Source organism: Thaumasiovibrio subtropicus (assembly GCF_019703835.1).
Classification (GTDB): domain Bacteria; phylum Pseudomonadota; class Gammaproteobacteria; order Enterobacterales; family Vibrionaceae; genus Thaumasiovibrio; species Thaumasiovibrio subtropicus.
This window is the reverse complement of the sequence record NZ_AP023054.1, coordinates 1,960,209-2,421,581: the sequence shown is the minus strand read 5'-3', so window position 1 is coordinate 2,421,581 and position 461,373 is coordinate 1,960,209. Positions and strand designations below refer to the sequence as shown.

Sequence of the window (461,373 nt, the reverse complement as noted above, 5' to 3'; positions counted from 1 at the left end):
CACAATCGGACGTTCTGGGTATTACCGCGCCAGAGTTAGGTGCGAAGCTGGCGGTCGCTTGGAAGTTTGCCCCGCAATTGGTAGACAGCATTGAGCATTATCTTGAGCCAGAAAAGGCTGAGAAAGATCCTAAGATGGCGACTGCACTGCATTTTGCTTATGAAGTGAATCAGAAATGGGATGATTTCGAAGACGAGGACAAAACGAGCTTTGTCGATAGTAATGATGATGTGCGTCGTTTAGCGTTGAGCAATGATATTGTTGGTGTCCTTGATGAAGCGCGTGGACAAGGTCGCAGTATGGCAGAGCAAATTGTCTAATCTAAACACCTGTACCTGTGATTCATTAATAAAAACGGCGCATAGAGCGCCGTTTTTCGTGAGTCGAGTGTAATTAAACACCTGCGAGACCGGGGAACAAAGCCCTGAGACCGTTGGCGATGAACTCAACACCCAGTGCTGCGAGGATCAAGCCCATAATACGGGTGATAACGTTAATGCCCGTCTGTCCCAAAAAGCGTACGATCAGTGGTGCGCTGCGGTAAAGCAACCAACACCCAACAGCAAATAGGACAATGGTTGCGATAAGGCCTAGTGTGCTGATGGGACCTGGGTGACGCGCACCGTAAACGATTGTCGAACTTATCGCACCAGGCCCGGCCATCAAGGGCATGGCTAACGGTACGACGCCCACTTGTTCACGGCTGATTGACTCCGTTTCTTCTTGCTTATTTTGTTTATCTTCACCAAGTTTACCGCTCATCATAGAAAAAGCGATACTGAGCAGCAATATACCGCCAGCAACACGAAATGAATCGAGTGAGATGCTAAAGATGTCTAAAAGCATCTGACCAGCAATAAGTGAAACAGCTAGAATGATAGCCACAGCGATGCTCGCTGTGTAAGCGGTTTTGTTTCGGTCAGCGGGCGACATATGCCCAGTCAATGAAACAAAGATTGGCATAATGCCTATCGGATTAACCGCAGCAATTAAACCAACGAAAAATTGCACGAATATCGCGATTTCTAAAGCTTGCATGATATCTACTCGGTGAATGAAACGGAACGAGGCACATTCTAGTCGAACATTAACATCGCGCCACTCAATTTTTTATCGCTAATTCCTTAGGAAAACTAATGTATTCAATCCCAGTTTGGATTCATTAATTGAAGGTAAATTATTCGTTAATCGAATTGCCTATCCCATAGCGACAGTGTCGATAATGACTCATTGATAAAAGTAATATTTGAACTGGCTCTAAAAGTTAATTGTATTACAAATGAAGGTTAAAAATCTGTATGATGAATTTTTGACGAATCTTTTTGTAAAAATATCTTGTAATTTTTCTACAAAAATAGAATACCATTTCAGATGGATAGATTCATAAGTAACTGTTTTAATAAGCTAAATTTGTTTTGATTAACAAAAGAGCAACGATTGCGCAAAATATCGACGTTCAGGTGTCTGGGTGTAATTTTTCTATCAAAAAAATACCGAAAGTGATCTGTATCAACATTTTTGTTAACGCTCTCGCTATAATCGATCCCGAAAACAATTTACTAAGATGATGTGCTACAAAGCTCGTTAACATACAATGTACTTCGCTAAGGCGAATGTGAGCAGCCGTCTTACTAAAACGTTTTTAATTTAAGTTAGGAGTTAACTATGCCTGTTACTAATGTGGCTGAATTGGATGCAATGATTGCACGCGTAAAGAAAGCGCAACGCGAATTTGCAACTTACTCGCAAGAGCAAGTTGACAAGATCTTCCGCGCCGCTTCTCTGGCTGCAAACAACGCCCGTATTCCTCTAGCACAGCAAGCTGTGGAAGAGTCAGGAATGGGTATTGTTGAAGATAAGGTAATCAAAAACCACTTCGCATCAGAATTTATCTACAACAAGTACAAGGACGAGAAAACCTGTGGTGTGCTTGAAGAGAACGACGAGTTCGGCACTATCACTATCGCAGAGCCAGTTGGTATCATCTGTGGTATCGTCCCAACAACCAACCCTACTTCTACCGCGATCTTCAAATCTCTTATCTCTCTGAAGACTCGTAACGGTATCATCTTCTCGCCACACCCACGTGCGAAAAACTCAACAAACGATGCTGCTAAACTCGTTCTAGATGCTGCTATTGAAGCAGGTGCACCAAAAGATATCATCGGTTGGATCGACGAGCCTTCAGTAGAGCTTTCAAACGCGCTAATGAAGCATGAAGACATTAACCTAATCTTGGCGACGGGTGGTCCTGGTATGGTTAAAGCGGCATACTCTTCTGGTAAGCCAGCTATCGGTGTAGGTGCAGGTAACGTACCTGTTGTTATCGATGAAACGGCTGATATCAAGCGTGCTGTTGCCTCTATCCTGATGTCTAAGACATTCGATAACGGTGTTGTTTGTGCTTCTGAGCAGGCTGCAATCGTTGTTGATTCTGTGTATGAGGAAGTAAAAGAGCGTTTTGCTTCTCACAAAGCCTATGTACTAAGCAAAGCAGAAGCTGACAAAGTACGTAAAGTACTCCTTATCGACGGTAACCTAAACGCGAAGATCGTAGGTCAGCCTGCAGCAGCTATCGCTGAAATGGCAGGCGTATCTGTACCAACTGACACCAAAGTACTTGTTGGTGAAGGTTTGGACAAAGTCTCTTACGACGATGCATTCGCACATGAGAAGCTGTCTCCAACATTGGGTCTATTCCGTGCTGACGATTTCGAAGATGCCGTTGCTCAAGCAGTAACCATGGTTGAAATCGGTGGTATCGGTCACACCTCTGGTCTATACACAGACCAAGATAGCAACGAAGATCGTATTCGCTACTTCGGTGACAAGCTAAAAACTGCTCGTATTCTTGTTAACATTCCTACGACTCACGGTGGTATCGGTGACCTATACAACTTTAACGTTGCACCGTCTCTAACCTTGGGTTGTGGTTCATGGGGTGGTAACTCTATCTCTGAGAACGTAGGTCCTAAGCACCTAATCAACAAGAAAACTGTAGCGAAGCGAGCTGAAAACATGCTGTGGCACAAACTTCCAAAATCTGTTTACTTCCGTCGTGGTAGCTTGCCAGTAGCACTGGGCGACCTAGAAGGTAAGAAACGTGCGTTCGTTGTCACTGACCGTTTCCTATTTAACAACGGTTACTCTGATGAAGTTGTTGCTTTGCTTAAAGCGCAAGGCATGGAAGTACAAACATTCTTCGAAGTAGAGGCGGATCCAACACTTTCTGTTGTTGAGAAAGGTGCTGCAGCAATGCAGAGCTTCCAGCCTGACGTAATCCTTGCTCTTGGTGGTGGTTCACCAATGGATGCTGCGAAAATCATGTGGGTAATGTACGAGCACCCGAATACACACTTCGAAGAGCTAGCAATGCGCTTCATGGATATTCGTAAGCGTATCTACAAGTTCCCTAAAATGGGCCAGAAAGCTGAGTTGGTATGTATCACTACCACTTCAGGTACAGGTTCAGAAGTGACGCCGTTTGCGGTTGTTACTGATGACAAGACGGGTGCTAAATACCCACTTGCTGACTACGAGCTAACGCCGCAAATGGCGATCGTTGATGCAAACTTAGTAATGAACATGCCTAAGTCTCTAACTGCGTTCGGTGGTTACGATGCCGTTACTCACGCACTAGAAGCTTACGTGTCAGTGCTTGCTAACGAATACTCTGATGGTCAAGCTTTACAAGCACTTCGCATGCTGAAAGATTACCTACCATCAAGCTATGCGAACGGTGCGAAAGACCCAATCGCTCGTGAGAAAGTCCACAACGCGGCAACGATTGCTGGTATTGCGTTTGCGAATGCCTTCCTAGGTGTTTGTCACTCAATGGCGCACAAGATCGGTGCTGAGTTCCACCTACCACACGGTATGGCGAACGCAATGCTTATCTCTAACGTTGTTCGTTACAACGCGAACGACAACCCGACTAAGCAAACAGCTTTCTCTCAGTATGACCGTCCTCAAGCGCGTCGTCGTTACGCAGAAGTTGCTGACCACCTAGGCCTAACTAAGCCGGGTGACCGCACTTCAGCTAAGATTGAAGCACTACTAGCATGGTTGGAAGAACTGAAGATTAACTTGGAAATCCCAACGTCTATCCAAGCAGCAGGTGTGCCAGAAGCTGACTTCCTAGCGAAAGTTGATGAGCTATCGGTAGAAGCGTTTGATGACCAGTGTACTGGTGCGAACCCTCGTTACCCACTAATCAGCGAGCTAAAAGAAGTTCTTCTATCTTCTTACTATGGTAAGCCATATGTTGAAGGTGAAACCGTTGAAGGTACTTCTGTGATTAAGAAGAAAGCTGACCAAAAGCCAGCAGCGAAAACCAAGAAAGCTGCAGCAAAAGCTTAATTCTGACTGATTGTTAGCGCATTATTTGGCCCGCCACTTTGGCGGGCCTTTTTCGTTTCAGTTAACGAGCCGTAGCGATATGAGCCATATGCGATGTATGACATTTACTTACAGTTCAATCAAAAGGCGGCTGATATATTCTTTCGCTAACATCCTACAAACGTTCCCTTGTTATCGCTTTACGCTTAGCGCTTTTCTCAATAGGGTATGATTATTCTAGGCCTTATATCATCTAATCTGGTGAGATAATGAAAATACGAGAAATGACCCAGACGGACTTTCAGCAATTTTGGCCCGTATTCCAAGAGATTATCGTAGCGCAAGAAACCTATGCCTTTGACCCAGAAATGAAGGAGAGTACAGCGCAGCATTTATGGCGAGTTTCGCCTTTGCGCAGTTTCGTTGCCGAAGAAGATGGGACAATTTTAGGTAGCTATTATCTGCGGGCCAATGCCGCGGGCCCCGGCGATCATGTTTGCAACTGCGGGTTTATGGTAAGTCCATCTGCTCGCGGTAAAGGTGTCGCTAGGCGGCTTTGTACACATGCACAGCAGGTTGCTAAAGCGGAGGGTTTTGTTGCAATGCAGTTTAACAGTGTTGTATCGACTAACCAGATGGCGGTGAACTTATGGTTAAGTATGGGGTTTAGCGTGATTGGTCGTGTGCCTCAGGCCTATCGCCATGCGACACTTGGTCTAGTTGATAGCTTAATTATGCACAAGTTTTTGTAATCGAAGGAAAACGCTACTAACAAAGGATTTAAAAATGGAATTTCAGACAGTGCTTCTTTTTATTCTCGCGTCGCTTTCAATCAATCTCATTCCGGGCCCAGATGTTGTCTACATCGTTTCAAATACAATGCGCGGTGACTTCAAAGCGGGTATCAAAGCCTCGCTTGGCTTGGGAGCTGGATATCTTGTTCATACGGTCGCGGCAGTGTTTGGGCTGTCAGCACTCATTGTCAGTTCAGCATTTGCGTTTAGCGTTATCAAATATCTCGGTGCGGCGTATCTGCTGTATTTAGGCATTACGGCATTGCGTAACGCGATTCAAGGCCGCAGTCAGTTTTCTATAACGACTCACGACGATCAAAAAGCGCAGCGTGTTTTTCGTCAAGGTGTGATAGTCAGCGTATTGAATCCAAAAGTTGCTCTGTTTTTTCTCTCCTTCTTGCCCCAGTTCATCGATGTGACATCGGGCGCTGCGACGCAAGAGCTTATGATGCTAGGTCTTCTTTTCAGTCTGCTTGCCACTGGTTGCAATCTCACTTATGCACTGTTAGGTAATTTGATATTTAGTAGTGCGAAAGCCAAACAATTATCTGGCTGGATTGAAGGTGCCTCAGGGGTGCTATTGATTGGATTAGCGGGAAAAATAGCTTTCAGCCGTAATTGAGGATAGAAAATCAATGGAACTGTATGGACGAGCAACATCGTTTAATGTGCAAAAAGTGCAGTGGATGTTGGCTGAGCTGGGATTGAATTTTTCGCATATTGAAAAAGGAGGGCGCTTTGGCGGCTTAGATGAGCCTGAGTTTGCGGCTTTGAACCCCATGAAGAAAGTGCCAGTCCTTGTTGATGGTGAAAAGGTCATTTGGGAATCACACAGCATTATTCGTTACCTGATTGCGGAGTATGGTGACCAAGAGTGGTACCCGTCGTCGGCTTATTCGCGTTCGCTTTATGAACGATGGATGGATTGGTCGCAGGTGATTTTCCAGCCCCATTTTATGGCCGTGTTTTGGGGCTATTACCGCATGCCACCCTCAAATAGAGATTGGCCAGCTATCGACGCCGCACTTGCCCGATGCAATGAATGTTTAACGCAATTAGAGCAACAGCTAGCAAGGCAGCCATTTTTAGCGGGTGAAATGATGACGGCTGCAGATATCACTGTTGGCGCAATACTTTATCGATTGACAGAGCAAGGGTTGTCGGTGCCCTTACCGCCTAATGTGCGCAAGTGGTACAACGGCATACAGCAACGCGATGGTTATCAAAGGTACATCATGAGTGATTTTAGTGAGCTCAAACATCGTGAAGACTATTAGGCTTAAGTAATGGCGATATTGGTATCGTAGATGGGATGAGGTGGTCATGAAGAAAGTGGTGATAGTCACTGGTGGAGGGCGTGGTATCGGTGCGGCAACGGCAAAACGGCTTGCTCAACAGGGCTATGCTGTGTGTGTCAATTATCGGTATCGCCATGCGGATGCTGAAGGTGTCGCAGCGGCGATTCGAGAGGAAGGCGGAGAAGCGTTCGCGTTTTCTGCGGATGTGGCAAATGAACATGATGTTATCCAGCTGTTTGATGCCACTGAATCACGGTTTGGTAAAGTGACGCACTTGGTAAATAATGCGGGCATTTTATTTGAACAAACGAGTCTGAAGCAGATTTCGTTACAACGTTTTCAGCAAGTCATGACCAATAATGTCACTAGCTGCTTTTTATGCTGCCGTGAAGCGGCTAACCGCATGAGTAGAGGCGGGGCGATTGTCAACGTTTCTTCTGCCGCGTCACGATTAGGGGCGCCGAATGAATATGTGGATTATGCCGCATCAAAGGGAGCGATGGATAGTTTAACGATTGGCTTAGCGCAAGAGCTTGCCCCTGAGGGTATTCGGGTAAATAGCGTGAGGCCTGGGCTTATTTACACTGAGATGCATGCGGATGGCGGAGAGCCAAATCGGGTTGACCGCTTGGCCTCGCATTTACCCCTTCGTCGAGGAGGCACGCCGCAAGAAGTCGCAAATAGCATTGCTTGGTTACTCTCGGAAGAGGCGAGTTATGTGACGGGCTCTTTCATTGATATCGCTGGCGGACGCTAATAGTGAGCGCTCCTACCCCTGCTATGCCTCACGCTATCGCAGAGCATTTACTTGCTTACCCCGCAAGTGTGCTGCTTCGTATGCATCAACTTCGCGCATTGATTTATGAGGTCGCCACGTCAAAGCATCAGCAAGTCAACGAGTCGTTAAAATGGGGTGAGCCTAGCTTTCATGTTAATGGAGGAAGTCCGGTCCGACTTGGCTGGAAGGCCAGTACTCCCGAGGTGTGCTATGTGTATTTTCATTGTCAAACCAAGCTCATCGCTACCTTTCGCGAACGATTTGAAGAGGCGCTGGTTTTTTCTGGCAATCGCGCAATTGTTCTCTCATTAGATGCCCCTTTCCCTGAACTGACGATCAGACGCTGCCTTGAAGTCGCTTTTGAGTACAAAAAAAGAAAGGCACTGCCTTTGCTCGGCCTATAACGCGAGTTCGGCTTCGATTAACCGCCCAGTGAAGGTGTCATTACGAACGATGTACTCTGCATTTCGGACCATTTCATATTGGACATGTGAATAGAGTTCGTTGTGACTAATGTCGATACAATCTTGAGGCTGTCGGCTCGGCACTATGCCTCCCACTCGAATGTGGTAAGGAGACAGCTCTTTTGACCAACTTTGTGTGATGCTAGAGATAAGTGCCCTCGTGCCACTGACCGGTTGCTGATTGGAAGTTTGAAAATTATCCGCTACGTTAATGATCACGCCAGATTGATGGTGCTCTGCCATTTGAGATGCCGCCACATGACCAAACTGAAAAAGTCCACTCACTACATCGGTCATGTTTTCGCAATACGTTGCAACGCCACCATGATCAAAAAGGCTTGGTAAGGGAGAACTTCGCCAGCAATTGATGAGGACCTTTATCGGGCCAAAGTCGTTGCGAATGGTCTCGAAACAGTTGGTAACTTGGCCTTGCTCCCGGCTGCTAATGGGAAAAGCTATGCAACTACCATTGAGGCTTTCACATGCGCGATGGGTTAAGTTCAACATAGGCTGATCACAGTCTATAAGAACGGTCGTGGCCCCTAAGCTAGCAAAATGTAAAGCGATTGCCCGTCCCATCGGACTACCTGCTTCGGTAACAACGACAAGTGTCTGTTCGATTTTCATTGCTTGCTCTGCCTGCGAGTAATTGTGTTGACGTGATACTCCATTGTGGACAGAAGGTAGGAAATCGTGTGAATAGAATGTTAAGAAGGTGAGCTTTATCATGCTCTATCTTGCGAATTATAAGTTGGGTCACAAAAAGGTGGTGAACAACGGAAAGAGGCGAAAGGTGTATATACGAGAGCTGGCTCAAGATGCTTGTTCAGCGTGAATTTCTTGGTTTGCTATCGATGCCTAGGTGTGCCATCGACGAGTTGTTTTGAAGTGCTAGCCGACGCAATCAAAAAGTATAGGGAGTGCAAGTCATTAGACTTGCACATTGAGTTCCCGAGCGCGCTTAGATAGCGTCAATGCATCTAGGAGTTTCTTCGGTGTTGCATTGGGCTCCACTGGGGAAGACTCAGCGAGTCGCCTTCGAAGGTGACCATCGAAGTTATGATAGACCTGCTCAGGGTAACCGTACGTATCTCGTGGTGGGTGAGTGAGTGCTGACGGGGCCGCGTAATGCTGGAGTAAGGCTGCGCTTATTCCTCCCTCGTGAAACGCATTGGCTTCGTGTTCACCTCGCTCGTAGCTGAGGTCATCGCCAACTAAAGATTGCTGTTCAGCGAGCTCAAATTTCGCACGCAACGCGGCTTCGGAGTTGTCTGGCAAGTCGAGTTTATCCAGCGGCTCGTGTTCACGCACGTCCGGGGATAACATGGCCAGCAGCAGCGAAAAATCAGCGCGATGGCCCCGCGTTACCGATTGGTTTAAACGCGGCCCAAGCTGCACCTCATTAATGAGCTGTGCTTTGTCGAGGTTATGCACTTTCATTATAAAATGGTCAGTTTCAGAACACCTAAACAACAAAAATTATGAAATAAGACGCTATCTCTTTCATCGCTTCTGAGATCTCGCCTTCGCGACTTACTTGAGTATATTTATCGCCTTGGATCCGTGAGACTTTAGGCTTTTTTGTGAAGAAGGGGTTTAAGTGGTGAATAAATCAGCACCGGGAGGCGGCTACAGCATGAAGGGAGGCGTTGAGGCTACCTGAAGTGATGACAAACTGTCTCAGGCAGCCAAACTGATGCGCTACTCAAGGGTTTTGACCGCGCGTTGGATGCGGTCGAGCGCTTCCGTGAGCGTCTCTTCTGAACAAGCAAAATTGAGGCGGACAAAGCGACGATCGCCAAATTGTAATCCCGGTGACAAGCCGACCCCGTGTTGCTCAAAGAAGTCGTGGGGATTGTTGACAGGCAGTTCGCTGGCATCTATCCAAGCGAGATAGGTTGCCTGTAAGCGTGTCATCCTTAAACCGGGTAAGTTGTTGATGGCATTATAAACGCGCTCATGTTGCTGACGTAAGAAATCGAGTTGGGATTGTAGCCAAGGCTCTCCATCCGAGTAGGCGGCGATAGCTGCGCTGAAGCCGAGGACATTGACGTGAGGGATTAGCCCCGCCATGGCTCGCGTGAAGCGTTGACGTAACTTCGGATTGGGAATGATTGCCATCGAACAGCCCAGACCCGCAATGTTAAATGTTTTCGATGGCGCCATTAGTGTAATAGAACGCTGCGCGGCGTCTTCATTAAGACTGGCGTAGGGAATATGGCTTACTGTTTCATCAAGGATTAGGTCGCAATGGATTTCATCACTGCAAACAATCCAATTCTCTGTTTTGGCTCGCGCATCAAATTTCAGTAGTTCTTGATGGCTAAATACAGTTCCCCCGGGGTTTAACGGGTTGCAGATCATGGCCAATTTCGCCCCTGAGTTAAGTGTTGGCATGTCAGGGAGCCATCGCGTGTGGTGCAGATGCACTTGTTGAAACACGGGTTCTCGTTTTGCCATTTTAATAGCAGAACGAAAGGGAGGATAAATGGGTGATGGACAGAGCACCTTATCGCCTGAGTCGGTCAGCGCTTGTACCGCGAGATTGAGACCACAGACTAACCCGGGCAGATAGACAATGGCTTCGGGGTCAATATGCCATTGATATTTTTCAGCAAACCGTTGAACAAGTAGTTGTGTCAGTTGCTCTGGCTCACGCCCATATCCGTAGACACCGTGTTCGACGCGATCGTGAAGTGCCTTGATAATGCACGGCGGGGATTGGAAGTCACTGTCTGCGACCCAGAGAGGTAACACGGAATCATTTTCTTGCTGAGGGCTTAGATAAGTTTTACCGCTGTATTTTGCCCACTTTTCGCTGTCAGAACCTTGGCGATCGGGGAATATCATCGTCATAGACGGCCTTCCTTGGAATAAAAAAATGCCTCAAAAACGTTGAGGCATTAGATGTTATCACTCGTGCGTACCGAACTGTTTCGCGGACCAAGCAACGCGTTCTGCCGGTTTGGGGTACTCAAGTTGTTCACCCATTCGCTCAATGAGCTGGAGTCTAGGTAATAAGCCGGTATTGTTGGCAATCTGAATGGCGAGACCCGGGCGGGCGTTGAGTTCCAACACCATAGGGCCGCGTCGTTTGTCCAGTACCATGTCTGTGCCCATGTAGCCAAGCCCGGTCATTTCCCACGCGCTCGAAGCCAAATGTAGTAAGCGCTCCCAATGCGGCACTTGCAGGGTGCGAAGATCTTTCCCGGTATCAGGATGATGGGTCACAGGTTTGTTAAACTGCACCGCGTTAATGGCCTTACCCGTCGCGATATCGATACCAACACCCACGGCACCTTGGTGAAGATTCGCTTTCCCATCCGAAGCGGCGGTAGAAAGACGCATCATTGCCATTACCGGGTAGCCTTTGAAGACGATGATGCGAACATCAGGTACCCCTTCGTAGCTAAATCCATCAAAGACATCATCGAACTCGATGAGGTTTTCTACCATGGCAACATCATTTTTGCCGCCAAGAGAGAAGAGCCCTGCCAGCGTATTGGTGATGTGGCGCTCAACGTCCTGCTTACCAATCGTTGCGCCCGACGGCTTAGTGTAAACACCGTCTTTGTGAGATGTAATGACTAAAATGCCCTTACCACCCGAACCTTGCGCAGGCTTTATCACAAACCCGGGCCATTCTTCGACCATTTTGTGAATGCGTTTAACTTCTGCTTGGTTATCAACAATGCCAATTAACTCAGGCACGGTTGCGCCGTGCTTTTGAGCGATGACTTTCGTCTTCAGCTTGTCATCGACCAAGGGGTACTTGGTACGGTCGTTATAACGACTGATGTAGCTGATATTGCGTTGATTCATCCCCATGATGCCTTTGGTTCGAAGGCGAAATGGCGAAGTGAACTGAGACAACAGACTCATCAGTCCTCCGCCAGTGGTTTGAATCGACGCAGCTCGCTGAGGCGATAGCCAGTGTAGTTACCTAGCACGAGAATCAACGCAAGAATAAGGAACTGAAGGCCAATAAAGTTGAAGGTGAGATGACGAATAATGTCACTCGTCATTGCGGCATATACCATGACGGCGGTCAGCAACGAGCCACCACCTTGAACAAGGACTTCTTTTGCGCCTTCCTCTTCCCAAAGGATGGACATCCGCTCAATCGTCCACGACAAGATAATCATCGGGAAGAAGGTAATCGTTAACCCTTCAACTAAGCCGATTTTGTAAGCGGTGACCGTAAATGCGGAAATGATCAAAATAACCGTGATAATGACCGCGGATATTCGCGCAACTAGCAATAAATTGAGTTTTGATAGGTAGCTACGGATGACAAGACCAACGCCGACAATGAGCACAAAGCCTACGATACCTGTTAGCAATTGAGTCTGTACAAATGACATTGCAATCAACACGGGCATAAAGGTGCCCGACGTTTTCAGACCGACCAAAATACGCAGGAAGACGACAACCAAGGCGCCAATCGGTACAAGCATGATGCCTTTAAACATCGCCTGTTCTTCAATTGGTAAGCTATGAATAGAAAAGTTAAGCAGGTTATCAGCGATGACTTTCTGCTCAGTGGCTGCTCTCGGCGTAATGTCTTGTGAAATATAAGAGAAGCTAACGGTACTGTTCTGGCCACCAATTACGTCAAGTAGCGACATATTTGATTGATTCCAAATGAGTAGGTTTTCAGGCTTACCACTGTGGCCCGTTGTCGCGTCAAAGAGCAGCCATTGCTCCCCATCCCAGATCTGGATCATCGGTGTCACTGATTGGCGACGACGTCCATCTTCGAGCATTAGACTGCTAACAATCTTCGCTGGGATAGCTTCCATCGCTAAAAGCGTGGTAATCAAATCTTCGCGATCAAAGTAGTTTAGCAATAGCCCCGCATTCTGGTTATTCACGTCGCTGAACTGCATGATGACTTGTCGGGTGAATGTGACGTCATCGGCAGACTGTTGTCTGGCCGTTTCGATAAGTGCTTCCGCCGCTTTTTGCTGTGAGCCGTCGAACATTAGGCGAGGCGATACCGATTCTGGCGCTTCATTGGCGAACTGAGCCTGCGTATCGACGAGCATTTGTGTTTTGTAATAGAGGATTTGGCGGCCTTCCGCTTCACGAATCGACCATTCGACTCGGCGGCTATTGTCATTGTCGATCATGGCGACGCCATAACCGGGAGAAGACGTTGTCTCATTGATCAAAGTAAAGCCTGGCTGCGTCTCTGGCGCAGCAAGTGACACCTTAACGGCCTCACCAATGGCTTCAAATTCTACTCGCGCTTCCAATTCCCAGACTTGCGCGGAACGGTTAGGAAGCAAAGGCACACCATACGTGACGTGGCGATGCCAAGTGAGGGAGAGACCTCCGATAATCAACAGCGTGATGAGGAGGTAAAAGGGAGTTCTTGAAACCATAGTTTCCTCAATGGATTTTATAAATTCGGTCGCAGCGAAACGTTACTTTTCAGTTTTTGTCGGCTTTCCTTGCACATAAGTGCGGCCGACATCGACAACGGCGATATCTTGGAAGAATTCACGGCCTAGTAGTACCGGGAACTCCATTTGCGTGCGGTCAGCGAGCGTGAACTGAGTACGCTCGCGCAGGTCGCCAATTCTCACCCAAGCTTCAATGACCGGACGACGGTCAGCGTCTTCGCTATTGGATTGACGGATTTTTACCCAGCGAATGACACGGGCTTCAACGAGTTCCTCTTTGCCTGCTTGGTCATCTGCTGTGTGGGCAAGGTTAAAACGTACCCAAGTTTTGCCCTCTCGTTCAAACTGCTGAATGTTCGTGGCATTCAGCGATGAGGTGGTTGCGCCGGTATCGACACGGGCACGGAAATAGCTATCTACCATGTCTAGCCAAACCCACTCTTGTGCGCCAAGCAGTGTTTTTTGGCCAGCATCGCTATCGACAGTGGGAGAGGAGGGGGCTTGGGGTTCGGGCTTACGCAAGCTCTGGCCATCAGCAGAATGGGCAACTTTAGAGATGAGTAGGTTTGTTCTATCAAGTGAGTAACCGAGAGTGGCGATTTGCTGCTCAAGTTGACTAAGCAGCTCTGACTGAGACTCAATGCGTTGATTAAGGTCGTCGATTTGCGTATTCAGTTTGGTTTCGATTTGCTCGAGCGAGTTGATGGTTTCTTGTCGTGCCAGATCATGATCTTTTTGGGTCATGACACACCCAGAGAGGAAGGCGAGGGTCAAAATTGGCAAACTACGGCGAATCATCAAAATCTCCTGAATGATTACTACTTGATTTATATAGCGCTAGTGTAGCTTAGCGAGGGGGAGGCGAAAAGCAATCCCCCGCTGAAATTACGATTAATGTGGATTAGTTGCTACTAAAATCGCACGTTTTGGAGCTGGATAACCTTCAATCGTCTTCGTTGGGTCATTTGGATCGAGGTAGTCCGGTAATGAATTGTGTGTCATCCATGTTGTCGTACGCTGTTCGTCAGTGGTAGTAACACATTCATCAACAATGCGAACGTCAACAAACCCGGTCTGCTCCAACCACACCTTCAGCGCACGAGCGGAAGGGAAAAAGAAGACATTCCGCATCTGTGCGTAGCGATCTGTTGGTACCAAGACCGCCGTTTCATCTCCTTCTATGACCAAGGTTTCGAGTATCAGTTCGCCACCTTTGACGAGTTGATTCTTTAGTTGCACTAAATGGTCAAGTGGGGAACGGCGGTGATAAAGCACCCCCATACTGAACACGGTGTCAAACGCACCAAGTTCAGGCAGCTGTTCAATGCCCAAAGGGAGAAGGTGGGCACGTTGGTCATTCCCCATCAGTTTTCTGACCGCTTCAAACTGAACGAGGAAAAGGTGTGATGGGTCGATTCCGACGGTGAGTTCAGCGCCTTCACCCAACATGCGCCACATGTGGTAGCCATTACCACAGCCCACGTCCAAGACGTAACGTCCTTTTAAAGGGGAGATGTGAGGTAGCACCCGGTCCCATTTCCAATCTGAGCGCCACTCAGTATCGATGTGGATGTCGTGGAGATGATAAGGGCCTTTTCGCCACGGGTGGAAAGTGCGAAGCAGATTCTCCAACTTCGCTTTTTCTCCATCATAAAGCGGCGTGTCGTTACTGATAGTGACAGAAGACTGTAAATCAATATTATCCGGTTGCGCAGTGGGGAGCTTTTTGAGTACCCGCAACCATTTCGGCATATCACCATGCTCTGCGTTTTGCCAATCCGTGAGCTGTTGGGGCAGGGTGTTGAGCCAACCATTAAGACGGTTTTTGGCAATCAGTTGATAAAAGTCCGAAAAGTCGAATTTCATGTCACTACCTTATAGGTGAACCATTGTTGTTACTGGGTTACTTGATGGCAAACATCGAGCCAAAATTGAAGCATTGGAACCAGACTTCAACACTACTAAAGCCGATTTCGCCTAAACGCTCTTTGTGCAGAGCGATAGAGTCAGGGCGCATGACATTTTCAATGGCACTGCGTTTTTGGCTGATCTCTAGTTCGCTATAGCCATTGGCACGTTTGAAGTCGTGATGAAGATCGATCAGCAACTCGTTGGCATTACTATCTTCAAACACGTATTTTTCAGACAGAATTAAAATGCCACCCGGGCGCAGTCCCGCGTAGATTTTTCGCAGTAGGGCATCACGGTCAGCAGGTGCAAGGAATTGCAAAGTAAAGTTCAGTACAACCACCGAAGCGTTGTCGATTTTCACATCACGAATATCCGCTTCAATAACCTCGGCTTCGGTATCGCTGCGATAAGCAGAAACATGCAGTCGGCAACGTTCAACCATTGCGGCAGAGTTGTCGACCGCAATGATCTTACACCCTTCCGCTTTAATTCCTCTGCGCATTGAGAGTGTGGCAGCGCCGAGCGAACAGCCCAAGTCATAGATATGGGAATGAGGTTTCGCAAATCGTTCTGCGAGCATGCCGATTGCGGAGATGATGTTACTGTAACCCGGCACAGAGCGTTGGATCATGTCGGGAAATACTTCCGCTACTCGCTCGTCGAACGTGAAGTCGCCGAGTTTATCAATGGGGGCGGAAAAGATGGTATCTCGTGGTGCCATTTTGAATCTTACCTAAGCTGAACAGCGGGCCTATGGGTGCCAAATTTACAAAGCGCGCTATTGTAGGGGATATTAGCAGCGATGTCTTGCCTTGTACCTGCCTATCCCCGCAGTTTATGTCGCATCGACAAGCAGAATTGACACTCGTTTGACATAACTGATTTATTTCCACTCAATCGGTTGCGAGTGGTGAGAGACATTGACCTTGTTCCAACAGAAAAGAGGATTATTCTTTAGTAACCATGCTATCTAAAAAGTTTCTAGGGTGTATGCCGTAGTGTTCTTCAAAAAGCGCGTGGGTGCTTCCATCTTCTTGCATTCTTTGCAAAGCTCGAAAAAAACGTGTCGCGATTGAATCTGATGTCGAGCGATGAGTTTGGTTCTTGAAAGACAGAGGCAGAGAGGAGCGATAATCTGGGTTAGCTTCTGAGTTGTACAGGGGAGACTGGCGGGAAAAACCGAGCAGCAAGGGTTGATAGCCGCCACAGCAGTGGTAATGAAAGCGCACTCGTTCTCTGTCTGGGTGGGACTTTAAATAATAGCTAAGTTCAGCAATTTCCGCCTCAAAGAAGTCTGCTTTATTAGTGACGATCATTTCTATTGCGGTATGAAAATTGAGCTCAGGTGGGGTTTTGAAGTTGATGTTTTGAGGCAGTCCATCTGGCACTGGCCCACCGAGTGACAGTAACAGTGTTTTTCCTTCGAGCTGGCGGTAGTCAGTCACTTCTCGCACCTCGGCCAAAGTGAGTCCAACGTTGAGCGACGGCAAACCATTGATGGCAAAATGGATATGTTCAGCGCGCTTTTCGGTAAAGGTAAAACCTGGGTAGAAATCTATCTCTCCACTATTAAGCATTCGCATTAGGCGCTGCTTGGGCAGACGAATAATGGTGAGCTTGCAGCCAATTCTTTGCGCAGCTTCTTCATAGAGTGCTTTATAGATCCCACTGTTGTCTGGGGCGGCGGCTATCTTGGGAATGCGAGAGGTCGTACGGTAGCCCATTTTTAACTCGCAGCTCAGTGCTGGTATTGAAGTAAGACTGATGAGACATGCAAGCAGAAGCAATCGAACCATGACAGTGTCCAACGTTTTGAATGAAAGGTCGTTTTAAGTATAAGCAATAATAGAATGTTTATTGCGGATGTGTCTGTCATTGTTGAATTCGGCAGAATAGGTGTTCTCGCAGACATAAAGTCGTTAAACTATGCGCCCTGCTAATCAATGACTTCTTTCTAGCGAGATCACTATGTCTTTTTCTTCATTGGGTTTAAATCCGACGATCGCCGCCGCTGTCGCTGCGTTAGGGTATGAAAAGCCAACCAACATTCAAACCCAAGCGATACCTTTGATTCTCGAAGGGCGAGACTTGATTGCCGCCGCGCAAACAGGTACAGGTAAAACGGCTTCATTTGTATTGCCTTTGCTAGAAAAGCTCACTGAAGGCAAAACCCAAAAGAAAAAACGCGCCCGTGCGTTGATATTAGTGCCGACTCGCGAACTCGCGATTCAGGTCAATAATAGTATTAAGCAATACAGTCACGGTTTGCCAATCCGTTCGATGGCGATGTTTGGCGGGGTTGATCTTGCGCCTCAAAAACAAGCGTTGATTGAAGGGGTGGATATTGTGGTCGCGACACCGGGGCGATTACTGGACCTTTATGGACAGAGAGCTATCTATTTCGAAGAGATGGAAGCGGTTGTGCTCGATGAAGCGGACCGAATGCTCGATCTCGGCTTTATCGAAGATATTAATAAAGTGATAGCTCGCTTACCTGACAATATTCAAACCTTGTTGTTTTCGGCGACACTGTCTAATCCCGTGCGTGAGCTTGCGCGGACGGCAGTCTCTGATCCCGCTGAAATCACGATCACCAAACATAGCGCGTCGAAAAGGGAGATTTCACAATGGTTGATTACCGTCGATAAAGATCAGAAATCAGCCTTACTGAGTCAGCTTCTTAATGAAAATCGTTGGGAGCAAGTACTGATCTTCATTGAGACCAAACACGGTGCGGCGAAGCTGGTCACCCAATTAGAAAAACGTGGCATAGCTGCTGATGCTATTCATGGCGGGCGGAGTCAAGCTGCTCGCGAAGCCGTGTTTGAGAAATTCAAATCTGGTCAGTTGCAATACTTGGTCGCCACAGGCGTTGCCGCACGTGGTTTAGACATTGAGGGGTTACCCTGTGTCATCAATTATGACCTGCCTTATCCAGAGGATGAATATGTGCATCGTATCGGTCGTACTGGGCGCGCAGGGGCGAAAGGTGAAGCGGTATCCTTAGTATCCAAAGATAATTTTAAAAATCTTTGCATGATAGAAAGCCGTATGGGGCATTTGATTGAGCGCAGAGAAATAGCGGGTTTTGTACCTAAAAAGCCAGTGCCTGTATCGATACTCAATTATGTGCCCAAGGCGAAACGGCAACAAACGGAGAACGGGGGGCGGTCTGAACGCGCGCCACAACGCAGAACAGACAAGCGAAATAGTCGTAAATCGTAAACTAACGATCAAACACAACGACGTTCGCGCCACTCTTAGTGCGAGGATAGAGGCCAGCAGGGTTACAACAGTGACAATTGTTGGTCTTTGGGGTTTTCCAGTAAAGGCGGCAAATCAGGGAGTGTAGACACCTGTTGTTGTAATCGCTGATACAAGGCTTGCGCGAGCTCCGGACCAAAGTGGTTGTCGGGAGTATGGATCATCAAGTAGGGCGACTTTCCTTCATTAAGCCATTGGGAGATTTTGGTTGTCCAGCTTTCAAAGAAAGGTAAGTTGGCGCGCCAATCCTCAATGGTGTTATCTCGATCAATACCGATAAACCGAATCATCGGGGTCTCAGCGGTGGCGATGGCATGAACGGGGACGCGAGGCTTTTTTTGCTGCGCATCTATCAAGGCCGCATCGTCGCGAACGTGAGAGAATACTGGGCGAGAATCCATAATGATGCGGTTGGCTTGATGTTCAATCAGCATGGCATTGAGGCGGCGTTCGTCGTCGCCTTTTTGGAAAAATGCAGGATGGCGGACTTCCACACCCATCGGCAGGCCTGCTGGCATCTGGCGTAAAAATTTCTCTAAATCCTGTACCTGCGCAGGACCAAAATTAGCAGGTAGCTGAATCTTCCATATTCCTGTTTTTTCGATCGTCGGTGACATTGCCTCAAAGAAATCACGTACTGATTGCTGTGAGTGTCGCAGTTGCTGCTGATGCGTAATCATTTGGGGGAGTTTGAAGGTAAAGCGAAACGTGTCATTCACCGCCGATGCCCATTGATTTGCAACAGTTCGAGACGGTGTGGCGTAAAACGTTGTGCTGCCCTCTACGGTGTTGAATACGCGTGCGTAGTGAGCCAATCGTTCACTGGTTGGCGCCCCTTTGCCATAGAGGCATTGTTGCCAAGCACTGCTTGACCATTGCGCGAGACCGAGATAAAGCACGCCGTCTTCCTTGCGTTGAGAACCCGAGCAGATTGTGCCTTTCTCGGATGAGGGGTGCAATAGCTCACGTGTTTGTGCGCTAGAAAAGCACGTTGTCAGCCCAAAATCATCACAATTGCTGCTTTAATGCGCAAACTCAGTAAAGTTTCCGATATCTGCCTTTACCAAGAGCAAGGGTTTTCCTTTATAATGGCAAGTCATTTATAGATTCGTGCGGATAGTGATGTCAGCGACGATGAAATGGACACCCTGAGGCGGTTAAGCGCTCTCAGACAGGACTTTAGCAACTATTATCTATCGGGATTTTGATATGCGCACCCAATATTGTGGTCACCTGAACGCGTCCCATGCGGGACAAACTGTAGAGCTCTGCGGCTGGGTTAACAAACGCCGTGATTTAGGCGGTCTGATCTTCATCGATATGCGAGATCGCGAAGGCATCGTTCAGGTTGTTGTCGATCCGGATATGAAAGATATTTTCGAAACGGCTAACCAATTGCGTGGTGAATTCTGTATTCGTATCACGGGTGAAGTGCGTCAGCGTCCTGAAAGCCAAGTCAATAAAGATATGGCGACAGGTGAAGTTGAAGTCATTGCAAAAGGTTTAGAGATCATCAACCGTGCTGACGTTCTGCCGCTTGATTTCAACCAGAATAACTCTGAAGAGCAACGCTTAAAGTATCGCTACTTAGATCTGCGTCGTCCAGAAATGAGCAACAACATTAAAATGCGTGCTAAAGCCTCTGCCTTTGTACGCCGTTTTATGGACGAGCACGGCTTTTTGGATATCGAAACGCCTGTTCTGACCAAAGCAACACCGGAAGGCGCGCGTGATTATCTAGTACCGAGCCGCGTGCACAAAGGTAGTTTCTATGCGTTACCACAATCACCTCAGCTGTTTAAGCAGTTGCTGATGATGTCCGGCTTTGACCGTTACTATCAAATTGTTAAGTGCTTCCGTGATGAAGACTTACGAGCGGACCGTCAGCCAGAGTTTACTCAGATTGATATTGAAACGTCTTTCATGAGCGCAGAAGAAGTGCGTGCCAAGACTGAGCAACTCGTTCGTGAAATGTGGCAGTCCTTGCTGGACGTAGAGCTTGGCGACTTCCCAATCATGCCTTTCGAAGAAGCGATGCGTCGTTTTGGTTCGGACAAGCCTGATCTTCGTAACCCGCTTGAGATGGTTGATGTCGCAGACATTCTTAAAGATGTTGAGTTTAAAGTTTTCTCAGGCCCAGCAAATGACCCGAAAGGGCGTGTTGCCGTGATTCGTGTACCAGGCGGTGCGCAAATGTCACGTAAGCAAATTGATGAATACACCAAATATGTGGGCATCTACGGCGCGAAAGGTCTTGCTTGGATGAAAGTGAATGACCGCGCTGCTGGTTTTGAGGGCGTGCAGTCTCCGATTGCTAAGTTCTTGAACGAAGAAGTGGTTGAAGCGCTACTGACCCGAACCAACGCGGAATCTGGCGACATTATTCTATTCGGTGCCGACAGCGCGAAAGTGGTGACTGAAGCGATGGGCGCGTTGCGTTTGAAGCTTGGTCTTGATTTCGAACTCACTGATTTGAATGCGTGGGCACCGCTATGGGTTGTAGACTTCCCGATGTTTGAGGAAGATGATGAAGGTAACTTGCATGCAATGCACCATCCATTTACCTCACCACTGGGTGTATCACCTGAAGCCTTGAAGGCGAACCCAGCAGAAGCAAACTCTGACGCCTACGACATGGTAATTAACGGCTATGAAGTGGGTGGTGGCTCTGTGCGTATCCATAGTTCTGAAATGCAATCTGCTGTGTTTGACATTCTGGGTATTGAAGCGGACGAGCAGCAGCAGAAGTTTGGTTTCTTACTTGATGCACTCAAGTACGGCACGCCACCGCATGCGGGCCTAGCCTTTGGTTTAGATCGTCTTGTCATGTTGCTTTGTGGTACCGAGAACATTCGTGATGTTATTGCCTTCCCGAAAACAACGGCCGCAGCCTGCCTGTTGACGGATGCGCCAAGTGTTGCCAACCCAGCGGCGTTGGAAGAGCTTGCTATCGCGGTGACCGCTGCAAAAGAGAGCGGCGACGCAGAGTAACAAAGAAAGCGGGCATCAAGCCCGCTTTTTACTTTTTAAAGGTGCGTTTAGGCAACACGCTTAAGCGTGTTTATTCTCGTAAACCTATGACAGCACCGCTTCAACTATCATTCCTTAGAGGTAAGGCTGTTTAAGCCGTCTGTGATACCTCGTCAGACAATAACGGAGTTTATTATGGCTGGTCATAGTAAGTGGGCCAATATTCGTCACCGTAAGGCAGCGCAAGATGCCAAACGCGGTAAAATCTTTACCAAGTTAATTCGTGAGATAGTCGTGTCAGCGAAAGAGGGCGGCGGTGAGCCAGAAAACAACCCTCGGCTACGTGCGGCTATTGATAAGGCCTTGTCGAACAATATGACACGTGACACGGTGAATCGCGCAGTATCGCGTGGCGCGGGTGGTGAAGGGGATGATAACGTAGAAACCGTTGTCTATGAGGGGTATGGGCCTGGTGGTACGGCTGTGATGGTTGAATGTATGACGGACAATCGCAACCGGACTGTGTCTGGTGTACGTCACGCCTTTTCTAAAGCGGGCGGTAACTTAGGCACTGATGGCAGTGTGAATTATCTCTTCGATAAAAAAGGCGTCATCTCTTTTGCACCGGGCCTTGATGAAGAGGCGGTGATGGATGCGGCCCTAGAAGGGGGCGCGGATGACGTAGAGACACACGACGATGGTGCTATCGATGTGTTCACCACGCCAGCCGACTTCGGCAGTGTGAAAGATGCCTTAGACGGCGCTGGGTTTGAAGCGCAAAATGCAGAAGTTTCATTGATTCCGTCAACGAAAGCAGAGCTTGACGCTGAAACTGCCCCTAAACTACTGCGCCTCATTGACGCCCTCGAAGATCTCGATGATGTGCAAGAGGTTTATCATAATGGTGATATTTCTGATGAAGTAGCGGCTTCACTTTAATGTCTATTATTTTAGGGATAGATCCTGGCTCAAGAGTGACGGGGTATGGTGTCATTCGACAACGTGGTCGCCACCTTGAGTATATGGGGAGCGGCTGTATTCGCACCTCCTCGACTGAATTACCAGAGCGATTGCGGCAGATTTATGCGGGTGTCGCAGAAGTGATTACTCAGTTTTCTCCCGATAATTTTGCTATCGAACAAGTCTTTATGGCAAGAAATGCCGATTCTGCGCTGAAGTTAGGGCAAGCACGTGGCAGCGCCATTGTTGCGGCCGTTAATGCGGGTCTGCCAGTGAGCGAGTATGCGGCGCGCCTCATTAAGCAAGCGGTAGTGGGTAATGGCGGTGCGGATAAGACACAAGTTCAGCATATGGTGACCTCTGTCCTTAAGTTAACAGCCACACCACAGGCCGATGCCGCAGATGCTTTGGCCGTTGCGATCTGTCATGCCCATACCAACAAAACGTTGATCGCCATGTCAGGTCAAGCGCGCAGTGCGAGGCGCGGCCGCTATCGTTAACTTAGGTGTGTAAGTTTACTCTAGGCGCAGTAGTGATTGGCGCGTGTAAAGCCTGCGGATTATTCGCAGGCTTTTTTAGTTACGGCGTATCACGAATAGGTCGAGACGAGATGACTTTCCTAATGGGAGGCTTACGGCGCTTGATCTCTGCATTAAATGTGTTTGAAAAGGAAAGTGTTGGATATTATTCCTTCCTTCCTTCCTTCCTTCCTTCCTTCCTTCCTTCCTTTGCCTTGGCGCGCTAGGCCGCTTCTGAATCCTATGGTGGTTTGTGTACATCTGTCTTTTGAGTGCAAACGTGGCCACGCTTCTATTGCTGGCTATCTGAAAGCAACGTTTCAATATGACAGAGAATGCTGTGACGCATTTCCAACATCAGCGACCAGTTACTGAAAAGAAATCGATTGCACTGTCATTACCTGCAAAAGAGAAAACGTTAATTACAATTTTTTTGGACTTGAGTGCATAGAAATAAATCAAAACAGAGATGGCAACCAATATTCGGATAAGCATATTTATTCACAGGAATTTAAGTATTAGAGTAAGTATTTAGACCTTACATTCAATTTAACGTTCGTCGGACTTTTTATTTTTGTTGTTTGTTGAACAGTCTCGCCGCTGAATGAGAGTCACGCTATTGAGCGGCCAATAAAATCAGATGGGTTGAATAGTACACAGGTTGAATTGTGCGTGAAACAATTGATCTACATAAACTTAACGTGTTGATATGTTGAGAATTGTTAGTTTTTGTCATCTAATGCCTTGTCTGGTGTGGTTTTTGCCAAAAAATGAAATGACATGTCGCTATCAATAAGATTAACATTTTTAGGAGTGTTTATTTTTGAGACGCATTTGACTCAAAAGTGCCAATTTGATGGCTGAGTGTCAGTTTTTTGTCAAAAGGGGGTGACAGTCTATTATTAATCGTATAACTTACCACTTTCTTTGAGTGGTAAGGAATACGCATATGATGATTCAGATTCGACGTCGTTGGTATCATAAACTAGTGGGTATACGCGCGATTTGGGTGAATCAGGAAACAGGTGAAAAAAAATACCTACGTGATGGTTCTGCTATTTAAATAATCGCAAAATAAAGTAAGACAGTTAAATAAATAGAATTAAAAACAACGTTTCTGTTTTGCTATTACATTTCATTAGGGCATGTGTTTTTGAAAACCGCTTTTTGTCTCCTTAAAGCGGCTTTTTGTTCTCATCACTGGATTTTGCATTTGGTCTCGTTATGAGTTCAGCCACATGCCCGCTCTTCAATGATAGGTTTAACGTATCGAAATAATCTCCTTGGGGTGCATCAATACGTTTGCTTGCCGTGTCTTATTGTTTAGCTTCGCCCCCCATCCTGCCAAATAGAAGTCAAATCCCGCTTTCTCGGCGGCTATCATGTCCATTTCGGTGTCGCCAAAGTAAACACATTGGGTTGCAGTTGCGTTTGATCCCTTTAAGTAAGCGAGCATAGGCTCCGGGCTTGGTTTATGCTCTCGGCTATCTTCGGCACAAATTACCACATCGAATAAGTGCTTTATCTTTTGCCATAGCGGTTCTTTTTCTAAGCCATCGCGGCGTCTTGACGTGATGACGCCTAGCCGAATCCCTTTCTGCTGCAACTGGTTCAAAATTTGCACCATGCCTTCAAAGAAATAGATGTGGCTTGAAAACATGTCGACGTGATCGATCCAATGTTGGACTAAGTCTTCTCGCGCTGGGTAACCGAGTCGATTGAGTGTCTCTTCGGCTGAAAAAGGCGCAATAAAGGCAAGATCTGCTTCGCTATAATCTCTATTAGCAAAGTGTTTCATCACGTATTGTAGTGATTTGATCATTGCCTTTTCCGTGGCGATAACTGTGTTATCAATATCAAAGATGTAGTGCTTGTCCATAAATTGCCGTCTTGCTCAGGTTATAAAAGTAGCGACAACGCTATCGACTTTTTAACGAATATTCAATCTGTTGCGTTAATAAGACCAACCGATTTTACTCTGAAAGCTGTTTAAGCCAACGGCTTAAGGCGAGCATTTCGTGTTGACGAGCTCGGCTTCTTTTATAAGTGAAGTAGAAAATGTCACCCGTTTCGAGTTCATGGAGCGGAATTTTAACCAGGTATTGCTCGCGGTCTTGTTCATTCATCTGATAATCGTTAACCAACGCGATACCTTGATCATAGCGAGCTGCTTCAATCGACAGTAGCATATGACTGAAGTGAACTATCTTTGCGTTGCTCGGTAGGGTTATCCCGCCTTGCTGGCACCACGCTTCCCAGTCTTTGCCTCGCACTTTGAAGGCTGACACCGCCGAGAGTAATGGGAATTGCCATAAGGCATCCGGCAGTGGCGCGTTTTCTATTTGCTTCCATAGTTTTCGGCCACACACGGGATAGAACTTCTCAACATAGAGCTTTTCATTGACGTACCCTCGACTGGGAGGGGAGACGGTAATAAAGCAGTCACCAACGCTGTCGTTAATGTCAGGGTCATCACCAACCATGTTCAGAGAAAGGTCGATGTCGGGGTGCAAGTGGCGGAAGTTTTCGAGGTGCGGCACTAGCCATTTCACGGCGAGAGAACTATAGATCGCGAGACGAATCGCCCCTTTCTCTCCGTCTCTGACCCTTTGTGTTGCTGTCGCGATGGTCTGCATCGCGCCACTGATTTCATCATAATATCGCTCGCCGACCGTCGTCATTGACAGTTTTCGTCCTTGGCGAACAAAGAGCGCTTCGCCGAGGTAGTTTTCTAGCAGTTTTACCTGATGGCTGACGGCACTTTGCGTGATATGTAGCTGCTCAGCGGCGGTTGAAAAACTGTTCAACCTTGCAACGACTTCAAAGGCTTGCACTGCTTTTAGAGGGGGAGTCTTCATTATCTAAAAAACTAATACTCGTCGAATAAATATCATTATTTTTCATGCTATGAGATCCCGTATGCTTATTCAACACAAACCTTATCCTCTGATCAGCCCGACGGTGTTTAGCTGAGCTTAAAGGGGAAGGATGATTTAAAAAATGCAGTAGGAGAAATCATGAAGTTGTCGGTTGGTGGCGCAATGGGATTGCTGGTTTTTGGAAACATCGTTGCTGTTTTCTCGGACGCCTTGATAAAGAGTGTTGCGCAAGATGTCCCTGTCTTTCAGTTTGTGCTATTCCGACAGATCACTGCGGTACTGATGCTATTGCCATTTTGTTTAAAAGAGACCCGGGAAACGCTTATGCAGGGTCTTAAGTGGCATGTTGTTCGGGCGCATGTCTGGCTGCTAGGGGCCATTTTCATGTTTTTCGCCATTCAACACCTCTCTTTAGCCACCGCGAATGCGATTTTCTATGCAGCACCTCTCATGATGCTGCCGCTTGCATTCATGATGTACCGTGAGCAGCTCAGTCGACACTCGATTTTAGCCGGTGTCATGGGCTTCGTTGGTGTACTTGTTATCATTCGACCCACAGACATTAGTTGGGGAGCATTAGCGGCACTGGTCGTGGCGTTTGCGCTTGCGATGAATAATTTGCTGATCCGAAAACTGCCCACGACACAAAGTGTTGCGGTCACTCTGTTCTTGACCAATATCGCTGGCATCCCTCTATCTACAGGACTCGCGGTTTGGCAAGGTGGCACTTGGCACTGGTCCTCGATGATGACGGCAGCGGGTTCAAGCTTCTGTATCCTTATTTACGCGGCAACATGCGTTGTTGCTTATCGCGCTGCAGACAGTAACAAGATTGCCAGTGCGGAATACAGTGGTTTGTTAGGCGCAGTGGCAGTCGGTATATGGTGGTTTGGTGAAATGCCGGATTGGGCGATGGCGATAGGCGCAACCATGATTATCATGCCACTGTGGTGGTTAAGTCATGTTGAGAAAAAACGTCGTCGCCAAGAAGCCACAGAGACAAAAGCGACTGGCAAAGCGACAGGCCTTGATAACAGTGATGTGCCTGAAATGGCCTAATGATATGGGGGCGAAGGGCTCTTAGCCTTGCTGCAAGAGCCCATCACATCGTCAGACTTGTGAGGTGACGCGCTGAGAAAGGTAACCTTAGCCGCAGAATTGAGCGGGTAAAGGTGAATAGGGCTGGATATCCATCCAGCTCTTTACTATTCTATGGCAAATTTACTAAGAGAGTTAAAGCAGTCGTGATTGGACGTTTACGCGGAAATTTGGTGGAAAAGATGCCACCAGAAGTCGTTATTGAAGTCGGTGGTATTGGTTACGAAGTACAGATGCCAATGAGTTGCTTCTATGAACTCCCAGAAGTGGGGCAGGAAGCGATTATCTATACTCACTTTGTTGTGCGAGAAGATGCGCAGCTACTTTATGGCTTTAATACTAAAAGTGAGCGTGCACTCTTTCGCGAAGTTATCAAGGCGAATGGCGTTGGTCCTAAACTTGGTTTAGCAATACTGTCGGCTATGACGGCTAGCCAGTTTGTCTATTGTGTCGAGCATGATGACCTGACCACATTAGTAAAAATCCCCGGTGTCGGCAAAAAGACGGCTGAACGCTTAATTGTTGAGATGAAAGATCGTCTCAAAGGCTGGGGTGAAGGTGATTTGTTTACCGCACCAGATGCAGCCGCAGCGTCTAATCATCTGCCGGTGGCTAAGCAAGCGAATGCCGAGGATGAAGCCGTCAGTGCTTTGGTCGCATTAGGATATAAAGCGCCGCAAGCCGCCAAAGTGGTATCACAAGTTGCGCAGCCAGAAATGAGTAGTGAAGCGATGATTCGCGAAGCGCTGCGCAGTATGGTGTAAGGGCTTGCGATGATTGAAGCTGATCGAATTATTAGTCAGGAAGTGCAGAGTCGTGATGATGAAGTCATCGACCGCGCCATACGACCGAAGAAACTCGAAGATTACCGCGGCCAGGATCACGTCCGTGATCAAATGGAGATTTTTATTCGCGCAGCCCAGAAACGTGAAGAGGCGTTGGATCACCTGTTGATCTTTGGACCTCCGGGCTTAGGGAAAACGACTTTGGCGAACATTGTCGCCAATGAAATGGATGTGAGCATTCGCACCACATCTGGCCCGGTTTTGGAAAAAGCAGGTGATCTCGCGGCATTGCTGACGAACCTAGAGCCTCACGATGTACTCTTTATCGATGAAATACACCGTCTAAGTCCTGTGGTTGAAGAGGTACTCTATCCAGCTATGGAAGATTACCAACTTGATATCATGATCGGTGAAGGGCCAGCAGCCCGTTCAATCAAAATCGATTTACCGCCATTTACACTCGTTGGCGCAACGACCCGCGCAGGCTCGTTGACATCGCCACTGCGTGACCGTTTTGGTATTACGCAGCGTCTTGAGTATTACAAGCTCGAAGATTTGCAATTTATTGTGCAACGCAGTGCCAACTGCTTGGGTCTTTCAATGGAAGAGGCCGGTGCTATGGAGGTGGCGCGGCGTGCGCGTGGCACACCGCGTATTGCCAACCGCTTGTTACGGCGGGTACGTGATTATGCCGAGGTCAAAGGTAACGGTCATATTGATGCAGAAGTCGCGGCGGCCGCTTTAGATATGTTGGATGTCGATAGCAGTGGTTTTGACTACATGGATCGCAAATTATTGATGGCAATTATCGATAAGTTTATGGGGGGGCCGGTTGGTCTTGATAACCTAGCGGCAGCGATAGGTGAAGAGAAAGAGACTATCGAAGATGTGTTAGAGCCTTATCTCATTCAACAAGGTTATCTACAACGTACTCCACGTGGTAGAGTGGTAACGCAGCGTGCTTATTTGCATTTTGGTCTCGATTTTCCGAAATGATAACACGCATGAATAAATGCTAAATACTTGTTAACAGGCAATGGATTCATTGCCTGATGTCTACAAATCCCTTCAAAATTGCCACTTTTAGTTGCAAGTTCACAATAAGTTCAAAACGCGAAATTAATGCCACTATTGACGTGAAAATGAGCGTCAATTGATCTGGATCATGTGGAATTTATCTTTTGCGATTTTGCAAGTCCTAAATTGATATTTATCAATGTAAAAAGTGCGACATGGCTCTTTGAAGCCTTCCTTAAAAACAGTAATATTAGCGTTGTCTATATTAGCTATAGCTTAACAAATTGCTAACAACTTTGTACATAGTCGCAACACATATTGGGAGCGCCGTAATTGGCAATACCAGGAAGGTAGATTTAGGTAAATTTGATGTCTACAAGATTGGCTAAGCCAACCATCGGTACGCTGTTGTACTGTTCGCCATTCAGCCTGGCGAAAAAAGGAGTTTCATCATGTTCGATATAGTTGAACTATCGAGATTGCAGTTTGCGTTAACTGCAATGTATCACTTTTTATTTGTACCACTGACGCTGGGTATGGCTTTCTTGCTAGCCATCATGGAGTCGGTTTACGTCATGACGGGCAAGCAAGTCTATAAAGACATGACGAAGTTCTGGGGTAAGTTGTTTGGTATTAACTTTGCTCTTGGTGTGGCGACAGGCCTTACCATGGAGTTTCAGTTTGGTACTAACTGGTCTTACTATTCACACTACGTAGGTGACATCTTTGGTGCACCGCTAGCCATCGAAGCATTGGTCGCATTCTTCCTTGAATCCACTTTTGTCGGCTTGTTCTTCTTCGGTTGGGATCGCTTGTCAAAGCGCCAGCACCTTGTGGTGACTTGGCTGGTGGCATTAGGGTCGAACTTCTCTGCACTTTGGATTCTGGTCGCCAATGGCTGGATGCAAAACCCTGTTGGTGCGGAGTTCAACTTCGAAACCATGCGTATGGAGATGGTGAGTTTCTCTGAAGTGGTCCTTAACCCAGTGGCACAGGTGAAATTCGTTCACACCGTGGCATCAGGTTATACATGTGGTGCTGTATTTGTGCTGGCAATCAGTTCTTACTACTTACTTAAAGGCCGTGACATTCCGTTCGCGCGTCGCTCGTTCGCAATCGCTTCTTCGTTTGGTATCGCCGCGATTTTGTCGACCATCGTCCTAGGTGATGAGTCTGGCTATGAACTAGGTGACGTTCAAAAAGTGAAGCTTGCAGCCATTGAGGCGGAGTGGCACACAGAGCCTGCACCTGCGGCATTTACAGTGGTTGGTCTACCAAATCAAGATCGCATGGAAACCGACTTTGCCATCAAGATCCCTTATGTCATGGGTATTATTGCGACACGTTCCTTCGACAAAGAAGTGACGGGCTTGCGTGAGCTAAAAGCAGAGCACGAAGATCGCATTCGTAACGGTATGATCGCTTACGAACTGCTAGAAAAACTGCGTTCAGGTGAGAAAACACCCGAAGTGAAAGCAGCCTTTGATGAAGTGAAAGGTGATCTCGGTTACGGCTTCCTGCTTAAGCCATACACAGACAATGTTGTGGATGCAACAGATGAGCAGATTGCCCAAGCGGCAGATGACTCTATTCCAACGGTTTGGCCATTGTTCTGGAGCTTCCGAATCATGGTTGGTTGCGGCATGATCATGCTGTTTGTTATTGGTGCGGCCTTCATTCAAACCTGTCGCCACAAAATTACTGAGAAGAAGTGGGTACTGAAAGCGTGTCTATACAGCCTACCTCTTCCTTGGATTGCAATCGAAGCGGGCTGGTTTGTTGCGGAATATGGCCGTCAGCCTTGGGCAGTCGGTGAAGTACTGCCTGTTTCGATGGCGGTTTCTCAACTGTCTGTCGGTGAAGTGTGGACGTCCATGCTCGCGATCTGTGGTCTATACACTGTGTTCTTGATTGCTGAAGTTTACTTGATGCTGAAGTTTGCGCGTCTAGGTCCAAGCAGCCTGAAAACTGGCCGTTATCATTTCGAACAAGCGAACAACGCCGAAAATGCGATTGCTCGTCAAGTAGAAGCTTAAGCAAGGAGAGTTAAGCCATGTTTGATTACGAAATTCTACGATTAATTTGGTGGGTACTCATCGGAGTGCTGTGTATCGGTTTCGCGGTAGCAGACGGGTTTGATATGGGTGTTGGTGCCCTTATGCCTGTGATGGGTAAAACAGACACCGAACGCCGTGTAATGATTAACTCAATTGCCCCTCACTGGGACGGTAACCAAGTTTGGTTAATTACCGCGGGTGGTGCGATGTTCGCAGCTTGGCCGTTAGTCTACGCGACAGCCTTCTCTGGCTTTTACTTCGCGATGATCATTACGTTAGCAGCGCTTTTCTTCCGTCCGATCGGTTTTGATTACCGCTCGAAGCTAGAAGATCCTCGTTGGAGAAACTTCTGGGACTGGGGCATCTTTGTCGGCAGTTTTGTACCACCAGTTATCTTCGGCGTTGCATTTGGTAACCTGTTACAAGGTGTGCCTTTTGTGCTGAGTGATTTGTTGATTCCGACTTACACGGGTTCGTTCTTTGGCCTCCTTAACCCATTTGCATTGCTATGTGGTGTTGTCAGTATTCTGATGATAGCGACGCAAGGTGCGACCTATTTGCAAATGAAGACGACGGATGAACTACGTGACCGTGCACACGCGATTGCGCCAATCACCGCGATTGCGACTGCAGTGCTCTTTATTATCGGTGGTGTATGGGCTCAATATATTGAAGGCTTTGCGATCGTTGGTGAAATTGATACTAACGGTGTGTCGAATCCACTCAATAAAGAAGTTGTACGTGAAGCTGGTGCTCTGTTTGCTAACTTCACCGCCTACCCAGTGCTTTGGGCTGCGCCGTTGTTAGGGGCAGTGATGCCATTGCTCACGGCGGCCTTTTCTAAGATGCGTCGCCCAGGGTTTGCGTTTTTGACTTCTAGCCTGTCAATGGCGGGTATTATTTTGACCGCAGGCTTTGCACTGTTCCCATTCATCATGCCATCAAGCGAAATGCCAAGTCATAGTTTGACGGTTTGGGACGCGACAAGTAGTGAGCTTACGTTGAATATCATGACGGGTATTGCCTTCGTGATGGTGCCAATCATCTTGAGCTACACCATTTGGACTTACTACAAAATGTTCGGTCGTCTCGATAATAAATTTATCGAAGAGAACAAGACGTCACTTTACTAAGGAGTATAACGATGTGGTATTTTGCTTGGATTCTTGGCGTACTGTTGGCCTGCTCATTCGGCATCATCAACGCCCTGTGGTTAGAAACAACAGAAGATATGGATAAAGATGACGCTTGATCAACGTCTAACTCGATGGCATCAGCCTCTCAATCACGGCGCGTTGCGCGCCGTGGTATTGCTGATGGGGTTGGCTTTGGTCGGTGTAGTGATGTGGGAGCCAACCGTTTTCGCAGAGGCGATAGGTGGCTTTAACATTGTAAAAGGGCCGTTGCTGATATGGTCGATGTGCAGTGCCATGGTTTATGGGGTTGGATTTAATCCCTATCGTTGGTACTGGCAGTTACTCTTTACGCCCTACATCTGCATGGTGTTGTTAGTTGGTTTCTGGGGACTCTATCTTTTTTGATCAATGTACACCTGAATTTCAAATAAGCCTGCTATGTTAACAGCAGGCTTTTTTTGTATCCGAAATCAAGTGGTTGCTAAAACCACAGAAATTTACATGCTCTCTGGGCAGTCAATAAGCAAGTATTTGGCTTTTTATTGCGATGACAGGCAAAAAAAGCGCTAACTTGATGCAACAGGATTGAAGTTCATATCGCGTTGGGTATAGTTTTGGACGGGCGCGTCAATGAAGCAAACACATTGCTTATCATCACTGAGTCTGATTACTTGGATAGTGGTTGAGCAGTCAGTCGTGTTGTTGTGCGTTTTTCCTGTTCAATGAGGAACTAATTAATTACAAAAGTGTCATTGTAGTTCGAATTTCTTGGCATGTATTGAGGTCTTGGGTTCGATGGACGCTTTGGTAGGTAGCCAGTTTTGTCTGCAGAGGTGTGCAACTTGGCCGAGTTCGCATTAGCTTTGTCAGGCTTTAGTCAATTAAGAAATTGCCCCGTTGTGCTTTAGGTGAGTTAGGGTAGCCTTGCAGCCAAGTGAACAGAGGCATGATTACGTTTAAGTACGTTTTAACGGAGATCTATTGTGGCCGCGGATTTATCTATTCTTGACCTGTTTTTACAATCTGGCCCTTTGGTTCAGGTGATTTTGGTTGGCTTGTTGTTAATGTCGATCATGAGCTGGACTATTATCATACGCCGCACTCAAGTGCTTTCCGAAGCGAAGCGTCGAGCAGCTCGCTTTGAGGATCGTTTTTGGTCAGGTGTTGACCTTTCACAGCTCTATCATGAAGTCCAAGCGAGAAAAGACGATCTTACGGGGACAGAGAAGATCTTTTACAACGGATTTAAAGAGTTTGCTCGTCTACATCGTAACAACGAAAAGCAGCCAGCTGCGGTGATGGAAGGGGCGACCCGTGCCATGCGCGTTTCACTGTCGAAAGAGATAGATGAGCTTGAGTCTAACTTACCCTTTTTGGCAACAGTGGGTTCTGTCTCACCCTATATCGGTCTCTTTGGTACTGTCTGGGGCATCATGAATGCCTTTATCGCCCTTGGTGCCGTGAAGCAAGCAACACTTGCGATGGTCGCGCCAGGTATCGCTGAATCTCTGATCGCGACGGCAATGGGCCTTATCGCTGCGATTCCTGCGGTGACCTTCTTCAACCGCTTGACCAATAAAGTAGAAAAGCTAGAACATAACTACGTGACATTCATGGACGAGTTCTCGAGCATTCTGCACCGTCAGGTATTCGCTGCTAAAGAGGGTTAACTCGATGGCATATCAACGTAAGCGGCGTAAAGTCAATTCTGAGATAAACGTTGTTCCTTACATCGACGTCTCTTTTGCTTTGCTGGTTATATTTATGGTGACAGCACCGTTTGTGACCCAAGGGGTCGATGTCGATTTACCCGCGACCGCTGACGCCAAAACCGCTGCAGAGTTAGCTCAGGATGAGAACAACAGCACATTTATCATTGTTGAAGTCGACAGCGACGGCAATCATCGTTTAAGTGTGGATAATGGAGATCTTATCCAGTTGGAGCTAAACGATATTTTGGTCAGGGTGAAAGCAGAGCTCAGCATCAACCCTAATGCAACGGTCTTGGTTGGCGGTGCGTCTCAAGCGCCGTATTTTTACATTATAGAGACGTTGGATATTTTGAATCAGGCTGGGGTCGGTAAGGTTGGGCTTATGACTCAGGCGCGAGACGGGTAGTAGAGGCAGATTAATCACCAATGAGTAAGAAACAAGGAAATGGTGTAGCGTTTGCTGTCTCTCTCACTGCGCATGCAGTGATCGTCGGCCTGTTGGCTTGGGGAGCAACAGTGGCTTCGAATAAGCCGATTGTTCCTGTAGGCAACTCAATTGAAGCGGTTGTGATTGATCCCGCATTGGTTTCGCAGCAAGTAAAGCAATTGCGAGAGCAACAAGCCGCGGCTGAAAAGGCAGAACAAGACCGTTTAAGACGACTTGAGCAACAAGCAGAAGCGGTTGAGCAGGAACGCAAAGCGGAAGAAGAGCGATTGCGTCAACTTCAAGCGGATAAGCTTAAAGCAGAGCAAGAAGCTCGTGAAGCCGAGCAGGAAAGATTAAAGATAGAAGAGCAACAGCGAATCGCTGCGGATGAGCGTCGTCAAGCCGAAGAAGAAGCGCGTATTGCAGCAGAAAAAGCGGCTGAGGCGAAAGCGGAAGCGGAGCGACAAGAAGCGGCGCGTTTGAAAGCTGAAGAACAGCGTAAGATTGAAGAACTTGCCAAGCGCCAAGCTGAAGAAGCGGCTAAACAGGCTGAGCAAGAACGTAAAGCGCAAGAAGAACAAAAGCGTCAAGCTGAGGCGGCTGCAGCCAAAGCGGAAGCCGAAGCGGCAAAAGCGGCAGAAGAGGCGGCCAAAGCAGAAGCGGAACGTAAAGCAGAGGAAGAGCGCAGACGTAAAGCCGAAGCGGCACGTAAAGAGTCAGAACGCAAAGCAAGAGAAGCAGAGCAACGTCGGCGGGAGCAGGAGGCCGCCCTCGATGATCTCTTTCAAGGCTTAGAAGCGGAAACCTCTCAGCGTTCAGATGCGCGAGGTCGTCATGTGCAGGATGAGATCTCTCGTTACGGCAATATGTTTAAACAGATGATCGAGCGAGAGCTATTAACTGATAGTAGCTTTTCAGGCAAGGAGTGCCGACTTGGATTAAGACTCTCGTCTAACGGCCTGGTTTTCTCAATTGAAGAGCGAGGCGGTGATCGTGCTGTATGTCGCGCTGCGACGACTGCCGTCAATAAAGTATCAACTTTCCCAATGCCAGAAGATGAGGCGATTGCGCGAGAGTTAAGAGACATAAATTTAGTGATTCAACCCGATTAAGGTAGGAAGAATGTTTAGAAAAGGACTTGTTGCATTTGCGACTTTGCTACTGATGTTTAGTCAGTTAGCAAGAGCAGAACTGCAATTGGTAATTACCGGGGGCATAGATTCAGCGCGCCCAATCGCGATTGTACCTTTCAAGTGGGAAGGCGCAGGGCAACTTCCTCAAGATGTTTCGGCCGTGGTGGCTTCAGATCTGCGCCGTAGCGGAAAGTTTAATCCTGTTGAAGTCAGTAAAATGCCGCAAACGCCGTATTCACCTGATGAAGTTGACTATGGGGCATGGGCTTCTTTGGGGGTTGATGCATTGTTAACGGGTACAGTCACCAAACAGGATGGTAACTACGTCATTAACTATCAGCTCGTTGATATGGTTCGAGGCCAGTTAACTGGCGGTGATGGTCACGCGTTAGTCGATGGCCAGCTTGTTGAATCTCATGACCACATTTTGGTGAATGCGCGTGCCACGGTGAAAGAGTCGCAGTTACGCGCTCAAGCGCACCGTATTGCTGATGTTGTTTATGAAGCCTTGACGGGAGAACGCGGCGCATTCTTGACGCGAATCGCCTATGTTGTGGTTGATGATAGCAATAAGCACCCTTACCAACTGCGCGTCGCGGATTATGATGGCTATAATGAACGATTGGTTCTTAAGTCTTCAGAGCCGTTGATGTCACCTGCGTGGTCGCCTGATGGCAGTAAGTTGGCTTATGTGAGTTTTGAAAACCGTCAAGCGCAAATCTTCATTATGAACATCTACACGGGTGAGATTGAAAAAATAACGTCATTTCCTCGTCATAATGGTGCGCCACAGTTCTCGCCTGATGGCAAAAAACTGGCACTAGTGCTGTCAAAAACGGGCAGTTTACACGTCTACACCTTGGATTTAGAGACCAAAGCGCTTACACAAGTAACGCGAGGTAGATCGAATAATACCGAGGCAGTTTGGCATCCTGATGGCAACTCTTTGATGTTTACCTCAGATCGGGGTGGTAAACCACAGATTTATCAAGTAAATTTAACTACTGGTGAAACTCAGCGTGTCACCTGGCAAGGATCGCAGAACATGGGTGCGCAAATCACCCCTGATGGTCGTTTCCTCGTGATGGTGAATCGTTCTGCGACAGGCTATAACATCGCAAAACAAGACCTGTCTAATGGTGCGGTTCAGGTCTTAACAGAAACGCTGTTGGACGAATCACCAAGTATTGCGCCAAATGGCGGTATGGTTATCTACAGTTCAATGTATGGTCGAAAGAACGTATTGTCGTTGGTTTCGATTGATGGACGTTTTAAGGCTCGGTTACCAGCAACAAACGGCAGAGTTAGAGCGCCAGCTTGGTCACCATTCTTATAGTTTTTGCGATAACGCAAATGTTTAAAAAAAAGGGAAACTAAAATGCAACTGAACAAAGTTCTGAAGGGGCTGGCGATTGCACTACCTGTTTTGGCAATGACAGCGTGTAGTTCTACAGATAGCGCGACCAATAGTGGTCAGTCTGACAATCAATCAACTTCACCGGTTGTGTCACAGCCAATTGAAAACGTAAAAGATGGCATGTCTGAAGAGCAACTAGCGCAACAAGCGCTACTTAAGCTACAGACTGTACACTTCGGTTTCGACCAGTATGACATCCAGTCTGACTACGCGCTAATGCTAGAAGCTCACGCAGCTTACCTACGCACTAACCGTAGCGTAAAAGTACTTATCGAAGGTCATGCGGATGAGCGTGGTACACCTGAGTACAACATCGCACTAGGCGAGCGTCGTGCGAATGCAGTAGCTAACTACCTACAAGCTCTGGGCGTAAGCTCTTCACAACTTTCTATCGTTAGCTACGGTGAAGAGAAACCAGTCGCGTACGGTCAATCTGAAGCGTCTTACGCGAAGAACCGTCGTGCAGTATTGGTTTACTAATAGGTAGATTGATATGAAAAGTAACGTAACACGCTTTGCCGTGTTGATGTTGCTGAGTGGGGCTGCTTCGGCAGCCCCTGCGCCTGTTACGGATCTCACATCGGGTGAAACCGATTTGGCGCGACTTGAACAGCTGATTAACGCCCGTAATCATGTTCAAATCCAAATGCAACAGCAATTAACTCAACTTGCCTCTGAAATTGATGAATTGCGTGGCATGGTTGAACAAAACAGCTATGAGCTGAACCAAGTTACTAATCGACAGCGCGATTTATATCGTGAGGTGGATTCCCTGCGAAATACACAACCAGTTGTTACCGCTCCCGTTGAGCCGGAGCCGGAAGATACTGACGTCGCTTATTCTTCGGATGTGAACGAAAACGACGCTTATGATGCTGCCGTTGCTTTGATCATGCAGGAAAAAGATTATGCGGGTGGCATTAAAGCGCTCGACGCCTTTTTAGCGACGTATCCCAATTCCGCTTATGAAGCAAATGCACACTATTGGTTAGGTCAATTGCACTTTGTACAAGGTAACAGTGCTGATGCGAAGACGCATTTCTTGGCCGTTGAAACCTTCAAAGACTCCAATAAGCGTGCTGACGCACTATTTAAACTGGGCATTCTTGCTCAACGAGCAAAGAATACTGCCGAAGCGAAGAAATTCTATCAATCTGTGATAGACAGTTATCCCGGTAGTACAAGTGCCACTCAGGCACAGAAAAACCTGAATGAGCTTTGATAGATAAACGCCTTCCTACTTTGGAAGGTGTTTTTTTATGCGTCAACCTCACTATCATCACGGTGTCTCGTGGTGAGTTCTTGTCCTCTAAGTAATGACCTTACTCTCAGAACCTGTATTCTCGGTGCTCACAGGTATATAATGCCCGGATTAGTCAGGATACTGATAGAGCAATGCAATGAGCGTACAATTCGACCCAAGCCAAACCATTTACCCTTTTCCACCAAAGCCGCAGAAGCTAAGTGATATCGAGAAGGTAGACTACAAAGCCAAAATTCAGGCCCTTCTTGAAGCGCGTGATGCTGTGTTAATTGCCCACTACTACACGGATCCAGAAATTCAAGCTCTGGCAGAAGAGACGGGTGGTTTTGTCGGTGATTCACTAGAGATGGCAAAGTTTGGTAATCAGCACCCAGCAAAGACATTGATTATTTGCGGTGTGCGTTTTATGGGTGAGTCAGCGAAAATTCTAACGCCTGAGAAAACCGTGTTGATGCCAACACTGGAAGCAGAGTGTTCGCTTGACCTTGGCTGTCCAGCCGATAAGTTTACTGAGTTCTGTGATGCTCACCCTGATCACACTGTTGTGGTTTATGCCAACACCTCTGCAGCGGTTAAAGCACGCGCAGACTGGGTGGTTACGTCGAGTATTGCGTTGGAAATTGTCGAACACCTTGATGCGGAAGATAAGCCAATTATTTGGGGGCCAGACCGTCATTTAGGCTCATACATCGCCAATAAAACGGGGGCGGATATGCTGCTCTGGCAAGGCGAATGTATTGTTCATGATGAGTTTTCAGCACAAAAGTTGAATAATATGAAGGCGGTATACCCAGATGCTGCAATTCTAGTTCACCCAGAGTCACCGGCGAGTGTTGTCGAACTGGCGGATGCAGTTGGCTCAACAAGTCAATTGATTAAAGCGGCGAAGACACTGCCGCATAAGCAGCTGATAGTGGCAACTGACAAGGGTATCTTCTTTAAGATGCAACAGATGGTACCTGAGAAAGAGTTGATCGAAGCGCCAACGGCAGGCGCAGGGGCAACCTGTCGAAGCTGTGCTCACTGCCCTTGGATGGCGATGAATGGTTTAGTTGCGATCGAAGCGGCACTGCGTGAAGGCGGAGAAGAGCATGAAATTTTCGTTGATGCAGCGCTTCGAGAGAAATCCCTCATCCCACTGAATCGAATGCTCGATTTCGCAGCGCAATTACAGTTGCAAGTTAAAGGCAACGCTTAGTTCGCGATTTGACCTGATCATTGGTTAAACAAAAAGGGAGTCAGTTTTCACTGACTCCCTTTTTACTTATCACGGTAAATAAAGGCGTTACGCTTGCTCAGCGAGGAGTTGTTGGCCTTTCAACGTGAGGCCACACAGCATCTGCGGCATCGCATTATAGATCTCTTCAAATTGCTCTAAGCCCTGAATACCTTGAGAGGCTAACTCAGCAATCGCGGTCTCTGGGTCAAACAATAAGCTCAGTGACAGTAGCACACCACCTAGCAGGGCATTGTCTTCACTACTTTCTGGCATCAAGGTTTCCCAATCATCGCGTGCAAGCTGCCAGCCTTGCAATAAGCCTTCACACAGCGCTTGGCATTCGGATGTGACGATGTTCTCTTCATCGAGCTGACAGGCAGCGGGCCATTGCCACTCGTGACTAAACAGCTTGTCTCTGATTTCATTGAAGCTATCTACAACAGCATTAGCAAAGGCTTCGAAATCTTGTGCTGATTCAAACGGCGCTTGCTCTTCGCCACCCCAGAAAAAGGCTATCCATTCAGCAGGGTCAATGATATTGGGCGCTGCTGCCATTGCGGTCACAAAGCCTAAGCCTTGGAACGGAGTAAGAAGACCTTCATTTTGAGGCTGTTGTTGATAGAAATCGATGAGGGCTGACATTGCGAATTCTCAGTATCTTAAAAAGGGTAAGTCTATCAGGTTTGTCGTCGAATTGTTGTAACTGGGCACGTTAGTGAGCAGTTCTTCGCCAGTCGATACGTTTCTTTTTCGAGCGGTGCTTTGATCACAAAAATGACGATTGATTTACGAAGGAACAGTTCGGAAATTCCGAGATGAACGCAGTGTGACTTGTTGCCAAGATGTTGAGAATGTTTCAGTTGCGCTCGTTGCCATGAGGAATGTGACGTATCAGCTGACAACGCGCGGTTGTTCATCTCTTGATATTTTTATAGCAAGGTCCCGTTTCTTGTTATTCAGCCACGGTTAAGTTTGATGTTCGTCTTGTTATGAAGGCTTATTGACCGATCTTTCACGGGGATTGATTGTCAACCTCGGATGTAAACAGCCTGATCAATGTCTTGTGTGAATTTTACATTTCCTGTTTGGTTGCAATTCGATGCATTAAAAAAATCAATCATTGGTAAAGAAAAGGGTCCAAAACCGACCGATTGCCGCTGTTATTGCCTGAGAGTACCTTCTCTATCGTATTGCGACGAATGATTAGCTTGTTGAATGCTTCAAGCTGACTGGTTCGCTTTTCCTAGTCCGAAGAGAGTCACCTCAGGTTTATAATAATCTATGAAAAACACTCGATTAACGGTCGTCGCCGGTCTTATCGCTAGCACGTTTTCGACTGTGGTTTATGCAGAAACGACAGATCTGGAAAACTTGTATCAATTAGCGTTACAAAACGACCCACTCTTATCCCAAGCAAAAGTCGGGGCATCCATGGCAGAAGAAGCCGTGAATGTCACTCGCGCGTCATTGCTACCACAGCTTAACAGTTACTTTGCTTACCAGTACCTCCAAGACCATCGCGGTGTAGAAGCGGGTTTTGGCGGAACGGGCAATGCGGTTGCACTCGGCGTGAAAGGTTCACAGTTACTTTATAGCCCCGCAGTGAAATTGGCGGTAGATATCGCTAACCAAGATGTTACCCATGCCGATTTGTTAATTGAAAAAGCCAGCGATGCGTTAGTGCTACGTTCTGCGAAAGCCTATTTCGACGTATTACGCGCGAGCGAAACGGTGAAGGTTGCAGAAGCAAACCTTGCTGCAATCGACGAGTTTCGTGTTCAGACAGAAACGCGGGTTCGTCTGGGTATGACAGCCGCCCTAGACCTTCAAGAAGCGCAAGCGCGCTTCGATCTTGCCTCGGCAGGGATCATTAATGCGAAAGCACTTCTCGCACAACGTTTGGACGCCCTTACCACCCTAACCGGTCAAACCTTTACCAACGTTGAACCATTAGATATTTCGCGATTCTCTCCAGCCTTGCCTTCGCCTATTTATGGCGATACATGGCAGCACGCTGCGCTCAATAACAACCATGATTTACGGATGACCGCGCAAGCCATTGAAAAAGCGCGTCTGCAGATCAAGCAAGCATCGGCAGGTCGTATGCCAAGCGTGGTGTTTACAGCGGGCATTAATCAAGAATTGCTGATGGATATCAAGAACATCGGTGGAAATAGTGCCTTGGGTGCCAAGTTGGACAATCTTACTGAAGTCGAAGTGGGCGTCGCTGCTCAACTGCCACTGTATTCTGGTGGCCGCACGACGGCGTTAGTGCGTCTAGCCCAGCATGGCCTTGAAATGACACAACTCGTTAATGATCAATCGATGCGACAAGTCGCCGAGCAGGTCAACACCACTGAGCGGTTTGTTGAAGCATCACTGCTGTCGTTGAAAGCCCATGAACAGAGTTTAGCGTCATCCGAAGCCGCATTGACTGCAGTCGAAAAAGGCTACGAGGTCGGCGCACGTACTATGGCAGAAGTGCTCGCAGCGACAGGTCTCGTCTATGCCGCGCAAAACAATGTTAATAATGCGCGATTCGATTTCATCGAACGTGCTCTCACACTCAAGTTCCTCGCGGGCGAGCTGTCTGACAACGACATCACCGCGCTCAATGCTGGATTGTTACGCACCAGCTCTAGCACATCGAAATAGGTATCAAACATGAACAAAACACGTCTTTCCCTCGCTGTGGCTGGCTCGCTAATGAGTGGTGCAGTATTCGCACAAGGGCCTGCTGTGGAAGCAATGCTGGCAGAGGTGGTCAGCTACCAACCGACGCAAGTGGTTGTGGCGAAGATGGAAGCACAAGAACATGCCAATCTGACCGCTCGCGTCTCAGGCTACTTGTTGAGCCAAAATTTTGAAGATGGCGCAATGGTCGAAGCAGGCGATGTCCTGTTTGAAATTGATCCAACGCCTTATCTTCAAGCGTTCAATATTGCAACGGCACAAAAACAGCAAGCTGATGCGGCGTTAACGCAAGCGCAAACCGTGTTTAAACGCGTCAAAGAGCTGCAAGGTGCAGGTGGCGCAGCACAGTCGAACCTTGACGAAGCAACTGCCGCTCTAAAGGTTACTCAGGCTGGCGTTGCAGCAGCCAATGCAGCGTTGGATAAAGCGACAGATGACCTCGAATATACCAAAGTACGCGCACCCTACGCGGGTCGTTTAGGTAAAGCGCGTTTTTCTGTGGGCGATATGGTTGCGCCAGCGGCAGGCCCAATGATTGACCTGGTGCAACTCCACCCAATGAATGCCACTTTCAACTTGGCCTACGAGCAGTTCCTTGAAAAACGCATGCATGATGCAGGCGCAATGCGTTATGGCTTGCAGGGCACAGATCTGCAAGGTGAGCTGACGTTCATTGATAACAAAATCAACCCAACCAGCGGAACGATTTCGCTGAGTGCAACCTTTACCAATGAAGATGCGGCTTTTGTACCGAATCAAGTGGTGCGTGTAGAAATGACCCCTTCTCAAGGCGTAGAAGGTGTTTGGATCCCGCAAGCGGCGACAGGGCAAGACCTCAATGTGCAGTTCGCCTACGTCATTGTTGATGGTAAGGCTGAACGTCGTGATATCGAAGTGCTAGAGCGCGTTGGTAAAGACGTCTTTGTGACCTCTGGTATTGCACAAGGCGAGCAAGTGATTACAAACGGTTTAATTCGTGTGCGCGCTGGCGTACCCGTCACCGTAGCGCAATAAGAGAGGCAAAATGTTAAGTCGTTTTTTTATTAATCGACCGAAATTTGCATTTGTCATTTCGATCGTACTGACTTTGGTAGGCATGATATCGATTAAGACCATGCCAGTGTCTGAATACCCTGATATTACGCCACCGATGATCAATGTTATCGCCATCTATCCGGGGGCGAGTGCAGAAACCATCTCAGAAATTGTCGCCAAACCCATCGAAGCGGAAGTCAACGGTGTTGAAAACATGATGTACATGTCTGGCCGTGCGGCCAATGACGGTACCTACATGTTGCAAATTACCTTTGAGATTGGCACTGACTTAGACCAAGCGCAGGTGAACGTACAAAATCGTGTGACCCGTGCGCAGATGAGCTTGCCACAAATCGTCAATCAGTTTGGTGTGCGTGTCAACAAGGCAGCGCCAGACTTTCTAATGGCGATAGCAACCACATCACCCAATGGTACCTATGACGCGGCATACCTGAACAACTGGACGGATATCAACATCATTGAAGGGATGACCCGCATTGATGGCGTATCGGATTCCGTGCTATTGGGTGCGACTTACGCCGTGCGCGTATGGTTGGATATCGACCAGATGACGGCCCTGAATGTGACGACCCATGAAGTGCGTCTGGCGCTGATGGACCAAAATAGCCAAGTGCCTGTCGGTCGCATTGGAGCAGGCCCGCATTTAGAAGACACCCAGTTTCAGATTCCACTATTGAGCCAAGGCCGATTGACCGACCTTGAAGACTTTCAATCGATCATGGTCAAAACGGCGCCAGATGGATCAAACATCTATATCCGTGATATTGCTGAAGTCGAATTGGGTGACGCGCATTACGACGCGGCGACCTTCTACAACGGCGACAATGCGGCGCTCATGTATGTCACGCTTGCGCCTGGGGCAAATGCATTGGAAACCGGTGAACAGGTTAAGGCATTCTTAGCCGGTTTGGACTTACCTCACGATGTTGAAATCAAATTCCCGTTTGATATGACCATTTTCGTTGAAGATTCCATTACCGATATTGCGCAAACTCTGATCATAGCGGTTGTTCTGGTTATCTTGGTGACTTACTTGTTCCTCGGTGATTGGCGTGCAACCTTGGTTCCTGTGGCTGCCATTCCTGTATCATTGATCGGTACGTTTTTCTTCATGGATACGATTGGCTTCACGATCAATACCATTACGTTATTTGGTCTGATTCTGGCTATTGGTATCGTGGTCGATAATGCGATTTTGGTGATTGAAAACGTAGAGCGCATTTTAAACGAAAACCCACAACTCACCCCGCCAAAAGCAACGTTCGCAGCGATGCAGGAAGTCACTGGGCCTATCGTTGCGTCTACGCTTGTGATGCTGGCGGTGTTCTTGCCTGTGTCGATGCTGCCGGGTATTACGGGACAGATGTTTGCTCAGTTTGGTCTGACAATCTGTATCGCACTTGTACTATCCGCGATCAATGCATTGACGCTTTCACCTGCACTTTGTTCTTTAGTGATGCGTCGTGTTGAGAAACACCCTGGTTGGTTCCTTGCCTTCAATGCTGTTTTCGAAAAAATCACCGCGGTATACGGCAAAGCGGTTGCGCTCGTTGTTCGTAAGACTTTTGCTTTAGTGGTTATTTTTGCCGGCACAGTCGCCATTATGGTGATGTTAAATGCGCAAACCCCGACCGCTTTTGTTGAGCGTGAAGATAAAGGTAACATGCTTGCAATGGCATCTTTGCCAGACGGCGCGTCTCGCGCTCGTACCAATGCCTACATCGCGCAACTGCAAAACATTATGTTGGCTGATCCCGCGGTTGAGGAAGTTGGTGGAGCGGAAGGTTTCTCGGCGTTGTCATTGTCTATGCAGCCGAACCAAGCGACTTTCTTTGTTGCGTTAAAACCTTGGGAAGAGCGTAAGCAGCTTGAGGGTGATCACACTGTTGAAGCGGTTTCAATGCGCTTGAACATCGCAATGGCAGCTGTGAAAGACGGGATGGCGATGATGATTGCCCCGCCAGCGATTCCGGGTGTTGGCCAAGGTGATAGCCTTGAGTTCATGCTAAAAGATACCCGTGGTCGCTCAGCGCAAGCCTTATCTGCGAAAGCGATGGAGTTCATGATGGCGGTGAACCAGCTTGAAGAAGTGGGCAGTGCCTTCACGACGTTCCGCGCAAACGTACCTCACTACTTCATCGATATTGATCGCGAGAAAGCGCGTCAATATGGGGTACCAGTCAGTACGATCAACGAAACACTGATGACCTACCTTGCTGGCTCGCGTGTTAACGATTTAGGGATGTTTGGTCGTACTTATTACGCCTTTATCCAAGCAAAAACTGAGCAACGCAAAGATATCGAAGACATCAGTCGTATTCATGTTCGAACCGCGGCGGGCGAGATGATTCCTCTGTCCACATTGGCGACCTTCAAGCCGCAGCTTGAAGCAGACATTACCAATACTTACAACATGGCGTCGGCGACCAAGTTCTTTGTCAACATTGCACCGGGCTACTCTTCTGGGCAAGCCATTGCCGCGGTTGAAGCCCTTGCTGAGGAGATCTTGAATGATGGCTTTGATTACGAATGGACGTCAATGGCATTGCAAGAGAAGCTCGCGGGCAACGCGATTGTTTACGCTTTCATTTTTGCGCTGACTTTTATCTATCTGTTCTTAGTCGCACAGTATGAATCATGGGTGTTACCTGCAGCGATTATCATCGCTGCGCCGACAGCGGCGGTTGGCACCATGATTGCGTTAACAATGAATGGCATGGCGCTGACCTTGTACGGTCAAATTGGTTTGGTGCTCTTGATTGCGCTTGCGGCGAAGAATGCCATTCTCATCGTCGAGTTTGCCAAGATTAAGCGCGAAGAAGAGTCATTGTCGATAGAAGAGGCGGCAATCCTCGGTGGCACTATGCGTTTCCGTGCCGTCAATATGACATCTTGGTCATTCGTGCTCGGTATCTTACCCATGATTTTTGCCAACGGTGCCGGCGCTAACGCGCAGAATAACATGGGTGTAGCGTTAACGGGTGGCATTCTCTGTGTCATGACCTTAGGGGCGATCATTACGCCGGGTTTCTATGCACTATTCCAAAAAGGGCGCGAGAAAGTGAAAGGTGGTAACACCAAGCCTGTTGCTGTGCTCGACTAATCACCATAAAGCGCCAAGCCTTGGCTTGGCGCTCTCCTCATCAAAGTTTTGTAGGTAATTATGAAAAATAACATGATATTGGCGGCTGGCGTTTTGTCAGCGGCTGTAATGAGTGCCTCTGTTTTTGCAGAAGAGATTGACCCGGCTGACCTCACCAAGGTTTATACTCAAACGGCGTTAATGATTGGAGGCAACTCAGACATTAAACCGGTGACCATGATTTCAGGTGCGTATAGCAATGGTCATCAGTTTGCTTTTTTGGGTGAAGCCACATTTGGTGACGTGGGGGATAATCAAGATAACGACTTTGGTTTCAAGTACAAAGATGCGCGTGCACAGTACTTCCACACCTTAGATAGTGGCTTTTCTGTGCTACCGAAAGCGGGCTTCTCGTTTGATTACATCAATCAGCGCGATCACGCTTTGAAAGTCGATACCAATCTCTTTGCCATCGGCACGCTGGCTGCGGTCAATCCTAAGTATACGCCCGGCTTCATGGCATTCCCGATGGTCGCGTATGTCAACGGTGAAATGGACATTAAACCGCTCAATCACAAAGAGTCTGTTGATGGCTTCAGCGTGGCCTTTGCGGCGACGAAACCGCTCGGCGACAGTGGGGCATTTTTGTTGTTATGGCCGGAGTATCAAAATATCTCAGGTGACCACATCAAAACCGAAACGGTGAACTTTAAAGTTGCTGTAAATGCGCCAATGACGCAGAACAGAAAACTGTGGGTGAATACCCGTTTTGATCTATCTAAAGCCAAAACGACGATATTGGGTAATAAAGAGAATGGGGAATTAGACTCTGAAGCTTATTTGGGTCTCCGTTATTTCTTTTAATCAATCACTGTACTCTCACTAAAATCAAAAAGTAACTCATATGACATTTAATAAATACCTCACTGCTGTGATGCTTGCAGCGGTTAGCTCTGTGCCTGTCTTTGCAGAAAGTAATACGCAAGTCACCGGCCGCGTACAATACAATGTTTCTGATATTCAGCTACGTAGTGGTGGGCTCCCAGGTGACACATTTGGTTGGCTAGATGCACGTATTGGTGTGCAAACTTATCAGCCGATGGAAAATGGCTTTAGCGTGTTTGGTATTGCTGAATACGACATTACTTCCGATGACGGTTTACCCGGCTTAGACAGCAAGTCGAATGAGCTCGGTCCACGCTATGTGTTTGGTGGCATCGATTTCAATGAGTACGGTAAAGTGTCCATCGGTCGTGTCGGTTCAGGGCTTTTGGCGCTCTACAACTTGACTGATTTCTTCGCCATTAATGGTGGCGGTGAGGTCATGGCGTCTCGCGCTAGCGTGCTTGATAAAAGTGCTGCTGCAATCAGTCGCCAAGATAACACCATTGAGTATGCCAACACGCTTCAAGGGATTGATTTTACCTTTGCTTATATTATGAACTCCGGTGTGTTTAGCCAAACAGGCGTCGACAAAGGTTTTAACTTTAGTGTTAGTAAGTCATTTGGTAGTGAGGAAACAGGACGATTCAAACCTGTGTTCGCTTATCAAAAAACCGAGGCGATTGAAGCACATCCGACAGGGCAAGGTATTCAACACTTTCACAGCACAGGTCGCGTAGAAGATTATACGTTCTGGGGTATTGGAGCTGAGTACTACCTTGGCGATTATGGCGCGTCGCTGGTGTACTCGGAAGATACGTTGTCTAAAACAGGCAATGTTGATTCGGGTAAAAATCGGGGTATCGAGTCAATGGTTCGCTACAGCGGCTTTGAAAACCTTGATTTGCGTTTAGGGTATTTCTGGATGGAGAACAGTGCCTATGGTCAAGACCTGATTAATGATATTGTTTTTGATGCACACTACTTCTTTACCCCAAAAGCACGTTTAATTGCGTCGTATAGTATCCGCAATGCAAATGAGTTTATTGCTAAAGAGGGAGCCTATTCTCAGGCAAGCAATAACAAACAAGACGATTTTTTCTATTTAGCTTTCCGTTTGAATTTTTAATTCAATACCATTATCTATATTCATCCCTTGAGGTAGCCTGTATATAGGTGTTTGCCCGTCGCCTTGCTTTTGGTGGTAAAAGTGAGGTTACGGGCTTTTTTAATGGTTAAAAAATTTAACCGTCAATATTCGACCAATAGCTGAGCGATTTTAGATAGGTATACTCAATGAGATAATTAAACTTGTCTAAAGTAGTGAAATAATATGTCTATTTTTAATAAGAAAACAACACGCCGAACGTTCATAAAAGGCACGGCGATCGGTGCGGCTGGCATAGCTGCATCGACATCTTTACCTGCTGCGATTGCCTCTGCTGTTAAACCTGCCGATGAGTTCCTCGACTACGATTTGGTTGGTATGGCGGAGCTGATCAAAAAGAAAGCGGTGTCTCCGCGTGAAATGACCCAAGTAGTGCTTAATCGTATTGAAAAAATGAATGGCACCATCAACTTCATGTCGGTACAGCGTGCAGAAAAAGCGCTTGAAGAAGCGGAAAAGGTCGATATCAACGCATCCCCTTTAGCGGGTGTGCCTTTTTTATATAAAGATATGCTGGATATTGCCAATGTGCCGCGTACTGATGGTTCGAAGATCATGCTCAATAATGTGCCAGAGCAAGACTCGCCTTACGCCGCCTCATTGCGCAAAGCGGGCATAGTAAACTTAGGAATGACGAATGTGCCTGAGTTTACAACCACTGGTTTGACCGATAACGACATTATTGGCCCAACTTACAACCCGTGGGACTTAGCTTACTCTTGCATTGGTTCATCGGGTGGTGCGGGTGGAGCAGTCGCAGCTGGTGTCCTACCGACAGTGCATGGAACAGATGGTGGGGGCTCATGCCGTCTACCTGCATCCGCTTGTCATCTGCTAGGGATGAAGCCAAGTCGTTATCGTATCCAATCGCCAGAAGCGAGCGGCGTGCATGATACCTTTAAAACGAACCAAACCTTGGGTCGCACTGTCCGTGATAGCGCTCTGTTGTTTGATATGACGCAAGACCGCAGCGGTAAGCATTTAACCCCAGAAACCCTGATTACAGGGCCATCTTCACGCCGCTTGAAGATTGCTTATATTCGCGACGGAATGGCAGGCTATGAAGTAGAGCCGTCTGTACAGCAAGTCCAAGATGAAGCCGCCGTACTGTTACGAGAACTCGGCCACGAAGTGGTAGAGATCAAACACCCACTGAATGCAGAAGACTTTTGGCTGAACTTCAACAACGCTTTCTTAGTGAAATTTGGTCCGCTATTGACGGGTATTGAGCAGATGACAGGGATGCCAGTGCGCGAATCCAAGCTCCTAACAAACTTCACCATTTCGATGGGCGAATACGGTCAAAAAATAACGCCAGAAGAAGCGGCGGCTGGCCTGAAGTACTTTGATTTTATTAAAGCGGAATTTGATAAAATTCATGCCGAGTTTGATGTGGTGATGTCAGCAACGTTACCGATTGAAACACCAAAAGTGGGTGATGTCTCTCCAAAGGATGAATTCACCCCTGAAAAGATGGATACCCTGCAGCGCACCATGTCTTTAACGCCTATCGCGAACACCACAGGTGCACCCGCCATGAGTGTACCTCTGGGTTTTTCGAAGAAAACAGGTATGCCGGTAGGTACCATGTTCCAAGCACAATTCGGCGAAGACCGAATGCTCTATGAGCTGGCGTTTGAACTTGAACTCGCCAAGCCTTGGAAAGACGTTTGGGCACCGCACTCACTCAAGTTTTCATAACCAGTAACGCGGTTGATTAGGCAACAGAAAGCCAGGTCGAAACCTGGCTTTTCTGTTGAGTAAGGCTGTGATTGGTGATCGTCCGCTAATGTAATGGCTAGGCGGCAAAGCGAATAGGGTTAGTTTATGGTTGAGGGTTGATACCATCGAGCGCCCAAAAGTCCTATTTCAAACAAGACAAGCATGGGGATGGCCAGTAGGGTTTGTGAAATCAAATCTGGGGGTGTCATGATCATTGCGACAATAAATGCACTGATTAGCACATAACCACGAGCGGCTTTCAACTTCTCAATGGAGGTGATGCGTGACCAACAGAGCAGAATCACCACGATAGGAATCTGAAAAGCGAAGCCAAATGCCCAAAGTAGGGTAAGGACGAAACTGAGGTATTGACGAATATCTGTCGCAACGACAACGCCTTCAGGCGCGACAGAAGTGAGAAATTGAATCGCCAGCGGTAACACAACCCCGTAAGCAAAGGCTGAGCCTAAGTAGAATAGGGTCATCGCTGCGACGCTCAAGGGCCACAAGGGTAATGAAAGATTTTGGCCAACACGGGAATGGCGTAAGCTGACATGGAGTTGATACAGAAAAAAGGGCATCGCCAGATAGGCGGCAACAAAAAACGTGAGCTTAATGGGAGCGAGCAACGGTGCTGTGACATCCGTCGCTATCATAGAGGTATTTTGAGGTAGTTGGTCGAGTAAGGGCATTGCCACCAGGTAATAAATGTCATTGCGAAACACCACGAGGGTGCTGAAGAGGGCGATGAGAACAATGGCAGATTGTAGAAGTCGGGCTCGTAGTGTGCTAACGGTATCGCGGAAACGGTGAGGGGTCATGATGCGCTCTTCTCTTCAAGGGGAGGCTTGCTTGTTCGGGTGAGATCTTGTGATTGGGTCGCACTGTCTGACAAGCTATCGGCCAAGCTAAACTGTTTTACAATCTGGTTCGCCTGTTGGATTTGCTGTTGCACTTGCTCCGACAAGTCATCAAATTGCGTTTGCTTCGTGTCGTGTAGCGCTTTCTCAACGCTATCCAACTGCAACTCTTTTTCGAGCTGCACTTTTACTTTTTTTTGCGTTGTGGCAATCATGCGACGCCAATGCGACAAAGTGCGAATCACCGTTGGCAGTCGCTCTGGACCGAGTATGACAAGGGCCAATAGCGCGATAACCACGATTTCACCAAATCCCATATCAAACATGTCACTGCTCCTTGTCTGATCTCTCTTTATCACTGTGAGTGCTGATGAGCGCAGGGTCTTCATCATGATGACTCGCTTTTTTAAAATCGGCGAGGGCTTTACCAAGGTCTTCGCCAACAAAGCGTAACTTCTTGGTGCCAAAGACAAGGGCGACGATGACGGCAATAATAAGTAGCTGCCAAATACTGATTCCGGCCATAGGGTTTCTCTTTGTAAGTGGTGTGAGCGCCCTCGCTTAGAAGAAGTAAGGCGCAGAGAGTAAGGAAAGGTGAAGCATCGTCGTCTAAGAGGCGACGGTAATAAACATTTTGTCGAGATAGGCTTCGAAGGCTTCTAGTTGCTGCGGATTCTCTTCGCGTGTTTCACCAATGACTTCGAAAGAGCGCCTTACCACACTGTCGACGATTTGTTTCCCTTTTTCGGTGACAGTTAGGATTTTTCGAATTCGACGCGTTGTATCATCAACTTCGATCGTAATCATCTCGTCACTTTCTAATCGCTTGATCACGGGGTTAATTCGCGCCGGGGTGATATAGAGCGCTTTAGAGAGGTCATATTGTGTTGTGCCTTCTTCACCACAATAAGCGATGTGCTGCATGATAAAAAAGTCGAGTAATGACACTTTGCCAGGATAGAACTCGGAGATGAGCTCTTTGAACTCCTGCATGATACGGTACTGTTTGTAGCTATTACTGACTTTCATCCGCGACCTCGATCAAATGATTGATATTGCTGGGAAAGTAACCGAAGTTACTGATTGCGTGCAAAACAATGTAAGCCATTTCAAGGCGTTACCTTGTATCTTCACGACAGGCAATCAGTATAAAAGAGATGCTAAAAGAGGTGAATCATTTAAAAATCCAATGATTCCCTCCCACAATTACTCACTGCCTCGATTAAACAGGTAAGGGAATAAGGCGAGTTTTTCCTTCTGGCTCAAGCTGCACACGCGTTCGATGTTGTTATCGGGAATGGCTTCAGGTTCTGGGTAGTGTTTTAACACACGCGCCATACTCTCTTCTCTGATGAGGTGCAAAATGGGGTAAGGGGCGCGATTGGTTAAGTTTTGATCGTCTTCGGGCTCGATACCGGCGAAGCAATAGTTGGGATGGAAGGTGGCGACTTGATAGATGCCTTCCCATTGTTGCTGTTTGATCAAAGCATCGACCCAATCTAAAAAGAAGTTGTAGTCCATAAAGTCATCGAGCATATCGGGAATGACAACTAATGTTGTTTCTAAGCGAGTGGCGTCCGTTTGGTCGAGTTCTAACAGCGCAGTTAAGACATCCTCTAGCAGAGCCTCTTCGCTGGTGGCATGAGAGATGGTTGTCTTAATTTGCTGATTGCGTTGCGGTTTGGCGGCAAATGGACACAGGTTAAGTCCAATGACCACTTGCTCTAGCCATTGATTGACGGCCTGATTAATCGCATCGTCATGACGGGTAGATAAAGACATGTTGCTCACTCGTAATCCTAGTGTTGATCTGTTGTGGTCTATTGGTGCGAAGAATAGCATGTGGCAGTGAGAGATGACATGATCAAAGCGCTGTGAGCTAATCCAGAATACTCGACCTCTGAGAAGCGCGATTTTTACGTTAATGTGTTTGCAAGGGGAAGCCTTTCCTTAACACCTTTGCTTTGAACTCGACGCGCGAGTCCGATTCTGAATCCTGCCTCTTGGGGAGGCTTGAGAATACTGACGCTTAGAACGCAAAAAAGCCACGAAATTGTCGTGGCTTTTCTTGTGACTACTGAACTAGCACTATTTACTGTCGTTGATATTCATTAGAGCTTCTTGAATGTCAATGACCTGCTGATTCACTTTGTGCTCTTCAGCTTGGATACCTAGTTCTTTATGCGCTTGTTCCACACTCATACCAAGGTGGCAACGCAAGATGTCGATAGCGACTTGGTAGTTTTCGTTGTCTGCCATGTTGATACTCCCTGTTTAAAAATCCCTTCTGACGAAAAAAATAGCGCAGTCGGCATATCGCCACAATACGACTAAAGTCTAAAGTATGCAACAAATGTGATATTAGTATAACAAAACACACAAAGTGATCATTTTGCATCTGGACTTGATATTTTTCGAATTGCCCATACCTACTAGGTAATAAGACTAATAATATCTTATATCAACCGTTGTCGAGTAAACATGGAATTGGTAACAATGTGACATAGCTTGTTCACACAATGTTAAGTGTCTATCTGGTAACGTGCTGAAAATGAGATCTGCGCTGGGATAATGACCCAGTCAACAATATCAAAATCTGGAGAGTAATTTATGAAGCGAATAGCGTTGTTTTTATTGACGAACTTGGCGGTGATGATCGTCTTGAGCATCGTCTTAAACATCGTGTTTGCCGCTACGGGAATGGATCCTCGTGGTATTGGTGGCATTTTAATGATCGCCGCACTGTTTGGCTTTGGTGGCTCCTTCATCTCACTACTGATGTCAAAATCGATGGCACTTCGCAGTGTCGGTGGTCAGGTGATCGAGCAGCCGCGTAACGAAACTGAACATTGGTTAGTATCAACGGTTGAGCGTCAAGCCAATCAAGCGGGTATTGGTATGCCAACCGTGGCGATTTATAACTCAGCAGACATTAATGCCTTTGCAACGGGTGCAAAGCGTGATGACTCATTGGTTGCTGTCTCTACGGGATTATTGCAAAGCATGACTCGAGATGAAGCAGAGGCCGTATTGGCGCATGAGGTGAGCCACATTGCGAATGGTGATATGGTAACCATGACCTTGATGCAAGGTGTGGTGAACACCTTCGTTATCTTTATCGCGCGTATGATTGCGGGTGTTGTGAGTGGCGTGAATAACAGTGACGAAGAGGGTGGTGGTAGTTACCTGACTTATTTCATTGTCTCTTCCATCATGGAAGTACTGTTTGGCTTCCTCGCCAGCACCATTACGCTATGGTACAGCCGCCATCGCGAATTTAAGGCCGATGCAGGTTCAGCACACCTAGTGGGTAAAGAGAAGATGATTGCTGCACTAGAGCGCTTGAAGCATAGTCATGAGCCTCAGCTAGAAGGCTCGATGATGGCATTTGGTATTAACGGTAAGAAATCACTTTCTGAGCTGTTTATGTCACACCCACCACTCGACAAGCGTATCGATGCGCTGCGTCGTGGTGAGCACCTGTAAGCGGTAACTTAGCTGGACACAAAAACCCCGCCGCGGCGGGGTTTTTTGTTGGGAAAATCGCCGTATTGTTGGTGGAGTAATCAAACGAGTACTTCGTAGTACTAAAAGTATTCAAACGCACATTTCTACTCTTGCCAAGGCAACATGAAGTCGCTAATATTCGCCGCACCTACGGAGAGATGGCTGAGTGGTTGAAAGCACCGGTCTTGAAAACCGGCATACGTTAATAGCGTATCTAGGGTTCAAATCCCTATCTCTCCGCCACATTCGAGAAAGCCGCTGTTTTTACAGCGGCTTTTTTGTCTGAATTTTGCAAAGATAGAGATAGGGTGCAGAGCCCTAGACAGGGTTCAGCCGAGCGCAGCGAGACAACGTTGCCCGACGGAGTCGATAAGGCAACGGCCCAAAGGGTAGCGAACGCAGTGAGCGTATAAATCCCTATCTCTCCGCCAAATACAGAAAACGCCCGCTGAGAAATCAGCGGGCGTTTTTGCTTTCTGCGTTTTCTGTCCGGGATTTTAAATCCCTCTATGCCGAGTCTGGCTCCAAGCTCAAGGTCATCCCTTTCTTGATCATCATGCGAAGGCTTACCCAAACCAAACCTTGAATTGGAGCTAGCTACAATACACTTCGTGCTTGGCATCTTTGTTTAGCTTTTGCGCGAGTAAGCTTGAGAGCGCAAAAACCGCGCTACCAGCGATAAGCGTGAGATAGAAGCTGCTCGTAATGCCAAAGTCATTCACTATCCATCCGGCAATGGCTGCCCCTAATCCCGCTCCGACACCTAAGCCAGTATTCATCCAGGTGAGTCCCTCGGTCAGCTGTGATTCTGGCACCTGTCTCTCGACTAACCCCATCGCGATAATCATTGTTGGCGCAAAGAATAGGCCTGAGAAGAAAACGGCGACAGACAAGGCCCATACGCTGCTAATGAAAAGAAGAGGAAGCGTGGTGAGGGCGGTGAAAAATGCCGCGAGCATGAATTGTTGCTGCAATGGCGACTTAATGCGTAATGTGCCAAAGGCCAAGCCAGACAAACACGATCCGATGGCATAGATAGATAAGACCAAACTGGCGGATGCCGGGTTACCTTCTTGTTCTGCAAATGCCACGCTGATGATGTCGACCGCGCCAACGATGGTGCCTAGCGAGATCAAACTCAACACCAAAATACGAACGGGTACAGAACGCAAGGCGGATTGTTGCGTACCACGAGCAGCAAGGGTTACAGCAGGCTCGGTACTTTTCTGCATCACAAAAAAGCTCACACCAATAATGAGGAACACTACCGAAATGAGGGGGCCTGCCTGTGGAAAGAGCGCAACGCTCAGGCCAACAGAAATTGGCGGCCCCACGATGAAGCAAATCTCGTCAATCACCGACTCAAATGAGTAAGCGGTATGGAGTTTGGGGCTGTGGCGATAAATGGCCGTCCACCTTGCTCTCACGAGTGCTGCCATGTTTGGCATGCAACCGCCTAAGAGCGCGAAAACAAATAGAGTCCAGTCTGGTAGCCCATAGTGGGTACAAAGAAGGAGAAGCAGGATCGATGTCGCACTGATCAGTGTGGCCCAGGGTAGCACCTGACTTTGGCCATGTTTATCAACCACTCTTGATACCTGCGGGGCGAGTAATGCGGTGCTCAGTATGAACGTTGCCGCGACACTACCGGCTAGCCAATAGGGCCTACCTAATTGTGACAACATAGTGATGATGCCGATGGATGTCATTGAAATGGGCAATCGGGCAATGAAACCGGTAAAGGAGAACAAGGCGGATCCGGGATGTTCAAAAAGTGCTCTGTATACGTTGGGCATAAGACGTCCTTTTACTGCGTGTATTTAACATACGTCGCGTATGTTTTGTTTTGACATACATTACGTATGTAAGTTATAAATGCAACAGGTTTTTAGTTTTCAGTAATTTATTGAGTGGATGAATATGGTGGGTCGCCGCGCTAAAAAAATAGAAGAGACGAGAGCGAAGCTGATAAAAACGGCTCGTTTTCAGTTTGGGAGTGTCGGTTACAGTGAGACGGTGATGGATGATCTCACCTCACAAGCCGGGTTAACTCGAGGCGCGCTTTATCACCATTTCGGTGATAAAAAGGGGCTATTTAAGGCGGTACTTGAAGAGATTGACAAAGAAATTGATGCTGAGCTGCTTGCCATCGAAGCCGATGCCGCTGATCTCTGGACGGCATTCGTTGAACGATGCCATCTGTATTTAGAGAAAACGACCGCGCCTGAGGTTCAGCGCATCATGTTACGTGATGCGGCGTCCGTTCTCGATGCTGACCTGTTGCACTCCATGCGACTGGAGTGTGTTGAATCTATTGCTTCGCTATTGGAAAGGCTGCAACGTGAACAGGTGATTTTTGCCGTCAATCCTGTGCTGCAAGCGCGGTTCATCAACGGCGGTTTGATGGAGTTGGCGGTATGGATAGCAAAAAGTGATGATCGTGATGCTGCGCTTATGGCCGCGAGAAAGGAGGTTGATCTTACTCTAACGGGCCTTCGTTGTGATAGGGGTAGGCGGGAAGTGAGTTCAATTAAAATAGGCGTCATCCAGAGGAGGACGCCTTAAAACATTACTTATGCATCAAGCTCGTGGGCAAAGAGATATGGCAATGCGTAATTAACCATTGGTTGGCGTGATCTTTGCTCGGAAAAATACCCCCTGGTACGCCAAATACACGTGGGACGCTTTTGTTTTTCATCGAGCGAAAGGTTTCTTGTGGCACAATTATTACCATAGCTTCGCACCAAGCTTTAATTGCTTCTCTGGCTCCTTTGTCTAGCCAATCAAGGGTGAGTTGACCAATTTCTTTTGAATGCTTGGTTGAAGCATCGTCATGAAACACTCGGACAAAAATGAATTTTTGCTTAGCTTCAAAAAGCTTATCCCATTCATTAAGCAGGTGCTGGTGGGCCTCGATAGATTGTGCCCCTCTAAGGTTAATCAGAGCTAGCGGCCAATGCGTCGTATCGACTTTCAACATAGACGTTCCTTAATAGCCAATCTCGACGCCGAGATGAAATGAACGTGGTTGCAATTTCACTGCGGTATCGAGCGCGCTATTGGGTAAGTTGTTATCGAAGCCAGGGTAGCGAGCGACAGGTTTGTTATTGTCAAACAGGTTGTTGACGGTCGCGAACACTACCACATTGTCCCACTGGTAATTAACCTTCGCATCAAACACAGTGTAACGGTCTGTCTTACCACCGGGGCGATTATTGATATCGGTATAGTAGTTGTCTGAGAAGCGTGAGTTTATCCCAACAAGCCAATTGTCTTTTTGCCAAGTGACGCCGAGAGAAGCGGTAACAGTCGGTGCCGTAAGTAGTTCGTTGCCTTCAATACCTGAATTCGGGTAATCAACAATTTCTGTGTCGAGTAAGGATAAGTTACCCCAAAGCGAGAAGTGATAAGGCAACGTAGCAGCGATGCCAAGTTCTAAGCCCTTTGTTTCTACTTTATCAGCATTTTTAATCACAAAGGCTTCGTCTCTTGAGTCCTCGGGCGTTAAGTCGAAAGGCAATTGCATATCTTTGTATTGTGAAAAGAACAGATTTTGTGTCGTGCGGATTTTACCTCCCATGAACGATTGGCGGCCGTAAATCTCATAGGTCCAGACGGTTTCTTCATCGTATTGGTAGTTGACGATAGGCATGGCAAATGTCACTCCGCCACCACCAGAGTTATACCCTTTTGAAATCTGAATCCCTAGGTTGTTTGTGCTTGAGGCTTGCCAGTTTAAACCTAGCTTTGGTAGCAGAACATCGTAGGTTTCATCTGAGGAAATTGAGGCGATTTGACCGGTTGGATCGCCACCTTTACGTTGACGTGATTCGTGTTCATGACGAAGGCCCAGTGAAAGTTGCACTTCAGGGGTGAGGGGAATAGCACCTTCGGCATAGATGGCGACAGTTTCGGTCTTGTCATCGAAATGCTGTCCACCCATAAACTCAATAAATTCCTCTTGATCCGCATGGTAATAGTAGATACCGACCACCGCTGCGGCATCTCCTTGTTGATAGCTGAGTTTCGGCTCAAATACATACTCTCTGGTATCAATAGAGGCATTGGAGGTGTTAGGCACTGCGTAGCGAGTGAAAGAAAAGTCTGTGGTTGAACCATTCACATCCACTTGCCAGTTGTCACCGAGCCTGTATTTGTAATCCACGATTGCGCTAGTTGTCTTTGGTCGATGGCGAGGCTGCTGAGGATAATTGGATCGCTGCTCTTCAAAAGGGCGGACAATGATTTCACCATTGGGGCCAAAATAGTCGCTGTGGGTCACGTTGAGAAGTAGGCTTTCATCACTACTTGGCTCAAACAAGAGTTTGCCTGAAAATCTTTTTCCCTCTATTTCTGCCGGGTTATCGACACCCGGGTAGGGGTCAAAATTGACTTGAGAGTGTTTTTGGAAAAGGTTGCCGGTCAAACGAAAGGCAAGGCTATCAGATATCATCGGCACATTGACCATACCCGCGTATTGTCGGTATTGGTCGCTGCCTGCGGCCAGTCTGAACTTTCCTTCATGGTAGAATTGAGGTTTGTGTGTGTTAACGATAATGGTGCCTGCGATCGCGTTTCGGCCTACGAGCGAGCTTTGAGGCCCTCGCAATACTTCAATTTGTTCAACGTCGAAAAGGGCCATGTCAGAGAAAACCACTTCGTTGTAACTGGCGGGTCGACCATCGATTTGCCAACTGAGCCTTTGTCGGCTTCCGGCAAAAAAGGCATTTGCGTTTTCAGCGGCACCGGTGCCATCGACGCCCCTCACTGAGGGGGCTTTACCTGTTCCTGTCACGGTGGTGATGTTTCCGACAGAATCGAGTACATTTCTCAGCGTGTTAAAGCCTGCCGTACTCTCGATGGTGTCTGCGTCGAAGATTTCGACACTATTGCCCGATTGCGCAATTGTTCTATTCATCAACTCAGCGGTCACCACGATGGTTTCATGTTGGTTGGTTGAGGTGTCTGCTTGTTCATTCGCTGAAATGGGTGGGACAAAAAGTAATGGCAACAAATAAATCGTCACTCTGTGTTTAGCGATGTCCTGCATTTTTGTTTAATCCATTAAGTGGTTATTGATAACGGTTATCATTCAAATTAATCTATTGATAATTTTGAAACCACTCCAATTCGGACAAAAAGCTCCGATTGAGGGTGAATTTCTCACTTTCTTTTGATTGGCTGAGTGAATGACAAAAAAATCATGGCAGACAGAGCAACAGAGTTTTGAAGATCGCTTGTCTCGTTCTCAATGTGCGAATGCAACCGCTATCGCCGACCCCAACGGTAGGTGTTTTATAGCGCAAGCCGATTTCGCTGCAGCGGCATCTGTGTTCGAGCCTGCACCTTTTTTGATGATTAACTTATGTATCGCGCATAGAGGCAACTTTCGACGACGAGGGGATGGTCCCAGCTTAGAAGGGGTGATGAAGCCCGGAACAGTTGCACTATCGTTACCTAACACGGCAGCCGAAGGGTTTTGGCCTAAGACCCAGCAACTCGGTATTGCTATAAATCCAGAGACGTTACCAGAGCAGTACGCCGCTATGCTACATGAAGAAAAGTGGGTGCCAGCAGCATCCACTTTGCACAACGATACATTGCTGAGCTCAGTGATGATGGCGATGTGGCGTGATGCTGAGGTCAATGGGTTATCGAGTGCCTTCTTTGAGCATGGCGTCTATTTACTGCTGAACCATCTGGCTGCTTATCAGTCGATAGCACACCAAAAGCCTGTGACGTATGCGTTGAGTGGTCCCCGCTTAACAAGTGTTCTCGCATTGATAGACAGTCGGTTAACGGACAATGTTAGCGTTTCTGAACTTGCGCAAGAAGCCGGTTTAGATGTGAGAAGCTTCAGTCGATCTTTCTATGCTGCAATGGGACAGGCACCGTATGCCTATTTTACCTATCGTCGGATGGAGCTTGCGAAGCAGTTGCTCGCTAAAGGCCAGTTGACGATTACTGAGATCGCGCAAACGGTCGGCTATGCTAATCCAAGTAAGTTCTCAGCCGCTTTTAAACGCGTTTACGCCATTACTCCACGTCAATGGCGGAAAATGCGTTAGCAAGCACCTCAGGCTAATAACGAAATTTTCACCGTGCTATCCCTGTCTGATGGATAACCATCTAAAAATTAAAAGGAGAGCTCATGAAACTGGTTACGCGTATCTTCGGGGCAGCAATGCTGTTCATTGGGTTGATGCAGCCTGCGATGGCGTTGGATGAGGTATACAGTGATTTCTTCGGCAATGCGATCGAAGGCTATGATCCGGTCGCTTACTTTAGCGAAGGAAAAGCACTGAAAGGGGATAAGGCGTGGGAGCTTGAATGGAAGGGGGCTGATTGGCGCTTTTCATCGCAAGCGAATTTAGCCGCGTTTAAGGAAAACCCCGAAAAATATGCCCCGCAATACGGTGGGTATTGTGCTTGGGCTGTCAGTCAGGGATATACCGCAAAAATCGATCCCGAAGCGTGGCACATTCACGATGGAAAGCTCTATCTCAACTACAACGCGTCAGTGCAGTCCACTTGGCAACAGGATATCCCAGGCAACATTGTTAAGGCCGATCAAAACTGGCCACAGTTACTCGCGAAGTAATCGCTGAGTAATCGCGACTTTAACGTCTTTGGCAGGTTGTGCAGCCGCGGCAGGCTTGTCGTGTGTGCTTGTTTAGCTGTCCACGCTGTACCTTACAATACGCATTTTTAAGAGCCCGGCGCGCTGAAAACCAGTCGTCGGGCTTCTGTAGGATTACGTACCCATTAAACCGCTTCACTAACTCTTGTCGATGGCGGTCGATGAACTGACTATCAAAGCCAATATCGAAGTAATCTAAGGCTTGTTCAATCGATGTAAAGCGAGCAATCACACTGAGAATGTCGGTTTGAGTCATTTTTAACGGCCAGAGAGAGTCAGTGATCGCAAACTAACATTTTCGAACATCCATCACTTTGATCTGTCTTACCCTCTTTATTAGTTTCATAACCTAAGTGAAATTGATCGGCATTTTCGCGCATTTGATAGGACGAGATATGTATCGAGGTAGTTGTCTGTGTGGGGAAGTAAGGTTAGTGATATCAGGCGAAATAGAAAGGGCGATGCATTGCCATTGTTCAATGTGCCAGAAAGCGCACGGGTCGGCGTTTGCGTCTTATGGCTTGGTACGCCGTGAAGCGTTTCAACTGACAGGGCATGATAGTGTGGCCAGTTACCTCTCGTCACCGGGCGTGACGCGAACTTTCTGCCGACGCTGCGGCGCTAACTTAATGTGGGCAGATGAGAGTGAGTTTAATCGCGACTGGGTCTCTTTTTCCTTGGCACTATTGGATGATGAGTGCCAACCACAGCAGCACACTGAACATTTCACAGAGTCTGCGCCGCATTGGTCACCCTGCCAAAAGCGCCGATGAGATTAAAACAAACGTTTCATAACAATAAAAGGAATAGGATAGGTTAAATGGGCTTTTTCGATAGTGTGAAATCTCTGACGAATGCCATCACCGGAGGCGCGGCGACAGTGACATTGCAGTGCGACCGTATCTCTTTCAACGAACCCTTTAAAGTCGTGGTGACGGCCGTGACAGAGTCGACCTCTGTTAAACTGGATCGCGTTTACCTTTACCTACAGGGGTACGAAGAGGTCGAAGTGCCGGATGTCGATATAGAGTACGAAGATGATGGCGACGTGCGGCGTCGTACTGAAACAGTCCGAGCAAGCAATGAAACGGTGGATCTGGATATTACCGTGGCTGAAGCGCAGGAGCTAGAACCCCATCAAACCTATGAGTGGGAAGTGGAAATCGAACTGCCATCCGATGCTCCCAAAATTTATCGCGGCCATTACTGCCAACATACTTATCGCGTGCTGGCAGGTTTAGATTGTTTTGGTAATGACCCTGATTCGGGCTGGGTCGAACTCTATGATTAATAGAAAGGCGCGCATTTGAGCGCCTTTTTACTCTACTCAAACCACCTCAAGATGCTTATTCAGCGAGAATTTCAAGGCGTGCCAGCCAGACACTTTATTGAACATTGAAGGGGCATATGTTCAATCTTCTGGCTTAAATCGAAATTTCTCTACAACGTAAAAGTGCATGCGTTTGTCTTGATAGAGCAGAGGCAAAAGCACGAAAAGTAAGGGGAGTAACACCACTTTTTTAAGCCCGATAACGGCGACAATCACAAACAGGGTGAACATTTCGACCGCACCCCATAACCAGTTCTGTGCGGAACTGATGACATCACTGCCCAATGCCGTTTGGTATTCGGCCATATGATGTAAGTTTTGGAAGAGATGAATGGAAGCGTTCCCCGAGGTAAAGCTGTTAACCTTGAAGGTGAAGGTATACCAAACATCTGCATCTTGAATGCGCAGGTAGGTTAAGTCGCCACTGGCTTTAAAGCGGCGTAACTTTTTCCCATTTCGACTGAGGGTAACATTGCCCATGAGATCGAGTTCAACATCTATGATGATGTCGTTGAGTTTAAATCGCCCGCGTTGCTTTTTAAGGATGAACTGCGGTTGCCAACTAAAGTCGTAATCATGTTTATCAAGGCTGTCAAAAGGGAGTGCATCTTCTGAATGAGTGATATCAACATAGACACGGCTATCGTATTTGTTGTTGGTCAGGTGAGTTTGGATTGAATCGCGAAGCGATTGTAAGAACTCTTCGGAACGAGGTAGTAAGTTGAGCTCGGTATAGCGAAGAAAAATGATCGGCGCTTTTTCACTGATATCGTACTCCAGCGAGAGCGGCGTCATCACATCACACTCTGCGAGATTGTTTATCGATGATTCGTAGTCTTTTTGCCATTCTTCGACGCAATTAACAATGGCATTCAGCTTTTCGGCCTCGTATTCAAGTAAAGGAATTGCGAGGGTAAGATAGCCCCTCTGAAAGGCGTCATTGGTCCGCTCGTCATTTAAATTCTTACGGAATTTTGTACGCAGATGAGGGGCATCGGTATCTAGTTGGGGGCTGAATAATTCGAAAACTTCGACGACGCCCAAACCTCTATCTAGCGCATATTTGAGTGCGGCTTTAAACCCAGCGAGATCCCAGCCTTCTGACGCTTCTTTAAACGCTTCACTACTTAAAATATCGAGTAAAGGTTTCACGTGCTCAGGCGGGACATATTCACCAGTACAGTAGTTGGGGCCGCCACGCAAAACGCCTACATCGAAGCGTCTAAAGAGATAATCGAAACTGACAAAGTGATCGCCAATGTTAAGATGCTTTGCCCAATCATCGTAACCCAGTTTGAGCAAAGCGCTACCGCGTTGATAGTAATGAGGATGAAGATAGGCGAGTAAATTGGCACTTGCATGTCCTAGATTGGAGTCGAAGCACTCTTCAGCCACATGGTTAATGATGATGGGATACACTTCGAGCTCTAGGTAATGGGTATTTGCACCGTAACGCTCTTTTAGTTCATTGAGTCGGGACGCCATAAGACGAGGATCTTCATAGACATCAAGTACATAATGTTCGAGGTCGTCCCGTGACATCGGTACATAGCTAGTATCTAAACCCATGATTCAATTCCGTTTGCTGATATATCATGGGATTCTATCACTCCGGTCTCTTTTGTTCACGTTTAGATAACATCAAACCAGATGTCAATGATGTGAATGAGCGAGTCGCGAAGTTGTTGAACAAGCCCCCTATTAGGCAATGAGTAAGCACTCTCAACTTAAATTGCGATGAGTTAAATGGGAGATGTTTCAAAAATACCCTTTTTAATTGAGTGAAGCACTTTAGCCCTAAGCGGGTGAAGATATAATGCCAGTAAAGTTTATAACGAGGGTTAGTTATGTCTGAACCAAAAGAGCCGCTTGCGTTCTCTCAGGTGTTTTTTAAGCCAACAGCGACCGCCAATTACATTCGAGATTTGGACGAATTTGTCATGAAAGTCGAATCTCCTGATGCAAATAAGGCTGCGAGCAATTCTGGGCGATTACCTTGCGCAATGGCAGCTATTCTTTTCTTATTTTCGCTCTTTAATAATCATTTATCATCATCAGACGAAATCGTTTTTGTCATCGCGATTATACTCGCGATTCCCATCCCGTTCTTAATGGGCTGGTTTGTGAAAAAGTACCTGCGTTTTAAAGCTTATTTGGTGGAAAATTGCTTTTCACTCAAAGACAGAAAAGAAAAATTATTTATTGGCTTGGCGAGAGCGGCATGGGTATTTTCTGTTGCGTCGGTTTCAGTCATGTGTTTACAGCAACTGGTATTAATGAATGCCGACATAAACTGTAGTCTCTATGGCTGCTCATACAGTAAGATAGTAGAGAACTTCATTTTGATAATCTCGATAGTGTCTTTCGTGCTTTCGCTCTACTATGTCGTGTTTAATGCTCGCGTGGTGGCAGGTGTTGTAGAGAAGTCTGCATGGGCAGCGTTTGGATTAATGTTGTTGCTAGATTTTCTGTTTATGATGGTTGTCTATCACTTCATCATAACCATGATGTCGGTTTTTGGTATGCGATAGTGGTCTTAGAGAGGAGAAAAAGCCGCGATTAAGCGGCTTTTTTTTCAAGTGTGATGTTAGGTTGCTGGTTTAGATAAACGAGAAAGCCTACACCAACCAATGCGTGCCAGTTATAGAGAAGTAAGTTCTTGGCAAAGTTAGTCATGACTTCGCTGTTAAACTCACCATAATGGAAATGGCTAGCTAGGAACTGTACTACACCCAATACGAAAAAGGTGAGCGTGATCCAAATAGCAAACTTGGTTAGCCATATGGCGTTGCCCTTGTATTTGTAAGCAGCAAAGAAACTCATGATGTAGAGGCAAACGACCAATAAGTCGGAAAATAAATAGGCCACCCAGCCATGCAATTCAAGCAAAATTTCAAGGAAAGAATATTCGAATTGGTGCATCGCAATCGCACCTTGTACAATTAAGTACGCTGTTTTTATCACAACGATAGCACTAAAAGCCATCAAAAAAGAACGCATCTTGGAACTGTTTTCCATGTCTGTTACTCAAGTAAAAAATTTATATACTCAAGCCTCCTCAAGATGCAGCGCTTTAGGGCGCTAGGCGCTTCATCGTTGTTACTGTTTTTCGATTTAGCCCACTAGCCTTTCAAGGCAGTGCCTTGCTGCCAAACCAAGACGTTTTCGCTGAACACGCATCTTGAGGTGGTTTGAGTATCGCTATTTTATTCACCGTCTTGGCGCATTTAAAACGAGTGGTGAAAATCTGTGAGTGATATCTAGAAATGACTTTTGCCTGGGGTTCTTAATTAAGTCAACGGGGTTGGTTGTCGTTAGCTGGTGCTGAAAATTAAGTTTAAGGTAAAGGTGTGAAGGAATGGTTTCCTCTTTTGAGCACCTTTAACACAGAAATCGGCGTGCTAGTCGCTTCCCTTCGGGCGAGTTTTCTAGGCTCGCCAGCGTCATTGCTGTTTTTTGATTTAGCTCACTAGACCTTCAAAACAGTGCTTGGCTGTCTAGTCTAGGAATTCTCGCTGAACAAGCCTCTTGAAGTGGTTTGAGTCTATCTGGCGCGTACGGAATCAGCCGCTGTTTTTGTCGGGTTCACTGTAAAACGTCTTCATCATATTGGGGTTGCGTGCGAAGGCATCAGCGATGTAATCGATAAATACGCGCTGTTTGGCAGGCATGTACTTACTTTGCGCAAACTGCATAACTATCTGGCCACGGTAGTTGCCTGCAAGCTGCCAGTCTGGCAGCACTTGGACGAAATCTGGGTCGTTCAGAATAGGGCGTGCCGCAAATTCAGGCAATACGCCAATGCCGAGTCCTTCACGGATGGCTTCTAAGCGCATCTCTGTATGATTAACTATATACCTACCGTCGATCGTGACCTTCACTTTCTTGCCTGCCAGGCAAAACTCCCATTCATTGTCTGTCACATTTTCCCCAAGAAAAATACAGTCATAGTTGTCGAGATCACTTGGGTGAGTTGGCAGTTCTTTATCTTCGAAATAATGTTTGCTGCCATAGAGCACTAATCGAACGCTGCCTAATTTTTTTGACACGAGGCCTTCGGTTGGTTTGTCTGTAAGGCGAAAAACAACGTCGATTTCATCACTAATGGGATCAATAAAATGGTCTGTCACTTTAATGTGCAGTTTGATTTGAGGGTAACGTTTCAAAAAAGTGGGAATAAGCGGGGAAAGTACTTGTTTACCAAAGGCTTTTGGTACAGAAACTCGCAAGTATCCTCTCGGTTCCAGTGAGATAGAGCTCGAGATGTCACAGGCTTTTTTGGCTGCATCAATCATGCTAAGTGAATAGGTATAAGCGACTTTTCCTGCTTCACTCAGGGTTAAATTACGGGTCGTCCTTTCTAGCAATTTGACGCCAAGTGCTTCTTCAAGGCGCGCCATTTGGCGACTGACCGCTGAGGGAGTGACACCCATTTTTTTAGCGGCGGCAGTGAAACTGCCAGAGTCAACGACGGTCGTGAATATAGCCAAATCCGAAAGTAGGGGTAGCAGTTTATTTGTGTCCACAGCGCAAAAGTCCTGTTCCTAATGACGTAATTATAACTTGTTAAGAACAAGTTAACATGAATATGTCATTAGTTGCTAGCCAACTCGGTTAGTAGATAAGTGAGGAAGTAACGATGAAATTGATTCGAAGTGCACAGGACCTAAAAACGGTTTCTCAACATACCAACCATGTATTAACCCTTTTTTCTGGTGGCTTAGATAGCAGTTATCTTCTTGCCATGTTGAGTGAATTGCCGGTGAAGGTGACTGCGCTCGCGGTGGATTTAGGCGATGAGATTGATCACCCGAGATTGAAGCAAATTTGCGAACATTTCGATGCAGAGCTTTTGGTTGTGGATGCCAAGCATACCTTCATCCAAGACGCGGTCGTGCCAGCAATTCAGGCGCAGGCAAAATACTTAGGCCTTTATCCGATTAGCTCGTCATTATCGCGTCCGGTGATTGTAAAACATGCGGTTGAAGTGGCGGAGCGGTTGGAGTGCGGGGCAATTATTCATACTGCAAACCTGTCACAAAATAGTTTGCGTCGCCTCAATGGCTCTATTGAGCAAAGTGGCTACCAAGGTTTCTATGGCTCGCCTTATCAATTTACCGTGCTATCTCGAGAGCAGAAGAAGCGAGCATTAGCGACTTTGGGGCTAGGCGACTTTAAAGAACGTTGTGTGAGCGGCGATAGTAACCTTTGGTGCCGAGAGTATGAGTCGGGCATTCTTGATAACCCAGAGTGCTTTTTCATGCCAGAGGGACTCTATCAATGGTGTCGGTACGACGAATCAAAACAACTTCACCAAGATAATCATTTGCTGACTGTCTGCTTTCGTAATGGCGTGCCTATTTCAGTCAATAACATCTCAATGCCGATTGAGCAGATGGTGGGCTTTTTAAACCGAGTCGTGGGGGCCTATCAAATCGGGCAATACAGTGGACTTGAGCACTTGGCTGGGGGACAGAAAGTCCTTGAAGTGCGTGAAGCGCCTGCCGCAAAAGTCTTGATGGAAGCTTACCGGCATCTAGAGACGGCAATTCATCCAGCGTCTTTATTACAACAGAAGATGATTTTGGAACAGCAGTGGGTGATGGAAGCGGTTGAAGGGCGTTGGGGCAGTACGATACATACCGCCGCCCGAGATTTTATTAATGCGACGACAGAAAATGTGTCTGGCATTGTGACATTTCAACTGCATCAAGGTGGATGGGCGCTAAATGCCGTCTTTGCCGAAAATGCACTTTATCTCAAAGATCGCGATGCGTGGGAAGCCGCAGAAGCGACACAGCAATCTCGTGCTGATATTCAGGTACAAGTCAATCCAAGCAAAATTTGGGCTTAAAGGAGAAAGCAGATGTTAACTTGTATTGAACAGCAGCAGGTTTCACCACTTGATATCAACACCCATATTGACCCATTTCGAGGGCTGGATTATGCCTTCTATCCTGGTGAGCAAGTGATCTCTGCATTGGGTATTGATGCAGAACAGCTCGCACAGTTTAGTCGTCATTGGGATCAACTTTGTATTGATAAGTATATGGCTGATGGGGGCACCTATCGTTTGCGCCGTTATGGCCAGTGCGACTATTACGCCGAAGATAAAGCGCCAAATTGGCTGCGTCATCGCCCTTATGTACAGTCGAATGATGTCAACCCGTTAAATGGCGGTATTGTCCGCCACTTTGAGCCGCTGGAAGAGAGCTTCAAGCAAGATCCGGTATTACTGGGGCTTGTCGAGTTGTTGGCCGAAATGTTTGATGCTCGCTGGGGTGAAAAAGTGAACTGGCGGGTCCGTTTTCATCCATACCGAATTTTGGCGACAGCAGGCGGGCAAGGAGAGCCGACACCAGAAGGGCTCCATCGTGACGGGGTGACGTACATCACTTCCGTGATGGTGAAGCGACACAATGTGGTCGGGGGCAAAACAACCATTACGGATGCCAACCGACAGTTCCTTGATGAGTTTGTGCTCAGTCAGCCACTGGATGTGATGGCGGCAGACGATGAAACCACCATGCATCAAGTCACGGGAGTGAATGTCGACAATGATCTCGTCGCGACGGCGTATCGCGATGTGTTAGTTGTTGCGTTTACTCATCCAGATCAACTCTAACTATGAGGCGAGCAATGTCGAAAGAAGAATACATGGAAGTACCCAGTTCGGTACTGAAACGGCGATGGCCAGTGGCAGAACTCATGCTACTTGCTGTCGCCATTTTTTGGGGAACTAGCTATGGCCTGACCAAGGAGATGCTGGTTTTTATTTCGGTACTTGGTTTTCTCTTTGTGCGTTTCACATTGACCTTCTTGGCATTGTTGCCAATGTTCATTCGTGATTATCGGCGAGGTCTCGCAAACGATTGGCAAGCCGCTATTCCTACGGGCATTATTTTGCTCGCCATTTTTATTTGCGAAACCTATGGTGTATTTCATACATCCGCGGCCAATGCCGCGTTCTTAATTAGCCTGTGCATCATCATCACCCCGTTTGCCGAGTGGTTGGTCTTTAAGCAGCGGCCAAGTGAACGGTTGTGGGTAATGGCAGGGTTGAGCGTTGTTGGGGTGGCATTGCTGACAGTACCAGCGCTTGAAGAGATTCAGTTCAATCGTGGGGATGCGTTTATTCTGTGCGCGGCTTTGTTACGTGCCGCTATGGTCGTGATGACAAAACGTGTTTTGAAAGGAAAGCAGTTATCCGCCTTGGCGATTACCTCGATTCAATCTGGCGTGGTGATGGTGGGTATTTGCCTCTTACTGCTTGCGACCGGATTTGAGTGGTCTCAGTTGCTGGTCTCCAACAGCAGCTTTTGGATGATTTCACTGTATTTAGTGGCGTTTTGCACCATTTTTGCGTTTTATGCACAAAATTATGGGGTTAAGCACAGCACACCGTCGAAAGTGAGTTTACTGATGGGTTCAGAACCTGTCTTTGGCGCGCTGTTTGCGGTTGCTTGGCTAGGCGAAGCGTTAACGTTATGGCAATGGGCTGGTGGGGCGTTAATTGTCGCAGCAACTTGCTATGTGGCTTTCGAGAGGACTGAGTGATTTGAGTGGGGTTAGTTCCTTTGTCCCACGGGATTACTCAACACCGTGTAGATTAGCAAATTCGATCGCGTTAGAACGATTGGTTGGTTTTGCGAAATAGTAACCTTGGAGATAGTTGATACCTATCTCTTTGGCTTGTTTTAACATCTCTTCAGTTTCAATCCCTTCACCAACAACCGCAATTTTGCGGCGCTTACAAAGATCGACCAGTGAGGATAGATAGGCGGCGACTTCCCATTCGGTCATGGCTTTTGCGATAATTTTACGGTCAATTTTAAGTTGGTTGAATGGGATGCTGAAAAAGCTTTCTAATGAGGAGTAGCCCGTGCCAAAGTCATCAAGGGAGACAGAGAAACCGTTGTGTCTTAGGGCATGGATCTGTTCAATTGCGAAGGTTTCGGACTCTAAGATTAACGATTCTGTGATTTCGATAATCAAGCAGCTAGCGGGCAGGTTAAAGTGCGCTAAGGTTTGCTGTACACGTTTAACAAATTTGGCTTGAAGTAGCTGCAGTACCGAGACATTGACCGATACCTTAATGTCGAGGTCATGATGATCTTTACAAAGTCGAATAAACTCACATGCCTTGGCGATAACAAAATAGCCAAGCTCAACGATGGTTTTATTGGACTCGGCAACAGAGATAAATTCATCAGGGTAGATTTCGCCATAGTTTTCACTTCGCCAGCGTACCAGTGCTTCGAAGCTCTCGACTTTGTGATTGGCCGAACTAACAATGGGCTGAAAGAGAATATAAAACTCGCGCCTATCCAGTGCAGATTTGATCCCGGTTTCGATGAAGAGGCGACGCTGCACGTCACGGTAGTTTTCAAAATCAGAGAAGCAATAGCTCATGTCCGTTTTAATGGCATAGAGCATGGCAAACTTGGCTTGAAAAACGACATTTTCAGCAGAAGCTTCAGGGTTTGGCAGCATACACACACCGGAGATCAGGTTGTGAGCATAGCTGTGGTTATATTGTTTGAGAGTCAGATTAAATTGGCGCTTTAGCACCTCAAGTCGATCGGAAATAGCTTGTTTGGGTAACAAGGTATCGAGTAAAACGGCAAACTCACCGTTATCAATCCTAAAGACATCCCCCACATCGGAAAAGACTTTGATAAGTGCTTCTGCTGCGGCACGAATGACATCGTTACCGGAGTCGTAGCCAAAGGTATCGGTGTAGATCTTAAGGAAGTTGATATTTGTGTAAATCACGGCGCCCGCTGTGACGGCGAGATCGACATTATTTAGGCTTTCTAGGAGCTTACGGCGATTATACGTTTTCGTCAGAGGGTCACGATAGGCGAGTGTATAAATATGGTCTCGTTGTGTCTTTTCACGGGTAATGTCGCTATGGGCACCGATCATGTAAAGCACATTGCCATCATCATCTTGTTTGATAATGCCGGTTGATTCGATCCAAACATACTCACCATGGCGATTGCGCACCCGATATTGGCTTTTGAAACGCTCAACATGATCACCAATTTGATGATTGACGTTATTACTAAAATAGTTGCGATCTTCTGGGTGAATTAATGCTTGCCATTCTTCAAGGGTCGACTGTGGCATCGGTAAATTGAAAATGCGATAGAAGGAAGGCGTATAGTAGGTGCACAGACCTTCAGGGCTCATTTCCCATAGGCCTTCATTGGAAGCGGAAAATAGTTCGATCATCCTCTCTTGGGATCGAGTATTCAGTGCTTCGATACTATAGTCGTCGTTCTGTGCCATTTCACCCAGTACTGCATAAGTCATTTAGTAACATCATAGCGGCTTCATTCACTCTCTGATAGTGCAATCATGTCTTATTCTTGTTCCATATTAATCATAGAGATAACACTTGATTGCTTTCTGTTCAGAAGTTGCTCTTATTCTATTCAGGTTGCGTCGCAATAACTTGAGCGAGATTATGTTTTTGCATGAAGCTTCACTGATTTATTCACGTTATGGTTTTTAAAAGTTGAATTATGACAGGGAAATTTGTGATATGGAGTCCAAAGTTTACGAAAAATGTTAACTTGTCCGCATTCTCTCAACGGGCTTCTCGCTACCTTAAGAAATTATGAGCCAAGTTGGTTATAAGTACCTTCAAATTCACTGAAAATGGTCACAATTCAGTTACATTGCCGTCACTCCTAGTCAGTTTGACTAGTTTTATAAAAGCATGATCATGTGAATTTCGGGGCATATGTAACAGACACGTTCTACATTTAACCTCTATAAGCTAATTCAATTTAGCGATTGAGTTTGCCAGCTCGATGAGGAGAACATTCGCCGCAATGTCGAGATAGCGACGCAGTAAAAAGACGTCGCAACGGCAAGGCGGCAGTTTTGGCAAGTCTGTCAGTAACTAGCAGTAAACCAATAATAAATAGAGCAGAGGCTCACATCGAGATCAGGCGTTTCGTTGAAGGTACCTTACACTCTTTCAGCCACATTTAGCGTATTGATCGTCAACACACATAGCTGGGGGAAGAAACCGTGCGTGCATGGTGGATTATTTTTTTGATTGCACTGACTCTGTCGGGATGCGGTGCTGAGGAACATAGCGAGGATTCGGTAGGGCATAGTGACGTTATTATGCAGCCTATCGCGGATCGTATCGCGCGTGGTGAAGGTGGGAACCTACACTGCTTTATGGTGTGGCAGCGCGGAGTGACGCGTTTAGAAGTCTATGGTGACGCGCCGGGTATGGCGGGGATGCTAAAAACAGATCAATTATCAGGCTCACCAGAACGTCGTTTTAACATGCATGCTATCTCTCGTTCAGTGATTGCCATGCTGGTTTTTATTGCCATTGATGAAGGGGAGTTCAAGTCATTGGACTCGCCGCTTCACCAGTATTTATCGACTACGCCATCCAAGCCGCGAGATTGGCGAAAAATAACGTTGAGGCATGCTCTTGATATGCGTACGGGGCTGCCCCTTGATGAATCAGCAACAACCAAAGTGCGGTTCGATCATGCTTGGAACCAGTTAAATCGCGCTGAAAGTACGCTTGAATTTATCTTCTCCCAGACTTTTGTCGATAAACCGGGTGAGACATTGCGTGTCTCTGGTACATCGACGGTATTGTTGGCAAAAGCCTTAGAGTCAGTTTATGGCAAACCCGTAGAGAAGTTAGCTGAAGAGAAGCTCTTTACGCCGCTGGGAATAACGAGTGCTCAATGGCTAAGGTATCAAGGTAGCCGAGAAATCGGGGTCGACTTTGGCTTGCAACTGATCAGTGCGGATATGGTGAAGTTGGGGCAATTGGTGTTGCAAAGAGGTGAGTGGGAAGGTAAGCCGATTTTCGCGGAGGCATGGGGAGACGCATTACTAAAAATAGGCACAGGTAATGAACAGTTTGGTTTGCAGTTCTGGCGTCTGTCCGCATTCTCGCAAGCAATTGTTGCGAAGGGCGAAGGGGAACAATATATTGTGATTTCACCTCAAAAAGAGGCAGTGATTGTCAGTACAGCAGGCAACTATCTTCAAGAAGGAGAGCCGATACTCGGCTTACTGAACGATGTCCTGCCTATGTTACCTTAGTAGGGGTTTTCCGCCCCTATGGTGATGACTGAAAAGATGCGCTAACCGCATCGTATTAGACAGTGAGTATGGACACCACGTGAATAAAGTATTACGAGCCGCTGAGCTCATAGAATCTCGCCTGCCTGAGATCCTCTCGTTAGATGAAATCGCAGCCCACTGCTATGCCTCAAAATGGCACCTGCAACGCAGCTTTAAGAAAGTGACAGGCCTGTCCATTGGCCAGTATCAACGGTACCGCGCCCTGAGTTTAGCGGGATTAGAGGTAGCGGAAGATAAGTACCGTATTCTTGATATCGCATTAAAATATGGATTTGAATCACAAGAAGCCTTTGCGCGTGCGTTTCGACGTTTTGCGAATGTAGCGCCAAGGAATCTGCGTGGCAATCACACGTGGGCGCGAATTATTACGTTGCCAAAGATCGATGAGCAACTGTTGGCTCGCTTCGATATTTACCGTGCAATGCAACCCACTAAGCGGGCTTTTCCGGCACAACGTTGGGCGGTGTATGTTGAGCAGTTCGAAAACTCGCGTTCAAAAGACACCGATATTGAAGGGCAGATTGATCAAATGTGGCAACGCTTCGATCAACGTCCTGAAACGGCCAATCTGACCTGTCGGCAATTGAGTGTTCTGGAGTTTTGGCAACTGGATTACTATACCAGTGGGCTTTTCCCCATGGGGATTGCTTACCAAGTTGAAGACGGCGAGCCAGTTCCTGATGACATGGTGATTGTCGATGTTCCCGCTCGAGAAGCATGGGAATTCGAGCTACCTGATAGGCACCACATTCAGAGTTTCTTTATCTATTTCTATGTGCTTTGGATAAAAGAGCAAGAAGGGCGAGTCGGTGTTCCACCGATCATTTGGAATGGCGGTGACTCGGGCGCGGTGACGGCTTACATCCCCTGGCTTGATGAAGCTGATGTCGCTTGTCCGCCAGGTATGCAGGGTGAACCCCAGTTACAGAATCAAGTTCACGAGACTCGCCTTGTGAGAGAAGTTGATATTTCAGAGTGCCAAAAGTTGGGTTCTCATATCATTACCGCGGTACTCTCTACATTACTTGATGCGCCAGTCAATGCGATGATTGAGCGAGTCTATTTCTCGGATACAGACGCTGAGAACGCAGGGGTGTTCGGTATCTACATTGATCATCTCGATAACGACAAAATGCCTGTCAATCAAGAGGATACGTCACTCATCTTTGAAAAGGGCCGTTGTCTTGTTTCTCATTGGCAGGGTAGTCTCCAAGAGATCGCCAAAGGGTTAGAAACCTATCTACATCACTATATTTGGGAATCCAAATACTACTATATACCCGGTGTTTCGATTGTTGAAAACCTGACACGTGATGAGAGTGGCAGACTCAGTTTTACCTTATTCACGCCAGTGAAATATCGTAGAGGCTAAGTGCAATCTGTTGTGAGACAAAATAAAAACGCCGAGGATGGGATCTTCGGCGTTTTTTTGGATTAGCTTGCCTAGAAGTGTATTAGAGAGACGGTCTGTGTGTTGTCTTCTAAGTGGTTGAAACCAATGTCATCCATGCTTGGTGGGCCATTGAGGCGGGGGTTATTGGAATAGCCAAATGGTTCCATGGGCATACCGACAGACGAAAACGTCAGTTGATTATTCTTATCCCGGTCTTGCAGCACAAATAGCGCATACTTCGCCGATTTAAACTTACCCAGCTCGACACCTTGACTCACCGCTTCAGGAGAAAAACTGCCTCCAAATGCAGAGGGTGGCCCCATGAGACTGTCATGTTCTGCATAGAGCAGCACCATCAAGTCTGTCTCCATATCTTTGAGGTTTTCTACTTTTACCTTCAGCGAGAATGATGTGTCACCAAATGACACGGGTGCGGGTTTTAATGCTGACTCAATCGCTTTTGCTGACAATGAAACAGCAAGCAGGCCTACGGCAACCGTACCCCAGTGAAAAATCGGTGTTACGCCGCGACTGGCTTTTCGTTGACTCAGCATTGCGGGGATAAACAGCGTTGCTGTGAGCGCTAAAATGACAAAGGCATAGCTGTTTTGCATACGGATCGATGTCAACGCTGGTGCGGCAAGGAAGATAAGAATACTTTGCCACGCAAAGACTTGCAGCGAGTGCTTGCCCAGCAGCGAGAGAGGCACAGTGTGGGTATAGCTAGGAAAGCGGTGGATCAACCAGCCAATGACGTAAGCCAGTAACCCGAGATTGAGTACGCGTAACCAACCCAACTCTGGTTTATCGGCCAGTGCGTACATGATGCCTTGGTGTAAACCAAACTGCGCAAATGCGCCGTGATGGGCGGCCGTAAACAATAATGTTGCGATGAAGACGACAACAGTCACTGGGGTGTGTTTAAACCAATGTATTGGTTGAGTACGCTGTCGAAATCCAATTGCCGCCCCCACAATAAAGAGCAGTTGCCACGCGAAGGGGTCAAAATAGCCGACACTGACACTAAGATCTTCTGAGAAGATGGCATAAAGTGGCTTTAGCATATCTTGGTGCAGGTAACTTGCTAATACCCAGAGACCAAAACTCAATACTAACACTAACCAAGAAAGTCCTTTTCTAAATAGTGCGATCGCGAGTGGTAGCGCCAACATGAACAAAATGTAAATGGGCAAGATATCGAAATAGAAAGGACGATTTAACAGTACGGTACTGAGTAGTGAAGCTTGAACTGGTGCGGCAATAAAATTCGGTAAGTTGGCTGCTAAAACATCATGGGCGTTTCCAAAGAAGTGCGGAGCAATAATAAACCACGCACACACCAATATGAGGCAGCCAATATGGTAAAAATAAATGGTTGCAGCTCGGTGCCACGCTTTTCGAGTGACGTCGGCCTGTGACATCTCGGGTTTACTATATATTAAACCCGCGAGTAAACCCGAAATAAAAATAAACCCTTCTGCCGCCCCGACTTGACCTAAGGGTTGCAGCGTGACCCATTGCAACCTTGACCACCCACCGCTAATCCAAATGAGATGGTTTATGGTCATAAAGATTAGCAGTACACCTCTTAGGCTATCTAAGCCTTCAATCCTTTTCATAATTTTTCCCGTTGATAAAAGTGAATATATGGATTCCAATACCGCTTTGTTTTGGAGAACCATCAAATGCCATGTTTGTTCAAAATGGTAAACAGTAAAAGTCACGACATGCTTTCACCATAGCGCGCTGTTGCTTTTTTCATCTGACTTTAAGTGCGCAATCAATCAAACTGTGGCTTGAGTATATTGATGGCGCCAATGTGTAAAATATTTGTTGCGGCGCGACTTGTGTCGAAGAAAGTCGTCGTGTTATTTGTAAAGTGATCTGAAGTGTTGTTGGCATGTGTTAGGTGCTGTGTTTTCAGCCTGTTTTCCGCGCGGTTTTTTTATGGTTTCTTCTATGGGTGTGGGGAATGAAATAGAGAAATAAGATATACTTATCAGTCTGATAAGTACTACTAATTTGAATGAAACACTGTTCATTATTAATATTCACTCCATCGAAACGCACAGGGAAATTGACGTGTCACGATATTGATGAATACCGTGATGAAGTGAGGTCTTTCTTGTGCGTATTTATTTTTGTTTATATTGAACAGTGTTTAATTGAGGTCGTATGAAAAAGTCAATTTTGTCTCTAGCGGTACTGGGTCTTCTTTCTACTAGTGTAATGGCGAACAGCATTGATGTTGACGTTGATAACAGCGTACCAGGCGTCGCAGAGCGTCCACAGCCACAAGTACCAGGCAACCTTCCGGATGTAAATGTACCAGAACGCCCTCAGCCAGAACTTCCACCAGCACATTTGCCTGTGACTGATGTTGAGCGTCCTCAACCGGATGACGCAACGCCAAGTCGCCCGCAGCCAGATGATGTAACGCCAGAGCGTCCTCAGCCAGATAACACGCCAGATCGTCCTGAGCCGGTAGATCCAAGTTTTGGTATCCCAGCAATTGGCGCGGGAGATAACCAAGTTCGCATTGATTCTCTAGAAGCTTCTTTCCAAGAAATGGCTCGTGAAATGCGTGACCACGCAGAGCAGCTTGATGGCGTAAGAGCTGGTATGCATGCGGTAACGAATGCACGTCCATTTGTCGCTGAAGGTGAGTTCGGTGTTGGTGTTGGCGTTGGTTTTTCTGGTAGCAAAGAAGCACTGGCACTTGGCGGCGCATATGGTATTAACGAAAATCTGAGCGTTTCGGGTACGTTCCACTATGAAACTAGTGGTAAATACTCTTCTTCAGATGTTGCTGGTGGCGTTGGTCTTCAATACACCTTCAAGTAAGTAACGCTAGAGTCTTAGTCTGAGCCCCTTGCATAGCGAGGGGCTTTGTCGTTAGAGACTCAAGCATCTTGAGGGGACTTGAGTCTCTAGCGCTAGTAGTGTTCGTCATATTGACTGAGATAATGTTTCAGGCTTTTCGTGTCTGAGGTCTCAAAGCACTGAGGTAGAACGGCAAGATCATCAATGCGATCAACGCGAAAATTACGATAAGCTTGGCGCAGTTCGCACCAAGCGACTAAGGTCCATACTTTCCCCCAAAACACCTGTCCCAGCGGCTGAATAACACGCTGCGATGGTGTGCCATCTTCGGTGTGATAGTGAATGCGAATACATTGCTTGTTGTCAGTCGCGCTGCGTAACTGCTGGCTATGGGCGGCACTGACTGTATCGGTGTAGAAGTCAGGGACAATCAGCGGAAAGTCCTCAATCTGTCTTTTTAATCGATCAGGTAAAACCGACATAATCTTATGGGAAGCGGACTGACTCGCTTGGGCGATCTCTTTGTCGGACCAGGCTCTTACCATACGCATGCCGAGCTCTAGGGCAATCATCTCTTTCTCTGTAAACATGAGCGGTGGCAAGTGCGCACCCTTACCGAGTAGGTAGCCAACACCTGCTTCTCCTTCAATCGGCACCCCAGAGTTGATTAAAGATTGTATATCCCGATAGATGGTTCGTTCACTGACACCCATGCACTCAGCCAGTTGTTTTGCGGTGACGGCGTATCGTTTGGCGCGTAAGTGAGTCAATAGCTCAAGAAGTCGTTCCGCTTTATTCATTCGGGTATCAACATCCTTTTCGAGTGGGGAGTGTAAGGTGACCCATAATGGCGGCAAGCACCATTAGGGTCAACGGTTAGACTGAGTATTACGCTTTGCACGTTTCGGATTCAAACGAGTTCAGCACTTGGTGGTGAGTCATAACGACAGATTCTGGGTCAATGCAACGCATCAGATTTTTCGTGTGGTCACTTTTCATAAAAGCTTCGCCCGCTTGTTGGGCATTTTCCATGGTTGCCCAGTAGACAATATCTGTCCAAGTGTTGCTATTGCGATCAACACTGACTGAGCGATAAAGAAAGCCGTCTTGTTCTAACACAAAGGTCTGACACTCCTCATTGGCAGCACTTAGCTCTTGTTCAGTAATGTCTTGGTTCAGTTTGTAAGTGACTAATTCAATTGTCATATCCATTGTCTTTCTCCTGTTATTTTATAAGGCTCATCCCGCTCTGGTTGGGATGGATTAATCATAGAAAAATGCTATGACAGGGAATGTCAGTAGGGTGCCTTCTTAGTCAGTTCGACTAATGTCTAATCTAAATTGTCGACAATATGTTTGAGTTTTGTTCTATATAAGCCTAAATTTTATCCATAAATATTATATTGTCGACAATTTGAGGTTTATTGATGTCGGAAATGCAACAGGTGTTCAGTACAGCACTGCAAGGGAGTCAGCGGCGTGACCTCTGTGGTCAAGTCGTCGAAGCGATTGTCTGCGGCGTTTACGCCCCCGGAGAGAAGTTGTCAGAGTCTGAGATGGCAAAACGTTTTGGTGTTAGCCGAGGGCCATTGCGTGAAGTACTCATGCAGCTGACCGCGATGGGATTAATCGAACGGGTCCCAAATGTTGGTGCTCGCGTTGTCACGCTCTCTTCCACAAAGCTTTGTGATATCTACAGGGTCAGGGAAGCGTTAGAAGGGATGGCTGCGCGCTTGGCCGCGGAACTCATCAGTGATGAGGAGATCGCATCGCTTCGCGGCTTGTTGGAAACGCACGAAATGCATATTGAGCAGGTCGAAGGTGCTTCTTACTTTCATCAGCAAGGTGATTTTGATTTTCACTACTGCGTCATTAAAGCGAGCCGAAACGATAAGTTAATCAGCTTACTGTGCGATGAGTTGTACCAACTGCTTCGCATGTACCGTTTTCAATCACCACGTTCTCATTCTCGCCCTGAGCATGCGTTGCAAGAACACAAACAGATATTGCAAGCGATGGAAGAGCGAGATGGAGAACTGGCGGAGATGTTAATGCGCCGCCATATACAGCGCAGTCGGACCTTAATTGAACAGCAACTGGAAATAGGTAACGCAGATGCCCCCTCGCGTTTTCAACATCCATAAGGAGATGATTCAAGATGTCTAAGTCAGCAGGAAAACGTTTCAGACAGGCAGTGAGCGTTAATCACCCACTGAAAATTGTCGGTGCCATTAACCCTTATTGCGCCATGATGGCGGAGCAGGTTGGCCATCAGGCTCTTTACTTATCAGGCGCGGGTGTGGCGAACGCTTCTTTTGGTTTGCCTGATTTAGGTATGACGTCATTGAATGATGTGCTGGAAGATGCACGGAGGATCACTCAAGCCACAGAGCTGCCCTTATTGGTGGATATTGATACGGGGTTTGGCGGAGCGCTCAATATATCGCGCACCATTCGACAAATGGAACAAGCGGGCGTTGCGGCCGTGCATATAGAAGATCAAGTAGCGCAAAAACGGTGTGGCCATCGGCCAAACAAAGCCATTGTGACGCAAGCTGAAATGGTAGACCGAATAAAAGCAGCGGTAGATAGCCGAATGAGTGATGATTTTGTCATCATGGCGCGCACGGATGCATTGGCTGTGGAAGGGATGGACGCCGCCATAGCGCGTGCCGTGGCTTGTGTCGAAGCGGGTGCAGATATGATTTTCCCCGAAGCCATGCATGATCTCGAACAGTACAGAGCCTTTGTGGATGCGGTGCAGCGTCCAGTGCTGGCAAATATCACTGAATTTGGTCAAACGCCACTTTTTGGGGCTGATGAACTGGCAAAAAACGGTGTTGCTATGGTGCTCTATCCTCTAAGTGCCTTTCGTGCCATGAACAAAGCGGCCTTGAACGTTTATCAAAGCTTGCATGATCTTGGCCATCAGCGCGAGGTGCTCGACCAGATGCAGACGCGAGAGGAGCTTTACCATTTTCTTGCCTATCACCAATACGAACAAAAATTAGATGCGCTCTTTGGTAGCGACTCTAGCAATTAACTCACTCACAACGACAACATTGACTCACTAAGGAGCGAGCTATGCCAGCGGTATCAGCGAATTCCACCCCTCATGTTCATGGTAAAGGCGCAGGACTACGCGGTCAGTCTGCGGGTGAAACTGCACTTTGCACTGTTGGAAAAACGGGGTCAGGCCTTACTTATCGAGGTTACGATATTACCGATTTAGCGCAGTATGCAGAGTTTGAAGAAGTCGCTTTTCTATTGCTGAAAGGCCATTTACCTAACCTCACTGAGCTAAGAGATTATCAGCGCCAACTTTGTCAACTGCGCGGCTTACCTGATGCCTTAAAACAGGTACTGGAGCTGATTCCAGCCGACGCGCACCCCATGGATGTGATGAGAACGGGTTGCTCCTTTTTGGGTAATTTACAGCAAGAGGCATCTTTTGATGAGCAGCTATGGATGACCGATACGTTGCTGGCGAAGTTCCCTGCCATTATCTGTTATTGGTATCGATTCAGTCACCATGGTGTACGGATTGAAACTCGCAGTGATGAGCCCTCGACGGGCGGCTACTTCCTTGAGATGTTGACTGGTAAACCCACGAGTGAATTGCATAAGCAGGTAATGCATTGCTCTTTGATCCTCTATGCCGAGCATGAGTTTAATGCCTCTACCTTTACCGCGCGTGTGTGCGCGTCAACCTTATCGGATTTGCATTCCTGTATTACCGCCGCCATCGGTAGTTTGCGAGGGCCACTACATGGCGGCGCTAATGAAGCGGCCATGGCGCTAATTGAGCACTGGCGTTCAGCGGAAGAAGCCGAACAAGGCATTATGGCTAAGCTGACCAATAAAGAGAAAGTGATGGGCTTTGGTCATGCCGTTTACAGCGAGTCAGATCCGCGTAATGGACTGATTAAAGGTTGGTCAAAGCGGTTGTCCGACGAAGCGGATGATGGCTATCTCTATACCGTGTCTGAGCGGGTAGAGCAGGTGATGCGGCGTGAGAAAGGCCTATTTCCCAATGCAGATTTCTATCATGCCTCTGCTTATCACTACCTCGGGATCCCGACCAAACTCTTCACGCCAATTTTTGTCATCAGTCGTTTAACGGGGTGGGCTGCACACATTTTCGAACAACGTGAAAATAACCGCATTATCCGACCGAGTGCGGATTATGTCGGACCTGACCATCAAACTTGGGTGCCGATTGAACAACGTGAGAGCAAGGCATGATTGCTGCCATCCAACAAAACAAGCCTGAACAGAAAGGAGTAAATCATGAGTGCAAATGTAGACATTAATCAACGTCCAGATCCCGATAGCCTGCTCGTCAAGATAGCTGACTATGTGTTTGAAAACGAGAGACTATCTGCCGATGCCTACCAGACTGCGCGTTATTGCTTAATGGATACGTTGGGGTGTGGTTTGCTTGCGTTGCGTTTTCCCGAGTGCACTAAACACCTCGGCCCCATTATACCGGGGACGACGGTTGTCAATGGCGCGCGGGTGCCCGGGACATCACATGAGCTAGATCCGGTCATGGCGGCGTTCAATATCGGTTGCATCATTCGTTGGCTTGACTTCAATGACACGTGGCTTGCGGCAGAGTGGGGGCATCCCTCGGATAACTTGGGGGGGATTCTCGCAACTGCTGACTATTTAAGTCGCGTCGCCGTATCGCAAGGCAAAGCGCCGTTAACCATGCGAGACGTATTAACCGCCATGATCAAAGCGCACGAGATCCAGGGCGTCTTGGCCCTCGAAAACAGCTATAACCGAGTCGGTCTTGATCATGTCTTATTAGTGCGTGTGGCATCGACGGCGGTGGTCACCAAAATGTTGGGTGGCAGTCGTGATCAGATCATTGATGCGGTTTCGCAAGCATGGGTTGATGGGTGTGCGTTAAGAACCTATCGTCATGCGCCCAATGCGGGTTCTCGAAAGTCATGGGCGGCGGGTGATGCCACATCGCGCGCTGTGCGTTTAGCGATGATAACGATGAAAGGTGAAATGGGCTTGCCGTCTGTTTTAAGTGCGCCGCAGTGGGGCTTTTACGATGTCTTGTTTAACGGCGAAGCATTTAAGGTCAACCAAGCGTTTTCTAGCTATGTGATGGAAAATGTTCTGTTCAAAATTTCCTATCCGGCAGAGTTTCATGCACAAACCGCCGTAGAGTGCGCCGTGCAGTTACATGATCAGGTGGTTACTCGGTTAGAGGATATTGAACGCATTGAAGTGACGACACACGAATCAGCGATTCGAATTATCTCAAAAGTCGGGGACTTGGCGAACCCAGCAGATAGAGATCACTGTTTGCAGTACATGATTGCGATTCCGCTGCTCTATGGAGATTTGGTGGCTGAGCATTATGAAGACAGCTTCCATCAGCAAGATCCACGCATAGATCAACTTCGAGACAAAATGGTGATCGCAGAGGATCTCAGTTATACCCGCGACTATCTGGATGCGGATAAACGCTCCATTGCCAATGCGATACAAGTCTTCTTTACCGATGGCTCTTCAACAGAAAAGGTGGCGGTGGAATACCCTATTGGGCATCGCCGCCGTCGAGATGAAGGTATCCCCGTTCTAGAAGCGAAGTTCTTACGCAATTTGCAAACACGTTTTCCTCAAGGCCGTAGCGAACAGATCATGGCATTGTGCAGCGACCAAGCGCAGCTCGAATCGATGCCAGTGAATGAATTTATGTCGCTGCTCACCATTAACTGATCCACGAATGCTGAATGTGAACTTGTCGCTTTGCGTGCTAAAGCGCGCAAAGCGATAAGTCTGCTTTAGTGAAGGGAGGCAACATGACTGCATCCAATAGTGGTACCCCCCGAGGACCGGGAAGCCACACCACCTATGATCAGACCTATCTACAAGCATCAAATTCACCGGAACTGTTCTGGAAACAGCAAGCACACGCGCTGGATTGGTATCAGTTTCCCCAGACTATTTTAAGTCGCGATGAAAATGGTGTTGAACGTTGGTTTGCCGATGGAAAACTAAATACGGCTTATCTCGCGTTGGACTATCACGTTAAGCATGGTCGAGCTGATCAAGTCGCTTTGATCTATGACTCTCCGGTCACCGAGACGAAACAGCGTTATACCTATCAATCCCTCCTTGACGCCGTATCCCTGACCGCGGGCATGCTTGCTGAACTGGGCGTCACAAAAGGTGACCGTGTCATTATTTACATGCCGATGATGCCACAGGCAGTGTTTGCGATGCTAGCGTGTGCGCGATTGGGCGCAGTACACTCGGTTGTGTTTGGTGGTTTTGCGCCGCGTGAACTGCCGCAGCGAATTGAAGATGCAGAGCCAAAAGTGTTGTTAACTGCCTCTTGCGGCATCGAGGTAGATAGAGTTTTACCGTACAAGCCGATTGTCGATAAGGCGATTATGGACAGCCGCTGCAAACCGGAGGCAGTGGTAGTTTGGCAACGCGATGCGTGTCTTGCTGACTTAGCCCATGAAAGAGACAAAGATTGGTTAACGTTATTATCGTCGGCTAAACCAAACCCTTGCGTGGTGGTAAAGGCGACGGACCCGCTTTACATTCTTTATACCTCCGGAACGACAGGTAAGCCAAAAGGTGTCGTGCGTGACAATGGCGGTCACGCCGTAGCAATGAAATACAGCATGGAAGCCATCTACAACCTGCAACCCGGAGAGGTTTTTTGGGCGGCCTCTGATGTCGGCTGGGTCGTCGGTCACTCTTACATCGTCTATGCGCCGCTGATTCATGGCTGTACAACGATATTGTACGAAGGAAAACCTGTGCGGACCCCAGATCCGGCGGCATTTTGGCGAGTTTGCGATGAGCACAAGGTCAATGTCCTCTTTTCAGCCCCGACGGCATTTCGTGCGATCAAGAAAGAAGACCCAGAAGGAAAGGGGGTCACCCAATATGCGATGCCTGCTCTCAGGCATATCTTTATGGCGGGAGAGCGCTTAGATCCCCCGACCTTAGCTTGGGTCGAAAGCCATACCCAACGACCTGTTATCGATCATTGGTGGCAGACAGAAACAGGATGGGCGATTGCGGGCAATCCGCTCGGTATTACCACATTTCCAACAAAAGCGGGCTCCGCAACTAAGCCAATACCAGGTTTTCAAGTGGCAGTGTTGGATGAAGCAGGACAAAGACGCTGCGCTGGCGAGCAAGGGTACATTGCCATTAAACGCCCCATGCCGCCCGGTTGCTTACCGACGGTTTGGCGAAATCATGACAGGCTCGAAAGTGGCTACTTTAGTCAGTTTCCGGGGTATTACGTTTCCGGTGATGGCGGCTATTTGGATGAAGATGGCTATCTCTTTGTGATGGGGCGTATTGATGATGTGATTAATGTGGCAGGCCATCGTTTATCCACTGGCGAGATGGAAGAAGTGGTTGGCGGACATGATGCCGTTGCAGAATGCGCGGTCATTGGTGTTCACGATGAGCTGAAAGGGCAGATTCCGCTCGGTTTAGTGGTACTCAAAGATGGCTATGCTTCTCATGATGGTGATATTGAAACGCAACTGACGCAGAAAGTACGGCACGAGATCGGCCCAGTAGCTTGCTTCAAGCAAGCGTTAGTGGTTGACCGTTTACCGAAAACACGATCAGGGAAGATATTGCGCCGTGTGTTACGGCAAATTGCTGATGGTGAGCATTATACTGTGCCATCAACGATTGATGATCCGGCCAGTATCGATGAGATAGCGAAGAAGATGGATGCATTAGCCAAGTAAAGTCTGAGGTAAGAAGCGAGTGATGGAAATAGCGCTTTTCGTGAAAGGAAATGCTGGTCACGAAAAGCGCAGGGGGATGATTTAAGCTACTTTCATTTTTTTCATATCACCTTGATTCACAAAGGTGTGATGCAGCGCACGAATGGTCTTCTGATAATCATCATCTTCCACCACAAATTGCACATTAATATTGCGCATGGAGGCATTGGCAGCAATCGGGTTAATGTCAGCATTTAAGAGTGCCACCATCCCCTTACTTAATGCTTGATTCGTATTGATTGAAGAGCCTATAGCGGAAATTAAGGCGACCATCCGGCCTTTAATTCGAGCATCAGGATAGCGTTTTTCCGTTTTATACAAGACGTTGTTCAAGCTGCTAGTACTTCCCGTGAGGTAGTAGGTAATCGAGTTTGCGTTCATCTCTTTGCCGACCAACTGAACTTTGTTATCTGTGATGATCTCCATCACATCAAAGCTGACGTTGTCCACTGACCCGACCATAGCTTGATCAAAGATGTGCAATGCGAAGACCTTGTTCCGACCGGCAATGATCTGAATATTGTCTTTTTCTGACTGAAAGTCTTGAGAAATCAGGGTGCCTGGGTGGGTGGGCTCAAAAGTGTTCATGATCTTCAGTGGAATACCCTGATTTCGTAGTCCAGCGGCGGCCTTAGGATGGATGGCTTCCATCCCAAGATTCGCCAGCTGATCAGCAACATCAAAGTTCGTTTTCCCCATTGGAAACACATGGTCGGCACCCACAATGCGTGGATCCGCACTACTGAGGTGATACTCTTTATGGATGATAGCCTGCGACGCGTCAGTGATGCAGGCCAAGCGGCTAAAGGTAATTTCACTGTAGCCGCGGTCAAAGGTCTTCATCAGCCCTTCTTTGCAATGGGCATAGCCAGTGACGATAGGTAACGTGGTGTTTAAATCAACATGAGTTAAGGCATCGGCCAACACTTCATCTAGCCCGTCTGATTGAATATCGTTCCAGCCAGAAAGATCAATGAGCTGTGCATTGACACCGAAAGACTTCAATTTGAGTACCGTGTTGTATGCGCTGTGTGCTTCACCGATCGAAGAGAGGAACTCTCGAATTTGCGGTAAATAAAGGCGTAATGAAAACTGTCCATGGCGACAGGTATTCATGATGTTATCGATACATTCTTCTGCACTTTTTAACCGTTGTCGAATGAACTTATCCGCTCGACCACGGGTTAGTGGATCAGCAAACAGATTATTGTTGATGAGAATCATACGTTCACGAAGATCGCTGATTGCCATCCGCCATTGGTCGCTACGCTGAGCGACCAATTGATAAATACCTGGCTTTCCAGTGCGTTTACACTCTAATAGTGCGTCGGTGATACCGCCATAGGCTGAAACCACAAAGATGCGTTGATAATGAAACTGCGGTCTGAGTAAGATGTTTTCCAGTACGGCATCAAACGCTGACATTGAAGTACCGCCAATTTTCTCTACGGTATGCGTCATTAAGAAATTCCTTTTCTCCGATGGTTAGTCAACGAGTGGGTACACGCCATTCTCGTCATGGACTTCAGCACCAGTGATCGGAGGGTTAAAGACACAAGCCATTTCCATTGGCGCGTCTTTGTAGGCGCGCAAGTAGTGCTCGTCATGTTTATCAAGAATGTAGAGTGTGCCGGGTTTGATGGGATAGGTTTCACCACCCACGACTTCAATTTCCCCTTCACCTGACATGCAGTAAACCGATTCAAGGTGATTTTGATAGTGGATATGGGTTTCTGTGTCCGCATAGATAGTGGTGATATGGAAAGAAAAGCCCATGTTGTCATCACGCAGCAACATACGAACGCTTTCCCAGTTTTCAGATACCACACGTCGTTCGCTGTTTTGACAATCCTTTAGTGTTCTTACAATCATGACTTTTCCTTAAGATGCTTTTTTGGTCAGGGTTAGAGCGAGCTGGTTTACGGCGTTTTGGAAAATACTTAGCCCTTGAGTGAGCTCGTCTTCCGTGATGGTGAGTGGGCAGAAAAATTTCACCACTTCATCGTTAGGACCTGCTGTCTCGATGATCATGCCGTTTTTAAAGCAGAGTTTACTGATGTCACTGGCAAATTGGCTCTCTCGACAACTGATGCCTTGCATTAAGCCTCGGCCTTTGATCTCTGAAAACAGCTGCGGGTATTGTGCCAAGGTTTGCTCTAAAGATTGTGTAATCTGTGTGGCGCGTTCAGCGATATGCTGTTCAAGTTGGTTATTACGCCAATAAAGTTCAATGGTCGCTGTCGCGGTGACAAAGGCGTGATTATTGCCACGGAAAGTACCGTTATGCTCACCAGGTGCCCAAATGTCTAACTCGGGACTCAACAGCACCAACGCCATGGGTAGACCAAAGCCAGAAATGGATTTGGATAAGGTTACTATATCCGGTTTGATGCCTGAGGGCTCAAAGCTAAAGAAGGTGCCAGTGCGCCCGCACCCTGCCTGAATATCATCAATAATCAACAAAATATCGTGCCTGTTACATATGCTAGACAAGCGTTGTAACCAAGCTGAAGACGCCACATTGAGGCCACCTTCTCCCTGCACAGTTTCGAGTAGCACTGCTGCAGGCTTATCGAGGCCGCTTGAGTTATCGCTAAGCATGGTTTCAAACAAGCTCAGGCCATCGATGTTGGCATAACCTTCAAAAGGGATTCGTGAAATACCCTGCAGCGGCGCGCCTGCACCGCCACGGTGGTGTTGATTACCTGTCGCGGCTAATGCACCCATAGAGCAACCATGAAAGCCATTGGTGAAAGCAACAATTTGTTGGCGCCCAGTAACCTTGCGCGCAAGTTTTAACGCAGCTTCTACCGCGTTTGTGCCAGTTGGGCCCGTAAACTGCACTTTGTAATCGAGGTTTCTTGGCTTAAGAATATGATTACGAAATGCGGTCAGAAAATCGGCTTTGGCGCTGCTGTGCATATCGAGGCCATGTGCAATACCATCATCGCTGATGTACTTGATTAAGGCGTCTTTAAGCAACGGGTTATTGTGGCCGTAGTTAAGTGAACCGGCACCTGCAAGAAAATCAAGGTATTGCTGATCATCTTTGGTCGTCAGCCAGCAACCATTAGCGCGTTTGAAAGTCACGGGAAAACTTCTTGCGTACGATTGCACCTGAGATTCTTGCTGTTTAAAAATAGACATAGTAGTTCTTTTTCACCTCCAAGTGATATTAAGCGTTTAGATTCAGTGGGATACGATATAGGTATTCGGTGTCGTGTTTGCCTTTGAAGTGCTTTTCTTGGTCGAGGAAAGTGGAAACCTCACCGTTTTGGCCGTGTTGACGATCAAGTTTGCGAAAAAGTGCCCAAGAGCCCTGATTGTCCTTTGTGATGGTCGTTTCGATCACGTTGACCGTTTCCATCCCATCACGCATTAAAATCTCATTGAGCATTTGAAAGGCGAGACCTTTGCCACGGTAATCAGGTGAAACAGCGACTTGCCAAATAAACAACTCATTGGGTTTATCGGGTTTGATATACGCAGAAATAAACCCAGCCATTTCGCCATCGCATTGAGCGACAACACAGGTGTTGTTGAAGTGGGATGATTGGAGAAAGTTGCAGTAAGCGGAGTTTGTATCGAGAGGCGGGCAGCGTTTGATGAGCTCATAGACGTTATCGCCGTCCATGAGCGACGGTTTTCGAAACTCCCAAAGTTCTTCTTCAACACGTTTACAATTTGACGTGCTTGATGCAGGAGTGGACATCACTCGATTAAGCATTTGATTAGACCTCTAACTAAAGTTCGTTAAGAATCCTAACTTAGATCTCCAGTTTTTCAAGGCTTAATTTAACATTTAGGTAAAAATATCAATTTAAGTTATTGTTATTTATGGGTTGTGTCTCTTAAATTAATAGTGTTGTAATATTTAGAATAGTAAGTTTTGTGAAAACAATCAGGAAATAATGTGATATGGATTCAAAGGCTTTTGGGTCTTTTATTTTAGACTTTTATCCTGTGTTTTGGCTGGAAACGCGTGATAGGGTGTCAGGTGTTTTGATAGGAAAATAGTAGGACGACTGAACGGATATAAGCGTCCATCTGGCGAGCAAAAATGCCCGCCAGCGAACTTGAGGAAGGCTAATCTGTTAAGACACCGTTTTGGTAGTCTTGAATGGCTTGCTCGATCTCCTCCATTGTGTTCATGACGAAAGGGCCATAGTGTACGACGGGCTCATCAATGGGGATACCGGTTAGCAGTAAGGCGCCTGCGGGACCGAGACTCTTCATTTCTAGCCCTTCACCTGCTGATAGCAGCGCAAGCTGCCCTTCTTTAATACTGGTGCTATTGATAGAAATCTCGCCTTGGTAAACAAAGATAAGCGCTTGATGCTCAGGGTTGATGCATGCGTTCACCTTGGTCGATGCTTTCGCACGCCAATCGGCAATAGTGGTCGGGACCCCCGTTTGTTGTAGCGGGCCGCTTAGGGTGTCACCTTCGATAGTTAAATCGCCACTGATCACTCGAAGGGTACTGATGTCGCTAAGCTGCTTCTCGACAATCACATCTGGCTGGAAGTCGTGATACTGCGCAGGCTTTTTCTTTTCATCTGCTGGTAGATTTATCCAGATTTGAAAACCGTGCAGCTCCCCTTGATCCATGATTGGCATTTCAGAATGAATCACGCCTTTACCCGCCGACATCCATTGTGCACCACCACTGCGGAGTTCGCCGACATTCCCCATATGGTCTTTATGTTGAAAGTGGCCTTTTAGCATGTAGGTGAGGGTTTCGATGCCACGATGAGGGTGGGGTGGAAAACCACCAATATAGTCGTCAGGGTTTTCAGACTTTAACTCATCTATCATCAAATAGGGCGAGAACTTCGCATTGTTAAAGCCATGGACGCGTCGAATCTTGACGCCATCCCCATCGGAAGAGGGATGAGCTGTTTGAATGTGTTCTACTTTGCGTGTCACCATGACCAATCTCCTTCGGGGTGAATAGGGTAAATCAGCAAGCTGTGAGCGTTCCACAACTTGCTGGTATAGATTCAGTGTATGAAGAGATGAGTCAGAACAACACCGTACAGGCACGAACAGCTTGTTAGAAAAAACTGATGTAGATTAGTTGGTGTCGCTATGTAGAATGCGGACCAATAATCCTCCGGGTTCCCGCATGGGGTCTTCGGCAATGCTGGCGACGATTCCGGCGATTGGGGCGCAATAAGTTTCAATGAGATTGCCAAAACTATCGAATTGTTCAAATAAGATCTGACCGGCACTGATATTGTCACCGATTTCAACCCTGCCGAGGGCGAAGCCGCCTTTAACCGCTCTAACATCCGTAACAGCATTACCGGATTGCGCTGGTATAAGAGGGGATGATGTTGTCTGATGCATTAACCCCAAGTGTGCTGCAACGCGACTGATACCTTCTACCGCACGGGTAACCAAATGGGGTTGATGCCGTTTTCCTGCCCCGATTTCCAGCGTTAGCGTGGGGATGCCAGCGCGATTCATTTCCGTTTCAAACACACCGATTTGCCCTAAATCATCGAGCAACATGTCTGCTTGAATCAATGTAGCGATTGACGCGCACTCTGGAATGGATTTGTCTGCGTAGATAAACAATGGATAGGCCATTCCTTTGGTTTGGGTATGCAAGTCGAGACAGTAATCCGCCTTGATCCCTTGAATAAGCTTCCAGAGTGCAGCGCAATAGCGTTCTGGCAGTGTACCCTCAGCATTACCAGGAAAGCCGCGATTCAAATTATAGGGGGCCAGATCGCCATCGGCAGTGTGAAAATGGCGGCTATGACGAAGCATGCCATTGGGATTGAGCAAAGGAAGAATAACGACACATCCCGAGGTTACTTTGCCTTGCCATTCGCGCGCAATACGCTGTGCCGTCACTACGCTGTTGAGCTCATCGCCATGGATACCCGCAGTAATCAACAAAGTAGGGCCGGGTATCCGACTCTTGAAGATAGTGGCCGGGACTTTGGTCCAGTTGCCAATGCCATTTTGTACTAGGGGGATCCAACATTGATGGTGTCCCATGGGGAGCGTTGCGAGATCAATGTTGTTGCAATCTTTGATGGGTGGCGTGGCGTCAGGCAAAAAAGCGCTCCTAAATACGAGTGATAATAATGTAAGACCCTTGATAATGGGTGATGCAGGTGCTTAGCGTCAAGTCACCGCAGGATGTTTGTTCGGCGAGCGATGCTAGACGGCTGGGTATAGTGTAAGAGAGAGCAGCCTTGGCAACGCGTGGTCGCCAAGAGAGTAAGGGGTCAGACTGGCCACATTCTCCGTGGCCGTCTGTTATGACTTAATTGATTTTTGATAGCAACGCAGGGTTAGTGACAAGGTTTCTAACGCCGTGTGCATGGTTTTCTTCAAAAATGTTGCCTTCGCACCAAGTGCCGACACTGTCGATATCGACTTTTGCCACTTTCGGGCGGACACTCCATGTGACTTGAAGAGGTGAGCCTTTCTGATTGTAATTTGGCCCCGTGGTTGACCCAGCATAGGTGATAGGGTCGCCCATGTTGTTGAGTAGCCGAGTGGCTTGATAGAAGCCACTGTGTTTGTCGACGTGTGCTAACTCGTTGAACTGTAGTGCTTCGCTATCGTTCACTAAAACCATGACTTGTGCTTCCACACGGAGTTGCGGGTTGTTGATGGCGGGGCTCAGACAAGCGCCTAATGTCGGTCCGGGTTCTATCTGCGCGCTAGAAAACACATAGTGCACCTCTATCGTATCGCCGGGGTGAAGACCGCCATGTTTATCAGGGCAAGCAGCTCGTTCAATGGGGGCGATTTCTGCGTCGGATAGCTGCTTCGCGTAGCGATAGCCAGTGAAGTAGCCTTGCCCGTCACCATTACCTGCGTACTCAGTGAACTCGCCGCCTGCATGCTCAGCATTTTTATGAAAGTGGATATTACACAGATTCATCTTTTGATATTCCGGTGAGAGGGCAAATTTCACCGTATTGCTGCCATCGATACTATCTATATCCCTTGGTGATTGAGGCCCAAAGCCTTGCCCTTGTGTGTTGATCTCAAGTTGTTGTCGCTGCTCACCAATGACGTGATCAGAGACGGCTTGTTGAGTTTGCGAGAGATGGCTATCAGTGGATGCATGGCTAGGTAGCGCGGTGACGCAGAATAAACTGGTGACTAATATTTTGCATGGAAGATGGGATATTTGGGATGGTTTTTGGCTTTTCATCGTACTCGTCCTTGTTGGCTAGATGACTGACATGTTTCCTTTTTGTTTCAATTTAATTTCAACCATAAGATAGGGCGAGCACAATAACTTAGACAGGGCAGAAAGAGGTGAAAATTTGTGATAACGATATCGATATGCATTAACGTGCAACACACCTCGCTTTTAAGCGTGTGAAGTCGGTATTTTCTGATGTCTGATTGAATTTGATTGGTTGAGGAAAAGTAGACAGATGAATCTAGCTTGTTAAATTTGTGATCCTTGGTGTGGTTAAAAATTGACCTAAAGCAAAGCTTGCCTCGGTAAGGGGGAGAGGTGTGACGTAAAGGCATAAGCTTGTGGTAGAGCGATCCCAACTGCGATCGCGAGGAGGGGTTGCTATGAGAAACCAAATAAATGTTCGGACCTTATTAGAGGTGTTTGATACGTTACGTCGCCACGGGCGTTATACCGAACGTGGCATAGAGTTAGACAATGTCGTCGGGTTAGATAATGGCGATGGCTACTCGTTGAGTTTGAGTGATGGTGAAGTGACCGTCGATTTGAACTTCCACAATTCCTACCATTTTCACTTGAGTGACGCGCCTTTCAATATCAACCATACCGCGACCGATAGAACGCAAGTAAGTAAAGCAAAGATCGATGATTTTGTCGGTAAGTTAGAGCGGTTACACGATAAGTATCATTAAAAAAAGCCCCGCGAATGCGGGGCTCAGATTGATGACGAACCCCGCTTTTTAAGCGGGGTTCTTTTTTGGAAGCGACCGTAGGTCGCGATCGCGATATTTTTTGCTATGTCGTGCGCAGAAGTTTCCGTTCATTACATAGGCATACAGAAGCAAGTATTTGCCTCATTTCTGCCATGTTTAAGCCTATTTTTCGGAGATAGTTCATCACCAGCGCTATCTTCTTGATGTTTTGGGCTGCCGCTGCCAACCAACATTGCATTTGCACATTGGCTAGACCGCGGAAGCGAGCATAACGATGACCGTGATGTTGCTTAGCGTCTGCAAAGCTACGTTCTACTGTTTCACTTCGACGTCTATAAGTCTTCTTGCCGTAGGAAGAGAGCCGCATTTGGTTTGCCCTCTCTACTGCGTCACTATAGATATGCCGTGTAATCACTTTCTTCATATTTCTGCTTTGAGTACAGTCATCCCTCATTGGACAGAACGCACATTCTTTGGGGGCTGAGTGGTATTCTCGATACGCATCGCGTGAGGTCGTTTTATAAAGCAACTCCTGACCATTCGGACATTGGTAGCTGTCTCTTTGCGCATCGTAAGTAAAGTGTTTCTTTTTGAACGTATTTTTCGTTCTAGATGGACGTCGATAACCGAACACGCCAAGAATAGCTCGACGTTCAAGTGACTCCGCCACTGGAGCAGTAAAGTAGCCCGCATCCAGTCCAACAGCTATCGGGTTCAATTGGAATGTGGCAAGCGTGTAATCTAAGCGTTGAACGTAAGGCTGTGAGTCATTGATGTTACCCGCGGTGGTGTAGGTATCGAGAATAATTCCGTGTTGACCATCAACGGTTCGATGGTCGAGATAAAAGAAGCCTTGAGGCTTATTATCACGAGTCATGAAGCCACTCTCTGGGTCAGTGGTGCTGGTTTTAGTATTCTTTGTTTTTGGCTCTGACTCCCGAGCCTTAAGTGGCTTCTTACCTGCTTTTTCTCGGTCTAAAGCGACGTCTTCATCCAGCATATCAAGATAGGTACTGGCACGAACCGCCGTGACTTTATTGGTGTGTTTATTCTTGTTGGCGTTCGCTTTGAGATGAGTACTGTCCGTAAAGAGCTCTTGACCCGCGACCAAGCCTTTCGACATGGCTTGCTCTACGATATTGATAAAAATACGTTCGAATACATCCGTGCCATTAAAGCGACGAATGCGGTTCTGGCTGAGAGTAGAAGCGTGAATGACTTTCTCTGTTAATGACATCCGCAAGAACCAACGGTAAGCGACATTCACTTCAATCTCTTTGACGAGCTGACGCTCACTTTTATGCCAAAGATGTAGCCAAGTAAGATGATTTTGAAGAGGCGGACAGGGTCAACAGGTGGGCGTCCATTATCTTTACAGTAAAGATGAGCGACTTCATCTCGAATGAATTCGAAGTCGATAGCATTATCGATTTTACGCACTAAATGGTTTTTAGGAACTAACTGTTCCATCGTCACCATTTCCAGTTCGTATTGTTGCGGAGTAGGCTCTTGAAGCATAACGGAGTGTCCATATTTCGATACCCCTATTAGATCAAAGGTCTAGCTCGAAAGCTAGACCTTTGTCAGCAGTCTGAGCCCCGCGAATGCGGGGCTTAGTTGTGATCATAATGCCGTTTGAGTTACGGGTTGATCTTGATAAGCTCAACATCAAAGATCAGCATAGAACCTGCAGGAATAGCGCCGACGCCGCGATTGCCATAGGCAAGGTTAGCAGGGATAAAGAGGCGTACCTTTTCTCCTTCTACCATGTATTGCAATCCTTCAGTCCAGCCTTTGATGACTTGACCTAAGCTGAAGTCAATTGGCTCGCCGCGATCGACGGAGCTATCAAAGACGGTGCCATCAATCAGCTTGCCGTGATAGTGAACGCGGACTTTATCTTTCGCACTCGGGTGAACCGTTCCGGTCCCTTCTTCCAGCACCAGATACTGCAAGCCAGAGTCTGTGGTTACTACCCCTTCTTGCTCTGCATTTTGAGCAAGATATTCTTGACCTATTTTGATGTTTTCTTCGGCCCCACGTCCAGAAAGTGAGCGTTGAATGATGATAAAGACCACGAGAATAATCGCGGCAATAACAAATGCTTTCACTGAAGTTATCCTTATATCTTTAGATGTGCGGCAGTTTACCGCAATTTACGTTAAGAGTAAGTGCTTAGCATGCAAAGGGCGACATCGATCTGGGTCATTTGAATCGACGTTGATAGCGAGGAAGCATGCTCTCATTACCAATAAGCCCGCCTTGGTGGATATACAACAGCGGGACATGCTTCATCTCTGGGAACCGCTGAAAGTAATGCGTTAAGCAGTGCCACATCAGTGGATCATAAAGCAGTTCGAACTCAACGCCAGTAGTCTGTTTTAAGTCCTGCCAGCATTGATAATCGTCTTGGTAAAGTTTGCCGAAATGATGCTTGCGTGGCGCGGCGAGTATTGTGGGGTGGCAAGTGTCTGAAAGCGATAGCCATTGGGACTTGAGGTAGTCTTCGCCACCCACGCAAGCACAGGTAAGCACCTTGATATTTGCATTTTGCAAGTGTTTTTGCAGATAGAGGGAAGTGGTGCCAGTGCCTGATGGCAGCGCGACATGAAGTTGTTGCAGCTTCTGCGCTTTTTTCCAAGCGAGGATTTCTTCTGCTAGACCTTTTATTCCAATTTCAGCCAGCGGCGATCGTCCCCCTTCAGGTAAACAAAGATTTTCATCGTTCGCTTGTTTAAAGCGTGCAATAAACTCACTGGGTTTCAGGCCTTCTCCTTGTGATTGTTCAGCGACGACCCGAACATCAGCGCCGAGCTTTAGCGCGTGTGCGTAGTTCCCTATGGGGTTCTCTCTTAGCCAAGCGGGTATCCGATCGACGTAAAATTGGCAGCGCCATCCTTTGAGCTGTGCCAGTGCAGCGATAGAAAGCAGCGAGTTAGCTTGTGGAGAGCCATAGCCAACCAGTGTGGTAACACGAGGGAAGTCATTTTCTAACACCGACATCAATTTTCGTGCTTTGTTTCCAGAGAAATGCGCATGGAGCAGGTCATCGCGTTTCAGGTAAAAGTGGATATCACCATATTGATGTTGTGTCACGGGTGTGTTGTTGAGTGCTAATGCCATGTAATAGTTATGGTTTCTAAAGCGTGGAATGGAAGATTGACGTATCATACGCCACAGCCGCATCTTGACTCAAATGACATGTCTGGCGGGCTACTTTGTCTATCACGTTTCTAGCCATGCTGTGTGTCATTGATTGTGTTGTAAGGTGTGTAGAGGTTATGGGCAGTGAAAACGAAGAGAGGGCAGTGTGTCGGGGCGATTACTCAATGAGTCGGTAAGGTTTTTTATTATCAATGGATTAACGGCATTTTCTTTTACTTTTGCTATGCCGATTATTCCTCTTTTTTTAATCGATGTGCTGGGTATTGAACCTGTCTACATCGGTGTATTTACCGTCGCCACTGCCTTATCTGGCATCCTTGTCTCTCGTAAGGTTGGCAACCTCTCTGACAGTGGCAGCAACGACAGAGTGATTTACGCTGTCACGGTGGGTGCAACCGTATTGGCTGGTTTAGCTTTTGCGGCACTAGACAGTTTTTGGCAAGCCATGCTGGCAGGGGTGATTTTGATGGCGGTTGCCCGCGCTTCTATGCCGCAATGTTTGGCGATGATCCGCAAATATGCGAATTGCAAAGGTAAAGATAGCACTAAGTTTAATGCTCAGATGCGTAGCGCCATTTCATTAGTTTGGGTCGTGGGGCCGCCCGTCGCATTTGCCGTTGCTGCTCAGTGGGGTTTCGATGCCTGCTTTTTGATCTCTGCGGTTATTGCATGTGTTGTGCTTATTTTGGCTTACTTCTGGTTACCTGATACCACCTCGGTCGCGCAAGAGGCGGCGTCCAAGGCTGCCAGCGCCAAGATGCCACTTTCCATTTGGTTGTTAGGTGGCGTGACCTTCTTTGCGTGTATGGCGAATAGCCTCTATGTCACGGCAATGCCAATTTATGTGACCAAAGAGTTAGGGTTAGACATTAGTCTGCCAGGCGTGCTACTGGGTTTAGCTGCGGGACTTGAGATTCCTTTGATGCTTTTTGCCGGGTGGTCTGCAAGCCGTTTTGGCAGTTTGCGATTGATTTTAATAGCTTTTGTCAATGCAGCCTTGTTTTATCTGCTCGTGCAGTGGGCGACAACCCCTCTGCAGCTAATGGGTATTCAAGTGTTCAATGGTGTGTTCTTTGGTATTTTCATCGGACTTGCCGTGAGTTTGTTTCAAGATGCGTTACCGACCCGCAGTGGTGCTGCCTCGGCGTTCTATTCCAATGCGATGACCGTCGGCAGTATGGTTGGTGGCAGTGTTGCCGGCGTTGTCGCACAGTGGTGGTCGTTTAAATCTGCCTTGCTCGTGTCGCTGTTCTTGATTTTTCTCGCTATGGCAGGGCTGGTGCTGTACGCGAAACAGCGATCTTGTGCGATCGAAATGGCTGCATAGCACGGAAGTAGTTTGAGCTGTGGCGGTTTTTCGCCCATAAAAAAACAGGCCTCGATAGGCCTGTTCTTGTTCTAATTTGAGCACTTTAGCAGGATAGTACTTTTAGCCGTGAGCAAAAATCACGCTGCCGCCTTTGATCGTATCAATGACTTCACGGGCAACGGTATTGGGAACGGCTGGGCAACCCCAACTACGCCCTAATTGGCCATTAGACGCTAAGAAATCCTCTTCAGCATAGTCTGCCCCATGCACCACAATGTAGCGCTGACGAGCATTATCGTTTAACCCGGGGGTTAGCCCGTCTAATCGTAATGAGTAGCCGTTACTGCCATCGTAAGTGGTATCTGTCAAAAACACGCCAAGTGACGTCTTTTTGGAGTTGACTGTGTTGGAGAAATCGGTTGCGTACTCTGTGCCGCTGTTTTTCCCATGTGCAACCAGTGTATTGTAAACAACTTCCATATTTTGCATATCGATAACAAAGAAACGCTTTTCAGAAGAAGGCTTTGTGTAGTCAATAATGGTCAAATAAGGGTTTTCAACGTTTTCGACCTCATTGTAGGCGCGTAGCGCTTTCATGAAGACGGCGTAATCCAGTTTTCCGTGCAAATCCAATGTGTTGTAGGTTGCACTGATGGAGACTGTTGACTGGTCATCGATATAACTTGCTTGGCTCGTTGTTACGCAACCAATTGTCGTTAAAGAGAGAGTCAGCAGTAATCCCAAATGTGTTATTAGGTGTTTCATGGTTTTCGCGTACTTAGTGTTAATCGTAGCCCGGATGGCGCAAAATACGTACTTTATCATAATGTCTGCCTATATCTAGCGTGCTAAATATGCTCAAAAAGGCTAGCAAACAGCGTGCCAATAAAAATGGCAAATAATTGACTGTGTTTTCAGTAGTCTACCCCTTCAACAGCATGAAGGTGATTTTGTAACCATATATGTATCAAAACTAAGTGTTTGATTAAAAAGCAAAGGTACGTTTTTTTGGCACTAGCGGCAAAAAAATGCCACTTTTTTGAATCGAATCAAAAAAACAGGTCCTCTGTTGTAGAGGACCTGTTTGATTATTGCGTGTTATGTCACTAAGAGTTTAGGTACCCTTAGAAAGTACACACACTTGACCAGCTTCCGTCACTGCCTGGTGTTGATGCTGTCCACCAGTTTGCTTGGAATACGGTGTTGTTGTGGATGACTTTGTCACCTTGGTTTGCGTGACTTGGGTTACCCTGCCAGTCCGTTTGCGGGAAGTTAGGGTAAGTCACTAGGCCAGCTGTATCACAAGTACCGCCATTGCCACCACCGTTGCCGCCGCCGTTACCTGCGCTTGGGTCGCCGATGGGGAGTTCTGGGTACTCGAATGCAAAGGCGTAGTCCACACCGTTGACATTCACTGTGTAGCTTGAAGGACCTGAGATTGGTAGGTAGTAAACCATATCCAACTCATAAGAACCGCCCGCTGGTAGTGCTTTCCACGTAGGTAGTGAGAAGGCTACACGGTGAAGTTCACCTTTAAGGCCACCGATATTGTTACCTGAGTGCGCAGACGCGATAACCGCTAGACCGCCACCTGATTGGTCTTTCGCGTTGTCAGGTGCTGAGGTTGGAATATCGAATTGGAACTGAGTGCCGCCTGGTAGGTCAACGCCAGTGTTGTTAGTGAACGTGATCTTAGGATTGATTGGGTAGTTTTGGTCACCCACTTTGAATCCATCGATGCTAACACTGATGTCGAGCGCTTCAGTTGGCATAGTGATGTTTGCTTGGTTGACGTTATAAGGCGCCGCATTAACAAACTTGTCGTAGAAGGCAGTCGTCATGGTATTACCCATGTGGTACTCACCTGTGCCCGTCATACACGCTTGTTCGGTTGCGTCAACAAAACCACGCTTACCTGTAGCATCGACGATGTAACAGTTGTAGTCACCCGCAAGCTCCCAGAACATCACACCACCGATACCTTTATCAACGATGTAGTCAGCTTTCACGTTAACAGAGTCTTTATCTTCCGTAGATAGGAAAACATTCTTCTCTGCGTTCCATAGCCATGGCGCGACAGCAACAGCATCGTAGAAGCGTTGGTAATCACCGACAAGAGCATGAACAGGGTTGTTAGCTGGGTCTAAGCCATAAGCATCCAGGTATGAACCTAGCACACCGTGCTCAAGGTTCTTCGCATGCCACATTGGGTTAGAACCTGCACCCATTTCGCGACCTTGCTCATCAAGGTCGTGCCATAGGTTGTCGATACCCATTGCACCGTTACCACAGTTGTTCTTCTCGCCTTCGCCAGTCCCCGCTTGACACTCGGCTTGGTTAGGCAATGCGGCTTTACCCCAAAGGCCGTTGGTACCACCAGTCACTCCTTGCCAGCCACGGGTGTAGTAAGGTACACCGATGTTGATACGACCAGCAGGCATTGAACCGCGGAAATAGTTGTAGGCCCAGTCTGTGTTCAAGTAGCCGATGCCACCGTACGCCGCAGTGCCATAGACGTTCCAAGCGGCAAGCTCTGAATCTTCACCTGTGTCATACAGTGCAGCATTTGGTCCGACATGGTCATTCCAAGCGCCGTGTAAGTCGTACGTCATGATGTTGACGTAGTCGAGGTACTTGGTGATATCCATGGTTTCCATACCACGTAGTAGGTAACCTGATGATGGCGAGGCGATGGTCAGCATGTAGTGTACGCCATCTTCCGCACTGGCTTTGTCGAGTTCGACACGAAGCTCTTTCATGAGGATCTTGTAAGAGTTCATCAAGTAAGCACGACGCGCGTCTGAGAAGACGAAGTCCATAGGGTTACCCGCGCCTGACATAGAGGTTGGGTATTCGTAGTCAATATCAACACCATCAAACTGGTATTTACGGATGAAGGCGACAGACTCTTTCGCAAACTTCTGGATACCCGCCATGTTTGGCGTACCATCTGCGTTGGTCGTCATGGTGTAGAAGCCACCATCATTGACACGGTTACCGTCTGCACCGAAGTGACCACCGGTTTCTGCCCAACCACCGATAGAAATCAGCGTTTTAACACCATGCTTCTTCTTCGCTGTTGCGAGTGCACCGAAGTGACCTTTGAAGCCAAGTGTCGGATCGATCTCAACATCTGCCCACTCAAGGCCAGTTGCAGGGTTTGTTGGATCCGTCACATCACCAATGTTGATGGTACCGTCAGCTTTCACACCCGCAAACGCGTAGTTGATGTGAGTGAGCTGCTCCCATGGGATGTCATTGACGAGGTAGCTAGTTTGATCGCTACCATCGTTACGCCAGCTCGTGAAGTAACCAATGATACGGCGAGGTAGGTTATTGGCGAGGATCTCACGACCATCAGCGTCGTACTGAGTACAGTAAGGTACGTCAACGTTTGGTGTTTGGTACAAACCGGTTGGACGACAGTTGGTGCCAGCAGACTCAGCAACAACACGAAGCGCGGCTTGTGCCGTGCCCGTTGCGCCTTCGTTGTCAGTCGCAACAACAGAAAGGGTGTAGTTACCTGCGGTATCAGCTAGCCAATCGAAACCAAATGGTGCTTGGGTTTGCGTTTGTACTAATACGCCATCAAGGAAGAACTCAACTTGCGCGACAGTGCCGTCACTGTCTTCTGCAGTAGCTGCAATGCTGACTGTTGAGCCAACCACAACTTGTGATGCGCTGAGAGAAATGGTTGCGTTTGGTGCGACGTTGCCGACAGGGCCTTCAACAACGATAGCTGCCGCGCTAACAACGGAAGCGGCGTCTTTGTCATCATAAGCGATGGCAGAAACAGTTTGTGTGCCTTGCTCTGCCACCCAGCTCGCGCTGTAAGGCGCTTGAGTGCTTGATGCAACAACTTGGCCATTGACGAGGAAGTCGACACGAGCAACGGTGCCATCTTCATCCGCGGCGTTCGCTGTCATGTTAACAGTGTCGCCAACTTGGAAAGTTTGATTTGCGGTTGGAGAGGTCAGCGAAACGGTTGGTACTAGGTTATCTGGCGGTAAAACAACAGTGTCACACTGATCTACTGTACCCCAAACACCCCAATCGCCAGTTGTGGCAGGGTCTTCACCTTGTGTCCACCACTTTGCCTTGTAGGCAACGTCATTTTGCTGAACTTGCTCACCACCGTTGTAAACTGCTCCAGCATCCCATGCTGGAATGTTAGTACAATCAATCGCGGCGTAGCTGTTAAAAGCCAATAAACAAGCGCCAGTCAATGCACTCATTTTGAATGCCTTGAAGGCAAAACTTGGTTTATTTACCTGATCCGGGTTCATACCTTATCATCCTTAAAATTCATCTGACATAAACTGAAATCGCAACAGGCGCCTTGCTGCGTTTCGCGAATTAACTCTAGGGCAGAACCAAATAATTACCTTTGTTTTGTCTTAATTTTCGATCTCAGATGCATAGAAAATGTGAAAACTATAAGTTTGTTGCATAACTTTTTGCCTCAACAACTAATTTTTCACTCAATACTGACTGTTACTTTTATCACTTACTCAAAGGGTTAGGAGTTTAAAATTGACTCAAAAAAAGTCTGAAGGACTGAATGTTGAATTTGATCAGCATTTCTTGGCGCAAGAACTGGCGGACTCGCTATTTGCGAAATTTCAGAATGAGATCGAATGGCAGCATTTAAGTATAAAAATGTTTGGAAAATCAGTGCTTCAACCTAGATTACAAGCATGGATGGGAGATAAAAAATATACCTATTCAGGATTGGAGATGACGCCAGAGCCTTGGCATCCGGCATTGATGGATATAAAAACGCGCATAGAAGAGACATACAATATACCTATAAATAGTGTGCTTATTAACCTGTATCGCGATGGAATGGATTACATGGGATATCACCGAGACAATGAAAAGGCGCTCGGACATCAGCCAGTGATCGCTTCCGTGAGCTTGGGTGCAGAGAGAAAGTTTGTGTTTAGACGTCGTGATAAGACAGAAAAGGTCGAGTTTTTTTTGCCGCATGGCAGCTTATTAATCATGCAAGGTGATACCCAGACAGAGTGGGAACATGCGCTACCTAAAATGCGCAAGATTGATAAGCCTCGGATTAATTTAACTTTTCGTTATATCGTCGATTTATAGAAGAAAATCTGGTGGGGAGAAGCAGGGCAAGTTTTGCATTGTGTTGGTGAGGGAAGTGGAAAGTGATGGTTGAAATCCCACTCGGCAGCAGTACACTTGAGGCAATTAACCGTTAGCGATTCAATGAGAAGTCAATGTCATTACATCAATATAATAATTTAGTGATCACCCAACCTAACTGCCCTTACTGTGTTAAAGCGAAAGCCATTTTGGATGCGCGTGGCACAGAGTACACCACGCTTGTACTGGGACAAGATTTAGAGAAAGAGGCAATGATCACTTTCATCGAAGAAGTGGCGCGTGTCACCGTTAATACGGTGCCGCAAATTATTCTTGATGGTCAATACATTGGTGGCCACGACGATTTGGTCGCGAAGCTTGATCGTGAAGAGATTGAAGACGATAGCTTTAGCGACTTTGAACTCTAATTTGCCTATTGCGATGTCAAAAGACGAATAACGGGACGCATTTGCGTCCCGTTTTTTATGAACGTAACAAGCGCCACCTCAGCGTAGGCTTGATCTATTTGGACTCCTCATCGTCGATGGGGATAACGCGTTCGCTTGGGGTCGCCAGTTCACTGCCACAGTGCTTGCAGTAAAGTGCATCAGCTTCATGGCCATTGCGCGAGCAATTGGGGCATTTGACGAGATTGCGGTGGGCGGACATCTCATTATTGAGTTCCGCGGTGATGATACCTGTTGGCACCGCCAATATTGAGTAACCCAGTAGCATGGTAAGGGATGCAACAGCCTTGCCTAGAGCAGTTTGCGGCACAATATCGCCATAACCGACAGTCGTAATGGTGACAATTGCCCAGTATATGCTTTGTGGGATACTAGTGAAGCCGTTATGTGGCCCCTCAATCGCATAGATCAGGGCGCCGAAAATAGTGACAAGAATCGCAACTGTCGAAAAGAAGATGAAAATCTTCCGGCGTGACATCAAGAGTGAACGCATCAATATATTCGAATCTTGTAGATATCGAACAAGTTTAAGAATGCGGAAAATGCGCATGACGCGAAGTAGCCTGATCGCTGCCATAAAAGACGCTGGCGGGAAGAGGAGGGCGATATAGGTCGGCAAGATCGCCAGGAGATCAATCACACCGTAAAAGCTTTTTGCATAGGCTTTCGGATGAGGGGAGCAGTAGAGGCGAACAATGTATTCTGCGGTAAATAGCAGTGCAAAAAGCAGCTCTATATAGCGCAGTTTCGCTGAAAGGGCGCTGTTGTAAGGAAGCGTAGAATCAAAGAACATTAACCCCAAAGACACAATGATTGCAATAATCAACACGAGATCAAAGCGACGCCCAGCTTTCGTGTGGGTGCCAAATATGATGACATAGAGTTTGTGCTTGAGTGCTTGGTTTTGCAGTAATTGATTGAATTTGTCGCGGATATGCATTGTGAACAATAGTACCTCATCGTGAATCTGGGATAGGTTTTACACCCAACTGCCTATTTGACGCAAGTTTGACAGTTGGGTTTCTAGAAGATCAACACCAGATTCGCCCCGAGTTGATCGTAACCTAATCCAATTAACGACAAGGAATGGACCTTATGGCACGCCATGACCTTTTGACGCTACCCAGATTCGATACCACTGTTCATGGGTTAAGGTGAGTGACAGCGCGTTAACGGCATCCTTTACGCGTTCGATGTTGCTTGTGCCGAGAATCGGTAATGGATTCACTGGCATTTTTAGAATCCAAGCAAAGATGACTTGATCGATACCGACGCCACCCAGTTCCTCACCAATCGTCGCTAGGGTGTCATACAGTCGCTGTGTTTGCGCTGTCTCTTTGGCGAAAATTGCACCACCAGCGAGACATGACCAGATCATCGGCTTAACGCGGTGCATCTGTAATTGGTCAAAAGTCCCATCTTCTAGCACGCCCATATTCACAGGGTTGAACTCGACTTGGTTGGTGATCAACGCATCATCTAATCGCGACTGTAGCAGTTCGAATTGACTTGGCGTGAAGTTGGACACACCAAAATGGCGCACCTTGCCAGATTGCTTGAGCGACTCAAACTCGCGAGCGACTTCATCGGCATTCATGAGAAAATCAGGACGATGAATCAGCAGTACATCAAGGTGGTCAGTGTGAAAATGCTTCAGAGAGTTTTCAACTGACTCACGAAGATGTGCTGCGGAAGTATCGTAGTGCGCGGTACGGACTTGACCAATTGGTGAAGAAGGGATGCGAATATCTGCTTTGGTCACAATCTCTAGTTGATCACGCAATGAAGGCGATAGCGCAAGCGCTTTTCCAAAGGCTGCTTCGCATTGGTGATCACCATAAATGTCGGCGTGATCGACAGTGGTGATCCCTAACTCTAGGTGCTGCTCAATGAAAGTTAGCAAGGCTTGCGGTGACATATTCCAAGCCATTTGACGCCAATAGCCTTGAATCAGTGGTGAAAACTGTAAGCCATCGTCTGCCATGTCAATCTTTTTCATTTTTCTCTCCGTGTATCGCTAAGTCGCTGACGAGGCGACTGATACACAGCAACTTACTTGTGTCTGAGAAATAATGCAAAGAATTGTGAATGCGATAGACAGAATAAATCGAGGGGTGAGTGTGTCGGTATATCTACGTTTCCTGTCGCATCTGTCGAAAAATCTCGGGTTTGAAGGACGAGCTTAGCAAAGCGTAAATCTTGCTTGTAGGAATCCGCATTGTTGAGTGCTTCAATGATAAGAATTTGTTAAATATGTACTGGCTTGATAGTGCGGCTTGAAGGTGGGAACACTATCTTTATCTCAGAGCCCTGTGCTTTTTCAGTTCGCGAGGCTGAAGCTGCTAGGTAGTTTGAGTATAAGGTATTCAGCGCCATTGGTTTGTTCTGTTTCTTCTTTATTTATAATCGCTTGAAGAAACACATCGCAGTATGTTGTAGCGGAGTTGGACATGTACATTCGAAATATTGCTGTGCCCGATTGGTCTTCGATCATGGCCTTACAGCATCAGGCTTATTATCACTTAGATCCTGAAAGTGAAGCGGTACTGAGATCTAAAGTCTCGGTGGGTCAAAACGTCAGTTTTGTCGCTGAAAAGAAAGATAGCGTCGTGGCTTATCTGATCGCCTTCTCATACCCGATTAATCAATATCCGAGTCTTGTAAAACCTGAAGCGGAGCCGTTCCGTTGCTCAAACCTGTTGCTTCATGATCTGGTTGTTGAACGAGATAACCGTCTTGAAGGCATTGCGACACGTTTATTGTCTGTCCTCAGAGATGTCGCAAAAGAGCAAGGCTATCGCACGCTCTCGCTGGTGGCGTCTGACATCAGCAAGGCGTTTTGGCAAAAACAAGGGTTTGAATCCGTTCCGACAGCCGTCGCGCCTATCCACTATGGTTCAGGCTCGGTATATATGTGTCTTCATATAGAGGATTACTAAGCTCTTGATGCGAGTGAGTGTCGCGCTTGAGAGGTATTGGTGGCATGCCATGAGGCTTTGTTTCTCAACCTCACTATTGATGCTTGAACTTCTGTGTCATTTCTTTGAAGCACCTCCATCGTATCTGCAATTAGCGCATTAACCCCTCAAGCCTAATGAGGGGTTCCCCGAGGCTTTGTAATTTAACGCGAAACCGATAAATCCAGTGTCGTTTATTTTCCTTCATAATCAATACCTAAATAGGTGAGTAGAAGAGGGAAAGGCGTGTGAGGGAAGTCAATTTAAATCGCTCTATCCGCTTATTTAATGGGGATACAAGAAGGTGAAGCACTGTTGGCTACTGCTGCTTATCTTTCTCTCATGCTTTTTTGTGGCAGAGCCTAGTATAGCTAAAAGTGCTGTCAGGCTTAGTATTTCTGGCGACTCTCTAGCCTTTGATGGTAAGCCACTTAGCTTCAAAGAGCCTTTATATAAATGGATTGAGGTATTAGGCGATGACTATGTTTACATCGGTGAGGATGAGGGTTATCAAAAAGCTTACGATTTAAGTGGAAGTGAGCGATTTATCTATCCGGATTTAGGGATAGATATTGCTATCCAAGTGAACATTAAAGATGTGCGTTCAGACTGGGTAGATGGACAGGTAGGCACGCTTAAAGATCCCTACAATCGTTTTATTACCACGGTCAGAATTAGCATGAACCCAAAAGCCAAGGCGAATCCGAGTAAAATTTATAGGGAGGGGACTGAAGGCCATCCTTTCTATACCATGTATGTGGATTATGCGATCGATTTTTACGGTGCGGTGGTGGATGGTGATGTGTCTATTAAATCTGTGCTTAGTCAGAGCGATATCGTTAAAAGAAATCGGAAATTCAGTTTTACTCTGGGCGTCTATTCAGGCTACGAGAATTTAGGAAGCTTAATGTTCAATGACTTCTACGGGGAGAAGCCGGAAATACCCATGAGACTGGCAATATGGCCGACACTAAAACTCCGGTTAGAAAATGAACGTCGATACTTTGGCAAGGTGGTATCAAGGTGAAGCATTGTTGGTTACTGCTGCTTATCTTTCTCTCATGTTTTTCTGCGGCAGAGCCTAGTACAGCTAAAAGCGCTGTCAGGCTTAGCATTACTGGCGACTCTCTAACCTTTGATGGTAAACCACTTAGCTTTAAAGAGCCATTGAGTAAATGGATAGAGGTATTAGGCGATGACTTTATTCAAGGCCCAGAGAGGCCCTTCAATGCATTTTCTATTGATAGGTTTATATTTCCAGATTTAGGGATAGATATTGCGGTGCAAGTGAACATTAAAGATGTGCGTTCAGACTGGATAGATGGACAGGTAGGCACGCTTAAAGACCCTTACAATCGCTATATTACCACGGTCAGAATTAGCATGAACCCGGAAGCCAAGGCGAATCCAAGTAAAATATACGAGGAGGGGACTGAAGACCATCCTTTCTATACCATGTATGCGGACTATGCGATCGATTTTTACGGCGCGGTGGTAGATGGTGATGTGTCTATTAAATCTGTGCTTAGTCAGAGCGATATCGTTAAAAGAGATCGGCAGTTCAGTTTTAGTCTGGGCGTTTATTCAGGCTACGAGAATTTAGGAAACTTAATGTTCAATGATTTCTTCGGGAAGCAACCGGAAGTACCCATGACATTGGAAATATGGCCGACACTAAAACTCCGGTTAGAAAATGAACGCCGTTATTTTGGCAAGGTGGTGTCAAGGTGAAGCAATGTTGGTTACTGCTGGTTATCTTTATCTCATGTTTTTCTGCGGCAGAGCCTAGTACAGCTAAAAGCGCTGTCAGGCTTAGTATTTCTGGCGACTCTCTAACCTTTGATGGTAAGCCACTTAGCTTCAAAGAGCCTTTATATAAATGGATTGAGGTATTAGGCGATGACTATGTTTACATTGGAGAGGATGAGGGTTATCAAAAAGCTTACGGTTCAAGTGGAAGTGACCGATTTATCTATCCGGATTTAGGAATAGATATTGCGGTGCAAATGAACAGAATAGATGTGCGTTCAGACTGGGTAGATGGACAGGTAGGCACGCTTAAAGACCCCTACAATCGTTTTATTACCACGGTCAGAATTAGCATGAACCCGGAAGCCAAGGCGAATCCGAGTAAAATTTATAGGGAGGGAACTGAAGGCCATCCTTTCTATACCATGTATGCGGATTATGCGATCGATTTTTACGGCGCGGTGGTAGATGGTGATGTGTCTTTTAAATCTGTGCTTAGTCAGAGCGATATCGTTAAAAGAGATCGGCAGTTCAGTTTTAGTCTGGGCGTCTATTCAGGCTACGATAATTTAGGAAACTTAATGTTCAATGATTTCTTCGGGAAGCAACCGGAAGTACCCATGACATTGGAAATATGGCCGACACTAAAACTCCGGTTAGAAAATGAACGTCGATACTTTGGTAAGGTAGTAACAAGGTAGTACTCTCCCCTCGCTATGGTGTTTCCAATCTAACATGTTAGCTCTTTTCTCTTATCCTACCGATTTCATAGCTACACTTAGTCTGATAGGTGTTGGTTGTAAATTCATCAAGATCCACCAACCCAGTTTGGTGTTTGGTTGTTTATACTCCTATTGAGTTGCGTGATATCAAGAATGCGGATGCATAACCTTGATTTATGGTTGCCTGGTAGTCATATTCCCTTTACTTCCTAGTCTTTAGGATGATTGGGATATAGAAGTAGTTGGTAAAGGTATAGGTTTGGGCTTAGATAAAAATAAATCGGTGTTCTCACGATTAACTCAGGATAGGGAGCGAGAGATACGCGGCACAGAGGCGATGCCAATATTGTCTTGTGGTGCTGAATTTGTGTTGCATATTACCAACGCACTTGGCAGTCGATTCCGATGTGAAACCATGTACTTAGGGACAGATTTGGAAAGCTATATCTTGTTGGCCTTTCCGCAGGAGCTAAGTGCGACCGAGAAAAAGTTGTTCTTTAATGAAGGTTTCAGGGTAAGCGTTAAAACGGAATCGCAGAAAGGGGAAGGGGCGCTAATTCAGTTTTCGACCCAAATCATGGATGTAATCCATGAACCGATGGAAATCATCTCCCTTTACATGCCGCAAAAAGCCAGTATCCGTCAATTGCGTACGGAACCTAGATATGAGGTTGATCTGAAGGCTGCTGTTAACTGCAACAATCGCCCGCTTTTGATTAATATCCATGATTTATCACAGCATGGGTGCTGCTTTCGTTTAGGCATTTTGGAAGGCCAGTTTGAACTGAATCAAACGGTCGAAATTGAGGTGCCTCACAAGGAGCTTGATATGGTGTATACCTTGACGGGCTTTGTCCGCAGCATCAGCCGCAGAACATCCAATTTTTATATCGGTGTCGAGTTTGATGAACAAGGGGTTCAAGATGCTAAAAAGCTGCTGGCGAAACTGATTTACAACGGCTCTAAGTTGATCTTTAAACAGGTTTCGTTGACTAAATAATCTCGCCTTGTTGTTTTCATTGCATGAGAGCAAGTAGACACAACCCGATAGCGCAGTGGCTCTCCACTGGTCTGTCGGGTTTTTTTGTTGCTTCTATCATTTGGGACAGTCTTAAACATACTTTTTGCAACAAGTCTGACTGGGGTTGCTATCTTTTAAAGGTATATTTCGGAAGGGGGTGTGCCTTGAAAAGAGTGATCTTATGTGCGGTTTTAATGAGTGGCTTTAGTGTATCGGCGCAACAAGTAACTGTATCTGTCGTGGATGTTTCTGGAAAAGCGATCGTGGGCGCTGTTGTCGAAATGGTTGCGCCTCAGCTGAATGCATATTCTCCCATACCTAAAACCTATGTTGTTAGCCAGTATGACAAAGCGTTTACCCCTTACATACTCGCTGTGCCGCAAGGTGCTGATGTGGTGTTTAAGAATGAAGACAGTATTTCCCATCACTTATATTCCCTTTCCGATGTTGCCGCGTTCTCGTTTCGCCTAAAAGCGGGTGAACGTAAAGAAGATATCGAATTTGAGCAGGCTGGTGCGGTTTCGATGGGCTGCAACATTCATGATTGGATGAGTGGTTACATACGGGTGGTGACATCGCCAGTGTTTGCTCAGACAGATAAAAACGGAGAAGTTACCTTAGCTGTGCCAGATGGTGTTGATCAGGCTGATATCACGGCTTGGCACCCTCAACTGCAAGAAAGCTTGACTGTCTCGTGGGCAACAGAGCCTGCCGTCCGTTTGCAAGCGACCATGGAGATGTTGCCTATTCCCACTCAAGAGTCGTCTAGTGATATCTATTTTGAACGGGCAATGAGAGCAGGGGGGTATTAGGTGGCGTTTAAGAGTCTTCGAAGCCAAATATTACTTGCGTTTATTGGCTTGATAACGGTTTGTCAGTGCGTGGCGTTTGTCACGCTATACACCATGAATGCGGATGCGCAACAGGAGCGCACCCAGTATCACCTTCAAACGGCAAAATCAGTGTTCGAGGCGGAATTTGAACAGCGTGGGCGTTATTTAGAAGCTTTCGTGGAGACGGCCGCGCAAGATTTCGGTTTAAAGCAAGTCATTGCTGAAGATAGACGCAGTTTTCTCGTTGCATTAAATAATCATCGCCAACGTATTGATGCAGATATCGCGATAGCCGTGAACAAAAGCGGTAGAGTGTTTGGGCAGTTGATTGTTGAGCCTGCCAGTCAACGCGTCAGAGTGGGTGAAGAGACTGACTTGCTATTTCGATATCCCGATCTGCTTAACCAGCAAAATGCCAATCTTTACTATGGTTTTGATGAGCGCGTGTTTCAACTGCATTTAGTGCCGGTCCGCGCTGGCGCGGATGTGATTGCTTGGTTGGGCTTTGGCTTTGCCGTTGATAGTGAACTGGCGAGGCACTTAAGTGCAATGACAGGAATGACAACCAACTTTTTGATGCGCGAGGCGGGCGAGTGGACAAGGTTTGCCGACAGTGACACGAATACGATTGGGCCTCAAACTCAGTATGCTGATATGTGGCAAGCGGTAATGACAGATACCGCGACGAACTATGTTGCTCAAACTATCCCCATTGGCGAAATGAATGGCACTCAGCTGGTCGCTTTACTGTTTGACAATCGCTCTGATTTTCTCGGCACGTTGCAAGAGCGTTGGGTTGGCGTGATGCTGTTGTTTGCATCCACCGTTCTGGTCTCGTTTGTCGCAGCGTTTGTATTAGCGAAAAGGATTGTTCAGCCATTGCGGGCGTTGGTTCAGCAAGCAAAAAGTATTGCCAGTGGAGAACAAAATGACATTATCGAAGTTGAGCGCAAAGATGAGCTTGGCCAACTCGCGACTGAGTTTAGTATTATGCAGCAGGCAGTGGCGGAACGAGAAGAAGAGATCCGTTACCGCGCTTGTCATACCGATGTGACCAAGTTACCTAATCGCCAACAGTTGGATGTTGACCTACCTATTGCGATGTCGCAGAACAGTTCGCTCGTGTTAATGCGTTTTCGCCTCACTGACTATGATGAGATTAATTACAGTCTGGGTAGTGATATCGGTGAAGAGTTACAGCTTTCGGTCGCAAAGCGCATAGAGGCGGGCTTTCCTAATGTGGTGTTGTATCAATTGGCGGCGTATGAGTTTGCGATTCTGATTCCTGCTGAAGATGACATTGCTTTGCTCACGCAGCAGTTGGAGATGACATTTCAGAACTTGTGTAGTCTCCATCTCACGACGTTATCAACACATATGGTCGGTGGATTCAGTATTTATCCTCAACACGGTCAAATGTCTGATGTTCTTATTCATAATGCGGGTATTGCGCTTCAACAAGCGCTGAAGAAAAAACTGCCCTCTCTCGAGTTTCAAACTGAAATGGCGGCAGATGCATTGAGTCGTGTGCAACTCACGCATGATCTCACTCAAGCGATTGAATCGTCTGAGCTAGTGCTGTTTTATCAACCCAAGCTCGATTTGCGCTCAAAACAGGTGTCTCGCTGTGAAGCCTTGGTGAGGTGGCAGCATCCAACGCGAGGAATGGTGCCGCCAGATGCGTTCATTGGCATTGCTGAGTCAACGGGGCAAATAAACGCACTAACCGACTGGGTGCTAGAGGCCGCGATAAACCAACTGGTGGAGTGGCGTCAGCAAGGTATTGATATGGTCATTGCTGTCAATATTTCAGCGGAGAATCTCAAGCAAGACGGCTTTCACCTGAAGGTTGCTGATAGGGTGAAGAAGGCGAACCTGCCGACAAGTGCGATATCTCTCGAGATTACGGAAAGTGCGTTGATGGACGACCCAGAGGGAGCGATTGCGATGTTAGAGGCCTTGCAAGGTCAGGGTTTCAGTCTTTCTATCGATGACTATGGCACAGGATATTCCTCATTGTCGCAGCTGAAAAACATGCCAGTTGATGAGTTGAAAGTGGATAAGGCATTCGTCTCTGAAGTGATCGAGAATCGTGCTGATCAAACGATTTGCTCTTCGACTATCGAGCTTGCCCACCAGTTTGGCCTTTCTGTTGTTGCAGAAGGTGTAGAAACGGCAGAAGCACTCACCTGGCTGGAAGACCTTGATTGTGAATATGTGCAAGGGTACTACATTAGCCGTCCGGTTCCTGCGGCGGAGTTTATCTCTTGGCTAAGAAGCAGTGGCTATTCCCCCATTTTACCGCAGCAAGAACGTGGCTAAGTTCGGGCATTAAGCGGGTAAGTACAAATTTGCTTACAGATTAAATGTATATACATTGCTGTATGGTGTTGTAAAATTACACTCGAGTCACGTTACACGACCGATCCTGTTTAAATACTTATTTAGCGTTTTATTAATGACTTGGCCACTCAATGATTGGTGCGTTTTTAGCCGAGGCGGCGACAGGTATTGATAGGTTTCATATTGGCCTCATTTTTTTCTATCTTTGAGCTAAAAAACGCTATCTTTGCTGATAAAGCTGTGATATTTTCGCGCTGTTTTTTGTCGGGCAATCAAAATCCGGCGTAGCAGATAGCATTTACGGCACTAAAAATGGCGTCGTAACCGTAGGTATTTGCGGCATGGGGCTGCAAATAGAAGGGCATTGATTTCACTCACTGAGGGCAAACCAGAGAGTGACGAGTTGAGGAACCCAACATGAATAGTATAATTGCGTCAATTAACACCAGTTTGCTCATTCTCCCTTACAGTATCATTACTGAGCCTTGATCGATCCGGTCACCTAATCCTGTCAGCAAAATTTAAGTAGCTGAAAAAGCGTCCATCAGTTTCCCTGAAGCTGGTGCCTTTATGTTGTATTTTTTTGGATACTGCCATGACTAATGTACTTCCATTTGGTTCAGAAGACCAATTGTCGACCACCAATGTGCCTGTGGTGAATGAACTGTATGATTTAACGCCTGATGAACTGCTCCTAAGTCAGGAGCACTATGAGTCTGAAGTGCGCTCATATCCTCGTCGTCTACCTCTTGCGATTAAAAAAGCGCAAGGCGTGCTTGTAGAAGATACTCGCGGCCAACTTTTCCTCGATTGCCTGGCTGGCGCGGGTACGTTAGCGCTGGGTTACAACCACCCAGAAATCAACGCAGAGATTGTAGAACAACTGAACAGTGGTCTTCCTTATCAAACGCTGGACATGACCACACCTGCGAAAGACAAATTTATCAAGGAAGTGATGAACTTCCTGCCTACTGAATTTGCTCAAAACGCGCGAGTTCAGTTCTGTGGTCCTTCTGGTGCTGATGCCGTTGAAGCGGCGATTAAACTTGCCAAGCAAACCACAGGTCGTAACACCATGGTTGCTTTCCATGGTGCCTATCATGGTATGACCAACGGTACTATGGCGATGATGGGCAATTTGGGAACCAAGGCGCGCCGTCAGGGATTAATGTCTGACGTACACTTTTTCCCATTCCCATACAGCCTGCGTTGCCCATTCGGTATCGGTGGTGATAAAGGTGCTGAGCAAATAATTAAGTACATCGAGCGTGTATTGAATGATGATGAAAGCGGCATTCAGAAGCCAGCAGCCATCATTTTAGAGCCTGTACAAGGTGAGGGCGGTGTGATTCCTGCCCCAGCTTTTTGGCTACGTGAACTGCGTCGTATTACTAAAGAGCATGGCATCTTGCTTATTTTCGATGAAATTCAATGTGGTATTGGTAAAACTGGCGCCAACTTTGCGTTTGAAGAATCGGGCATCACGCCAGATATCCTTTGCCTGTCTAAAGCCGTGGGTGGCGGTTTACCCATGTCACTATTGGTGTTCCACAAAGATATAGACAGTTGGAAGCCGGGCGAGCACACGGGAACCTTCCGTGGCAACCAATTGGCGATGGCAACGGGCGCAAAAGCAATGGAGATTATCCGCCGCGATGGTCTTGTCGAGCATGCTGCGAACGCAGGGGCATACCTAAAAGAGCAACTGGAGATTGTTGCTGCTGAAACAGGGTGTATTGCGGAAGTGCGTGGCCGTGGTTTGATGCTGGGTATGGAAATCGTCAAGGGCAACGCCGTACTAAATAAGTTAGGTGAGCCTGAAGCCGATCCAGAGCGTACGTTGGCAATCCAACGTGAGTGTTTGAAGCGCGGCTTGATTGTCGAGAAAGGCGGGCGTCAAGGCAGTGTTATTCGCTTCCTTCCCCCTTTGATCATTAGCTTTGAGCAGATTGATTTTGCTGTCAACGCGATGCGTGAAGCAATATTGGCAACCGCAGAGTAAGGCAGTAAGTAAAGATGACGCAACATTCTCCGTGGAAGCATCACTTCGTTCATGCAGGACAAGGCGGTGCTGACCAATTAGAAGCGGCTTTAGTACAAAGCTCACAGGTGATTAAGTCAGTTTTCGAAAAGGTAGACAAACCTTATTCGGGTATGGATCCGTTGACGCTGAAAGCCAAAATTGACGCGATTAACCTCGAGGGCGGCGATGCCCTCGAAACGGTGATTGCTGAAACCGGGGCGTTGATCAGTGAAAACTCGATCATTGTTCAGCACCCACACTGTATCGCGCATTTGCACACGCAGCCTCTGTTGCCTTCGCTGGCCGCTGAAGTTTTCATTTCCGTGTTGAATCAGTCGATGGACTCATGGGATCAAGCGAGTGCGGCGACCTATGTGGAACAACGTGTTGTTGACTGGTTGTGCGATCTATACAACTTTGGTGAGCAGAGTGACGGCGTGTTTACCGCGGGTGGCACCCAGTCGAACCAGATGGGTTTGATCATCGCTCGCGATTGGATTGCCGATAAGCTATCTGGTCACAACATACAGCAAGATGGCCTCCCAGATTACGGCAGCAAGCTGCGTATTATCTGCTCGCAAAAATCCCACTTTACGGTGCAGAAGACGGCAGCGTTAATGGGCTTAGGGATGAAGGCCGTTGTGACGGTTGAAAGCCGTGAGAACGGCACAATGATCACTGAAAAGCTCCAAGAAACGGTTGATCGCCTGAAATCGCAAGGATTGATCCCGTTTGTGATTGTTGGCACGGCGGGGACCACAGACCACGGTGCGCTCGACGATCTCAATGTGATTGCCGATATTGCCGAGGCGAATGACATTTGGTTTCATGTCGATGCGGCCTACGGCGGCGCATTGATCATGAGTAGCGAGAAATCGCGCCTTGCAGGCATTGAGCGCGCTGATTCGCTAACAGTGGACTTCCACAAGCTTTATTGGCAGCCAATCAGCTGTGGTGGCTTCTTACTGAAAGACAAAGCCAACTTTAAATATCTGCTTCACCATGCCGACTATTTAAATCGTGAAGAAGATACCTTGCCAAACTTGGTCGATAAAACCATGGCAACGACCAAACGCTTCGACGCATTGAAGTTATTGATGACCATGCAAAACATTGGCCCAGCTGAATTGGGTAAAATGTACGATCACTTGCTGCAGCAAACCCGAGATGTGGCAGAGATGGTCAAAGCGGATGCGAACTACGAGCTACTTTCTGACGTTAACTTGTCTACGGTATTGTTCCGATTCAACAACGGCAAGTTGAATGACGTTGACGCGATGAATAAAAAGCTACGCCTGCAAGCTTTGGTGCAAGGTGTGGCAGTACTGGGTGAAACGACGGTCAAAGGTCAAACTGCACTCAAATTTACTTTGTTAAACCCATGTCTGACTCTCGAACACTTCCGAGAGCTGCTGGATAATTTAACTCAGCTAGCGGATTCGCTGGCGTAACCAAGGAATAAGTTTACATGTCTATCTTACAAATCGGTGCTGGTGGTGTTGGTTGGGTAATCGCACATAAAGCAGCACAAAACAACGATGTTCTGGGTGATATCACCATCGCTTCTCGTACTGTGAAGAAGTGTGACGCGATCATTGAGTCAATCAAAGGTCGTGAAAACATGAAAGATCCGGCGAAGAAGCTGGAATCTCGTGCTGTTGATGCAGATGACATCGATGCATTGGTTGCGTTGATCGAAGACGTAAAACCCGATCTTGTTGTTAACGCTGGCCCTCCGTGGGTTAACGTGGCGATTATGGAAGCGTGTTACCGCACCAAAACTTCTTACCTTGATACGTCAGTGGCGACGGACCTTTGTAGCCCAGGTCAACAGGTGCCTGAGGCTTACGATCCACAGTGGGCATTCCGTGACAAGTTCGAAGAAGCGGGCATTACGGGTATTCTTGGTGCAGGTTTTGATCCGGGCGTCGTGTCTGTATTTGCAGCCTACGCGGTAAAACATCTCTTTGATGAGATCGACACTATCGATGTGATGGATGTCAATGCGGGCGATCACGGTAAGAAGTTTGCGACCAACTTTGATCCAGAAACCAACATGCTAGAAATCCAAGGCGACTCTTTCTACTGGGAAAATGAAGAGTGGAAACAAGTGCCTTGTCACACGCGTATGATGGAGTTTGATTTCCCACTCGTTGGTTCGCACAAAGTCTATTCAATGGCACACGATGAAGTACGCTCTATGCGTGAGTTTATTCCAGCCAAACGTATCGAGTTTTGGATGGGATTCGGTGATCGTTACTTGACCTACTTCAACTGTATGCGTGATATTGGCCTGCTGAGCCCAGATGCTGTGACACTACAAGATGGTACTGTTGTGGAGCCATTGAAAGTACTAAAAGCGATCTTACCAGATCCAACGTCGTTAGCGCCGGGATACACAGGTAAAACCTGTATTGGTACTTGGGTACAAGGCACTAAAGACGGTAAGCCGCGCAGCGTTTTCCTATACAACAATGCTGATCACGAAGTGGCGTATAAAGATGTTGAGCATCAAGCGATTGCTTACACCACGGGTGTACCAGCGATCACTGCTGCGTTAATGTACTTCAAAGGTGAGTGGGCAGGTAAAGGTGTCTTCAACATGGAGCAACTGAACCCAGACCCGTTCCTAGAAAAGATGCCAGAGATTGGCCTAGATTGGCATGTTCAGGAGCTTGAAGTGAAAGCACCTGAAATTCAGATTTTGAATAAAGACTAAGTTTCGGTTAAGCCATTAGGATTAAGAGCCAGCCATTGAGCTGGCTCTGTTTTATTGTATCTCAACCCAAGCGGTTGAAAGGCAGCATAGAGTAGCAGACATGCAAGTGAATGAATTAAAAACGCCTTACTTCATGATTGATGAAGCAAAGTTGATTGAAAACTTGGAGAAAGCAAAAACGCTAAAAGCGCTTTCTGGCGTCAAGTTGGTATTAGCACTCAAGTGTTTTTCAACGTGGGGAGTGTTTGACATCATCAAGCCCTACCTCGATGGCACCACGAGCTCTGGTCCATTTGAAGTGAGGCTTGGATACGAAACCTTTGGTGGTGAGACACACGCTTACAGTGTGGGTTACAGCGAAGAGGATGTGAAAGAGGTCGCGGATATTTGCGACAAGATGATTTTCAACTCTCAGTCGCAGCTTAAGGCTCACCGTCATCTTGTTGAAGGGAAAGCGCAGCTCGGTCTTCGTCTGAATCCTGGTGTGAGTTGTGCGGGACAAGATTTGGCGGACCCGGCAAGAAAATTCTCACGTCTGGGTGTTCAAGCGGATCATATTGATCCAACTGTCTTTGATACGCTTAACGGTGCCATGTTCCACATGAACTGTGAGAATAAAGATGTCGATGCTCTGATCGCATTACTTGATCGTATTTCTGCCCAGTTTGGCGAGCATTTAAATAAACTTGAGTGGGTGAGCTTAGGCGGCGGTATTTTCTTTACCTGGCCAGGCTATGAGCTTGAGCGGCTAGCGCACGCCTTAAAAGCCTTTGGTGATCGCCACGGTGTTCAGCTCTATTTAGAACCGGGTGAAGCTATCATCACTAAAACCACTGATCTCGTTGTGTCTGTGGTGGATGTGGTTGAGAACGGCATGAAAACAGCGATTGTTGACTCAGCAACAGAAGCGCATCGATTAGATACGCTAATTTACGATGAGCCAGCATCCATTCGTGAAGCAAACGATGACGGCGAGCACGAGTATGTGATTGGTAGCTGTTCTTGCTTAGCAGGAGATCAATTCTGCGTTGCAAAATTTGATGCGCCACTCGAGATAGGTCAGCGCCTCCATGTGATGGACAGTGCTGGTTATACCATGGTGAAATTAAACTGGTTTAATGGATTGCGTATGCCATCTGTCTACTGCCAGCGTACCAGCGGCCAGATTGAGAAATTAAATGAGTTTGACTATCAAGATTTCAAACGCTCTCTGTCGCAATGGTCAGTCTCCTAGGTACTATGCTTAAGAGGAAATATAGGAGCTCGGCATTGCCGAGCTTTTTTTTATTTTAGTGATAAAGAACAACGAATTTCACTGTCTAACTGTTGAATAAGTGATAAAAAAGGCGATAAACTTCACAAAACATTGTGCACACTAACGATTTGCATAGTGGCTTGAAATTCGCAAAAGGAATAGTGGAGTAGCCTTTTTGACGGTATTCAAATCGATTATCGATAAACATCCCAACCCATGTGTTGTGCACATAAATTTCGTGCCAGTGTATGCGAATGATGCATTTGCTGAATTTAGTGGTTTTTCGAGTGCAACAGACGTATTAACGTTGCCGAGTCTAAAAACGTTGTTTGTTAAAGAGCATTGGGCGGAGGCTGAAGCACGCTATTTAGCCGTCATCAATGATGAAGTGGATAGTGCGCCTATGGTGATAGAGCACACCGATATAAACGGGGTGCCCAAGCTCGCTGAAATTACGGATTCGGTTGTCGATTGGCATGGTCATAAAGCCATGTGTACCTTTATTTCGGTTGTCACAGATACCGTTCGTCGCGAAGAAAAGTTAAAAGATCTCGCTTTGCGCGATGAGCTGACCGGAATTATGAATCGGCGTTATCTCATGGAGCGTATGAACTGCCACCATCGCCCTTATCGGCAAGATCACCACTATTTAGCATTGATCGATCTCGATCACTTTAAGCAAGTCAACGATACTTACGGTCATTTGACTGGCGATGCGCTGTTGAGGGCCGTTGCCAGCACCTTGAGTACCCTGTTTGATTCCTATCACAAAGTGTCTCGCATTGGCGGTGAAGAGTTCGCGATGATTCTTAGTGCCGATTCTCACCCTGAACTTTTGATGAAAGTGAAAGCCATCCAGAAAGCGGTTCGGCAAACCTGTGTTGAAGAGCATAAGGATGCAGTACCGGAAAAACGTTTAGTCAGTTGCACTGCCTCAATTGGTGTGAGTGGTTATCGCCAAGATGACGATTTTAGCCGGTGGTTCTCGCGCGCCGATGTCGCATTATATAAGGCGAAAAATCAAGGACGTAACATGATTATCTTCGATACTGCGGTTGTGTCTGGAGAAGTGTCTGTTTTTGGCTAGATTTTTTTATCTCTAGTATGAGAATTGTTGCGGTTTGATGGAAGTTAGATGAAGTTTGGTTGACTATTTATTGACCAGATCCTAAGTTTTATGGCATGACTCACCCACGAAGAGGATGCCACTATGAAAAAGATGAATTCATCATATCGTCTGCAGTTGATCAAAGAGGTCGCACAACGCCGACAGCGTATTACGAGTCCGGATGAAATGTCTCTTCATATTGCTCAGATCCTCGAACAACGAGAGAGTCGGCCACCTCCATCGATGACCCCTTTTGCTAACTCTCATTTTGATGAGCACGCGGGGGGATGGGTCAGTGATTTATGGGATGCGATGAAGTAATCGTAAAGTATTTTGCTTGATAAAAAAGGAACGCCGTGGCGTTCCTTTTTTCTTTCCTACTTGAATATTTCGTGATTGATCGTTTAGTTGGCAACGGGTTGCGTGGTGTTCTCTTCTACGTATTGATAGGCAACTGTGATGGTTTCGCCCTCTGCTGGGATAGCCGAACCTGTAAATACGATGGATCCCGATAACGGATAGTACTGCCAACCATCGCTGGTATTACGAGTAACTGGGTTTCCTTCTACATTCACAGAGATAGATGATGCCAGAACTTTATGGCTCTCAGCGAGGGTGAGCTTATAGCCTGCACTCGTTGCGCCTGCATTGTTAGCAATCGTATCCATAAAGGTGTCGTATTCAGTCATCGCAGTGATGTTCAGGGTTTGGCCGAAAGTACTGACGGCTAAATCATCATATTGGCTGCGATCGGCATCATCAGGATCAACGATGGCGTATACACGATAGCCTCTTTCTACAAAGAGGTTGTTATTAACATCGAAGGAGTTGCCAGCGTATTGGCTTCTTTCATCGCTCATGATGACGACTGATAGCGAAGCGCCAGCGCGCGGGTAGCCTGCGGCAGTAACACTACCATCGGCACTGTCGCCGAGGGTGGCTGAACGAAGAGCTGACTCAGACATTTGAATACCACGCTCCCAAGTATTTCCATTAATACCAGGTTTAAAGTCCAAAGCAATCTGTGTTGGGTCGTTCGTGAAGCCATTGCCGCGCAGTGTTGTTGAATCTGTTGTAATGGTACCGACTTGGAAATCGATGCCTGCGTTTGCGATGCGGTTTTCGAAGCTCGCTGTTAGCTGGCTAATTTCGTCTTGCTCGTCTGACATACTGCCAGAGTTATCAATGACGAAGAGGAAGTCCGCTTTTGACGCTTGTTGGTTCAAGGCAGTAAAGCTATCGTTTTGAGTTTCTAAGGTAGCAGAAACCGATGATTTCACATTTTCTGACGTTGTCGCAGTGATTAAATCGGAGTAAAGCGCATACTTGCCTTTTGCAACCAAGGTTGAAGTCATCACAACTGTATCGGTTGTACTATCGTACGAAAGAGCGATATCGAGCTGGAATTCATTGACTGCAGTTTCCGTCGCAGCAGGGATTAAGGCGTCAGCAGTACCAGAGGCCTTATTGGCTGCCATTTGGGTAAGTATCTCATTGAGTACTTCTGTTGCCGTTTTCTCTGCCCCTGAAACGAGCTGGATGTTATAGCTAGCGGACACATCACCATTGGCAAGCACGGTTTGAGAGAACTGAGACACGGTCCCATTGGTTAGTGTGTTCGACACGTTGCTCATCGTCGTATTAAGAATGCTTTCTGCGGTCGAACCATGGCTCAGAGATGGACGTTCGGCGACAAAGCCTACCATTTCAACGTTTTCAGGTGTCGTGATATTACGTGTCAGGCTACTTGCTGTAGCGATTGGGTCTGCATAGATGATTGTACCCTTAATATCACCAGTCACAGGGGTAGTTGTGTAGCCTTCAGGTAAGAAGACTTGTTGCGTATCTAGAATGACGGCTTGTGTTTGAGAAGCTTGCTGGCCGACAGTCACAACCGCATTTTGTGATTGAATCACGACCGAACCATCCGCGTTCGTGCGCTCAACAGATATCGTGTATGTTTCTTGTCCCGTTGCTTGGCCGACAGTCACCGAAATTTTGTTTGGATTTGCAGCATCCATTGGTGCGATAACGTTGCCGTTTACATCTGTCCAGACGACAGTATCTTGTGCGGTGACATTGGTGAGCGTTGCTTCAATCTCAACGGTTGAACCTGGAGCAACAATGCTGTTAGAGATAGTGATAGCGTTGACGATAGGTGCATCGGTTACTAATGATCCGTTGCTGCACATGTAGCTGGTTTTGCTGACTTCTGACTTATCCAAAATGTTATTGCGGTTTGTATCTAATCCAACCAAGATTTTTTGACCGCCGTTTTGACAGGTGTTGTCGTTTTGCGCAACGGAGACAATCGCGACAAGGGCGTTGTAACCGTCTTTTCCGTCAGTACCACCTTGTCCGTCAGTCCCGTTTTGACCATCGGTTCCGTCTTGTCCGTCAGTCCCATTCTGACCATCATTACCGTTTTGGCCGTCTTGACCATCAGTGCCATCAAGCCCGTTACAGACGACTTCTGTAGTGAGAATTTCTTCTGCATCGAGTATCTGGTTATTGTTTACATCGAGGCCTGCATTCACTTTAACACCACCGTTTGCGCATTGCGCATCACCCGCTACAAGAGAAGTGACATCAACAAGAGGAGTAGAGGGGGTGACCTTTGGAGCGGTATTGTCATTTGAAGAGCCGTCTGATGAATTACATCCAACAACAAGTAAGATAGAAGTTGCGATTGCAGTCAGTTTGAAACAATTACTTTTATCCATGGTAGCCGAGCCTTTATATATTTAACTTTTGGGTTCGGCGGAAGTATATTTGTGAGGAATGGTCAGATTCAATATGTGAATGTTAATTAAACTATTAATTGTTTTATAAATATATCTTCTCTCACTTAAGGATGTAAATGATAAGGAAGTTATTTACACAAAAAACCAGTGAATGGTGAAATTATAAGAAAGGCGATATACCCATAGAGGATTTAGTGTTTCTGCTATTTCTTGTTTAGCTTTTGTTTTGAAAGGTTTTTGTCTTTTAGGTTGTCTTGACGGGGTCATTCTAAGTTAGCATTAATCGAGAATGACATAACTGTGGCAATGAAAACGATTACTTTTCGTTATTTAATGGTAATGTTATTAACAATGACTTAGTCCATCACATTTTTTGGTGTTTATTGCGTATTTTAACTATTTTTATTGGCGGGCGATATTTAGTTGCTTTTAATTTATCGCATCAATATAGTCGCAAGTTGAAAAAAGAATGAAAGTTAGACTCCTTGTTAATATTTTACACACTATTCTCTAGTTGCTCGAGGTGGCTTGAACATATATTTATTGCGGTTAAGTTTGGTTCAGTTGTTGGCGAGAAGTTGAAAGTTTACGGAGTAAAATGTTTTGATAACATTGGCTTATTGCTTGTTTTGTATGCTTTTAGTGCCTTGTTCGCTGTTCTTGAAGTGACTGTCTAAAAAAGTTCTTTACAGCCTCATCGGGAGTCGGTATATTACGCCGCACTTACGGAGAGATGGCTGAGTGGTTGAAAGCACCGGTCTTGAAAACCGGCATACGTTAATAGCGTATCTAGGGTTCAAATCCCTATCTCTCCGCCAAATATAGAGAACGCCCGCTGAGAAATCAGCGGGCGTTTTTGCTTGTGCGCCGAGCATGGCGTTGATCTAGGAGGTGAAAGTCCTCTACGGGCTCAGTCGAGCGAGAACCGTTAGCCTATGCAAGGGTGTTCACCGTGAGGTGAAATCTGAAGGAAGCAAATGGCAAAACTTGGTTGTGACGGACAGAAACCTGATAGTAGGCCAGTACAACTTGGGTAACCTAGCAATAGATAGAATAGCCCAATGCCTCGACGGGAAGTGTGTATAGGTAAATCAGGCACGACCAAGGGAAAGAGCAACGTCTTACCTCGGGAGATCTTATTGCTTGTCTCAGTCGAGACTAATACAGCAGTGATGTTGTGTGATGAGCAATGAGAAGTCAGCAGAAGGCATAGTACTTTGAGGAAGTACAACTCAAGGGAAGGCCTGAACTGAATATATCAAGAAGCAGTCACTATTTACTCATATATGGTCTTCCCTCTATTGGCAAGATACCAATGTCGATAAAAGGGACAGGTTGCTTTCATATATCCGGCCTATGCGTGAAGCTCGTGTGGCTTCTGGCCTTGATGACACTTCGCGCATATAGCCCTTATCAAATTAACGGTTTTGGTAAACCTTTGAGTATATCAGGGTCCCTATATGCTGGTCTTACCTGTTTTTCATCTAAACTGCTATCTACGCAATATCTGGTGTGTGACGCTTTAGTTAAATCTTTCTGTTAAACCGCCGCTGGCGCTTTATAGCTTTCTCCTCGACAGATAATGACCCACGCGATACGGATTATCTTATTCGCCAGCGCCACCACAGCCTTGTTAAAACCTCGCCTTTCAACCAGCCGCAATATCCATTGACTAAGCCTGTCTGTTTTGCCATCGGCTCGACTCACAACCGCTCTTGCACCATGAACCACGAATGACCTTAACTGCTGATTCCCTCGCTTTGTAATGCCAAGCAATACCTCTCGACCTCCCGTGCTAAATTGCTTGGGCACTAAACCTAAGGCTGCTGACGCATCACGCCCTCGTTTAAATTGCTCACCACTTCCCATCCAGGCTCTTAAGGAAAAACTCACCACGGGACCAATACCTGGCACTTTTATCAAACGCTGACAAACGTCTTTTTGCTTCACTTTTTCGGCCAACCTTTCGTCGTACCACTGTAGCTCTTCGTCAAGCCTTTCGAGTTGTGTGTATTGCCTGAATAAAAGCGCTCGAAATTCGTCGGTTAAGCCGTTCTCAACATCTTCTAGAATAAAAGGCAGCGATTTACGCAATACCTGACTTCCTCTCGCCAGCACTACCCCATACTCCGCCAGCAACCCTCTCACATGATTGATTAAGCGCTTTCTGTCACTACTCACGTGTTGACGCATGAGCAAAAAAGTTTGGTCGTCTTGCTGCGCTAGGGATTTGACCGCAACGGGGCGAATCGCACCGTGCTGACACGCTTCTGCGATGGCCTTTGCATCGTTATAGTCATTCTTTTGGCCTCGTAAATAGCCTTTCACATGCTGAGCGGGAAGTAATACAACAGAGTGCCCTAGCTGGCCTATTTTTCGTCCCCAGTAATGCGCTGTACCGCATGCTTCCATCGCAATGACACAAGTCTCTAGCTTCGAGAGATAGCCAATGAGCTGTTGTCGATTTAATTTCTTTCTCTCAACTTGCTTACCCTGTTTGTCCAACATGATGAAGTAAAAAGTATTCTTTGCTAAATCGATACCAATGGTTTTACACTTATTCATGGTCTTCCCTCGTTTTTAGATAGGCGATTTATCAACGCTATCTTGGCACATTGCGATGCCGATTAGTGCGAGGGAAGACCATTACATCAATCATGTGGAGTCATAGCAAGATGAATAACATCTCTACGTTCCAAAGGGCAATACCGCAAGTAAAGCTCACGGTCACGAAGAATGACAAGCATGATCGGCGTAGAAAAGAGGACGAGTCTTGGTGGTAAGACCCCAGAACTCTATACACTCTCAAGCTCCTGAAAATACTGTCTTTCATCGTCATTTGGTGATAGTCCACCATTAGTACCATGATTTCGTCTGGGATTGTAAAAACACTCGATATAATCAAATATCTCTGAGCGCGCTTCAGCGCGGGTTTTGTAGATTCTTTTCTTTACTCGATCTTTCTTAAGCAGAGAGAAAAAACTTTCAGCAACAGCATTGTCATGGCAGTTTCCTTTTCGACTCATGCTGATTTCCATATTGTGCGCTTTCAGGAAGCTCTTCCAATCACCCGACGTATATTGAACCCCTTGATCAGAGTGGATCAGAACCTTGCTTTTGGGTCTTCTACGCCAAATAGCCATCAACAATGCATCGATGACTAGGTCAGATTTGGGACTACTTTTCATTGTCCAACCAACCACTTTCCTAGAAAATAAGTCGATGACAACCGTCAAGTATAGCCATCCTTCGTGCGTCCGGATGTAGGTGAAATCAGTTACCCAAGCTCGGTCTGGCTTATCAACGTTAAATCCCCTGTCTAGGACGTTTGGAGCGGCGACATGAGGCTTACCTCGACCAAAGCCTAAGTGGCGCTTATAGCCTCGCACCGCTTTTATATTGGCTTGCTTCATCAAGCGATAAACCCTGTTCTTTCCACAAGATTCACCATCACTTCGAAGATCGATAGTGATATTGCGATAGCCATAAACACATCCACTCTCAAGCCAAAACTGCTTAATTTTACCGAGTAAACGCTGATCCTCTTTCGCGCGACAACTCAGTGGCTTGCGCTGCCACGCATAGAATCCACTGCGTTGGATTTCAAGGATTTGGCACATCACTTTCAAAGGGTATCGCTGAAGTCGCTCGCTTATAAACGTGTACTTTTCTTTGACTCCCCGGCAAAGTACACGGCGGCTTCCTTTAATATGTCCCTTTCCATGGTCACCCGCTTAAGCTCGGCTTTTAGCTTCCTGAGCTCAGCGTTTTGATCATCTTCTTGCTGTCGTTGCTCTGCAGGCTTTTCATATCTTTTAACCCAGTCGCAAAGCGATTTGTAGCTCACTCCCAACCGCTCAGCGGTAGAGTTAAGTGTATGACCGTGCTTAGTGACTTGTTCAACGGCTTGGATTTTGAATTCTTCTGTGTAGCGTTTTCCGCTCATAACAACACCTCATAGTTTGCTGAATTATATAACTATTAAGTGTCTAGGGAAGTGGGGTCTTACCATGGTGACCCCAACTCCGCTGATGGAACAAATCAGCGCCTCAGCGAATCTGAACCATGCTCTTCGACGCGTGAAGAAGAACAAGGGGTGCGCAGGTGTCGACAGGCTCGATATCACAGCGACCATCTCAAAACTTCGACAAGCTTCAAATGGGCAAGCGCTCCGGCAGAGTCTTCTGGACGGAAGCTACCAACCTCAACCAGTCCTTGGTGTAGAAATCCCTAAACCTAATGGTGGTGTAAGGCAACTAGGCATCCCCACGGTGCTTGATAGGGTTGTTCAACAGGCAATGACATCGGTGCTGACTGATATCTATGAGCCTAAGTTCTCCGCCAGTAGTTATGGGTTCAGGCCGAACCGCAGTGCGCATGATGCGTTAGCAGCGGCAAGTCGCTATATCAGGGATGGTCGAGGTTATGTTGTAGATATCGACTTAGCGAAATACTTCGACACAGTGAACCACGATAGGCTGATGTACAGACTATCGCAGGACATTGATGATAAGCGAGTGTTAAAGCTAATCAGGGCATATCTACAGGCAGGCTTAATGCGAAATGGGATAGTTGAACAGAGACAACGAGGAACGCCACAGGGCGGGCCATTATCTCCGTTACTTTCTAATATCGTATTAGATGAACTGGATAAAGAGTTAGAGCGAAGGGGGCATAAGTTCTGTCGATATGCAGACGACTGCCAAATCTACGTTCGTAGTGAGGAAGCCGCCCATCGAGTCAAAGCGTCGATAACGGAGTTCTTGGAGCAGAAGCTAAAGCTCACGGTAAATCGTGAGAAAAGTGCCGCGACAAGAGTGACAGAGCGAGCTTACCTAGGCCATAGCTTCAAGAGAGATGAAGCAATCCTGATATCGAAATCGGCACAAGCTCAAATGAAGAAGCGAGTGCGGAGAATAACGAAGCGAAATCGAGGTCGAGAGTTATCGGTAATAATCACCGAGTTAACCCAATACCTACGAGGTTGGCAGCACTACTTCAAGCTCGCCATACGTAAGAGCGCGATGCAGCGTTTAGACGAATGGATACGACGTCGATTAAGATGCTACCGACTGAAGCAGCGCAAACGCAGATACAGTATAGCGACATGGTTACAGCGACAAGGTGTAACAGAGCGCAATGCGTGGAAGCTAGCGATGTCAGATAAAGGTTGGTGGCATCTGGCGTTAACGCCCCAGTTGAATCACGCCATGCCAGTTAAATGGTTCAATGAGATGGAATTATACTCGTTACGAGACGGGTATGAGTCACTGAAAATATATTCGGAACCGCCGTATGCGACCCACGCTTGTACGGTGGTGTGAGAGGACGGAGGCCGTGAGGCCTCCTCCTACTCGATTGGATTCTGGTAAACAAAGGTTTAGTTGAGTCCTTCTAAGAGAGATATTCTTCCATCAACTTTCAAGATAGTTGAACATTGAGATCCACTTCCGAAATACTCTTCTTTGTAGCACCCTTTTACGTGTCCATCCTCGACAATTACCTCACAAGAGGCCGATACGGGAAACTGTCCTCCAGGGCATTGTAAGTAACCAGTTTCTGTAACTATATAATTTGCTCTGCGGATGACACCGTTTATGGCGATATCGTCATGATCTGAATCAACGTCTATACGCTCTACTGTCGGTGCCCCATTGTAAAGCTCTCGCCAAATTGGCCCTACGTCAGGTAGGTCCGGTACATCATAATCAGTTAGCACATCACATCTGTAAGTTTGCTCGGTGTAAGGGTCTGTCATCATACATGAAGCATCAATAGGAGATTTACAATCGCCCCAGAGATTCGAATCTGAACATATTTGACTCTGGGTTAAGTATGTGTCGTAAGTCAACCTGCATATCGTGTCGTCTGTAGTGGTGGGTTCACACTTCGAGTTGAACTCAGAGGAAATAAATTCATCCCACTCTAAAATCTCTTTATCTTTATTATAAATATCGATAAACATACTAGAGTTATGGTCGGCTAGCTGAGAATATTTTCTTGTATCATATTTAAAAGCTGTAAATCGATCATTGTCGCTTCTTAAGAAAGAGTCAAACACACCTTTTATATTATCAATAGACAGCTCGCTTACATATAATTCGCTACCTAGAGCTTGCGCTACTAAGGTAAATCGTTGACTTCCCCACTTTTGCTTGAGTTGCCTTATCTCGGTATCGTCGCCATTAATGCTAAGTAAATTGTTAAATGCTGACGACATTTCTGTACGGAGATTTTGTTCTTCTGTATAGGTTAATCCATATGAGTCATACTTTATTGCTAGATTTAGTGCTTTTCCTCCAATGACTTGATTAATAAACCCGTCACCACACTCATCTCTGAAGTTGTGCTTAATTGTCTCATCTTCATTATTGAGAAGAGATACGTACTTTGGATTTAGCTCTGCAGTATTTTGGTCAATAATGTAATTTTTTGCTAGTCGTGTGTAGTTAAATAGAAGATATTTATTTACTTCTTCTTCGTGGATATTGTACATCAAGCTCTTGATTCTCTTAGCACTCAGCTTTGGAATTCCAATAGCTACATCACTGTTGTCTTGAAAAAAACGTTCAGCACTTTTTTTGTCTTCGACGTATGTGAATGACTTTTCTGTTACAGGTAAACCGGTATTTATCGACGAGACCCTAAAAGATGTAGAATCAAAACAAGATGGCTTCAGCTCTCCGGATAGCAGGTTAACAGACATGCCTACATCATTGCCCAAATAGTCGAAACTGTAAGAGTCATTAGCGAGTACTTGAGGAGAGAGCCCCATGGTTATTGTTAACATTAGAGGTAGTAATTTCATTTTTCTTCTCCACCTTAGTAATAAGCTTCGACTGTGTGAATTTGACCATCAGCAGTAACGGTAATCGGATTACATTGACTACTTTGTGGCCCAGTAACTCTGGAAAAGCAGCCTTGGACGTAGCTGGATCCGGTAGTGTTAGAAGGAGTTACTTGCACAGTGCAGGACGCTTCAATTGTTGCTGAACCACCTTGGCAGGATGCTGTTCCACTTTCTTCAATGAGTAAATCTTGGTAAAGCTCGTTACCATTTATTCTAATATTAAAAGGTACATTCTCAATGTTAATTCGATTGGTTGTCGCTGGACCTGAATATATTGTGTGCCATTCAGGCTCATGAACGGGCGCTTCAGGAACATCAAAGTGCTTTAGGTGATCGCAGTTCTGTCCAGACTCTAGGAGGCATTCGTTTTGATTTGGTGCATAGCAACTTACCCAGTCATTCATATCATTGCTTGAACAAAACTCAACATGTTTTTTTATCGCTATTTCAGTAGTATTACAAATAGCTTCTAGATCACTGTCTATACTGTTGCTCGAAAGGCAACGGGGAGAGTATATATCTTCATAAAAGTATTGCCAGCTGTATACTTTTTCAACCTTATCACTAACATCTAGATAAAACTTGCTTTTACTCTGTTCCCAGCTACCAACGGGAGGATATGTACTGACGTCATAGCTAACAACGGTTAAATCATCCGTGGAAGGGTCTTCAAAGTATTCAATTAACTCAACGAGTTCATCAATACTAGAAACAATGATGTCATCTTGCTCTTTACCTGATATTACTTCTTTGATGACCAACCTCATGCCAGAAGTTTCTTCTTTTATCTCTTCTATGATAGCCCTGTCTTTTGAACCTGTGAACCTTTTAAGTGCACCTTGCAATCCCCTTGTTTTTTCTTGTCTTTCTGACAAAGTCATGCTTTCAGATTCTAAACTGATTGTGACAAATAAGGACTTTCCTCCGACGACCCGATGTATATACCCATCATAACAGTTTTCCCTAAACTCTCTCTTTGATTCGTCTGTTTGGGGAAGGAGTACTTGCTCATGCCTATCTAAAATTTTTGGTACTGGATCACCTTTTAACCTCTTAATGTAACCAGTGTTACTTATGCTAAGTATGAGGTTAGTTCTTTCATTTTTATTAGTAACTTCACTTACTAAGGTGCTCATTTTGTTATATGTGGGTGAAAATTTAACTGTAGAAACGGAAGCGTTAAAGTTTGAGTGTCTATTCTTGAACTCAGTAGAAGAAAAGCTCTCATGAATAATGTCAATAAAAACTTCACTTTCTAACCCGGACTGATCGACGATAATGAGCTCTCCACTTGGCGCGTAATCCAGGCAGCTAGAGTAGATTTTTCCAGAAAGAAAGCTAACGGATTTCCCTATTGAGTTTTCTAATGATAGTGGTGAGTCAGCATTGATATCTGAAATGATTTGATCAAATCCGGCGTTTACTGAAAAAGATAATATTAAGCAGCTTAACAAGAATTTTTTATTCATGTTTCCTCCAAGTTGTTTGAGGTGATTATAATATTTGTCTTTCTATTTGATATGTGTTTTTACGAATATTGTGATCTATATTTTCTTGATTATCTATATGTTTATGCATGATTTTAGTATTGTTTCTGTATGACTTTAGTATTGTTTTTATTGATAATGTTATTATCATGATTTTTAATTTTTTAAGAGTTTCATTCCCGAGTGATAGTCGGCCATGCTCCTAAAGTTGTTAAGGGGTGTGAGTGTCTGTTTATAAATTTCTCTGCATGTTTTTTCTGTGTCGGTATGCTAACAACTTGTGTGGTGGTGTTAGCACGATAAGCAACGGCGTAGAATGAGTAATTGAGATATCTATCCTTGCTTTTCTCTTTCTTTAGTTAAGAACAATGCTGCTTTGCTATGCGAAATCTGTCATCAGTGAGTAGCACTCTTCTGCTTGAAACTGTTTTGCCTCAATGCGTATGCTAACACTTCTTCACAGACTAAACTGATAATAAAGTTAATATAACATATTGCTTTTCAATGGAATTCACTGAAAGTCTAAGTGAGTAAGATGAAAGAACAAACAGTAACTATTGCAGAAACAGAACGACTCGTCGTGAGGCATTTTGACTTGAACGATGCGAGTTACATCCTCACGCAGTTAAATGATCCCGCATTTATTCAATACATCGTTGACAAGAAGGTGCGGGACTTGGAAGCGGCGCGAGACTATTTGCGAAATGGGCCGCTCCAAGCGTATACGAAAGTGGGTTATGGTTTGAATGCCGTGGTATTAAAGTCATCCAATACAGTGATAGGTATGTGTGGGCTCGTTTTGCGATCTGAGCTGCCGCATCCAGACTTGGGCTATGCTTTTTTACCTGAATTTCGTCGGCAAGGCTTTGCGCGTGAGGCAGCATTGGCTGTGATTGAACATTCCAAACAAGCGTATCATCTAGAAACTATTCTTGCGGTTACACTCCCAGACAATATCGCCTCCAACGCACTGCTGAAGCGCTTAGGTTTTGCATTTGAAGGCACACAAGTCTTGTATGGCGCTGATAACAATCTCTATAGCATTAGAGCGCAATGAAGGAATTTGCCCTGCGGCGTGGCGCTTTTCACAATTGTGATGTTATATTGTAACGATAGTGTGATTTTCACGTTTCGTTAACACAAGCTTTAAATGGTAACAATCCAATGATGACTGAAGGATTATCCCAATCAACTCAGCAAAATGCTGCAGAGCAACCTCAGATTCAACAGGAGCAAAAGAAACATCGCCGTGCCGTGCAAGGAGATGAGCCTGCGGTGTTGTGTGATATTTATGAAGATGATGCGAATATTGCGATTTGGCATCGCGATCTTTCCGATTCATTGCAGCGTCAGGTGAGTGACTTTATTGCTGCCTATCCAACGTTTCAAACCTCAATGACCGTTTCACCACAAAGTGCGCATGCGAGTGTTCAAGAGGCACTAAAATCGGCAGCCTATAGTGAACTGAGTGCAAGTATTGCCGAGTTGGTCGATATGTTCTGTTGTCTCTTTGAGCTTAAAAGAGTGGGCTTGCGATTGACAGTGTTGAGTCAGGCGATGTGCCCGCGCTTTCACGTTGATAAAGTGCCTTGTCGATTAGTGACGACGTTTCAAGGTATAGCAACAGAATGGCTACCTCACAGTCATGTCGATCGCTCGCAACTCGGAGCCATCGGTAAGATAGATAGCGAGTCTGGTCTCTATGCCAATGCGAAAGATATTCAACAGTTGACCGCAGGCGATGTTGCGTTGCTGAAAGGTGAACTTTGGGAAGGCAATGAGAGCGCTGGACTTGTTCATCGATCGCCAGCAGTGAATGATGGTGATATGCGCTTATTGTTGACGCTCGATTTTATTAACTAATAACTGAGACACACTAAACGAACAGATGGCTAGCTGAGAGAGCTCACTTAGCGCTGTGCGTCTTGGGCTGGTTAGAGCATATTCATTCAAATGTTATTCTACTTGTTGTTAAATGGGGGAGTGCTTCCCCCAAACTCAAGTTTGCTGCTAGTTGAGTTACAGCGATAACCAATAACGTAATGTGAGCATTGCTCGCTGAGAAAACTCCATTTCATCGATTGTCGCTCTTGTTTCAATGGCAAGCTGAGGCTCATCGGTAATGATGCCATCTACGCCAAGCAGAAAAAGGCGCTCCATACTCGCTGTGGTATTGATAGTCCAAACCAACACTTCCTGCTCGCGTTGCTGAATCTCGATTATTCGCCAGGCATTTAACCATTGATCACTGACCATCAACATATCAACTTCACGTTCAAGTGCAGATTCGCCCATACTGGCCGCATAGATTAGTGCATACCTGAGCTGCGAGGGGCGACGGTCTTCCAGTTCCGTCATAACACGCGCGAGTAAGGCGACATCCAAGCTCGAGACGACCATGGGGTGTTGATAGTGAGTGAGCAACTTTGCAATCTCGATAGCGAGATCCATGCTTTGGTTGTAGCGTTTTAACTCGATATTGAACTCAATCTCGCTTGCGTATTTGTCGAGGAGATCAATCAATAGTGGCGGGGGTGTTTGACCGACTGCTTGATAGGCGCTGACGATATCCTCATAGCGTGACATTTCAACCACCATGGGGTCGCCAATCATTCGGCCAAGATCGCGATCGTGGAAGACGACAATGTGTCCATCGAGAGTGATCTGTACATCAATTTCTGTGCTTCTTACCCCAAGCTCAATCGCGTGTTGCACTCCTGCTTCACTGTTTTCCGGATGCGCAAACCCGCCAGCGCGATGCGCCGTGATATAGCCAGAGGTATCCGTTTGTAGATGGGCGATAAAATGTCGTATATCTTGATATCCAGTAAATGCGGCGAATGAGATGAGCAATACCATCGCGCTACTCACGAGAGTGCGACGCTGCGTGGTTTGTTGAAGGCCGATGGTGCGTGCTTGTTCACTGACGAGCTTGAGGCGCTTGGTTTGTAGGCGCAGTAAATAGTACTGGCAACTCGCGTATATAAAACGGTCAACAAAGCTCAACAGAAGAACAACGCCAATCAGCAAAAAGCTCGACGCAATAAGCCAAGGGTAGGGATCGGGGTCAGATGTTGCCCAGAGCAACAGAGGATCGAGTAACAGCAGCAAGCTGGTCGCGAAGGTGGCTGCAATCACTACACGGACAAATAGCCAGAAAACGTGGCCAAGCAAAATTAGCCGATAGATCCCCTGACTGAGCTGTCGTGCTTGCTTGAACAGTTGCCATTGCGAGCAATTTTGGAAAAGGCTCAGGGGCAAAGCCAGCCACCAGCTTGCCCAGTAGCGCAAGACAAGCAACACCAGAGGCAAGGTAATGAGGAGCAGTGTGCCGAGCGCGAACCACAGCGAGCTCATTTGATGGTTCAGATAGTAGTTAATATCCCAATCACTGAGCATGAGTCCATAGATCCAACGCCCACACCACAATAATGAGGCAAGCAGCAGGCTAATACCGATTGATTGTGCCAGCACGACTTTTGACACGCGCCAACTGCGTTGCACAATGAGCCCGAACGTATCGAGGATGGAGCGCTTACCGATATCGTGTTGCGCCAATAGAATACTGATAGCGGCATGTTCTACGAAAAAAGCAAAACTGATTTGAGTAACAAACCAAAGCATCAACAAAAAGCCAGCTGGCGCGAGGAAGAAACTGAGTAGCTCTTGATTCGCTAGTGCGGTCACGCCATGAAACTGCATGAGTTTTGAGGTTATCCAAATATCGAGTGGGACAAACAGAATGAAGAGCGTCGCACGCACAAAGAGAAAGCTTGTTAGCATCTGTAAGCCACTGCTTTTTAAACGATGCCACATGAAATACAGAAGATGTCGAGCGCGGTGGAAAATTGCGTTACTCAAAGGATTATTTCGCCTACATTTAGATGCCGTGAGCGGAGTATCATACCATTGGCGAGCCCGACGGCGATATGTGAGATGTGAAACGACACTCGATGAGTGTACTGAGTGCTGAGTAAGGGGCGCCGCCGTTCATCAGGCCAAACTTGTTCAGGTGTATACTGGATGTTTAATGAGTGCAAAGGATCCTCAAGTCATGAATCGACGTGATTTTCTCAAGATGTGCCAGTTGCTAGGAGTAACTGCATGCTTACCTCCTTTTCTTAATGCAACTGGTCATCAGGTGAATGATGGGCGACGATTTGATGGCACAGTGTTAATTATTGGCGCGGGTGCAGCAGGCCTTACTGCGGGTTACCTGCTTCGTCAGCAAGGTATTGATTTTCGTATTCTCGAAGCTTCGTCGGCGATCGGTGGGCGAATGAAGCGCAGTGCGGATTTTGCCGACTTTCCCATACCACTTGGTGCGGAATGGTTGCATGTCTCTCTGTCGATTTTCGAAGAGCTAGTGAATGACAGCCGGGTAGCGATAGGTATCGAGACCACACCCTATGAAACCACAGATCTGGCGGGTTTCTATGATGGTGAAACACTCACCTATCATCAAGTGGGCGACTTTGATGATAGAAAGTTCATTGGCACAACATGGTTTGATTTTTTTCAGCGCTACATTTATCCCTCTGTCGCTGAACACATCATTTTCAACCGTGAGGTCACACACGTCGATTATACTGGCAAGCAAGTCGTGGTCACTTCGAAAGACAACCTAATGAAGGCGGACCGAGTGATCCTCACTGCGCCGGTAAAGCTCTTACAAAGCAATGCCATCACATTTCTTCCTGCTTTGCCAATACGCAAACGCGAGGCGATTGCCAAGGTAAATGTGTGGGATGGCTGTAAGCTTTTTATCGCGTTCTCAGCGCGTTTCTATCCTACCTTCATTGAGTTGGCGACCGACCACAAAATAGAAGGCGAAAAGCTCTATTACGATGCCGCTTATGGCCAAGATAGCGACCAGCATATACTCGGCCTTTTCAGCGTTGGAGCTTGGGCCAGTCATTACAATCAGCTTGATGAGTCCGCCCTTATTGAGGAAGTCCTAGCCGAGCTCGATGGTCTTTTTGATGGGCAAGCATCAAAGTACTATCTGAGACACCTTTACCAAAACTGGAATACAGAGCCTTTTGCGAAAGGGGGGTATGTGGCCGATGATGAAAGTTGGCTGCTTGTACGTCGTTTGGGTGAAAGTGTCGGTCATCGTCTTTATTTTGCTGGTGATGCGTACACAGATGGCACAGATTGGAGTAGTGTTCATGCGGCGGCGCGTTCTGCACGCGCTGTCGTTGAAGAGATATTGGACTCACTCGAAAGATGATCTTGCTCTCGCAGAGTCAAAACGGGGAACGAGCTCCCCGTTTGACCGTCAGCTTGCTAAGGGCCTACAGGCATTTACTGTCCGCGACTTGCCAGACGCCTTCGATTTTACCCTTGTCATCAAATGTCCAATGATGGCAAAAACGAGCGGCTTCAGTCTCACTACTCTCTTCACGTTGAAAGAGATAGTTGCCGGTGACAACGACATTGTCGTCATCGCCGACTACGTGCTCAATCTTCGCGGTAAAGGTGTGATAAAGGGCCAAGATACTCGGATAAAACTCACCAAAGATGGCCTGCTTTCCGACCATCACTTTGCCATTAGGCGTGCCCGGCGCAACATCCCAAACAGGCTCTTCGACAAGTAGCGCGTCAATTTGCGCCGTATCTCGCTGTTTTAATGCTTGATACAACGCCAATGTGCGATTGATATTACTTTCTCTTTGACTCATGGTACTGCTCCTCTATTGTTGTAGCCCTAATAGACCCAGACCACCAATCGGCAGCAGTAGCGTCCATTGCGGGAGAAAGAAGGGGTTCCGCTTTGGGGAGAAGCCTATTGCGATCAGTAAAAACAGCAGGCCAAATAGCAGAAATAAGACGGAGATAAAGAGCACCAACAGTGCGCTTCCTTGTCCCAATGCGGCGCTAAGCAGGGCAATGGCACTGCCGAATAAGACGACCGTTACCATATGCCAACACGCATAGAGTGTTCCTTTGCGCATTGCCGGGGTATCCGACGCCATAAAGGGTTTGATGGGCTCGTAGTGACCGGCAATGAGGTGTAAAAATGCCGTGAACCCGCAGACTAACGCGGCGATTAGCCAGTAATGGTTACTGATCTCCATTGAACTCCTCCGCGGTGAGCTTATAGTGCACTTGAACTTGCGCTTGTTGAAAGAGACGTAAATAGCCGTACATGACGCGCTCCATGAAGGCGATGTTGCCTTTTGGCTTGAAGGGCAGTTTTTGAGATTTATGCTCAGTAAATGCCATCTCGATGCCCTTTTCTAAATAGGCAGGGTCGGTTGAAAAATCGAAGCCAGCGCGGGAGAGTAGGGCGCTCTTCCATTGCATAAATCCAGCAAAAGCTTGTTGTGAGTTTTCTTGGAGTGTGAATTCGTAAAGTTCGCTAAACCACTTGATCACACCTTCGGTATCTTGCTCGCGATAACTGAGTAACATGTTCAAAAAGGGCTCACTCTCTCTCTGAGAATTTGGTTGGACGCAACCAAAATCGAGTACGGCGAGACGGCCATCATCTAGTACTAGGAAGTTGCCTACATTGGGGTCGGCATGAAAGTCTTCACCAAAAACGAGCGCATGTGTGAAGAGGTCGTTCAGGGTTTGGCAAACCTGATTACGGCGTGTTTGATCAGGTTGGTTCGCAAGCCAGCTGTCGAGATGCTCACCTTCTAAATACTCGGTTGTCAGCACTTTATCGCTACAGAAGGCGTCAATGGGTTTGGCAACGACAATATTGTTGAACGCGTGCCGGGCAAATTGAAGGCCTTTCTCTCGCTCCTGCCGGTAGTCGACCTCCTCGAGCAAGCGTGTTTCAATCTCAGGCAACATGTCTGATAGGTCAAAATAACTCGGCATCACTTTAGCAAGCTGACGCAATGTCGCCATGTCGGAGCGAATGGTTTCTGCGATACCGGGATACTGAATTTTGACGGCAAGCTTTTTACCTGATCTATCGGTGGCGAAATGCACCTGACCTAAGCTGGCAGCAGCAAAGGGCGTGCTTTCAAAACTAGCAAAAATGTTCTCAGGCCAATCACCGAGTTCGGTTTTGATGACTTTACGGACTAAAGCGCGATTAATGCCAGGTGCCTGATAACACGCTTTACCCAGTTCTTTTCGAATGGTCTCTGGAATATAGGATTGTTCCATGCAGAGCATTTGCGCCACTTTCAGCCCAGTCCCACGCAATGTTGAGAGTGTTTTAAAAAGCAGCTTTGCGACATCTTCTTCATAGGCGTCTTGGTTTGGAGATGCAGAGATGGCCGACTTCGCTTTGTGAGAAAGCGTTTTTCCGCCGACTTTGAGTAGCGTCCCTGCGACCACGGCGCTGCGACGTACTTTACTGGTAGGTATCTTTGTCATGTCAGCCTCCTACTATCGGCGCTTAAGCGGTCGAATGGTGTTAAGCGCTTTGGTGACATAGTCAAAGCCAGAGAACATATGGTTTCTGAAAAGGAAGCCCATCATATCGCCAGCTTTGTTCAAGATACCGCTCTCTAAGACTGACATCGCCAGTGCAAGGCTGAGATCGATAAGCTGGGTTGTCTGGGTAAACTCTTCCGAGTCATCTCTTAGCCAATAGGCGACAACGCCAATGTAGTAGTCCCAAAACAGGGAAGGAATAAAACTACTGCCGCTTTGTGGCTGGAGTTGCCCAGCGTCGTATGCAGCTTCTAGATAGGAGGCAAATGTCTCAGTGAGTTGTTGCTTGAGTGGTGATATCGCGCCGTATTTTGCGGCAGGAGAGAGAAACGCTAGCTCGAAGGCCTCAGCCACAAACTCTCGGTGGTTGAGTAGATATCCTAGATGGATCTCAAGTAATAGTTGCACTTTTTCGTGGACTTCAAACTCGTCGATACCTTGGGTCTCGTCAACGTCTGCAATGGACTGAGTAATGATCTGTTCAAAGTAACCGTAGAGTATTTTCTCTTTGCTGGGGAAGTAGTTGTAAATAGTGGCATCACCAACACCAGCCTGCTTGGCAATTTTACGCATTGAGACATTTTTGAACCCTTCATCGGCCATCAGCTCAACAGCTGCGTCAATGATCTTCTTTTTTATCTCTGCTTTCTTCTGTTGTAGCTTCATCACTGTCACCAAAAAATGAAAACACTATGGATAAAATATGATCAAATATTGATTTTGTCTATAGTGTTTTCATGTTTATGGCTTTGAGTGATGTTTTTGATGGGCTTATCTGGCGGTGTTTGTATGTGAGGCAGTGGCTTTAGTAGAGGTTTTTAGGGGGGGAGAGGCAAGGCAGGGCGCAAACCTTAATGGTGAGTGCCCTGTGTTAATTTGAAAATTGATGAGGGTGTCAGAGAGTTATCACAGAGACGTAACGACAGTGCGAGCGATGAGCTCATCAAGCGTATTGTCGTCTTTCATTCCGACGCCGAGTTGACTCACCGCCATCGCAGACAGTGCGGTCGCAAACTGCAGTGTCTTTTCCATTTCCCAGTCTTGTAGGTGACCAAAAGTCAGTCCGGCAACAAGTGTATCGCCCGCACCGACAGTGCTCGCGATCGGCACAGCAGGCGGTGTTGCGTGCAATGTTTGTTGTGCTGACTGCCACAACACCCCTTTTTCACCCATAGAGACGACCACATGACTTAACCCTGTTTGCGAGAGTTCAACGGCGGCACGCTTTGCTTGCGCAAGGGTATCGATTGGTGCATTAAGGTACTCACCCAGCTCGCTCTCGTTGGGTTTTATTAAAAATGGTAAAGCACGTATTCCTGCGGCGAAGGCATCGCCACTACTGTCAAAAATGACCTGCTTTCCTTGGTTTGAAAGGTGAGTGAGCCAGCGTTGGAGCGTCTCGGGTGGGAGTTGTTCGGGTAAGCTGCCAGCGAAGACAAAAACAGTATGCTGTTCAGCCAGCATAAACAGGCGCTTTTCGAAAATGACGAGGTCATCTGGATGAATAGCGCTACCAGGAAAGTTGATATCACTGATGCGGCCAGAGTCCTCCGCGACTTTGACGTTAATGCGGCAACTGCCTTCAATATCAACAAACGCATCGGTAATGCCATACTGGGCAAAAAGCGCTGAGAACTGTGCGTGGCTCTCTTTACCGACAAGGCCAGTTGCGATGACGCTTGCGCCCAAATCGGCAAGTACCATAGCTACGTTGACGCCTTTGCCCGCGGGTCTCAGGTGTGCCGCGTTGACCTTGTTGACTTCGCCGACCTGCAATGCCGCCAGTTGGCCGGTAAGGTCGAGAGCAGGATTCAACGTGACGGTGACGATACTGGCTTGTCCTTGATGCGGTGCGATACGCGAGTGAGTCACTGAGGTTACTCCTTAAGATAGCGTGAGTCTGCTCCGTAGAGTAAATCAGCGACACGGTGAAATCGAGTACCTTGTTGATTGTTTGGGGCTTCCACTTGAGTCGGTTGGGGCTCGCGGTATAAGATTGGTGCATTCCACCTTGAGGTCTATCGATAGAGCTTGATAAGCGTTTTCTACGTATGATGGTTTGACAAGGTCTGTGACATCGTCATTCTCAATGACTTGCGTTAAAACTCTGCGAGAGCGATAAGATAACTTATAGGTGACACCCAGTAATGAATGAAAATGAGGTAGTACAGTTGGCTGATTTTTCCCCAAGCGAGCTGATGGCAATTAAAGGACATGCCCGCAGTTTACCCTTCGATCCACGTCGTGATCGTTTTGAGTTGCCCCATAGTGCAGAGACCAATGTACGCCCTGATTTAAATGCAAATCGTATTCGTATCAATGGTGATAACGTGGCGATTGCAACGCAATACCCTTTGATGACACAACTAGTGCCTTTTTTCCAAATGCTGGTGGATAATCGTACGCCAGTGCTGGTTGTGCTTGCGAGTAACGCCGATATCAATGGCCATGTGATGCCCGGTTACTTTGCCCATTCTTATAACTATGGGCCATTGGCGACGGAAGTGACGCCAACCGGGGTCGAACAGCTCGGAGATGGCATTGAAGCAAACCTCTACCGCATTGAAGTGATGGGATACGAAGCTGGGATTGAGATTCCGGTTGTCCATGTTCACAACTGGCCAGATCATCAAACCGTGAGTGCATTAGTGACACGTAATCTCGTGGCATTGGTTGAGCGTACTATGGCGGAAAAACGTGCGTTTTATGTGGAGCGTGGCAGCCGAGCGGCGCAAGATCCTGAAAAGTTGCTGCCTGTGATTCACTGTCGTGCAGGTGTTGGCAGAACGGGACAAGCCATTGCGGCAATGGCAATGGAGCGCTATCAAACGATGACGTTGGCTGAGATCATTCGCGATATGCGTGCATCGCGTAACGACATTATGGTGCAGACTATTGAGCAGATGGAAACCTTGGCAGAAATGGCGGCGGATTAAGTACACTATCTGTACAGACTTTCAAGCATGTTGAGTTCCATGCGTATGTAACAAAGCCCAGCATGTGCTGGGCTTTGTTTTATACTCTGACATCTTGAGGCCACTTGAGTATATTGGTGTTACTAGAAAGTTGGGCAATCAAATTCTCGACGGGGTCAGGGAATGATTGGGCTCACTCATAGACTATTTAACTTCTCGGACAGCAATCGCCGAATCAACCACAATCTGATAGATTTGCTCAGCCAGTTTAGTAATGGTGCCTGGAGTAGGGTGGGTGTGTGAAAACGTACGAATGCCGTAAATGCTCATGACAACAAAGTTGCTCAGCGCTTCGATATCTCGATCTGCACTAATTTCGCCACGTTCTTGAGCAAGATTCAGTTTGCAGGCGATGCCTTTGTGCCATTGCTGCATTAAACCGCTGATGTATGCTTCGACTTCTGCGTCTTGCTTGGTTAGCTCACTCATTGCTTTCTGAAGTAGACAGTCTCTCACTTCCGCGCGTTCACACTCATAGACGACGCTATCTAAGAAATGCTTGAAGCCAAGTAGCAAAGCATCCCCTTCTCGAAAGTGATGCTGAAAGTTGTTGGCACTGTCTTCGCCATACTGACTTAATGCCGCCATGAGAAGACCGCGTTTGTTTTCAAATGCACAGTATATCGAGCCCGGGTGTAACCCTGTGGCTTTCTTCAAGTCTTGCATACTTGTTTTGGCATAACCTTTCTCAATGAAAATGTTCATTGCGGCTCTTAGCACTTCCGTGCGGTCAAACTCGGCACTACGCATTGGTTACTCTTCTCTCATGTTCTCAGAAGAGCATTCTAGTTTAAATTGAACAATCATTCAAAAAAGTACTTGAATGATCGTTCAAGAACGTCTAATTTGAATGGGCGTTCAAAATTAAAGGGAACAGAACCATGACAAGCAGCCTATTCGAATCATTCAAGCTCAATGAAACTTTGACATTGCAAAATAGAATTTTAATGGCACCGTTAACGCGTTGTATGTCGGATGACGATCTCGTCCCAACGCAAGCTATGGCGGATTACTATGCACGTCGTGCCGATGCAGGCTTGATCATTTCAGAAGCGGTGATAATTCGACCTGACGGTCAGGGCTACCCAAATACACCGGGGCTGTTTTCTGTTGCCCAAATTGAAGGTTGGAGAAAGGTCACTGACGCAGTGCATGCGAAAGGCGGTAAGATTTTTGCTCAGCTTTGGCACACTGGTCGCGTGGCGCACCCGCACTTTTTTAATGGTGAGTATGTGCTCGCCCCATCCGCACTTGGTGTTGAAGGTACCGTCCCTCGCATGCGTGAACTTGAATACCAAACACCTAAGCCTGCAACCTTAGAGGAGATTAGCCAGTTAGTGGCAGATTACGCGCAAGCGGCCTCAAATGCGATCGATGCAGGCTTTGATGGGGTCGAGATTCATGGTGCAAACGGCTATCTGATCGATCAGTTCTTGCACTTTAGTTCCAATGAACGCGGTGACCTCTATGGTGGCAATCCTGAAAATATGTCGCGATTTGCGTTAGAAGTAACAGACGCGGTAATCGCAAGAATTGGCGCCGATCGCACCGCATTGCGAGTGTCACCCGTCGGTTATTTTAACTTAACCCCAGACCATCGTGATGAAGCGGTTTTCGATTATCTGCTGGATCAATTGAACGCTCGTTCATTGGCTTATCTTCATGTCGGTATCTTTGATGATAGTGCGGAGTATGACGGGCTTGAAGGGCGACCAACGGCATACCTGCGTCGTCATTATGCGCATACCTTAGTCGGTAATGGCAGTTACTCGGCTGAGTCTGGTAGCGAAGCAATCGCAGAAGAGAAATTTGACCTATTGGCGATTGGTCGTCCATTTATCGCCAATCCAGATTACGTGGAGAAAGTCCGTACCGCGCAGCCTTTAACAGAATACGATGAGAGCATGCTCACTGAACTGGTGTGATGCGAAGTTAACGGTTTTCATGTAGACCTAGCTGGCTGTTGTTACCTTAGCGTAACTTGCCTTTCCAGCGCAGAGGGATCTGCGCTGTTTTTTTAGGTTCACTCTTCCGTTTGGATGGCAGCAAGTGTCGTTTGATGGACACTGGTAATGTGACGAATCATCGCGGCTTCAGCGGCGGCCTCATCTTTTTGACTCAGTGCGTTATAGATATCGATATGTTCAAGGTAACTTTGTTCGATTGAGCCGGGCTGATTCATGACTTGTCGGCGAAACTTTAAACCGTAGGCGTAAAGGTCATCGGAGTAATTGATGAGAATCGGGTTATCCGCAATGGCGGCGATGTGTTGATGAAACTGATGGTCTGAAAGCTGGAAACGTACTGGGTCATTAAACATGCCAGCTTGTTGCTTCAAAAGATTACCGAGTTCCTCGAGTTGAGCTTCCGTTACTTTAGCCGCGGCTTTGCGGGCAATGGCTGACTCAATCACTTTACGACTTTCAAAAACGGTGTCTAAAGAGTGCGTATTGATCTCTAATGAGCTCGATTCTGGCAGCCAGTTTTCTTTTGCTAACAGCGCTTCATCTCGATTCACACGTGTTTTGGCACCGTGTGAAACGTGAATTAAGCCATAGGCTTGGATGATGCCTAGCGCCCCGCGCACCGTCTCTCTGCTGACTCCAAACATGCTACTGAGCTCGCGTTCACTCGGTAGAACATCACCATCTCGCAACAGTCCCGTGATGATCATTTCGATGATCTTTTCCGCCAAAATTTCTTTCTTGGTTTTATTTTTAAGGGTTTTCTCGAAGGCAAATGCCGCACGGGTCATGGGGATAGATCCTTTATCGCCAATTAGGAGGGGTAGTGGCTTAATTATGGGGAGGGAAAGAGGCCCATGCAATGAAAAAGTGGGAAATGGCGCATCGTAAGGTGGGAAGGTGCATCGTTTACCGATGCGGATATCAAGAGGAGATTGATGTCTTGATATCAATACGCCTTACGAAAGACCTGCAGGGTGCCTCGCCAGTTCCAAGGGGCTGGTGAGGACACGCCATTTCCCAAAGGTGGTTGAGGTTTCAACTAGCTATAGACAAAATCGACCAGCCCTAAGGTAATGAAGGGGACATAGGTAACGAGCAGTAGTAGTGCGATGAGCACGCCGATAAACGGCAGGTTGGCGCGCGTTGTCGACCAGATATCGACTTTAGCAATCGAGCAGGCCGTCGCAAGCACACTGGCAACGGGTGGGGTCTGCTGGCCTATGGCGAGATTCAAGGTAACGATCAACCCAAAATGAATCGGGTCGATGCCAAACTGCAACACGAGTGGCAAGACCATTGGCACCACGAGAATAATGGCTGCGGCACCGTGCAAAAACATCCCTAGTACAAAGAACAAGATGTTAAGCAGCATCAACACCACCACTTTACTGTCGGTAAAGTTAAGAATCGCTTGCGCCATTTGCTGAGGTAGACGGACTTCGGTTAAGAAGAGACCGAGTAGCGCTGATGTTGCAACGAGTAGCATCACCGCCGCCGTTTGAACGCTGGCTCTGACCATGCATTTGTAAAGATGGGTGAGGGTTAATTCTCGATAAACACAAAACCCAATCACCAACGCCGCGATGACTGCCAATCCCGCCCCTTCAGTTGCCGTGACAACGCCGCCGAAGATACCCCCAAGAATGATGACGGGTAGCAATAGCGCCCAAAAGGCTTCTTTAAACTTTTGCTTTAGGTGCGCAAAGCTGAAGGCTTCCTCGCGAGGTAAGTTGTAGCGAATAGCAAAGTAGTACGACAGAGCCATCATCATCGCCCCCCCTAAAATGCCCGGGACGACGCCCGCCAGAAAGAGTTTGACGATCGAGGTATCCGCAATGGCACCATAGAGAATCATAGAGATAGAAGGAGGAATGATGATGGCGAGAGAAGCGGATGACGACGTTATTGCCGCGACAAAGGTGGCCTTGTAGCCTTTCTTTTTCATCGCGGGCATTAACACGCTGCCTGTCGCAGCGACATCCGCCACCGCTGAGCCCGATATTTCGGCAAAAAACATCGAAACGCCAATGTTCACCATGGCAAGCCCACCGCGCACAAAGCCAATCATGGCGGAGACAAGGTCAATTAAACGGCGAGAGATGCTAGAGGTGTTCATCAATTCACCCGCGAGGACAAACAGGGGGATCGCCAATAATGGAAATTTGGTCGCGCCTTCAAACAGCGTCAATGGCACATTCAGCATGGCGTCGCTACCAGAGGTGAGCAACATGCCGCCGATTGCGACGACACCAATAGAGACGGCGATCGGGACATTGATCATGACCAGTGCAAGCAGGCCTCCGAAGAGCAATAAGTACATCATAGTTTGGCCTCCATCTGTTTGTTGATATTGGTTTGGCGCGCAGGCATGAGGTCATCTTTATCTATACCGCACTCTTCGGCATATTCTTCAAGTTCAGCGCGGTCGTGATCTCGGCCGTCACGCATATCTTCGAGCGCTTGTGGAATCGAGAGCAGCTCAGCACAGATAAACAGGAAAGCGCCGATAGGAATAACGGATTGGACAAAGGGAACGGATACCCAAGGTAAGCTGATCAAGGTTTCGCCCTCAAAGAAGGCCAGTACAGTCCATCCGTAATAGGCGACAAGGGTAAAAAAGCCAATGACGATCGCTTCTGAAAGCCAAAATAGCGTGGTTTGAAGAGAGCCCTTTGCGCTGTAGAGTAAGCCACTAAAGCCGAGGTGACTTCGCTTAATGGCCGCGGTGGCCGCTCCATAGTAGGTGACCCAGACGAGAAGCAGTGATGCGACTTCGTCATACCAGATCAGCGACATACCGAGTTTCCGCATGATCACACCGAACACGATGACAAAGGTCATCGAGAACACCAGTGAGACCGAGAGCACTTCTAGTCCTTTTTCGAACCAGCTCGCGAGTTTCTTCACCATGGGACTCCTCCTTGAAGGGGCGGTGGTCCGCCCCGTTTTATCGTTTTTGTTTTAGATGTAGGTTACAGAGATAATGTGTTCGTTTACTTGGCGAGGTCGAGGACGGTGTCTAGCATCGCCTTACCGCCTTCTACTTCCTGTGAGAACTGGTCGTAAATGGGTTGGCTCGCATCCACAAACGCCTGATAACTTGCGATGTTGACCTGCATACCGCCTTGCTCAAGTTTGGTTAATAGCTCTTTCTCTTGTTGGTCAGAGAGCGCATACATCCAAGGCTTAATACTGTTTGCAGATTCTCGAATGATGCTTTGAACTTCTTCCGGTAACTTGCCCCACGTGCGTTTACCCGCAACCAGATAGGAAGGGCTATAAACGTGATTGGTTAGCGAGAGGTACTTCTGAACTTCGTTAAACTTCGCGGCGTAGATGTTGGTCAGTGGGTTCTCTTGACCATCAATGACACCCGTTTGCAGCGCAACAAAAACCTCTGAGAACGACATCGGTGTTGGATTTCCTCCCCATGTACGGAACATCCCTACGCGCCAAGTACTGTTGGGGGTGCGTAGCTTGATGCCTTCGAGATCTTTAGGTGTGGTGATTGGGCGGGTATTGTTAGAGATATGCCGGAAGCCGTTTTCCCACATGCTCAACACGGTGTAGCCTTTGGTTTCTGCTGTGGGTGCGATAGATGGCCAAAATACCTCGGATTCAATCTTAGCCAGATGGTCACGGTCTTTGACCAAGAATGGCATGTCAAAAAGCGCAAATTGTGGCGTCACTTTTGCCATGATCGAGGAAGGCTGGCTTAAGTGCACAGTGCCGAGTTTGAGTTTCTGCATGAGCTCTTTATCTTTGCCGAGCTGACCATCTCCAAATAAGCTAATTGAGTAATCAAGGCCTGCGTCTTTTAGCGCAATGTTTGCGGTCGTGGTAAACTTCTCCGCCGTTTTATACTGCAGTGAACCTTGTGCTGCCCCTATCGCAAATATCAGTTCATCTGCGACTGAGTAAGGCGCGGCGAGCACCAAAGATGCACATGCCGTTTTAACGATCATTTTCCGAATTGTCTTGATGTTCATGCCTGTTTTTCTCCATACATTGGTGATGTCATCATCGACGAACGTAATCACGTGGATTACCCTCGGGCGCTGGTCTTCAGCGCATTAACCTCATCGCAGTAACGGTCGTCTCGTACACACTATCGAGGTGATTTAGCATGGCTGCCTCAGCCAAACTGGCATCGCCTTGATTCAGTGCTTGATAGATCGCCACATGCTCGTGGTAACTCTTTTCGATTGCCCCCGGTTGCTCTAACACGCTGCGGCGGAAATTCAGGCCGTAGGCGTAAAGCTCGTCGGCGTATTCGGCCAAAATGGCATTATCCGAATACTCGGCAATCAGTTTGTGGAAGCGCTTATCCGAAAGTTGAAAGTGTGCAGCGTTGTTGAACATGGTTTTTTGTTGATCAATTAACTCTGCTAGTTGGTGAAGGCCCGTTGGGTCAATGTGACATGCGACCCCGCGGGCTATCGCCGATTCAACGACTTTGCGACTTTCGAATACCGCATCAATATCAAAATTGTTAATGGTTAAATTGGTTAACGCTGGAACCAATTCCGCACAGCGTTGTAAACCCTCTTCACTCCTGTTGATGCGACTCTTTGCGCCGTGAGAAACGGCGATCAATCCATAGGCAGCGACCATACCGATCGCCCCCCTTACGGTTTCACGGCTTACCCCAAACATGGTGCACAGCTCTCGCTCACTCGGTAGCGTGTCGCCATCTCGGAGCAACCCAGAGAAGATCATTTCTAACAACTTACTGGCCAAAATTTCTTTTTTGGTGCGGTTTTTCAGTTGCTTCTCAAAGGCAAAGAGGTGTTTAGCCATCACGACTCCTTAGGTTTATCGACCTAGACTTATTCGTGCTTATGGCTGGCCATAAGACATGAGTACACCATCCTCTAAACGGTAAATCGGCTTTGATGGGCCATCACGTAGCGCCTCAGGTAGAAAGTCGTTAGGGACATCTTGATAACAGACAGGCCGTAAAAAGCGCTCTATCGCGGTTGCACCGACTGACGTTGTTCGGGCATCGGATGTCGCAGGGAAGGGGCCGCCATGCACCATGGCATAACAGACTTCAACCCCGGTCGGGAAGCCATTAAAAAGCACTCGCCCTACTTTGAGTTCAAGCTCGTCCAAAATGGCTTGGACGTCGGCGGGGGCGTCGTGCTCGCCACAGTGAAGAGTGGCGGTCAGCTGGCCATCTAATGCATGGATAACGGCAATAAACTGCGTCATATCGCGACATTTGACGACTAACGATGCAGCGCCGAAGACCTCTTCGCGTAAGGCTTGATCGGCGAGGAATGCATCGGCGGTTGTACTAAACAGGTAAGGCGTACATTGGTTTGGTTTCTCATTGCGCTCGCCTTCAGCCACCATCGCGACCTGTGGCGATTGAATCCATTTGCCAACCCCAGCCTCATAGGCTGAATGAATACCCGGTGTGAGCATGGTTTGGCTGGTGGTTTGATTGAGTTTTTCCGCTGTTTGCTCAGTAAAGCGCTCGAGTTCGGGGGAATCAAAACCGATCACCAATCCGGGGTTAGTGCAAAATTGCCCAGCGCCCATTTGAAGTGATGTACAAAAGCCGTCCACTAGTTGCGTTCCCCGTGATGCCAGCGCGTCGGGCATTAAGCAAACGGGGTTGATGCTGCTCATTTCTGCGTAGACTGGAATCGGTTCAGGGCGCTGTTGAGCCAACTGCATCAGAGCTGTACCGCCGGCACGAGAGCCGGTAAAACCGACCGCTTTGATTAGCGGGTGAGCGACCAATCCTTGGCCGATATCGCGATGACTATCAAACAGTAAGGAGAACACACCATCAGGCATCTCTGTTTCACTGGCCGCCGATAGAATCGCATGGGCAATCAGTTCTGATGTGCCGGGATGCGCGGAATGCGCTTTGACAATCACTGGGCAACCTGCGGCAAGCGCAGAAGCGGTATCGCCACCCGCTACCGAGAAAGCCAACGGGAAGTTACTCGCGCCGAAAATGGCGACCGGACCTAAAGGAATGTGCCCCAAACGCAGATCTGCGCGGGGTAAAGGTGTGCGCTCAGGCATCGCGCTATCCAGACGCGGTACTGTGGTTAAGCCACGTTGTAAGCTGTCTGCAAACATCGCCAGTTGCCCTACAGTTCGCCCCCGTTCGCCTTCTAAACGTGCTTGAGGTAATCCGGTTTCCGCCATGGCGCGCAAAATAAGCGTATCCCCCAGCGCCATGATCGCCTTGCCAATGGCATTCAAGAACTGTGCGCGTTGACTGGCGGAGGTTTTGCGGTAATGACGGAAAGCGTGGTACGCCAGTTCACATGCTTGTTCCATTTGTTCGATGTCCGCACCGAAGAACGCCGTATCAAGGGCTTGGTTGGTGCTAGGGTCGATAGCCGAAAAGGCTTCTCTCGTCCCTTTTACCCAGTGCTGTCCGATTGCGTTATAGCCTGTTAAAGTCATCTTCCTTTCCTTACAAAATGGTCACAGTGGGGGCGTCTGCCTGCGCTTGGCGTAATGTGTTTCTTAACGGGCGACCGAAAGCAGGAATAGAGATCTCAAATTTATCCCCTGGCTGTGTCTGTATGCCGTCGGCAAAACTTAAGGTTGCGGTACCCATGAAGTGCACATGCACATCACCCGGACGTTGGAACTGATCATACTTAAAATGGTGATGCTCAAGGTTGTGGAACGCATGGGCCATATTGGCTTCCCCTGTTAAAAAAGCCTTTTGCCACAGAGGTTTGCCATCACGGTGGATTTGACTCTGTCCCTCTAGACTCGCGGGCAGATCGCCGACTAACAACTCAGGGCCATAGCTGCATTGACGCAACTTGGAATGCGCGAGCCAGAGATAGTTAACGTGTTCGGTGACGTGGTCTGAAAACTCGTTGCCAATGGCAAAACCAAGACGATACGGCTGGCCATTGTTGCCGATAATGTATAACGCGGTGAGTTCAGGTTCTTCCCCTCCATCCTGAGCAAAATCGGGCATAGTAATGTCTTGCTCTGGGGCGACAACACATCGTCCATCACCTTTGTAAAACCATTCAGGTTGTGCGCCGACCGTCCCCTTGTTGGGTTTTCCACCTTTAACGCCAAGCTGAAACATTTTCATTGAGTCTGTAAGGGTTTCATCTTCCGCTAACTTGGCGTGCATCTCCGCGCGGGCATCCGCACTACCAAGGTGGGTAAGCCCAGTTCCTGTGACTAAGCAACGCGCACTATCCGGATGAGTGAGCGGTGGCAAAAGTAACTGATTGTCGATAAGCATCTGATAGTCGAGGCGCAAGTTACTCAGAACATGACTGACTGTCTCAATGAGCGTTTGCTGGTTAGCGATAGCCAATTGCGCTAAGCCATAAACGCCATCTTCAACATTAAGGAGCCGCACGGTATGGGCGTCTTCAACGAGGGCGGCTCTGATCGCACCTTGATGATGACACTGTATGAGTCGTAGTTGAGTTGCTGACATGGTGGCCTCACTCGATGATATTGAATTGGTCTAGATAGCGCTGATTTATCGATAGGCCGAGTCCGGGCGTATCCTCATCGAGGTCGATAAAGCCGTTTTCTGGTGCAGGGTCGCCTTCAAAAATGTAATAAAATAGCTCATTGCCAATCTCGACATCATGCACTGGAAAGTACTCGGACATCGGCGATGCAAGTGTGGACATCGTGAGGTGATAATTGTGCATTTGCCCCGCGTGAGGAATAACAGGTACGCCAAATGACTCCGCTAAGGCATTGATTTTGTGGGCTGCGGTGATACCGCCGACGCGATTGGTGTCGTATTGAATCACCGAGACCGCCCGTTTTTCTAACAGCTGTCTAAAACCGTACAGGGTGAACTCATGCTCGCCACCAGAGATAGGGATTGAAGTCAGCTGGTTGAGCTCGGCATAGCCATCAATATCATCCGCAATGACGGGCTCTTCGAGCCATCGAGGCTGGTAAGGTTCGAGTTTGGGGAGAATGCGTTTGGTGTACTCAAGGTTCCAGCCCATATAGCACTCCAACATCAAATCAATATCTTCGCCGATCACTTCGCGAACCGCTGCCACACTATTGAGATTTTCCCTTACCCCTTGCGGGCCGTCTTTAGGGCCGTAACCAAAGCGCATTTTCATCGCGGTGAAGCCTTGGTCGAGATACGTCTGTGCCTCGCGCTGCATTTCATCGAGATCGGTGCGGTAGAGCTTGGAGGCGTAACAGGGGATTTTCTCTTTCGTTCGGCCACCAAGGAGCTTGAAAACAGGCTTATTGGTGGCTTTGCCCATGATGTCCCAAAGCGCAATATCGACGGCGGAGATGGCGGCCATACCAACCCCTTTACGCCCCCAAGCGAGTGTAGAGCGGTACATACGTTGCCAAAGGTATTCGTAATCGAACGGGTCTTGACCAAGAACAAGTGGGGTCAGGTATTGATCGATGATCTCCTTGGCGATTCGCGGTGCGAGCGCAACATTACCAATGCCAACAATGCCTTCGTCGGTGTAGACCTCAACAACGGTCCAACCATGAAAGCGAAATGTGCCCATGGAGTCGCCCCGGTCCCAAAGTAAATCCATTGCATTGGAACAAAAGTGATTTTGGGGAGGTACTGTATGACCTTTCCATTCAAATACACGTGCTTTAACGTCTGTAATCTTCATCCGTAAATCTCCTGAAAGGGTTAGGCCGATTTTTTGTGAGACTGTTTGCGATAGCTCATGCCCATACGACAAGCGATATTGAAAGCTTGAACGGTGGCACTGACATTGGCTTGGTTTTTCCCTGCGATGTCATAGGCGGTGCCATGGGCTGGCGTGGTGATAGGGACGGGTAATCCGCCTTGCACAGTGACGCCTTTTTCGAACCCCATGAGCTTGATAGCGATCTGTCCTTGGTCGTGATACATGGTGACAACGGCATCTAGTTCACCGTCTCGTGCCTTGAGGAAAATCGTGTCTGCTGGGAAAGGTCCTTGAACCGGATAGCCATTTTGATTGAGCTTTGCGACAGCAGGCGTAATGATGTCAATCTCCTCGCGACCGCAAACGCCGCCGTCGCCGCCGTGAGGATTGAATGCCGCCACCGCCACGCGTGGCGAGTCGAATCCGTTGGCCTGTAGCGCTTTGTAAATCAGTTGGCTGGCCGCTTGAATACGTGACTCGCTCAGATATTGCGCGACCTCTTTTAACGGCACATGTGACGAGATGCGGGACGTCCATAAATCACCTAATGTATTGAATTCACAGAAATAGTCTTTAACCCCAAGCCGATTGGCAAAGTAGTGCAACTCGTCTTCGAATGGCATGCCTGATTGAATCATGGCGTGTTTATTCAGCGGGGCGAAACAGATCGCATCAATGTGGTGTTGGGTTACCGCGTCTAGGCAGTGATCAAGCACTTCTAACACGGATTTTCCACCTGCCGCGTTAGCAACGCCGAGGTCGACATCAAAAGGAGAGACGGTATTCATGGGGACAAAAAGAATCTGCTCCTGATGCTCGTACTGACGCGCATCTTGTAAGGCATTGATTTCGACTGTTTCAATGTTTACTTGGGCAACGTCTTGTCCTTGCTTCCACAGCCATTCATCGCCGATGACCACAATGTTGGCTTGCTGTGTGATACCCGCTTGGCTGAGTAACTTCGCAATCAGTTCGGCACCAATACCCGCTGGGTCACCTAATGTCAGTGCAATAGTCGGCTTTACTTTTGTCATTTTGTTTCCTTTGAGCTAGGCAAATATTGGTTGATACTTGGTCTACTGGTACGGAAACAATACCACTAGACCAGAAGGTGTAAAACATTTTGTTAACATTCAGAGGGGTGTAAATGGGTCATATTTTGCTGATAAATGCATCAATTACTCTTTGGTTCAATGACTTATACATTGGGTGTGCTGTTTAAATAATGTTCAAAAGTGTGATGGTGAACAAATATTGACCGAGTGACGATGGCTGAATCTCCGCTTAATCAAATGAAATTGATGGACCTACCTCGTTGACTCTAGAGCGATACCAGACTTTAGACTGCGTGTCGTTGGTGAGGGGGGTGAAATCTAAACATGAAACAGACGAATGGTTTGACAAATATATTTTTCCAAATGGTGTTATTCCTTCTCTATCGCAGATTTCAAATGCGTCAGAGAGCATTTTTAGCGTTGAGGACTTGCACCACTTCGGTCCTTGCCACGACCGAACCTTGTGCGCTTGGTACGACAACTTTAAACGTCATTACCCAGCAATAAAAGATAAGTACAACGAATCGTTTTATCGAATGTGGCGCTATTACTTGTTGGTGAGTGCAGGGGCTTTTCGAGCAAGAAGATTGAGTGTTTTTCAACTGGTGATGACAAAGACCGGCGCACAACTGCCAGCGAACTTACGCGTGGCATAAAGATTCAATAGGCCTGCCAAGGTTGGTCTAGTGTGGCACTCATTTTCCTAGCCGTGAGTGCCGCATGACTCTCGATATGGACCCAATAACGTATCGAGAGAAACCTTGGGCTTAAGCTTTCTTATTCCACTGGGGAAGCCTAGGGACAGGGACGTCCAATTTTTACTGATGTGCTCAAATTAACGTCAGATGCTTGTTCAGCGAGTCGATTCATCAGCAATGGGTAGCGGGCTTGAATTGAGTAACCTAATTCTCTTACCGTCATCGGGTATTGAGCGTGTCGAATTTTACGGCTCTTCACGCTCGTTTTGGAGCAAGGATGCTTCGCTTTTTTTAATCTTCAGAAACGAAAGAACGACATCGGATCAGTATTGGGTCCGCGGTAAAGCCCTCAATAAAGGTCTCTATCTGAGGCCAATAGCCAAAGCCAGCGTCCGCGTTTAGGTGGCCGCCATTTTCTATAACGATTAACTCGCATCCCCATTCTTTAGCAAACAGCTGGCTACGCTCGAAATCTGTGTAGTCATCATTGTCGCCACACAGCATGACTGTCGAAAATGGAATTTTGCAATGCGGTAATGGGCGTTGTGCTCGTAAGGGGGGCAGCGCATTATCGGCATCCACATCGGCGGGTGCAACGAGTAGTAATCCACGTATGCGGCCGTTATGCGACAAGGCATTGGAGAATGGGTCGGTGGCCCACTGCGCAATCGCCACGGATCCGCAGCTATGGCCAACAAGGAGGATGTCTCCTTCGGTTTGCGCCACGGCTTCTGTTATTGCTTGTACCCAAGCTTGTCTGTCCGGGACGAGCCAATCTTTTTGCTGCACACGTTTCACATTGCTAAAACGTTGCTCAAGATAACTTTGCCAGTGATCAGGCCCAGAATTGAGATAGCCGGGCAGTAAGAGCACAGTTGTTTTCATCATCTATCTTCCTTGAATATACGCTGTTATCAAAGTAGATGAAGAATGCTTAGTTACCTAGTGCTCAATATACTCTAGCCATACCAAGATGCAGGACTCAGAAGTGGACTAGCGCATCGAAGTCAAGGTAACGATGCCAAGGCAAAGGTATGGCTTTCCCCTTTTAAATAGCTTCAAAGCAGTGCTTTGCTGACAAACCTACAAATTCTCGCTGAACAGGCATCTTGAGGTGGTTTAAGAATTTGTCCGAAAGATAATGCGTGTTTGACGTTTTGGTTTATGCATTGATGCATTAAATCACTGACTAACTAGTTACTATCGTTCTTTCCCTGAGTTTGCTTCGCTACGTTCTCGAATGGGTAACACTAAGCTGGTTGTTGCCATGTCGACGATGGGAAGGGGTTGATAATGCGCGCCTAAGCTCCATTTGGCGTAGCGTTGGTTGAACTTGCGGTAACGCAGGGTGGCGGTGATAGTGACCGGGCCGATGGTTGTTGATGGGATCGTAAGTTCAAACGTTGCAGTGTCACTTTTTCCGGATGGGATAACATTCTTTTCAGTATGTCCGGTCATGTTGAACAAGTCATGTTGCCAAACTAACTCGCCATGGCGATTGATGGGCTTGGAGTGATAAAAGTAACTTTCAGGGTCGACAACCCCTTGTTCATCCAGTTGACCAGAAGTGAGAAGCGGGTGGCCCACCATGTCGGTCGCTGTAATGGCTATCCAAGCTTGATTAATGTCCGCTGTTCCGCCGGGAAATTGATGCCCCACACCTATGTTAGAGACAATCACGTCAATGGAGATCGTCTCATTTAAGTAGGCATAGTGAGGTAAATCATGTTGGGCTCGTACGTCATGAGAAAGGGTTTGCTGGGACGTCACCGCGTCTTGGCGGTGCGGTGGTTCAATGTGAATACGCATTTTATCTTGCTGGAGAAAGGCGATGGTCTCGGCGAGCTGTTCCTCATCTTCATACAGTAAAGGCAACATGGTGTTAGCGCCGAGGAATCGGTGAGATCGCACTAAGCCTTGATCATTGGCACTTGGGTCTTGCGCCTTAACGAGTGGCATATGGCAATCTTGGCAGCGGGTCTGCTGAGCATTAAAAGGCGCATTGTGCGTGCCAGAATAGGGACTGGCGAGCCATCCTGAGTATTCATCCTGCATTTTTACCCAGCCCCACTGATTCATCTCTTCATCCATAAATTGTGCATGGCACGTGGCGCACAGAGCAGGCTCGCCCAATGGTGATCGTGCGAAGTTTGCCTTGTGTTGTTGGGGCTGGGTGCGAATCAGTAGGTGGTTAAGTGAGGTAATGCTTGCATCAAAAAAGTAGGGGATATGCGGGGTTACGTGGTAGCTACCATTCCCTTTGACATCATTAACGCGCTCGATGTTGTGGCATGCCAAGCAAGTGACGCCTTCGTTGTTGGCTGGCGTGTTGGCAATGCCGCCATGATTGCCACCAGGTGTAAGTGAGCCTGTTAGGAGAGCAATCGGCGCATGGCATCCTTCGCAATATCGCGTTGCCTCAATGCCTTTTCGTGAATGCAGTAACGTGATGTTGGTAACGTAACTCGGGTCTTGTGCCGCCAAGCGATGGGCAGAACTTCGCCACTGCATTGCGATGTCTTGATGGCACGTCGCACAGTTCTCTGAATCACCGATGGCGTTGTGGGGCAACAATTGTTGACCCGGTGTTGTGGTTGCGGCTGGAAAAAAGGGGTTCTCGCTGTACTGATAACTGTAGTCGTTGGGCAAAGGCTGCATCGGTAGTGGCTCCGGGGAAAATCGCAATGTTGCGAAAAGGGGAACGAGTAGCAGTAAGAGAAACACCACGGTATCGCGCTTTGGTAGGTGAACCTGAGACTTAGGTTGTTGCTGCCAAGCGATTACGTGAACAGAGCAGACAGAGAAAAAGGTGAGTGCAGCGATTTGGTGTGAAGTAACAATCCATTGTGTTGCCCTTGTTTGGCCTTGCAGTGCGAGATACACGCCACTGGCCATTAGCGCGATCAGTGCCAGCGTCGCGACGTTGCCAGTCAGCATAAGAGTACGGTGACGAAACCCCGTGTTCTTGGCGATATGCTGCCAAAGGTAGACACCGCAGAGCGGAAGGAAGAGTGCTGCGCTTGCAAGGTGAAGCAGCATGAAGAGCTGCGCAATGGCCAAATAAAACGGTGAGGGCGCATAGGTGGTGATGAACCAAATGCCTGCGCCGCTGAACAGCAGTATCAGCAACGAAAAGTAACAAATGCGGCGAATAAGGGAGTGGGGCAACATGTTCAAAAACACTCAGTTCCTTGTGTCCTAATGAAAGGTTAGCAGGTCTGGGAAGGCTTGAAGTATCGCTGGGTAAAGTTGGTGATGGTGCGATGTGTTGGGGTGTTCAGTGTCTTCATTTTGTGACTGTCTACGAAGCCACTGATAAGCATGTTGATGATAGCGTTCATGCCGTGTGGTCAAGATAGCGTTAAGGGTTGCCAATTGAATCTCTTGATCGGGATGAGACAAGCCTCGGGTCAGGAGTGCATGATGGGCTTGTTGTGGGTGTTGTAATAAGGCACTGAGTAGCGGGGCAATATCTATTTTTTGTATCGTGTTGTTGGCACTACCTTGTTCATTGATGGGGGACTTTAGGGTCGTCAGCAGATGATTGAGCAGCCAACGTTGCGCAGCAGGATGAGGATTTGCGGCAATTTGAGCGAGTGCTCGAGCTTGGTGATGAGGATGGTGATTTAACCATGCCTGCCATGTCGGTCGGGGTTGCGTAAATCTAAACAAACAGAGGATTTCCTCTTTGACGCCACTGGGTAGCCCCTGCGCGGTTTGAGGTGCGCGGTTGAATCGGCTAATGGCGAGTGTATCTAGCTGAGGCTGCAAACTAGCTGGCCAATAGGGTAACTGTTGGCAGCGGGGGAAAAGTGCTTGAGCGGCTAACTCGGTAGACGGAATCGCTCGAACGAGTTGAGTCGGGTAATAGTGGCGATTAAATCGGGCAAAAACGTGCGATTGAAGCGGGTGGTTTTGGGTTATCCACTGCAGGGCGCGTGTTGGATCAATCGGTTGAGCGTGATGGGTATGGAGTAAATGCCGCTGCTTGGGCAAGGGAAGTAAGTCAAAAAGTTGCCAATAAAGCCTATCGTTTATCGCGCGATGAGGTTGCAAATGATTCAGCGTATTGGACAGTGAGACGTTACTAACAGCCTGCCGTTCTGCATTGTTTTGCCATTGCTCAACTTGCTGCCATTGTTCAATAAGACGTTGTTCCATCGCAGGGCTGCTAGGTTCAGAGAGTAGTGTTAGTTGCGAAGCTAAGACGAGCGCATCCCGTTGTTGATAATCCGACAACACATTAAGATGGTTGTGAATGGCAGGGCTAAACACGCTGATGGTGAATTGGGTTTGCGGGTAGTGTTGAAAAGCTTTCAACAATGCCAAGGTCTGCTTGGCAGACAGCTGGTCAAGCCAATCTGTCATCGTGTTAGGCGCGTCTGCTAACTGATATAGGCTGGTTATTGTCGCGAGTGCGCGTTTTGCCTCATTGAAAGTCGGTGTGGATAGTTCACTATATTGTCTGAGTAGTCGATGAAGATCGTTAATGGCTTCGCGCTGTTTGAGCAAGCCAAGCCCTTGAATGGCCGCAAGGATGAGGCTGTCTCGATTTGGGTGATTTACCACTTCGTTCGAATCAGTAAACCGTCTGAGGGCATGAAGTGCACGATAGCGCTCGCTATGTCCTAGGCTAGTCAACTGACAAGGTTGAGGATCTTGATCAAGCATCGCGATCATATCTGGCAGCAGTAACCATTTACGGTGCGGCAGAGCTTCTTCTTGTTGAAAGAAATACGCCATTACTCGGTTGGCATGGCAACGCAACTCGAGATCGTCGGCTTGCAGCGCGTCACGTAAAAGCGGCAGCGTTTCTTCTAACTCCCAACGTTGAAGAATAGTGAGCGCCATATGTTGGATCTCTGTCGAGCTGTTGGCGAAAAGTGCGGGCAGCAAACTGGCCGCTTGGATATGGCGAGGTGATAGCGCTAATCCTTGTGCGAAACCTCGGCTAAAAGGGGTATCGCGCGCTAAACGTTTAAGTAGCGCTTCTTGATAACGTGCGATCGGCGATATCGTGTGGTTATCCAATGGGAGAGTAGAGTTGTGCTGAGCGGTGGGTGCTAGCCATTGCCGTGCACTTTGATAGCCGGCCAAATAGTGATGTGGTTTAAAGGGCAACGTTTCACCGTCCAACGTGTGCTGTGCAGAGTGAGAAAGTGTTTGCGGTTCATCTTCCCCTTGTCGCCATGTCACGTAACCTTGTTGAGGAAGAGAAGTAAGTGTTTGCTTACTGCCATCCGGCCAGTGAACGGTGACTTGTGCGATGGGTTCCGGTGATGGGATCAAAAAACGGCGGTCGCCGTAAGAGAGCAACTGAATACGACTATTGCTGTGAAGGCTTAAAATATCGCCAGACTGTAAATGTACCTCTAAGCCGATGTCCAGCCCGGCAGCCCCTGAAAGAGGAAGTAAATCGATGCCAATCCAATAGGTGGCTTGTTCGGTGTGGTTAATGAGCAGTTGGCCCGAACTATTGTTGTTAGTGAGAAAGAGATCGCTATCACCATCATTGTCGAAGTCTGCAACAACACCACTTCTGCCTGAAGCGTCAAAGGTGGGTTCCGTGATAGCGTCACTCAGTGGCAATGTCTGAAACTGACCATGGATCGCGAGTTGCAGTTGATCAGGTTGGCGTATGGGCGAATAGCGATCGTCAGGCTCAGGGATGATCCCCCCTGTGCGAACCATGATATCTGGATGACCATCATGATTAAAATCCGCAACAAGATGGCCCCAGCGCTGCAAATGCAACAGTGTCTGCTTTGCAAGATGTCTACTCCATTGCTGATTTTGGTAGCGCGTATCATGTTTGGTGGATGCCATGAATGACGGCGGTAACCCAAGAGGATGTGAGAGTATCAAGTTGTGAGGACGCGCGTTTGAAAGCGCGGTATCTTGCAGCGTTGAAGGCCACCCTCTGGAATGCCGTTGAGGAAACAGGCTGGCAGAAAAAGCGCCTTGCGGATGGCTTGGGAGTAATTGTGTTGTGTTATCTGTAAAGACCAATGGGCGAACGTCTTGCAAAAGTAAGGGGCTTGCGCTGCCCGCCGCGTTAGCAATATAGAGATCCCGCCTTCCGTTGCCGTCGGCATCCCAGCTTAGCGCCATGACCCCTCTGCCTGCTTTATCTTCAACGAACGACAGCCTTTCCGATGGTTGAAATGTGAGCGCTCCTTGATTTAGTAGCAAAAGATTAGGCTCAGCATCATAGAAAGCAGGATTGTATTCGTTGGGGGCCGCTTTTAATCCAGTGCGGGCTTCAAAAGCCCTAGCACCGCGCTGGTAACGAATAAAGCCGAGCGCGTAAATGTCGGTCAAGCCATCGTGATTGAGATCGGTGAGCAAGACATGACTAAACCATCTTGGGGCGTATTGCGGCAATACCACGGCAGTGGGTTTTTTGCTCTCATCGAAGTGATAGAGATAGAGAGAATCGATGGTTGAAACGATGAGTTCTTCACGACCGTTGTTATCGAGATCGCCAACAGCACACCCCATGCTATTGCCATGTTTAAAGACATGCGTAAGTTGAAAAGCGGTGCCTTGCTGATTGCGATAGAGCCGATCGCCTTGCTCACTTTGCCACCAAGCCACCTTGCCAAATGGACGCGTATCGCCGCTGCCGCCAATGACAAATAAATCTTGCCAACCATCCTGATCGAAATCGAAGACACAAGCGCCTCCTGCAAATGTTTCAGTCAGATCATGAAGCCCACCTGAGGATTGCTTGTGACGATGATGAAGTCCAAATGCCAAGGTGCGATCAGCAAAGGTGGGTGGCAGTGGGTGCTGAATTTTAATTGAGGCCGGAGTTGGGTGGGAGTAAGTTTTTGCGGGCGAAAATGGCGATGACAATGATAAGTTGGGCGTTGACGTTGAGTGCCAGTACAGTAAGGCAGCTAGCACCATGCTACTCAAAGTGATGATGAGGATTATGCGTTTGATATGTTGGCTGCGTCGCACCACGTTAATAACTCCGATGCTCCCTTGAAGTAGATTGAACAGAGTTTGTTGGTAATTAAAGCGTTACTCGGGCTACTTGATGTTGCTTGAGTATAGACTGAAAGCGGGTATTGCGATGAGGATCAGCGCGTTTGTATTCGCCGCGAGGTTAGGGGGTGCTATCGTGATTGCCTAACTTTCTGTTGATTTAGTGACCGAGGTCGTTATAATCCGGCCTGCCCGTACAGGGCGCACCCTACAAATGCTCACTTCAGCCATCCTGCCTTAACCCGAGCATGTCGTATTGGTGCTACTCAATTTATGCACAAGACAAACAACCCTCTTTCCTGTTTTCTTTCAGAATCCCGATCACTGCTGCGCCTTTCATTGCCAATTATTATTACTCAGTTGGCAACACAAGGTATGGCCTTTGTTGACACAACCATGGCGGGTCAAGCAAGTGCTGCCGATCTTGCGGCGATAGCGGTAGGCGCGAGTCTATGGGTACCTGCTAGCTTGTTACTGCGCGGTATTTTAATGAGCCTAACACCGGTAACAGCCCACCACAGAGGGGCTGGCCACCTGCGGGGTATAACCCGTGATTTAGGGCAAACCATTTGGATTGCGTTGATGTGCGCCTTTGTCCTTGTTCTCTATTTGAATCAGGGTGAGCGCATCCTGACCTTCATGAGTGTCGCGCCATCAGTGGTACCGATTGCACATGGTTATTTAGTTGCTCTCGCTTTTGGTGTGCCCGGCATTGCGTTGTTTTACACATTAAATAGCTTTAGTGAAGGAATGGGTAATACACGTGCCCCTATGGTCATTGCTTTGATAGGATTAGTGATTAATATTCCTGTCAACTACGTCCTTATTTACGGTAAGTTGGGCTTTCCTGCGATGGGCGCAGTAGGGTGTGGATGGGCAACGAGTCTGGTTTATTGGCTGATGTCGGTGATGATGTGGTTATACATTCGCGGCCACCACCACTACAAAACGTTGCTTGATTTCACCTTGATGCGGCCTCAATGGCAACGTATGTCAGCGCTATTTAAATTGGGCCTACCGATTGGTATTAATATTTTTGTTTGCGGTAGTATATTTGCCGTCATCGCGCTACTGATTGGTAAGCTTGGTGCTAACCACATCGCGTCTGCGCAGGTTGCGCTCAACTTTTCAAGTATGACTTATATGATCCCAATGTCGCTGTCCTTTGGTATTACTATCCGAGTGGGGCATGCGTTGGGGGAAGGACATGCAGCCGTTGCACGCTTGCGCGCCTATGCGGGAATTGTCTTAGCGACCCTGATGTCATTGGTTTCGGTGAGCGCGTTGCTGCTGTTCCCTCAGCAGATCATTGCTATGTATACCGCCGACCCTGAGATTGTCGCAGGCGCTTCAGCACTGCTGGTCTATACCGCCATTTATCAATTGAGTGACGCGGTGCAAACAGCGGCGAACGGTGCCTTGCGCGGTTACAAAGATACCCGTTTACCTATGTGGTTTGCGTGCTTTAGCTATTGGGGCGTGGCATTGCCTATCGGCTATACCTTAGCGATGACGGATTGGTTTATACCAGCCATGGGTAACCGAGGTTTTTGGTTTGGTATCGTGATAGGGCTGACACTAGCCGCTCTCTTTATGGTGGCACGCTTGGTGAAAGTGATTCGTGGCCAACAGAGTGACACAGAACCCATGCTGGTGGCAATGTCATAGTTATCGCTTGCAAGTGTTTGATTATAAAGCCCACACGTGTGGGCTTTTTACTCTATGCAAGCGATTTGGGATGAGTTGAACATAGGAGGTGTAAGTCTATGTATATTGGTGAGATAGCCGCACTCAGCGCTGCTGCAGTTTGGACAACGGCAACGTGGATGTATGGTCGATTCACCCATAACTTCAATGCTTTGCAGCTGAATATTGTCAAGGGCATCGTCGCCTCTGTCATGATGATGATGGTGATGCCGTTCTTGCCTGAGGTTTCACTCGACATTTCGCCAAACCATCTCGCGATTCTCGCGGTGTCAGGCGTTATCGGTATTGCCGTTGGAGATAGTGCGTATTTTGCGTCACTGAAGAGAATTGGTGCGTCGCATACCCTATTGTTGGAATCGCTAGCCCCGCCACTATCAGGTGTACTGGCGTTAATGGTGTTAGGCTCAACCCTTGACATACAGAGCTGGCTGGGTGTGGTTGTGACCACAGTGGCAGTCACTTTGGTGGTATTTCAACCTATGCCCGGTCAAGCGTTGTCACTGAGTGGTATTGGGTTTGGGTTACTGGCGAGTATTTGCCAAGCGAGTGGGGTTGTGATCTCTCACTATGCATTGGTTGCTGGCGATCTTCCTCCCTTGTTAGGTGCACTTATTCGGCTCTCTGTAGGGGTATTGGCGGTAATTGTGGTCGTAATGGTGCAAGAGAAAGCGCCTTGGCGAGTGATGCTGACCGGTTGGTTTGATCTTGGACGTAAGCGGCAGTTTTTGCTTCTGATAGCGATTTTTCTTGGTACTTTCTTGGGGCTTTGGTTACAGCAAGTCGCGCTGAAGTATGCCAATCCGGCTATTGCGCAAACTTTAATTGCGACGAGTCCAGTGGTGATGCTGTTGATTCAAAAAATGCAAGGCGAACCGATATCGAGGCGGGCAGTGCTGGGTACGCTCTTCGCCGTTGGCGGGATTTCATTGTTTTTCCTCTAGTTTTGAAACAAAAATGCCAGCATCTAAGCTGGCATCGTGAAGTACGGAGCAAGCTTAGAGTTCTGATTCGACAGGCAACCACCCCATCATGACATTGAGTGTGCGTTTAAACCAACCAGTACCCGGTTCCGTGTTGAAGACCTCTTCGCCTACTTGCCATTGCAGTTTATTGTCCTCATTTAAGCTTACTTCAAACGTGTGCAACGGTAGTATCTTCAAAAGCTCATCGGCAAGTTCCACGCTGAGTGTGTTGGAGTAGATGGCGACGCCAACTTCTGTATTTTCATAGTAAGAGCGTGGGTCAAAGTTGAAACTGCCGATGAATGTCGCCGTATCATCAAAAATAAAGAATTTCGCGTGCAGACTTGAGCGTGACGCGAACCAGTCGGGTATCGTTGAACGTTTGGTTTTTTCAATATCGCGACCATCGACCTCATAGAGCTTCACCCCCATTTCAAGTAAATCGCGACGGTACTTCGCATAGCCAGAGTGAACGATGGCGACATCATTGGAAGCGAGTGAATTAGTGATGATGATGACTTCAACATCACGTTGCCGTAACACACGAAAGAACTCGACCCCATCGTCTCCGGGTACAAAGTAAGGCGAAACCATAATGAAGCGTTCGGATAGGCCATCAACCAGCGGTAACATTTGTGGCGCCAGCATAAGGGCATATTCATCGCGGCTGGCGGCAATTTTTTCAGCGTTGTCGGCTTTCAATACCGCAATCGCCCAGTCAAATTGTACGTCACTGAGGCCATTTTCGTTGACTAGCGTACTGTTTGCGATGGCTTGCGCGTAGTCAGAATCTGCATGCAAATGTAAGCCGCGCTCGAGAGAGTCACGCAAGCTTTTCAGCATAGCTTCGTCCATCTCTAAATCAATTTTTTCCGACGCGTCTCGCGCTTTGCGGCTATTCCAAAACTCATCAAACATGCCTGAAACGTCGTCAGTAACCGGGTTGGTTAGCAATACATCGAGATCATCAAAAAGAATGTCAGGGTTTGCGCCAAAGTATTCGTTACCTATGTTCCTGCCACCAATAATCGAGAACTGATTGTCGGCAATGAGCGCTTTGTTGTGCATACGGCGGGTTTTTTCGCCAAACCCGGTCAATAGTTGCCCTGGCATTGTGCGGCTTCGCGAGAACGCATTAAAAAGGCGAATTTCGATATTCGGGTGTGCGTTTAGTGCAAAAATGCCTTTGTCATTACCATAGCTACCGAGGTCATCAAGCAGCAATCGCACGCGAACACCGCGGTCCGCCGCAAGCAGCATTTCATAAGCAAGAATCTGTCCCGCTAAATCATCTTTATAGATGTAATACTGCACATCCAATGTGTGTTCGGCTTTACGCATTAAACCAGCGCGAGCAACCAATGCATCAATCGGGTCGGCGAGGAGGAAGAAGCCACTCTTGGCATTCGCAATGTGGTCTGTGCGCAAGCTGGCTGTGACCTGTTTAAGGTAACTCGGTGTTGATTTAGGGATGTGCTCTGTCTTTGTTGGATGTTCCGAAGGGGTTGAATTGGAGCACCCTAAGAGAAAAAGCACAGTGATAAAAGTCAGTAAACGCATAATGTTGAATAGAAAATCCATTTGCGAACATCATGCGTGAACTGATGAGAGATAGCAATTGTCAATGGTAAATGGTGTGATACTTCCGTTACAAGGCGTGAGGCATATTACAAACCATGTCGTCGAATGTGCTTAACATGGCGGTTTATAAGGTGTCGAATCACATATCGATAGGCGAGTCGCTTCAGTCCTATTAGGTTGGTTCCATAGTGACGGTAAAAATCATCGGGTTGGTCAAACGTACCAAAGTCATCAACAATCCCTTCACGTTGTATATAGGTATTGTCGCCGAGCCACTGATTTTGTGGGGCGACGAGGCAGGGCGTCGCAATCGCAAAGCCACTAAAGGCGTTGTCACAGGTTCTGCGTGATCTTGGAAGCGTATTGCGAAGGGGTTTAACAAAGCGTCGTTGAATCTGTGTGAGGTATTGTGTATCGACGATATAGCCCTCAAGGTTAACCCAGCGTTGTTCAAACCAGACGTCGACCCAAGTGTGGAGAATTTTCTGAGGGGCTAGCCAAAAGAGGTATTGCGGAATTGCCCCCTTCTGCAAGTTGTTATCGATAGTGAAACCATGAATGCGCGCGGGGATCTTGAGTGCGCGTAACAGTGCAACCAGCAATGTGCCTTTCGTATTGCATTGACCATAACCATCACGCAGTACCTCGCTTGCGGGGATGGCATCATCACGGTTGTATCCAAAGAGTAACTCGTCCCTAACGTAGTTGTAGACGGCTTCAATTTGGTGGTACGTATCCTGAGTTAACCAGCCTCGCTGTTTGATGAGAGCTTGAATAGAAGGGTGATTGAAATCGACCAATTCGGTTTCGCCTAAATATTGACGTTGTTTTGTTGTTTTGCTGTTTGATTCTGTCATCGTTCGCACCGTTTTTATTGATGGGGGTGCTCAGACTTTACTTGGCTAACGAAAAGTGAAATTGAATAAACTGGCTAAAGGAGTGCCAGCGCTTGGCGAATAGTAATACCAAATGTGGATTTGAAAGTGCGGCTGAGATGCGCACTGTCAGCAAAACCAGCAAGATGGGCTGCTTGGGTGGCGTTGAGGCTCTTAGGGTTGCCTTCAGGCTGTGGCCGCATTGCGAGAATAGCACAGAGTAAACGACGCCAAAGCAAGTACGCCCGCCAAGCAACGCCCGTTTCTTGTTTAAACAGGTGAAGAAAACGGCTCTCTGATATAGCCAGTTGAGACGCGACTTCATTGGCGCGCCATTGTGCTGGCTTCAAGCATTGCTGTAAAAACTGCTTTTTACTTTTGGGGTTTGGCTGAGAGAAGCAGGCATTGAGTTGAGTCAGCAGATCGGCAATGCGCTGGTCGATATTGGCGCTGTGGCTTTCTCTTAACTGGGGCGTAAACCAAGGCATGATGAAGTCTGGTATATCGTCTTGATCTGAGGGTAAATGATCGGGGTGGGCAAGTTGAGATAAGGTAACAGCAGCTGAACTCGCCCCGTTTAAAAGAGATTCACAGTGCTGACCGAGTGTAGAAAGTGGTTCGATAAGGACTACCCAACCTACCGCCATGTCCAATCGATGTTCAATGCCAGGCGCGAGCAGTTGAATACCTGTAAGGGGCTGGCGTTCTCCTTCAATGAAGAGTGTGCTCGCGCTTGTAGGAACCGTCAATTGGTAGGTGAGATGGCTATGGTGAGCGGTTTCCAAGACTGCGCAGCGCATCGCCAGCATACCAATATCGATGAAGAGATCGGACTTCGGTTGCTGCTTCATGGTGGGTCGTCTCCTTACTTGGATGTTGTCGCGCAATACAAAAAAGGTGCCTAGCGGCACCTTCGAATTCAAGTTGAGAGACGGAATTGAGTGCGATTACTCGAACTCACCTGCTGTCACTGTCCACGTGATGTGTTCACCCGCACGGATTGGCACGACGACATCTTCACCAAACTTGTAGGTGGCTGGCACAGGCCACTCTGCTTTTTCGAGAGTAATAGTGTCTGAGTTACGTGGCAAGCCATAAAAATCAGGGCCATTGTGACTTGCAAAGCCTTCAAGCTTGTCAATTGCGCCCGCTTCCTCAAAGACTTCTGCATACAGTTCGATCGCTGCGTGTGCGGTATAAGATCCTGCGCAACCACATGCAGCTTCTTTTTTGCCTTTGGCGTGCGGCGCTGAATCTGTACCGAGGAAGAACTTCTTAGAACCGCTGGTAGCTGCTTTAACTAAGGCTTCTTGGTGCGTATTACGCTTTAAGATCGGCAAGCAGTAAAAGTGTGGGCGAATGCCTCCCGCTAGCATATGGTTGCGGTTAAACATTAAGTGGTGCGCAGTAATAGTCGCAGCGACATTCTCGCCACAGCTCGCAACAAACTCGGCTGCGTCTTTAGTGGTGATGTGCTCCATGACGATTTTTAAATCTGGGAAATCGTTGACGATCTTGCTCATCACATTGTCGAGAAACGCTTTCTCGCGATCAAAAATATCCACTTCGCTGTGCGTTACTTCGCCGTGAATCAACAGAAGAATGCCTTCTTCTTGCATTACCTTAAGCACAGGATAAACGTTCTCTACGTTGGTAACACCAGAGTCAGAGTTAGTGGTCGCGCCTGCAGGGTAGAGTTTGCACGCAACAATGTTACCCGTTGCCTTTGCCTTGCGGATCTCTTCAGGATCTGTGTTATCGGTTAGATAAAGGCTCATCAAAGGTTCGAAGCGGCCTTTAGGTTCTGCTGCACGAATGCGATCGTAATATGCCAGTGCCTTTTCCGTGTCGATAACTGGTGGAACCAGATTCGGCATGATTAGCGCGCGGCCCATGTAGCGGCTTGTATCACGCACAGTATCTGCCAATACGTCACCATCTCGCAGATGTAAGTGCCAGTCATCTGGACGAGTAATGGTTAATGTCGTCATTTTTGGTTCCTCCAGTAAAAAAAAATCAACCGATAGTAAGGATGCTTAGCCTTATTGTAAAGCAGTTTAGCGTGTCAAAGTATGATTAGCGCAATCGATTGTAAAAGAGGCAAAAGGAGGAGTGTTATGGGTCCTCCTAATGGCTTGGTTTTCTGGCGTATTTATATGAGAACGATTACATCTTTCCAACTGCCTTCCAGTTTTGGTTGTTGCTATAGAACTAAAGAGTAACGGGTTGCATAGTGATGGCAGTTATTACCAGAGAGAAGAATGTTGTATGGCGCGGTATGTGTTGTTTTTACTGCTTGGTGTATTGGTTGGTTGTGGGGAGCCTGAATCGCTGCAAGACGTTGCCGGTTTGTATTATCACAATGGTTCTCTCTATACGGGGGACATGGTAAAGAAGGATGAAGATGGTCAGGTAAGGGAAACCGCCTCGTTTGTTGAGGGTAAAAAAACCGGTTGGCACCGCAAGTGGCACCCTAACGGTCAACTTGCGTATGAACAAGAATTTGACGATGGATCCGCATCACATATTGCGCTTTTTTGGGATGAAGATGGGGCACCAACGACTGGAGTAAGTTGGGAAAAATCCTTCAGTGGTGAAACGACATTTATACAGCTTAGCATTGACGAAAAAATGCCAGTTCGTTTGCACAGTACACGAGAAAGTCGAATGATTTCCTTACTAGATGGGCATGATCATCTGTCGCGATCAGAAAAGGATATTTTGATGTGGGGCTATGTGGGTTATGACTATCGGTACTATATCTCCGTTGACGCAGACTCGACGGCCACCTTATATCAAGCTGATGATATGGCTAAAGTATGGCAAAAGCAGATTTCTATTCATGCTGAAGCCCAATACGTTATTGCTGATACTGATCAGCTCGCTCTGGTGACACAAGACCAGCGCATCGTGATATTCCGTAAGCAAGATGGTGAAAAGATCGCCAGCTTACCTCTTGCCGCTGAGGGGGAGTTACCTGTGCTCAAAGGGCTGTTTGGACAAATATTGTTAGCGGAGTTTGAGAATGCGCTACATGCGATTGATGTGACCTCTGGTAAGGTGCTGTGGTCTCAAGCAGCTCTTTTGGGGTTCAAGGTGTTACACCATGACTCACTTTATATCGCCTATTCATCTGACCTTGCAACAGGCTTAACCGCCATTGATCCGAAGACGGGGAATGTTATTTGGTTTATCGACCCTGAACCTGTAAAAGGCGGGTATGAGATTTTGCGTTATCTGGATACATTGATACTTGCGAATCGAAAACAACTCTTTGGGTTTGATTTTGAGACAGGCCAAGCACTCTGGCAGCACAAGGGGATGCATCAGTATGGCATTGTCGACGTCTTCGAAGGCGTGGTACCCCATCATAGGCATGTTGCCATCTTAGAAGCAAAGCAACACGCGTATTTCTATTCTGAAATCGATCATCGTACTGGGGAGATTACCTACAGCAAAAAAATACGCCAGTATTGTCCACGCTTTAGCCGCTATGAATCAACATTACTTTGCTTGGATTCCGAGGTTGATCGAGATGGGAATAAGATGATGACCCTGACAGGGTTCCAACTAAAGCGAGGAATACTAGACTGGCAAGTTAGCTTACCGGTGCAGTATGGGGAGATAGATTTTTACCCCATGAATGACACGGCTATCCTGATTGATAGCACTGGTCCAAACGACTGGTATGAGAAAAATCATCTCTATGCCATCCCTATCCCAGTGTGGGAGGATTTTCATAAGAGAGAAGATGGCGAAGACAGGGCCGTTTCAGAAGCGGACTATCGGTAACAGCGAGAGGTTTGGTCGAGAGGCCGTTAATTAGCCTCCCTAATCAGAATCGAAATGGAATAAAAGGCTTAGGCTGTTGCCACCGCTGGGGTTTGGGTTGCGCGTTTTACGCGCTTTAGCCCCACAACGGCAATGACCGTCATCAGCAACATAGCGAGACCTAAGGTGTTTTGATCTTGGGCCGGGAACATGGCGACGGCCAGTGTCGCAAGGCCAGCGCCAAGGTTTTGCATGCCACCCATAATCGCACCTGCTGTACCCGCTTGTTGCGGAAAAGGTGCAAGCGCAGCGGTGGTGGCGATGGGGAAGGTTAATCCCGCACCCGCAAAATAGAAGGTTCCACCGATGACCAAGCTGGCCGCATTGACGCCAATAGTGAGGCCGGTGGCGAGAATTACTAGCGCACCGATGACAAGCGCAATAATACCGACAACCATGCCTTTATCAGCGCCAACATTGCGGGTTAGCGCGCCAGAAAGCCAAGATCCAGCGAGATAGCCCGGTAGTGGTAAGATAAACAAAATGCTAACCACTTGGGGTGAAAGCTGAAGTACCCCTCCGAGTAAGACGCCCAAGGCTGCCTCATAGATAGCGATACCCGCAAAAGCGGCGACTAGGCAGAGTATATAGCCTTGGAAGCGGCGGCTACTGAGTACCGTTTTGTATCGGGTAATCACTGGCTGCGCGATACGCTTTTCAGCGGGGAGGGTTTCAGGGAACTGTGACATCAATACTAAGGTGACGCAGATACCGAAGCCCAACAGGAACTGATAGATGGTGAGCCATCCCCAGTGAGTGGCAAGCCAACCGCCGAGCACAGGTGCGATGAGCGGTGAAAAAATCACCCCCATGCTCACTAAGCTATTCGCTTTTTGTAGATCATCCCCTTCATAGCAATCACGTGTAACTGTTCGGCACATCGCACCACAGCAGCCGGTTCCTGCACCCTGAATAAAGCTAGCTACCAAAAAGAGCGTGAAATCATTCACTGATATAGCAAGTACGCTGCCGCATAGGAAAATGGCCATGCCTAACATGAGTACGGGTTTTCGGCCAAAACGGTCGGAAAGCGGCCCGTAAATGAACTGGGTAAGACCATAAGAGGTGAGGTAGGCGGCCATTACGGCTTGCAGTTGGCCAACGGGTACGCCGAAGACGGAGGCCATTTCACCGATAGCAGGAACATACATGGTTTGGGTCATTTGCCCAACCCCTGCCATTAGGATTACCAAAAATAATAGTTTTGCCATGCCAGTAGATGCGTGCATTACAGAGTTGCTCACTAGTGTTTTATCTTGTTAATAGATGGTTAAATGAACAATCTAGGATGTGAAATAGATTTTTATTCTAATTTTGGTGTTTTAATCATCATTAATGACAGATTAATTGCGCATTCCTAGAATCTCACCATATTGTGGAGGCAAGTTTAGAGTGCATTCGACATGTAGGCAATATGATGAGGGTAGGTGTGAGCACGATAAAAATCGCCGTTTCGGATTAGTTTTTTTAGGGGTTATCCTGGATTGGCAATGAGAAAGGGCGACAGTGGTTGCCACCCTATAGACTCAAGTTACCTCAAAATGCACGATGCAGAAGCGGCTTAGCGTTTTGAGTTCAAGGCACTGCTGTGAAGGATTTGGTTCTCAAGTACCTTCACAGCAGTGCGTTGCTGACGAGCCTTGCGTTTCTTGCTGAACAAGTAATTTGAGGTTACGTGAGTATAGGTATAGCTAGAAACGGTAGCTGTATTGCGCACCGATGAGCCAGACGTCTCCTGAAGCGGTGGCTTGGTAAGTATCTACAATATTGCCGATTTGAGTCGTCTCTTCAATCGATGCATCTTTAAAATGCAGGTAGCTTAAACCGAGGTCGATCGTACTGTGCTTTGAAAGATGATATGCGGCGCCTGTACTGAACCAGTAGCGATCAGAGTCAGGAATGGTGATAGTGCGATAATCTTCTTTTACGGCACCTTTGTCGAAAGCGAGACCTGATCTAAGTTGCCATTCACTATTTAAGCGATAGGTAATACCAACAGAGGCGCGCCATGTGTCATCCCAGTTTTCATCTTTGATGAGTACATCATGACCTTCAATATTGGCTCTCAATTCTTCAAATCGAGACCAGCCAGTCCAGTTTAAACTCGCATGCAGGATCAAGTTGTCTCTTAACTGATGCTCTGAAGCGATTTCAGCCATAGCGGGAAGTGCGAGAGGCAGGCTGCCATTGCCGCTTGGCATACCAATGTCACTTGTGGCAGTGCCACTTAGATCGAGGGTGGCATGGTGTTTATAGGTCAGTGCCAAGCGATGTTTTTCATTCACTTGCCACATTGCACCTAGGTTCCAAGTCGTGGTGGTGTCATCGCCTTGGAGATCGAGGATGGTTTTGCTGGTCAAGTTGTTGTACGGCGCGGGTAATACTGGCGGGGTGGTACTTTTAATTCTACCTTCGCCTTTGATTGCGCTGAGGCCAAGGCCAAGGCTCCATGCTTCATTGATCTTGTATGCGATGGCAAGATTGAGATCCATGGTCTCTATTTCAGCTACTTTACCAAAGTGGCTCGCGAGAAAGTCGTCCGAAAACTCGACACCAGTGTGGAAGTTCGAGCTTGCAGAAAAGCCGACTGCCCAATCTGCATTGAGCGGTTTAACCACAGAGACGTTCGGCAATAGGCCGCTACTCGCCACATCGGTATCGCCTGTTTTACCCAGCATGTTTGTGCCGTGGATATCGACGTTTGGGTCAATGTAAACCGCACCAGCCGATATGGCGACCGTATCATAGTATGTCATTGCAGCAGGGTTTCGAAAAATAACACTACTATTTTCTACCGAGGCCGCTTCGCCCGCATAGGCGCGACCAAGTCCGCTGACAGAGTGCTCGTTGAGCTGGAATCCCGCCGCTTGACTAAGCGAAGGAGTAAGAGAGGCTAAGCCGATAGCCGCAACTAAAGGGCGCAGACGTTGACCGGTCACATTAAGTCCTTGATTTTCATGTTATCTACACAATTGGCTGCGAATCCTAACCCTGATTAGAGTAATCACTCAACGCTTGTTGTAAGAAAATGTGTAAAAAAGTAGTTTGTGCTTATCGTGCTTTATAACCAATTGAATAGTTGAAGGGGCGTAGTTATTTATACTGTCAATGAGCGTACACGTGTACTCAAATTTTGTCTCTGTGATTGTTCTAGTGAAAGGCGTGACGATGAAAATGCTGAAACTGACATTGCAAAGTGGGTAGAAGGTATCAAAATCTGTGAATTGATCTGCACGAAAGAAACTTTGCCATGGTTACTCACTCAAACTAATGCATATGAGTGGGAATAGGAGTGGCACAGTGCAAAAAGGACAATATCAAAATGGATTAGCGGGATTGGCTATCGCGTTTGGCTTGGTGATCATGGGAGCGATTCTTGCGAAGGCGGCCGTCGGTGTGAAAGAGCTAGAGCGCACCGTGACCGTGAAAGGCTTATCTGAACAAGAGTTTGTCGCTGATGTGGTTATTTGGCCACTTCAATATTCAGTCGCAAGTAATGACCTTACTGACCTGTATCTTCAGCTAGAAGAGAGCAACACAAAGATCATGCAGTTTTTAATCGAGCGGGGGTTGTCTAGTGACGCAGTGACACTGTCTGCGCCTAATATCGTCGATAAGTCAGCGCAGCAATATGGTGGCTATGAACCTGCGCTGTATCGGTATTCAGGCAATCAAACGGTGACGGTGTATAGCCATGAAATCGACCTCGTTCGCACCATGCAAGCTTCTTTATCTGAGCTTGGCCGCCAAGGTATTGTGTTCACTGCGAGAGATTATGGTGTCACAACCGAGTATCTATTTACGCGTTTGAATGATGTTAAGCCCGATATGGTCGAGGAAGCGACACGTAATGCACGCCAAGTTGCGGAGAAGTTTGCCGAAGATTCGGATTCTAAACTGGGGAAAATTAAACGGGCGTCACAAGGCCAGTTTTCAATATCGGCGCGTGATCGAAACAACCCGCATATTAAACGGGTCAGGGTCGTCTCTACCATCGAATACTATCTTTCTGACTAGGGTTTCTAGGCTTCTCAGAGCCGTGATTGTGCTTGATTAGCGGATTAGACCTGGAGAGATTGCAAGCGTTTAAAGCCACAGTGAAATCTGTGGCTTTTTGTTAGAGCGCAATTTAGGACACGTTTGTTGCGCGCCCTTGTCGCAAAATGATCTCATGTTGCACCGTCAGCGAGAGGAAAAAGATGCTGAGGAAAGTGGGATTCCAATATGCCTTGTTAGTGACACTGGCTTTAACTGTGTTTAGCGTGTCAGCTAAACCCATCACCTTTTATCACCAAGGAGATAGGCTTTCTGGTCACTACCTTGCTCCCAGAGAGCCGCAACAGCTTAAAGCGGTGTTGATTTTTGTTCATGGTGACGGTGCAACAACGCATGATGCGGAAGGATATTATGCGCTTCTTTGGCAACCATTGCGTAATGCGGGCTACGCAATCTTAAGTTGGGATAAACCTGGCGTAGGAAAATCAACGGGGGATTGGCTCAATCAGTCAATGCAAGATAGAAGCAGCGAAGTGTTAGCGGCCATAGATTGGGTAAAAACCACCGTGAAGGTGCCCAATGAGCAGATTGGCTTAGTGGGATTTAGTCAGGCAGGTTGGGTTGTACCAGCCATCGCGAAGGCAGATCATGTCGGGTTTGCAGTTGGTATCGGTTTCGCCACCAACTGGTTAGCGCAAGGGCGTTATTACACAGAAACGGCATTGCGACTCGAAGGGAAAAGCGAAACGGCGATCCTAGCCGAGCTTAAACGGAACGAAGAGTTTGTCACCTACTTAAAAACATCACCTTCATACCCAGAATATGTCGAGATGAGTGGTTCAACGATGACGCGACAGCGCTATGGCTTTGTGCTGCGTAATTTTCAAGTTGATGCCAGCGATGCTTTGAGTGGTGTTTCGGTGCCGACACTACTTTTGTGGGGAGATAGCGATCTCAATGTCGATGCGCAGAACGAGCATAAGCGATGGTATTCAAGTGCCAATACGCACCTGACGACGGTGCTCATTGAAAATGCTACCCACGGTTTACTCGATGCAGAGGCGTTTACGGGGCAAACTTTTACTTTAGGCGATTGGATGCGCTTAGTTTGGTTGGATTCGGATGCGCTTGCAGACGGTTTCTTACCCACACTACTGCAATGGTTAGACGATCACGTTGAACAACGACAGGAAAACATGTGAGCACCATGACAGATTATCGACTACAAAAAGGCTGGAATGACGGTTATCGTCAGGTGGTCGCCGTGTTATATGAAGGGGCATTTGGGCCTAAATTTCAAACAGCGATCCCTGATAAACAGCAACGGCTTGCGATATTGAGTGAAGGGTTTCTGCCTGAGTACTCGTTTGTGATTCTTGATGGACAAAAAGTCATTGGCTTGGCTGGCATTCAAACCCGAGAGGGGGCGTTAACAGGCGGGATAAGTGTTAGACAACTGATTAAACGATTGGGTTTTTGGCGAGGATGTTGGGCGTGTTTTGTCTTTGCATTGTTTGAACGAGAGCCAACCGCCAAGGAGATGGTGTTGGATGGCTTGGTCATTGATTCAGCATATCGAGGTGAAGGATTAGGGACGCGACTGCTCGATGCCTGCAAAGCGTTGGCCATTGAGCAAAACTATCAGTCATTGCGATTGGACGTTATTGACAGTAACTCGCGTGCTCGCGCTTTATATGAGCGGGAAGGCTTTGTTGAAACGGCACGGGATTACCACCCTTGGTTGAAGCGTTTGGTCGGCTTTTCTTATTCCACAACCATGGTGTGTAAATTGGATGCTTTAAGTCGGTCACGGACAGAAGCTTGAGCCACTGCGAGAGAGTGCGCGCAGGGCATTTCCCATCGCGATAGAATCATTGCTATTGCACTTGAAAATTTACTATCGCGGCTGAATGTTAGGTTTCAGCTTTGATGTTCGCTGAAGCTTTTGGGGATCGATAGATCCCCTTTTTTGATCGTGTTGGTTAAAGCAGATGCCCGCCACGAGGCATAGGTTTTACAACGCCTGTGGTGAGTCTATGTTGCTCACAAAAACGCCGCCAAGCCGAGGGATAAAAAGGATTGATGATGACGTGTCGATCTTCCGATGCCGCAGAAAGATTTACCGTGACCTCTCGGGCAAAAAGTAAGTGATAGGGCGCGAGGAGCTGTTCTTCATCGGCAGGCGTGATGGCATCAGCAAGGCGTTTTAAGTAGTAGTGTCCCATGTTGGCGTAGATCTTATCCCCGACAATCGGATGGCCGATATGTGCAAGGTGCGCGCGTATCTGATGTTTGCGACCTGTAACGAGTTCACACTCAACCACTGAAAAGTGCTCACCGCGTTCGATGACGGTGAAACGGGTCTGACTCAGTTTGCCTTTTTCTCCGGGCTCACAGACGTGCATTTGACATCGAATAGGGCTAGTTGGACGGGTAGCGAGATGACACATGACTTCTTTTTGCGTCCAAGCGGGTGATCCGTAAACAACCGCATGATAACGCTTAGCGGTCATCAGTGTGTTAAGTTCGGGTTGCCACTTTGCAGCGGCTTGTTTGTGTTTGCCGAGCAAGACAATGCCAGATGTTTCAAGATCTAAACGGTGAAGCAAGTGAGCATCAGGCCAATCACTTTCTCTTTTGATAAGCGCGATTAAGGTGTTATAGATATTACGTGTCGTTCGGCTTACTGGCAGCGTTGCGGGTTTGTGCACGGCGATGACATCTTTTTTGTGCCAGAGTAACCGCCACTCGGTATCGACAGGCGCTTCTGTGTAGTGGGTAAAAGAGATAGATAAATGCTGTTTAGCGGTTAGCACATTGCTGGGCTGAGCGGGGAGGCCATCAATTTTAATGCGAGACTGGGCAAACAGAGACGCCCAGGGTTGATTTGCATAGGGAAACTGCATTTGCAGATAATCAATAAGCTGGGTGCCATTGTGTTTGTCTGGAATGTCATCGTAATAATTAATCTGCATAAGTTGCTCAGTGCGTACATTAGGGATAGCGGTTAGAGGCCTTTATACCCAAGCATCTTGAGATTACTTGAGTATATTAAGATAAGGCTTGAGGAGTGTCTCCGCTGCTGCGGACTTATCTTTATACTCCCAATAACATTCTGCCTGTTTTTCCTCGTCCCAGTCGAGGTCATTTAAAATTGCTAACATATTTTCTGGCTCAGAGCCGACAATTAAGCAAATAGCCCGGTAAAAGCGCTGCAGATCGAAGGAGTGTGCGGCATAAAAGGCTTCCTCTTCGATATGTGTCGATGACGTTTGGAGATCTTCTGCATCGAAGGCGTCAGCAGCAGCGAGGGCCATAAAGATGCCTTCTTGCTCATTTTTTTGGTGGATAAGGAAAAGGGTCGCTAGGGTGTCCACCGCATCTTCTTCCATACCTAACACAGGTAATGCGAGGTTCTCGACCAGTGCATGGCCCAGTTCATGATAAAACGTGTGTGCCATGACACCTTCGATTGCCTCTGGCAGTCTGTTTTCATAGTAGCCACCGTTAATGAACGCTTGTTCGATATCATCGGCAAACCAGTATGGAAACCAAACTTGGTTGAGTTCAGGATCATAGAGGGGGCCATCTTCGGCACCAAGGATAATATCAAGCTCAAATGGGAAGGTATAACGCTGATTGACATAGTCGATGTGAGTTTGCAGTGTCGAAATCAGAGAGGCTTTCTTGGGATGAGGTTGTTCATCGACGTGAAGATGAATCTCTGCTGATAGCAGGCGGGAGAAAACGAGCGTACTGATGAGTAGAAGCAGTCTTAACATAGCGATCCTAAATTCTCCGTTTAGAGGCTACTCTTTGCGCCTCCAAATACATTGAGTATATACCTAAGCGTCCTGAGGTTACTTGAGTATATACCCTAAGCACAAACACAGGCACTGTCCTTTCGTCTTAGTTTGGTGGTGCGATTTGTCAGCGATGGCGCGAGACTGAGAAAATTTTGCGTACAAGGCCGAACACTTGCCTATTGAGGATTGCACCTTTGAGGGCGCTCGCGGAGACTCTTGCGCTTAATCATGTTTAAACAGGATGGTGCGAGTGAAAACAAGTGATACACAACAGGCTGGGCTGGCAAAGCTGGGTATTTTTTGGCTGCTCTTTCTTTCTCCACTCTTTAGTTTTACCTATCTGTTTGCACTGCACCACACCGCGTTGAACCCCGCAGTTCCCAGTATTGTTTTCGAGTGGGAGTCACACATCCCCTTTTGGTCGTGGAGTATCGTGCCATATTGGTCGATTAACCTGCTTTATCTTGGTGCTTTTTTTGTTCCCCGTTCACGTCATGAAATACATCGGCTTGGTGTACGCTTGCTGACAACGCAGCTGATCTGTATCGCGATTTTTTTGATTTATCCTTTGCAATTTTCTTGGCAACGCCCAGAAACAAGCGGTTTGTTTGGCGCATTGTTTTCCCTGTTAAATACGTTCGATCAGCCCTTTAATCAAGCGCCATCTTTGCATATCGCGCTGTTAGTTGTGCTGTGGGTAACGTATTTGCGTGGTGCTCCTCTCGTTTGGCGTTGGATCATCCATACATGGTTTATCTTGATCGGAATCTCAGTGTTAACAACATGGCAGCATCATTTCATCGATGTACCGACAGGGGCGTTAGTGGGGCTGGTAGTTGTGTGGATGTGGCCGCTCAACAATGATCGTCAGCATCGGCCTCACCCTGTCTCAGCAACATTGTGGCCATTTGCGTTGGCTTACGGTTTGTCGAGTCTCATGTTGCTTGTGATTGCGATAAAGCATGGTGGCGTTGTGCTTTGGCTCATTTGGCCCGCTGTCTCTTTTGGCATTGTTGCGCTTTGCTACATGAAATTGGGTGGCGCCGGGTTGCAGAAAGGCATTAACGGACAATTCTCTGCGGTTGGGAAGTGGTTACTCGCCCCCTATTTGGTCGGCGCGCGTTTGAATGCAAATTTTTGGCAATGGCGATGGAAGGCAACGCGAGTGCATCCAGATCTGGTTCTTTCTGGGTTACCGAGTAGCTATCGCGATGCTGAAGACCTTGCCATTGTTGATATGACCGCTGAACTCAGTGGCCCTAAAAAAGCAGCAGCATATCTAAATATGCCACTGCTTGATATGGAGGTGCCTTCTCCAGAACAGTGCTTCCTTGTGATTACCGCAATGCAAGCAATGCCCAAGCCCATCCATGTCTGCTGCGCCCTCGGGTGCACGCGAAGTGCCACTATCGCCGTCGCGTGGCTGTTATACACACGGCAATGCCCGTCAGTTGAAGTAGCCATTGGGCTGTTGGCAAGGCGACGTCCACAAGTGGTATTGAAAGCCGCCCATCGTCAAACCTTGGCGGTGTTTCATGCAAATTACTGTTAACGGGTTTGCGCTGTCAGTATTTTGTCTACTGTGGTGATATCGCTGAAGTAAGCGACTTCCGCGAGTGCGGTTTCGTGCACGGTACTGGCATCAATTGTCTTATCACCGTAGGGTAGCGCGGTAGTCGCACAAGCATCTTGGGCGATCATGATGCTATAACCTCTCTCCATGCCTGCTCTCGCGGTCGCACTGACACACATATGGGCCATCATGCCGCAGAGCAAAAGTTCCTTGATATCGAGTGATTGAAGAGTTTCATGCAGTGTCGTTTCCCAATACGCATTGGGATAGTGCTTGGTGATAACGATTTCGTTTTCTTGTGGCAAGACACTGGAGTGGATGCGCTGACCTTCCGTGCCGGGTTGCATGAAGGGCATGTCTGGATTGGTCGCTTCGTGTTGAATATGAATGATTGGCCAGTGTTTTTTTCGCCATGTTGAAAGTAGCGCCTTTGCTTGTTGTGCAGCAAAATCTGGCTGGTGCAATACCATATTGCCACCTTCAAAGTAGTCGTTTTGAACATCAATGATAATCAGTGCTGTGTGGGACATACTTGTCTCTCCGAATGTGGATGTTGAAAAGAGATTTGATCATATTTCGAGATAAGGCTTTCCTGAATGTCAAATTTGGACTTAAATAAGTCGTTATTGGACAGGAGGGAAAAGATGACGTCAGACTTGGATAGGGTGCCAGTCAATATTGTCTGCTATGACGGTGCAATGCGTTCAGCCATTTACGGTATGGTTGATCTGTTCTCACTCGCGGCACGCTTTGGTGCTGGCTGTCATTTTGATGTACGGCTTATCGAAAGCAACGAAGATGTCTTGGTGGAAGAAAGGGCGCTTTGGTTACTACCGCCCTGTTTCTCAGATCCTCTCCCCGATTTTTCAGCGGTGATGCCAACCGCTCATTTCGACGGGATCCTTCAAAAGGGGGGCGTGGTGGCTGCATGTTGTGCAAGTACTTTTATTCTCGCTCATGCTGGGTTGTTATCTGGTCGCCGTGTGACGACTCACTGGGCAATTTGCCATAGATTGCGTTCCGAGTTCCCGCTTATTGAATCGGTAGTTAGTGAGGAAATGCTCATTGATGAAGGGGCAGTCGTCACGGCAGCTGGGTTATTTGCCTATCAAGATTTGGTGCTTCACTTCATCGCTCGCTACGCTGGTTATACGTGCGCAAAATCGGTAGCAGACTTTTCGTTGCTTGACTTTGGCAGTCGAGCACAAGCCTTCTATCAAAGATTTATTCCTGATAAAAGCCATGGAGATAAGGTAGTGCTGGAAGCGCAACAGGTGTGTGAGTCTGGGGTAGGCAAGCGGTTAAGTATTGCCACAATCGCCGCGAAATGTTGTGTGACTGAGAAAACCTTATCTCGCCGATTTCAGCATGTACTGAAAATGGCACCGAAGCGATATTATGATGAGTTAGTGACCGAAAAAGCACGACAGCTGCTTGATGCTCGACAGCTTAGTGTTCAGGAGGTGGCTTATCAACTCGGCTTTGATGATGTGAGTAATTTTACCCGCCTGTTTAAGCGCATCAGTGGTTTATCGCCGGCAGAATATGCCAGCCGTTGCTAAAAGTGTGACTGTTTAACTTTGCTTACTTTCCGTTCGGCTCAATAATGGGCTGAGGTTTCGTCTATCTCTACTAGGCGAGCCGCTCTGTAAGCACACTTTTTTATTTTGCGTGCGTCAAAGTACGATGCCACATTGGTGACTGTGGCGTGAATGTTGACTTGGTTTTACGCGGTCATTTTCATCTTTAACTCAAGGTTTAAAAACATGCAGTTAGCTAATCAGGCGTTATGGAAACAGCAAGCATTTATCGACGGAAAGTGGGTAAACAGTGAGACAGAGCAATCACAGACCGTGGTGAACCCTTCGACAGAAATGGTAATAGGGACGATTCCTTTGCTCACGCGAGAACAAGTCCTTGCCAGTGTGACGTCAGCAGAGCGTGCTTACGCTACCTTTCAGCATACGTTAGCCGAAGAACGTGCGGAGTTACTGCGTCGTTGGCATGCCCTGATTATGCAGCATCAAACTGATCTTGCCGCCTTATTAACGCTTGAACAAGGAAAGCCGTTGCAAGAAGCGATGGCAGAGGTTGCTTATGCGGCAAGCTTTGTGGAGTGGTACGCCGAAGAGGCGCGACGTGTCCATGGCGAGATTATCCCAACCCACAAAGCAGGCAGTGAAGTGTTAGTGACCAAAGTGCCTGTGGGTGTTGTTGCGGCAATTACCCCTTGGAACTTTCCCGCCGCGATGGTCACTCGTAAGTGTGCACCTGCGATTGCGGCGGGCTGTAGTGTTGTTCTAAAACCGGCACCCGATACCCCTTTTACCGCATTGGCATTAGCTCACTTGGCGCAAGAAGCGGGTTTACCGGCGGGGGTATTGAATGTGGTGACGGGTGACGCTGTGATTATGGGTGAGATCCTGACGCAGCACAGGTCGATACGTAAGCTCTCATTCACAGGCTCGACGGCGGTTGGTAAATTGTTGATGCAGCAAAGTGCCTTTAATGTCAAAAAATTAAGTCTGGAGTTGGGTGGCAATGCGCCGTTTATAGTCTTCGATGATGCTGATATCGAGGCTGCGGTAGAAGGCGCTATGCTGTCTAAATTTCGCAATGCGGGGCAAACCTGTATCTGTGCAAATCGCATTTATGTCCATGACGCTATCTATGATCAGTTCGCGGCGAAACTTGTCGAGCGAGTGACGGCATTAAAGGTTGCCGATGGTTTTGAACAAGGCGCCGACATTGGGCCATTAATCAACCAAGCGGCGATTGATAAAGTGAAAGCGCATGTCGAAGATGCACTTGCCAATGGCGCAAAGCTACGTTGTGGGGGAAGGTCTCATGGCCATTTTGTGATGCCTTGTGTACTGACTGAGGCAACGGAGGATATGCGCCTTGCCCAGGAGGAAACATTTGGTCCGGTTGCGGCGCTGTTTCGGTTTAATAATGAGGCAGAGGTGATTGCGCGCGCGAACAAATATGAGTCAGGATTGGCAGCGTATTTCTATTCCCAATCATTGAAGCGTGTATGGCGGGTTTCCCGCGCACTTGAAGCTGGCATCATTGGCGTTAATGAAGGGTTAGTTTCAACCGCTGTAGCCCCGTTTGGAGGCGTGAAAGAGTCTGGTATTGGCCGAGAAGGGGCAAAACAAGGTATCGAAGCGTATTTGGAGACCAAATATGTCTTGATGGGTGGGTTGTAGCAGAAGCCTCAAAGTGCGGCCCGGTAAAACAGAAAGAAACATGCGCGTGTTCAAGGGCTTTTATATTGTGGTAAAGGAGCCGTTAGGCACAACTCGTCTGGCTTTTCCTGTTTAAGTCGATCAAGACAGCTTGAAGTTTTTGAATGTTAAGAGGTTTTAATAAGACTTCAGTGGCGCCATTGTCAATAAACTCTGATTTCGCATCTGGTGAAGAGTCCGCGGTGCAAGCAATGATATAGGCATCGGGTGAAATCGTGGATTTGATGATCTTAGTGGCTTCAATACCTGTCATTTCAGGCATGTGGTTATCCATTAGAATAGCGTAGTACGCTTGATTTCTCGCTAGTTTGACAGCTTCCTTACCATTTTTGGCGAAGTCGAAATCATCGAAACCGATAGTTTGCAGTAGTTTGGTGAGCACAGTGACGTTAACGCCGTTATCTTCCGCGATCAGTAGTTTTCTGTTCTCTTCGAGAGTCTCGGTTGTACTAGACTGGCTTGTTGCGTGTTGGTTTGTCGGTTCTACTGTTTTACTTACGAGGCTTGACGGCGAGTTTGTGTCTGCGATAAGTGGCAAATGGATGACGATTCGTGACAAACCATCGGTAGGATGCTCAATATCTAAGGTGCCATTTAATGCTGAAATCAATGCGTTGCCAACAGCATAGTCACCCGCAATACCTGTCAAATCACAAGTGCTGCTATGGTCGGAGGCCTTTTTAACGCCTTCAAAAATTTGATAGTTCTTGCCTTTATCCGTGCACTCTATTTCTAGTCTTATCCCTTGTAATGCCCTTTTTCTAAAAGGCTTAGCTTGAATTGAGAGGGTGCCTTGGTCTGTTTCGGTTAACGCGGCGAGTGCGAAGAAATAAATAATGTTTTCGCTGAGTTTTGGGTCACCTTGGTAGTGACGATGTTGTTCGAGCTGCAAGTATTCAGAGAAGTGGATTTTTTTGTACTGGGCAAGCTGCTTAATATCTTGACATAAGGCGGTAATAAGACCGTTTGCGTCAAATGTCTCATGGTTGGTCTGAATGTTTTCAGGACGCAACTGAGAGATCTGGGTGAGTGTGTTTGTAATGGCTTTCGTCGCTTTTGCTGCTTGAGTGATGCTGCGATTGAGCTGCATTAATGTGTCATCGTGACTTTGCTGTTCAGTCTTGCTTGTTAGATGGAGAATATGTTCGACTGGTTTGGTGATCTCTTGTGTTAGTTGCAACAAAAAATCGGAGGTCGCTTTTGCATTCTGGTTCGCTTGCTCTGCTTGAACTTGCAGTGCACGCTGGAGTGACTTTCGCTCAGTAATATCGCGTTCAACAGCTACAAACTTCTCTAGTTTTCCCTCTTTGAAAATGGGGTTTATCGAAAGGTCTATCCAGTAGGGTGTGCCATTTTTATGGTAGTTAAGGATCTCAAGTGAGACGGGCTTTTGTGCACGTATCGCATCGGAGAGTTGTTGAATACTGTGAAGGTCGGTTTCTTTGCCTTGTAGTAACGCGCCCGGTTTCTTATCCACGCTCTCAGCGAGTTCATAGCCTGAAAGCTTGGTGAAACCGTGATTAACCCATGTGATGAGTCCCGTATGGTCCGTGATGACGACGGCATCGTTGGCATACTCCGCCACTTGTCCAAGTGTTGAGCGGAAGGTGGATAATTGCAAGTCTGTTTCAAGTGCGAGTATTCGGCGAGTACGCTCTATGATAAACATTGAAATGATTGCCGTAGACCAAATAGCCAATATCGCTAAGGTACGATTGGCGACCACTTTCCATATCTCGCCGCCTTGGGGGGAGAGAAAATAGCCCGTTAAGGTGAGTAGGGTACAGATGGTGGCCCAAATGAGCGGGGTGGATTGCTGCTTAGAGTTGAGCGCAATCAGAATCACCATGATGTAAGGTACACCAGCAGCCACACCGAGCGGAATGTTGAGGTCAATGAAAAGAATCATTGCTGCGATAGCCGCAAGGAAAGAATGTAACCCAATCATTTTGAGATGTTGTGGTTGATTCATCGCTCTCTATCCTGTTTCTCTTTGCTTGTTGAGTTTTTCAATGACTCGTGCGGCTTGGTGGCCATTAATTAGCATGCGATTGACCAGTTTTTGCAGCTCTTCCACCTCAGGGAGCTGCCCATTACGGGCCTTTTCTTCCACCGCCTCTGCTAAGTTCACCATTTGGACCATATTGAACTCCAACGCAGTGCCTTTGATAGCATGGAGGACTTTATGAAGTTCTTGCGTATCGGAAGCGGCAAAGGCATGAAAGAGCAGCTCAGTTTTGTCGTTGATTTCAGACTCTAGAGTAATCAGCAGTTCCACTTTTTCATCTTCACTTAAGGCCATCTCACACAGTAAGCTGCTCTTGGATATTTCTTCTTCTGTCATCGGCAATTTGTCAATGGGGTAACGGACAAGAGGAATGACATTCACAGCTTCTGATGGTACCGGTGAAGAATGCGAGAAGATGTTAGTGTGGAACTGTTCGAGCACTTTTTCTAGGCTGGCTTTCTGCAAAGGTTTAGTCAGGACAAAGTTTGCGCCAGCGTCGATGAACTCATCATGTGCTTCTTTGAAAACGTCTGCGGTATAGCCAAAAATGACGGTATTGAGTTTCAACTCATTTCGAATGCGTTTTATCGTCTCTACGCCACCAAGGTTTGGCATATGATTGTCGATGATGACTAAGTTGAAATGGGTCGACTTGAGTATTTCAAGCGCCTCAAGACCATCTTTCGCGATCATGGCATGATGACCGCAAGAGTTGAGAAAACGTTGGGCAACGACAGCATTGACCGGATTATCTTCGACTAGCAATATCTCCATCTCAATACCAGAGTCCGCTGCTTCACGGCTTGATTGCGATGCGTTGTCTGAATCTGTTTCGGTGGTATTGGCTTTATGGTCAGGTGCGATTGGATTGGTAGAGGAGGCCAGTACTTCAACCTCTTCGCACTCAGGCACTTCTATTGGGGGGGTATGTTCAGATTGTGTGTGCGGCAGAGGTAGAGTCAGGGTAAACTTGGAACCAATGCCTAGCTGGCTGAACACTGAAATTTCGCCCTTCATGAGATCGGTCATTCGTTTGACGATAGAAAGCCCAAGTCCAGTTCCGCCATAATTTCGTGTCGTAGAGAGCTCAGCTTGCTCGAAAGGCGTAAAGATTTCATCGAGCTTTTCGCGAGCGATACCGATTCCTGTGTCGGTGACTGTCATTATAACGGTTTGCTCATTCGCACTGTGCAGCGCGATAGTCACTTCGACCTTACCTTCGCTGGTAAACTTTATCGCATTCCCCGTCAAGTTAAACAGAATTTGTCGTATGCGCCCCACATCGCCCATGAACTCGGCGTTAACAGGGGTTTGGTCCTCGACGATAAGATCGATCTCTTTGTTCATTGCTAATGGAAGTAAGGACTGTTGCAGGGGCAAAGTAATCTCTTTCATCTCAAAAAGGCGTCGTTCTAAGACCATCTTGCCCTGCTCGACTTTGGAGAAATCTAAGATGTCGTTAAGCAGGGTAACCAGGTGTTGACCTGAGTTGATAATCATTTTGGCGTTGTCACGGGTCGCTTGTTCCTTCGTACTTTCTAGCACGATTTCAGCAATTCCAAGTACACCATTCATTGGCGTTCGCAACTCATGGCTCATGGTTGCGAGAAAGATGGATTTAGCTTGGTTTGCTCGTTCGGTTTTATCTATGGCCTCTTGATAAGCGGCATTGTTCCGGTTGAGCTCTTTAACACGCAAAATGTACGTCACAAGGACTAACGTTGAAGTGATAAAAATGAGGGCGCCAAGCATTTGGATAATGATGTTGCGAGTATTAGTGATGAGTAAGGTTAACGCGTCATCAGTGCGTTCAATGAAGTCGATGTTTTCACGTAGCAGTAGGGTGGTAAAGAGGTGTTGTTTTTGTGTTTCGACTTCGCGAAATGTGTCGAGGGTAACGCGGAGCTCTTGGTTGTTTAGGTGTTGCTCAAGTAACGCAAGGTTATTTGTGATGACGCTCCTCAATACGAGGTCTTGATTGGGGCTGTCACTACTCAGCTGCTGAGATAGGGAAGTCAGGAGTGATTCTCTGAGTATTAACACACCAATGACGTGATCGAGTGCATCGGTAACGCGTGTGAGTGATTCAGAGAAGTCAACGAGAACGGTATAGGTTTCCAGTTGATATAGACCAAGATGGTCACGTTGCGTGTATTGGTCCACCATGCCCTGTGATTCACGTTCTATGTTCACCAACACTTGGGTGAGATAATAGGGATCACTTTGTGTGCCAAGCGCATGTTGGGTCATTGTATCCCGAATGGCAATGATGTTGTGACTCAATTCGGCGGCGACCATACGGTAGTCGCTCAGTCGCTTGTATTCGAAATAGAGAACAGCAATGCCACCAAGGAGTGTGCACAACAACAGGGCTGAGGCAATAAATAAGACTTTGACTCTACTCATTTTCAAATTCCTGCAAAATCGCGGGGTGTTGTCCAGAAAGTGATTCCAAAAACGCTTTTAGATCGGCGACATGTGTGTCGTCGAAGGTTTTACCAAGCTGGCTTTCTGCCATGATCTTGATGGCATCTTCTAGGGTTTGAGTCTGTCCATCATGGAAGTAAGGTGCTGTGTCGCTGACGTTTCTCAAGCTGGCAACACGAAAGAGGTACATGTCTTCCGCCTTAGACGTAGAGAGGTGTCTACCTGTATCACTCGAGCGATCAGCCCCTTTTGTTGCTTCGCCAAAGACGCCAAATCGCATCACCATACCGCCGCCAATATTGATACCCCGGTGGCACCGAATGCACCCTTCCTGTTGAAATAGCTCCCAACCTCGACGTTGCTGCTCAGTGAGCGCGGTATTGTCTCCCAGCAAAAACTGATCAAAAGGCGAGTTTGGCGTAGTTAGCGCAGACATAAACTCGACCAAAGCTAATTTGATGTTCTCAGTGTTTATTGACAAATTTGCTTGATTGAAGAGCGTTTCGTAGTGTTGAGACGACGCGACATAGTCACTGACGTGTTGCCAATTGGAGTCCATTTCTACGACGTTGTGTATAGGACCATCAAGCTGAGCTTCAAGGCTGTTAACGCGGCCATCCCAAAAAAAGCGGTAATTGTAAGCAGTATTGAACACAGTTAACGAGTTTCTGATGCCGCGGCCTCCGACACCAACAGAGACTGGAATCGTTTCAGCGCCATTGGATTTTAAGCTGTGGCAAGACTCACAGCTTACCTGGTGATTAGAGGAAAGGTTGGGATCACGAAAAAGATGCCAACCTACTCGCGCAACGGGTTTGTTGACGTTAATAGACGTTGGTATTGGGGTGATAGGCTGTTGACTTGTGTTTGGTGCTTCACGTCGATCTGTCTTCGGCTGAGAAGTCGAGGGGAGACTTTCTGTTGCAGACGCGGCATCGGCACGATGTTGCTGTCGTGTTTCAACGATCGCGTCAAATACCAGTACGCCGATAGACACTAATGCGATTGATACACCTGTGATGACCCAGGTTCGATTACCCATTGTATTTGCCCAGCCAGAAGGTTTCTCTTTATATACATGATATAAACCTAGTTTCTTATTCTTTGGGCGTAAAGCATATCGCTATTTGAAATACTTTAAAGGCATTGTTGTTGTCGTGTGTGTCCGCTTTTTGTGAAACAGATGCAGTAAACACGTGGTGAGATAAGTAGGGGCTGGAGAGCGATGCATCACAACACGCGCTGAGCTCGATACGCTGGTTGGCTTGTTAAACTGGCATCATGAGGCCCGTTTAAAAAAAGCCCCAACGTGAGTTGGGGCGGAAGAAATTTATCAGTGAGTCGACCTGTTGTTAGACGCCCCTTTATAAGACGTCCTATTGTCAGACGACAAAGCGACTAACGATATCGTTTTGCTTATGCGCTAACTCATCGAGGTTTTCGCTCGCAGCGGCAACTTGCTCCATGGCTTGGTAGTTGGTTTCTGCGATATGGCTAATACTCTCTAATGCTTGCGCAATTTCTGAACTGGTGTTGCTTTGCTCGTTTGACGCTTGGGAAATTTGGCTGCTCATTTCACTGATTTCGAGAATCAATGAAAGGACTTCCTCCATTGAGCTGTTGGCATCGGAAGCTTGGCTGCTGCTTGTCGCCATTTCAGAAACACAGCTTTCCATTAAGTTAACGGCTTGCGCCGAGCCATTTTGTAGCGTCTGAATTAAGCCCTCAATCTCTTCCGTGGAGTCGGTTGTTTTTGAGGCAAGCACACGGACTTCATCAGCAACGACGGCAAAACCACGCCCTTGCTCACCCGCGCGTGCGGCCTCGATTGCGGCATTTAACGCAAGTAGGTTTGTCTGATCTGCAATGTTGCGGATAACATCCAAGATTGCGCCAATGTTATGGCTCATCTTCTGTAGCTCGCCAACCGCATGCACCGATTCATCGATACGGGTTGACAGTTGCTGTGTGGTGGAAATGGAGCGGCTCATGATAGCGCGTCCTTCGCCGGCGGCTTTTTCTACCGACTTCACTTTTTCCATTGTGTGTTCTGCGCTGTTAGAGACATCCTTCACAGAGTGGTCCATTTCTGTCATCGCGGCGGCAACGCTGGCGGTACGTTCGCCTTGATCTTTCAGTTGCTGCTTCGCTTTGGCTGTCACGGCTTGGTTGTCTTCGGCAACGTGCGTAAGTCCGTCAGATGTTTTGCCAAGATCTCGTAAGATTTCTTGCAGGGTTGTGGCTAAGGTATTGATATGGCCGCTGAGTTGTTCAAACTCCCGGAAACTCGCTTTGGTGAAGCGTTGTGTCATATCTCCCTGGGTTAACTTCTCGAGTGTGCGCAACATGGCGTGCAGTGGCGCACGAATACGCGTTGAAATATACCAGCCGACGGTGGCACAAATGGTCACGGCAAGTAAACCTAGCAGCAAGGCACGCTGTTGGCTTTGGCTATAGGTTGTATCAGCAACTTGGATAGCATCGGCCATCACTTGGTCTGCTTGCGTGACAAAGGTGTTTAAGATAGCCATCGCGGCGTCAATTTCTTGCGCTAGGGTAAGGATATTGTCGTAAAGCTCTTGCTCTGCGATCAGATAATTGTAGTGCTGTTCCAAGATACCTTGTGGTTGGCCGATATCCAGTGTGTATTGATCGACTGACGCTTGAAAGGTCTCACCGATTTCACTGTCCTGACGCACTATGCCATTGAAGGCGTAATTTAATTGAGTGACGCTTTTCTTATTGTCGCGCAGCGCTGTACCAACAATAGAAGGATCGTTACTCGCCAATGCATCGGATGTCGTTTCTTCGGTTTGCTCGAGTTTGACAAAGTAGCTTTTCGATATCATTTGGACAGCAATATTGTCGCTATCATTGATATAGCTCTGCATCTTATTACTCAACTCGCCATAAAGGACTTGGAAACGACGGATAGCGGTTGAGCGTTCGCGTTCGGCGACGAGTTTCGTTTGGTAATTCGCCATTGCGGTGTGGGCGTGCTCGAAGTAGCGTTTTTCGAGGGCTTGCAAGGCGGCGAGCTGCTCGGCGAGAGCGGGGATCTCCCCGGCGCTTAGGTTCAGAGCGTCACTGGCTTCTTTGAATGCTTGGTGGGCTTCTGTGAATTGCTTATCGTAATCGCTCATGCGCGCTGGGTCGCGGGTTGTCAGGAAATCTTTGAAGATCTTGTCTGCGGTGAGAAGACGTACACTTGTCTGATTTGCCTGAGAAAATAGCGGCAAGGCTTCTGTGGTTACTGTCCCTAGTTGATTGTGTATTTGGTTTGACCCTCGTTGCATTACTAGTATGGTGACCGCAAAAAGCGCGACCAATAATGCAAACCCAACGTTCATCCGAACGATAATCGAGGCTTGTCGACGTTTTCTCATATTTCTCTCCCTTAAATATCAAACGCTTTGCAGCAAAAGTGACCAAAAAAGATAATTTACGCCAGAGTATGTCCTGCTGGTATATTATTATGTGTCACAAATTATCTGGTCTAGTTCAACACTAGCACTGTCAGTTAGGCGTGGTAAGCACCATTTTCCCGTTTGTGACGTGGTTAGCCTTTTGGTCATTTAATCCATCTTATTACGTGATGGGAATTAACTTATTTATCATTAATGGTTATTTCGTCCTGGTTACTAATTGGTCTTGTGCCTTCAAGTCACGTTATCGGCGAATGCCTGAAAAACTGTAGCTTGCAGATGATTTTTTATGCAGTTTAGTGGCAATTAACGTCCCGAAAATTGCGTTGCTCAACGACGGTATACTGATAACGTTTCAGTTACATGTAAAAATGAGAAATGGAAGCGGTGCCACATGTGCTTGTGTTTTGATTTTCAGGGATTTTTGGTCGAGTAGCATCACGTGGGAATGCAAGTGATGGTGTGTAAGTTTTTGTAGTACGCGTTTGATACAAGATCTTTGGAAACGCTATTGCTCTGATATTGTCTGTAACGCATAATCGATTGAAACAGACAGACTCATTGGAGCGAGAAATGGCTGAAGAAACCATCTTTAGTAAAATTATTAGAAAAGAAATCCCCGCAGACGTCGTTTATCAGGACGATCTTGTGACGGCTTTTCGTGACATTAACCCAAGGGCACCAAGCCATATTCTCATTGTGCCGAATGTGCTCATCCCTACGATTAATGACGTAACAGAAGCAGATGAAGCCGCGTTAGGTCGAATGGTAACAGTGGCGAAAAAGCTCGCGGCTGAAGAAGGTATTGCTGACGACGGATACCGTCTCATCATGAACTGCAACACCCACGGTGGACAAGAGGTCTATCATATTCACATGCATTTGGTGGGCGGTAAACCACTCGGCCCAATGTTGTTAGGCTAGCCTTGTCTTTACGACCCAAAGAGTGCCAATTACAGCGATCGTGGTATTGATATTAAAGTAGTGCTTGTTTCTGGCGTATTCATCGCTGAGTACTATTTTCCTTCGTTCGCTCTTCATCAGGCGACTTTGGGTCGATGATTTCGACATTCTCTCATTGACGAGTGGGACCTAAATGAAAAAGGTTGTATTAGGGATATTTACAGTATTGCTCTCAGGGTGTGCTGGCCTGAGTGTACAAAACATGTTCGGTCACTATTCAGAGAGCAATGCTGCCGCTTATCATTATGTGAAATCCGGAGATTATTCGCAGGCCCAGGCGGCACTAAGTGACGCTGGGGGGGCGTTTCTTTATGGTGCTGAATCTGGTCGGGTTGCGTTTTTGCAACAAGACTACGCGGCTAGCATGGCTGCATTGAAGGCTGCTGATGCGTATTGGACGGAAGAACAACGTCAAGCTCAGATTCGAATTTCAGAAGGCATTGAGCAAGCGACATCACTTTTTTTGAATGATAATGTGATTAGCTATGAGCCTTCGCCATATGAAGTTGGCTTTTTACATCTTTATCTTGGATTGAACTACCTACAGGCTAAGGATCTTGACGGTGCATTGGTTGAAATGCGTCGCGCGAACCGGGTGCAAGAGTCGGTGATTGACTTTCGCAAACAGCAGGCAGAAATTGCCCAGCGTGAGGCGAAGCAGCAACAGATGTCTGACAATGTCAGTGAAGTGCTGAAGCGTTATCCGGATAAGAGTAATGCGCTAGGTGCGAGACAGAATGCGTATTTGTTCTTTTTGTCTGCACTGTTGTATGAAGCGGATGGCGATTTAAATAGTGCATTTGTTGATATTCAGCGAGCGCTGAATGTTGTGCCCGATAACAAGGCGGTGGTTGATACCGCAATGCGGATTGCGAAACGGGCAGGGCGACGTACTGAGCTTAAAGCGTTACAACGTCAGTATGGCCAGTACAAAGTGCCGAGTAGAGATACCGGGACGTTGATCATTATAGACGAGCAGCAAGTCGTTAGTGCCAAGCAGATGTGGCGCTTGCCCTTAGTGCTATGGGACAATAACTACCAGCAAGCTATCTATAATTTGTCATTACCGTACTATTCTAAACAAAGATTTACACCTTATCGTCCTATCAAGGTAGATAATAGTGATTTGGACGCTGATTTGGTTACCGACACAAATTTGATGGCGAGCCAAGCGTTGAGTGACGATATGTTCGCTATTGTGACGCGGCAAGCATTACGTATTGTTGCCAAAGACCAGTTGCGACAAAGTGCTGTGAATAGCTCAGAAGATGAGTACAAAGAGTTGAGCAATGCGGTATTTAACATTTTTAATATGTTAACGGATCAAGCCGATACGCGTAGCTGGCAAACTTTGCCTGCGAGCGTTTATCTTTCGACTGCGCAGTATGAACTAAATGAAGTGACGCTATCTAGTCGTGGTAATCAGTGGACCGTGCCAATTCAACCGGGACGAATAACGCTGTTTTGGGTATCTCGACAAGGTAATCAAGCGACTGGATGGCATGTATTACTAGGAGCAAACCGATGAAATGGATCATGGCGGCATTGATGGCCGTAGCATTAGTGGGCTGTAGTCAAACTTCGACTGGCCTGAGTATTAGTAGCGAAAACCAGAGCGTCGTGATTGATGACTTTGATTTGGGCAAACGTATTGAAGTAGAGCGGGCAGCACAAGGTGATGTGAATGGCCTCATTCAAGCTCGTGTACCGATTAAAAGCGTTACTGACAAAACCTTGAAACTTCAATACCGATTCTATTGGTATGATGGGCAAGGCCTAGAATTATCTGGCAGTGACTCGCCTTGGTTACAAGCGATCTTGTATGGTAAAGATCGTGTGACGCTGCAAGGTATGGCAAATGATGCGAGAGCAACACAGTATCGTGTGTTGATTCGCGAAGCTGAATAATTGATTTTCAAATGGATAAAACTATGAAAAGAAACGCGATCGTCGCGGTAGGGCTTGCCGCGCTGCTACTCGGTGGCTGTGCGCAACGTGTGAGTTATGGTGATGCACAAGCAGTAGAAACCACCACGATTGATTTCGGCTCAACCGATCTGCAAAAAATTGCTGTTGAGATGACGAATAGTATGCTCTCTTCTGGCTCGGTGGCCGCGATTACACGTGATAGCCGACCTATCGTTTTTGTAGAGAGTATTAAGAATAAAACCGCTGAGCACATTGATACGGAGTCCATTACGGATTCAATCAGCACCAACCTGCTTAACTCTGGCAAGTTCCGTTTTGTGGATATGGATCGTGTAGAGGCGGTACGTGATCAGCTCGATTTCCAAAACAATGACGAGTTAGTGAACCCGAATACGGCGATTCAGTTTGGTCGCATGGTAGGGGCGCAGTACATGCTCTACGGTAATCTGTCGAGTATTGTTAAAGCTTCCGGTAAAAACACGGATGTTTACTACAAGATGACAATGCGCTTGATGGACCTAGAGACGGGCTTGATTGAATGGGCTGATGAAACTGAGATCCGTAAGCAAGAGTCACGTTCATTACTTGGACTTTAATTGCCTTGTCTATACTCAAGCCACCTCAATATGCAGGATTCAGAAGCAGACTAGCGATTCGAGTTCAAGGCAAAGGGGTGCAGGAATGGTTTCCCCTTTCGAGCGCCTTTAACGCAGAAATCGGGGCGCTAGTTGCTTCCCAAAGGGCGAGTTTTCTAGGCTAGCCACCTTTGTTACTGCTTTTTGATTTAGTCCACTAGACCTTCAAAGCAGTGCCTCGGTGGCAAACCTAGAAATTCTCGCTGAACAAGCATCTTGAGGTGGCTTGAGTATAAGAGCTGATACTGGCTCGTGCCAAGTCGATGCTTGACGCAGTTGGTCTAGCAAGATTGGTTAATCGCAAAGCTGTAGCTATTAAGATAGCTACAGCTTTTCTTTTATGTTTGTTCAGTGACCCGGTCGAAGGCACGGTAGTGGTGATCGAGTAAGCTCAATCAGAAAACGTTAGTTCTATTGCGTATATTTAGTGAGATGGCATGGAAAAGTTAAAACAGGTGTCTGCAGAATGGATGACACCCAATGCCTTAAAAGGGAAAGTGATTACTCACGCATCGCCCTTGTCTGGCGGGCTCTCGAATCCTTGTTGGTTGTTGGAAGTGAATGGGCAATATGCAGTATGGCGACCCGACACAAGGCTACTACCAAAGTTGGGTCTCTGCCGTCTAGATGAAGCTCAGGTACTGGATAGCTTGAGTGCAAAGCCATGGGCACCTAAGGTGCTGCTAGGCTGTAAAGAGGGGGTACTGCTTCATTATGTTTCAGGCGGGCAATATCAGGGCAGTTTATCGAGTGCGATGGCTTTGCTGAGTGAGATTCACAGACAACCTGCACCAAAGCATGCTTTGTATCCACCTTCTCGAGCTGAACATTATTGGCGTTGTATAGAGCAACCTAGTGTCGAACTTAAGTTGCTACGGAGACACTTTCAGTCGTTGGCGGTACCGGAGCCAATGGCGCATGTGCTGTGTCATTTTGATTTTGGTCTTCACAACCTCATCAATGGCAAGCAGGGGCTGGTCGTTATTGATTGGGAATTTTCTGCGGCTGGGTGCCCGGCACTGGATATCGCCATGACAGCGATCATGTCCGATCAAACCTTGAGTGCTGTAATTGAGAGCTATGTACAGCATACTTCTTGGTCTAAAGCGGAGCTAACAGAGAAAGTGATGGCATGGCTGCCTTGGTGTCAATATCTCGCCGTACTTTGGTATCGCCTAGCGGGTGAGCATTGGCAGTCTGATGAGTTACTAAATGCTGGCAGAGCACTAGAGTGTGCATTAATTCACGACTTTGAGATAGGAAAGTAGGCGCGACCATCATCCTGTCATCAATATTGGATATATGAGTATACTCAAATCTTGAGGTGGCTTGAGGTTATATTGCCGGTTTGGAGGGAACGATGCCTAAGACGATTCACCGCTGTTTCGATCAACTGTTCATGTCAATCTCATTGCGTTTCATCAGCTTGGTTTTCATGGTGCTGATGGTGAGTGGCTGCACCCTGAAAATGACTTACAACGTCCTCGATTGGTTAATACCTTATTATGCGTATGACTACATCGACCTCGATTCGCAGCAAGAAAAGCGGTTTGAGCAAGGTGTTGTGTTGGTGTTGGCCCAGCACCGTAAAGTGGGCTTAGATGAGATTATTAACGAGGTCACGCTGCTAAAAGAGGAGGCTGTGTCGCCGTTAGGCTACGGGCAAATCTCCAAGTTTCATCGTCGATTTACTGCACTCGGCCAACGTCAAGCTGCGATGTTTACACCAATTGTCGTGGACACGCTGCAGAGCATGTCGACCGAGCAAATTGCAGCAATGAATGATGCGATTAAAGAGAAGTTGGACGATGTTGTCGAAGAACGTGCTGACCTGGATGACAACCAAAAGTTGGTGAAGCGGGTGAAACGCTTGAATAAGATAGCCAAGCGCTGGGTGGGTAATTTAGATAGCGCTCAAAAAGCCATGTTGGAAGAGATGGCGGGTTATCAGTTAGAGCTCGAGCCGATCTTGATAGAGAATCAAGATGCACTGTTTTCCGAGTGGTTAACGCTTACGTCAAGTCGAGCAGATGAAGGATTTGAGCAAATCGTAGCATCCTACCTCAATCGCTTTATGGCTTTAGAATACGAACCAAAACAGTCTGAGATTAATCGCTACTTGGCAAGACGATTTGAGTTGTTGTGGCGCTTGAACCAGAGCTTGACGGATAAACAGCGCTCTCATTTTCAGCAAGAATTGACCGAGATAATTGATACATTGACAGATCTTCGTGGTGAGAATGAAAGTTAACCATCTGTTACGTCGCGTGTCTCAATTAAATGATTTGTGAACAAATTTGCGCTGTTATGTGCAGGGAATCATGCTAGATTGATGGCAAGAAAGACCTTAAACAGGGAAGGGCTATGATTATTTATCTGCATGGGTTTGACTCTACAAGCCCCGGAAATCATGAGAAAGTACTGCAGTTGCAGTTTATCGATGAGGATGTAAGGTTCGTCAACTACAGCACCTTGCACCCCAAGCACGATATGCAGCACTTGTTAAAAGAAGTACAAAAATTAATCAATGAGAGCAATGATAAATCCCCAATCATTTGTGGTGTCGGTTTAGGGGGCTATTGGTCGGAGCGCATTGGTTTTTTATGCGGGATTAAGCAAGCGATTTTTAACCCTAACCTTCGTCCTGAAGTCAACATGGAAGGGCGAATTGACCGTCCGGAGGAGTATGCAGATATTGCGACAAAATGCGTGACTGAATTTCGTGAAAAAAACCGTGGCAATTGCTTGGTGTTTTTGTCGACGAAAGATGAAATCCATGACAACCAGTTGACGGCTGACGCACTGTCAGATTACTACGAAATTGTGTGGGATGAAGAGCAGACGCATAAGTTTAAGAAGATATCTCAGCACCTCCAACGAGTAAAAGCATTCAAAAAAAGTTGAGTGTTTGTTTCTTCCGCTCGTCAGGGGAGATGGCGGCTAAATTGCGCGTCAACCCCTGACGCAATCGATTCAATCGGTTGTATACCAAGTTGTCATTTCCTCTATACCTTTCTTAAAATCTAGAGAAAAATTGCATATTTTTTGATAAATTACTTTTCAGTTCAACATTTCTGATACATAATCCCCTCATAACGGTGCAGTTTTTGATGTGCATCAAAGAACGCGTGCAATAAGAAGAGACTACGAACTAGAAACACGCCGCGTTTGTTTAGATTATTGGTGTAATCTGCTGTTAAGAGCCTGTGATTGGCGTTTCTACCGATAACTAACATAATTTAGAACGTTTTACCCTCACCCAAAAGAATTCTGTCGCTCGATGCCACAGCGTCGAGCATTACAAAAAATTTTTAAAATTAAGAAGCTTTGAGAGGGAATTATGACCAAAATCGTGATCGTCGGTGGTGGTGCTGGTGGACTAGAGCTAGCAACTAAGTTTGGCCGTAAGTTCGGTAAAAAAGGTAAAGCAGAGGTGACACTGGTAGACCGCAAAGCGAGTCACTTGTGGAAGCCACTATTACACGAAGTCGCAACAGGCGCGCTGGATGCTGGTGTTGATGCACTGAGTTATCGTGCGCATGCCAAAAACCACGGTTTTGAGTTTCAACTCGGCAGTTTGCAAGACATCGACCGCGAGTCAAAGTCGATCACCTTATCACCAATGCAGGATGATAATGGTGAGCAAATCATGCCAGAGCGTATCCTGAGCTACGACATCCTCGTCATGGCAATTGGCTCAACCTCCAACGACTTTAATACTGAAGGTGTTAAAGACCATTGTATCTTCCTTGATAGCCCGGAGCAGGCGCACCGTTTCCGTAATGAAATGAACAATCAGTTCTTGAAGCTACATACCAGTATGGAGCAGAAGACGGTTGATATCGCGATTGTTGGCGCAGGTGCGACGGGAGTAGAACTGTCAGCAGAACTTCACAATGCGGTGAAAGAGTTGAAGAACTATGGGTTTAAAGACCTCGATAGTGCAAAGTTGAATGTTAACCTCGTTGAAGCCGGTGAGCGTATTCTGCCTGCATTACCGCCACGAATCTCCTCTGCAGCGCATCATGAGTTGACCAAGCTTGGTGTGAAAGTACGCACAGGTACTATGGTCGTGAAAGCGGATAAAGAAGGCTTAACAACCAAAGAGGGTGAGTTGATCCCGGCACAAATCATGGTGTGGGCCGCAGGTATCAAAGCGCCAGACTTTATAAAAGATATCGCCGGTCTCGAGACGAACCGCATCAACCAGTTGGTGGTGAAATCGACACTGCAAACCACCCGTGATGACGATATTTATGTGATTGGTGATTTGGCCTCTTGTACACAAGAGGATGGCAGTTTTGTCCCGCCTCGTGCACAAGCGGCACACCAGATGGCGTCGCATGCCTACAAGAACATTGTTGCTCAGCTTAATGGGCAAACCCTCAAACCTTATGTGTACAGCGACCATGGTTCTTTAGTCTCACTAAGTAACTTCTCAACAGTCGGTAGCTTGATGGGCAACCTGACCAAAGGGTCAATGATGGTAGAAGGCCGTATCGCTCGTGTGGTCTACATTTCGCTCTACCGTATGCACCAAATTGCCTTGCATGGCTTCTTTAAAACCAGTTTGATGATGTTGGTTGGACGAATCAATCGTGCATTGCGTCCAAATCTAAAGCTTCACTAACTTAGTTTGATCTACTCAAGATACACGATTCAATCGTGAAAGGTCTGCTTCGGCAGACCTTTTTTGTCTGGCTTATCAGCTAATCTTGTTGTTGTAATCTGATGTAGCGATTGGAACGATGCTTAGGCGGTTTGGCAGGTACCTCTTTTCTACGCTCATGGATCAGGTGACGAATTGCGAGTAAGGGGTGATGGAGTAGCATTCTTGGTCCAGAAAAGCGCATGATGGCTTTCATCATGGCTTTTTCCTTCTGCTTATAGCAGTGGATCGGACAGCGATTACACGTTGGTTTGCTTTCCCCATAGGGGCAGCGGTCTAGTCGGACATTGGCATAGTGCTTTAGCGACTCACACTCGGTACAGGTTGTTGATGTGCGATGATGGGCTCGGCAATAGATATCGATCATGGCCGTCACGGTTTTGAATTCTTTGCCTAACCCATTGTGAAGTGGGATGAAGTCGTCGGTCACGGTGTGTTTTCCTTGCTGCATTATACTGACCTTTTCCCCTATCATAGGCCAGCACCTTCGTGAACGTGCTTGATCAATAGCAAGTAAGACTGTTTTTTCTAAAGGGCTGTTTGCTAGCTCAGTCCCGCTTGTCGGTACTCGTCAAGTAAGTCTACATACCACTGTTTAGCAAACTTGAGTGAGTCTAAGCCGTACTTAAGCGTCGCCATTTCAAAAAAGTACACCTTTTGATAGTCAGGCTCTACCTCAATGGTTTTTACATAGTCATAGAGGGTTGAGAGGGTCTCAATCCACTGGTCCGCCTCATTAATATAACGTTGAATAAAAGGCGCGACGTCGCCTTCGATCTGGCCAAAAAAGTAGAGACGAAGTAAGCCTTCGTCTTTCACTTTCATGTTAGCAACAGGCTCTGTTATCCACGCTTGAAACGCATCGCTGCCCGCTTGTGTCCTAGAGTAAATTTTCTTCACTCGTTCGCCTTGCAGGCGTTCTTCTACGTTTATTAGACCACCGTTTTCGAGCTTTTTTAGGGCTGGGTGAAGGCTACCAGTGCTTGCACTGAAAAACAGTGACGTGCTCTCCTCCATGATTTTTTTAAGGTCATAAAGGCTTTGCCCTTGAAAAGCCAGTAGGCCAAGAATGACTTTATCAAGCATTAGTTTGTCTGGCTGATTTTCATCAGTGCTCCTTGAGGGGGCCACGCATGTTGTTGGCGAAGTTGTTGGTTAAAGAAAGCGACAATCCCTTGATTAATTTGATTGCCGAGTTCGTTGCCGTCACCGTTACCCGTAAGCCCCATGTATTTAACATAAGGGTTATAGGTTAAATCGCTAAAGTTGTTGTGACCAGCCCCTTCGAACGTCACAGAGCATTTAGTCACACTTGCTTCCTCCCACAAGGCGTCATTGAGCCAAGGGAATGCCGCGTAAGTGATCTCAGTTTGATCGCCATAGAAAAAGCAGAGCGGCTTATCGATCGTCTGCTGCGGAGAAAAGTTAATCTGTGGGCCATCCAAGTTCAGCCCTGCCTTAATTTGTGATTGAGAAAGTGCAAGGTTTACGGCGACGGCGCCACCAAATGAATGCCCTAAGGTACCAATATTCTCGAGGTCCAAATGGCCGCGCAATGGGCCGGGGATGCCACCTGTCTCAATGGCCGCTAAGCTATCGAGCAATAGCAAGTTGTTGGCAATCCAATGCGGATAACGCGTTAGCCCAGGGGCCATTAGCGGTGATGATTTGTAATCTGTCATGCTTTGATGCCACTTCTGGCGGTCAGTTTGCGCTGCCATAGTTCTCGATACGCTGTGAAGCTGATTAATCAAGTCTGCGTTTATCGCGGGTAGCTTCGCAGCTTCACTGTGCGGGAAAAACTCGCCCGCGGCATTGCGAATAATCAAGCTGTCACCCGGATGACCAATGGCCATGACAATGAAACCCTCACTGGCGAGTTGCTCAAACATGGACATATAGAGGCGTGGGTACGTGGCGTAGCCGTGATTAAAGATGATCACGGGATGTTTACCATTCATCACTTCCGCATCGAGATGAGAGTATGAGTGGAGCATTTCACCCATAAGTGCTTCCGGGAGGTTTTGTTGCTCGGCAAGCGCTTTACCAACCCAGCTTGGTCGGTAAGCAAACACTTTTTCGGGATCATACTGGCTGACTGGATACCAAGTGCTGACCTGTATCCAACGTTCTTCGTTCTGTAGTTCAAATTGTGTCACCCCAACCGTTGCCTTCCCACTCGGTGCTGGTGGCGTCGGCTCAGGAAGTAGGAATAGTATGCTGACAATTGCAAACATCACAGCGGCTATCGAGATCTTAAGTTTCATATGTTTACCTATGTATCGTTTAGATATATCTATTAGATACATTAATGCGAAAAAGATCAAGGGGAAGATCGTTTTTTGTACAGCGTGACGAGCCTAAAACTTGGCTGCTAGATAGAGAGATGAGGGAGATCACAATTGAAGAGAGTAACAACAACCAAGGCGATAGAATCTTTATCGATAGCTCAGGTTCGCCTAGCAATAATGCTCTGCTTTGGTATGCGCTATCACTTCATCCTGAGCGTCTTGCGCAGATGAATGAACAGTGATTAAAAGCGATTGAAGAACAAAAGGCGCAATCGTGGTTTGAAAAGGGAAAGTGATTACTCGAAGGGGAGTCGCAGAGTTTATAAGCTCGGTGAGGAAGGGGTTTACGGCGTCAGCGAGTATACCCAAGCATCAACAGGGCGGCGTTTGAAGTAGAGGCGGTTCTTTGCTAAGCACTCTTGTTCTGCATGGACGGAATGAGCAACTTTAATACTGGCGCAGTTTTCTGGATGAATAATTAACTCTAATCGGGTTAATCCGAGCTGTTCAAAGGCAAAGGCTTTAATCGCTTCGACCGCTTCCGTGGCAAAACCTTGCCCATTATGGTCTTGATGAATCCAGTAGCCGAGGTTGGCTTGATTGAAAAAGGTGTTGATACAATCAATGGTGACGGCACCCACCAAGCTATCATCGTGACGTAGAAAGAGGCCCAGTTCATAGCTGTTGCCGATGATCCAGTGTTGTTGGCTGAGTTTAACCCACTGCAAAGCGGTATCGGTATCAAATGGGGACTGGCACCACTCTAGCCATGGAGACAAGGTCTCAAGTGAGGCGTTAACGGCATCTTTGAACGGGTAGAGGTCACAGTCCTTCAATGGACGAATATGTAAACGTGAGCTGTTCAAATGCCATTTCATAAACTCATACCTTTGCTGGAAAAATTACCTGTGAAGGGTCATTGCTTTCAGATTAGCAAATTCAGTGCCACATACCTAAAAAAACAACAAAGCCCTCAGTAAGAGGGCTTTGAAAGTAGATGATCACCGTTTATTAACCGACGCGGCGTACTTGAATAATCATTCCCATTAATGGATGGTCAAGATAATGGGTTTCACCACTGCGCATCCGACGGCGTTGGTCCATACGATAAGTCTTCAAGTAGTCTTGGATTTCCACTTGACGCTCAACACGCTGCAGGTGGTTCAATCCGCTCGCGGCGTCGTCTAGAGAGACGAGAGACGGGTCGAGGTCTATGCCTTCTGCGTTGTTAGGCGTTGCAATAGGACTGTCAGTACCGATTTGACTGCCTACGACGATCTCTTTTCGACTCGGGATACGTAAATCTAACTGTGTCTCTATAAACAGATAGTGCTGCACATAAACCTGAATCTTGCCTTCTAACTGTGGTAGAGAGGGGTCGTTAAAATCTGCTGTATCGATGGTGATGAAAGATCCACCAGACTCACCCAAGTTAGGATTCGCCGCACGCGATAGCCCGTTATCATAGTATTGAGTACTGAAGTCTTGCCCTTGTTGCACGTGCAAAACAGGTGCTGTGCGTTTTCCACGGTCTCCTTGGCGCCACACCATATGGGCAAGTGGGGTAAAGCCAGCATGGCTTTCCAGCGCTTCATATTGGCGTCGGAGATATTTAGACCCACTCCCTAACTGACCCGCACCGTGGGAGGACATCGCGGTACGATCGTTAATATCAATCGCATTTTGGTACTGAATGACAGGCAGTTCTTCAGGCCACATTTCGCTAGTGGCTTCGGGTTGAATATTCCGCTTAAAGAGAATGACTTCGATGTCGAACTGACGGGCCATCGCTGACGTACTTGCTAGCATGCCGATGACCAGTATCATTTTTTTGAACATAGATTGACGCACACAGTCCCCTATTGTTGTTTGTTAGCAGCAAACTCTTTCAAGTGTTCATCAATACACTTCAATCGTTTATCTGCTTCCTTTAAATCCGTTACAATTTTCACCCGATTAGGGCCATCCATTCGATAGCGCTGTGGTGCTTTCTGTAACAAGCCTACCAGATAAAGCGGATTGACGGTTGAATTTTCGCTGAACTCAATCGCGGCTCCGCGCTCGCTTGCTTCTATTTTGCTGATCCCCATTGTCTCAGCCTGAAGCTTCAGTTTGTTAATATCGAGCAAATTTTTCGTCGCGCTTGGCAGCAAGCCAAAGCGGTCGATCAGCTCAACACGTAACTCTGTTAATTCACTCTCATCTTTTGCACTCGCAATGCGTTTGTAGAGCGATAAACGTGTGTTGACATCCGGAATGTAATCATCCGGTAATAGTGCAGGAATTCGCATTTCAACTTCACTCTGCTGCTTAAGCAGATCATCGAGTGAGGGTTCTTTGCCTTCCCGCAAGGCTTCGACAGCTTGCTCCAACATCTCCATGTAAAGCGTGAAGCCTACCGATTGTATCTGACCACTCTGTTCATCGCCAAGTAGTTCACCCGCGCCTCGAATCTCCAAGTCATGGGTCGCAAGGGTAAAGCCCGCCCCTAAGTCTTCAAGCGAAGCGATAGCCTCTAGACGCTTTTGAGCATCTTTGGTCATGCGTTTCGGGTGAGGAGTCAGCAGATAAGCATAGGCTTGGTGATGTGAACGACCAACACGGCCACGTAATTGGTGTAGCTGGGCTAACCCAAGGTGATCAGCGCGATCCATGATAATGGTGTTTGCCGTCGGTACATCGATGCCGGTCTCAATGATAGTGGTACACACCAAGACATTGAACCGTTGATGATAAAAATCCGACATTATGCGTTCCAGTTCACGTTCTCGCATTTGGCCATGGGCTGTGGTGATACGTGCTTCTGGTACCAGCTCAGCGAGATCTTCCGCTGTTTTATCTATGGTTTCTACGTTATTGTGCAGGAAGTATACCTGCCCACCACGGGCAATTTCGCGCAATATGGCTTCGCGAATGAGGGCGGGTTCGCTCTGGCGTACGAAGGTTTTAATCGCCATACGCCGTGCTGGTGGTGTTGCGATGATGGAGAGGTCTCGCATCCCACTCATCGCCATGTTTAATGTTCGTGGTATGGGGGTTGCCGTTAGCGTGAGGATATCGACATCTGCACGCATCGCTTTTACTTTCTCTTTTTGACGCACACCGAAACGGTGCTCTTCATCGACGATAAGCAGGCCAAGATCTTTAAACTTAAGTTCGCCATTAAGTAGTTTATGCGTGCCAATCAGAATGTCGACTTTGCCTTCCTTTGTGTCTTCAAGAATCGCTTTCTGCTCTTTAGCCGTTTTAAATCGGGAAAGTACTTCGACCCGAATTGGCATGTTGGCAAAACGGTCGCGGAAGTTTTCGAAGTGCTGTTGGGCTAAGAGGGTTGTTGGTACTAATACGGCAACTTGCTTGCTGTTTTCGACAGCGACGAAAGCGGCGCGCATCGCGACCTCGGTTTTACCGAAGCCAACGTCACCACAGACGAGGCGATCCATGGCCTTTTTCTGGCACATGTCTGATAGCACCGCGTTGATCGCCATGGCTTGGTCGTGGGTTTCCTCAAACGGGAAACCGGTCATGAACTCGGCATAGGCTTCGCGGTTGAGCATGAACTTATGGCCGGGTTTCAGTTCACGTTTTGCATACACATCAAGTAACTCGGCAGCGACATCGCGGACCTTTTCAGCGGCCTTTTTGCGGGCTTTTTGCCAAGTCTCTCCGCCCAGTTTGTGTAATGGCGCACCATCCTCAGCGCCACCAGAATAGCGGCTTATCATGTGCAGTGAAGAGACTGGGACGTAGAGTTTACTGCCACCTTGGTATTCAAGGGTCACAAACTCGCTTGTCATGCCGCCAGCTTCTAGCGTTTGGAGACCAATATAGCGGCCGATACCATGATCAAGGTGGACAACAGGCTGACCAGGCTGTAACTCCGCTAGGTTACGGATAATGGTGTCGCTATTGACGACTTTTTTGTCTTCTCGGCGTCGACGTTGTACCACCCGCTGACCGAGTATGTTGCCTTCGCAGATTAAAGCGATGTCGGTTTCGTTATCAATGAAACCTTGTTCACTGTGACTGATAATCAGCGTGTGCTTATGTGGCGAGGCAATCGCGTCATCAAGGGTCTCGCACACCATAGGACGTAGCTTTATGCGAGTCAGGAGATCGAGTAGGGCTTCTCGACGGCCTTGCGACTCGACAGAAAAAATGACTTTGCCAGTATGTTGCTCAACAAACTGACGCAACGCTGCCATGGGCTCCTTGAGCTTTTGATTAACCGTTAACTCAGGTAGGGCGGTCAGAGAGAGATTAGCTTGTCCCGCCTTGTTCTCGTCAATAAGTTCACTGACAAACTGCACTTGCGGCAGGGTTTTAAAGCCAGCAAACATCTCATCGACTTTTAGCCAAAGCTCGTTAGGTTCTAGCAGTGGACGTAGCGGGTCGACACGACGCTGATCATAGCGATAGTCGGCATCGGCCAAAAAGGTCTCAGCCGCTTTCGCGACGTCATCGAGAGTGAGCAGTAACGTGTTGTCTGGCAGGTAGTCGAACAAGGTTTCTGTCTGATCAAAGAACAGGGGTTGCCAGTATTCAATACCCGGTGGCCAGGTTTTATTGCTGACTTGCTGATAAATTGATTCGGCTTCTCTGCGAGCTTCAAAACGTTCACGCCAGCGAATACGAAACTGCTCGATGGCGAGGTCATCGGTTGGAAATTCATGTGCAGGCAGCAGCGCAATGCTGTCAATTTCACCTGTCGAGCGTTGATTTTCTGGGTCAAAGTGGCGAATGGTATCAACCTCATCATCGAAGAAATCAATGCGGTAAGGCTGATTGCTACCCATAGGGAAGAGGTCTAATAGCGAACCCCGATTAGCGTATTCCCCGTGTTCCATGACTTGGTCAACATGGCGATAGCCTGACTTTTCGAGTTGCAAGCGCAGTTTTTCAAGCGACAGACGATCGCCGTTTTTCACCAATAATGCATGTTGATGAATAAATTCGCTGGGAGTGAGGCGCTGCAGCAGCGTATTTACCGGGACTAAAGTAATGCTGTCTTTAAGCGTTGGCAGACGATAAAGGTGCGCGAGACGATCGGAAATGATGTCTTGGTGCGGCGAAAAGCTGTCGTAAGGCAAGGTTTCCCAATCTGGAAACACATGCACAAGGCCGGGCAAGAATGTTTCGAGTTCTGTCTGTAAGCGGTTGGCGGTTTGCGTGTCTTTAACAACAAAAAGGCAGTGGCCTTGATGCTGCTTGTACGCCGAGGTTATCGCAATAGCGAGAGCAGCGTGAGATGCCTGACCAAGTGTACGTTTGTCGGCAGCTTTAACAGGAATTGGGAAAGAAAACATAATTACTTCTGACTGTCTGGATTGTTGCGTGCCTGTGCGCGGCGTTTAAGGATTTTTTGCTGTAAATGTAGCGCTGATCGAATCAGGATATCTCGGTCAGACTCTTGTATGCGAACGTAGTTCACTTTATACCTTATCTGTCCTTTCTCTGTCTGCTCAACTTGAGAAACCTGCCCGTAGCAATAAATCGCCGCAGCAGGTGACTCAAGGAAGATCTTAACCTTGATTAGCTGACCATGTTGCCACTGGTTAGCGCTGTCGAACAGCACAGTAAGGTGACCCGCACCAAAGGTTTCGGTGTTGTAGCGCGTTTCTTCCGGGTTTTGTTGTAGCAACACGTAACTCAGCAGCATGTTGATCTTTTCGTTTTGTACACTCAAGTACTTTAACAACGATTGCGAGTCGTCTTTTCCGAACGTTTGCAGCTCGCGCTCTGCCGCATCTTCAAGTTCAATACATTCACTCGCAACACGGAACAGTGGCGGAATCTCGTCAAGAAACGCCTCTTCTTCTGGTAGAGCGGCGTCATTGTTCAACGGTGCCAAGTTGACACTGATAGGGCTATGAACCGAGAAATATTCGTCTTGTTCCATGTCGAATTCCGATTTGTATGATGACTTGATTATCACGTAGCTTAACCTCTTCGGCAAGCTTCCGCTTGTTTTTCACTGTGTAATGACGAACTTACCTGTTAATCACGAGGTCAGACAGGTATTCTTGCAACATCTAAAATAATAGTGGTGAAAACGTGTTTAGATCAGTTCCACTTTTTATTGGTTGGCGCTATTTACGGGGACGTTCCGGAGATAAGTTCAGCCGTTTTGTGTCTTACATGTCGATGGCGGGCATTACCATCGGTGTGATGGCGTTGATTACCGTGTTATCGGTCATGAATGGCTTTGAGCAGCAGTTAAAAGGACGCTTGTTGGGCGTACTACCACACGCGCTGGTGTCGGCCGAAGCTCCTGTTAGTGGTGACGCGCCTGCGCACTATCTTGAACATCCTTCCGTTTACCGCATTACCCCTTTGAGTCGGAGTGAAGCCGTTGTACAAAGTGCGGAATCGCTCTCTGCGATTAACCTGATGGGAATCGATCCCGAAGGCTATGAACCGCTCGCCATGCATCTTATCAATGGCAAAATCTCTGATTTGGAAGCAGGAGAATACCAAATCATATTGGGTCGTGGCCTCGCGAACGACTTAGGGGTGCGCTTGGGCGACAAAGTGCGCGTCATGGTGACCTCGGTCAGCCAGTTTACCCCGCTTGGTCGTGTGCCGAGTCAGCGCAATTTTACCGTCACTGGCTTGTACTCTTCGTTAACCGATGTTGATAGCCAAGTAGCACTTGTGCACATTCGTGATGCAGGCCGCTTACTGCGATATCAAGATGGCACATTCACGGGATGGCGTTTGTATATCGATGATCCGTTTAATGTCCCGGCGCTAGAGAAGGATTTCGCGGAGGATGATCTGTTGTGGTCCGATTGGCGGCAACAGCGCGGTGAGCTTTTTCAAGCGGTAAAAATGGAGAAGAACATGATGAGCCTGATGTTGGGACTGATTATCGCGGTCGCGGCATTTAATATTATCTCTTCGCTAATCATGGTGGTGATGGAGAAGCAATCTGAGGTCGCTATATTGAAGACCCAAGGGATGGGACAGAAACAGATTCAGGCAATCTTTATGTTTCAAGGCGCGATCAGTGGCTTCATTGGCAGTGTGCTAGGTGTTGCTTTGGGTATCGTCCTGGCACTGAACTTAAATACATTGCTGACAACTATTGGCGCAACGACCTTATTGGTTGGTGGGCATCTCCCAGTGCTAATCCAGCCTGCACAAATTCTCACTGTGTTTATTTTTTCAATTCTATTGAGTTTCGGTGCCACGCTACTGCCAGCTTATCGTGCCGCTCAGTTAAAACCTGCCGAGACCCTACGTTATGAGTGATCCATTACTAACTTGTTCGAATCTGTTTAAGACGTTTGCCGATGGTGATGCTGAAACACCCGTCCTAAGAGATGTTAATTTCACCCTTCGCCGTGGTGAGCTCGCCGCGATAGTTGGCGCGTCGGGATCGGGTAAAAGTACGCTTTTACATATTCTTGGCGCGCTTGATACACCGAGTGAAGGTGACGTGATCTTTCAGGGGCAGTCACTGATGGCGATGAGCAGTAACCAACAGGCGAAGGTGCGCAATACGCATATCGGTTTTATCTATCAGTTTCATCACTTGTTAGCTGACTTTACCGCTGTTGAAAATGCCGCGATGCCGCTGCTGATTGCGGGGAAATCTCCGAAGCAAGCGAAAGATGAGGCTGCTATTTTGCTAGAAAAGGTCGGACTTGGACATCGCTTATCACATCGACCATCCGCTTTGTCTGGTGGTGAGCGTCAACGCGTCGCCATCGCGCGAGCATTGGTGAACAAACCCGCATTGGTATTGGCCGATGAGCCGACAGGTAACTTAGATCATAAAACGGCAGTTGAAACCTATGACCTCATGCGAGAGCTGAACAGTGCTTCGGGTACCGCATTTCTTGTAGTGACCCATGACCAGTCACTCGCACAGAAGATGTCTCGTCAGTTGACAATGCAAGATGGTGTGTTGCAAGAAGGCAATGCGTTGGAGGCAGCCCATGGCTAGTCCTTTGTCACTGTTTATCGGTGGCCGTTTTACCCGTGCTAAAAAACGCAACCGAATGGTGTCGTTTATTTCTGTCTCATCAATGATCGGGATTGCTGTGGGTGTAGCCGTGATCATTTTGGGCCTGTCGACAATGAACGGTTTTGAGCGTGAGCTAGAAAATCGCATTCTTGGCGTCATTCCTCACGGCGAGCTAGAGGGTGTCAATGAGCCTTTTATGCAGTGGCCACAGTTAGCGCAGAAAATTGAGGAGCACCCCAAGGTTGTGAGTACTGCGCCCTATGTCACGATGACAGGCCTACTGGAAAAAGGCGCAGCGCTTAAAGCGGTGCAAGTGCGTGGTATTGATAAAGAACGAGAGCAAACCATCAGTAATATTGCGCAGTATATTGATGACGAAGCGTGGGCAGCCTTTGAGCCGGGCAAGCAGCAAGTCATTCTCGGGCAAGGGATTGCGGCTCACTTGAATGTTGAGGTAGGCGAGTGGTTAACAGTGATGTTGCCGGATCCTGCTCCGTCGCGCCAGTTAAAATCGCCGCAACGACTTCGTATGCAAGTGATTGGGCTATTGTCGTTGGGAGGCCAGATTGACCATAGTTTAGCGATAGTGCCACTTGAAGACGCACAAGAGTACGCCAACATGATAAGTGGTGTGACTGGCATCTCGATCAAAGTGGATGATGTGTTTAATGCCCCTCACATTGTCCGTGAAGCAGGTTTTACTTTGCCCGTGCGTGCTTACATCAAGCACTGGAAACACGAGTTTGGGTATCTCTATCGAGATATCCAATTAGTGCGATTAATCATGTACATAGTGATGGTGCTGGTAATAGGTGTTGCCTGTTTTAATATCGTGTCGACCTTAATGATGGCGGTGAAAGATCGCGCTGGTGATATCGCGATTTTACGCACTATGGGTGCGGGTGATCGATTAATCAGTGGCATCTTTGTTTGGCAAGGGTTGCTGTCGGGATTGATTGGCTGTGGCATCGGCGCTGTGGTCGGTGTGGTTGCGTCTCTCAACCTGCCGCGTCTCATGCTTTGGTTAGAATCCCTGAGTGGTAGTGCATTTTTGTCAGGGGATATTTATTTCGTTGATTTCTTACCGACACAGTTACTCTGGAGTGATGTGGCCACTGTGACGTTAACGGCGTTGGGGTTGAGTTTGATTGCAACCTGGTATCCAGCGCGTCGTGCAGCGGCACTGGATCCTGCCTTAGTCCTTAGTAGTAAATAGTATGAAGGTAATGAAAAAGCCGCTGTGGTTGACCTCAGCGGCTTTTTTATGGTCTAGGTGTCGCGTTCTCGAATCAGGCTGCAGCGATTTTGGCTGACACTTTATCCATCATTTTCTTCATATCCGCGTCAATCTCATGCGGTAATACCCGAGAGATGATGTTCTGTAAAACGCGGATTTCATTGTCATCAATCTTACCGTCACGTTCTGCAATACGAAGAATATCGCCTAGCTCGCGCGCATCTAGCTTTCCGTCATCAGAAAAACAGCGAATAGAACGAAAAGACATTTCTAGGTAGTCCGTAGACTCGCTCATGGTCAATCCTTTAATGTTGTGTCTGTAGAATGAGAACGTTAGCGCAAGTGCGAGGCATTGGGTACGCGACATCATCGTGGTGCTAAAAACTTGCGAGATATCACAGTCTTTTAGGTAACAGATGTTTATGTTGTTGCGCATTGAGATGACTAAGCTCGGTAATCTGCGCTGAGTGGACGCGAGTCGTGCTTAATTATGGTAAGTAAAGGCGTGATTTATCAGTAGTAAGGAAGCAAAGTGTTAAGTAAAGGAATGGTTGGTTGTGGCCTGTTGTTGGCCAGTATCGTGAGTTCATTTGTTTGGGCTGTTGAAGATAAGATCGAAGATAGCGTGGTCTTTATCAGTGAACAGGATTTAGCGATGCAAGCTGCCATTTCTCAGGCGCAAGCGACACTGGATAACTTTTTCGCTGCAGAGGCCAATCCGCCTCAAGGCGCGGATGATTTCCGCTTAAAAGTACTTATGCGCGATGCGAAAGACAATGCTGAACATTTGTGGTTTATGCCTTTCAAAGAGGTGGAAGGGGGCTTTACTGGTGTACTCGCCAACGATCCGCATTGGTTAACGTATTTGGAGTACGGCCAAGTTTACGCGTTCACACGAGAGCAGATCACGGATTGGGGGTATCGCTTAGATGGCGAGCAGCAAGGCAGTTTTACGATCTGCGTGTTGTTTGAAACCATGGACGAGCAAGTCGTGAATCAATACAAAGACGATCATGGTTTTGTCTGTGAAGAGTAGTGTTTGTTACGCCTAGCAAGCAATCAGCGCACGTGCTTTTTCTCTAAACACCTCCCACTCCGGTTGTTGCATAGATAGCAAATTGGTTGGTTGAAAGGCGAGGTAGCAAATGTCCTCGGCTTCGGATAGGAGCGCCTGTACTTGTACGGTAGCTTTTGGGTCTAGATAGTTCCCTTCAATGCATCGGGTCGCTGCGATGCGAAAACGTGCCAATATCTCTTCAGGTACATCAGCAGGCGCTAAAGCATCGACTTGAGACTGGGCATCTAACGCCAAGAGTGACAAGGCGTCATTCAGATCATTAAGTGCGCTTTCCTTTGCGTTTGAGTGACTCATTTCCAAGCGGTTTCCATACATAAAAGTCCTCATAATAGCGCTATTAAAATGAAAAAAAAGCCCACTAAATGTGGGCCAATGTATTCACTGCTTTTTTATGGTGGTGTTGTTTCGATGGGTTAAGTCAGGGCAACAATTTCATCCGGGTTGAGCTGAAGCGTGACAGGTTCACCATCTTTAATGTGTTTTGTGCCTCGAAGGTGCGGGTCGTCGACCATGAGTAAATGACCGCCCACATCCACACCATACCGCACCAAGTGGCCAAGAAATTCTCGATGCCTAACGTGGCCCTGTAAGGCGATGCCTTGACTAGAGGTGGCGTGGTGGCAGATTTCCAAGCTTTGTGGGCGGAAAATCAGCGAAACATCGCCGCGTCGCGCTGTACTGTAAGGAAAATGTATCCCGGATTCTGACGTGAAAACCGCGCCCTGATTTGAATCATTCACCCTGCCATTTAAGACATTCGCTGTACCTAGGAAGTCTGCGACAAACTTGTTGGCCGGGTTATCGTAAAGTTCGATGGGCTCTCCAACTTGTTGAATGACGCCTTGATCCAAAACGGCAATGCGGTCGGAGATGGTGTTCGCCTCTTCTTGGTCATGGGTGACGAAAATGGTGGTCAATCCCAATTGACGTTGTAGGGAAAGCAAATCGCGGCGCATCTGTTCGCGTAAGTTGGCATCGAGGTTCGAGAGCGGCTCATCGAGCAAAAGGACGCGAGGCTCGACAACGACCGTTCTGGCGATGGCAACACGTTGCTGTTGTCCGCCAGAAAGCTGCGAAGGCCGCCGGTCAGCCAGATGGTGTAAGCCGACCAACGCTAAGGCGTCATCGACACGTCTATTTATCTCTGCTTTCACTACCTTGCGTTCCTCGAGGCCATAAGCGACGTTTTGGCGCACTGTCATATGTGGCCATAACGCGTAGCTTTGAAACACCATACCCACATTGCGAGTCCAAGGCGGTTGAGAGATCACATTCTCGTCCCCCAATAATATCTCGCCATTCGGAACGGGCCCAAATCCAGCAATAGCGCGCAGTAGTGTCGATTTACCTGAACCCGAAGGGCCAAGAAAAGCAAAAAACTCACCCGGTTGAATATCGAGATTCACGCCTTTGAGCACCTCCGTTTCGCCAAAGGAAAGGCTCAGGTTGTTTATCTTAATGCCGACTTTTTGGTTGTTTTCTAAACTCATGGGAAATTCCTTCTTCTAGTGACTTTTCTGGCCGTGGGCACGACGCGTACGTTCAACAATGGTGTGACTGAGATAAGTCGCTAAACCGACGATAAGCACCGCGATGACACCGAGTGCTGCGCCTGGGCCTCGACCAGCTGCACTTTGCATGAAGATGTACAAGCCATACGCGAGGGGGGCATCAGACTCTTGGGACACCAACATGATGGTGGCTGAAAGCTCGACCGCCGCGGTAGCAAATGCCGTGACGAACCCGGCTAAAATACCTGCCGCCATCAATGGGACGACGATCCGTCGGATGGTGGTGCTGCGTTTTGCCCCGAGATTCGAGGATGCTTCTTCAAGCGAGGGGCTGACCTGTTGCAGTGCTGCAACGCAGGAGCGCAAGGCATACGGTAAACGGCGTACAGAGAGTGCGATGACAATAATGCCCCACCAAGTTGCCATGGACGTACCGATGATGGGCAAATCAATATCATAGAAGGTGCGCAGGTAGCCAATGCCCAAGACCACCCCGGGTACCGCAAGGGCCGCCATCGCGCCGAAGTCTAGCCACTTGCGCCCGACAATCTTGGTTCGCCAAACAAGGTAGGCGATAGCGGTACCGAGAATGACATCAACAAGCCCGGCTAAGCCTGCGTAAAGTAGCGTGTTGTAGATAAAGTCTGAGGCTTGCGTTATCGCAGTTGTGTAGTGATCGAATGTGTAGGCATCAGGGAGAGGGCTAAAGCTCCAGATAGTACCTAATGAAAGTAGCAACAATGCGAAGTGTGGCGCGAGCACGAGCATAAGAATAAAGGCGATGACTGCGTAGCAACCCACTTTTTCCATGGGTCGCAGCTCGCGTTTCGATAACCCACCGCCACCTTTCTGGGTGGTTGAATAATCTTTACCGCGTAAAGCGAGAAAAGAGACCCACAGTGCGAATGCCGAGAAGGCCACCAGAATCACTGAGATGACATAGCCCATTGGGTCAGTGATGCCGACCGATGAAATCCGCAAATACGCCTGAGGCGCAAGCATGTCGTTGACGTTGAGTAGCAGCGGTGTGCCCAAGTCATCGAACACTTTGACGAAAACGAGCGATGCGCCTGCCACATAGCCGGGCATGGCCAGTGGGAAAACGATACGCCTGAACAGTCTCATCCCTGACGAACCTAGTGACTGTGCCGACTCTTCCATCGATCTATCTATATTTTGCAGCGCTGCAGAGAGGTTAATCAGAATAAAGGGGAAGTAATGAACACTTTGGACAAAGATGACACCATTTAACCCTTCCATAATCGGGATGGTAACGCCAAGGTACTCATCGAGCAGTAAGTTCATGGTGCCATTTTCACCAAACAACAATTGCATGGCCACAGCGCCAATGAATGGCGGCATAATTAAAGGCACAATCCCAAGGGTTTGGATGAGAACTGTGCCCTTAAACTGAAATCGGCTGGTGAAATAGGCCAGTGGCATCGCAATGATGGAAGCGACAATCACCGACATAAAAGCGACATAGAAAGAGTTAAAGAAGGACTCTTGAAACAGACTGGAGCTAAAGAAGTCCTGAAAGTTAACCAGAGAAAAACTGCCTTCTTGATTTTGAAAGGCAACAAAGATCACTTTCAAAACTGGAATAAATAAAAACAGTAAGATAAACGCTGCGATAATCGCCGCGGAGAGGTATAGCCCCCAATCTTCACGTATTTTTTTTACTAGTCCGTGATGGGGTTCGGATGCCTTCTTTGGTTCAGGCAGAGTGACACTACTCATAAGAAACTCCGTGTTCTTAAGATAAAGGTCCCCCCAACGTGAGCCCAGATTGGGTCACGCCCTAAGGGTGGGGGGAGAAAAGTGGCCAATGCCGAATGCGACATTGGCTCGGCCGCTTTACAGCAGATCGAGAGCTTGCTCTGCCAGTTGCTCGGCCTTCTCGTAGTTCTCGACGACAAGGTTGTCCCACGCCTGTTCGACTTCGGCTTGGCGAGCGCTGACTTCGTCGGTCGCTTTCTTGCGCTTTTTGGTAAAGATCGCCGCGAAAGCAGGGTCACTGGCTTGCTCTGCGCTGATCGGCACGGTAAAGACCAGGGCTTTCGCTTGTTCAACCAGCGCCATCGCATCGGCATTTCCTTTTGCTTTCGACTCTGCGTGGTGAATGGCTTGCATCGCATCTCTCAACTCATCGAGGCGGTAAGTAATCATCACATCAAACAAGCTGTTGACAACGTTGTAGCGAGACTTGGATAGCGCTAAGTCAAAGTCGACAGTACCTAACTGCTCGCCGGTAAAGGGGTTGGGGAAGCCTTCAGGTGTTTGTGCATACACCGCGGGGTTTACAGGTAAACGTTGAATCTTTTCATCGAGTAAGAGGTGTTGCCCCTCTTCAGAAAGTAAGAAGTCGATAAAGGCCTGTGCTGCTTCAGGGTTAGGGGCGTTGTTGATTTTGCCCACATTGGCTGGAACCAGTGCGGTTACCGTTGGATAGTGAAAATCAACCGGGAAGCCGCTGGCTTTTGATGAGAGACCAAAGAAGTCGATAACAATGCCGATGCCGAAAGAACCACTGTTAACCCCATCCGGGACGCCAAAACTGCGTTCTGTTACCGTTTTAAAGTTACCGGAAATGGCTTTCAGCGTCTGCCAACCTTCTTCCCAGCCTTTACCTTGCAAAATGGCTTCAACCGTCAGGTGAGTTGTACCGGAGCGCGATGGTGCTGACATACCCACATGGCGGTAATAGATCGGGTTGGCGAGATCTTCCCACTCTTTGGGAACGGGCAGTTTCTTAGCGCGAATGTATCTCTCATTCCACATCATGCCATACCCAGATAAGGCAAAGCCTTTGTAATAACCATCGGGGTCATTAATCGGAAAAGCGCCCACTGTTTCAGGAATGCCTTCTACTGAAGAGTCATATTGCGCGAGTAGGCCATTTTCTTTAAGCACTTCAAACGCATCTGGTGCGGAAGCCCAAAAAATATCAGAGCCATTTCGAGACGCCGTCTCTTGGAGATACTTTATCCCTGAGGTGGTCTTTTTCTTTAGTATCTCAACGGTGATGCCGGGGTATTTCTGCTCAAATGCTGTTTTATAGACGTCAGTGACATCGTTAGAAAACGAGGTCACGATAACAAGGTTTTTGTCAGACATGGCATACGCAGAGGCACTTCCCATGAGTAACATGATGGCGCCAGTGAGTTTGAGTGGTGTGATTATCGCTGTCATTTTGCACTCCATTGATCTTTTGTAGGGTGACGAGTCAATCGTATCGATTAACCTAACAGGAGCACTTCAATTGTTATGCCAATGTTAAAATTGATTTTTGTTTCTAAAATTCAAGTGGTTATACTTGTAGTCATGATGATGTATGTGTCATTTGGCGGACTTACTGCTAAATGAATAGGTCATTGATGACCGACGGAACAGGGGGAGAACTTATTATCTGTGTGAACAGACTCTGAAACTTCGATACGACACGTTGGGCGATGGCGAGTTTAGCGGCACTATCACTGTGCTGCTTAGCATGATAGGGAGATAGCACTTTGACAGAGATCCACCTTTTTCGGCATGGACAAACCGAATGGAACTTGACGGGACGTATGCAGGGCTTCAAGGACTCACCTTTGACCGCGCTGGGACAACAGCAGGCATTGGAGGCGAGGGGAAAGGTTGATGGTGTTGTATTCGATGCTGCTTACAGCTCGACAACGAGTCGCGCCTATGACACCGCAAAGCTCTTGCTTGATAGCGCTATCTTGGATGTGACTCAGTTAGATGACCTTCGAGAAATCAACATGGGCGTCTGGGAGGGTATGCAGCGTGAAGAGGTTGAAAAACACTATGCGGCGGACTATCACTCTTTTTGGCAACAGCCGAGTCAGTTTAGCGCAGAGGGGGCAGAGACCTTTTTATCACTGCAAACACGGGGCGTTAAGGTATTGAAACAGATCGCCAAGCATCATGACAAAGAAACTGTTTTAGTGGTTTCCCATGCTGGTTTCATTAAAACGGTGCTAACAGCGTTATTGGGGCATCCCTTAGATGACTTATGGAACGAACCGTTTGCGGGGAATCTGTCGCACAGTATCTTGAAAGCAGACAGTAAAGGAGAGCTTAAGGTGGTGCAGTTTTGTGATGAGAAACAGAATGTGATTGCCGCGATTTGATTGAATCATTAATGCACTTGAAACTGCAGCTCACGTTAACAGTCGTTTTCTTGTGCATTGCCGAGTGGAAGTGCATTGGGATTATAATCCTCCTTCTTCAAACCGAACTTCTTCATCCGTAGGTAAAGATTTTTTCTTGGGATATCGAGATGATCGGCCGTTGCGCCAATATGTCCCTCAAACTGATTCAGGGTATGGTGTAAAACCGAGTATTCGAACTGGGTGAGCTGGTGGGCAAGGCTGTGACACTCCGTTTTTTCGGTCGGGTAGATGAGATCGGAAATACCGAGCACAATACGGTCAGCTTCGTTCATCAGTTCACGGACATTGCCGGGCCAGTGGTGCTTCATCAGCTGTTCGAAATGGAGCGGAGAAAGCGCAGGTGCTTTGCGATCGAGCTTAAGTTCAGCAGCGTGGAGAAAATGGCCAAGTAGTAGCGGAATGTCGGTTTTTCGATCCCGTAAGGGAGGAATGTCTAAACTGGCGACATTGAGGCGATAGTAGAGGTCTTGACGAAACTGACCTTGCTGTGACCATTCGAGCAGATTTTCTTTTGATGCAGCGAGGACTTTGAGATCGACAGACACACTTTGATTACTGCCTACACGTTCTAGTTCTCCCTCTTGAAGGACTCTTAGAAGGCGGATTTGTGCCGAGAGCGGCATGCTTTCAATTTCATCCAAGAACAAAGTGCCGCCCGACGCGTATTCGATCTTGCCGATTCGCTTTTTATTCGCACCGGTAAAGCTGCCTGCTTCATGCCCAAACAGTTCCGATTCGATAAGGTTTTCGGGCATTGCGCCGCAGTTAATGGCGACAAACGGTTTGTCCTTGCGAGTCGATTGATTGTGCAGCGTCCGAGCGATTTTTTCTTTCCCTGTCCCTGTTTCACCATTGATGACGATATTGATATCGGCGTTTGCCAGTGTCACAAGACGTTGCTTGAGTTTGAGCATTGGCTCAGAGTCCCCGATCAACAGTTCATCGAGGGTAATTTGTCGCGTTGCCGCTTGCTTGAGCTTACGATTTTCAAGGGTGAGGCGGCGGTGTTGCGTAGCCTTGGCGGTAATACCCAGCAGATGCTCAGGGTGTAGCGGTTTTTCAATAAACTCAAACGCGCCTTGCTTGATACACTTCAAGGCTGTTTCTATGTCAGCATGGCCTGAAATGAGAATAACAGGCAGCTCGGTATCGAGTTGCTGCAAATGTTGAAGAAACGTCATTCCATCCATGTTCGGCATACGAATATCGGAAATAACGATGCTATTGCAGTTGTACTGAATACATGGCAGCGCTTTATCGGCGGATTCAAACGCTGTCACGGGATGGCCTTGTAAGCTGAGAATTTCGACGAGGCTATCACGCAGCTCTTTGTCATCTTCGACCAACACTACATGGATTTGAGACATAAGGTGACCTCCGTGCCGACTTGGGGGGACGATGTTATCTGTATGGTGCCACCAAAATCTTGGATGATGTTATGGGTGATGGACATACCCAGTCCCAGGCCATTCCCGACGTCTTTGGTAGTGAAAAAAGGTTCAAAAATTTGGGTGAGTTGCGCTTCATTCATACCGCAACCGTTGTCAATAATATGAATCTGAACGGTATCGCCACGGCGAGTGGCTCGGATCTGCAAGTGGGGCTCGTAACGCGCTGGTTGCTCGGTGTTACCTTGTTTCGCTTGTATTGCATCTAGACTATTGCTGATGAGATTGACTAAGACTTGTTCGAGGCGGACAGGGTTGGCGACGACACTGAGCGTAGGTTCAACCTCAATCTGATACCAAGGTTTGGGGAGCTTATCGGTGAACAGATCAATGGCATCGATGATCACGTTGCGTAGGGGGGTTCTTGTAATCTCATCATCGCTTTTACGTGCAAACGATTTGAGGTGCTGACATAGCCGTGTTGCACGTTCGGTGATTCTATCTATGGTGTTGAGTTTCTCTTTTGTTTTTTCGCTGTTGTGCTGATCAAGATACTGGTTAGCGAGATAGGTGTTAGAGCGAATCGCTGCGAGCGGTTGACTGAACTCATGCACGATCCCAGTCGTTAGTTGACCAAGTACTGCGAGTTTCCCTGCTTGCACTAACTCTTCTTGCGTCTCTTTAAGCTCCATTTCTGCTTGCTGGCGCTGCAAGATCTCATCGAGCAATTGGTTGTTCTTCTCCTCCAGATCTTGGGTTCGTTGGCGAAGTTGTTTCGCGGTTTCATTAAAAACATTGGTCGCACGAGCCAGCGAGGCCACTTCATCTTGCCCTTTAATCGTGATGGGTTGTTGAAGCTCTCCTTGTGCCAAATGGCGCATACTGCGCAGTACTTTTTCGAGTCGGTTAAGCAGTTGGGTTCGTAGAAAAACAGCCACAAATATGACTAAAACAATGATCACGCCTAACGTGAAATTGAGTTGGAAGCGGCTCTCACTTAACTGCTTGCTCAGTGCGATGGCTGTGGAGGTCGCTTGTCTTTCCGCATTGTCGACAGCTTGAGTGACGATCAGCCCCATACGCTGCACCATGGCTTGATTTTCTGCGAGAAGAGATTGATTTCCTTCGTCGAGTGCGAGCACTTTCAGGCTTTTATTAATGGTGCTGGACTGTCCTGTAATGAACTCGTTTAACTGCAGTGCGATTTGCCGGATGGTGACTGTGCTTGGCAAGGGAGCCAGGGCATCAATTTGCTCAGCAATGGCGACGACGGTTTCATCTATCATGCTTTGCGCCGCGAGAATGTCGGTACGGTTATCAAATAGTGAGACTCGCTGGAGTAAGTCGAGTACCAGATTCACGTCGGCTTCGAGCTTGAGCAGTTGCGTTTGGGTATTACTTTCGGTGTTCAGCCGCGCAAACTCTTCTGCGGTAAGTTGTTGGCGGCGTTTGAGCTTCTCCATCAATAACCCAAGGTTAAACTGACTCTCTTGGCTTAGTGGAATGACTTCATCGACAAAGTCAATCTGCATCCAGTAGAGTTGTTGGCGAGTTTGCCGTTGCTGTTGTTGAACGATCAACTTCTGCTGGGTGTTAGTGTAAATTTGGTCAATGTTGTCGCTGAGCGCGTTAGCAAGAGTATGGATTTCGTTTTGCCGATGTACACTGACCTGTTTTGGGTCGATTGACGTTAGCCGAGGGAGCGCTTTTTGCAGATCTTGATGGGCCTTGTTTAACCCTGAGGTGTTAGTCGCGAGTGCTAAGTTTGTCGCGGCGGTGGTGATTTGCCCGCCTTGTTCGGCAAACTTTGCCGCAGACACTAAGATGGGCAGTTGCTCTTCTACCCAGCTCTCAGAAGCCCGAGTGAGGTTTTGCAAAGTAAGGGCATTCGTAATGACTAAGCCAATAGCAAGACTGCCTAATAAGACGAATAGGGCGAAAATACGGGTGGCGATACTGTGGCGTTTTTTCATTGCGTCACCTCGCTCTCTATTGTAGCGAGTACTGCCATCGCTTCGGTCAGTTGCGTGTGCATTTCAGTCTGCCAGTTTTGAGTAATACGCTGATAGAACGCATCATACTTTTGTGATGCGCTCAGTTGCCGATTTAGTGTTGGGTCTGAGGCAACAGATTCGTCAACCGGGATTTGCATCAAGCGATCAACGATACGGTGGAGTTCAATGCGCTGTGGCTTGGTCAGCGCTTGATTATTCAGTGCGTGCCACCGCGCCCAGAAGGTGTGAAGTCCTTCCAGTCGATGCGTAATCCACTGGTCGAACAAGGCATTGACCGTATTGTATCGTGATGCGGAGAGAACCGCATCAAACTCAGGTTGGTATGCGCTGAGCTGCTTGGCATCCGTCAAGGATATGCGGCTGACTTGGGGCAGTGATAGGATTGCTTGTCCTTGGTCGGACAATAAAAAGTCGACAAACTGTTGGCGTTTAGGGTGTGTATCCTTATGCGCGGTTAACCCAACTTGAGCGGGGATTAATGGGGTGTGACGCATTGGCTGAAAGGCAACGTTGGCACCTTGTGCTAGGGCGCTACGATAGAAAAAATCGACCACAGGCGCGACGGTAAAACGTTGTCGCAATATGCCTTCTCTTACGCCGAAGCTGCGCGCGGTAATCGTCGACAGGTTGCCGCCAAGTTGGAGTAACAACTTCCACCCTTCTTCCCATCCATACTGTTGCAAAATAAGCTCAATGATGAGGTGATTCGTCCCTGAACGAGAAGGGGCGCTCATCGCAACTTGGTGTCGAAACTGTGGCTGTAAGAGCGTTTCCCAACTATCTGGCCGAGGGAGATTTAAGGCTGCGAGTCTGCTCTGGTCCCAGAAAAATCCAAATTGAGACCACGCAAAGGTGTAAGCGTCAGAGACTTGACCATGGAGTTGGAGCTGAGCCATTGCATCGGCGCTGCTCAACCAGACCAGATCCGCTTTCGGGCTCCGGTCTTGTTTGAGGTGGGCTATCAGCGCCGGGGTTTTTTTATTGATGACTCGGACGGCGACATGGGGGTGCGATTGCTCAAACTGAGTTTGTATCGGTGAGTAAAAGCTTTCGGGGAATGAGGTGAGGATAACAAGGTGCTGTGAGGATATGCCTTGACTACTCTGCGCATAGACACTGCACATGAATATGAATCCACTGAATATCGACAACCACTTTGCCATATCACTCTGCCTTCCTGCCACGTTGGATTCATTATGTGGAAATTGGCGACTTTTAACAAAGTTGAAACATGAAAAGTGTGAGGCGGTCGAGCGATGTTAGGAATGTGTCAGAGTTGGCAAAATGATCAAGAAAAAGCAGTGTGTTAAGTCACTTTAGGATAAGTGACTCACAGCTTTTTTGTTTGTCATCGAACTGCCTTGGATCTGACGGTGGCGTCTCACGGATGATTTGCCACCGATTGAGTGGGGGAGTATCGCCTAAAACACGAGACTTTAACTAGTCAGGCTTAGCGTCATTTTCTGCCGGTTTGCGGCTGCCAGGTAACACTTTTTTGAGTTTATCGGCAGGTATTTTTAACGATAGGCGGCGAATTCGACGTTTGTTCCAACTGCGCACAACGGAATATCGCCACAGCCATTGAATACTAAAATAGCCAAACAGCGCAAAGAGAAGCCCACAAACGAGGCAGCCTAATAGGAATGGCGGGCCAAGAATGGACATTTGCTCGGCAAGATAACTCCATGATAACTCGAAGTAGAACTCGTGCCTTGGGGTATTAAGTAGCCATGCGCCGACTTTGTATGCCAAGTAGAACATGATTGGCATCGTGATGGGATTAGAGATCCACACCAAGGTTACTGAAAGTGGTAGGTTGACGCCAAAGGCGATAGCGAGGCCTGCCGCCATGATCATTTGGCTGGGTAAAGGAACGAAGGTCATGAAGAGACCGACAGCGAAGGCACCGGAAGCAGAACGACGATTGAGACACCATAAGTTAGGGTTGTGCAACAACGAGCCGAAAACACTTAACGCTTTTTGGCGTTTGATGTGCTCATGGCTCGGAATAAATCGTTTAATTAACTTTTTTGGCATAGTGTCTCTGAAATAGCCTGATGAGATTACTTGCATTGGCCCTTGTGATACCCATTTTGGTATCGCCTTGGTGGCCCCGGCTTTTATCACTATCTGAGTTGCTGGCAATAGTTGGCAGTGTAGTGGTATTTATTCTGGTGTCACGTAAAAACTATTACTTTTTTGTACCGCTTGTCAGTTTTTGTATCGGAGTGTGTATCCTGCATATTCATGCGGCACATTACCGTTTTACCGCCGCTCAGCTTGTCACAACATCCTCGGATCAGCCGCAGGATATTACCATAGTCGGTCGTGTCGTTACCCTGAGTTCTTCCTCTTTTTCCCAAAATTCAATTTTGGTTTCGGTTAGGGAAATAAACGAGACAAAATTGCCTATTTTATCCCGCCCTTTGCTGCGACTGTATTATCCTAAGCCGCCAGAAAGATGGATGAAAAGTGGACAGACGGGAGAATGGACGATTCGCCATCGATTACCTTTTGGACGGGTTAACGTGGCGGGTTTTGATAGCGAGAAGTATGCGGTTGCGAATGGCGTTCATGGCACGGGGCGCGTTATTGGCAGTGTTATCAAAGAAACGAGTGTTACACTCCGCCAAAGGCTTTTTGACCGAGTGGTGCGCTTGACTGACGGGTTGGCGAGCCAACGCTTTTTGTTGGCACTAAGCTTTGGCTATCGTGCAGGTTTAACGCAAGATGACTGGCAACACCTTGCGAGCAGTGGTTTATCTCACCTGATGGCTATCTCTGGCTTACATATCGGAATGCTCTTTGTTATCGGGTGGCGGATAGGAGGAGTGATTCTTCGTTTTGTCCCTGATACCCGTTATCACCCTGTATATCCTCTTATTATCGGTCTTGTCGCGGCGACGTTTTACGCCTGGCTGTCTGGATGGAGCTTGTCCGCGCAACGTGCGCTATTGATGTGTGTAGTCGCTAGCGTATGGCTTATCAATGTGAAACGGTATCGGCCCATCGACCTCTGGCTGTTTACTCTTGCCATAGTATTGGTTATTCAACCTTTTTCTACTCTGGGATATGCCCTTTGGCTTTCATTCGGTGCCGTTATTGCCCTCATTGCGTTGCATACGTGGTGCAGAACGTTGGGTAAGTGGCAGCAGATTATAGTGATGCAGTTAGGGCTTAGTTTGATGTTATCCCCATTACAGCAAACTTTGTTTGGGGGCATTTCGTTACTGAGCCCCATACTCAACCTATTCGCAATCCCTTACTTTGCGTTCAGTGTGGTACCCACTCTGATGATGACGCTCCTTATAACCCTGATTTCATCGACAGTTTCTGACAACGCTTTGGTGCGCTGGATAGCTGAAGGACTTTGGTGGTGTGCAGATATGGCGCTATGGCCGATTAATGCGATGCTGCCATTGTTTGAGGGACAACTAGTTTCACTATCCCCGTCATGGAGATGGGCCGCGGTTGTGGCGGTGATTGCAGCCATTTTGTGTTGGTTATTGCCGCGTCGTTATTGGCGTATGCATTTTGTGGTCGCAGGGGTACTTATTTTGACGCTGCAGAGTAGGGGCCTTTCTTATCGTGACTGGCAATTGAGCATGCTGGATGTTGGACATGGGTTAGCCATCGTGATCACCCAAGGCGAAGAGGCCGTGTTGTACGATACGGGTAAAAGCTGGCAAGGCGGGAGCATGGCGAACAGCGTTGTTACACCCGTTTTGGAGCAATGGCAGATAACCGAGTTGGTGGGTTTGCTAATCAGTCATGGTGATAATGACCATGACGGCGGTGCTAACGATATAACGGCATACTGGCAACCCAGTTGGCAAAGAAGTAGCGACTATCGTGAAGGATATCAACCTTGTAGCCGGGGGCAGTCTTGGTCTTGGGGAAGACTGAGATTCGAGGTGCTTTGGCCGCCAAGGCAGGTGAAACGTGCACGTAATCCGCACTCTTGCGTTGTGCAGATCAGTGATGGTCGACATCGTGTTGTATTGACAGGGGATATTGATGCCATCTCAGAACTGCTCTTAGCACAGGATGCCCCAATAAACACTCATTGGGTGACCGTGGTTTCGGTCCCGCACCATGGTAGTAAAACCTCCTCGACTCAGCGATTTATCGACCTACTGTCTCCTGATATCGCATTGGCTTCTGTTTCGCGGACAAACCCTTGGGGCTTGCCATCCGAAGCTGTAAAGCAACGGTATGTGCAAAGTGGGGCTCAATGGCTGACAACCGTTGAACATGGGCAGATCACGATCACATTTAGCGAACTTGGTTATCAATGGAGTGGCGAAAGAAGCAGCAGGCAAAACTATTGGTATCGTAAGTTATTTGTTGAGTTGGAAGGAAGTAAGTAGAATGTTCACAATGCATTATTAATAATTAGTTCATATGACCAACAAAACTGACGAAACTACCTGGCAGACGTTTAAACGTTTGTGGCCCTACATTAGCGTTTATAAAGCCGGTCTTGTCGTAGCAGTGATTGCACTCATACTCAATGCTGCCGCTGATACATTAATGATTTCAATGATTAAGCCACTGCTTGATGAGAGTTTCGGTTTTGATGACCTCAATTCTAGCTTTCTTGCCATGATGCCGTTCTATCTGATCGGGTTAATGGTACTGCGGGGGCTGTCTGGATTCGTTTCTACTTACTGCTTGAATTGGGTTTCCGGCCATGTCGTGATGAAAATTCGCCGCCAGTTGTTTAACCACTTTATGAAAATGCCAGTTAGCTACTTCGATAAGGAAGCTTCCGGTTCATTGTTGTCGCGAATTACCTACGATTCAGAGCAAGTGGCAGCCTCGACCAGTGGCGCATTGGTGACCATAGTGCGAGAAGGGGCATCAATTGTTGGTTTGATGGCACTAATGTTCTATCACAGCTGGCAACTCTCAGCCATTTTATTGGTTGTTGCCCCTGTTGTGGCAATGACGATTGGCATCGTTTCCAAACGTTTCCGTAAAGTGTCAAAAAACATGCAAGAAGCCATGGGCTCTGTGACCAGCAGTGCAGAGCAAATGCTAAAAGGACACAAGGTTGTTTTAAGTTACGGTGGTCAGCAAGTAGAGAAAAACCGCTTTGAAGTGGTGAGCAATCGCATGCGCCAACAAACGATGAAGTTGGTGACGGCGCAGGCAGCAGCAAACCCGATTGTTCAGATCATTGCGTCTTCGGCATTGGTGGTGGTTTTGATTCTTGCCAATACAGAAGCGATTCACTCGCAACTGTCGGCAGGCACGTTTGCATTAGTGTTTGGCGCTATGTTTGGCCTGATGCGTCCGTTGAAATCCTTAACTAACGTTACTTCGCAGTTCCAGCGCGGTATGGCGGCATGTGAAACGTTGTTTGGTCTGATGGATCTTGAAACTGAAAAAGACAACGGCAGTTTTGAGGTAGCGCGTGCTAAGGGCGAAATCAAAGTGAATGACGTGACCTTTACTTATCCAAGTAAAGAGTCGCCAGCATTGCGTAATGTCAGTTTTGACTTGCCTGCGGGGCAGACGATCGCGTTAGTCGGACGGAGCGGGTCAGGTAAAAGTACTATCGCCAATCTAATGACGCGCTTTTATGATATCGACAGTGGTGAAATTACACTGGATGATCACAAGCTAACCGATTACAAGTTGGTTAACCTTCGCGATCAGGTCGCTATTGTGTCGCAAAATGTGCATCTATTTAACGATACTATCGCAAACAATATTGCTTACGCGGCGGAAGAGAAGTACAGCCGTGAAGAGATAGAACGCGCAGCTAAATTGGCTTACGCCACCGACTTCATCAATGATATGGAGAACGGGTTTGATACTGTCATTGGCGAAAATGGCGTCAGTTTGTCGGGTGGTCAGCGACAACGCCTTGCCATTGCACGAGCACTATTGCGAAATGCGCCAGTACTTATTCTTGATGAAGCAACATCGGCACTAGATACCGAGTCGGAGCGCGCTATTCAGGCTGCGCTAGATGAGCTACAAAAAGATCGCACCGCGATCGTGATTGCGCATCGCTTGTCGACCATTGAAGGGGCAGACCAGATACTCGTTGTTGATGAAGGTGAGATCATTGAACGTGGTACTCACCAAGAGCTACTGGCGCTAAAAGGAGCCTATTCACAGTTACATCAAATACAGTTCGGTGACAGTGCATGATAGAGACGCTGTGGTTTCAACCTCGTTGGTATCACCGCTTATTGTGGCCCTTGTTGTGGCCACTAAGTCGCGTTTATCGCTCGATTTCGCGGAAACGCAAATTAGAGTTTGAAACAGCGAAGCGCGTCAGTTATCGCCCAAGTGTCCCTGTGATTGTTGTAGGCAATATAACGGCCGGAGGAAATGGGAAAACACCGGTCGTGGTATGGCTTGTTGAGTGGTTAAAGCAGCAAGGGTATCGTCCGGGTGTCGTTTCTCGAGGCTATGGCGCGAAAGCGCCGCATTACCCTTATGTCGTAAAAAAGGACTCGCCAGCCGAACATGCTGGTGATGAGCCACTGTTAATCCGGCAACGAACACGTGTTCCCGTGGTTATCGCGCCGCGACGAGCAAGAGCCGTGGCAGAGTTGGAAAAACAAGGCGTCAACATTGTCGTCACAGACGATGGCCTGCAGCACTACGCGTTGCAACGTGACATCGAAGTGATCGTGATTGATGGTCAGCGTCGGTTCGGGAATGAAGAGTTCATACCGTTAGGGCCGCTTCGTGAAGGGCTTGAGCGGTTAAAAACAGCGGATCTGCTGATCACCAATGGCGGTGAGCCGCAAGAGAATGAATGCGCGATGAGGCTGAAGCCAAGCCGATTTGTCAATGTCAAAACAGGCAAAAAAGTCGAAGCGAGCCACTTTGAACATGCTGTCGCCATTGCGGGTATCGGCCATCCGCCTCGCTTCTTCGATACGTTGACTGACTTAGGTATCGCATTGGAAAAAACGGTGGGCTTTGCGGATCATCAAGCCTATGATGCAGAGACACTGAACAATTTAACGCCATCACAGCAGCCTTTGCTAATGACAGAGAAAGATGCAGTGAAATGTCGCCACTTTTCTCAACCTCATTGGTGGTATTTACCTGTCGACGCTGAGATGGATAGCCGCGTAGCAGAAACGCTACGTGTGGCATTAGATAAAGTAAAGGAAAAATATGGATCACCGACTGCTTGAAATCGTGGCTTGCCCATTGTGTAAAGGTAAGCTGAATTTTGATAAGGATAATAACGAGTTGATTTGTAAGTTTGATCGATTGGCTTACCCAATTCGCGACGGTATTCCGGTGTTGTTGGAAACGGAAGCTCGGCTCATTCCTGTTGATGAGGTGAAACCAACATGAGTTTCACCGTCATCATTCCGGCGCGATATCAATCAAGTCGACTTCCTGCGAAACCACTCGCTGATATTGCTGGAAAGCCCATGATTCAGTGGGTGTATGAACAAGCGAGTAAAAGCGGCGCGCGTCAGGTGATTGTCGCGACCGATGACCAGCGCATTGCCGATGCTGTGGAGGGTTTTGGTGGTGTGGTCTGTATGACTCGTGAAGATCATAATTCAGGTACAGAGCGCCTTGCTGAAGTGGTTGAAAAATTTGCCTTGGCTGACGATGAGATTGTCGTCAACGTGCAAGGCGATGAGCCACTTATTCCTCCTGTCGTGATTGACCAAGTTGCAGAGAATTTAGCGTGTAACAATGTCGCTCTAATGGCGACATTGGCGGTGAACATTGACCATGAAGATGAAGTCTTTAATCCGAATGCGGTGAAAGTGGTCACTGATGCTCAAGGCTTCGCGCTCTATTTTTCTCGTGCTTCCATTCCGTGGGATCGCGACCATTTTGCGACTGAGCCAAAAGCGATCGTCCAACCTTTAATGCGTCATATTGGTATCTATGCCTACCGAGCCGGGTTTATTAATCGTTACATTAGCTGGGAACCCACGCCCTTGGAGCAAATAGAAGCGTTAGAGCAACTTCGTGTGCTCTATTACGGCGAAAAAATTCATGTGGAAGTGGCGAAAGAAGTACCACCTGCTGGGGTTGACACACAAGCTGATCTCGATGCGGTGCGCGCTTACCTGAATCGTTAAGTGTATGCTTTAGTAATAAATAACAAAAAGCCTCGCAGTAGCGAGGCTTTGTTATTTCAGGTGCACTTCTTAGAATTTGAAGCGAGTTGTCACCATGATTTGATCGTCGTAAGTGTAGTTGAATCGACCTTCTACACCGATAGAGAACAGCTCAGTGGCGTGGAAGCGGCCCGTTACCATACCGAAAGTTTTGTCTTCGCTACCCACTGTGGAGTGACCCACTTTACCTGCGACTTCAAGCTGCGGCCCCAACCATTGGCGTACACCAAGGTTGATTTCCATCCCCCAGTCACCCGAAGATTTGTTGTTGCGGTCATTAAACATGCGCATTTTCAGCTCACCGAACATGTCCGCCCAGTTGTTCACTGGTGCGTGGAAACCGACACCTGCGCCTAGGTCAAGGTCACGCTCAAACTCGGTATCAAGATGCGCGATCAGGTGCGCATTGGGGTGAATCGACTTACTGATAGCACCACCGTAAGTGACTGGACTGATACCGATGCGTGCTTCCATATAGTCGTAGCTGAAATTACTCATCATAGTTTGGCTTTCAGCCATAGCGACGGAAGAGCTAGCTGCCAGTACGACGCCCATCGCGAGAAGTGTTTTACGCATATTTGAATCCAAATTCCCTAAAATTAACGACTTATTCTATTGATATCCAGAATCGACTGCAAGGCAGAGATTGTCATACCTTTGTCAGTCGAAGAACATTGTGACAAAGACACTGACAGGCGGTAGGGAAAGTAAGCAGCCTGTCAAATTCTTGTCTTTCGCATAGCAATGTTGGGTTAACGCTTAAAATAAAGCAAAATCCTTGCCATTTGCATAAGCGGTGTGAATGGGTTGCTTACTCACCAAAACTGGTGCGATTATCACTCATCGCCTTTAGGATACGTTCAGCATCAAGTACTTGAATCCATGGCATTAACTCTTTTTCATTTTCAATGATATAGGTCGTGAGTTGCTCAGTGATCACGCTTTGTAGCTGCTCTTTTTTCCATGGCTTAGCAATAAAGTAATCGAGACTAGCGTGGTTAACGGCTTCAACGGTTTCTTCCAGTCCTGCTTGCCCTGTCAGCAACAGTTTTCGGGCTGGACGGGTTGAGTCATGGTCAGTCAGAGAGATCAAAAACTCTACGCCAGTGACGTCTGGCATGATGTGGTCACACAAGGCGAGCGCCAATGGTGTCCCTTCTTGCTGGTACTCTTGCAACACTTCACGCGCCTCTTCGACACTTTCACAGGCCTCAATGGCAAAGTGGCTTTCAAATTCACCTAGGTCGTTGAGCACGCTATCCAATACTTCGCGCTCGTCATCAATACATAAAATCAGGTACTTATTCATGGGTGTTCTCCTCGTGGTGAATAGGGAGCGAAACTGATGCTGTGGTGCCTTCGTTGATCACTGAAGACATTGAGATGAGTCCGCCGTGTTCGCGGACAATTTGTTGACACACAGACAGTCCAATCCCGAGACCAAAATTGCCTTCGCGTTTGGTGGTAAAGTTCAGTTCAAAGATTTTATTCAGTAGTTCGGGCTCTATACCCGACCCGCTGTCATGGATTTCAATAACTGCATAGGGCTGTCCTTGTTTTATCTCCTGTCGTGTCACGACTTTGATCTCCCCTTTGGGTGGCATGGCATCCAGTGCGTTGGCAATCAGGTTTGTCCATACTTGTTGCAAGGCGATAGGGCGACAGCGTAACAAGGGTAGGTCAGCGTATTCTTTCGTCACGACATGATGCTTGAGGCGATTTTCGAAGATGATTAGCGTGTCCTCAATGCCTTCATGGATATCGCCGACTTGGGTTCTTTCTTCGTCTTGCCTCGCATAACTCTTGAGGCTTTTTACCATATCCGCAATGCGCTTGGCACAGACACTGATCGAGCGCAAAAAACTCCCCACTTGATAGTAGTGTTCCCACTCATTGACGATATCGTTGATGTGATTTTTCTGAGGCTCAATCCAGTCGCTTCGCCTCGGTTCTTCATCTAAACCCAGTTTGACGAGCTTTTTAGCCAAATTTCTATCGCCCACTAAAGGCTCGACTTCGCGGGCACGTTTACGGGTTTCTTGGGTAGATATCGGCCGTGATGTCATGGCGATAGTGAGGATTTCATTACCACGTTGTTGATTGGTTCTATCCAAGCTTGAGTCAGTGACGTAGGGAATAGTCTCTTGCAAGGTCTCGCTGCCACGCAAGATTGCGGCGACAGGGTTGTTCAGCTCATGAGCAACACCAGCAACAAGTTGTCCCAGCATAGCCATCTTCTCTTTCTCCACCAACTGTTCGCTGGCCACTTCTAACTCTTTGATGGTTTGCTGAAGGCGCATTTCTGTGCGAATCGAATTTTTGATGCGTCGGTTGAAGTGACGAAGCAGTAAGTTGGTAAACAAAGGCAGTAAGTCTGAACGTGAATTGATGACTTTATTGAAAAGTTCGCGATCGAGCTTAATAACCTGAGTTTGGCATAAAGTTACGCCAGTAGAGAAGGAAGGATCGCCGCTGACAAAGGACATACCACCAATGAGGCTACCACTTTGATGTCGGATAACTTCATGTTGTTCGCCCTGTTTATCATCCTTGTACAAAGCGACTTCACCTTTGGCAATAAACCAGAGGTGATGGTTGGGTTCGCCTTCGCGAGTGAGGATATGCCCTTCGCTATATGTCCGGCAAGCCTGCGTCTCGTCATTTTCATTAAAGAAATCATACAGCGCTTCGATCACCTGTTCAGCGAGCAGAGCATCGTTGAGGTTGTGTGGGTCAGTGACAAAGCCTGAGCGATATTGACTCATTTGGCGATCAATGTGGGCCTTGTGGATTTTTCGACGGTCGAGAACCTCACTAAAGCTGAGCCAGTCGCATTGCGGTTGCAATAGTACATAGCGAGTCAGCTCTTTGACGAGGGATTGGCGAAGCTCCATCTCTTGCCATGGATTAGAGAGGACATAACTCAATTTTCCCGCGTTGATGGCTTGGACGAGACCATTCACATTGATGTTATCGCTTATCAATATTGTGCCTGCCTGCTGGCAGCGATTGACCTGCTCGAGATAGACCAGAAAATCGATAAGGTTTTCACCACTATCATCGCAAATCAATAGGGCGATTTTCTGTCTGTTCTTGTGAAGTGTGTGAATCTTGTCTTTGCCACTGTCGTTGGCTGCGGTGAACTGAATGTCAAAATAGCCATCTAAAAAACCGAGTTCCGCTTGGAGCCTTGCTCGTAACACGGGGTCTCGGGTTAAACATAAAATAACAAATGGGTTCACACAGTGTCCTTACTATAAGGCGCCAAGAAGGTCGCTTTCCATTACATGAGGCATGGTTTTAAGTGTACGGGAAATAGCAAAACGTGAAATTGACCCTGATTACAACTTTGGTGCAAAACTTACCCTGTGGTTCGTTTAACAACGGCTAACTTTGTGAACTTACTCAAAAAAGTCGTTGGGAAGAATGGGATTGTCATCTCTTTAAGAGAGAATAATAAAACTATCAACGCGGCTTTTTATCGACAAAATGACAAACAACGACAGAGTATATACTTAGGTCACCTAAAGATGCCTGTTCAGCAAGAGTTTCCAGGCTCGTCCCCAAGGCTCTGTTTCGAAGTGTTAGCCAGCTATTTTAATAACAGTCATGGTGTTGGTGAACTTAGTAGGTTCGCTTTATGGGAAGCGATTGATGCCCCGACTTCTGCGTTAAATGTGCATGAAAGGGGAAGGCGATGCCTTCACACCTTTGGCTTGAGTTCGACACGTTAGATTACTTCTGAATCCTGTGGTTGTTTGAGTATATCGAGAGGTTGATTAGGTATACACTGTGTCAGTTTTTATATAAGGGAATAATTATGATTAAGCGTTATCTTGCAGCTGGTGGTGCGGTTGCATTAGTAGCAATTTGGCCTTTGGCAGTTGGGCATATTGGACAGTCAGTCTTTGAAGACTCCGTAAAAGTAAATGATACCTATGCTGAGTTGTTTGATGTAATGGTCTTCCCTCGCACTAATCGGCATCGCAATGTGCCAAGATAGCGTTGATAAATCGCCTATCTAAAAACGAGGGAAGACCATGAATAAGTGTAAAACCATTGGTATCGATTTAGCAAAGAATACTTTTACTTCATCATGTTGGACAAACAGGGTAAGCAAGTTGAGAGAAAGAAATTAAATCGACAACAGCTCATTGGCTATCTCTCGAAGCTAGAGACTTGTGTCATTGCGATGGAAGCATGCGGTACAGCGCATTACTGGGGACGAAAAATAGGCCAGCTAGGGCACTCTGTTGTATTACTTCCCGCTCAGCATGTGAAAGGCTATTTACGAGGCCAAAAGAATGACTATAACGATGCAAAGGCCATCGCAGAAGCGTGTCAGCACGGTGCGATTCGCCCCGTTGCGGTCAAATCCCTAGCGCAGCAAGACGACCAAACTTTTTTGCTCATGCGTCAACACGTGAGTAGTGACAGAAAGCGCTTAATCAATCATGTGAGAGGGTTGCTGGCGGAGTATGGGGTAGTGCTGGCGAGAGGAAGTCAGGTATTGCGTAAATCGCTGCCTTTTATTCTAGAAGATGTTGAGAACGGCTTAACCGACGAATTTCGAGCGCTTTTATTCAGGCAATACACACAACTCGAAAGGCTTGACGAAGAGCTACAGTGGTACGACGAAAGGTTGGCCGAAAAAGTGAAGCAAAAAGACGTTTGTCAGCGTTTGATAAAAGTGCCAGGTATTGGTCCCGTGGTGAGTTTTTCCTTAAGAGCCTGGATGGGAAGTGGTGAGCAATTTAAACGAGGGCGTGATGCGTCAGCAGCCTTAGGTTTAGTGCCCAAGCAATTTAGCACGGGAGGTCGAGAGGTATTGCTTGGCATTACAAAGCGAGGGAATCAGCAGTTAAGGTCATTCGTGGTTCATGGTGCAAGAGCGGTTGTGAGTCGAGCCGATGGCAAAACAGACAGGCTTAGTCAATGGATATTGCGGCTGGTTGAAAGGCGAGGTTTTAACAAGGCTGTGGTGGCGCTGGCGAATAAGATAATCCGTATCGCGTGGGTCATTATCTGTCGAGGAGAAAGCTATAAAGCGCCAGCGGCGGTTTAACAGAAAGATTTAACTAAAGCGTCACACACCAGATATTGCGTAGATAGCAGTTTAGATGAAAACAGGTAAGACCAGCATATAGGGACCCTGATATACTCAAAGGTTTACCAAAACCGTTAATTTGATAAGGGCTATATGCGCGAAGTGTCATCAAGGCCAGAAGCCACACGAGCTTCACGCATAGGCCGGATATATGAAAGCAACCTGTCCCTTTTATCGACATTGGTATCTTGCCAATAGAGGGAAGACCATATATGAGTATAGTTACGACTATCAGCGCGGTTACCTGTCGAGCGAAGTGATCAGTACGATTAAATTTGTTGGTTCAACTGCTGAAACTTTTGAACAAGATGAACTCCCTACCGAGTGGAAGATCCGTTCTTCTATCAAGCATGGGTTGGCATCAATTAGCTCTGAGAATGTTTTAATTCTGACGGAAGAGCAACGTGCGGTTGCGGATACGTTATGGGGACAAGGTGTAGAGCCCTTTGTCTTCAACACGGTGACTCAGTTAAGTGGTGACACAGTCTTTGACATGATCGTCAACGAGATTGACGCAGAGATTGATGATTTGAAGATTACAATGACGCCAATGACCATGGAAGGTCACGCGGATGTTAGCGGTAAAGGGGCCGCGCAGTTTAATCTTAACTCTTTGGTTCTCGAAGACATGAATGGCGAAGGCAGTGCTAATCTGACCGGAGTGAAAGGCAGCGTAGACGGCGTCAATGACGGCCATTTCTGGCTGGGTACTCAAAACATGAGTATTGATCAGATTAAGTTTGACGACATGTCTGACGGCTTCAATGTTGAAAAAGTCACATTCAGTCTTAACAACAGCAAAGACGAAGCAACAAATAAGCTGAATCACACCAATAGCTGGACATTTGCAACCGTAGACTCTTTGGGAGAGACCTTGGTTTCAAACGGTAAGTTGGATTTTGCCTTAAATGGACTTGATTACGATGCGTTAGTTAAGCTGACTGAGCTATTCCAAGGCTATGAATCACCTGATTTTATGATCGATGACCAAGATGTGGCGTTGGCGCTGGATCTACTGCTCTCAAAAGGCATTGAGAAAGTGGGGATTGATTCGAGTGTCAACTTCCAAGGCAGTGATATCTCGCTGCAATCGGCACTGAACTTGCCTGAAGGTATTGCGCGTGTTTCTGATAATCCCATGGCTTTGCTCGATGTGATTTCAGGCAATATTGACGTTGCGGCAGGTAAGCAACTCGTTGATATGTATGCGATGATGGCGGGTGGCCAATTTGAGATGTGGTTAAACCAAGGCATCATTGTGGATGGCGGTGACCAGTACGAAGCGAAAGTGACAATTGGTGAAGGCAATATAACGTTTGCTGACGGCACGCAAGTTCCATTGGCAGCACTGGCGATGATGGGCTTGATGTAATTTTCCGCTACTCATCCTAATAAAGAGACCAACGCCGACACCTAGCTTAGCTAGGTGTCGTTTTTTGTGTCTCTTTATCGTTTATTTAGTCCACATAACTCTTCAAATACTGTCTTGTTAGCTCGAATAGGTATTCTTGCTGAACGAGCGTGTTAATTTGGTTTGAATGAGATCTATCAACAATATAATGGTGTGTTAAATTGCGCGTCTTGACTTATTTTTTGAATTTTATTGCTTTTTATCTTAATAATCATGTGCGTTCTTTTTACTGATTTTATTAATTATTAACGCTAGCTTAAGGGTGGGGTTTATTGGCTGGGTTAAATGTAAGTATATGATATTATTGTGTTTGTTGTCTTTCTCTTAACAGAGAGGTTTAAATGAAAACTGAAGCCTTGGTTGGAGAGTTTACTTAGCATTGAACAATTTCTTCATCCATTTGTACTATTCTTATTAAAATCAAAATATTACCAAACAGTGAAGCGCACTTATGTCTAACTGTAACTAATGGTTAATTGATATTTATGTCAACTTGTGTAAAGTGTCACTTTTTGCGACTTGAATCATGGCTGTCTTTTTTGAGTTTGATTCTAATGCTTTGTTTTATAATCAAGAATGTTGGATTGGGAAATATACTCAAACCACCTCAAGATGCTTGTTCAGCGAGAGTGTCTAGGCTTGTCAACAAGGCACTGTTTTGAAGATCTAGTGGACTAAATCAAAAAACAGTAACGACGGTGGCGAGCCTAGAAAACTCGCCCTTCGGGAAGCGACTAGCGCCCCGATTTCTGCGTTAAAGATGTTTGAAAGGGGGAAGCCATTCCTTCACACCTTTGCCTTGGTATCTTTACCTTGACTTCGACGCGCTAGGCCGCTTCTGAATCCTGCATCTTGAGGTGGTTTGGGTATATACTTTTTCATGCAGCAGTAGGGGGTTAGTATGAAAGATGAATACATTAATGTGATGGCTAAAGTAACTGAAAGGGTGCTCAGTGATATGGCTAACATTGATGTAAGGCGCACAATCATTAAGGAAGAGGCAAGGCCGAATTCAATTTATGCTCAAACGTACAATATCAAGTTTAGTCATTTAAAAAAGAACATCAGCGGTGCAGTGCATTTTTGCTTTGATGATACTGAGGTCGCGAACTGTGTCGCGATGTCACTGGCGAAAGAAGTGGGCGCAAGTGAAGACCTCGAACACCGAGATGACTACCTGTGTGAGTTTCTCAACACGGCGGTAGGGTTGACATTGACGGCTTGGGAAGACAATGGGTTTAGTGCCTGTATGTCGCCTCCTGAAGTCAAAGAGAATAGTGTTGTGACCACGCCTTATTATGGCTGTAAATCGCGGATTGTTATCATGGCATTAGATGTGGGTAGCCTTATTTTCAAAGTTGTTCTGACCGATGACTCATACAATGTGCTGCTGGGTAAACGCGTGTTGGTGGTTGATGATTCCATGATGATTCGCAATTTGCTGGCCAAAAAGCTCACCGCAGTGGGTTTTAGCGTTGAGACTGCGTTGGATGGGGTAGATGCGGTTGAAAAAACCAAGTTATTTAAACCTGAGCTGATTGTCATGGATCAGAACATGCCAAGGTTGTCAGGCTTGGACGCGATCGTCGAAATACAGAAGTTTTTACCCGACATCAAAGTAATTATGTTGAGTTCAAGCTCGCGCATCGATGAGCTCAATACTGCCGCGACGTTAAACGTCGTGAAGTACCTGACTAAACCGATCAATATGATAGAGATCTACCGAGAGGTCGGTATGACACTGATGGGGCGCAATTAAACGTGAGACGAAGGGGAATATTGTGAATCAGTGCCCCTCGTTTGTTGATGTCACCGGTGTTTTCTCACTAGTTTGACTATATCTCTTAGCTTGGGTAGAACGGATAGGTATAACCTATTAATGAAATTTGTGATTTCAATTTAGTAATCCTCAAAAAATCAGCCACAATCAAAATTAGACCTAAGTTGCTTTGTATCAATAAAACGTTAGCCCTTACGCCGTGATAGAGCAAAGCCCTATAAGAAGTTAGAAACGAAGTGGCGCGTGAGCGCTTAGGTGACCAGACAGTACGATTCCGTCTGCCTGAACAGATTAAGGATTTTAGGGAGGCTCTATGGAGTCATTGAAAGTAAGAGATTATATGAATGCGCGTCCTGTGACGTTTTCGCCAGAGGCGTCATTGTCTGAAGCATTGGATAAATTGTTAGCTTCTCGTCAAACAGGTGGGCCAGTGGTCAACGAATCTGGACGTGTCGTGGGTTTTCTTTCAGAACAAGACATGATCCACAAACTGCTGAAGGTGGGTTATTTTTGTCAAGAGACCAACCTTGTCAGCGATTGTATGCAAAGTGATGTCCTTTCTGTACAGAGTCATGACTCCATCATTGAGCTTGCAGATAAAATGGTAACTGCGAAGCCAAAGCTCTATCCAGTGGTTGATGATGGTGTCCTTATCGGCACAATTACTCGAAGAGATGTGCTTAGAGCCATTAGTACTCACCTTGGTGATTGTTTTAAACACCCAGTTTAAGCGTAGAATGAAGAAAGCGTATCAGCCCGCTTGTCGATGATAAGCGGGCTGTTTTTCATTGTTGAACTTCAATTTACGGGTGGTGTTTACGATGTCTGAGCAGAATGCGAAGTTCTTAACAGGCTCGACAATGCGACACATTGTTGTGATGTCGAGTACTGGCGCTGTGGGTATCATGGCGCTGTTTTTAGTCGATCTTGCAGACATGTTTTTCATCAGTTTACTCGGTGAAGCCCAACTAGCCGCCGCTATTGGCTTTGCGGGTGGATTAGTGTTTTTCTCAACATCTGTTTCTATTGGTTGCTCGATTGCTGTTGGCGCCTTGCTCTCTAAAGCGATTGGCGCAGGTGAAGAAGAGAAGCTTCCGGGACAATTTTCCAGCTCGTTGGCATATACGGTGTTAGTGAGCGTTATCGTTACTACCTTGATGTTGCTAAACCTTGATACCTTGTTGCAGCTGTTGGGCGCCGAGGGACGAATCGCAGCGTTAGCAAAAAGTTACCTCTATATTTTGATGCCGAGTGCGCCTTTTGTTGCTATGTCGATGGCGAGCTCTGCGGCGATGCGAGCGAAAGGAGATGCAAAACGTTCGATGTATGCGACCTTAGTCGGTGGCGGAGTGAACGCGGTGTTTGATCCTATCTTCATTTTTGTGCTTGATATGAACGTGCAAGGTGCCGCTGTTGCGTCTGTGGTGGCTCGGGTGGCGATGTTCTTGTATTGCTTCGCTGTGGTACGAGGTCGATATCAGCTATTTTGTATCCCTTCGCTGTCTAACATGGGGAAATACATAGGAGCTATTTCTGCCATTGCGATACCCGCCATCATTGCAAATACCGCAACACCGATAGGCAATGCCATTGTCACACGAGCGATAGCGCCGTTTGGTGAAGACGCGGTTGCGGGTTATGCCGTTATAGGGCGCATATTGCCGGTGAGTTTTGCCTTGATATTCGCTTTGTCCGGCGCGATTGGCCCGATTGTCGGCCAAAATTTTGGTGCGCACCGGATAGACAGGGTGGGGCAGGCGTTGAAAGATGCAATGCTGTTTGTCGGCTTATATTGTATCGCGGTTGCGGCGGTGCTTTATGTCGCGCAAGACAGTGTCAGTGCTTTGTTTAGTCTTTCTTCTCAAGCCGCCTCCATTGTTGGGGTTTTCTGCACCTATGTCGCGATCACTTTTATTTTTAACGGTGCACTGTTCGTCTCTAACGCGGCCTTTAATAATCTCAATCGTCCGACATACTCCACCATGCTGAACATGGGCAAAGCGACATTGGGCACCTTACCTTTTGTTTACGTTGGCGCGCAATGGTATGGCGCGGAAGGGGTATTACTGGGCCAAGCCGTTGGATCGGTTGTGTTTGGTATTCTTGCGCTTTATTTGGTTAATCGTGAAGTTGCACGGATAGGTCGCACCGAAGCGTGTCGTCATGCGAGGGAGGAAGCGATCTTAGAGCCAGATATTCCGTTGACACCGTTTTGCTCAGCCAAAGTAGAGCAGTTAGATGATACTTCAACAATTGCTGAGCGTTAGTTGGTAGGCGCGGAGAGGCTTTTTCTCACTCGAGAGTATAGTAATGGCGCTAACCTTCTTGTGTCAGCGCCGATATGACAGTGAACGTCAGGAATTAGTAAATAACTAATGTTGAGTAAGGGTAACGCGCACTTTTTTTTCGACTGAGTTCTCTTTCATCACGTCGCTTGTCATTTTCAACTCTGCGTTGGTTATCTCTCAAATGGCGTATTTCATTAATAAGCTTAGCGCGCTCACCTTTGTCATCGGCTCTCTCTAAGCTAAATTCTTTTCTTTGAATTTCGCGAGAAATACTACTTAATCGATCATTATGTTTCTTTATTCGAGACTCTATTTTTCTGATATCTTGAGTGATTAGGTAATATTGATAACCATGGTTATAAGCATTTAAAAAGTCAACTTTTAGATCGTCAGGGCATTGAATTTCTTGCGCTCTTCCCGCTTTTCCTTGTTCATAACCTCTTTCAGGAGTACAGAAATTACGAATGCCATCCTGATAACCAATCATGTATTCTTGCGTTTCTGGGAAAATGCCATGTTTTGAACATGTATTGTTGTGTTCATTTAAGCGACTTGAAGGTCGACCATTAACACCGTCTTGGAAGCCTATTAGACTCCAATTAGCATTAATGCATTCCGATTCACTCATTGTCGCACAACCCGAGAGAAGTGCTAATAAAGTAGATGTTAATCCAATTTTGCAATAATTTACCATGAGTTCACTTCTATATGATTGTTCAACTTATTGTTAACAATGAAATTAATGTATCTTTGTTAAGGTAGTAACGGAGTTTAACCGTTACGTATGCAAGTAACATTCAGCCATTGTTAGAACATATTTCTAATGTAAGTAGTTTATGCTTAAAAAGAATGCGAGCTTTATTTCATATTTAATGCGGCTTAACACATTGGTGAATTACAACAGTGACTTAGAGTAGCGATTTATTGCATTTGGCGGCATTATACTCCCTCTTTATTTATTATCGTATGGAAACGTTATGTCGAAAAAAGTGTATTGTCTGGCTCAATTTCAACCAAAACCCGGCAAGTTATATGAGCTGTTTACCGTTCTACAGCAGCTAGAGCCAAACACGCTGCGTGAAGATGGGTGTCTAGAGTATCGAGTGACACGTCATATTCCTTCACCTTATGCTGAAGGTGAAAGCTATCCGATCGTCTTTAACGAAGTTTGGCAAGATATGGCTGCGTTTGAGGCGCACTGCGAGCGTTTAGAGATTAAAACTTTCTTTGAAGTTCAATGCCTTGCTGAGAGCGGACTCGTCGAGAAGTGGAATGTGTGTGTTTACAGTGATGAACCTGCAGATTTCGATGCGCCTAACATTAACGTGATGGCCAAAAAGTAAGATGATTTGCCTAAGCTGATACCGAGAGGCAAGTGGCTTAGGCATAACTAAATTTTTAATGTTGTAAACTTTTTTTTAGTATCTGAACTTTTCTTGATCTGTTACCAAAATCCATAACAGTGTTGTGGGATAATTCAGGCCGTTGAATGTCCAATTCGGACTTGGTCACTTACCCGTAGTGCTCAGCAAGCAATGGAAGCGCTTTGCGAGCGGTTACAGAGCGGAATCTTTCAAGGAATACCCCTATAATGCGTCAGTACATTCGCTATATCATTCCCATCGCAATACCTTTACTTATCCTGTTAATTCCCACTTCAGCTATCCCTATTGAAGGGCTGACTGTGATTCAGCAACGTGTGATTGCGGTGTTTTTGTTTGCGGCGTTGAGTTGGGTATTTGAGCCGATTCCAATTTATGCGACCTCTGTGACAGTGATCATGCTGTTGTTGCTCTTGGTCTCTAACCACGGTTTGGTCTTTTTCAAAGCTGGCGCAGGCGAACCCCATATGGGTGAGCTGTTAAAGTCATCGGACATCATGGCCACCATGGCGAGCCCAATGATCATGCTCTTTTTGGGTGGCTTCTTCTTGGCGATGGCAGCGACGAAATACCGTCTCGATGTCAATCTAGCACGTGTATTATTAAAACCGTTTGGTAATCAACCAAAGTATGTCATGTTGGGTTTGATGATTATCACTGCGATTTTCTCAATGTTTATGTCAAACACAGCAACGACCGCAATGATGCTGTCGATTCTAGCGCCAGTGATCATGGTGTTTTCGAAAGATGACCCGGGCCGAGCCGCTTTTGCGTTGAGTATTCCCGTCGCTGCGAACATTGGTGGTATCGGTACCCCAATTGGTACGCCGCCAAATGCGATTGCTTTGAGCTATTTAACCGGAGAGAACACCATCACGTTTGGCGAATGGATGGCATTCGCGGTGCCTTACGTGGTGATTTTGATGGCTGTGGCTTGGCTGCTTTTAGTGAAACTCTATCCATCTAAACAAGAGACAATTCAACTCGATATTAAGGGCAAGTTCCTCAAGACGCCAAAGGCGATTACGGTTTACATTACATTTGCAGGCACCATCTTGCTTTGGCTAATGGGCTCGCGCCACGGGATGAACTCTTATACTGTTGCACTCATCCCTGTTGCTGTGTTCTCGATGACAGGTATCATCAATAAAGAAGACCTGAAGAAAATTTCATGGGATGTCCTGTGGCTTGTCTCGGGTGGTTTTGCTCTTGGTTTAGCGTTAGATCAAACCGGGTTAGCCGCACTGATGGTGAATGCGATTCCATTTGATAACTTCTCGCCTTACATCGTCTTAGTCGGTGCCGCTGGCTTATGCTTGTTGATGGCTAACTTCATGTCGCATACCGCAACGGCTAACTTACTCATGCCAATTATGGCTGCGCTCGGCCTGTCGATGCAAAACCTTGCACCGTTAGGGGGACAAGTGACGCTCATCCTCGTCGTTGCTTTTGCGGCATCGTTAGGCATGTCGCTACCTATCAGTACGCCGCCAAATGCACTGGCGCATGCGTCAGGGAACGTGAATACCAATCAGATGGCGAAAGTCGGCATCATTATTGGTGTAGGCGGTCTAGCGATGGCGTTTGTCATGGTATGGTTGCTGAATGTGATTGGTTTTATTAGTTAAGTGCCTATGGAACACCATCAAGGTTTAGACAGAATCATAGCGGTCTATTTTTCCAACTCTAAACGCACCCAGCGCGTAAGTAGTGGCGAGATCGTATTAGAGCAAGATGGCGAAAATGATCGCTTGTTTTGGGTGAAGAAAGGCCAGCTCAGTGGCCATTTGAGAGATGATGCCACGAATGTCTCGGCTGAGGTTTTTACGGTCTCTGAGGGGATGTTTTTTGGTGTGCACAGTTTCTTTGCGCGCACCGGAACGGCTTCGACCACTGTGATTACTGATAAAGATTCAGAGATTGCTTGGATAGATTTTGATACGCCTGCAGAAGATGTCGCGAGTTACGGATCGCTGTCTGAACAGTTTATGCCAGTGATTGTTCATGAACTATCACGGCGTCAAGTGCAAGCGGGTTTACAAGCGTTTGCAAAGAAACAAGCGATGGAAAGCTTGTATGCGGCTGAGCAGATGTCAACGCTGGGGCAACTGGCTGCTGGCATAGCGCATGAGTTGAACAATGCTGTTGGTGTTCTGAGCAGTAAAACTGAAAGTATGGTCGATGACTTAGCCAAGTTAATCGCAGAATCTCACCCGGAAGGCGTTGCCTTTTTTGACTCAGGTGTCGTGTCAGGCCAATCGTCGACCTCGTCTGAAGTTCGAACGCGAGCAAAAGCACTGCAAACAGACTTTCGTCTCGAACGGGAAACCGCGAAACAGCTGGCGCGTGCTGTGCCAGAGGGTGAAGTGCCTGACGCTTGGCTCACTCAGTTACCCGATTCATTGCACTACTGGTCTATGGGGCGTGACTTACATGATATGCGTCTTGCCGCTAAACATGCGGCCAGCATTGTCCGTTCAGTAAAACAGCTCGGTGGAACCGATCAGCAGCGGCTGCCCGGCGTTGATATTAATGATACGGTCAATAAGTCGCTTTCGTTACTGCAAAGCAACCTCCGTCGTGTCAATGTGGTGCTGCGCCCAGCGGTATTGCCAACCATTACGGCAAGCAGTACCGAACTCGTCCAAGTCTGGGTCAATATCATTAAAAATGCGTGCGACGCGATGGAAGACACGGAAGAGCCGCACCTTGAAATCATCACTCGCCACAGTAATAACCGATTAGCGATCACTATCAGTAATAATGGTCCAATGATGGACGAAGCGACGCGTCGTAAGATTTTTCAGCCCAATTACACCACAAAGAAAGGTGGGCTTTCCTTTGGGCTCGGGCTTGGGCTCTCCATTGTTCAACGTATTGTGAACAGTTATGGCGGCACCATTGCGACAAAGAGCTCGCCCGACAAAACCACATTTAGAATTAAATTGCCAATCCGCTAAGGAAACAGAGTATGGAAAAGATCAATATCATTTGTGTCGATGACCAGCGTGAAGTACTCAGCGCTGTATTAAACGATTTGGCACCGTTAGCAGGGATGTTTAACATTGAAGACTGCGAATCTGCGGCGGAGGCATTAGAGCTCATTGATGAACTTGATGCTGAAGGCGAACATATTGCCTTAATCATTTCGGACCATGTGATGCCGGGTCAAACGGGCGTGGAGTTTCTGACTGAAATTTCACGAGACGCGCGTTTCGTGTTCACAAAAAAAATATTGTTAACGGGTCAAGCAACGCACCAAGACACCATTCAAGCGATCAATGATGCGCGCATTGAAAGCTATTTTGAGAAACCTTGGAAAGCGGACACCTTACTGCAAACGGCACGCTCTTTGATTACAGAGTTCGTGTTTGATTTGGGTATTGATTATCAGCCATTGAGCGATGAGCTTGATCAAAGTGTGGTGTTGCGCCGACTTCGATAATTCGCCAATTTAGCGTTAGAAAGCGATGGTAGCGTATTGTTTACCATCGCTTTTTTTATGGGCCGCGCTCGCATTAACCGATGAGGTTGATAGTGTGGGGTTACTTGAGTATAGGCTTGTAGTACCTATCGACTTAACTGGTGAGTTTTCGTCATTCAAAGATATCTCGATTGCAATGTGTCAGGTTTAATACGTCGAACGAAATGTTCGGTCGACTTTTATTAGACTGAGCGATGCCAAGGAGAGAAAATGGTAGAAATAAAAGGCCCTCAAAGAGGCTTAGGAAAAGCGTGTGAAGCGGTACTAAGAACCTTGCCGGAATGGTTTGGACGTGAAGATTCCCTGCTAGAGTATGTCGATGATATTGAAGCGCTCGATACGGTCACTGCTTGGCAAGATGGTGAGCTTATCGGTTTTATGTCAATCAAACAGCATTTTGACGAGTCGGCAGAGTTGTTTGTATTAGGTGTTACACGAGATCATCACCGTAAAGGTGTTGGCCAAGCTTTGTATCAAGCGGTCGAAGCGTATTTGAAAGCAAAGAACACGCAGTTGGTTCAAGTAAAAACGGTCAGTCCGACGACTGGCAATGCTGATTATGCGCAAACCTTAGCGTATTACCTCGCAATGGGTTTCCTGCCTTTAGAGGATTTCGTTGAGCTTTGGGGAGAAGATACGCCTTGCCGTATTTTGGTGAAATGGCTTAAATAATGCTTGACCTTGGAGTTGACTCCAACCCTTATCGTCAGTGCTATACCAATAGCGATAGGGCAGGCAGATGTCTTCAAATCAGAGACCTCATTCAGAACCACCAGTAACCCATACGTTTAAGCCAATAAAGGGAGAGCCTCAGGCAGGGGCGAACGTGTTTAAAAACGCGTCGCCGCGACAAGCTTCTTGTAACCAAGAGGTTGAGGCTCACTCTTCAGAAGCAGCTTGTTGCGCATCAACGCAATGCAGCAATGATAACGCTTCTGTAACGCCACACAACGATGAGTCTGTGGGCCGCCTTGAATGGCACATTAGAGGGATGGACTGCCCAAGCTGTGCTAACAAAGTAAGCCAAGCCGTCGCTGGAATAGCGGGCGTTTCGCAAGTCACGGTGACCTTTTCTACTGAAAAGTTAAAGTTAAACTGCCGTGATGCTTCAGCCAAGAGGGCGGTGATTGAAGCTATCGAAAAACTGGGTTTTACTTTGACCGATGTGGCGTCCGCCGCATCCAGTTCTTATCTTGATTCTCACGCGTCGCGCTGGGCGCGTCCTCGTTCTCATCTCTCGTTTATACTCATTACCTTCGTACTCGTGATGGCTTTTGCGGTCAATCTGCTGTTGCCTTCGCTTGGTCCATACTTTTTGGCGACAGCAACAGTGGTAGGTTTATCACCTATAGCTGTGAAAGCGTGGCATCTTATTTGGCGAGGCTCGCCGTTTTCGATTGAACTTTTGATGACGGTGGCAGCGCTGGGCGCTTTATATCTCGGCGAGTATGTTGAAGCCTCTATGGTACTGTGGCTGTTTCTGCTAGGAGAAAAGCTGGAAGCGCTATCAAGTCAGAAAGCCCGTCAAGGCATTGCTTCTTTGGTGGCGTTGACACCGAATACGGCGACGAAAGTGATGCCCGATGGCAAACGCGTGGCAGTTGACCGATCAGTCTTGGTGGTCGGTGATGAGATAGAAGTTGGGGTAGGAGAGCGATTAGGGGCGGATTTCATGTTAGTGAGCGCCTATGGTGAGTTCGATAAAAGTGCCCTAACCGGCGAGTCAATCGCGGTGACGCACTATCAAGGCGAAACTGTGCCAGCGGGGAGTCTCGTTGAAGGCAGCGTTGTGCGCGGAAAAGTGGTGTCTGAACAGGGTGAAAGTGCTATCGATCGCATTGTTAAGCTCATTGAAGATGCAGAGCAAAATCGCGCCCCAGTCGAGCGTTTTATCGTTGCTTTTAGTCGTTGGTATACGCCAGCGGTCATGCTTGTCGCCCTACTGACTGTTGTTATTCCGGTCAGTGTCTTCGGCGCTGACTTTGGTGATTGGTTATATCGGTCATTGACCTTGCTCTTGATTGCATGTCCTTGTGCTTTAGTCATTTCAACACCGGCGGCAATGACTTCTGCGCTCGCTGCGGCTGCGAAAAAGGGGATTTTGATTAAGGGCGGTGCGGTCATTGAGCAGCTTTCAAAATCTCAAGTCATTGCATTCGATAAGACGGGTACGCTAACTCGAGGAGAACCTGAATTAACGGATATTTGCGCCACAGAAGTGGATGATCTGTCGTTGTTAAGCATCGCTGCAGCATTGGAGGTGGGTTCTCACCATCCGCTTGCAGCGGCAGTCATTCGTCGTGCTGAACAAGAGGGTATCAATGTCTTACCTGCCGAGTCACGTCAAGCGCTCCCCGGGCACGGAGTGGCTGGCGTGATTGATGGCGTTCGGTATTACCTCGTCAAAGCATCAACATCATCCACGGCGCAGCAGCTTAGCCAGCAAGGAAAAACCGTGGCCGCACTTAAATGTGATGAACAGATCCTAGGTTATCTAGCGTGGCAAGATGTTTTGCGCGAAGAGGCACAGCCTGCGATCCAATCACTGCATGCGATGGGTTTGCAAACAGTGATGTTAACCGGCGATAACGCGCATAGCGCGGATGCTATCGCACAGGTGCTAGGGGTAGACGCGAAAGCAGAATTGTTACCCGCAGATAAAGTCGCGCAAGTTCAGCGATTGGCGAGTACGCAGCATGTGGTCATGGTTGGGGATGGAATCAATGACGCGCCAGCGATGAAAGCTGCTTCGGTAGGGATAGCGATGGCGAGTGGGACAGATGTCGCCTTAGAGGTCGCGGATGCCGCGTTAGTCCAAAATCGCTTGGATAAGCTGGCAGTGTTACTTGGACTTAGTCGCAAAACGATGGCAATAGTTCGGCAGAATGTGGCATTTGCACTAGGTTTAAAAGGTGTTTTCTTGGTGACATCGCTCTTTGGCATTACCGGACTGTGGTTAGCCGTGATCGCTGATAGTGGTGCGACAGCGCTAGTAACCTTGAATGCGTTAAGGCTATTGAAGCGTGATTAATCGATTACACTCACAAAATGAAACGATATATTTCTGTTGCATTGATAATGTGATTCTTGTCACCATTTAATGCGAATAGCTTGGTTAGTATGAACGTATTGATATAGCCGAAGGCCTGTGTACTTCGGCTGTATTTTTTTTTTGCGTCAAGGAGACCACTATGTCTGAAGCGGCTGTATTCCATCTAGGTGTTGATAAAGCAGATCTACAAGGAGCGGAGATCGCAATTTTGCCCGGCGATCCAGCACGTGTAGAGAAAATTGCGGTACTAATGGATAACCCTGAGTTTTTAGCGAGTTCACGTGAGTACACGGTATTTCGTGCCAAACTTGAAGGTAAAACGGTAATCGTTTGCTCAACAGGTATTGGTGGCCCTTCAACGTCTATCGCTGTGGAAGAGCTAGCGCAGTTGGGTATTCGTACTTTCCTTCGAGTTGGTACCACAGGTGCGATTCAACCGCACATTAATGTGGGTGATATGATCGTCACAACGGGCTCTGTACGGTTAGATGGTGCAAGCTCTCATTTTGCGCCAATGGAGTTCCCTGCCGTTGCTGACTTTGCCGTTGCTACCGCGATGAAACAAGCGTGTGATGCAACAGGTGCAGCGACCCATACCGGTGTGACCGCGTCGAGTGATACTTTCTACCCAGGTCAGGAACGTTATGACACATTCTCTGGCCGCGTCGTGCGCCGTTTCCAAGGGTCGATGGAAGAGTGGCAACAAATGGGCGTCCTTAATTTTGAAATGGAATCAGCGACCCTGTTGACTATGTGCGCAAGCTCGGGCTTAAGAGCCGGTTGTGTCGCGGGTGTCATCATTAACCGTACTCAAAAAGAGACGCCTGACCATGAAACCTTAAAGTTAGCAGAAACGCGCTCAATTAAGGTGGTGGTGGAATCAGCACGTAACTTGATTCTTGCTGAGCAGTAACCCCAAGTAAGAAACAACAAAAAAGGCGCGAGAGCGCCTTTTTTGATCAACTTGTGTCGGTGGGCTTAGACGACACTTTGCCCCCCGGCACTGTGGAACCATTCGGTGAGATGCTCATGGAGGTTCCCAAGCTCGTCAGGACCAATGATCTTGAGGCCAAGATCTTCAGCTCGAACAAGATCATGGTGGCGTAATGGGCGGAAACTGACCAGCATTGCTCGCGCTTGAAGTCCGCCGAGGAGATCACGAAGAGATTCTAGTTTGTACAAGGTATCGTCACCATCATCACGCATCCCTTTCGTCTTACACTCAATGATGTGTAGCTTGTTGTTCACAATGGTTGCAACATCGAGTTCATTGCGAACTTCGCGCTCACCTATCTTGCGATAGACCTGCACATTCAATGAATTATCTTGAATAGTAGGCAACTCATTTTGAATTCGGCTCACGGTATTGTGAACAAAGTTCTCCAACCACTCGCCGTTTGCAAAGCGTCGTGCTTCTTCTTGAATAAAAGTCAGAACACCATTCTCATAGCTAGCGATACCGGTTCCAACGAGGTCATCAATCAGGATATTGAGCTCGCGATAACCTTGTTGCTTTTCACTGAGTTTGACATCCAGACGTTGCTCTTTTCGGCATGTGGTCGCGAGATAATTCAATGTGGCAAGCCCAGGACCAAGTTCAAGTGCGTTGCTTGCCCAGCTTTGTCCAATTTGCATCAACTTCTCGTTGAGCTTAGGTGGAATGACAAAGGTCGAAAATTCCGCGCGCGCACCAAAGATCTCAAGATAATCGGAAAGCTGAATGCGATCTTCAATTTGGCGTTGATCTTGGCGATCAGGGTAAAGCCAACACATCTCATCACTGAAAGGTTCGATAACGTAAATGGGCCAGTGATAAGTACGGAAAACTTCGTATGCGGTGAGTAAGCGATGTCGAAGACCACAGCTAGCGTTAAACCAAACTTCTTGATTTTCTCTACCAAATCGCTCAGCCAGTTCTTCAATACGACTTCGTATCGCAGAGATGTTGATTTCGTCCGGTATTTCAAAAAACTCGGCTTCTATATTGCGTTTTTCTAGTATGGAGGCGAGTCGTGAAAATTGCTCTTGCTGTGTGTCGACGCCGATGAAAATAGCGCGTTCAACCGGGATTGTTTCATCCAGGATGGCTGTGATAAGCCGAACGGGATCTTGGTCAAGAATGCCAACATGAATAACCATACCTAATCCTTCTAAATGGACGTCATTATTTTATACTTAAGCCACCTCAAAATGCAGAAATTGACGCGCTAGGCGCTTTCTTTTGAACAAGCATCTAGAGGTGGCTTGAGTTTATGTCGCTGTCAACAACCTATATATGGGCAAGACAGTGATTTTTCAAGTGAATTCAATGTAAGCAAGTGCAAAGGATTTGTAATGAATACGTACTTGCGGTTACGAAGCGCGAGACGTTAGAGTAAACCGTTGATCTACTGCTTATAATTCCCATCTCCTTGGAGATAAAAACGCCATGATTGGTCTGGTGTGCAGAGCGAGCATGGCGTCCATAGAGGGGATGCTGTTTAGCGCTTTAAGTTATCTACCAGAGAAAACATTTCTGGAAAGATAGCTTGTATGAGCCGTAGCTGTTGGACGATAAGTGAGGCCACCATGTTATCGCTCTCTTGCCATTGTTTTAGCGCATCATCAAACGTCTCGATGCATTGACTCACGTCGACTTTTTCCCCATTTAGACGTTGGCTTAAAGCGGTAAGTTGATAGTGAATGGTGCGGTGGGTTTGGGCAACCAATTGATGTATTTGCTCTTCGTCGAGTTGAGCGCGGTGAGCCCCAATCGCGGAAATATAGCTTAGAAGGGCATTGCTTAAGCTCATAAATCGATAACAGGCTTCAATATCGATCTGGTGGCGCTCAGGCTCTTTTAGCATGTTACTGATCACCGTGTTCAAAGCGACATCTTGGTTATGTGCATCGCGGCGTGAAACACGGTAAGCCAGAGAGTCGTTTTTACCCAACCGATATTGAACGATAATCTGGGCGAGGTAGTCTCTATGGGCGGTGATTGTCGATGCCATGATGGGCTTTAATCGCTTAGATTGCCAATCAGGCAGAATAAAGGTGACGACCAATACCGCAAGCAAACAGCCTGTTAGGGTGTCATACAGTCGCGGCAGCACAACAGCAAACCCTTCCCCAATTTGGTTGAAGCAAAGCATCACGAGTAGCGTAATGTAAAACGTCGCTAGGGCGTAATTGTGTTGGCGATAGTAAAAGAAGAGGACGCCGCTGATCACCATCATGACGAGTTGCCCTTCGATAGAGGGCAGTAGCAACAACATTGGAATACCTGCCAGTAAGCCTCCCAGCGTGCCGCCGACGCGCTCTTTTAAACGAATGCGTGTCGCACTGTAGCTTTGTTGACAGACAAATAACGTGGTTAGGAGGATCCAGTAGCCACGTTCCATCTCTAGTCCTTGGATAATGGCATATCCTCCAACGAGCGCGATGGATAACCGGATCGCATGGCGCATCAGTGGAGAGCTCAGTTGACAGTGCTGTTTTACGCGTTGCCAACGGCCGGCGAAGCCTTTTGGATCATCATCGCGCAGTTCTCTTTCTTGAGAATAGGCACTGATGTCTGCTTGACTGACTTGAGAAAGCAACTGCTCTATTTTTGCCAGATTTTGGTACAAAAAATGCAATTGACGCAATGGCTCTCGCCAGGCTGGATGACTTTGTGTCTCGAGGTGTTGGATCGACAGGCGTAATTCGTCGAGGCGATGGACACTATGATGTTGGTGTCGGTAGGGTTCGCCCTTTGCGAGTTTCTCCGCAATGCGCTCACACACGCGCGCTTGTTCTTGCAAGAGGCGTTCAAATCGGAAAAGCACATCGTTGTACTGAAAGGTCTTTGCGAGCTCATGATAGAGGTAATGCGAGGCATTAATACGTTCGTGAACGTCTTGCGCGACAAAATAGAGGGTTAAATAGCGATTAGAAAAAGTCCGTTCTCGCCCAGTATTGTATTGGAGTAATGAACGTTTAGCGTTGTTAAGCGCGTTTACGACCTCGGTGTTGCGTTGCACGCTTTGCAGTCGTAAAGGCTTTACGTCGTAACTGCCTAGCGGGTAAAACAATTGACTCTTGGTTTCGAAGAACTGATGCAAGGTACTGAACACATTGGCGATGTTTTGTTGCAGCGAGAGCCTTGGCCAACGATATCGCCACACTAAAGAGAGTACGCCAAACCAAGCGGCACCGCCGAGTAACAGCATTGGCTGTTGCCACATATTGGTACTGTTTTTGGCATCGAGCATGGTGTAGACCGCGAGCAACAATGATGAGAAGGCGATAGGTTGATAGCGGCTGCCCATGGCACCGAGCAGAATAAAAATCACCGTGGAAGCGCCCAGACCTAACGCAAACAGCCAAGGGTACGGGAAGAGAATCTCAATAGAAAATGCAGCGATGGCAAAACAGGTGAGTGTGACCAGCAGGGCTTTTGATTTCGCTTTGAGATTGGTGTCTGTTTCGGCCAGTGCGCCAGCAATGATGCCGAGTACGAGCGGAGTGATGGCGGCAGTCTGTTTTAGGTACCAACAAGGTAAAATGATACCAATGAGTGCGATGAAAACGCGAAGACTGTAGTTGAAACGACCGTTGGTCCAGTAATAGCGCAGTGCGTTGGAAAAGGTGGTTGAAAACATAGACATTATCGTTATAGCGAGATGTGACTAAGATAACAAAAAATCCGCTATTTCCGAATAGATATCCCATAAAACTGTTAGATATCCGTCCGCTATTATTATTGTTTTGTGCGATGACAGTTCAGTTGATAAGCTTACTCGCGAGTAATCGCATGATTATTACCATTCTGATATCAACATCGAAGAAATTTATTCACGAGGAAAAATGGGTACAGAACATGTGACTGATGAAGTCGCACCTGTGGTTGTCGCATCATTGTGCGCAACACCTATCGCACAATGGTTTGCTCAGGGAGACTTCTGCTATATCGCGCTATGCGAAGCAGATACGCTTTGGTTGCAGGGGATTGGTCACGAACAGGAAGTCAGTTTTCAAGATTGGAATGGTGAGGTAACCCTGTATCCTGGTTTACTTTGGTCAACGCTCGCGCTGACTAGCGCCGAAAGTGATAAAACATGGTGGGTGCATGGCTTGCCTTCTCGCGCCGCTAAGACCTTTGTTGCCAAGTTAAATCAGCATTATGTTGCTTGGGCAAAAGACAAAGTGGCAGCGTTTGATGCGGCTATGCCTAATGTAAAACAGATCATCGCTGATTATTATCGTTACCCTCAATATATGCGTCTGTCAGATTTCCGAACCATGCGCAGTAATGTGTTGGAAAAATTGTCGGAATGCCAATTGCCGGAATCGCTGGTCAAGAGTTTTCGTCCCCAAAATATGGCGCACGTTGAAGATTGGTTAGACGAAGATATCGACCTACGTAATGACTTGTGGCAGAACGATGAGCTTGAACGTTGGGAAACCTGGCTTGATGGTATTGAATCGTCTCCCTTGAACGATACCCAGCGTGATGCGGTGGTGATTAATCAAGATCATAATCTGATCCTTGCGGGGGCGGGCAGCGGAAAAACCAGCGTGCTGGTGGCGAAGGCGGGATATTTAATTAACAGCCAAGCGATGCGAGCAGAGCAAATATTGATGCTTGCGTTTGGCAACGACGCTGCTAAAGAGATGGCTGAACGCCTCACTGTGTCTGTCTCGCCTGACATTCGTGTTGCGACTTTTCATCGCTTAGCCATGCAGCTTATCGAACAAGGAACAGGCAAAAAACCACGGGTAGCGCCCCATGCAACCGATGACTCCGACCGCCGCGTTTTCTTTAATGACTTTATGGTTGAACACCTTAAGGAACCTGTTATTTGTGATCGCTGGCAGACACATTTGGCACGCTGGCCTATCCCGGGTATGCAACAAAATGGCAACTGGCTAGCGGGACTTGAAGCGTCGACGATTGATTGGTTGTGGGAGCGTATTAATTTGTTGGCGCAAAATCAGCAGACTAAGGCGCAATGGAAGCAGGCAATAAATGCAACGCAATTAGCGGCAGAGCACCAGCAGCAAGCTATCAGCGAGTTAAACCTATTGTGGGCAGCCATCAGTGCTTATCACAAGGCATTGAAGTCAGCAGAACTTGTTGATTTCAATACGATGATCCATCAAGCGACCCAATTGATTGAAAAAGGTAAGGTTGAGGTGCCTTGGTCCATTGTGATGGTCGATGAATATCAGGACATTTCTCCCCATCGATTAGCGATGATCGAAGCAATGACCACCAAAGGTGCCTGTCCAAGTCTGTTTGCTGTCGGGGACGATTGGCAAGCGATTTACCGTTTTGCGGGTGCAGAAGTGGGATTAACTACTGAGTTTGCCGCACGTTATCCCGATGGTCACATTGGCGCATTGAATACCACATACCGTTTTACCAATATGCTTGGTGATGTCGCGAATCGGTTCATTCAGCAAAATAAGAAACAGCTGCCCAAAACACTTAATGCCCAGCGACAACAGCGAAAAAAAGCGGTGGTTTTATTGAGCCAAGATGTGCTGGAACAGGAATTGAGTAATCTAGCTAAACAGAAGGCAAGTAAGTCGGTATCTGTATTGTTGTTAGGGCGAACACACAAGCAACGCCCAACGCAGTTAGGGGAGTGGCAGGCAAAATGGCCGCAGCTCTCTCTTCATTACATGACGTGCCATGCAAGCAAAGGTCAACAAGCTGATTTTGTTTTCATTTTAGAGGTCAATCAGCATGTCTTTCCGATGAAGTCCCGCGACCTCGGCATAATGAAAGTACTGCAGCATGAAGAGAGCGAGGTCCCTTTTCCGGAAGAGCGAAGGTTATTCTATGTCGCCCTGACTCGAGCGAAACAGCAGGTTTGGGTCTGTGCAGATCCTCAAGCGCCAAGTCCGTTTGTTGATGAGTTGATTGCGGGTAAATACCCACTGACCAACAAATTGAAGAAGGGGAAGCGCTAGCGGCTGCTGAACCCATTAAGAAATAACCGCCAATGATGGCGGTTTTTTCTTTTTAGCTACTTCGCTATGATTTGGTGCGTTCAGCGATATAGGCTTCGTAGTCGGGGATATCAATGGTGACTTCATCAGCCAGCAAGGGAGAGCTAATCATAAAGTCGGCAGAAGCGCGATTGGTCGCCACTGGGATGTTCCAAACACTGGCGATACGCAGTAGTGCCTTGACATCGGGATCGTGTGGGACGGCATTGAGAGGGTCCCAGAAGAAGATCATCATGTCGATACGCCCTTCGGAGATGAGTGCACCTAATTGTTGGTCACCCCCCATTGGGCCACTGATCATCTTGTTAATTGGCAATTTTGTTTCGTGCTCAATAAGGTGGCCAGTGGTCCCTGTTGCAAAGAGACTATGCGGTTCAAGTAGATCACGGTTTTCATTCACCCAATGCAATAGGGATTGCTTGCAATGATCATGAGCAACAAGGGCAATCTGCTTTTTGCTCTTCATCGTACGGGTCGTACTTTTCATTTACTACTCCAGTATTCTTTTTTGTATTGATAGCAGACTCTTTTGGGGATGAAAAGACTTTCATCGACATTTATTGCCTTTTAAATTAGGCAAGGCTGCTGATCGAAGGAATGACGAACACCTGTTGAGTGTGAATTGCAATATGAAAATAGTTTGTATCAACCTCAAGAAATAGGGTGAATTCATATGAAATCGAAGACTGTTTAATTTTTTTGCATTGCTATCTTTAAAATAACAGCAATGCTGAAAGCGCTGCGAGCTTGATGTAATGGTCTTCCCTCGCACTAATCGGCATCGCAATGTGCCAAGATAGCGTTGATAAATCGCCTATCTAAAAACGAGGGAAGACCATGAATAAGTGTAAAACCATTGGTATCGATTTAGCAAAGAATACTTTTACTTCATCATGTTGGACAAACAGGGTAAGCAAGTTGAGAGAAAGAAATTAAATCGACAACAGCTCATTGGCTATCTCTCGAAGCTAGAGACTTGTGTCATTGCGATGGAAGCATGCGGTACAGCGCATTACTGGGGACGAAAAATAGGCCAGCTAGGGCACTCTGTTGTATTACTTCCCGCTCAGCATGTGAAAGGCTATTTACGAGGCCAAAAGAATGACTATAACGATGCAAAGGCCATCGCAGAAGCGTGTCAGCACGGTGCGATTCGCCCCGTTGCGGTCAAATCCCTAGCGCAGCAAGACGACCAAACTTTTTTGCTCATGCGTCAACACGTGAGTAGTGACAGAAAGCGCTTAATCAATCATGTGAGAGGGTTGCTGGCGGAGTATGGGGTAGTGCTGGCGAGAGGAAGTCAGGTATTGCGTAAATCGCTGCCTTTTATTCTAGAAGATGTTGAGAACGGCTTAACCGACGAATTTCGAGCGCTTTTATTCAGGCAATACACACAACTCGAAAGGCTTGACGAAGAGCTACAGTGGTACGACGAAAGGTTGGCCGAAAAAGTGAAGCAAAAAGACGTTTGTCAGCGTTTGATAAAAGTGCCAGGTATTGGTCCCGTGGTGAGTTTTTCCTTAAGAGCCTGGATGGGAAGTGGTGAGCAATTTAAACGAGGGCGTGATGCGTCAGCAGCCTTAGGTTTAGTGCCCAAGCAATTTAGCACGGGAGGTCGAGAGGTATTGCTTGGCATTACAAAGCGAGGGAATCAGCAGTTAAGGTCATTCGTGGTTCATGGTGCAAGAGCGGTTGTGAGTCGAGCCGATGGCAAAACAGACAGGCTTAGTCAATGGATATTGCGGCTGGTTGAAAGGCGAGGTTTTAACAAGGCTGTGGTGGCGCTGGCGAATAAGATAATCCGTATCGCGTGGGTCATTATCTGTCGAGGAGAAAGCTATAAAGCGCCAGCGGCGGTTTAACAGAAAGATTTAACTAAAGCGTCACACACCAGATATTGCGTAGATAGCAGTTTAGATGAAAAACAGGTAAGACCAGCATATAGGGACCCTGATATACTCAAAGGTTTACCAAAACCGTTAATTTGATAAGGGCTATATGCGCGAAGTGTCATCAAGGCCAGAAGCCACACGAGCTTCACGCATAGGCCGGATATATGAAAGCAACCTGTCCCTTTTATCGACATTGGTATCTTGCCAATAGAGGGAAGACCATATATGAGTATAGGTTTGAGATTTTATCAATCTAGTCGGTATTGCTGTGGAATCAAAGACATTCTAAGGTTGCAATTTAGGGTGTACAGCGCGCTGCTACAATAGAGTTGTAGACAAGGAAGAAGTATGGATAGTGTGAGTGAAATTGGAGATCACATGACTGAAGTCGCACCGGGATTGTGCACTTTAGCAACGCTGGATTTTGAGGCGTCGGGATTGAGCCAAACCTCGTACCCGATTGAAGTAGGTATTTGCTTTGCTAACGCAACGCCATTGAATTGGCTAATTAACCCTCTGACAGCGGATGACTGGCAACATTGGGACGAGGCTGCGGAAGAGATTCATCGATTGCGTCGCGTTGATTTAGAGCAGCAGGGTGAAAATGTGGCGGATGTATGCCAAGCGCTCAATCGTTACTTAGGCCAGTTTGAGGTTGTGCTGTGTGACAGCGAATGGGATCTGTTCTGGCTGGGACGTTTGTATCGTGCCGCACACATGCGTCCTTCGTTCACATTACTAGAGATCAATCAGTGGCTAACGACTAAAGGCTTGAGCTCAAGGGCATTTCAAGATCAGTTCCACGCTCTTGGCCCGGCAAGGCATCGTGCGGCTGAAGATGCGGTTCAGATATATAGTGCTTTGGCTGCGATGTTGAACGCTCAGGATGTTGATCTCTCGCCCTAGAGAGATGGGTTTTCCCTTGAGCGACATGACTGTCAGCGTCTATTATTCGGTTTTAGAAATGCTGATGGTGAGATAATAATGGCTATCCGTCTGGCACAGTTTAATGTGGCCTTGTCCTATTCCCACGCAGGTAAGTTGAATGGCTTGCTTGATGCTGAAAACCTTGATGACCGAATTTCTCGAATAGCTTCAACACTCAGACTGAATCGTCCTGATATTCTTTTGCTCGCTGAATTTGATCATCAAGGTGACGAAGAAGCAACGCGCACTGTTGAGCGATTTGTGCAGCGCTATTGCTTGGGAGAGGATGAGGCCTTATTGGGTGAGCCCATCGATTATCCCTACAGCTATGTTGCAGAGAGTAATACCGGACGCTGCTGTCAAACCGGGTTGACGCATTCTGGTAAACCTAAGCTGCCAGCAGATGGTATAGGGTTTGGCGAGTTTCTAGGCCAGTATAATTTTGTACTCCTTTCAAGGTTCCCAATCGATGCTGATCAGGTGAAGAGTTGGCAAAACATGGCATGGCGGTCAATGCCTCATCATCACATCCCTACGAATTACTACTTGCCAGAACGTGAAAGTGAATTGCCTCTTTCGTCCAAGAACCATCTCCTTGTGCCTATCAATGTATTAGGGAAGCAGATACATGTCTTGTGCTGTCATCCGACGCCACCTGTGTTCGATGGCGATGAGAAGCGCAATCAACGTCGCAACCAAGATGAAATTCAGTTACTGATCGATATCATCGATAACGCAACCTATCTAAGGAGTGATCAAGGTGGCAAGGGGGGGCTGAATGACCAGTGTGAGTTTGTCGTCCTCGGGGATCTTAACAATGATCCTTATGATGGTGAGGGAGAGGCGAGCGTGATTCATTCGTTGCTTTCTCATCCGCGCCTCCATCGCCAAGTGGCGTTAGGGCGACAACAGCCTAGAAGCAAAGGGGCTTTCTTTCACGGCATATCGCTACAAAGACAGGATGTGCATCGTGCGGGTAAATCGGTATTTTGGACCCATCTCAACGGCTTACGTCTCGATTATGTGCTACCCAGTGCCGGACTAGCGGTGAAGGACAGCGGGGTGTTTTGGCCAGAAAAACGCGAACCTCATCGAAGCTTGCTTGAGGATGCACGGCGACGCCAGTTAGCGTCTGTGTATAGCGATCACCGATTAGTATGGGTGGATGTCGACTTCAAGTCTTAACGCCAGTTTGGCTTTGTCGATCAAGGCATTCTTATCGGTAAAAGCAGCAACGACCACGGGTAGCGGAGAGGCCGCTGCTGCTGTTCACTGTTTAGCGCGAATACGGTGGCTTGAGTTTATGTGGCTAGACAAAATTACTCAGCACTGATTTGGGCTTTAAATGCCGCTCGAGTCTCGATATCCGCTTTATCCCACCAAAAGTTCAGCATCTCTGCGACCATTTCAGATTCGGAGTCTGGCGTCGCACTGTTTTCGCCCACGTTGCTATTGACCGCTGTCTGAGCGCTTTGCTTGTTATCTTCAATACCTTCAGGCAGGTTCGCGATGGCAACGGCTTGCTGCAATGCGGCTTTTCCACCCGTTTGGTTGTACTGGGCAATTTCTTGCTCGTAGTTCCGGCCAATCTGAAAACCTTCAAAGGTCAAGATATCAGTGTTGTAAGCAATGGGAAGTTGGTTCGCGTCGTCAATAGTAAACTTTGGGTTGCGACTAAACTGACGCGCTTGATTGGGATTTCGAATCTCAGGTAGATCAATGTCTAGGGTTTGATCGTAGGCTTCAAAAGTGACGATCTGGACAGGAGAAGTATAAAGCTCAATATCGCCGTTGTGGCGGTAATCCGTGCGCATACGAAAGGCTAACTGGTGCCAACCATTTTCGACAGTGATGGTCTGCCCTTCAGGTGCTTTTACACCATTGACGAGTACCCACTCACCATGTTGTGGTAACGCGATAGTCACTTGTGCTGCTGCACTGAATGATGCGAGCGCAGCAAGTGCAAAAGTGCCGTGTCGTAGAAGGCGAGGAAGCATGGGATTTCCTTTACGTTTAAGAATGACCGCCGTATTTTGGCAAACTCATTGACTAAGAAAAAGGAAAATCCAGCTTTCTTTCAGGTTATTTTCAGCATTAAAAAACCGCCTGAATGACTCAGGCGGTAGCGTATCAATGTTGTGAATTGTTTTAACACATTTGCGCTATTTGACGTAGCACGCAAAGCCTTTCAGATAGAAGCCTTCAGGGTAAGCGCTGTCAATGGGGTGGTCAGCTGCTTGCTCGAAGCGTTCGATAAACTGCACTTGGCGGTGTGCATCCAACGCGGCATCGGCAATGATTTTTTGAAATAGATTGCCATCCATTAGCCCTGAGCAAGAGTATGTCAGCAGTGTGCCACCCGGTTTTAATATTTGCATTGCGAGCATATTGATGTCTTTGTAACCACGACATGCGCCGTTAAGTTGCGCTTTGGATTCCGCGAATTTTGGCGGATCCATGATGACAACGTCAAAACGTTCGCCGCGCTCACGGTATTCGCGCAGTAGCTTGAAGACATCGGCGTTGAGAAATTCAGCTTTACTGGTATCAAAGCCGTTTAACTCGGCATTATGGCGCGCGGTATCGAGTGCTGGTTGAGACACGTCGACGTTAATCACTTCAGCCGCATTGCCTTTTAGGGCATACAAGCCAAATCCACCCGTGTAGCAGAAGCAGTTGAGCACACGTTTGCCGTCCACATATTTTACTGCTGCCTCACGGCTATCACGCTGATCTAGATAGAAACCGGTTTTGTGGCCGCCGATAATATCGACTGAAATTTTCACACCATTTTCTTCAATGACTACGGATTTAGGTGGCGTATCACCATGAAGCACCCCGGTGCGCTCTTTTAAGCCTTCTTTTTTTCGCACTGAGACATCAGAACGCTCATAAATGTGGCACTCAGGGAAGACGATATTCAATGCTGCCACGAGATTATCACGTTGTGCATCAGCGCCTGCACTCAGAAGTTGGCAGACAAGATAGTTGTCATACTTGTCGATAGTAATACCAGGTAGACCATCTGATTCTGCCGCAATCAATCGGTAGCCAGTTAAACCATCACGCTGAGCAAGAATTTCACGCAGCGTTTTGGCGTCTTGTAGGCGACTGACAAAGAAATCGACATCGATTTGCTCTTTTTTCTTGAATGTCCAAACACGGGCTCGAATCTGCGAGTTTGGCGAGTAAGCACCGCGAGCAATCCATTCGCCGTTTGCTGCATAAATATCAACAGTCTCTCCAAGCCCGGGCTTCCCTTCGACTTTTTGAATGCCACGAGAGAAAATCCAAGGATGGCGACGACGTAGGGACTTTTCGCGCCCTTTAACGAGGTAGATTGCAGCAGTCATAATGGCTCACAAGCAGATGAATAGAGAAAAGCTCGCTATTTTGTTGGATAGTCGGATTGAATTCAACTGAATTCGAAGATGAAGATTATTTCACTGCGGTGATTTTAACTTTGGGCTTATTGGTCGAGACGAGTGTGATGAAGTCGGCAAAAGGTAGGGGTTTCTGATACAAGAAGCCTTGTGCAATTCTAAACCCTTTTTCAAGCAGGACTTTTTCTTGCGCGTGATTTTCGACACCTTCGGCAACCACGGCAACGCCAAACTCCCGAGAGAGGTATTGGATAGCGTTGATGATCGTCATCGAGTCTTCATCATGGGGGAGGTTCATGACAAACTGGCGATCGATTTTTATCTGGTCAAAGCCAAACTTGAGTAGGAACTCCAGTGAGGAGAAACCAGTGCCAAAGTCGTCTAGGCTGACCATCACTTCTGTTGCACGAAGACGAGAGATCATATCTCCTGCATTGTGGCGATCCAATATGTAGGCGGACTCGACAACTTCAATATCAATAAAGGAGAGACTGAAATCGTAGCGTCTGCTTAACGTTTGCAAGGTATGCAAAAAGTCGGTCGTGGCGATCTGCTGCGGGGAGGCATTGATGCTGATTCTAAAGCCTTCCGGCAGTGAGTCTTTCCAAGGCGCCCAAGTTTTAAATACCTCTTCAATGATGGCTTCTCCGAGAGGAATAATTAGCTCGGTCCTTTCTGCTTCATTGAGGATTTCATGGGGGGCTGCGTGGGTGCTGTGACTCAAGCGAAATAGCGATTCACAACCAATAATCTCACCTGTTTCCATATCGACTTTAGCTTGGTAGTGCATTTGGAAATCTTTGTGTTCGATGAGATGACGTAGTGCTGTCATAAGTGAAATGCGATTATGCATTTTTCGTTCAAAGTGTGGCGAGAAAGTGCGAACACAGGCATTCCCTGCTTCCTTAGCGCGCTTCATGGCGATGTCTGCGGAATGGAGCAAGGCGTTGGCATTAGTGCCATCTTCTGGGTACATGGTGACACCAATTGAAAACGTGATGCCCATAGGGGCATTTTGATTCAGAGCGCTCATTGCGTTGATCAGGTGCTCTTTTTTATCCTGCCATTCAAAGATAGCCACAAAATCATCAGCACTGAGACGGCAAATAAAGCTGTTTTCTGGCAGGTTACTAATGAGAATGTCACGCACTTGACAGAGAAGATCATCGCCGTAGCTTAAGCCATAGCGGTTGTTGAACTCGCCAAATGCGTCGATATCAAGATAAATCAGTGCAAAAGGTTGGTTGTGCTTTTCTCTATTTGAAAGATGGTGAATTAAGGCTCGGCGATTATTGAGGTCAGTTAATGGGTCGCTTTGGGAAAGATGCTCTAGCAAACGATTTTTTTGAGAAAGCGTATCGATGTAGTCTTTGATTTGCGAAGTGGCGTTGTTGTGCGCTTCGATCAACAGACTAATTTCGTCGTAGGGGCGGCGAGCATCACCAAGGTTTATCGATTTTACTTGGCTATTCTTCATTGCTCTCAACTGCTTTACTATCGTTGAGAGAGGCTTACCAATCGCAGTATCTAACACTTGATAGAACAGCAACGTTGTTATAATGCCGTAAAACATCATCCCACCCGCGATGATGTAACCCGTATTGGTAATGAGTTGCTGCAAGTAGTAAAGGTCAATTTCGCCACGCAGCTCCCCGACGTAAATCGGGGCAACGGGATTCAGGAACGTAGGCGGCTGGTGGTGTAAGGGGATGGTGATGGTCGTGTCAGGCAGTAGCTGCTTAAAGAAGAAGCTAGGTGGTTTCTGTGTGCCATTGATTGTTTCTTTCCACAGCATCTTATGTTCATCGTAGATCTGCAGTTTTCGAAACAGGCGATCGCCTTCGAAGATATCGAACAGTGCTGTCACTTGCTGGTTGTCGAAATTATACAGTGCCAGCGCCATGGCATTCTCGACCGCGCCTAAACGCGTGTGTGCAATGTCATTGGCTTCTCTAAGGACACTTTGGGTTTCGATGATAAATGCACTACAACCAACCACAAGGCCAGTGATCAGCAGCCAGACGAGGGTTTGCTGAATGATTTGAATTTGAAGTGAGCTGAATCTGATCTTTTTGGCCATTGGTCATCCGGTACATCCCAAATCGTTGTCACAGGTGTTGCAGTCTCTCGGATTTTTCTGCACCCACAGCTCAATGGTGCGATACGATGAGAGGGAATCTCTGTGAAACTCAGGAATCTGGTTACTGCAACTAAGCACACATTAATTATTCTAGTAAGGCATGCAAAAAAGGCCAAAAATTCATATCTGTTATTGTTTGTCTCAATAAATTAGTTTGTCACTATGTGAAACTGACAAAATAAGGTGACGGATGTCACGTTGTATTTGGCGTAATAGGCAGGTGTTGTCACCTTTGGTTTGCGAAAATTGACCAACTTAAATGCAATTTGTTGCACCTTGGTTGATGAGGTGTTCGTTTCTGACAAAGGCAAAACTCAAAAATGTGACCCGGATGAGAAAACACTCGGTTCGCTGTTTGTGCGGCGTAGAGTTTGGTATTGTTGAGCCGTCAAAAAGGTGGGGCATTTGTGAAGTATCTCTCGGGCTATCCAACGCATATCATTTCTCAGGCCCAGCGGCTAGTGGATGAAAATAGGCTTGGCGACTATTTGTGCAACAAGTACCCGGCATCACATAGCGTGAACTCGGACAAGGCGTTGTATCAGTTCGTCATGGAAATGAAAAACCGTTACTTAAAGAAAAGTTCGCCGATAAGCAAAGTCTGCTTTGATAAAACGCTCCGTAACGTTGAATCCGCTTTGGGTACTCACACTCGGGCTTCTCGTGTTCAGGGAGGGAAGCTCAAAGCCAAGAAAGAGATTCGCATTGCAACGCTATTCAAAGAAGCGCCCTTAGGATTACTGGAAATGATAGTGGTTCACGAGTTGGCACATGTGAAAGAGACCGAGCACAATAAATCCTTCTATCAGTTATGCTGCCACATGTTACCCGATTACCATCAAAGAGAACTGGATATGCGGCTTTACCTCCATTGGTTTGGCTTATAAGCCAAGAAAATGCGTTTTTCACATGCTGACGCGTGTCTGAATCCACCGTCTTGGGTTGCTTGAGTATACCGATTTGTTTTTATCTCGAAATGAGCGCCAATTCATGATTTGAAACAACCAGTGCTTTACATTCTGGTGCCAGCAAGGAACAATCGGGAAGCCGATTAGCTATGCAGTAGAATTATGAGTAACACAAACGCAAACCAGAAGAAGTCTAACCCGCTGTTTGAAATTGTTTTCAACGTTTTTATTCCCTCGTTCATCTTGATGAAGCTAAGTGGTGATGACCAACTTGGATCCGTTTGGGCGTTAGTGGTCGCGCTGGCTTTTCCACTTGCATATGGCGGGTATGAGCTTGTCCGCTTCAAGAAATTTAATTTCATTGCTTTATTGGGATTTGTCAGTGTCTTGTTGACGGGCGGAATTGGTTTGCTCCAGCTCGATACAAAATGGCTCGCGCTTAAAGAAGCACTCATTCCCGGCCTGATAGGTCTAGCCGTGTTGATTTCCTCCTTTACGCCTTATCCTGTCGTGAAGAAGATGATCTTTAACGATACCATTTTGAATCTTGCGTTGATTGAAGAAAAACTGAACGAGCGTAACCAGCGTCAAGCGTTTGATCGCTGTCTAAGTACGTCAAACTATTTGTTCGCGAGTACGTTTGTTTTCTCTTCAGTCATGAATTACGTGTTAGCGACTTGGATTGTCACAAGCCCCGCTGGTACGGAAGCGTTCAACGCGGAGTTAGGTAAGTTGACGTTGATTAGTTATCCGATGATCGCCATCCCTTGTATCTTAATGATGTTGGGGATTTTTTATTTTGTTTGGCGCCAAATCAAAGCGATGACGGACCTAGAGACAGAAGAGATTTTTCAGCAACAAGCTTGAAAATAGACATGCTCAAAAGCGAGCCGTAGGTGTTAGATACCTGCGGCTTTTTTGTTGGTGCAATTTGACCTCTGGCGGCTAAGTCGCTCAATACATCGTTGCTCAATACATAGGGTTATTGTGAAAAAACAACAGTAGCATATTGATGATGGGGTAGCTTGTGCCGAGGATAAATAGTGTCCAAAGTAAGACAGTTGTTGCAAGTTGTTGCATTATCACCTTCTCACAGCGAATACGCCAGTTACTGACTCTTTTGTCATTTTGGTTGTTGCGGGTTAATTCGGCGCGAGATACCTAGCTAAAATGTGATGTTAGTGCCACTATTTTGTGTAGTGCTGCCCTTAGCGAAAGGAAAGGGGATGAAAAGGAGAGTGCATGAATTTAAGGCAGATTGAAGTTTTTTACTCGGTGATGAAAGCGGGATCGGTCTCAGGTGCTGCCAAGACGCTAAATGTTTCTCAGCCTAACGTGACGCGTATATTGTCGCATTTCGAGTCACAGCTTGGATTTGCGTTGTTTGAGCGAGTGAAAGGTCGATTGGTCCCTACGCCAGAAGCTAAAAAACTCATGCCGCAGGCAGAGCAGCTATATAGTCAGCTCGGTATGTTCCAAGCGTCGACGCATCGATTACAGATGGGACAGAGCCATGTCCGAATAGGCACAACGCCGACGTTGAGCTCGCACATTGTAACGCCTGTCGTTGCCAAGCAAGCCAAAAATGAAGCGTTAACGGTGGATATCATTACTGGGCACCACACGGATTTGTGCGAAGCCTTACTCTCTAATCAGCTCGATTTTGCGCTGGCGCTCGGGGCAAAAATGCCTGCAGGCATAGAAGCAGAGGCTATTGTGAAAAGGCCGATGCAGGTGATGACCCCTTCGGCGTGTGGCCTTATGTCAAATGAGGCGACTATCGCTTTGGATAAGCTGGATCCTGCAACCTTGATTGGTCTAGACCCTCGTGACGCAGTGGGACATCGCTTTCATCAAGCCATTATTGATCGCTACCCTAACTTTCGTCCGGATATTACTGTTCGTTCCTACATAAATGCAGCAGAACTCGCTTCGCTAGGCGTAGGTGTTGCGGTTGTTGACTATTGGAGCGCGTTGCCATTTCGGACGTCGCTAACAATGCATGATCTCGAGTCTTTATTTGATGTCAGTTTAACTATCTTGTCTCCTTCCAAAGAGCCTCTCTCGGTCGCTGCGCGAACGATGTTAGAACATATACGCAACTTCGCAGTGGCCTTGTAATCATGAGCGTGTTTTCCCGGCACTTTAGCGTCGTGGTGGCTTGAGTCTATAGCCTAAGGTTATAGGCGATAGATAAATAAGTATTTTATCTCCCAATATTCGATGCGTAATTTAACGATTTAGTGACATCGCGGTCGATGAGCAGCGAATGGTCTCTGCTTCACTGAACGTAATGACGATAAAGCCGCGTGAATTAAAGGAGTATAAGCATGCAAATTGTTCAGCCATATCTATTGTTTCTTGGAGACGTAACGGATCCTCTTGCGGCTAAAACGGCACGTGGTGTCTATCAATGGCGCCCAGAAGCCTGTGTAGGGCAACTTCGACTGACGGAGGAGACCGTCTCTTTGGGTATTGCAGACTTGTCCTTGGAATCTGCATGGGCTCAGGGGGCAAGGACTCTATTGCTCGGCACTGCTAATGCTGGTGGCGTGATCCCATCACATTGGTTGAGTACTATTCTTGCGGCAATGGAGCTGGGCTTTAATATTGCTTCTGGTTTGCATCAAAAATTGACCGCTCTCCCTGCGATTGCTGAAACTGCGGCGCGAAAAGGTGTTGCCTTGTATGACGTTCGCCACACTGCGGCAATTGAGTCCGTCGGGACAGGAAAACGTCGTGAGGGTAAACGAGTTCTTACCGTGGGAACAGATTGCAGTGTAGGAAAAATGTATACCGCGTTGTCGTTAGAAGCGGCAATGATACGCAGAGGTATTGCAGCGCAGTTTAAAGCGACGGGGCAAACAGGCATCTTCATCGCCGGTGATGGTATTGCGGTTGATGCTGTGGTGTCTGATTTTATTTCAGGAGCCGTTGAAGGTTTGTCTCCGAGCTTTAACGATCATGAATGGGATATCATTGAAGGACAAGGGTCACTCTATCATCCTGCTTTTGCGGGTGTCAGCTTGGGACTATTGCACGGAGCGCAGGCTGACGTGCTAATACTGTGTCATGAAGTTGGCCGCCCTCATATGCGCCATTTGCCGCATGTGGATATGCCAAGTTTGGTTGCAACGATGTCATTAAACTTGCAGATGGCACAACGCACTAACCCAAACGTGACATTTAAAGGTATCAGCTTAAATACCTCCGCCTTAGATGAAGCACAAGCGACAGCCTTATGTCATGACTTGGAGGCGCAGTTCAACATGCCTGTCACTGATCCCTATCGTTTTGGCATTGAGAATATTGTTGATGAGCTAATGGCGGTGGAGGCATAGTCGCATGAAGATCACCCTTAGCCGAGAACGCTTTCCTTTACGGGTTCCATTCACGATTTCGCGAGGCACGCGCACGCATGCGGAGGTATTGCGCGTGGTGGTTGAAAAAGAGGGGCGCTGCGGTATCGGAGAATGTACACCTTATCCACGCTATGGCGAGTCATTTGAAAGCGTTGAAGCGGAAATCCTCTCGGTCGCTGATCAGCTAATAGACAGGCAGCAACTTCAATCACTACTTCCTCCCGGTGCAGCACGAAATGCACTTGATGCTGCATTGTGGCGACTTGAATCAGAGTTGAGTTATCCGGAAAACTTTCAGTGTGTTACAGCATTAACTGTGTCACTGAACACGCCCATGGCGATGGCAAAGCAAGCCAAAGAGTATGTTGAGCAAGGGGCACAGCTATTGAAGGTGAAGCTCGATGGTGAAGCTGTGTATGCTCGTATGTTGGCCGTGCGTGAAGCAGCGCCGAGTGCACGCATCGTTGTGGACGCCAATGAAGCGTGGTCTGAGCTAGATCTTGTCGAAACATTCTCTCAAATGGCGAGTCTGGGGGTTGAGATGATAGAGCAGCCTTTGCCAGCGAATCATGATGCGCTGCTTGCTGAGATGCCTCATCCGGTCAAGCTTTGTGCGGATGAAAGCTGCCATAGCCGCCAAGAGTTGGATGCCTTAGCGGGTCGTTATGAGATGATCAATATTAAGCTGGACAAAACGGGGGGATTGACTGAGGCATTGCTGCTGGCACAAGCGGCAAGAGAAAGAGGCCTAGAGGTAATGATGGGCTGCATGTTGGGGTCGTCTCTCGCGATGGAGATGGCCGTTCCTATTGCAAAGGATGCCGTGGTTGTGGACTTAGATGGTCCCGCCTTGTTGACCCACGAAGACTGGAATCTCTTTGACTACCATCATGGCGTTATGTCAGTGGCCAAGACCAACTGATTTAGCCACGATGGCGTGAACGAAGTACTTGGCACCGGAAGGTGCCATTTTTATGTTTGAAGGCTGATTTTCATCCAACGAATAAAATCCTCAATATGCCCCTGTTGACGTTTGCGTGGGGTGCAAAACAAGTAGTAGCCAAATCCACTTTTCATTGCGGCTGAAAATGGATTTATCAACGTTCCAGCGTCGATTCGCTGCTGAATCATGAATGATGGGAGAAGGGCTAAGCAAGGACGATCACAGGTTGCGGTGAGTGCAAGGTAAAAATGTTCAAAGCCGATCAGTGCATATTGCTCTTCACCAACAATATCGTATTGATCTTTTAAGGCATGCCACTGGTTCGGCCGGGTAATTTGCGGTAACCAAGCATAGTTGAGAAGTTCCAGTGGGGATTGGAGGCGTGCGTCTTTCATTTGCTTAGCATCGGCGACAAGCGTGAGAGACTCTTCGCATAATAGTTCGGCATTACTGTAATGGTCTGCTAGTGGCAAGCAGCGAATAACAATATCAGCATGATGATGCAGCGAAGCGCTGGCAGGCAAGGTGTTGTCACCTGTTTGCAAACGCAACTGGATGTCATGATGCTTGAAGCGAGTTAAAGCGGTCATGAGCCAGAGATTGGCAAAGGAAGGACTGGCATCAATCGAAATGACCCGTTTCTCTGCATCAGCTTGAATCAAACTCACACTGGCTTGCTCAATAATTTCGAGGGCTTCTGAGACGGCGGGGAGATATTGCTGACCTGCGGATGTCAGGATGAGTTGATTGTGCTCGCGGTGAAAAAGCGTTTGCCCTAGTTGTTGCTCTAATTGCTGTATCTGTTTACTGATCGCGCTTTGAGTGAGGTTCAAGCTCTCGGCCGCAAGGGTGAAGCTGCCACAGCGGGCAACCGTAGTGAAGGCATCGAGTAGTTTTGTTGAAGGCAGTGTTTTTCTTTTGCTCATACGTGTGACCGTTAGGATATCGGTTAACGCGACTTATTATTGCGGGATATGGCCGCTTATTTGTGCGATGGTTTAGTCAAGGTATTCCATTTCTTCATGATGGTCGAGGAACTTTCGTTTGTTCAAAATCCTCAGTGGTTTAGTTTATTTCTTGTTCAAATACTATCCACATGAGAGGAAGCACATATGACTAAGGTATTCCACCGTCACTGTCATCAATCTTTGCCAACGGTGGCGTCGGGGAAAGGGGTTTATCTTTATGATACCGATGGAAACAGCTATCTGGATGCTTGTGGTGGTGCTGCCGTCTCTTGTCTTGGCCATCAATACCCCGAAGTGATCAACGCAGTGAGCAAGCAAATCACTGAAATTGCTTATGCGCACAGTGGTTTCTTTACCTCAGATGTGGCCGAAAGGCTGGCTGATAAGTTGGTGTCACTGGCAGGGGACAATTTCAGTCACGCCTACCTTGTATCCGGGGGGGCGGAAGCCGTTGAATCTGCCATCAAGCTCGCGCGTCAGTACTTTGTCGAGCGAGGAATGATATCCAAAACACGATTGATCGCGCGCCGACAAAGTTATCATGGTAATACATTAGGGGCGCTATCGAACGGCGGAAATCGATGGCGTCAAGCCATGTTTGACCCGCTACTTAATCCTGCTCGATTGGTATCGCCTTGTAATGAATATCGTGAGTGCAAGCCAGAAGAGTCTGTGGCGCAATATAGCGAACGTTTGGCGTCAGAGCTGGAACAAGCCATTATTGAGGAAGGTGCAGAACATGTGATGGCGTTCATTGCTGAGCCAATAGTCGGCGCTACCGCAGGTGCAGTCCCTGCCGTTGAAGGCTACTTTACCCGCGTTAGAGAAGTCTGTGACCGCTATGATGTGCTATTGATACTTGACGAAGTGATGTGCGGCATTGGGCGTGCTGGCACTATGTTCGCCTATGAGCAATTTGATGTTGTGCCTGACATTGTCACTGTTGCGAAGGGGCTAGGTGCGGGTTATCAGCCGATAGGTGCGTTGATTGCAAGCAAAACGATTTATGACACGATCGCAAATGGGAGTGGTTTTTTCCAGCATGGCCATACCTTTATGGCGCACCCCGCTGCGTGTGCTGCTGGGGTGGCAACTTTGGAAGCACTGACATCGACAGGCATTGCAAAAGGCGTTACCGAGAAAGGCGAGTACCTTGTTTCGAAGTTGCAAAAAGCCTTAGGTACACACCCCTATATTGGCGACATCCGTGGTAAAGGGCTATTTATTGGTCTAGAGCTCGTTGCCGATCGTCACACCAAGCAACCCATTACTCGGCGCCCTCAACTTGCTTCTGAGATAAAACAACAAGCGATGCAGCTCGGGCTCATGTGCTACCCCATGGGGGGGACGATTGATGGCAGACACGGGCACCATATTCTTCTCGCACCGCCCTTTATTATCACTGAATCGGAGATGGACGAGTTGGTTGAGAAATTGGTGAAGACGCTAGAACTGGTGTTTGTTGGTATGGAGTCCCAATGATGACAGCGATTATTGTTGCTCCGAATGGGGCTTATAAGACGAAACGTGACCATGTAGCGATACCGATGACATTGGCTGAAATGTGTGCAGAGGCTCGGCAATACGCTGATCTAGGTGCCGCCATGGTGCATGTTCATGTACGGGATAGCGCCGGTGAGCACACACTCGACCTACCTCTTTGCCAACATTGGGCCAATGAGCTTCAGCGTACAGTTGGGCAGGATATTCTCGTGCAATTGACCACAGAGGCTGCTGGAAAATATGGTGCAGAAGAGATCGCACACTTCATCGCGCATATCGAGGCGCCGGCAATCTCCGTGGCGATTAGCGAACTGTTTGTTGAGCAACACGACACCGAACGGGGGGCAGAGGCATTACAAAAGGCAGCTTCAAGAGGCACCTTGATTCAGTACATCGTTTATAGTGTTGCAGACCTAAAGCGCTATCACGCTTTGTTAGCCGCAGGCACGTTACCCCATTGTCCACATCATGTCTTGGTGGTTTTGGGTAAATACAGTGAAGGAAAGCAAGCCTCTCCTGATGAGTTAACCTCTTTCTTGCGATTACCTATGCCAAACTCATGGGCAGTTTGCGCGTTTGGTGATGATGAGCTGGCCTGTTTGGATCGCGCAATAGCGTATGGGGGAGATGTAAGAATTGGCTTTGAAAATAATCTATTAGATGAAGATGGGCTAGTAGCATCAAGTAATGTTGCGCAGCTCAAAGCCTTGAAGTCTGTCGCTAAAAAAAGACAAGTTTGCATTCATAACGCTTCTGAGTACTTTACATTTCTCAAAACCAAGGCACTGGCCTCGTAATCTCATCACGAATATGGCACTTATCTCTAATGTGTACTAAATGTTAAATGCGTTATTTTGAAGAGACTGTAGTGATAAATATTATTGTCATGTGGCTTTTCGAAAAAGCCACTTCATAGTCACAACACGAGAATCAGGATAAATAAGGGAAAAGTATGAAGGTATTCAAAACGGCATGTATTGCGCTAGGTTTCGCAGGTGCGATGGCAGGAACGTCAGTTTCAGCGCAAGAATTCGTAACAATTGGTACAGGTGGCGTAACTGGCGTTTATTATCCGACTGGTGGTGCAATTTGTCGTTTGGTTAATAAAACGCGTAAAGAGCATGGAATTCGCTGTTCAGTAGAAAGTACAGGTGGCTCGGTTTACAACATTAACACGATCCGCGCGGGTGAACTTGACTTAGGTATCGCGCAGTCAGATTGGCAGTATCACGCATTCAATGGTACTAGCAAGTTTGAAGCGGCTGGACCGTTTAAAGATCTCCGTGCCGTATTCTCGATTCATGCAGAACCGTTTACTGTTGTCGCACGTGCCGACTCTGGTATTAAGACGTTTGCTGACCTGAAAGGTAAGCGAGTCAATATTGGTAACCCGGGTTCGGGCCAACGCGGTACCATGGAAGTACTCATGAATGAGCTGGGTTGGACGATGGATGACTTTAAACTTGCCTCTGAGCTTAAAGCGTCAGAGCAGTCTAAAGCACTTTGTGATAACAAAATTGATGCAATGGTCTACACTGTTGGTCACCCAAGTGGTGCAATCAAAGAAGCAACCACATCTTGTGATAGTGTGATTGTTGAAGTGAGTGGTGAAGCGGTTGACAAGCTCATCGCGGATAACAGCTTCTACCGTGTGGCGACTATTCCAGGTGGCATGTACAAAGGCAATGATGGTGACGTGACAACCTTCGGTGTTGGTGCAACCTTTGTAAGCTCTACGGCAGTAGATGAAAAAGTGATGTACGAAATCGTTAAGGCGGTGTTCACCAACTTGGATGACTTTAAACGTCTACACCCAGCCTTCAATAACTTGGAAGCTTCACAGATGGCGAAAGATGGCCTTTCCGCTCCGATTCATGCGGGTGCGGCGAAATATTACAAAGAAGCTGGCTTAATGTAACTGGCTTTATTGTTTAGTAGGAAAGGCGATGCGAATGCATTGCCTTTTTTTATCTCCGAATTCTACGCTCGAGTTCTTATCCGCAATGAAGGTTATCAGTTCGGTTTTGTACATTATCTATAGTGCAGCTCATCAACATTAATGCTCACTTTATCAGTGGCGTGAACGTTTCACCTCGATTATCTACCATCTATTCCTCGTATTGCCCGTTTGTCGCATCACTATGTTAACGATTACATGGTTCAGTATTCTACTCCTACAGACAACGTGAAGGAGGGAAGCTAGCGAGTCTGTGACGCCGAATCAGGCATACTTGATTCACAAAAATAGGGTTGGGCGCTGATGTGATTACGTTTAGGCAAATCACTAAGTCATATTCAGAAGCAGCCAATTCAGTGAGAGCGTTAAATAATGTTTCCGGACATATCGATCGAGGTGAGATCGTCGCAATTAGCGGATCATCGGGCGCTGGGAAAACGACACTTTTAAACATTTTAGGGCTTTCTGACCATCGGTATCACGGTGATCTCTTCTTTGAAGACAAGAGCATGCCTAAAGACCCAGCAAGTGCAATTAAGCTGCGTAGACATAGCATAGGTTACATCTCAGGTGGAAATGGATTACTCCCCATGCTGAGCGTGCTAGAAAATGTCGCATATCCATTGTCGATGAATGGATATAGTAAAAAGCAGCGCACTGAAATGGCAGTTGCAATACTGTCTTCGATTGGCATGGAGACAATGCAAAAATTGAAACCCATGCAACTGACAGATGAGGAAAGACTGGCAGTTGGGATTGCAAAGTCTATGGTTCATCGGCCTAAGTTAGTGATTGGCGATGAACTGACAACAGGGTTAGCCTCCCCTGCGGCATACAGTGTGATTGAGATGTTGTTGTATTTGGCGCAACAGCAAAATATCACCTTAGTGCTGGCAACTCAGGATCCGAGGCTGACTCATTATTGTGACTATGCAATAGAGTTGCACATGGGCGAAAAAATGGCTGAAAGGCGCTTTTAATTGACCTAGTAATTAGGTGTTAGGGAAACAAATTCGTTGATTATCACCCTGCCGGTCGCCAAGAAGGTGAAATCAACATTGTCACTCGTGAATCGTAGTGACACCCCTCAGTGGATATGTGGTGTTAGCGGTATGGAGAAGCTGTCACAGTGGCGTGTGAAAAGCTTCATGGGAAGTCCATATCACCAATCTGACCCACAGCTTTACTGAGATTTGCCGGGGCGGTACTGGATGATAGCTCAAAAATAAATTCGCTACGACAGTATCGTGCCCGGCAACGCTTCCTTACTTGAATGGGAAGCCTTAAACAACGGTGGCTCCGTTGAAGAAATAACTAAAATGAAGCTTTCGCAAATAGAGTGAGACAAGGCGCAGAGATGTGAGATGTTTTGCATAAAAGACGAAAGTTGGCAGGCAACTATTGATGTTTATATTAAAAAAAATACAAAGTGAGGCATTGGATGGAGAAGAACTAACTCCTCGGAAGGGTAGAAGAGGTCTCGTGTACAGTGCCGACATAGAGTTTAAATGGCGACAAAGCTGGATTGTTACCACCTTGTTTTGTATCGCGACCGCGATTACAACCATGTCGGTATGGCCGTCGTCAATTTGGATTCACTTAGCAATTAGTTTTGGCTACGGTTACAGCGCTGTCGCGACAGCGCGTATCGTTGTGTGGCTCAAACCTCACTCATCATTTCGATTAGTGAATGCGCTATCTGTGGTCTTTTCAATGATTATCGGTAGCGCAAATGCATTTTGGTGGTTGCAGTTCGCGACGCTTGCTTCGGCCGCAGAGCTCATGCGGCCGGTGCTGTTTTTGGGGATTTTGTTTACTGCGACCTGTTACTACTATTTTTATTCTCATGAGAAGCAGTTGGTCTCGGATCGGGCTATTGAACGGGCTAAACGAGAGCAAACCGAGCATGAAAAAGCCTTGTTGCTCAGTCAACTACAACAGCTTCAAAGCCAGATTGAGCCACATTTTCTTTTTAATACGTTAGCCAATATTTGCGTGCTTATTGACAACGACGCCACAAAAGCAAAAGTCATGCTTGAAGAGCTGACAGCGTTGCTACGCGTTACGCTAAAGAAAAGCCGGTCATTATTGGTGACAGTGGAAGAGGAGCTCGAGCTGATTAGCTGTTACCTCTTCATACAAAAAGTGCGGGTGGCAGACAGGTTAACCTACGATATTGATTCGAATGTAAATATCGATGATCTACAAATTCCGCCAATGTTGTTACAGCCATTGATTGAAAATGCAGTGGTACATGGCATTGAACCCAAGGCATCAGGCGGACATATTGATGTCGTGCTTTTTGTTGAAAGAGATCATTTGCACGTTGTCGTTGCTGATACCGGTGTTGGGCTTAACTATCCCAAAAGTCGTCAGGGGCAGGGTAACGGTATAGGGCTGAGCAACATTCGCGATCGGTTACAGCGCTTGTTTGATGGCAGAGCGACGTTGAAAGTGAAAGAGAATGAGGCCAAAGGGGTGACGGTTGAAATCATTATGCCCATCGAGAATGGCGCCGTTGCAATTGAATCAGAGTTTAGGAATCAAAAATGAATCCACGTGCAGTCATAGCGGATGACGAACCTTTGCTTCGCCATCACATGAAGCAGTCTTTGGCTGAGGTTTGGCCAGAACTTGAGATTGTTGGGGTTGCCGAAAATGGCACCGAAGCCTTGGCTATGATTGAAGAGCACCAGCCTGAGATTGCGTTCTTGGACATCCGTATGCCAGAAATTGATGGGATGACGGTGGCATGCCGACTGAAAAAGCGCGACATTGGAACAAATGTGGTTTTCACTACCGCCTATGATGAATATGCTGTTGAGGCGTTTGATGCGAGTGCCATCGATTATTTGTTAAAACCTTTGACGTTAAGTCGTTTGGAAAGAGCATGTGAAAAAGTGAAGCAGCGTATAGAGCAATCCGTTCCCCAGGACTACGATGTGCTTCTTTCACAGTTAAAGCAGTACTCGTCGCCTCAACAGCCTACGCATCTTAAATGGATTAAAGCGATGAAAAGAGAAGAGATCCATTTGATTCCTGTGAGTGAGGTTATCTACTTTAAGGCTGAAGATAAGTATGTTTCCGTGTTTCAGTGCACTGGTGTTGGTCAAACCGAAGAGTACATCATTCGAACACCGCTGAAAGAGCTAATTCAATCGCTGGATCCGGATTTTTTCTGGCAAATCCATCGCTCTACCGTGGTTAACGCAGCAATGATTGATAAAGTGAAAAAGGACTTTAGCGGCCGTATGTCGGTGTTTGTTGGAGACAAAAAGCTAGCAGTCAGCCGCAGTGCTCAGAGTCTATTTAAAGGCATGTGAGTGTCTGTATCATGTATTCAACCGGTACTTCTTAACTAGGCGTATACGATAAGTCGGCGAATTTTTCTGATCTACTTCCTCACCTTGCATGATGGCGAGGCTACCCCTATTTGCAAACCTGACTTCTCTTCTCCCTTAACATTTCTTGAGTTTAATCATGTTTCATACGCATATTTTCTTGCGAGCTGATGCGAATTTAACCATAAGCCACGCTATTTTTAATAGGTATTATTTATTGAAATACAAATAGCTTGCAGTTATATCAATCCGTTCTAGAATGGTGAGAATAGATGTAACTAAATGTAATTGTAATAAAAACAAAAACACGAAGTTTCCAATTCGTCACTGCCAAGCCTGAGATGGGTAAGTGTGATGAGGGGCTGAAGTCGGGTGATGCGCTGATGCAAGGAGTAGGTATGAAGTTGTCGGTGAAAGCTAAACTAGGGTATGCCTTTGGTAGTATCATTGGGTTAATGATACTGACTGTCGGTATTCTTTGGTGGATTATTAGTGGTGTCTATTCTGCTGCATCTGTGATTGATGATGATGACCTTCCCGGTGCAATTGCGTACTTCGCGTTGATTGACGAATCAGGCGATGTTAATCGTGAGGCGTGGCATATCGTTAATGGTACAACGGACTCTCGGCAGGAATTCGACAGCAATAACCGTCAGTTTGATGAGGCATTTCGAACCCTCGTACCTTTAGAACGGAGTTCTAAATCTGGGTCTGTCGCGTTGGATAACATTGATAGTTTGATGAAAGGCTTCCGAGCTGACTTTGAGCAGATAAGGCAGATAGAAGACGATCAAACGCGTAAGCAAGCGATGTATCAGGCAGAGCAAAAGTACTTTGTGCCGATGGAAAAAGTGCTTGATGAAATGGCGGCTGGTGAAGCGAATGATGCTAACGAGGGTTTGCACAATGTGACAGAGTCACTCAGTAACATGCTGACAGTGATGCTGACTTTGACTGGGATCGCGACTGTGTTCGCTATTGTTATCGCTTACTTGCTCTCGAGCAACTTTACGCGCCGCTTATCGGCGTTAGAAGTGGAAGCGAAGAAGATCGCTGAAGGCGACCTAGATAACAGCGTTTTCTCTGACAAAAGCGGTGACGAGTTGTCCGCATTGGGCCATTCGGTATATCAGATGCGTGACTCTTTGAAAGCCTTGATTGGCTCTATTTCACATGTCAGCGACGGTGTGCAACACGTTACTCAAGATGTCTCTTCTGCAGGGACCGCCATACTTGCAGGCAGCGAATTTCAGTCAGAAAAGGCGAACCTGATCGCGACAGCATCTGAAGAGCTGACGATGACGATCAGTGAAGTAGCGCAGCAAAGTAATCAAACAGCCAGCCTTGCTAATGATTCTGGGGATGCGGCGCAACGCGGTCAAGCGGTGATCGCTGAGCTGGTTACCTCTATAGAAAATGCGTCAGCGCAGATGTCAGCGATGGCAACAGAAATGCACAAGCTAGACGAAAGTAGTTCTAAGATTGGCAATGTCATCAAAGTGATTGAAGATATTGCAGAGCAGACGAACTTGTTGGCACTGAATGCGGCGATTGAAGCCGCGCGAGCCGGCGAGTTTGGACGTGGTTTTGCGGTTGTTGCTGACGAAGTTCGCGCATTAGCAGAGCGAACGACATCTGCGACACAAGAAGTTGCCGATATGATCAAAGCGATTCAAGAAGGTACACAGTCAGCCGTTCGCGCGACAGATACGAGTCGTGAACTAGTGGAAAGTGGCGTTTCTCATAGCCAGCACGCGGTTGAAGCGCTAGATAGTATCGTCGATGCTGCCGGTGATTTGAAGTTACGTGTGGATGCGATTGCGACAGCGACAGAAGAGCAGACATCGGTGACCCGTGAAATCGCCAACGACATCAGTGCGATTAGCGATAAATCCAATGAGCTTCATCAATATGCAGAGCAAAGTGCTAAGAGCGTGGATACATTGGAGTCCAATGTGACAGAACTTAATGGATTGATGGCGCAGTTTCGCATCCAGTAACAATAGGTGAGTATTCGGGCCAGTATCATAAACTTAGTTATGCTGAGTTTATGGCACTGGCCTTTTTTAATGGGTTAGGTTTGGTATTTTTAACTAACTTGAGGCCAACTTAGCATTTTGGGTCAGATAGGTTTACAAATCATAGCTAGTATGAATGCAATTAAATATAATCTGTGTTGATACGACAAGGGAATGGCTATGGATGTAAATGCAACCGCGATACCAATGGCAATATCTGCCTATCTAGGTGTGATTATCGCTATGATTCTGTTGTACCCTTTTTTGCTGGTGGGCATTCAAATCGCCATCTATGAAAAAGGTCGTCGTGATCTTATTACCAAACGCTTTAATTGGATATGTATTTTGGTCTTCGGTGTAATGCTATACCTACATATGCAAACAGAAGTGCACTTTGGGCAAGCTTTGATTGATGCCTGGAATGCGGCAAATCCAACCGTGATTGAACCTCAGTAGCTTGAGTTAATCTGGCATAGTCATGCAAAAAACGTGGTTTATTACTTGAAGTTTTGCGTTTCTGTTAATAAATTAAGATGCTTATGCTCAAGCATCTGAGGTAGCTTGAGTATACGATAGTTGGTAATTATTCATGGATCATTGCCATCATCGACTTATATTTATAATGACAGTGGGAATAACTGGGCTTGCTTTTTTATTCTCAGAAGGGATGCAAATACAATGAAATTGACTTTTCCTGAAGGCTACAAATCGTCTTTATCACTTCGCGACACTGAAGTGGCAATTAAAAAGCTAAAAGACTACTTTGAAACTGCGCTGGCTTATGAGCTTTACTTAACGCGTGTATCAGCCCCACTTTTTGTTAAGCCCGAAACGGGCCTAAACGATAACCTGAATGGGACAGAGCGCCCGGTCTCTTTTGATTTACTGGACGACAATAATGCGGTCGTTGAAGTCGTGCACTCGTTAGCAAAGTGGAAACGCATGGCGTTGGCGCGATATGGCTTCAAGCAAGATGAAGGTTTATATACCGATATGAATGCTATTCGTCGCGATGAAGAGCTCGACAACTTGCATTCAATTTATGTCGACCAATGGGATTGGGAGAAAGCCATTGCAAAATCAATGCGCTCTGAAGATTACCTTCGTGAAACGGTGAAGAAAATCTATAACGCATTCCTAAAAACGGAAAAGTACATTACTCAAGAATACCCCGTTCTGGAAAAGTGGTTGCCTGAAGAGATAACCTTTATTACCACCGAAGAGTTACTGCAACGTTATCCAACGTTATCGCCGAAAGAGCGTGAAAATGCGATCTGTAAAGAAAAGAAAGCGGTATTCTTGATGAAGATCGGTGGCGCGCTATCTAACGGCGAAAAACACGATGGGCGTGCGCCGGATTATGATGACTGGGGATTAAATGGTGACATACTATTTTGGAATCCGCTGCTGGATAGTGCGTTTGAGTTGTCGTCAATGGGGATTCGTGTCGATGAAACGTCATTGTTAAACCAATTGGAAATTGCGGATTGTAATGATCGTCAAACTTTACCTTTCCACTCTGGGATTTTAAATCAAACGCTGCCATATAGTATTGGTGGTGGAATCGGGCAATCGCGTATTTGTATGTTCTTTTTGCAAAAAGCGCATATCGGTGAAGTACAAGCTTCAATTTGGCAAGATGAAATGATCGCCGCTTGTGAAGAAAAAGGGATCGTGTTGCTTTAATTAAAATGTGATGCTGGGTGAATTACTCGAACTACATCACGAAAGATTACGAGGCCAGCGAATAGCTGGCCTTTCTTTTTGTTTCCAACTGCTTTATTGTTAATCTCGTTTTTAAGGGACAGTAGAAATAAGCAGGAGAAAAGAATGATCTCGGGAGTGCCTTCTATGAAACGCCGTTTTCGCCTTTCCGTATTGTTTATACTGCCGTGTCTAGCCTTGGTTGGTTGTAGCTCTACTCCGACCGAAGAAGGGCCGCAGCGTAGTGCCGTTCATTGGCCTTTCCCGAGTGATGACCGACCATTAGATTTTGTCACAGATCCTATCGATGAGTATTTATTAATCTTTAGTCGTTGGGAGGGGACCCCTTACCGCCTCGGTGGCGCGTCTGAAAAAGGGATAGATTGCTCTGCCTTTGTTCAGATTCTCCATAGTGAACTTAGTTCGCCAGTTGCACTGCCGCGTACCACACGAGATCAAGTGCTCGAGGGTGAGAAGGTGAGTTATAAGCAACGTCAAGCCGGTGACCTTGTGTTTTTCAAAACCAGCCGCAGTGTGCGTCATGTCGGCATTCTTATCGATAAAGATCACTTCATTCATGCGTCAACCTCAAAGGGGGTGACAATGACACGTTTGGATAACCCCTATTGGCGTAAGCGCTTCTGGCAAATTCGCCGTATCAGCTGACCTGACAAAGGCTCACAATCTCTGACAGACACTTTTTGCTCATCCACTTAAGGTATTTTTATCTAAAGTGACTTGGGCAAGAAGATGAAAACAATCACAGAAGTCATCCGTCTCGGCATTGCTACCTATGCCTTGTGTGCCATGTCGGTAGCGCAGGCGACTACGACGGATAGCGACTATCAAACTCAGTTGAGTCAATACATTAGTCAGCAAATGAATGCTGAGGATGTGACAGGATTAAGTATCGCCCTTGTCAAAGAGCAAGAGATACTTTGGGCTGCGGGGTTTGGTTACGCCGATAAGCGCCAGAAGGTAAAGGCGGAAGCATCTACCTTATATCGCGCGGGCTCAGTGTCGAAATTGATGACAGCAACAGCAATCATGCAACTTGTCGAGCAAGATAAAATTGCCCTCCATACACCGCTTACACAGGCGTTGCCCGGATTTACCATTAATACACGTCACGGTAATCTCAACGATATCACCATAGAACGTGTTCTGAATCACCATGCGGGCTTGCCAACTGACTATTTGAGCGGTATGTGGGCGGAACACCCTATGACGGTATCAGACATGCTGAGCCGTTTAGAACACGAGTATACGGTTGCCCCTGTCGATACCATCGGTGTGTACTCTAATGTTGGGTACTCGTTGTTAGGTGAAGTGATTGGTGTCCAATCCGGCATTGAGTTCAATGACTATATGCAAGCTAAACTACTTGGACCAATGGGGATGAAAAGCGCGGACTTTAACCATCAACTCGAAGGAGAAAAGGCAGCGTTAGGCTATCAGGCGGGTCGCCCGGTCAGTGAGTTGCCATTGCGTGATGTTGCGGCTGGCGGCATGAATGCGAGTGTTCTCGATTTAGCCCAAGTTGTCAAAATGGTAAATGGTGCTGGCAGCGTTAATGGGCAGCAAGTACTGAGTGCGGAGAGTATCGAAAAAATGCTCACCGTCACCAACGGTGATGTCACCTTGGACTACGACCATAAAATTGGTTTAGGTTGGCACTATATCTATAACTTATTGCCGGAGTCAGCATTAGTGGTTGGGCATGATGGCGCAACGATTGCCCATCGCTCCGTGTTACTCGTCGCACCAGAGCAACAGTTTGGTATTGTTGTTATGGCAAATGATGGCGGGGTAAATGAAGAGGCGATCTCGAATATCGCCGAGTACGCAATGCAGTTGATGTGGGCGCGTGATAATCGTGTCGAGTTTGACGACGTTGAAGACCTCATTGCCGTACCGTCTCCTAAAGCTGCCTCAGTTAAGCAGAACTTTGCCGGGCATTTTGTGACTCCCATTGGTTTGGTGAAGTCTCAGAAGAGTAAGCGGGGTTATCGGGTTGATCTGGGCGGTGAAACGCTCCTTTTAGAGCGGGATGAAAGCGGTGTTTACCGTTTTACGAAGGAGTTGCTAGGGTTGATCCCTATCTCATTAGGGGAGTTGGAGGAAGTCTCCTTTGAATCTAAGAGGGTCGACAATCTCAACGTAGTTGTTGCCGCTTATCAGGGTTACGAGTTTGTAATTGCTCAAAAAGTGGCGCAAGCTGATATTCCGGTGAACTGGATGTACTATTTAGGTGACTATGAGTTAGTGTCGCCTTTCCCAAAAGAGGTACTTGATATTAGAGGGGTAAGACTAGAAGTGGATGAAGGTTTTCTCCTAGCGGAAATATTGGTGAATGATGGCGATAATCAACAAGTGGTTCTCGCTCCTATCGATGATGATGACGCTGTGATCGCTGGGTTAGGTCGAGCACTTGGTGATAACATTCACATGAAGCGAGCGGAAAACAAGATTCAGTTGCACTATTCAGGCCTTGTTTTTGAGCAAAATATAGCAAATTAAATCTGTTCACGACCATCAACCCAGTTGATGGTCGTGCTGTTTAAGCCTCACTGTGACGCTCCAATGAGAAGGAAGAAGGGCGCGTTAACGTCGAGGTAATGTCATAACAAACCGGCAGCCACAAAGTTCACTTGGCTCGACAATCTTAATTTCCCCTTGATGCCATGTAACAACTTTTTGGACGATGGCTAAACCGAGACCAAAGTGTCCTTGCTGACGGTTTCGACTCTCTTCTAATCTGGTGAAGGGTTTAAAAACCAGCTCCCATTGTGACTTATCAATGCCCGGGCCATCATCTTCAATCTCAATCCGTAACTTATTGGTAGTGGCGTGGCAGCGCAAAATGAGCGCGCCTCGCGCGTAGCGAATACCATTACTCGTCAGGTTAACCAGGGCTCTTGTTAGCCAAATTTGATCTGCGGTCATCTCTCCCATCGCGCCACTAGTGCGACAGTCGAAGCGGATATCAGCCTCTTCAGCCAATACAGAGGTTTGGCGGCAAACAGTATCAATGATCTGCTGGATGTTCACTTTTTGCATGTGGCGTTGCTTGCTCTGCTGATCAAAGTTTGCAAACTGAAGAAATGCCGTGACCATCTCTTCCATCTGAGTGAGGTCTTGCTCCATGCGCTCAATTAACTCATCTTTTTCATCGGCAGACTCGGCATCTAACGCCGCGTCAATACCAAAACGAAGGCAAGCAATAGGAGTACGAAGATCATGGGAGAGACTGCCCGATAGCATCTTGTTCTCTGCCACAAGGTGTTCAATTTGCTGTGCCATGCGATTGAAGTTCTGCTCTAACGAGATAATGTAAGAAAAACGGCTGACTTTAATACGGTTATCAAGTTTGCCATGTCCAATCGCGGTGGCGGTACGGTTGATATGATTGAGACGACGCGTCAAGGGCAATAGCCATAGCAGCAAGATAAACCCGATACCGAGATAAAAGGCCATGGTTAAGAGAATGTCTTTACCGGTATGCACTTCCGGGTTAGGTACGGTAATGGTGATCAAGTAGCTAGGATGAGAATCAAGGGCGCGGACAATGTATGCGCCGGTCTCGCTTGCCAGTAAGAGTCCACCGGGCTCTTGTATGTCGTTAAGCAAAGGTGCGGGTAAGGCGAGGGTCGCAATAGGCGCAAGTCGACCTTCTATCTGGTAGCTATCAGTGAGTCGCTCAAAGTAGCTTTGAAGCTCAGCAGAAGGGGTTAGGTTAAGTTGATTACTAAACCCCTCAATAAGTCGCTGATAAATGCCGAACTCTTGGTCTTTTATCGCATCATTGGTAGAGGTGCTCACTGTGTCTAGCGCTCGACTGATAAAAAACAGTGCTAAGAGCGCCATGACAACAAGGCTGATGTAGAGACGCTTCAACTCAGATTCCAAGCATCAGCGACAAATAAGTAGCCTTTACCCCATACGGTTTTTATTCGACCTGCTTTGCCTTTGGTGTCACCAACTTTACGGCGTAGGCTCGAAATAAGGACATCAATACGGCGGTCGAGACCATCATATTCCCATCCTTTCATCACTTTAAAAACAGTGTCTCTGTCGAGCACTTCACCGGCGTTTGAAGCCAGTAGCCAAAGAAGATCGAACTCTGTGGTCGTTAAATCGAGTTCGGTATCACCAAATTGCGCGCGCCGAGAATCAGCATCAAGCGACAAGGCACCAAAGTTCAACTTGTGGCTGTTATCTTGCGCCGTTTGCGCGTCTGTCTCGTGAGTGCTGCGACGAAGTAGTGCTTTAATTCGGGTTAAGAGCGCACGAGGACGGACAGGTTTAGTGAGGTAATCGGTGGCACCGAGCTCTAAACCGAGCACTTCATCAAACTCATCCGCTTTGGCGGTTAACATGATGATCGGAGATTGGTAAAACTGACGAAGCTGTTTGCACACCTCGTAACCATCTAAACCTGGCAACATAACGTCAAGGAGTATGAGGTCAGGCGAGTGCTGCTTCACTTGCTCAACCACAATATCGCCGCGGTCTGCGTGAAGACATTCAAAGCCGTTATTGGTGAGGTAATCAATGACCCATTGTGCTAACGAGGAATCGTCTTCAACAACGAGAATCTTGCCATATTTGTCCATTTCTCTCTCCATTAAAACAGCCGCCAGCGACGTTTCTTTCTCTGTGTTTCATAGACCCAACTCACTTCAACAGTACCTGTTGCGACAATTTGCTCGGTCAGCGCTTCAATAAGCACATATGTCTGTGTGATGGGGTGGGTAAATTTGTGTTCGTAAGCGCCTTTTTTCGCGTTCTCCCAACACTGTAAGCGAGTGTCTGTGCCATGCAGGAGCAGACAATAATTCCCTACGGCGCTGGTATGCCACGTAAACTGAACGGTGGCATTACACTCTTTGCCTTTGCGGATGACCACACATTGGCTAGGTTCAGGCTGTAGTGCGCTGTGCTCATTCGGATCTGCATGTGCGGATGCTGACGGGCTGGTTAAACAGGCCGCTAATGTAAAGGAAGATAGTAAGGATCTAGAAAACATAGCGTAACCCCACAAAACTTGACGTGCGGTATTGCCGATTCACTATCGGACTATCGGCGACGTTATCGCTATATCCTCCTACTAGGAAGCCTGCATCAAATACCCAATTAGCACTTAGCGGGTAATCTGCGTGTATAGCAAAGTAGTAACCCGCGGTGGTACCCGGCTGATAAGCCGGCCGAGAGGGGTTTACTTCAGAATCTAAAACGCCAAATGTGTAATTAGCGGTTTTTGAGAAATAAATATCTACACCTAATCCTGCTCTGACTTCCCAGTTTCCCGCTGGGATGTCGGTACTCACCATTGATCTTGCTATCCACCCACTATGGGTGTCTGAAATATCTCTGACCACATCGAGGTAATAATCAACGTAGTCATTGCCACCGTAAAACCGGACGCCAGCAGAAAGATCGGCTTCACGTCTGTGATGGCGTTGTTCGTGTGGAATATCTGTCCTTTCATCGCCTGCGGTGCCCGGTTGGTACACGCCGGCAACAAGGTCGATACCGTAATTTATGCGCTCATACAGGTGATAACCAAGATTAGCGCCATTTGGGATCTGGCTACGTTCAGCCTGAAGATAAAAGTTCTTGTATTCGACAGATAGGTTGAGGTTGAAGTTAAACCCGGTCATATCCGAGTCGAAGCCAGCATAGATGTCTTGGTGTTGGTAGACATTGACGCCCAAGCTTAAATCCCAATAAAGGCTTTTTTCTTCTTCAACCCAAACGGGTTCTAAAATGACATCGTCAGCGGATGCAACGCTGGGTAGTAGCGGTAGAAGTAGTACTGACAGACAGATGATGGTGCTCTTCAGTGGTTTCACTACAGCGCAATCCTTTGTTCGGTGAATTGATTTCATTCTTCCTTTGAATGTTGTGGCGGTAGTGTAGCGTTTGTCTGAATGTAAATCGCGTTAACGAAGCATCATTTTTGTGAGAAATTGTATCGGTTGGTTTTGGGTCATACAGTGTTTATTCATTCATTTGAGATATTGATCACTTATTGTTCATTGATGCGGCTTTGTTTGGGACTGATCTAGCACGGATTCTTGTTGGAATCGTACGACGAATGTCTTTTCGCGGTTAAGACGGTTTAGCTTCATCCCAAAAAACCGCTGTGAATGGCGGTAGTGATAGAATGGACAATTACAGATTTTATCGTATGGGTACATTTTCTTGAGTATATCGACTTGAAATAGGCATTGCTTACGTTGTTCGAGTAGAGAACACAGTTGATGACATTTCTTAAAATTTCCCCATCAAACAGTGACAGTTTCTGATTTGGCGCCTAGCTATGATGAGTTTGTTCTCAATGACTCAACAAGGAAATGTCATGAATAATACCGTACTGAACAAGCTTACCCCTATTGCTCTTGCTATTACCGTAATGACGGTGTCTACCCCTTCTCGTGCTGAGCTTGCAGAGCGTACCGGTTTTTCTGGCGCGATTACCGTACACGCAGGGTATGGCTCATCTGATTCACAAATGAACCCGACCGATGACAACCAAGTTACCAACAGCTTGGATGGCAAGGGGAAGAAAGAGAGTGGTGCTGTTTTCTTTCCCATCTTTCGATTTAATTACACATTGGCAAGTAATCAAACCCAGTTTTATATCGGTGCATCTGAAAACAAAGTTGTAGAGGGGGACTTCAAAACTGAGTTTGGTGTCGTTCAAGACTTTGGGTCGTTTGGTATCGTCACCGTCGGTTACGCGCCTTTCACGCCATTTGCCAAGGACGAAACTTGGTCGGATCCTTTTGTCACCGATGCTAAACGTCAAAAAACGGATCAAGATACTCAAGCATTCCGTCTCCGTGTTGATGAGTTAGCCGGTCTGCCATTCAGTGTTGAGTATGGCTACGGTCAGCGTGAAGTGGATAAAGAGCGCAGTGGTCAGGCGTTAGGGCTAACCGCAGCGGAACGTGCACGCCTGAATCGCGATGGCGATTTTCATGGTCTGACATTGGAAAGCGTGCTACCCGTTGGGCCTGATGTGGTGTTCTTACCGAGTTTCCAATACATTCGCGGGGATATGGAAGGTGAAGCGTATTCATTCGATAGCTATGAATTTGGCGGTACCGTGATGGGAAGTTTCCTCGATGTGCATTCGGTTTCCGCCACGGTCAGTGCGGGCTCGCGCGACTATGACGCCTCTCACCCTGTCTTTGGGAAAAAGCGTGAGGATAAAATGTACGGAATTTTCGCGACTTACTCTTATGATCGCCCATTTGGCTGGTCGGACACGGCTTTCATCTCAACTGCGGGGTATAGCTCCACGACCTCAAACATCAAGTTTTACGAATCGCAAGAGTATATGGTGAGCGTAGGTATGGCATATACCTTCTAAGGCTGTTGCAATGAATCGATGTGGTTAAGCGAGAGCAGTGACTCTCGCTTAACCTATTAATGTTCGAAAATGACCGAGTTGGCGTCAACGCGGTGTCTTTCGCCATAAATGCCTTCCTCGATACGTTTGCCACACGAGATAATCATACAGATATCATGCTGCTTGGGGATATCGAGCAACGCCCTGACGCGTTTGGAATCAAAGCCTTCCATCGGGCACGTATCGTAGCCTTCATTTCTCATCGCTGTCATAAATGTCATGGCCGCGAGTGAAGCACTTTTGTGTAGACATACCCGTAAGTCACTCTTGCTGACTTCCCTCACCATCGGGCGCTTAAAACCGAGTGAAAAACTGATCATTTTTCTGGCCAGCCCCATCAGCCCTAGTGGATCATTTCGATAGAGAAAGGGAATTAACTTTTCATAATAGTTCTGCGCATTTCGAGCAGTGGCATCGTTTCGGTCTTTAAAGGCCTCTCTTACCTTCTGTGCATTTTGCTCTGCTCTAGCACGCCATTTTTCGGGTGTTGTGGTGATGACAATCAGCTCATTGGCCGTTTTGGCGGCATTCTGTCCCATACAATAGTCGGCGAGTTTTTCACGGGTATCATGGCTTTTTACGCGATGAAAAGCCCATAGCTGCATGTTGGAACTATTGGGAGAAAGTAGCGCTAACTTGAGAGAACGCGTTACTGCGTCATGGTCAAAAGGCGTTTCTTGATCATACTTGCGCACGGAGCGGCGGCTCTGAATGAGCTGTTCGAAAGAGAGTGGCTGGGTCATATTCATACTAGTGTGTGTTTTGGTTCATTATAAACAGGAAAACGAGGTAGCCCAAACTGTTTGATTCTTAGTGACTTAATGGCGTTATTTTGCGCTGGGATAAAGTTATTCGTTCTGTCTATGTGAAGCAATGTAGTGATAGTAGAGACAATATGAACCAAATTCTTCGAATTGAGAACCAATGGGTATTGCCAATGATAATTAATATCATTATCATTCCATTTAATGGATGATTAACCTCGTTTAAATGGATTTATGGTAACGCGCTCATTTCTTTCAAGTTCAATAAAGTTCATGTTTTTCAGTGCAATAGCGACGTCTTCTGCTGTTGTCGTTGCGAACCCGTCCAGTGATGAAGTGGTTGTGATTACAGGCACTCGGACCGAGCGGAGCCTGCTTGATGTGCCAGTAAGAACAGAGGTTGTGACCCAAGAGCAGATCGCGAACATGCATGCGCGCGATTTGGAAGAAGCGCTGAAAAACGTACCTGGGCTGAATTTGGTGCCAATCCACGGCAAAAGTGGCTCAGAGATACATATTCAAGGTATCGATGGAAACCGAGTTTTGGTGTTAGTGGATGGGATGCCCGTCAGTGCGTCAACAGGGTCCAAAGTGGATGTGACACAGATAGGTGTGTCGAACATCAAGCAAATTGAAATCGTTAAGGGAGCCGTTTCTGCTTTGTACGGCAGCGAAGCGATGGGGGGCGTAGTGAATGTGATCACTAAGCCACCTAAGCAAGAGCGAGATTTACGATTGACAATCGATGGTGGCACCTACGGTGATCATGATGTGAGTGATGCGCTGGTAAACGACAGTAGTTACAACGTCTTCGCGCATCAGAAAGTCGGTCAAGGCTATTTTCAATTCTCGGCTGACCACCGAGTGAAAGGGGGCTCTGATCTCGATCCTAGTACCTATGTGTTTGAATGTGACGAGGGAACAAAAACAAATCTCTCTTTGGTCGCAGGGTACGAGTTTGATAATGGAGGGCGAATCAAGCTGATTCCGAGTTGGTATCGTGAGGACATATCAAAGGATTATGAAGAGTTCTCGCCCGGCGTTGGTCATCTATACCGAGTGAAAGAAGAGGTCGCTACTCGGGCGAATGTCAGTTTGCATTATACCGGTCCTGTTGCTGAGTGGGGCTATTTTACTGGTTACTACATCCATGAGTCATTCGAAGACGACACCAATAAGGATATAAAATCAACTGCCGAGATTGAGGACCCGAGAAGTGCAAAAATTCAGTCAAACAAAGCCGATGCGCAACTCGATATTGATGTCCTCGACAACCATCTCTTGACGATCGGCACGGTGGCTTATGAAGCCTCGCTACAGCAACGTATCAATGGTAAATCGGAGCTCGATAAAGAGAAGGTTGAAAGAGATAACATCGAGTTTTACCTTCAAGATGCGATTCTCTTGACCGATGAACTCGAGATCTTGCCTGGGTTTCGTTATCAACGCGACTCCGACTTTGGTAGCCACTTTACGCCAAAGTTTAACTTGATGTATCAGCCTGAGGTTTTAGCGGGTTATGACTTCAAAGTGAGGGCAGGTGTCGGTAAAGGTTACAAAGTCCCGACGTTGAAAGAACGCTATTTCGTCTTTGATCACAGTGCGATTGGTTACATGATTCTAGGACGACCGGATCTACAACCAGAAAGCTCGACCAGTTATCAACTGGGCTTTGATATGTCTTTGTCTGAGAAAGTACGTATCGACGTCAACTTCTTTCAAAACCGTTTAGAAAATCTCATTACCACTGATCGCGATGCTCTGCTTTCGGAGCGTTTGGCGTTAGATGTTTTTCGCTATACAAACAAGGCGAAAGCGCGAACTCAGGGTTTCGATTCGTCCTTAGCGCTCAATGTTAGCGATAACTTCACGTCGAATATCAGTTATGGCTATTTAGAAGCAGTGGACCGTTCAACAGGTAAAACACTTTCAAGAAGGCCTGAACATCAAGTCAAACTAAAGCTGAACTACACCCTGCCTGACTGGCGCACGACGTTCACCCTTTTTGGGCGCTACGAGAGTGAGTCGTACGCAGACGGTGACAATAAGATTAAGTCAGAGGCGTTCACGCTGTTCGATTTTAAAGTCAACACCTGGGTGACAGATAACATCAAGTTATTTGGTGGTGTCGATAACTTAACGCACGTTGTGCGTGACACACCTGCAACAGGTAGTGATTTTCGACCTGCAAAGGGGCGATTTATCTATGCCGGGTTTACTTATCAGTACTGAATAAACTGGCGTACTTTCAGTACGCCCTTGGTTAAGGAACAACAAAGGAAATGAAAATGGCATTCCATCAAGTGAAGAAGACGTTGCCACTCGCGATCGCGGGCGTGTTGCTCGTCGGTTGTGGTAGTTCATCCAACGATACGCCAACGACACCTGTCGCGCCGCCAGAAGGGCGTTTTGATACCATTGAAATTGATGCTTCTGAGGGAGAGTCGACACGAGTCGATTTAGCATCCAAAACCGCAGTGATAGACAACTCTTGGGATGTCGCCTATAAGAAATTTATTGGCTTCGTAACCAATGACAAAGTACTAGGCTGCATCGCACATAGTTACGACCAACTGTTTGTTGATGGTAAACCAGTGGCAGAGGAGTTTAAAAAGCTAACCTTCGATAATACGGTTGACAACTTCAATAAAGTGACCGCCGACGCTTGTAAAGATGATGAATATATCGGTGAGGGTATTGATCCCCGTATTACGATGCTTGAATGGCTAGAGGCGGATTATTCGCAAGGTGCGCCTACCTATAACGCGAAGCCAGGGAATGGATGGCTATTAAGACTCTCGAATGGAAAGACATATGCGAAGTTTTCGGTAAAAACCGTCGATGTGGTCACGGGGGCAAACCCTCGGCGACATGTCGTTGTGAGTACTTCACTCTGGGATGATACAAGTCAGCAATTTGCTGCGGCAGTCGATTCTCCGATACTCGATTTCACCACAAGTCGTGTATTTTTTGACATAGATACTAATAAAGTTGTAACGGAATCAGAAGGTTGGGACATTAGTATCAAACACTTGCTCCGTGATTACATTATTCAAGTCAATAATGGTGCAGCAAGTACAGGAAAAGCTGGCGTGGGCCAATTGCAAGTTGCCTTGGATGACGTGACGAATCCTAAGGAAGCTAGACAGGTTGCCCATTACCTCGCTGATAAATCAGCAGGTATTTTAAGTCAGCCGGGCAATTATGGCCCACTTCAATATGCTGTTGATGGAGGACATAAGATGTGGCCGACCTTTACGACCTATTTAATTAAAGATACCACCAATGGCGATACGCGATTGTTTAAGTTCCAAGTTATCAGTAACTACGGCAAAAGTGGTGGCGAAGCGAGTGGCAATCACGTCTACCGTGTAGAAGAGCTGCAAGCTCAATAGCGTTCCTCTTATAGATAACGTAGGCTAAGTTGTATATCAATGTATGACTTAGCCTCATTGAGAACGCTCTATTCTCATTTTCCTGCCAGTTTTGTTACGTGGCGTATACCACCCACTTCTCACATAAAGACGCACTATTAAAGTGGGTATTACGTTTTTTAAAACAACAGCTTACGATAGATGGGCGGACCTTGTTCAAAGGTTGACAATTCGATGCTCAGAAGGCTTGTTATTCTTTGTTGGTAATGATAATAATTACCATTACCAAGTCGTTAGTGAGCCAATTATGTTAATGCAAGACTCGACCGCACTTTATCGCACCTTCTATACCGCCGAAGATCGTTTTACTGCAGAGCCATCACTTCCGGGTTTTGAGCCTGATGTGATTTTTGACTACATTCAAAGTGGTTTAGATTTGGCCTCGCTGTATAACAAACGTGCGGCCCACCCTAATCGACTACTAGAAGAGCTGTTTTTGCGACGGGTTTTTTATCGCTTACTGAGTGCCATTGATGACGAGGATAACAGCCGAATATTCCGTCGTGTCTGTTTAGATAACATTTATGGCCCATTGCTCGCGCTGAAGCGTCACTACAGTGTAAGTGATGCAGGCTATCGACGGTTTTTAATACTAGAACAAGAACTAAGAAATGTTCAATATTCCATAAACTTTTAAGGACTGGAAATGACCGCTTACCGCGTAGAAAAAGATAGCATGGGTGATGTACACGTACCTGAAAATGCCTTGTACCAAGCTCAGACCCAACGAGCAATAGATAACTTTCCAATTAGTGGCTTAGTGATGCCAGCGACGTTTATCAAAGCGCTTGCTTATGTGAAGCAAGCTGCGGCGAAAGCAAACGCCGGTCTTGGTTTGTTGGATGAGGGTATGGCGAAGGCGATCGCGGAAAGCTGTCAGGAAGTGATTGATGGCCAGCACGCCGATGCGTTCCCGATTGATGTGTTCCAGACCGGGTCTGGAACAAGTTCTAATATGAATATGAACGAAGTCATTGCGACGCTTGCGAGCCAAAAGTTGGGTGAGCCAGTGAATCCGAATGATCACGTCAATATGGGGCAAAGTAGTAATGATGTTATTCCAACAGCCATTCAGGTGAGCAGTGCCCTTGCTGTGCATGGTGGGCTTCTCCCAGCATTATCACACTTGACGCGAGTATTGGATGACAAAGCAAACTCCGTGGCTGAGGTGGTTAAAACTGGTCGTACACATTTAATGGATGCCATGCCAATCACCTTAGCGCAAGAGCTCGGTGGCTGGCGTTATCAGATCGCGCAAGCTAAGTCAGGGATTAAAAGCGCCTTGGCTAATGTACAAGCGCTAGCCCAAGGTGGTACTGCAGTTGGAAGTGGTATTAATGCCCACCCAGATTTCGCTGTCGCGTTTGCTGCGCAAATATCGGCAGCAACTAACATTACTTTTTCGGCCAGTGATAACTTTTTTTATAACTTGAGCAGCCAAGACGCCATTGTCGCGTTGTCCGGTCAGTTGAAAACGTTGGCGGTGGCAAACTTAAAAATTGCCAACGATCTACGTTGGATGAATTCTGGGCCACTGGCTGGGTTAGGGGAGATTGAACTAGAGGCTCTGCAACCGGGCTCTTCAATTATGCCAGGTAAAGTGAATCCGGTTATTCCTGAAGCAGTTGCAATGGTTTCAGCTCAGGTGATTGGCAATGACGCTACGATTACCGTTGCGGGGCAATCGGGGAATTTCCAGTTGAACGTGATGTTACCCGTCATTGCGCTGAACATCATTCAAAGTATAGAGTGTCTTGCTAGTGCTTCGCAGCTACTTGCAGATAAAGCGATCGCGAGTTTTGTGGTTCGTGAAGATAATTTACAGGTTGCCTTGGCAAAAAACCCCATCTTGGTGACGGCGCTAAACCCTGTGATTGGTTATCTGAAAGCAGCAGAGATAGCGAAGAAAGCCTATAAAGAGGCGCGAGCTATTATCGATGTGGCTGAAGAAGAAACAGATTTAGACCGTGAAACGCTTTTAACCCTGTTGGACCCTACAAAGTTGACCCAAGGCGGTATTGCTGAGTAGGTTTATCGCTGACCAACTTATCGGAAAGGGGCTAGTGGATAGCCCCTTTTTTGATCTGTAAGCACAACGCACAGAGTGTCTTGTTAGAATCGATTGGCACTCTTTACATTGAAATTGGCGTCTTGGAGTTGCGTGTAGAACCCCCATGTCCCATTGATTCTCGCGCCGACAAAGATACCGCGCGAGCCTTGGTAGTCGGATTGACCAAACACACGCATACCTGCGGTTCTCAGCCTTTGGCAGAGTTGTAAGCCAGTTTCACCCGTCGGTTGCAAGTGTGCTACGCCAAAGGTGTTGCCTTGTGGCACGACCACCATGCAGCAACCAGTGAGCTGTGTAGTCAACATGATGCCCGCACCATGCAAAGGCAGTGCAATTGGGTTTATTGCAATATTACTTGGTTGAACTGGAATGTGAGCAGCGTTAAAACCTGTGCCACCGCCTAGGTTGTTATTAGCACGTGCCTGAAACTTTTGCCCAGTATGCGTGTTCAAGTTGCCGAGAATCTGCCCAGGACGTTCAATATCCGTGTTTCTATCAACCATGAAGAATTGATGTACCGCCCCCGCTGTTGTCGGAGCCGCAAACGCAGTAAAAGAGTTTCGTCGTAGGAATGTCAGCGGGTTAGTTTGTAACAGCTGTATGGCTTCAATTGCATTCATCTATCGATTCCTTTTGAGATGACTTTTCTTAAAAAATGGGTCACAAAAACTGAACGGGCAAACACCACATATACGGCATTATTGTTTTTGTCTCTTTTCGTCAATTTAATGACACTCGTCATAGAGTGATTGATAGTTGTCTTATTAAGTTGAGCTGAGTTTTTAACTTAATAACATTCAACTATTTAAACTAGTAGATACAAATAACAATCTATATTCACTTTATGGATTTTGAGATCTTGCTCTCAAAGAGTTTGTTTTCCTCATGAATAGTCGGGTTTTTATTTGTGGAGGATAAACACCATCCTATTTTTGCTGCCTCACATTCATACTATTTTATTTTCGCAGCGAAAAACGCTTTAAAAAAAGCCTTTCACATTGTTTTCACATTGTTTGCAAAATTGCTTTTATATTTGGTGTTAATGTATACCTATCGTTTTGTTATAAAAACGTTTTTAAGGGGCGGTGTGTTAGCGCAAGGTAGTCAGATTTGAGAGTGTGATTGGGTCATTGATGCCACATTTATTGATGGTATTGTCGTTAAAAGTAGTCGAATTTGCTGTTTGTACTTTGCTTTTGCCTACTTATCAGAATGCAAATAATTGTTTACAAATTTAACCATTTAGGCAGAATTTGTTCTATAAATGATAGTGCGGTGTAAATTTGGGTGTCGATCTTATAGCGTTTTTGAGGATGTAATCCACTGCGTGATCGAGCTAGGCTCAATATGATAGCAAGCGTTCAACCCTAGGGGTTTAATGAACTGCTTTCCTAGATAAGGTCGTAGGTTATTCGCTTTCTTTGGTTTTCATCAAGAAAGTATAGCAAGGAAGTTGAGTTGACAGGCGAAGGATTAAAATGCGCTTAACGGAAGATAAATTAAATTTACTCGCATCTCCGATTTCCGAGGAGAATTTTTGTGGTATCTATTTAAAAGGGGACAGAGCGCAGTTTCGTCCACTCCGAAATGAATTTAATGTGGCACAGACCTCATTGCGAAAATTACTACAAAACCCCGATCAATCCGAATTAGAAGATTTATTAGATGAGAATGTCAATAACTGGGAGCAGTTGTCCTCATCTTTGTTCTCTGCCTTTTCTGAAAAGACGAGAGACATTGAACTGATAGGTTGGTACCTCGCTGCGCAGATTATTCTCGATCCTTCAATTCAAAGTGCATGCGTGACTACAAAGTGGTTGTCTAGCTTAGTTTCCGAGCATTGGAACTCGCTTCAACCCGTCGCGCCTGATAACAAAATTAAGGCCGATTCAGAGGACGAAAAGCAGCAAGCGCTAACCGAATTCAAAGTAAAAGCCTTCTTCCAGATCGTTGGTGATAGCGAAGACAGCAGCATTGTTTATGCCCCATTTCTCCTTACACCATTGATTGGTGAAGTCACTTTTTTTGATTACCAAAGTGCTGAACGCAAAGGAGAGCTACCTCAGTTACGGCAAGACGCTTCACAGTTGCTAAACCAACAACGTTCGACCGTCCAGACCAAAGTGGATAATTTGACAGCGATGAATGAAGCCTTGGAGGAGATGGCAGGAGAGGTGAAAAAACAGTGTGCCGATCGCGGCGTACCAGCGGCTAGTTTTGCTTTCGTCACTTCGATTGTCCACAAGTTGATCAATGCGATTCATCATCTAACGGGGATTAAACCCACCCCAAAATCGACACCAATGTCGGAATCCCGCGAAGAAGACGTTTCTGAAACAGAAGACCAGCAATTCAGTGCGGCGGAGGCGACCCCTCAAGCCAATTTACAGGCAAGCATGATGGCCCAAACGACGAATGGATTGAGTGACACGGCACTAATAAACAGCATGAATCGAGACAGTGCATTTCGTCAGTTAAGAGAGATAGCGGAATACTTTAGATTGAGTGAGCCTCACAGCCCTGTCTCATTTTTGCTTGAGAAAGCAATACGTTGGGGTTACATGCCACTGCCTGATCTATTGAATGAATTGATGCTTGAGCGTCAAGGTTCAGCGCAAATGTTTAATAACGCTGGCCTAGATAGCTACGAGCCCGTGGATATTCCTGAAGGTGGGTTGGCACCGATGCCTACACCGTCTCAGGCGAAGACAGAGTCTGCCGCAAGCGGAGTGCAGTTATCAGAGCCGCCAGCAGCACCGGCTGTATCAGTCACTGAAACAGTTGAACAAAAGAAAGTGGAAAGTAAGTCGTCAGGCTCTACCAGCTTACGTTGGTAAGAGTTTAATCAGATAAACCAAAAGTAGGGATCATTATGGCAAGTATTTTCATGCGTATCGATGGCGTTGATGTAAAAGGTGGCGCGACGATTACAGGCTTAGAGGGCAGCGGTTGGTTTGCTCTTGCATCATACAGCTGGGGTGGCAATCGTAACGTTGCCATGGATATCGGTAATGCGAACAACGCTGACTCAGGCATGGTGTCGGTAAACGAAATCACGATTACTAAACAAGTCGATGGGGCGTCTGAAGACTTACTTTCGTTCCTGTTTAACCCGGGTAAAGAGGGTAAAACAGTCGAAATTGCCTTCACAAAACCAGAGTCTGCGGGTCAAGGGGCGATTGTTTACTTCCAAATTAAACTGAGTAACTCGCGCTTAGTGTCCTATAACGTCACCGGTACTGATGGTGTTCAACCAACAGAAACGGTCTCTTTGGCTTACGTTGAGATTTCACAAAAACACAACTACGAGCTCGAAGATGGCGAAATGAAAGATGGCGGTATCGTCACTTACAACATTCCGCAAGGCAAGTTGTTGTCAGGCGCGAAGTAATCTTGCTTTACGCCGCATCGCGTGACGTTCTCTCTAGATTAACGCAGCGCGGTCATTCACACGTATCTAAAACTGGATTTGGACTATGGCATTAAATTCACAACATAAACGTGTAAGTAAAAACCGAGTCAGTATTACTTATGACGTAGAAACAAACGGCGCTGTGGAAACGAAGGAATTGCCTTTCGTGGTTGGCGTAATTGGCGACTTCTCTGGCCACAAACCAGAAGACGAAAAGGTTGATTTGGAAGAGCGAGAGTTCACTGGTGTCGATAAAGACAATTTCGATACCGTGATGGGACAGATTCATCCTCGCCTTAACTACAAAGTAGACAATGTTCTGACTGAGGAAGATAGTCAATTTGAAGTTAGCCTTGATTTCAAAACGATGAAAGATTTCCACCCAGAGAGCTTAGTGTCGCAGATCGACCCGTTGCAAAAGCTGGTTGATACACGTAACCAACTGCGTGATCTGCTGAGCAAAGCGGACCGTTCACGTGATCTGGAGCGCTTGTTGAAAGAAGTTCTGCAGAGCACTGACGCTATCCAAGGTCTTGCTGAGGAACTCGGTGTTGGCAAGGAAGGAGAAGAGTAATGGCTGAAGAACAACAAGCCAGCCCACAAGGCGGGGCAGCAGAAGAACAACAATTGAGTGTCCTAGACCGCGCTATTTCAGCGACAACGCAGACACCCGCAGATACGACCAAAGAACTGCTCAGTAATTTGACGGCACAAGCGTTGGACGGGACGGTTACTTGGGATAAAAACCTGACTTTAACCATAGAGAAAGCGATCAGTGCGTTAGACGAGAAGATCTCTTCACAGCTCTCTGCGGTAATGAAAAATCAAGACTTTCAAAAGCTTGAGGGAACTTGGTTAGGTTTGCAGAAGCTGGTCAAGAACAGCGAGTTAGGCCCTGATCTTAAGATCAAACTGGCCGACTACACCAAAGACGAATTGTTGGAGCAATTTGAAGATGCCCCAGCGATTGACCGTAGCCGATTTTTTACCATGGTCTATCAAGAAGAGTTTGGTACTGCGGGCGGCCAGCCTTACGGTGCTTTGATTGGCGATTATGAGTTCGGATATGGCGATGAAGACGTCGCGTTACTGAGATACATGGGTGAAGTGGCTGCCGCGTCTCATTCGCCGTTTATTGCTGCGGCGAACTCAAGTATGTTCGACTTTGACTCTTTCCAAATCTTTAATGAAGGAAAGCCAGTTGCGGCCGGCTTTGACTCACCAGCGTATGCAAGTTGGAACGCTTTCCGAGCCAGTGATGACTCTCGCTATGTCGCACTCACATTGCCAAAAACCTTGGCGCGTTTACCTTATGGCGCTCAAACTGTTCCAGTGAAAGAGTTTGCCTTCGAAGAGCTGGCCACTCGCGCTGACGGGTCTTCTTTCCCAACCTCCGACAATGACTTCGTATGGAGCAATGCGGCTTATGAGTATGGCTTGTTGTTGACCAATGCCTATACGCAGTTTGGTTGGTGCACCGCGATCCGTGGTACTGAAAATGGCGGTAAAGTCGAGAACCTACCTAACTATACCTTCAAGAATGAAGCTGGTGATCTGATTCAACAGTGTCCATCAGAAGTTAACTTGACGGATGAACGTGAAAAAGAGCTCAGTGATCTTGGTTTCTTGCCATTAGTCCACTACAAAAACAGCAATTACGCTGTCTTCATGGGTGCTCAAACGACCCACAAACCCAAAACCTACACAGACCCAGATGCGACAGCAAATGCTGCTATTTCAGCTCGTCTGCCATATACGATGGCAAGTAGTCGTATCGCGCAATACTTGAAAGTGATGGGCCGTGATTGGATTGGTTCAGCGCTGGATCCAGGTGATGTCGAAAAAGACATGAATACATGGATTCACCAATATGTGAACCCAAATGCGATTGGTAATGAAGCGAAAGCACGTCATCCATTGGTTGAAGCGAAAGTCACCGTTGAAGAGCAAGCGGGTAAACCGGGCTCTTATTCTGCGGTTGCTTATTTGCAACCTTGGCTACAAATGGAAGAGTTGACCACCTCATTGCGCATGGTGGCAAACATTCCGGGCTAATTATCAATGCCTTAAAGCGGAGTTCGCTCCGCTTTTTTCTCCTGTTTTAACTGAGTATCTCACTATGCTGACTGATGTAGCAGAACGACAACACGCCATCACCAACATTGCGAATTGGCAACGGTTGCTTGATGTCGCTCGTCAGCAGGATGTTTCTCGGTTTAAGCAACTGCTAGGAAAGCTGATTGCTGAGTTAGATGGCCTAATGAGTCGTCAGCTTTCCGCAGTGATTAATGCAGAAGAGTTTAAACAGCTAGAAGCCAGTTGGCTCAGCTTACAGCGCTTAGTGATGCTACCCATTAACCAACGTCGTGCGAAGGTAAAGCTACTAGACGCAAGTTGGCAAGACGTCGCGAGTGATCTCAATCTTTCATTTGACCTCACCAAGAGCAACCTATACCGAAAAGTGTATTCACAAGAGCTGGATACAGCGGGTGGCCAACCCTTTGGCCTACTGCTTGTTGACCATAAAGTGCATGCAGACATGCAAGATGACAGTGATTTTGATGACCTTTATAGCCTTCAGTTAGTTGCGGAGCTTGGAGAGCGAGCACTTTGCCCAGTCGTGATGGGTGTGAATCACGATTTCTTTGGTGATGATCCCGCTAGGCAACTTCATGACAGTGCGCGAGTTTCTAGGATATTGAGTAGTGTGGACTACCAATCTTGGCAATTACTGCGTGGCAATATAGCGACGCGCTTCCTGCACTTGGTCATGCCTGAAGTCAGGCTTCGTCAACCTTGGCAGCACTGTTCGGCAGGTTTCGTTTTTAATCAACCTATGCGATCAGAGAGTGTACTTTGGGGAAACCCTGCCTATTTGATGGCAGAAAGTGTACTGAAAGAGTTTGATCGTATTAGTTGGTTTGGATTTTTGCGTGCATACGACGAGCGAGGCTCTTACGGTGCGATTCTGTCACCAACAGCCGATCAGTTTGTGCCAACGCGTGTGGATATTTTTAGCGAGATGGATGGATTCTGGTCCGAGAAAGGTTTCACCGTACTGACCAGCCTCTATCTAAGTGGTCATCAGGGTTTTTTTAGTAACCAATCTGTTTGGCAGGCACCGGATGAAGCAAGTCGCTTACTTGGTATGTTGCAAACCAATCTGATGGCTTGCCGTTTTGGTCATTACATTAAAGCGCAAATTCGTGATCAGATTGGTCGTTACGATAGTGCTCAGGATTGCCAACGGAGTTTGGAGCGTTGGCTACAAAGATACACTAGCGATGTTGATTACGGGGATGACGTTATTATGGCGCGTTACCCGTTAAAATCTTATGAAGTTAACTTGGTCGAAGACCCTCGAGATGTCACCCGATACCTCTGTGAAATCAAGCTCCAACCTCAATATCAGTATGAAATCTTAGATGCGCAAATCATTTTGTCTACGAACGTCTCGTCAAGAGAAGTCGGGGAGGGCGCATGAGCTTAATCAGAAAACTCAACGAAAATTGGCATGGTGATGGTGACGATGTACGAGAGGCCATTGTCGATAACATTTCATCATTGATATCCAGTCGAGCGCCTATTTGGACGCAAGATATTGGCGCGATGCAACTGGGGAATACCATTGCGGTGCTGGGCATGCAAAACACCGCACGTTCGCAAAGCAAAGTAAACAGTGACGTGGTGTTGCAAGAAGTGAAAGCACTGATTCTAAAGTATGAGAATCGGCTTACCGATGTTCAGTTAGAAGCAAACGAAGAGAGTGTTCATAACAACCAACTTGAGTTTCGTATCTCTGCAGTCATGCATTCTGATTTCGGTAGCGAGGTGATCGTTGTCGATTCGTTTTTGGACTTTAGCACTAGCAAGTTAGATGTAAGGAAAACAAATCTTGTCTGAGTCATTACTTTCATATTTTGAGCAGGAGCTTCGCTTTATTCGCGAAGAGGCTGAGGCTTTTTCAGAGCGACATCCCGGTGCTGCAAGTGCGCTTGGGTTGCATCGTGAAAGCGTCGATGATCCTCAAATAGCTCGGTTAATTGAAAGTGTGGCATTTCTTAATGGGCGCTTGCAAAAGCGCTTGGACGATAATTTTCCAGCACTGACTGAAGACTTAATCCGTTTACTTTACCCGCACTTTCTGCGCCCTGTTCCGGCGTTTTCAATGTTGAAGGTAGAGTTAGATGATGATGCTAATGCGCGCCATCACATCCCAGCACTGACGGAATTTGATGTTAAAGAGGGCGAAACACAAGCCGTGTTTCGGACAACCTCAGAATTAGCTATCTATCCCTTTGAGTTTGAGAGCTTGGATGTCTCTCTCGCGCCGTTTGAAATTGAGAAACCCCGTGGTGCGGAAAATGCGAAGGCGTTAATTGAGTTGGATGTTGTCGCAAAAGATGAAGGCATTGTGATGCGTGATTTGGATATCACCTCATTGGATGTGCAGCTACGGGGTGATGTGAATCTGATTCTTCGACTCTATGACCTTCTATTTCATGGTATTAACCAAATAGCAATGACGACGCCTAGTGGGCAGCGTTATGTGCTAGGTGCTGACGCCTTGACACCGATTGGGTTCGAGCCTGAACAATCGGTATTACCTTATCCAGCCACCAGCTTTGGTGGCTTCAAACTCTTAACAGAGTTCTTTGTCTTTTCAGAGCGCTTCCACGCTTTTCGAATCGATTTATCGGCGATTGCGGCGAAGTTGGATAGTGATCGTTTTACGGTTGAAATCTATCTCGATGACATGAGTGTTGAATTAGTCAGAGGTTTAGCACTGTCAAACTTCGCGCTTTACTGCACCCCCGTTATTAATTTGCAGCAAGCGGTATCTGAGCCGATGCAGATCGATTTTTTGCAGAATAGATACCCTATCGTGATGGATGCCGGAGATGATGAAAGATACGAGCTGTTTGCGATCAATCATGTCACTGATGTTACCGATGCGGGTGAAGTGAGTGTTCCTGCAGTATATGGCGATAAGTACACACCTTCGCAAACAGGACTACGCTGGCAATTACAGCAGTTTCATCGAGAAAGTGGCGTGCTTAGCAGTGCGCTCAACGTTGCCGATTTAGATAACAGCAGCCCAGACTCATCGCCACGAATCTGGCAAGTCAATGCATTGTGTTCTAACGGCCGATTAGCGGCGCAGCTATCTTCGACGAGCAGTGTGGTATGCCGCGAGACGATTACCATTCCCGGTACACCAATGCTGCTGCGTCGTCCAAGTATGCCCGCTTACAATCGCGATATTCAACGAAACAGTTGGGCGCTGTTGGCGCATTTGCATTTTAATTATCACACCATCCTAGGGGCCGAAAATCCTGCAGAGACATTGCAAGCGCTATTCAAGCTCTATAACCACAACGACGCATCAAAAAATGAAGCGTATATAGCGGCGATCAGCCTCATTGAGCAAGAGCAAGTCGTCGCGCCTATTCGAGTTCAGCGTAAGAGTTGTTTTGCATACGGGACGCGAATCGTCGTGACGTTAAACACCAGTGAGTTAGTGGGGGGCGTCGTGCTCTTTAGTCACTTACTGGATCGATTCTTTGCCTACTTTGCCGGTTTTAATAGCTTCACTCAGTTAGATGTGGTGATTGAGGGCCAAGAAGGTGTGTATTTGTCTTTTCCAAGGAGGTCGGGATGCAAAACCTTGCTATAAACCGATTGGCGGAAGATGGATATCATGCTGACCTACATCGCGCTTGGCAGCTTATAAAGCATAAGGCGCAGTGGCAAGGAACGCGTCCCAAGGTGCAGTTTAAAAGTGCCACCTTACCAGCCTATTACCCGTCGCAGATAACCGAAACGGAGCGTGATTTTGCGGAAAAATGGTCTATCACGGTCAATCTACCCGCTTTAACAGGTAGTCAAGGTGTGATGCCGCGTTTGATGTATCGCGATGTTCTGTCCGCATGGTTTGATGAGGGGAGTGAAGCAGCACTCGATTTTTTCAATGGATTCAATAACCGCTATTACCGCTTATTGAGTCAGGCGGAACTCAAGAATGACATTGCAGCACAATTAGAAGAAGAGACATTTGCTTGGAATGATCTAGACCATTCTATTACTGAAATGTTGGCTAACTATTTTGGTGCGCCCCATGCCGAGAGCGCGTTGCCGAAACAGCATCTGATTCAATATACCTGTTTGTTCGGGATGAAGTTAACCCATCCCGAAGCGCTGAAAACATTACTAACCGATTATTTTGATTATGACTTTGATGTTGACTATGCCCCAGTCGAGTATCAGCCGCTTTACCAGCCTGCGTTGACGCAGATCGGTGCTTCGGGGAGAAATCGTCAGTTAGGCCATGATGCCATAGTAGGCAGTACAGTTGCCATGGCTGGTCATAAGCTTGAAGTCAAAATTAAACCAGCCGACTACCAGGAATACATCGCAATTCGAAGCGATAAACAGCTGCCTGATGCCATCTCTGCCATGGTGAAACAGTTCATGGGAGTAGATATTAAGTTTGCCATCAAGATGCGAGTCAAAGGCAGTTATTTACCCAAAGTCAAATTGTCCACTCAAGCCGAAACAGGATTAAAGCTGGGCTTTTCTGCTTGGATGGAGCGAGACCAACAACAAACAACGACGTATGTCGAAATGCCACTGAAGGAACGATAGGAAAGCACATGATTAACATCGAACTACAAAGTTTAGTGAAACGACTTTCACCGGGCGCAAAAAGTGCGTTGGAGTCAGCTGCTGGCGAATGTATGAATCGCTCCCATTTCTCAATCGAGTTAGAGCATTGGTTTTTCGAGTTGCTCCGTGATTCGTCGCTAGGTTGGCATCAAGCCGTTGTCAAAAGTGGTGCAGATAAAGAAGCACTGAATAGTCAAATTAATCAAAAGCTTGCGGCCTACTCGCAAGGTAATGATGCATCACCATCACTATCGCCAAACCTAGTGGAGTTAATGAAAGACGCTTGGCTGCTTGCTTCGCTCAATCAATCGAAAGCCACGTTTAATGAGTACCATCTCTTGCTGGTGTTGCAATCGCGTATTTCTCAAAGTGCTTACACCGGGGCGTTGAGTGGTTGGATCGGCACTTTATCGTCTGAATGGTTGAAATCTCAGGCCGCCGCGTTAGCGAAAGAAACCATCGGTGCTCAGGGTAGCGGTGCAGCAGTTTCTGAATCATCTGCTGGAGAGGCGGGCACTGCAGCATTAGATAAATATACCCACAACCTGACTCTCGCTGCGCGTAATCGTGAGCTTGACCCAATCTCCGGTCGATCGAGCGAAATCCGCAAGTCGATTGACATATTGTGCCGTCGTCGCCAAAACAGCCCCATTCTCGTGGGTGACCCTGGGGTGGGTAAAACCGCCATCGTTGAGGGGTTAGCGCAGCAAATCGTAGATGGCAATGTGCCTCCAGCATTGTCGGACGTGGAGCTGCGCAGTTTAGATCTCTCGCTATTGCAAGCAGGTGCGAGCATTAAGGGTGAGTTTGAGAATCGCTTAAAAGACATTATCAACGAAATTAAGCAATCGCCGACGCCGATTATTATGTTCATCGATGAAGCACATACTCTAATTGGGGCAGGTGGTGCAGCGGGTCAAAATGATGCAGCCAATATTTTAAAACCCGCCTTAGCGCGCGGTGAGTTTTGTTCTTTGGCTGCAACGACTTGGGCCGAGTACAAGCAGTACTTTGAGACCGATGCCGCGTTGACACGCCGCTTTCAAGTGGTCTCCGTCGGGGAGCCGAATGAAGCGGATGCGATTCAAATGTTACGCGGCGTGAAGAAGAGCCTAGAAAAACATCACAATGTTAAGGTGATGCAAGAAGCCATTGATGCCGCCGTGTCGCTTTCCATTCGTTATCTTCCTGAGCGTAAACTGCCTGACAAAGCGATCAGTTTACTCGATACCGCCTGTTCGAGAATTGGGTTGAGCCAAAGTGCTACGCCACAACAGTTGGAAGCTCTCACGGAGCAAATTCGTTATACCAACAACGAAATCGAAACGCTTAGACATGAGTCTGCCCTTTGGTCGATTGAGGATGACCGCCTTGGCAAAGCCGAAGCACGTTTGACCAACTTGGAAGCAGAGCAAGGTGAGATTCAAGCGCGTTGGGAGCAAGAGAAAGCGCTCGTTGAAGATATCTTAACCCTGCAAACTAAGCTGGATGAGCAATTTCTGAATGGTGAAGAGATCAGAAGCTTGCCTGAGCGCGCTGAGCTCGATACAAAAATGGCGCAATTACGTGAACTACAAGGTGAGAATCCGCTTGTTCTTCCTCAAGTCAACCAACAAACGGTCGCAGAAGTGATCTCGCTTTGGACGGGGATCCCGGTCGGCAATATGGTGAAAGAAGAAGTCGAACGCTTGATGCACCTCGAGGAACATATCGGTAAGCGTGTTATCGGTCAAACAGCGCCCATCGACGAGATTGCTCGGGCTATCCGTATGTCTCGCGCTGGTTTGACGGACCCGCGTAAACCTGTCGGTGTATTTTTAATGTGTGGCCCTAGCGGGGTGGGTAAAACAGAGACAGCATTGGCGTTGACAGATCTTCTTTATGGTGGCGAACAGAACATCACCACGATTAACATGACCGAGTTTAAGGAAGAGCACAAAGTATCAATGCTTCTTGGGTCGCCAGCTGGCTATGTTGGGTATGGCAAAGGTGGTGTGTTAACGGAAGCGGTGCGAAAGAACCCGTATTCTGTTCTGCTTCTGGACGAGATGGAGAAATCCCACCCCAGCGTGCATGACATTTTTTATCAAATCTTCGACAAGGGGACCATCTCTGACAGTGAAGGTCGTGATATCGATTTTCGCAATACCATCATCATCATGACATCAAATGCTGCAGATAGCGCTGTGGTCAATGCCTGCGCGGATGCGAGGCCATCGATTCCCGATTTAACTAAGCGTATCTTCCCAGAACTGCAAACGTTTTTTAAACCGGCGTTTTTGGGTCGAGCAACAGTAGTGCCGTACTTCCCATTGAACAATGATGAAATGGCGCAAATCGCTGAGCTTTCATTTAACCGAATTCGTAAGCGTGTTACCTCGCATTATGGCGCTAACTTCACTGTTCATGAGGGCGTCATCGAAGCCTTAGTTCAGCGCAACCAATCCCCGGAAACTGGAGCGCGGGCCATTGAGCAGATAATTAATCGCACCTTAATGCCTGAACTTGCTGATCGTTGTATCCAACGTATGAGCGAAGGTGAACCGATTGCTGATATCAGTGTGGAGTATCAAGGGGGAGAGTTCGTTATCTCTATTGCCTAGAGAGTTGGCAGCGGTAGATGGGCTACCGCTGCGTATGTATCGCGAAGCGTTGATTCCAAGGTGGTTCAAGGATGAAAAAACAAGTTGTCTCGCAAACTGTGGTTGAAGCACAGACGTCTTATTTCGAGGGGGAAGAATGACCCACGCCTCTTTCCCGTTCGAAGAAGCGGATCTACGCCTAATTAAACAGCGTCTGCGTGTCGCTGTTGTGCACGGTGGGGATGTTCACGAACCAGAAAACTATATTCGTCGAACCAAGAGTCTGCGTACGACGAAAACTTATCGTCAAGTCGCGGAAGATATTGCACAAGGCCTCCATGAAGCGGGCTTCGAGCAGGTGTTTGTTCTGTCAGAGTCACTCCATCTCGCCGAGCAACTGAGCGCTTATCAAGTCGATCTTGTTTTTATTAACAGTGGCGGGTTACAAGGCGCTGATGCGATGACCCACCTCCCAGCTTTGCTAGAAATGCTGGGAATCCCATACGTCGGTCATCAACCGATGACGGCGGGTATTCTGGATAACAAACACCTGTTTAAAAAGTTTGTGATGGCCGAAGGCATCAGTTCTGCGCCATTCATTTTGGTGAGGTCAGGCGATCGTCAATGGCTATCTCATCATGCCGTACAGTTAGCGGAAATGGAGCGGCACTTCGGCGAAGGTTACATCGTGAAGCCTGTTTGCGGTCGAGCTTCCTTGCATGTCTATCGCGTTGCCGACCAGTTTGGGTTATTAGAGAAAGTGCAACAGGTGCAGGCTGAAACGGGTAATGATGTACTCATAGAGCCTTATCTATCTGGCCCAGAGTATGTGGTGTCTGTCTGCGGTGGATTCTCTTTTCGACAACAACGTCTCGTTGATCATCATGGCCCTTTCGCATTTTCTGTCATTGAGCGCTTACTTGATAAAGGTGAAGCGATTTTTACCTCCATGGATGTAAAGCCGATCACGGCTTCGCGGGTAAAGCTGGTTGTGGATCCTGAAGTTCGTGATGCACTGACGTCGATGGCGACCAAAATATATCAAGCGCTTGATCTGCATAGTTTAGTGAGAGTGGATGTACGTAAAGGGAGTGATAACAAGTTCTATGTCTTGGAAGCGAATCCTAAACCGGATTTAAAGCGTCCCAATTCAGAAAAAATCAGTTTAGTATGCCACGGGCTGTCTGAAGAGAGCATGAGCTACGTTGACTTGATTCAGTCGCTCGTTTTTAACCGCCTTGCATACTTAAAGTCTCATCGCCCTGATACCTTGCCAACGTGGGTGATTGAGCAACCTTCAAATCCCGAAGTGGGGCTGCCCACATGAGAGGGATGAATCAACAAAGCCGATTGATTTTAGGCAGCTTACTTGTGGTACTTTCTCTCAGCCTTATTCTGGTGGTGGGTTATGCACAAGCCTTAAAAAGCTACCAACAGTTGGCAAAAGATGCCGTTCTTTCGCAGACAGAAGCTGCACGGATTGGCATTCAACAAATCTTAAGTTCTGGAGTCCCTTTACACGATATTGCGGGATTACAAAAAGTACTGTCTCCGATTGCAGATTCAGATGTGTCGGTTGTCGATTTACGGTTGATCGCGGGTGATCAAGAACTGTATCGCTATACCAATGAACTGATGAATGGCAGCGTGATCTCTGTGCCTTTGAGTAACAAGTTTGTGCAAGTGGGTACGCTAGAAATCTTATTGAGTGACAATGTGGTAAAACAAGCTATTCATCGTGCATTTCAACCGCTGTTGTGGCTCGTTGCTGGCTTGGTTGTGCTGTTCATTTTTGTTGTTGTGAGGGGGAAAGGGCAGCGATATTTACTCGGCTTTAGTTTGGCTTTCATTGCCATGGCGTTTAGCGTCATGTTGCTGGTGGGGAGCTTATTTAAAGATGGTCTGGAAAGTAAAGCCAACTCAATGGCAAATGTGATTTTGCAACGTCTTGAGCCAGTTATGGTGCTCGACATTGAGCCTGACATGATTACTGGGCTTGATGAAATGTTGAGTGCTTATCGCGAAGTGAATACAGAGTTGTCGAGTGTGACCGTCTATCGTGAGGATCAGACCATTGCCCATAGTGATGATGGCTCAAGAATGGGCGGTTTAGCCGACTATCATGTTCGATCTGGTGAAAATCGCCAAGTTAGCCTGTCTTTTCATCCAGAAGTCTTGCTGAGTCAACTGCTTAAGATAATTAAGAGCTTTGCGATTCTGTTTGGTGGATGTGCCTTTATCTGCTTTGCTTTTGTGAAACTGCTCAATCAACCCCTTCATCAAAGCAACGCTTCGTTGGTACTTGAGCAGATTAAACCGCTTTTTTTGATGACAGTGTTGATGGAATCCATGATGGCACCCACCTTGCCGAACTTTCTCGGTGACGTAGCGCTCAGTGCTGGTATGCCCGTTTCCGCATCGTCATGGTTTTTCACCGTCTATTTTGTCGGTTTTGCTTTGACCCTATTACCAGCCTCTCGCTTAACAGAACTCTTGGATGTGCGCAGTGTATTGATTAGCGGCGTGGTACTCGCGGCGTTAGGGTGTCTGCTATTGGCCCTTCGTCACGATTTGACCATGATTCTCGTTGCCCGTCTCTTGGCTGGGATCGGGCAGGCTATGGTGTTCATTGCCGTACAAAGTTACATTTTACGCTATAGCGATGCGACTAATAAGACACAGGCTGCCGGCATTATTGTCTTTTGCTTCAACGCGGGGTTCATTGCTGGCGCCGCGATTGGCGCGCTGTTGACTGACTTCCTTGGTGAGCGCGGTGTTTTCTTGCTGTCATCAGCCGTGGGTGTCGGCATGGTCTTTTTCTCGTTTATTTTGCCTACTGCGTCAAAGCAAACGAGACAGGTCGGCAGTGCTCAATCTCATACTTTACGGCATCACGTTCGTGAGTTGACCCAAGATGCATGGCGGCTTCTAAGTGGCCCCTCTTTCTTGAGGACGATGTTGCTTGTTGGCATACCCACCAAAATGATGCTGACCGGAGTCGTTACCTTCGCTGTTCCGTTATTGCTTGCTCAGGCAGAGGTGTCAAAAGAGAGTATTGGTCAGGTATTGATGGTGTATGCCGCAGCCGTCCTATTTATCAGCCAAAAAGTGTCGCCTATTGTCGACAAGCTCGGCAGCAGCAAAACCGTATTGTGTCTTGGTAGCCTCACCGCCGCGATTTCGTTGGCCGTGCTTTCTTTAGCTCTAAGTCTTGGACCCGCATGGGCGATTGTGAGTTTGACGACGGGATCAATGCTGATTATGGGCATTTCTCATGGGCTCATTAATGCACCTGTGGTGACGCATGTTGTTAATAATGTCTCCGGTGAATCCGATACTACCGTTGCTGCTACTTATCGATTTTTAGAGCGCATTGGTCATGTGCTAGGCGCGATCGTTGTTGGATCTTTGCTAACGCTTACGGGCAATGCAGATGCCTTTTGGATATTGGGCGCATTCTTTGTGGCGGCTGCGATCGGTATGTATCTGTTTGAGGGGAAAACCCAACAGGAGGGCATATCACATGGCTAGTCTAATCCGCTTGATTATCCTTGTTGTCGTGATGGTATCTAGCTGTCGTTTGGTGTACGCCGCATGGCCTGATTGGCTGGGTGATGATGTCCAGCGAGAGATCGCTGCGGAGTGGCAATATGAGTTGGAAGAAGGGGCTGTGTTGGTTTCTCCTTCACATTCCCGCCCGCAGATTTGGGCAATCATCTCAAGAAAAGCAAAGTCTTACGATATTGCTATTTCTACCATGCTTAATGTCTATAAGCGTGAGCTTGACGATGCGATTTTCCACCTCTATCTGCTACCTGACGATGAAGCAGGCTTGAACACGCTACTGGCAAAAGCGGAGCAAAATGCAGACTTAATCTATACGGTGGGGTCAAAAGCGACAGTCGCTGTTCATCAGCATTATTCAAAAGGCTCGGTGCCAGTGGTTTCTGTCAATGCCAAAGATCCCGTGCAAATGGGGCTGATAGATAGCTATGAGGGGAGCGGAGAGCATTTTGCGTTTACCTCGTTAAACCTCCCGGCCGATGTGACCTTGAGCTTCTTAACGCGTTTCAAACCTTCGTTATCCTCTTTAGGTATTCTCTACGCGAAGCAAAATACCAGCGCATATCTCACGCAGTTTCTTCCTTTGAAAGCTGAAGCGGAAAAGCAGGGTATCGCGGTGTATGAGTTTGTTATTGATGATGAAGATCCTGAACTCGCGTTACAACAGGTGATGGCACAACAACTGAAGGCAATGAAAGAGCGCGATCCTACGCAATCCAACTCACTGTTGTGGCTCACGGGAAGCTCCCGATTATTGGCTCAGGTCGCTGAGATAAATCAGCTGGCGGGTGACTTACCTTTGTTAACTGTGGTCCCTGAAGCCGTATCCGGTGCGGAGGACAGTGCGCTCATGTCTGTAGGGGTGAGCTTCGTCAATAATGCTCACCAAGCCGCGTTGTATGGCATTCATATTGTGCGCGATGGCGCTGATCCTGCCACGATGCCAGTCGGTGTTCTGTCTCCCCCGGATATCTCAATTAGCTTTCGTCAGGCAAAGCGGATTGGCAGCAAAGTGCCGTTTACGCTTATTGAAATGGCGAGTGATATCTATGCAGAAGATGGGCGTGTGATTCGTGCTCAAGGCTTGAGTATGGAGGGGCAGTAAGTGAAGCAGTGTTGGCGATGGGGATTCCTCGCACTCTTTTCCACAGCGGCCATTGGCGCGACGAAACCGGAGCGGCTTTTACTGACGACGCAGAGCTGGTTCCCTTACCAGTATCAAGAAAATGGTGAAATGAAGGGGACAGGGATAGAAAAGATTAAGTGCATCATGCGCGAACTGGAACAGCCTTATCAACTGACCATGACGCAATGGGATAGAGCACAGTTGATGGTTGAAGTGGGTAGCCAGCATGGTTTTTTCTTGGCGTCGCGTAACACGAGCCGGGACAGCTATGCGGTGTTCTCGTCACCGATCAGTGAACAGCGTTGGAGCTGGTTTTCACTCTCAGATTCAACAGATGTAGACAGTGATGTGTTTAAAAAGCAGGTCGAAGTCGTCGCCTTGTTTGGTTCGAACAAATGGTTTTGGTTACATGATCAAGGCTACAAAGTGGAAAAAAAACCTCGCTCACCGCAGGCCATGTTAGAGCTGCTATTGAATGGTGAGGTCGGGGCAATTTTAGGTAATGACGCAGTGATTGACGAGACGATAAAACAGATGGGAATCAGCTATCGGGCAATTTCACAAAAGCCCGTTACACAGCGGCCGTTAGGGGTCTATTTCTCGAAAACGTTCAATGAGAACTATCCACAGTTTGTCAGTCAATTCAATCGTGCAGCAAAACAGTGTAAGGGATAACTCGATGCCTATATCTTTGCGGATTATCAGCTCACCCGATGGTGAAAGCATTTCAGAATGGAACAAGCAGTTTCCTGAAGATGGTGGGGCTATTGGTCGTTCCTATGGTTCTACATTGCAACTCAGTGACGGAACACGCGAAGTCTCCGGGACTCATGCAGTCATCAAAAAGTCATCTCGGGGATATCAAATTATTGATAACAGCACCAATGGTCTGTTTATAAATGGTGCCAATAAACCGCTCGGGAAGGGGAATCAGACCACGCTTAGTGATGGGGATGTCTTGGACTTAGGGCGCTATCGACTCTTGGTCTCCTGCTTTGTACCAGAGCAAGCTGTTGCGCGAAATAGTGCAGCGGTGCAATCTGGTCAATCTAGTTTTGATGATGATCCCTTCGCCGCTCCCCAGCATAACCGACAGCCCTCGCCAAATTCGGCAGGACCCGCTGTCCGCGAAGAGAAGTTTGAACCAACCATCTCAGGTTTTGAAGTGGTCGATGACGACCCCTTTATCGATAGTCAGCCCGTCGAACCAGTTCGAGAGCAAGCCACTGTCACCCCAATTCGTGACTTTGATGATGATCCTTTCGAGGTGGATGGAGAAGATGAGTTGCCGACATTTTTCGCAAGTCCAGAGCCAACAGAGATGAAAGTAAAAGCGCGTCCAGAGCCAGATACATCGGCAAGATTCAAGCCTGAACCTCAGGTAGCGACAGCGTATGAGCCAGAGCGCCCTGCTCAAGCGCCGCGTCCCATTGTGGAGTACCGGAGCCCAGAAGTAGTGCAGCAAATGTATATCGATAAGGCGATTGAGATGGCATTGGCGCGACTCATTAGCGATATCGACCCCGTCGCATTGGAGGCGATGTTCAATGAGCTCGTTTCGCCGGGCTATTTCAGCCGCCGACCAAAATACTGGGATATGTACAAACGTTATTTCAAGCGTCAAGTGAGCAGTAAAGAACTGCAGCTCAAGTTTCACGCTTATTTTCAAGACTCTCTCAAAGTGCAGCGAACGTTAGGAGAAAAATAATATGACGATTCCTCAGTCGTGCTCGTTTGCCATCATTCAACGCGTATGCGTTTTAGGCTTCACGCTTTTCATTGCCGCTTGTAGCACGGTAGAAAAAGCGGTCGATCCACTTTTATTTTGGCGCGATAGCGGACCTGCGCTATTGACGGTCAATATTAGCGCCGAAGATAACATTAACCCCAACGTGGATGAGAAACCGTCACCCATAGAGCTACGTGTTTACCAGTTATCCGATAGCGAGGCGTTTCAGCAGGCAGAGTTCTTACCGCTGTATGAAGACGAACAAGGCGTTTTAAAGGCCACGCTGCTGAATACGCGGCAACTGCAGAGTGTGTTGCCGGGTGAAACGCGAAAGGAAGTGTTTCCCTTTAATGCCGAAACAAAATTTATCGGTGTGATAGCGGCGTTTGCTGATTACCGCGAAGCAAACAATAAAGCGATTTATGCCGTGGAAGAGGCGGCTTCAAACACCATTAATATCACTCTGGATGGGGTGAATATGACCATGACCGGTGAAAAGGGATAGTGCCGTGGATACAAAAAAAGTGGTCTGGAGTGAAGGGATGTTTCTTAGCCCACAGCATTTCCAGCAGCAAGAGCGTTATTTAGAGAGTTTTACAAAACAAACGGTGGAACAGCTAGACCCGAATCGGTTTGGTTTATCGGAGTTGGAGCTCGACTTATCACTGCCCAAAATAGGCAAAATTGGCGTGAAACATGCCAAGGGTGTATTTCCTGACGGAACACCTTTTGAGTTTTCTAAAGCGTTGGTATTAGACATTCCTAAAGGCATTACCAATAAACTGATTTACTTGGCGATTCCCGTCTATCGTGCGGGTGTTGTCAATATCGGAGAAGGCCAGCACACCCGATATGTGCCTTTTGATCATCAAGTGTTCGATACCAGCCGAGATTTAAGCGAGCCAGTGCAGTTGGAAATGGCAAACTTGAATATCTGTTTGAAGCTAGAAGGTGACGAGCTACAGGACTACACCTTACTGGCGATTGGACATATCTCTGAACACAAATCTGAAGGGGAAGTGTTACTGAACCGCGCTTTTGTCCCGACATGTTTGCAGTTCGGTGTGTCAGAATTTCTATCGGAAGGGGTGAGTGAGATTTATGCGCAGATGCAATATCGTGCTCAAACCATCGCAAATCGTCTACAAGCAGATAGCGGCAGCAAAAGCTATCAAGCGCTCATTCGTGATTATATGTGGCTGCAGGCCATTGGTGGCTGGCTGCCGAAAGTGCGTCATTGGGTGAATACTGGCGCAATGTCTACCCAGTCGCTCTACCTTGAGTTGATTTCTATGATAGGTCAAATGCAAGGACTAGAGGGCCGTATGCCCCAAGAGTTCCCTGCATGGAATCAAACTGCATTGTATGCGATTTTTTCCCAAGCTTTTGCTGAAATTCAGGTTTTACTTCGAGAAGTACAGTTGGACAGTGTGACGTCGCTTGTTTGGGATGAAAAGCTCTTTGAAAGCAGACGGCTATTGCGAACTTTGGTGCCGGAGCGCGGTTTGTTTAACAATGGCCGCTTCGTCATGGTGGTAACCTCATCAATCGGTGGAGTGCTGTTGAGTGAACAGTTTCCACAAGCGGCGAAACTGTCTGGTAACAGTGATATCGCCGATTTAGTAAGAAACGCGCTTTCTGGCGTACCGCTTCGTAGCCTGCCGGTCCCACCATCAGAGTTAAAAGCGCGCACTGACGCCGCATACTTTGAGGTCGACCAACAGTCAGAGCTATGGCAGAAGATGGTGAAAAAGGATGAACCAATCGCACTCCATATTGATGAGCGAATGGGTAATGTTAGCGTAGAATTTTACGTGATTAGGTAGGCAGGGAATGAGCGGACTATTTAATGAAGAGCCGACCGCTGTAGTACGTCGAGTGCCTGAAAGTGCACCCGCCCCTCAGTCTGATCCGCTCGTGCCTTCTATCGATTTGGACGGGTCAGAGCGTTTAATTGAGAACCTCGCGATTTATGGCAGTCCTTTGCTGAATGCAGCCACAGAACTGCTGGCTATTTTGGTTACGCTGTCACGCCAAGGTGTGCCGAGAGATGTTGACCGTTTCCGACAACAGATTTTAGACGGCGTTGCCAATTTCAAACGACGGGGTCTCTATCTTGACTACCATCCGAGTGTGATTGATAAGAGCTGCTTTGTGTTGTGCGCGGCATTTGATGAAGCCATTTTGTATACCCAGTGGGGAGATGAAGCGCGATGGGAAAATCATACGCTTCTGAGTAAAGTTTTCTCGCAACGAAATGGGGGAGAGGTGTTCTTTGTTCTGCTAGAAAAAGCATCTCTACAGCCGACTAAATTGATCGATTTTATTGAGTTGCAATATGTCTTGCTAATGATGGGGTTTCAGGGACGTTATCGAGATGGAGACGAGACTGCTCTGCATCAAGTGAAGGCTGATGTCTACGCGATCATTCGCTATTACCGCCATGAATCGCCATTACCTGTGCCGAAAACACCTGACCTTATCGAAAGTAGCCAACCTCGGCACTGGTTAAGCAGCAAGATGATATTTATGACGATGCTTATCGCGTTGGGGCTTGGCTATTTGGCGTCTGAATATTGGTATCACAATCGGAGTGAGGCGCTGCTTACGGCATTCCATAAACTAGACCTGAGTGATGTCGATATGCAGGTAGGTAGTCGAGATTTAGTTTACCTCAGTGACGATGCCGATATAGGTATTGTCAGTGAAGAGACGCTGCAACAAACGCCTCAAGATGAGAGCAAGGTGCAAAGCTGGGAAATTCTGTTAGCGACACTGACTCGTTCAGAAGATGTCAGTCGACTCGCTAAGGAGATTGAACGCGCAGGCTATGACACTTTTTCGCGCCAAACAAGCAATGGCTATGAGTTACTTATGAAAAGTAGCGACGCGTTGAGCCGAGTTAAAACAATCAAAAATGAGCTTAATGTACGTTTTGGCCTGAATGCGACAATTAGGCGGGCATCAGAATAATGAATAAAAATAGTTGGATCTCTCTTACTTTTCTTCTTTTTGTCATCGCACTCTGTGTCGTCGCGTGGCAGTTGCCTAATGATGAAACTTATCAGTTCGCGCGGCGTCTTTGTTTAATTATCGCCGGATTACTGAGCCTACTTTGGGTCGTTTTTTTGGTTATGCAATGGCGCAAATCACGGCAGGTGCAAGAGGATAACGAACAGCAAGTATTGTTGAAGCAAGATGCCAAGATCATTGAGTTGCTGTTTAAAGAAGCGGTGAAGAAAATACAAGGTAGCAAACATAACCGCTTACGCACTTTATATGATTTACCTTGGTATCTGGTGATGGGCGGCGAGCAAGACGCAAAAAGCAGTCTGTTACATCAGAATAACTTAGAGCCGCTATTGTCTAGTCGTCTTGATAGTGCAGAGACCGATCAATACTTGCGTTTTTGGAGCGGTGATCATGCAGTTGTGATCGAAGTCGGCCATCGTATTTTTGATAATGATGGCGTTGATGAGCAATTGTGGAAAGTTCTCGCCAAGCAGCTCATGAAGTACCGTCCGAGGCAAGCGCTAACTGGGGTGATGCCTGTTATCGGTTGCCATCGATTGTTAGAAGGCGATAAAAAGCGCCGTCAACAACTCGCCAATGGATTGCAAGAAGCTATCCTGAGCTTAGACAGTTTAATTGGTCTGCAGTTACCTGTTTATCCGGTATTTTCAAAAGCGGATGCAATCACTGATTTTGTTGCGTTCTTCAACGCCTTTTCTGGCGCTGATATCGATAACCCCTTTGGCATCACGTTAAGCTGCGATGCGCAACGTCGCTTCGATCCTCATCAATTTGAAGATCAAGCCAAAGCTTTGCTGAAGCAACTGGTTGAACAGCAGTTTGAACTACTGAGAAACATTGACGAACGACAAGCCGCCGCGGTTATTGCGTTGCCGTATCAGCTCAGAATTTTTCTTGAAAGAGTTAAAGAACTGTTGACGGATATTGGCCGTGAAAACCGGGTGAGAGAAGCGGTTTGGATTCGAGGCGCTTATTTACTGTCTGCGGGGCAGAAAGGCAACGAATATGATTTGCTAACGCAAGTTATCGCCGAGAAGGCGGAGTTCAATACTTATAGCCAGAGTGAACAGTTGCCTGGTCGACGCGCTTACTTTGCGCCGCGTTTTTTGAGTCATGTGGTGTTACCTGAGGTCAGTATAACGGGCATCAATCAAGTCAGAAATGCGCGCTACCTCTTTGGACGAGCAGCGAGTTTGGTTGTTGGTTTAACCATACTTACCTTAGTGGGCGTGGCCTTTAAGGAGAACTGGAATAAAGATGAAGCGTGGCGGGCGGATGCCTCGACGCAGCTGACTGTGTACGAAAGTGATATCAAACGTCTAGAAAGTGCACCGCATACCATTTCCGATACCATTGCAGTGCTAAGTGAGCTGCGTGCGGTAGCAAACTCCGGTATGCAGCCAGTGCCTTGGTATCAACAGGTCAGCATCAAGCAGCCTGATACAGCAGAAGAGATTTATCACATCTATGAAGAACAGTTGCACCAGTTTTTGCTGCCACGAGTAGAAAATCTCATCAGTTCAGAGCTCTATGTCTATATTCGGCTGGGTAATCCAAGCAAAATTTTCGAAATCTTGCGGTACTATCAAATGCTGTTTGATAGACAACGTTTAGACTCGCCTCAATTGATTGAATACTTGCTCGGTTCGCTTCGGGACCAAGGCGATGTGTCAATCAGTGAGATAGAGAATCTGAACGCACTGCTGATGGATCTGTTCAATAGCCGCTATGACCATGCTTTGACAGCAAATCAAGATCTTATCGCCGTTGCGGGTAATAATCTCGAAGGGCTCTCTCCAGAGCGATTGATCTATGCACGTTTGAAGAGTTTGCCGACTTATCGTGTCCAGATTGATATTCGCAGTCAACTCGGCGAAAAGTTTAACACCGTCTTTAGTTTCAGTGACGGGTTCAATGGTTATTTGATGCCGGTTATTTACACCAAGCAAGGCTATGACTTATTAGATTTGAGCCCAACCTCTCAGCTGTTGCGAGAGCAGCTAAATGAGTTCAAGGCGATACAAGGTGATCTGTCCGCGCCTTCGGTGACGGAACTAACCGATTTGAGTAAGCAGATCCAGCGACTTTACTTTGCTGACTATATCTATCGTTGGCGAGACCTGGTTAATAATATTCAGGTGCGTCGTTTCGGCACCACTACCGACCTTGCGTATGCCTTGAGAATGGCGAGAGAGCCAGCGAGTAGTCCCATTTTAGACGTGTTGGAAGCCGTTGTGCAGAACACGAGCCTTGCTGTCGAGCAAGAGGGAGACTTGAAGGAGGAACAACAAGTCGCGACTGCTCTGGGTTTAGGCGGCGCTGCCAAAACACTGAAAACGGCGGACAAGTTGAATAATCTCGCTGGCGATAAGTTACTTATGTTGCAACCGTCCTACGTGGTCAATGAGGCCTTTGTGGCTTATGGCAGCTATGTCAATGGCACGGGGCAAGCGGGCTCTCCGACGCCATTGAGCGAATTGCTCACCGCGCTTGATGAGTTGAATACCTACTTTGATGCGGCACTATCAGGGGCAAATCCTGCTCAATCGATGCATACCTATGCGGTGGCACATGCGGAGGGTAGCCAAGATGCAATTGTCCTGTTGGGTCGTCAAGCGGGCAAAGCACCGAGTCGAGTTGCAACTTGGATCTATGACTTACAACGCCAGAGTTGGCGCACCGTGATCGGCTCTAGTATCAGTTACCTAAATCAGCAATGGAATCAGCGAGTTTACCAGTTCTATTATCAAGCTGTTGAAGGACGCTTTCCTTTTGATCTGGATGGGCGAGGGGAAGTGGCGATTGATGACTTCTCGGTATTTTTCAAACCAAATGGTTATTTAGACACATTTGTCGATGAGATGCTGAAACCGTTTGTTTATTGGGATAACAATACGCTTCGTCTTAACGAAGTTGATGGTGCCACATTGCCGATTCAGTCATCAACATTGACACAGATTAATAATGCCCGTGCGATTAGAAGTCTATTCTTTGGGTTGAGTGGTCAAGAGCTCTCCCTGAACCTGAGTATACGTCCAAGTTCTATGAGTACTGACGTCACCGAGTTTCAAATGCGGGAAGCAGAAAGCGTATTCACTTATAAACATGGCCCACGTGTTTGGCGAGAGGTGAGTTGGCCTTCGATTGGTGTTGATGGTTATTTAAGTACACAGTTTTATCAGACTGAGAACCGGGTAGCGGAACGCACTTATTCTGGGCAATGGGCGCTTTTCCGCGCGTTGTTTGATGGCGAGTCGAGCGGCACCAACAATCGAGCAGTTCGTAAACTCAATTATCAATTAGACAGTTACAACATCGTGTTGGATTACACCTTGCAAAGTAGCAGTGTGCCGCTAACAAAAACGGTATTTACCCGTTTTAACTTACCTAAAACGTTATGATGACAGACATTGTTGAATCTGAATCCTACGCTCTTTCAACGGCATTCACCCCAGATTGGATTGGGAACTACCAGGTTAAGGGGTTATTTCATAGTTCGTCGCATAGCCATACTTGGTTAGCAACATCAGCCATTGATGCGACGCCAACATTGCTCAAAACAGGGCTTCACATTGAGCGAGAGTTCGCGGCGTTAAAAGCGTGTCAAGGCCGAGGCGTGCAAGAACTTGCAGGGAGTCTGGTGGTGGTCGCAAACGACACCTACCTGCCATTGCAGTATTACCCTAAACAGCGATCGCTACTGACGTTACGTAACGATGAAGTCAGCTTGTTCATTGAGCTATTGCCAAGCTTGATCAGGGCGATAACCCACTGCCATCGATGTGGTTGGGTACATGGTGATATCAAGCCATCCAATGTATTGCTGTGTGACGCGTGTCGTCAGGTACGGTTAGTTGATTTTGGCGCCGCATTACCCATTGGCTTTGACCGATTGTCATTAGGCGAATGGCAAGCGACGCCGGCTTTTGCCTCTGCCCAACAATCATTGGGTCACGGTTTTGCCAATGAGGGTGATGATTGGTTCTCACTCAAGCATTGGCTAAATCAGTTAGAAAACGACCACGTACCGAAGGAAAGCCGAGAGCAGCTGCGACGGTGCATTGACTATCTCAAGGTTCAATAGCACAGCTTGTATTCTGGTAGACGTAATTTAAGGAATTTGAATGACCGCATTTGACGCGACGGATAGGCCGATAACGGTAAAAATTGATGGGAAAGGCCCCTATATCGCGCCTTCAGCTTTAGTGACCGAAGGTGTGTCAGAGCCGTTTCGTATGACGGCAGTTATCGCCACATCAACACTGCTGGCAGAAAGTACCTTAGGCAAGGTGGTTAACCTCTTCTTTGATGGGCCTGATGAGTCCCGTCAGTTTAATGCGTTGTTGAGTAGCGTTGAATTACAAGATTACAGTGAAGACAAAGCGTCTTATTTTTATCAAATTGAAGCTATTGATCCCCTGTCGATATTGGCGTTTCGTACCAACCGTCGTGTCTTTCAAAGTGTGACATCGAAGCAAATCCTTGAAACCATTTTTAGCGAAAGTGGTATCAAAAGTTACATGAAAATTTCGGTATCAGGCAGTGGCGTGACCCATGAATATTGCACGCAGACGGGTGAAAGTGATTTAGACCTCGTTAAGCGCTTAATGGCGAGTGAAGGGTGGCATTATCACCTGCAACATAGCGGTAGTAATGTGCTGCAGGCCATTGGAGATACGAATCAAGCGTTTAAGTCGATGAGTTCAGACTCGTTGACCTATCGTACCCCAGAACCAGACCCGCTAAGGATGCTAAAAGAGTTTCGTCAAACACAGCAGTTAGGGAGCACGAGCTTTTCATTGGCTGATCACTCGCAAGAGCAAGCGGAAAAGCTGGAAAGTAGCGAGCAAAAGTCATCCCATAAATCCGCTTTTTCAAAGTTAGGCCAAGCTTTTTACGGTGTCGGGGCTGCGGATAAAAGCCAGATTCGCGATCTTGCAAAACGGGTCGGAGAAGCAGACGATGTCAAGAAAGAAACTTACGCGACGGAGAGCGAAATTCCACTGTTCTCTGCTGGGCTAACGTTTAAGTTAACCAAGCATCCTGTGAGTGCCCTCAATCAAACTTATCTCGCTATTCATGCCGAACACTCGCTCGCCTATCAAGGTGCCGGGCATCAAGTCGATTATCGTTGTCGTGTTCGAGCCATTCCGTCATCAGTGACATTCAAATCACCTTATCTTGATAAACCACGTGTACACAGTGTGCAAAGTGCAACCGTGACAGGCCCAAAAGGCGATGAGACTTACAAAGACAAAGATGGGCGTGTGAAGGTACAGTTTCATTGGGATTCAGAGGGGAAGGGAGATGAAAACACCTCGTGCTGGTTGCCCGTGATGCAAGGGGCTGCGAGTAATGGTTTCGGTTTTCAATTTCTCCCTCGGATTGGAGATGAAGTGATCGTTGCTTTTATCGATGGTGATCCGGATAGACCTGTTGTCACGGGAAGTATTTATAACGGTAAAAATAAGCCCCCATATAGCGCGGCAACGCAGAGCGGCATCAAAACCCGTTCGACGCCGAAAGGGAGCAGCAAGAACGGCAATGAGTTGCGATTTGAGGATCAAAAAGACAAAGAACATGTCTTCTTGCATGCTGAGAAGGATTTCATGTTAGAGGTATTAAATGATCTGACTGAAACCATTACAGGAAAGTCTGCCACAAAAATTGAGAAAACGTACGAGCTCTCAAGTAAAGAAGCCTATAAAGCCACCACGGAAGATAAGCTGACACTCGATAGCAAAAAAGACATGTCTCATTCGTCCGATGCTAACTTGAGCTTGAGCGCAGGTTCGAAAGGATCGTTTAGTGCATCGTCTTCGCTTTCCATAGATGGCCAAACGGTTTCGATAAGTGGCAACACGAAAATTGAGTTAAAAGTGGGCGGCACTAAATTGGAATTGAGCGCGAGTGGCGTAAAAATCAGTGGTCCTCAAGTGAGTATCAATGGTTCAGGAAAAGCGGAGTTGAAAGGGGCGATGGTCACGGTTGAGGGTTCAGGTAAAGCCGATGTGAAAGGAGCGATGGTGACTTTGGATGGGAGCGCGATGACCCAAGTGAAAGGGGGAGCGATGGTACAAATCCAAGGTGCGATTGCAAAGGTGAACTAATGAGTTTTGTGAAAATTCCTTATAACAACGCGAGTGATATTCTTGCACTTTATGATCCGAGTGCGGAGCTAAAAGCCCTGGTTGAACCCAATATGTCTCCGGCGGCCTTGGTGACACGTGCTTGCGATGAAGAGCGCTTTTCCGATGCAGTGATTTTTCTCGCCCACGGCATGCCAGTGCGAGAGGCGATTTGGTGGAGTTGCTGCTGTGCTAGTCATAGAACGGATTGGAAAGATGTTGAATTGGATGCGATACGCAGCGCGAAGGCTTGGGTACATGCACCTGATGAAACGAGTCGTCGCTATGCTGAAAAAGCGGCCAATGCCGCAACCTTGGATACAGGCGCGGGGTGGACAGCACAGGCTGCTTTTTGGAGCGGTGGTAGTATTACTGACGATGGTGCGCCACCTTTGCCAGCACCGCCCTATCTGTATGCGCATGCCGTCGGTGGTGCAATTAACTTGACGGCTGTGTTACCTGATGGCGCTGAAGTTGAAAAGCGTTACCCACTTTTCATCGAGATAGGTATTCATATAGCGAACGGTGGTAATGGCCAAATAGAAGGAGTGAGATAATGCTACCTTGTGCAAGAGCATCTGATATGCACGTATGTCCGATGCAAACCCCTGCTGTCCCGCCAATTCCTCATGTTGGTGGGCCAATCATTCCTCTGCCATGTACCGTGTTGGTGGGTAATATTCCCGCGGCGACGGTAGGGCAAATGTGCACCTGTGTCGGTCCACCGGATAGCATAATAAAAGGCAGTGCGACTGTGTTGTTTAATAATCGACCAGTGGCAAGAATGGGTGATACAACCGCACACGGTGGTACGATTGTGGTCGGCATGCCGACCGTGTTAATTGGTGGCTGATCAGGTTGGATAAATAACCTTTCCGACCTCGACGGTGTGACGAGACAACTGTCGCGAGCTTGATACAAGTGTACAAAAAAGCTTTCTTTATGATATTTGAGTCGTAAATTGTGAATAACTATCTAACAGGTAAGTGATTTTTCCATCAGTGTCGCTACCACTATCTATAATCTAGTAAATGACCTAGCAGTGACTTTCTACCTATGATGCAGACCCTTAATGATCAAAAGCTGTTGCGCCTAATCCGTTATGCGCCTGTTGTCATTATTGGTGTGGTTACCCTTGTGATTAGCTTGGTACTGATTAAAGGGAACCAAGCGCGCTCGGAAGCGCGGTTGGAAGCATTACGTAGTGAAGTGATCGAGATTCAAAAAGAGACGATTCGGCAGCACGTCAATCGGGTTATTCAAGAAATCGATTACCATCGCGCACTCGCAGAGGGACAGCTAAAGCGTCAAGCCAAAATGCGTGTTGATGAAGCGCATGCGATTGCGACCAATATCTATAGCCAAAACGCACACCTACCTGAAGACGTGGTGACTGAGATGATTGCCGATGCACTGCGCCCCATCCGTTTCTTCGACGGAAGAGGTTACTTTTTCGTCTTCAAAATGGATGGAATCAACGTTATTCACGGCTTGAAACCGGAAATAGAAGGTAACTCCGGTTGGGAAGCGAAAGATTCACGTGGTACCTCTATTTTACAAGAGCATATCCGCTTGATTGCCGAGTCGGGGGAAGCTTTTTATCGTTGGTGGTACTCCAAGCCCGGTTACCCTAAAGATCAAGAGTTTGAAAAAATCGGTTATGGGAAATACTTTGCCCCTTATGATTGGTTTATTGGTACTGGTGAGTATGTCGATGATGTCGAGTCCGATATTCAACAGCACTTGTTAGATTGGGTAACTAGCTATCAATATGGTGATGACGGTTATGTCTTTGTCTTAGATGAAGAAGGAAAGCTGCTTGCCCATCCCCATCGTGAGTACTTATCTCAGCCATTGTCGTTGATCCAATTTGGCGGCGGCCAAGACATTTGGGAGAGGTTTCAAGCGGCCGCGCCACAAGGCGGCTTTGTTGAATACCAACTTATCTTTACCGATGATAGACAAAAACTAAGCTACATCGCGCAAATAGAAGAGTGGGGTTGGACGATTGGCACGGGATTTTACTTAGACGATTTTGAGCGTTATTTAGATGTGAAACGAGAAGAAGTCGCTATGTTGCAGCGTCAAGAATGGATGCGACTCACGCTAGCGATTGGTTCATTGGCATTTGCCATGATCGCGTTCTCATTGCTATTGAGTATGCAAGTATCGCGTCGCTTTGGTCGTTTTCAGGAAAAGATCGCGGCGCACTTTAATCAACTGGTACAAACGCGAGATCAGCTTCAACAGATTGCGCAGAAAGATGTATTAACTAATCTACCGAATAGGTTGATGCTAACTGAAACAATACAGCAAGGGATTGAAGAGGGGAGAGAGAAAGGGTTACATCTCGCTGTGGTGTTTGTCGATCTAGATAATTTTAAACGCATCAATGATATTTTTGGTCACTCTACCGGCGATGAACTGTTAGTCGCTGTTTCTGAGCGGTTTGATTTCTTATTGGAAGATGATGATCTTGTCGCACGGTTTGGCGGCGATGAGTTTGTTTTCTGCTTCCCTAATTTGAAGAGTTTCCAAGCAGCAGAACGCAAAATTCGTCGTATAAAGCGTGTTTTCGATACGCCGTTCAAAGTGGGTGGCCGACTAGTGACAACCGGGTGCAGTGTGGGTGCGAGCATGTTTCCCGCGGATAGCGACAGTGCTGAGGTATTGATTCGCAACGCAGATATTGTGTTGTACAAGTCTAAAGCCGCTCAGAGAAAAGGTGAAGTGTTCTTTTACTCAGCGGCCATTAATGAGGAAGTGCAATATGCCTTCCAAATGCAGGAGCAGTTGAAGCAGGCAATAGAGAGGAATGAGTTGTTCGTTCTCTATCAGCCGCAAGTGGATGCGGCTGCCAACGAGATAGTGGGCGTTGAAGTGCTCGCGCGATGGGAAAATAGTAAGCTAGGCTTCGTACCCCCTGACAAGTTCATCAGTGCAGCAGAAGAAGCCGGTATCATTCACCAGATTGGTATGTGGGTGTTTAGGCGTGCGTGTGAAGACGTGCTTTCAATATCGCCTAATGGTGAGAATGCGTTGAAATTGTCGGTCAATATCTCCCCAGCGCAATTAAATGAAGCTGAGTTTGCCACTGATATGCTGGCGGTGATCAATGAAGTTGGGATTGATATTGATCGCTTGGTACTGGAGATAACAGAGAACATCTTGATACATGATTTGACCGAGGTGGCACCAATGTTACATAGCCTGCGTCATTTAGGCTTTGGTATCTCTTTGGATGACTTTGGGACAGGGTATTCTTCATTGAGTTATCTCAATACGTTACCTATTACAGAGATCAAGATCGATCGTTGTTTTGTCGATAAACTGTTAGTGAGCGATCAGAGTGACTCTCTGATCAAGGCCATTTTAGCGATAGGTGCTGCGTCAGACTTTTCTGTTGTGGCAGAAGGTGTTGAAACCAAGTCTCAGTATGTCAAACTCAAATCGTATGGTTGCCACTTTGTGCAAGGCTTCTATTTCGATAAGCCCCTTTCCCTTGAACTGCTACAGGCACGTTTAGAGAAAACCGTAAGCTACCCTGCGCTTTAGAGGCCTACGGACAGGGTATTCGTTAGCAAGCTACTTGAGGATATAATCGAATCACCGCCAAAGCAGTGTCTTGCTGACATGCCTAAGTTTTGTCGCTAATCAGGTATCGAGAGACAGCGAGAGTATAAAAAGGAAAAGTATTGAATCAGTTTGATGTAAATCTACTACGCGTATTGGCTGTTTTGCTTGAAGAGCGAAGTGTTACTGCCGCCGCGGAAAGGTTATTTCTGAGTCAGTCGGCGGTAAGTAAGCAGCTCGCTAAATTAAGACTAGCGTTTGATGATCCGTTGTTTGAGCGGGAATCGAAAGGGTTGTCACCGACCCCTAAAGCACTGTCGCTTGCCCCGAAAATTCACGCGATTTTATTGCAAGTGGATCAGCTAACCCTGCCTGAACTGTTTGAACCCAGCTTGAGTCGAAGGACATTTGATTTTGAACTGTTAGAGACGGCGTATTCGGTTACTTTTCCCCTGTTTATGCCCAAAGCGCTTCAAGAGGCCCCAAACATCAGCGTTAATTCAAAGACATGGAATGAAGGTAGCTTAAAACGATTACTTCGTTGTGAGTCAGATTTCGGTATCGCGATTTTTGAGTGGGACGAAAGGGCAACGGCGCATGCCAGTCAGATCCCAGAGGAACTGAATGCGGTCGAGCTTGTAAAAGACTATTCAGTCTGTGTTATGCGAGTCGATCATCCAGCTGCAAAGGAACCATGGAACTTAGCCACCTTTTTAAAGTATCGTCATCTACAAGTGACAACTGGGGGTATCTCTGGTTGGATGATTCAAGCCATGATAGAAGCGCAGCGGCATAGCCTAGATAATGCTGTTCATATGTCTGATTTACGTAGTGCGATTGAATTAATTGAGCAAACTGATTTGCTAATGTGTTATCCCGTTTCAACGATTCACCGTTTCTTAGCCACGAACAACCTGATAGTGCGGCCATTGCCGATTGAGATTGCACCGGCGGGTCACTTTCTTCTCTGGCACAAGAACTTTGAAAATGACCCTAGCCATCGATGGTTGCGTGAACTGATCATTCGTCATGCATCGGGAAATGATTGGTGGCTTAAGCTGTTTCCTGAGCCAGTTTGATTTTGTTTGCACCGACCTGGCGACTATCGTTTTAGAAGGAAGAGGTCGGTAGCCAAATTAGCGTGTCTGTTGCCAATCTTCTCTGTGTAATCCATAAAACGCGTGATTAACGATGTAACCGTTAATGTTTTCCGTGTTGGTGAGTATCCCCTCCAATTTAAACCCTAATCGTTCACACAATGCGCGACTGGGTTTATTATGCTCGGCGGCAGCGATTTGCACTTTCTCCATCTTCATTTCATTAAAGGCCTTGTGAATGAGATGAGAGACGCTGCGAGACATAATGCCTTGGCCTTGATATTTTTCGCTTAGCCAATAGCCAATCTCTACACGTTTTGTCGTATTCTGAATGTTATTAAAGCTAATGTTGCCCACCAAATCACCTTTAAAAAGAATGCCGCAAGTCAGGGACTTTCCATCGGCATAATCATAGAGGGACTGTTTAATGAAGCGCATAAAGAAAGGTTCGCCATCAGCAAAGTGTACCCAAGGTAACCACTCACCTAAATACGCTTTTTGTTCGAGTACAATGTGATGGTATTGCGTTGCAAAACTGGGCTCGACAAGGGCGAGTGAAATCTCTGAGTCAACTTCTTCGCGGAACATAGGGGACGCCTCTCTTACAAAAAGTGCATTGAATACAGTTACTTTGCCACAAGCTTAGCGAACAATAAATGGCATTCTTAACCTTGTTTGAGTATTGAGAGCGCACTATGAAAGACGTGCTTAATTCCAAGGGTAAATAGGGGAAATATTCTTAAGGAGAAAACGCCCATTGAATCTATTTATTACGAGGCTGAATGTTTTTGAGGTGTTTCTATAACAAGCGATTGTCGATGCAAGAAATAAAAGTCAACGAGATGTCAAAATGTAGCCACTTGCACCATTATTAACGGATATCGCTTGACGGAAGAGGAGGAGAGATGACAATGGCTATATTTATATCCTTGGCGCTATGGAAAGACAAGATTCACACATTGCGATACCGATGGTTTATCGCAAGAGAGGAGAAGGATAAGTGCTAAATCGTAACGCGTTGTTAGCCGGATGGATTGGACTGCTGTTGAGCATTGTATCCCTGATGGGGTGCGAAATGATGGCGCATTTTGATGCTCGCACTCATCAACAGACTAAGCGGGTAGAAAAGGTGCTGTTTCAGCACTTTGATTTTTTAGCCATGATGCCTGAGCAAGAGCGGAATTTTCGCCGTTTCGAAGTGGATTATTTAAATATTGATGTTGAAATTCAGCAACTGGTACGAATGCAGTCATTGAGGCCGAGTAACCTGTTGATGACGCAAACGACAGAGCAGTTTGCCTTGCATTGGCAAGAGGACCGACGGTTGCACCAGCGAAATAATGTACTTACTGACAAAGAGATAAGCGAAGCTGTTGAACGGTATCGGAAGATTTTTGACCTTTTATTGCAACCGCCAGTGGCAGAGTAGTCATGGTCATCATTGTGTTACTAGAGTGACTAAGTAAAGCCATGATAACAAACCTAGTACCAGCCACGCTAAACGCCGCCAAAACCGCTGCTCATCGATGAAAGCGGCAATATCGAAATGCCAACGACGCCCGTCCCCCCATGAAATCGCTGTGCCAAAAAAGAAAAGGTAGCCTGACCAGATAATGGCTGTATACTCAAGCCACCTCAAGATGCAGGATTCAGAAGCAGACTAGCGCGTTGAGTTCAAGGCAAAGGTGTGAAGGAATGGCCTTCCCCTTTCGAACACCTTTAACGCAGAAATCGGGGCGCTAGTTGCTTCCCGAAGGGCGAGTTTTCTAGGCTCGCCACCTTTGTTACTGCTTTTTGATTTAGTCCACTAGACCTTCAAAGCAGTGCCTCGATGGCAAACCTAGAAATTCTCGCTGATTAAGCATCTTGAGGCGGCTTGAGTATATAACCACAGTACAAGGCACTTAACAAATAGAGGCATGCTCGCAGCCTGAAGCCATTTGACGCTAGCCAAATAGGTGAAAGTACAAAGGCTCCGATGTTGACGTTACGGTACCAACGCATTTCTTGATAGAGAGGACGGCATATCGAACGGTGGTGTGTTCGAGCCTTATTACGTCGATAGTGCCAACGAACACTCATAGCGATGAGCATAATAAGGGCTGCAGCAATACAGAAAGTAACGTTTTGGTGCATCTTAACCTCGAGATGAATCACAATGTCCATTTTAATGGGCTGGTTGGTGTGGTTTAAGTGTGTTTTTTTGGTAATGGGAAAAGTTGCGAGTAGGAACAAACTCTTAGCTGATACGTGTTTAGATTACACAACTCTCTAAGATGAACGGATTTCGCAGAAATAAGAACTGTTCCTCATTGGTATTGATAGTATACTTAATTGGTATTTTACTATTTCGATGAGGTAGCCATGTTCGCTAGCTGTTATTGGCGATATTGTTCAATAATACTGCTCATTGTATTCACGATGGGTAAAGCATTTGCAGAAACATCAGTCAAAAATATATTGATTCTTCATTCTTACCATCCTTCTTATCAGTGGACCCATGACTTACAAAAGGGAATAGAAGCTGCGCTTGAAGAGAGTTCTGTTCATGTCAAACTCTCTATTGAATACCTAGACAGTAAGCGTGTTTTCTCCGAAGAATATTATCAGACATTCGAACAATACTTTATTCGAAAATACATAGGCTATGATTTTGATGGCATTATTCTAACCGATGATAACGCGTTGTTGATGGGTAAGCGGCTGTCTTATCTTTTCGATGCGGATACGCCAACGGTAGCGGTGGGTATCAATGATACACGCGCGAATCTAGATGATATATCCGTAAATAATCGGGTTTTTTATTCGAAAGATCGTGTTCTTGAAAACTTAAATCTCATTGCTGATTTGAGGCCGCAAATAAAGAAACTCTACTTTCTGACTGATCAAAGTATCTCGGCACAGTTTGTCGAAAAGGAAGTTGTGGCGATATTTAAAGAAAGTCGAATGGCTAATATTGAATTGGTGCTAGTCGATAACCTCACGGTTCAGGCCGCGAGTGAGTTTGTCGCTAACATTTCGCCGCATGATGCGGTGTTGATGAGCCATTTCAATACTGAAGTGGAGTCAGGTGTCTATTACACCTACCATGAAATAACGAAGTTGATTGGCGAGCACAGTGTTGCGCCAGTGTTCGTCTTTTGGGAGTTCTATATCGAGAATGGTGTACTTGGTGGGTATGTTAACCATTCAGAGAAATTGGGGCGAATTGCTGTTTATGCGTTAAGTCGGTTTATCTCCTTTGGTGTCGATATGCCTTCATCATACCGATCCAGCTACAAACCGGTTTTTGATTTTCACTCTCTCGAACGCCATGGTGTTTCCCTCGCGTCGTTGCCGACAAGTGCGATACTACTCAACAATCCCATCTCGTTCTGGGAAGAGCATTGGCAAGTGCTCGTGATCGCAACGGTAATTATTGTGTGTCTGTTGTTGATTATTCTTGCTCAAGGGGCATTGATAAAGCATCGCAAGTTGTTAGCACAGAACAATAGGCAGATTTATCAATTGCAATCTCAAATGTTGGGCGCGCAAAAAGAGATGGTCATGATGTTAGGTGAAGCGATTGAGTCTCGCTCTGGTGAAACGGGCAATCATGTTAAGCGGGTCGCCAAGATGTCAGCACACCTCGGTCAGCTTTACGGATTGAACAGTCGAGAAATCGCGGAGTTGGAAGCCATTAGCCCGATGCATGACGTAGGTAAAATCTCAATTCCAGATATGATTCTTGAAAAACCGGGCAAGCTAGATGCCGAAGAGTGGGCAATCATGCAAACCCATACCACATTGGGCTACCGTTTGCTCAGTAGTAGCCAAGGTGAACTTTTTCAAAAAGCGGCAATCATTGCACACGAGCATCATGAGCGCTGGGATGGTGAAGGGTATCCAAACAACAAAGCTGGTGAGGCGATCCATGTCTACGCGCGTATTACCACGATTGCCGATGTATTTGATGCGTTACTGAGTAAACGCTGCTATAAGGCAAGCTGGGACGTGCAAGAAGTGATTCGTTATTTTCAGGAAGGCGCTGGGAAGCAATTTGACCCGACACTCACCAGTATGTTGCTGGCGAACATTGATGCCTTTCTTGCTATCCGTAATCTTTATCCAGATTGAGCGATAGATAAACCTGCTGTGTAATTTGTAAAAAAAACCACCTAAGCATGTTGCGAAGGTGGTTGGTGCCATCATTGGCTAGGGAAGAGGGGTAATTGTGGCTCGCCGCTTTAACTTTTATGTGCGCTTATGGGGTCAGTCACATTCAGCGCGGTATCGGACAAGCCACAATATTCTTTTAGGCTTTTGCTTGCTCAGAAACAGGCACAGTCTTATCGCTGTTATAGATGGTTTCGTCGAGTTCATTCTCGCTCTTACCAATCAGTGTCGCGACCATCATGTCACCACAGACATTGACACTGGTACGCGCCATGTCGAGGATACGGTCGATACCTGCAACAATCGCCAATCCTTCCATTGGCAGACCGACAGTGGTTAATACCAATGACAGCATGATCAAGCCGCCACCAGGTACGCCAGCGGTACCAATTGAAGCGAGTGTTGAGGTCATGATGATCAGTAGGTATTGGGACATTGTTAGGTCAATGCCAAATGCTTGCGCGATAAAGAGCGCACAAACACCTTGGTAAAGGGCAGTACCATCCATGTTGATGGTTGCGCCAAGTGGCAGAACGAAGCTCGATACGCCTTTTGAAACACCAAGCTCTTCTTGAGACGCTTTGATAGTGGCAGGTAGCGTGCCTGAACTACTGGTGGTGGTAAAAGCGACCGTTGCTGGGTTAATCACACCTTTCAGGTAACGCACTGGGCTTAGCTTACCAAGCGTGCTGATGATACCGCTGTAGAACACGATAACGTGGATAACACAACCAACGTAGACGGCGAAAATCACTTTCGCGAGTGGCAGTAAAACTTCCAGTCCATAAGTACCTGATACCCAAGCCATTAAACCGAAGATACCGAAAGGCGCGACCTTCATGACGAGTTCAGTCAGCTTGTACATGGCTTCTGCAAGGCTTTCGAAAACTTGAACAGCCGGTTTGCCTTTGTCGCCAATCAGGGTGAGTGCAATACCGAGCGCTAGAGCAAAGACAATGATCTGTAAAATGGCACCGTTAGCGAGCGCTTTAACCGGGTTGGTTGGGATCATATTGAGCAGAGTAGAAACCAAGGTTGGCGCTTCTTTGGCGGCAACCGCAGCTTCCGAGGTCGCGATATTAATCCCTACACCTGGTGCAAATAGGGTACCCATACCAAGGCCAATCGAGATGGCGATAGCAGTAGTCGAAAGGTAGAGTAAAATGGCTTTACCACCGATACGCCCCATTTTGCGAGGATCCTTCATTGACGTCACGCCCACAATCAGTGAACAGAACACCAGAGGGACAATCAGCATTTTGATCAGGTTGATGAACAGTGTGCCAAGTGGCTTAAGCATTGCCGCGCTTTCGCCAAATAGCACACCGACAGCACAACCGGCAACCATACCGATTAATATTTGTTTCCAAAGTGCAATACCTTTTGAGGTAGCTGCCGCTTGATTCGACATAGTCGTTCCTTTTTCTTTCCTTGGATACCTGCAACGCGAACTATGAGCCGCTTTACAGGTATGTTGTATTGATAATCCTAAAGTTTACTTATTGTTTTTATTAGCAATTTGTCGGTTTGCTGGCGTAACAAAGCAAGACCAATGCCAAAAATGAAACATCGTGTTAAGTTATTGTTGTGCTTGTTTTTATTTTTGGAATAAATGAGATGAATGTGGTAGTAGAAGATGGGAAGGGGTATAACTATGGTTATGCCGCTTTTGTCTGGAAATCATAAAGCGGCATTAGTTGTTGATTTATAAGGGTATTTAGGCTAATTACTTTGGTTATAGCTCAGATGAAAGTTATAGGGGTTAGGTGTCTCTTTTTTTAAGCCTTTTACTCAGCGCGGGTTGCGAGATACCTAATAACTTCGCCGCAATAGACTGACTTCCTTTGCTGCGACTCATTGCTTCATCCACCAGTAACTCGCTGGCTTCCTGCAGTGTTGGCAAGTGTTCACACGCCGAAAAGAGGTTGTGGGTGCTCATGGTTGCGGTAATGGCTGGGGCTTGGTCAAAAACTTGTTTGAACACTTCTAGTGACAGCATTTTAGAACGATGCCGGCCTACTGCATCATACGCAAGTGCGCGCAACTCGCGCACATTTCCCGGAAAGTGATAGTTTTCTAACAGTAAACTCAGCTCTTTTGGAACGGTAGGCACAGGCTTGTCCATTTCCAGTGCGGCAATATGGATAAAATGGCGGACCAGTAGGCTGATATCGCCTTTTCGATTGCGTAAAGGTGGCACGTCGACCTGATGTGTCTTGAGGCGATAGTAAAGGTCGCGACGAAACTCACCGTGTTCCATTTTTTCGTTCAGACGTTGATGGGTTGCTACCACGATACGCGCATTCATACGTTTTGGTGTATCGCTACCGAGGGGGTAGTACTCACCCTCTTGCAATAGGCGCAACAGTTTGACTTGTGACGCCATACTGAGGTCGCCTATTTCATCTAGGAAGAGTGTGCCGCCATCAGCTTTCTCTATCATGCCCGATCGCGCTTGGTCGGCACCCGTATAGGCACCACGTTTATGACCGAATAAGGTGTCGGCAAAAACGTTATCATCTAATCCTGCCGCATTGACGCTGATAAGTGGGCCTTTGACATGGCTCAACTCGTGAATGGCTCGGGCAATGAGCTCTTTGCCACTGCCACTTTCACCACAGATGAGCACAGGTTGCCGACTCGGAGAAATGGACTCTAGGTAGCGAAAAATCGAATGCATCCCTTTGTCATCGGTAATGATGTGTCGGAAAGCCTCGGGAAACTGCAGTTTGTCGTCAAAAAAGCGCTGTCGCATCGCTTGGTTTTCTACCCGAAGCTCAAGCATTTGAATAGCACGGCGGATCCCCGCAATGAGTCGACTCTCTTCCGTTGTTTTGACGAAATAGTCAAATGCGCCTTCTTGAATGCACTCGACAGCGGTTTCCACTTGATTTAACCCACTCAACATAATCACCCCGACATCAGGAAACTCTTGAGTAATGGTTGAGAGCATCTCGCGCCCTGAGTGATACGGCATTGTTAAGTCGAGCAACACCAGCCCAATAGGCAGTGAACGTAGCATCGCATGCGCATCACGTTCGTCCTGGCAGGTGTAAATATGATTGAATCCATTCCGTTCCAACGTGATAGACATACTGCGCAAGAACGCGGCCTCATCGTCTATCAAAAGAATACCAAACGAGGGATATCTATCTTGGTTCATGTGTGACTTCCTAAAGCGGATACTGCTGGTGGAACCGCTAAATTGAGGGGTAATCGAATCGTTGCTGTTGTGCCTTCACCTGGATGAGAGTGGAAGGTGAGGGTACCTTGATGTTGCTCGATAATGTTCATGGAAACAGAAAGCCCTAGCCCTGTGCCACCACTTTCCCGCTTAGTGGTAAAAAAGGGGTCAGTGAGACGAGTCAGATTTTCTTTATCGATACCAACGCCCTCGTCACGAATTTGGACAAGTATCGCTTGCTGCTCAAAACTGAATTGCGTGGATAGCCAAACACATTGCTCGGTTGATGTGAGCGCCTGACAAGCATTGAGTAATAAGTTAATGATGACTTGTTCAATACGCTGTGCATTGCCTTGAATGAGGGGCAGGGATTGACCGTCATCGACGATAAAGTGCTGGGTTGATTTCTTAATCGTGTTATCGAGAATACGAATGGCGGCTTGTACCACTTCATTGATATCGACCTCTTCATCCATTGCCGATGAGTCTTTGCGGGCGAAATCGCGCAAGTCTTCAACAATTCGCCGAATGCGCTGGGTTCCTGCGAGCATATCGTCGATTAAAAGTGGCGCATCTTCGCGCATTCTACTGTACGAAAGTCCGCCCATGCGAAAATCACCGTGGGTTTGATAATGTTGCTCTAAGATGGGTGAAATATCGCCGTAGATATCCTTAAACAAGGGTAAGTTGAGCATGAGTAAGCTGGTTGGATTATTGATCTCATGGGCAACGCCAGAGACTAAAATACCCAGAGAGGAAAGCTTATCCGCTTGAATGAGCTGCTGCTGTTGCGCTTCGATTTCTTGTGTTCTTGCGGCGACTTGTTGCTGTAAGGTGCGGTTCCACACCACGATCATCCCGAGCACAGCAAGGAGCAAGACCGCGGCAGCCAGAAAAGCGAACAGGGTATCTTTGGAGAGATGTCTTGGATCCTCCAACTGGCTAAACCATTTGTCGTAGATTGCTTGTTGTCGCCCGGTATTAATGACGATAGCAAGCCCCTCGCTGAACTGCGCGAGTAAGGCATCGTTGCCTTTTTTTACCGCAAAGCCATAGCGTTGTGCGCCAAAGGGTTTTCCCACCGGAATGATATTGGTTAAGTCGAGTTCTTTCCCGAGATACAAGCCGGGCAGGTTTGCGACCAGTGCAAAGTCATGCTTACCAGACGCGAGTAGTCTTAAGGCGTTGGCATGGGTATCCACCAGAATGAGGTTAGCGTGCAGGTTCTGCTGGCGGATGAGATCATGCATGATCCCATCGGATTGAACGATGACGTCTTTGCCGGTGAGCTCAGATAAGTTTTCGACACTCTCTGTCCCTTTCCGCGCAAAAATCGATTGATGAATAATGGCATGCGCAGGCGAGAAGTCGAAATCGAGGGCGCGATCACGCGAATAAGACATCCCTTGCAGTACGTCAATCTCATTATGGAGCAGCTTGGCGCGAGCGGCGTCCCAAGATTCAAGCTGAATAGTGACGTGCATACCCATCACTTCAGCGACTGCGCGCGTCAGATCAACATTATAGCCATCGGGCTCCCCCTGGGCATTGATAAACTCATAGGGCGGATAATTGTGGTCACCGCCAACGATGATGGTCGGATGCGCCAAGGCGGAGAGACTCGTCAGTGCATTCAGGCTGAGCAGTAAACGGGTGTAGAAATGCGCAGGCCGAGCACGCTTCAGTGAAGACATGAAAAGGCTCACTTTATGCCATGCTTGCACAAAGTAGGAGGAGTGATTCATTGACGCTTTTCCCTAAGCCGCCACACAGAATGAATATCGTGTGAGCTGATTGCACGAAGAGTAATAGATTTGATGAATGATTTTACTACTCAGCTAGCTTTGTCGCCATAGTTAACGCTATAAAGTAGCCCAAAAAACAACACTATATGTGTGTTGTTTTCTATCATCCTTATCCCGTTGATAGCCTTTTGATTGATGGCGAGTCGCACGCTTTCTCACTGGTGTAGACATGCGCACTGAACAAATCCCTTAGAAAGATCCTGAGCATAAGTCCATGAATTACAAAATATAACAATGAAGTTCCTTTTCTCCGCTTAGGATGTCGATGTGTATTTCATCATCAGATTGAACTGATGAACATTATATCTCCACATAAAGATACTTGACGTAAGTGTATGTGATTGGTTAAGGTGTATTTGTCTTCACGTAAAGATACTTTAGTGGGGGCGGCTTGTTTCAATGTCAACGATAAGGGAAGAGAAATGAATATAACGATTGTCGCAGGTAGCCAGCGCGCCAACTCACAGAGCCTCAATGTCGCCAGATATCTACAAAAACTGAGTCAGCCACATTTTTCTGAGGTGAATGTGTTGGATCTGAATGATTTGAAGCTGCCACTCTGGAATGAGGGGGTTTGGCAAGGGACAGCGGAGTGGGATCAATGGAAGCCTGTGTCTGAGCTATTGAAGTCGTCCGACGCGTTTATTTTCATCACGCCAGAATGGCACGGCATGGCAACCCCAGCGTTGAAGAACTTCTTGTTGCTTACCACAGCAGACGAGCTCGCGCATAAACCCGCATTACTCGCGAGTGTGTCAGTCAGTCAAAATGGCGTCTACCCGATCAGTGAGCTTAGAATGACGGGCAGCAAAAATAATCATGTCTGCTATTTGCCAGATCATCTTATTTTCAGAGAGTCAGATAAACTGATTACGGAAGAGCAAGTTTGCTCAGATGAACGATTCGCGGCACGCGCGGAATACACACTCGAGTTACTCGCCACCTATGCGAGTGCGTTAGCCCCTGTGCATCGCGACATGTTACAAGCGGGAAAGCCTTTTCAGTATGGCATGTAGCTATCTTGTATAACATAAGGCACCTTAAAGGTGTCTTATACTCAAGCATCTTCAGGTGGCTTGAGTATATTCCTCTACAATCGACCTTATAACATTCGAATCGCTTAGGTGAATCCTCCGCTGCCTATCTAGATAATTGTCTGATAAATAGGACATTTCCCTGCCTGCTATTTCCTGCTTTTTACAATTAGCAATACTAACTAAACTATCGATACAGCTTTTTGTTGTATCTACAACACAAATTTGCGACACTTCAATTGATGCAGGTACAACAAGGTTTTGTGATAAAGTACATGTTGAGATATTCGAGGAGTTATTAAGATGTCTGATGACAAAGCAGTGAAACCGACATGTACTCGTTCAATCCCGAAGTTTGAGTCGTCACCCTTTTTTCACATGGGGGTGGTACATCGTCACTTCAGAAATGAGGGGCATCGTCGGTTAATGCAGCACCATGACATTACGACTGAGATGCAAAAGGCGATGGAGATGATTGCCACGTTTCAGCCTATAAGCCAGCAAAAGTTAGCGGATGCGTTGCTCACTGAGCGCAGCACGATGAAGCGATTGGTCGATAATTTGATTAAACGTGAATTGATCGTCGTGACGAAAGATGAAAATAATCAAAAAACGAAACTGCTTTCGTTAACTGAGTTTGGTGAAGAAACCCGAACGTCAGGCAATGTGATCATGCAAGCATTGCAAGCTGAATGGTTAGAAGGGTTGAATGGTGATGAGATATCAACGCTCAATAGTTTGCTAAATAAAATAGCGAAAAAAGTAAATCGATGACCTTTGTTTTAAAGTGCTGTAAATAATAACTGTTCTATCAGGTCTATTTAAAATAATAACATTCGCCAGTTATCTGGTGAGTGCTTATTCAGACGATTAACGCTATTTGATAAGTGCCAAAGCGTATTAATTGTTTGGATTGAATTAATCTTATTGGAAATAAATTAATAACTAACTCGTTGTTCTGAGGACTTATGAAAAAGTGCGTAGTACTGACGGCATTGTGCGTTGCGTCAGGGGTTAATGCTGCCCAAATTAATGATTACATTGAACTGAAAGGTTTAGCTGGTGCATATCAAACAAATGGTGGGCCGTTAGCGGAAGGCGCTCAAAAGGGTAACCCAATTGAAGCGAAAGTGCGAATTAATGGTTTGGCACATTACCCCATTAATGATGAGTTAAAAATTTTCGGCCGTACTGAATATGATCTCAATTTCCTGAATTTAAAAGAAGGCACTGAGATTAAAAATGGTGAGCTGCGAAAGCGCTACCAATATATCGGTGTTGAGCATGATACTTATGGTCGACTATGGTTTGGTAAAGACTGGGGTGCGTCATACGCACACATGCCTATTTTAAAAATGAAGTACCTCGGCTTTCAAGACGTCTTGGCAGGGCAAGCAACGTGGCGTAATCGAGACACACTCATCTATAAGAACCAGTTTGGTAAATGGGGCATTGTTGCCTCGACAGAGCTGTCTGAAAAACGCCGCAAGTTCGATTATAAAGACGATGCCTTTACCACTAATGGTAACGCATTCACGGTGACTTATGGTGCATCGCCTTTCTTTGGCGAAGGTTTTGGTGTCGGTTACGCCTATCACGACGCGGGTTTGTTCGGGCCAAACGGTGCGCTGTATAAAGATAAAGGCGATGCGACACACAACCTTGGTGCGAATTATCGTAAAGGTGCTTGGTATGTGGGCGGTACGATTGCCAAGTCTGACCTCAATGACAACGGTAAGTCAGCGAATTTAAAAAGCACAACTTGGGATGTGGTTGTTGAGTACACCTATAGCCAAGATCTAAAATTTGTTGCCCATCACGCGCAAATTTATGGTGGTTGGGGTACACAAAACGAGCGCTTTACGGGCTATGGCGTGCATTACAGTATTTCAAAAACACTGGGTATGTTTGTAGAAGGTCGCCTATCGAACGGCGGTGACTCAAATACCCTAGAAGACACCCATGTATTTGGCCTTGAGTGGACGTTTTAAAGGATAATGAATATGAAAGATATGATGCTTCAAAAGTTACTCTCAGTATCAGAAAACAATCATTTAGAGCTTATTTTCCGCCTAATGGTCGGTTTCATTATGCTTTACCACGGTTTCAATAAACTACAGAATCCGATGGGTCTTGTGCCTTTCTTAGAAATGAAGGGAGTACCTTTTCCAGTGCTTGGCGCTTACTTAGCGGCAATTACTGAGTTCTTTGGCGGTCTTGCATTGATGTTAGGTTTAGCAACGCGTTTGGCTTCATTAGGATTAGCGGTGTGCATGGTGGTCGCGATTATGACGATGGGAGGATTCAGTGCAGGACTAAACTCTTTGAGTGGTGGTCTTGAATATCAATGGGTACTGCTGTCCGTCTTCACTTACTTTGCTGTTGCTGGCTCCGGAAAAACCTCATTGGATTGTATCCTTGCGCGTAAGTTAATACGTTAAGTTGTATACTCAAGCCACCTCAAAATGCAGGATTCAGAAGCAGACTAGCGGTTCGAGTTCAAGGCAAAGGTGTGAAGGAATGGCTTTCCCCTTTCGAGCGCCTTTAACGCAGAAATCGGGGCGCTAGTCGCTTCCCGAAGGGCGAGTTTTCTAGGCTCGCCACCTTTGTTACTGCTTTTTGATTTAGTCTACTAGACCTTCAAAGCAGTGCCTCGATGGCAAACCTAGAAACTCTCGCTGAACAAGCATCTTGAGGAGGCTTGAGTATAGCAATGTTATCAAAGGGAGACGGTCGGTCTCCCTTTTTACGTTCACGCGTTAGGCTCAGTTAAAAACTATATTTCACTGCGAGTTTGTAGAACATGCGATCGCGATCGGTCGCGTTTTGCACATTGTCCCAACCTTTGCGCTCTTCATTTTGGTGATAGACTTCATACACCAAGTCAAAATCGTTGTTCATTTGGTAAGCCCCAAACACACCGAAGCGGTTGCGCGCTTCTTTCTTGGTTTCACCCATGCCATTTTCAAATTCGCGATGGAGATTGATACGCGCAAACGGTGAAATAGACAAGCGATCAAAGTTGTGCGTATAGATCATACGCAACTGCCACTCGTCCATGGTTTCTTGTGCATTGGTGTGCTCGACACCTTTTGCTTTACTCTGTTCGTTATAGAATGAGATGCGCGCACTTTGCGACTCATTAAACGTCATGTTTAAACGAAAATCTAACTCATGCTTGTAATCGTTATAGCTGTGACGGTCGGCACCGCTGCGTGGCTCTTTCTCTACACCACGATATTCGTCTTTTGCCGTAACAGGGGCAATGAAACCATCTAACGCAAGACTAAAGGTATCGTTTAACTTGTAAGTCATGTTTGGATAGATACGCCACTCTGTATCACGAGTATCGTTATGGCTGTACTCATTGTGACGAATATTAAGGCGTGGTGAAAATGTGAATTGGTCGTTCACTTGGTAGTGGTAGAAGACAATGTACTCTTGACGACCACGGTCATTGCTGTAGGTATTACCCTCAGCGCCTGACTGCTCTGATGCTTGCTTATCACTGAATTTAAATTGGACGTGCAAAGGAGTATCGGCAAAGGGTTGAATACCCGCCGCTAAATAGGGCATGAACATATCACTGCTGCTGTGGGCAGAATTATGGTCTTCCATCTCAAAACCGAGCTCGATGAAGCCTGCTTGGGCAAAACTTGACATAACCAGAGCGGCCACTGGTAATAAAGTTGTTCTTTTCATTGTTATCTCCAAAGTAAAACAATTCACGGTGGGTAAATTGCGCTGAGCGAGAACAGCGAATGGAGATTAACGGCTGAAACTGAATAAATACTGAATGAACTTTTCCGATAAATGGCAATCTTCTAAGTAGGTTATTGAAAATAAAATTGTTTTTGTAATACAAATGATTTTGGGCATGGATCACAACCTGATGATCTCATTGGTTTAAATACATGCTTGAATGTAAACGATAGAAAATAGATATCAGGATAAATTTGTTTTCGCTGTTGACTCTAGTACAGTTCAAGACTCGATAATCCGCGCCGAATTTTTGCTTCATCATTGATATTGGGGGAGTTATGTTAGCAAAAGCCATATACATCGGTGTTATCTTGATTATTATGTTGTACGTTACCTTCTTTTAGGACGCCGAGAGTCTAATTGGCAATGATTCGAGAGAGTAGAGGTGTGGAACGTGTTGTCTAGTGCATTTGATCACGCAGCGTTGATTGTCCAAGGGGGAGGCCAAAAAGGTGCTTTTTCCGCTGGGGTTCTCGATAGTTTTATGGATGCCGATTTTGACCCCTTCGATTTGTATCTAGGTACGTCATCAGGGGCGCTTAATATCGCGCCTTTTGTGAGCAAACAGCGAGGCTATGCGCTCGATTTTATCCTCAACTATACGACCAGTGAGCGTTTTTTTCATTTACCTCGGTTTGTGCGTAAACAGCAACCCATGGATCTTGATTGGGCATTTAACTTTATTCATACGGGCGAGTTTCCACTCGATATCGAGAAAGGCAGAGGCAATTTAGGTAAAGGAAAACAAGCGCTGGCCTGTTTGACGCGAACCGATACCCTTCAAGACCACTATTACCCGATCTTCGCAGAGGATTGGTTCAATATATTAAAGGCCACCTGTGCGATTCCTGTACTTTATTACAACGATATTGAATTTGATGGTCACACTTGGGTGGATGGTGGTGTGTCAGCGACGATTCCGGTGATGGAGGCATATCGCCGCGGTTTTAAGCAATTGGTTGTTATTCAAATGACACCGTTGAGCGGAGAAGTTGTCCTTAAAAGAGAAGATCGCTTTGAGCGTCTGCGCCGAAACTTCGAAGAAAGCCTACTTAATTATCAGCGACGTGAATCGAAACAAGGTGCATCGTTATCGTTGGCATCATCGACGGAAAATAGCGAACCCACGACGCCACGGTCTTCCCTGCTTGATCAGATAGAGAAGAAGGTGGATGCGCTGCTTGCCGAGAAGAAGCGTCAAGAGACGTTTCTGCAGGAACAGACACGGGATTGGGGTGAATATTTGGAAGACTTGCTGCGCGTCATGGTCGCTAAAGCGCGTCAGTTTGACTTTGATGCTTCAAATGCAAAGATGTTGGAAATGTTGATCGCGCATTATGACAATCATGCTCAGATAGAAGCGTTTCTAGATAAGCCGCCTGAAGAAGCCAACATCTTTCGTATCGCACCGATGCGGCCGTTGAAAAGTAGTAGCTTGATGAGTGAACGTGATGATCTTCTCGAGGATTATCAGCATGGAAAACTGGTCGCGATGGAGTTCCTCAAACAACATGTGAGTTAGAATGTGCACCGCCTAGCGAGCAGGCGGTGCATTGATATGCTTAAGACACCTCAAGATGCTGTTGAAAGAAGGCGATGGTGCGCTGCCAAGCAAGTTCCGCTTCTGCAGGCGCATAGCGACCTGTCGAGTCATTGTGGAAGCCGTGATTTACCCCATCATACATGTGAGCGATATAGTCGGCATTTTGGGCTTTCAAAACCGCTTCATACTCAGGCCAAGTGGCATTCACACGTTTATCTAAGCTAGCAAATTGCAACATCAATGGGCCTTTCACTTTATCACGTAAGCTCTCCGCCGCAGGTGTGCCATAAAAAGGGACACCAGCATCAAGTGTATTCGGCATCGCAGCTGCCAGCATATTGACAATGTAACCGCCAAAGCAAAATCCTACTGCGCCAAGTTTTCCATTACTGAGCGGATGATCTTTTAAATACAGGGCTGCGGCAAGAAAATCAGCCTCGATTTTGCTTCTCTCTAGCGCCTTTTGCATTGCGCGTCCCTGATCATCATTGCCGGGATAGCCACCTGCAGGGTGAAGCGCATCGGGTGCAAAGGCGACAAATCCCACTTTCGCCAAGCGTCGCGCCACATCTTTAATATAAGGGTTCAGGCCACGGTTTTCATGTACAACGAGTACAGCTGGCGCGGTCGATGCTAGGGCTTTTGGTACCACAAGATAACCGCGGCCCTCTCCGTGGCCCTGAGGTGAAGGGAAGGTCTCGAATGTTGCGGTAATATCTGGGTCGTTGAAGGAGATCTGTTCTGCCAATGCATAATTTGGTGTGAGTGCAGCGGTAATGGCACTTGCGCTTAATCCGAGTAGGGTTAAACCGCCTAATCGCTTCAGAAACTCCCTTCTATCAATAATCCCATGCGCATATTCGTCGTACCAGTCGAATGCTTCTTGAGGTATGGCTATCGGTGCGGCGTCGTTTGGGCTCGTGTTGCTTGTCGGTTTGATGTTGTTTTCGGTCATGCTTTGCTCCAGTGTCATGAATAGAAGAGAAATAGACTGGTGCTTCCGGTAGACACTGTATTACCACGCTCAGTTAGCTGACCGACCAGTTTAGTCCTTTTGAGTATACGAACTAGACACTAATGAGTTTGTTTTTTTGTTACTAGCAAACAGGTTTGTGACAGAGATACGGAAGTTAATCGTGCTTTTATTTTGATAACGAATACTCCCTTTTGTTTTCGCCTAAATAAGCTAGTTTGAATACACGTCGATCAGCAACATTGACTAAAAAGTCTCGTGGGGGCAAGAATGATTGAGCGAATTGTCTATATCAGTAAATCTCAGGTACGTTTCTCACAGCGTGAACTCGATATGATGTTGGTAGAGTTTCGAAAAAAAAATCAAGCGGAAGGCATCAGTGGTGTACTGCTTTATTCTGGAGAGACCTTCATTCAGCTGTTTGAGGGAGAGGCAACGTCTGTTGCGCGTTTATGGCTGCGTATTAAAGCAGACTGCCGTCATGAAGAAATTGTGCTCCTTGAGCGAAGCGTATCCCAAAAACGTATTTTTGGGGGCTGGGCGATGGGGTTTGTACGCGTTAGCCCTCAGGTTAGCGAGGGGTTCTGTGATTATTTACGACAAGGAGAATTTGAGCATCAGCGATCAATGAGCAGAGATCTAAAGGCAATTTTTGCGCAGTTTTTAGCTGACTATGTTGACATTGAGACGGACTAACATGAGTCATTTTTGACGACAAAACTGGGCGAAAACAAGACTGAAATAGGTATCTATCGCAACTTTTCTCGTTTGGTATTGATGACAAAAGTCCCAACGTTGGTAATGCGTTAACAACATGTTGTGCAGCTAAATCAATTCCTCGTTTACTGTGGCCACCAGGCCGTACGTTTTTCTCTATATTGTGGAACTGTTTTTATGCTGGCGTATCTTGAAATAGGAAGATTATATGACCATTGCGAAAGTAACAGTGAATGAAATTGAGGCGACAGCGTCGCTATTTGATGCTTATAGAGTTTTTTACGGTCATGCCTCTGATATTGCCGCTGCGAGAGAGTTCATCAACGCGCGTGTCGTTAATAAAGAATCCGTGATTTTGTTAGCTCGCGATGAGGGTGGTAAGGCGGTCGGGTTTACCCAACTTTACCCTTCATTTTCGTCTGTTTCTGTTGCGCGGACATGGATCTTGAACGATCTGTTTGTGAATGAAACGCAGCGAGGGAAAGGTATAGGAAAGCAATTATTGAATGCCGCGAAAGCGCATGCGATTGCAACCGGTGCAAAAGGTTTGTCTTTGGAAACCGCGCGAGACAATACCAACGCTCAAGCGCTTTATGAGTCACTCGGGTATGAGCGAGATAACCATTACTACAGCTATTTTCTAACGGTGTAACGGCTTTAACCGGAGCAGCAAAGTGGCAGAGACAGGCTCTGCCACTGATAAAATTAGCTCAGAAGTCGCTCAAACGCCTCAACATCTTTGCGAATAAGATCCATACTTTGTTGCCAAAATTCTGGTTTGCGAATGTCCATTCCAAGGTGTTTTTGCACCACCTCTTCCGCTGACATACAACCCGTATCCATCAATAGTGCCTTGTAATCCTGATAGAAACTGTCTCCCTTTGCTTCACGCTGTGCATAGACACCTTTGCTGAACAGGTAGCCGAAGAGGTAAGGATAGTTGTAGAAACTGACGCTATCGATGCTGAAATGAAGCTTACTTGCCCAAAACATCTCGTTGGTTTCTGTCATCGCCTCGCCGTACCATTTCGCCCATTTTTCGGCCATGAGAGCACGCAGTTGTTCTGCGGTCAGCTCGCCTTGCTGGCGTTGCGCGTAGAAGTTGTTTTCAAAGTCGAATCGGACCGGGATATTGATCGTTAATGCCAGTGCGGATTGGGCTTCTTCCCACAGCATGTGAAGTTTCTCATCATCCGTCGATGTTTTGGCGAGCAAGGCATCTCGTACGACGTTCTCGGCAAAAATAGAAGCGGTTTCTGCCAATGTCATTGGGTAGGATGCGAGCGCTAATGGTCGCTCGTTAAGTACCCAGTTGTGGAAGGCGTGGCCTAACTCATGGGCGAGGGTAATGACATCCGACATACTGTTACCCCATGTCATGAAGACCAATGGCGTGCGGGTATCAGCAAACCGAGTACAGTAGGCACCCAACCGCTTACTTTGGGCTGGCGCGGCATCGATCAGCTTTTGGTCTACCATATAGTCGACAAAGTCGGCCATTTCAGGGTCTACGCCAGCAAAGGCTTCTTTAATGATCTCAATGGCATCCTCAAAACTGTACTCGCTGGCAACGCCCTTCTGAGAGGGCATCGATGCGAGCTCATCCCATGGCTTTAGTTTGTCTGTACCAAACATTTTCGCCATCAACAAGCCTGCTTTTTGGCCAATGTCGCGGTTTTCCCACGCGACGTCCATTAATGCCTCTAATGTTGCGCGTTCAATACGGCTGTCATTGAGAGAGGGCGTTAAGTAATCCAGTGTTTCGGTATGGCTGCGTTTTTGATATTCGGTTAAACGTGAACCGGCGATAGCATTAAGAATTGCCGCGATGCTCACTTGGTGCGTTTTCATAATGTCACTGATCGCATGCCAAGCGGGTGCTCGGCGTTTTTCATCTGAGCCATAGAGAATGCTTGCCGCGGTTGCAAGACCGATAGTCTCTTCCGTTCCGTCATCGAGCTTGAGTGTCACTTCTAAGCTGCCTGTGAGATTGTCGTAAAGTCGCCCCCAGGCTTCTTTTCCATCCACATTCATCGCGGCGAGAAGTTGCTCTTCTTTTAAGCCAAGCTGGAAAACACGCTCTTTACGTTGTAAGGCGATAAGAAAACCGTGATGGGCTAGCGATCCTGTCTCGTTATTGCCTGCGAGTACCGCCTCGACCGTCTCATCATCATGGTTAACCAGTGCGAGGCGCAGTGCGCTGCAGTGTTGGTAAAAATCAGAGTTGAGTTTGCTGCTTTTGACGTACAGGCTTCGTGCTGCCTCATTGTTGGCATCTGTAGAGGCGATGCAACTGCTGTAGCTTTGCAGTGTCAGAAGCTGTGTTAAGGCTTTATCATAAAGCGCCAGTGCGGTTTGCATCTCTTCGATGCTATCTGTTGATAACGCAGCGATTTTTTCGCCAGTTTCGCGGACAAATTGAATGTCGCGTTGAATTTTCTCATCCGTGAGGCTTTGGTAGGCAATGGTGAGATCCCAGACAGGTGCGCTCATACTTCTCTCCCTGATCGAAATAACTAGCGATGTTAGTAGGTAATTAATCGCGTTAAGACTGTTGCGAGGATGCATCATTACATAGGGATGAAAAAGGTGCGAATCTAATTCGGCTTTACTCGTTAGATGAGCTTTTTTTGTTCAGTAAGTGAGTTGTAATGCTCTCTTTACGTGCTTGCCGATTTATCATGCCAAGGAATGGGTAATTCGACAGTGAAATGCGTACCAATGCCTTCCTCGCTCTCTAGGGTGATTTTGCCGTCCATGAGTTTGACGAGCTTTTGGACAATCGCAAGGCCAAGCCCCGTACCACCGTAATCACGAGTGGTTGAGGTGTCAGCTTGTTCAAAGGCATCAAAAATCTGCGACTGTTTGTCTGCTGCAATACCAATGCCCGTATCGTTAACAGTAAAGGTTAGATGCTGGTTACTCGGCTCAAGCATGGACTTGATCAGTACTTCACCTTCATCGGTGAACTTGGCGGCGTTGCCACCTAAGTTGAATAGAATTTGTCGTAGCCTTGCGCTGTCCCCTTGAAACTCGATTGAGTCTTCGATCTGATTATCGATTCTTAAGTTGAGCTGTTTGCTATCAGTAAGTGGTTTTATTGCGCTATAAACTGGGTTGATGACTTGAGATAAAAGAAAGGGTTTCTGGTCGAGGCAGAGTTTGTTTTGCTCGATTTTAGCGAGATCGAGTATGTCATTGAGGATGGTCATTAGATGCTGCCCAGATTCGAGCACCATGCCTATGTGAGTTTTGGTTTTTTGTTCCTTCGTTTGCTTATCAATCAGCTGAGCTAGTCCCAGCACACCATTCATAGGGGTGCGTATTTCATGACTCATTGTCGAGAGAAAATCGCTTTTGGCTTGCGCGGCGGCTTCGGCTTTGACTTTTTCCTGTTGAAGCTGTTTATTGTTTGCCCGCATGTTGTCGTCGTACTTGACGAGATTCGCCGCCATGAGATGGAAGCACTGAGTCAGTTCACCAAGCTCATCCTTATTATGTAAGGCGTGACATTGGGCGAGGGTGGCTTCGGCTGCAGTCAGGTTGCCTGATGATACCTGCTCAGTCGCAACGAGTAGGGTACTAATGCGGTTTTTTTCTCTCGATGCAGCTGTTATTGCGACGAAAACGGCAATGATGATCGACAGGATACTGCCCGCAATGAGCGTCAATTGGGTGCGAAAGGCTGACTGTTCAGATTTCTCTATGCGTTTTTCAATCAAAGCGTGCTCAATCGCGATAAACTCCGCAATCTCTTGACGTATTTCATCGATAATGCGCTTGCCAGTCTCTTTCTGAATCAATGCGATGACGCTGTCTTGTGACGCTAATCCGATGTTTACTCGTCTACGCTGTTCAATTTCATACTCCCCAGCGAGGGTTAGCCATGAAAGGTGAAGTTCAGCGAGCCGATCTAAACGGGCAACTTGCTCAGGGTTATCGCTCACTTGATTTGATAGGACGGTAATTTTGTTGTCCCATTGTGCCAGCGCGTCATAGTAAGGGGCCAAAAAATTGTCTCGCCCAGTGATCAGGTAACCTCGTTGTCCGGTTTCCATGTCCACCACTAAAGTGAGTAACTCTTGGGCACGCGCGATTGCCTTGTGGGTGTGTGCTACCCAATGGTTATCGTGGACCATGGATTCGGTATTTCGAAAAGCGGCAATGGAGACGATGAGAATCAAGGCCACTGGTATAGAAAAACTCAGCAACATCTTCTTTTGTATAGAGAGGTCATCAATCCAGTTGCGCATGTGAATAAGGATAAATCCTTGTTATGAGTGTGCCTTAATCAAGTGTAGAAGAAAGTGTTGAAAAGTAGACACTCGCACTGGGCTTATGTAATATCCGTACAAAACTTGTACTATTACTTCAGGTGTTAACACGTTCACCTACCTACACAGAGGAATGAAAGCTCACCCTTTCTTATCATGTTATGTAATTGCTAATCCTTCGACTCTGACCACTCAGTAAGCCTACTCCTGTAGCAGGATAGTTACTGGTGTTTAAAATTTGACGTTAGGATAAGTATGATGACTACTCGCATTAAATACCCCCGTACACCCCATTTACCCTGGTCACAGGGTGTGACCAGTGATGATATTCGCTGTGTCGATACCACCGTATTTGAAGGCCAGCGCGTTGTCGTGACTGAAAAAATGGATGGTGAGAATACCACTTTGCATCGAGATTATTGCCATGCTCGGTCGCTTGATAGTGCACACCATTCATCGCGCGACTGGATAAAACGTTTTCATGGGCGACTGAGTTACCAAATCCCAGCAGGATGGCGGATCTGTGGCGAAAACCTATTCGCACAACACTCGATCATTTATACAGAGCTAAAAAGCTACTTTTATGGCTTTTCAATCTGGGATGAAAGCAACTGTTGCTTGGATTGGGATGATACCCAGTTGTGGTTTGACCTTTTGGGCATCGTTTCCCCTGCTGTTTTGTACCGTGGTGAATGGAACTTGGATGTGATCAAGGCACTGGCTTTTGATTCTGAGAAAGTTGAAGGCTACGTGGTTCGTCTCGAAACGGGCTTTGTCTATGGTGACTTTGCTAAGGCTGTCGCTAAATGTGTAAGAAAAGGCCATGTCCAAACGGATCAACATTGGATGCATCAAGCCGTTGTGCCTAACGGGTTGATATCTCCTGAGGAGGACATGTAATGGAGGCGTGGTTGAAATCCCTAGCGGTTGACGCTGAACCAAGCATGGATGAATGTGTCGCGATATTAGGGAAAGAACTCGAATGGTTGCATGAGTTAAAGCACACCTCACAAGATCCTGAATGGCACGGCGAAGGCGATGTTCACGTCCATACCGGAATGGTACTTGATGCACTTTATCTGCTGTTAAGGAGTGAAGCGCAACATATCCGTGGCTTACAGCGCCAAGCATTGATCCTTGGCGCGGTGTTACACGATATTGGTAAACCGCGTAGAACCCAACAAGTAGAGATTCGTGGTGTCCCGCGCATTGCTAGCCCAAAGCATGAAGAGGTTGGACGAAATTATCTCGCGATTAAGTTGATGTCGTTGCCATTGGCTTATGAGGTCATTTGGACGGTATTAGGGCTAGTGGGCGAGCACCATATGCCTAAGCTTCTTGTGGTAAAGAACGCGTCAAAGGGAGGCTATCTGACGCTTTCTCGTCGTGTGGATACTGAGCTGCTCTATTGGCTCGAAGTGGCAGATATGCGCGGTAGGATATGTCCCGACTTAAGTAAGCAGTTGGGCCTTCTAGAAGAGTTCAAGCTTTTCGCTGATGAGTATGACGTTTGGGGAAAAGCCTACCAGCCACGGACCTTAGATTCGCATATCAAGACAGAGACCCCACAGGCACAACGTTATTTGCGAGCAATGACAATAGCAGATATGCAGAATGATCAGGTTGTTCAAGAGGAAGAGTGCTTGGCTCGGCATTTTCGGCATAAGGAAAACTATGCACACTTAGTGGTGCTTTGCGGGCCAAGTGGGGCGGGTAAGTCTACGTATGTCAGTCAGCATTTTAAGCACTACCAGCTTATCTCTTTGGATGAGATTAGAGAAGAGATCAGCGGTAACCGAAGTAGCCAAAAATCTTCTGGGCAAGTCATGCAACTGGCTAAACGTCGTTTAAAGGTGGCGTTATCGCAAAAAGCGGATGTGGTTTGGGATGCGACAAACTTGCGCCAAGATTTTCGGAAAATCATCGTTGATTTTGGCAAAGACTACCACGCACTGGTCACCTTAGTGGTGTTTAGTTGTTCTGAAACAGCGTTACGAAGCGGCAATGCGAACCGACGCTATTCGATTCCTGATACTGTGCTGACGCAGCAGTTGTCAAAATATCAGTTTCCTGTTGTCGATGAAGCACATGAGTATCTGGTTATTGGAGAGAAAGGTGTGGAGTTGTTTGCGTGTTGAGCCGCGTATGTACTGATCTTTAGCTGTGATGGTGGACTAAACAAATACCAGAATAGATAAGGTGATGTTGAAGAGATGTCTAAGAGAAGAGGCGGTTGGGATTGAGATGAAAGAAAACCGCAGGCAACAGCTGTTGCCTGCGGTTTAAAAGTCTTACAGAACTTCTACGTTCGCAGCTTGAAGACCTTTTTGACCTTGCTCTACTTCGAAAGCAACTTTTTGGCCTTCAGCAAGAGTTTTGAAACCTTCACCAGTGATAGCACGGAAGTGAACGAATACGTCAGCGCCGCCGTTGTCTTGAGTGATGAAACCGAAACCTTTCTCTTCGTTAAACCACTTAACGATACCAGTTGTTTTAGACATGTTATGTCCCTTACTAAATTAAAAAAATGTTCGCAGACAAATTGCGATTTACTGTGGTCGCGAATTATTTAATTGCGTGATGAAGCCAAGAGGGAATGCTAAGAACAACGAACAACAACAGTTACGATGGTTTACAGAGAATTCTACTTTACTCAATTTTTGCGTTTAATAACTCTGAACTACAGAGGCCTACAATTATGATTGGGCTTGCTGACATTGTAAAGGACTATCTAAGTATGAATGTGCTTATTTGGCCATTGTGCCGCCATTTGTGACACTTAATCAGCATTATGCCGTTGTAAACCCGGGTATGACACCTCGGTTATGTGGGCTAAACGACTGTTAAGGTCGCCAACATGAAGCTCTAACTTGTGACCATCGGGGTCAAGAAGGTAGAGCGATTGCCCTTCACTACGGTTCACTTTCCACTCCTTTATACCAAGAGAGCGAAGCCTAGCCGCAAATGCGTCAAACTGTGAAGGGGCAATACTGAAAGTGATATACTCAAGTCACCTCAAGATACAGGCTTCAGAAGCAGACTAGCGCGTCGAGTTCAAGGCAAAGGTGTGAAGGAATGGCTTTCCCCTTTCGAACACATTTAACGCAGAAATCGGGGTGCTAGTCGCTTCCCGAAGGGCGAGTTTTCTAGGCTCGCCACCTTTGTTACTGCTTTTTGATGTAGTCCACTAGACCTTCAAAGCAGTGCCTCGATGGCAAGCCTAGAAATTCTCGCTGAACATGTATCTTCAGGTGACTTGAGTATACGACTATAATCGCGAGCAGGTTTAGCGGCATCGACAGACAAACAGAACCACAAATCACCGGCCGAGAGGTAGGCGCCATTGTCCCATGTTGCATGTAGACAAAGCCCGAGTTTATCAACGTAAAAATCGAGTGATGCCTCTAGTGAAGAGACGGCAAGGGTGAGGTGGTTGAGTCCGGTTATCATAGTGCGGCAGTTGCAATGGGTTTCGGGAAGAATACCTGTTGTCACGGATAGAAAAAAGCCCCCGGGCCAAATTGGCAACCGGGGGCGAAGGGTGAACGATACAACAGTGTTAGTGCTCGACGAGTTGTCGCGTCGTGACTAAACAGAGTGTTGAAAATTGCTCGGTTAAGAAAGCTTGTTTTCCTTGAATCCGCTTACTGACAAGTACGGATGTATTGTCGTTGAGCTTGCCTTGAAATTGCCACTTACTGAAGGCTTCATGGCGTGCATCAGCACAAGGCGTATTGAGCACGTAGCTCTCTGTCACAGACGTGAAACACTGACCTTGCGCATTCTCGACACCATGGAAAGTGATGTGACTATCTCTATCGCGATACTGACTCACCGCGAGGGCATTAAACAGATGGATATCGGCATCACCGTTTTGGTAGGCCAGTAATCGGTGAGGGTTCTGCTTTAAGTTCTCTCTCGCGACTGTTCTTAGCGCCGTCTCACAGGGGATAGCTTGCTCAGCAGCCAACTTGTCCATCGAGGTCTCAACCTCATGCTTTTCGCTAGCGAAGAGATGAGAGGAGGTAAAGGCGAGAAAAAAGCTGCCTGCTGTCAGTAAATAGGATAATTTCATTCTTTCTCCACCACGTTTGAGTCGAACGATTTATAGCTTGTCGAGTTGTTTAACGGACAACTGTACTGTGTAGCGATTATCCTTGTCATCAATCAAGACGACATCAAAGGTTTCTCCCGCAGTAAAGCGTGTTGTAATCCCCATAAACATGAGGTGGTAACCGCCTGTTGTGAACGCAAAGCTTTCGCCAGCTGGGATCTCGATAGCCTCCATTTTACGCATCGCCATTTTGTTATCTCGCATGAACATGCGATGAAACTCAGTGTGCTGAGACAGGGCAGTTTCGGCAGCAACGAGACGTATCGTTTCTTGTCCAGTGTTGGTCAGCGTAAGATAGCCCGCACTGACTTTTATGCCGGGTATGGTGGCTTTGGCAACAGCATGTTCGGCGAACAGCGTATCACTGAGTGGCTGCCTACCTGATGCGAGTGATGCGAGGTCAAGTTCTGGCGCATCATGATGATGGTGATCATGCGCTTCACCATGGTGATGATGACTATGTTCGACTGGGCTGTGCGCGGGCGCTGCGTCTTTTTCAGCACTGTGATCATGGGCATCACAGGCGGCTAATGGCAGGGCAGTGAGGGCGAGCGCCATCGCCATTGCAATACGAGTTTGGTTCATTTCATTTCCTTACTGCGCTGGGTAGCGTTGTAACGTGCGTTCGATGCGCGCTGCCAGTTCAACTGGTGTGGTGCTATGACTCATCGCATCGATCAGTTGGCCTTGAGGGTTAATGATGAAAAAGCGCGATGCATGATCAACGGTGTAGTCGAGTACAGAAGATTCCATGTCGACCAAATCGACATAAACGCCAAACTGGTCGGTAATCGCATCGACCTCTTCTTGGGTACCCGTAAGACCGAGAATTTGCGGGTCAAAGTACTGAGCAAACTCATGCAAAGAGTCTAAATCATCGCGGTTTGGGTCTACGCTGACGAAAAAGCCTTGTACGTGCTCGTAGGTTTCTTTTTCGAGTAACTTAAATGACGCAGACATCACCCCCATTGAGGAAGGGCAGACTTCAGCACAGTTAAGAAAACCAAAGTACATGACAACAACTTTGCCCTTATGGGCTTCAGAGTCAATCGCGCCTGTTGCGCTGTTGAGCTGGAAACGCCCACCGAGCTCTTCAAACTGTTTTGGTCTTTCACCGATAGGGATAGTGGTGTTGTCGATATACAGGGCAATGATACCCGCGATGGCAAGCACGCCGGCCATGATGACCCAGCGAACAGGGTTGTTACTCATTAATTTAATCCTTCAACAGCAAAAGGACTCGTCATGGCAGTAGAGTCCTGCCATGCGAGTTGAGGTGCGGTGACATCGGTTGGCATGAAGTCGACGGAGATGAGTACGCAGAACACCATGATACAGACGATAGAAAACAGCATTAGACGCTTGCCCCATTGTTCCGCTGGCATTTTTTGGAAGCTGACTTTTGCAATGTATAGCCAATACAGGCTGGCTAAACCCATGCCTAACGCGTACCAGCTGCCCGCATAACCGAGGTAGGTGAGTGCGAAGGTAGCAACGGCAAAGGCAACGATGTAACCGATGATGTGGTAACGCGCTTTATCGATCCCAGCTTGAATCGGCAGGACGGGGATATTTGCAGCCTTGTAATCATCGAATCGGTAGATGGCAATCGCATAAGAGTGCGGAATTTGCCAGATGATGAAAGTGAGAAAAAGGACGGCTGCACCTGCATCAAACTGATGGGTAACCGCACAGTAACCAATAACCGGAGGGCAGGCGCCCGATAAGCCACCAATCAAGGTACCGTGTACAGATTGACGCTTGTAGTAAAGGCTATAAAAGCCGACATAGACGATAAAGCCGAGTAAGCCGAAGCCAAAGGCCGTCACCGAGGTAAAGGTGTAGAGCGTGAGAAAGCCAAGCAGCCCCAGTACAAAGGCAAAATTGAGTGCATGAGAAACGGGTAATACGCCTTGCACGAGCTCTCGATTACACGTTCGTTTCATTTTGCCGTCGATATCGCGGTCTATCACGTTGTTGAACACGCAGCCAGACGCCACGATGAGCGAAGTGCCCATCGCGACGGCCAGAAACAGTATCCAATCAATCTGGCCCTGTGAGGCCAGAAAGAAACCACCTGCCGCGGCAACAAGGTTGCCACGGATAATGCCAGGTTTGGTTAGTTGCAGATAGTGTTTAAACATAAAGTAACCGTTTAGTGGCCCATCAGCATGTTGTGGTTCAAGTGTTGCATGATCCACAGCGAGCCGACCAATATGATGGCCACAATGACCACGGTAAATACCGCCGAAGTGGTATTCCACATCTGTTCAGATGAGGTGTTCATGTGGAGGAAGAAAATCAGCTGAACCAAGATTTGTGCGACCGCACAGATCATGATGACACCAATAGTCATCTGTGGTGAGCCGATATCCATCATTACCATCGCGAAAGGGATAAGTGTCAGGATGACAGAGTAAATTAGACCATGGGTATACTCTTTCACACTACCGTGCGCTTGACCGCCCTGACCGTGTTCGTTTGACTGTCCCATTACATCACTCCCATCAGATACACAACGCTAAAGACACAGATCCAGATAATATCGAGGAAGTGCCAGAAGAGGCTGAGACAGGCAAGACGTGTCTTGTTGTCTTCGGTAAAGCCATCGCGTTTAAAGTGAACAAACAATACGAGCATCCAAACCAAGCCCGCAAAAACGTGCAGACCGTGGGTTGCTACCAGTGCATAGAATGAAGACCAGTAAGCACTGCTATCAAAGGTTGCCCCTTCATTGCTAAAGTGCCAGAACTCGTAGAGCTCCATGACTAGGAAGCTCAAGCCTAGGGCGAAAGTAATACCAAGCCACTTAAACATGCCTTGCATGTTGTGATCTTTGGCTTTTAACATCGCGATACCGAAAGTGAAACTACTTGCTAGAAGCAGGGCGGTTTCACCTAACACAAACGGTAGGCTGAAGAGGTCTTTCGGTTCAATGAGACCTGCAAAACTGTTTGAGAACACGGCATAGGTCGCAAATAGCGTACCAAACAGTAAACAGTCACTCAGGATGTATATCCAGAAGCCGAAAATAGTGTCACCCGCGTAATCATGATGGTCATGATCATCGTGTGTATCATGGTGCGCCGTTGCCGACGCTTCCAGTGATTGCGCGTTGTGCGCAGTATTAGTTGATGTGCTCATTATTTCTCTTCAATCCTTATACCACGGTGCCTTCTGCATCTTTTGACGCAGGGCGGTATTGTGGATGATCTTGGTATACACGCTCTAGATGCGGGCCTTCAATGGCTTCAACCTCAGCCACTTCAACGAAGTAGTCTTTGCTGCGTTGGAAGCTGTAGGCGATCCAAGAAACGACAATCGCTAAGAAGCTGGCGATAACTAGCCACCAAATGTGCCAAACAAAACCAAAGCCAAGCGTCAGTGAGAAGAAACTGATCACAACGCCAGCCCAAGTGTTCTTCGGCATGTGGATACGCTTGTAACGCTCAGGGGCTTGATAGGCTAAACCATTGTCTTTGCAGTAAGCATGCTCATCACGATCATGGATCTTTGGCAAGGTCGCAAAGTTGTAAAACGCTGGTGGTGACGACGTCGACCATTCAAGCGTACGGCCATTCCATGGGTCACCAGTGGTGTCCATGTTTTGCTTACGATCACGAATTGAGATGAAGAATTGGTAGAACTGCGCGGCGATACCTGCAGCAATAATGCAGACACCAAACGCGGCTATCCATAGCATTGGAGCCCATTCTGGGTTTTCTGCAACGCTTAGGCGGCGCGTCATGCCGTTGAAGCCCAGTACGTAGACCGGCATAAATGCAACGAAGAAACCCACAGTCCAAAGGACACAAGAAATCTTGCCCCACTTTTCGTTCAGCATGTAACCGGTTGCTTTCGGCCACCAGTAAGTCATACCTGCAAAGTAACCGAAGACCGCACCACCGATAATAACGTTGTGGAAGTGCGCGATAACGAACAAGCTGTTATGCAGTACGAAGTTCGCTGCCGGAATAGCAAGCATAACGCCCGTCATACCGCCAATGGTAAAGGTGATCAGGAAGGCAATGGTCCACCACATACTGGCCGAAAATTCGACGCGGCCTTTGTACATCGTAAACAGCCAGTTAAATATCTTAACCCCGGTGGGTATCGATATAATCATGGTCGCAATACCGAAGAAGGCGTTAACACTTGCCCCAGCACCCATGGTGAAGAAGTGGTGTAGCCATACAACGAAGGATAGCAACATGATAACCGCCGTTGCCCACACCAATGAGGTGTAGCCGAATAGACGCTTACGAGAGAAAGTAGCGGTGATCTCTGAGAAGATACCAAACGCAGGTAGCACAAGGATATACACCTCAGGGTGACCCCAAGCCCAGATCAAGTTGACGTACATCATCTGGTTGCCGCCCATGTCATTGGTAAAGAAGTGTGTACCAATGTAGCGGTCTAGCGTAAGTAATGTCAGCGTGACAGTTAGGATTGGGAAAGCAACCACAATCAAGGCGTTTGAACAGAGTGCCGTCCAAGTAAAGACAGGCATCTGCATCATTTTCATGCCCGGCGCACGCATGCGTAGGATGGTAACGACAAAGTTAACACCCGTTAAAAGGGTACCGATTCCCGAGATTTGCAGAGACCAAAGCCAGTAGTCAACGCCGACCCATGGGCTGTATTCCATGCCAGAAAGTGGCGGGTAAGCCAACCAACCCGTTGCACCGAACTCACCAACGAAGAGTGATACGTTGATTAGAATCGCGCCAACCACAAACAGCCAGAAGCTCAATGAGTTCAAGAACGGAAAGGCGACGTCTCGGGCACCGATTTGCAGCGGCACTATGATGTTCATTAGACCTACCACGAGCGGCATGGCAACGAAGAAGATCATAATTACACCGTGCGCGGTGAATATTTGGTCGTAGTGTTCCGGGGGGAGATAGGAGGCATCTACCGTTGAAAGCGCTTGTTGTGAACGCATTAATACGGCATCTGAGAAGCCTCGTATCATCATCACCAAGGCGACAATGATATACATGACACCAATTTTTTTATGGTCGACAGAAGAGAACCACTCCTCCCATAAATAGCGCCACTTACCCATGTAAGTGATGAGGCCCAATAGGCCAATGCCGCCAAGAACGACAGCGATCATTACCGGCAAAATGACCGGATCATAATAAGGGATAACGTCCCAGTTCAGTTTACCGAAGATTGGATCCGGCTCGGCATATACATCGCCCTTATAAGCCATTTTGGACTCCTGAGTGTTTTTCAATGATGTCTTTGAATCGAAGCGGATCGACCGATGAATAGTAGGTCACCGGGTGAGGCGCTTTAATCTGCTCTTTGGCGTTAGCAGTCAGCGCGTCATAAGTTGCGTCGTTGAGTTCGAGTTGAGAAGCTTTCACCGTGTCAATCCACTGGTCGAAGCCTTCATCACTCACAGCGTGAGCTTTAAAACGCATATTGGTGAAACCAAAACCACTGTAGTTTGCTGATAATCCACGGTATTCACCTTCTTCAGAGGCCATCAAATGAAGACGGTTTTCCATCCCGGCCATGGCATAGACCTGGCTACCGAGTTGTGGAATAAAGAATGAGTTCATCGTTGTATCTGAGGTCACTAAGAACTCAACAGGGCGATCAACTGGCAGCGCCAGCTCGTTCACTGTTGCAACTTGCTGCTCTGGATAGATGAACAGCCATTTCCAGTTCATGGAAACAACTTGGATAGTCAGTGCAGGCTTTTCTGAAGCAAGCTCTTGGCGAGGGTCAAGGGAGAAGGAAGTTTTATAAGTAATCCAACCCAACGCTAGAATGATCAGGCACGGAATCGTCCATACGATGATCTCAATTTTGGTTGAGTGCTCCCAATCAGGCTTGTATTCAGCCTCTTTGTTGCTGTGGCGGTATTTGTACGGAAAGTACACCGACATAAACAGCACAGGTACGATGATGATTGCCATAAGCAGCACTGAGGTGATGATGAGCGCTTCCTGCGCTTCCCCGATGGGGCCTTTCGGATCGAATAACACCATGTTGCTACTGAATAGTAAGCCCAATAATATGAGCGATACTACCCCGAGCAATATCAATGCAACTGGTTTGTTACATCTTGCTTTCATTCTTTCTCCAGAGAAACTTTGTAGTAACAGTTGAGTCATAATTTGACGGCGGCGGTAACATATCATTTAGGGTAAATAGATTAAATAAACCAACGCACAAAATGCAGACAAACAAATAAAAAATCGCATTATTTGGCTTGAAATAAACAATTTATTAACATTTAATGGTTATTAAATTAACAATAAACCATAAATAAAAAGAGGTTATTGGCCAAATAAAGAGCAGTCCAGTTTTGTATCGATAACCACTTTCTCCAAGCCTTATCTCTGCCGCATTAAGAATAGTTCTATCTCTACAACGTTATATACGTGTGACATGTCTCTTTAGTTTAATGCTTAGTTGGGATTTGTATTTATGTGTTTGTTTTTAAAAGTTAATGTTGTTCTTGGATGCCAGGTTGAGTTTGAATGTTGAAGCGTGGCAATCGCTGGGAAAGATAATGCAGAGTTGCACCGCTATTACCATTCTACTCGTTGTGGTTATTGTTGGTGCTTTTTTAATAAGGCAATGTTGGCTGGTTAAACATTGAGCAGGTTGAGGGGTCTTTATAATTAGGCGGATCTGCAAGGCTATTTTTTACAGGCAAGTAACCCTTATATTAGTGTGGATGTTGTGTAAATGTTGCATTTACTGATATTTCTATCGCTGTCTAGAAAATCGACACTTAGGGAGAGTGTTGGTTATTTTCTTGCTGGTTTTTTGTTCAATGTTAAGGTTGTTTATCAGTTTGACGCTTCGGTCATTTGAGTAACCTACTATTAACATTCTAGGTTTGGGATGTTGATTTTTGGAGTTCCAGCCACGCGATATTGGCGTACTCGGGCTCAACATAAAAAAGCCGATCTCAGGTGAGACCGGCATTTGCCTACAGCGAGTAGGGAAAGTTAAATGCTTGGTAAGAGGTTATCCGGCATCAAACGGTTATAGCTCGCCTCTTTGAGTAGCGTGTCAGCTTTAGCGATGTCAGGCGCAAAATAGCGGTCTTTGTCATAAAATGCGACGTGACTTCTCAGTTCGGCTTTCGCTTGCTCTAAGCGGACACTGCTTTTGTTAGGTGCTCTAAAATCGATGCCTTGACAGGCTGACAAGAGCTCGACGGCAAGAATACCCCGGGTATTGTCCGCCATCTCCGCTAAACGGCGACCTGCAAAAGTTGCCATTGAGACATGGTCTTCTTGGTTAGCAGACGTGGGCAGACTATCTACCGAGGCAGGGTGGGCAAGGGTCTTATTTTCACTGGCCAAGGCGGCAGAGGTGACTTGGGCGATCATAAAACCAGAGTTTACGCCGCCATTGTTAACGAGAAAAGGTGGCAGCTTGCTAAGGTTGCTGTCAATAAGCAGCGCCATGCGGCGTTCAGATAACGAGCCTATCTCGGCAATGGCAAGGGCGAGGTTGTCTGCTGCCATCGCTACTGGCTCTGCGTGGAAGTTACCACCAGAAATGATGTCGCCATCATCAGGAAAGACCAATGGGTTGTCAGAGACGGCGTTAGCTTCAACTTCGAGCACCTCCGCAGCGTGGCGGATTTGGGCAAGGCATGCTCCCATCACTTGAGGCTGACAGCGAAGTGAGTATGGGTCTTGTACTTTTTCACAGCCTTTGTGGCTATCGCCGATTTCACTGTGCTGCTCCAATAAATGTCGATAAGCCATCGCGGCATCCATTTGGGTACGATGCCCTCGTGCTCGATGAATTCGTGGGTCGAAGGGACGGCGGCTTCCCAATGCGGCTTCGACAGAAAGTGCACCGCATACCGTTGCCGACGCATAGAGATCTTCGGCGGCAAACAGCCCTTCGAGCGCGAAAGCCGTTGAGGCTTGTGTCCCATTTAAAAGCGCTAGACCTTCCTTGGGGCCAAGGGTGATAGGCGTTAGTCCTGCGATTTTTAGCGCTGCGGCACCGGATATGACTTCTCCCTTATGCCTTGCTTGGCCCTCGCCGAGTAGTACCGTACTCATATGGGCGAGGGGAGCGAGATCGCCTGAAGCACCGACAGAGCCTTTTTCTGGTATGCAAGGATAGACTTCGGCGTTGATCAGCGTTGTCAATGCTTCGACAACTTCATAGCGAATGCCGGAAAAGCCGCAGGCTAAACTGTTGATCTTCAGTATCATCATCAGGCGCACGGTTTCATCGCGCATAAATGTGCCGATACCCGCAGCGTGTGAGAGAACGATACTGCGTTGTAAGGTCTCAAGATCTTCCGTTGCAATACGCGTGTTCGCAAGTAGACCAAAGCCCGTATTGATACCGTAGACAACAGAGCCATTATCAATGAGCTCGGCGACGGTATCGGTACTCGGCTTCATTTGTGCCGCGATGTTGGCGCCTAGTTTCAGTTGGGTCTTTTCGCGACTCACTCGGCGTAGCTGAGGGAGAGTCAATTCACCAGGGATTAGGGTCAGTTCGTACATCTGTTACTTCCTCTGAACGTTGGCGTTATTGACGCGGTGTGTTGGGTAGATCTAGCAAAGGGAGATCGAGTTTCTCTTCCTTCGCACAATTGATGGCGATGTCGTAGCCTGCATCAGCATGGCGCATCACCCCGGTGGCAGGGTCATTTTTTAGTACTCGGCCAATACGCTTTGATGCCTCTTCGGTGCCATCACAGCAGATAACGACGCCGGAATGTTGCGAAAAGCCCATACCGACACCGCCACCATGGTGAAGTGACACCCAAGTCGCGCCGGATGCGGTGTTTAATAGTGCATTCAGTAATGGCCAATCTGAGACCGCATCAGAGCCATCCATCATGCCTTCTGTCTCTCGGTTCGGGCTGGCAACAGAGCCGGAATCTAGGTGATCTCGACCAATGACAACCGGTGCCTTCAACTCGCCGTTTTTGACCATGTCATTGAAGGCTTGGCCTAGGCGTTCGCGATCTTTTAATCCGACCCAGCAAATACGCGCAGGCAGTCCTTGAAACTGAATGCGTTCACGGGCCATATCTAGCCAGTTATGAAGGTGCGGATTATCGGGGATGAGCTCTTTGACTTTTTGGTCTGTTTTATAGATGTCTTCTGGGTCGCCAGAAAGCGCTGCCCATCTAAATGGCCCAATCCCTTCACAGAACAGCGGTCGGATGTATGCCGGCACAAATCCAGGAAAATCAAAGGCGTTATCTACACCCTTTTCTAGCGCCATTTGACGAATGTTATTTCCGTAGTCGACCGTGGCTGCGCCGCGGCTTTGCAATGTAAGCATGGCGCGAACTTGGACGGCCATCGAACACTTCGCTGCGTCAACAACGGCATCTGGGTTCGCTTCACGTTCAAGCTTGGCTTTTTCCATGCTCCAACCTTGAGGTAAGTAACCATTGAGCGGATCATGGGCAGAGGTTTGGTCGGTAACCACATCTGGCGTGATATTGCGCTCGACTAACTCAGCAAAGATATCTGCGGCGTTACCGAGTAGGCCGACGGATACGGGTGTGCTAGTCAGTTTGGCTTCTTCAATGATGGCAAGCGCATCGTCGAGGGTGGTGGCCTTTTTATCGACGTAACCAGTGCGAAGGCGATAGTCGATGCGTGATTCGTCGCATTCAACAGCGATCATCGAAAAGCCAGCCATCGTGCCCGCGAGTGGTTGAGCACCACCCATACCGCCGAGCCCGCCTGTTAGAATCCATTTGCCAGCCGCCGAGCCGTCAAAGTGTTGCTTTGCCATCGCGACGAAGGTTTCGTAGGTGCCCTGGACGATCCCTTGAGAGCCGATATAAATCCAACTCCCTGCCGTCATTTGGCCATACATTGCGAGGCCTTTTTTGTCTAACTCATTAAAGTGCTCCCAGTTTGCCCAGTGAGGAACAAGGTTTGAGTTAGCGATGAGCACGCGGGGGGCATCAGCATGGGTTTTGAACACACCGACAGGTTTGCCTGACTGGACGAGTAACGTCTCGTCGTCTTCTAGGCGTTTCAGTGTTTCAACGATTTTGTCATAGCATGCCCAATCACGTGCAGCACGACCGATACCACCATAGACGACAAGTGACTGCGGATGTTCTGCGACGTTGGGGTGGAGGTTATTCATTAGCATCCGCAACGGGGCTTCCGTTAACCACGATTTTGCGTTGAGTTTGGTGCCCGTCGGGGCATGAATTTCGCGATCACTGTCCATTCTTGGGTCGGTCATTGCAAACTCCTTATGAGGGTGATGTTTCGTTATTATTGAAAGTCGCGCACAGTTGCCAAATGAGGCGTGCTGCGAGTCGAGCGGTTTGATTATCTTGGTCGACGGTTGGATTGTATTCAGCGATATCAGCCAAGCGTAGTAGTCGTTGTCCTTGTGCATCTCTCAATGCAGCAATAGTGCGGATCAATGATTCCACGATGCGGTAGTCGACGCCAAGCACTGCTGGGGCACTGACGCCGGGCGCTTGAGATGCAGGAAAGACATCAAGGTCGACGGTGAGATATAGGGCATCACAGCCAGCAGCAAACTGAAGAATCTGTTGCAATAGACGCTGTTCGTTAGCGCAGTCAACATCTTCAATGATGGTAACGTTCAACGCTTCGGCGCGTTTAAACAAGGTTTGGGTATTGCTGGTACGGCTAACCCCGATGCAGGCGTAATGAAAAGGCCAGCCTTGTGCCTCACAATATTGGGCGATTTGGTTGAATGGCGTGCCAGAGCTGCCTTTTCCCTCCACCAGCGGGCGAAGATCAAAATGCGCATCGAAGTTGATAATACCGATGCGCGGTGGCGAATCTTTACGCGTGCTCTGCTGCTTGGGGTGCTTTGCTTTAAGTTGTGGTTGTTGCAGATGCTGCGCTTTCAAATGAGAGGCGAGGCCCTGATAGCTACCCCAAGCGACTTCATGGCCTCCGCCTAGTATGATAGGGAAGTGCCCTGTATTCAGGCTTTGTGCCACGCTATTGGCAAGTAAAGTCTGTGCGTCTGCGAGTGGATCTCTGGTCGCGTCTGAGCTTGAATCACAAGCAATGTCACCAAGATCGCGAAGCACACAGCTGTGGTGCCAAGCCATGTTCGAGAGCGCTTGTCTGATGCGTTGAGGGGCTTGCTTCGCACCTAAACGCCCTTTATTGCGACGGACACCTTCTTCACAGGCAAAGCCGATTAAATCCACTGTCGATGACAATCCGCTGGCGTCTGTTGGGGGCTTGACGGCCTGATGAAAACGGAGTCCTGCTGCACCATCTTCGGGATCTTCTCGCCCCTGCCACACGGATAAGTCTGGCTGCGTTGGTTTATTCTCCATGGTGTTGTACCCCTTTGATGACTCGGAAGGCGAGAGGGGATGTCCCGACCTGATAGCTGAGTTGTGCAGGAGAGGTTGCTTGCCAGACGGCGAGGTCCGCTTGCATGCCTTTGGCGATATAGCCAGTATGTGTTTGGCCGAGTGCTTTGGCGGCATGGCAGGTGACCCCTTGCAGTGCTTCTCTCGGTGTTAACCGAAATTGTGTGCATGCCATGTTCATCATCAAGGTGAGTGACGCATAGGGTGAAGTGCCGGGGTTGAAATCACTCGCGATGGCCATCGGGACCTGATATTGGCGGAGTAAATCGATAGGCGGTTGTTGCGTTTCACGCAGAAAGAAAAATGCACCCGGTAGCAAGGTTGCCACTGTGCCATGAGTTGCCAGTGCTTGAACGCCGGCCTCGTCAAGATATTCAAGGTGATCGACTGACGTTGCACCGAGTTCAGCGGCAAGTGCGCTACCGCCAAGGTTGGAAAGCTGTTCTGTGTGCCCTTTGACCATCAAACCATGGGCGTGTGCTGTTCTAAATACTTTTTCCATTTGCGCAGGGGAGAACGCGATTTTTTCACAGAAAACATCGACAGCGTCGACCAAATTTTCATTGGCTGCGGCGGGAATTATCTCGTCACAAATGTGCTCAATGTATTCTTCAGCGCTGTGTGCAAACTCGGGGGGAAGGGCATGGGCGGCGAGCAGTGTTGTGGTGATATGCAGGTGGACATGTTGCTGTAGCGCTTTAGCGACACGCAACATTTTGAGTTCGTCGTTGAGTGTTAGGCCATAACCGGATTTAATCTCAATACTTGTGACGCCGTCACGCGCTAGTGCTTTGGCGCGTGGGATCGCTAGGGCGGTAAGCTCTGCCTCCGTTGCGTTACGCGTGGCCGTTACTGAAGCTAATATGCCGCCACCTTGCTTGGCGATCTCAGTATAAGGCACGCCGTTAAGACGCTGCTCAAATTCATTTGCTCGACATCCTGCGAAAACAAGGTGGGTATGGGCATCGATCAGTCCGGGGGTGACGAGCTTGCCCTCAGCATCAATACAAGGTGTTCCTGGTTTTACCTTGGGCGCATATTCACTCGTGCCTATCTGCTGAACCTTACCGTCGGCAATATGTAGCCAACTGTCTGTGACGACTTGATATCCCTGTTCATCGGCGTCGGGATCCATGGTGACGAGATTGCAATTGTAGAGCACCCAACTTTCAGTCACGATTGATTTCCTTGTGCGATTTATTTGTATAGACAAATGTATAGTCAAATCCGCGCGAAGGATCAATAGCGTATGTTATCAGTATGTGATCATGGTCGTTTAATATCCGGCTAAAATTAAGTCGAATATTGTAAAGCTATGGCTACGCTTGCCCAAAAATACTGCACAGTAACCAAAGGCCGGATGATTATCTGCTGGGGGGGAGGTCAAGCGCGCGAGGTGTTACGCGCCATCATTGCGAGCCGTGAGTTTATAGCGAGAGCCTGGATGATAGAGAAGCGCCGCCGAGATGAGCTGCTGGTCACTCCATGTGCGACGATGTAATAGCAGGCAAGGGGAATGTGAAGAGATAGCAAGCCATTGGCAAATCTCTTCTGGCGCTAACACGGCTTCGACTGTGTGTTCCACGGCGCTGAGGGGTTTAACCGTAGAAAGGTATTCATTAGGCGTGAGAGTGCTGAAATCTTGTTGTGCGTATTCGGGGACGTGCTGCGGGTTAACCCAGCGATGCTCATATTGAATTGCTTGATTGTCAGCATAGTGGACAATCGCACTCTCATAAATCGTGCTGTTATGCATCACCCCAAGACGTATCGCGGCCTCTTCATCGGCAAGCACTTGTGCGACAGAGATGACCTGACTACTGTACTCTTGGCCGCGCGCTCTGACTTCATCGGCAATATTACGAATGTCCATTAGCGGGGATTCTGCCTTAGGATGGCTGACAAAGGTGCCAACACGAGGTGTACGTTCGAGTAGGCCCTCATTGACGAGATCTCGCAACGCTTTGCTTACTGTCATCCGGCTGACCTCAAAAAGGCGGCACAGTTCAGCTTCGGTTGGAACGCGATATCCCGGTGGCCATTGCTGACTTTGAATGCGTTCGCGAATGTGATCTTGAATTTGCTGAAAGCGGGGCGCGCGAGTAATTTTCGAGGTCGTCATAGATGTATTCAAAAGTCATTAATTGTCTATACAAATGTAGTCTGCCTGTCTCTATTCGCAAGGTCAAGCGATCAGCTTGCTGATGGTCAATCCCTGTTTCTTGTTCTAGCGCAATAATTCTGTCCAGATTCTTGATATAACACTCTTTTTGTCATTGAAGACGAGGTCGTATGAAAGCCTTCATTAGTGAGCTCTATGACGAGCAACTATCTGAGCTTAAACAGCAAATTGCCGAAAAGGAATTGGCGGTAGAGTTAACGATCGTTACGGTTGGGGACGATCCGGCGAGTAAAGTGTATGTGCGAAATAAAGTCCGCTTGTTTGAAAATTTAGGTTTGCCTTGCCACCATCTCGTGTTGCCGGAAGATGGGACGACACAAGCAGATTTGGATGGGCTAGCGCAAAGCACATCACACCCTATTCTTTTTCAACTTCCGTTGCCAAATGGTTTAGAGGCGCCTGATTTGCCTGCCACAATCGATGTTGACGGCTTTGGCTCTGAGATTTTAGGGCAACTGGTACTTGGCCAAAATGCCATTCTCCCTTGTACCGTTCAAGCCGTCATTGACATCATTGCGGCGCATCGTGGTGACAACGCGTTCTCAGGCACCAAAGTTGCGGTGATTGGTCGCAGTAATATTGTTGGTAAGCCTCTCGCGATTGAACTGATCAATCGACAGTCAACGGTGTCGAGTTTCAACAGTCGGTCTGATTTAGCGTCTGTTGATTGGCATCAATTTGATGTGATTGTTGTCGCGACGGGATTACATGGGACGTTGACCAGCGACCAGTTCTGCGAAGGGCAGTTAGTGGTTGATGTTGGCATCAATCGCGTCGATGGACAGCTGGTCGGTGACATCAAACACATTGATGGGGCAGAGACTAAAGCCGCAATCACGCCTGTACCCGGTGGTGTAGGTCGTTTGACTTGCATGAATGTATTGGGGAATGCGGTAAGGCTGATCGCCAACCGCTAAACTCGGTGCAATAGTACAAAGGCAACCTCAGGGTTGCCTTTATACTCAAACCACCTCAAGATGCTTGTTCAGCGAGAGTTTCTAGGCTTGTCAACAAGACACTGTTTTGAAGATCTAGTGGACTAAATCAAAAAACAGTAACGACGGTGGCGAGCCTAGAAAACTCGCCCTTCGGGAAGCGACTAGCGCCCCGATTTCTGCGTTAAAGGTGTTTGAAAGGGGGAAGCCATTCCTTCACACCTTTGCCTTGGTATCTTTACCTTGACTTCGACGCGCTAGGCCGCTTCTGAATCCTGCATCTTGAGGTGGTTTGAGTATATTGTTTGTTACTGGGTGAGAGAGACTAAATCTGCCGGGCGATAGTAGACAGACTTCAGCACCTTACCTTGGCGAATAGTCTTGCCTTCTAAAGTCACGTCTTCAGCACATTTCGCTATCACATAATCCCCTTTCACTGCCGAGAAGAGTTTTACCCCTTGTTTCGCATAGTGCGCTTCGGTATCCGCATACTCTTGTTGGTTGCGGCAGACTTTACTCATGTTACTGCTGTGGACTTCATTCCAGCACGGTAAGAAGTCAATATTTTGGTTAGCCGCAACGTGTAGGAGTAGGTCAATCATATAACTGATCGCAATATTCTCTTCCATCTTGTTATGGCCAAGGTGTACAAGACGGCCAACAAGTACATAAACGGTATCAACAATCGCATCCGCGCGCTCGGCTTTACAATCTGCTTCGGCGAGTTCGGTGAGTTCTTCAATGGCAAGCGAGGTATGCAACTGATCAGCCTTGTCATCTAATGTCGATGGCGCGGCAACCGGTAAATCAAAGGTGGTGCGAAACTCAGTGATGTCGCGGTAAAGTTGATCATAAAGTTCAGTAGTCAGTTTGCTGAGTTGCATTGTAGGTTCCAGATAAGCATTGAAAGCGGCTATTGTAGTGGATGATGGGATTGATGTCGCCTTTGTCCGCAGGCTGGCGTGGCCTGAGCTAAATGCTGATACGGGTGATGATTTAACTGACCATACCGATTATGCCTACTGGCTAGGGGACGCTGTGGAGTTGGATTTACGTCTGTTTTTGGCTAGTTAATGAGTGTAATCGCTTTCCTTATCACGACTCTTATTGTAGAAGTTAGCAATTTTGTGGCTATCAATGTATTGGTATAAAAATAACGATGCCATTCAAGAAAAGGTGTTAACGAAAGGGAAAAATATGTCGAATGAATTGAAAGCGTCATCCTCAAGGGTACAAGAGTGTTTATCTCAATATGGTCATGATTTCATCGTACAGCAAATGCCAAGCACGACTCGAACTGCTGAAGAAGCCGCGAGCACTATCGGTTGTATGGTAGGGCAAATAGCAAAATCACTTGTTTTTATACATGCGGAGACAGGCGAACCAGTATTGGTCATCGTGTCAGGGCTTAATCGCGTGTGTGTAGATAAAGTCAAGGCAAATACAGGCCTTACCTTGAAAAAAGCAAGTGCATCTTTTGTTAGAGAAAAAATTGGCTTTGCGATTGGAGGCGTTCCGCCTGTTGCACACAATAATAAAGTGAATACCTTGCTTGATAACGACTTGCGACAATACAAAGAAGTATGGGCAGCGGCAGGCACTCCTAATTCGGTGTTTAAGCTCAACCCTGAACACCTCAATGAACTGACAAAGGGGCAGTGGATCGACTTATCTCAGTAGTAATGGCTTTTTATCCTCTATTATGTTGTCTGTTTAAATATGGCCGCGCTTAGTTTTAAAAAGCTATTCTGAGTGATGAACTGATAATAGCTTTATTTATTAAGTGGTTTCTATGGAAGCATAAAAATGCACCGCACCTCTCGTAACACACCGAAAGAGATCTACCATGGTATTCCAAACGGATGGAAGAAATCGCAGATCCTTAAAAAATACAGCCAACTTGGCGGCACGAATCTTCATACCTACGATACGAGCGATAACGCAAACGTGACGTCTTTTCGACAAGCGTGGGTAGATTACAGGGATACGCTGCGTGAGATCGCGGAGTTAGTCAGAGTAGGGGATGCGGCTGCAATTGAGATTGCGGTGCAATATATCGAATTGGATTACTTTGGTTCATACTCTGGCTATTTAAAGGAACGTCTAGCTAGGGTACTCAAGCACCAAGAACTTACTCAGCGACAGAGAGTGCGTTTACGTCATCATATCGTCCGTCTCCAAAATGATGGGGTAAGTTTTCAAGAATTCCGAGAGTACAGAAAGCTGTTAACGGCGATTTAATATAAGCATGCCGTCTAGAAGGGGCTTGTGTCATCAACGCAAATTAGACAAATAACACGTGCTACACCCTGTTTAATAAGACGTGGCTCGCACGAACTCATCATCCTGAATGATTGAATACTTAAACGCCATAAACTGGATTCTATCGTTTATGAAATGAAGCGCTAGTTAGCGGTGAGAATAGAGGACGTGATGTTAGAGATTATTGGCGTTAAGTTAAAACAACTCGAGCGGTGTTTTTGGAACCACCTATTTCGACCTTTGGTCTTGTTAATAGGTCTCTTCTTCAATCTTTCGGCCTTCGCGAATACCAGTGACCCTTTTGTCGGTGTCTATCATGCAAAGACTGATACCTTGGCTTACCTGATCATTAAACAGAGTGATGGACGTTACTTTGGGAACACGGCTTATGGCTCAATGGAACTTGTGATTAATGACAACGGCAAGTTACGCTCAAAGGGTTCAAACTATGAAGTGACTGGAGAGTTTAGTCAGCCGCTAGATGGCGTATATCAACGTGTTGCCGTCAATGTGGCTGATCTTGATTTAACGTATCAACGTGTAGAGGTCTCGAATGAGGATCTCATCGCGCTTATGTATGGCGCAGAGCAACATAGCAGCGATTTTAGCAGTGCGATGGTATGTAGTGAGCGCACCGAAGTGCCGTCAGATGTCGAATATAAAGCAGAGTACCTTGACGATCTTATCTCCAATATCGAAGTTGGTCGCATGAACTACAAAAACACCAATAGTCTATTGGTGATGAAGGATGGGCAACTGCTGGTTGAGGAATATTTCAATGGTTGGACGGCTGACGAACCTCATCAAGTTCAGTCTGTGAGTAAAAGTTTGACGTCTTTACTCGCGGGGATGGCGATCACCGAAGAGAAAATCCCCGGTTCTGATGCGCCAGTTTCCACCTTGCTGCCTCGCTATAAAACGCTTTTCGAGGGTGCCAAAGCCAATATTACCCTGCAACAGTTTTTAACTATGTCGGCGGGGCTCGAATGGAACGAGTGGTCATCATCCTACGATAACCCTGACAACGTACGTGTAAAAGAGATGGAAAGTGCTGATTCTGTTGCCTTTACATTAAAACGCCCTTTGGTGAATGAGCCGGGTTCGACATTTAGTTATAGTGGCGGCTTTGTTTCTGTTGTGGGGGAAGTGATTCGTGAAGCGACTGAACAGGCGACTGTCAGTGACTACGCTAAAAATGGGCCGTTATCTGCGCTTTGTCTTAAGAACGCCTTTTGGTTTAAGCAGCAAGACGGGCGGACAAATGTAGCGGGTGGCGCGTATATGCGTCCCATCGATATGCTAAAAATCGGTCAACTCGTTTTAAATGACGGTGCTTGGAATGGGCAACAAATTATCGATAAAGATTGGATGATTGAATCTACCACCCCTGTGATTGATTCGAGCCTACCCGGAAAACGCTATGGATATTTTTGGTGGGAGACGGAGTTTAGCATTCAAGGTGAAACCTACTCGGCGATTATGGCGCAAGGTTGGGGTGGGCAAGACATCGTTATCATCAAGTCTCTTAACTTGGTCGTGGTAAAAACAGCAGAAAGCTTTAATAGCCAATCCCCCATTGGCACTATGATGATTTTACACATATTGCCTGCTTTGGTGAGTTAAAGCCCACTATTTGTGTTGCGTGATACATGTTAACGCCCCAGCCGCAACCCGACTGGGGCTTTGTCAATCGAATAGCAAAGACGGTCAATACGCCTCCACTTCAATCAGAGTAAACTTACGTAAATTCAGCAGACAGACAGAAAAACTGCTGTATTATGAACACTGTTTTCAATGACTAGTTTAACAACAGGTGATGCTATGAAAAAGCTGACAATGGCGGCAGGGCTGATGATGATTGCGATGAGTACTTCTGCGAAAGAGGTGAGCGTACACATGTTCTCGACTGACATGTACCCAGAGTTGACCATGCACTCTTTCATCCTTGATGCTCGCGCAGAAGAGCAAAATGCGTTGTTGCAGTTGGTTGCCAGTAAAACGATGGAAGTTGACTGCAATGTGCGTCACTTGAACGTAAATGTTGAGCGCAAAAGCCTAGAAGGGTGGGGGTATCCTTACTTCGTCATTACTGAAGCGCCAACCATGGGCACAACCTTGTTGCCATGTGATAAAGAGATGCGTGAGCTTGAAAGTGCAAGAGGCGAGTTACACAGGTATAACAGCAAAGTGCCTCTCGTGATTTACGCGCCGGAAGATCTTGATATTGATTATCGTGTCTGGAGTGTGGAAGAGTAATTCCGTCGCGATGTTTTTCAGTTGAATCAACACAAGCCTGCCTAAGTGCAGGCTCAGACTGCTGACAAAGGTCTAGCTTTCGAGCTAGACCTTTGATCTAATAGGGGTATCGAAATATGGACACTCCGTTATGCTTCAAGAGCCTACTCCGCAACAATACGAACTGGAAATGGTGACGATGGAACAGTTAGTTCCTAAAAACCATTTAGTGCGTAAAATCGATAATGCTATCGACTTCGAATTCATTCGAGATGAAGTCGCTCATCTTTACTGTAAAGATAATGGACGCCCACCTGTTGACCCTGTCCGCCTCTTCAAAATCATCTTACTTGGCTACATCTTTGGCATAAAAAGTGAGCGTCAGCTCGTCAAAGAGATTGAAGTGAATGTCGCTTACCGTTGGTTCTTGCGGATGTCATTAACAGAGAAAGTCATTCACGCTTCTACTCTCAGCCAGAACCGCATTCGTCGCTTTAATGGCACGGATGTATTCGAACGTATTTTTATCAATATCGTAGAGCAAGCCATGTCGAAAGGCTTGGTCGCGGGTCAAGAGCTCTTTACGGACAGTACTCATCTCAAAGCGAACGCCAACAAGAATAAACACACCAATAAAGTCACGGCGGTTCGTGCCAGTACCTATCTTGATATGCTGGATGAAGACGTCGCTTTAGACCGAGAAAAGCAGGTAAGAAGCCACTTAAGGCTCGGGAGTCAGAGCCAAAAACAAAGAATACTAAAACCAGCACCACTGACCCAGAGAGTGGCTTCATGACTCGTGATAATAAGCCTCAAGGCTTCTTTTATCTCGACCATCGAACCGTTGATGGTCAACACGGAATTATTCTCGATACCTACACCACCGCGGGTAACATCAATGACTCACAGCCTTACGTTCAACGCTTAGATTACACGCTTGCCACATTCCAATTGAACCCGATAGCTGTTGGACTGGATGCGGGCTACTTTACTGCTCCAGTGGCGGAGTCACTTGAACGTCGAGCTATTCTTGGCGTGTTCGGTTATCGACGTCCATCTAGAACGAAAAATACGTTCAAAAAGAAGCACTTTACTTACGATGCGCAAAGAGACAGCTACCAATGTCCGAATGGTCAGGAGTTGCTTTATAAAACTACCTCACGCGATGCGTATCGAGAATACCACTCAGCCCCCAAAGAATGTGCGTTCTGTCCAATGAGGGATGACTGTACTCAAAGCAGAAATATGAAGAAAGTGATTACACGGCATATCTATAGTGACGCAGTAGAGAGGGCAAACCAAATGCGGCTCTCTTCCTACGGCAAGAAGACTTATAGACGTCGAAGTGAAACAGTAGAACGTAGCTTTGCAGACGCTAAGCAACATCACGGTCATCGTTATGCTCGCTTCCGCGGTCTAGCCAATGTGCAAATGCAATGTTGGTTGGCAGCGGCAGCCCAAAACATCAAGAAGATAGCGCTGGTGATGAACTATCTCCGAAAAATAGGCTTAAACATGGCAGAAATGAGGCAAATACTTGCTTCTGTATGCCTATGTAATGAACGGAAACTTCTGCGCACGACATAGCAAAAAATATCGCGATCGCGACCTACGGTCGCTTCCAAAAAAGAACCCCGCTTAAAAAGCGGGGTTCGTCATCAATCTGAGCCTGCCTAAGTGCAGGCTTTCTTTGTTTAGGCCTACTGCCGTTTCTTCGTAAGATGAGTGCATATGTTGATTAGTTTGTCATTGCTTTATTATGCAACACCTTGTTAAGGTTAAGGGTCCTTGTTTACGATAAGAGCCTAATAAGTTGCGGATAGACCAAAAGAAAATACTGTTTGTTGTTAATGGAATGACAGCGCTGGCGTTTGCCTTTGTATTACCGATTATGAGCCTCTTTCTGGTTGAAGAACTCAATGCTCAGCCCATGTATATCGGTCTCTACACGACGACCGCATCGTTAATGACCATTCTTATTAGCCCTAAGTTGACAGGGTTGATTGATAAAGGTGTCTCCAGTAAGCATGTTTTTCTGCTGACACTGGCAGGGATTTTCTTTGGCGCATTGGGCTTTTCAGCAGCTAGCGAATTTTGGCATGCATTGCTTATTGGCATGTTTGTTATGCCCTTTGCCTCTTCTTCGATTCCAGTTGTACTTACCATTATTCGTGGCTTTGCCGACGCAACGGGTGAAAACAGCACACAACTCAACTCGCAGATGCGATCGTCAGTCTCTTTGTTGTGGATATTCGGTCCACCTCTTGCATTTGTCTCTGTCGATAAACTGGGCTTTACCTTGAACTACTTTTTAGCAGCGACAATAGCAAGCCTCGTTTTTCTGTTTGTGGCGGTAATGTTGAAATTACCCGCTGACGCCAAAGCGAGTAAGAGTAACGTTTCAAAAACGGTCGAGCGTTTACCGAAAGAGGTATGGTACTTGGCTGCGGTAATGTTCTTGGCCAATGTTGCGAATAGTACTTACTTAAATGCCATGCCTATCTATTTGACTCGCGAACTCGGGTTGCCGAAATCCTATCCAGGCATCCTGCTAGGCCTGACCGCAGCGATTGAAATTCCGATTATGTTGTTGGCAGCAAAATGGTCTAAGAAACATGGCAAAGGCGGGCTGCTGAAAGTGGGTTTTGCATCGGCAATGTTGTTTTACATTGGGATGTACTCGTTACATGATTTTTATCTGCTGCTACCACTGCAGCTCATCAATGGTGTTTTCTTCGGTATCTTTGTCGGATTAGGTGTGACTTACATGCAAGACTTGGCACCAAAAGCGATTGGTAAAGCCTCTGCCTTCTACACCAACACTATGCTGGTGGGAACGATGGTCGGTACTTCGTTGATGGGTGTGATTTCTCAAGGGTTTGGCTTTAAAGCGCCACTGATTCTTTGCTTATTGGCAATAAGTCTCGCGCTCATCGGGTTAGTTTGGTTTGATAGATATCAGAAACGGCAGATGAACTCGCCTGTCGCCGTTTCAGGCTAGCACTGTTTCCAAGTGAATATATTTCTAGACCAATTTCGAAAGGAGACAGTCGAGTATGAATGCACAGCAAAGTGAGTACCTGAATCAATACCTTGAAACATTGAGTTCAGAACAACGCGCAGCTGTTCCGCAGATGATCGCTGAACACTTTTGTAGCGATGAAGAAAATGCCAATACTTGTGCAGCGCTTATCTTGGCAGGAAAAAAGACAGCATCATGCAGTTTAAAGCAGGCTTATCTGATTGAAAACGAACCCTTACCCGAAGTAGGGCGCTTGACTGTGGTTTTGAACTGGGCCCAAGAGCCCGTTTGTATTGTTCGACTAACCCAAGTCTCTACTGCTCCTTTCAATGAAGTGACTGAAGACTTTGCTCGCGCTGAAGGTGAAGGGGACGGCAGCTACACGTGGTGGCGAGAGGCTCATATCGCCTTTTTCACTGCATATGCTAACGAGATAGGCGCAGAGTTCGATGTGTCTTCTGAACTGGTCTTGGAGCGCTTTGAGAAAGTGTATCCGTTACCTTAGTTTGCAGGATGTTTGATCGGGCGGCGAGTGTTTCCATCGATGCATCTTGGTTGCTTTTCACATACCGGTCTCAAACTAACTACAATGGAGTCAGGAGCCCACACTCGAAACCATAAACGCTCTAGAACGCCCAGTTTTCCAATTGACTTCGTGTTTACACTTGGGGTTTTTAAAATCAGCATAGCGAGACTGTGATTTCACCTGTGTTTCTATGTCGAGGTCATCGATATTAATTGTGAAAGATGGCAATGATGGCGACTATTTATTAGAGATGACGGGATTACTCGCTTAGGTGGACATTGGGGGGAAACAATGCATGGTCGCTATAATGAGCCAAACTATCGAAGCTATAATGCTACACAGGCTAATCACGGATATGTTCCGATAATGCTCAATACTGAGAATAACGGAACAACAGCATGGCAGGAGATACTCAATGCAACTAGATAACCGACTCGGGCGAAAGTTAATCAGCGCTGTATTGCTGGTCGGGATTTGTGGTTGCTCAGCACCTACAGTTGAAGTGACGTCGATCAAATATACGAACGAGAGTATGTTTCGGGGAGGCGAGTTTATAGATAATCGCTGGTGCATGGAAAGAAGCTTACAGGACAAGCGCGATATTCCTGCGGTTGAACTCGGTCTTCTCGTCGATAGAGTGATTTTTGATAGAGCACTTGAAGAAATAGGGTATCACGCTGAGTGTAATCAGATTATGTTTGCAGATGTTTATTGTAAAGACAAACAAGGGGAATTTGTTTATTTAAGTGAATTAACCCCTTCGCTTTCCCCAATTTTCCTTGTGAAAAAAAAGGGAGTATTGCGAGATTCGTCAGACGATATCTTAATTACATTAAACATGATGTTACTTCCAGCTAAGTCGATTAATTCAGATAGTTATGAAGAGCAGCTGAATGATGTGAGAAAACAGATCTTCGAAGAGACTCAGGGGCGAACGAAGCAGTGCGGTTTATCTTATGGCAGTCGTATTTTTGCGAGACGTACGAGTCGTGTTTTTGAGATTGATTTCCAAAAGATTATTGATGTCATCCCAATAGCGCCCTGAATTTAGCTATGTATTGAACTCATTTCGCTGATGTGCGTGGCAATGCGTTGGGAGATTTTGGCAAACTATGCAGCGTTAGAATATGATGAAAATTTGATAGAAGAAAAGTATGCAGTTGCTTTGCTGCTAGCTTCAAGCAGTTTATGTACATCTTAAAAATAGATTTATTACGTTGCATTAATTCATAGAGAAAATCTCTCACATATATATCTGCTAAAGAACTCCTTCACTCGCTGAGAAGGAACTGCATACTAATTTCTTTGGGGGCGAAGCGCGAGAGTAGATGAAAAACTGGAAATAATACAGCCTCTTTATAAGTACATTGATAGAACGCCAGATAAGAGCTTTCTGCCTTTTAGTCCGTGGTCTTCTAATTATTATAAAATACCGGGCATACCGAGTTGTTATACATTGGTTTTTGTTTGTGGTGGGCCAAGGTTTCATATTTATAAGGATAGAAAGCTCGTGGCGGATATAGTTAGTGGTGGGATTTGGCGTTTTTTTGATGGTCAAGATATGAAGGGTCGGATGAAGTTGGGCTTTTTTTATTCTGAACTATTACTACGGGATAATCATGTATTGCGCTTTGAAAGAAACGATAGGCAAGAGAATATTTCTGTTGACGGTCAGTATGCGGGACGAATTCGAACTGGGTTCCGTCCTTGGTACTGGTTTTCGTGTAAATACATTAAAAAGTGTGAGTACGAAGAGCCGCCCGAATACATTGAGGTGGAGTATGACGAACAGCTAATCAGCGAAGAATTAGCTATTACTCTGTTAATGATAGATGCAATAAGATTGGATCAATAAGTGAAAGTGCTGATTGTGGCTCTCAGCGATCTAGTTCAATAGGTAGACACTTCATATCGATACGTATTGTAGTGGATTGTCAATTTTATTTTCTGTGAACGAACATTCCCGGCCTAGTGCCGGGAATGTTACTCAATGGCGATGTTTTTTAGTGAGCGGGGTACGATGATTTTATGCATTGGCTCAACAAAGAGCATGTAGATTTTGCCAAGATCATTATTGACATGAACCGATGTTGAAGCGTGCACCACGGTAGTGTCTCCTAGGGGTTCAATCAGAAAAGAAACCTGCACATTGAGTATACATGAGCAGCGCTTATCTTGGCAGGAAAAAAGACAGCATCATGCAGTTTAAAGCAGGCTTATCTGATTGAAAACGAACCCTTACCTGAAGTAGGGCGCTTGACTGTGGTTTTGAACTGGGCCCAAGAGCCTGTTTGCATTGTCCGACTTACCCAAGTCTCTACTGCTCCTTTCAATGAAGTGACTGAAGACTTTGCTCGCGCTGAAGGTGAAGGGGACGCCAGCTACACGTGATGGCGGGAGGCTCATATCGCCTTTTTCACTGCATATGCTAACGATATAGGCGCAGAGTTCGATGTGTCTTCTGAATTTGTCTTGGAGCGTTTTTAGAAAGTGTATCCGTTACCTTAGCTTGCAGGATGTTTGAGCGGGGCGGCGAGTGTTTCCATCGATGCATTTAACCACAGCCCCAATGCGGGCCGAAAATTGCTTGGCGATGGAGTCTGGATATCGAACTAGAAAGCTTAAGAGAAGCTCTTGAGAACGAAGCTTACTAATTAAGTTGCCGTCTATGTTTGAGTTATATTAGTCTTCACCATAGTCAGAATGTGATTACAGCTGTGTTTCTATGTCGAGGTCATCGATATTGCTTGTGAAAGATAGCAATGATAGCGATTATTCCATTCGAGTTGACTTTTACTTTGTTGCGCTTAAAGGTAAAAAATGAAAGTAATTAAGTATTCTAATGGTGGCTTTGGGTTGATCACTGAAGGGCAGTTCAAAATTAAGGGGAGGGATGGGAAGGACATAGATTAGGCCTTTTGCCTAACACGTATGGGTTAGCCCAATACGGGAAGGAGTTGGCTGTAGTAGGAGAGGATAAAATTCGATTTTACGATGGTACAATGAAATCTTTTTATAGAAACAGACATGACTTTGGATGGAGTGTTCTTAGTAAGCAGGGAAAGACAATAGAGTTAAAGTATGTTGAGGTTGGAACATATGCTTATAATGGAAAAATAGCTGCTCGTTATTACGTTGTAGGGGGTATTGTTAGAGAATTTTTGAATTTTATTAAAACAGGACGTTGGGAGATTTTGGCAAACTATGCAGCGTTAGAATATGATGAAAATTTGATAGAAGAAAAGTATGCAGTTGCTTTGCTGCTAGCTTCAAGCAGTTTATGTACATCTTAAAAATAGATTTATTACGTTGCATTAGTTCATAAAGAAGATTTCTCACATATATATCTGCTAAAGAATTCCTTCACTCGCTGAGAAGGAACTGCATGCAATTTCTTCGGGGGCGAAGCGCGAGAGTAGATGAAAAAACTGGAAATGACACAGCCTCTTTATGAGTACATTGATAGTAAGCCAGATAAGAGCTTTCTGCCTTTAAGTCCTTGGTGTTCTTCCTATTATAAAATACCCGGTATACCGAGTTGTTATACCTTGATAGATGCGGGTGGTGAGTTTTACATTTATAAGGAAATGAGGCTCGTGGCGGATATAGTTAGTGGTGGGATTTGGCGTTTTTTTGATGGTCAAGATATGAAGGGTCGGATGAAGTTGGGCTTTTCTTATTCTGAATTACTATTACGGGATAATCATGTATTGCGCTTTGAAAGAAACGATAGACAAAAGAATGTTTTTTTTGATGGCCAGTATGCGGGCCGAATTCGAACTGGATTCCGTTTTTGGTATTGGTTTTCGTGCAAGTACATTAAAAAGTGTGAGTACGAAGAGCCGCCCGAATACATTGAGGTGGAGTATGACGAACAGCTAATCAGCGAAGAATTAGCTATTACTCTGTTAATGATAGATGCAATAAGATTGTACTATAATTGAAAGTGCTGATTGTGGCTCTCAGCGATCTGGTTCAAGAAGTGGAAACTAGATATCAATACGTATTGTAGCGGATTGCCAATTTTACTTTCTGTAAACGAACACTCCCGGCCTAGTGCCGGGAATGTTACTCAATGGCGATGTTTTTTAGTGAGCGGGGTACGATGATTTTATGCATTGGCTCAACAAAGAGCATGTAGATTTTGCCAAGATCATTATTGACATGAACCGATGTTGAAGCGTGCACCACGGAAGTGTCTCCCTCCGGTTCAATCAGAAAAGAAACGCGTACATTTAGGTGTTTATCCCTGTCCTCTAACACCACTTCAGATACACTGTTTTTAACGACGGTGAAAATACCTACTTTATCGCCTTTCGAATAATCCGTTGCCGCTTTATCGAAGTCTATATCATCAAGTGCGCCGAGATGTTTCAATCCTAAGTGACTGACAACCCAATTACGTAACGCCATCATTTGGTTGACCCAATACGGGATACGCCGAGCCATTGTTAGGTAGTAATCCAAAGCGGTTTCACCTTGATAAACCGCGTTAACACTGAAGGTGTCATAAAAATAGGCGGTGGCGATATTTTCGTTCAGTAACGACGCAGGGGGTAATACCATGAATGCCTCGGTTTGCGTTAACGTGAGTACACAACGTACCAGATGGGCGAGGCTCTAGGCTGTAAGATTTTGTAATGTGAGCCACCGTTGAAAGGTGGCTCTGCGTCGATTCTTACCCCTGAATAAGGGGTTAACCGCGTGTTGCTGTCTCGATATAGCGCATTTTTATAACAGCATCGATCGCTTCAATACGAGCTTTCACTGCGTCAGACAGTGGAGACTCGATATCGAGGATGCTGTAGGCGATGTTGTCATGACTTTTGTTGATCATATCGGCGACATTGATTTTTTCATCGGCAAGGATACTCATCACATCCCCAAGTACGCCGGGTACGTTTTGATTACAAAACGTAATCCGATGGCCTGTACTGAGTGAGAGGGCGGTGTTAGGGAAGTTGACGGAGTTTTTGATGTTGCCGTGTAACAGAAAATCGCGCATTTGATCGGCGGCCATGACCGCACAATTGTTCTCGGCTTCTTGTGTGCTGGCACCAAGGTGAGGCATAAGTAGCACTTTAGGGTGGTTTAGCAGTTCGGCAACCGGGAAGTCGCTGATATATTTGCTGACGATTCCCGCTTCGAGTGCACCGCTGATCGCTTGGACATCGACAATTTCGTTACGGGCAAAGTTGACCAACACTGCGCCTTGTTTCACCTTGTGTAAGCTTTCTTCATTAATCAGACCAATGGTACTTGGGATAGCCGGCACATGAAGGGTGATAAAATCCGCTTCTTTTAATAGGGCTTCGAGGCTTTCCATCTTAGTGACAGCGCTGGGGAGTCGCCATGCCGCATCGACAGAGATGGCAGGATCGTAACCCAGTACGTTCATGCCTAACTCTAAGCAGCACGACGCCACATTGGCACCGATGGCGCCTAACCCGATAACACCGAGTGTTTTTCCTTTGAGTTCGACGCCTTTGAAGCGTTTTTTCTGTGCTTCTACATCTTTGTTGAAGACCGCTTTATCCTGACTAGGATCCATCTGGCTAACGTACTGCATGCCTTCAGCAATACCGCGGCAGCCTAAGAGCAGGGCAGTGATCACCAACTCTTTGACCGCATTGGCGTTTGCGCCGGGGGTATTAAAAACTACTGTGCCTTGTTGGGTGCAATGGTCAACCGGGACGTTGTTTGTGCCTGCCCCTGCACGCGCAATCGCAAGAAGGTCGCTCGCACACTCTTCGGCAAGTAGCTTGTGTGATCGCAAGATGATGCCATTAGCCTGCTGATGGCTATCGCTGACATTGAATAGCTCAGGCTCTAGCTTGTTGAGGCCAAGTGGAGAAATTTGGTTATATGTTTGGATGTTGTACATTTCACGTCCTTGTGTTTCGTTTGGATGTTGCTGTTTGCAAGCAAAAAAACAGCGCCTCATAGGGCGCTGATGAAATTGTTATTATCGTGCGACTTGTGCATAAGCCCAGTCTAGCCAAGGAAGGAGTGCTGTTAAGTCACTGGCTTCAACTGTGCTGCCACACCAAATACGTAAACCAGCAGGCGCATCTCGGTAAGCGCCAATATCATAGGCGACACCCGCATCAGCAAGCAGCTTGATAAACTGTTTTGTTTCGTAGTCATCTAGCTTGAGGCTGAAGCACACACTGGTGTTGGAACGCGTTTCTGGCGATTGGGCAAGGAAATCGATCCATGGTGTGTCGGTGACAAATTTACTCAACACGGCTAAGTTAGCTTCTGATTTCTCTATCGCTTTGTCTGTCCCACCGATAGCCTCTACCCAATCGAGGGCGTCTTGGTAATCCGCGACACACAGCATGGACGGTGTATTGATGGTTGCACCTTCAAAGATGCCATTGATCAACTTACCAGCCTTGGTGAGGCGGAAGATCTTGGGCAAGGGCCAGCTAGGTTGATAGCTTTCTAAGCGAGCTACCGCGCGAGGGCTTAAGATAAGCACGCCATGTGCGCCTTCGCCGCCGAGCACTTTTTGCCAACTAAAGGTAATGACGTCGAGTTTTTCCCACGGCATTGGCATCGCAAAGACCGCCGAGGTTGCGTCACAAATGGTCAGCCCCTGACGATCATCCTTAATCCAATCGCCGTCAGGCACTTTGACACCAGAGGTGGTGCCGTTCCATGTAAAGACAATGTCGTGATCTGGGTTGGTTTGACTTAGATCGGGAAGTTCACCATAACCCGCTTCAAATGTGCGTACATTATCGAGTTTAAGCTGCTTGGTAATGTCGGTGAGCCACTCTTTACCAAATGACTCCCACGCGCAGACGTCGACTGGCTTAGGTCCAAGCAGGTTCCACAGTGCCATTTCCATGGCGCCCGTATCGGAGGCGGGCACGATACCAACCAGATAGTCTTCTGGAAGATCGAGCAAGGTTTTTGTATCGTCAATGGCTTTTTTAAGCGCAGCTTTGCCGACAGCGGCTCGGTGAGAGCGTCCTAATGTCTCGGTATTGAGTTTTTGAAGGTCATACCCAGGTCGTTTCGAACAAGGGCCTGAAGAAAAGTTGGGGTTTTGCGGTTTTACTTCTGGAGTCATATCTCTTCCTGAATTCCAATTTCTAAACACATTTTCCTTAAAGCCAACGAGAAGGTAGTAGAATGACTTTTACAAAGCCTAAAATCACAAATTAAATAAATAATAATTCAATTTGAAAGTATAACCATCTGTTTAATATGGGCTTATTGATTAGAATTTAGCATAGTAATTCGATTGTCGGGTGTGTCAATTTTGTTGCAAATGAAAATTTGAATCCGCTACACAGAGTTATGAAAGCTGCGCAGTATGAAAAGAGGCGAGTTGTGAAAAAGGGTGAACGCCATGACAGGATGCGTCATGGCGTTCAGAGGCAGAAGTTTATTGCACTTTGTGAGAGGCTGGCGTGGTTGGAAAAATGATGCTGTCCCGTTGTGCATCGCTTAAGCGGTCATTGAGTTGTAGATAATCTTTTGCGCTACGGCCAGCACTGTCCGACTGAGATTGAACGGTAGGCGGGACATGTTGTTGCAACCACTCGATCATATCGAGACTACCGTTTTCAAATCCATAGGTAATCACAGAACGATTGGCTATCTTTGGCGGCTCATAGCCCCAAGCGTAGTATTGGTAAATTGTGTCCTCTTCCAGCAAGTTGTTCGCCGTGGTGGTCGCGGTGGCGAGTTGCGGGTAGTGCGTTACCAAGTATTCAACCGCGGGTAGATGATTATATTGTGCGGCATACATAAGGGGGGTTTTATTAAAAGTGCCCCATTGGCTGGGTAGAGTCTTAAGCTCGTCTATTAATTGGTATTCGGAGCCACCGAGTGTCACCGCCATATTAATGATTTCTTGTGCCGCAATATCGGCGTGATTGTTAGTTAGCCACTTTAGGTAGGCTTTGACATCATAGTGGTAAGGTACGGGCGGGAGTGTACTTTGCGCCATTTGTGTATCAGGTTGGGTGCTGGCAGCGGCGCTGCTTGTTGGCTCGGTTGAGGTTTGCACCGCGGTGGCAATCGCCATAGGTGAAGGAATATCGACCTCAGAGGCTTGATAGGCATTGATGAGTAAGTAACCGCCCAAGAATTTTAACTGCTCAATGCGCTGATATTCATCAAACACGTCAGGGGTGTTGACCACACCGACCCAACCACGCGCTTCGATTAAATCCACCATCGCGTTGTATTGGATTTCGTGACGGGGGTGAAATATAAACCGAGACTCCATCAAATGAATGAAAGTATCCGCCAAGGTGCGGGCTTCATTGGACGCGATGTTATGAATTTGCGCAAGTTGTGGCGTAAGCGACTGCACCAGTGCTGTTTTTGCTTTTCGATAGGCTTCGACTTTATGAAACTCATAAGCGCCGTGATATTGCCAAAGGCTCATCCAATCGAGCCTTGACTGACTGACAGGGAGGTCGGCTTGTGCTTCGAAATGCGTGGCATATTCGCGCTTAAGGTGCTCAGGTGCCATGGTTAATAACGCGTGGTAAATGCGCTCTTGTTTAAATCGCGCCTGACGAATCGAGCCGTGATAAAGATCTTTCGCTGGGCTTTCGATGTCATCAAGCAGTGTTCGCCATGTTTGATATGTGTCGCTGTTAAACCCTTGCCAATCTTCGGGTGTGGCGATATTGAAATAACCATCTCTGTTGGATCCCCAGGTGGGCGTGCTTTCTGCAATTAAAGACGGCATGGTTCTCATCATGCTGGTAGGTACGGTAAAGACGCGGTTATTCACTAGCCAACTATAGCTGGCGGATAAAACCAATTCTTCAATATGTAACTCAGACAGATTGTCCATGTAGGTGGCTTCTGGCTGATAGTGAGCCAAAGCCGCAATGGCTTTTGACTCTTGTTGAGAGACTGCCGCACTAAAGAGCGCTAAGACGAAGTACGTATCCTTAATATGGGATTCTGTAACCTGATTAGAAATCGACATCAGATCATCAAAGCTGGGTGAGGTGCCATTACTCTTGATGATATGGTCGAGTGCCGACTCAATTGCAAGAGGCTCTACAGAAAAGGCTTCCACATACTGCCACGCGGGGGCAGCGTGCGGACTGTTTTGTGCCAACGACGAAGGGCCGCTAAGTGCGGCTATACAGAGTGCGGTGGCACTCCAAAAAATGCGTTTTTTCATGGTTCAATATCCTGTCTTGGCGCAGCGATTGAAAACCAATCTCTACCTTGTCCCACTATGGATATGACGGCGAGATTGTACAGAGCGCGCGGCGCGAAGACTTAACTAATAGGCGGTAACGTCAAACTTAAGCAATAGCCTCGGCAAAATGTCATCGAGGTTTTGGACGTCATCGTCATTCAATTCAATCAAATTAAAGTTGTACTTTTTGTAGATGTCTTGCTTTATCTTTTTCCTATCGGCGTATTTGGGGTCATTTTCTAAGCCCCAAAACTCGATATAGATTTTTCCTGCGGGGAGGTAAAAATCACAGTAGACATCTTCTTCCACGGGGAGCTTGCGCTCATAAGCGTGGACAAGGCCAGCCATGTAGAGCCAGTTATCAATCAACATCTCGGCTTTAGAGCGGACGTAGTGACCATCCGTAGATCGATGTTTAGCTTCGAACTTTTGTCTAAAACTCGAGATAGAGTTATCGGTTGAGGTCGCTTCTGCTTCGACCCCAAGAAATTGCTTCACTGAATCGGTCAGGGCTTTACTGGACAGAATCGATTCGTTCCAAGCCACATAGGGAATGCCCGAACGGTTGTCTTCTTTCTGGACCCCGCCAACGCGCTTGCCAGCATCCGTCACCTTCCAACCTTTTACCGCCTTATTAATCCAGCCTAACTCGTCCAGTAACTGGTTAAGTGTGCGGGCACTAATGTTGAGCGCTTCGCCGAGCTTTGACGCAGTGAGTAATTTACCTGCGGGTTTTATCTCGACGTCTTCAGGCCAAACGATATATCTGCCGTACTTGGGGCTCTCTTTGTACTCACCCCCAGCTTGACTTCCCGCATTCGTTAATACCCATGCATCATTTTCGCGGATAACAAATCCTGCTTGAGTCAACTCATCAAAAAGTGCTTTCGCTTGGGTACCCCGCTTTTTGGCTAGGGCAGAGGTTGAGAGGGGCGTCATGAGATTCTCCGAATTCAGTGAAGTTCTAGAATGGAAAATCCCCTGATGTAACTCAAGCGGTTACGCGGGTTTCTGAAAACTCTGTGAGATGGTTCAAATCAAAACGTGGTTTGATTTTGTGGGATACGTCTAGAAGAGCGGCAGAACGGCTTTCTATCATTGAGGTATTTGTGACCCGAATGCCGATTTCGTTAATTTTAACCTTAAACATCATTATGTTAACAATGGCTGTGGTTTTAGGTTGATACGATTGGGTGGGCTGTCTAATCAACTTTATCCACGGAAATGTCTCAGGTATAACTGTCTAGCTGGGAATCGCATTCTAAACATATCGTCGATAAAAAACACACTGGGATCTGAATCGCGACAGGCAACAGGTTAAGGTCAAAAAATGGTATTGAAGAAATTAGAGTGGTTGGCTAACGAGAAGTTGGCAGGGATTGGAATTCTTGTTTATGTTGCACTTATTTTTATTGATGCATTTCCACAGGTGCATGGTCGATTTGGATTACTGATTGACGGTGCGGTGTGGGCATTGTCTTGTTACTTTATGGCGGAAGTCATTGTTCGAATGCAGTTGAAAGGCGCGAGGACGTACTTTTCTCAAAAGAGTAATGTCTTTGATTTTGCGATTGTGGTGATTGGTTTTCTCGCTGTGGCCTTACCGTACTTCTTTGTGATTAACATTGGTTTTCTCCGTGTGACTCGTCTATTGAAGGTGATGAGGTTGCTTAAGTTTGTACCGCATGCTGAAACCGTGTATACCAACATCGCGCTGGCGCTAAAAGCAACAACGGCAATTTTTGTTATGTTGTTCATGATGATGCTGATATTCGCCCTGTTTGGAAATGCCTTTTTTGCCCACCTGCTTCCTGAGAACTTTGGTGATCCGATCCAATCACTCTATACCATTTTCAGTGTCTTCTTTATCGAGAACTGGAATGAGATTCCGGATGAAGCCATTGCGGATGGAATGCAATATGCGTGGTTAATACGCCTGTTCTTTATGTTTGTTTTGTTTGTCGGTGGTTTTCTTGGTCTATCGATCGCGACAGCGGTGTTCGTTGATGAGATGGCAATCGACAACAACCGCAAACTGGAAGGGCAAGTCGCTGAGCTCAACCAGCGTTTATCAGACCAAGATGAAAAAATGGCGAAGATGCTCGCGTTACTCGAGCAGCAAAACAGGGCGCCAGACGACAGCGTCAGTCACGTATCTGATTAGATACCAGTCAAGCAGTACTATTGGAGAGAATAAATGAACAAGATCGAAATCATGCGTGAGTACAATGGGCATGAACGGCAGCGTATTAACGCATTCAATGGGGTGTTGACGTCCGATAAAGACCTATCAAAATTTGTCAGCGAAGATCGTTATGGAAGTTATATTTCCTATTATCGTTTTAATGAAAATCAGGCTTCGACCATTGTTAAGCAGCAGCTAGACTACTTTAACCGCCGCAACGTCAGTTTTGAGTGGAAAACTTATAGCAGCGATGAGCCTAAGAATCTCCCAGATTGCTTGCTGGAAAATGGCTTTACGCAAGAAGAGACTGAATCCTTCATGGTTCTCGATCTGGCAATGACGGATAACATTGCGGTTGAGGAATCATTGATAACCGAAGTGTCTGATAGTCAGGGGATACGCGATGCCATTGACGTTCAGGAGCAGGTCTGGGGAGGCGATCTTGAGTGGCAATATCGATACCTGCTAGCGCTTAAAAAAGCCTCACCCGATTCGATTTCTATTTATGTGATTTATGACAATGGGCAGCCTGTCACGTCAGCTTGGATAACGTTTAATGGAGATAGCCCATTTGCGGGGATTTGGGGCGGCAGCACGATTCAGTCTCACCGAGGTAAGGGGTACTATAGCTTGTTATTAAATAAGCGTATCGCTGACGCTAAGACTCGTGGGCTCAAGTATCTCACCATTGATGCTTCTGATATGAGTAAGCCAATTGTCTCTAATCGGGGTTTTACTGTTATCGCGACGACCACAGGATATACGTCTCCCACTCGCTAAGCTGACATGTGAACACCAAGCTTTTGCTTAGAGATGGTGAACCCTTTCACTATTCTTCTCCTTCGGGTAGCTTAACGGTATCAGGCGCGCAGTTTGAAGCGCGCCTTTGCACCTTCTGTTACTGGCGTTTTAAACTGATAGTTTGTTTATCATCGGCATAGCTCACCGAATACGTGATTTCATTTTGATTAAACGCTATCACTTGCGTGCTCACCGCGTTAGTACTCATTTGATCTAACAGCACACGAAACTCAGCCAAGGTCACGCCTTGCACTTTTGGCAGGCCATGTTGAGTGGTGTAGAGGAAGGGGCCTTCAATGTCGCATGGGCTATTGTCTGCATATTCTGTGGTATTCATGGTTACCATTGAGGTAGTAAAGGACAGGGTGCCACTAATAGGTTGACCAAGGCAGGAATCTTTATAGCCACTGAATTGCCAGTCACCAATCAAATTGACGCTCGCTGCATTGGCCGGGGCTGAAGGTGTCATGATGAAGTACTCAATACTGCCGTCAGCCGCGTCATCAATTTTTACGCGTATCCCCGCGCTGTCAAACGCTTCGAAGGAAAACGTAAAATTGTTACTGCTATAGTCACCAGATCGAAGGAACTGGCTGAACTCCGCTTGGCTAACGGCACTTAAGTTTGGAATTTCATGGGTAAGAATTTGATTGATTGGCGAAAGGCGACAATCATGATGCCAATTTGATCCAATGACTTGCGCACCGGATGGCGTGAAGGTGATTGTCCCTGTCGCTTTATAATCCCCACAGCCGACGTAGTAACCCGTATAGGAATGTGGCCTAGTAAGGTCGTAACCCGATAAGTCTGGGCTGGAAGTCGGACTGCTATCCGAGCCGCCACTATTACAGCCTGAAAGTAAAATCAAAGCACTGCTTAGTGCCCAAATCATGTTTTTCATACCTTGCTCCATTGAACGAAATCCATCAGGCGACCAAAGGGCCGCAATCCGTGTTCAATGTAGGTAAATAGCTTGAGGAGCAACATGGGTTAAATAACCCATAGTCTCAAGTCACCTCAAGAGGCAGGATTCAGTTAGGACTACCGTATCAGTCCGGTATCGATGAGTTGCCAGCGGATGGCCATCGCACACGCTTGGGCGGTGTTACGCGCATTCAATTTACGCAGAATCTGACTAACATGTTTGCGCACGGTGCTTTCGCCAACGCCGAGCTTTTGCGCGATTTGCTGATAGGTAAATCCTTCGCTTAACCACAGCAATGTATCTTTCTCTCGAGGAGAGAGAATGGTGCTAAATGGCTGGGTAAAAAGGCGTGGATTTGCATCGAGTAAGGCGTGACTGGTGGCATGTGCGATGGTTTTTAGCATGTTTTCATGTTGATGAAACTGAGCCTTGAATTGCTCGGCTGTCCCATCAAAGCTAAGGCTGAACGTGCTGACGAGCCCACCGGGAAGTTGACAGGGAATGGTTGTCCCGACAGCAAGGCCGGCGCTTTCAGCTTCCAAGCGTACAATTCTCTCTTTCGCGTTATAGCCATTGAGCATTTTGTTGGAAGGCCATATTAACGGGGTGTCAGGCTGGGCTAGGCAGTGTTGCAGGGCTTTGTCGTTAAGGTGATAGTGCTTATCAATGTAGTAGGCCATCCAATCGGCATCGAAGTTTGTGTAAAAATGTGGTTTTGCTTTTACTTTCGTCGCGTAAGTGGGCACGGCAGTAAACAGGCATTGGTCAAAACCCAAGGTGTTCAACTCCGAGAGGAGGGCAGAAAATTGCGCATTTTTAGACAGTGGAGATAAAGAGACGTGCGCTACGGCATGACTTTGCAGGCCTGTTTTCTCCAAACTTGGCGTTGTTGGCTTGATGTCGCAGTCATTAGGTAAAAACAATGTTTCACAGATGTCTAAAAGCGTGCTCATTGAAGGGTTACCAACCTATTCTAACTGATCTACATCTTGAGGTAGTCTGATTGCATAAGTATAGATTATCGGCATGACTGACTTGAATTATGTTTATTTGCTTAATGTGTGATGCGAGGTGTGTATTGTGGATGTTTTTGGTATTTACGTTAGCATTATGCCCATTTATGCATTGCCACGCGAGAGACAAACAGGTAACAAACTGTCGACACTTCAACAACATGCTTTGATGCAATGTTGTTGAAGTGTTTTTGTTTGCCTTCTTGAAGGGTTGCATTGTATTGCACTGCTATTCGCTATGACACCACGATTGGCCCCCTTTGATGTACCTCCCACTTTCCTACTAATTATTCCCTTTTATCGACTTTTTATTCTTGGTTGTTTTGTGATCAACTTGTAAACAAAAGACGATCTAAATCACAGAAAACTTGCTTATCTTTATTGCTCATGATAATTGTTATCATTCATATTTGCGTAACAAGGTCAGGAAGATCTTTGTTGTGTGAGCAAAGCGAAAGGCTTCGGCACTGTAGTGATACATGCCAAAGGGACCTGTAGCCCTTGCGCTGCAAGCAATCAAGGAAACGATCCAATGAATCAGAATTATCGCTCGCTGTATGATCGCGAGCATGAGCACTCGAGTTGTGGAGTGGGTTTCATCACGGATAAAACCGGTGAGCAAACTCACGAACTACTGCAACTATCTCATGAAGCTTTATGCACTATTCCACACCGTGGCGGCATGAACGCCGAAGGTATTGGCGATGGTGCTGGCGTCAATATCGATCTTTCGGTCAACTTCTACCGCTTTTTAACGGCCAAGCCCACTCTTGAAAAGGGCGACTTCGGGGTAGCCAACTTCTTCTTTCCTTTTGATGCGAGTCAAACGGACAAAACTAAGCAGCTTATTGAAAGCACGTTCGCCGCATTTAAATTCGAGATTGACCAATGGCGTGAAGTGCCTGTCAATCTCGATGCTGTGAATGAAGCATCGCAACAAGCGCAGCAGACCATCCATCAGGTTGTCTTTCTTCGCGGTGATGCCTACGCAGATGCAGTACAGTTTGAAAATGCCATTAACCTTGCTCTCTCCGAATTGGAGTCAACCGGGTTTACTGATGGTGATTTAGAAGGGTTTTACCCCCTTTCAATGAGCTCCAAAACACAGGTGTATAAAGGGCGTTTGAATTCGGGTGAAGTGGTGCCATTTTTTGCCGACTTATCGCACCCAGAACATAAAGTGACCACGCTTTTCTTCCATACGCGTTTTTCGACTAATACCGCACCGGCCACGATGATGGCGCAGCCATTTCGTCGTATGGCGCACAATGGTGAGTTAAATACGGATAAGAAAAACCGTTTAAGCGAAGATGCTATCGCGCGCCAGCAACACAAAAAGGTGATCTTTCCAAAGGGGCAATCTGATTCAGCCCGTTTGGATCAGACCTTAGCGCGTCGTGTGGTTGAAGATGAGATGGACATTGTCACCGCTGTGTTGGCGATGATGCCACCTGCATGGGAAAACGATCCATCGATGTCTGATGATGTGCGTGCCATGTTGGAGTACTTCAGCTTATCGGAAGAAAAAAATGATGGCCCGGCAGCATTGATCTTCTCTGATGGTCAGAAAGTGGGGGCGCGTCTCGACCGCTTGGGGCTGCGTCCGTTGCGCAGTGTAGAGACAGAACGCTACCTCGCGGTGATGAGCGAATCCGGACAGATAGATTTTCCACCAGAGTCGGTGACACGCTACGGTCGTATTCAGGCGGGGGGCATGATCTACTTCGATCACGCAACAGGCCGCAGCTATGAAACCAATGAAATCCTAGAAACCCTAGCCAAGGCGCGTGATTATAAAGGCTTGTTGGCTTCTGCGCGCATTACGCTTGATGATATCGAACCTGTTGGTATCGAAAAGATTCAAGATAACACCCAGTTCTCAACCTATAGCCGTCATGTGGCTTACTCTTTGAACCAAGAGAGCTTTAAGTTCTTTTTAGACCCCATGATTGAGAATGCCGCTGAAAAAATCTCAGCAATGGGTTTTGGCCTCGCGCCGAATGTACTGACTGATGAAGAAGGCGGCATGTCGAAATACTTCAGTCAGCGATTTGCTCAGGTCACCAACCCGCCACTGGATTCCTTACGTGAGTCAGATGGTATGACTTTACGCGTTGCTCTGGGGGCCAAACCCAACTTTAGTCCTCGGGACAGTGTGCAGTTAGTACTGCAATCACCCATTTTGCAGCCACAACAGTTAGAGCAGATATTCACGCAAACACAGATCGGCGTGGAAACTTACGATGCCTTGTTTAAACCGACGCTTAACAGCCGTGAAGACAATGCTGTTCGTGTTGAAGAGGCAATTGCTGCCCTGTGCGATCAGGTTGAAGATGCTGCACGTCGTCGCGTTGGGATCGTGGTAGTCAGTGATAAGCAAATTAGCCAAGAGTACGCGGCGTTGCCTGCCATCTTGACCGTCGCCGCATTAAACCAACGCTTAATTCAGAAAGGCCTTCGTTTTAATACCAGCTTGGTCTATCTCACGGGGCAGGCGGCAAGTAGCCACGACATTGCTTGTTTACTTGGTTTTGGTGCGTCAGCGGTTTGCCCACTTTCTGTTTACCATCGGGCGCAAACGTTATCGAATAACCAAACGGTTGAGAAAGGACTAAATAACTTCCAGAAAGCGGTCGAAAAGTCCTTGATGAAGACCATGGGTAAGTTTGGTCTTTGTACTGCGGAAAGTTACATTGGTGGTGAGTTCTTTGAGTCCAACTTTTTGGATTCAGATTCGGATGGCCTTAAAGCATACTTCCCTAACATAAGTTCCCCGGTGGGTGGTGCGCAGTTTGATGATCTCGCTTGGAGTGCGGCGAAATGGCACTTCAAAGCCCTAGCAATCAATGAAGAAAATCAGATCCCACTCCTCGGTTTGTTCAAAGAACGTCAAGATGGTGCGGGGCACAGTTTTGGTAATACGGCGGTACGTGAATACATTAACATGACGCAAGAGTCGGTACAGTATGCGGATGCCAGTGCTGACCAAGCGGAAATTGCCCTAGATAAAACCAGTGAGTTTGTGGGTGAAGACGTCGATTACAAAGATAAAGGCTTTGATAAACGTACCCCAGAGCAGATTGATGAGTTTGCTATTACGCCATCCTACCGCGCTTTTACGAGCAACTTGTACAGCGAGCGTGAGACACGTCCGGCAGCCTTGCGTGACATTCTGCTGTTGCCACTCGATTTTAGTGCGGCTAACAGTGTTGATGACGTCGTGAAGTTACTCGACCGTTTCCATCGAGAAGGTAACGTCAATTATCTTTGGCAGGGCATTACAGTAGAGGCGCTGGGGGAAAGCCGATTTGCGTTGGCGCTCACGCAGCGTGAGCCGCAATTACTCAAAGCGGCGATTGAGCGAGTTTGGCAAGATCATCTCACCGACATAGCGATTGAGTTCGACAAGGTCGTCATCCTTGCGAACGAACGTCTTGCAGTTTTCTTATCTAAGGTTCGCCAAGCAAAAACACCACTTGCTATTAATGAGGTTGAACCTGCGCACCTCATTACACCGACACTGGCCTCTGGCGCGATGAGTCACGGCGCGTTGAATGCCAATGCACATATTGCTGTCGCGCAAGGCACGAACATTGCGGGCGCCATGAGTAACAGTGGTGAGGGTGGCGAGCACTCGAGCCGATATAACTCGATTAAATCGAGTAAGATCAAGCAGTTTGCTTCAGGGCGCTTTGGGGTATGGGTAGGCTACCTTGCTGATCCACAACTTCAAGAGATTGAGATTAAGATTGCCCAAGGGGCAAAACCGGGTGAGGGTGGCCAGCTACCCGCCCCGAAAGTGACGGTAGAGATTGCTGCTGCACGTGGCGGTACGCCGGGCGTCGAGCTGGTGAGTCCCCCTCCTCATCATGATACTTACTCCATTGAAGACTTGGGCCAGTTGATCCATGACGCAAAAGCGGCGCGTGTAAAAGTGATTGTGAAACTGGTCTCTTCGGAAGGGATTGGTACGATTGCGGTGGGTGTTGCGAAAGCCGGGGCCGATGTCATTAACGTAGCGGGTAACACCGGGGGAACGGGGGCTGCCGCGGTAACCAGTTTGAAAAATACGGGTCGCGCCGCAGAAATCGGGATTGCTGAAGTACATCAAGCGTTGAGCGAAAACGGCTTGCGCGACAAAGTGGTATTGCGCTGCTCAAACGCACACCAAACCGGCATGGATGTAATTAAGTCTGCCATTATGGGGGGCGATTCCTTCGAGTTCGGTACAACCGCCCTGATGATGCTCAAATGTGTGATGGCGAAGAACTGTAACGTCAAGTGTCCTGCCGGATTGACCACCAACCCAGAGCTCTATCAAGGTGATCCCCGAGCGCTGGCGCAGTACTTCTTAAATGTCGCCCATGAGGTTCGTGAAATCCTTGCCGCGCTAGGCTATTGCAGCTTACGTGAAATCCGTGGTCGAACAGAACTTCTGCATTTAGCCAATCACCACAGCATTGTTGGCCGTTTAGATGTGACAGGCCTGTTACGCCCGGTTGATCTGGTTAAGGTCGCGAAACCTGTTTATCTAGAAGCCGATTTCACGCCAGATCAACACTTTATCGATGCGCTTTTCGAGTCCTACTTCACCGCGGAAGTGGCGCAAATTGAACTTGAGAGCGTGAAGCTCAATAACCGTAACAAATCGACAGGTGGGCAACTCTCCATCGATGTCGAGCGTTTCTTAAATTACGGCAACGGCTACGCGACCCAAGGTCGAAAAGGTGAAGCGGGCGATGTATGCGTCAACGCTCAGTCGCATCCTTCAATCTTTACGTCCGCCAATGGTCGACGTTTCCTTGCACCTGAGTCTGTTAAGGTCAGAACCCATGGTAGCGCAGGTCAAAGTTATGGCGCATTCAATAACTCCGGCATCATTATGGAACACACGGGTGTCTGTAATGATGGGGTCGGCAAAGGATCCAGTGGCGGTCATATCGTCGTGCGTTCGCCGGGTGGCGGCGCGCTAGAGACAGGTAAGAATGTCCTGATTGGTAACTTTGCGCTGTTTGGGGCAACCGGTGGTCAGATATTTGTCCAAGGTGAAGCGGGTGACCGCTTTGCAGTGCGTAACTCTGGCGCAGTGGCAGTTGTCGAAGGTGTCGGTGATTTCTGTTGCGAATACATGACGAACGGCAGCGTGATCAACTTAGGTGATTATGGTAAAGGCTTTGGTAACGGTATGTCTGGTGGCGTGGCGTATCAATATGATGTCGATGGTAGTTTTGCTGCGCGTTGCAGTGAAGATTCTGTCACGGCGTTACCTTTGATCGAACACAATGAAGGCTATGAGCAGGCGCTAAAATGGCACCTTGAAGAGCACGTCCGTTTCACACAGTCACCGACAGCCAAAGCACTGCTTGATGATTGGGCTACAAGCCGCACGCTATTCACGCTGGTGTTCCCGCTCGCGCTCACTCAGAGCCAGCATCCTGACAGTATTCTTAAAACGCACTCACGCAAAAAAATGCTAGAAGAGTTGATTGCCGGTGAAGCGAATCGTTTGATTGAAAGTGTCCACCTTGCCTATGAAAGTGGCGAGGCCTTATCCGATGGCTTGAGTCCGCAATATGGCGATATGGACACGGTGCTGATCTTCGATTTGCTGACGCAAAGTGGTGTATTACACCGCGCGCATCAACTTGTTTCCTCGCAAAGTGAATGTGAAGTACAACAGTCGCGCTTAGTGAAACGTCTCTTTGAACTTCGTGACAAGAAGCTACTTGATACGTTGTTGAAAGACGTGAAGGAGGCGGTCTCTAACTATCGTGATGAGGAGTTGTCTGTACTGCTCGCCCACAAACGTGTTGTTGATTACAAAACTTCGCTAGCACGTCGCGATGTGACTGATACCCATTCGCGAGGGACATCCGTTTGGATCATTGCGCGTGAGCAAGAGATCCAGAAACAGCTACAACAGATTGAGCCGCTTGCTCAACGTATGGCGACACTGTATTGCCATACCTTTGCCGATGTGATCCGGGAAGAGATTGAGCAAGAGAAAGCGCAGGCTGCGAGTCAGCAAACTGCAAAAGCCCAAAGCGCCTAGGATGGCCAAGAATAAGAGATAGGAAGAACAATGAAAGTACCTCATTTGCCACAAGATATTCCGTTTAACGACGATCAAAAAACATGGCTTGCAGGCTTTTTTTCGGGGCTACACTCGCGCCTGTTAGTGAAAGAAGAGTCGGTCGTACATGCTGAGACTAAGCCACAGGTTAAGGCGTTAACGATTTTGTATGGATCGCAAACCGGCAATGCTGAGAGTGTTGCTTATGATACGGCTGAAAAAGCGAAAGAATATGGCATGGTGGCGACTGTGCATGATATGGACGATGTCGATGCACAAATCTTTGTGAAATCGTCGCGCGTGCTGATTGTGACGAGTACCTATGGTGAAGGTGAGCATCCAGATAATGCAGAGACATTGTGGCAAACCATGTCGTCTGACAACGCGCCTAAACTCGATGGCACTTTCTTTTCAGTGTTGGCGCTGGGAGACACAAGCTACGATGAGTTCTGTCTTGCAGGTAAAGAGTGGGATCAACGATTAGAAGCATTGGGGGCAACCCGTATCACCCCGCGCGTTGATTGCGATATCGATTTCGAGCAACCTGCAGAAGATTGGATGATAGCTACGTTGCCGGGCATCGCTGACAAGGGCGATGATGGTGAGGCAGCGACGGCATCGGGGGGCAGCGCCCCAAAGGCGAAATCTAAGTACAGTCGTAAGCAGCCACTGCTTGCGAAGCTCAAGCATAAGCGCGTTTTGAACCAGCCGGGATCGAGTAAAGAGATTGTTCACTATGAAATTTCTTTGGAAGGCAGTGGTGAGTTCTATAAAGCAGGGGATGCATTGAATGTGATTCCTCAGAATCAGCCAGCCCTTGTGCAAGCTTTCCTTGAGCACTTTAATTTTAGTGGTGAAGAGAAGCCGTCATGGAATGGAGAAAACCATAGCCTACGAGAGATCTTCACCCAGTATTTAGATATCCGCACACCGTCAAAAGAGTTTGTGAAAGCCCTCGCGGAAAGCGCCAGTGATCACCATCTGATTACCTTATTAGGTAATGAAGATACCAGCGCACTGAACGATTATCTGTGGGGGAAAGACATTCTTGATTTGCTACGACAGTATCCGGGTGTCACCTTGTCTCTGGCTGAGATTCTCTCGCTCCTGAAGCCGATAGCGCCACGGGCTTATTCTATCTCTTCGAGCCTGAATAAACATGAAGATGAGGTGCATTTAACGATTGGTAGTGTTCGCTATGCACGCGACGATCGTGAGTACCATGGCACCTGCTCGACTTGGTTAGCCGACCTCGTCGATGAAGGCGACACGGTACCGTGCTATTTTGCTCCGAATAAGAACTTTGCTGTGCCGGAAGATGACAACGCACCTATGATTATGGTCGGTCCGGGTACGGGAATTGCACCGTTCCGTTCTTTCCTTGAAGAGCGTGAGGTACAAGCATCGCCGGGCGATAATTGGTTAATCTTTGGTGACCGCAACAGTGCTACTGACTTTATCTATCGTGAGGAACTCGAAGCACTGCAAGAGAAGGGGGTGTTAACTCGCTTAGACCTCGCTTTTTCGCGCGATCAGGCGGAGAAGATTTATGTTCAGGATAAGATGATTGAAGCGGGTGCTGAACTGTTCGCGTGGTTGGAGCGTGGTGGTTACTTCTTCGTTTGTGGCGATGCTTACTACATGGCGAAAGATGTGGATAAGGCCTTGCATCAAGTGATCGAAACACATGGTGAAATGTCATCTGATGAGGCAATCGAGTACGTGAGCAAGCTTAAGAAACAGAAGCGTTATGTGCGCGACGTGTATTAACGGGGCGGCTCGGTAATAGCGCTAGATACGCGAAGCTTAACGCTAGGGTAAAAGAAAGGGGATGCAGAGAAGCATCCCCTCTGTTGTTATGCATGTGTTCTACTGACAAGCAACCTCATCCCAGAACCAGTTTGATTGGGTTGGTGTTTCCCAAACGCCCGGGCTGTTTTTAGCGACAAAGCATTTGCCATTATGCGTTACCTTGTCGCCATCTGCCGCTTTTGTTACACCGGCTTGCCAAACAATGGCATCGGTTGCAGGTGGTTCAGTCACGGGTGGCTCAGTGACCGGAGGCTCTGTTACAGGTGGTTCGGTCACAGGCGGTTCTGTGACGGGTGGCTCAGTCACTGGTGGATCGGTGGGAGTGGTATTTTCAACAAATTCCCAAGGTCCACCATCGCTCGGAATATTACCTTGCGTCCACCATTTGGCGCGGTAGATAGCGTTTTGATAGGTAACGGTATCCCCGCCAGTATAAACCGCCGTCGCATCCCAAGCTGGGTTCTGAGGATCACCGCCCGGATTGCCGCCATCACCCGGTGGCAAAGTATCAACGACGCGGACTGCAGGCCAGTTAGCATGTGACTCATAGAAGTTGGTCACACACTTCTCGTAGTCGCCAGGGACAAGCGCAGAGTAGGCAGTTTGGTAGCCAACAAGTTTACACTCAAAGGAGACACCACCCGGACGATCTGCATGATAGGTCCAATCGCCATCCCAGTTGGTGTAAAGGACATCTTTCGCACCTTCGAGATTGATACTGCCGTAGGGCGTTTGCTGCCAGCAGGTATTCTTCTCATCGGCTTCAATCGGGATTTGGTAGAAACTTGATAGGCCTTCCCAGTAGCGGATGCGGTTAACCGGTTGTCCTTTATCTTTGTTCTGCTCGCCACACTCGATACCACCATTGATGATATTAATGGTGGTACCAAAGCCATATCCAATGCCGGCATCAATTTCCCGTTGTGAGGGTGACCAAGTCCGGTCAATCACGTGCAGCATGGCAGGTTTAGGGGCTTGAGGAGTAAGGAAGAACCAGATAGCAGAAGCGAGATTTAACCAGGTATCAGCGACGAGTGCTGGGTTGTTCAACAAGACCGTTGCATCACCATCGTACATGACTTCAGAGAAGGCACCGTAGTTAAAGTGATAGGAAAGTTGCTTGGCACCGCGGCCAAAATAGCCTTGCCCATCTGCACACGGCCAGCGTTTGTTTTGCCAGTCATTTTGGCCACAACCTGTGGTATAGCCGACTTGACCTTCAGACCAACCCATTTCACGCACGTGCACGAGCGCTTGTTGCCACTCTTCCAGCCCTTTCGGGTTATCCCAAACGTTATCGACGGCAATATGTCCCCCCGTTTCCTGCGCGAAATGCGCGAACGCGGTCACGATAGAGCGTTTACAAATTGCGTCCGCATCGCGGCCATCGGTGTAGTCACCACAAAATGCAGGGAACTTACCAATCGCTTGTAAGAACTTGGTATACGTGTATTCAGGGGCCGCCATGTCCGTCAGAAAAATCCATTCAGTTTCTGGGAACACGCGCTCTGCACGTACAACGTTGGCCGGGTTAGAGGCGAGGCCGGGACGAATGGCGTCGACCACCGTGTTTGGTGCCGTTTCGAGTGCTTTGGCCCAAATCGCATACATGGGATCCGAGGTTTTGGCCGCTTCTGCTGCCGCGACATCCGCTTTGGATACCAAGTAACCATTCGGTGTGTCTGGATCGGGTTGGATGTTCATTGCCAATGCATTGGATGCAAGGCTCAGCCCGACAAGAGCTGTGAGGTACTTTATCTTCAACATGTCTTTTATTCCGTTAGATGAATAATCCATAGTTTGAATTTTCGACCGCATAGCAAGAAACAGCACAAGCGTTGCTAAAACGTGACCTTAAAAGAGACTTGTCCACGCAACCTAAAATTCAAGTCAGAAGTAATATACAACCTTGACAGTATTGGCTTGGGCAATGTGATTGCTGGTTGTGTGCTGAAATATGTGAATTCTTGGTGTTTTATGTCGAGGTTCGTCTTTTTTTATGGGATTATTCGAATATTAGATTGGTTTTGACTTTTCTCTGACTTGTTTTTTACCGCAAATTTTTTATTCGGTTTTTAAACGGAAATGTGAGGCGTTTCTTTGAGGATGAAATGTAATTGAGCGACATTTCAAGAAAATTTGAACCGTTGATCGAAATCAACGGTTCAAAGGGTTCTGAGCGTTAGGGTCGTGTCGCTCAGAGTGTGGCCGTAACGGCCTTCGCCAACTGCTATCAGTTGTTTATGGTTATAATTATTCTTAAATAATTGTTTTTAAAGTTTATTTTAGTGGGAGTGATTTGAGTACTTTCGCCAGTTGCATCTTTGCATCCGCGGGCAAGGGTTTGAGTGGTGAAGGCAAATAAGGTGCGCGAACAAGCCCGAGTAATTCTGCTGCCGTTGCAAAGACGCGCAAGCTGCCACGGTTATAGAGGCAAAGATCCCATAAGGGCTGAAGCTTATCTGAAAGGTTTTTTGCCAGTAATTTGTCGCCTTCTTTTGATGCGTTAAAAATGTTCTTGGTGGTTTCAGGGAAAATACCGCCAATGACACTGTGCCAGCCGTCGCATCCTGCATTAAGCGCTGTTGCTGCGGAGGCATCACCACTGATTCCAATGGCGACATCTTTCGGGAGATGATTTCTCAGTAATCGAATCCGTGCTTCTGCCAAACTGGGTTGTAGTTGAACTGGGGGAAGTTTAATCGCTTTGACGGGGTTAAACTTCGCGATTTCGCCCAGCAGCATATCGCTAAAAGTGAAATTTGTTGTGGCGGGATTATCGTAGACGCACAAGGGGACTGAAACATGAGCAGAGACCTTTTCATAAAGATGGTACACCTCTTCTTCAGAGAGCTTTTGATAAGACATTGGTGCCAACAGTAGCGCTTTTGCACCTGCATATTGGGCGTCTTCAGCCAGTTTCAGTACATCTCGCGTTCTTAGAGCACTGATACCGACAATAACTGGGGTAACCCCTGCTTGTTTGACGGCTTCAATCGCAACACGCTTTCGCTCCTCGATCGACAAATAGACTGCATTTCCTGTAGAGCCGAGCGCGCCAATACCATCAACACCTGCTTCAACGAGTCTATGAATGAGACGTGAATAGGCAATAAAATCAATCCCACTTTCATCCATTGGGGTAATGGGGTAGGTGGTTAATCCGTGAAACATAGCTGGCTCCTACGACCGTCGCTGCGGTACGTTTTGTTAACTCTTTTTTTACGCTATCATTGTCTCAGTCAAAAATAAACATTGTCATAGGACAAAGTTGCATGTTTAAAGGAAAAACCGCTGCCGAGATCGCTGAATCGGTTCGATTATTAGTACGCGAGGGGCAATTAAAGCCTGGCGATCTGCTGCCCTCTGTTCGTGAGTTAGCCGAGACGCTCGGCGTCAATCGCAATACCGTGTCGTTGGCTTACCAACGCCTATCAAAAGCGGGCGTGGTAAAGTCGCGAGGGCGATTAGGGACGTCGATTTCTGAGTTGCCTCAGGCTGGAGAGTTGGATGGTATTAGTCAAAGCACCGTTTTAATTGATTTGGCGGACGGAAACCCAAACACCTGTTGGTTACCAGACCCTAAAATGTTGCTATTGGAGAGTGATGTTGGCCAGTCACTCTATGGCGAAGCGCCCGTTTTGCCTGCGTTAGCCCAGATTGGTCAGCAATGGTTGTCGGACGATTGTCCCGGAACCCATGAAATTTTGCTGTCGCATGGTGCAGTTGATGGCATTGAACGCACACTGATGGCGTTGCTCTCTGTTGGGGATAAAGTTGCGGTTGAAACGCCCTGTTTTTTGGGGTCGGCCAATGCGATTCGAAACTGTGGTTTTGAAGCAATTGGAGTGCCTATTGATGATCAAGGCATGACAACCGCGGGTCTTGAAAAGGCGATTCTCGCTGGTGCGAGGGCAGTATTGATCACCCCGCGAGTCCATAACCCCACCAGTATCAGTGTAACGCGAGAGCGTGCTGAAGCGATCAAGACAATACTTGCGAAGCATCCAGAGATTGTTGTCATTGCTGATGATCATTTTGCGCGTTTGACGGATGAAACTTACTACAATGTCATTCCGGAAAATACGCAACATTGGGCGCTAATTAGAACGGTTTCAAAGTGCTTTGGCCCTGATATGCGACTCGCGTTTGTCGCGTGCGATAAACAGACGAATCAGTTCATCACAGCAAGGCTTGCCAGTGGTGCGACTTGGGTCAGCCATATATTGCAACATATTGTTTTAACCGCGTTCAGAAAGGAAAGTGTGACCCAGTTGGTACTGGATGCCCGCGCTGATTACATGACAAGGATGCAGTTTCTAAAAAACGCAATGAAGAGGGCTGGTTTACCGGTTCCGAAGGCCCATACGGGGTTGAACTGTTGGATTCCGGTTAATGTCGACAGTAAAGAGGTCGCCATGCGACTCGCACATAAGGGCTGGCAAGTCAGACATGGTGCCATGTTTGATGTGGATGGCACCAGCGAGGCCATACGTATTACCACGTCCAAAATGTCTGAAGATCAAGCAGCAGCGTTTGTTGAAGATTTAAAGCAGACACTGTAGATATATGCAAGTCGCTTTCCTTCGGACGAGTTTTCTAGGCTCGTCATCGTTGCTACTGCTTTTCGAATTAATCCACTAGAACTTCAAAGCAGTGCCTTGCTGATAAACCTAGAAATTCTCGTTGATGAAAGCATCTTGAGGTGGTTTGTGTACATTGCTTTTGTAAGTGGCTTTTTGTACTTCTAAAAGGAAGAAAGCCCTCACCGTGGTGGTTACCTTTCGTCCTTGTAGCGATACTGATGAGATTTAATGGCAACTAGTGTTAGTGCGCCTGATAACAACACTGTTGAGACTTGGTTTACGATCATGGTTAGTTCGGCCTCAACGAATAATTTTTGACAAACAGCCATTGGAAGAAAAGCACTGAGGAGTAAACTAACTCTATGGTGGAAAAGATGATGTTGTTTATGCCTTTTACGATAGTGGTATCGGGTGAAATCCCCGTACATAAACAGAATTGACAATATCAGTGCGAAAGCCCAAAAAATCATAAGTCCCCCGGTAATAACAAACCTCGATTGAGAAGTTCTTCGCGAGCTTTCTTGATTTCGATGTCACTGAAGTTTTTTAGCACACTTGCCAAAATGACAGCGACGAAGAAAGCCTTTCCTCCAAAGCTAGTCATTTGGCTTGAAAGACGCAACTTGCGAAGGCAAGCTTCTATTATATGAGTTGAAGCTTGGTCTCTTAAGTAGCTACTTACTCCACCTTTAGATATTTGATAAATTGCGACTGCTACAAAACCTGCTTCCAGTTTACCGTCGAGGGTTACAAACCAAGTAGATAAAAAGTCTGATACGTCTTTATTTTTACTAAAGAAGTCTCGTAACTCTTGATCAGATAGGCTCCAAGGATTCCAACTAGGCTTTGCTATTACTTGCGCAATGATAGACTGTACTTTGCCGAAAAATTTTGAGTTCCCAGTACTATAGGCGGACTCTAGTACTTTTCGTTTACTAATATGGTCTAGTTGTCGGTAAACGATGATCCCAGAAATAATTGGCAGCATGAGCTCTCGGTTTTCTCGAATGTAAGGTATTTCACTTTCGAGGCCAATTAACTTCGCTAGCTGAATGACTGGATCATCTTTTAGCAGGTTTTCACTATAGTTTCTGGTCATTGCCTTGCCCTAAAACAAATTTACTGGTGATTCTAAAAAATAAGGCCATTCAGTCTAACTTATTGGTCTTTAGGTTCGGTCTAGTTCAATAAAATTGTTCTTTTAGAATGTATATTGCATGTTTTCTTAGTGCAAATTCGATTTTTAACTCTTTGTTTGAAAAGGCATCCTTAGATGCCTTTCGTATTCAATCTCATCTTTACGTATTGCTGGTGGCGTGTTTCGCTGAGCGGTTAAGTACAAAGCGCCAGATAAACAACACCACAGAAATATAACTCAGACCTACGCCGAGCGCCTGCCAGTGCATACCGTTAAACATCGCGATGGGCATCAACGAAATGATAAAGATATCGGTGATAGAACCTGGTACATACGCGATGGCATAGTCGTCGAGCACCTTACTTCTCATCTTAGGATCAACGATACGCAATAGTGCGATGCCCATGGCAACGGTGCCTGTTAACCAGCCCCATGAAAAGATACCTTTCTCAAACCAGTTTTCACCCATGATACGAGGAGCAACCCAAAGAATCAGCCAAAGGGTAAAACAGATACCGCCAGCAGAGAGCAACACCATTGGCATGAGGTATTGTGCTAGAACAGTGATTTTGATGGCTGAGATACCAAAGATAATCAAATAGTCTGTACTGATGCCCGCGGCGTGCTTAAACGCGCCGTCGCAGAGGTAATCGGCAGCATTTGTGCGTTTAGCGATGATACGAACGAGCATGCCGCCCAAAAAGCCAGTGACAAAGGTAGGCACTTGTACTTGCTCGTTGAACGAGGAAAGAAAGTTCGCTGCGACGTATGAGAACGCGGTAACGGCGACGACGAGTGCAGCATGAATGGCAAACGAGTCAACGGACAGTGAGGACATGGTATCTTTCATGACAACTTGCTGTTGCTCGGGTTTGACCAGACCCTTGCGCTCATGTTCGTTCATACTGTCAAATGTCGTAAAGGTGTTGATCAACCCGACTTTTAGTGCAAATTGCAGTACTAGCATGCCAATCGAAATGGAAAGGAATATGCCGACCGTGGCAAAGGTTAAACCCAGCGTAAAGCCATCTTCCCAGCCGAGTGATGTAAAAATATCGCCAACGACGGACGCCGAGCCATGTCCACCCATAAAGCCCGCTGACATGGTGACCCCAAAGCCCGGGTTAATGTGTGGCCAGAAAAACGAAGTGAGAAACAGGCCAAACATGGCAGCAAAGAGCCACTGCGAGACAGATGCAATTTGATTAAATGCCCACAATGATCCAGCACGGCGCGCGACGGTTTTTGGTGACGGAACATCTGTCGCTAAACCCAGCGCCGAAAAGAGGGAAGCGGTGAGCAAACTTGCGTTGGCTGTAAAGGTGTCAGTCCAAGGGAGGATATCTATCCCTGCAGGGCCCAGCGCGAGGCCTATTAAGCCAGCTAGAACGGCTGACGGCATATAGATACGCTGCAAGACAGTGAGGTGTACACGAAGAATTTTCGCAGCAATCAGTAATACGCCAGCAATGGCTAAATCAGTCAACATAAGACCTTGAGGCATTTATCCTCCTATATAAGCGATTTAAACGATAGAACTCCATCGGCTCACATGGCGGTGAGGGCTATGCAGAACGGTTTGCGATAGCAGGAGTGAATAGACGTAGTTTGCAGAGAAATGATTTGAAATTTCTCAAGTAGAGTCGAATCCCTAACTCAAGGGTGGCGTATCCTAGTGGTTTTAAATGTGGAATGCAAATCACAACAACCGAATCGATGTTAAAGTGACCATGAGTTTGCGTTACGTCAATAATCCTTGTACTCAGGTTATCTCAAGAGGCTTGAACTAAAAAGAAAGCAATCCAACCCCATAGAAGTCATAACAGCAATTCAAACGGTTTACCGATGACACGGCAAATGTTGAGGAACCAAATCTTATACCAGGGCGCTTGCTGGGTGCGGGCGTGTTCGTCGTCAGTACTGTAGCGTGTGAGTTTCATGGATTGATTTTGAATGCGTTTAAGCTGAGATTTCAGTTGTTGTGCAAACATCTCGCCTTCAATGATCAGCATAGATTCAGTGCTTAAATAGAGGCTTCGAGGATCAAGGTTGAACGAACCTATCACAGAGAAACGATCGTCGATAAGCAGGGATTTACCGTGAATGGAGTCCGCCGGGTGAAGGTACTCGTAAACAGTTATCCCTTTCTCGAGTAAACGCGGCTTATGGTTGAGGTAGGCCGAGTAAGCGGGAAAGTTAGGGGTAGAGGAGGTTGAATTGGTAATAAAGCGTACATCAACATGGGAAGCGAGATCATCAATCGCTTGATAAATGCCGGTGGTAGGCACGATATAGGGACTTTGCAATAACACGCTATGCTCCGCGTCGGCGACAAGTGCATGAAGTGTGCTGGCGACTTGTGGTGATTTGAAGCCAGCGGTGATTGGGTTGTGCACTAGGGTAATGCTATCAACTGGCAGGGTTTCCCGGACCCAGTCTTGCAGTGCGCGAGGTGGTGATAACAAGATACTGTTAAACGGTGTGCGGTCAAAGCCGGGCTTGCTGGGCTGTTCGAGCGCGACAGTGTAAGGGCTTTTTAGCAATTGATGGACGTAATAGCTGAGCTGCGCCAAACCACTGTTAGGGTCTTTGATATCATTGACGATAAACACATCGCGATCATGGGAGATAGCGCCGTCATAATGTGCGGGTGCAAAGTACTTATCAGCAATATTTCTGCCGCCCATTAATGCATAAGTCTCATCAACAACAACAAACTTGTCATGAAGGCGATTGTTCCAACTGCTGATATCGCGGACGGTGGGCTTTCCATAATAGTAGACGTTAATATGTGGGTGAGAATGGAGTGCCAATGCAATACGGTTGGGTAACCCACCCATCAAGCTATCTAAGATAATCGTCACTTCAACACCGCGGTTTGCTGCTGACACTAATCCCATAAAGAACTGCTGTGATGATGGATCCCATTTAACGTTGTGATACACCACGTCAATGCGCTGCGTCGCATTTGCAAAAAGACTTAATCGAATGTCGAGTGCGTCGCTGGGTGATTCAATGATACTTGCGCGCTCTAGAGATTGTGAGAGGCTCATGACAGGCGTTTGAGGTTCGGGTGCGGGAGGAAGTGCGACAAACCCATCGAGCCAAATTGCGGCAACAGCATAGAGAGCGATGGATAAATAGACGAAGAGTTTGACGATTCGTTTGAGCATTACACCGCCTTAAAGAGAGTCAAGTTAGGTTAACAGTATCAAAAGTAAAGAGAATACACACGACGAGTGACTTGAGTCATCAAGAAAAAGTAGCATCGTGCCTATACTCAAACCACCTCAAGATGCTTGTTCAGCGAGCGCTTCTCGGTTTGACAATAAGGCACTACGTTGAAGGTTGTGGGACAAATAAAGGAATAGACTAAATTGCTTAATGCTATTTTGCTACTCATATTGATGATATTACTCGTGATGATGTTTAATGGTCTGTGTAGTGCATTGAGTGAGAAGCGCTATTATCGAAAATTACGTCGTGCCACGCGGGCAAATATTGCATACATGGACCTCCCAACCCGTGAAATGACGGTCGATGAAAGAAAAGCTTTTCGCTTGTATTACAATCGACGTGCGAACAATATGTCTGTCGCCAAGCTAGAAGGGAAGCTCGCAAAGACGACCTTTATTAGTGGCTATTTTTTTCACTTTGAGGCCATGGGTCTCTGTAGTATTAACGGCAGTTTTCGTGATGCGGGTGAAGTGCGGGATACCATGACCGTTGAGTTTGTTGTGGAAGGCAATCAAATCTATCCCATTGCAGTTGGAGATCAGTGGTCTATCACTCAGAAGATGGCGAAAGACATTGTTGTTCGTTTTCCAACACTGGGTAAGTCGAGAGCGCTCGGCCTCGATATTATTTCATATCGTCCCATGCGGTTATTTGAGTACTGCTGGTTACAAGGTATTGATGCGAAGGCATTGACCTATTTTGATATTGCTGTTTTTGTTGTCTTTGCGGCACTCAATGCGCTGAGTTTTGAATATAATGCGGCGCTATCAATCGTGATCCCTGCAGTATTTTTCTTCTTTATTGTTTATGGATTTTTTTATTCATTAACGTCTCGTTATGGCTTATTGATCGACAAAGACTCCAATGGGCAATGGTCGGATAAAGTGATATTGACGGCAAGAGGGAAGATAGCTGTTATTTCGGATGACCGGATTTTCTTTGATTTTGTATCAGACGAAAACAGTGAGATGTGGCTACCTGATTGGACGCTAGGGTGCCAGCCTTTACCTGATTCACTGAGCGTAGGTTCGGAAGTAGAAATAGACTTTACGACGACTTGCCTCCCAGGCGAGTTCATGGCGGTGAACATAAAAGGGCACTACGATGCAAACAAAGTGTTCGCTGACAATCCATCAACACATTGGCTAAGGTTTAAGTACTCTTTTGGCCTTACTGCAGCCATGATTACCGCATTAGTGATTGGTTTCCTTGACCAAGGCTTTGACAACCTATCGGTTTACAATACGTTTATTTTGCTATTTCTGATTGGGCTATGCGCCTTCGTTATCGTTTCAGGCGCACGCTATGTATTGAAGCGGTTGACTTTAAAAAGAAAAATACTATACGTGTACAGGTGAATGGAGTAACAGGTGAGTTAGTTCGCTGCGTTAATGTAGGCATTGACCTGATTCATTGCGTTATTGAAGGCATCGAGCAGGTTGTTATTGGACATCATTAACGCAACGATCACGGCCATGCTTAAGCCGACAACCGCATATTCTACAACGGTGATGCCTCGTTGCTTATTTCGCAACGGCTTACTATGGCAGTGCTGTTTGTTTCCGTACATGATCATCGCCTGTACACGTCTATTTGTTACTGATAAGAGTATAGCTTGCTTTAAGGATACGATAGACATATTGACTGTTAACCCTTTGCGTCAGCCACAGAGTTCAGCGCCCCAGCTCGCGTCTGAACCTTTCATCGTAAGGTGGCTTGGCGATCGAACAGTGATGCCCTTAGCAAGACGCCAAGTTCTTTTCTCACTTCTTTTCCCCCCAATATCGCAAGCATGATTAACCCGCCGGGCAATAGCACCGCCATCAAAAGCGGGCCAACGACAAAGGCAAGGACAAAGAAGATAGGGCAGATCAGCAGTTTTTGAAGCGACAAGATGATTGAACGCATGTGACTCTCCGTTATTTTTGAGCGCGCTCATTTTATAATTGAGCGCGCTCACTTTGTCAACGCTTGAGCAGGAAAACCGCTAACGGTATGATGAAAGGGGTGAAATGCTAGGAATGTTAAATGATGAATAAACGCCAACTGACGCGTCAGAAAATCCTCGAGTCCGCTTGGTACTTGTTTGCAGAGCAAGGTTACGAAAAGACCACAACAAGGCAGATTGCGAAAGAAGCGAAAGTGGCCGATGGCACCGTATTTAGTCACTTTCCTACCAAACTCGAGATTCTTCGTGCGGGAATGACGGAAAAGTTGGCAGCATTAGATAGCGCTGTGACCATGGAACCGGAAGGTGATCTGCTCGCGCTCGGTTTGCAGATGGCGACAAGATATTACCGATACTATTTTGAGAACCTTGATTTATCTCGCGCATTGTTGAAAGAAGTGATATGGGATATGGCTTATTACGAAGGCTTCAACCAAGCGCTGTTTGCACGCTATGATGAAAGCGACGCGATTCAGCCCATTATCCCTTTAATCATTGATGCGTATTTTATGACGCTAGTGTTTCACCTCAGCAAAGATACCCCAAGCCTCGATGAGGCACTTAACGATCTTGAACACAAGTATCGCCTGTTACTTAACGCAATGTGAGTCGGGGCTGGTGAACAGAACGGTCATGCCATGCGCTTGCGATCTTTTATGTTCAGGTCATTGAAAGTGGAGCAGCGTTTCTGTGATATATCGCTCATCTTGTTTGGCGTAGGTGAGATTGTCTAATCTGACAACGGCACAGGCCTGTTGCTGGCATTGGTACACGGGTATGGCGTCGGGGTAGGTGACTTCAACACCCTTGCTATCAACGAGAAAGAGGTCAAATTGACCGTTTAAAAAGTCTCCTAAGTCCTTATAACTGTGATAGATCTCAGCACTGTTATCTTGATAGACGAGGTGCTGAACGCCGTCTTCATAGGAGTTCTCCGGGTTAAAGATAAAATCGTCTTCAGCCGTTGGCACTTGGTTGATATAGACGAAATCATTCTCCAAAGCGTCACTGAGGGTGATATTGAGGTTACAAATGGCTTTTCTCACCCCCATACCATTTTGTGACAGTTTATCTCGGTAGTAGATGCAATCGACTTGGGCGGCGTTGTGCTTTGAGAAAGTATAGAGAAACTCGGTATCGCGGTGACCGAATTTGAGAATGGCATGATCAAGATTCAGTTTGACTAAGGCTGTGTAGTTCGAAGGATAACTGACGAAGACATCGGCGACCTCGATTTGCTCTGACTCAGTGATGATGAGAAGGGAGCCATCGTTGTTTTTCATGTAGTCAGCACTTGAACTGTGAAAGCTAACGAACACGAGAAAGGTGCAGTAAAGGGGTTTTAGCATGAAAATCGTTATCCTTACCTTGCTGAAAGGGGAAAGACATGCCTTCACACCTTTGCCTTCAACTTGAAGACGCGAGTCTGCGCCTGAATCCTGTATTTCGAGTGAATCGAGTCACTCTTTGGTTGCGGATATAACATGGCTGGGTGAGAGATGACGACAAAAAACAGCCATTGAGACCTGTTGTTGCGTGATGCGTCGAGAGAAAGCGAAATCCGCGTAGATTTAGCAGAAGAGAAAACAAAAACGCCTGCTCAATGAGCAGGCGTTTTGATAGTGGTGGGCGATACCGGGCTCGAACCAGTGACCCCCTCCTTGTAAGGGAGGTGCTCTCCCAACTGAGCTAATCGCCCTAATAATCGCGTTGGGATTCTCTAACGAGAGTGCGATTATTGGAATTTGGTGGGTCTAGGCAGACTCGAACTGCCGACCCCTACCATGTCAAGGTAGTACTCTAACCAACTGAGCTATAGACCCAAATTCTTTCTTCTTACTAGGTTAGGTAAGAAGATTGGTACGACCGAGTGGATTCGAACCACCGACCCCCACCATGTCAAGGTGGTGCTCTAACCAACTGAGCTACGGTCGTATCACTGTGCTTGAAAGCGAGGCTGATATTAGTGATTCTTGCTGAGGCTTGCAAGAGGAAAGGGAAACTTTTTACGGTTTTGTGGTTCAAGTGACCGAAAATAGTTCAGTTTGATGGGATTGTGATCAGCGAGATGCACCGACAGTGAGTTTCCCAAGTAACTCTTTCGCATCAATGGGTTTGGCGATGTAGTCATTCATGCCGGCGTCTAAACATTTCTCTCTATCGCCTTGCATTGCATTCGCTGTCATCGCAATGATCCGAATGCCTTGATAGGCTTTACCACCATCACCAATCCGAATGGCCTTGGTTGCGGCATAACCATCCATCTCAGGCATTTGGCAATCCATGAGAATAACATCGTATTTAGCGTCATGGGTTTCATTGCGCAGAGTTTGCAGTGCTTCTTTCCCATTGTTAGCGACATCGATGTTGTAGCCTTGCTCTTCGAGAATACCGATAGTGACCAGTTGGTTAATCTTATTATCTTCAACTAACAGAATACGCTGTGGTTGGCCATCCTGGCTTGTAACCTTGGCGGGTTGATCCTGGTCAGCTTGTAGATGATTGGGTGTTTTGGATACGGAGCGCCCACCATAGCCATCATGAGCCTTGATGACAGAAAGCGCCTTAAACAGGTCTGCTGTTGTGGTTGGCTTGGTGAAATAGGCGTCGAAGCCGAGTCTGGCAAAGTAGTTGGCATCACCATTTTGGGACATTGCAGTCATCATCACCAATTTGATGTGACGCAATGTAGGGCTATTTTTGATGATGGCTCCGAGATCTGCGCCATTCATTTCTGGCATGCTCATGTCGATCAAGGCGATATCGAATTGCCGTTCCCCCGATGATTCTGACCGTTGACGACAAGCCCGGAGCGCTTCGGATGCACTGCTGGTTTCAGTAACCTTTGCGCCCCATTTTCTAAGCTGATTGCCTAATACTTGGCGGTTGGACCTGTTATCATCAACGATCAGTATCATTAGGCTTGATATATCGTCGACTGGCAATACGGGTCTTGATTGCGCACTTTTTCCCAAGCAGACACTGAAAGTGAATTCACTGCCTTTTTCGGGGAAGCTAGAAACAGAGATAGTACCTCCCATAAGTTGGCAAAGCCGCTTAACGATCGCTAAGCCTAATCCGGTACCACCATATTTTCGGGTGGTAGAGGCATCGACTTGACTGAAAGCTTTGAAAAGCTTGTTGGCTTTATCTTGTGCGATGCCTATTCCCGTGTCTTTGACGCTGCAATCAAAGCGCCACTCATCGTTAAGTGGGATGAGTTCCGCTTTGATGATGATCTCCCCACGCTCAGTGAACTTAATGGCGTTGCCGACAAGGTTAGAGAAAATTTGTCTAAGGCGATTTGCATCACCTTTTACCATTGACTGTTCAATGCCAGTCATGTCGAGTACCAGCTCTAGCCCTTTGTTTTGAACAGCAAGTGCGTTAGCTTCCGCAAAGTCCCCCATAAACTGTCGTAAATCGAAATCAAGCGATTCTAAGTCGAGTTTTCCCGCCTCAACTTTTGAAAAGTCGAGAATGTCATTGATGATGGTAAGCAGAGAGTTAGCACTAGATTCAGCGAGTTTCGCACGTTTGAGTTGATCTTCAGAAAGTGGCGATTTGATGAGTAAGCCCAGCATACCGAGTACACCATTCATCGGGGTGCGTATCTCATGGCTCATACTGGCTAAAAACTCACTTTTAAGCTTAGCGGCTTGCTCGGCACTCTCTTTTGCCTGTATCAGTGCTTGCTCAGATTGAAGCGCGGTTGTGATGTCACGGAAACTCCAGACATGGCCAAGTAGTTCATCATCGTGCCACATAGGCTGACTGTTAACGTCAAGATGACGTCCATTTTTTAAAATGAGTTTCTGATTGGTGATGTTTTTATGGGTGAGAAAGTTGGCAGGAATGGTCCGTTTATCCATATCCACTCGAGAGTATAAATCGTGAACGAGTTGGCCACTTTGGCCGGGTAGGTCATAGTCAATGGAGAATTTCAGTAATCGGGCCAGCTGTTGATTCAGGCGTATAGGCGTGCCCGCACCATCGGTCACTAAGATGCCGTGATCGGTTGCATTCAATGTGGCTTCTGACATTTGTAATGCTTGGCGCATCTCAGACTCTGCCCGCTTACGTTCAAAGATTTCCGCATCGAGTTTTTCTTTGTCGGTGGTGGTGGCTTGTAAGTTCGCGACCATCACATTCATGGTTTCACCCAACTGTGATATCTCATCGTCACCCAATGGCGGGATGCGATAATCGAGATCCCCTTTGCCTATGGTGATAAACCCCAACTCAAGGGCGGCCAATCGTCTCAGTAAGCTCTGTTTCATGAGCATGTAAAGCACGATGGCAAGAAAGATCGCGGCGGCACAAATTGAAACGAAGATCAGTAACTTCATCTGTTGCAGTGAAGAAAAAACTTGCTCGTAGTCGTACTCAATTTCGATATGGTACTTTTTGCCAGCTAGGGCGAACTGTTTGTATTCGAAGTCAGGGATGATCAGGCCTTCGGGTTTGATCGACTCAACCAGTTGCGCATTTTTGGGAAATCCGGTCAGAAGTACATTCCCTTCGTCAAAAATGCCCGCGGCGAGCACGGGGTGGCCTGACGTTATCAGTTCTTTGGAGACGCTTTCGATAACGTCATGATTCAGGGACTCCCAGTTGATAGAGATGACGAACCAGCCGATATGTTCGCCGCGTTTTGTGATCTCTGTAACAAGCCATTGCCCAGTGTGTTCAGGAATGCCTATTTCACGAAAGTAGGGGTCAACGAGCGGCGCACTGGCGTGGGGCTTAATGGGTGACGTGGGTCGAGCGAAGGCAGGGTGCTCAAAAATGGAGTGGAGCAGTAACTGTTCTCCGTCAACCCGGCGATTGTAATGGTCTTGCGTACTGACGGAAAATATGGTGCCGTCGGGCTCGGCGACAATGGCGTAGTTAACAAACCCGTAGGTGTTAGGTAAGTCGTTGAGAATTTGACTGACGCCTCGATTGTCAAAACGTTGTAATGCTTTTTGAATCTCTCGATTTCGTGCGCTGATACGTAAAATATCTAACGTTTGCTCTTGCCGATCTAATATTTTCACTAAGGCGATTGCCGCGTTGCCATTGAGCTGCTTGAGCTGCGTGGTCATCATGGTGTCGGTGACCATTTTTTGCAATGTGTAGCCCAAGCCGCCCACAACAAGAAAGACGGCACCGACTGACGAGAGAACAAACTTAGTCAGCAACTTCATTGCGGTGGAGTCTCACTAGCGTCAGAGGAGGTCACGCGCTCTTCGGTGTAGGTAAAGGTAACTTGCTTATGGCTAGGCACGGGAAGCGCTAACTGTTTAATGCTGGTGAGGTTAATCAGAAAGTGAGGGGGAGACTGTACTTCTGACTCGAGGTCTGTGGGGAGAGTGTTTTCTAAGAGAATTCTCGCCGCTTTCACGCCCGCCATTTTACCGAGTGTGTAAAAATCGGCGACGGGACCAAAGGTTGCACCGTTAACGATGCCTTGTTTATTTGAGCTCAGGATGGGAATTTTCTTCGCCAGTGAAATCGTGATGAGCGCGTCTTCCCCGCCTGATTGCATCAAGGTATCCGTTGTTGTGATAAACATATCGACTTTACTCGCCGCTTCGTTGGCCATGTGAATGACCTGACCAATCGAGGCGGGTTCATAGTTGAGGCTGCGTATATCGTGCTGCTTTAACATTCGTATAAGATTTGAGGCTTGTATACGTGAGTTGGGCTCACCTTTGCGGTGGAAAATAGCGACGGTTTGGACGTTTGGGACAATAAGCCGCATTAAGGTGAGAAAGTGCTCTGTTGGCACATAGTTACTCGTGCCAACAAGGTTATTACCTGAGTATTCGAACGACTCAATTAATCCAGAATCGGCAGGATAGGTCACGATTGAAAACACGATAGGGGTATCGGGTTCAATGATCTCCTTCATCACCGAGGTGCCCGGCGTGGTTAACGAGTAGACCAGATCAACGCCAGCATCGTTAAAACGGTGCGCAACGTTCTGCTGAACGGATTTGCTCGCTGCCGTCTCACCCACTAAGAACATGACATTTTCGCCTTCGACCAAGCCTTTGGAGGCTAAACCATCTTTAAACCCCTGCACGCTAGCATGATAGCCAGACCATACCGCAAGGCCAATTCTGTAGGTTCTCTGAGTATCAGCTAACGCAAAACCAGAGCTGTAACAAATGAGCAGAAGCAAGACTGGGTTGCGTAAGCTGAAGAAGGTATGCATAGAGATCCCTCATAAGGCGCGGGGTTAACTCGCATGTTGGTGTCGATGAAATCATTATCTAAGCTAATGTAAGCATAGACATAACGGAAATATATACCCAAGCGACTTGATGAAGTTTGTGGATATGCCTAATGGGGTGGTTTTATCTGTCGTTATCGTTGCGTTTTGCCAGTTTAGGAGGATCGGTATTTCGATAGGAGACGCGGCGTAGAGGATGAAATGACGCTGGGTACGCAATCGTTTGGTGTTGATCTGAAGCACATTTGTCTGCAAATTCCATGATAATTATTATCATTTAACGTATGTTGTGAACAAATTGATAAAAGCATAAGGCGTATTTATGACCGCACACATTCAACAACTTCGTGCTCACGTGATGGAGTGGATTGCCAGAGATCCCGAGCCTAACACACAGCAGGAGTTAACTCAGTTAATCGACAGTGAGTCTTGGGATGTTCTTGAGGATCGCTTTAGTGGTCGTCTCGCTTTTGGAACCGCAGGTTTACGCGGCGTAGTGGGTGCTGGGCCTGCGCGGATGAACAGATTAGTGATTCAAGAAATCGCTGCAGGGCTAGGTCAGTACCTTCTCAATACGGTACCAGAAGCTCAGGTGCGCGGTGTCGTTGTAGGCTATGATGGTCGACCGGATTCTCGTCAATTTGCTGAAGATACAGCGCAAGCGCTAATGGCGAAAGGCATTCATGTCTACCTTACCCATGATGTTGCGGCTACCCCAATTGCTGCCTTTGGCGTGAAGCACCTTAACGCGGCAGCGGCTGTTGTGGTTACCGCCAGTCATAATCCGCCAGAGTACAATGGTTTTAAGGTGTATTGGGAGAATGGCGCGCAAATCATCCCGCCACATGACGCAGGCATTGCCATAGAAATTGACCACGCGGCGACCGTTCCATTGCAACTGATGTCGTTGGAAGAAGGGGAGTCGAAAGGGTATTTAACGTGGTTAGATGAAGCTTATTACGCCGCTTATCAGCACATGCAGGAAGACAGTGAGCTGCTCACAAATCATCACCAGCCTGAAGCGCTTAAACTCGCGTATACGGCCATGCACGGTGTAGGCGCGAATATGGCAGAGGCGCTGTTGGCCTCGAAGGGGTTTGCTCATGTTTATAGTGTGGCATCGCAACGCGAACCCGATGGGACTTTTCCAACCGTGAATTTCCCAAACCCAGAAGAGCCGGGAGCGATGGATTTAGTGATCGCTGAGGCGAATCAACAAGGGGCTGATATCGCCTTTGCAAACGATCCTGATGCAGACCGTTTGGCGGTCGCGGCGCGCCGACCAGATGGAGAGTTTCAAATGTTGACAGGGGACCAAGTCGGTACCTTGTTGGGGCATTATCTACTCGCGCAACAGCCTAAGTCTCTTGTTGGGAACACCATTGTCTCTTCTTCGTTGCTAGCGAAAATCGCCAATGCAGCGGGTGGCGATTATTATAAAACGCTCACTGGATTTAAATGGTTAACAAACGTAGCGATGGAGAAGCAGACAATCAATACACCGTTCTTGTTTGCGTATGAAGAGGCGCTCGGTTACACCTTGGGCACGGCGGTATGGGACAAAGATGGGCTTTCTGCGTTAGTGGCTTTTGCGCAATTAGCGGCAGAGTTGAAGGAAAAGGGGCAATCGGTTTGGGATCGCTTAACGGCAATCTATCGTCAACACGGTTTCTATTTCAATGCACAAAAAAGTATCGCGCTACGGCCTGATACGCCAAATATAGGTCAAGCATTACGAGAGACACCACCCACGCAGATTGCGGGTCAAACGATTGTGCTTACCGAAGATTATCAACGCGGTATGGCTGTTGATGCGTCTGGTACGGAAACCGCACTGACCTTGCCGAGCAGTGATGTGTTGATTTTCCAACTGGACGATCAGTCTCGGGTGATTGTACGTCCTTCGGGAACAGAGCCAAAAATCAAGTGTTACTACGAAGTGGTCACTGAGATGGCTGAAGACGAGGATTACTTTACGGCGGAAAAAGCGGCCAAAGCTAAAATGATGGCCCTCATGTCTGCGCATCAAGCGGCATTGCCTCAATAGACTATTGCCTCGGTAGACCATTGGTTTAATAGGGCAATATCTAATAGACAACTTGGGGCAATCGCTTTGCCATATCGTGGCGCGCTGTGAAAGTGCGCCTAACGGGAAGCATCCTGCTTCTCGTTTTCTGTATCCATCCTACTTTATGCAAGTTTCTCGTTAAGTGCGGGCCTACGTCGCTATATTGTGACTTTAAACCAGAGGCACTAACACGCGCCTGAGTATATACTGTTCGCCCATTAATTCATTTGATAATACCGCAATACTCATGAACGACGCTGCACAACTTAAAGATACACTACGTCTCTCTCTGATCGCTCAACTTGAAGAGCAACGCCAAACGGCATTGTCTGCGGCAGATAGTGCGCACCATGATGCGACCCACGAGCAAAGTGTTGCCGAAACACAGTATGACACCATCGGTTTAGAGGCAGCGTATCTGGCGCATGGTCAATCTCAGCGTGTCCATGAGTGCGAGCTGGCGATATTGCAACTGAAGACGCTACAGTGGCAAGATGTAGAAGATGAGGGCGATGTTGACATTGGCAGTTTGGTGAAATTGAGCTCGGGAGCTTGGTACTGGTTGCTGCCGATTGCAGGCGGTTTAAAGGTGGATGCGAGCACCATGGGGAAGATTACCGTTGTGACACCTCATTCTCCTCTGGGGGAACAACTCAATGGCGCCTATTGCGAAGAAATGCTCGAAAACGGCAAAACGATTGTCGAAGTACTGTAATTGAACTGTTTACGCAAGCGACTTCAAGAGGCAGGCTTCAGAAGTGTTTGCTGAACAAACCTCTTGAGGTAATTTGAGTCGATCCGCTGGTTTAACAGAAGGAATCGACGTAGAGCTGCTCGACTTTTTCTCTTGCCCAAGGGGTTTTACGCAGAAATTTCAGACTGGATTTAACACTTGGCTCGTGTTGAAAACAACGAATGTTGATACGTTTACCTAACTCTTCCCAACCATAATAGGCTTCAAGATCGGTCACCATCATGGCTAACGTAATACCATGTAACGGGTTATTGGCTTGTGTCACTCGGATTACAACTCTCTATTCAGGTACTTGTACTTGGCGAGAAATCTGCATTTGCTTCAGTATCGCCAGCGCATAGTCTGTGGAACAAGGTTTAGAATAGTAATAACCTTGGCCGTAATTACAACCCATTTCCTTGAGCATTGCTTCTTGAGTGGTGTTTTCTATGCCTTCTGCGACAACTTCAAGGTCAAGCTTGTGAGACATGCTGACAATGGCTTCGCAAAGCGTAAAACTGTCTTTATCTGAGGCCATTTTGGATACGAAGGATTTGTCAATTTTCAATATGTCGATATCGAGTTTTTGCAGGTAAGACAGCGAAGAATACTCGGTGCCAAAATCATCCAGTGCGAGCCGTATGCCCACGGCCTTAATGGCTTGAATCTTTTCTAATACCGCCGGATTGACGTCCATCAACATGTTTTCGGTGATCTCAATGATGATCGTGCCTTCCGGGATATCATAGAGTGAGAATTCTCTTAGTAGCTTATCAAGGTCAAACTGCGGTGAGTTAAATTGGTCGGCAGAGAAATTCACCGTAACGGGCATCCAAAATCCGGTAACTTCAAAAACGCGATGGGCAAAACGCACGGCTTGAAAGAAAACCCAGTAACCCAGATCCGAGATAAAGCCGTTGCTTTCCGCATGCGGTATGAAGTCCGAAGGATAGATAATTCCTTTCGATGGGTGTTCCCAGCGGATGAGGCTTTCAAATTTCGTCCATGCACCAGTTTGCAAATCGACAATGGGTTGGAAATGGACCATAAATTGGTCACCAATCAGTGCCTCACGAAAATCATTACTGATCTCTAAGCGTTGTTTAATCTCGACTTCCATCGATTCGTCATAAACCGAGATGTTGTTTCGACCTTGATTTTTCGAGTAGTACATCGCCATGTCGGCTTTGCGTAGTAACTCCTTACCGCATCCCGCATGTTCTGGGTAGTGGGTAAAGCCAATACTGACGGAGACGTAAACTTTGGTTAGGCGGATTTCAAACGGATTGAGAATCGACTTACGGATGGCCTCGGCGACAGCATAGCTCTGCTTCGCATCCCGATCACAGCAAATCACTGTGAACTCATCGCCACCTAATCGACAGACGGTATCATTGGGTGTGACGGCCGCGGCAATGCGCAATGCGACGGCTTTAAGCAGCTCGTCTCCCGCATCGTGCCCGAGGCTATCGTTAACATCTTTGAACTTGTCTAAATCTAAGAACAGTAAAGAAAAAGGACGGTGTTCCTCCACGAGCTCTTCAATCTTATCAAGGAAGCGGGCGCGATTGTTGAGTCCCGTTAAGCCATCTTGATAAGCGATCAGGGATAGCTGGCGGTTTTTCTCATCGATATCTTTTGTTCGTGTTCTCACTTGCTCCTCGAGAAACTGCTCCTTATGGTTTACTTCATTCATCATTCGATTGAAGTATTCGGCAAGATAACCCACTTCGTCTTGATAATAGACATGGGCACGCATCGAATAGTCCCCTGAACGCGAGACAGAGCGAATCACATCACTTAAATGCAAAATCGGGCCGCTGATGGCACTGTGAAGTAATCGGGCGAAAGTGAGAGAAATAAAGATAGCGATGGCCAAAACGCCGATGGTTATGAGAAAGAAATACAGTAACTTTTGGTTGGTCACAAAGTTATTCGGAATCACTTCCAATACGGCGATGGTTTTTCCATCGGAGACTAAGGGGTGAAGGAGGGCGCTACTGTCGCTAGGGAGGGTCGTGCTCGTCGCGTTGTTTTGAGGATCGATATGGAGATAGATACGCTCGATTGACGGGTTGTTTTCAACCGTTGATAAGATTTCTTGCATGCCCTCGTGGTCATCAAACAGCACGGTGGCGGTGAGCGTGGGTGAAATTATACCGACAATGCTGTGAATGTTGCTTTTTTCGTTGTTCTTCATTTCGATGGCAGCAGAAACGTAAAAGACAACAATAAGCAGTGTAGAGATAAACATCATGCCTGATGCAATCAAAACGACGACCTTGTCCCGTATAGAAAGTCGGTTAAACCAACGCATAAAGTCGCAGTCACTCCTATTATTGATGTGCCTCATACCAGAGGCGATCGCGCTATCATCCCAGTGAGCATATGGTATTCGCTCGATAGGCTAGGCGAATTAGACCTTACTTAACTATAGCGTTGATGGGAGGATTGTGGGGATGATGCAGAAATAGAAAAAGGCCGCGAATTCGCGGCCTTAGCGGAGATTAGCAGCTTTTTAGTCAGGGTTGTGAAGGGTTTGCTACATTTGTCTCACCCTTTGTGTCACTTTCTGCCTGAGAAGACGCCGTTTGCTTTTTAAGACGTTCTTCCCAGTAATCTGCATTCTTGATACCTAATTTGACGGGATCAAAGGTGAAATCGGTGACACCGGCTTTCTGTTGTTCTTCATAATCGCGCAGTGCTTTCATTGCGGGTTTGGCAAGGAAGAAAATGATCAATATGCCAATAATGTTCAACCACGCCATTAGGCCAACACCTACGTCACCCATTGCCCACGCTAAGTTTGCGGTTTTCACCGTACCGTAGAACACTGTCGCAACGATAACGCCTTTAAGCACAAACATCATACCTGGTATATCAAGGGTACGACGCAGATAAGCCACATTGGTTTCAGCAATGTAGTAGTACGCGAGAATGGTGGTAAAGGCGAAGAAGAACAGTGCGAAAGCAATGAAAGGTTTACCGAGACCGGGCAGCGCTGTCTCAATCGCCATCTGGGTAAATACTGGCCCGTTAGCGCCGATATCAGCAGGTAAGTTCTGAATTAAGAATTGGCCTTCTGGACCATGCACGTTGTAAGCGCCTGTGATAATGATCATAAAGGCGGTTGCAGAACAAACCAGCAAGGTATCAATGTAGATTGAGAAAGACTGTACTAGCCCTTGTTGCGCTGGGTGCTGAACGTTTGCCGCTGCCGCTGCATGAGGTCCGGTGCCTTGGCCTGCTTCGTTGGAGTAAACCCCGCGTTTAACTCCCCAGCCAATTGCGGCACCAATACCCGCCATTGGTGTAAAGGCATCGCCAATGATCATGCCGAACACGGTAGGGACTTGGTTGATATTGAGTAATATGATCACACACGCGATGATAATGTAGGCTAAGGCCATGAAAGGCACAACAATCTGTGTGAAGCTCGCAATACGTTTTACACCACCGAAAATGATGAAACCGAGAACAATAGCGATAAAGGTTCCGGTTGCAATTTTTGCAAAACTGATAGTGCCTATGGCTGTTTCAATCATATCGCCGGGGCCGAATGCAGCTTCTACGGCATTACCTATGCTGTTGGATTGCACGCCCGGTAGAAGGACACCGCAGGCAAAGATAGTCGCGATAGCGAAAACCCATGCATACCACTTTTGACCCATCGCTTTTTCAATGTAGTAAGCAGGGCCACCACGGAACTGCCCATCGGTGTCTTCTTTATAAATTTGTGCAAGTGTGGACTCTGCGTAGGCGGTTGCCGCACCAAAGAAGGCGACCACCCACATCCAAAACACCGCACCTGGGCCACCAAAGCCAATTGCGGCGGCAACACCGGCAATATTACCCGTACCAACGCGGCCTGAAAGAGAGACGGCAAGTGCTTGGAAAGAAGAAATTCCTTTCTCTGAGCTTTTACCTGACAAAAGTAGGCGCCACATTTCACGGAAATGACGGATTTGAACGAAACGAGTGAGAATAGAGTAAAACAGGCCTGCGCCCAGACAGAGGTATATCAGAGCGGGACTCCAGATAATACCATTTAGAAAATCTACAATTGCTTGCATGAAATGTCCTTTTCGTTGTTGTTGTGCGAGACCGACTTATCATCTGAGCAAGTGTCTGAGTACTGTCGTTTCGGCATAGAAATACGACGCAATGTCATGTATTTCAGTATGCAGATTTTGATGCCGCCAGTACTAAAATCTGACTCAATTGAAAGAAGGCTTCGCTGTACTTGCATATTTCAACAGTATGATAATTCATATGTTGCTGGTTTGTTAAGAGGGTTGTGTTGTTGTTCTATCTGTGTTTTGTAGTGGTTAATTTTGAATCTATGTGGAAAAGTATGGATTTTAGTTTGGTTTGTTGATTCATTTGCAGTTTTTGTTTTGAGTTTATCTGTTTATTTGGGTTAATATGTTAATTGCTTGTTTGGTTGTTTTTTATGCACAATGCGATATTGAGCAGTATTAGTCTCTCGTGCCTGACCGTGATGAACATAAATTTGGCGCGCGCTATTGCATGCTTGCATCAATGGTTGCAGTGCTGAATAATTGATGAGATTGATTTCTTAAGGATGAGGCAATTTAGTGAGATCTTTGGTCACGGCTTATCATAACGTCGCTGGATTTATTACGGGTTCAGAAAACGATGTATTGGTTCGTATCCATCACGCCTTTATGGCAATAGTTGTCCTCTTCTTGCTCGTGGCTGCGGTATTCAACCAAGTGCTAAGCGTGACACCGACCATTTATAACTTCGTTCTCGTCGTTGCGGCGAGTGGTGTTGTTACCATGTGGTATTTGTCTCGCTTTAAAGGGTATTTTCGGTCGATGACGGTGGCCTTTGCCATTTTTTTACTTGGATTCGCTATTCCTCTCTCTTGGATAATGAATGCAGGATCATATGGACCGACCGGTTTGTACTGTTTAACAACCGCAGTGTATACCTTGAGTGTACTACGGGACTTAGGTGTTCTACGTTGGTCATTTACATTAGTGGCGTTGTTTGTCCCTTCTATCATGCTCGCGATTGAGCACACTTTTCCTCAACTCGTTGTGCCCTATACGGATAATAGTGTGCGCTTTTGGGATCTACAGTTCTCGTATGTGGCTGCGGTTGTGTTGCTACTGATGATGGTGAAAGGTCATATTCATCGTTTTAGAGAAGAAACCATGTTGGCGCGCAATCAAGCCGGCCATCTAAAACGCCTAGCGGAAATTGATGGTTTAACTGGCATCGCGAATCATAGAAAAATCATGGAGCTGGCGCACCTTTACGCTGAAGATAATGCCGCATTTTCACTCATTCTTGCTGACGTCGATCATTTTAAACGACTGAATGATAGAGAAGGGCATCTCGTGGGAGATAAAGCGTTAATGCAAGTGGCATCTGTATTGGAATCACATTGTGTTAGCTATGCATACCCTGTGGGGCGATATGGTGGCGAAGAATTTTTGATTGTTTGCCGCGGCTCAACACAGTTAGCGGCGGCGCTCGCTGAAGAGTTGCGAGTGCTGATTAGTCAGGTTGAAATCGCCAACGACGCGCTGACAATGAGTTTTGGTGTCGCGGGGAGAGATGGCCAACAGTCCGTTTCAGACGTCCTTAACGCGGCGGATGAGGCGCTTTATGCGGCGAAAGCGGCGGGAAGAAATCGTATTAGCGTGGCACCTTCGCTGCAACTAGAAGCGGTGTAAACCGTTAGTCGACAAAGCGGCTACGTTTAATGTAGCGATCATCCAATGATAACCCCCATCGCGATAGTTGGGTTTTGCTAAACACCATTTCACCTTGGCTTGGCGTTGCGATGGGAGGCATTTTTCCATGCGTTAGAAAGTACTCGACAGCGATAGCCGCTTCTTTACCCTGATGGGTACCATTCAGCGTTAAGCCACCAATCGCCATATCCTTTTTGATGGAATACTCCCAAAAAGCGAAGACAGGTACGCTGGAGTGCTCACTCGTCCAGCGACTGATCGTATCAAGCGCGACGTGATTATCTTGGTCATCGTGCACGGCGGCATAGTTCGCGATAATGAGGGCATCAACATTCTCATTTTCTAAAGCCAACACACTCTGTTTCCACTCTTCAAAATTGGAGGTAAGGTGGTTGGTCACTTCAATACCGGAGACGTTTAGGTGTCTTCGCTGATCAAATGCCGTATCCAGAATGGCGTGAGAAGTCACGTTGTTATCCATCATGATGCGGACCTTCTTAACATCTGGGACGATGTCGACCAGCATGGAAATGGAGCGTTTAAGTAACGGTCGCTCTAAGACGCCTCCGATAAACTCACTGCGCTCGAAATAGTGGCGAGGATTGCCGTTAATACCGAGAAAAACGGCATAGATCTTCTTTTCGATGAGCGTCGGTCCGAGCAACCTCAACGCATTGTCATCGGCCAGTACAACGACGTCAGGATTGTTTTCTTCAATAACCGATAAGGCTTCTCGGGCTTTCTGCTTGAACATCTTTTCTGGTAAGCGTTTTGTGTCCATTTCGAATTCGATGACCTCGTGTTCAGTCAAGACATCAAAAAACGCCCCACGGTACTGTTTTACCCAGCGATAATCCGCATGGTAACTGTGGATGAAGACTACCTTGGCGCTGAAAGCCGAATGTGCGACGAAACAGAGAAGCAGAGTAAGCCACTTGAGCATAGAAGTAATCATCCCAATTCATAATACGTAAATACTGATTTAACAATAGCAGGTGTTTGGGATGGTGCTAGCTGGGAGAGAGGTTGGCGAGCGTTTGTGGTGTTCGGCTCGCCAAATGCAGTTTCGCTGAGTGTTAATCTTCCATCAAGCGAATGATAGTGCGGCCAAGAAGAAGTTCTACGTCTTCGTAGGCGGTTTCACCGAGCTGTTTTGTTACATGCTGGATGAAGTTAGCCAGACCTTTTACTGCCATTTCGTTGGTTTGACCTTGAGTTGCAGTAATGATCATCATGTTTAGAATGAGACGAAACTTCTTGAACTTCAGTGCGTCAGTCCAAGACTCTATGAGCGTTTCACGCGAGGCAAAGTTAAGATAATCTAAAAAGACAGGTAGAACTTTACCGCGTAGTGCCTCGCCAAAGTCTGCACGAGAAGGGTAGTAACCCTGTAACGTACTTTTGCGGATATCGGCTTCTTTAGCGATACGATCATAGGTTACTGCATCCCAACCATCTTCCAGAAAGACGTTGGTGATTAATTTATCTAGCCGAAGTTTGTTCGCTTCTTTTTCTGCGGCAGTAATTCGGGCCATGGTCAGTCGTTTCCTTGATTTTAAGTACTATATATTTAATTTTAATATTCGCTAACACTATTACTAAGTATAGATGGGTCATTAAAATAATAACAGGTTATGCGTTCTTTATATGGTTTTGTGCCAAGGCATTATTGACAAAAGTTAAGTCAGTTTCTAGCGAAATCCTCCTCTTTTTCGTTCTGCAATGAAATACAGGATCCACGTCACACCTTAATGTTGTGCAACGTGTCAAAAGCGTCCAAGTTTTGAACCAAGCTCTTTTTCTACTTATCTGTCCCGAGAGCTAGCAAAGAGCTAACTAATTCGCTGCAGAAAAAAGTGCGGATTCTCACCTTAAAGAAGAAGAAAATTGCACGAATAGGTGCATGTAAGCACATATTAATCCGTAACTCACGGAATGCATCGTGTCTTAAAATCTTTGCACTTCAAGATTGCGGAGCGCCAGTCCGTTTTAACGATATCCGAACTGAATAATTATCCGTTCGTTTATTGATCGCGTGAACGATATGTATTGAAACATACATTGGCATTTCATTGTTATATGCGCTTCAAATTATTTTAAACAAAATCTTCATAAATTCTCACTAGGCATTAACGATGTTTTTCCTATGCTTTGCAGTATGATATTTTATGCAATTAATTTCTTATCGTAAATCAAGGAGAGTTAAGTTATGAAAGATAAAGCGTTTTTTCGTGGAACGAGATTACCGAGAAATGTTCTGCGTCCTGTATTTGGATGGATTATAAATGGGTTAATTCTGACATTTTTTGCATTATCATCGTTTGTTTATGCTGAGTCGTCAAAGTTACCGAAACTAGACGCACAACGTGATCAAACGTCCGTTTCAGGTTTGTCATCTGGCGGCTTTATGACCAGTCAATTTCACGTTGCGTATTCGAAAGATCTCGTGGGTGTCGGCGTGGTCGCTGGTGGCCCTTGGCAGTGTGCGGCGAGTGACCCTGATCTGTCACAACCTTTGATGACTGCGACGTCGTTATGCGTATGCGATGACAAATTGTTTAACTGTACACCGCCTGATGTTGACTTGATCACTCAGCTAGCGAAAAAAGCAGAGGCAAATCAAGAGATAGACGCATTGGAAAACTTGGTCGACGATCGCGTGTATCTATTCTCAGGAGAGAATGATCGAACCGTACCAACCGGTGTTGTTTCTGCGGCAAAAGATTTCTATCAGCAAATGGGGGTGGCCGAAGCGCAGATCAACTATGACCACTATATCAATGCTGGACACGGTTTTCTCACCAATGTCGAGGGTGATGTGGCATGCCCTAAGAGTAAGTCGCCTTATATCAATGACTGCGAGCGTGAGCAGGCAAAAGAGATACTCAAGTTCATTTATCCTGATTTAAAACCCCGCCAAGATTACATTGAGGAGAACCTAATTACCTTCGACCAAACTGAGTTTGTTGAGCCGGGTAAGCTAAAAATCTCCAGCATGAATCATGAAGCGTTTGCGTACATCCCTTCAGATTGCCAAGGCGATGCGTCCCAATGTCGAGTCCATGTCGCGATCCACGGGTGTGAGCAAGGGGTGAGCAAAATAGGCATGAAGTATGTGGAAGGGACGGGCTATCTCGGTCTAGCTGAAGCCAACAATTTGATTGTTGTTTTCCCGCAAGTGAAATCGTCAGCGATGACACCATTTAATCCAAAAGGATGTTGGGACTTTTGGGGTTACACCGACCACGGTAAACCACCTTATACGTACTACACGAAAAATGCGGTACAGATGAAAGCCATCAAGTCGATGATTGATCGATTGACGGGTGTGTAGTGAATCGTACTCAAGGTAAACATGTCTGTATAGTTATACCTCTATTCGGGGTTTTGCGGATAGTTATTATTTCCCTTTGATGTTAAGGCATGTTGAAATGCCAAAGGGGTATTTAACGTGGGTGTCAGGCAATAATAAAAAGGCAGCTCTGGGGGGATTAGAGCTGCCTGCGACCACTGCGAGTCAGTTCAGGACAAAGCAGTACAGTATCGACTATTTGGCGACCAACCTCTGCGCATAAACATCACATAGCATTTCTTGCCGACTCTCATATCCGAGTGACTGCCAGTCATGCGCGGTATCAAAACCATAGTTAGTCACAAGCGTGTTCACCCAATGACTTCGAGTGCTTTGAAGCATCTTTTTCAATTTCTTCTCAAACATTTTGCACCTCCTCTGGACAACGCATTCACTGTAATTGGTGATAGTGGTGCAGCTTTATAATATTCAGTTGAATAGTAGTACTTTTCGCTCATTCCACTCTCAGAGGGCAATTTTTTGGTGTAAATTGGTCATTAATAAATACTATTTGTGCGGTGAAGTGAAGATGCAAATCGGTCATGTTGAAAAAGTGCCCCAGCGGCAGGGGATGTCATGGCGTTGTCGCCGCATTCGAGAAACAGTGAAGAACTACGATTGGCATTATCATAGCCAAGAGTACGAATTGGTCATTCATCGCTTCTTTCGAGGAGAAGCGTGCGTGGGCCACTATCAAGGTCAACTTGATCATAATAGTACTATCTTGATAGGCCCTAACGTTCCACATGCTTTTCGGTCTCATCAACGGGTCGACAGTGATGTGTGTGAAACCATTGTTATCTGGTTTCAAAAGGCATGGATAGCGGATTTGATTCACAGTTGTCCGGAGCTACGGAAGTTTCATGACCTTCTTGTTAAAGCTAATAGAGCCTTGAAGTTTAGTCCTGAAACGGGGGAGAAAATTGCGCAACTCACAGACGGATTGGCTTCTCGGAGTGCAATCGCGCAGCTGTCTTGCCTGATTCACATTTTTTCAGTGCTCTGTGAAGACAGCAAAGTCGAGACTCTATTGTCGTTTGGGCCCCCGCGCATTGAGAGCGATGAAAAAGAGGCATTGGTGAAAGTGCAGAAGGTGAGTCAGTTTATCGCACAGCGTTACATGGATCCTATCAGTTTAGAAGACATAGAAGCTTTGCTGCACCTGAGCACCAGCAGTGTGAATCGATTTTTCGCTACGCATTTTTCTGAAAGCTTCGGTCAACATTTAAAAAAGTACCGCTTGAATCAAGCTGCAGAACTGTTGGCGGATACCAAGCTTTCGATTCAGCAGGTTAGTGAGCGGGTCGGGTATCGAAATCAAGCCAATTTTAATCGGCAGTTCAAAGAGTACAAGCAATGTACGCCGCGAGCGTATCGGCAGCAATTTAGCCATTTGCTCCGCTAGCATAAGGAACAACCTCAATCTCTGGCATGGGTTGCGTGTGTAATAATTTAAGTGCTTGAGTAGGTGAGTGGTTTAAATAGACCTCAAGGTTGCTTTCCTTAATTAAGGTGGGCATTCGATGATGATACGCACGATAAAAGGTATTGGGGGCTTGTGTTAGTGTGACCAGTGATGGGGTGGGTGCGACATAGCCGATGGCCGCCATATAAAGTGGTTCAGAGGCAGTAAAAAGGTAGCGTTGAGAAGTGCCGTCTGTTTTGACCCACTCGTACCACCCATTGCAGGGGACAATACAGCGGCGGTATCGAAACGCGTCACTAAATGTGGGCTTGCTCATTACGGTCTCAGACTTGGCATTGATGAGGATTGACTTTGACCATCCAGGCTTGATTCCCCACTGGCCTTGCCATTGGCTGAATTGTCCATTTAGATAGATCAAACATTGAATAGGCTGCGTAGGGCGTAGATCTTGGTTTGTCTGTGTGACAAAAGGAATACCGAGGCGCGCCATAATAAAGCGGCTTAGGCCGTCATCCGTGATGTTTAATCGACCGCACATACCTTGACTCCTAACGGTTTTTATTTCAGCACGTTGAGTTTATTCGTACATCACGTTTATCGTGATCGAGATTTTACATTTCGTCAACGTGAGTAAACTAGTGGTAGAGTTTAAAGAGAAATCGTAACGGGATGACGAGGAGAAGTGAATGGAATTGACAGTAGGACAGGTCGCTAAGCGCTCTGCTGTTGCTGTGTCTGCGCTGCATTTTTATGAGCAAAAGGGATTGATAGTCAGCCACCGCAACAGTGGCAATCAGCGTCGTTATGAGCGCTCCGTCTTGAGACGCATCGCGATTATCAAAACAGCCCAACAGTTAGGTATGTCGCTTGAAGAGATCAAGTCGGCGCTAGCTGACCTGCCGCTTGACCATGCGCCCACAGCCGATGAATGGGATGTACTGGCAACACAGTGGCGTGCAGATCTAGACCAAAAGATACGTCGACTTGAACAGCTCCGTGACGAATTGGGTGAATGCATTGGATGCGGATGTTTATCGATGAAATCGTGTCGTTTACGGAATCCAGATGACATTTTATCCTCTCAAGGTGACGGGCCCGTTCTTTGGAAATAATCAGCTGTCACTTACCCGCAATTGTGTGTGTTTTTATACATTGCCCCTTCTAATAACCTGAAACTTATAGGTCTTTTTTTAAGTTATTTGCCTTAAGCCCAAATTATACAAATGTAATTAATTCTCATTTAACCTATTTACGTCGCTGATTGCATAGGTATAATGCGTGAGAATTATTTTCATTTGCATTTAGGGTCGTATTTAGGATGAAAAGTCAATGGATTGGTTTAGCGCTGGGTGTTTGTGCCTCTCAGGCAGCCATTGCTGCAAGTTCTGTTGATAGCGATATTTCACTTGATAGTGGCGAAAAGGCTGAGCTGGTATTGCAAGCAAGTAAGGGGATGTATTATCGCGGCGCGCTGAAAAGTAGTCACCCAGTGGCCCATGCACGTCTCTTCGATGAAGATGCACAGCTTGTTCAAGAATGGATTAGACCAAATGAGCAAGAGGGAGAGGTGTTTTGGCTTGTTGAGTCCTCACAAAACTATCGACTTAGCGTTGGCGGCGTTTACGACGATACTGTCGTCAAGGTGACGTTGAAACCGATCGAGACGCGGACGCATCCTCAAGGTGCGCAACCCCCCGCTTTTCTTAGCCCGTTTGTTGAACAGTTGTATCTAACCTCTCAGATTGAAGCGCAAGACAATCGCCATTCACAGCTCGACGTTTTGTGGCAAAAAGTCGTCGATAGCGGAACGCCATTGATTGAGCCTAACGCCGACGGCAGTGCAATCGCGACCTTCTTTTGGCGTGGGGATGTGTATGGTGTGCGTGTCTTTGGCGCGCCCTATGGTGGGCACAGTGAAATGGAGCAGATCGGGAACACGGATATCTGGTATCTCAGCATACAGATCCCCGATGGCGCTCGCCTGTCTTACCAACTGGCCCCGAATATCCCACAGTTAACTGATGCCGATCCAAGAGAACAGCGCATGGCTATCTTAGCGACGGCACAGCGCGATCCATGGAACACGCAACCCTGGATGGTCGATGGCGAAAGTAAGTTCGATGTGCAGTCAACGTTTACCTTTGGGGATGCGCCGTCCGATGAGTGGACAAAGCCACTCGGCGCGCCACGTGGCGAAGTAAGCCACTATCAAGTTGCAAGTAAGATACTCGGTAATGAACGCAAAGTGTCACTGTATACACCGCATGGCGAAGCGACCTTAGCCAAAGATGCACCGCTGTTAATTGTCTTTGATGGTGAGGCGTATTTACGCCGAGGGCCAGCGGCAACAATTCTCGATAATCTTATTTATCAAGGACTCATTCCGCCCATTCGTGCACTTTTTGTCAACCCAGCGCAAAAACACTTACGAGGCATTGAGTTACCACCAAACCCGGATTATGCGCGCTTTATGGCAGAGGAACTGATGCCTTGGCTCAAGGCGAGACACGGCGTTGACCCGCAACCAAAAGACACGATTCTGTCTGGATCGAGCTACGGTGGATTGGGCTCTATGTACATTGCATTCCAGTACCCAAACCGATTTGGCAAGGTGCTGAGTCAGTCTGGTTCCTTTTGGTGGAGCCATCCAAATCAAGAGCCGCAATGGCTCACCCGCGAGATGGCGGCGTCACCTCGCAAACCAATCACTATCTATTTGAATGCTGGGCTATTTGAGACTGGGCGCAGCGCGACCGATATCTTGGAGACGAATCGAACTCTACGCGATGTATTGATTGCGAAAGGTTACGACGTCACTTACCGAGAGTTTGCTTCTGGACATGACGCGTTCAGTTGGCGGGTAACTCTGGCTGACGGGCTTATCGCTTTGTTAGCCGATGAAAATAAAAAATAAATGAAAGGAATATCATGAAATTGCTCAAGTTAAGCTGCGCCGTGGCAGCAGCATTAGTCAGCCAAACCGGGTTTGCAAGTGAAGCCGGTGGCGATAATGAAGTTGTGGTAGTGACGGCGACATCTTACGAACAAACGTTACGCGAAGCACCCGCTTCGATCAGTGTGATTGATAGTGCTGAGATTAACCGCGTTCCAGCTTCTGATATCACTGAGGCGCTGAAGGGGGTTGCGGGGATTCAGATCGATAAAACCTGGGGGGATGAACCATCCATTAAGATTCGCGGTTTAGATAGCGATTTTACATTGTTATTGATTAATGGACGAAGAATAAACTCCCGTGAAGCCATTGTCCGCGGCGCGTTTGACATGTCGAGCATTCCGATGAGTGCCATTGAGCGTGTTGAAGTCGTGCGTGGCCCAATGTCGGCACTTTATGGCAGTGAAGCCTTGGGTGGCGTGGTCAACATTATCCTTAAACAACCAACCAATGATATTCACGCTGCTGGTCGGGTAGGTTTTAGCAGCCCTGCGACTGGAGGTGGTGATCTGAATCAAGTTGGTGGCTACGTTGGCGGCGCGCTTATTGAAGATAAACTCCTTTTCAGTGCCAATGTTGATTATACAGATCGCGATATTTGGGCTATCACTGAAAATGACCCAACCTCTTCTAACACTTTAGAAGGGCAGGAGCGTTTGGGCTTTATGGGTGATTTAACTTGGTTAGCGACTGACAATGATACATTCATTGTTGACTTCTCCCACATGGAAGATGATCGCGTTTCTCCAAGGTCTAACAATGATCCTGATGAGCATAGTTACTACGAGAGTAAAAGGTTACGTGCTGGCCTAGCTTACAATCGCGTCTGGAGCTGGGGTGATACCTATGTAAATTATTATTATGAAGATGCTGAGATTATGGAGGACAACTCTCATCCAGCGTTAACCGTAGCGAATGGTAAGCAAAATAATCAGAATTTTGATGCTCGCGCTGTATTTGGTTTTGGCAGTAATCATTGGTTAACTGTGGGCTTGGATTATGGTACGACAGAATTAAAGCATGATCGGGATTACAAGGAAAAAGCTGACAACTCCCAAGTTGCTGTTTATATTCAAGATGAGATTCAAATTACTGACCCGTTTAAGCTAGTGCTGAGCGGCCGTTATACTGACCATAGTGAATTTGGGAGCAATTTTAGTCCTCGTGTCTATGGTGTCTATAATGCATCTGAAAAGTTAACAATTAAAGGTGGGGTTGGTTCTGGCTTCAAGGCGCCTGCAATGTGGCGTTCTTCTGATCAGTTTGTGTTGATCAGTTGTGGCGGACGTTGTTGGTTGGTAGGTAATCCAGACTTGAAACCGGAAACATCCGTCAGTTATGAGCTTTCGGCACACTACGCCGAAGATAACTGGTCGTTGCAAGTTGGCGGCTTCTTAAATGATGTTGAGGACATGATCTATCGAGATACTGCTAACCGATACGGTAGCGGACCAGGTGGGTTACCATATATTAAACACATCAACTTGAATGAAGTTAGAACTCAAGGTATCGAAATTGATGGTCGCTATGACCCATCTGATGTGTTCTCTTTCTCTGCAAACTTGACGATCACAGACAGTGAAGATAAGACAACAGGAAATGAGTTGGAAAACACGCCACGTTATATTAGCAACCTCGCGTTTAATTGGTATCCGACCCAAGATCTTCAGTTTTATACTCGCGTGAACATAATTGGACCGCAGAAAGACTGGGCTAGAAAGCAGCCAGATGGCACATATACGCAAAATGAACTGTCAGCTTATGAAACAGTAGATGTTGGCGGTAGTGTATATATTCATCCAAATATTCAGTTTAAAGCTGGTATAACGAATATCGGTGATACCCGTCTAGAGCGTGAAACCGTTGAAACAGGCCAAGTTGAACAAGGCCGTATCTACTACGCATCACTAGACTTTGAATATTAATTTGGCCGAGCCACCATCATGCTAGCGCAATGGGCTCTGGCTGAATGCAATAGACTCACCTATTGCAGTGAGCTCAAGTGACGGTTTCTTTCGACTAAATTAATCAAGGCTTTCCTATATTAGGAAAGCCTTTCTTTTAAGCGATATACATTAAACGAGAGTAGGCAGACCTACAGTTTAAGCGAGGAATCCGTTGGCAAAAAGATGTCGTCAGTGAGATTCACAAACTCACACAGTTTCGGAATATCAGAGATAACAATTTGAGCGCCATGCTCTTCAATTAGCGCAGCTTTCTTTAGCTTAGTAATGGCTCGAGACAGCGTTTCAGGCGTCATTCCCAATTGGGTTGCAAGAAGCTTCTTGGTGACGGGGAGCGTGATGGTATCTTCATGTCGATGTTGCTGGCGGTAGATCTCGGCAAAGCGCATGACTAAGCGTTGATGTGCGCTGACTTGGGTGAGAATGTTTTGGGTGTTCATGAGTTGTAGAATGTGATTGCTCATATATTGCAGAGCGCGCTCACTGAGTGTCGGGGAATGATAAACTAACTCGTTAATCGCGTAGTAGGGAATCGCGATAAGCTGCGAGTCTTGATCGATTCTCGCGCTCATAGGGTAAGCGCGCGGAGACATAAACATCGCAACTTCAGCGATGATGCCACCTGCCATAAACACTTTAAACAGTTTCTCATCGCCATTCGGCATCAAGCGATACAATGAGATCTTGCCTTTCACGACTTTGTACATATTTGTGGCGTCGTCACCTTGCTCAAAAAGGGTTTCTCCCGCCTGACACTCAATGTCACAGCTTTGCGCAAGTAACTGATCGCGTTCAGCTTTTGTCATTGTTTCGAAAATCGAATAACTCATTGCACTTTACTCGCCTACATTAATCCTGCCAACAATATATTAAATGATAATTCATCTCATCTAAAGCGGTTTGAGCGGTAGGATTGTGCCTCGATTAGCCATGAAACATGTCATCTGTGTACGTTACTTGGGAAAGTCAGGTTTGAAGTTTAATTAAAAGGCGACTTCGGAGGCTGCCATATAAATCAAAGTAGGGTTTGTAAAAATAGAAAAGACCTCTGCGGCGGCAATGCAGAGGTCTTTGATTCGTTCAGGAGTGAATCATATGGAAGCAGCGAACTTCCTAATCACTGATTATTTCAGCGTAACACTGTAAGAAATCAGAACTTTCAGGTCGTTGCGGTCTTTCTTATGAACGATGTCGTCGCCACGGAACTGACCGCGGTGAACACGTACGTTTAGACCTTCTAAGCTACCTTCTTGGAATTTGTAACCCACGTTCCAGTCAAAGGAGTGCATTTTACCGTCATATTTCGCATCGCCGTTACCATCGCGACCAGAGAAAACGTTGTTACCGTAAGAGCCACCGATACCAGCACTTAGGCCTGGAAGACCAAACTCAGCGAAGTTGTAGTTCATGGTCAGTTTGAACGCACGGGTACCATCAACGTTGTAATCTTCAAGCTGTGATGTCGTCTGCATGAAGTTACGGTTGTCAGAGTTTGCCCAAGGCGTTAGTCGGAAGTTATAGGCACTCGCTTGACCTTGCGTATCTGTGGTGCTGACACCCGTTACCCAGGTGAAGTTACCGTGCTTAATTTTTGCACCAAGACCTAAGTAGTACTCGTTTTTGGTATCTTGTAGGCCAGTAAGTTCAGACTCTTCTGAGCGACCGCCATGGTAAAAACCTGAGAGGTCTACACGTGCATCACCAACATTGAAGCCGTACTTAGCCAGCGCCTGCCAGTTTTTGCGGTAATCTTTACCTTCGCCGTAACCTAAATCAATTTGACCACCATCAAACTTGTAAATAGCACCCAGTGTATGGATGTAATCAATTTCAGTATTGATGGTTGATGAGTTAGCTGTTTGATTCTGGTGCCACTTGGTGGTCATCGGCAGGAACTCTTTACGCCAATCATTCTTAAAGCGGTCAGCAATGGCATAGCCAAGAATGAAATCACCAACATGGCCTTTCAGCTCTATGCCGCGGTAAGCGTGTGGGTTCAAACCCCAGCTTGAACGAATAGTACCAATGTTGATACGCGTGTAACCACCGCGCACAGCAAGGCCCGCATTATCAGTGCCAAATTTTGCTTTCAGGGCAGCAATGGTCAGTGCGGAGTATGATTTTTCACAGGCTTCATACTTACCGTCAACTTCTTTACACTTGTGGTCGAAGTAAAGAATTTCCGACATACCGGTTGTGTCACCGAGCTGTAGGTTGGTATTTGCCCACAGGTCTAAACCAATGGTGTCTTTGAAGTAGCCTGACTTGTAGTCCCAAGCTAATTGTAAAGTTTGATTCTCGATGTTTGGAACGTATGTATTGCTGGTTGGATCACGCTCTTCACGATCGCGGATGTAAAGGAAAGTGTGGATTTTCGAAGATGACTCTTCGTAGAAAGCTTGTTTCGCTTCATCCGCCAAGTCAACCGCTGCTGCGCTTTGGTTAAGGACGTCATTTTGATCAAGCGTAGAGGCTTGCACTTGAGTAGAGGCTAGGGCGGCCGCCACTGATAGGCTTACCAAGGTTAGTGCTGTTTTAGTTGTTGTACTCATAACTATTTCCGTCAGTTATTAAACTTCAGTGATGATTCACGAGTTTAATCTTATCGGAATGATGAATTATTAAAATAGAAATTGTGTTTTAAAATTATAAAACCAGATCTCCATCAAATTTGCGGGTTATCTTTGAAACTGAATGTGAGCTGAATCAAACATTGTAAAATGCGGTGAATTGCATATATCTTGCTATAAGAACAGCATAATCTTTGCCTCTGATGTAGTCCGTTAGGTCAACTTGTTGCATTAAGTGTGTCTTAGGTGGGAAGAGAAGAGGTCAGAAGTTGGTGCTAATGATGCGGTTAACGCTGAGTTTTGCGTTAAAGGTGATTGAAAGGGAAGAGTATTCCTTCACACTTTTGCCTTGGTATCTTTACCTTGACTTCGACGCGCTAGGCCGCTTTTAAGCTCGGCATCATGAGGTGGACTGAGTTTATAGCCAAACAATAAGTGCTTGTGAATCAAGGATACAGAAAGTGGAGGGTGTTTTCTGACCAAAAATCGCTTGATCCTTGCGCATGGAACCCTATAATGCGCCTTCCACGATAGTTGTTCCTCTGTAGAATGATATTTTATGCGGCCTTTAAGGATTTAGGCCGCGTTTTTTTCTTCATACCTTGTCTATCAGTACGTCCTTAAGAGCAACTCGCCAAAACGTAGCTAAGCCACTGTACTATTTTTGCTCACCTTTCCACGCTATTTCAAGGTATAGAATGTCTGCCCGGCTAAATCGGCATGCTTAACAAAATCACCACCGGGTGCGCTGGAGTCTTTAGTGCGCCATCCATATAAGCCTTTCTGGCTGGGGTCGGTAAAGCTGTCCAAGGCATTGGATTTTGCAGCAGCAAGTGCCGCATTGACAAAAGTGGCGTATTTCTCTCGCTCTGGGTGATTGTAATTGTTGGCTGTATTGACCAGTGTGAGGAGGTTGTTTTTGATCGAATCAATTAGGCTAGGATAGCTCTCAAAACCATGGAACTGATTCCGAGCAATAACAACATCCTTATAGGTGACATTGGATGTGGCTGTGATAGCAAATCGAGAAGGCTTACTGTCAGCTTTACGGTTTTCGACAACCTGACGCATCCAAAGCATCGAGGTGATCGCTTCGTCTTCTTTATATCTCGGGCTGCTTGGATTAATCGACTCAGCCAAGAATAAGCGAGCAAGCAAACCCTCGTCTGTGCTTGATTGAGGAAGCTGAATCACCTTTTTATCAAACACTTCGATGTCGATAGCAGCACTTTTGTTACCAGACGTCGCTTTTAATGTTGTGGTCCCTACTGTTGTGCCTTTAATGTCAATTGTCCATTGACCGCGAGGGCCGTTAAACGGACTATTCGTTAACGTCGCAGTGATGAATCGCCCGTTTTCCAACTTGATGTCAGTGGCAACCCGTGCCGTTAAGCCGTTGGTTCTAATGCGTTTAGTGCCATTTTTGGGGATGCTAATGGCGCTGATTGACATGCCTCGTGTATCTACAAAATTAACCATTTCTACTCCTTTAACGCAATGGTGATCGCTTCGCCGTGAACAACGGCGTTGAACAGATGTGCTGCCGCCCAAGCTCTATCGACGAGAAAAGTGCTACTGCCAACATCATCCGCACTGGCGACGACATGGTCGACGAGATGGATACGACGCATGTTGGCATTGGCATGAATAAACGCCCAGCTTTCATCTGGCTTGGTACTGATCGGTAAAATCCAAAGCTCTTGTCCTTGTTGCCAATACACATAGGCGGTGAGCGCATCGTTATCGTAATGGGAGATAAAAAGTTGATGCGTTGAGTGAGTTGAGTTCGATGCGGTTGAAACTAGCTGCGAAATTTGATCCTGTAAGGCTGGAAAAGTAGAAAGCGCGCTCACTTTTGCAGGTGGCATTTCAGAGGCATTCGCTAACGAGGACATAAAAAAGAGGCTGATGGCGATCAGGGCTTTATAGATGCAACAGGTCTCAGGGTTCGATTTAATCTTGAACATAACGCGTTTCTCGTAATGAGTAAGGTGTTAACGATTTCCTTACTGAGGAATGACGTGGTAGGCGGCAGGGTATCTTGGTATTCGTTTTCATGATGAATGGCAACGGTATGAATGCGATTCGCTTCAGCTAAATATGGAGTGACTATTTTATCGATTACACGCGTTCTGAATCGATATCTAGATTGAGTAGAGATGAGGCGATTGCACTCCTTGACGATTTTTTCGAGCATATTGTGACGACTTGAGTATAATGTCGCGCACAAACCTGATGGGGAACGATTTCTTCATTGGTATCGCTGAGCTACTTTTGACATGTCAGTCGGTGGCACGCGTGGATGGATGTACCCAATTCGCCATGGAAGTGGCACTTAGTTTTTCTCTTTTCCTTAGGAAATCATATGGCCACTGGCAAAAAATTTACTTATCGTGTTGTTGAAAAGCGTAATGGCTGGGCAGCAGAGATCATTCGTCAGGTTTCAGCGCGACGCACCACCATCTCAAAGCGTGATACAGGCTTCGAAACCGAGCAAGCTGCGATTGAGTGGGCTGAGAAGACATTGGGTGAGTTTGCTCAACAGCAAGTAGAGCGTAACAAGCGAAAAGCTGAACAACGTCATGAGCGAGATGTTGCTAAAGCTGAAAAGCAAGCAGCAAACGAAGCGAAGCGTCCTGTTGTCGAGGATGATGACGAAGACTTTATGGACTTTGACGACTAAGTTGCGTCGAGTTTGAGTACATAGCCAGCGATATTCGCTGGCTTTTTTATCTCTTTTGTTAAAGTACCCTCAGGCACTGCTCTGGTGGCAGACTTAGCAATGTATTTGCAAACGCTATCTTTTCTTCTCGCCAACGTAGAGCAGCGGCATCACTCTGACTGGATTGACGATCGGCGTCAAAGTACTCGCGGGTAGGAAGGCCATCAGCAGGTGTTAAAACCATACTTTGCTCGTTAACGCGTAACGTAAAGAGAAACTGACCCCTTTGCCCCGTTTGTGCTGCCGGATGGTGTAGCGTGGTATCACAGCAGTAGCGCTTGTCTCTCAGTGCGCGGCATGTGTACTCGAAAGCATCTTGGGTTCCTCGTCCGGGAAATGCGGTATAAATGCTGATCCCGTTTCGCTGAAGAGGCTCGTTGCCAGCCGCAATTTTGACGGCATATTGCACGAGGCGAAAGCCAAGCACTAAGCCGCCAACACTGCCAATCCCACTGTATTGAATCGCACTGGCAAGATTTAACGCGAGTTTATCGTTACCTTCATAGAGAAAAAAAGTGGGCTCGGCCCAGTCACTTTCAGGGGTGAGGTGTGTAAGTATGCTTGAATCGTCCATGTTAGTCTCCACAGAATAGTTTTCAGATTAATACCGAACGTTTAACACGCTGCTAATGGTAATCATTATCATTTGTTTCTGCAAAGACTTCATGGCTGGCTAACGTCGTTTACCTTGGATTTCAACGATGCCTCGATTTGTCAAACCAATGTTGTCCGTTTTTCTATTGCCGATAGCTTTGTACTTAAAAGTGATCATAACAAGGTTTCTAGCTTGGCGGCGAGGGACGTTAATTGAGCGACTTGTTTGGCCTCGAAAAAGAGTGCCTAAGTTGTCTTCAACGATCTTGCTGCCATCACGAAAATGTAGGGTGATAGAATCCATGTTGATCATGCCTTGCTTAGACTTGAGACGTACCTGTTGTAGGTCACGTTTGTAAGGGTTGATCAGCACGCGATCGGTATCGGCTTTGTAGGTTACTGTGCGTTCTGTCAGCGTGTCCCACTTGGCGGCAAGTGCGGGTTGTGAGAAGCAGAAGAGAAGTGTGATTAACGTAAGTAGCTTTTTCATTGGTGCCTCAGTGTAAAACTTAACCATCTGAATTAACTTTGGTTATCTTCAAAGTTTGTCTGGGCGCTATTCTGTTTTTTTCATGCGTAGGCTGTGTCAGAGAAATGTAAATTGTACGGCGTTCATTATGGTGTATGTCTTTTCTTTTGCTGTGTTGCAGCGTTGCGTTTATATACTCAAACCACCTCAAGATGCAGGATTCAGAAGCGGCCTAGCGCGTCGAGTTCAAGGCAAAGGTGTGAAGGAATGGCTTTCCCTTTCAAACACCTTTAACGCAGAAATCGGGGCGCTAGTTGCTTCCCGAAGGGCGAGTTTTCTAGGCTCGCCACCGTCGTTACTGTTTTTTGATTTAGTCCACTAGATCTTCAAAACAGTGTCTTGTTGACAAGCCTAGAAACTCTCGCTGAACAAGCATCTTGAGGTGGTTTGAGTATATAGTGAAAAGGATAAATATTTCAGAGGAATGGTTGACCCTCACCGTTAAAATCAGATGAGGGGAATGACGCGACTCCTTAACGTGTGACACTGTAATAAGCGATAACCGCAAGGCCTGCAACGCTAAACAGTGCCGCGAAAGGAGGATTGGCCGGGGTGAGTTTGTCGACTTGATAGGCAAAATAGCCAACAAGTCCAGTCTGAAGCATGATGGCCACCGTCATAGTGGATGCATAGGTCGCTAAGCCTTTCCTTATCGCGAACACGATCATGAGTGAGACGGTGACACCTGATGTGAACATACCAACCCCCGCCGATTTCATAAAGTTCAACGTCATGACTTGCATACCGGGTGACAAGTCTTGCCAAGTCAGTGCCATAGCATCTAGGTGATAGGGCATAATCTCTGTGGCAAATAGATAGCGTAGCCCAGCGCCAGTCAGTGCCAGGGCACAAAGCGAGTAAAGCGTTAGGCTAATGCGATTACGAACTGTAGAGACTGACATACTTAAACCACCTTTTGCTGTAGCAAGCTGTCCGCCGTCGCGATAATCGCGGCGTGATTGGGTGTTGGTTTGTAGCCAAGTATGGTTTTCGCTTTGTTGCTATCGACGCGCAGTTCTAATCCCAACTCTTTGACCACTGTTTTTAGGGCGGGATCAAATAGAGCAACCATTTTCACTAGCCAGTTTGGTAATTGCCGCGTAGGCAGATTTTTACGGTAACTGGGGTATTGGTTACGAAGTACTTCGGCAATGTCACCTGTCCACATAAACTCTGAGGCAGTGATGAAACGTTCGCCAACAGCCTGAGGAGAGGTCATCGCTTGAATGTGCATGGCAGCGACATCTCTTACATCGCATACGGGGAAACCTATTCGAGGCATGCCGGGAAAATCGCCTTTCAACAGCTTAACGATCAGCTCGGCAGACGTGCCATAATCTTTCCCGAGCACTGGCCCAAGAATCACGCCGGGATTAATCACTGATAGTGGTAGGTCATGTTGTTCAGCAAATTGCCATGCCGCTTTTTCAGCTCGAGTTTTTGACTTGTAATAAGGCGTGATAGTGCTGGCGTGTTCAGACGTCCAATGCGATTCGTTGTAGGGGGCGCTGTCACTGTTGTGCACAACTGCCGCTATGGAAGATGTCAGCACCACACGTTTTACATTCTGTGACTTTGCCGCGTTAAGCACTCGTAGTGTCCCATCGACGGCTGGTGCAATGAGGTCGTTTTCGTTCTTAGGGACATGTGCCAAAAAAGGCGAAGCAGCATGAATAACAAAATCTGTCTTCTCCATGACACTATCCCAGCCTTGATCATCCATTAAATCTGCCTGATGGAGAGACAGGTTAGCGACCAGTTCGCCGCAGGATTCTCGTAGTGTATTGATTATTTGAGCTTTTCTTTTCTCACCACGTAATGTGCCTTTAACGATATAGCCTTGATTGAGTAATTGAACCGCAATATGACTTCCTAAAAAGCCCGTAATGCCTGTAACGACCACAGTGGCAGGGGTTGCTGTGGGATTATGTTGATTAACGCTTTCCATAAATACCTCATTCTGACATTTGGTGTTAATAATGTCAGGCTGACATTCTTTGTAATTTATGTCAAGATAGTTTTCATACGAGTCATCACTTACATGAATGGTTTGCTATGCAAATAGAATCGAAAAAAGACAGGATTGCCGAGGCTGCGTTAATCGCGTTTGGGCGATATGGTTATAAAAAAACATCGATGCAAGATATTGCTGAGCAGGCGGGGATGTCACGACCTGCGCTGTATCAGTACTATGCGAACAAGGAAAAGATGTTTGTTGGGCTAGTGGAGAAAATGTTTCAGCGTGCGAGCGAAGCAGCAGCACCGAAATGGGATGTCGCGAGTGATAATATGTTGGAGGTGCTGACGGAAGCGGTGCTAGCCTACGAAATCACGCTTTTTGAGCCTGTGTTAAAAACAGCACGCGGCATCGAATTGATCGAGTTGGCACAACAGTTAACGCCAGAACGCATGCAAGAAGGGCGGGAATACTTACAAGCGAAAATTGTTGCGACGTTGACTCGGGCTGAACAGCAGGGCCAAATCGATGTTTCAAGTTTAACAACCTCTCTCGATGAAATTGCCGTGCTGTTGTTACATGGTATAACGGGGATTAAGTTTTCTATCACTTCTACTGATGAGCTAGCACGGCAGACGCGGTTACTTTTTCAACTCGTTTGGCATGGGATCGATGTCGCCGAACAGCCCAGTAAAGTAGTATCTTGAGGTAACTTGAGTATATTTTTGTATGGATGGAAGTTGGCCGTGTAAATATCTGAAATGCTATCCATTTATGGTTATTTGTGAATGTAAAAGGTAATTTATAAATATTTATATCTTTTAGTTGTAGCAAAGGCTAAAACGAATTTTTTGCGTTTAGAAATAAATGAGACGCTTGGTAATAAGAATTTTTATGCGAGATGACTCGTTAAAAATTGAGTTTATGGTTTGTGAATTAATTTCCTTCTGATAAATAAAGTACCTTTCATAACTCAGATTAATGTAATTGGTATTTAATGATGAAGGTTCTATTCACGCTTCTTTTTTCGTTAGCGCTAACGGCCTGTGCCCAAAAAATCACGGCGCCAACGTCTGGCCCAGTCGCAAACCTGTCGGTCAGTGTTGTTAACTTCAACGAAAAACAGAGCATTCTCAACAACGAGTATGTTGTTTTCAAGATCAACAAGAAAGATGAGAGTTGGGGGGGCGACCATGCGATTAAAGCTGAAGAGCCTAATCAGGCATTTGTGATCCCTGCTAATACAGAGTTGGACTATGTTATTGGCGTTCATCAAGGTGGGGCGGGTTTTACCAGTAATTGTGGCTTACTATTAGATATGGTAGCGCCTGAGAACAAGAATCTACATTTAAAGTTTTCGTTACAGCGACCAGTCGATGATAAAAAGATTTCGGGATGTATTGCAGAACTCTATGCTGATGGTGAGCTAATTGGTCAATATAGTGGTGGCGCAAATATTACCATTTATACTGTTGTCTTTGAGTAATGTGATAAAGCCCCATTGAGTTAAAAACGTTATCAAGCGCCTCCCAGTGAGGCGCTTTTTCATTAGTATAGTTTCCAAGCTTGTTGCCAACTACTGCCAATGCCGGGCTCATACGCACTGTTGCTGCACCAAAGACTGTTGGGCCATGGCTGACATTCATATGTTGCGCCGTGATGGCTAACAATATCACCCGCACTATAGTTAAAACCTGCTTGGTAGGGGGTAGCAACGCTTGGTGGTGTCGGTTCCGTTGTTGGAGGTTCAGTGACTGGTGGCTCTGTCGGCGGTTGAGTGCTTGAACAGTCAGCATTACTGGTTGCTTGCCATACTCCCCACGGGCCTGACTCACTTGGGTTATCCCCTTGGGTCCACCACTGTGCTTGCCATATTTGGTTTGCCCATACTACCTTGTCGCCACTATTGTAGATTGCTGATGCTTGCCATTCAGCGCCACAATCTCCAACGGGAGGTTGAGTCGAATTGGTGACGTTGACAACAGCACGAGCTTGATAAAGCGTCGCTGTCTTATCAATGTCAAACGTTAGCAGAACTTCCGCACTGCCTGGGGAATGAGCCGTGAACTCAACAACGACTTGGCAAGCCTGTTGCGCAGAGAGTGTCGTGAGTGCGCAAGTATTTTGAGAGACGACAGGCACTGTTGCAACACCGCTATGCGAGACAGTGGCACGGTCGACAGTAAAACTCTGTTGGCCATTGTTGGTAATCGTGAAGGTATGTGATTTCACTTCACCAACATGAAAACTACTAAGGGATTGGTGCGGCGTATAGCCAACGGACACGTTCTGCGTCGGTGGTTGATTGCCTATGATGTCATCGATAAAGGGTCGTAATGCCGCAATGTCGCTATAGACGCCATATTTTTCTGGTCTCGCGCACCCAATTCCCCAACTCACAATACCTAGTTGCGTAATTGTGCCACCTTGGTTGATCACAATGGGGCCTCCACTGTCCCCTTGGCAGGAATCGATACCGCCTTGCGTTGTGCCTGCACAGAAAGAAACATCTCCCACCGTCGCGTAATTCCCCCCAGATTGGCGACAGACAGAATCGGAAACGAGGGGGACATCGACCTCCTGTAATACACTTGGCGAGACGCCCCCTTCAGAGGTGCGGCCTAAACCGGCAACAGTTAGCCAATCGCCTATCGCGGCATACTGGCTAACGCCGATATTGGCGATCTCCACAGCGATTGCGCCTGTGGGTATTTGGCTTAGCTTCAGCAGGGCAATGTCATTCCGGTAGGTTGTCGCGTTGTATTGAGGGTGGATGTACATCTGGCTGACGTTTGCACGAATACCGTCGTTGCCGTTGTAGATACTACCGCCAATTTTGACTGCTATCTGTGACGGCGCATCACCGTCGACACAGTGGGCAGCTGTCAACACATAACCATTACCGATATAACTTGCGCCACAGTACGAGCGATTACTGTTGCTACGAACTATCTGGGTAAAGAAGGTCCAATCAGCGGGATTGGCAGGTTGGCCTCCAACGATGCGTGGAGCAATGTTTTGCTGCGCAGTATGAAGTTCTGCATAAGAAAAGCTCGTCAATAGCGCGGTGCCGACCGTGGCGATTTTAAATAATTTATCCACTTTTGAATCCTCTTGGTTTGTTGGTCACGTTATGTGTGCCAGAGAGGAAACAAGCAGATATTCTTTGCGATGCAAATTATGTGTCAATGACAAAACGAAAAGTGTGACACTGACTTCGTTGAAAAATTCAAGTCAGCATTGGGTTGTAATATTTTTGAAATATTGAGTCCAGAACAGTTCGGCGACGCTCATGTCATTTACATGTAATTCAGATGCTTAAATATGCATTCTCTAACCGTGCCAGCGCATCTGCGTTATGATTTTTAATGACACTGGTCAACTTAATGGGCATTCACTGACTGATTCAGTAGAGTCTTGTAATGTATGCACTATGTTTATATGCATGAAATTTGTTATTTGCGTTGGTGATGATAAGTACGGTTGTCGTTGTCGAAGCTAGCGAAAGCGAGAAGAGCAGAAGTTGAGTGCGGCTTGCATTAAATAACAACGTGAAACGGGATTTGACCAAAAACGATCGAGGAAAGTGTTATGACCAAGCGTACGCAATTCGATAAGTTCAAAATGCCGATGTTTGCTGCGGGTGTGCTTTTGGCCGCTGCTGTGCCACAACAAAGCAATGCCGCCTGTTCGCCAGATGCTTACATCGGGTCTATCTGTGCGACTGCGGCGACTTATTGTCCTCGCAATTATGCGATGGCATATGGCCAGTTAATGAGTATCGCTGATAATACTGCCCTGTATTCTCTCCTAGGTTGTCAGTTTGGGGGGGATTGCCGGAGTACTTTTGCGCTACCTGACTTACGTGGCCGCAGTGCCGTTGGTACAGGCACTGGTCTAGGACTGCCGCCCGTCGCGCTTGCTGGGAAAATAGGGACACCTGACAAGATACTTACTGTTGATGAATTACCTGCCCATAGCCACACTGCAACTGCCACCCAAGCGGCAGGGACGACAAGTTTTTTCGTTTCAGCATTTGATAGTAACGGTAGCAGTCCAACACCTAGCAGTACCAATAATGCACTTCACACTGCGGCAAAGAGTGTTTTTGCGGTTAACGATGATGCCAAGATCTATGGCCCTGGTACTGGGAATCTCGTGGAGTTGCAGGCAGGAGGCAGTTATACACCCGGGCTGACCACTGTTGTTGTGGGTAACACTGGGGGTAACAGTGCCTTTTCGCTTCAAGATCCTGCACTCGGATTAACGCACTGTATTGCGATAACCGGACTCTACCCACCTCGAACTTAAAACCTGATAAGGCAGCCCTTGGATAGGGCTGCGGGTGATTGAGCTGCAAGATGCTGACATTGGTGTAAAAGCAACACTGTGTGCGTTTTTGCGCCTAACTCCACTAGAAAACAAATCGAACGCCTGTTTTCGATACGTTGCCATTCAGCAGATTACTTTCCAATCCTTTCACTCGTCATCCGACTTACGCCCTCAGGTTCACCCCACATCAGCCCATCTACTACCTGTTTGTTTTTTCATTGCATCTTGTGGACGAAAAATGACCTTGGTCAACTTATTGGGCATTCAGTGGCTGATTCCGTAGAGTCTTGTAATATATGCACTATGTTTATATGCATTATGTTTGTTATTTGTGGTGGTGATGACAAGTGCGATTGTCGCTGTTGGAGCTAGCGATAGCCAGAAGAACAGCAGTTGAGTGCGGCTTGCATTAAATAACAACGTGAAACGGGATTTGCCTAAAAACGATCGAGGAAAGTGTTATGACCAAGCGTACGCAATTCGATAAGTTCAAAATGCCGCTGTTTGCTACGGGTGTGTTACTGGCCGTTGCAGTGCCACAGCAAAGTAATGCCACCTGTTCGCCAGATGCTTACACAGGGTCTATCTGTGTGACTGCAGCGAACTTTTGCCCTCGTGATTATGCTGAGACAAATGGCCAGACAATGTCAGTTAATCAGTATCCCGCGCTTTTTTCACTCATAGGTTGTCGGTTTGGAGGGGATTGCGTGAACACCTTTTTGCTACCTGATTTACGAGGTCGCAGCGCCGTTGGCGTGGGGACCGGGCCGGGACTGTCTCCGGTCGTACTTGCAGGGCAAATTGGGTCGCCTTCCAAGACACTAACTGTCAATGAATTACCTGCCCATAGCCATACTGCAACTGCCATCCAAGCCGCAGGGACATCGAGCTTTTTCGTTTCGGCTTATGACAACAACGGTAGCAGTCCAACACCTAGCAGTACCAATAATGCGCTTCACACTGCGGCGAAGAGTGCTTTTGCAGTTAACGATGACGCCAAGATTTATGGGCCTGGTACTGGGAGCCAGGTGGAACTGGAGGCAGGAGGTAGCTATACCCCCGGGGCGATTACTGTCGTTGTGGCAGATACTGGCGAAGGCGAATCTTTCTCGCTCCAAGATCCTGCACTTGGTTTAACGCACTGCATTGCGTTAGATGGGATTTATCCCCCTCGTGATTAACACGTGATAATGCAGCCCTTGGATAGGGCTGCAATGGATATTGGGCTACAAGGATTGCGCTTTATGATAAGTTTTTCTCGCAAGCTAATCGTTTCATTACTCGTTGTGGTGACTTTCCTGTCGACAGCGGTAATGGGCAGTGAATTATCGACCCGTGACTCTGTGATTGTTATCGATACAGGGCTAACTGATTGGCCGCAGCTTGTTGAGCAGTTGGAAGATGACGCTGAGATCATTCTGGTTGATCAGCAAAGTGACGGAATAAGTCAACTTCATAAAGCACTTTCGGCCCATTCAAATATCCAGTCTTTACATCTTTTTTCACATGGCCAGCAAGGCGCGTTGTTGCTTGGCAATGGCGTGATTGATAGTCAAACCGTGCGAGAAAAAGCGCGCTTTATGAGAGAAATACGTCGTTCATTTGCTGAGGGGGCAGATCTCTATCTCTATGGGTGTGATGTGGCGAATGGTGAGTTCGGTGAGCAGTTTACAACCGAACTCGCACATGCGCTTGGTGTAAACTTGGCGGCGTCAAGTAACAAAACAGGGGCGGCATCTCTCGGTGGCGACTGGGATCTCGAATTTAACCTCGGTGTGGATCGCCCAGAACCGATACAACTTGCTAGCTATGCCTATGTGCTGGCGACCGATACTTTTGATAGTGCGTCAAACTCGGGAAATGTTCTCACGAGTAGTGTTGATTCAATTAGCTACACCATCAACGCGCCGGGCGGCTGGTGGGGCAGCCAACCCTTTGACATGACAGGGGCGGATTCAAACAATAATATTGTTGGCAGTGCAGGGGTTGCAGTTCAGCACGTAGATAATGCGTTGCAAACGTTTTCTTTTGATTCCTCAGTTGATATCACTAGTCTTGCCTTCGGGGACGGAGCAGCAGGCACAGATCTTGGCCCCAGACAGTACACCTTCAGTGACACCACTTCGGGCAGTAGCAACAGTGACGTGACTATCTTTGATAGTGAGATGACATTAAACAGTTCTTTCAGAACAACCGTTGTGACACTGAACTGGACCAATGTGTCGAGTTTTACGGTGACGGCCTCTTATCCTAGTTCTGATCCTACAATAATGTACGATAACTTAATTGCGGCTACCGCAGCGCCTTCCGATAGTACTCCGCCCACTCTGAGTGCCGTTACGCCCGTACCCTCTCCGACAAATGACAGTACGCCAAATTACACATTTTCAACCGATGAAGCTGGGACGCTATCGCTTGGTGGCAGTTGCGGCACTTCAACCAGTACGACGATCAGTAGTACCGGTAATCAAACCATTACCTTAACCCAAACGGACAACAGTACCGCGTTGAGTGACGGTAGCTATTCAGACTGTACCGTGACGGTAACGGATGCGACGGGGAACGCGAGTTCGCCGTTAAGTATCGCGTCGTTCACGGTCGATAGCAGTGCGCCGACCTTAAGTGCAGTGACAGTGGTATCAACGCCGACCAACGATGGCACACCAAACTATGTCTTTTCGACCAATGAAACAGGGACGCTATCGCTTGGCGGCAGTTGCGGCACCTCAACCAGTACGACGATCAGCAGTACTGGTAATCAAACCATTACCTTAACCCAGACAGATAACAGTACCGCGTTGAGTGACGGGAGTTATTCAGACTGTACCGTGACGGTAACGGATGCGACGGGGAACGCGAGTTCGCCGTTAAGCATTGCGTCGTTTACGGTCGATAGCAGTGCGCCGACCTTAAGTGCGGTGACAGTGGTATCAACACCAACTAACGATAGCACGCCAAACTATGTCTTCTCGACCAATGAAACGGGGACGCTATCGCTTGGCGGCAGTTGTGGCACCTCAACCAGTACGACGATCAGTAGTACAGGTAATCAAACCATTACATTAACCCAAACGGACAACAGTACCGCGTTGAGTGACGGTAGCTATTCAGACTGTACCGTGACGGTAACGGATGCGACGGGGAACGCGAGTTCGCCGTTAAGTATCGCGTCGTTCACGGTCGATAGCAGTGCGCCGACCTTAAGTGCAGTGACAGTGGTATCAACGCCTACCAATGATTCAACACCAAACTATGTCTTCTCGACCAATGAAACAGGTACGCTCGCTGTTGGCGGCAGTTGTGGCACATCAACCAGTACGACGATCAGTAGTACCGGTAATCAAACTATTACCTTAACTCAAACCGATAACAGTACCGCGTTGAGTGACGGGACTTATTCAGACTGTACCGTGACGGTAACGGATGCATCGGGGAATGCGAGTTCGCCCTTAAGCATCGCGTCGTTCACGGTGGACAGCAGTGCGCCGAGCCTAAGTGCGGTGACAGTGGTATCAACACCAACCAACGACAGTACGCCAAATTATGTGTTCTCGACCAATGAAACGGGGACGCTATCGCTTGGCGGCAGTTGCGGCACGTCAGCCAGCACAACGATCAGCAGTACTGGTAATCAAACCATTACCTTAACCCAAACCGACAACAGTACCGCGTTGAGTGACGGGAGTTATTCAGACTGTACGGTAACGGTAACGGATGCGTCAGGGAACGCGAGTTCACCATTAAGCATTGCGTCGTTTACGGTGGACAGTAGTGCGCCGACCCTAAGTGCGGTGACAGTGGTATCAACGCCAACCAATGATTCAACACCAAACTATGTCTTCTCGACCAATGAAACAGGTACGCTCGCTGTTGGCGGCAGTTGTGGCACATCAACCAGTACGACGATCAGCAGTACCGGTAATCAAACCATTACCTTAACTCAAACGGACAACAGTACCGCGTTGAGTGACGGGAGTTATTCAGACTGTACCGTGACGGTGACAGATGCATCGGGGAACGCGAGTTCACCATTAAGCATTGCGTCGTTCACGGTCGATAGCAGTGCGCCGAGTCTAAGTGCGGTGACAGTGGTATCGACGCCGACCAATGATTCAACGCCAAACTATGTCTTCTCAACCAATGAAACAGGCACGCTATCGCTTGGCGGCAGTTGCGGAACTTCAACCAGTACGACGATAAGCAGTACCGGAAATCAAACCATTACCTTAACCCAAACCGATAACAGTACCGCGTTGAGTGACGGGACTTATTCAGACTGTACTGTGACGGTAACGGATGCGTCAGGGAATGGGAGTTCGCCGTTAAGTATCGCGTCGTTTACGGTGGACAGCAGTGCGCCGACCCTAAGTGCGGTGACAGTGGTATCAACGCCAACCAATGATTCAACACCAAATTATGTCTTCTCGACCAATGAAACAGGCACGCTCGCTGTTGGCGGTAGTTGTGGCACCTCAACCAGTACAACGATTAGCAGTACCGGTAACCAAACCATTACCTTAACCCAAACCGATAACAGTACCGCGTTGAGTGACGGGAGTTATTCAGACTGTACCGTGACGGTAACGGATGCGTCGGGGAATGCGAGTTCAGCGTTAAGCATTGCGTCGTTCACGGTGGACAGCAGTGCGCCATCCGTCTCTTCTGTGTCAGCATCAACAAGTGATGGCACCTATAAAGTTGGCGATGTTATCGCTGTCACCATCACCTTTAGTGAATCAGTGACGGTTTCTGGCACCCCTCTACTCATCTTGGAAACAGGCGCAACTGATCGCTCCATTAGTTATGGTTCGGGATCAGGCTCTGCGACGCTAACTTTCAACTACACCATACAAGCGGAGGATCAGAGTAGTGATCTGGACTACACATCAACGAGTGCGTTGGTGCTTAACAGTGGCACGATTCAAGATGCTGCGGGCAATAATGCTAGCTTAACCTTGGCGAGTCCTGGGGCAAGTGGATCGTTAGCGGCGAATAAAGCCTTGGTGATTGATGGTACGTTGCCTACGGTGACGCAGGTTACGTCGGCAACGGCAGATGGCGTTTATAAAGCAGGGGATACCCTTGCCATCTCAGTGAGTTTCAGTGAGTCCGTCAACGTAACGGGTACACCGCAGTTGACGCTCGAAACAGGCACCACAGATCAAACTGTCAATTATGCCAGTGGTACAGGTTCAGCCACGTTGATATTCAATTATATCGTGCAAGCTGGCGATACCAGTAGTGATCTGGATTATGCCTCGACCGCCGCTTTATCTCTCAATAGTGGTTCCATTGTTGACTCGGCAGGGAATGCTGCGACGCTAACACTGGCTTCTCCCGGTGCCGCTAACTCTCTGGGCGCGAATAAAGCCATTGTGATTGATACAACGGCCCCGAGTTTAGCGGAAGTGACCGCCGTTGCCTCACCAACATCGAACAGCACGCCAAGCTATGTCTTTAGCAGTAATGAAACGGGCACAATGGCGCTCGGTGGGAGTTGTGGTTCATCGACAACGACAGCGATTAGTGCGTCGGGTAATCAAACTATCACACTGACTCAAACGGATAACAGCAGCGCAATGTCTGATGGCAGTTATAGCGATTGTACTGTGTCGGTGACAGACACCGCAGGCAATGTGAGCGCAGCGTTGAATATCACAGCCTTTACCATCGACACAGCGGGGCCAGCGGTGGCTTCTGTGTCATCGACAACCGCGGATGCATCTTATAAAGCAGGGGATGTCGTCGCAATTACTGTCACCTTTAATGAGTCTGTCGTTGTAACGGGCACGCCACAACTGACACTAGAAACGGGTTCGACTGATCGTCTCGTCGACTACAGCAGTGGTTCTGGATCTGCAACCTTGACGTTTAATTACACCGTGCAAGCGGGTGACTCCGCAAGCGATCTTGATTATGTGTCAGCGTCGTCGCTTTCCTTGAATGGTGGCTCAATAGCTGATGATGCGGGTAACTCAGCAGCACTGACCTTGGCGAATCCCGGTGCAGCAAACTCACTGGCAGCAAACAAAGCGATTGTCATTGATACCACCGCGCCGACGTTGAGTGCTGTCACTTTGGTGTCGACGCCAACACAGGATAGTTCACCGGATTATGTGTTCTCGACCAGTGAAGCGGGTGCAATCGCCTTGAGCGGGCGTTGTGGAACATCAACCAGTACGACGTTAAGTCGCAGTGGTAATCACACCATTACACTCACGCAAACCGATAACAGCAGTGACTTAGCCGATGGTAACTACAGTGATTGTACATTGACGGTCACTGACAGCGCAGGTAATGCGAGCTCAGCACTCAGTATTGCCGCATTTACCGTCGATACTGCTGGCCCAACCGTCAGCTCTGTCTCGTCGACATCCTCTGGTGGTGCTTATAAAGCAGGGGATGTTATCGCTATAACCGTCACCTTCAATGAAAGCGTAACAGTGACAGGCACACCGCAAGTTACCTTAGAAACGGGGGCGACAGATAGAAGCGTTGCCTATAGCAGTGGCTCAGGTTCAACTGTGCTGACATTCAACTACACCGTACAGGATGGTGATACGAGCAGCGATCTTGGTTACGTGTCGACAAGTGCATTGTTGTTAAATGGAGGAAGTATTGCAGATAGCGCTGGGAATGGCGCGACGTTAACTTTGCCAGCGCCAAGTGCATCAAATTCACTTTCCGCCAACAAATCGATCGTGATTGATACTACAGCGCCAACCCTGTTTGTGCTTGGTGCAGTGAGCACGCCGAGCGCAGACAGCACGCCAAATTACATGTTCTCCACGGACGAACCAGGTACCTTAACCTTCGGTGGAAGCTGTGGTTCGTCGACCTCGACAACAGTAAGTAGTGCAGGGAGTCAGCTTGTTACTTTAACGCAAACGGATAATAGCTCGGCGTTAACCGATGGCACCTATAACGACTGTACTGTGACGCTGACCGATGCTGCAGGAAATGCGAGCACAGCGTTAAACGTTGCCGCCTTTGATATTGATACTTCGGGTCCAGCGGTGACCACTGTTTCTTCATCAACCAGTGATGGTAGCTACAAGGCGGGAGATATGGTGGTGATCACAGTGACCATGAATGAGTCAGTGACAGTCACAGGCACGCCGCAGTTAACCGTAGAGACAGGTTCGACAGATCGAATTGTGGATTATGCCAGCGGCTCAGGGACCGCAACCTTGGTGTTTAGTTACACCGTACAGGCTGGGGATACGAGCAGCGATCTTGACTATACCGCGACGAATGCACTCACGCTGAATGGTGGAGCGATAGTCGATGATGCGGGAAATGCAGCATTTTTGACCTTAGCGACACCGGGCGCGACTCACTCATTAGCCGCGAATAAAGCGATTGTGATTGATACAACGGCACCGACATTGAATGGGGTAACAGCGGTTGTCACTCCTAATGCTGACAATACCCCGACTTATGTGTTTAGCACTGATGAGGTGGGAAGTTTATCGATAGGGGGGAGTTGCGGTACATCAACAAGTATCATAACCAGTACTGGGAATCAGTCCGTCACCCTAACGCAAAATGACAACAGTACGGCACTGGTCGATGGTACTTATAGCGATTGTACTGTCACCGTGACGGATGCGGCGGGTAATGCGAGCAGCGCGTTGGCGATTGCAGGATTTACTGTTGATACTGCGGCGCCTACGGTGAGTAATGTAACGTCCGCCACGGCGAATGGCACCTATGGCGCAGGGGAGAGCATTAGCGTGACCGTCACGTTTAATGAGACAGTGGTCGTCACGGGTACCCCTCAACTGACATTGGAAACAGGCACATCTGATCGCACCATCAACTATACGAGTGGCTCAGGCTCGTCGACATTGATATTTAGCTATGTGATTCAAGCGGGTGATAACAGTGATGACTTGGCCTATACCGCCACGAATGCGCTGCAATTAAACAGTGGTACCCTTGTTGATAATGCTGGCAATGCAGCCACCTTGGCGCTACCGTCGCCGGGCAGTAGTGGCTCGTTGTCAGCCAATAAAGCCCTTGTTGTTGATACGACTGCCCCCATGCTCAGTGCAGTCACGGTTGTTGGCACGCCAACATCCGATAATACGCCAGCCTACGTATTCAATGTCGATGAAACGGGTACTCTCGCGGTAGGAGGCAGTTGCGGTACGTCAACAAGTTCAACCATCAGTACCACGGGCAACCATACCGTCACCTTGACCCAGTCAGATAACAGCACTTCACTTAACGACGGCACCTACAGCGACTGTAGCTTGACAGTGACGGATAGCGCTGGGAATGTCAGTTCAGCATTGAGTATTGCTTCATTTACTGTTGATACGTCAACGCCTTCCGTGACGTCGGTATCATCGACAACGGCAGATGGCGCCTACAAAGCAGGTGACATTATTGCGGTGACGGTCACTTTTAACGAGTCTGTCAACGTATCTGGTAGCCCTCTGTTGACATTGGAGACGGGAACCACAGATCAACAGGTTGCGTACAGCAGTGGTACGGGCTCGGCAGTGCTGGTGTTTAATTATACGGTGCAAACGGGTGATGAAAGTAGCGATCTCGATTATGCCGCGACCACCGCTCTGTCACTGAATGGCGGCTCGATTACCGATGCTGCGGGCAACGCAGCCAGCTTAACACTTGCTGCACCGAATACGGCCAACTCACTTGGCGCAAATAAAGCGTTGGTGATTGATACGCAAGCGCCGTCTCTGGCTGTTGTTACAGCGGTCACTTCGCCTTCAACGGACAATACGCCAGATTTCCAGTTTAGTACCGACGAGATAGGTACTGTTGTTTTGAGTGGCAGTTGCGGCACCTTAACGTCTACAGCCATCACAAGTACAGGAAATCAAACGCTTACCCTAACGCAGACCGACAACACGACGGCTTTAGTCGATGGTCGTTATAGTGATTGTACTTTGGCAGTCACGGATGCGGCGGGTAATAGCAGTGCATCGCTCAATATTGCGACATTCACCGTTGATACAACCGAGCCGAGGGTGACTGCGGTTTCATCAACAACCGCCGATGGCGCCTATAAAGCGGGTGACGTGATTGTGGTGACCATCGATATGGATGAAGTGGTTAACATCACCGGCACACCGCAATTAATCCTAGAAACGGGTGACACGGATCGGATCATTGATTATGTCAGTGGCTCTGGTACGTCGACTCTCACTTTTAACTACACAGTACAAGCTGGCGACAATAGTGATGATCTCAGCTATGTCGCGTCGAATTCGTTTACGCTAAACAGTGGTACTGTCACTGACTTGGCCGGCAATGTAGCAACGTTGACTTTACCGTCACCAAGCGCAACGGATTCACTGAGCGCGAACAAAGCTATCGTTGTCGATACGATGGCGCCAACGCTTAGCGTGGTCAGTGCCGTTGGCTCGCCAACCAGCGATAGCAGTCCTAATTATGTATTCAATACCAGTGAAATGGGGACACTTGCGGTTGGGGGACGCTGTGGCACCACAACTAGCACGTCAATCAGTGTGATCGGTGACCAGACGGTGACATTGACGCAAGCGGACAATAGTACAGCCTTGACGGATGGCGCATACAGTGATTGTACCGTTACGCTCACCGATGCTGCGGGCAACGCGAGTGAAGCATTAAGCATTGCGACCTTTGTTGTGGATACTGCTGCGCCGACAATCACAGAAGTAACGTCGAGCAGTAATGATGGCACCTATGTGGCTGGCGATGTTATTCCTGTGATGGTCAGCTTCACAGAGTCAGTGGTGGTGAGCGGTACACCGCAGATCGGTTTAGAGACGGGCACCGTCGATCAATTGGCTGATTACGACAGTGGATCAGCAACGACGACATTGACGTTCAGTTATACGGTGCAAGCGGGCGACAACAGTGCCGATCTTGCTTATATCGCCACTGACTCGCTGATACGCAATAGCGGTACCATCACTGATGAAGCGGGCAATGTCGCTATTCTTACCCTGCCGGAACCAGGCGACGCGAACTCCCTGAGTGCGAACAAGGCGATTATTGTCGATACCGATTCGCCAACCTTAAGTGTCGTGACTGCCGTCGACACACCAACTTCAGATAATATGCCAAACTTTGTGTTTAGTTCTGATGAGGCGGGTACATTCGCGCTAGGTGGGAGTTGTGGGTCATCAACGCACTCAGTGATAGGCGCGTCAGGTCATCAAACTGTTACCCTGACACAAGGTGACAATAGCTCAGCGCTAGCAGATGGCACCTATAGTGATTGTACGGTTACCGTTACTGATGCGGTAGGTAACGTGAGTGCTGCCTTGAGTATTGCAGCATTTACTGTCGATACCATTGCACCTGTATTAACGGATGTTACCGCAGTAGCAACGCCCACCAATGACAATACCCCAAATTATGTCTTCAGCAGTAGCGAGGCCGGAACGCTCGCGATATCAGGCAGTTGTGGCACATCGACGAATGCTGCTGTGACAAGTGTTGGCGAGCAGACAGTCACATTAACGCAAACCGATAATGTATCGCCGTTAGTGGATGGGACTTATGGTGACTGTGGCGTAACGTTAACCGATTTGGCAGGTAACGTTAGCGCCTCCTTGAGCTTTGCCAGCTTTACGGTGGATACAACAGGACCGACAGTGACGTCGGTATCGTCTACTGCGAATGATGGCGACTACAAGGCGGGCGAAGTTATCGGGGTAACGGTGAATTTTGATGAAGCTGTGCTTGTCACTGGCCTACCGACGATGACGCTGGAAACGGGGAGCACCGATCGTCTTGCGACTTACAGCGCAGGCAGCAATACCACGACCATGACCTTTAGCTATACAGTCCAAGCAGGCGATAGCAGTCAGGATCTCGATTATGTGTCGACCGCAGCGTTGGCACTCAATGGCGGCACGATTAAGGATGCCGCAGGAAATGCGGCGACACTGACGTTAGCCTCACCGGGTGAAGCCAATTCAATGGCAGCCAATAAAGCGATTGTGATCGATACCTTAGCACCCACGCTTTCTTTGGTGACCGAGGTTAATTCGCCAACTGCAGCCAATGCGCCGAGCTATACCTTTAGTACTGATGAAGTGGGATCTTTCGTGATGGCGGGGAACTGCGGTACGTCGAGCTCAACGCAGATTGCGAACGCAGGGAACGTAACGGTGCTACTCACGCAAACAGATAACAGCTCAGTGATCGCTGAGGGTAGTTACGATAACTGTGCGATCACCGTGACGGATAATGCTGGAAATGTGAGTGATGCGTTGGCGATCAATGCGTTCACCGTTGATAGAACTGCACCTTCTGTCACGGGCGTTTCATCGACTGTTGCCGATGGCAATTACAACACGGGTGATGTTATCGCCATAACGGTGAACTTTGATGAGCCAGTCTCAGTCACAGGTGCGCCAAGTTTGGCACTGGAGACGGGTGAAATCGACCGTTCGGCAACCTACAGTCGTGGCTCTGGCACCGCGACATTGACGTTTAGTTATAGCGTTCAAGCCGGTGATGTAAGCCGTGATCTTGCTTACTTGAGCCGCACTGCGTTGTCGTTGAATGGCGGAACACTGACGGATGCAGCCGGAAATGATGCGTCACTAACGCTGTTGGAACCCGGTGCTGTCGGTTCATTAAGCGCCAACAAGGCCATTGTTATCGATGGTATTGCGCCAATGGTCACTATGGTCTCTTCATCCACCGCTGACGGGAGTTACAAAGCGGGAGAGGTCATAGCGATTGATATTACCTTCAATGAAGTTATCTCAGTGACAGGGTCACTAATACTTGCGCTTGAAACAGGTGATGTCGATAGCACCGCCGAATTTATCAGTGGCTCTGGTACTGAGACATTGACCTTCAATTATATTGTGCAGAATGGTGATAACAGTGATGATCTTGGTTATGTGTCGACAGAGGCACTGACACTTAATGGCGGTACATTGACTGATGTCTCTGGAAATGTCGCGTCCTTGGCATTGCCTGTATTAAGCAGCCTTGACTCCTTATCGAGTAACAAAGCGATCATTATCGATACCACATCGCCAACGGTATCTATCGCCAATGATCAGTCATCGACTGCCGTTGGAGATGTGACGTATACATTCTCCTTCAGTGAAGCCGTAACAGGGTTTACGGTTGCCGATGTGGATGTGGATGGCGGTACACCGAATGGCAGTTTTGCAATAGGTAGCGATGGTGAAAGCCGTTACACCTTGGTCGTTAGCCCAGACGCCAATAGTACGTCCAGTCTCGTGGTTAATGTGTCTGATAACGTTGTCCAAGACATGGCAGGCAATGGCAACAGTGCCGCCTCGACTCACACCCAGCCCGTTGACAGTATGGCACCAAGTTTGAGTATCACCGCCGATGTAGCGAGCCTGAAAGTGTCTGAAACTGCAATAGTTACCTTCACGATTTCTGAAGCAGATAGCAACTTTGTTTTAGCTGATGTCGATGTCATCGGTGGTGAGTTAAGCGCGCTAACAACGACCGACAACCAGACATTTACCTCGCGGTTTACTCCAACGGAAAATAGTGAAACTGATGCCACGTTTAATGTGGCGGCGAATGCGTTTAATGATGCTGCGGGCAATGGTAATACAGCGGCGACCGCGCTAACAATTGCGGTAGATACCTTAGCGCCAACGGTGACGATGGGTAGTGATAAATCAGCCCTTAAAGCGGGCGAGACGGCTGAGGTAAGTTTTGAATTGAGTGAGTCATCCGCTGACTTCGTGCTGACAGACATCGATATCGTTGGGGGAGAGTTGAGCGCGCTCAGTCAAGTGGATAATCGCTATACGGCCACCTTTACACCATCAGAAGAGCGTGAAGCGTCAGCAACGATAGATGTGCTTGCCGCGAAATTTACTGATGCCGCGGGCAATGAAAACAATGCAGCACAGCAACTGACGTTGGCTATCGATACCATCATACCTTCGGGCCACAGTGTCGTGTTCGATCAGTCGTTGATCAATGCGAGCAATGAAGAGAGCAGCAGCTTTACTTTTGCCAATGCGGAAGTTGGCGCTAGCTTTACCTATGAAATCCGTGATGGTGAAAACCTTGTTGTAAGTCATACGCCGACCACATTGATTGCGAGCGATCAGCAAGTGACAGCTCTTGATGTGAGCACGCTCAACGAGGGCACCTTAACACTTGCGGTGGTGGTGACGGATAACGCGGGTAATGTCGCTGATGCGGTGCTTGCTGAGGTTGAAAAACGTTATGATGCTGCGCCTGTCGCAGTGGATGACATGTTCACGACGGATGAGGAAGCGCTGGTTAAGTTTGATTTGCTGGCGAATGATACCGACATTAATCAGGATATGGTGGCGTCATCTGCTCTCATCCAAACGGCACCCACGAAAGGTAGCGCGACGATTGCGAACGGTGTGGTGACTTATCAACCTAACTTAAACGCTGTCGGTACAGATACCTTCACTTACACCGTCAAAGATGCCACGTTATTAGAATCAAATGTGGCGACGGCGACGGTGACTATCCATGCTGTGAATGATGCGCCTGTCGCTGCAGCGCTAGTCATCAATACCAATGAAGATGCGGAAAGTGATCCCTTGGATGTGCGCAGTGCTGCAACCGATGTCGAAGATACTATGCCAACAGGCGAGTTGGTATTAACGACAAATCCTACCCGCGGTGCGGTGGTGATTGATCAACAAGCGGGCACGTTTGTCTACACCCCTGACGACAATACATTTGGTGCCGACAGCTTTACCTATACGATTGCCGATAGTGAAGGGAAGGTGTCGAACATTGCTACAGTGAACGTTAACGTTGGTGCGGTCAATGATGCCCCAATCGCGGCCAATGATGCCGTTTCGTTCAATGAAGATGTTGCCACGACACTTGCGGTGTTAAGTAACGATAGCGACATTGAAGATTTGGCGTTTGCCGGAAGCAATATCACCCTTGAAGACCAAGGTAGTGGTAAAGGTGTTTACGCTTTTGCGGTGGTGACAGTCGGTCAGGATGGCAGCTTGAATATCTTGCCAACGCAAGACATCAATGGGCAGTTTAGCTTTACGTATACCCTGACAGACAGTGGACAAGCGGTATCGAATGCGGCAACCGTCAGTGTCACCATTGCGGCGGTGAATGATGCACCTGTCGCGGTTGATAATGCTGCCGAGTTGCAGGAAGAAGGGGAGTTTGAAGTCAATGTATTGGGTAATGATACCGATGTAGATAGCGGCGATCGCCTTGATACAGCCTCGGTCACTGTAGTGACACCGCCAACACAGGGTCAAACCCGCCTCACTGACAGTGGCACGATTATCTACACGCCGAATGCGGACTACTTTGGTGAAGATAGTTTCACCTATACCGTGGCTGATAGCGCTGGTGCAGTGTCAAATGTGGCCACTGTTGTTATGACAGTGACGCCAGTGAATGATGCCCCTCAGGCCATCGCGCAGGCAGTGATCGTAGCAGAAGATGGTCGCCTCGATATCACGTTGACGGGATCAGATGTTGAAGACGATGCGCTCACCTTTGCCATTTCGCAAACCGCAAGCCAAGGTGAACTAGCTCAGTTGTCAGCCAATCAATGGCGTTATACGCCAAACAGTGATTACTTTGGCGATGATGTGTTCCAGTTTACTGTCAATGACGGCCAAGTGGAGTCAGTGCCAGCGGCGGTCAGTGTGGCCGTCACGGCTGTCAATGATGCGCCAACGGCAGCTGATGTGGACGCGCAAGGTAATGAAGATGAGCCGTTGAGCCTTGCCCTGTTAGGCGAAGATACGGAAGGCGATACACTCAGTTACCGTATTGTTGATCTGCCCGAGCAAGGCCAGTTGACGCTAGATGGCGCGAATGTGCGATACCAAGGTGAGACTAATTTCTTTGGCCAAGATAGCTTTACTTATGTCGCCAATGACGGGGAGTTAGACTCTGAAACTGCCACGGTGAGCATTACACTGAGTGCAGTGAACGATGCGCCAATCATTGCGGGCACGCCAGTCACAGAAGTGACAGAAGACACCCTCTATACCTTCACGCCATCCTTCACGGATAGCGATACCGAGGACAATCACACTTACTCCGTGACTAATGCACCGAGCTGGGCCCGTTTTGATACGGCGACTGGCACCTTGAGTGGGACACCGAGCAATAGTGATGTGGGGGACTATAGTGGTATCGTGATTTCTGTCTCTGACGGTAGCGAAAGTGATGCGTTGTCCGCGTTTACCATTCGTGTGAGCAATGTCAATGATGCGCCTGTGATAGGGGGGACACCCGCAACAACGGTGGAGGAAGACAGTCTCTATGTCTTCACACCGACAGCGAGTGATGTCGATAGTAGTCGCTTGTCATTCTCCATTAATCGCGTACCAAACTGGGCAATCTTTGATTCGTCTACTGGTCGTTTGTCAGGCACGCCAACCAATGAGGATGTCGGGCAATATAGTGACCTGATCATTAGTGTGTCTGATGGCGAACTGAGTGCATCGCTTGCCGCATTCACCATCAGCGTGTCCAATGTGAACGATGCGCCGACGATTAGCGGTATCCCGATCTTGCAAGTCAACCAAGGCGAGCACTACAGCTTCACACCTTCTGCTGAGGATGTGGATAGCAGCATACTGACATTTAGTATCGCCAATAAACCCGCTTGGCTGAGCTTTGATAGTGCAACGGGAGGACTGAGCGGTACACCAGAAAATGAGGATGTGGGAACAAGTCTATTGATGACAATCGCCGTCTCTGATGGGGTTGACTCTGCGTCGTTGGCTGCTTTTGCCATTACCGTGGTGAATGTGAACGATGCGCCTGTGGCGTTGGATGACACCTACGAGTTCGTACAAACAAGCAACAACACCTACCTGCTTGATGTGCTGGCAAACGACAGCGATATCGATGAGGACTCATTGGCGTTAGAGTGGGTAACTTCGAGTGAAAATGCCAGTATTCTCGACGATCAGGTTCAGTTTGTTGCGGCGCAAGTCGGCACCTATACCGTGCAATACGGTATTGAAGATGGCAACCAAGGGCAAGCCACTGCCACTGCGACGATTACGATTCGAAGCGCGGCCTTAGATGCGCCTACCATCACCGCGCCAGCTGACATCGACGTGCTTGCCACAGGCTTGTTTACACGGGTTGAACTGGGTACCGCAGTGGCGTTTGATAGCCTAGGTAATGCGCTCCCCGTCAAGTTGGTCGACAATCGTGCCAACTTTAGACCAGGGGTTAATACGGTTTATTGGAGTACCGAAGACTCGCAAGGCAATGTGGCGCAAGATTCGCAAACCGTGAATGTGTTCCCGCTGATCAGTTTGTCGAAAGACGCGCAGTCGACAGAAGGTACCATGCATAGCGTGTCAGTGATCCTCAACGGTCCATCACCGATCTATCCCGTGGTTGTGCCTTACAGCATTTCTGGCACGGTCGATGACAGTGATCATTCGTTGCAAGCGGGTGAGGTGGTGATTGCGTCCGGGATGCAAGCTCAGATTGAGTTCGAGTTGTATGAGGATACAGTTTCAGAAGGTATGGAAACCTTGGTCATTGAGCTTGACCGCGGGTTGAACCTAGGCAGTAAAAACACCTTTACGTTAAGCATCTATGAAGAAAATGTCGCGCCTCAAGCGACGGTGAGCATCGAGCAAGAGGGCGAAGTGCGAACCCGATTAGAGCAAGAGGATGAAGAAGTCACCGTCGCGCTGACGATCACTGATGCTAATCGCCAAGATAGTCACGCGGTTGAATGGACTTCAAGTAACGATAGCTTGAGTACCTTACTCGAAGGGCAAACCACAGCGATGCAGCTGTCTCTTGATGTCGATGACCTTGATGTTGGCATCTATCCATTAAGTGTGCTGGTGACAGATAACGGTGAGCCGCCGTTGTCAGTGATGAAAATCGTGTATCTGGAAGTGGTAGAGTCATTGCCAGAGTTGTCTGACGACGACAGTGACGGCGACTCGATTCCCGATGACCAAGAAGGGCATGGTGACGACGATGAAGATGGCATCCCAGATTACCTTGATGCGATCTCTGAATGTAACGTTATTCCTCAGCGCGTTGTTGATAGCAGTCGTTTCCTCATAGAAGGTCAACCGGGTGTCTGCTTGCGTAAAGGCATCACGGTACTTAATAACCAAACGGGCGGGAGTGAACTGCTTGAAGTTGAGATTGAAGAGGATGAAAACGCCGATAACATCGGTGGTATTTTCGATTTCGTTGCCACTGGCTTACCACAAGCAGGCCAAAGCTATCAGTTGGTAATGCCTCAGCGTCTCCCTGTGCCCGCAAATGCCGTTTATCGCAAGTTCCGCACTGAGTTAGGCTGGGTCGATTTTGTTGAGGATGAAAACAACAGCGTGGCATCTTCGCTTGGGGAGTCGGGTTATTGTCCACCACCAGGAGATGATCGTTGGGTGTCTGGGTTGACGGAAGGACATTGGTGTGTGCAGCTCACCGTTGAAGATGGTGGCCCCAACGATGATGATGGCATGGCGAATGGCACTGTTGTTGACCCCGGCGGTGTGGCCGCGCGTGCGACAACCAATACGCTACCAACGGCCAATGATGATACCGCGTCGGTAAGTCGTAATAGCAGCGTCACCATCGATGTGTTGAGCAATGATGTCGATACAGATGGAGACGCCTTAACCTTGAGTTCTGCTTCAACCAACATTGGTTCGGTGTCGATCGTCGACAATAAACTTTTCTACGAGGCTGCCAGTCAGTTCTTTGGAGACGACACCATTATCTATAGCGTTACTGATGGCAATGGTGGTACGGGGACAGCCCAAGTCGGCGTCACCGTGGTAAACAGTGCTGCACCGCGGGCCATCGATGATCGCGCTGAAACCGATGACCGTCAGGCGATTACGATTCAGGTGTTAATCAATGACTCTGATCCTGATGGCGACCGCATCAGTGTGGTTTCGGCTGTAGCACAAAGCGGCACCGTAGTGATTAACAGTGATCAGAGCTTAACTTACACCCCTACACTTGGATTTGATGGAGAAGATCTGGTGACCTATGTGATACGCGATACGTTTGGTCTAGAGGATAGTGCGCAAGTTCGCGTCACTGTCGAACGTGTGTATGAAGTGGAAGTGGCCAACAACTCGGGAGGCAGTAGTGTCGGCATTTTCGGATTGTTACTGCTCAGTATGTTGGCCGCCGCAAGAGCGCCACGGCAAGGAACTCAATGGCGGTTACTCTTCTTACTGTGCGCTGTGTTGAGTACGCAGAGTCAAGCCGCTTGGTTTGTGGAGGGGGAAGTGGGTGTGAGTGAAGCGAATGGGCGAGAAA

380 protein-coding genes, 5 tRNA genes, 1 other RNA gene and 2 pseudogenes (2 of these 388 running past the window's edge) are annotated in these 461,373 nt (G+C 47.2%); 211 read left to right on the top strand and 177 right to left on the bottom strand.

Annotated features, from left to right (window positions below):
* Window positions 1–320 carry the 3' end of an HDOD domain-containing protein gene (locus TSUB_RS10680; RefSeq protein ID WP_087026029.1) on the top strand. 502 nt of this gene lie to the left of the window's left edge, so 320 of the gene's 822 nt are visible here — the last part of the coding sequence; its start codon lies off the left edge, out of view; the stop codon is at window positions 318–320.
* Window positions 321–393: 73 nt separating this feature from the next.
* Here TSUB_RS10680 and TSUB_RS10675 read toward each other — a convergent pair whose 3' ends face one another.
* Window positions 394–1,038 (bottom strand): YchE family NAAT transporter, encoded by a 645-nt coding sequence (locus TSUB_RS10675; protein WP_087026031.1) that lies wholly within the window; start codon window positions 1,036–1,038, stop codon window positions 394–396.
* Window positions 1,039–1,665: 627 nt separating this feature from the next.
* Between TSUB_RS10675 and adhE the strand changes: the two genes are divergently transcribed.
* The 6 genes from adhE (at window position 1,666) to TSUB_RS10645 (ending at window position 7,612) form a co-directional block, all read left to right on the top strand.
* Window positions 1,666–4,359, top strand: coding sequence for a bifunctional acetaldehyde-CoA/alcohol dehydrogenase (gene adhE / locus TSUB_RS10670; RefSeq protein WP_087026033.1), 2,694 nt, complete (start codon window positions 1,666–1,668; stop codon window positions 4,357–4,359).
* Window positions 4,360–4,607: 248 nt separating this feature from the next.
* Window positions 4,608–5,090 (top strand): GNAT family N-acetyltransferase, encoded by a 483-nt coding sequence (locus tag TSUB_RS10665; protein ID WP_202819784.1) that lies wholly within the window; start codon window positions 4,608–4,610, stop codon window positions 5,088–5,090.
* A gap of 34 nt (window positions 5,091–5,124) precedes the next feature.
* The gene (locus TSUB_RS10660) at window positions 5,125–5,754 is read left to right on the top strand and encodes a LysE family translocator (protein WP_087026038.1); all 630 of its coding nucleotides are present in this window, start codon (window positions 5,125–5,127) and stop codon (window positions 5,752–5,754) included.
* 13 nt (window positions 5,755–5,767) lie between these two features.
* Window positions 5,768–6,409 (top strand): glutathione S-transferase family protein, encoded by a 642-nt coding sequence (locus TSUB_RS10655; protein WP_087026041.1) that lies wholly within the window; start codon window positions 5,768–5,770, stop codon window positions 6,407–6,409.
* Between the two features lie 46 nt (window positions 6,410–6,455).
* Entirely contained in the window at window positions 6,456–7,187 is a 732-nt protein-coding gene (locus TSUB_RS10650) for a glucose 1-dehydrogenase (protein WP_087026044.1), read from the top strand.
* Between the two features lie 2 nt (window positions 7,188–7,189).
* On the top strand, window positions 7,190–7,612 hold the full coding sequence (locus TSUB_RS10645) for a DUF1801 domain-containing protein (protein ID WP_414718331.1): 423 nt from the start codon (window positions 7,190–7,192) through the stop codon (window positions 7,610–7,612).
* Here TSUB_RS10645 and TSUB_RS10640 read toward each other — a convergent pair.
* From TSUB_RS10640 to TSUB_RS10600, 9 genes are all read right to left on the bottom strand, one after another.
* Window positions 7,607–8,299 (bottom strand): SDR family oxidoreductase, encoded by a 693-nt coding sequence (locus tag TSUB_RS10640; protein WP_159065044.1) that lies wholly within the window; start codon window positions 8,297–8,299, stop codon window positions 7,607–7,609. The genes TSUB_RS10645 and TSUB_RS10640 overlap by 6 nt on opposite strands.
* A gap of 303 nt (window positions 8,300–8,602) precedes the next feature.
* Window positions 8,603–9,112 carry a VC2046/SO_2500 family protein gene (locus tag TSUB_RS10635; RefSeq protein WP_087026055.1) on the bottom strand — a complete coding sequence of 170 codons (510 nt, stop codon included), beginning with the start codon at window positions 9,110–9,112 and terminating at the stop codon, window positions 8,603–8,605.
* Window positions 9,113–9,373: 261 nt separating this feature from the next.
* Window positions 9,374–10,528, bottom strand: a complete 1,155-nt coding sequence (locus tag TSUB_RS10630) for a MalY/PatB family protein (RefSeq protein WP_087026058.1) — start codon at window positions 10,526–10,528, stop codon at window positions 9,374–9,376.
* 57 nt (window positions 10,529–10,585) lie between these two features.
* Window positions 10,586–11,548: an alpha-L-glutamate ligase-like protein gene (locus tag TSUB_RS10625; RefSeq protein WP_192867883.1), complete on the bottom strand. Its 963-nt coding sequence runs from the start codon at window positions 11,546–11,548 to the stop codon at window positions 10,586–10,588.
* Between the two features lie 5 nt (window positions 11,549–11,553).
* Entirely contained in the window at window positions 11,554–13,059 is a 1,506-nt protein-coding gene (locus TSUB_RS10620) for an inactive transglutaminase family protein (protein ID WP_087026064.1), read from the bottom strand.
* Between the two features lie 42 nt (window positions 13,060–13,101).
* Complete coding sequence (locus tag TSUB_RS10615) at window positions 13,102–13,878, bottom strand: ATP-dependent zinc protease family protein (protein ID WP_087026068.1); 777 nt, start codon at window positions 13,876–13,878, stop codon at window positions 13,102–13,104.
* A 93-nt stretch (window positions 13,879–13,971) separates the two neighbouring features.
* Window positions 13,972–14,946 carry a tRNA 5-methoxyuridine(34)/uridine 5-oxyacetic acid(34) synthase CmoB gene (gene cmoB, locus TSUB_RS10610; RefSeq protein ID WP_087026071.1) on the bottom strand — a complete coding sequence of 325 codons (975 nt, stop codon included), beginning with the start codon at window positions 14,944–14,946 and terminating at the stop codon, window positions 13,972–13,974.
* Between the two features lie 37 nt (window positions 14,947–14,983).
* Window positions 14,984–15,712, bottom strand: a complete 729-nt coding sequence (gene cmoA / locus TSUB_RS10605) for a carboxy-S-adenosyl-L-methionine synthase CmoA (protein WP_087026074.1) — start codon at window positions 15,710–15,712, stop codon at window positions 14,984–14,986.
* Between the two features lie 226 nt (window positions 15,713–15,938).
* Window positions 15,939–16,715: a substrate-binding periplasmic protein gene (locus tag TSUB_RS10600; protein WP_159065045.1), complete on the bottom strand. Its 777-nt coding sequence runs from the start codon at window positions 16,713–16,715 to the stop codon at window positions 15,939–15,941.
* Between the two features lie 244 nt (window positions 16,716–16,959).
* Between TSUB_RS10600 and TSUB_RS10595 the strand changes: the two genes are divergently transcribed.
* Entirely contained in the window at window positions 16,960–18,216 is a 1,257-nt protein-coding gene (locus tag TSUB_RS10595) for a DEAD/DEAH box helicase (protein WP_087026079.1), read from the top strand.
* 62 nt (window positions 18,217–18,278) lie between these two features.
* Here TSUB_RS10595 and TSUB_RS10590 read toward each other — a convergent pair whose 3' ends face one another.
* Window positions 18,279–19,154: a DUF72 domain-containing protein gene (locus tag TSUB_RS10590; RefSeq protein ID WP_246616353.1), complete on the bottom strand. Its 876-nt coding sequence runs from the start codon at window positions 19,152–19,154 to the stop codon at window positions 18,279–18,281.
* Between the two features lie 310 nt (window positions 19,155–19,464).
* Between TSUB_RS10590 and aspS the strand changes: the two genes are divergently transcribed.
* The 3 genes from aspS to ruvC all read left to right on the top strand — a co-directional run bounded on the left by aspS (window position 19,465) and on the right by ruvC (window position 22,685).
* Complete coding sequence (gene aspS / locus TSUB_RS10585) at window positions 19,465–21,246, top strand: aspartate--tRNA ligase (RefSeq protein ID WP_087026082.1); 1,782 nt, start codon at window positions 19,465–19,467, stop codon at window positions 21,244–21,246.
* 174 nt (window positions 21,247–21,420) lie between these two features.
* Window positions 21,421–22,164 carry a YebC/PmpR family DNA-binding transcriptional regulator gene (locus tag TSUB_RS10580; protein ID WP_087026085.1) on the top strand — a complete coding sequence of 248 codons (744 nt, stop codon included), beginning with the start codon at window positions 21,421–21,423 and terminating at the stop codon, window positions 22,162–22,164.
* Window positions 22,164–22,685 (top strand): crossover junction endodeoxyribonuclease RuvC, encoded by a 522-nt coding sequence (ruvC, locus tag TSUB_RS10575; RefSeq protein WP_087026088.1) that lies wholly within the window; start codon window positions 22,164–22,166, stop codon window positions 22,683–22,685. The genes TSUB_RS10580 and ruvC overlap by 1 nt, the downstream gene beginning before the upstream one ends.
* Before the next feature lie 1,279 nt (window positions 22,686–23,964).
* Here ruvC and TSUB_RS10570 read toward each other — a convergent pair.
* Together TSUB_RS10570 and TSUB_RS10565 are read right to left on the bottom strand one after the other, a co-directional pair.
* The gene (locus TSUB_RS10570) at window positions 23,965–24,582 is read right to left on the bottom strand and encodes an HAD family hydrolase (RefSeq protein ID WP_087026091.1); all 618 of its coding nucleotides are present in this window, start codon (window positions 24,580–24,582) and stop codon (window positions 23,965–23,967) included.
* Window positions 24,583–24,676: 94 nt separating this feature from the next.
* On the bottom strand, window positions 24,677–25,561 hold the full coding sequence (locus tag TSUB_RS10565) for a LysR family transcriptional regulator (RefSeq protein ID WP_087026094.1): 885 nt from the start codon (window positions 25,559–25,561) through the stop codon (window positions 24,677–24,679).
* Between the two features lie 156 nt (window positions 25,562–25,717).
* On the opposite strand from TSUB_RS10565, the gene TSUB_RS10560 reads away from it, so the two are divergent.
* The 14 genes from TSUB_RS10560 (at window position 25,718) to nadA (ending at window position 38,826) form a co-directional block, all read left to right on the top strand.
* Window positions 25,718–26,641: a DMT family transporter gene (locus tag TSUB_RS10560; RefSeq protein WP_087026098.1), complete on the top strand. Its 924-nt coding sequence runs from the start codon at window positions 25,718–25,720 to the stop codon at window positions 26,639–26,641.
* Window positions 26,642–26,826: 185 nt separating this feature from the next.
* Complete coding sequence (gene ruvA / locus TSUB_RS10555; RefSeq protein WP_087026101.1) at window positions 26,827–27,444, top strand: Holliday junction branch migration protein RuvA; 618 nt, start codon at window positions 26,827–26,829, stop codon at window positions 27,442–27,444.
* 9 nt (window positions 27,445–27,453) lie between these two features.
* Complete coding sequence (gene ruvB, locus TSUB_RS10550; RefSeq protein WP_087026105.1) at window positions 27,454–28,461, top strand: Holliday junction branch migration DNA helicase RuvB; 1,008 nt, start codon at window positions 27,454–27,456, stop codon at window positions 28,459–28,461.
* Between the two features lie 473 nt (window positions 28,462–28,934).
* On the top strand, window positions 28,935–30,518 hold the full coding sequence (gene cydA / locus TSUB_RS10545) for a cytochrome ubiquinol oxidase subunit I (RefSeq protein ID WP_087026108.1): 1,584 nt from the start codon (window positions 28,935–28,937) through the stop codon (window positions 30,516–30,518).
* A gap of 17 nt (window positions 30,519–30,535) precedes the next feature.
* Window positions 30,536–31,672 (top strand): cytochrome d ubiquinol oxidase subunit II, encoded by a 1,137-nt coding sequence (cydB, locus tag TSUB_RS10540; protein WP_087026111.1) that lies wholly within the window; start codon window positions 30,536–30,538, stop codon window positions 31,670–31,672.
* Between the two features lie 11 nt (window positions 31,673–31,683).
* Window positions 31,684–31,791, top strand: a complete 108-nt coding sequence (gene cydX / locus TSUB_RS10535; RefSeq protein WP_087026113.1) for a cytochrome bd-I oxidase subunit CydX — start codon at window positions 31,684–31,686, stop codon at window positions 31,789–31,791.
* Window positions 31,781–32,080: a cyd operon protein YbgE gene (gene ybgE / locus TSUB_RS10530; RefSeq protein ID WP_087026116.1), complete on the top strand. Its 300-nt coding sequence runs from the start codon at window positions 31,781–31,783 to the stop codon at window positions 32,078–32,080. Before cydX ends, ybgE begins: the two co-directional genes overlap by 11 nt.
* A 578-nt stretch (window positions 32,081–32,658) precedes the next feature.
* Window positions 32,659–33,345: a protein TolQ gene (gene tolQ / locus TSUB_RS10525; RefSeq protein WP_087026119.1), complete on the top strand. Its 687-nt coding sequence runs from the start codon at window positions 32,659–32,661 to the stop codon at window positions 33,343–33,345.
* A 4-nt stretch (window positions 33,346–33,349) separates the two neighbouring features.
* Window positions 33,350–33,793 (top strand): biopolymer transporter ExbD, encoded by a 444-nt coding sequence (locus tag TSUB_RS10520; RefSeq protein ID WP_087026122.1) that lies wholly within the window; start codon window positions 33,350–33,352, stop codon window positions 33,791–33,793.
* A gap of 20 nt (window positions 33,794–33,813) precedes the next feature.
* Window positions 33,814–34,926 carry a cell envelope integrity protein TolA gene (gene tolA, locus TSUB_RS10515; RefSeq protein ID WP_087026125.1) on the top strand — a complete coding sequence of 371 codons (1,113 nt, stop codon included), beginning with the start codon at window positions 33,814–33,816 and terminating at the stop codon, window positions 34,924–34,926.
* A gap of 10 nt (window positions 34,927–34,936) precedes the next feature.
* Window positions 34,937–36,283: a Tol-Pal system beta propeller repeat protein TolB gene (gene tolB / locus TSUB_RS10510; RefSeq protein WP_087026128.1), complete on the top strand. Its 1,347-nt coding sequence runs from the start codon at window positions 34,937–34,939 to the stop codon at window positions 36,281–36,283.
* 42 nt (window positions 36,284–36,325) lie between these two features.
* On the top strand, window positions 36,326–36,844 hold the full coding sequence (pal, locus tag TSUB_RS10505; protein WP_087026131.1) for a peptidoglycan-associated lipoprotein Pal: 519 nt from the start codon (window positions 36,326–36,328) through the stop codon (window positions 36,842–36,844).
* A 13-nt stretch (window positions 36,845–36,857) separates the two neighbouring features.
* Window positions 36,858–37,586 (top strand): tol-pal system protein YbgF, encoded by a 729-nt coding sequence (ybgF, locus tag TSUB_RS10500; RefSeq protein ID WP_087026134.1) that lies wholly within the window; start codon window positions 36,858–36,860, stop codon window positions 37,584–37,586.
* A 178-nt stretch (window positions 37,587–37,764) separates the two neighbouring features.
* Complete coding sequence (gene nadA, locus TSUB_RS10495) at window positions 37,765–38,826, top strand: quinolinate synthase NadA (protein WP_087026137.1); 1,062 nt, start codon at window positions 37,765–37,767, stop codon at window positions 38,824–38,826.
* Window positions 38,827–38,913: 87 nt separating this feature from the next.
* Here nadA and TSUB_RS10490 read toward each other — a convergent pair whose 3' ends face one another.
* Window positions 38,914–39,489: a UPF0149 family protein gene (locus tag TSUB_RS10490; RefSeq protein ID WP_087026140.1), complete on the bottom strand. Its 576-nt coding sequence runs from the start codon at window positions 39,487–39,489 to the stop codon at window positions 38,914–38,916.
* 639 nt (window positions 39,490–40,128) lie between these two features.
* Between TSUB_RS10490 and TSUB_RS10485 the strand changes: the two genes are divergently transcribed.
* The 6 genes from TSUB_RS10485 (at window position 40,129) to TSUB_RS10460 (ending at window position 49,430) form a co-directional block, all read left to right on the top strand.
* Entirely contained in the window at window positions 40,129–41,502 is a 1,374-nt protein-coding gene (locus TSUB_RS10485) for a TolC family outer membrane protein (RefSeq protein ID WP_087026143.1), read from the top strand.
* 9 nt (window positions 41,503–41,511) lie between these two features.
* Window positions 41,512–42,555 (top strand): efflux RND transporter periplasmic adaptor subunit, encoded by a 1,044-nt coding sequence (locus TSUB_RS10480; RefSeq protein WP_087026146.1) that lies wholly within the window; start codon window positions 41,512–41,514, stop codon window positions 42,553–42,555.
* Between the two features lie 10 nt (window positions 42,556–42,565).
* Window positions 42,566–45,700, top strand: a complete 3,135-nt coding sequence (locus tag TSUB_RS10475) for an efflux RND transporter permease subunit (protein WP_087026149.1) — start codon at window positions 42,566–42,568, stop codon at window positions 45,698–45,700.
* A 60-nt stretch (window positions 45,701–45,760) separates the two neighbouring features.
* Entirely contained in the window at window positions 45,761–46,543 is a 783-nt protein-coding gene (locus tag TSUB_RS10470; protein WP_159065046.1) for a fimbrial protein, read from the top strand.
* 40 nt (window positions 46,544–46,583) lie between these two features.
* Window positions 46,584–47,690 carry a porin gene (locus TSUB_RS10465; RefSeq protein ID WP_087026155.1) on the top strand — a complete coding sequence of 369 codons (1,107 nt, stop codon included), beginning with the start codon at window positions 46,584–46,586 and terminating at the stop codon, window positions 47,688–47,690.
* Between the two features lie 204 nt (window positions 47,691–47,894).
* On the top strand, window positions 47,895–49,430 hold the full coding sequence (locus TSUB_RS10460; RefSeq protein WP_087026158.1) for an amidase: 1,536 nt from the start codon (window positions 47,895–47,897) through the stop codon (window positions 49,428–49,430).
* A 119-nt stretch (window positions 49,431–49,549) separates the two neighbouring features.
* Here TSUB_RS10460 and tatC read toward each other — a convergent pair whose 3' ends face one another.
* The 6 genes from tatC to TSUB_RS10430 all read right to left on the bottom strand — a co-directional run bounded on the left by tatC (window position 49,550) and on the right by TSUB_RS10430 (window position 52,570).
* Window positions 49,550–50,272, bottom strand: coding sequence for a twin-arginine translocase subunit TatC (tatC, locus tag TSUB_RS10455; protein ID WP_087026160.1), 723 nt, complete (start codon window positions 50,270–50,272; stop codon window positions 49,550–49,552).
* On the bottom strand, window positions 50,269–50,637 hold the full coding sequence (gene tatB / locus TSUB_RS10450; RefSeq protein ID WP_159065047.1) for a Sec-independent protein translocase protein TatB: 369 nt from the start codon (window positions 50,635–50,637) through the stop codon (window positions 50,269–50,271). The genes tatC and tatB overlap by 4 nt, the downstream gene beginning before the upstream one ends.
* A 1-nt stretch (window position 50,638) precedes the next feature.
* Window positions 50,639–50,836 carry a twin-arginine translocase TatA/TatE family subunit gene (gene tatA, locus TSUB_RS25045; protein WP_087026167.1) on the bottom strand — a complete coding sequence of 66 codons (198 nt, stop codon included), beginning with the start codon at window positions 50,834–50,836 and terminating at the stop codon, window positions 50,639–50,641.
* Between the two features lie 84 nt (window positions 50,837–50,920).
* A complete protein-coding gene (locus TSUB_RS10440; protein ID WP_087026170.1) occupies window positions 50,921–51,340 on the bottom strand; it encodes a MarR family winged helix-turn-helix transcriptional regulator in 420 nt (139 codons plus the stop codon).
* Between the two features lie 177 nt (window positions 51,341–51,517).
* Window positions 51,518–52,093 (bottom strand): DUF1415 domain-containing protein, encoded by a 576-nt coding sequence (locus TSUB_RS10435; RefSeq protein WP_087026173.1) that lies wholly within the window; start codon window positions 52,091–52,093, stop codon window positions 51,518–51,520.
* A gap of 306 nt (window positions 52,094–52,399) precedes the next feature.
* Window positions 52,400–52,570 (bottom strand): hypothetical protein, encoded by a 171-nt coding sequence (locus TSUB_RS10430; RefSeq protein ID WP_192867882.1) that lies wholly within the window; start codon window positions 52,568–52,570, stop codon window positions 52,400–52,402.
* A 351-nt stretch (window positions 52,571–52,921) separates the two neighbouring features.
* On the opposite strand from TSUB_RS10430, the gene htpX reads away from it, so the two are divergent.
* The 3 genes from htpX to TSUB_RS10415 all read left to right on the top strand — a co-directional run bounded on the left by htpX (window position 52,922) and on the right by TSUB_RS10415 (window position 54,249).
* Window positions 52,922–53,797: a protease HtpX gene (gene htpX / locus TSUB_RS10425; protein WP_087026176.1), complete on the top strand. Its 876-nt coding sequence runs from the start codon at window positions 52,922–52,924 to the stop codon at window positions 53,795–53,797.
* 173 nt (window positions 53,798–53,970) lie between these two features.
* A tRNA-Ser gene (locus tag TSUB_RS10420) sits at window positions 53,971–54,061 on the top strand.
* Between the two features lie 45 nt (window positions 54,062–54,106).
* Window positions 54,107–54,249: non-coding RNA, RtT sRNA (locus TSUB_RS10415), on the top strand.
* 162 nt (window positions 54,250–54,411) lie between these two features.
* Here the strand turns inward: TSUB_RS10415 and TSUB_RS10410 are convergent.
* Entirely contained in the window at window positions 54,412–55,614 is a 1,203-nt protein-coding gene (locus TSUB_RS10410; RefSeq protein WP_087026177.1) for an MFS transporter, read from the bottom strand.
* Window positions 55,615–55,738: 124 nt separating this feature from the next.
* Between TSUB_RS10410 and TSUB_RS10405 the strand changes: the two genes are divergently transcribed.
* Entirely contained in the window at window positions 55,739–56,383 is a 645-nt protein-coding gene (locus TSUB_RS10405; RefSeq protein ID WP_202819786.1) for a TetR/AcrR family transcriptional regulator, read from the top strand.
* 4 nt (window positions 56,384–56,387) lie between these two features.
* On the opposite strand, the gene TSUB_RS10400 is transcribed toward TSUB_RS10405, so the two are convergent.
* A complete protein-coding gene (locus TSUB_RS10400; RefSeq protein WP_087026179.1) occupies window positions 56,388–56,798 on the bottom strand; it encodes a hypothetical protein in 411 nt (136 codons plus the stop codon).
* A gap of 9 nt (window positions 56,799–56,807) precedes the next feature.
* Window positions 56,808–58,868, bottom strand: coding sequence for a TonB-dependent receptor (locus tag TSUB_RS10395; protein ID WP_087026181.1), 2,061 nt, complete (start codon window positions 58,866–58,868; stop codon window positions 56,808–56,810).
* Window positions 58,869–59,007: 139 nt separating this feature from the next.
* Here TSUB_RS10395 and TSUB_RS10390 point away from each other — a divergent pair, with 139 nt between their 5' ends.
* Complete coding sequence (locus TSUB_RS10390; protein WP_087026184.1) at window positions 59,008–59,886, top strand: helix-turn-helix domain-containing protein; 879 nt, start codon at window positions 59,008–59,010, stop codon at window positions 59,884–59,886.
* Between the two features lie 83 nt (window positions 59,887–59,969).
* Entirely contained in the window at window positions 59,970–60,419 is a 450-nt protein-coding gene (locus tag TSUB_RS10385) for a YHS domain-containing (seleno)protein (protein ID WP_087026187.1), read from the top strand.
* Window positions 60,420–60,438: 19 nt separating this feature from the next.
* Here the strand turns inward: TSUB_RS10385 and TSUB_RS10380 are convergent, their stop codons facing one another.
* Window positions 60,439–60,714, bottom strand: coding sequence for a nitrogenase-stabilizing/protective protein NifW (locus tag TSUB_RS10380; RefSeq protein ID WP_087026190.1), 276 nt, complete (start codon window positions 60,712–60,714; stop codon window positions 60,439–60,441).
* Window positions 60,715–60,853: 139 nt separating this feature from the next.
* On the opposite strand from TSUB_RS10380, the gene TSUB_RS10375 reads away from it, so the two are divergent.
* Complete coding sequence (locus TSUB_RS10375; RefSeq protein ID WP_087026193.1) at window positions 60,854–61,231, top strand: GFA family protein; 378 nt, start codon at window positions 60,854–60,856, stop codon at window positions 61,229–61,231.
* Window positions 61,232–61,278: 47 nt separating this feature from the next.
* The gene (locus TSUB_RS10370) at window positions 61,279–61,749 is read left to right on the top strand and encodes a hypothetical protein (protein WP_087026196.1); all 471 of its coding nucleotides are present in this window, start codon (window positions 61,279–61,281) and stop codon (window positions 61,747–61,749) included.
* Window positions 61,750–61,869: 120 nt separating this feature from the next.
* On the opposite strand, the gene TSUB_RS10365 is transcribed toward TSUB_RS10370, so the two are convergent.
* The gene (locus TSUB_RS10365; RefSeq protein WP_087026199.1) at window positions 61,870–63,357 is read right to left on the bottom strand and encodes a hypothetical protein; all 1,488 of its coding nucleotides are present in this window, start codon (window positions 63,355–63,357) and stop codon (window positions 61,870–61,872) included.
* Between the two features lie 278 nt (window positions 63,358–63,635).
* Here TSUB_RS10365 and TSUB_RS10360 point away from each other — a divergent pair, with 278 nt between their 5' ends.
* A complete protein-coding gene (locus TSUB_RS10360; protein WP_087026201.1) occupies window positions 63,636–64,319 on the top strand; it encodes a hypothetical protein in 684 nt (227 codons plus the stop codon).
* A gap of 28 nt (window positions 64,320–64,347) precedes the next feature.
* Here TSUB_RS10360 and TSUB_RS10355 read toward each other — a convergent pair whose 3' ends face one another.
* Window positions 64,348–64,806, bottom strand: coding sequence for a hypothetical protein (locus TSUB_RS10355; RefSeq protein WP_159065048.1), 459 nt, complete (start codon window positions 64,804–64,806; stop codon window positions 64,348–64,350).
* A 545-nt stretch (window positions 64,807–65,351) separates the two neighbouring features.
* Window positions 65,352–66,314, bottom strand: a complete 963-nt coding sequence (locus tag TSUB_RS10350) for a LysR family transcriptional regulator (RefSeq protein WP_087026207.1) — start codon at window positions 66,312–66,314, stop codon at window positions 65,352–65,354.
* A gap of 113 nt (window positions 66,315–66,427) precedes the next feature.
* On the opposite strand from TSUB_RS10350, the gene TSUB_RS10345 reads away from it, so the two are divergent.
* The 3 genes from TSUB_RS10345 to TSUB_RS10335 are packed head-to-tail and all read left to right on the top strand — an operon-like array spanning window position 66,428 to window position 69,345.
* The gene (locus TSUB_RS10345) at window positions 66,428–67,642 is read left to right on the top strand and encodes an argininosuccinate synthase-related protein (RefSeq protein WP_087026208.1); all 1,215 of its coding nucleotides are present in this window, start codon (window positions 66,428–66,430) and stop codon (window positions 67,640–67,642) included.
* Between the two features lie 12 nt (window positions 67,643–67,654).
* Window positions 67,655–68,413 (top strand): 2OG-Fe dioxygenase family protein, encoded by a 759-nt coding sequence (locus TSUB_RS10340; RefSeq protein WP_087026210.1) that lies wholly within the window; start codon window positions 67,655–67,657, stop codon window positions 68,411–68,413.
* 14 nt (window positions 68,414–68,427) lie between these two features.
* Window positions 68,428–69,345, top strand: coding sequence for a DMT family transporter (locus TSUB_RS10335; RefSeq protein WP_246616352.1), 918 nt, complete (start codon window positions 68,428–68,430; stop codon window positions 69,343–69,345).
* Window positions 69,346–69,378: 33 nt separating this feature from the next.
* Here the strand turns inward: TSUB_RS10335 and TSUB_RS10330 are convergent, their stop codons facing one another.
* Window positions 69,379–71,106: a putative bifunctional diguanylate cyclase/phosphodiesterase gene (locus TSUB_RS10330; RefSeq protein WP_087026214.1), complete on the bottom strand. Its 1,728-nt coding sequence runs from the start codon at window positions 71,104–71,106 to the stop codon at window positions 69,379–69,381.
* A gap of 726 nt (window positions 71,107–71,832) precedes the next feature.
* Between TSUB_RS10330 and TSUB_RS10325 the strand changes: the two genes are divergently transcribed.
* Window positions 71,833–72,882, top strand: coding sequence for a serine hydrolase domain-containing protein (locus tag TSUB_RS10325; protein WP_159065049.1), 1,050 nt, complete (start codon window positions 71,833–71,835; stop codon window positions 72,880–72,882).
* Window positions 72,883–72,961: 79 nt separating this feature from the next.
* The gene (locus TSUB_RS10320; protein ID WP_087026220.1) at window positions 72,962–74,296 is read left to right on the top strand and encodes a helix-turn-helix domain-containing protein; all 1,335 of its coding nucleotides are present in this window, start codon (window positions 72,962–72,964) and stop codon (window positions 74,294–74,296) included.
* A gap of 71 nt (window positions 74,297–74,367) precedes the next feature.
* Here the strand turns inward: TSUB_RS10320 and opgC are convergent, their stop codons facing one another.
* Window positions 74,368–75,936: an OpgC domain-containing protein gene (gene opgC, locus TSUB_RS10315; RefSeq protein WP_159065050.1), complete on the bottom strand. Its 1,569-nt coding sequence runs from the start codon at window positions 75,934–75,936 to the stop codon at window positions 74,368–74,370.
* Window positions 75,937–76,492: 556 nt separating this feature from the next.
* Between opgC and TSUB_RS10310 the strand changes: the two genes are divergently transcribed.
* On the top strand, window positions 76,493–77,161 hold the full coding sequence (locus TSUB_RS10310) for a YadA-like family protein (protein WP_087026226.1): 669 nt from the start codon (window positions 76,493–76,495) through the stop codon (window positions 77,159–77,161).
* 92 nt (window positions 77,162–77,253) lie between these two features.
* On the opposite strand, the gene TSUB_RS10305 is transcribed toward TSUB_RS10310, so the two are convergent.
* Window positions 77,254–77,940, bottom strand: coding sequence for a helix-turn-helix transcriptional regulator (locus TSUB_RS10305; protein ID WP_087026229.1), 687 nt, complete (start codon window positions 77,938–77,940; stop codon window positions 77,254–77,256).
* An 88-nt stretch (window positions 77,941–78,028) separates the two neighbouring features.
* The gene (locus tag TSUB_RS10300) at window positions 78,029–78,352 is read right to left on the bottom strand and encodes a hypothetical protein (protein WP_087026233.1); all 324 of its coding nucleotides are present in this window, start codon (window positions 78,350–78,352) and stop codon (window positions 78,029–78,031) included.
* A gap of 224 nt (window positions 78,353–78,576) precedes the next feature.
* Between TSUB_RS10300 and TSUB_RS10295 the strand changes: the two genes are divergently transcribed.
* The 5 genes from TSUB_RS10295 to TSUB_RS10275 all read left to right on the top strand — a co-directional run bounded on the left by TSUB_RS10295 (window position 78,577) and on the right by TSUB_RS10275 (window position 84,894).
* Complete coding sequence (locus tag TSUB_RS10295; RefSeq protein ID WP_246616459.1) at window positions 78,577–79,284, top strand: GntR family transcriptional regulator; 708 nt, start codon at window positions 78,577–78,579, stop codon at window positions 79,282–79,284.
* A 14-nt stretch (window positions 79,285–79,298) separates the two neighbouring features.
* A complete protein-coding gene (gene prpB, locus TSUB_RS10290; protein WP_087026237.1) occupies window positions 79,299–80,183 on the top strand; it encodes a methylisocitrate lyase in 885 nt (294 codons plus the stop codon).
* A 41-nt stretch (window positions 80,184–80,224) separates the two neighbouring features.
* On the top strand, window positions 80,225–81,385 hold the full coding sequence (prpC, locus tag TSUB_RS10285) for a bifunctional 2-methylcitrate synthase/citrate synthase (RefSeq protein WP_087026239.1): 1,161 nt from the start codon (window positions 80,225–80,227) through the stop codon (window positions 81,383–81,385).
* Window positions 81,386–81,430: 45 nt separating this feature from the next.
* Window positions 81,431–82,882, top strand: coding sequence for a bifunctional 2-methylcitrate dehydratase/aconitate hydratase (locus tag TSUB_RS10280; protein ID WP_087026243.1), 1,452 nt, complete (start codon window positions 81,431–81,433; stop codon window positions 82,880–82,882).
* Window positions 82,883–82,965: 83 nt separating this feature from the next.
* Complete coding sequence (locus TSUB_RS10275) at window positions 82,966–84,894, top strand: propionyl-CoA synthetase (RefSeq protein WP_087026246.1); 1,929 nt, start codon at window positions 82,966–82,968, stop codon at window positions 84,892–84,894.
* An 81-nt stretch (window positions 84,895–84,975) separates the two neighbouring features.
* Here the strand turns inward: TSUB_RS10275 and TSUB_RS10270 are convergent, their stop codons facing one another.
* The 7 genes from TSUB_RS10270 to TSUB_RS10240 form a co-directional block, all read right to left on the bottom strand.
* Window positions 84,976–86,394 (bottom strand): aspartate kinase, encoded by a 1,419-nt coding sequence (locus TSUB_RS10270; RefSeq protein WP_087026249.1) that lies wholly within the window; start codon window positions 86,392–86,394, stop codon window positions 84,976–84,978.
* A gap of 24 nt (window positions 86,395–86,418) precedes the next feature.
* Complete coding sequence (locus TSUB_RS10265) at window positions 86,419–86,805, bottom strand: ectoine synthase (RefSeq protein ID WP_087026252.1); 387 nt, start codon at window positions 86,803–86,805, stop codon at window positions 86,419–86,421.
* Between the two features lie 9 nt (window positions 86,806–86,814).
* Window positions 86,815–88,080: a diaminobutyrate--2-oxoglutarate transaminase gene (gene ectB / locus TSUB_RS10260; RefSeq protein ID WP_087026255.1), complete on the bottom strand. Its 1,266-nt coding sequence runs from the start codon at window positions 88,078–88,080 to the stop codon at window positions 86,815–86,817.
* Window positions 88,081–88,108: 28 nt separating this feature from the next.
* The gene (gene ectA / locus TSUB_RS10255; protein WP_414718330.1) at window positions 88,109–88,660 is read right to left on the bottom strand and encodes a diaminobutyrate acetyltransferase; all 552 of its coding nucleotides are present in this window, start codon (window positions 88,658–88,660) and stop codon (window positions 88,109–88,111) included.
* Between the two features lie 359 nt (window positions 88,661–89,019).
* A complete protein-coding gene (locus TSUB_RS10250) occupies window positions 89,020–89,862 on the bottom strand; it encodes a pirin family protein (protein WP_087023947.1) in 843 nt (280 codons plus the stop codon).
* Between the two features lie 144 nt (window positions 89,863–90,006).
* Window positions 90,007–91,002, bottom strand: coding sequence for a succinylglutamate desuccinylase/aspartoacylase family protein (locus tag TSUB_RS10245; RefSeq protein WP_087023949.1), 996 nt, complete (start codon window positions 91,000–91,002; stop codon window positions 90,007–90,009).
* A 211-nt stretch (window positions 91,003–91,213) separates the two neighbouring features.
* On the bottom strand, window positions 91,214–92,116 hold the full coding sequence (locus TSUB_RS10240; protein ID WP_087023951.1) for a delta-class carbonic anhydrase: 903 nt from the start codon (window positions 92,114–92,116) through the stop codon (window positions 91,214–91,216).
* A gap of 377 nt (window positions 92,117–92,493) precedes the next feature.
* Between TSUB_RS10240 and TSUB_RS10235 the strand changes: the two genes are divergently transcribed.
* Complete coding sequence (locus tag TSUB_RS10235; RefSeq protein ID WP_087023953.1) at window positions 92,494–92,802, top strand: DUF3081 family protein; 309 nt, start codon at window positions 92,494–92,496, stop codon at window positions 92,800–92,802.
* Window positions 92,803–92,905: 103 nt separating this feature from the next.
* Here TSUB_RS10235 and TSUB_RS10230 read toward each other — a convergent pair.
* The 3 genes from TSUB_RS10230 to TSUB_RS10220 all read right to left on the bottom strand — a co-directional run bounded on the left by TSUB_RS10230 (window position 92,906) and on the right by TSUB_RS10220 (window position 95,946).
* Window positions 92,906–94,341, bottom strand: a protein-coding gene (locus TSUB_RS10230) for an IS1182 family transposase (protein WP_221274522.1) whose coding sequence is annotated in 2 segments (ribosomal slippage) — window positions 92,906–94,125 and window positions 94,125–94,341 — 1,437 coding nt in all. Because the reading frame shifts where the segments join, the coding sequence is not laid out codon by codon here.
* 122 nt (window positions 94,342–94,463) lie between these two features.
* Window positions 94,464–94,919, bottom strand: a complete 456-nt coding sequence (locus TSUB_RS10225; RefSeq protein ID WP_414718380.1) for a BamJ family beta-barrel-assembly machinery protein — start codon at window positions 94,917–94,919, stop codon at window positions 94,464–94,466.
* Between the two features lie 109 nt (window positions 94,920–95,028).
* Window positions 95,029–95,946 carry a 1-aminocyclopropane-1-carboxylate deaminase/D-cysteine desulfhydrase gene (locus TSUB_RS10220; RefSeq protein WP_087024411.1) on the bottom strand — a complete coding sequence of 306 codons (918 nt, stop codon included), beginning with the start codon at window positions 95,944–95,946 and terminating at the stop codon, window positions 95,029–95,031.
* A 187-nt stretch (window positions 95,947–96,133) separates the two neighbouring features.
* On the opposite strand from TSUB_RS10220, the gene TSUB_RS10215 reads away from it, so the two are divergent.
* Window positions 96,134–97,315 (top strand): sugar efflux transporter, encoded by a 1,182-nt coding sequence (locus TSUB_RS10215; RefSeq protein WP_159064991.1) that lies wholly within the window; start codon window positions 96,134–96,136, stop codon window positions 97,313–97,315.
* 102 nt (window positions 97,316–97,417) lie between these two features.
* Here TSUB_RS10215 and TSUB_RS10210 read toward each other — a convergent pair whose 3' ends face one another.
* Together TSUB_RS10210 and TSUB_RS10205 are read right to left on the bottom strand one after the other, a co-directional pair.
* A complete protein-coding gene (locus TSUB_RS10210) occupies window positions 97,418–98,062 on the bottom strand; it encodes a murein L,D-transpeptidase catalytic domain family protein (protein ID WP_087024375.1) in 645 nt (214 codons plus the stop codon).
* Window positions 98,063–98,421: 359 nt separating this feature from the next.
* Window positions 98,422–101,583 (bottom strand): chitinase C-terminal domain-containing protein, encoded by a 3,162-nt coding sequence (locus tag TSUB_RS10205; protein ID WP_087024377.1) that lies wholly within the window; start codon window positions 101,581–101,583, stop codon window positions 98,422–98,424.
* Window positions 101,584–101,830: 247 nt separating this feature from the next.
* Here TSUB_RS10205 and TSUB_RS10200 point away from each other — a divergent pair, with 247 nt between their 5' ends.
* Both TSUB_RS10200 and TSUB_RS10195 read left to right on the top strand, forming a co-directional pair.
* Window positions 101,831–102,406, top strand: a complete 576-nt coding sequence (locus TSUB_RS10200; RefSeq protein ID WP_087024379.1) for an alpha-ketoglutarate-dependent dioxygenase AlkB family protein — start codon at window positions 101,831–101,833, stop codon at window positions 102,404–102,406.
* Between the two features lie 134 nt (window positions 102,407–102,540).
* Entirely contained in the window at window positions 102,541–102,834 is a 294-nt protein-coding gene (locus tag TSUB_RS10195) for a glutaredoxin domain-containing protein (protein ID WP_087024381.1), read from the top strand.
* A 94-nt stretch (window positions 102,835–102,928) separates the two neighbouring features.
* Here TSUB_RS10195 and TSUB_RS10190 read toward each other — a convergent pair whose 3' ends face one another.
* Together TSUB_RS10190 and TSUB_RS10185 are read right to left on the bottom strand one after the other, a co-directional pair.
* Window positions 102,929–103,813, bottom strand: a complete 885-nt coding sequence (locus TSUB_RS10190; protein WP_414718379.1) for an ion transporter — start codon at window positions 103,811–103,813, stop codon at window positions 102,929–102,931.
* A 153-nt stretch (window positions 103,814–103,966) separates the two neighbouring features.
* Window positions 103,967–104,872: an aldo/keto reductase gene (locus tag TSUB_RS10185; RefSeq protein ID WP_087024383.1), complete on the bottom strand. Its 906-nt coding sequence runs from the start codon at window positions 104,870–104,872 to the stop codon at window positions 103,967–103,969.
* Window positions 104,873–105,323: 451 nt separating this feature from the next.
* On the opposite strand from TSUB_RS10185, the gene TSUB_RS10180 reads away from it, so the two are divergent.
* The 12 genes and pseudogenes from TSUB_RS10180 to TSUB_RS10125 all read left to right on the top strand — a co-directional run bounded on the left by TSUB_RS10180 (window position 105,324) and on the right by TSUB_RS10125 (window position 119,924).
* Entirely contained in the window at window positions 105,324–105,812 is a 489-nt protein-coding gene (locus tag TSUB_RS10180) for a GNAT family N-acetyltransferase (protein ID WP_087024385.1), read from the top strand.
* Window positions 105,813–106,134: 322 nt separating this feature from the next.
* Complete coding sequence (locus tag TSUB_RS10175) at window positions 106,135–106,857, top strand: DUF7738 domain-containing protein (RefSeq protein ID WP_087024387.1); 723 nt, start codon at window positions 106,135–106,137, stop codon at window positions 106,855–106,857.
* Window positions 106,854–107,561 carry a DUF7738 domain-containing protein gene (locus tag TSUB_RS10170; RefSeq protein WP_221274521.1) on the top strand — a complete coding sequence of 236 codons (708 nt, stop codon included), beginning with the start codon at window positions 106,854–106,856 and terminating at the stop codon, window positions 107,559–107,561. The genes TSUB_RS10175 and TSUB_RS10170 overlap by 4 nt, the downstream gene beginning before the upstream one ends.
* On the top strand, window positions 107,558–108,280 hold the full coding sequence (locus TSUB_RS10165; protein ID WP_087024391.1) for a DUF7738 domain-containing protein: 723 nt from the start codon (window positions 107,558–107,560) through the stop codon (window positions 108,278–108,280). Before TSUB_RS10170 ends, TSUB_RS10165 begins: the two co-directional genes overlap by 4 nt.
* Before the next feature lie 280 nt (window positions 108,281–108,560).
* Window positions 108,561–109,301: a PilZ domain-containing protein gene (locus TSUB_RS10160; RefSeq protein WP_159064992.1), complete on the top strand. Its 741-nt coding sequence runs from the start codon at window positions 108,561–108,563 to the stop codon at window positions 109,299–109,301.
* A gap of 185 nt (window positions 109,302–109,486) precedes the next feature.
* The gene (locus TSUB_RS10155; RefSeq protein ID WP_159064993.1) at window positions 109,487–110,134 is read left to right on the top strand and encodes a cupredoxin domain-containing protein; all 648 of its coding nucleotides are present in this window, start codon (window positions 109,487–109,489) and stop codon (window positions 110,132–110,134) included.
* Window positions 110,135–112,477 carry a putative bifunctional diguanylate cyclase/phosphodiesterase gene (locus TSUB_RS10150; RefSeq protein ID WP_087024397.1) on the top strand — a complete coding sequence of 781 codons (2,343 nt, stop codon included), beginning with the start codon at window positions 110,135–110,137 and terminating at the stop codon, window positions 112,475–112,477.
* Between the two features lie 616 nt (window positions 112,478–113,093).
* Window positions 113,094–115,972, top strand: a pseudogene (locus TSUB_RS10145) (diaminobutyrate--2-oxoglutarate transaminase family protein).
* Between the two features lie 17 nt (window positions 115,973–115,989).
* Complete coding sequence (locus TSUB_RS10140; protein WP_087024399.1) at window positions 115,990–117,240, top strand: carboxynorspermidine synthase; 1,251 nt, start codon at window positions 115,990–115,992, stop codon at window positions 117,238–117,240.
* A 100-nt stretch (window positions 117,241–117,340) separates the two neighbouring features.
* Window positions 117,341–118,474 (top strand): carboxynorspermidine decarboxylase, encoded by a 1,134-nt coding sequence (nspC, locus tag TSUB_RS10135; protein WP_087024400.1) that lies wholly within the window; start codon window positions 117,341–117,343, stop codon window positions 118,472–118,474.
* 196 nt (window positions 118,475–118,670) lie between these two features.
* Window positions 118,671–119,582, top strand: a complete 912-nt coding sequence (locus tag TSUB_RS10130) for a sensor domain-containing diguanylate cyclase (RefSeq protein WP_087024403.1) — start codon at window positions 118,671–118,673, stop codon at window positions 119,580–119,582.
* A 123-nt stretch (window positions 119,583–119,705) separates the two neighbouring features.
* Window positions 119,706–119,924: a hypothetical protein gene (locus tag TSUB_RS10125; RefSeq protein ID WP_087024405.1), complete on the top strand. Its 219-nt coding sequence runs from the start codon at window positions 119,706–119,708 to the stop codon at window positions 119,922–119,924.
* Window positions 119,925–120,007: 83 nt separating this feature from the next.
* Here TSUB_RS10125 and TSUB_RS10120 read toward each other — a convergent pair whose 3' ends face one another.
* Window positions 120,008–122,326, bottom strand: coding sequence for a DUF7151 family protein (locus TSUB_RS10120; RefSeq protein WP_087024409.1), 2,319 nt, complete (start codon window positions 122,324–122,326; stop codon window positions 120,008–120,010).
* Between the two features lie 748 nt (window positions 122,327–123,074).
* Here TSUB_RS10120 and TSUB_RS10115 point away from each other — a divergent pair.
* Window positions 123,075–123,165, top strand: a tRNA-Ser gene (locus tag TSUB_RS10115).
* 721 nt (window positions 123,166–123,886) lie between these two features.
* Here the strand turns inward: TSUB_RS10115 and TSUB_RS10110 are convergent.
* Complete coding sequence (locus tag TSUB_RS10110; RefSeq protein ID WP_221274520.1) at window positions 123,887–124,912, bottom strand: IS110 family RNA-guided transposase; 1,026 nt, start codon at window positions 124,910–124,912, stop codon at window positions 123,887–123,889.
* A gap of 230 nt (window positions 124,913–125,142) precedes the next feature.
* A protein-coding gene (locus TSUB_RS10105) for an IS3 family transposase (protein ID WP_221274519.1) occupies window positions 125,143–126,293 on the bottom strand; the annotation gives its coding sequence in 2 pieces (ribosomal slippage) (window positions 125,143–126,056 and window positions 126,056–126,293; 1,152 coding nt in all).
* Window positions 126,294–126,378: 85 nt separating this feature from the next.
* Between TSUB_RS10105 and ltrA the strand changes: the two genes are divergently transcribed.
* The gene (gene ltrA, locus TSUB_RS10100) at window positions 126,379–127,671 is read left to right on the top strand and encodes a group II intron reverse transcriptase/maturase (protein ID WP_221274588.1); all 1,293 of its coding nucleotides are present in this window, start codon (window positions 126,379–126,381) and stop codon (window positions 127,669–127,671) included.
* Between the two features lie 56 nt (window positions 127,672–127,727).
* Here ltrA and TSUB_RS10095 read toward each other — a convergent pair whose 3' ends face one another.
* Together TSUB_RS10095 and TSUB_RS10090 are read right to left on the bottom strand one after the other, a co-directional pair.
* Complete coding sequence (locus TSUB_RS10095; protein WP_221274518.1) at window positions 127,728–129,155, bottom strand: hypothetical protein; 1,428 nt, start codon at window positions 129,153–129,155, stop codon at window positions 127,728–127,730.
* A 14-nt stretch (window positions 129,156–129,169) separates the two neighbouring features.
* On the bottom strand, window positions 129,170–130,666 hold the full coding sequence (locus TSUB_RS10090; RefSeq protein WP_087018046.1) for a type 1 periplasmic-binding domain-containing protein: 1,497 nt from the start codon (window positions 130,664–130,666) through the stop codon (window positions 129,170–129,172).
* Between the two features lie 553 nt (window positions 130,667–131,219).
* Here TSUB_RS10090 and TSUB_RS10085 point away from each other — a divergent pair.
* Window positions 131,220–131,741 carry a GNAT family N-acetyltransferase gene (locus TSUB_RS10085; RefSeq protein WP_087017204.1) on the top strand — a complete coding sequence of 174 codons (522 nt, stop codon included), beginning with the start codon at window positions 131,220–131,222 and terminating at the stop codon, window positions 131,739–131,741.
* 107 nt (window positions 131,742–131,848) lie between these two features.
* Window positions 131,849–132,547 carry a DUF1826 domain-containing protein gene (locus TSUB_RS10080; protein WP_246616350.1) on the top strand — a complete coding sequence of 233 codons (699 nt, stop codon included), beginning with the start codon at window positions 131,849–131,851 and terminating at the stop codon, window positions 132,545–132,547.
* Between the two features lie 156 nt (window positions 132,548–132,703).
* Here the strand turns inward: TSUB_RS10080 and TSUB_RS10075 are convergent, their stop codons facing one another.
* Window positions 132,704–134,545, bottom strand: coding sequence for a glycerophosphodiester phosphodiesterase (locus TSUB_RS10075; RefSeq protein ID WP_246616349.1), 1,842 nt, complete (start codon window positions 134,543–134,545; stop codon window positions 132,704–132,706).
* A gap of 193 nt (window positions 134,546–134,738) precedes the next feature.
* Here TSUB_RS10075 and TSUB_RS10070 point away from each other — a divergent pair, with 193 nt between their 5' ends.
* Window positions 134,739–135,917, top strand: a complete 1,179-nt coding sequence (locus TSUB_RS10070) for a flavin monoamine oxidase family protein (protein WP_159064794.1) — start codon at window positions 134,739–134,741, stop codon at window positions 135,915–135,917.
* Between the two features lie 64 nt (window positions 135,918–135,981).
* On the opposite strand, the gene TSUB_RS10065 is transcribed toward TSUB_RS10070, so the two are convergent.
* From TSUB_RS10065 to pfkB, 5 genes are all read right to left on the bottom strand, one after another.
* Window positions 135,982–136,368: a nuclear transport factor 2 family protein gene (locus TSUB_RS10065; protein WP_087017210.1), complete on the bottom strand. Its 387-nt coding sequence runs from the start codon at window positions 136,366–136,368 to the stop codon at window positions 135,982–135,984.
* 12 nt (window positions 136,369–136,380) lie between these two features.
* On the bottom strand, window positions 136,381–136,764 hold the full coding sequence (locus TSUB_RS10060) for a hypothetical protein (protein WP_087017212.1): 384 nt from the start codon (window positions 136,762–136,764) through the stop codon (window positions 136,381–136,383).
* Window positions 136,751–138,025, bottom strand: a complete 1,275-nt coding sequence (locus TSUB_RS10055) for an ABC1 kinase family protein (RefSeq protein WP_087017214.1) — start codon at window positions 138,023–138,025, stop codon at window positions 136,751–136,753. Before TSUB_RS10055 ends, TSUB_RS10060 begins: the two co-directional genes overlap by 14 nt.
* 12 nt (window positions 138,026–138,037) lie before the next feature.
* Window positions 138,038–138,751, bottom strand: coding sequence for a TetR/AcrR family transcriptional regulator (locus TSUB_RS10050; protein ID WP_087017216.1), 714 nt, complete (start codon window positions 138,749–138,751; stop codon window positions 138,038–138,040).
* A 240-nt stretch (window positions 138,752–138,991) separates the two neighbouring features.
* Window positions 138,992–139,957, bottom strand: a complete 966-nt coding sequence (gene pfkB / locus TSUB_RS10045; RefSeq protein WP_246616348.1) for a 1-phosphofructokinase — start codon at window positions 139,955–139,957, stop codon at window positions 138,992–138,994.
* 275 nt (window positions 139,958–140,232) lie between these two features.
* Here pfkB and TSUB_RS10040 point away from each other — a divergent pair, with 275 nt between their 5' ends.
* The gene (locus tag TSUB_RS10040; protein WP_087017218.1) at window positions 140,233–141,021 is read left to right on the top strand and encodes a protein-tyrosine phosphatase family protein; all 789 of its coding nucleotides are present in this window, start codon (window positions 140,233–140,235) and stop codon (window positions 141,019–141,021) included.
* A gap of 183 nt (window positions 141,022–141,204) precedes the next feature.
* On the opposite strand, the gene TSUB_RS10035 is transcribed toward TSUB_RS10040, so the two are convergent.
* Window positions 141,205–141,810 (bottom strand): TetR/AcrR family transcriptional regulator, encoded by a 606-nt coding sequence (locus TSUB_RS10035; RefSeq protein ID WP_087017220.1) that lies wholly within the window; start codon window positions 141,808–141,810, stop codon window positions 141,205–141,207.
* Window positions 141,811–141,941: 131 nt separating this feature from the next.
* Between TSUB_RS10035 and TSUB_RS10030 the strand changes: the two genes are divergently transcribed.
* Window positions 141,942–142,985, top strand: coding sequence for an alkene reductase (locus tag TSUB_RS10030; RefSeq protein ID WP_087017221.1), 1,044 nt, complete (start codon window positions 141,942–141,944; stop codon window positions 142,983–142,985).
* Window positions 142,986–143,083: 98 nt separating this feature from the next.
* On the opposite strand, the gene TSUB_RS10025 is transcribed toward TSUB_RS10030, so the two are convergent.
* From TSUB_RS10025 to TSUB_RS09985, 9 genes are all read right to left on the bottom strand, one after another.
* A complete protein-coding gene (locus tag TSUB_RS10025) occupies window positions 143,084–143,815 on the bottom strand; it encodes a FadR/GntR family transcriptional regulator (RefSeq protein ID WP_087017223.1) in 732 nt (243 codons plus the stop codon).
* A 251-nt stretch (window positions 143,816–144,066) separates the two neighbouring features.
* Window positions 144,067–145,350: a TRAP transporter large permease gene (locus tag TSUB_RS10020; protein ID WP_087017226.1), complete on the bottom strand. Its 1,284-nt coding sequence runs from the start codon at window positions 145,348–145,350 to the stop codon at window positions 144,067–144,069.
* Complete coding sequence (locus TSUB_RS10015; protein WP_087017229.1) at window positions 145,347–145,937, bottom strand: TRAP transporter small permease; 591 nt, start codon at window positions 145,935–145,937, stop codon at window positions 145,347–145,349. The genes TSUB_RS10020 and TSUB_RS10015 overlap by 4 nt, the downstream gene beginning before the upstream one ends.
* An 83-nt stretch (window positions 145,938–146,020) precedes the next feature.
* Window positions 146,021–147,067 carry a TRAP transporter substrate-binding protein gene (locus tag TSUB_RS10010; RefSeq protein ID WP_246616347.1) on the bottom strand — a complete coding sequence of 349 codons (1,047 nt, stop codon included), beginning with the start codon at window positions 147,065–147,067 and terminating at the stop codon, window positions 146,021–146,023.
* A 25-nt stretch (window positions 147,068–147,092) separates the two neighbouring features.
* On the bottom strand, window positions 147,093–147,827 hold the full coding sequence (locus TSUB_RS10005; RefSeq protein WP_087017233.1) for a FadR/GntR family transcriptional regulator: 735 nt from the start codon (window positions 147,825–147,827) through the stop codon (window positions 147,093–147,095).
* Window positions 147,828–147,866: 39 nt separating this feature from the next.
* A complete protein-coding gene (locus tag TSUB_RS10000; RefSeq protein WP_087017235.1) occupies window positions 147,867–149,459 on the bottom strand; it encodes an aldehyde dehydrogenase (NADP(+)) in 1,593 nt (530 codons plus the stop codon).
* A gap of 10 nt (window positions 149,460–149,469) precedes the next feature.
* Complete coding sequence (araD1, locus tag TSUB_RS09995; RefSeq protein WP_087017237.1) at window positions 149,470–150,471, bottom strand: AraD1 family protein; 1,002 nt, start codon at window positions 150,469–150,471, stop codon at window positions 149,470–149,472.
* Between the two features lie 7 nt (window positions 150,472–150,478).
* Window positions 150,479–151,651: an L-rhamnonate dehydratase gene (locus TSUB_RS09990; RefSeq protein WP_087017238.1), complete on the bottom strand. Its 1,173-nt coding sequence runs from the start codon at window positions 151,649–151,651 to the stop codon at window positions 150,479–150,481.
* 20 nt (window positions 151,652–151,671) lie between these two features.
* Window positions 151,672–152,706 carry a 4-hydroxythreonine-4-phosphate dehydrogenase PdxA gene (locus tag TSUB_RS09985; RefSeq protein ID WP_087017240.1) on the bottom strand — a complete coding sequence of 345 codons (1,035 nt, stop codon included), beginning with the start codon at window positions 152,704–152,706 and terminating at the stop codon, window positions 151,672–151,674.
* Between the two features lie 332 nt (window positions 152,707–153,038).
* Here TSUB_RS09985 and TSUB_RS09980 point away from each other — a divergent pair, with 332 nt between their 5' ends.
* Window positions 153,039–153,383 carry a class I SAM-dependent methyltransferase gene (locus TSUB_RS09980; RefSeq protein ID WP_246616346.1) on the top strand — a complete coding sequence of 115 codons (345 nt, stop codon included), beginning with the start codon at window positions 153,039–153,041 and terminating at the stop codon, window positions 153,381–153,383.
* Window positions 153,384–153,716: 333 nt separating this feature from the next.
* On the opposite strand, the gene TSUB_RS09975 is transcribed toward TSUB_RS09980, so the two are convergent.
* From TSUB_RS09975 to TSUB_RS09965, 3 genes are all read right to left on the bottom strand, one after another.
* Complete coding sequence (locus TSUB_RS09975; protein WP_087017244.1) at window positions 153,717–154,313, bottom strand: RBBP9/YdeN family alpha/beta hydrolase; 597 nt, start codon at window positions 154,311–154,313, stop codon at window positions 153,717–153,719.
* Window positions 154,314–154,625: 312 nt separating this feature from the next.
* Window positions 154,626–156,608, bottom strand: coding sequence for a multiheme c-type cytochrome (locus tag TSUB_RS09970; RefSeq protein WP_087017246.1), 1,983 nt, complete (start codon window positions 156,606–156,608; stop codon window positions 154,626–154,628).
* A 15-nt stretch (window positions 156,609–156,623) separates the two neighbouring features.
* A complete protein-coding gene (locus TSUB_RS09965) occupies window positions 156,624–160,391 on the bottom strand; it encodes an FG-GAP-like repeat-containing protein (RefSeq protein ID WP_159064795.1) in 3,768 nt (1,255 codons plus the stop codon).
* Window positions 160,392–160,691: 300 nt separating this feature from the next.
* Here TSUB_RS09965 and TSUB_RS09960 point away from each other — a divergent pair, with 300 nt between their 5' ends.
* Window positions 160,692–162,086, top strand: a complete 1,395-nt coding sequence (locus tag TSUB_RS09960) for an MATE family efflux transporter (RefSeq protein ID WP_087017250.1) — start codon at window positions 160,692–160,694, stop codon at window positions 162,084–162,086.
* 98 nt (window positions 162,087–162,184) lie between these two features.
* Window positions 162,185–163,066: a DMT family transporter gene (locus TSUB_RS09955; protein ID WP_087017252.1), complete on the top strand. Its 882-nt coding sequence runs from the start codon at window positions 162,185–162,187 to the stop codon at window positions 163,064–163,066.
* A gap of 54 nt (window positions 163,067–163,120) precedes the next feature.
* On the opposite strand, the gene TSUB_RS09950 is transcribed toward TSUB_RS09955, so the two are convergent.
* The 4 genes from TSUB_RS09950 to pyrC all read right to left on the bottom strand — a co-directional run bounded on the left by TSUB_RS09950 (window position 163,121) and on the right by pyrC (window position 167,534).
* Entirely contained in the window at window positions 163,121–164,668 is a 1,548-nt protein-coding gene (locus tag TSUB_RS09950; protein ID WP_087017255.1) for a phospholipase D family protein, read from the bottom strand.
* 86 nt (window positions 164,669–164,754) lie between these two features.
* Window positions 164,755–165,525 carry a transglutaminase-like domain-containing protein gene (locus tag TSUB_RS09945; protein WP_087017257.1) on the bottom strand — a complete coding sequence of 257 codons (771 nt, stop codon included), beginning with the start codon at window positions 165,523–165,525 and terminating at the stop codon, window positions 164,755–164,757.
* 74 nt (window positions 165,526–165,599) lie between these two features.
* A complete protein-coding gene (locus TSUB_RS09940; protein ID WP_107924960.1) occupies window positions 165,600–166,394 on the bottom strand; it encodes a helix-turn-helix transcriptional regulator in 795 nt (264 codons plus the stop codon).
* Between the two features lie 96 nt (window positions 166,395–166,490).
* On the bottom strand, window positions 166,491–167,534 hold the full coding sequence (pyrC, locus tag TSUB_RS09935) for a dihydroorotase (RefSeq protein ID WP_087017259.1): 1,044 nt from the start codon (window positions 167,532–167,534) through the stop codon (window positions 166,491–166,493).
* A gap of 277 nt (window positions 167,535–167,811) precedes the next feature.
* Between pyrC and TSUB_RS09930 the strand changes: the two genes are divergently transcribed.
* On the top strand, window positions 167,812–169,335 hold the full coding sequence (locus TSUB_RS09930; RefSeq protein ID WP_087017261.1) for an outer membrane protein assembly factor BamB family protein: 1,524 nt from the start codon (window positions 167,812–167,814) through the stop codon (window positions 169,333–169,335).
* 68 nt (window positions 169,336–169,403) lie between these two features.
* On the opposite strand, the gene emrD is transcribed toward TSUB_RS09930, so the two are convergent.
* Both emrD and TSUB_RS09920 read right to left on the bottom strand, forming a co-directional pair.
* The gene (gene emrD / locus TSUB_RS09925; RefSeq protein ID WP_202819727.1) at window positions 169,404–170,603 is read right to left on the bottom strand and encodes a multidrug efflux MFS transporter EmrD; all 1,200 of its coding nucleotides are present in this window, start codon (window positions 170,601–170,603) and stop codon (window positions 169,404–169,406) included.
* Window positions 170,604–171,065: 462 nt separating this feature from the next.
* Window positions 171,066–172,313, bottom strand: a complete 1,248-nt coding sequence (locus TSUB_RS09920) for an OmpP1/FadL family transporter (RefSeq protein WP_087017263.1) — start codon at window positions 172,311–172,313, stop codon at window positions 171,066–171,068.
* Between the two features lie 424 nt (window positions 172,314–172,737).
* Here TSUB_RS09920 and TSUB_RS09915 point away from each other — a divergent pair, with 424 nt between their 5' ends.
* The 3 genes from TSUB_RS09915 (at window position 172,738) to TSUB_RS09905 (ending at window position 175,195) form a co-directional block, all read left to right on the top strand.
* A complete protein-coding gene (locus TSUB_RS09915) occupies window positions 172,738–173,391 on the top strand; it encodes an SIMPL domain-containing protein (protein ID WP_246616458.1) in 654 nt (217 codons plus the stop codon).
* A gap of 182 nt (window positions 173,392–173,573) precedes the next feature.
* Window positions 173,574–174,572, top strand: a complete 999-nt coding sequence (locus TSUB_RS09910; protein ID WP_159064796.1) for an alpha/beta hydrolase family protein — start codon at window positions 173,574–173,576, stop codon at window positions 174,570–174,572.
* Window positions 174,573–174,577: 5 nt separating this feature from the next.
* The gene (locus TSUB_RS09905; protein ID WP_087017366.1) at window positions 174,578–175,195 is read left to right on the top strand and encodes a GNAT family N-acetyltransferase; all 618 of its coding nucleotides are present in this window, start codon (window positions 174,578–174,580) and stop codon (window positions 175,193–175,195) included.
* A gap of 157 nt (window positions 175,196–175,352) precedes the next feature.
* On the opposite strand, the gene TSUB_RS09900 is transcribed toward TSUB_RS09905, so the two are convergent.
* Window positions 175,353–176,345, bottom strand: coding sequence for an RluA family pseudouridine synthase (locus tag TSUB_RS09900; RefSeq protein ID WP_087017269.1), 993 nt, complete (start codon window positions 176,343–176,345; stop codon window positions 175,353–175,355).
* A gap of 63 nt (window positions 176,346–176,408) precedes the next feature.
* On the bottom strand, window positions 176,409–177,152 hold the full coding sequence (locus TSUB_RS09895; RefSeq protein ID WP_087017271.1) for a DUF4344 domain-containing metallopeptidase: 744 nt from the start codon (window positions 177,150–177,152) through the stop codon (window positions 176,409–176,411).
* 274 nt (window positions 177,153–177,426) lie between these two features.
* Between TSUB_RS09895 and TSUB_RS09890 the strand changes: the two genes are divergently transcribed.
* Window positions 177,427–178,728 (top strand): phosphatase PAP2/dual specificity phosphatase family protein, encoded by a 1,302-nt coding sequence (locus TSUB_RS09890; protein WP_202819729.1) that lies wholly within the window; start codon window positions 177,427–177,429, stop codon window positions 178,726–178,728.
* On the opposite strand, the gene TSUB_RS09885 is transcribed toward TSUB_RS09890, so the two are convergent.
* Window positions 178,725–179,279: a cysteine hydrolase family protein gene (locus TSUB_RS09885; RefSeq protein WP_087017275.1), complete on the bottom strand. Its 555-nt coding sequence runs from the start codon at window positions 179,277–179,279 to the stop codon at window positions 178,725–178,727. The two genes, TSUB_RS09890 and TSUB_RS09885, sit on opposite strands and share 4 nt — an antisense overlap.
* 114 nt (window positions 179,280–179,393) lie before the next feature.
* Here TSUB_RS09885 and TSUB_RS09880 point away from each other — a divergent pair, with 114 nt between their 5' ends.
* Complete coding sequence (locus tag TSUB_RS09880) at window positions 179,394–180,311, top strand: GlxA family transcriptional regulator (protein WP_159064797.1); 918 nt, start codon at window positions 179,394–179,396, stop codon at window positions 180,309–180,311.
* A gap of 204 nt (window positions 180,312–180,515) precedes the next feature.
* On the top strand, window positions 180,516–181,958 hold the full coding sequence (locus TSUB_RS09875; RefSeq protein WP_087017368.1) for an NAD-dependent succinate-semialdehyde dehydrogenase: 1,443 nt from the start codon (window positions 180,516–180,518) through the stop codon (window positions 181,956–181,958).
* Window positions 181,959–182,040: 82 nt separating this feature from the next.
* Here the strand turns inward: TSUB_RS09875 and TSUB_RS09870 are convergent, their stop codons facing one another.
* The 4 genes from TSUB_RS09870 to TSUB_RS09855 all read right to left on the bottom strand — a co-directional run bounded on the left by TSUB_RS09870 (window position 182,041) and on the right by TSUB_RS09855 (window position 189,818).
* The gene (locus TSUB_RS09870; RefSeq protein ID WP_087017279.1) at window positions 182,041–183,969 is read right to left on the bottom strand and encodes a response regulator; all 1,929 of its coding nucleotides are present in this window, start codon (window positions 183,967–183,969) and stop codon (window positions 182,041–182,043) included.
* A gap of 6 nt (window positions 183,970–183,975) precedes the next feature.
* Entirely contained in the window at window positions 183,976–186,411 is a 2,436-nt protein-coding gene (locus tag TSUB_RS09865; protein ID WP_087017281.1) for an ATP-binding protein, read from the bottom strand.
* Window positions 186,404–187,474 carry a cytochrome-c peroxidase gene (locus tag TSUB_RS09860; protein WP_087017282.1) on the bottom strand — a complete coding sequence of 357 codons (1,071 nt, stop codon included), beginning with the start codon at window positions 187,472–187,474 and terminating at the stop codon, window positions 186,404–186,406. Before TSUB_RS09860 ends, TSUB_RS09865 begins: the two co-directional genes overlap by 8 nt.
* A 340-nt stretch (window positions 187,475–187,814) precedes the next feature.
* A complete protein-coding gene (locus TSUB_RS09855) occupies window positions 187,815–189,818 on the bottom strand; it encodes a methyl-accepting chemotaxis protein (protein WP_087017284.1) in 2,004 nt (667 codons plus the stop codon).
* Window positions 189,819–190,430: 612 nt separating this feature from the next.
* Here TSUB_RS09855 and hinT point away from each other — a divergent pair.
* From hinT to TSUB_RS09815, 8 genes are all read left to right on the top strand, one after another.
* Window positions 190,431–190,781 carry a purine nucleoside phosphoramidase gene (gene hinT, locus TSUB_RS09850; RefSeq protein WP_087017286.1) on the top strand — a complete coding sequence of 117 codons (351 nt, stop codon included), beginning with the start codon at window positions 190,431–190,433 and terminating at the stop codon, window positions 190,779–190,781.
* A gap of 172 nt (window positions 190,782–190,953) precedes the next feature.
* Window positions 190,954–192,348, top strand: a complete 1,395-nt coding sequence (locus TSUB_RS09845; protein ID WP_159064798.1) for a COG3014 family protein — start codon at window positions 190,954–190,956, stop codon at window positions 192,346–192,348.
* A complete protein-coding gene (locus tag TSUB_RS09840; protein WP_087017289.1) occupies window positions 192,345–192,728 on the top strand; it encodes a YcfL family putative periplasmic lipoprotein in 384 nt (127 codons plus the stop codon). The genes TSUB_RS09845 and TSUB_RS09840 overlap by 4 nt, the downstream gene beginning before the upstream one ends.
* Before the next feature lie 23 nt (window positions 192,729–192,751).
* The gene (gene lpoB, locus TSUB_RS09835; protein WP_087017291.1) at window positions 192,752–193,345 is read left to right on the top strand and encodes a penicillin-binding protein activator LpoB; all 594 of its coding nucleotides are present in this window, start codon (window positions 192,752–192,754) and stop codon (window positions 193,343–193,345) included.
* Window positions 193,346–193,821: 476 nt separating this feature from the next.
* Entirely contained in the window at window positions 193,822–194,652 is an 831-nt protein-coding gene (locus tag TSUB_RS09830) for a phosphotransferase (RefSeq protein WP_087017292.1), read from the top strand.
* Window positions 194,653–194,744: 92 nt separating this feature from the next.
* A complete protein-coding gene (locus TSUB_RS09825) occupies window positions 194,745–195,635 on the top strand; it encodes a DUF6279 family lipoprotein (RefSeq protein ID WP_087017294.1) in 891 nt (296 codons plus the stop codon).
* Between the two features lie 113 nt (window positions 195,636–195,748).
* Window positions 195,749–196,288 (top strand): alpha/beta hydrolase YcfP, encoded by a 540-nt coding sequence (gene ycfP, locus TSUB_RS09820; protein ID WP_087017296.1) that lies wholly within the window; start codon window positions 195,749–195,751, stop codon window positions 196,286–196,288.
* Window positions 196,289–196,724: 436 nt separating this feature from the next.
* A complete protein-coding gene (locus TSUB_RS09815) occupies window positions 196,725–198,014 on the top strand; it encodes an NAD(P)/FAD-dependent oxidoreductase (RefSeq protein WP_087017298.1) in 1,290 nt (429 codons plus the stop codon).
* Window positions 198,015–198,093: 79 nt separating this feature from the next.
* Here the strand turns inward: TSUB_RS09815 and TSUB_RS09810 are convergent, their stop codons facing one another.
* The 3 genes from TSUB_RS09810 to TSUB_RS09800 all read right to left on the bottom strand — a co-directional run bounded on the left by TSUB_RS09810 (window position 198,094) and on the right by TSUB_RS09800 (window position 200,320).
* On the bottom strand, window positions 198,094–198,504 hold the full coding sequence (locus TSUB_RS09810; protein ID WP_087017370.1) for a nitrous oxide-stimulated promoter family protein: 411 nt from the start codon (window positions 198,502–198,504) through the stop codon (window positions 198,094–198,096).
* 92 nt (window positions 198,505–198,596) lie between these two features.
* A complete protein-coding gene (locus TSUB_RS09805) occupies window positions 198,597–199,139 on the bottom strand; it encodes a PadR family transcriptional regulator (protein WP_087017300.1) in 543 nt (180 codons plus the stop codon).
* Window positions 199,139–200,320, bottom strand: a complete 1,182-nt coding sequence (locus tag TSUB_RS09800; protein WP_159064799.1) for an alpha/beta hydrolase family protein — start codon at window positions 200,318–200,320, stop codon at window positions 199,139–199,141. The genes TSUB_RS09805 and TSUB_RS09800 overlap by 1 nt, the downstream gene beginning before the upstream one ends.
* A 119-nt stretch (window positions 200,321–200,439) precedes the next feature.
* Here TSUB_RS09800 and TSUB_RS09795 point away from each other — a divergent pair, with 119 nt between their 5' ends.
* Window positions 200,440–200,586: a hypothetical protein gene (locus TSUB_RS09795; RefSeq protein WP_159064800.1), complete on the top strand. Its 147-nt coding sequence runs from the start codon at window positions 200,440–200,442 to the stop codon at window positions 200,584–200,586.
* Window positions 200,587–200,688: 102 nt separating this feature from the next.
* On the opposite strand, the gene TSUB_RS09790 is transcribed toward TSUB_RS09795, so the two are convergent.
* From TSUB_RS09790 to TSUB_RS09775, 4 genes are all read right to left on the bottom strand, one after another.
* Window positions 200,689–201,222 carry a GNAT family N-acetyltransferase gene (locus TSUB_RS09790; RefSeq protein ID WP_087017307.1) on the bottom strand — a complete coding sequence of 178 codons (534 nt, stop codon included), beginning with the start codon at window positions 201,220–201,222 and terminating at the stop codon, window positions 200,689–200,691.
* A 133-nt stretch (window positions 201,223–201,355) separates the two neighbouring features.
* Window positions 201,356–202,171 (bottom strand): peptidoglycan binding protein CsiV, encoded by an 816-nt coding sequence (locus tag TSUB_RS09785; RefSeq protein ID WP_414718378.1) that lies wholly within the window; start codon window positions 202,169–202,171, stop codon window positions 201,356–201,358.
* A 32-nt stretch (window positions 202,172–202,203) separates the two neighbouring features.
* Complete coding sequence (gene mfd / locus TSUB_RS09780; RefSeq protein ID WP_087017309.1) at window positions 202,204–205,650, bottom strand: transcription-repair coupling factor; 3,447 nt, start codon at window positions 205,648–205,650, stop codon at window positions 202,204–202,206.
* A 2-nt stretch (window positions 205,651–205,652) separates the two neighbouring features.
* Window positions 205,653–206,243, bottom strand: a complete 591-nt coding sequence (locus TSUB_RS09775) for a hypothetical protein (protein WP_087017311.1) — start codon at window positions 206,241–206,243, stop codon at window positions 205,653–205,655.
* 155 nt (window positions 206,244–206,398) lie between these two features.
* Between TSUB_RS09775 and lolC the strand changes: the two genes are divergently transcribed.
* The 3 genes from lolC to lolE are packed head-to-tail and all read left to right on the top strand — an operon-like array spanning window position 206,399 to window position 209,532.
* Window positions 206,399–207,598, top strand: coding sequence for a lipoprotein-releasing ABC transporter permease subunit LolC (gene lolC / locus TSUB_RS09770; protein WP_087017313.1), 1,200 nt, complete (start codon window positions 206,399–206,401; stop codon window positions 207,596–207,598).
* The gene (gene lolD / locus TSUB_RS09765; RefSeq protein WP_087017316.1) at window positions 207,591–208,295 is read left to right on the top strand and encodes a lipoprotein-releasing ABC transporter ATP-binding protein LolD; all 705 of its coding nucleotides are present in this window, start codon (window positions 207,591–207,593) and stop codon (window positions 208,293–208,295) included. Before lolC ends, lolD begins: the two co-directional genes overlap by 8 nt.
* Window positions 208,288–209,532 (top strand): lipoprotein-releasing ABC transporter permease subunit LolE, encoded by a 1,245-nt coding sequence (gene lolE / locus TSUB_RS09760; protein WP_087017318.1) that lies wholly within the window; start codon window positions 208,288–208,290, stop codon window positions 209,530–209,532. The genes lolD and lolE overlap by 8 nt, the downstream gene beginning before the upstream one ends.
* A 73-nt stretch (window positions 209,533–209,605) precedes the next feature.
* Here lolE and TSUB_RS09755 read toward each other — a convergent pair whose 3' ends face one another.
* Window positions 209,606–209,848: a hypothetical protein gene (locus TSUB_RS09755; protein WP_087017321.1), complete on the bottom strand. Its 243-nt coding sequence runs from the start codon at window positions 209,846–209,848 to the stop codon at window positions 209,606–209,608.
* 237 nt (window positions 209,849–210,085) lie between these two features.
* On the opposite strand from TSUB_RS09755, the gene TSUB_RS09750 reads away from it, so the two are divergent.
* A complete protein-coding gene (locus TSUB_RS09750; RefSeq protein ID WP_087017323.1) occupies window positions 210,086–210,589 on the top strand; it encodes a YegJ family protein in 504 nt (167 codons plus the stop codon).
* 12 nt (window positions 210,590–210,601) lie between these two features.
* Here TSUB_RS09750 and TSUB_RS09745 read toward each other — a convergent pair whose 3' ends face one another.
* The 4 genes from TSUB_RS09745 to TSUB_RS09730 form a co-directional block, all read right to left on the bottom strand.
* Window positions 210,602–210,925: a hypothetical protein gene (locus tag TSUB_RS09745; RefSeq protein WP_159064801.1), complete on the bottom strand. Its 324-nt coding sequence runs from the start codon at window positions 210,923–210,925 to the stop codon at window positions 210,602–210,604.
* Window positions 210,926–211,044: 119 nt separating this feature from the next.
* Complete coding sequence (locus tag TSUB_RS09740) at window positions 211,045–212,121, bottom strand: ABC transporter ATP-binding protein (RefSeq protein WP_087017327.1); 1,077 nt, start codon at window positions 212,119–212,121, stop codon at window positions 211,045–211,047.
* A gap of 15 nt (window positions 212,122–212,136) precedes the next feature.
* Window positions 212,137–213,882, bottom strand: a complete 1,746-nt coding sequence (locus TSUB_RS09735; RefSeq protein ID WP_087017329.1) for an ABC transporter permease — start codon at window positions 213,880–213,882, stop codon at window positions 212,137–212,139.
* Between the two features lie 117 nt (window positions 213,883–213,999).
* Complete coding sequence (locus tag TSUB_RS09730; protein ID WP_192867820.1) at window positions 214,000–215,334, bottom strand: ABC transporter substrate-binding protein; 1,335 nt, start codon at window positions 215,332–215,334, stop codon at window positions 214,000–214,002.
* Between the two features lie 317 nt (window positions 215,335–215,651).
* Here TSUB_RS09730 and TSUB_RS09725 point away from each other — a divergent pair, with 317 nt between their 5' ends.
* Entirely contained in the window at window positions 215,652–216,275 is a 624-nt protein-coding gene (locus TSUB_RS09725; RefSeq protein ID WP_087017334.1) for a histidine phosphatase family protein, read from the top strand.
* Window positions 216,276–216,310: 35 nt separating this feature from the next.
* Here the strand turns inward: TSUB_RS09725 and TSUB_RS09720 are convergent, their stop codons facing one another.
* The 4 genes from TSUB_RS09720 to TSUB_RS09705 all read right to left on the bottom strand — a co-directional run bounded on the left by TSUB_RS09720 (window position 216,311) and on the right by TSUB_RS09705 (window position 221,757).
* On the bottom strand, window positions 216,311–217,684 hold the full coding sequence (locus TSUB_RS09720; RefSeq protein WP_087017336.1) for a sigma-54-dependent transcriptional regulator: 1,374 nt from the start codon (window positions 217,682–217,684) through the stop codon (window positions 216,311–216,313).
* The gene (locus tag TSUB_RS09715) at window positions 217,666–219,678 is read right to left on the bottom strand and encodes an ATP-binding protein (RefSeq protein ID WP_087017338.1); all 2,013 of its coding nucleotides are present in this window, start codon (window positions 219,676–219,678) and stop codon (window positions 217,666–217,668) included. Before TSUB_RS09715 ends, TSUB_RS09720 begins: the two co-directional genes overlap by 19 nt.
* Window positions 219,675–220,883, bottom strand: coding sequence for an ABC transporter substrate-binding protein (locus TSUB_RS09710; RefSeq protein WP_087017340.1), 1,209 nt, complete (start codon window positions 220,881–220,883; stop codon window positions 219,675–219,677). The genes TSUB_RS09715 and TSUB_RS09710 overlap by 4 nt, the downstream gene beginning before the upstream one ends.
* A 277-nt stretch (window positions 220,884–221,160) precedes the next feature.
* Window positions 221,161–221,757 carry a DUF2062 domain-containing protein gene (locus TSUB_RS09705; RefSeq protein ID WP_087017374.1) on the bottom strand — a complete coding sequence of 199 codons (597 nt, stop codon included), beginning with the start codon at window positions 221,755–221,757 and terminating at the stop codon, window positions 221,161–221,163.
* A gap of 20 nt (window positions 221,758–221,777) precedes the next feature.
* Here TSUB_RS09705 and TSUB_RS09700 point away from each other — a divergent pair, with 20 nt between their 5' ends.
* The 5 genes from TSUB_RS09700 to kdsB are packed head-to-tail and all read left to right on the top strand — an operon-like array spanning window position 221,778 to window position 227,804.
* Window positions 221,778–224,090, top strand: coding sequence for a DNA internalization-related competence protein ComEC/Rec2 (locus TSUB_RS09700; RefSeq protein ID WP_087017342.1), 2,313 nt, complete (start codon window positions 221,778–221,780; stop codon window positions 224,088–224,090).
* A gap of 34 nt (window positions 224,091–224,124) precedes the next feature.
* Entirely contained in the window at window positions 224,125–225,885 is a 1,761-nt protein-coding gene (gene msbA / locus TSUB_RS09695) for a lipid A ABC transporter ATP-binding protein/permease MsbA (RefSeq protein WP_087017344.1), read from the top strand.
* Window positions 225,882–226,889: a tetraacyldisaccharide 4'-kinase gene (lpxK, locus tag TSUB_RS09690; RefSeq protein WP_087017346.1), complete on the top strand. Its 1,008-nt coding sequence runs from the start codon at window positions 225,882–225,884 to the stop codon at window positions 226,887–226,889. Before msbA ends, lpxK begins: the two co-directional genes overlap by 4 nt.
* Window positions 226,870–227,055 (top strand): Trm112 family protein, encoded by a 186-nt coding sequence (locus tag TSUB_RS09685; protein ID WP_087017348.1) that lies wholly within the window; start codon window positions 226,870–226,872, stop codon window positions 227,053–227,055. Before lpxK ends, TSUB_RS09685 begins: the two co-directional genes overlap by 20 nt.
* Window positions 227,052–227,804: a 3-deoxy-manno-octulosonate cytidylyltransferase gene (gene kdsB / locus TSUB_RS09680; RefSeq protein WP_087017350.1), complete on the top strand. Its 753-nt coding sequence runs from the start codon at window positions 227,052–227,054 to the stop codon at window positions 227,802–227,804. Before TSUB_RS09685 ends, kdsB begins: the two co-directional genes overlap by 4 nt.
* Window positions 227,805–227,873: 69 nt before the next feature.
* Here kdsB and TSUB_RS09675 read toward each other — a convergent pair whose 3' ends face one another.
* The 3 genes from TSUB_RS09675 to TSUB_RS09665 all read right to left on the bottom strand — a co-directional run bounded on the left by TSUB_RS09675 (window position 227,874) and on the right by TSUB_RS09665 (window position 231,085).
* Window positions 227,874–228,419, bottom strand: coding sequence for a hypothetical protein (locus tag TSUB_RS09675; RefSeq protein ID WP_087017351.1), 546 nt, complete (start codon window positions 228,417–228,419; stop codon window positions 227,874–227,876).
* Window positions 228,420–228,654: 235 nt separating this feature from the next.
* A complete protein-coding gene (locus TSUB_RS09670; RefSeq protein ID WP_087017353.1) occupies window positions 228,655–229,152 on the bottom strand; it encodes a response regulator in 498 nt (165 codons plus the stop codon).
* Entirely contained in the window at window positions 229,145–231,085 is a 1,941-nt protein-coding gene (locus TSUB_RS09665; RefSeq protein WP_087017355.1) for an ATP-binding protein, read from the bottom strand. Before TSUB_RS09665 ends, TSUB_RS09670 begins: the two co-directional genes overlap by 8 nt.
* 578 nt (window positions 231,086–231,663) lie before the next feature.
* Between TSUB_RS09665 and TSUB_RS09660 the strand changes: the two genes are divergently transcribed.
* The 6 genes from TSUB_RS09660 to TSUB_RS09635 all read left to right on the top strand — a co-directional run bounded on the left by TSUB_RS09660 (window position 231,664) and on the right by TSUB_RS09635 (window position 238,408).
* The gene (locus TSUB_RS09660; protein ID WP_221274517.1) at window positions 231,664–231,846 is read left to right on the top strand and encodes a hypothetical protein; all 183 of its coding nucleotides are present in this window, start codon (window positions 231,664–231,666) and stop codon (window positions 231,844–231,846) included.
* 93 nt (window positions 231,847–231,939) lie between these two features.
* Window positions 231,940–232,908 carry an IS110 family RNA-guided transposase gene (locus tag TSUB_RS09655; RefSeq protein ID WP_246616343.1) on the top strand — a complete coding sequence of 323 codons (969 nt, stop codon included), beginning with the start codon at window positions 231,940–231,942 and terminating at the stop codon, window positions 232,906–232,908.
* A 193-nt stretch (window positions 232,909–233,101) separates the two neighbouring features.
* A complete protein-coding gene (locus TSUB_RS09650) occupies window positions 233,102–234,322 on the top strand; it encodes a DUF945 family protein (RefSeq protein WP_221274516.1) in 1,221 nt (406 codons plus the stop codon).
* Window positions 234,323–235,262: 940 nt separating this feature from the next.
* Complete coding sequence (locus TSUB_RS09645) at window positions 235,263–236,120, top strand: response regulator (protein WP_087022966.1); 858 nt, start codon at window positions 235,263–235,265, stop codon at window positions 236,118–236,120.
* Window positions 236,121–236,454: 334 nt separating this feature from the next.
* Window positions 236,455–236,871 (top strand): CBS domain-containing protein, encoded by a 417-nt coding sequence (locus TSUB_RS09640; protein WP_087022964.1) that lies wholly within the window; start codon window positions 236,455–236,457, stop codon window positions 236,869–236,871.
* 91 nt (window positions 236,872–236,962) lie between these two features.
* Complete coding sequence (locus tag TSUB_RS09635; protein ID WP_087022962.1) at window positions 236,963–238,408, top strand: MATE family efflux transporter; 1,446 nt, start codon at window positions 236,963–236,965, stop codon at window positions 238,406–238,408.
* 94 nt (window positions 238,409–238,502) lie between these two features.
* On the opposite strand, the gene TSUB_RS09630 is transcribed toward TSUB_RS09635, so the two are convergent.
* The gene (locus TSUB_RS09630; RefSeq protein ID WP_159064949.1) at window positions 238,503–239,057 is read right to left on the bottom strand and encodes a DUF2799 domain-containing protein; all 555 of its coding nucleotides are present in this window, start codon (window positions 239,055–239,057) and stop codon (window positions 238,503–238,505) included.
* A 349-nt stretch (window positions 239,058–239,406) separates the two neighbouring features.
* On the opposite strand from TSUB_RS09630, the gene TSUB_RS09625 reads away from it, so the two are divergent.
* From TSUB_RS09625 to udp, 7 genes are all read left to right on the top strand, one after another.
* A complete protein-coding gene (locus tag TSUB_RS09625) occupies window positions 239,407–239,772 on the top strand; it encodes a putative quinol monooxygenase (RefSeq protein WP_087025743.1) in 366 nt (121 codons plus the stop codon).
* Between the two features lie 248 nt (window positions 239,773–240,020).
* Window positions 240,021–241,439 carry an SLC13 family permease gene (locus TSUB_RS09620; protein WP_087025740.1) on the top strand — a complete coding sequence of 473 codons (1,419 nt, stop codon included), beginning with the start codon at window positions 240,021–240,023 and terminating at the stop codon, window positions 241,437–241,439.
* A 6-nt stretch (window positions 241,440–241,445) separates the two neighbouring features.
* Complete coding sequence (locus TSUB_RS09615) at window positions 241,446–242,771, top strand: ATP-binding protein (RefSeq protein ID WP_087025737.1); 1,326 nt, start codon at window positions 241,446–241,448, stop codon at window positions 242,769–242,771.
* An 11-nt stretch (window positions 242,772–242,782) separates the two neighbouring features.
* Window positions 242,783–243,256: a response regulator gene (locus TSUB_RS09610; RefSeq protein ID WP_087025734.1), complete on the top strand. Its 474-nt coding sequence runs from the start codon at window positions 242,783–242,785 to the stop codon at window positions 243,254–243,256.
* Between the two features lie 249 nt (window positions 243,257–243,505).
* Window positions 243,506–243,967 (top strand): GNAT family N-acetyltransferase, encoded by a 462-nt coding sequence (locus TSUB_RS09605; RefSeq protein WP_087025731.1) that lies wholly within the window; start codon window positions 243,506–243,508, stop codon window positions 243,965–243,967.
* A gap of 154 nt (window positions 243,968–244,121) precedes the next feature.
* Entirely contained in the window at window positions 244,122–246,326 is a 2,205-nt protein-coding gene (locus TSUB_RS09600) for a heavy metal translocating P-type ATPase (RefSeq protein WP_246616344.1), read from the top strand.
* A 160-nt stretch (window positions 246,327–246,486) separates the two neighbouring features.
* Window positions 246,487–247,260 (top strand): uridine phosphorylase, encoded by a 774-nt coding sequence (udp, locus tag TSUB_RS09595; protein ID WP_087025725.1) that lies wholly within the window; start codon window positions 246,487–246,489, stop codon window positions 247,258–247,260.
* Window positions 247,261–247,325: 65 nt separating this feature from the next.
* Here udp and TSUB_RS09590 read toward each other — a convergent pair whose 3' ends face one another.
* Both TSUB_RS09590 and yccS read right to left on the bottom strand, forming a co-directional pair.
* Window positions 247,326–248,486 (bottom strand): Card1-like endonuclease domain-containing protein, encoded by a 1,161-nt coding sequence (locus TSUB_RS09590; RefSeq protein WP_087025722.1) that lies wholly within the window; start codon window positions 248,484–248,486, stop codon window positions 247,326–247,328.
* Window positions 248,487–248,827: 341 nt separating this feature from the next.
* Window positions 248,828–250,972, bottom strand: a complete 2,145-nt coding sequence (gene yccS / locus TSUB_RS09585) for a YccS family putative transporter (protein WP_087025719.1) — start codon at window positions 250,970–250,972, stop codon at window positions 248,828–248,830.
* Between the two features lie 205 nt (window positions 250,973–251,177).
* Here yccS and helD point away from each other — a divergent pair, with 205 nt between their 5' ends.
* Window positions 251,178–253,289, top strand: a complete 2,112-nt coding sequence (gene helD, locus TSUB_RS09580; protein WP_087025716.1) for a DNA helicase IV — start codon at window positions 251,178–251,180, stop codon at window positions 253,287–253,289.
* A 64-nt stretch (window positions 253,290–253,353) separates the two neighbouring features.
* Here the strand turns inward: helD and TSUB_RS09575 are convergent, their stop codons facing one another.
* Entirely contained in the window at window positions 253,354–253,815 is a 462-nt protein-coding gene (locus tag TSUB_RS09575; protein ID WP_087025713.1) for a methylglyoxal synthase, read from the bottom strand.
* A 406-nt stretch (window positions 253,816–254,221) separates the two neighbouring features.
* Between TSUB_RS09575 and TSUB_RS09570 the strand changes: the two genes are divergently transcribed.
* The 3 genes from TSUB_RS09570 (at window position 254,222) to TSUB_RS09560 (ending at window position 257,332) form a co-directional block, all read left to right on the top strand.
* A complete protein-coding gene (locus tag TSUB_RS09570; protein ID WP_246616343.1) occupies window positions 254,222–255,190 on the top strand; it encodes an IS110 family RNA-guided transposase in 969 nt (322 codons plus the stop codon).
* Between the two features lie 408 nt (window positions 255,191–255,598).
* Window positions 255,599–256,126, top strand: a complete 528-nt coding sequence (locus TSUB_RS09565; protein ID WP_087025749.1) for a hypothetical protein — start codon at window positions 255,599–255,601, stop codon at window positions 256,124–256,126.
* 78 nt (window positions 256,127–256,204) lie between these two features.
* Window positions 256,205–257,332, top strand: a complete 1,128-nt coding sequence (locus tag TSUB_RS09560) for an endonuclease/exonuclease/phosphatase family protein (RefSeq protein WP_087025710.1) — start codon at window positions 256,205–256,207, stop codon at window positions 257,330–257,332.
* Between the two features lie 134 nt (window positions 257,333–257,466).
* On the opposite strand, the gene TSUB_RS09555 is transcribed toward TSUB_RS09560, so the two are convergent.
* The 3 genes from TSUB_RS09555 to TSUB_RS09545 form a co-directional block, all read right to left on the bottom strand.
* Window positions 257,467–258,144, bottom strand: a complete 678-nt coding sequence (locus TSUB_RS09555; RefSeq protein ID WP_087025707.1) for a YccT family protein — start codon at window positions 258,142–258,144, stop codon at window positions 257,467–257,469.
* 165 nt (window positions 258,145–258,309) lie between these two features.
* On the bottom strand, window positions 258,310–259,500 hold the full coding sequence (locus TSUB_RS09550) for a class I SAM-dependent methyltransferase (protein WP_087025704.1): 1,191 nt from the start codon (window positions 259,498–259,500) through the stop codon (window positions 258,310–258,312).
* A gap of 85 nt (window positions 259,501–259,585) precedes the next feature.
* Window positions 259,586–261,610: an EAL domain-containing protein gene (locus TSUB_RS09545; RefSeq protein WP_087025701.1), complete on the bottom strand. Its 2,025-nt coding sequence runs from the start codon at window positions 261,608–261,610 to the stop codon at window positions 259,586–259,588.
* 467 nt (window positions 261,611–262,077) lie between these two features.
* Between TSUB_RS09545 and TSUB_RS09540 the strand changes: the two genes are divergently transcribed.
* From TSUB_RS09540 to dgcA, 5 genes are all read left to right on the top strand, one after another.
* Window positions 262,078–262,557, top strand: a complete 480-nt coding sequence (locus TSUB_RS09540) for a M48 metallopeptidase family protein (RefSeq protein ID WP_087025698.1) — start codon at window positions 262,078–262,080, stop codon at window positions 262,555–262,557.
* A 183-nt stretch (window positions 262,558–262,740) separates the two neighbouring features.
* Window positions 262,741–263,445: a VC0807 family protein gene (locus TSUB_RS09535; protein ID WP_087025695.1), complete on the top strand. Its 705-nt coding sequence runs from the start codon at window positions 262,741–262,743 to the stop codon at window positions 263,443–263,445.
* Between the two features lie 375 nt (window positions 263,446–263,820).
* Window positions 263,821–264,699 (top strand): LysR family transcriptional regulator, encoded by an 879-nt coding sequence (locus tag TSUB_RS09530; RefSeq protein ID WP_087025692.1) that lies wholly within the window; start codon window positions 263,821–263,823, stop codon window positions 264,697–264,699.
* Between the two features lie 209 nt (window positions 264,700–264,908).
* Complete coding sequence (gene dgcN / locus TSUB_RS09525; RefSeq protein ID WP_087025690.1) at window positions 264,909–265,919, top strand: N-acetyltransferase DgcN; 1,011 nt, start codon at window positions 264,909–264,911, stop codon at window positions 265,917–265,919.
* A gap of 4 nt (window positions 265,920–265,923) precedes the next feature.
* On the top strand, window positions 265,924–266,862 hold the full coding sequence (gene dgcA, locus TSUB_RS09520) for an N-acetyl-D-Glu racemase DgcA (protein WP_087025687.1): 939 nt from the start codon (window positions 265,924–265,926) through the stop codon (window positions 266,860–266,862).
* A gap of 50 nt (window positions 266,863–266,912) precedes the next feature.
* Here the strand turns inward: dgcA and TSUB_RS09515 are convergent, their stop codons facing one another.
* Complete coding sequence (locus tag TSUB_RS09515; protein ID WP_087025684.1) at window positions 266,913–267,809, bottom strand: LysR family transcriptional regulator; 897 nt, start codon at window positions 267,807–267,809, stop codon at window positions 266,913–266,915.
* 186 nt (window positions 267,810–267,995) lie between these two features.
* Between TSUB_RS09515 and TSUB_RS09510 the strand changes: the two genes are divergently transcribed.
* The 11 genes from TSUB_RS09510 to TSUB_RS09460 all read left to right on the top strand — a co-directional run bounded on the left by TSUB_RS09510 (window position 267,996) and on the right by TSUB_RS09460 (window position 280,894).
* Window positions 267,996–269,333 carry an aspartate aminotransferase family protein gene (locus tag TSUB_RS09510; RefSeq protein ID WP_087025681.1) on the top strand — a complete coding sequence of 446 codons (1,338 nt, stop codon included), beginning with the start codon at window positions 267,996–267,998 and terminating at the stop codon, window positions 269,331–269,333.
* Window positions 269,330–270,151 carry a beta-keto acid cleavage family enzyme gene (locus TSUB_RS09505; RefSeq protein ID WP_087025678.1) on the top strand — a complete coding sequence of 274 codons (822 nt, stop codon included), beginning with the start codon at window positions 269,330–269,332 and terminating at the stop codon, window positions 270,149–270,151. The genes TSUB_RS09510 and TSUB_RS09505 overlap by 4 nt, the downstream gene beginning before the upstream one ends.
* A 155-nt stretch (window positions 270,152–270,306) precedes the next feature.
* Window positions 270,307–271,272 (top strand): TAXI family TRAP transporter solute-binding subunit, encoded by a 966-nt coding sequence (locus TSUB_RS09500; RefSeq protein ID WP_087025676.1) that lies wholly within the window; start codon window positions 270,307–270,309, stop codon window positions 271,270–271,272.
* 395 nt (window positions 271,273–271,667) lie between these two features.
* Window positions 271,668–272,291, top strand: coding sequence for an ABC transporter ATP-binding protein (locus tag TSUB_RS09495; protein ID WP_159065035.1), 624 nt, complete (start codon window positions 271,668–271,670; stop codon window positions 272,289–272,291).
* Between the two features lie 502 nt (window positions 272,292–272,793).
* On the top strand, window positions 272,794–273,864 hold the full coding sequence (locus TSUB_RS09490) for a sensor histidine kinase (protein ID WP_246616342.1): 1,071 nt from the start codon (window positions 272,794–272,796) through the stop codon (window positions 273,862–273,864).
* On the top strand, window positions 273,861–274,634 hold the full coding sequence (locus TSUB_RS09485; protein WP_087025667.1) for a LytR/AlgR family response regulator transcription factor: 774 nt from the start codon (window positions 273,861–273,863) through the stop codon (window positions 274,632–274,634). Before TSUB_RS09490 ends, TSUB_RS09485 begins: the two co-directional genes overlap by 4 nt.
* A 416-nt stretch (window positions 274,635–275,050) precedes the next feature.
* Complete coding sequence (locus TSUB_RS09480; RefSeq protein WP_159065034.1) at window positions 275,051–276,652, top strand: methyl-accepting chemotaxis protein; 1,602 nt, start codon at window positions 275,051–275,053, stop codon at window positions 276,650–276,652.
* A gap of 198 nt (window positions 276,653–276,850) precedes the next feature.
* On the top strand, window positions 276,851–277,126 hold the full coding sequence (locus tag TSUB_RS09475) for a hypothetical protein (protein WP_087025662.1): 276 nt from the start codon (window positions 276,851–276,853) through the stop codon (window positions 277,124–277,126).
* Between the two features lie 222 nt (window positions 277,127–277,348).
* Window positions 277,349–278,356 (top strand): aspartate--ammonia ligase, encoded by a 1,008-nt coding sequence (gene asnA / locus TSUB_RS09470; protein WP_087025659.1) that lies wholly within the window; start codon window positions 277,349–277,351, stop codon window positions 278,354–278,356.
* Window positions 278,357–278,521: 165 nt separating this feature from the next.
* Window positions 278,522–279,040 (top strand): C40 family peptidase, encoded by a 519-nt coding sequence (locus TSUB_RS09465; RefSeq protein WP_246616341.1) that lies wholly within the window; start codon window positions 278,522–278,524, stop codon window positions 279,038–279,040.
* An 84-nt stretch (window positions 279,041–279,124) separates the two neighbouring features.
* Entirely contained in the window at window positions 279,125–280,894 is a 1,770-nt protein-coding gene (locus TSUB_RS09460) for a serine hydrolase domain-containing protein (RefSeq protein WP_087025653.1), read from the top strand.
* An 84-nt stretch (window positions 280,895–280,978) separates the two neighbouring features.
* On the opposite strand, the gene TSUB_RS09455 is transcribed toward TSUB_RS09460, so the two are convergent.
* Genes TSUB_RS09455 through TSUB_RS09440 form a run of 4 tightly spaced genes read right to left on the bottom strand, consistent with a single transcriptional unit; the run spans window position 280,979 to window position 284,229 of the window.
* Complete coding sequence (locus TSUB_RS09455; RefSeq protein ID WP_087025650.1) at window positions 280,979–282,271, bottom strand: sensor histidine kinase; 1,293 nt, start codon at window positions 282,269–282,271, stop codon at window positions 280,979–280,981.
* Window positions 282,268–282,990, bottom strand: a complete 723-nt coding sequence (locus TSUB_RS09450; protein WP_087025647.1) for a response regulator — start codon at window positions 282,988–282,990, stop codon at window positions 282,268–282,270. Before TSUB_RS09450 ends, TSUB_RS09455 begins: the two co-directional genes overlap by 4 nt.
* 11 nt (window positions 282,991–283,001) lie before the next feature.
* Window positions 283,002–283,403 carry a DUF3019 domain-containing protein gene (locus TSUB_RS09445; protein WP_087025643.1) on the bottom strand — a complete coding sequence of 134 codons (402 nt, stop codon included), beginning with the start codon at window positions 283,401–283,403 and terminating at the stop codon, window positions 283,002–283,004.
* Window positions 283,393–284,229: a MipA/OmpV family protein gene (locus TSUB_RS09440; RefSeq protein WP_159065033.1), complete on the bottom strand. Its 837-nt coding sequence runs from the start codon at window positions 284,227–284,229 to the stop codon at window positions 283,393–283,395. Before TSUB_RS09440 ends, TSUB_RS09445 begins: the two co-directional genes overlap by 11 nt.
* A gap of 509 nt (window positions 284,230–284,738) precedes the next feature.
* Between TSUB_RS09440 and TSUB_RS09435 the strand changes: the two genes are divergently transcribed.
* Window positions 284,739–285,755 (top strand): DUF2860 family protein, encoded by a 1,017-nt coding sequence (locus tag TSUB_RS09435; RefSeq protein ID WP_159065032.1) that lies wholly within the window; start codon window positions 284,739–284,741, stop codon window positions 285,753–285,755.
* Window positions 285,756–285,811: 56 nt separating this feature from the next.
* Here the strand turns inward: TSUB_RS09435 and TSUB_RS09430 are convergent, their stop codons facing one another.
* A complete protein-coding gene (locus TSUB_RS09430; RefSeq protein WP_087025746.1) occupies window positions 285,812–286,537 on the bottom strand; it encodes a nitroreductase family protein in 726 nt (241 codons plus the stop codon).
* A gap of 294 nt (window positions 286,538–286,831) precedes the next feature.
* Here TSUB_RS09430 and TSUB_RS09425 point away from each other — a divergent pair, with 294 nt between their 5' ends.
* From TSUB_RS09425 to TSUB_RS09410, 4 genes are all read left to right on the top strand, one after another.
* A complete protein-coding gene (locus TSUB_RS09425; RefSeq protein WP_159064840.1) occupies window positions 286,832–288,790 on the top strand; it encodes a TonB-dependent receptor plug domain-containing protein in 1,959 nt (652 codons plus the stop codon).
* A 56-nt stretch (window positions 288,791–288,846) separates the two neighbouring features.
* Window positions 288,847–289,953 (top strand): HmuY family protein, encoded by a 1,107-nt coding sequence (locus TSUB_RS09420; protein ID WP_087018336.1) that lies wholly within the window; start codon window positions 288,847–288,849, stop codon window positions 289,951–289,953.
* A gap of 286 nt (window positions 289,954–290,239) precedes the next feature.
* Window positions 290,240–290,629 carry a hypothetical protein gene (locus TSUB_RS09415; RefSeq protein WP_343231771.1) on the top strand — a complete coding sequence of 130 codons (390 nt, stop codon included), beginning with the start codon at window positions 290,240–290,242 and terminating at the stop codon, window positions 290,627–290,629.
* A gap of 9 nt (window positions 290,630–290,638) precedes the next feature.
* On the top strand, window positions 290,639–292,021 hold the full coding sequence (locus TSUB_RS09410) for a class II fumarate hydratase (protein WP_087018334.1): 1,383 nt from the start codon (window positions 290,639–290,641) through the stop codon (window positions 292,019–292,021).
* Between the two features lie 83 nt (window positions 292,022–292,104).
* On the opposite strand, the gene TSUB_RS09405 is transcribed toward TSUB_RS09410, so the two are convergent.
* The gene (locus TSUB_RS09405) at window positions 292,105–292,683 is read right to left on the bottom strand and encodes a hypothetical protein (protein WP_087018332.1); all 579 of its coding nucleotides are present in this window, start codon (window positions 292,681–292,683) and stop codon (window positions 292,105–292,107) included.
* Window positions 292,684–293,541: 858 nt separating this feature from the next.
* On the opposite strand from TSUB_RS09405, the gene TSUB_RS09400 reads away from it, so the two are divergent.
* From TSUB_RS09400 to TSUB_RS09285, 24 genes are all read left to right on the top strand, one after another.
* A complete protein-coding gene (locus TSUB_RS09400) occupies window positions 293,542–294,900 on the top strand; it encodes a type VI secretion system protein TssA (RefSeq protein WP_087024137.1) in 1,359 nt (452 codons plus the stop codon).
* A gap of 35 nt (window positions 294,901–294,935) precedes the next feature.
* Window positions 294,936–295,454 (top strand): Hcp family type VI secretion system effector, encoded by a 519-nt coding sequence (locus tag TSUB_RS09395; protein WP_087024139.1) that lies wholly within the window; start codon window positions 294,936–294,938, stop codon window positions 295,452–295,454.
* A gap of 85 nt (window positions 295,455–295,539) precedes the next feature.
* Entirely contained in the window at window positions 295,540–296,049 is a 510-nt protein-coding gene (gene tssB, locus TSUB_RS09390; RefSeq protein ID WP_087024140.1) for a type VI secretion system contractile sheath small subunit, read from the top strand.
* Window positions 296,049–297,530: a type VI secretion system contractile sheath large subunit gene (gene tssC / locus TSUB_RS09385; protein WP_087024142.1), complete on the top strand. Its 1,482-nt coding sequence runs from the start codon at window positions 296,049–296,051 to the stop codon at window positions 297,528–297,530. The genes tssB and tssC overlap by 1 nt, the downstream gene beginning before the upstream one ends.
* A gap of 64 nt (window positions 297,531–297,594) precedes the next feature.
* On the top strand, window positions 297,595–298,959 hold the full coding sequence (locus TSUB_RS09380) for a type VI secretion system contractile sheath domain-containing protein (protein WP_087024144.1): 1,365 nt from the start codon (window positions 297,595–297,597) through the stop codon (window positions 298,957–298,959).
* Entirely contained in the window at window positions 298,956–299,378 is a 423-nt protein-coding gene (locus TSUB_RS09375; protein ID WP_087024146.1) for a GPW/gp25 family protein, read from the top strand. Before TSUB_RS09380 ends, TSUB_RS09375 begins: the two co-directional genes overlap by 4 nt.
* Complete coding sequence (tssF, locus tag TSUB_RS09370; protein WP_087024148.1) at window positions 299,371–301,152, top strand: type VI secretion system baseplate subunit TssF; 1,782 nt, start codon at window positions 299,371–299,373, stop codon at window positions 301,150–301,152. Before TSUB_RS09375 ends, tssF begins: the two co-directional genes overlap by 8 nt.
* Complete coding sequence (locus TSUB_RS09365; RefSeq protein ID WP_087024150.1) at window positions 301,134–302,120, top strand: type VI secretion system baseplate subunit TssG; 987 nt, start codon at window positions 301,134–301,136, stop codon at window positions 302,118–302,120. Before tssF ends, TSUB_RS09365 begins: the two co-directional genes overlap by 19 nt.
* Window positions 302,121–302,128: 8 nt before the next feature.
* The gene (tssH, locus tag TSUB_RS09360) at window positions 302,129–304,744 is read left to right on the top strand and encodes a type VI secretion system ATPase TssH (protein WP_087024152.1); all 2,616 of its coding nucleotides are present in this window, start codon (window positions 302,129–302,131) and stop codon (window positions 304,742–304,744) included.
* 136 nt (window positions 304,745–304,880) lie between these two features.
* Window positions 304,881–306,050, top strand: coding sequence for a D-alanine--D-alanine ligase family protein (locus TSUB_RS09355; protein ID WP_087024154.1), 1,170 nt, complete (start codon window positions 304,881–304,883; stop codon window positions 306,048–306,050).
* On the top strand, window positions 306,047–308,254 hold the full coding sequence (locus TSUB_RS09350; protein ID WP_087024156.1) for an MFS transporter: 2,208 nt from the start codon (window positions 306,047–306,049) through the stop codon (window positions 308,252–308,254). The genes TSUB_RS09355 and TSUB_RS09350 overlap by 4 nt, the downstream gene beginning before the upstream one ends.
* The gene (locus TSUB_RS09345; protein ID WP_087024158.1) at window positions 308,247–309,392 is read left to right on the top strand and encodes an ABC transporter substrate binding protein; all 1,146 of its coding nucleotides are present in this window, start codon (window positions 308,247–308,249) and stop codon (window positions 309,390–309,392) included. Before TSUB_RS09350 ends, TSUB_RS09345 begins: the two co-directional genes overlap by 8 nt.
* A gap of 51 nt (window positions 309,393–309,443) precedes the next feature.
* Window positions 309,444–310,088: a substrate-binding periplasmic protein gene (locus tag TSUB_RS09340; protein ID WP_246616455.1), complete on the top strand. Its 645-nt coding sequence runs from the start codon at window positions 309,444–309,446 to the stop codon at window positions 310,086–310,088.
* Window positions 310,089–310,092: 4 nt separating this feature from the next.
* Complete coding sequence (locus tag TSUB_RS09335) at window positions 310,093–311,121, top strand: type VI secretion system-associated FHA domain protein (protein WP_087024160.1); 1,029 nt, start codon at window positions 310,093–310,095, stop codon at window positions 311,119–311,121.
* A 1-nt stretch (window position 311,122) separates the two neighbouring features.
* Window positions 311,123–311,647 carry a type VI secretion system lipoprotein TssJ gene (gene tssJ, locus TSUB_RS09330; protein ID WP_087024162.1) on the top strand — a complete coding sequence of 175 codons (525 nt, stop codon included), beginning with the start codon at window positions 311,123–311,125 and terminating at the stop codon, window positions 311,645–311,647.
* A gap of 4 nt (window positions 311,648–311,651) precedes the next feature.
* Window positions 311,652–312,968, top strand: a complete 1,317-nt coding sequence (tssK, locus tag TSUB_RS09325) for a type VI secretion system baseplate subunit TssK (RefSeq protein WP_087024164.1) — start codon at window positions 311,652–311,654, stop codon at window positions 312,966–312,968.
* A gap of 7 nt (window positions 312,969–312,975) precedes the next feature.
* Window positions 312,976–314,115 (top strand): type IVB secretion system protein IcmH/DotU, encoded by a 1,140-nt coding sequence (gene icmH / locus TSUB_RS09320; protein ID WP_087024166.1) that lies wholly within the window; start codon window positions 312,976–312,978, stop codon window positions 314,113–314,115.
* The gene (tssM, locus tag TSUB_RS09315; protein WP_087024168.1) at window positions 314,115–317,576 is read left to right on the top strand and encodes a type VI secretion system membrane subunit TssM; all 3,462 of its coding nucleotides are present in this window, start codon (window positions 314,115–314,117) and stop codon (window positions 317,574–317,576) included. The genes icmH and tssM overlap by 1 nt, the downstream gene beginning before the upstream one ends.
* On the top strand, window positions 317,573–318,259 hold the full coding sequence (locus tag TSUB_RS09310) for a protein kinase domain-containing protein (protein WP_087024170.1): 687 nt from the start codon (window positions 317,573–317,575) through the stop codon (window positions 318,257–318,259). The genes tssM and TSUB_RS09310 overlap by 4 nt, the downstream gene beginning before the upstream one ends.
* Before the next feature lie 40 nt (window positions 318,260–318,299).
* Window positions 318,300–320,285, top strand: a complete 1,986-nt coding sequence (locus TSUB_RS09305; protein WP_087024172.1) for a type VI secretion system Vgr family protein — start codon at window positions 318,300–318,302, stop codon at window positions 320,283–320,285.
* The gene (locus tag TSUB_RS09300) at window positions 320,285–320,860 is read left to right on the top strand and encodes a DUF6931 family protein (RefSeq protein ID WP_087024174.1); all 576 of its coding nucleotides are present in this window, start codon (window positions 320,285–320,287) and stop codon (window positions 320,858–320,860) included. The genes TSUB_RS09305 and TSUB_RS09300 overlap by 1 nt, the downstream gene beginning before the upstream one ends.
* Window positions 320,860–321,156, top strand: coding sequence for a PAAR domain-containing protein (locus tag TSUB_RS09295; RefSeq protein WP_087024176.1), 297 nt, complete (start codon window positions 320,860–320,862; stop codon window positions 321,154–321,156). Before TSUB_RS09300 ends, TSUB_RS09295 begins: the two co-directional genes overlap by 1 nt.
* A gap of 203 nt (window positions 321,157–321,359) precedes the next feature.
* Entirely contained in the window at window positions 321,360–323,858 is a 2,499-nt protein-coding gene (locus TSUB_RS09290) for a bifunctional diguanylate cyclase/phosphodiesterase (RefSeq protein ID WP_087024178.1), read from the top strand.
* 140 nt (window positions 323,859–323,998) lie between these two features.
* Complete coding sequence (locus tag TSUB_RS09285) at window positions 323,999–324,955, top strand: LysR family transcriptional regulator (RefSeq protein WP_087024180.1); 957 nt, start codon at window positions 323,999–324,001, stop codon at window positions 324,953–324,955.
* Window positions 324,956–325,012: 57 nt separating this feature from the next.
* Here TSUB_RS09285 and TSUB_RS09280 read toward each other — a convergent pair whose 3' ends face one another.
* Window positions 325,013–325,561, bottom strand: coding sequence for a GNAT family N-acetyltransferase (locus TSUB_RS09280; RefSeq protein WP_087024182.1), 549 nt, complete (start codon window positions 325,559–325,561; stop codon window positions 325,013–325,015).
* A gap of 412 nt (window positions 325,562–325,973) precedes the next feature.
* Here TSUB_RS09280 and TSUB_RS09275 point away from each other — a divergent pair, with 412 nt between their 5' ends.
* Both TSUB_RS09275 and TSUB_RS09270 read left to right on the top strand, forming a co-directional pair.
* The gene (locus TSUB_RS09275) at window positions 325,974–326,402 is read left to right on the top strand and encodes a hypothetical protein (protein WP_087024184.1); all 429 of its coding nucleotides are present in this window, start codon (window positions 325,974–325,976) and stop codon (window positions 326,400–326,402) included.
* Between the two features lie 992 nt (window positions 326,403–327,394).
* Window positions 327,395–329,089 carry an HD domain-containing phosphohydrolase gene (locus TSUB_RS09270; RefSeq protein WP_159064984.1) on the top strand — a complete coding sequence of 565 codons (1,695 nt, stop codon included), beginning with the start codon at window positions 327,395–327,397 and terminating at the stop codon, window positions 329,087–329,089.
* A 178-nt stretch (window positions 329,090–329,267) separates the two neighbouring features.
* On the opposite strand, the gene TSUB_RS09265 is transcribed toward TSUB_RS09270, so the two are convergent.
* The 3 genes from TSUB_RS09265 to TSUB_RS09255 form a co-directional block, all read right to left on the bottom strand.
* Complete coding sequence (locus tag TSUB_RS09265; protein WP_087024188.1) at window positions 329,268–330,539, bottom strand: dicarboxylate/amino acid:cation symporter; 1,272 nt, start codon at window positions 330,537–330,539, stop codon at window positions 329,268–329,270.
* 351 nt (window positions 330,540–330,890) lie between these two features.
* Window positions 330,891–332,291, bottom strand: a complete 1,401-nt coding sequence (locus TSUB_RS09260) for a sigma-54-dependent transcriptional regulator (RefSeq protein ID WP_087024190.1) — start codon at window positions 332,289–332,291, stop codon at window positions 330,891–330,893.
* Window positions 332,288–334,057, bottom strand: coding sequence for a transporter substrate-binding domain-containing protein (locus TSUB_RS09255; protein ID WP_202819771.1), 1,770 nt, complete (start codon window positions 334,055–334,057; stop codon window positions 332,288–332,290). The genes TSUB_RS09260 and TSUB_RS09255 overlap by 4 nt, the downstream gene beginning before the upstream one ends.
* A 482-nt stretch (window positions 334,058–334,539) precedes the next feature.
* Here TSUB_RS09255 and TSUB_RS09250 point away from each other — a divergent pair, with 482 nt between their 5' ends.
* From TSUB_RS09250 to TSUB_RS09235, 4 genes are all read left to right on the top strand, one after another.
* On the top strand, window positions 334,540–335,133 hold the full coding sequence (locus TSUB_RS09250) for an NADPH-dependent FMN reductase (protein WP_087024192.1): 594 nt from the start codon (window positions 334,540–334,542) through the stop codon (window positions 335,131–335,133).
* A 321-nt stretch (window positions 335,134–335,454) separates the two neighbouring features.
* On the top strand, window positions 335,455–335,925 hold the full coding sequence (locus TSUB_RS09245) for a MarR family winged helix-turn-helix transcriptional regulator (protein ID WP_087024194.1): 471 nt from the start codon (window positions 335,455–335,457) through the stop codon (window positions 335,923–335,925).
* Between the two features lie 194 nt (window positions 335,926–336,119).
* Window positions 336,120–337,142 carry a porin gene (locus TSUB_RS09240; protein WP_087024805.1) on the top strand — a complete coding sequence of 341 codons (1,023 nt, stop codon included), beginning with the start codon at window positions 336,120–336,122 and terminating at the stop codon, window positions 337,140–337,142.
* Window positions 337,143–337,154: 12 nt separating this feature from the next.
* The gene (locus tag TSUB_RS09235) at window positions 337,155–337,592 is read left to right on the top strand and encodes a DoxX family protein (protein WP_159065007.1); all 438 of its coding nucleotides are present in this window, start codon (window positions 337,155–337,157) and stop codon (window positions 337,590–337,592) included.
* Window positions 337,593–337,920: 328 nt separating this feature from the next.
* Here the strand turns inward: TSUB_RS09235 and TSUB_RS09230 are convergent, their stop codons facing one another.
* Window positions 337,921–338,853 carry a hypothetical protein gene (locus tag TSUB_RS09230; protein ID WP_087024809.1) on the bottom strand — a complete coding sequence of 311 codons (933 nt, stop codon included), beginning with the start codon at window positions 338,851–338,853 and terminating at the stop codon, window positions 337,921–337,923.
* A gap of 454 nt (window positions 338,854–339,307) precedes the next feature.
* Here TSUB_RS09230 and TSUB_RS09225 point away from each other — a divergent pair, with 454 nt between their 5' ends.
* Window positions 339,308–340,435 (top strand): patatin-like phospholipase family protein, encoded by a 1,128-nt coding sequence (locus TSUB_RS09225; protein WP_221274515.1) that lies wholly within the window; start codon window positions 339,308–339,310, stop codon window positions 340,433–340,435.
* A 40-nt stretch (window positions 340,436–340,475) separates the two neighbouring features.
* Here TSUB_RS09225 and TSUB_RS09220 read toward each other — a convergent pair whose 3' ends face one another.
* Window positions 340,476–341,411: a dienelactone hydrolase family protein gene (locus TSUB_RS09220; protein ID WP_087024814.1), complete on the bottom strand. Its 936-nt coding sequence runs from the start codon at window positions 341,409–341,411 to the stop codon at window positions 340,476–340,478.
* 288 nt (window positions 341,412–341,699) lie between these two features.
* Here TSUB_RS09220 and TSUB_RS09215 point away from each other — a divergent pair, with 288 nt between their 5' ends.
* Complete coding sequence (locus TSUB_RS09215) at window positions 341,700–342,125, top strand: BLUF domain-containing protein (RefSeq protein WP_087024816.1); 426 nt, start codon at window positions 341,700–341,702, stop codon at window positions 342,123–342,125.
* A gap of 229 nt (window positions 342,126–342,354) precedes the next feature.
* Window positions 342,355–342,798, top strand: coding sequence for a GNAT family N-acetyltransferase (locus tag TSUB_RS09210; RefSeq protein ID WP_087024818.1), 444 nt, complete (start codon window positions 342,355–342,357; stop codon window positions 342,796–342,798).
* A gap of 53 nt (window positions 342,799–342,851) precedes the next feature.
* On the opposite strand, the gene TSUB_RS09205 is transcribed toward TSUB_RS09210, so the two are convergent.
* Both TSUB_RS09205 and TSUB_RS09200 read right to left on the bottom strand, forming a co-directional pair.
* Window positions 342,852–344,639, bottom strand: a complete 1,788-nt coding sequence (locus TSUB_RS09205; RefSeq protein WP_087024820.1) for a M3 family oligoendopeptidase — start codon at window positions 344,637–344,639, stop codon at window positions 342,852–342,854.
* Window positions 344,640–344,806: 167 nt separating this feature from the next.
* Complete coding sequence (locus tag TSUB_RS09200) at window positions 344,807–346,399, bottom strand: sensor histidine kinase (protein ID WP_087024822.1); 1,593 nt, start codon at window positions 346,397–346,399, stop codon at window positions 344,807–344,809.
* 276 nt (window positions 346,400–346,675) lie between these two features.
* Between TSUB_RS09200 and TSUB_RS09195 the strand changes: the two genes are divergently transcribed.
* A complete protein-coding gene (locus tag TSUB_RS09195) occupies window positions 346,676–347,320 on the top strand; it encodes an RNA ligase family protein (protein WP_087024824.1) in 645 nt (214 codons plus the stop codon).
* Entirely contained in the window at window positions 347,320–348,558 is a 1,239-nt protein-coding gene (locus tag TSUB_RS09190) for an AAA family ATPase (protein WP_087024826.1), read from the top strand. The genes TSUB_RS09195 and TSUB_RS09190 overlap by 1 nt, the downstream gene beginning before the upstream one ends.
* Before the next feature lie 153 nt (window positions 348,559–348,711).
* On the opposite strand, the gene cspE is transcribed toward TSUB_RS09190, so the two are convergent.
* From cspE to hutC, 16 genes and pseudogenes are all read right to left on the bottom strand, one after another.
* Window positions 348,712–348,921, bottom strand: a complete 210-nt coding sequence (gene cspE / locus TSUB_RS09185; RefSeq protein ID WP_087024827.1) for a transcription antiterminator/RNA stability regulator CspE — start codon at window positions 348,919–348,921, stop codon at window positions 348,712–348,714.
* Window positions 348,922–349,199: 278 nt separating this feature from the next.
* Window positions 349,200–349,343: a VOC family protein gene (locus TSUB_RS09180; RefSeq protein WP_159065009.1), complete on the bottom strand. Its 144-nt coding sequence runs from the start codon at window positions 349,341–349,343 to the stop codon at window positions 349,200–349,202.
* Between the two features lie 371 nt (window positions 349,344–349,714).
* Window positions 349,715–349,870, bottom strand: a pseudogene (locus tag TSUB_RS25040) (VOC family protein); the annotation flags it as partial.
* Between the two features lie 109 nt (window positions 349,871–349,979).
* Window positions 349,980–350,495, bottom strand: coding sequence for a hypothetical protein (locus tag TSUB_RS09170; RefSeq protein ID WP_087024833.1), 516 nt, complete (start codon window positions 350,493–350,495; stop codon window positions 349,980–349,982).
* Between the two features lie 30 nt (window positions 350,496–350,525).
* Window positions 350,526–351,119 (bottom strand): copper chaperone PCu(A)C, encoded by a 594-nt coding sequence (locus tag TSUB_RS09165; protein ID WP_087024835.1) that lies wholly within the window; start codon window positions 351,117–351,119, stop codon window positions 350,526–350,528.
* 9 nt (window positions 351,120–351,128) lie between these two features.
* Complete coding sequence (locus TSUB_RS09160) at window positions 351,129–351,746, bottom strand: SCO family protein (RefSeq protein WP_087024837.1); 618 nt, start codon at window positions 351,744–351,746, stop codon at window positions 351,129–351,131.
* On the bottom strand, window positions 351,746–352,678 hold the full coding sequence (gene cyoE, locus TSUB_RS09155) for a heme o synthase (RefSeq protein ID WP_087024839.1): 933 nt from the start codon (window positions 352,676–352,678) through the stop codon (window positions 351,746–351,748). Before cyoE ends, TSUB_RS09160 begins: the two co-directional genes overlap by 1 nt.
* Window positions 352,679–352,689: 11 nt before the next feature.
* Entirely contained in the window at window positions 352,690–353,028 is a 339-nt protein-coding gene (cyoD, locus tag TSUB_RS09150) for a cytochrome o ubiquinol oxidase subunit IV (RefSeq protein ID WP_087024841.1), read from the bottom strand.
* Window positions 353,028–353,639 carry a cytochrome o ubiquinol oxidase subunit III gene (cyoC, locus tag TSUB_RS09145; RefSeq protein WP_221274587.1) on the bottom strand — a complete coding sequence of 204 codons (612 nt, stop codon included), beginning with the start codon at window positions 353,637–353,639 and terminating at the stop codon, window positions 353,028–353,030. Before cyoC ends, cyoD begins: the two co-directional genes overlap by 1 nt.
* A 55-nt stretch (window positions 353,640–353,694) precedes the next feature.
* Entirely contained in the window at window positions 353,695–355,713 is a 2,019-nt protein-coding gene (gene cyoB, locus TSUB_RS09140) for a cytochrome o ubiquinol oxidase subunit I (RefSeq protein ID WP_192867875.1), read from the bottom strand.
* Window positions 355,714–355,741: 28 nt separating this feature from the next.
* Window positions 355,742–356,626, bottom strand: coding sequence for a ubiquinol oxidase subunit II (cyoA, locus tag TSUB_RS09135; protein WP_087024847.1), 885 nt, complete (start codon window positions 356,624–356,626; stop codon window positions 355,742–355,744).
* A gap of 885 nt (window positions 356,627–357,511) precedes the next feature.
* On the bottom strand, window positions 357,512–359,044 hold the full coding sequence (gene hutH, locus TSUB_RS09130; RefSeq protein WP_087018276.1) for a histidine ammonia-lyase: 1,533 nt from the start codon (window positions 359,042–359,044) through the stop codon (window positions 357,512–357,514).
* 25 nt (window positions 359,045–359,069) lie between these two features.
* Window positions 359,070–360,761, bottom strand: a complete 1,692-nt coding sequence (hutU, locus tag TSUB_RS09125; RefSeq protein ID WP_087018274.1) for a urocanate hydratase — start codon at window positions 360,759–360,761, stop codon at window positions 359,070–359,072.
* Between the two features lie 10 nt (window positions 360,762–360,771).
* Window positions 360,772–361,848, bottom strand: coding sequence for a formimidoylglutamase (hutG, locus tag TSUB_RS09120; protein WP_087018272.1), 1,077 nt, complete (start codon window positions 361,846–361,848; stop codon window positions 360,772–360,774).
* The gene (gene hutI, locus TSUB_RS09115) at window positions 361,838–363,022 is read right to left on the bottom strand and encodes an imidazolonepropionase (RefSeq protein ID WP_087018282.1); all 1,185 of its coding nucleotides are present in this window, start codon (window positions 363,020–363,022) and stop codon (window positions 361,838–361,840) included. The genes hutG and hutI overlap by 11 nt, the downstream gene beginning before the upstream one ends.
* A 264-nt stretch (window positions 363,023–363,286) precedes the next feature.
* Entirely contained in the window at window positions 363,287–363,994 is a 708-nt protein-coding gene (hutC, locus tag TSUB_RS09110) for a histidine utilization repressor (RefSeq protein ID WP_087018280.1), read from the bottom strand.
* Between the two features lie 185 nt (window positions 363,995–364,179).
* Between hutC and TSUB_RS09105 the strand changes: the two genes are divergently transcribed.
* Window positions 364,180–364,986 carry a bifunctional 5,10-methylenetetrahydrofolate dehydrogenase/5,10-methenyltetrahydrofolate cyclohydrolase gene (locus tag TSUB_RS09105; RefSeq protein ID WP_087018270.1) on the top strand — a complete coding sequence of 269 codons (807 nt, stop codon included), beginning with the start codon at window positions 364,180–364,182 and terminating at the stop codon, window positions 364,984–364,986.
* Window positions 364,987–365,312: 326 nt separating this feature from the next.
* On the opposite strand, the gene TSUB_RS09100 is transcribed toward TSUB_RS09105, so the two are convergent.
* The gene (locus tag TSUB_RS09100) at window positions 365,313–365,888 is read right to left on the bottom strand and encodes a nucleoside triphosphate pyrophosphohydrolase family protein (protein ID WP_087018268.1); all 576 of its coding nucleotides are present in this window, start codon (window positions 365,886–365,888) and stop codon (window positions 365,313–365,315) included.
* A gap of 19 nt (window positions 365,889–365,907) precedes the next feature.
* Between TSUB_RS09100 and TSUB_RS25035 the strand changes: the two genes are divergently transcribed.
* The 10 genes from TSUB_RS25035 to TSUB_RS09050 all read left to right on the top strand — a co-directional run bounded on the left by TSUB_RS25035 (window position 365,908) and on the right by TSUB_RS09050 (window position 374,904).
* Window positions 365,908–366,078 carry a DOPA 4,5-dioxygenase family protein gene (locus tag TSUB_RS25035; RefSeq protein WP_246616340.1) on the top strand — a complete coding sequence of 57 codons (171 nt, stop codon included), beginning with the start codon at window positions 365,908–365,910 and terminating at the stop codon, window positions 366,076–366,078.
* A gap of 63 nt (window positions 366,079–366,141) precedes the next feature.
* A complete protein-coding gene (locus TSUB_RS09090; RefSeq protein WP_343231770.1) occupies window positions 366,142–366,684 on the top strand; it encodes a YbaK/EbsC family protein in 543 nt (180 codons plus the stop codon).
* Between the two features lie 126 nt (window positions 366,685–366,810).
* Window positions 366,811–367,245 (top strand): hypothetical protein, encoded by a 435-nt coding sequence (locus TSUB_RS09085; RefSeq protein WP_087018266.1) that lies wholly within the window; start codon window positions 366,811–366,813, stop codon window positions 367,243–367,245.
* A gap of 192 nt (window positions 367,246–367,437) precedes the next feature.
* Window positions 367,438–368,889 carry a serine hydrolase gene (locus tag TSUB_RS09080; protein WP_087018264.1) on the top strand — a complete coding sequence of 484 codons (1,452 nt, stop codon included), beginning with the start codon at window positions 367,438–367,440 and terminating at the stop codon, window positions 368,887–368,889.
* A gap of 198 nt (window positions 368,890–369,087) precedes the next feature.
* Window positions 369,088–369,522, top strand: a complete 435-nt coding sequence (locus TSUB_RS09075) for an ecotin family protein (protein ID WP_159064832.1) — start codon at window positions 369,088–369,090, stop codon at window positions 369,520–369,522.
* A gap of 130 nt (window positions 369,523–369,652) precedes the next feature.
* Window positions 369,653–371,088 (top strand): IS1182 family transposase gene (locus tag TSUB_RS09070; RefSeq protein WP_221274514.1). Its coding sequence is split into 2 segments (ribosomal slippage): window positions 369,653–370,208 and window positions 370,208–371,088, totalling 1,437 coding nucleotides; the frame shifts between segments, so codons are not numbered across the junction.
* A gap of 226 nt (window positions 371,089–371,314) precedes the next feature.
* Window positions 371,315–372,502 (top strand): sugar efflux transporter, encoded by a 1,188-nt coding sequence (locus tag TSUB_RS09065; protein WP_087022988.1) that lies wholly within the window; start codon window positions 371,315–371,317, stop codon window positions 372,500–372,502.
* Window positions 372,503–372,557: 55 nt separating this feature from the next.
* Window positions 372,558–373,028 (top strand): ASCH domain-containing protein, encoded by a 471-nt coding sequence (locus TSUB_RS09060; RefSeq protein WP_087022986.1) that lies wholly within the window; start codon window positions 372,558–372,560, stop codon window positions 373,026–373,028.
* 436 nt (window positions 373,029–373,464) lie between these two features.
* Window positions 373,465–374,094, top strand: a complete 630-nt coding sequence (locus TSUB_RS09055; RefSeq protein WP_087022984.1) for a hypothetical protein — start codon at window positions 373,465–373,467, stop codon at window positions 374,092–374,094.
* 465 nt (window positions 374,095–374,559) lie between these two features.
* A complete protein-coding gene (locus TSUB_RS09050; RefSeq protein WP_087016990.1) occupies window positions 374,560–374,904 on the top strand; it encodes a hypothetical protein in 345 nt (114 codons plus the stop codon).
* A gap of 128 nt (window positions 374,905–375,032) precedes the next feature.
* On the opposite strand, the gene TSUB_RS09045 is transcribed toward TSUB_RS09050, so the two are convergent.
* Window positions 375,033–375,197, bottom strand: a complete 165-nt coding sequence (locus TSUB_RS09045; RefSeq protein WP_281422908.1) for a DUF2867 domain-containing protein — start codon at window positions 375,195–375,197, stop codon at window positions 375,033–375,035.
* A 27-nt stretch (window positions 375,198–375,224) separates the two neighbouring features.
* Here TSUB_RS09045 and TSUB_RS09040 point away from each other — a divergent pair, with 27 nt between their 5' ends.
* The 3 genes from TSUB_RS09040 (at window position 375,225) to TSUB_RS09030 (ending at window position 376,993) form a co-directional block, all read left to right on the top strand.
* Window positions 375,225–375,440 (top strand): ASCH domain-containing protein, encoded by a 216-nt coding sequence (locus TSUB_RS09040; RefSeq protein WP_414718328.1) that lies wholly within the window; start codon window positions 375,225–375,227, stop codon window positions 375,438–375,440.
* A 566-nt stretch (window positions 375,441–376,006) separates the two neighbouring features.
* On the top strand, window positions 376,007–376,342 hold the full coding sequence (locus tag TSUB_RS09035) for a hypothetical protein (protein ID WP_159064877.1): 336 nt from the start codon (window positions 376,007–376,009) through the stop codon (window positions 376,340–376,342).
* Window positions 376,343–376,468: 126 nt separating this feature from the next.
* Window positions 376,469–376,993 (top strand): hypothetical protein, encoded by a 525-nt coding sequence (locus tag TSUB_RS09030; RefSeq protein ID WP_087019306.1) that lies wholly within the window; start codon window positions 376,469–376,471, stop codon window positions 376,991–376,993.
* A gap of 124 nt (window positions 376,994–377,117) precedes the next feature.
* Here the strand turns inward: TSUB_RS09030 and TSUB_RS09025 are convergent, their stop codons facing one another.
* The 5 genes from TSUB_RS09025 to TSUB_RS09005 form a co-directional block, all read right to left on the bottom strand.
* Window positions 377,118–377,615, bottom strand: a complete 498-nt coding sequence (locus TSUB_RS09025) for a DUF2867 domain-containing protein (RefSeq protein WP_087019302.1) — start codon at window positions 377,613–377,615, stop codon at window positions 377,118–377,120.
* 130 nt (window positions 377,616–377,745) lie between these two features.
* Entirely contained in the window at window positions 377,746–378,933 is a 1,188-nt protein-coding gene (locus TSUB_RS09020) for a phosphoglycerate dehydrogenase (protein WP_087019299.1), read from the bottom strand.
* A gap of 81 nt (window positions 378,934–379,014) precedes the next feature.
* The gene (locus TSUB_RS09015; protein ID WP_087019296.1) at window positions 379,015–380,130 is read right to left on the bottom strand and encodes a phosphoserine transaminase; all 1,116 of its coding nucleotides are present in this window, start codon (window positions 380,128–380,130) and stop codon (window positions 379,015–379,017) included.
* A gap of 318 nt (window positions 380,131–380,448) precedes the next feature.
* Window positions 380,449–382,215, bottom strand: coding sequence for an ankyrin repeat domain-containing protein (locus TSUB_RS09010; protein WP_087019293.1), 1,767 nt, complete (start codon window positions 382,213–382,215; stop codon window positions 380,449–380,451).
* A 105-nt stretch (window positions 382,216–382,320) separates the two neighbouring features.
* Window positions 382,321–383,175 carry a glycerol kinase gene (locus tag TSUB_RS09005; protein WP_087019290.1) on the bottom strand — a complete coding sequence of 285 codons (855 nt, stop codon included), beginning with the start codon at window positions 383,173–383,175 and terminating at the stop codon, window positions 382,321–382,323.
* A gap of 391 nt (window positions 383,176–383,566) precedes the next feature.
* Here TSUB_RS09005 and TSUB_RS09000 point away from each other — a divergent pair, with 391 nt between their 5' ends.
* Window positions 383,567–384,400: an ion transporter gene (locus tag TSUB_RS09000; protein ID WP_087019287.1), complete on the top strand. Its 834-nt coding sequence runs from the start codon at window positions 383,567–383,569 to the stop codon at window positions 384,398–384,400.
* Between the two features lie 33 nt (window positions 384,401–384,433).
* Entirely contained in the window at window positions 384,434–385,201 is a 768-nt protein-coding gene (locus TSUB_RS08995; RefSeq protein ID WP_087019283.1) for a GNAT family N-acetyltransferase, read from the top strand.
* A 118-nt stretch (window positions 385,202–385,319) separates the two neighbouring features.
* Here TSUB_RS08995 and TSUB_RS08990 read toward each other — a convergent pair whose 3' ends face one another.
* Window positions 385,320–386,123 carry a hypothetical protein gene (locus TSUB_RS08990; protein ID WP_159064876.1) on the bottom strand — a complete coding sequence of 268 codons (804 nt, stop codon included), beginning with the start codon at window positions 386,121–386,123 and terminating at the stop codon, window positions 385,320–385,322.
* Between the two features lie 140 nt (window positions 386,124–386,263).
* Complete coding sequence (locus TSUB_RS08985; RefSeq protein ID WP_087019277.1) at window positions 386,264–387,100, bottom strand: helix-turn-helix transcriptional regulator; 837 nt, start codon at window positions 387,098–387,100, stop codon at window positions 386,264–386,266.
* Between the two features lie 592 nt (window positions 387,101–387,692).
* On the opposite strand from TSUB_RS08985, the gene TSUB_RS08980 reads away from it, so the two are divergent.
* The gene (locus TSUB_RS08980; protein ID WP_087019274.1) at window positions 387,693–393,212 is read left to right on the top strand and encodes a glutamate synthase-related protein; all 5,520 of its coding nucleotides are present in this window, start codon (window positions 387,693–387,695) and stop codon (window positions 393,210–393,212) included.
* Window positions 393,213–393,242: 30 nt separating this feature from the next.
* On the top strand, window positions 393,243–395,003 hold the full coding sequence (locus TSUB_RS08975) for a diflavin oxidoreductase (protein WP_087019271.1): 1,761 nt from the start codon (window positions 393,243–393,245) through the stop codon (window positions 395,001–395,003).
* Window positions 395,004–395,102: 99 nt separating this feature from the next.
* On the opposite strand, the gene TSUB_RS08970 is transcribed toward TSUB_RS08975, so the two are convergent.
* Together TSUB_RS08970 and TSUB_RS08965 are read right to left on the bottom strand one after the other, a co-directional pair.
* Window positions 395,103–396,812 (bottom strand): glycoside hydrolase family 19 protein, encoded by a 1,710-nt coding sequence (locus TSUB_RS08970; protein ID WP_087019268.1) that lies wholly within the window; start codon window positions 396,810–396,812, stop codon window positions 395,103–395,105.
* A gap of 513 nt (window positions 396,813–397,325) precedes the next feature.
* Window positions 397,326–398,219 carry a dihydrodipicolinate synthase family protein gene (locus tag TSUB_RS08965; protein ID WP_087019266.1) on the bottom strand — a complete coding sequence of 298 codons (894 nt, stop codon included), beginning with the start codon at window positions 398,217–398,219 and terminating at the stop codon, window positions 397,326–397,328.
* 101 nt (window positions 398,220–398,320) lie between these two features.
* On the opposite strand from TSUB_RS08965, the gene TSUB_RS08960 reads away from it, so the two are divergent.
* The gene (locus TSUB_RS08960) at window positions 398,321–399,610 is read left to right on the top strand and encodes an aminotransferase class I/II-fold pyridoxal phosphate-dependent enzyme (RefSeq protein WP_087019261.1); all 1,290 of its coding nucleotides are present in this window, start codon (window positions 398,321–398,323) and stop codon (window positions 399,608–399,610) included.
* A gap of 487 nt (window positions 399,611–400,097) precedes the next feature.
* Here TSUB_RS08960 and TSUB_RS08955 read toward each other — a convergent pair whose 3' ends face one another.
* The 3 genes from TSUB_RS08955 to TSUB_RS08945 all read right to left on the bottom strand — a co-directional run bounded on the left by TSUB_RS08955 (window position 400,098) and on the right by TSUB_RS08945 (window position 403,942).
* On the bottom strand, window positions 400,098–400,730 hold the full coding sequence (locus TSUB_RS08955) for a hypothetical protein (protein ID WP_246616339.1): 633 nt from the start codon (window positions 400,728–400,730) through the stop codon (window positions 400,098–400,100).
* 199 nt (window positions 400,731–400,929) lie between these two features.
* Window positions 400,930–402,273 carry a sodium/glutamate symporter gene (locus TSUB_RS08950; protein WP_087018490.1) on the bottom strand — a complete coding sequence of 448 codons (1,344 nt, stop codon included), beginning with the start codon at window positions 402,271–402,273 and terminating at the stop codon, window positions 400,930–400,932.
* A 313-nt stretch (window positions 402,274–402,586) separates the two neighbouring features.
* The gene (locus TSUB_RS08945) at window positions 402,587–403,942 is read right to left on the bottom strand and encodes a phospholipase D-like domain-containing protein (protein WP_087018488.1); all 1,356 of its coding nucleotides are present in this window, start codon (window positions 403,940–403,942) and stop codon (window positions 402,587–402,589) included.
* 204 nt (window positions 403,943–404,146) lie between these two features.
* On the opposite strand from TSUB_RS08945, the gene TSUB_RS08940 reads away from it, so the two are divergent.
* On the top strand, window positions 404,147–405,364 hold the full coding sequence (locus tag TSUB_RS08940; RefSeq protein ID WP_087018486.1) for a hypothetical protein: 1,218 nt from the start codon (window positions 404,147–404,149) through the stop codon (window positions 405,362–405,364).
* 17 nt (window positions 405,365–405,381) lie between these two features.
* On the opposite strand, the gene TSUB_RS08935 is transcribed toward TSUB_RS08940, so the two are convergent.
* Window positions 405,382–405,576: a hypothetical protein gene (locus TSUB_RS08935; RefSeq protein WP_087018483.1), complete on the bottom strand. Its 195-nt coding sequence runs from the start codon at window positions 405,574–405,576 to the stop codon at window positions 405,382–405,384.
* A 131-nt stretch (window positions 405,577–405,707) separates the two neighbouring features.
* Window positions 405,708–405,914, bottom strand: coding sequence for a hypothetical protein (locus TSUB_RS08930; RefSeq protein WP_087018481.1), 207 nt, complete (start codon window positions 405,912–405,914; stop codon window positions 405,708–405,710).
* Between the two features lie 120 nt (window positions 405,915–406,034).
* Between TSUB_RS08930 and TSUB_RS08925 the strand changes: the two genes are divergently transcribed.
* Window positions 406,035–406,562 carry a TetR/AcrR family transcriptional regulator gene (locus TSUB_RS08925; RefSeq protein ID WP_343231769.1) on the top strand — a complete coding sequence of 176 codons (528 nt, stop codon included), beginning with the start codon at window positions 406,035–406,037 and terminating at the stop codon, window positions 406,560–406,562.
* Window positions 406,563–406,619: 57 nt separating this feature from the next.
* Here TSUB_RS08925 and TSUB_RS08920 read toward each other — a convergent pair whose 3' ends face one another.
* The 6 genes from TSUB_RS08920 to TSUB_RS08895 all read right to left on the bottom strand — a co-directional run bounded on the left by TSUB_RS08920 (window position 406,620) and on the right by TSUB_RS08895 (window position 412,156).
* The gene (locus TSUB_RS08920; protein ID WP_087018479.1) at window positions 406,620–407,303 is read right to left on the bottom strand and encodes a hypothetical protein; all 684 of its coding nucleotides are present in this window, start codon (window positions 407,301–407,303) and stop codon (window positions 406,620–406,622) included.
* A gap of 274 nt (window positions 407,304–407,577) precedes the next feature.
* Window positions 407,578–407,653, bottom strand: a tRNA-Val gene (locus TSUB_RS08915).
* Between the two features lie 47 nt (window positions 407,654–407,700).
* A tRNA-Val gene (locus TSUB_RS08910) sits at window positions 407,701–407,777 on the bottom strand.
* 35 nt (window positions 407,778–407,812) lie between these two features.
* A tRNA-Val gene (locus TSUB_RS08905) sits at window positions 407,813–407,889 on the bottom strand.
* Window positions 407,890–408,014: 125 nt separating this feature from the next.
* Window positions 408,015–411,143 carry a response regulator gene (locus TSUB_RS08900; protein WP_087018477.1) on the bottom strand — a complete coding sequence of 1,043 codons (3,129 nt, stop codon included), beginning with the start codon at window positions 411,141–411,143 and terminating at the stop codon, window positions 408,015–408,017.
* Entirely contained in the window at window positions 411,140–412,156 is a 1,017-nt protein-coding gene (locus TSUB_RS08895) for an ABC transporter substrate-binding protein (protein WP_087018475.1), read from the bottom strand. Before TSUB_RS08895 ends, TSUB_RS08900 begins: the two co-directional genes overlap by 4 nt.
* Window positions 412,157–412,496: 340 nt before the next feature.
* On the opposite strand from TSUB_RS08895, the gene TSUB_RS08890 reads away from it, so the two are divergent.
* Complete coding sequence (locus TSUB_RS08890; protein ID WP_087018473.1) at window positions 412,497–414,221, top strand: phospho-sugar mutase; 1,725 nt, start codon at window positions 412,497–412,499, stop codon at window positions 414,219–414,221.
* Window positions 414,222–414,489: 268 nt separating this feature from the next.
* A complete protein-coding gene (locus TSUB_RS08885) occupies window positions 414,490–414,957 on the top strand; it encodes a hypothetical protein (RefSeq protein ID WP_087018471.1) in 468 nt (155 codons plus the stop codon).
* Between the two features lie 91 nt (window positions 414,958–415,048).
* On the opposite strand, the gene TSUB_RS08880 is transcribed toward TSUB_RS08885, so the two are convergent.
* The 3 genes from TSUB_RS08880 to TSUB_RS08870 all read right to left on the bottom strand — a co-directional run bounded on the left by TSUB_RS08880 (window position 415,049) and on the right by TSUB_RS08870 (window position 419,048).
* The gene (locus TSUB_RS08880; protein WP_087018470.1) at window positions 415,049–415,261 is read right to left on the bottom strand and encodes a VF530 family protein; all 213 of its coding nucleotides are present in this window, start codon (window positions 415,259–415,261) and stop codon (window positions 415,049–415,051) included.
* A gap of 15 nt (window positions 415,262–415,276) precedes the next feature.
* Window positions 415,277–417,292, bottom strand: a complete 2,016-nt coding sequence (locus TSUB_RS08875) for an EAL domain-containing protein (RefSeq protein WP_159064848.1) — start codon at window positions 417,290–417,292, stop codon at window positions 415,277–415,279.
* A 205-nt stretch (window positions 417,293–417,497) separates the two neighbouring features.
* Window positions 417,498–419,048, bottom strand: a complete 1,551-nt coding sequence (locus TSUB_RS08870) for an alanine/glycine:cation symporter family protein (RefSeq protein WP_087018466.1) — start codon at window positions 419,046–419,048, stop codon at window positions 417,498–417,500.
* Between the two features lie 525 nt (window positions 419,049–419,573).
* On the opposite strand from TSUB_RS08870, the gene TSUB_RS08865 reads away from it, so the two are divergent.
* A complete protein-coding gene (locus TSUB_RS08865) occupies window positions 419,574–420,683 on the top strand; it encodes a GGDEF domain-containing protein (RefSeq protein WP_087018465.1) in 1,110 nt (369 codons plus the stop codon).
* A 4-nt stretch (window positions 420,684–420,687) separates the two neighbouring features.
* Here the strand turns inward: TSUB_RS08865 and TSUB_RS08860 are convergent, their stop codons facing one another.
* Window positions 420,688–421,647, bottom strand: coding sequence for an ABC transporter substrate-binding protein (locus tag TSUB_RS08860; RefSeq protein WP_221274513.1), 960 nt, complete (start codon window positions 421,645–421,647; stop codon window positions 420,688–420,690).
* Between the two features lie 133 nt (window positions 421,648–421,780).
* Window positions 421,781–422,239, bottom strand: coding sequence for a TetR family transcriptional regulator (locus tag TSUB_RS08855; RefSeq protein WP_087018464.1), 459 nt, complete (start codon window positions 422,237–422,239; stop codon window positions 421,781–421,783).
* 674 nt (window positions 422,240–422,913) lie between these two features.
* On the opposite strand from TSUB_RS08855, the gene TSUB_RS08850 reads away from it, so the two are divergent.
* On the top strand, window positions 422,914–424,038 hold the full coding sequence (locus tag TSUB_RS08850) for an extracellular catalytic domain type 2 short-chain-length polyhydroxyalkanoate depolymerase (RefSeq protein WP_479688111.1): 1,125 nt from the start codon (window positions 422,914–422,916) through the stop codon (window positions 424,036–424,038).
* A 213-nt stretch (window positions 424,039–424,251) separates the two neighbouring features.
* Here TSUB_RS08850 and TSUB_RS08845 read toward each other — a convergent pair whose 3' ends face one another.
* Window positions 424,252–424,422, bottom strand: a complete 171-nt coding sequence (locus tag TSUB_RS08845; RefSeq protein WP_159064847.1) for a hypothetical protein — start codon at window positions 424,420–424,422, stop codon at window positions 424,252–424,254.
* Window positions 424,423–424,585: 163 nt separating this feature from the next.
* Here TSUB_RS08845 and TSUB_RS08840 point away from each other — a divergent pair, with 163 nt between their 5' ends.
* Window positions 424,586–425,461, top strand: coding sequence for a helix-turn-helix transcriptional regulator (locus TSUB_RS08840; RefSeq protein ID WP_087018462.1), 876 nt, complete (start codon window positions 424,586–424,588; stop codon window positions 425,459–425,461).
* On the opposite strand, the gene TSUB_RS08835 is transcribed toward TSUB_RS08840, so the two are convergent.
* Entirely contained in the window at window positions 425,442–426,020 is a 579-nt protein-coding gene (locus TSUB_RS08835) for an SOS response-associated peptidase (RefSeq protein ID WP_087018461.1), read from the bottom strand. The two genes, TSUB_RS08840 and TSUB_RS08835, sit on opposite strands and share 20 nt — an antisense overlap.
* 148 nt (window positions 426,021–426,168) lie before the next feature.
* On the opposite strand from TSUB_RS08835, the gene soxR reads away from it, so the two are divergent.
* The 3 genes from soxR (at window position 426,169) to TSUB_RS08820 (ending at window position 430,360) form a co-directional block, all read left to right on the top strand.
* Window positions 426,169–426,594 carry a redox-sensitive transcriptional activator SoxR gene (gene soxR / locus TSUB_RS08830; RefSeq protein WP_087018459.1) on the top strand — a complete coding sequence of 142 codons (426 nt, stop codon included), beginning with the start codon at window positions 426,169–426,171 and terminating at the stop codon, window positions 426,592–426,594.
* A gap of 206 nt (window positions 426,595–426,800) precedes the next feature.
* Window positions 426,801–428,396 carry an alpha/beta hydrolase-fold protein gene (locus tag TSUB_RS08825; protein ID WP_087018457.1) on the top strand — a complete coding sequence of 532 codons (1,596 nt, stop codon included), beginning with the start codon at window positions 426,801–426,803 and terminating at the stop codon, window positions 428,394–428,396.
* Window positions 428,397–428,410: 14 nt separating this feature from the next.
* Window positions 428,411–430,360, top strand: a complete 1,950-nt coding sequence (locus TSUB_RS08820) for a TonB-dependent receptor plug domain-containing protein (RefSeq protein WP_087018455.1) — start codon at window positions 428,411–428,413, stop codon at window positions 430,358–430,360.
* A 170-nt stretch (window positions 430,361–430,530) separates the two neighbouring features.
* On the opposite strand, the gene TSUB_RS08815 is transcribed toward TSUB_RS08820, so the two are convergent.
* The 4 genes from TSUB_RS08815 to TSUB_RS08800 form a co-directional block, all read right to left on the bottom strand.
* Complete coding sequence (locus TSUB_RS08815; RefSeq protein ID WP_087018453.1) at window positions 430,531–431,229, bottom strand: Crp/Fnr family transcriptional regulator; 699 nt, start codon at window positions 431,227–431,229, stop codon at window positions 430,531–430,533.
* 294 nt (window positions 431,230–431,523) lie between these two features.
* Complete coding sequence (locus TSUB_RS08810) at window positions 431,524–432,951, bottom strand: OprD family outer membrane porin (protein ID WP_087018451.1); 1,428 nt, start codon at window positions 432,949–432,951, stop codon at window positions 431,524–431,526.
* A gap of 699 nt (window positions 432,952–433,650) precedes the next feature.
* Complete coding sequence (locus tag TSUB_RS08805) at window positions 433,651–434,448, bottom strand: hypothetical protein (protein WP_087018449.1); 798 nt, start codon at window positions 434,446–434,448, stop codon at window positions 433,651–433,653.
* Window positions 434,449–434,450: 2 nt separating this feature from the next.
* The gene (locus tag TSUB_RS08800; protein WP_087018447.1) at window positions 434,451–434,936 is read right to left on the bottom strand and encodes a hypothetical protein; all 486 of its coding nucleotides are present in this window, start codon (window positions 434,934–434,936) and stop codon (window positions 434,451–434,453) included.
* Window positions 434,937–435,334: 398 nt separating this feature from the next.
* On the opposite strand from TSUB_RS08800, the gene TSUB_RS08795 reads away from it, so the two are divergent.
* On the top strand, window positions 435,335–435,652 hold the full coding sequence (locus tag TSUB_RS08795; protein ID WP_087018446.1) for a DUF3622 domain-containing protein: 318 nt from the start codon (window positions 435,335–435,337) through the stop codon (window positions 435,650–435,652).
* Between the two features lie 58 nt (window positions 435,653–435,710).
* On the opposite strand, the gene TSUB_RS08790 is transcribed toward TSUB_RS08795, so the two are convergent.
* The 4 genes from TSUB_RS08790 to TSUB_RS08775 form a co-directional block, all read right to left on the bottom strand.
* Window positions 435,711–436,265 carry a hypothetical protein gene (locus TSUB_RS08790; protein ID WP_087018444.1) on the bottom strand — a complete coding sequence of 185 codons (555 nt, stop codon included), beginning with the start codon at window positions 436,263–436,265 and terminating at the stop codon, window positions 435,711–435,713.
* A gap of 99 nt (window positions 436,266–436,364) precedes the next feature.
* Window positions 436,365–436,775, bottom strand: a complete 411-nt coding sequence (locus tag TSUB_RS08785) for a hypothetical protein (protein WP_087018442.1) — start codon at window positions 436,773–436,775, stop codon at window positions 436,365–436,367.
* A 512-nt stretch (window positions 436,776–437,287) separates the two neighbouring features.
* Complete coding sequence (locus tag TSUB_RS08780) at window positions 437,288–437,716, bottom strand: hypothetical protein (RefSeq protein WP_087018441.1); 429 nt, start codon at window positions 437,714–437,716, stop codon at window positions 437,288–437,290.
* Between the two features lie 2 nt (window positions 437,717–437,718).
* Entirely contained in the window at window positions 437,719–438,762 is a 1,044-nt protein-coding gene (locus TSUB_RS08775; protein ID WP_087018439.1) for an SDR family oxidoreductase, read from the bottom strand.
* Between the two features lie 107 nt (window positions 438,763–438,869).
* Here TSUB_RS08775 and TSUB_RS08770 point away from each other — a divergent pair, with 107 nt between their 5' ends.
* Window positions 438,870–439,478: a TetR/AcrR family transcriptional regulator gene (locus TSUB_RS08770; RefSeq protein WP_221274512.1), complete on the top strand. Its 609-nt coding sequence runs from the start codon at window positions 438,870–438,872 to the stop codon at window positions 439,476–439,478.
* A 290-nt stretch (window positions 439,479–439,768) separates the two neighbouring features.
* Window positions 439,769–440,257: a hypothetical protein gene (locus TSUB_RS08765; RefSeq protein WP_221274511.1), complete on the top strand. Its 489-nt coding sequence runs from the start codon at window positions 439,769–439,771 to the stop codon at window positions 440,255–440,257.
* A gap of 62 nt (window positions 440,258–440,319) precedes the next feature.
* Here the strand turns inward: TSUB_RS08765 and TSUB_RS08760 are convergent, their stop codons facing one another.
* Window positions 440,320–441,873, bottom strand: a complete 1,554-nt coding sequence (locus tag TSUB_RS08760) for a trypsin-like serine protease (RefSeq protein ID WP_087018435.1) — start codon at window positions 441,871–441,873, stop codon at window positions 440,320–440,322.
* Between the two features lie 489 nt (window positions 441,874–442,362).
* Here TSUB_RS08760 and TSUB_RS08755 point away from each other — a divergent pair, with 489 nt between their 5' ends.
* The 3 genes from TSUB_RS08755 to TSUB_RS08745 all read left to right on the top strand — a co-directional run.
* Window positions 442,363–443,082 carry a phage tail protein gene (locus tag TSUB_RS08755; protein ID WP_087018432.1) on the top strand — a complete coding sequence of 240 codons (720 nt, stop codon included), beginning with the start codon at window positions 442,363–442,365 and terminating at the stop codon, window positions 443,080–443,082.
* Window positions 443,083–443,564: 482 nt separating this feature from the next.
* Complete coding sequence (locus TSUB_RS08750; RefSeq protein ID WP_087018430.1) at window positions 443,565–444,284, top strand: phage tail protein; 720 nt, start codon at window positions 443,565–443,567, stop codon at window positions 444,282–444,284.
* A gap of 63 nt (window positions 444,285–444,347) precedes the next feature.
* Window positions 444,348–461,373, top strand: the 5' portion of a protein-coding gene (locus TSUB_RS08745) for an Ig-like domain-containing protein (RefSeq protein ID WP_159064845.1). Its footprint extends 482 nt past the window's final position; only the first 17,026 of its 17,508 coding nucleotides appear in the window; its start codon is at window positions 444,348–444,350; the stop codon falls past the right edge of the window.

Excerpts from the sequence above, each read along its gene's own strand:
- TSUB_RS08895 (WP_087018475.1), bottom strand. The coding sequence starts at position 412,156 with ATGCATACCTTCTTCAGCTTACGCAACCCAGTCTTGCTTCTGCTCATT.
- TSUB_RS10210 (WP_087024375.1), bottom strand. The coding sequence starts at position 98,062 with ATGAAACACCTAATAACACATTTGGGATTACTGCTGACTCTCTCTTTA.
- hutI (WP_087018282.1), bottom strand. The coding sequence starts at position 363,022 with ATGGATCCCGACGCCGATGAACAGGGATATCAAGTCGTCACAGACAGT.
- TSUB_RS08750 (WP_087018430.1), top strand. The coding sequence starts at position 443,565 with ATGACCAAGCGTACGCAATTCGATAAGTTCAAAATGCCGCTGTTTGCT.
- TSUB_RS09475 (WP_087025662.1), top strand. The coding sequence starts at position 276,851 with ATGGATGTAAATGCAACCGCGATACCAATGGCAATATCTGCCTATCTA.
- aspS (WP_087026082.1), top strand. The coding sequence starts at position 19,465 with ATGCGCACCCAATATTGTGGTCACCTGAACGCGTCCCATGCGGGACAA.
- TSUB_RS09085 (WP_087018266.1), top strand. The coding sequence starts at position 366,811 with ATGCACCGCACCTCTCGTAACACACCGAAAGAGATCTACCATGGTATT.
- TSUB_RS08890 (WP_087018473.1), top strand. The coding sequence starts at position 412,497 with ATGACCGCACACATTCAACAACTTCGTGCTCACGTGATGGAGTGGATT.
- TSUB_RS09775 (WP_087017311.1), bottom strand. The coding sequence starts at position 206,243 with ATGGAACAAGACGAATATTTCTCGGTTCATAGCCCTATCAGTGTCAAC.
- hinT (WP_087017286.1), top strand. The coding sequence starts at position 190,431 with ATGGCTGAAGAAACCATCTTTAGTAAAATTATTAGAAAAGAAATCCCC.
- tssM (WP_087024168.1), top strand. The coding sequence starts at position 314,115 with ATGAATAAAAATAGTTGGATCTCTCTTACTTTTCTTCTTTTTGTCATC.
- TSUB_RS09755 (WP_087017321.1), bottom strand. The coding sequence starts at position 209,848 with ATGAGCGAGTCTACGGACTACCTAGAAATGTCTTTTCGTTCTATTCGC.
- TSUB_RS10400 (WP_087026179.1), bottom strand. The coding sequence starts at position 56,798 with ATGTTGAAAGTCGATACGACGCATTGGCCGCTAGCTCTGATTAACCTT.
- cyoD (WP_087024841.1), bottom strand. The coding sequence starts at position 353,028 with ATGGGACAGTCAAACGAACACGGTCAGGGCGGTCAAGCGCACGGTAGT.
- TSUB_RS08795 (WP_087018446.1), top strand. The coding sequence starts at position 435,335 with ATGGCCACTGGCAAAAAATTTACTTATCGTGTTGTTGAAAAGCGTAAT.
- TSUB_RS09500 (WP_087025676.1), top strand. The coding sequence starts at position 270,307 with ATGAAGGTATTCAAAACGGCATGTATTGCGCTAGGTTTCGCAGGTGCG.
- TSUB_RS10140 (WP_087024399.1), top strand. The coding sequence starts at position 115,990 with ATGTCTATCTTACAAATCGGTGCTGGTGGTGTTGGTTGGGTAATCGCA.
- TSUB_RS09290 (WP_087024178.1), top strand. The coding sequence starts at position 321,360 with ATGATGCAGACCCTTAATGATCAAAAGCTGTTGCGCCTAATCCGTTAT.
- TSUB_RS09300 (WP_087024174.1), top strand. The coding sequence starts at position 320,285 with ATGAGTTTTGTGAAAATTCCTTATAACAACGCGAGTGATATTCTTGCA.
- TSUB_RS09720 (WP_087017336.1), bottom strand. The coding sequence starts at position 217,684 with ATGTCTCAAATCCATGTAGTGTTGGTCGAAGATGACAAAGAGCTGCGT.
- TSUB_RS10055 (WP_087017214.1), bottom strand. The coding sequence starts at position 138,025 with ATGACAAAGATACCTACCAGTAAAGTACGTCGCAGCGCCGTGGTCGCA.
- TSUB_RS09215 (WP_087024816.1), top strand. The coding sequence starts at position 341,700 with ATGATTGAGCGAATTGTCTATATCAGTAAATCTCAGGTACGTTTCTCA.
- TSUB_RS09795 (WP_159064800.1), top strand. The coding sequence starts at position 200,440 with ATGAGGGAGATCACAATTGAAGAGAGTAACAACAACCAAGGCGATAGA.
- ruvC (WP_087026088.1), top strand. The coding sequence starts at position 22,164 with ATGTCTATTATTTTAGGGATAGATCCTGGCTCAAGAGTGACGGGGTAT.
- TSUB_RS09845 (WP_159064798.1), top strand. The coding sequence starts at position 190,954 with ATGAAAAAGGTTGTATTAGGGATATTTACAGTATTGCTCTCAGGGTGT.
- TSUB_RS08815 (WP_087018453.1), bottom strand. The coding sequence starts at position 431,229 with ATGAGTTATTCGATTTTCGAAACAATGACAAAAGCTGAACGCGATCAG.
- TSUB_RS10595 (WP_087026079.1), top strand. The coding sequence starts at position 16,960 with ATGTCTTTTTCTTCATTGGGTTTAAATCCGACGATCGCCGCCGCTGTC.
- tssJ (WP_087024162.1), top strand. The coding sequence starts at position 311,123 with ATGACGATTCCTCAGTCGTGCTCGTTTGCCATCATTCAACGCGTATGC.
- TSUB_RS10270 (WP_087026249.1), bottom strand. The coding sequence starts at position 86,394 with ATGACGCATACCGTAGAGAAAATTGGCGGTACTTCAATGTCAGCGTTT.
- TSUB_RS09635 (WP_087022962.1), top strand. The coding sequence starts at position 236,963 with ATGTCTGAGCAGAATGCGAAGTTCTTAACAGGCTCGACAATGCGACAC.
- TSUB_RS09420 (WP_087018336.1), top strand. The coding sequence starts at position 288,847 with ATGGCATTCCATCAAGTGAAGAAGACGTTGCCACTCGCGATCGCGGGC.
- TSUB_RS10050 (WP_087017216.1), bottom strand. The coding sequence starts at position 138,751 with ATGAAGCTACAACAGAAGAAAGCAGAGATAAAAAAGAAGATCATTGAC.
- TSUB_RS10665 (WP_202819784.1), top strand. The coding sequence starts at position 4,608 with ATGAAAATACGAGAAATGACCCAGACGGACTTTCAGCAATTTTGGCCC.
- htpX (WP_087026176.1), top strand. The coding sequence starts at position 52,922 with ATGAAGCGAATAGCGTTGTTTTTATTGACGAACTTGGCGGTGATGATC.
- TSUB_RS10205 (WP_087024377.1), bottom strand. The coding sequence starts at position 101,583 with ATGAACCCGGATCAGGTAAATAAACCAAGTTTTGCCTTCAAGGCATTC.
- TSUB_RS08960 (WP_087019261.1), top strand. The coding sequence starts at position 398,321 with ATGTTTAAAGGAAAAACCGCTGCCGAGATCGCTGAATCGGTTCGATTA.
- TSUB_RS10085 (WP_087017204.1), top strand. The coding sequence starts at position 131,220 with ATGAAAGAACAAACAGTAACTATTGCAGAAACAGAACGACTCGTCGTG.
- TSUB_RS09555 (WP_087025707.1), bottom strand. The coding sequence starts at position 258,144 with ATGCTTCCTCGCCTTCTACGACACGGCACTTTTGCACTTGCTGCGCTC.
- TSUB_RS10250 (WP_087023947.1), bottom strand. The coding sequence starts at position 89,862 with ATGGTGACACGCAAAGTAGAACACATTCAAACAGCTCATCCCTCTTCC.
- ybgF (WP_087026134.1), top strand. The coding sequence starts at position 36,858 with ATGAAAAGTAACGTAACACGCTTTGCCGTGTTGATGTTGCTGAGTGGG.
- TSUB_RS09650 (WP_221274516.1), top strand. The coding sequence starts at position 233,102 with ATGAAAGCAACCTGTCCCTTTTATCGACATTGGTATCTTGCCAATAGA.
- TSUB_RS08955 (WP_246616339.1), bottom strand. The coding sequence starts at position 400,730 with ATGACCAGAAACTATAGTGAAAACCTGCTAAAAGATGATCCAGTCATT.
- TSUB_RS09380 (WP_087024144.1), top strand. The coding sequence starts at position 297,595 with ATGCTGACTGATGTAGCAGAACGACAACACGCCATCACCAACATTGCG.
- TSUB_RS09000 (WP_087019287.1), top strand. The coding sequence starts at position 383,567 with ATGGTATTGAAGAAATTAGAGTGGTTGGCTAACGAGAAGTTGGCAGGG.
- TSUB_RS10635 (WP_087026055.1), bottom strand. The coding sequence starts at position 9,112 with ATGAAAGTGCATAACCTCGACAAAGCACAGCTCATTAATGAGGTGCAG.
- TSUB_RS09950 (WP_087017255.1), bottom strand. The coding sequence starts at position 164,668 with ATGGATTTTCTATTCAACATTATGCGTTTACTGACTTTTATCACTGTG.
- TSUB_RS09875 (WP_087017368.1), top strand. The coding sequence starts at position 180,516 with ATGCAGTTAGCTAATCAGGCGTTATGGAAACAGCAAGCATTTATCGAC.
- TSUB_RS08860 (WP_221274513.1), bottom strand. The coding sequence starts at position 421,647 with ATGCTCAAGTGGCTTACTCTGCTTCTCTGTTTCGTCGCACATTCGGCT.
- TSUB_RS08755 (WP_087018432.1), top strand. The coding sequence starts at position 442,363 with ATGACCAAGCGTACGCAATTCGATAAGTTCAAAATGCCGATGTTTGCT.
- TSUB_RS09710 (WP_087017340.1), bottom strand. The coding sequence starts at position 220,883 with ATGGCAAAGTGGTTGTCGATATTCAGTGGATTCATATTCATGTGCAGT.
- TSUB_RS10675 (WP_087026031.1), bottom strand. The coding sequence starts at position 1,038 with ATGCAAGCTTTAGAAATCGCGATATTCGTGCAATTTTTCGTTGGTTTA.
- TSUB_RS09840 (WP_087017289.1), top strand. The coding sequence starts at position 192,345 with ATGAAATGGATCATGGCGGCATTGATGGCCGTAGCATTAGTGGGCTGT.
- TSUB_RS09355 (WP_087024154.1), top strand. The coding sequence starts at position 304,881 with ATGACCCACGCCTCTTTCCCGTTCGAAGAAGCGGATCTACGCCTAATT.
- TSUB_RS08780 (WP_087018441.1), bottom strand. The coding sequence starts at position 437,716 with ATGTCAGTCTCTACAGTTCGTAATCGCATTAGCCTAACGCTTTACTCG.
- TSUB_RS09670 (WP_087017353.1), bottom strand. The coding sequence starts at position 229,152 with ATGAATAAGTACCTGATTTTATGTATTGATGACGAGCGCGAAGTATTG.
- TSUB_RS09960 (WP_087017250.1), top strand. The coding sequence starts at position 160,692 with ATGCACAAGACAAACAACCCTCTTTCCTGTTTTCTTTCAGAATCCCGA.
- TSUB_RS10065 (WP_087017210.1), bottom strand. The coding sequence starts at position 136,368 with ATGAGTCAAAGAGAAAGTAATATCAATCGCACATTGGCGTTGTATCAA.
- TSUB_RS09365 (WP_087024150.1), top strand. The coding sequence starts at position 301,134 with ATGCAAAACCTTGCTATAAACCGATTGGCGGAAGATGGATATCATGCT.
- TSUB_RS09985 (WP_087017240.1), bottom strand. The coding sequence starts at position 152,706 with ATGACAAAAGTAAAGCCGACTATTGCACTGACATTAGGTGACCCAGCG.
- soxR (WP_087018459.1), top strand. The coding sequence starts at position 426,169 with ATGGAATTGACAGTAGGACAGGTCGCTAAGCGCTCTGCTGTTGCTGTG.
- TSUB_RS09605 (WP_087025731.1), top strand. The coding sequence starts at position 243,506 with ATGGTAGAAATAAAAGGCCCTCAAAGAGGCTTAGGAAAAGCGTGTGAA.
- TSUB_RS10365 (WP_087026199.1), bottom strand. The coding sequence starts at position 63,357 with ATGGGTTTAGATACTAGCTATGTACCGATGTCACGGGACGACCTCGAA.
- TSUB_RS09450 (WP_087025647.1), bottom strand. The coding sequence starts at position 282,990 with ATGGACAAATATGGCAAGATTCTCGTTGTTGAAGACGATTCCTCGTTA.
- TSUB_RS09350 (WP_087024156.1), top strand. The coding sequence starts at position 306,047 with ATGAGAGGGATGAATCAACAAAGCCGATTGATTTTAGGCAGCTTACTT.
- TSUB_RS10335 (WP_246616352.1), top strand. The coding sequence starts at position 68,428 with ATGTCGAAAGAAGAATACATGGAAGTACCCAGTTCGGTACTGAAACGG.
- TSUB_RS09080 (WP_087018264.1), top strand. The coding sequence starts at position 367,438 with ATGTTAGAGATTATTGGCGTTAAGTTAAAACAACTCGAGCGGTGTTTT.
- TSUB_RS10095 (WP_221274518.1), bottom strand. The coding sequence starts at position 129,155 with ATGAAATTACTACCTCTAATGTTAACAATAACCATGGGGCTCTCTCCT.
- TSUB_RS08825 (WP_087018457.1), top strand. The coding sequence starts at position 426,801 with ATGAAAAGTCAATGGATTGGTTTAGCGCTGGGTGTTTGTGCCTCTCAG.
- TSUB_RS09575 (WP_087025713.1), bottom strand. The coding sequence starts at position 253,815 with ATGAAAAGTACGACCCGTACGATGAAGAGCAAAAAGCAGATTGCCCTT.
- TSUB_RS09830 (WP_087017292.1), top strand. The coding sequence starts at position 193,822 with ATGGAAAAGTTAAAACAGGTGTCTGCAGAATGGATGACACCCAATGCC.
- TSUB_RS10310 (WP_087026226.1), top strand. The coding sequence starts at position 76,493 with ATGAAAAAGTCAATTTTGTCTCTAGCGGTACTGGGTCTTCTTTCTACT.
- TSUB_RS09700 (WP_087017342.1), top strand. The coding sequence starts at position 221,778 with ATGAGATTACTTGCATTGGCCCTTGTGATACCCATTTTGGTATCGCCT.
- TSUB_RS09400 (WP_087024137.1), top strand. The coding sequence starts at position 293,542 with ATGCGCTTAACGGAAGATAAATTAAATTTACTCGCATCTCCGATTTCC.
- TSUB_RS09170 (WP_087024833.1), bottom strand. The coding sequence starts at position 350,495 with ATGAAATTATCCTATTTACTGACAGCAGGCAGCTTTTTTCTCGCCTTT.
- TSUB_RS09785 (WP_414718378.1), bottom strand. The coding sequence starts at position 202,171 with ATGATACTGGTCATCGGCATGCTAGCAAGTACGTCAGCGATGGCCCGT.
- TSUB_RS08835 (WP_087018461.1), bottom strand. The coding sequence starts at position 426,020 with ATGTGCGGTCGATTAAACATCACGGATGACGGCCTAAGCCGCTTTATT.
- TSUB_RS09260 (WP_087024190.1), bottom strand. The coding sequence starts at position 332,291 with ATGAACCAAGATAGATATCCCTCGTTTGGTATTCTTTTGATAGACGAT.
- TSUB_RS09480 (WP_159065034.1), top strand. The coding sequence starts at position 275,051 with ATGAAGTTGTCGGTGAAAGCTAAACTAGGGTATGCCTTTGGTAGTATC.
- TSUB_RS08935 (WP_087018483.1), bottom strand. The coding sequence starts at position 405,576 with ATGTACGGAAACAAACAGCACTGCCATAGTAAGCCGTTGCGAAATAAG.
- TSUB_RS09005 (WP_087019290.1), bottom strand. The coding sequence starts at position 383,175 with ATGACGCCCCTCTCAACCTCTGCCCTAGCCAAAAAGCGGGGTACCCAA.
- TSUB_RS08810 (WP_087018451.1), bottom strand. The coding sequence starts at position 432,951 with ATGAGTACAACAACTAAAACAGCACTAACCTTGGTAAGCCTATCAGTG.
- TSUB_RS10030 (WP_087017221.1), top strand. The coding sequence starts at position 141,942 with ATGACAAGCAGCCTATTCGAATCATTCAAGCTCAATGAAACTTTGACA.
- TSUB_RS10630 (WP_087026058.1), bottom strand. The coding sequence starts at position 10,528 with ATGACGATGATATTCCCCGATCGCCAAGGTTCTGACAGCGAAAAGTGG.
- TSUB_RS10640 (WP_159065044.1), bottom strand. The coding sequence starts at position 8,299 with ATGAAAATCGAACAGACACTTGTCGTTGTTACCGAAGCAGGTAGTCCG.
- TSUB_RS10340 (WP_087026210.1), top strand. The coding sequence starts at position 67,655 with ATGTTAACTTGTATTGAACAGCAGCAGGTTTCACCACTTGATATCAAC.
- TSUB_RS09465 (WP_246616341.1), top strand. The coding sequence starts at position 278,522 with ATGAAACGCCGTTTTCGCCTTTCCGTATTGTTTATACTGCCGTGTCTA.
- TSUB_RS08985 (WP_087019277.1), bottom strand. The coding sequence starts at position 387,100 with ATGAGCACGCTTTTAGACATCTGTGAAACATTGTTTTTACCTAATGAC.
- TSUB_RS08875 (WP_159064848.1), bottom strand. The coding sequence starts at position 417,292 with ATGCGTTGGTTTAACCGACTTTCTATACGGGACAAGGTCGTCGTTTTG.
- TSUB_RS09255 (WP_202819771.1), bottom strand. The coding sequence starts at position 334,057 with ATGAATCACTCCTCCTACTTTGTGCAAGCATGGCATAAAGTGAGCCTT.
- TSUB_RS09655 (WP_246616343.1), top strand. The coding sequence starts at position 231,940 with ATGTTGGACAAACAGGGTAAGCAAGTTGAGAGAAAGAAATTAAATCGA.
- tolB (WP_087026128.1), top strand. The coding sequence starts at position 34,937 with ATGTTTAGAAAAGGACTTGTTGCATTTGCGACTTTGCTACTGATGTTT.
- TSUB_RS10025 (WP_087017223.1), bottom strand. The coding sequence starts at position 143,815 with ATGACCCGTGCGGCATTTGCCTTCGAGAAAACCCTTAAAAATAAAACC.
- nadA (WP_087026137.1), top strand. The coding sequence starts at position 37,765 with ATGAGCGTACAATTCGACCCAAGCCAAACCATTTACCCTTTTCCACCA.
- TSUB_RS09895 (WP_087017271.1), bottom strand. The coding sequence starts at position 177,152 with ATGTTAAGACTGCTTCTACTCATCAGTACGCTCGTTTTCTCCCGCCTG.
- TSUB_RS10580 (WP_087026085.1), top strand. The coding sequence starts at position 21,421 with ATGGCTGGTCATAGTAAGTGGGCCAATATTCGTCACCGTAAGGCAGCG.
- TSUB_RS08820 (WP_087018455.1), top strand. The coding sequence starts at position 428,411 with ATGAAATTGCTCAAGTTAAGCTGCGCCGTGGCAGCAGCATTAGTCAGC.
- helD (WP_087025716.1), top strand. The coding sequence starts at position 251,178 with ATGGGTACAGAACATGTGACTGATGAAGTCGCACCTGTGGTTGTCGCA.
- TSUB_RS08945 (WP_087018488.1), bottom strand. The coding sequence starts at position 403,942 with ATGCTCAAACGAATCGTCAAACTCTTCGTCTATTTATCCATCGCTCTC.
- TSUB_RS09020 (WP_087019299.1), bottom strand. The coding sequence starts at position 378,933 with ATGTACAACATCCAAACATATAACCAAATTTCTCCACTTGGCCTCAAC.
- cydA (WP_087026108.1), top strand. The coding sequence starts at position 28,935 with ATGTTCGATATAGTTGAACTATCGAGATTGCAGTTTGCGTTAACTGCA.
- TSUB_RS09395 (WP_087024139.1), top strand. The coding sequence starts at position 294,936 with ATGGCAAGTATTTTCATGCGTATCGATGGCGTTGATGTAAAAGGTGGC.
- TSUB_RS09905 (WP_087017366.1), top strand. The coding sequence starts at position 174,578 with ATGACAGATTATCGACTACAAAAAGGCTGGAATGACGGTTATCGTCAG.
- TSUB_RS09940 (WP_107924960.1), bottom strand. The coding sequence starts at position 166,394 with ATGAAGCAGCAACCGAAGTCCGATCTCTTCATCGATATTGGTATGCTG.
- TSUB_RS08790 (WP_087018444.1), bottom strand. The coding sequence starts at position 436,265 with ATGGACGATTCAAGCATACTTACACACCTCACCCCTGAAAGTGACTGG.
- TSUB_RS09265 (WP_087024188.1), bottom strand. The coding sequence starts at position 330,539 with ATGTCGAATCAAGCGGCAGCTACCTCAAAAGGTATTGCACTTTGGAAA.
- TSUB_RS09030 (WP_087019306.1), top strand. The coding sequence starts at position 376,469 with ATGAAAAAACTGGAAATGACACAGCCTCTTTATGAGTACATTGATAGT.
- TSUB_RS09160 (WP_087024837.1), bottom strand. The coding sequence starts at position 351,746 with ATGAGTAACAACCCTGTTCGCTGGGTCATCATGGCCGGCGTGCTTGCC.
- TSUB_RS08870 (WP_087018466.1), bottom strand. The coding sequence starts at position 419,048 with ATGCAAGCAATTGTAGATTTTCTAAATGGTATTATCTGGAGTCCCGCT.
- TSUB_RS09615 (WP_087025737.1), top strand. The coding sequence starts at position 241,446 with ATGGAACACCATCAAGGTTTAGACAGAATCATAGCGGTCTATTTTTCC.
- yccS (WP_087025719.1), bottom strand. The coding sequence starts at position 250,972 with ATGTTTTCAACCACCTTTTCCAACGCACTGCGCTATTACTGGACCAAC.
- TSUB_RS09885 (WP_087017275.1), bottom strand. The coding sequence starts at position 179,279 with ATGTCCCACACAGCACTGATTATCATTGATGTTCAAAACGACTACTTT.
- TSUB_RS08845 (WP_159064847.1), bottom strand. The coding sequence starts at position 424,422 with ATGTTTGAGAAGAAATTGAAAAAGATGCTTCAAAGCACTCGAAGTCAT.
- ltrA (WP_221274588.1), top strand. The coding sequence starts at position 126,379 with ATGGAACAAATCAGCGCCTCAGCGAATCTGAACCATGCTCTTCGACGC.
- hutU (WP_087018274.1), bottom strand. The coding sequence starts at position 360,761 with ATGACCGACCCAAGAATGGACAGTGATCGCGAAATTCATGCCCCGACG.
- TSUB_RS10485 (WP_087026143.1), top strand. The coding sequence starts at position 40,129 with ATGAAAAACACTCGATTAACGGTCGTCGCCGGTCTTATCGCTAGCACG.
- dgcN (WP_087025690.1), top strand. The coding sequence starts at position 264,909 with ATGCAAATTGTTCAGCCATATCTATTGTTTCTTGGAGACGTAACGGAT.
- TSUB_RS09730 (WP_192867820.1), bottom strand. The coding sequence starts at position 215,334 with ATGACAGCGATAATCACACCACTCAAACTCACTGGCGCCATCATGTTA.
- TSUB_RS10360 (WP_087026201.1), top strand. The coding sequence starts at position 63,636 with ATGTCTGAACCAAAAGAGCCGCTTGCGTTCTCTCAGGTGTTTTTTAAG.
- TSUB_RS10110 (WP_221274520.1), bottom strand. The coding sequence starts at position 124,912 with ATGAATAAGTGTAAAACCATTGGTATCGATTTAGCAAAGAATACTTTT.
- TSUB_RS08990 (WP_159064876.1), bottom strand. The coding sequence starts at position 386,123 with ATGAAAAACATGATTTGGGCACTAAGCAGTGCTTTGATTTTACTTTCA.
- TSUB_RS09295 (WP_087024176.1), top strand. The coding sequence starts at position 320,860 with ATGCTACCTTGTGCAAGAGCATCTGATATGCACGTATGTCCGATGCAA.
- TSUB_RS10240 (WP_087023951.1), bottom strand. The coding sequence starts at position 92,116 with ATGAAAAGCCAAAAACCATCCCAAATATCCCATCTTCCATGCAAAATA.
- TSUB_RS10300 (WP_087026233.1), bottom strand. The coding sequence starts at position 78,352 with ATGGATATGACAATTGAATTAGTCACTTACAAACTGAACCAAGACATT.
- pyrC (WP_087017259.1), bottom strand. The coding sequence starts at position 167,534 with ATGACGACATTAACCATTACTCGTCCAGATGACTGGCACTTACATCTG.
- cmoB (WP_087026071.1), bottom strand. The coding sequence starts at position 14,946 with ATGAAATTCGACTTTTCGGACTTTTATCAACTGATTGCCAAAAACCGT.
- TSUB_RS10195 (WP_087024381.1), top strand. The coding sequence starts at position 102,541 with ATGTCATTACATCAATATAATAATTTAGTGATCACCCAACCTAACTGC.
- lpxK (WP_087017346.1), top strand. The coding sequence starts at position 225,882 with ATGATAGAGACGCTGTGGTTTCAACCTCGTTGGTATCACCGCTTATTG.
- TSUB_RS09570 (WP_246616343.1), top strand. The coding sequence starts at position 254,222 with ATGTTGGACAAACAGGGTAAGCAAGTTGAGAGAAAGAAATTAAATCGA.
- icmH (WP_087024166.1), top strand. The coding sequence starts at position 312,976 with ATGAGCGGACTATTTAATGAAGAGCCGACCGCTGTAGTACGTCGAGTG.
- asnA (WP_087025659.1), top strand. The coding sequence starts at position 277,349 with ATGAAATTGACTTTTCCTGAAGGCTACAAATCGTCTTTATCACTTCGC.
- TSUB_RS10385 (WP_087026187.1), top strand. The coding sequence starts at position 59,970 with ATGAAACTGGTTACGCGTATCTTCGGGGCAGCAATGCTGTTCATTGGG.
- TSUB_RS08800 (WP_087018447.1), bottom strand. The coding sequence starts at position 434,936 with ATGTTCAAGATTAAATCGAACCCTGAGACCTGTTGCATCTATAAAGCC.
- prpB (WP_087026237.1), top strand. The coding sequence starts at position 79,299 with ATGTCTAAGTCAGCAGGAAAACGTTTCAGACAGGCAGTGAGCGTTAAT.
- TSUB_RS09460 (WP_087025653.1), top strand. The coding sequence starts at position 279,125 with ATGAAAACAATCACAGAAGTCATCCGTCTCGGCATTGCTACCTATGCC.
- TSUB_RS09100 (WP_087018268.1), bottom strand. The coding sequence starts at position 365,888 with ATGCAACTCAGCAAACTGACTACTGAACTTTATGATCAACTTTACCGC.
- TSUB_RS09435 (WP_159065032.1), top strand. The coding sequence starts at position 284,739 with ATGAATAATACCGTACTGAACAAGCTTACCCCTATTGCTCTTGCTATT.
- TSUB_RS09010 (WP_087019293.1), bottom strand. The coding sequence starts at position 382,215 with ATGAAAAAACGCATTTTTTGGAGTGCCACCGCACTCTGTATAGCCGCA.
- TSUB_RS09870 (WP_087017279.1), bottom strand. The coding sequence starts at position 183,969 with ATGAATCAACCACAACATCTCAAAATGATTGGGTTACATTCTTTCCTT.
- TSUB_RS09535 (WP_087025695.1), top strand. The coding sequence starts at position 262,741 with ATGAGTAACACAAACGCAAACCAGAAGAAGTCTAACCCGCTGTTTGAA.
- udp (WP_087025725.1), top strand. The coding sequence starts at position 246,487 with ATGTCTGAAGCGGCTGTATTCCATCTAGGTGTTGATAAAGCAGATCTA.
- TSUB_RS09590 (WP_087025722.1), bottom strand. The coding sequence starts at position 248,486 with ATGGTTATTCATGTTGGCATTCTTGACCAAGATCCCGTTCGGCTTATC.
- TSUB_RS10660 (WP_087026038.1), top strand. The coding sequence starts at position 5,125 with ATGGAATTTCAGACAGTGCTTCTTTTTATTCTCGCGTCGCTTTCAATC.
- TSUB_RS08970 (WP_087019268.1), bottom strand. The coding sequence starts at position 396,812 with ATGTTGAAGATAAAGTACCTCACAGCTCTTGTCGGGCTGAGCCTTGCA.
- TSUB_RS10035 (WP_087017220.1), bottom strand. The coding sequence starts at position 141,810 with ATGCGTAGTGCCGAGTTTGACCGCACGGAAGTGCTAAGAGCCGCAATG.
- TSUB_RS09740 (WP_087017327.1), bottom strand. The coding sequence starts at position 212,121 with ATGAGTTTAGAAAACAACCAAAAAGTCGGCATTAAGATAAACAACCTG.
- pal (WP_087026131.1), top strand. The coding sequence starts at position 36,326 with ATGCAACTGAACAAAGTTCTGAAGGGGCTGGCGATTGCACTACCTGTT.
- TSUB_RS09620 (WP_087025740.1), top strand. The coding sequence starts at position 240,021 with ATGCGTCAGTACATTCGCTATATCATTCCCATCGCAATACCTTTACTT.
- TSUB_RS09305 (WP_087024172.1), top strand. The coding sequence starts at position 318,300 with ATGACCGCATTTGACGCGACGGATAGGCCGATAACGGTAAAAATTGAT.
- TSUB_RS09800 (WP_159064799.1), bottom strand. The coding sequence starts at position 200,320 with ATGAAACTTAAGATCTCGATAGCCGCTGTGATGTTTGCAATTGTCAGC.
- TSUB_RS09415 (WP_343231771.1), top strand. The coding sequence starts at position 290,240 with ATGTTAATGCAAGACTCGACCGCACTTTATCGCACCTTCTATACCGCC.
- TSUB_RS10125 (WP_087024405.1), top strand. The coding sequence starts at position 119,706 with ATGAAAAAGATGAATTCATCATATCGTCTGCAGTTGATCAAAGAGGTC.
- TSUB_RS10005 (WP_087017233.1), bottom strand. The coding sequence starts at position 147,827 with ATGGCTAAACACCTCTTTGCCTTTGAGAAGCAACTGAAAAACCGCACC.
- TSUB_RS09565 (WP_087025749.1), top strand. The coding sequence starts at position 255,599 with ATGACTGAAGTCGCACCGGGATTGTGCACTTTAGCAACGCTGGATTTT.
- nspC (WP_087024400.1), top strand. The coding sequence starts at position 117,341 with ATGCAAGTGAATGAATTAAAAACGCCTTACTTCATGATTGATGAAGCA.
- lolD (WP_087017316.1), top strand. The coding sequence starts at position 207,591 with ATGAGTGATCCATTACTAACTTGTTCGAATCTGTTTAAGACGTTTGCC.
- TSUB_RS09640 (WP_087022964.1), top strand. The coding sequence starts at position 236,455 with ATGGAGTCATTGAAAGTAAGAGATTATATGAATGCGCGTCCTGTGACG.
- TSUB_RS09205 (WP_087024820.1), bottom strand. The coding sequence starts at position 344,639 with ATGAGCGCACCTGTCTGGGATCTCACCATTGCCTACCAAAGCCTCACG.
- TSUB_RS09220 (WP_087024814.1), bottom strand. The coding sequence starts at position 341,411 with ATGACCGAAAACAACATCAAACCGACAAGCAACACGAGCCCAAACGAC.
- TSUB_RS10355 (WP_159065048.1), bottom strand. The coding sequence starts at position 64,806 with ATGGAAAACAGTTCCAAGATGCGTTCTTTTTTGATGGCTTTTAGTGCT.
- TSUB_RS09190 (WP_087024826.1), top strand. The coding sequence starts at position 347,320 with ATGGAGGCGTGGTTGAAATCCCTAGCGGTTGACGCTGAACCAAGCATG.
- hutG (WP_087018272.1), bottom strand. The coding sequence starts at position 361,848 with ATGGAGAATAAACCAACGCAGCCAGACTTATCCGTGTGGCAGGGGCGA.
- kdsB (WP_087017350.1), top strand. The coding sequence starts at position 227,052 with ATGAGTTTCACCGTCATCATTCCGGCGCGATATCAATCAAGTCGACTT.
- TSUB_RS09880 (WP_159064797.1), top strand. The coding sequence starts at position 179,394 with ATGACGTCAGACTTGGATAGGGTGCCAGTCAATATTGTCTGCTATGAC.
- TSUB_RS10405 (WP_202819786.1), top strand. The coding sequence starts at position 55,739 with ATGGTGGGTCGCCGCGCTAAAAAAATAGAAGAGACGAGAGCGAAGCTG.
- TSUB_RS10070 (WP_159064794.1), top strand. The coding sequence starts at position 134,739 with ATGAATCGACGTGATTTTCTCAAGATGTGCCAGTTGCTAGGAGTAACT.
- lpoB (WP_087017291.1), top strand. The coding sequence starts at position 192,752 with ATGAAAAGAAACGCGATCGTCGCGGTAGGGCTTGCCGCGCTGCTACTC.
- TSUB_RS09335 (WP_087024160.1), top strand. The coding sequence starts at position 310,093 with ATGCCTATATCTTTGCGGATTATCAGCTCACCCGATGGTGAAAGCATT.
- TSUB_RS10655 (WP_087026041.1), top strand. The coding sequence starts at position 5,768 with ATGGAACTGTATGGACGAGCAACATCGTTTAATGTGCAAAAAGTGCAG.
- TSUB_RS08785 (WP_087018442.1), bottom strand. The coding sequence starts at position 436,775 with ATGAAAAAGCTACTTACGTTAATCACACTTCTCTTCTGCTTCTCACAA.
- TSUB_RS10395 (WP_087026181.1), bottom strand. The coding sequence starts at position 58,868 with ATGCAGGACATCGCTAAACACAGAGTGACGATTTATTTGTTGCCATTA.
- TSUB_RS10380 (WP_087026190.1), bottom strand. The coding sequence starts at position 60,714 with ATGACTCAAACCGACATTCTCAGTGTGATTGCTCGCTTTACATCGATT.
- TSUB_RS09015 (WP_087019296.1), bottom strand. The coding sequence starts at position 380,130 with ATGACTCCAGAAGTAAAACCGCAAAACCCCAACTTTTCTTCAGGCCCT.
- cydX (WP_087026113.1), top strand. The coding sequence starts at position 31,684 with ATGTGGTATTTTGCTTGGATTCTTGGCGTACTGTTGGCCTGCTCATTC.
- TSUB_RS09090 (WP_343231770.1), top strand. The coding sequence starts at position 366,142 with ATGTATTGGTATAAAAATAACGATGCCATTCAAGAAAAGGTGTTAACG.
- TSUB_RS09825 (WP_087017294.1), top strand. The coding sequence starts at position 194,745 with ATGCCTAAGACGATTCACCGCTGTTTCGATCAACTGTTCATGTCAATC.
- TSUB_RS10120 (WP_087024409.1), bottom strand. The coding sequence starts at position 122,326 with ATGGATAAAAGTAATTGTTTCAAACTGACTGCAATCGCAACTTCTATC.
- TSUB_RS09235 (WP_159065007.1), top strand. The coding sequence starts at position 337,155 with ATGAAAGATATGATGCTTCAAAAGTTACTCTCAGTATCAGAAAACAAT.
- TSUB_RS10470 (WP_159065046.1), top strand. The coding sequence starts at position 45,761 with ATGAAAAATAACATGATATTGGCGGCTGGCGTTTTGTCAGCGGCTGTA.
- adhE (WP_087026033.1), top strand. The coding sequence starts at position 1,666 with ATGCCTGTTACTAATGTGGCTGAATTGGATGCAATGATTGCACGCGTA.
- ectA (WP_414718330.1), bottom strand. The coding sequence starts at position 88,660 with ATGCTTAATCGAGTGATGTCCACTCCTGCATCAAGCACGTCAAATTGT.
- TSUB_RS10180 (WP_087024385.1), top strand. The coding sequence starts at position 105,324 with ATGTACATTCGAAATATTGCTGTGCCCGATTGGTCTTCGATCATGGCC.
- TSUB_RS09280 (WP_087024182.1), bottom strand. The coding sequence starts at position 325,561 with ATGTTCCGCGAAGAAGTTGACTCAGAGATTTCACTCGCCCTTGTCGAG.
- ycfP (WP_087017296.1), top strand. The coding sequence starts at position 195,749 with ATGATTATTTATCTGCATGGGTTTGACTCTACAAGCCCCGGAAATCAT.
- tatA (WP_087026167.1), bottom strand. The coding sequence starts at position 50,836 with ATGGCCGGAATCAGTATTTGGCAGCTACTTATTATTGCCGTCATCGTC.
- TSUB_RS09675 (WP_087017351.1), bottom strand. The coding sequence starts at position 228,419 with ATGCGTAAAACACTTCTCGCGATGGGCGTCGTACTGGCAGCTAGCTCT.
- TSUB_RS10185 (WP_087024383.1), bottom strand. The coding sequence starts at position 104,872 with ATGAAAAAGATTGACATGGCAGACGATGGCTTACAGTTTTCACCACTG.
- TSUB_RS09375 (WP_087024146.1), top strand. The coding sequence starts at position 298,956 with ATGAGCTTAATCAGAAAACTCAACGAAAATTGGCATGGTGATGGTGAC.
- TSUB_RS10410 (WP_087026177.1), bottom strand. The coding sequence starts at position 55,614 with ATGCCCAACGTATACAGAGCACTTTTTGAACATCCCGGATCCGCCTTG.
- cyoA (WP_087024847.1), bottom strand. The coding sequence starts at position 356,626 with ATGAAAGCAAGATGTAACAAACCAGTTGCATTGATATTGCTCGGGGTA.
- TSUB_RS10520 (WP_087026122.1), top strand. The coding sequence starts at position 33,350 with ATGGCATATCAACGTAAGCGGCGTAAAGTCAATTCTGAGATAAACGTT.
- TSUB_RS10390 (WP_087026184.1), top strand. The coding sequence starts at position 59,008 with ATGACAAAAAAATCATGGCAGACAGAGCAACAGAGTTTTGAAGATCGC.
- TSUB_RS10235 (WP_087023953.1), top strand. The coding sequence starts at position 92,494 with ATGAGAAACCAAATAAATGTTCGGACCTTATTAGAGGTGTTTGATACG.
- emrD (WP_202819727.1), bottom strand. The coding sequence starts at position 170,603 with ATGCACGCATCTACTGGCATGGCAAAACTATTATTTTTGGTAATCCTA.
- TSUB_RS09025 (WP_087019302.1), bottom strand. The coding sequence starts at position 377,615 with ATGGTATTACCCCCTGCGTCGTTACTGAACGAAAATATCGCCACCGCC.
- TSUB_RS10650 (WP_087026044.1), top strand. The coding sequence starts at position 6,456 with ATGAAGAAAGTGGTGATAGTCACTGGTGGAGGGCGTGGTATCGGTGCG.
- TSUB_RS10060 (WP_087017212.1), bottom strand. The coding sequence starts at position 136,764 with ATGGAGATCAGTAACCATTACTGGCTAATCGCCGCGTTAGTCTGCGGG.
- TSUB_RS10305 (WP_087026229.1), bottom strand. The coding sequence starts at position 77,940 with ATGAATAAAGCGGAACGACTTCTTGAGCTATTGACTCACTTACGCGCC.
- TSUB_RS09790 (WP_087017307.1), bottom strand. The coding sequence starts at position 201,222 with ATGAAATGGCATTTGAACAGCTCACGTTTACATATTCGTCCATTGAAG.
- opgC (WP_159065050.1), bottom strand. The coding sequence starts at position 75,936 with ATGAAAAGGATTGAAGGCTTAGATAGCCTAAGAGGTGTACTGCTAATC.
- TSUB_RS09685 (WP_087017348.1), top strand. The coding sequence starts at position 226,870 with ATGGATCACCGACTGCTTGAAATCGTGGCTTGCCCATTGTGTAAAGGT.
- cydB (WP_087026111.1), top strand. The coding sequence starts at position 30,536 with ATGTTTGATTACGAAATTCTACGATTAATTTGGTGGGTACTCATCGGA.
- TSUB_RS10375 (WP_087026193.1), top strand. The coding sequence starts at position 60,854 with ATGTATCGAGGTAGTTGTCTGTGTGGGGAAGTAAGGTTAGTGATATCA.
- TSUB_RS10000 (WP_087017235.1), bottom strand. The coding sequence starts at position 149,459 with ATGACTTTAACAGGCTATAACGCAATCGGACAGCACTGGGTAAAAGGG.
- TSUB_RS09545 (WP_087025701.1), bottom strand. The coding sequence starts at position 261,610 with ATGGCCAAAAAGATCAGATTCAGCTCACTTCAAATTCAAATCATTCAG.
- TSUB_RS09345 (WP_087024158.1), top strand. The coding sequence starts at position 308,247 with ATGGCTAGTCTAATCCGCTTGATTATCCTTGTTGTCGTGATGGTATCT.
- hutH (WP_087018276.1), bottom strand. The coding sequence starts at position 359,044 with ATGTACGAACTGACCCTAATCCCTGGTGAATTGACTCTCCCTCAGCTA.
- TSUB_RS08980 (WP_087019274.1), top strand. The coding sequence starts at position 387,693 with ATGAATCAGAATTATCGCTCGCTGTATGATCGCGAGCATGAGCACTCG.
- TSUB_RS10345 (WP_087026208.1), top strand. The coding sequence starts at position 66,428 with ATGAAATTGATTCGAAGTGCACAGGACCTAAAAACGGTTTCTCAACAT.
- TSUB_RS09505 (WP_087025678.1), top strand. The coding sequence starts at position 269,330 with ATGATGACAGCGATTATTGTTGCTCCGAATGGGGCTTATAAGACGAAA.
- TSUB_RS09705 (WP_087017374.1), bottom strand. The coding sequence starts at position 221,757 with ATGCCAAAAAAGTTAATTAAACGATTTATTCCGAGCCATGAGCACATC.
- TSUB_RS09915 (WP_246616458.1), top strand. The coding sequence starts at position 172,738 with ATGGGAGCGATTCTTGCGAAGGCGGCCGTCGGTGTGAAAGAGCTAGAG.
- TSUB_RS09250 (WP_087024192.1), top strand. The coding sequence starts at position 334,540 with ATGAATATAACGATTGTCGCAGGTAGCCAGCGCGCCAACTCACAGAGC.
- TSUB_RS10015 (WP_087017229.1), bottom strand. The coding sequence starts at position 145,937 with ATGGTGAAGAAACTCGCGAGCTGGTTCGAAAAAGGACTAGAAGTGCTC.
- mfd (WP_087017309.1), bottom strand. The coding sequence starts at position 205,650 with ATGTTTTCTTTCCCAATTCCTGTTAAAGCTGCCGACAAACGTACACTT.
- TSUB_RS10275 (WP_087026246.1), top strand. The coding sequence starts at position 82,966 with ATGACTGCATCCAATAGTGGTACCCCCCGAGGACCGGGAAGCCACACC.
- TSUB_RS09425 (WP_159064840.1), top strand. The coding sequence starts at position 286,832 with ATGTTTTTCAGTGCAATAGCGACGTCTTCTGCTGTTGTCGTTGCGAAC.
- TSUB_RS09955 (WP_087017252.1), top strand. The coding sequence starts at position 162,185 with ATGTATATTGGTGAGATAGCCGCACTCAGCGCTGCTGCAGTTTGGACA.
- TSUB_RS09865 (WP_087017281.1), bottom strand. The coding sequence starts at position 186,411 with ATGAGTAGAGTCAAAGTCTTATTTATTGCCTCAGCCCTGTTGTTGTGC.
- TSUB_RS08995 (WP_087019283.1), top strand. The coding sequence starts at position 384,434 with ATGAACAAGATCGAAATCATGCGTGAGTACAATGGGCATGAACGGCAG.
- TSUB_RS09200 (WP_087024822.1), bottom strand. The coding sequence starts at position 346,399 with ATGCGCAACTGGATTGATGACCTCTCTATACAAAAGAAGATGTTGCTG.
- TSUB_RS08920 (WP_087018479.1), bottom strand. The coding sequence starts at position 407,303 with ATGCTAAAACCCCTTTACTGCACCTTTCTCGTGTTCGTTAGCTTTCAC.
- TSUB_RS10565 (WP_087026094.1), bottom strand. The coding sequence starts at position 25,561 with ATGAAGACTCCCCCTCTAAAAGCAGTGCAAGCCTTTGAAGTCGTTGCA.
- TSUB_RS09945 (WP_087017257.1), bottom strand. The coding sequence starts at position 165,525 with ATGACAGAATCAAACAGCAAAACAACAAAACAACGTCAATATTTAGGC.
- TSUB_RS10190 (WP_414718379.1), bottom strand. The coding sequence starts at position 103,813 with ATGCATATCCGCGACAAATTCAATCAATTACTGCAAAACCAAGCACTC.
- TSUB_RS08850 (WP_479688111.1), top strand. The coding sequence starts at position 422,914 with ATGAAAGATAAAGCGTTTTTTCGTGGAACGAGATTACCGAGAAATGTT.
- cspE (WP_087024827.1), bottom strand. The coding sequence starts at position 348,921 with ATGTCTAAAACAACTGGTATCGTTAAGTGGTTTAACGAAGAGAAAGGT.
- TSUB_RS09515 (WP_087025684.1), bottom strand. The coding sequence starts at position 267,809 with ATGAGCAAAAGAAAAACACTGCCTTCAACAAAACTACTCGATGCCTTC.
- TSUB_RS08900 (WP_087018477.1), bottom strand. The coding sequence starts at position 411,143 with ATGAAGTTGCTGACTAAGTTTGTTCTCTCGTCAGTCGGTGCCGTCTTT.
- TSUB_RS10220 (WP_087024411.1), bottom strand. The coding sequence starts at position 95,946 with ATGGCATTAGCACTCAACAACACACCCGTGACACAACATCAATATGGT.
- TSUB_RS08885 (WP_087018471.1), top strand. The coding sequence starts at position 414,490 with ATGAACGACGCTGCACAACTTAAAGATACACTACGTCTCTCTCTGATC.
- TSUB_RS08805 (WP_087018449.1), bottom strand. The coding sequence starts at position 434,448 with ATGGTTAATTTTGTAGATACACGAGGCATGTCAATCAGCGCCATTAGC.
- TSUB_RS10435 (WP_087026173.1), bottom strand. The coding sequence starts at position 52,093 with ATGTCTTTATCTACCCGTCATGACGATGCGATTAATCAGGCCGTCAAT.
- TSUB_RS09310 (WP_087024170.1), top strand. The coding sequence starts at position 317,573 with ATGATGACAGACATTGTTGAATCTGAATCCTACGCTCTTTCAACGGCA.
- TSUB_RS09930 (WP_087017261.1), top strand. The coding sequence starts at position 167,812 with ATGGCGCGGTATGTGTTGTTTTTACTGCTTGGTGTATTGGTTGGTTGT.
- TSUB_RS09105 (WP_087018270.1), top strand. The coding sequence starts at position 364,180 with ATGAAAGCCTTCATTAGTGAGCTCTATGACGAGCAACTATCTGAGCTT.
- TSUB_RS09625 (WP_087025743.1), top strand. The coding sequence starts at position 239,407 with ATGTCGAAAAAAGTGTATTGTCTGGCTCAATTTCAACCAAAACCCGGC.
- TSUB_RS09975 (WP_087017244.1), bottom strand. The coding sequence starts at position 154,313 with ATGATGAAAACAACTGTGCTCTTACTGCCCGGCTATCTCAATTCTGGG.
- TSUB_RS09410 (WP_087018334.1), top strand. The coding sequence starts at position 290,639 with ATGACCGCTTACCGCGTAGAAAAAGATAGCATGGGTGATGTACACGTA.
- TSUB_RS09855 (WP_087017284.1), bottom strand. The coding sequence starts at position 189,818 with ATGAGAAAACGTCGACAAGCCTCGATTATCGTTCGGATGAACGTTGGG.
- TSUB_RS10020 (WP_087017226.1), bottom strand. The coding sequence starts at position 145,350 with ATGATGTACTTATTGCTCTTCGGAGGCCTGCTTGCACTGGTCATGATC.
- TSUB_RS10080 (WP_246616350.1), top strand. The coding sequence starts at position 131,849 with ATGATGACTGAAGGATTATCCCAATCAACTCAGCAAAATGCTGCAGAG.
- TSUB_RS10490 (WP_087026140.1), bottom strand. The coding sequence starts at position 39,489 with ATGTCAGCCCTCATCGATTTCTATCAACAACAGCCTCAAAATGAAGGT.
- TSUB_RS09560 (WP_087025710.1), top strand. The coding sequence starts at position 256,205 with ATGGCTATCCGTCTGGCACAGTTTAATGTGGCCTTGTCCTATTCCCAC.
- TSUB_RS09805 (WP_087017300.1), bottom strand. The coding sequence starts at position 199,139 with ATGCTTGATAAAGTCATTCTTGGCCTACTGGCTTTTCAAGGGCAAAGC.
- tssB (WP_087024140.1), top strand. The coding sequence starts at position 295,540 with ATGGCATTAAATTCACAACATAAACGTGTAAGTAAAAACCGAGTCAGT.
- TSUB_RS09245 (WP_087024194.1), top strand. The coding sequence starts at position 335,455 with ATGTCTGATGACAAAGCAGTGAAACCGACATGTACTCGTTCAATCCCG.
- TSUB_RS09445 (WP_087025643.1), bottom strand. The coding sequence starts at position 283,403 with ATGTTTTCTAGATCCTTACTATCTTCCTTTACATTAGCGGCCTGTTTA.
- TSUB_RS10040 (WP_087017218.1), top strand. The coding sequence starts at position 140,233 with ATGAATGAAAATGAGGTAGTACAGTTGGCTGATTTTTCCCCAAGCGAG.
- ruvB (WP_087026105.1), top strand. The coding sequence starts at position 27,454 with ATGATTGAAGCTGATCGAATTATTAGTCAGGAAGTGCAGAGTCGTGAT.
- TSUB_RS09815 (WP_087017298.1), top strand. The coding sequence starts at position 196,725 with ATGACCAAAATCGTGATCGTCGGTGGTGGTGCTGGTGGACTAGAGCTA.
- TSUB_RS08775 (WP_087018439.1), bottom strand. The coding sequence starts at position 438,762 with ATGGAAAGCGTTAATCAACATAATCCCACAGCAACCCCTGCCACTGTG.
- TSUB_RS08950 (WP_087018490.1), bottom strand. The coding sequence starts at position 402,273 with ATGCCTCAAGGTCTTATGTTGACTGATTTAGCCATTGCTGGCGTATTA.
- TSUB_RS09240 (WP_087024805.1), top strand. The coding sequence starts at position 336,120 with ATGAAAAAGTGCGTAGTACTGACGGCATTGTGCGTTGCGTCAGGGGTT.
- TSUB_RS09645 (WP_087022966.1), top strand. The coding sequence starts at position 235,263 with ATGAAAGATGAATACATTAATGTGATGGCTAAAGTAACTGAAAGGGTG.
- TSUB_RS08855 (WP_087018464.1), bottom strand. The coding sequence starts at position 422,239 with ATGGCCCGAATTACTGCCGCAGAAAAAGAAGCGAACAAACTTCGGCTA.
- TSUB_RS10600 (WP_159065045.1), bottom strand. The coding sequence starts at position 16,715 with ATGGGCTACCGTACGACCTCTCGCATTCCCAAGATAGCCGCCGCCCCA.
- TSUB_RS09530 (WP_087025692.1), top strand. The coding sequence starts at position 263,821 with ATGAATTTAAGGCAGATTGAAGTTTTTTACTCGGTGATGAAAGCGGGA.
- TSUB_RS09860 (WP_087017282.1), bottom strand. The coding sequence starts at position 187,474 with ATGGGTAATCGAACCTGGGTCATCACAGGTGTATCAATCGCATTAGTG.
- tatC (WP_087026160.1), bottom strand. The coding sequence starts at position 50,272 with ATGACCCCTCACCGTTTCCGCGATACCGTTAGCACACTACGAGCCCGA.
- TSUB_RS10265 (WP_087026252.1), bottom strand. The coding sequence starts at position 86,805 with ATGATTGTAAGAACACTAAAGGATTGTCAAAACAGCGAACGACGTGTG.
- ectB (WP_087026255.1), bottom strand. The coding sequence starts at position 88,080 with ATGTCTATTTTTAAACAGCAAGAATCTCAGGTGCAATCGTACGCAAGA.
- TSUB_RS09990 (WP_087017238.1), bottom strand. The coding sequence starts at position 151,651 with ATGAAGATTACAGACGTTAAAGCACGTGTATTTGAATGGAAAGGTCAT.
- TSUB_RS09550 (WP_087025704.1), bottom strand. The coding sequence starts at position 259,500 with ATGACTGCTGCAATCTACCTCGTTAAAGGGCGCGAAAAGTCCCTACGT.
- TSUB_RS09745 (WP_159064801.1), bottom strand. The coding sequence starts at position 210,925 with ATGAGTCACTCAAACGCAAAGGAAAGCGCACTTAATGATCTGAATGAC.
- TSUB_RS10620 (WP_087026064.1), bottom strand. The coding sequence starts at position 13,059 with ATGGTTTCAAGAACTCCCTTTTACCTCCTCATCACGCTGTTGATTATC.
- tolA (WP_087026125.1), top strand. The coding sequence starts at position 33,814 with ATGAGTAAGAAACAAGGAAATGGTGTAGCGTTTGCTGTCTCTCTCACT.
- TSUB_RS09510 (WP_087025681.1), top strand. The coding sequence starts at position 267,996 with ATGACTAAGGTATTCCACCGTCACTGTCATCAATCTTTGCCAACGGTG.
- TSUB_RS09075 (WP_159064832.1), top strand. The coding sequence starts at position 369,088 with ATGAAAAAGCTGACAATGGCGGCAGGGCTGATGATGATTGCGATGAGT.
- TSUB_RS10330 (WP_087026214.1), bottom strand. The coding sequence starts at position 71,106 with ATGACTTATGCAGTACTGGGTGAAATGGCACAGAACGACGACTATAGT.
- TSUB_RS10570 (WP_087026091.1), bottom strand. The coding sequence starts at position 24,582 with ATGGACAAGCACTACATCTTTGATATTGATAACACAGTTATCGCCACG.
- tssH (WP_087024152.1), top strand. The coding sequence starts at position 302,129 with ATGATTAACATCGAACTACAAAGTTTAGTGAAACGACTTTCACCGGGC.
- TSUB_RS08770 (WP_221274512.1), top strand. The coding sequence starts at position 438,870 with ATGCAAATAGAATCGAAAAAAGACAGGATTGCCGAGGCTGCGTTAATC.
- TSUB_RS10295 (WP_246616459.1), top strand. The coding sequence starts at position 78,577 with ATGCAACAGGTGTTCAGTACAGCACTGCAAGGGAGTCAGCGGCGTGAC.
- TSUB_RS10430 (WP_192867882.1), bottom strand. The coding sequence starts at position 52,570 with ATGGCAGACAACGAAAACTACCAAGTCGCTATCGACATCTTGCGTTGC.
- TSUB_RS09630 (WP_159064949.1), bottom strand. The coding sequence starts at position 239,057 with ATGAGTGAATCGGAATGCATTAATGCTAATTGGAGTCTAATAGGCTTC.
- TSUB_RS09210 (WP_087024818.1), top strand. The coding sequence starts at position 342,355 with ATGACCATTGCGAAAGTAACAGTGAATGAAATTGAGGCGACAGCGTCG.
- TSUB_RS10465 (WP_087026155.1), top strand. The coding sequence starts at position 46,584 with ATGACATTTAATAAATACCTCACTGCTGTGATGCTTGCAGCGGTTAGC.
- lolE (WP_087017318.1), top strand. The coding sequence starts at position 208,288 with ATGGCTAGTCCTTTGTCACTGTTTATCGGTGGCCGTTTTACCCGTGCT.
- TSUB_RS08925 (WP_343231769.1), top strand. The coding sequence starts at position 406,035 with ATGATGAATAAACGCCAACTGACGCGTCAGAAAATCCTCGAGTCCGCT.
- ybgE (WP_087026116.1), top strand. The coding sequence starts at position 31,781 with ATGACGCTTGATCAACGTCTAACTCGATGGCATCAGCCTCTCAATCAC.
- TSUB_RS08930 (WP_087018481.1), bottom strand. The coding sequence starts at position 405,914 with ATGCGTTCAATCATCTTGTCGCTTCAAAAACTGCTGATCTGCCCTATC.
- msbA (WP_087017344.1), top strand. The coding sequence starts at position 224,125 with ATGACCAACAAAACTGACGAAACTACCTGGCAGACGTTTAAACGTTTG.
- TSUB_RS09910 (WP_159064796.1), top strand. The coding sequence starts at position 173,574 with ATGCTGAGGAAAGTGGGATTCCAATATGCCTTGTTAGTGACACTGGCT.
- TSUB_RS10280 (WP_087026243.1), top strand. The coding sequence starts at position 81,431 with ATGAGTGCAAATGTAGACATTAATCAACGTCCAGATCCCGATAGCCTG.
- TSUB_RS10615 (WP_087026068.1), bottom strand. The coding sequence starts at position 13,878 with ATGATTCGCCGTAGTTTGCCAATTTTGACCCTCGCCTTCCTCTCTGGG.
- TSUB_RS09195 (WP_087024824.1), top strand. The coding sequence starts at position 346,676 with ATGATGACTACTCGCATTAAATACCCCCGTACACCCCATTTACCCTGG.
- TSUB_RS10370 (WP_087026196.1), top strand. The coding sequence starts at position 61,279 with ATGGGCTTTTTCGATAGTGTGAAATCTCTGACGAATGCCATCACCGGA.
- TSUB_RS09715 (WP_087017338.1), bottom strand. The coding sequence starts at position 219,678 with ATGAAAAAACGCCACAGTATCGCCACCCGTATTTTCGCCCTATTCGTC.
- TSUB_RS09660 (WP_221274517.1), top strand. The coding sequence starts at position 231,664 with ATGATTAAGCGTTATCTTGCAGCTGGTGGTGCGGTTGCATTAGTAGCA.
- TSUB_RS09270 (WP_159064984.1), top strand. The coding sequence starts at position 327,395 with ATGGGTAAAGCATTTGCAGAAACATCAGTCAAAAATATATTGATTCTT.
- TSUB_RS10480 (WP_087026146.1), top strand. The coding sequence starts at position 41,512 with ATGAACAAAACACGTCTTTCCCTCGCTGTGGCTGGCTCGCTAATGAGT.
- TSUB_RS10440 (WP_087026170.1), bottom strand. The coding sequence starts at position 51,340 with ATGAAAGTCAGTAATAGCTACAAACAGTACCGTATCATGCAGGAGTTC.
- dgcA (WP_087025687.1), top strand. The coding sequence starts at position 265,924 with ATGAAGATCACCCTTAGCCGAGAACGCTTTCCTTTACGGGTTCCATTC.
- TSUB_RS09405 (WP_087018332.1), bottom strand. The coding sequence starts at position 292,683 with ATGAATGCAATTGAAGCCATACAGCTGTTACAAACTAACCCGCTGACA.
- TSUB_RS10460 (WP_087026158.1), top strand. The coding sequence starts at position 47,895 with ATGTCTATTTTTAATAAGAAAACAACACGCCGAACGTTCATAAAAGGC.
- prpC (WP_087026239.1), top strand. The coding sequence starts at position 80,225 with ATGCCAGCGGTATCAGCGAATTCCACCCCTCATGTTCATGGTAAAGGC.
- cyoE (WP_087024839.1), bottom strand. The coding sequence starts at position 352,678 with ATGTTTAAACACTATCTGCAACTAACCAAACCTGGCATTATCCGTGGC.
- TSUB_RS09230 (WP_087024809.1), bottom strand. The coding sequence starts at position 338,853 with ATGAAAAGAACAACTTTATTACCAGTGGCCGCTCTGGTTATGTCAAGT.
- TSUB_RS08840 (WP_087018462.1), top strand. The coding sequence starts at position 424,586 with ATGCAAATCGGTCATGTTGAAAAAGTGCCCCAGCGGCAGGGGATGTCA.
- TSUB_RS09165 (WP_087024835.1), bottom strand. The coding sequence starts at position 351,119 with ATGAACCAAACTCGTATTGCAATGGCGATGGCGCTCGCCCTCACTGCC.
- TSUB_RS10475 (WP_087026149.1), top strand. The coding sequence starts at position 42,566 with ATGTTAAGTCGTTTTTTTATTAATCGACCGAAATTTGCATTTGTCATT.
- cmoA (WP_087026074.1), bottom strand. The coding sequence starts at position 15,712 with ATGGCACCACGAGATACCATCTTTTCCGCCCCCATTGATAAACTCGGC.
- tssC (WP_087024142.1), top strand. The coding sequence starts at position 296,049 with ATGGCTGAAGAACAACAAGCCAGCCCACAAGGCGGGGCAGCAGAAGAA.
- TSUB_RS09610 (WP_087025734.1), top strand. The coding sequence starts at position 242,783 with ATGGAAAAGATCAATATCATTTGTGTCGATGACCAGCGTGAAGTACTC.
- TSUB_RS10090 (WP_087018046.1), bottom strand. The coding sequence starts at position 130,666 with ATGAATAAAAAATTCTTGTTAAGCTGCTTAATATTATCTTTTTCAGTA.
- TSUB_RS08965 (WP_087019266.1), bottom strand. The coding sequence starts at position 398,219 with ATGTTTCACGGATTAACCACCTACCCCATTACCCCAATGGATGAAAGT.
- TSUB_RS09055 (WP_087022984.1), top strand. The coding sequence starts at position 373,465 with ATGCAACTAGATAACCGACTCGGGCGAAAGTTAATCAGCGCTGTATTG.
- TSUB_RS09485 (WP_087025667.1), top strand. The coding sequence starts at position 273,861 with ATGAATCCACGTGCAGTCATAGCGGATGACGAACCTTTGCTTCGCCAT.
- TSUB_RS09735 (WP_087017329.1), bottom strand. The coding sequence starts at position 213,882 with ATGAGTAGTGTCACTCTGCCTGAACCAAAGAAGGCATCCGAACCCCAT.
- TSUB_RS09060 (WP_087022986.1), top strand. The coding sequence starts at position 372,558 with ATGAATGCACAGCAAAGTGAGTACCTGAATCAATACCTTGAAACATTG.
- TSUB_RS09900 (WP_087017269.1), bottom strand. The coding sequence starts at position 176,345 with ATGCAGATTAATTATTACGATGACATTCCAGACAAACACAATGGCACC.
- TSUB_RS08975 (WP_087019271.1), top strand. The coding sequence starts at position 393,243 with ATGAAAGTACCTCATTTGCCACAAGATATTCCGTTTAACGACGATCAA.
- TSUB_RS09810 (WP_087017370.1), bottom strand. The coding sequence starts at position 198,504 with ATGCAGCAAGGAAAACACACCGTGACCGACGACTTCATCCCACTTCAC.
- tatB (WP_159065047.1), bottom strand. The coding sequence starts at position 50,637 with ATGTTTGATATGGGATTTGGTGAAATCGTGGTTATCGCGCTATTGGCC.
- TSUB_RS08765 (WP_221274511.1), top strand. The coding sequence starts at position 439,769 with ATGATGAAGGTTCTATTCACGCTTCTTTTTTCGTTAGCGCTAACGGCC.
- TSUB_RS09430 (WP_087025746.1), bottom strand. The coding sequence starts at position 286,537 with ATGACCCAGCCACTCTCTTTCGAACAGCTCATTCAGAGCCGCCGCTCC.
- araD1 (WP_087017237.1), bottom strand. The coding sequence starts at position 150,471 with ATGTCAGCAACTCAACTACGACTCATACAGTGTCATCATCAAGGTGCG.